Source organism: Treponema sp. OMZ 857 (assembly GCF_024181085.1).
GTDB lineage: Bacteria > Spirochaetota > Spirochaetia > Treponematales > Treponemataceae > Treponema.
Window position 1 is genome coordinate 461,372 of record NZ_CP051147.1, and the last position, 461,373, is coordinate 922,744.

Annotated in this window: 413 protein-coding genes, 14 tRNA genes and 21 pseudogenes (2 of these 448 only partly in view); 283 read left to right on the top strand and 165 right to left on the bottom strand. The window is 43.9% G+C overall.

What is annotated here, in order from left to right; translation table 11 throughout:
- From E4N66_RS02080 to E4N66_RS02180, 21 genes are all read left to right on the top strand, one after another.
- Nucleotides 1–581, top strand: partial view of a tetratricopeptide repeat protein gene (locus tag E4N66_RS02080; protein WP_253673044.1) — the 3' portion only. 16 nt of this gene lie to the left of the window's left edge; the window shows 581 of its 597 coding nt (coding positions 17–597); its start codon lies off the left edge, out of view; it ends in the stop codon at nt 579–581.
- Between the two features lie 2 nt (nt 582–583).
- A complete protein-coding gene (locus tag E4N66_RS02085) occupies nt 584–1,225 on the top strand; it encodes a hypothetical protein (RefSeq protein ID WP_253673043.1) in 642 nt (213 codons plus the stop codon).
- Entirely contained in the window at nt 1,212–2,237 is a 1,026-nt protein-coding gene (locus E4N66_RS02090; RefSeq protein WP_253673041.1) for a hypothetical protein, read from the top strand. Before E4N66_RS02085 ends, E4N66_RS02090 begins: the two co-directional genes overlap by 14 nt.
- The gene (locus E4N66_RS02095; protein ID WP_253673039.1) at nt 2,234–2,995 is read left to right on the top strand and encodes a hypothetical protein; all 762 of its coding nucleotides are present in this window, start codon (nt 2,234–2,236) and stop codon (nt 2,993–2,995) included. The genes E4N66_RS02090 and E4N66_RS02095 overlap by 4 nt, the downstream gene beginning before the upstream one ends.
- Before the next feature lie 12 nt (nt 2,996–3,007).
- The gene (locus E4N66_RS02100) at nt 3,008–4,204 is read left to right on the top strand and encodes a type II secretion system protein GspD (protein ID WP_253728778.1); all 1,197 of its coding nucleotides are present in this window, start codon (nt 3,008–3,010) and stop codon (nt 4,202–4,204) included.
- Nucleotides 4,205–4,234: 30 nt separating this feature from the next.
- Entirely contained in the window at nt 4,235–4,939 is a 705-nt protein-coding gene (locus E4N66_RS02105; RefSeq protein ID WP_253728779.1) for a hypothetical protein, read from the top strand.
- Nucleotides 4,940–4,953: 14 nt separating this feature from the next.
- Nucleotides 4,954–5,295, top strand: a complete 342-nt coding sequence (locus tag E4N66_RS02110; protein ID WP_253728780.1) for a hypothetical protein — start codon at nt 4,954–4,956, stop codon at nt 5,293–5,295.
- Nucleotides 5,296–5,811: 516 nt separating this feature from the next.
- Nucleotides 5,812–14,625 carry a toxin TcdB middle/N-terminal domain-containing protein gene (locus tag E4N66_RS02115; protein ID WP_253728781.1) on the top strand — a complete coding sequence of 2,938 codons (8,814 nt, stop codon included), beginning with the start codon at nt 5,812–5,814 and terminating at the stop codon, nt 14,623–14,625.
- 2 nt (nt 14,626–14,627) lie between these two features.
- Nucleotides 14,628–15,029 (top strand): hypothetical protein, encoded by a 402-nt coding sequence (locus E4N66_RS02120; protein WP_253728782.1) that lies wholly within the window; start codon nt 14,628–14,630, stop codon nt 15,027–15,029.
- Nucleotides 15,030–15,109: 80 nt separating this feature from the next.
- Nucleotides 15,110–15,427, top strand: coding sequence for a hypothetical protein (locus E4N66_RS02125; RefSeq protein ID WP_253728783.1), 318 nt, complete (start codon nt 15,110–15,112; stop codon nt 15,425–15,427).
- A gap of 41 nt (nt 15,428–15,468) precedes the next feature.
- Entirely contained in the window at nt 15,469–20,109 is a 4,641-nt protein-coding gene (locus E4N66_RS02130; protein ID WP_253728784.1) for a toxin TcdB middle/N-terminal domain-containing protein, read from the top strand.
- A gap of 19 nt (nt 20,110–20,128) precedes the next feature.
- The gene (locus tag E4N66_RS02135; protein WP_253728785.1) at nt 20,129–20,752 is read left to right on the top strand and encodes a hypothetical protein; all 624 of its coding nucleotides are present in this window, start codon (nt 20,129–20,131) and stop codon (nt 20,750–20,752) included.
- A gap of 317 nt (nt 20,753–21,069) precedes the next feature.
- Nucleotides 21,070–21,207 (top strand): hypothetical protein, encoded by a 138-nt coding sequence (locus E4N66_RS02140; RefSeq protein ID WP_253728786.1) that lies wholly within the window; start codon nt 21,070–21,072, stop codon nt 21,205–21,207.
- 19 nt (nt 21,208–21,226) lie between these two features.
- Nucleotides 21,227–21,850 (top strand): hypothetical protein, encoded by a 624-nt coding sequence (locus E4N66_RS02145; RefSeq protein WP_253728787.1) that lies wholly within the window; start codon nt 21,227–21,229, stop codon nt 21,848–21,850.
- Between the two features lie 246 nt (nt 21,851–22,096).
- Complete coding sequence (locus E4N66_RS02150) at nt 22,097–22,633, top strand: hypothetical protein (RefSeq protein WP_253728788.1); 537 nt, start codon at nt 22,097–22,099, stop codon at nt 22,631–22,633.
- A gap of 14 nt (nt 22,634–22,647) precedes the next feature.
- Nucleotides 22,648–32,391, top strand: coding sequence for a toxin TcdB middle/N-terminal domain-containing protein (locus tag E4N66_RS02155; protein ID WP_253728789.1), 9,744 nt, complete (start codon nt 22,648–22,650; stop codon nt 32,389–32,391).
- A 5-nt stretch (nt 32,392–32,396) separates the two neighbouring features.
- On the top strand, nt 32,397–33,008 hold the full coding sequence (locus E4N66_RS02160; RefSeq protein WP_044015027.1) for a hypothetical protein: 612 nt from the start codon (nt 32,397–32,399) through the stop codon (nt 33,006–33,008).
- Between the two features lie 676 nt (nt 33,009–33,684).
- Nucleotides 33,685–35,769 (top strand): RHS repeat domain-containing protein, encoded by a 2,085-nt coding sequence (locus tag E4N66_RS02165; protein ID WP_253728790.1) that lies wholly within the window; start codon nt 33,685–33,687, stop codon nt 35,767–35,769.
- Nucleotides 35,770–35,772: 3 nt separating this feature from the next.
- Nucleotides 35,773–36,381 (top strand): hypothetical protein, encoded by a 609-nt coding sequence (locus tag E4N66_RS02170; protein WP_002682966.1) that lies wholly within the window; start codon nt 35,773–35,775, stop codon nt 36,379–36,381.
- Nucleotides 36,382–36,499: 118 nt separating this feature from the next.
- On the top strand, nt 36,500–38,326 hold the full coding sequence (locus E4N66_RS02175) for an RHS repeat domain-containing protein (protein WP_253728791.1): 1,827 nt from the start codon (nt 36,500–36,502) through the stop codon (nt 38,324–38,326).
- A complete protein-coding gene (locus E4N66_RS02180; protein ID WP_253673035.1) occupies nt 38,326–39,177 on the top strand; it encodes a hypothetical protein in 852 nt (283 codons plus the stop codon). Before E4N66_RS02175 ends, E4N66_RS02180 begins: the two co-directional genes overlap by 1 nt.
- Before the next feature lie 16 nt (nt 39,178–39,193).
- Here E4N66_RS02180 and E4N66_RS02185 read toward each other — a convergent pair whose 3' ends face one another.
- Both E4N66_RS02185 and E4N66_RS02190 read right to left on the bottom strand, forming a co-directional pair.
- A complete protein-coding gene (locus E4N66_RS02185; RefSeq protein ID WP_253728792.1) occupies nt 39,194–39,361 on the bottom strand; it encodes a hypothetical protein in 168 nt (55 codons plus the stop codon).
- A 7-nt stretch (nt 39,362–39,368) separates the two neighbouring features.
- Nucleotides 39,369–39,761, bottom strand: coding sequence for a hypothetical protein (locus E4N66_RS02190; RefSeq protein ID WP_253728793.1), 393 nt, complete (start codon nt 39,759–39,761; stop codon nt 39,369–39,371).
- A gap of 218 nt (nt 39,762–39,979) precedes the next feature.
- On the opposite strand from E4N66_RS02190, the pseudogene E4N66_RS13070 reads away from it, so the two are divergent.
- The 45 genes and pseudogenes from E4N66_RS13070 to E4N66_RS02405 form a co-directional block, all read left to right on the top strand.
- Nucleotides 39,980–40,195 (top strand): annotated as a pseudogene (locus E4N66_RS13070) (RHS repeat-associated core domain-containing protein); the annotation flags it as partial.
- The gene (locus E4N66_RS02200) at nt 40,169–40,798 is read left to right on the top strand and encodes a hypothetical protein (protein WP_253728794.1); all 630 of its coding nucleotides are present in this window, start codon (nt 40,169–40,171) and stop codon (nt 40,796–40,798) included. The pseudogene E4N66_RS13070 and the gene E4N66_RS02200, both read left to right, overlap by 27 nt.
- Nucleotides 40,795–41,715 (top strand): hypothetical protein, encoded by a 921-nt coding sequence (locus E4N66_RS02205; protein ID WP_253728795.1) that lies wholly within the window; start codon nt 40,795–40,797, stop codon nt 41,713–41,715. The genes E4N66_RS02200 and E4N66_RS02205 overlap by 4 nt, the downstream gene beginning before the upstream one ends.
- 323 nt (nt 41,716–42,038) lie before the next feature.
- Nucleotides 42,039–42,380, top strand: a complete 342-nt coding sequence (locus E4N66_RS02210) for a hypothetical protein (RefSeq protein ID WP_253728796.1) — start codon at nt 42,039–42,041, stop codon at nt 42,378–42,380.
- A 630-nt stretch (nt 42,381–43,010) separates the two neighbouring features.
- Nucleotides 43,011–43,248 (top strand): annotated as a pseudogene (locus tag E4N66_RS13075) (RHS repeat-associated core domain-containing protein); the annotation flags it as partial.
- A 593-nt stretch (nt 43,249–43,841) separates the two neighbouring features.
- Nucleotides 43,842–44,282 carry a hypothetical protein gene (locus tag E4N66_RS02225; RefSeq protein ID WP_253728799.1) on the top strand — a complete coding sequence of 147 codons (441 nt, stop codon included), beginning with the start codon at nt 43,842–43,844 and terminating at the stop codon, nt 44,280–44,282.
- 58 nt (nt 44,283–44,340) lie between these two features.
- On the top strand, nt 44,341–44,472 hold the full coding sequence (locus tag E4N66_RS12985) for a hypothetical protein (protein WP_256478226.1): 132 nt from the start codon (nt 44,341–44,343) through the stop codon (nt 44,470–44,472).
- A 4-nt stretch (nt 44,473–44,476) separates the two neighbouring features.
- Complete coding sequence (locus E4N66_RS02230; protein ID WP_253728800.1) at nt 44,477–44,908, top strand: hypothetical protein; 432 nt, start codon at nt 44,477–44,479, stop codon at nt 44,906–44,908.
- 404 nt (nt 44,909–45,312) lie between these two features.
- Nucleotides 45,313–45,669 carry a hypothetical protein gene (locus tag E4N66_RS02235; protein WP_253728801.1) on the top strand — a complete coding sequence of 119 codons (357 nt, stop codon included), beginning with the start codon at nt 45,313–45,315 and terminating at the stop codon, nt 45,667–45,669.
- A gap of 392 nt (nt 45,670–46,061) precedes the next feature.
- Nucleotides 46,062–46,472 (top strand): hypothetical protein, encoded by a 411-nt coding sequence (locus tag E4N66_RS02240; protein WP_253728802.1) that lies wholly within the window; start codon nt 46,062–46,064, stop codon nt 46,470–46,472.
- A 107-nt stretch (nt 46,473–46,579) separates the two neighbouring features.
- Nucleotides 46,580–46,711: a hypothetical protein gene (locus E4N66_RS12990; RefSeq protein ID WP_256478227.1), complete on the top strand. Its 132-nt coding sequence runs from the start codon at nt 46,580–46,582 to the stop codon at nt 46,709–46,711.
- A gap of 14 nt (nt 46,712–46,725) precedes the next feature.
- On the top strand, nt 46,726–46,965 hold the full coding sequence (locus E4N66_RS02245) for a hypothetical protein (RefSeq protein WP_253728803.1): 240 nt from the start codon (nt 46,726–46,728) through the stop codon (nt 46,963–46,965).
- 424 nt (nt 46,966–47,389) lie between these two features.
- The gene (locus E4N66_RS02250) at nt 47,390–47,758 is read left to right on the top strand and encodes a hypothetical protein (RefSeq protein ID WP_253728804.1); all 369 of its coding nucleotides are present in this window, start codon (nt 47,390–47,392) and stop codon (nt 47,756–47,758) included.
- A 113-nt stretch (nt 47,759–47,871) separates the two neighbouring features.
- Nucleotides 47,872–48,804: a hypothetical protein gene (locus E4N66_RS02255; RefSeq protein WP_253728805.1), complete on the top strand. Its 933-nt coding sequence runs from the start codon at nt 47,872–47,874 to the stop codon at nt 48,802–48,804.
- 8 nt (nt 48,805–48,812) lie between these two features.
- A complete protein-coding gene (locus E4N66_RS02260; RefSeq protein ID WP_253728806.1) occupies nt 48,813–49,313 on the top strand; it encodes a hypothetical protein in 501 nt (166 codons plus the stop codon).
- On the top strand, nt 49,310–49,705 hold the full coding sequence (locus tag E4N66_RS02265) for an AHH domain-containing protein (RefSeq protein ID WP_253728807.1): 396 nt from the start codon (nt 49,310–49,312) through the stop codon (nt 49,703–49,705). The genes E4N66_RS02260 and E4N66_RS02265 overlap by 4 nt, the downstream gene beginning before the upstream one ends.
- Entirely contained in the window at nt 49,705–50,250 is a 546-nt protein-coding gene (locus E4N66_RS02270; protein WP_253728808.1) for an imm11 family protein, read from the top strand. Before E4N66_RS02265 ends, E4N66_RS02270 begins: the two co-directional genes overlap by 1 nt.
- Nucleotides 50,251–50,492: 242 nt before the next feature.
- On the top strand, nt 50,493–51,017 hold the full coding sequence (locus E4N66_RS02275; RefSeq protein ID WP_253728809.1) for a hypothetical protein: 525 nt from the start codon (nt 50,493–50,495) through the stop codon (nt 51,015–51,017).
- 861 nt (nt 51,018–51,878) lie between these two features.
- A complete protein-coding gene (locus tag E4N66_RS02280; RefSeq protein WP_253728810.1) occupies nt 51,879–52,310 on the top strand; it encodes a hypothetical protein in 432 nt (143 codons plus the stop codon).
- Between the two features lie 613 nt (nt 52,311–52,923).
- Entirely contained in the window at nt 52,924–53,340 is a 417-nt protein-coding gene (locus E4N66_RS02285) for a hypothetical protein (RefSeq protein WP_253728811.1), read from the top strand.
- A 168-nt stretch (nt 53,341–53,508) separates the two neighbouring features.
- Nucleotides 53,509–54,141 carry a hypothetical protein gene (locus E4N66_RS02290; RefSeq protein WP_253728812.1) on the top strand — a complete coding sequence of 211 codons (633 nt, stop codon included), beginning with the start codon at nt 53,509–53,511 and terminating at the stop codon, nt 54,139–54,141.
- A 513-nt stretch (nt 54,142–54,654) separates the two neighbouring features.
- A complete protein-coding gene (locus E4N66_RS02295; RefSeq protein WP_253728813.1) occupies nt 54,655–54,855 on the top strand; it encodes a hypothetical protein in 201 nt (66 codons plus the stop codon).
- A gap of 869 nt (nt 54,856–55,724) precedes the next feature.
- On the top strand, nt 55,725–56,171 hold the full coding sequence (locus E4N66_RS02300) for a hypothetical protein (protein WP_253728814.1): 447 nt from the start codon (nt 55,725–55,727) through the stop codon (nt 56,169–56,171).
- 203 nt (nt 56,172–56,374) lie between these two features.
- Nucleotides 56,375–56,746 carry a hypothetical protein gene (locus E4N66_RS02305; RefSeq protein WP_253728815.1) on the top strand — a complete coding sequence of 124 codons (372 nt, stop codon included), beginning with the start codon at nt 56,375–56,377 and terminating at the stop codon, nt 56,744–56,746.
- 345 nt (nt 56,747–57,091) lie between these two features.
- A complete protein-coding gene (locus tag E4N66_RS02310; protein ID WP_253728816.1) occupies nt 57,092–57,547 on the top strand; it encodes a hypothetical protein in 456 nt (151 codons plus the stop codon).
- Nucleotides 57,548–57,765: 218 nt separating this feature from the next.
- A complete protein-coding gene (locus E4N66_RS12995; protein WP_256478228.1) occupies nt 57,766–57,888 on the top strand; it encodes a hypothetical protein in 123 nt (40 codons plus the stop codon).
- Nucleotides 57,888–58,730 (top strand): hypothetical protein, encoded by an 843-nt coding sequence (locus E4N66_RS02315; RefSeq protein WP_253728817.1) that lies wholly within the window; start codon nt 57,888–57,890, stop codon nt 58,728–58,730. Before E4N66_RS12995 ends, E4N66_RS02315 begins: the two co-directional genes overlap by 1 nt.
- A gap of 105 nt (nt 58,731–58,835) precedes the next feature.
- Nucleotides 58,836–59,252 (top strand): hypothetical protein, encoded by a 417-nt coding sequence (locus E4N66_RS02320; RefSeq protein ID WP_253728818.1) that lies wholly within the window; start codon nt 58,836–58,838, stop codon nt 59,250–59,252.
- Between the two features lie 38 nt (nt 59,253–59,290).
- Nucleotides 59,291–60,097 carry a hypothetical protein gene (locus E4N66_RS02325; protein ID WP_253728819.1) on the top strand — a complete coding sequence of 269 codons (807 nt, stop codon included), beginning with the start codon at nt 59,291–59,293 and terminating at the stop codon, nt 60,095–60,097.
- Between the two features lie 292 nt (nt 60,098–60,389).
- The gene (locus tag E4N66_RS02330; RefSeq protein WP_253728820.1) at nt 60,390–60,683 is read left to right on the top strand and encodes a hypothetical protein; all 294 of its coding nucleotides are present in this window, start codon (nt 60,390–60,392) and stop codon (nt 60,681–60,683) included.
- A gap of 80 nt (nt 60,684–60,763) precedes the next feature.
- Nucleotides 60,764–61,024: a hypothetical protein gene (locus E4N66_RS02335; protein WP_044015060.1), complete on the top strand. Its 261-nt coding sequence runs from the start codon at nt 60,764–60,766 to the stop codon at nt 61,022–61,024.
- 813 nt (nt 61,025–61,837) lie between these two features.
- Nucleotides 61,838–62,260, top strand: coding sequence for a hypothetical protein (locus tag E4N66_RS02340; RefSeq protein WP_253728821.1), 423 nt, complete (start codon nt 61,838–61,840; stop codon nt 62,258–62,260).
- An 819-nt stretch (nt 62,261–63,079) separates the two neighbouring features.
- A complete protein-coding gene (locus E4N66_RS02345) occupies nt 63,080–63,673 on the top strand; it encodes a tetratricopeptide repeat protein (protein WP_253728822.1) in 594 nt (197 codons plus the stop codon).
- A 29-nt stretch (nt 63,674–63,702) separates the two neighbouring features.
- Nucleotides 63,703–64,476 (top strand): hypothetical protein, encoded by a 774-nt coding sequence (locus E4N66_RS02350; protein ID WP_253728823.1) that lies wholly within the window; start codon nt 63,703–63,705, stop codon nt 64,474–64,476.
- A 608-nt stretch (nt 64,477–65,084) separates the two neighbouring features.
- Nucleotides 65,085–65,666 carry a hypothetical protein gene (locus E4N66_RS02355; protein WP_253728824.1) on the top strand — a complete coding sequence of 194 codons (582 nt, stop codon included), beginning with the start codon at nt 65,085–65,087 and terminating at the stop codon, nt 65,664–65,666.
- 177 nt (nt 65,667–65,843) lie between these two features.
- On the top strand, nt 65,844–66,326 hold the full coding sequence (locus E4N66_RS02360; protein ID WP_044015071.1) for a hypothetical protein: 483 nt from the start codon (nt 65,844–65,846) through the stop codon (nt 66,324–66,326).
- 123 nt (nt 66,327–66,449) lie between these two features.
- The gene (locus E4N66_RS02365; protein ID WP_253728825.1) at nt 66,450–66,791 is read left to right on the top strand and encodes a hypothetical protein; all 342 of its coding nucleotides are present in this window, start codon (nt 66,450–66,452) and stop codon (nt 66,789–66,791) included.
- Nucleotides 66,792–66,982: 191 nt separating this feature from the next.
- Nucleotides 66,983–67,570 carry a hypothetical protein gene (locus tag E4N66_RS02370; protein WP_253728826.1) on the top strand — a complete coding sequence of 196 codons (588 nt, stop codon included), beginning with the start codon at nt 66,983–66,985 and terminating at the stop codon, nt 67,568–67,570.
- Between the two features lie 228 nt (nt 67,571–67,798).
- Nucleotides 67,799–68,104 (top strand): hypothetical protein, encoded by a 306-nt coding sequence (locus E4N66_RS02375; protein ID WP_253728827.1) that lies wholly within the window; start codon nt 67,799–67,801, stop codon nt 68,102–68,104.
- Nucleotides 68,091–68,543 carry a hypothetical protein gene (locus tag E4N66_RS02380; RefSeq protein ID WP_253728828.1) on the top strand — a complete coding sequence of 151 codons (453 nt, stop codon included), beginning with the start codon at nt 68,091–68,093 and terminating at the stop codon, nt 68,541–68,543. Before E4N66_RS02375 ends, E4N66_RS02380 begins: the two co-directional genes overlap by 14 nt.
- A gap of 915 nt (nt 68,544–69,458) precedes the next feature.
- Complete coding sequence (locus tag E4N66_RS02385) at nt 69,459–69,821, top strand: hypothetical protein (RefSeq protein WP_253728829.1); 363 nt, start codon at nt 69,459–69,461, stop codon at nt 69,819–69,821.
- Between the two features lie 188 nt (nt 69,822–70,009).
- Nucleotides 70,010–70,927 (top strand): hypothetical protein, encoded by a 918-nt coding sequence (locus E4N66_RS02390; RefSeq protein ID WP_253728830.1) that lies wholly within the window; start codon nt 70,010–70,012, stop codon nt 70,925–70,927.
- A 68-nt stretch (nt 70,928–70,995) separates the two neighbouring features.
- Nucleotides 70,996–71,415, top strand: a complete 420-nt coding sequence (locus tag E4N66_RS02395; RefSeq protein ID WP_253728831.1) for a hypothetical protein — start codon at nt 70,996–70,998, stop codon at nt 71,413–71,415.
- Nucleotides 71,416–71,852: 437 nt separating this feature from the next.
- A complete protein-coding gene (locus E4N66_RS02400; RefSeq protein WP_044015087.1) occupies nt 71,853–72,443 on the top strand; it encodes a hypothetical protein in 591 nt (196 codons plus the stop codon).
- Between the two features lie 56 nt (nt 72,444–72,499).
- Nucleotides 72,500–72,949: a hypothetical protein gene (locus tag E4N66_RS02405; RefSeq protein WP_253728832.1), complete on the top strand. Its 450-nt coding sequence runs from the start codon at nt 72,500–72,502 to the stop codon at nt 72,947–72,949.
- A gap of 143 nt (nt 72,950–73,092) precedes the next feature.
- On the opposite strand, the gene E4N66_RS02410 is transcribed toward E4N66_RS02405, so the two are convergent.
- From E4N66_RS02410 to E4N66_RS02425, 4 genes are read right to left on the bottom strand one after another with little or no spacing between them, the layout of a single operon-like run.
- Nucleotides 73,093–74,295 carry a coenzyme F420-0:L-glutamate ligase gene (locus E4N66_RS02410; protein WP_253728833.1) on the bottom strand — a complete coding sequence of 401 codons (1,203 nt, stop codon included), beginning with the start codon at nt 74,293–74,295 and terminating at the stop codon, nt 73,093–73,095.
- A 58-nt stretch (nt 74,296–74,353) separates the two neighbouring features.
- Entirely contained in the window at nt 74,354–74,743 is a 390-nt protein-coding gene (locus tag E4N66_RS02415) for a class II glutamine amidotransferase domain-containing protein (RefSeq protein ID WP_253672986.1), read from the bottom strand.
- 5 nt (nt 74,744–74,748) lie between these two features.
- Entirely contained in the window at nt 74,749–75,093 is a 345-nt protein-coding gene (locus tag E4N66_RS02420; RefSeq protein WP_253728834.1) for an NUDIX domain-containing protein, read from the bottom strand.
- A gap of 48 nt (nt 75,094–75,141) precedes the next feature.
- Nucleotides 75,142–75,540 (bottom strand): hypothetical protein, encoded by a 399-nt coding sequence (locus tag E4N66_RS02425; protein WP_253728835.1) that lies wholly within the window; start codon nt 75,538–75,540, stop codon nt 75,142–75,144.
- A gap of 158 nt (nt 75,541–75,698) precedes the next feature.
- Here E4N66_RS02425 and E4N66_RS02430 point away from each other — a divergent pair.
- Nucleotides 75,699–75,772: transfer RNA gene (locus E4N66_RS02430), tRNA-Ala, on the top strand.
- 83 nt (nt 75,773–75,855) lie between these two features.
- Nucleotides 75,856–77,514 carry a hypothetical protein gene (locus tag E4N66_RS02435; RefSeq protein ID WP_253728836.1) on the top strand — a complete coding sequence of 553 codons (1,659 nt, stop codon included), beginning with the start codon at nt 75,856–75,858 and terminating at the stop codon, nt 77,512–77,514.
- 16 nt (nt 77,515–77,530) lie between these two features.
- Here E4N66_RS02435 and E4N66_RS02440 read toward each other — a convergent pair whose 3' ends face one another.
- Together E4N66_RS02440 and lspA are read right to left on the bottom strand one after the other, a co-directional pair.
- Nucleotides 77,531–77,764: a hypothetical protein gene (locus E4N66_RS02440; RefSeq protein WP_044015098.1), complete on the bottom strand. Its 234-nt coding sequence runs from the start codon at nt 77,762–77,764 to the stop codon at nt 77,531–77,533.
- Nucleotides 77,765–78,310, bottom strand: a complete 546-nt coding sequence (gene lspA, locus E4N66_RS02445; RefSeq protein ID WP_253728837.1) for a signal peptidase II — start codon at nt 78,308–78,310, stop codon at nt 77,765–77,767.
- Nucleotides 78,311–78,396: 86 nt separating this feature from the next.
- On the opposite strand from lspA, the gene E4N66_RS02450 reads away from it, so the two are divergent.
- A complete protein-coding gene (locus E4N66_RS02450) occupies nt 78,397–80,784 on the top strand; it encodes a tetratricopeptide repeat protein (RefSeq protein WP_253728838.1) in 2,388 nt (795 codons plus the stop codon).
- Between the two features lie 28 nt (nt 80,785–80,812).
- Here the strand turns inward: E4N66_RS02450 and E4N66_RS02455 are convergent, their stop codons facing one another.
- Nucleotides 80,813–81,262, bottom strand: a complete 450-nt coding sequence (locus E4N66_RS02455) for a Fur family transcriptional regulator (RefSeq protein ID WP_044015101.1) — start codon at nt 81,260–81,262, stop codon at nt 80,813–80,815.
- Between the two features lie 327 nt (nt 81,263–81,589).
- Here E4N66_RS02455 and E4N66_RS02460 point away from each other — a divergent pair, with 327 nt between their 5' ends.
- The 3 genes from E4N66_RS02460 (at nt 81,590) to E4N66_RS02470 (ending at nt 84,682) form a co-directional block, all read left to right on the top strand.
- A complete protein-coding gene (locus tag E4N66_RS02460) occupies nt 81,590–82,894 on the top strand; it encodes a S1C family serine protease (RefSeq protein WP_253728839.1) in 1,305 nt (434 codons plus the stop codon).
- A 13-nt stretch (nt 82,895–82,907) separates the two neighbouring features.
- Nucleotides 82,908–84,305, top strand: a complete 1,398-nt coding sequence (gene radA, locus E4N66_RS02465; RefSeq protein ID WP_253728840.1) for a DNA repair protein RadA — start codon at nt 82,908–82,910, stop codon at nt 84,303–84,305.
- 155 nt (nt 84,306–84,460) lie between these two features.
- Nucleotides 84,461–84,682: a hypothetical protein gene (locus tag E4N66_RS02470; RefSeq protein ID WP_253728841.1), complete on the top strand. Its 222-nt coding sequence runs from the start codon at nt 84,461–84,463 to the stop codon at nt 84,680–84,682.
- Between the two features lie 41 nt (nt 84,683–84,723).
- Here E4N66_RS02470 and E4N66_RS02475 read toward each other — a convergent pair whose 3' ends face one another.
- Nucleotides 84,724–85,479: an SIMPL domain-containing protein gene (locus tag E4N66_RS02475; RefSeq protein WP_253728842.1), complete on the bottom strand. Its 756-nt coding sequence runs from the start codon at nt 85,477–85,479 to the stop codon at nt 84,724–84,726.
- A 141-nt stretch (nt 85,480–85,620) separates the two neighbouring features.
- On the opposite strand from E4N66_RS02475, the pseudogene E4N66_RS02480 reads away from it, so the two are divergent.
- The 11 genes and pseudogenes from E4N66_RS02480 to E4N66_RS02530 form a co-directional block, all read left to right on the top strand.
- Nucleotides 85,621–86,967: pseudogene (locus E4N66_RS02480) on the top strand (DEAD/DEAH box helicase family protein); the annotation flags it as partial.
- Nucleotides 86,968–86,998: 31 nt separating this feature from the next.
- Complete coding sequence (gene fic, locus E4N66_RS02485) at nt 86,999–87,874, top strand: protein adenylyltransferase Fic (RefSeq protein WP_253728844.1); 876 nt, start codon at nt 86,999–87,001, stop codon at nt 87,872–87,874.
- Between the two features lie 96 nt (nt 87,875–87,970).
- Complete coding sequence (locus E4N66_RS02490) at nt 87,971–89,059, top strand: restriction endonuclease subunit S (RefSeq protein ID WP_253728845.1); 1,089 nt, start codon at nt 87,971–87,973, stop codon at nt 89,057–89,059.
- Between the two features lie 60 nt (nt 89,060–89,119).
- Entirely contained in the window at nt 89,120–89,311 is a 192-nt protein-coding gene (locus tag E4N66_RS02495) for a restriction endonuclease subunit S domain-containing protein (protein ID WP_253728846.1), read from the top strand.
- Nucleotides 89,289–90,740 (top strand): Piwi domain-containing protein, encoded by a 1,452-nt coding sequence (locus tag E4N66_RS02500; protein ID WP_253728847.1) that lies wholly within the window; start codon nt 89,289–89,291, stop codon nt 90,738–90,740. Before E4N66_RS02495 ends, E4N66_RS02500 begins: the two co-directional genes overlap by 23 nt.
- Before the next feature lie 77 nt (nt 90,741–90,817).
- On the top strand, nt 90,818–91,153 hold the full coding sequence (locus E4N66_RS02505) for a hypothetical protein (RefSeq protein WP_253728848.1): 336 nt from the start codon (nt 90,818–90,820) through the stop codon (nt 91,151–91,153).
- Between the two features lie 9 nt (nt 91,154–91,162).
- The gene (locus tag E4N66_RS02510; RefSeq protein ID WP_253728849.1) at nt 91,163–92,209 is read left to right on the top strand and encodes an SIR2 family protein; all 1,047 of its coding nucleotides are present in this window, start codon (nt 91,163–91,165) and stop codon (nt 92,207–92,209) included.
- A 136-nt stretch (nt 92,210–92,345) separates the two neighbouring features.
- Complete coding sequence (locus tag E4N66_RS02515; protein ID WP_253728850.1) at nt 92,346–93,335, top strand: class I SAM-dependent DNA methyltransferase; 990 nt, start codon at nt 92,346–92,348, stop codon at nt 93,333–93,335.
- Nucleotides 93,336–93,447: 112 nt separating this feature from the next.
- Nucleotides 93,448–93,711 carry a transposase family protein gene (locus E4N66_RS02520; protein ID WP_253728214.1) on the top strand — a complete coding sequence of 88 codons (264 nt, stop codon included), beginning with the start codon at nt 93,448–93,450 and terminating at the stop codon, nt 93,709–93,711.
- A 169-nt stretch (nt 93,712–93,880) separates the two neighbouring features.
- Nucleotides 93,881–94,222: an ISAs1 family transposase gene (locus E4N66_RS02525; protein ID WP_371922445.1), complete on the top strand. Its 342-nt coding sequence runs from the start codon at nt 93,881–93,883 to the stop codon at nt 94,220–94,222.
- Entirely contained in the window at nt 94,203–94,601 is a 399-nt protein-coding gene (locus tag E4N66_RS02530; RefSeq protein ID WP_253728211.1) for an ISAs1 family transposase, read from the top strand. Before E4N66_RS02525 ends, E4N66_RS02530 begins: the two co-directional genes overlap by 20 nt.
- Nucleotides 94,602–94,703: 102 nt before the next feature.
- Here the strand turns inward: E4N66_RS02530 and E4N66_RS02535 are convergent, their stop codons facing one another.
- Entirely contained in the window at nt 94,704–95,486 is a 783-nt protein-coding gene (locus tag E4N66_RS02535; protein WP_253728851.1) for an integrase catalytic domain-containing protein, read from the bottom strand.
- A gap of 32 nt (nt 95,487–95,518) precedes the next feature.
- Nucleotides 95,519–95,902 carry a hypothetical protein gene (locus E4N66_RS02540; RefSeq protein WP_253728852.1) on the bottom strand — a complete coding sequence of 128 codons (384 nt, stop codon included), beginning with the start codon at nt 95,900–95,902 and terminating at the stop codon, nt 95,519–95,521.
- 181 nt (nt 95,903–96,083) lie between these two features.
- Between E4N66_RS02540 and E4N66_RS02545 the strand changes: the two genes are divergently transcribed.
- The 9 genes from E4N66_RS02545 to E4N66_RS02585 all read left to right on the top strand — a co-directional run bounded on the left by E4N66_RS02545 (nt 96,084) and on the right by E4N66_RS02585 (nt 105,121).
- Nucleotides 96,084–96,156: transfer RNA gene (locus tag E4N66_RS02545), tRNA-Thr, on the top strand.
- A gap of 386 nt (nt 96,157–96,542) precedes the next feature.
- Complete coding sequence (locus E4N66_RS02550) at nt 96,543–96,848, top strand: BrnT family toxin (protein WP_253728853.1); 306 nt, start codon at nt 96,543–96,545, stop codon at nt 96,846–96,848.
- The gene (locus E4N66_RS02555; RefSeq protein ID WP_039925512.1) at nt 96,820–97,074 is read left to right on the top strand and encodes a BrnA antitoxin family protein; all 255 of its coding nucleotides are present in this window, start codon (nt 96,820–96,822) and stop codon (nt 97,072–97,074) included. The genes E4N66_RS02550 and E4N66_RS02555 overlap by 29 nt, the downstream gene beginning before the upstream one ends.
- Nucleotides 97,075–97,280: 206 nt before the next feature.
- Nucleotides 97,281–98,564 (top strand): amidohydrolase family protein, encoded by a 1,284-nt coding sequence (locus E4N66_RS02560; protein WP_253672971.1) that lies wholly within the window; start codon nt 97,281–97,283, stop codon nt 98,562–98,564.
- Between the two features lie 2 nt (nt 98,565–98,566).
- Nucleotides 98,567–100,324, top strand: a complete 1,758-nt coding sequence (gene ade, locus E4N66_RS02565) for an adenine deaminase (RefSeq protein WP_253672970.1) — start codon at nt 98,567–98,569, stop codon at nt 100,322–100,324.
- A gap of 10 nt (nt 100,325–100,334) precedes the next feature.
- Nucleotides 100,335–102,632: a xanthine dehydrogenase subunit XdhA gene (gene xdhA, locus E4N66_RS02570; protein WP_253672969.1), complete on the top strand. Its 2,298-nt coding sequence runs from the start codon at nt 100,335–100,337 to the stop codon at nt 102,630–102,632.
- Between the two features lies 1 nt (nt 102,633).
- Nucleotides 102,634–103,515, top strand: coding sequence for a xanthine dehydrogenase subunit XdhB (xdhB, locus tag E4N66_RS02575; RefSeq protein ID WP_253728854.1), 882 nt, complete (start codon nt 102,634–102,636; stop codon nt 103,513–103,515).
- A 2-nt stretch (nt 103,516–103,517) separates the two neighbouring features.
- On the top strand, nt 103,518–104,012 hold the full coding sequence (xdhC, locus tag E4N66_RS02580) for a xanthine dehydrogenase subunit XdhC (protein WP_253728855.1): 495 nt from the start codon (nt 103,518–103,520) through the stop codon (nt 104,010–104,012).
- 266 nt (nt 104,013–104,278) lie between these two features.
- Nucleotides 104,279–105,121, top strand: coding sequence for an AraC family transcriptional regulator (locus tag E4N66_RS02585; protein WP_253728856.1), 843 nt, complete (start codon nt 104,279–104,281; stop codon nt 105,119–105,121).
- Nucleotides 105,122–105,268: 147 nt separating this feature from the next.
- Here E4N66_RS02585 and E4N66_RS02590 read toward each other — a convergent pair whose 3' ends face one another.
- The 3 genes from E4N66_RS02590 to E4N66_RS13080 are packed head-to-tail and all read right to left on the bottom strand — an operon-like array spanning nt 105,269 to nt 106,100.
- On the bottom strand, nt 105,269–105,562 hold the full coding sequence (locus E4N66_RS02590) for a type II toxin-antitoxin system death-on-curing family toxin (RefSeq protein WP_253728857.1): 294 nt from the start codon (nt 105,560–105,562) through the stop codon (nt 105,269–105,271).
- The gene (locus E4N66_RS02595; RefSeq protein ID WP_253728858.1) at nt 105,559–105,822 is read right to left on the bottom strand and encodes a hypothetical protein; all 264 of its coding nucleotides are present in this window, start codon (nt 105,820–105,822) and stop codon (nt 105,559–105,561) included. The genes E4N66_RS02590 and E4N66_RS02595 overlap by 4 nt, the downstream gene beginning before the upstream one ends.
- A complete protein-coding gene (locus tag E4N66_RS13080) occupies nt 105,819–106,100 on the bottom strand; it encodes a type II toxin-antitoxin system YoeB family toxin (protein ID WP_371922446.1) in 282 nt (93 codons plus the stop codon). Before E4N66_RS13080 ends, E4N66_RS02595 begins: the two co-directional genes overlap by 4 nt.
- A gap of 179 nt (nt 106,101–106,279) precedes the next feature.
- On the opposite strand from E4N66_RS13080, the gene E4N66_RS02605 reads away from it, so the two are divergent.
- Entirely contained in the window at nt 106,280–106,537 is a 258-nt protein-coding gene (locus E4N66_RS02605; protein WP_253728859.1) for a hypothetical protein, read from the top strand.
- Nucleotides 106,537–106,905, top strand: a complete 369-nt coding sequence (locus E4N66_RS02610; protein WP_371922447.1) for a hypothetical protein — start codon at nt 106,537–106,539, stop codon at nt 106,903–106,905. Before E4N66_RS02605 ends, E4N66_RS02610 begins: the two co-directional genes overlap by 1 nt.
- 206 nt (nt 106,906–107,111) lie before the next feature.
- On the opposite strand, the gene mtaB is transcribed toward E4N66_RS02610, so the two are convergent.
- From mtaB to lepB (E4N66_RS02635), 5 genes are read right to left on the bottom strand one after another with little or no spacing between them, the layout of a single operon-like run.
- Entirely contained in the window at nt 107,112–108,647 is a 1,536-nt protein-coding gene (mtaB, locus tag E4N66_RS02615) for a tRNA (N(6)-L-threonylcarbamoyladenosine(37)-C(2))-methylthiotransferase MtaB (RefSeq protein WP_253728861.1), read from the bottom strand.
- 56 nt (nt 108,648–108,703) lie between these two features.
- Nucleotides 108,704–109,342, bottom strand: a complete 639-nt coding sequence (locus E4N66_RS02620) for a tetratricopeptide repeat protein (protein WP_253672959.1) — start codon at nt 109,340–109,342, stop codon at nt 108,704–108,706.
- A 13-nt stretch (nt 109,343–109,355) separates the two neighbouring features.
- Nucleotides 109,356–109,718, bottom strand: a complete 363-nt coding sequence (locus E4N66_RS02625) for a bactofilin family protein (RefSeq protein WP_044015119.1) — start codon at nt 109,716–109,718, stop codon at nt 109,356–109,358.
- 20 nt (nt 109,719–109,738) lie between these two features.
- The gene (locus tag E4N66_RS02630) at nt 109,739–110,935 is read right to left on the bottom strand and encodes a coproporphyrinogen-III oxidase family protein (RefSeq protein WP_253728862.1); all 1,197 of its coding nucleotides are present in this window, start codon (nt 110,933–110,935) and stop codon (nt 109,739–109,741) included.
- Nucleotides 110,936–110,950: 15 nt separating this feature from the next.
- On the bottom strand, nt 110,951–111,664 hold the full coding sequence (gene lepB / locus E4N66_RS02635; RefSeq protein ID WP_253672955.1) for a signal peptidase I: 714 nt from the start codon (nt 111,662–111,664) through the stop codon (nt 110,951–110,953).
- Between the two features lie 122 nt (nt 111,665–111,786).
- Between lepB (E4N66_RS02635) and smpB the strand changes: the two genes are divergently transcribed.
- The 9 genes from smpB to E4N66_RS02680 all read left to right on the top strand — a co-directional run bounded on the left by smpB (nt 111,787) and on the right by E4N66_RS02680 (nt 121,096).
- On the top strand, nt 111,787–112,251 hold the full coding sequence (gene smpB, locus E4N66_RS02640; RefSeq protein ID WP_253729422.1) for an SsrA-binding protein SmpB: 465 nt from the start codon (nt 111,787–111,789) through the stop codon (nt 112,249–112,251).
- Between the two features lie 8 nt (nt 112,252–112,259).
- The gene (locus E4N66_RS02645; RefSeq protein WP_253728863.1) at nt 112,260–113,111 is read left to right on the top strand and encodes a TP0183 family DNA metabolism protein; all 852 of its coding nucleotides are present in this window, start codon (nt 112,260–112,262) and stop codon (nt 113,109–113,111) included.
- A gap of 6 nt (nt 113,112–113,117) precedes the next feature.
- Nucleotides 113,118–115,247, top strand: a complete 2,130-nt coding sequence (locus E4N66_RS02650; RefSeq protein WP_253728864.1) for an ATP-dependent DNA helicase — start codon at nt 113,118–113,120, stop codon at nt 115,245–115,247.
- A gap of 10 nt (nt 115,248–115,257) precedes the next feature.
- A complete protein-coding gene (locus E4N66_RS02655) occupies nt 115,258–116,010 on the top strand; it encodes a lysophospholipid acyltransferase family protein (protein ID WP_044015129.1) in 753 nt (250 codons plus the stop codon).
- 134 nt (nt 116,011–116,144) lie between these two features.
- On the top strand, nt 116,145–116,819 hold the full coding sequence (locus E4N66_RS02660) for a DUF2259 domain-containing protein (RefSeq protein WP_253672950.1): 675 nt from the start codon (nt 116,145–116,147) through the stop codon (nt 116,817–116,819).
- An 80-nt stretch (nt 116,820–116,899) separates the two neighbouring features.
- Nucleotides 116,900–117,538: a hypothetical protein gene (locus tag E4N66_RS02665; protein WP_253672949.1), complete on the top strand. Its 639-nt coding sequence runs from the start codon at nt 116,900–116,902 to the stop codon at nt 117,536–117,538.
- 42 nt (nt 117,539–117,580) lie between these two features.
- Nucleotides 117,581–119,722, top strand: a complete 2,142-nt coding sequence (locus E4N66_RS02670; protein ID WP_253672948.1) for a methyl-accepting chemotaxis protein — start codon at nt 117,581–117,583, stop codon at nt 119,720–119,722.
- Complete coding sequence (locus E4N66_RS02675) at nt 119,719–120,441, top strand: YkgJ family cysteine cluster protein (RefSeq protein WP_253672947.1); 723 nt, start codon at nt 119,719–119,721, stop codon at nt 120,439–120,441. Before E4N66_RS02670 ends, E4N66_RS02675 begins: the two co-directional genes overlap by 4 nt.
- Before the next feature lie 22 nt (nt 120,442–120,463).
- Entirely contained in the window at nt 120,464–121,096 is a 633-nt protein-coding gene (locus tag E4N66_RS02680) for a shikimate kinase (protein WP_044015138.1), read from the top strand.
- Between the two features lie 77 nt (nt 121,097–121,173).
- Here E4N66_RS02680 and E4N66_RS02685 read toward each other — a convergent pair whose 3' ends face one another.
- The 10 genes from E4N66_RS02685 to E4N66_RS02730 all read right to left on the bottom strand — a co-directional run bounded on the left by E4N66_RS02685 (nt 121,174) and on the right by E4N66_RS02730 (nt 132,495).
- Nucleotides 121,174–121,806, bottom strand: coding sequence for a DUF421 domain-containing protein (locus tag E4N66_RS02685; protein ID WP_044015140.1), 633 nt, complete (start codon nt 121,804–121,806; stop codon nt 121,174–121,176).
- 123 nt (nt 121,807–121,929) lie between these two features.
- A complete protein-coding gene (locus E4N66_RS02690) occupies nt 121,930–123,717 on the bottom strand; it encodes a hypothetical protein (protein ID WP_253728865.1) in 1,788 nt (595 codons plus the stop codon).
- Between the two features lie 189 nt (nt 123,718–123,906).
- Nucleotides 123,907–124,329: an ATP synthase subunit K gene (locus E4N66_RS02695; RefSeq protein ID WP_044015146.1), complete on the bottom strand. Its 423-nt coding sequence runs from the start codon at nt 124,327–124,329 to the stop codon at nt 123,907–123,909.
- Nucleotides 124,330–124,383: 54 nt separating this feature from the next.
- The gene (locus tag E4N66_RS02700) at nt 124,384–126,354 is read right to left on the bottom strand and encodes a V-type ATP synthase subunit I (RefSeq protein WP_253728866.1); all 1,971 of its coding nucleotides are present in this window, start codon (nt 126,352–126,354) and stop codon (nt 124,384–124,386) included.
- Entirely contained in the window at nt 126,351–126,968 is a 618-nt protein-coding gene (locus E4N66_RS02705) for a V-type ATP synthase subunit D (protein WP_253728867.1), read from the bottom strand. The genes E4N66_RS02700 and E4N66_RS02705 overlap by 4 nt, the downstream gene beginning before the upstream one ends.
- A 31-nt stretch (nt 126,969–126,999) precedes the next feature.
- A complete protein-coding gene (locus E4N66_RS02710) occupies nt 127,000–128,319 on the bottom strand; it encodes a V-type ATP synthase subunit B (protein WP_016522223.1) in 1,320 nt (439 codons plus the stop codon).
- Nucleotides 128,300–130,093, bottom strand: coding sequence for a V-type ATP synthase subunit A (locus tag E4N66_RS02715; protein ID WP_253728868.1), 1,794 nt, complete (start codon nt 130,091–130,093; stop codon nt 128,300–128,302). Before E4N66_RS02715 ends, E4N66_RS02710 begins: the two co-directional genes overlap by 20 nt.
- On the bottom strand, nt 130,090–130,635 hold the full coding sequence (locus E4N66_RS02720) for a hypothetical protein (RefSeq protein ID WP_253728869.1): 546 nt from the start codon (nt 130,633–130,635) through the stop codon (nt 130,090–130,092). The genes E4N66_RS02715 and E4N66_RS02720 overlap by 4 nt, the downstream gene beginning before the upstream one ends.
- A 3-nt stretch (nt 130,636–130,638) precedes the next feature.
- On the bottom strand, nt 130,639–131,253 hold the full coding sequence (locus E4N66_RS02725; protein ID WP_253728870.1) for a V-type ATP synthase subunit E: 615 nt from the start codon (nt 131,251–131,253) through the stop codon (nt 130,639–130,641).
- 186 nt (nt 131,254–131,439) lie between these two features.
- Nucleotides 131,440–132,495 carry an aldose epimerase family protein gene (locus tag E4N66_RS02730; RefSeq protein ID WP_253728871.1) on the bottom strand — a complete coding sequence of 352 codons (1,056 nt, stop codon included), beginning with the start codon at nt 132,493–132,495 and terminating at the stop codon, nt 131,440–131,442.
- 573 nt (nt 132,496–133,068) lie between these two features.
- Here E4N66_RS02730 and E4N66_RS02735 point away from each other — a divergent pair.
- Together E4N66_RS02735 and E4N66_RS02740 are read left to right on the top strand one after the other, a co-directional pair.
- On the top strand, nt 133,069–133,236 hold the full coding sequence (locus tag E4N66_RS02735) for a hypothetical protein (protein WP_253728872.1): 168 nt from the start codon (nt 133,069–133,071) through the stop codon (nt 133,234–133,236).
- Between the two features lie 144 nt (nt 133,237–133,380).
- Nucleotides 133,381–133,743: a helix-turn-helix transcriptional regulator gene (locus tag E4N66_RS02740; RefSeq protein ID WP_006187894.1), complete on the top strand. Its 363-nt coding sequence runs from the start codon at nt 133,381–133,383 to the stop codon at nt 133,741–133,743.
- Nucleotides 133,744–133,961: 218 nt separating this feature from the next.
- On the opposite strand, the gene E4N66_RS02745 is transcribed toward E4N66_RS02740, so the two are convergent.
- Nucleotides 133,962–136,460 (bottom strand): immunoglobulin-like domain-containing protein, encoded by a 2,499-nt coding sequence (locus E4N66_RS02745; protein WP_253728873.1) that lies wholly within the window; start codon nt 136,458–136,460, stop codon nt 133,962–133,964.
- 1,122 nt (nt 136,461–137,582) lie between these two features.
- Nucleotides 137,583–139,454: a 1-deoxy-D-xylulose-5-phosphate synthase gene (gene dxs, locus E4N66_RS02750; protein ID WP_253728874.1), complete on the bottom strand. Its 1,872-nt coding sequence runs from the start codon at nt 139,452–139,454 to the stop codon at nt 137,583–137,585.
- A gap of 604 nt (nt 139,455–140,058) precedes the next feature.
- Here dxs and E4N66_RS02755 point away from each other — a divergent pair.
- The 14 genes and pseudogenes from E4N66_RS02755 to E4N66_RS02815 all read left to right on the top strand — a co-directional run.
- Nucleotides 140,059–140,442, top strand: a complete 384-nt coding sequence (locus E4N66_RS02755) for a VOC family protein (protein ID WP_253672932.1) — start codon at nt 140,059–140,061, stop codon at nt 140,440–140,442.
- Nucleotides 140,443–140,615: 173 nt separating this feature from the next.
- A complete protein-coding gene (locus E4N66_RS02760) occupies nt 140,616–141,179 on the top strand; it encodes a YbhB/YbcL family Raf kinase inhibitor-like protein (protein ID WP_052185507.1) in 564 nt (187 codons plus the stop codon).
- 71 nt (nt 141,180–141,250) lie between these two features.
- Nucleotides 141,251–141,859: a Type 1 glutamine amidotransferase-like domain-containing protein gene (locus E4N66_RS02765; protein ID WP_253728875.1), complete on the top strand. Its 609-nt coding sequence runs from the start codon at nt 141,251–141,253 to the stop codon at nt 141,857–141,859.
- Between the two features lie 77 nt (nt 141,860–141,936).
- A pseudogene (locus tag E4N66_RS13085) lies at nt 141,937–142,086 on the top strand (radical SAM protein); the annotation flags it as partial.
- An 8-nt stretch (nt 142,087–142,094) separates the two neighbouring features.
- A complete protein-coding gene (locus E4N66_RS02770) occupies nt 142,095–142,469 on the top strand; it encodes a hypothetical protein (protein ID WP_253728876.1) in 375 nt (124 codons plus the stop codon).
- A gap of 114 nt (nt 142,470–142,583) precedes the next feature.
- A complete protein-coding gene (locus E4N66_RS02775; protein WP_006188636.1) occupies nt 142,584–143,519 on the top strand; it encodes an acyl-CoA thioester hydrolase/BAAT C-terminal domain-containing protein in 936 nt (311 codons plus the stop codon).
- A gap of 349 nt (nt 143,520–143,868) precedes the next feature.
- Nucleotides 143,869–144,195 carry a hypothetical protein gene (locus E4N66_RS02780; RefSeq protein ID WP_371922456.1) on the top strand — a complete coding sequence of 109 codons (327 nt, stop codon included), beginning with the start codon at nt 143,869–143,871 and terminating at the stop codon, nt 144,193–144,195.
- A 150-nt stretch (nt 144,196–144,345) separates the two neighbouring features.
- The gene (locus E4N66_RS02785) at nt 144,346–145,005 is read left to right on the top strand and encodes a zinc-binding dehydrogenase (protein ID WP_253728877.1); all 660 of its coding nucleotides are present in this window, start codon (nt 144,346–144,348) and stop codon (nt 145,003–145,005) included.
- Between the two features lie 46 nt (nt 145,006–145,051).
- On the top strand, nt 145,052–145,273 hold the full coding sequence (locus E4N66_RS02790) for a hypothetical protein (RefSeq protein ID WP_044017181.1): 222 nt from the start codon (nt 145,052–145,054) through the stop codon (nt 145,271–145,273).
- A 35-nt stretch (nt 145,274–145,308) separates the two neighbouring features.
- Nucleotides 145,309–145,674, top strand: coding sequence for a type II toxin-antitoxin system VapC family toxin (locus tag E4N66_RS02795; RefSeq protein WP_253728878.1), 366 nt, complete (start codon nt 145,309–145,311; stop codon nt 145,672–145,674).
- Nucleotides 145,675–145,698: 24 nt separating this feature from the next.
- Nucleotides 145,699–145,911 (top strand): zinc-binding dehydrogenase, encoded by a 213-nt coding sequence (locus E4N66_RS02800; RefSeq protein ID WP_253728879.1) that lies wholly within the window; start codon nt 145,699–145,701, stop codon nt 145,909–145,911.
- Between the two features lie 228 nt (nt 145,912–146,139).
- Complete coding sequence (locus E4N66_RS02805) at nt 146,140–146,763, top strand: PadR family transcriptional regulator (RefSeq protein WP_253728880.1); 624 nt, start codon at nt 146,140–146,142, stop codon at nt 146,761–146,763.
- 16 nt (nt 146,764–146,779) lie between these two features.
- Nucleotides 146,780–147,655 carry a CPBP family intramembrane glutamic endopeptidase gene (locus E4N66_RS02810; RefSeq protein WP_044015179.1) on the top strand — a complete coding sequence of 292 codons (876 nt, stop codon included), beginning with the start codon at nt 146,780–146,782 and terminating at the stop codon, nt 147,653–147,655.
- 190 nt (nt 147,656–147,845) lie between these two features.
- A pseudogene (locus E4N66_RS02815) lies at nt 147,846–148,601 on the top strand (alpha/beta hydrolase); the annotation flags it as partial.
- A 245-nt stretch (nt 148,602–148,846) separates the two neighbouring features.
- On the opposite strand, the gene E4N66_RS02820 reads toward E4N66_RS02815, so the two are convergent.
- On the bottom strand, nt 148,847–149,476 hold the full coding sequence (locus tag E4N66_RS02820; RefSeq protein WP_253728881.1) for a hypothetical protein: 630 nt from the start codon (nt 149,474–149,476) through the stop codon (nt 148,847–148,849).
- Between the two features lie 13 nt (nt 149,477–149,489).
- Nucleotides 149,490–149,831 carry a DUF4424 domain-containing protein gene (locus tag E4N66_RS02825; protein ID WP_253728882.1) on the bottom strand — a complete coding sequence of 114 codons (342 nt, stop codon included), beginning with the start codon at nt 149,829–149,831 and terminating at the stop codon, nt 149,490–149,492.
- A gap of 378 nt (nt 149,832–150,209) precedes the next feature.
- Here E4N66_RS02825 and E4N66_RS02830 point away from each other — a divergent pair, with 378 nt between their 5' ends.
- The 4 genes from E4N66_RS02830 (at nt 150,210) to E4N66_RS02845 (ending at nt 153,308) form a co-directional block, all read left to right on the top strand.
- Entirely contained in the window at nt 150,210–150,953 is a 744-nt protein-coding gene (locus tag E4N66_RS02830; protein WP_253728883.1) for a hypothetical protein, read from the top strand.
- A gap of 18 nt (nt 150,954–150,971) precedes the next feature.
- A complete protein-coding gene (locus tag E4N66_RS02835; protein ID WP_253728884.1) occupies nt 150,972–151,850 on the top strand; it encodes a DUF4261 domain-containing protein in 879 nt (292 codons plus the stop codon).
- Between the two features lie 12 nt (nt 151,851–151,862).
- Nucleotides 151,863–152,378 carry a hypothetical protein gene (locus tag E4N66_RS02840; protein WP_253728885.1) on the top strand — a complete coding sequence of 172 codons (516 nt, stop codon included), beginning with the start codon at nt 151,863–151,865 and terminating at the stop codon, nt 152,376–152,378.
- A 330-nt stretch (nt 152,379–152,708) separates the two neighbouring features.
- Nucleotides 152,709–153,308: a hypothetical protein gene (locus tag E4N66_RS02845; protein WP_253728886.1), complete on the top strand. Its 600-nt coding sequence runs from the start codon at nt 152,709–152,711 to the stop codon at nt 153,306–153,308.
- 171 nt (nt 153,309–153,479) lie between these two features.
- On the opposite strand, the gene E4N66_RS02850 is transcribed toward E4N66_RS02845, so the two are convergent.
- On the bottom strand, nt 153,480–154,034 hold the full coding sequence (locus tag E4N66_RS02850; protein WP_253728887.1) for an NAD(P)H-dependent oxidoreductase: 555 nt from the start codon (nt 154,032–154,034) through the stop codon (nt 153,480–153,482).
- Between the two features lie 108 nt (nt 154,035–154,142).
- Here E4N66_RS02850 and E4N66_RS02855 point away from each other — a divergent pair, with 108 nt between their 5' ends.
- The gene (locus tag E4N66_RS02855) at nt 154,143–155,018 is read left to right on the top strand and encodes a ketopantoate reductase family protein (protein ID WP_253728888.1); all 876 of its coding nucleotides are present in this window, start codon (nt 154,143–154,145) and stop codon (nt 155,016–155,018) included.
- A gap of 133 nt (nt 155,019–155,151) precedes the next feature.
- On the top strand, nt 155,152–156,318 hold the full coding sequence (locus tag E4N66_RS02860) for a leucine-rich repeat domain-containing protein (protein ID WP_253728889.1): 1,167 nt from the start codon (nt 155,152–155,154) through the stop codon (nt 156,316–156,318).
- 169 nt (nt 156,319–156,487) lie between these two features.
- Here the strand turns inward: E4N66_RS02860 and E4N66_RS02865 are convergent, their stop codons facing one another.
- The 9 genes from E4N66_RS02865 to E4N66_RS02900 form a co-directional block, all read right to left on the bottom strand.
- Entirely contained in the window at nt 156,488–158,215 is a 1,728-nt protein-coding gene (locus E4N66_RS02865) for a hypothetical protein (RefSeq protein ID WP_253728890.1), read from the bottom strand.
- A gap of 41 nt (nt 158,216–158,256) precedes the next feature.
- Nucleotides 158,257–159,132 carry a hypothetical protein gene (locus E4N66_RS02870; RefSeq protein WP_253728891.1) on the bottom strand — a complete coding sequence of 292 codons (876 nt, stop codon included), beginning with the start codon at nt 159,130–159,132 and terminating at the stop codon, nt 158,257–158,259.
- Between the two features lie 88 nt (nt 159,133–159,220).
- Entirely contained in the window at nt 159,221–159,556 is a 336-nt protein-coding gene (locus E4N66_RS02875; RefSeq protein ID WP_162664274.1) for a hypothetical protein, read from the bottom strand.
- A gap of 26 nt (nt 159,557–159,582) precedes the next feature.
- On the bottom strand, nt 159,583–160,914 hold the full coding sequence (locus E4N66_RS02880; RefSeq protein WP_016518949.1) for an SPFH domain-containing protein: 1,332 nt from the start codon (nt 160,912–160,914) through the stop codon (nt 159,583–159,585).
- Between the two features lie 19 nt (nt 160,915–160,933).
- Nucleotides 160,934–161,455 carry a zinc ribbon domain-containing protein gene (locus E4N66_RS02885; protein WP_253728892.1) on the bottom strand — a complete coding sequence of 174 codons (522 nt, stop codon included), beginning with the start codon at nt 161,453–161,455 and terminating at the stop codon, nt 160,934–160,936.
- A 76-nt stretch (nt 161,456–161,531) separates the two neighbouring features.
- Nucleotides 161,532–162,584, bottom strand: a complete 1,053-nt coding sequence (locus E4N66_RS02890; protein ID WP_253728893.1) for an IS110 family RNA-guided transposase — start codon at nt 162,582–162,584, stop codon at nt 161,532–161,534.
- A gap of 157 nt (nt 162,585–162,741) precedes the next feature.
- Entirely contained in the window at nt 162,742–162,945 is a 204-nt protein-coding gene (locus E4N66_RS13090; protein WP_371922448.1) for a zinc-ribbon domain-containing protein, read from the bottom strand.
- A gap of 1 nt (nt 162,946) precedes the next feature.
- Nucleotides 162,947–163,411, bottom strand: a complete 465-nt coding sequence (locus E4N66_RS02895) for a hypothetical protein (protein ID WP_038077004.1) — start codon at nt 163,409–163,411, stop codon at nt 162,947–162,949.
- Complete coding sequence (locus tag E4N66_RS02900; protein ID WP_162664271.1) at nt 163,411–163,806, bottom strand: hypothetical protein; 396 nt, start codon at nt 163,804–163,806, stop codon at nt 163,411–163,413. Before E4N66_RS02900 ends, E4N66_RS02895 begins: the two co-directional genes overlap by 1 nt.
- 171 nt (nt 163,807–163,977) lie before the next feature.
- On the opposite strand from E4N66_RS02900, the gene E4N66_RS02905 reads away from it, so the two are divergent.
- The 3 genes from E4N66_RS02905 to E4N66_RS02915 are packed head-to-tail and all read left to right on the top strand — an operon-like array spanning nt 163,978 to nt 166,374.
- Nucleotides 163,978–165,102 carry a sensor histidine kinase gene (locus E4N66_RS02905; protein WP_253728894.1) on the top strand — a complete coding sequence of 375 codons (1,125 nt, stop codon included), beginning with the start codon at nt 163,978–163,980 and terminating at the stop codon, nt 165,100–165,102.
- Nucleotides 165,103–165,136: 34 nt separating this feature from the next.
- Entirely contained in the window at nt 165,137–165,748 is a 612-nt protein-coding gene (locus tag E4N66_RS02910) for a response regulator transcription factor (RefSeq protein ID WP_253728895.1), read from the top strand.
- Nucleotides 165,748–166,374 (top strand): hypothetical protein, encoded by a 627-nt coding sequence (locus tag E4N66_RS02915; RefSeq protein WP_253728896.1) that lies wholly within the window; start codon nt 165,748–165,750, stop codon nt 166,372–166,374. Before E4N66_RS02910 ends, E4N66_RS02915 begins: the two co-directional genes overlap by 1 nt.
- 100 nt (nt 166,375–166,474) lie before the next feature.
- Here the strand turns inward: E4N66_RS02915 and E4N66_RS02920 are convergent, their stop codons facing one another.
- The 5 genes from E4N66_RS02920 to nifJ all read right to left on the bottom strand — a co-directional run bounded on the left by E4N66_RS02920 (nt 166,475) and on the right by nifJ (nt 175,368).
- Complete coding sequence (locus E4N66_RS02920) at nt 166,475–167,254, bottom strand: inositol monophosphatase family protein (protein ID WP_253728897.1); 780 nt, start codon at nt 167,252–167,254, stop codon at nt 166,475–166,477.
- Between the two features lie 39 nt (nt 167,255–167,293).
- Entirely contained in the window at nt 167,294–168,403 is a 1,110-nt protein-coding gene (locus E4N66_RS02925) for an ABC transporter ATP-binding protein (protein WP_253728898.1), read from the bottom strand.
- A 1-nt stretch (nt 168,404) separates the two neighbouring features.
- Nucleotides 168,405–170,234, bottom strand: coding sequence for an ABC transporter permease (locus E4N66_RS02930; protein ID WP_253728899.1), 1,830 nt, complete (start codon nt 170,232–170,234; stop codon nt 168,405–168,407).
- A gap of 23 nt (nt 170,235–170,257) precedes the next feature.
- Complete coding sequence (locus tag E4N66_RS02935) at nt 170,258–171,373, bottom strand: hypothetical protein (protein ID WP_253728900.1); 1,116 nt, start codon at nt 171,371–171,373, stop codon at nt 170,258–170,260.
- A 440-nt stretch (nt 171,374–171,813) separates the two neighbouring features.
- Nucleotides 171,814–175,368 (bottom strand): pyruvate:ferredoxin (flavodoxin) oxidoreductase, encoded by a 3,555-nt coding sequence (nifJ, locus tag E4N66_RS02940; protein WP_253728901.1) that lies wholly within the window; start codon nt 175,366–175,368, stop codon nt 171,814–171,816.
- 223 nt (nt 175,369–175,591) lie between these two features.
- Here nifJ and E4N66_RS02945 point away from each other — a divergent pair, with 223 nt between their 5' ends.
- The 15 genes from E4N66_RS02945 to E4N66_RS03015 all read left to right on the top strand — a co-directional run bounded on the left by E4N66_RS02945 (nt 175,592) and on the right by E4N66_RS03015 (nt 195,710).
- On the top strand, nt 175,592–177,379 hold the full coding sequence (locus E4N66_RS02945; protein ID WP_253728902.1) for a DEAD/DEAH box helicase: 1,788 nt from the start codon (nt 175,592–175,594) through the stop codon (nt 177,377–177,379).
- A gap of 13 nt (nt 177,380–177,392) precedes the next feature.
- The gene (pepT, locus tag E4N66_RS02950; protein WP_253728903.1) at nt 177,393–178,601 is read left to right on the top strand and encodes a peptidase T; all 1,209 of its coding nucleotides are present in this window, start codon (nt 177,393–177,395) and stop codon (nt 178,599–178,601) included.
- 168 nt (nt 178,602–178,769) lie between these two features.
- Nucleotides 178,770–180,002 (top strand): ABC transporter substrate-binding protein, encoded by a 1,233-nt coding sequence (locus tag E4N66_RS02955; protein ID WP_253728904.1) that lies wholly within the window; start codon nt 178,770–178,772, stop codon nt 180,000–180,002.
- A 16-nt stretch (nt 180,003–180,018) separates the two neighbouring features.
- Nucleotides 180,019–180,942 (top strand): carbohydrate ABC transporter permease, encoded by a 924-nt coding sequence (locus E4N66_RS02960; RefSeq protein ID WP_253728905.1) that lies wholly within the window; start codon nt 180,019–180,021, stop codon nt 180,940–180,942.
- Nucleotides 180,939–181,760 (top strand): carbohydrate ABC transporter permease, encoded by an 822-nt coding sequence (locus tag E4N66_RS02965; RefSeq protein ID WP_253714342.1) that lies wholly within the window; start codon nt 180,939–180,941, stop codon nt 181,758–181,760. Before E4N66_RS02960 ends, E4N66_RS02965 begins: the two co-directional genes overlap by 4 nt.
- Nucleotides 181,757–183,454 carry an amylo-alpha-1,6-glucosidase gene (locus E4N66_RS02970; protein ID WP_253728906.1) on the top strand — a complete coding sequence of 566 codons (1,698 nt, stop codon included), beginning with the start codon at nt 181,757–181,759 and terminating at the stop codon, nt 183,452–183,454. Before E4N66_RS02965 ends, E4N66_RS02970 begins: the two co-directional genes overlap by 4 nt.
- A gap of 250 nt (nt 183,455–183,704) precedes the next feature.
- Nucleotides 183,705–186,794, top strand: a complete 3,090-nt coding sequence (locus E4N66_RS02975) for a glycoside hydrolase family 2 TIM barrel-domain containing protein (protein WP_253728907.1) — start codon at nt 183,705–183,707, stop codon at nt 186,792–186,794.
- The gene (locus E4N66_RS02980) at nt 186,791–187,666 is read left to right on the top strand and encodes a carbohydrate ABC transporter permease (RefSeq protein WP_253728908.1); all 876 of its coding nucleotides are present in this window, start codon (nt 186,791–186,793) and stop codon (nt 187,664–187,666) included. Before E4N66_RS02975 ends, E4N66_RS02980 begins: the two co-directional genes overlap by 4 nt.
- On the top strand, nt 187,663–188,490 hold the full coding sequence (locus tag E4N66_RS02985) for a carbohydrate ABC transporter permease (protein WP_253728909.1): 828 nt from the start codon (nt 187,663–187,665) through the stop codon (nt 188,488–188,490). The genes E4N66_RS02980 and E4N66_RS02985 overlap by 4 nt, the downstream gene beginning before the upstream one ends.
- A gap of 41 nt (nt 188,491–188,531) precedes the next feature.
- Complete coding sequence (locus E4N66_RS02990) at nt 188,532–189,821, top strand: ABC transporter substrate-binding protein (RefSeq protein WP_253728910.1); 1,290 nt, start codon at nt 188,532–188,534, stop codon at nt 189,819–189,821.
- Between the two features lie 70 nt (nt 189,822–189,891).
- Nucleotides 189,892–190,773, top strand: a complete 882-nt coding sequence (locus E4N66_RS02995; protein WP_253728911.1) for a DMT family transporter — start codon at nt 189,892–189,894, stop codon at nt 190,771–190,773.
- Nucleotides 190,773–191,771: a LacI family DNA-binding transcriptional regulator gene (locus tag E4N66_RS03000; protein ID WP_253728912.1), complete on the top strand. Its 999-nt coding sequence runs from the start codon at nt 190,773–190,775 to the stop codon at nt 191,769–191,771. The genes E4N66_RS02995 and E4N66_RS03000 overlap by 1 nt, the downstream gene beginning before the upstream one ends.
- Before the next feature lie 50 nt (nt 191,772–191,821).
- Complete coding sequence (locus E4N66_RS03005) at nt 191,822–193,750, top strand: DNA topoisomerase IV subunit A (protein WP_253728913.1); 1,929 nt, start codon at nt 191,822–191,824, stop codon at nt 193,748–193,750.
- A gap of 63 nt (nt 193,751–193,813) precedes the next feature.
- Nucleotides 193,814–195,541 (top strand): AMP-binding protein, encoded by a 1,728-nt coding sequence (locus E4N66_RS03010; RefSeq protein WP_253672912.1) that lies wholly within the window; start codon nt 193,814–193,816, stop codon nt 195,539–195,541.
- A 96-nt stretch (nt 195,542–195,637) separates the two neighbouring features.
- A tRNA-Asn gene (locus tag E4N66_RS03015) sits at nt 195,638–195,710 on the top strand.
- A gap of 51 nt (nt 195,711–195,761) precedes the next feature.
- Here E4N66_RS03015 and E4N66_RS03020 read toward each other — a convergent pair.
- The 3 genes from E4N66_RS03020 to E4N66_RS03030 all read right to left on the bottom strand — a co-directional run bounded on the left by E4N66_RS03020 (nt 195,762) and on the right by E4N66_RS03030 (nt 202,633).
- The gene (locus E4N66_RS03020; protein ID WP_253672911.1) at nt 195,762–197,204 is read right to left on the bottom strand and encodes a TrkH family potassium uptake protein; all 1,443 of its coding nucleotides are present in this window, start codon (nt 197,202–197,204) and stop codon (nt 195,762–195,764) included.
- A complete protein-coding gene (trkA, locus tag E4N66_RS03025) occupies nt 197,201–198,601 on the bottom strand; it encodes a Trk system potassium transporter TrkA (RefSeq protein WP_253728914.1) in 1,401 nt (466 codons plus the stop codon). The genes E4N66_RS03020 and trkA overlap by 4 nt, the downstream gene beginning before the upstream one ends.
- Before the next feature lie 174 nt (nt 198,602–198,775).
- On the bottom strand, nt 198,776–202,633 hold the full coding sequence (locus E4N66_RS03030) for a right-handed parallel beta-helix repeat-containing protein (RefSeq protein WP_253728915.1): 3,858 nt from the start codon (nt 202,631–202,633) through the stop codon (nt 198,776–198,778).
- A gap of 304 nt (nt 202,634–202,937) precedes the next feature.
- Between E4N66_RS03030 and grpE the strand changes: the two genes are divergently transcribed.
- The 8 genes from grpE to E4N66_RS03070 all read left to right on the top strand — a co-directional run bounded on the left by grpE (nt 202,938) and on the right by E4N66_RS03070 (nt 214,480).
- Nucleotides 202,938–203,672, top strand: coding sequence for a nucleotide exchange factor GrpE (gene grpE / locus E4N66_RS03035; RefSeq protein WP_253728916.1), 735 nt, complete (start codon nt 202,938–202,940; stop codon nt 203,670–203,672).
- A gap of 95 nt (nt 203,673–203,767) precedes the next feature.
- Nucleotides 203,768–205,684, top strand: coding sequence for a molecular chaperone DnaK (gene dnaK / locus E4N66_RS03040; RefSeq protein ID WP_253728917.1), 1,917 nt, complete (start codon nt 203,768–203,770; stop codon nt 205,682–205,684).
- Between the two features lie 237 nt (nt 205,685–205,921).
- Complete coding sequence (gene dnaJ, locus E4N66_RS03045; RefSeq protein ID WP_253728918.1) at nt 205,922–207,070, top strand: molecular chaperone DnaJ; 1,149 nt, start codon at nt 205,922–205,924, stop codon at nt 207,068–207,070.
- 223 nt (nt 207,071–207,293) lie between these two features.
- Entirely contained in the window at nt 207,294–208,649 is a 1,356-nt protein-coding gene (locus E4N66_RS03050; RefSeq protein ID WP_253728919.1) for a hypothetical protein, read from the top strand.
- A 37-nt stretch (nt 208,650–208,686) separates the two neighbouring features.
- A complete protein-coding gene (locus E4N66_RS03055) occupies nt 208,687–209,181 on the top strand; it encodes a methylated-DNA--[protein]-cysteine S-methyltransferase (protein WP_044015231.1) in 495 nt (164 codons plus the stop codon).
- Between the two features lie 24 nt (nt 209,182–209,205).
- Nucleotides 209,206–210,888 (top strand): TerB N-terminal domain-containing protein, encoded by a 1,683-nt coding sequence (locus tag E4N66_RS03060; protein WP_253728920.1) that lies wholly within the window; start codon nt 209,206–209,208, stop codon nt 210,886–210,888.
- Complete coding sequence (locus tag E4N66_RS03065) at nt 210,885–212,216, top strand: ATP-binding protein (RefSeq protein WP_253728921.1); 1,332 nt, start codon at nt 210,885–210,887, stop codon at nt 212,214–212,216. Before E4N66_RS03060 ends, E4N66_RS03065 begins: the two co-directional genes overlap by 4 nt.
- A 20-nt stretch (nt 212,217–212,236) precedes the next feature.
- Nucleotides 212,237–214,480 carry a DEAD/DEAH box helicase gene (locus E4N66_RS03070; RefSeq protein ID WP_253728922.1) on the top strand — a complete coding sequence of 748 codons (2,244 nt, stop codon included), beginning with the start codon at nt 212,237–212,239 and terminating at the stop codon, nt 214,478–214,480.
- Nucleotides 214,481–214,573: 93 nt separating this feature from the next.
- Here the strand turns inward: E4N66_RS03070 and E4N66_RS03075 are convergent, their stop codons facing one another.
- A complete protein-coding gene (locus E4N66_RS03075) occupies nt 214,574–215,704 on the bottom strand; it encodes a Fic family protein (RefSeq protein ID WP_253728923.1) in 1,131 nt (376 codons plus the stop codon).
- 367 nt (nt 215,705–216,071) lie between these two features.
- Here E4N66_RS03075 and E4N66_RS03080 point away from each other — a divergent pair, with 367 nt between their 5' ends.
- The 4 genes from E4N66_RS03080 (at nt 216,072) to E4N66_RS03095 (ending at nt 222,275) form a co-directional block, all read left to right on the top strand.
- Nucleotides 216,072–217,775 (top strand): ATP-binding protein, encoded by a 1,704-nt coding sequence (locus E4N66_RS03080; protein WP_253728924.1) that lies wholly within the window; start codon nt 216,072–216,074, stop codon nt 217,773–217,775.
- Between the two features lie 149 nt (nt 217,776–217,924).
- On the top strand, nt 217,925–219,292 hold the full coding sequence (locus E4N66_RS03085; protein WP_253728925.1) for a hypothetical protein: 1,368 nt from the start codon (nt 217,925–217,927) through the stop codon (nt 219,290–219,292).
- A gap of 352 nt (nt 219,293–219,644) precedes the next feature.
- Entirely contained in the window at nt 219,645–220,880 is a 1,236-nt protein-coding gene (locus tag E4N66_RS03090; protein ID WP_253728926.1) for a dicarboxylate/amino acid:cation symporter, read from the top strand.
- 27 nt (nt 220,881–220,907) lie between these two features.
- A complete protein-coding gene (locus tag E4N66_RS03095; RefSeq protein ID WP_253728927.1) occupies nt 220,908–222,275 on the top strand; it encodes a CCA tRNA nucleotidyltransferase in 1,368 nt (455 codons plus the stop codon).
- A 64-nt stretch (nt 222,276–222,339) separates the two neighbouring features.
- Here E4N66_RS03095 and E4N66_RS03100 read toward each other — a convergent pair whose 3' ends face one another.
- Genes E4N66_RS03100 through murC form a run of 4 tightly spaced genes read right to left on the bottom strand, consistent with a single transcriptional unit; the run spans nt 222,340 to nt 226,130 of the window.
- The gene (locus tag E4N66_RS03100) at nt 222,340–223,173 is read right to left on the bottom strand and encodes an HhH-GPD family protein (protein ID WP_253728928.1); all 834 of its coding nucleotides are present in this window, start codon (nt 223,171–223,173) and stop codon (nt 222,340–222,342) included.
- Between the two features lie 55 nt (nt 223,174–223,228).
- Complete coding sequence (cmk, locus tag E4N66_RS03105) at nt 223,229–223,804, bottom strand: (d)CMP kinase (protein ID WP_253672897.1); 576 nt, start codon at nt 223,802–223,804, stop codon at nt 223,229–223,231.
- Between the two features lie 11 nt (nt 223,805–223,815).
- Nucleotides 223,816–224,682: a YicC/YloC family endoribonuclease gene (locus E4N66_RS03110; protein WP_253728929.1), complete on the bottom strand. Its 867-nt coding sequence runs from the start codon at nt 224,680–224,682 to the stop codon at nt 223,816–223,818.
- Nucleotides 224,679–226,130 (bottom strand): UDP-N-acetylmuramate--L-alanine ligase, encoded by a 1,452-nt coding sequence (gene murC / locus E4N66_RS03115; protein ID WP_044015251.1) that lies wholly within the window; start codon nt 226,128–226,130, stop codon nt 224,679–224,681. The genes E4N66_RS03110 and murC overlap by 4 nt, the downstream gene beginning before the upstream one ends.
- Before the next feature lie 98 nt (nt 226,131–226,228).
- Here murC and E4N66_RS03120 point away from each other — a divergent pair.
- The 3 genes from E4N66_RS03120 (at nt 226,229) to E4N66_RS03130 (ending at nt 229,309) form a co-directional block, all read left to right on the top strand.
- A tRNA-Arg gene (locus E4N66_RS03120) sits at nt 226,229–226,302 on the top strand.
- Between the two features lie 107 nt (nt 226,303–226,409).
- Nucleotides 226,410–227,753, top strand: coding sequence for an MATE family efflux transporter (locus E4N66_RS03125; protein WP_253728930.1), 1,344 nt, complete (start codon nt 226,410–226,412; stop codon nt 227,751–227,753).
- Nucleotides 227,750–229,309 carry an NAD-dependent epimerase/dehydratase family protein gene (locus E4N66_RS03130; protein ID WP_253728931.1) on the top strand — a complete coding sequence of 520 codons (1,560 nt, stop codon included), beginning with the start codon at nt 227,750–227,752 and terminating at the stop codon, nt 229,307–229,309. The genes E4N66_RS03125 and E4N66_RS03130 overlap by 4 nt, the downstream gene beginning before the upstream one ends.
- Before the next feature lie 44 nt (nt 229,310–229,353).
- Here E4N66_RS03130 and E4N66_RS03135 read toward each other — a convergent pair whose 3' ends face one another.
- Entirely contained in the window at nt 229,354–230,121 is a 768-nt protein-coding gene (locus E4N66_RS03135; protein WP_253729423.1) for a DUF1295 domain-containing protein, read from the bottom strand.
- Nucleotides 230,122–230,286: 165 nt separating this feature from the next.
- Here E4N66_RS03135 and nth point away from each other — a divergent pair, with 165 nt between their 5' ends.
- The gene (nth, locus tag E4N66_RS03140) at nt 230,287–230,928 is read left to right on the top strand and encodes an endonuclease III (RefSeq protein ID WP_371922457.1); all 642 of its coding nucleotides are present in this window, start codon (nt 230,287–230,289) and stop codon (nt 230,926–230,928) included.
- Between the two features lie 53 nt (nt 230,929–230,981).
- Here nth and E4N66_RS03145 read toward each other — a convergent pair whose 3' ends face one another.
- Nucleotides 230,982–231,752 (bottom strand): metallophosphoesterase family protein, encoded by a 771-nt coding sequence (locus tag E4N66_RS03145; protein WP_006188793.1) that lies wholly within the window; start codon nt 231,750–231,752, stop codon nt 230,982–230,984.
- A gap of 24 nt (nt 231,753–231,776) precedes the next feature.
- Here E4N66_RS03145 and E4N66_RS03150 point away from each other — a divergent pair, with 24 nt between their 5' ends.
- From E4N66_RS03150 to clpX (E4N66_RS03210), 12 genes and pseudogenes are all read left to right on the top strand, one after another.
- A complete protein-coding gene (locus tag E4N66_RS03150; protein WP_253728933.1) occupies nt 231,777–232,355 on the top strand; it encodes a hypothetical protein in 579 nt (192 codons plus the stop codon).
- Between the two features lie 97 nt (nt 232,356–232,452).
- The gene (locus E4N66_RS03155; RefSeq protein ID WP_253728934.1) at nt 232,453–232,860 is read left to right on the top strand and encodes a hemerythrin domain-containing protein; all 408 of its coding nucleotides are present in this window, start codon (nt 232,453–232,455) and stop codon (nt 232,858–232,860) included.
- A gap of 683 nt (nt 232,861–233,543) precedes the next feature.
- Nucleotides 233,544–234,041: pseudogene (locus tag E4N66_RS13095) on the top strand (Ig domain-containing protein); the annotation flags it as partial.
- Between the two features lie 57 nt (nt 234,042–234,098).
- A pseudogene (locus tag E4N66_RS03165) lies at nt 234,099–235,446 on the top strand (SUMF1/EgtB/PvdO family nonheme iron enzyme).
- A 256-nt stretch (nt 235,447–235,702) separates the two neighbouring features.
- Nucleotides 235,703–235,783, top strand: coding sequence for a hypothetical protein (locus E4N66_RS03170; protein WP_253729424.1), 81 nt, complete (start codon nt 235,703–235,705; stop codon nt 235,781–235,783).
- Nucleotides 235,784–236,376: 593 nt separating this feature from the next.
- On the top strand, nt 236,377–238,056 hold the full coding sequence (locus E4N66_RS03175) for an ATP-binding protein (RefSeq protein ID WP_253728935.1): 1,680 nt from the start codon (nt 236,377–236,379) through the stop codon (nt 238,054–238,056).
- A gap of 180 nt (nt 238,057–238,236) precedes the next feature.
- A tRNA-Lys gene (locus tag E4N66_RS03180) sits at nt 238,237–238,309 on the top strand.
- A gap of 84 nt (nt 238,310–238,393) precedes the next feature.
- Nucleotides 238,394–238,473: transfer RNA gene (locus tag E4N66_RS03185), tRNA-Leu, on the top strand.
- Between the two features lie 36 nt (nt 238,474–238,509).
- Nucleotides 238,510–238,581, top strand: a tRNA-Gly gene (locus tag E4N66_RS03190).
- Nucleotides 238,582–238,806: 225 nt separating this feature from the next.
- Nucleotides 238,807–240,197, top strand: a pseudogene (gene tig / locus E4N66_RS13100) (trigger factor).
- A pseudogene (locus tag E4N66_RS03205) lies at nt 240,190–240,780 on the top strand (ATP-dependent Clp protease proteolytic subunit). The pseudogenes tig (E4N66_RS13100) and E4N66_RS03205 overlap by 8 nt, the downstream one beginning before the upstream one ends.
- Nucleotides 240,773–242,085, top strand: a pseudogene (clpX, locus tag E4N66_RS03210) (ATP-dependent Clp protease ATP-binding subunit ClpX). The pseudogenes E4N66_RS03205 and clpX (E4N66_RS03210) overlap by 8 nt, the downstream one beginning before the upstream one ends.
- A gap of 82 nt (nt 242,086–242,167) precedes the next feature.
- On the opposite strand, the gene E4N66_RS03215 reads toward clpX (E4N66_RS03210), so the two are convergent.
- A complete protein-coding gene (locus tag E4N66_RS03215; protein ID WP_253672885.1) occupies nt 242,168–242,587 on the bottom strand; it encodes a hypothetical protein in 420 nt (139 codons plus the stop codon).
- Nucleotides 242,588–242,842: 255 nt separating this feature from the next.
- On the opposite strand from E4N66_RS03215, the pseudogene E4N66_RS03220 reads away from it, so the two are divergent.
- Nucleotides 242,843–244,440: pseudogene (locus tag E4N66_RS03220) on the top strand (UDP-N-acetylmuramoyl-L-alanyl-D-glutamate--2,6-diaminopimelate ligase).
- A 235-nt stretch (nt 244,441–244,675) separates the two neighbouring features.
- Here the strand turns inward: E4N66_RS03220 and E4N66_RS03225 are convergent.
- Both E4N66_RS03225 and E4N66_RS03230 read right to left on the bottom strand, forming a co-directional pair.
- Nucleotides 244,676–245,254, bottom strand: a complete 579-nt coding sequence (locus E4N66_RS03225; RefSeq protein ID WP_253728939.1) for an endo alpha-1,4 polygalactosaminidase — start codon at nt 245,252–245,254, stop codon at nt 244,676–244,678.
- A gap of 164 nt (nt 245,255–245,418) precedes the next feature.
- A complete protein-coding gene (locus E4N66_RS03230) occupies nt 245,419–246,138 on the bottom strand; it encodes a class I SAM-dependent methyltransferase (protein ID WP_253728940.1) in 720 nt (239 codons plus the stop codon).
- Nucleotides 246,139–246,202: 64 nt separating this feature from the next.
- Between E4N66_RS03230 and E4N66_RS03235 the strand changes: the two genes are divergently transcribed.
- Nucleotides 246,203–246,946: a hypothetical protein gene (locus E4N66_RS03235; RefSeq protein WP_253728941.1), complete on the top strand. Its 744-nt coding sequence runs from the start codon at nt 246,203–246,205 to the stop codon at nt 246,944–246,946.
- 232 nt (nt 246,947–247,178) lie between these two features.
- Here the strand turns inward: E4N66_RS03235 and E4N66_RS03240 are convergent, their stop codons facing one another.
- The 6 genes from E4N66_RS03240 to E4N66_RS03265 form a co-directional block, all read right to left on the bottom strand.
- Entirely contained in the window at nt 247,179–247,700 is a 522-nt protein-coding gene (locus tag E4N66_RS03240) for a CPBP family glutamic-type intramembrane protease (RefSeq protein WP_253728942.1), read from the bottom strand.
- Between the two features lie 118 nt (nt 247,701–247,818).
- Nucleotides 247,819–248,757: an alpha/beta hydrolase gene (locus E4N66_RS03245; protein ID WP_253728943.1), complete on the bottom strand. Its 939-nt coding sequence runs from the start codon at nt 248,755–248,757 to the stop codon at nt 247,819–247,821.
- Between the two features lie 175 nt (nt 248,758–248,932).
- A complete protein-coding gene (locus E4N66_RS03250) occupies nt 248,933–250,063 on the bottom strand; it encodes a hypothetical protein (RefSeq protein WP_253728944.1) in 1,131 nt (376 codons plus the stop codon).
- Nucleotides 250,011–250,271: a hypothetical protein gene (locus tag E4N66_RS03255; protein ID WP_253728945.1), complete on the bottom strand. Its 261-nt coding sequence runs from the start codon at nt 250,269–250,271 to the stop codon at nt 250,011–250,013. Before E4N66_RS03255 ends, E4N66_RS03250 begins: the two co-directional genes overlap by 53 nt.
- The gene (locus tag E4N66_RS03260) at nt 250,256–250,528 is read right to left on the bottom strand and encodes a hypothetical protein (RefSeq protein WP_253728946.1); all 273 of its coding nucleotides are present in this window, start codon (nt 250,526–250,528) and stop codon (nt 250,256–250,258) included. Before E4N66_RS03260 ends, E4N66_RS03255 begins: the two co-directional genes overlap by 16 nt.
- 13 nt (nt 250,529–250,541) lie before the next feature.
- A complete protein-coding gene (locus E4N66_RS03265; RefSeq protein ID WP_253728947.1) occupies nt 250,542–250,871 on the bottom strand; it encodes a hypothetical protein in 330 nt (109 codons plus the stop codon).
- Between the two features lie 222 nt (nt 250,872–251,093).
- Here E4N66_RS03265 and E4N66_RS03270 point away from each other — a divergent pair, with 222 nt between their 5' ends.
- Nucleotides 251,094–251,633, top strand: a complete 540-nt coding sequence (locus tag E4N66_RS03270) for a B3/B4 domain-containing protein (RefSeq protein ID WP_253728948.1) — start codon at nt 251,094–251,096, stop codon at nt 251,631–251,633.
- A gap of 10 nt (nt 251,634–251,643) precedes the next feature.
- Here E4N66_RS03270 and E4N66_RS03275 read toward each other — a convergent pair whose 3' ends face one another.
- Both E4N66_RS03275 and lepA (E4N66_RS03280) read right to left on the bottom strand, forming a co-directional pair.
- The gene (locus E4N66_RS03275; RefSeq protein ID WP_253728949.1) at nt 251,644–251,961 is read right to left on the bottom strand and encodes a hypothetical protein; all 318 of its coding nucleotides are present in this window, start codon (nt 251,959–251,961) and stop codon (nt 251,644–251,646) included.
- Between the two features lie 55 nt (nt 251,962–252,016).
- The gene (gene lepA, locus E4N66_RS03280; protein ID WP_253728950.1) at nt 252,017–253,438 is read right to left on the bottom strand and encodes a translation elongation factor 4; all 1,422 of its coding nucleotides are present in this window, start codon (nt 253,436–253,438) and stop codon (nt 252,017–252,019) included.
- A 218-nt stretch (nt 253,439–253,656) separates the two neighbouring features.
- Here lepA (E4N66_RS03280) and argS (E4N66_RS13105) point away from each other — a divergent pair.
- The 3 pseudogenes from argS (E4N66_RS13105) to E4N66_RS13115 all read left to right on the top strand — a co-directional run.
- Nucleotides 253,657–255,633 (top strand): annotated as a pseudogene (argS, locus tag E4N66_RS13105) (arginine--tRNA ligase); the annotation flags it as partial.
- 187 nt (nt 255,634–255,820) lie between these two features.
- Nucleotides 255,821–256,249: pseudogene (locus E4N66_RS13110) on the top strand (SUMF1/EgtB/PvdO family nonheme iron enzyme).
- Nucleotides 256,250–256,432: 183 nt separating this feature from the next.
- Nucleotides 256,433–256,600: pseudogene (locus E4N66_RS13115) on the top strand (SUMF1/EgtB/PvdO family nonheme iron enzyme); the annotation flags it as partial.
- A gap of 31 nt (nt 256,601–256,631) precedes the next feature.
- Here E4N66_RS13115 and E4N66_RS03310 read toward each other — a convergent pair.
- Nucleotides 256,632–256,991: a hypothetical protein gene (locus E4N66_RS03310; protein ID WP_253729462.1), complete on the bottom strand. Its 360-nt coding sequence runs from the start codon at nt 256,989–256,991 to the stop codon at nt 256,632–256,634.
- Nucleotides 256,992–257,575: 584 nt separating this feature from the next.
- Between E4N66_RS03310 and E4N66_RS03315 the strand changes: the two are divergent.
- The 7 genes and pseudogenes from E4N66_RS03315 to clpX (E4N66_RS03345) all read left to right on the top strand — a co-directional run bounded on the left by E4N66_RS03315 (nt 257,576) and on the right by clpX (E4N66_RS03345) (nt 263,191).
- Nucleotides 257,576–259,263 (top strand): annotated as a pseudogene (locus E4N66_RS03315) (AAA family ATPase).
- A gap of 161 nt (nt 259,264–259,424) precedes the next feature.
- Nucleotides 259,425–259,497, top strand: a tRNA-Lys gene (locus E4N66_RS03320).
- An 84-nt stretch (nt 259,498–259,581) separates the two neighbouring features.
- Nucleotides 259,582–259,661 (top strand) — tRNA-Leu (locus E4N66_RS03325).
- A gap of 36 nt (nt 259,662–259,697) precedes the next feature.
- A tRNA-Gly gene (locus E4N66_RS03330) sits at nt 259,698–259,768 on the top strand.
- Between the two features lie 218 nt (nt 259,769–259,986).
- Nucleotides 259,987–261,234: a trigger factor gene (tig, locus tag E4N66_RS03335; protein ID WP_253728955.1), complete on the top strand. Its 1,248-nt coding sequence runs from the start codon at nt 259,987–259,989 to the stop codon at nt 261,232–261,234.
- Between the two features lie 116 nt (nt 261,235–261,350).
- Entirely contained in the window at nt 261,351–261,956 is a 606-nt protein-coding gene (clpP, locus tag E4N66_RS03340) for an ATP-dependent Clp endopeptidase proteolytic subunit ClpP (RefSeq protein WP_044015357.1), read from the top strand.
- Nucleotides 261,949–263,191: pseudogene (gene clpX, locus E4N66_RS03345) on the top strand (ATP-dependent Clp protease ATP-binding subunit ClpX). Before clpP ends, clpX (E4N66_RS03345) begins: the two are co-directional and overlap by 8 nt.
- Nucleotides 263,192–263,347: 156 nt before the next feature.
- On the opposite strand, the gene E4N66_RS03350 reads toward clpX (E4N66_RS03345), so the two are convergent.
- Complete coding sequence (locus E4N66_RS03350) at nt 263,348–263,767, bottom strand: hypothetical protein (protein ID WP_253672885.1); 420 nt, start codon at nt 263,765–263,767, stop codon at nt 263,348–263,350.
- Between the two features lie 255 nt (nt 263,768–264,022).
- Here E4N66_RS03350 and E4N66_RS03355 point away from each other — a divergent pair.
- Nucleotides 264,023–265,619 (top strand): annotated as a pseudogene (locus E4N66_RS03355) (UDP-N-acetylmuramoyl-L-alanyl-D-glutamate--2,6-diaminopimelate ligase).
- A gap of 162 nt (nt 265,620–265,781) precedes the next feature.
- Here the strand turns inward: E4N66_RS03355 and E4N66_RS03360 are convergent.
- Together E4N66_RS03360 and E4N66_RS03365 are read right to left on the bottom strand one after the other, a co-directional pair.
- Entirely contained in the window at nt 265,782–266,603 is an 822-nt protein-coding gene (locus E4N66_RS03360) for a glycoside hydrolase family 191 protein (RefSeq protein ID WP_253728956.1), read from the bottom strand.
- Nucleotides 266,604–266,615: 12 nt separating this feature from the next.
- Nucleotides 266,616–267,334: pseudogene (locus E4N66_RS03365) on the bottom strand (class I SAM-dependent methyltransferase).
- A gap of 65 nt (nt 267,335–267,399) precedes the next feature.
- On the opposite strand from E4N66_RS03365, the gene E4N66_RS03375 reads away from it, so the two are divergent.
- Nucleotides 267,400–268,233 carry a hypothetical protein gene (locus tag E4N66_RS03375; protein WP_253728957.1) on the top strand — a complete coding sequence of 278 codons (834 nt, stop codon included), beginning with the start codon at nt 267,400–267,402 and terminating at the stop codon, nt 268,231–268,233.
- 143 nt (nt 268,234–268,376) lie between these two features.
- Here E4N66_RS03375 and E4N66_RS03380 read toward each other — a convergent pair whose 3' ends face one another.
- The 3 genes from E4N66_RS03380 to E4N66_RS03390 all read right to left on the bottom strand — a co-directional run bounded on the left by E4N66_RS03380 (nt 268,377) and on the right by E4N66_RS03390 (nt 272,076).
- Nucleotides 268,377–268,961 (bottom strand): CPBP family glutamic-type intramembrane protease, encoded by a 585-nt coding sequence (locus E4N66_RS03380; RefSeq protein WP_253728958.1) that lies wholly within the window; start codon nt 268,959–268,961, stop codon nt 268,377–268,379.
- A gap of 57 nt (nt 268,962–269,018) precedes the next feature.
- Nucleotides 269,019–269,957, bottom strand: coding sequence for an alpha/beta hydrolase (locus E4N66_RS03385; RefSeq protein WP_253728943.1), 939 nt, complete (start codon nt 269,955–269,957; stop codon nt 269,019–269,021).
- A gap of 175 nt (nt 269,958–270,132) precedes the next feature.
- The gene (locus E4N66_RS03390) at nt 270,133–272,076 is read right to left on the bottom strand and encodes a beta-N-acetylhexosaminidase (protein ID WP_253728959.1); all 1,944 of its coding nucleotides are present in this window, start codon (nt 272,074–272,076) and stop codon (nt 270,133–270,135) included.
- 94 nt (nt 272,077–272,170) lie between these two features.
- On the opposite strand from E4N66_RS03390, the gene E4N66_RS03395 reads away from it, so the two are divergent.
- Complete coding sequence (locus E4N66_RS03395) at nt 272,171–272,845, top strand: B3/B4 domain-containing protein (protein WP_253728960.1); 675 nt, start codon at nt 272,171–272,173, stop codon at nt 272,843–272,845.
- A gap of 10 nt (nt 272,846–272,855) precedes the next feature.
- Here E4N66_RS03395 and lepA (E4N66_RS03400) read toward each other — a convergent pair whose 3' ends face one another.
- Nucleotides 272,856–274,661, bottom strand: coding sequence for a translation elongation factor 4 (lepA, locus tag E4N66_RS03400; protein WP_253728961.1), 1,806 nt, complete (start codon nt 274,659–274,661; stop codon nt 272,856–272,858).
- A gap of 217 nt (nt 274,662–274,878) precedes the next feature.
- On the opposite strand from lepA (E4N66_RS03400), the gene argS (E4N66_RS03405) reads away from it, so the two are divergent.
- The 7 genes from argS (E4N66_RS03405) to E4N66_RS03435 all read left to right on the top strand — a co-directional run bounded on the left by argS (E4N66_RS03405) (nt 274,879) and on the right by E4N66_RS03435 (nt 283,969).
- Entirely contained in the window at nt 274,879–276,642 is a 1,764-nt protein-coding gene (gene argS / locus E4N66_RS03405) for an arginine--tRNA ligase (RefSeq protein ID WP_044015376.1), read from the top strand.
- A 93-nt stretch (nt 276,643–276,735) separates the two neighbouring features.
- On the top strand, nt 276,736–277,662 hold the full coding sequence (locus E4N66_RS03410; protein WP_253728962.1) for a DUF58 domain-containing protein: 927 nt from the start codon (nt 276,736–276,738) through the stop codon (nt 277,660–277,662).
- A complete protein-coding gene (locus tag E4N66_RS03415) occupies nt 277,659–278,687 on the top strand; it encodes a hypothetical protein (protein WP_253728963.1) in 1,029 nt (342 codons plus the stop codon). The genes E4N66_RS03410 and E4N66_RS03415 overlap by 4 nt, the downstream gene beginning before the upstream one ends.
- Nucleotides 278,688–278,876: 189 nt before the next feature.
- On the top strand, nt 278,877–280,103 hold the full coding sequence (arcA, locus tag E4N66_RS03420) for an arginine deiminase (protein ID WP_044015381.1): 1,227 nt from the start codon (nt 278,877–278,879) through the stop codon (nt 280,101–280,103).
- 332 nt (nt 280,104–280,435) lie between these two features.
- Nucleotides 280,436–281,428, top strand: coding sequence for an ornithine carbamoyltransferase (gene argF, locus E4N66_RS03425; protein ID WP_253672860.1), 993 nt, complete (start codon nt 280,436–280,438; stop codon nt 281,426–281,428).
- Nucleotides 281,429–281,447: 19 nt separating this feature from the next.
- Nucleotides 281,448–282,392 carry a carbamate kinase gene (arcC, locus tag E4N66_RS03430; RefSeq protein WP_044015386.1) on the top strand — a complete coding sequence of 315 codons (945 nt, stop codon included), beginning with the start codon at nt 281,448–281,450 and terminating at the stop codon, nt 282,390–282,392.
- Between the two features lie 155 nt (nt 282,393–282,547).
- Nucleotides 282,548–283,969 (top strand): YfcC family protein, encoded by a 1,422-nt coding sequence (locus E4N66_RS03435; protein WP_044015388.1) that lies wholly within the window; start codon nt 282,548–282,550, stop codon nt 283,967–283,969.
- Nucleotides 283,970–284,106: 137 nt separating this feature from the next.
- Here E4N66_RS03435 and E4N66_RS03440 read toward each other — a convergent pair whose 3' ends face one another.
- Both E4N66_RS03440 and murD read right to left on the bottom strand, forming a co-directional pair.
- The gene (locus E4N66_RS03440) at nt 284,107–284,745 is read right to left on the bottom strand and encodes a hypothetical protein (protein WP_253728964.1); all 639 of its coding nucleotides are present in this window, start codon (nt 284,743–284,745) and stop codon (nt 284,107–284,109) included.
- A gap of 79 nt (nt 284,746–284,824) precedes the next feature.
- Entirely contained in the window at nt 284,825–286,255 is a 1,431-nt protein-coding gene (gene murD, locus E4N66_RS03445) for a UDP-N-acetylmuramoyl-L-alanine--D-glutamate ligase (RefSeq protein ID WP_253728965.1), read from the bottom strand.
- Between the two features lie 167 nt (nt 286,256–286,422).
- On the opposite strand from murD, the gene E4N66_RS03450 reads away from it, so the two are divergent.
- From E4N66_RS03450 to E4N66_RS03460, 3 genes are all read left to right on the top strand, one after another.
- Nucleotides 286,423–286,953, top strand: a complete 531-nt coding sequence (locus E4N66_RS03450; RefSeq protein ID WP_044015395.1) for an adenine phosphoribosyltransferase — start codon at nt 286,423–286,425, stop codon at nt 286,951–286,953.
- Between the two features lie 15 nt (nt 286,954–286,968).
- Nucleotides 286,969–288,390: an asparagine--tRNA ligase gene (gene asnS, locus E4N66_RS03455; protein WP_253728966.1), complete on the top strand. Its 1,422-nt coding sequence runs from the start codon at nt 286,969–286,971 to the stop codon at nt 288,388–288,390.
- Between the two features lie 123 nt (nt 288,391–288,513).
- Nucleotides 288,514–289,302 (top strand): DNA repair protein RecO, encoded by a 789-nt coding sequence (locus E4N66_RS03460; RefSeq protein WP_253728967.1) that lies wholly within the window; start codon nt 288,514–288,516, stop codon nt 289,300–289,302.
- 70 nt (nt 289,303–289,372) lie between these two features.
- Here E4N66_RS03460 and E4N66_RS03465 read toward each other — a convergent pair whose 3' ends face one another.
- Nucleotides 289,373–289,576: a nuclear transport factor 2-like protein gene (locus tag E4N66_RS03465; RefSeq protein ID WP_253728968.1), complete on the bottom strand. Its 204-nt coding sequence runs from the start codon at nt 289,574–289,576 to the stop codon at nt 289,373–289,375.
- A gap of 26 nt (nt 289,577–289,602) precedes the next feature.
- On the opposite strand from E4N66_RS03465, the gene E4N66_RS03470 reads away from it, so the two are divergent.
- Nucleotides 289,603–289,821, top strand: a complete 219-nt coding sequence (locus E4N66_RS03470) for a winged helix-turn-helix transcriptional regulator (RefSeq protein ID WP_253728969.1) — start codon at nt 289,603–289,605, stop codon at nt 289,819–289,821.
- Between the two features lie 15 nt (nt 289,822–289,836).
- On the opposite strand, the gene E4N66_RS03475 is transcribed toward E4N66_RS03470, so the two are convergent.
- The 15 genes from E4N66_RS03475 to E4N66_RS03545 all read right to left on the bottom strand — a co-directional run bounded on the left by E4N66_RS03475 (nt 289,837) and on the right by E4N66_RS03545 (nt 299,332).
- Entirely contained in the window at nt 289,837–290,553 is a 717-nt protein-coding gene (locus tag E4N66_RS03475) for a DUF7683 domain-containing protein (protein ID WP_253728970.1), read from the bottom strand.
- 101 nt (nt 290,554–290,654) lie between these two features.
- Complete coding sequence (locus E4N66_RS03480; protein WP_253728971.1) at nt 290,655–291,665, bottom strand: SH3 domain-containing protein; 1,011 nt, start codon at nt 291,663–291,665, stop codon at nt 290,655–290,657.
- Between the two features lie 102 nt (nt 291,666–291,767).
- Complete coding sequence (locus tag E4N66_RS03485) at nt 291,768–292,064, bottom strand: Txe/YoeB family addiction module toxin (protein ID WP_253728972.1); 297 nt, start codon at nt 292,062–292,064, stop codon at nt 291,768–291,770.
- Entirely contained in the window at nt 292,065–292,316 is a 252-nt protein-coding gene (locus tag E4N66_RS03490; protein WP_253728973.1) for a type II toxin-antitoxin system Phd/YefM family antitoxin, read from the bottom strand. It lies immediately after the preceding gene.
- Nucleotides 292,317–292,405: 89 nt separating this feature from the next.
- A complete protein-coding gene (locus tag E4N66_RS03495; protein WP_162662613.1) occupies nt 292,406–292,771 on the bottom strand; it encodes a hypothetical protein in 366 nt (121 codons plus the stop codon).
- Between the two features lie 107 nt (nt 292,772–292,878).
- Entirely contained in the window at nt 292,879–293,334 is a 456-nt protein-coding gene (locus tag E4N66_RS03500) for a hypothetical protein (protein WP_253728974.1), read from the bottom strand.
- A 97-nt stretch (nt 293,335–293,431) separates the two neighbouring features.
- Nucleotides 293,432–294,262, bottom strand: coding sequence for a hypothetical protein (locus E4N66_RS03505; protein ID WP_253728975.1), 831 nt, complete (start codon nt 294,260–294,262; stop codon nt 293,432–293,434).
- A gap of 73 nt (nt 294,263–294,335) precedes the next feature.
- Entirely contained in the window at nt 294,336–295,211 is an 876-nt protein-coding gene (locus E4N66_RS03510; protein ID WP_253728976.1) for a hypothetical protein, read from the bottom strand.
- A gap of 85 nt (nt 295,212–295,296) precedes the next feature.
- Nucleotides 295,297–295,686 (bottom strand): type II toxin-antitoxin system HicB family antitoxin, encoded by a 390-nt coding sequence (locus E4N66_RS03515; RefSeq protein ID WP_253728977.1) that lies wholly within the window; start codon nt 295,684–295,686, stop codon nt 295,297–295,299.
- A 1-nt stretch (nt 295,687) separates the two neighbouring features.
- Nucleotides 295,688–296,056 (bottom strand): type II toxin-antitoxin system HicA family toxin, encoded by a 369-nt coding sequence (locus E4N66_RS03520; RefSeq protein ID WP_253728978.1) that lies wholly within the window; start codon nt 296,054–296,056, stop codon nt 295,688–295,690.
- Between the two features lie 129 nt (nt 296,057–296,185).
- Entirely contained in the window at nt 296,186–297,019 is an 834-nt protein-coding gene (locus E4N66_RS03525) for an IS3 family transposase (protein ID WP_253728979.1), read from the bottom strand.
- 62 nt (nt 297,020–297,081) lie between these two features.
- Entirely contained in the window at nt 297,082–297,354 is a 273-nt protein-coding gene (locus E4N66_RS03530) for a transposase (RefSeq protein ID WP_044013562.1), read from the bottom strand.
- A gap of 131 nt (nt 297,355–297,485) precedes the next feature.
- Nucleotides 297,486–297,824 (bottom strand): type II toxin-antitoxin system PemK/MazF family toxin, encoded by a 339-nt coding sequence (locus E4N66_RS03535; protein WP_253728980.1) that lies wholly within the window; start codon nt 297,822–297,824, stop codon nt 297,486–297,488.
- On the bottom strand, nt 297,818–298,051 hold the full coding sequence (locus E4N66_RS03540; protein WP_253728981.1) for an AbrB/MazE/SpoVT family DNA-binding domain-containing protein: 234 nt from the start codon (nt 298,049–298,051) through the stop codon (nt 297,818–297,820). Before E4N66_RS03540 ends, E4N66_RS03535 begins: the two co-directional genes overlap by 7 nt.
- A gap of 393 nt (nt 298,052–298,444) precedes the next feature.
- Nucleotides 298,445–299,332 carry a hypothetical protein gene (locus tag E4N66_RS03545; protein WP_253728982.1) on the bottom strand — a complete coding sequence of 296 codons (888 nt, stop codon included), beginning with the start codon at nt 299,330–299,332 and terminating at the stop codon, nt 298,445–298,447.
- Between the two features lie 383 nt (nt 299,333–299,715).
- Here E4N66_RS03545 and E4N66_RS03550 point away from each other — a divergent pair, with 383 nt between their 5' ends.
- On the top strand, nt 299,716–300,720 hold the full coding sequence (locus tag E4N66_RS03550; RefSeq protein ID WP_253728983.1) for an IS110 family RNA-guided transposase: 1,005 nt from the start codon (nt 299,716–299,718) through the stop codon (nt 300,718–300,720).
- Nucleotides 300,721–300,916: 196 nt separating this feature from the next.
- On the opposite strand, the gene E4N66_RS03555 is transcribed toward E4N66_RS03550, so the two are convergent.
- From E4N66_RS03555 to glpK, 8 genes are all read right to left on the bottom strand, one after another.
- Nucleotides 300,917–301,180: a hypothetical protein gene (locus E4N66_RS03555; protein ID WP_253728984.1), complete on the bottom strand. Its 264-nt coding sequence runs from the start codon at nt 301,178–301,180 to the stop codon at nt 300,917–300,919.
- Nucleotides 301,180–301,815 (bottom strand): ISAs1 family transposase, encoded by a 636-nt coding sequence (locus E4N66_RS03560; protein ID WP_253728985.1) that lies wholly within the window; start codon nt 301,813–301,815, stop codon nt 301,180–301,182. The genes E4N66_RS03555 and E4N66_RS03560 overlap by 1 nt, the downstream gene beginning before the upstream one ends.
- Nucleotides 301,784–302,338, bottom strand: coding sequence for an ISAs1 family transposase (locus E4N66_RS03565; RefSeq protein WP_253728986.1), 555 nt, complete (start codon nt 302,336–302,338; stop codon nt 301,784–301,786). Before E4N66_RS03565 ends, E4N66_RS03560 begins: the two co-directional genes overlap by 32 nt.
- Nucleotides 302,316–302,804: a hypothetical protein gene (locus E4N66_RS03570; protein WP_253728987.1), complete on the bottom strand. Its 489-nt coding sequence runs from the start codon at nt 302,802–302,804 to the stop codon at nt 302,316–302,318. The genes E4N66_RS03565 and E4N66_RS03570 overlap by 23 nt, the downstream gene beginning before the upstream one ends.
- 638 nt (nt 302,805–303,442) lie before the next feature.
- Nucleotides 303,443–304,042 carry an SAP domain-containing protein gene (locus E4N66_RS03575; RefSeq protein ID WP_253728988.1) on the bottom strand — a complete coding sequence of 200 codons (600 nt, stop codon included), beginning with the start codon at nt 304,040–304,042 and terminating at the stop codon, nt 303,443–303,445.
- A gap of 117 nt (nt 304,043–304,159) precedes the next feature.
- Nucleotides 304,160–305,407: an NAD(P)/FAD-dependent oxidoreductase gene (locus E4N66_RS03580; RefSeq protein ID WP_253728989.1), complete on the bottom strand. Its 1,248-nt coding sequence runs from the start codon at nt 305,405–305,407 to the stop codon at nt 304,160–304,162.
- Between the two features lie 13 nt (nt 305,408–305,420).
- On the bottom strand, nt 305,421–306,980 hold the full coding sequence (locus tag E4N66_RS03585) for an NAD(P)/FAD-dependent oxidoreductase (RefSeq protein ID WP_253728990.1): 1,560 nt from the start codon (nt 306,978–306,980) through the stop codon (nt 305,421–305,423).
- A gap of 3 nt (nt 306,981–306,983) precedes the next feature.
- Nucleotides 306,984–308,477: a glycerol kinase GlpK gene (glpK, locus tag E4N66_RS03590; protein WP_253728991.1), complete on the bottom strand. Its 1,494-nt coding sequence runs from the start codon at nt 308,475–308,477 to the stop codon at nt 306,984–306,986.
- 208 nt (nt 308,478–308,685) lie between these two features.
- Here glpK and E4N66_RS03595 point away from each other — a divergent pair, with 208 nt between their 5' ends.
- The 3 genes from E4N66_RS03595 (at nt 308,686) to trxA (ending at nt 312,118) form a co-directional block, all read left to right on the top strand.
- Nucleotides 308,686–309,495, top strand: a complete 810-nt coding sequence (locus tag E4N66_RS03595; protein ID WP_253728992.1) for a class I SAM-dependent methyltransferase — start codon at nt 308,686–308,688, stop codon at nt 309,493–309,495.
- Nucleotides 309,496–309,865: 370 nt separating this feature from the next.
- Nucleotides 309,866–311,692 (top strand): hypothetical protein, encoded by a 1,827-nt coding sequence (locus E4N66_RS03600; protein WP_235619664.1) that lies wholly within the window; start codon nt 309,866–309,868, stop codon nt 311,690–311,692.
- Between the two features lie 120 nt (nt 311,693–311,812).
- On the top strand, nt 311,813–312,118 hold the full coding sequence (trxA, locus tag E4N66_RS03605; protein ID WP_253728993.1) for a thioredoxin: 306 nt from the start codon (nt 311,813–311,815) through the stop codon (nt 312,116–312,118).
- A gap of 125 nt (nt 312,119–312,243) precedes the next feature.
- Here trxA and E4N66_RS03610 read toward each other — a convergent pair whose 3' ends face one another.
- The 5 genes from E4N66_RS03610 to sufC are packed head-to-tail and all read right to left on the bottom strand — an operon-like array spanning nt 312,244 to nt 317,650.
- A complete protein-coding gene (locus tag E4N66_RS03610; protein ID WP_253728994.1) occupies nt 312,244–313,029 on the bottom strand; it encodes a TIGR00282 family metallophosphoesterase in 786 nt (261 codons plus the stop codon).
- Between the two features lie 8 nt (nt 313,030–313,037).
- Nucleotides 313,038–314,234: a SufS family cysteine desulfurase gene (locus E4N66_RS03615; protein ID WP_253728995.1), complete on the bottom strand. Its 1,197-nt coding sequence runs from the start codon at nt 314,232–314,234 to the stop codon at nt 313,038–313,040.
- Nucleotides 314,227–315,462 carry a Fe-S cluster assembly protein SufD gene (sufD, locus tag E4N66_RS03620; RefSeq protein ID WP_253728996.1) on the bottom strand — a complete coding sequence of 412 codons (1,236 nt, stop codon included), beginning with the start codon at nt 315,460–315,462 and terminating at the stop codon, nt 314,227–314,229. The genes E4N66_RS03615 and sufD overlap by 8 nt, the downstream gene beginning before the upstream one ends.
- The gene (gene sufB / locus E4N66_RS03625) at nt 315,462–316,910 is read right to left on the bottom strand and encodes a Fe-S cluster assembly protein SufB (protein WP_253672833.1); all 1,449 of its coding nucleotides are present in this window, start codon (nt 316,908–316,910) and stop codon (nt 315,462–315,464) included. The genes sufD and sufB overlap by 1 nt, the downstream gene beginning before the upstream one ends.
- A gap of 8 nt (nt 316,911–316,918) precedes the next feature.
- Entirely contained in the window at nt 316,919–317,650 is a 732-nt protein-coding gene (gene sufC, locus E4N66_RS03630) for a Fe-S cluster assembly ATPase SufC (RefSeq protein WP_253728997.1), read from the bottom strand.
- Between the two features lie 186 nt (nt 317,651–317,836).
- Here sufC and E4N66_RS03635 point away from each other — a divergent pair.
- Nucleotides 317,837–317,908 (top strand) — tRNA-Val (locus E4N66_RS03635).
- Between the two features lie 67 nt (nt 317,909–317,975).
- On the opposite strand, the gene aroC is transcribed toward E4N66_RS03635, so the two are convergent.
- Nucleotides 317,976–319,091 (bottom strand): chorismate synthase, encoded by a 1,116-nt coding sequence (aroC, locus tag E4N66_RS03640; protein ID WP_253728998.1) that lies wholly within the window; start codon nt 319,089–319,091, stop codon nt 317,976–317,978.
- A 211-nt stretch (nt 319,092–319,302) separates the two neighbouring features.
- On the opposite strand from aroC, the gene E4N66_RS03645 reads away from it, so the two are divergent.
- From E4N66_RS03645 to E4N66_RS03680, 8 genes and pseudogenes are all read left to right on the top strand, one after another.
- Nucleotides 319,303–319,983 carry a DUF3298 and DUF4163 domain-containing protein gene (locus E4N66_RS03645; RefSeq protein WP_253728999.1) on the top strand — a complete coding sequence of 227 codons (681 nt, stop codon included), beginning with the start codon at nt 319,303–319,305 and terminating at the stop codon, nt 319,981–319,983.
- Nucleotides 319,984–320,030: 47 nt separating this feature from the next.
- Nucleotides 320,031–321,218 (top strand): exodeoxyribonuclease VII large subunit, encoded by a 1,188-nt coding sequence (gene xseA / locus E4N66_RS03650; RefSeq protein WP_253729000.1) that lies wholly within the window; start codon nt 320,031–320,033, stop codon nt 321,216–321,218.
- Between the two features lie 59 nt (nt 321,219–321,277).
- Nucleotides 321,278–321,391: pseudogene (locus E4N66_RS03655) on the top strand (AAA family ATPase); the annotation flags it as partial.
- A gap of 60 nt (nt 321,392–321,451) precedes the next feature.
- Nucleotides 321,452–322,177 carry a hypothetical protein gene (locus E4N66_RS03660; RefSeq protein WP_253729001.1) on the top strand — a complete coding sequence of 242 codons (726 nt, stop codon included), beginning with the start codon at nt 321,452–321,454 and terminating at the stop codon, nt 322,175–322,177.
- Complete coding sequence (locus E4N66_RS03665; protein ID WP_253729002.1) at nt 322,147–323,244, top strand: ISAs1 family transposase; 1,098 nt, start codon at nt 322,147–322,149, stop codon at nt 323,242–323,244. The genes E4N66_RS03660 and E4N66_RS03665 overlap by 31 nt, the downstream gene beginning before the upstream one ends.
- On the top strand, nt 323,238–324,056 hold the full coding sequence (locus E4N66_RS03670; RefSeq protein WP_253729003.1) for a 3' terminal RNA ribose 2'-O-methyltransferase Hen1: 819 nt from the start codon (nt 323,238–323,240) through the stop codon (nt 324,054–324,056). The genes E4N66_RS03665 and E4N66_RS03670 overlap by 7 nt, the downstream gene beginning before the upstream one ends.
- Nucleotides 324,046–326,775 (top strand): polynucleotide kinase-phosphatase, encoded by a 2,730-nt coding sequence (locus E4N66_RS03675; protein ID WP_253729004.1) that lies wholly within the window; start codon nt 324,046–324,048, stop codon nt 326,773–326,775. The genes E4N66_RS03670 and E4N66_RS03675 overlap by 11 nt, the downstream gene beginning before the upstream one ends.
- 185 nt (nt 326,776–326,960) lie before the next feature.
- Complete coding sequence (locus E4N66_RS03680; protein ID WP_253729005.1) at nt 326,961–327,569, top strand: ATP-dependent Clp protease proteolytic subunit; 609 nt, start codon at nt 326,961–326,963, stop codon at nt 327,567–327,569.
- 471 nt (nt 327,570–328,040) lie between these two features.
- On the opposite strand, the gene E4N66_RS03685 is transcribed toward E4N66_RS03680, so the two are convergent.
- From E4N66_RS03685 to lepB (E4N66_RS03700), 4 genes are all read right to left on the bottom strand, one after another.
- Complete coding sequence (locus E4N66_RS03685) at nt 328,041–328,262, bottom strand: DUF7723 family protein (RefSeq protein WP_253672815.1); 222 nt, start codon at nt 328,260–328,262, stop codon at nt 328,041–328,043.
- Nucleotides 328,255–328,533 (bottom strand): DUF7724 family protein, encoded by a 279-nt coding sequence (locus E4N66_RS03690; protein WP_253672813.1) that lies wholly within the window; start codon nt 328,531–328,533, stop codon nt 328,255–328,257. Before E4N66_RS03690 ends, E4N66_RS03685 begins: the two co-directional genes overlap by 8 nt.
- A 94-nt stretch (nt 328,534–328,627) precedes the next feature.
- Complete coding sequence (locus tag E4N66_RS03695) at nt 328,628–329,800, bottom strand: thymidine kinase (protein ID WP_253729006.1); 1,173 nt, start codon at nt 329,798–329,800, stop codon at nt 328,628–328,630.
- Entirely contained in the window at nt 329,801–331,579 is a 1,779-nt protein-coding gene (gene lepB, locus E4N66_RS03700; RefSeq protein WP_253729007.1) for a signal peptidase I, read from the bottom strand.
- Between the two features lie 492 nt (nt 331,580–332,071).
- On the opposite strand from lepB (E4N66_RS03700), the gene E4N66_RS03705 reads away from it, so the two are divergent.
- From E4N66_RS03705 to rlmN, 4 genes are all read left to right on the top strand, one after another.
- Nucleotides 332,072–334,174, top strand: coding sequence for a methyl-accepting chemotaxis protein (locus E4N66_RS03705; protein WP_253729008.1), 2,103 nt, complete (start codon nt 332,072–332,074; stop codon nt 334,172–334,174).
- A gap of 211 nt (nt 334,175–334,385) precedes the next feature.
- The gene (locus tag E4N66_RS03710; RefSeq protein ID WP_044015468.1) at nt 334,386–334,718 is read left to right on the top strand and encodes a hypothetical protein; all 333 of its coding nucleotides are present in this window, start codon (nt 334,386–334,388) and stop codon (nt 334,716–334,718) included.
- Nucleotides 334,711–335,877: a tetratricopeptide repeat protein gene (locus tag E4N66_RS03715; RefSeq protein ID WP_044015470.1), complete on the top strand. Its 1,167-nt coding sequence runs from the start codon at nt 334,711–334,713 to the stop codon at nt 335,875–335,877. The genes E4N66_RS03710 and E4N66_RS03715 overlap by 8 nt, the downstream gene beginning before the upstream one ends.
- Nucleotides 335,878–335,935: 58 nt before the next feature.
- A complete protein-coding gene (rlmN, locus tag E4N66_RS03720; RefSeq protein ID WP_253729425.1) occupies nt 335,936–336,940 on the top strand; it encodes a dual-specificity RNA methyltransferase RlmN in 1,005 nt (334 codons plus the stop codon).
- A 159-nt stretch (nt 336,941–337,099) separates the two neighbouring features.
- On the opposite strand, the gene E4N66_RS03725 is transcribed toward rlmN, so the two are convergent.
- Both E4N66_RS03725 and E4N66_RS03730 read right to left on the bottom strand, forming a co-directional pair.
- Nucleotides 337,100–338,140 (bottom strand): OmpL47-type beta-barrel domain-containing protein, encoded by a 1,041-nt coding sequence (locus E4N66_RS03725; protein ID WP_253729009.1) that lies wholly within the window; start codon nt 338,138–338,140, stop codon nt 337,100–337,102.
- 44 nt (nt 338,141–338,184) lie between these two features.
- Nucleotides 338,185–338,688 (bottom strand): OmpA family protein, encoded by a 504-nt coding sequence (locus E4N66_RS03730; RefSeq protein ID WP_253729010.1) that lies wholly within the window; start codon nt 338,686–338,688, stop codon nt 338,185–338,187.
- Between the two features lie 352 nt (nt 338,689–339,040).
- Here E4N66_RS03730 and E4N66_RS03735 point away from each other — a divergent pair, with 352 nt between their 5' ends.
- Nucleotides 339,041–339,865: an SDR family NAD(P)-dependent oxidoreductase gene (locus tag E4N66_RS03735; protein WP_253729011.1), complete on the top strand. Its 825-nt coding sequence runs from the start codon at nt 339,041–339,043 to the stop codon at nt 339,863–339,865.
- Nucleotides 339,866–339,968: 103 nt separating this feature from the next.
- On the top strand, nt 339,969–340,463 hold the full coding sequence (locus tag E4N66_RS03740) for a flavodoxin domain-containing protein (protein WP_044015479.1): 495 nt from the start codon (nt 339,969–339,971) through the stop codon (nt 340,461–340,463).
- Between the two features lie 105 nt (nt 340,464–340,568).
- On the opposite strand, the gene E4N66_RS03745 is transcribed toward E4N66_RS03740, so the two are convergent.
- Entirely contained in the window at nt 340,569–343,328 is a 2,760-nt protein-coding gene (locus E4N66_RS03745) for a PD-(D/E)XK nuclease family protein (protein ID WP_253729012.1), read from the bottom strand.
- Nucleotides 343,329–343,590: 262 nt separating this feature from the next.
- Here E4N66_RS03745 and E4N66_RS03750 point away from each other — a divergent pair, with 262 nt between their 5' ends.
- Both E4N66_RS03750 and E4N66_RS03755 read left to right on the top strand, forming a co-directional pair.
- Nucleotides 343,591–344,109, top strand: a complete 519-nt coding sequence (locus tag E4N66_RS03750; protein WP_253729013.1) for a hypothetical protein — start codon at nt 343,591–343,593, stop codon at nt 344,107–344,109.
- 114 nt (nt 344,110–344,223) lie between these two features.
- Nucleotides 344,224–344,475: a hypothetical protein gene (locus E4N66_RS03755; RefSeq protein ID WP_212565530.1), complete on the top strand. Its 252-nt coding sequence runs from the start codon at nt 344,224–344,226 to the stop codon at nt 344,473–344,475.
- Nucleotides 344,476–344,686: 211 nt separating this feature from the next.
- Here the strand turns inward: E4N66_RS03755 and acrA are convergent, their stop codons facing one another.
- Genes acrA through E4N66_RS03770 form a run of 3 tightly spaced genes read right to left on the bottom strand, consistent with a single transcriptional unit; the run spans nt 344,687 to nt 347,799 of the window.
- Nucleotides 344,687–345,790 (bottom strand): acryloyl-CoA reductase electron transfer subunit beta, encoded by a 1,104-nt coding sequence (gene acrA, locus E4N66_RS03760; RefSeq protein WP_016518421.1) that lies wholly within the window; start codon nt 345,788–345,790, stop codon nt 344,687–344,689.
- A 20-nt stretch (nt 345,791–345,810) separates the two neighbouring features.
- Nucleotides 345,811–346,611, bottom strand: a complete 801-nt coding sequence (gene acrB, locus E4N66_RS03765; RefSeq protein WP_044015488.1) for an acryloyl-CoA reductase electron transfer subunit gamma — start codon at nt 346,609–346,611, stop codon at nt 345,811–345,813.
- A 15-nt stretch (nt 346,612–346,626) separates the two neighbouring features.
- Nucleotides 346,627–347,799, bottom strand: a complete 1,173-nt coding sequence (locus E4N66_RS03770) for an acyl-CoA dehydrogenase (protein ID WP_253729014.1) — start codon at nt 347,797–347,799, stop codon at nt 346,627–346,629.
- Nucleotides 347,800–348,017: 218 nt separating this feature from the next.
- On the opposite strand from E4N66_RS03770, the gene E4N66_RS03775 reads away from it, so the two are divergent.
- From E4N66_RS03775 to E4N66_RS03790, 4 genes are all read left to right on the top strand, one after another.
- Nucleotides 348,018–349,394 (top strand): aldehyde dehydrogenase, encoded by a 1,377-nt coding sequence (locus tag E4N66_RS03775; RefSeq protein ID WP_253729015.1) that lies wholly within the window; start codon nt 348,018–348,020, stop codon nt 349,392–349,394.
- A 110-nt stretch (nt 349,395–349,504) separates the two neighbouring features.
- On the top strand, nt 349,505–350,527 hold the full coding sequence (locus tag E4N66_RS03780) for a calcium/sodium antiporter (protein ID WP_253729016.1): 1,023 nt from the start codon (nt 349,505–349,507) through the stop codon (nt 350,525–350,527).
- A gap of 16 nt (nt 350,528–350,543) precedes the next feature.
- Nucleotides 350,544–351,368: a 16S rRNA (uracil(1498)-N(3))-methyltransferase gene (locus E4N66_RS03785; protein WP_253729017.1), complete on the top strand. Its 825-nt coding sequence runs from the start codon at nt 350,544–350,546 to the stop codon at nt 351,366–351,368.
- Entirely contained in the window at nt 351,365–353,206 is a 1,842-nt protein-coding gene (locus tag E4N66_RS03790; protein WP_253729018.1) for a hypothetical protein, read from the top strand. Before E4N66_RS03785 ends, E4N66_RS03790 begins: the two co-directional genes overlap by 4 nt.
- On the opposite strand, the gene E4N66_RS03795 is transcribed toward E4N66_RS03790, so the two are convergent.
- From E4N66_RS03795 to E4N66_RS03810, 4 genes are read right to left on the bottom strand one after another with little or no spacing between them, the layout of a single operon-like run.
- Nucleotides 353,187–353,822, bottom strand: coding sequence for a PrsW family glutamic-type intramembrane protease (locus tag E4N66_RS03795; protein WP_253729019.1), 636 nt, complete (start codon nt 353,820–353,822; stop codon nt 353,187–353,189). The two genes, E4N66_RS03790 and E4N66_RS03795, sit on opposite strands and share 20 nt — an antisense overlap.
- Nucleotides 353,823–353,835: 13 nt before the next feature.
- Complete coding sequence (gene pcp, locus E4N66_RS03800; protein WP_371922458.1) at nt 353,836–354,489, bottom strand: pyroglutamyl-peptidase I; 654 nt, start codon at nt 354,487–354,489, stop codon at nt 353,836–353,838.
- Nucleotides 354,490–354,497: 8 nt separating this feature from the next.
- A complete protein-coding gene (locus E4N66_RS03805) occupies nt 354,498–355,496 on the bottom strand; it encodes a DUF979 domain-containing protein (protein WP_253729021.1) in 999 nt (332 codons plus the stop codon).
- Nucleotides 355,489–356,163, bottom strand: coding sequence for a DUF969 domain-containing protein (locus E4N66_RS03810; RefSeq protein WP_253729022.1), 675 nt, complete (start codon nt 356,161–356,163; stop codon nt 355,489–355,491). Before E4N66_RS03810 ends, E4N66_RS03805 begins: the two co-directional genes overlap by 8 nt.
- Before the next feature lie 132 nt (nt 356,164–356,295).
- On the opposite strand from E4N66_RS03810, the gene E4N66_RS03815 reads away from it, so the two are divergent.
- From E4N66_RS03815 to E4N66_RS03835, 5 genes are all read left to right on the top strand, one after another.
- Nucleotides 356,296–358,005 (top strand): DNA repair helicase XPB, encoded by a 1,710-nt coding sequence (locus tag E4N66_RS03815; protein WP_253729426.1) that lies wholly within the window; start codon nt 356,296–356,298, stop codon nt 358,003–358,005.
- 90 nt (nt 358,006–358,095) lie between these two features.
- Nucleotides 358,096–358,911: a flagellar basal-body rod protein FlgF gene (flgF, locus tag E4N66_RS03820; RefSeq protein ID WP_006189071.1), complete on the top strand. Its 816-nt coding sequence runs from the start codon at nt 358,096–358,098 to the stop codon at nt 358,909–358,911.
- Nucleotides 358,912–358,926: 15 nt separating this feature from the next.
- Nucleotides 358,927–359,721 (top strand): flagellar basal-body rod protein FlgG, encoded by a 795-nt coding sequence (gene flgG, locus E4N66_RS03825; RefSeq protein ID WP_016524140.1) that lies wholly within the window; start codon nt 358,927–358,929, stop codon nt 359,719–359,721.
- Nucleotides 359,722–359,772: 51 nt separating this feature from the next.
- Complete coding sequence (locus E4N66_RS03830) at nt 359,773–360,336, top strand: rod-binding protein (RefSeq protein ID WP_253729023.1); 564 nt, start codon at nt 359,773–359,775, stop codon at nt 360,334–360,336.
- 181 nt (nt 360,337–360,517) lie between these two features.
- Nucleotides 360,518–361,375, top strand: a complete 858-nt coding sequence (locus tag E4N66_RS03835; protein WP_253729024.1) for a class I SAM-dependent methyltransferase — start codon at nt 360,518–360,520, stop codon at nt 361,373–361,375.
- A gap of 56 nt (nt 361,376–361,431) precedes the next feature.
- Here the strand turns inward: E4N66_RS03835 and E4N66_RS03840 are convergent, their stop codons facing one another.
- From E4N66_RS03840 to E4N66_RS03850, 3 genes are read right to left on the bottom strand one after another with little or no spacing between them, the layout of a single operon-like run.
- A complete protein-coding gene (locus E4N66_RS03840; RefSeq protein ID WP_253729025.1) occupies nt 361,432–362,571 on the bottom strand; it encodes an ABC transporter substrate-binding protein in 1,140 nt (379 codons plus the stop codon).
- A 30-nt stretch (nt 362,572–362,601) separates the two neighbouring features.
- Nucleotides 362,602–363,393, bottom strand: a complete 792-nt coding sequence (locus tag E4N66_RS03845; protein ID WP_253729026.1) for an ABC transporter ATP-binding protein — start codon at nt 363,391–363,393, stop codon at nt 362,602–362,604.
- Nucleotides 363,390–364,373, bottom strand: a complete 984-nt coding sequence (locus tag E4N66_RS03850) for a FecCD family ABC transporter permease (protein ID WP_253729027.1) — start codon at nt 364,371–364,373, stop codon at nt 363,390–363,392. The genes E4N66_RS03845 and E4N66_RS03850 overlap by 4 nt, the downstream gene beginning before the upstream one ends.
- 122 nt (nt 364,374–364,495) lie before the next feature.
- Here E4N66_RS03850 and E4N66_RS03855 point away from each other — a divergent pair, with 122 nt between their 5' ends.
- The 4 genes from E4N66_RS03855 (at nt 364,496) to E4N66_RS03870 (ending at nt 367,542) form a co-directional block, all read left to right on the top strand.
- Nucleotides 364,496–365,185, top strand: a complete 690-nt coding sequence (locus E4N66_RS03855) for a Crp/Fnr family transcriptional regulator (protein ID WP_253729028.1) — start codon at nt 364,496–364,498, stop codon at nt 365,183–365,185.
- An 18-nt stretch (nt 365,186–365,203) separates the two neighbouring features.
- On the top strand, nt 365,204–366,043 hold the full coding sequence (locus E4N66_RS03860; protein ID WP_253729029.1) for a Rossmann-like domain-containing protein: 840 nt from the start codon (nt 365,204–365,206) through the stop codon (nt 366,041–366,043).
- Nucleotide 366,044: 1 nt separating this feature from the next.
- Nucleotides 366,045–366,695 carry a cupin domain-containing protein gene (locus E4N66_RS03865; RefSeq protein ID WP_253729030.1) on the top strand — a complete coding sequence of 217 codons (651 nt, stop codon included), beginning with the start codon at nt 366,045–366,047 and terminating at the stop codon, nt 366,693–366,695.
- A gap of 85 nt (nt 366,696–366,780) precedes the next feature.
- Nucleotides 366,781–367,542 (top strand): class I SAM-dependent methyltransferase, encoded by a 762-nt coding sequence (locus tag E4N66_RS03870; RefSeq protein WP_253729031.1) that lies wholly within the window; start codon nt 366,781–366,783, stop codon nt 367,540–367,542.
- A 66-nt stretch (nt 367,543–367,608) separates the two neighbouring features.
- Here E4N66_RS03870 and E4N66_RS03875 read toward each other — a convergent pair whose 3' ends face one another.
- The 3 genes from E4N66_RS03875 to def are packed head-to-tail and all read right to left on the bottom strand — an operon-like array spanning nt 367,609 to nt 370,124.
- Entirely contained in the window at nt 367,609–368,610 is a 1,002-nt protein-coding gene (locus E4N66_RS03875) for a PASTA domain-containing protein (RefSeq protein ID WP_253729032.1), read from the bottom strand.
- Nucleotides 368,611–368,625: 15 nt separating this feature from the next.
- Nucleotides 368,626–369,603, bottom strand: a complete 978-nt coding sequence (gene fmt / locus E4N66_RS03880) for a methionyl-tRNA formyltransferase (protein ID WP_253729033.1) — start codon at nt 369,601–369,603, stop codon at nt 368,626–368,628.
- A complete protein-coding gene (gene def, locus E4N66_RS03885; protein WP_253729034.1) occupies nt 369,603–370,124 on the bottom strand; it encodes a peptide deformylase in 522 nt (173 codons plus the stop codon). The genes fmt and def overlap by 1 nt, the downstream gene beginning before the upstream one ends.
- A 133-nt stretch (nt 370,125–370,257) precedes the next feature.
- On the opposite strand from def, the gene E4N66_RS03890 reads away from it, so the two are divergent.
- Nucleotides 370,258–370,329 (top strand) — tRNA-His (locus E4N66_RS03890).
- Nucleotides 370,330–370,422: 93 nt separating this feature from the next.
- Nucleotides 370,423–370,496: transfer RNA gene (locus tag E4N66_RS03895), tRNA-Arg, on the top strand.
- A gap of 35 nt (nt 370,497–370,531) precedes the next feature.
- Here the strand turns inward: E4N66_RS03895 and E4N66_RS03900 are convergent.
- Entirely contained in the window at nt 370,532–371,509 is a 978-nt protein-coding gene (locus E4N66_RS03900) for a GNAT family N-acetyltransferase (RefSeq protein ID WP_253729035.1), read from the bottom strand.
- Nucleotides 371,510–371,622: 113 nt separating this feature from the next.
- Here E4N66_RS03900 and eno point away from each other — a divergent pair, with 113 nt between their 5' ends.
- The 3 genes from eno (at nt 371,623) to E4N66_RS03915 (ending at nt 374,550) form a co-directional block, all read left to right on the top strand.
- Nucleotides 371,623–372,921, top strand: coding sequence for a phosphopyruvate hydratase (eno, locus tag E4N66_RS03905; protein ID WP_253729036.1), 1,299 nt, complete (start codon nt 371,623–371,625; stop codon nt 372,919–372,921).
- Between the two features lie 98 nt (nt 372,922–373,019).
- Nucleotides 373,020–373,400, top strand: a complete 381-nt coding sequence (locus E4N66_RS03910) for a RidA family protein (protein WP_044015536.1) — start codon at nt 373,020–373,022, stop codon at nt 373,398–373,400.
- Nucleotides 373,393–374,550 carry a DUF8086 family protein gene (locus E4N66_RS03915; RefSeq protein ID WP_253729037.1) on the top strand — a complete coding sequence of 386 codons (1,158 nt, stop codon included), beginning with the start codon at nt 373,393–373,395 and terminating at the stop codon, nt 374,548–374,550. Before E4N66_RS03910 ends, E4N66_RS03915 begins: the two co-directional genes overlap by 8 nt.
- Nucleotides 374,551–374,659: 109 nt before the next feature.
- Here E4N66_RS03915 and E4N66_RS03920 read toward each other — a convergent pair whose 3' ends face one another.
- Nucleotides 374,660–375,715: a Gx transporter family protein gene (locus E4N66_RS03920; RefSeq protein WP_253729038.1), complete on the bottom strand. Its 1,056-nt coding sequence runs from the start codon at nt 375,713–375,715 to the stop codon at nt 374,660–374,662.
- A gap of 12 nt (nt 375,716–375,727) precedes the next feature.
- Nucleotides 375,728–376,246 carry an FKBP-type peptidyl-prolyl cis-trans isomerase gene (locus E4N66_RS03925; RefSeq protein ID WP_253729427.1) on the bottom strand — a complete coding sequence of 173 codons (519 nt, stop codon included), beginning with the start codon at nt 376,244–376,246 and terminating at the stop codon, nt 375,728–375,730.
- Between the two features lie 236 nt (nt 376,247–376,482).
- Between E4N66_RS03925 and rplU the strand changes: the two genes are divergently transcribed.
- From rplU to E4N66_RS04025, 20 genes are all read left to right on the top strand, one after another.
- The gene (rplU, locus tag E4N66_RS03930) at nt 376,483–376,797 is read left to right on the top strand and encodes a 50S ribosomal protein L21 (protein ID WP_016522145.1); all 315 of its coding nucleotides are present in this window, start codon (nt 376,483–376,485) and stop codon (nt 376,795–376,797) included.
- Between the two features lie 7 nt (nt 376,798–376,804).
- Nucleotides 376,805–377,128: a ribosomal-processing cysteine protease Prp gene (locus tag E4N66_RS03935; RefSeq protein ID WP_253729039.1), complete on the top strand. Its 324-nt coding sequence runs from the start codon at nt 376,805–376,807 to the stop codon at nt 377,126–377,128.
- Nucleotides 377,129–377,163: 35 nt separating this feature from the next.
- Nucleotides 377,164–377,415: a 50S ribosomal protein L27 gene (gene rpmA, locus E4N66_RS03940; protein ID WP_006187878.1), complete on the top strand. Its 252-nt coding sequence runs from the start codon at nt 377,164–377,166 to the stop codon at nt 377,413–377,415.
- Nucleotides 377,416–377,536: 121 nt separating this feature from the next.
- The gene (gene obgE, locus E4N66_RS03945; protein ID WP_371922449.1) at nt 377,537–378,901 is read left to right on the top strand and encodes a GTPase ObgE; all 1,365 of its coding nucleotides are present in this window, start codon (nt 377,537–377,539) and stop codon (nt 378,899–378,901) included.
- Nucleotides 378,898–379,488 carry a nicotinate (nicotinamide) nucleotide adenylyltransferase gene (gene nadD / locus E4N66_RS03950; protein WP_253729040.1) on the top strand — a complete coding sequence of 197 codons (591 nt, stop codon included), beginning with the start codon at nt 378,898–378,900 and terminating at the stop codon, nt 379,486–379,488. Before obgE ends, nadD begins: the two co-directional genes overlap by 4 nt.
- Nucleotides 379,481–380,137: a bis(5'-nucleosyl)-tetraphosphatase (symmetrical) YqeK gene (gene yqeK / locus E4N66_RS03955; RefSeq protein WP_253729041.1), complete on the top strand. Its 657-nt coding sequence runs from the start codon at nt 379,481–379,483 to the stop codon at nt 380,135–380,137. The genes nadD and yqeK overlap by 8 nt, the downstream gene beginning before the upstream one ends.
- Nucleotides 380,134–381,318 (top strand): LCP family protein, encoded by a 1,185-nt coding sequence (locus E4N66_RS03960; RefSeq protein WP_253729042.1) that lies wholly within the window; start codon nt 380,134–380,136, stop codon nt 381,316–381,318. Before yqeK ends, E4N66_RS03960 begins: the two co-directional genes overlap by 4 nt.
- Before the next feature lie 12 nt (nt 381,319–381,330).
- Nucleotides 381,331–381,681, top strand: coding sequence for a ribosome silencing factor (rsfS, locus tag E4N66_RS03965; protein WP_253729043.1), 351 nt, complete (start codon nt 381,331–381,333; stop codon nt 381,679–381,681).
- 69 nt (nt 381,682–381,750) lie between these two features.
- On the top strand, nt 381,751–383,208 hold the full coding sequence (locus E4N66_RS03970) for a HEAT repeat domain-containing protein (RefSeq protein WP_253729044.1): 1,458 nt from the start codon (nt 381,751–381,753) through the stop codon (nt 383,206–383,208).
- A gap of 214 nt (nt 383,209–383,422) precedes the next feature.
- Nucleotides 383,423–383,872 (top strand): ribosome maturation factor RimP, encoded by a 450-nt coding sequence (gene rimP, locus E4N66_RS03975; protein WP_016522137.1) that lies wholly within the window; start codon nt 383,423–383,425, stop codon nt 383,870–383,872.
- Between the two features lie 9 nt (nt 383,873–383,881).
- The gene (nusA, locus tag E4N66_RS03980) at nt 383,882–385,342 is read left to right on the top strand and encodes a transcription termination factor NusA (RefSeq protein WP_253729045.1); all 1,461 of its coding nucleotides are present in this window, start codon (nt 383,882–383,884) and stop codon (nt 385,340–385,342) included.
- 7 nt (nt 385,343–385,349) lie between these two features.
- Nucleotides 385,350–388,079, top strand: coding sequence for a translation initiation factor IF-2 (gene infB, locus E4N66_RS03985; protein ID WP_044015556.1), 2,730 nt, complete (start codon nt 385,350–385,352; stop codon nt 388,077–388,079).
- Nucleotides 388,076–388,453 carry a 30S ribosome-binding factor RbfA gene (gene rbfA, locus E4N66_RS03990; RefSeq protein WP_253729046.1) on the top strand — a complete coding sequence of 126 codons (378 nt, stop codon included), beginning with the start codon at nt 388,076–388,078 and terminating at the stop codon, nt 388,451–388,453. Before infB ends, rbfA begins: the two co-directional genes overlap by 4 nt.
- Nucleotides 388,440–389,447 (top strand): tRNA pseudouridine(55) synthase TruB, encoded by a 1,008-nt coding sequence (truB, locus tag E4N66_RS03995; protein ID WP_253729047.1) that lies wholly within the window; start codon nt 388,440–388,442, stop codon nt 389,445–389,447. Before rbfA ends, truB begins: the two co-directional genes overlap by 14 nt.
- A gap of 26 nt (nt 389,448–389,473) precedes the next feature.
- A complete protein-coding gene (locus tag E4N66_RS04000) occupies nt 389,474–390,298 on the top strand; it encodes an FAD synthetase family protein (RefSeq protein WP_253729048.1) in 825 nt (274 codons plus the stop codon).
- Between the two features lie 3 nt (nt 390,299–390,301).
- Nucleotides 390,302–390,571: a 30S ribosomal protein S15 gene (gene rpsO / locus E4N66_RS04005; protein ID WP_044015564.1), complete on the top strand. Its 270-nt coding sequence runs from the start codon at nt 390,302–390,304 to the stop codon at nt 390,569–390,571.
- Between the two features lie 162 nt (nt 390,572–390,733).
- Nucleotides 390,734–392,830, top strand: a complete 2,097-nt coding sequence (pnp, locus tag E4N66_RS04010; protein WP_253729049.1) for a polyribonucleotide nucleotidyltransferase — start codon at nt 390,734–390,736, stop codon at nt 392,828–392,830.
- Between the two features lie 23 nt (nt 392,831–392,853).
- Nucleotides 392,854–393,309: a dUTP diphosphatase gene (gene dut / locus E4N66_RS04015; protein WP_044015568.1), complete on the top strand. Its 456-nt coding sequence runs from the start codon at nt 392,854–392,856 to the stop codon at nt 393,307–393,309.
- A gap of 95 nt (nt 393,310–393,404) precedes the next feature.
- Entirely contained in the window at nt 393,405–394,523 is a 1,119-nt protein-coding gene (locus E4N66_RS04020) for an LptF/LptG family permease (protein WP_044015570.1), read from the top strand.
- Entirely contained in the window at nt 394,520–395,590 is a 1,071-nt protein-coding gene (locus E4N66_RS04025) for an LptF/LptG family permease (protein ID WP_253729050.1), read from the top strand. The genes E4N66_RS04020 and E4N66_RS04025 overlap by 4 nt, the downstream gene beginning before the upstream one ends.
- Before the next feature lie 266 nt (nt 395,591–395,856).
- Here the strand turns inward: E4N66_RS04025 and E4N66_RS04030 are convergent, their stop codons facing one another.
- From E4N66_RS04030 to E4N66_RS04055, 6 genes are all read right to left on the bottom strand, one after another.
- Nucleotides 395,857–397,977 (bottom strand): methyl-accepting chemotaxis protein, encoded by a 2,121-nt coding sequence (locus E4N66_RS04030; RefSeq protein WP_253729051.1) that lies wholly within the window; start codon nt 397,975–397,977, stop codon nt 395,857–395,859.
- A gap of 190 nt (nt 397,978–398,167) precedes the next feature.
- On the bottom strand, nt 398,168–398,893 hold the full coding sequence (locus E4N66_RS04035) for a transporter associated domain-containing protein (protein WP_044015577.1): 726 nt from the start codon (nt 398,891–398,893) through the stop codon (nt 398,168–398,170).
- A gap of 51 nt (nt 398,894–398,944) precedes the next feature.
- Nucleotides 398,945–399,421, bottom strand: a complete 477-nt coding sequence (locus tag E4N66_RS04040; protein ID WP_044015579.1) for a hypothetical protein — start codon at nt 399,419–399,421, stop codon at nt 398,945–398,947.
- 4 nt (nt 399,422–399,425) lie between these two features.
- Nucleotides 399,426–399,872, bottom strand: coding sequence for a flagellar export chaperone FliS (gene fliS, locus E4N66_RS04045; RefSeq protein ID WP_044015581.1), 447 nt, complete (start codon nt 399,870–399,872; stop codon nt 399,426–399,428).
- A 134-nt stretch (nt 399,873–400,006) separates the two neighbouring features.
- Nucleotides 400,007–402,139, bottom strand: a complete 2,133-nt coding sequence (locus E4N66_RS04050) for a methyl-accepting chemotaxis protein (protein ID WP_044015584.1) — start codon at nt 402,137–402,139, stop codon at nt 400,007–400,009.
- Nucleotides 402,140–402,282: 143 nt separating this feature from the next.
- A tRNA-Gly gene (locus tag E4N66_RS04055) sits at nt 402,283–402,354 on the bottom strand.
- Between the two features lie 88 nt (nt 402,355–402,442).
- Between E4N66_RS04055 and E4N66_RS04060 the strand changes: the two genes are divergently transcribed.
- A complete protein-coding gene (locus E4N66_RS04060) occupies nt 402,443–403,105 on the top strand; it encodes an HAD family hydrolase (RefSeq protein ID WP_044017241.1) in 663 nt (220 codons plus the stop codon).
- Here E4N66_RS04060 and E4N66_RS04065 read toward each other — a convergent pair whose 3' ends face one another.
- Nucleotides 403,106–403,897, bottom strand: a complete 792-nt coding sequence (locus tag E4N66_RS04065; protein WP_253729052.1) for a DMT family transporter — start codon at nt 403,895–403,897, stop codon at nt 403,106–403,108.
- A gap of 386 nt (nt 403,898–404,283) precedes the next feature.
- Between E4N66_RS04065 and E4N66_RS04070 the strand changes: the two genes are divergently transcribed.
- The 5 genes from E4N66_RS04070 to E4N66_RS04090 all read left to right on the top strand — a co-directional run bounded on the left by E4N66_RS04070 (nt 404,284) and on the right by E4N66_RS04090 (nt 409,820).
- On the top strand, nt 404,284–405,543 hold the full coding sequence (locus tag E4N66_RS04070; protein ID WP_253729053.1) for a DUF3798 domain-containing protein: 1,260 nt from the start codon (nt 404,284–404,286) through the stop codon (nt 405,541–405,543).
- Nucleotides 405,544–405,663: 120 nt separating this feature from the next.
- Entirely contained in the window at nt 405,664–407,244 is a 1,581-nt protein-coding gene (locus E4N66_RS04075; protein ID WP_253729054.1) for a sugar ABC transporter ATP-binding protein, read from the top strand.
- Nucleotides 407,245–408,285 carry an ABC transporter permease subunit gene (locus tag E4N66_RS04080; RefSeq protein ID WP_253729055.1) on the top strand — a complete coding sequence of 347 codons (1,041 nt, stop codon included), beginning with the start codon at nt 407,245–407,247 and terminating at the stop codon, nt 408,283–408,285.
- Nucleotides 408,286–408,288: 3 nt separating this feature from the next.
- The gene (locus E4N66_RS04085) at nt 408,289–409,416 is read left to right on the top strand and encodes an ABC transporter permease subunit (protein WP_253729056.1); all 1,128 of its coding nucleotides are present in this window, start codon (nt 408,289–408,291) and stop codon (nt 409,414–409,416) included.
- Complete coding sequence (locus tag E4N66_RS04090) at nt 409,416–409,820, top strand: DUF6672 family protein (protein ID WP_253729057.1); 405 nt, start codon at nt 409,416–409,418, stop codon at nt 409,818–409,820. The genes E4N66_RS04085 and E4N66_RS04090 overlap by 1 nt, the downstream gene beginning before the upstream one ends.
- A gap of 43 nt (nt 409,821–409,863) precedes the next feature.
- Here the strand turns inward: E4N66_RS04090 and E4N66_RS04095 are convergent, their stop codons facing one another.
- From E4N66_RS04095 to E4N66_RS04125, 7 genes are all read right to left on the bottom strand, one after another.
- Nucleotides 409,864–410,601 (bottom strand): pseudouridine synthase, encoded by a 738-nt coding sequence (locus tag E4N66_RS04095; protein WP_253729058.1) that lies wholly within the window; start codon nt 410,599–410,601, stop codon nt 409,864–409,866.
- 16 nt (nt 410,602–410,617) lie between these two features.
- The gene (locus E4N66_RS04100) at nt 410,618–411,478 is read right to left on the bottom strand and encodes an alpha-hydroxy-acid oxidizing protein (protein WP_253729059.1); all 861 of its coding nucleotides are present in this window, start codon (nt 411,476–411,478) and stop codon (nt 410,618–410,620) included.
- A gap of 34 nt (nt 411,479–411,512) precedes the next feature.
- The gene (locus E4N66_RS04105) at nt 411,513–412,691 is read right to left on the bottom strand and encodes a hypothetical protein (RefSeq protein WP_253672723.1); all 1,179 of its coding nucleotides are present in this window, start codon (nt 412,689–412,691) and stop codon (nt 411,513–411,515) included.
- Between the two features lie 31 nt (nt 412,692–412,722).
- The gene (locus tag E4N66_RS04110) at nt 412,723–413,541 is read right to left on the bottom strand and encodes a PhnE/PtxC family ABC transporter permease (RefSeq protein WP_253672721.1); all 819 of its coding nucleotides are present in this window, start codon (nt 413,539–413,541) and stop codon (nt 412,723–412,725) included.
- The gene (locus tag E4N66_RS04115) at nt 413,538–414,392 is read right to left on the bottom strand and encodes an ABC transporter permease subunit (RefSeq protein ID WP_044015607.1); all 855 of its coding nucleotides are present in this window, start codon (nt 414,390–414,392) and stop codon (nt 413,538–413,540) included. The genes E4N66_RS04110 and E4N66_RS04115 overlap by 4 nt, the downstream gene beginning before the upstream one ends.
- The gene (phnC, locus tag E4N66_RS04120) at nt 414,382–415,152 is read right to left on the bottom strand and encodes a phosphonate ABC transporter ATP-binding protein (RefSeq protein ID WP_253729060.1); all 771 of its coding nucleotides are present in this window, start codon (nt 415,150–415,152) and stop codon (nt 414,382–414,384) included. The genes E4N66_RS04115 and phnC overlap by 11 nt, the downstream gene beginning before the upstream one ends.
- Before the next feature lie 97 nt (nt 415,153–415,249).
- On the bottom strand, nt 415,250–416,305 hold the full coding sequence (locus E4N66_RS04125) for a phosphate/phosphite/phosphonate ABC transporter substrate-binding protein (RefSeq protein WP_253729061.1): 1,056 nt from the start codon (nt 416,303–416,305) through the stop codon (nt 415,250–415,252).
- Nucleotides 416,306–416,474: 169 nt separating this feature from the next.
- Here E4N66_RS04125 and E4N66_RS04130 point away from each other — a divergent pair, with 169 nt between their 5' ends.
- The 5 genes from E4N66_RS04130 (at nt 416,475) to E4N66_RS04150 (ending at nt 420,817) form a co-directional block, all read left to right on the top strand.
- A complete protein-coding gene (locus E4N66_RS04130; RefSeq protein WP_253729062.1) occupies nt 416,475–417,260 on the top strand; it encodes a hypothetical protein in 786 nt (261 codons plus the stop codon).
- Between the two features lie 88 nt (nt 417,261–417,348).
- Nucleotides 417,349–418,053, top strand: a complete 705-nt coding sequence (gene deoD / locus E4N66_RS04135; RefSeq protein WP_253672711.1) for a purine-nucleoside phosphorylase — start codon at nt 417,349–417,351, stop codon at nt 418,051–418,053.
- 117 nt (nt 418,054–418,170) lie between these two features.
- The gene (locus tag E4N66_RS04140; RefSeq protein ID WP_253729063.1) at nt 418,171–419,880 is read left to right on the top strand and encodes a RecQ family ATP-dependent DNA helicase; all 1,710 of its coding nucleotides are present in this window, start codon (nt 418,171–418,173) and stop codon (nt 419,878–419,880) included.
- Between the two features lie 22 nt (nt 419,881–419,902).
- Nucleotides 419,903–420,142: a hypothetical protein gene (locus E4N66_RS04145; RefSeq protein ID WP_371921811.1), complete on the top strand. Its 240-nt coding sequence runs from the start codon at nt 419,903–419,905 to the stop codon at nt 420,140–420,142.
- Nucleotides 420,143–420,145: 3 nt separating this feature from the next.
- Complete coding sequence (locus E4N66_RS04150; RefSeq protein ID WP_253729064.1) at nt 420,146–420,817, top strand: DUF8091 domain-containing protein; 672 nt, start codon at nt 420,146–420,148, stop codon at nt 420,815–420,817.
- 41 nt (nt 420,818–420,858) lie between these two features.
- Here the strand turns inward: E4N66_RS04150 and E4N66_RS04155 are convergent, their stop codons facing one another.
- The 5 genes from E4N66_RS04155 to E4N66_RS04175 all read right to left on the bottom strand — a co-directional run bounded on the left by E4N66_RS04155 (nt 420,859) and on the right by E4N66_RS04175 (nt 426,060).
- Complete coding sequence (locus E4N66_RS04155; protein WP_044015618.1) at nt 420,859–421,599, bottom strand: flagellar filament outer layer protein FlaA; 741 nt, start codon at nt 421,597–421,599, stop codon at nt 420,859–420,861.
- Nucleotides 421,599–422,336 (bottom strand): flagellar filament outer layer protein FlaA, encoded by a 738-nt coding sequence (locus tag E4N66_RS04160; RefSeq protein WP_044015621.1) that lies wholly within the window; start codon nt 422,334–422,336, stop codon nt 421,599–421,601. The genes E4N66_RS04155 and E4N66_RS04160 overlap by 1 nt, the downstream gene beginning before the upstream one ends.
- A gap of 204 nt (nt 422,337–422,540) precedes the next feature.
- Nucleotides 422,541–423,164 (bottom strand): LTA synthase family protein, encoded by a 624-nt coding sequence (locus E4N66_RS04165; RefSeq protein ID WP_253729065.1) that lies wholly within the window; start codon nt 423,162–423,164, stop codon nt 422,541–422,543.
- A gap of 176 nt (nt 423,165–423,340) precedes the next feature.
- Nucleotides 423,341–423,565 carry a hypothetical protein gene (locus E4N66_RS04170; protein ID WP_044015625.1) on the bottom strand — a complete coding sequence of 75 codons (225 nt, stop codon included), beginning with the start codon at nt 423,563–423,565 and terminating at the stop codon, nt 423,341–423,343.
- A 782-nt stretch (nt 423,566–424,347) separates the two neighbouring features.
- Nucleotides 424,348–426,060 (bottom strand): M3 family oligoendopeptidase, encoded by a 1,713-nt coding sequence (locus E4N66_RS04175; protein WP_253729066.1) that lies wholly within the window; start codon nt 426,058–426,060, stop codon nt 424,348–424,350.
- Between the two features lie 207 nt (nt 426,061–426,267).
- On the opposite strand from E4N66_RS04175, the gene E4N66_RS04180 reads away from it, so the two are divergent.
- The 9 genes and pseudogenes from E4N66_RS04180 to E4N66_RS04220 form a co-directional block, all read left to right on the top strand.
- On the top strand, nt 426,268–428,436 hold the full coding sequence (locus E4N66_RS04180; protein WP_253729067.1) for an IdeS/Mac family cysteine endopeptidase: 2,169 nt from the start codon (nt 426,268–426,270) through the stop codon (nt 428,434–428,436).
- Between the two features lie 337 nt (nt 428,437–428,773).
- On the top strand, nt 428,774–429,292 hold the full coding sequence (locus E4N66_RS04185) for a bacteriohemerythrin (RefSeq protein ID WP_253729068.1): 519 nt from the start codon (nt 428,774–428,776) through the stop codon (nt 429,290–429,292).
- Nucleotides 429,293–429,432: 140 nt separating this feature from the next.
- Nucleotides 429,433–431,490 carry an alpha-amylase family glycosyl hydrolase gene (locus tag E4N66_RS04190; protein WP_253729069.1) on the top strand — a complete coding sequence of 686 codons (2,058 nt, stop codon included), beginning with the start codon at nt 429,433–429,435 and terminating at the stop codon, nt 431,488–431,490.
- A gap of 155 nt (nt 431,491–431,645) precedes the next feature.
- Nucleotides 431,646–432,875, top strand: a complete 1,230-nt coding sequence (locus E4N66_RS04195; protein WP_253729070.1) for a sugar ABC transporter substrate-binding protein — start codon at nt 431,646–431,648, stop codon at nt 432,873–432,875.
- Between the two features lie 125 nt (nt 432,876–433,000).
- Nucleotides 433,001–434,902: a glycoside hydrolase family 13 protein gene (locus E4N66_RS04200; RefSeq protein ID WP_253729071.1), complete on the top strand. Its 1,902-nt coding sequence runs from the start codon at nt 433,001–433,003 to the stop codon at nt 434,900–434,902.
- Entirely contained in the window at nt 434,880–435,074 is a 195-nt protein-coding gene (locus E4N66_RS04205; protein WP_044015640.1) for a hypothetical protein, read from the top strand. Before E4N66_RS04200 ends, E4N66_RS04205 begins: the two co-directional genes overlap by 23 nt.
- A 54-nt stretch (nt 435,075–435,128) precedes the next feature.
- Nucleotides 435,129–436,511, top strand: coding sequence for a carbohydrate ABC transporter permease (locus tag E4N66_RS04210; RefSeq protein WP_253729072.1), 1,383 nt, complete (start codon nt 435,129–435,131; stop codon nt 436,509–436,511).
- Nucleotides 436,511–437,395, top strand: coding sequence for a sugar ABC transporter permease (locus E4N66_RS04215; protein WP_253729073.1), 885 nt, complete (start codon nt 436,511–436,513; stop codon nt 437,393–437,395). Before E4N66_RS04210 ends, E4N66_RS04215 begins: the two co-directional genes overlap by 1 nt.
- Before the next feature lie 70 nt (nt 437,396–437,465).
- Nucleotides 437,466–437,879, top strand: a pseudogene (locus tag E4N66_RS04220) (hypothetical protein); the annotation flags it as partial.
- A 60-nt stretch (nt 437,880–437,939) separates the two neighbouring features.
- Here E4N66_RS04220 and E4N66_RS04225 read toward each other — a convergent pair.
- Both E4N66_RS04225 and E4N66_RS04230 read right to left on the bottom strand, forming a co-directional pair.
- Nucleotides 437,940–440,396 (bottom strand): ATP-dependent helicase, encoded by a 2,457-nt coding sequence (locus E4N66_RS04225; RefSeq protein ID WP_253729074.1) that lies wholly within the window; start codon nt 440,394–440,396, stop codon nt 437,940–437,942.
- A 10-nt stretch (nt 440,397–440,406) separates the two neighbouring features.
- A complete protein-coding gene (locus E4N66_RS04230; RefSeq protein ID WP_253729075.1) occupies nt 440,407–441,411 on the bottom strand; it encodes a slipin family protein in 1,005 nt (334 codons plus the stop codon).
- 551 nt (nt 441,412–441,962) lie between these two features.
- Here E4N66_RS04230 and E4N66_RS04235 point away from each other — a divergent pair.
- From E4N66_RS04235 to E4N66_RS04245, 3 genes are all read left to right on the top strand, one after another.
- Nucleotides 441,963–442,100: a hypothetical protein gene (locus E4N66_RS04235; protein ID WP_253729076.1), complete on the top strand. Its 138-nt coding sequence runs from the start codon at nt 441,963–441,965 to the stop codon at nt 442,098–442,100.
- 312 nt (nt 442,101–442,412) lie between these two features.
- Nucleotides 442,413–443,789, top strand: coding sequence for a restriction endonuclease subunit S (locus E4N66_RS04240; RefSeq protein ID WP_253729077.1), 1,377 nt, complete (start codon nt 442,413–442,415; stop codon nt 443,787–443,789).
- Between the two features lie 374 nt (nt 443,790–444,163).
- Nucleotides 444,164–445,000: a tetratricopeptide repeat protein gene (locus E4N66_RS04245; protein ID WP_253729078.1), complete on the top strand. Its 837-nt coding sequence runs from the start codon at nt 444,164–444,166 to the stop codon at nt 444,998–445,000.
- 287 nt (nt 445,001–445,287) lie between these two features.
- On the opposite strand, the gene E4N66_RS04250 is transcribed toward E4N66_RS04245, so the two are convergent.
- The gene (locus E4N66_RS04250; protein ID WP_253729079.1) at nt 445,288–446,097 is read right to left on the bottom strand and encodes a tyrosine-type recombinase/integrase; all 810 of its coding nucleotides are present in this window, start codon (nt 446,095–446,097) and stop codon (nt 445,288–445,290) included.
- A 61-nt stretch (nt 446,098–446,158) separates the two neighbouring features.
- Here E4N66_RS04250 and E4N66_RS04255 point away from each other — a divergent pair, with 61 nt between their 5' ends.
- A complete protein-coding gene (locus E4N66_RS04255; RefSeq protein ID WP_253729080.1) occupies nt 446,159–446,755 on the top strand; it encodes a restriction endonuclease subunit S in 597 nt (198 codons plus the stop codon).
- On the opposite strand, the gene E4N66_RS04260 is transcribed toward E4N66_RS04255, so the two are convergent.
- The 8 genes from E4N66_RS04260 to E4N66_RS04295 all read right to left on the bottom strand — a co-directional run bounded on the left by E4N66_RS04260 (nt 446,726) and on the right by E4N66_RS04295 (nt 457,379).
- Nucleotides 446,726–448,369, bottom strand: a complete 1,644-nt coding sequence (locus E4N66_RS04260; protein ID WP_253729081.1) for a restriction endonuclease subunit S — start codon at nt 448,367–448,369, stop codon at nt 446,726–446,728. The two genes, E4N66_RS04255 and E4N66_RS04260, sit on opposite strands and share 30 nt — an antisense overlap.
- Nucleotides 448,370–448,396: 27 nt before the next feature.
- On the bottom strand, nt 448,397–449,212 hold the full coding sequence (locus E4N66_RS04265) for a Fic family protein (protein WP_253729082.1): 816 nt from the start codon (nt 449,210–449,212) through the stop codon (nt 448,397–448,399).
- Nucleotides 449,209–450,639: a class I SAM-dependent DNA methyltransferase gene (locus tag E4N66_RS04270; protein ID WP_253729083.1), complete on the bottom strand. Its 1,431-nt coding sequence runs from the start codon at nt 450,637–450,639 to the stop codon at nt 449,209–449,211. Before E4N66_RS04270 ends, E4N66_RS04265 begins: the two co-directional genes overlap by 4 nt.
- A gap of 15 nt (nt 450,640–450,654) precedes the next feature.
- Complete coding sequence (gene hsdR / locus E4N66_RS04275; RefSeq protein ID WP_253729084.1) at nt 450,655–454,029, bottom strand: type I restriction-modification system endonuclease; 3,375 nt, start codon at nt 454,027–454,029, stop codon at nt 450,655–450,657.
- A 291-nt stretch (nt 454,030–454,320) separates the two neighbouring features.
- Nucleotides 454,321–454,464 (bottom strand): hypothetical protein, encoded by a 144-nt coding sequence (locus tag E4N66_RS04280; RefSeq protein WP_253729085.1) that lies wholly within the window; start codon nt 454,462–454,464, stop codon nt 454,321–454,323.
- A 29-nt stretch (nt 454,465–454,493) separates the two neighbouring features.
- A complete protein-coding gene (locus E4N66_RS04285) occupies nt 454,494–455,669 on the bottom strand; it encodes an iron-containing alcohol dehydrogenase (protein WP_253729086.1) in 1,176 nt (391 codons plus the stop codon).
- Nucleotides 455,670–455,884: 215 nt separating this feature from the next.
- A complete protein-coding gene (locus tag E4N66_RS04290; protein WP_253729087.1) occupies nt 455,885–456,592 on the bottom strand; it encodes a hypothetical protein in 708 nt (235 codons plus the stop codon).
- A gap of 148 nt (nt 456,593–456,740) precedes the next feature.
- Nucleotides 456,741–457,379: a TetR/AcrR family transcriptional regulator gene (locus tag E4N66_RS04295; protein ID WP_253729088.1), complete on the bottom strand. Its 639-nt coding sequence runs from the start codon at nt 457,377–457,379 to the stop codon at nt 456,741–456,743.
- A 61-nt stretch (nt 457,380–457,440) separates the two neighbouring features.
- Between E4N66_RS04295 and E4N66_RS04300 the strand changes: the two genes are divergently transcribed.
- Together E4N66_RS04300 and E4N66_RS04305 are read left to right on the top strand one after the other, a co-directional pair.
- On the top strand, nt 457,441–458,538 hold the full coding sequence (locus E4N66_RS04300) for an ISAs1 family transposase (protein ID WP_253729089.1): 1,098 nt from the start codon (nt 457,441–457,443) through the stop codon (nt 458,536–458,538).
- 129 nt (nt 458,539–458,667) lie between these two features.
- Nucleotides 458,668–459,612, top strand: a complete 945-nt coding sequence (locus tag E4N66_RS04305) for a hypothetical protein (protein ID WP_253729090.1) — start codon at nt 458,668–458,670, stop codon at nt 459,610–459,612.
- A 945-nt stretch (nt 459,613–460,557) separates the two neighbouring features.
- On the opposite strand, the pseudogene E4N66_RS04310 reads toward E4N66_RS04305, so the two are convergent.
- Both E4N66_RS04310 and E4N66_RS04315 read right to left on the bottom strand, forming a co-directional pair.
- Nucleotides 460,558–460,959 (bottom strand): annotated as a pseudogene (locus E4N66_RS04310) (Sir2 silent information regulator family NAD-dependent deacetylase); the annotation flags it as partial.
- Nucleotides 460,960–460,980: 21 nt separating this feature from the next.
- On the bottom strand, nt 460,981–461,373 hold the 3' portion of the coding sequence (locus tag E4N66_RS04315) for a GNAT family N-acetyltransferase (protein WP_253729091.1). The gene runs 108 nt beyond the window's last position; the window shows 393 of its 501 coding nt (coding positions 109–501); its start codon lies beyond the right edge, outside the window; its stop codon occupies nt 460,981–460,983.

Sequence of the window (461,373 nt, forward strand, 5' to 3'; positions counted from 1 at the left end):
ATAAATTGCTTTTAGTTTTGGCGGCTGCCGTAGTTGCGGCGGCGGTGATGTCCTGCACGAGCGTGTGGAATAAGAAATACAAAGATGATGCAGGAGTCATGTATGGGATGATCTATGACGAACGGGAAGAAGGTGTGGCGTTGGTCAACGTAAAGGTAAACGGAAAGCTGAAGGCGGTGTCGGACGGGCAGGGGCGGTTTATCCTACAGTTTTATTTTGCGGATATAAAGGATAAGAAGGAACAACTGATAGAATTGGAAAAAGAAGGGTATGAAAAATTTAAGCAGGTATTTTATTATGAACCTCTGAGCTTATTGCATTTAAGGCTTGAAAGCGGTGAATACTTATTAAAAGAAGCAGAAGGGGTGATAGAGAACGGAAACTATGAAGAAGCGGAGGGGTTTCTTGATCGAGCGTTCGAAATAGAAGAGAGCCGAGATGAAAGTCTTTATTTGAGAGCGGTGATACGATATAGGGAAGGGAAAGCTGATGAGGCGCTTGCGGCGTTAGAAAGCATGAGCAGAAAGGAAGATGCTGCGGTAAAAGCGTTTATGCAGAGACTGGAAAGGGTAAGGAAATAAAAGTGGAGCGGCGGATAAAAGGATACCTCAGGAAAGCTTCGGTAGTGTCGGCTTTTGCGCTTTTAGTTTTGAATGTCGCTCTACTGTTGAGTGTGCAAAGCAGGCAAAAAGAGATGGAAAGGATGCTGACGCTTGCCTTAGAGCAAGGGAGAGATGCAGCTGAAAAAGCGCTTGGGGCACAGGAAGAGAAGATAAAAGAAGCGATCGCGGTAAGCGAAGCGAATATAAACGATCGACTGGACAGGATAGAGAAAACGATGATTGCACAGGGGCAAGTAAAACGCGGAGTAGCGGGGCAAGTTCCGGCAGGAGAAAAAGAGAGCGGGAAAGGAGTGCGGCTCCTGTATGATGAAGCGTATTTGGCAGGGAAAGAAGAAGAAGCCTACCGGCTTTTAAAGGGAAAGAAATATGCCGCGGCATATCAACTATATGATGAAATTGTAGAAAAAGATCCTGAGCGACTTATGAGCCGGTATTATCGGATGTACAGCTTGTTTTACGCGAATGAAATGAACAAAGAAAACTATGAATTTCTGCTGAAAGAAATTGAATATCTTCGGGGAAAGGGCATGAGAGAGGACAGCTTTAAAAAGATAGAAACGTTTATCGAAAAGGAGCGAGCTATAGAATATGAAGCGCGGTAAGCTGCTTTTATTAACATCTATGATTATCGTATGGGCTACTGCCGGGGTATATGGGGAGCAGGTATATATCGCGCCGATCTTAACTGTGGATGAAGGCGGGGAAAGTTATGGAATAGACGAGCGGTATCGGGATGATATCTATACGAGCATAGAGGAACAAAAAGGTGCTCTTGCGATGACGGCTGTGAAAACACCTGCACAGATAAAGACGGTGAGGTCTTCCTATGATGCCTTAAAAGTATGTAAAGAAGAAAAAATAGCATATTTATTGTACGGGTGGATTAGAAAAAGCGAACAGACGTATGAGGGAGAGATCAGAATATTTGATGGAGAGGGACGGAAAACTATTTACACGGTATACGAAAAAGACGGAGCGGAAGATTACGAAGCATTTATACAAAATATCAGCAGAAAAGTAGTGAGAAAATTGGAGGAGCTTTTTTACCTGCCCGATAGAGATGAAAATAAAACACACAGTAGAATCAATGTGCAGGTGGAAGCGGGGTATTGGACATTTATCAACAAAGCGTGGCTTCAGTATTTAAGCGGTACGGTAAGTGCCGGAGGAGGGTTGGAAGTCATTCCGAATGACGGAGCCGTTTTAACGAAAAAAATGAACCTCTATTTTTCTATCGGGTGTGCCGCGGACTACCGGTTTGGAGTTAGCGGAAAAGGGGCAGTAAAAAGTTACTTACATAACGTGAATATAGCGGGATATATGAATACATATCTTCATTTCCGTAATGATCACCGTATCTACGGGAAAATGGGGGTAGTATACGACTTTGATATTCTTTCATATACGGATAAATATGCGGATACGCGTGTAGTCAATTCGGGTGCGGTCGGTATTGTCGCCGGGCTTGGATATAAATACGGAATAAGCGAAAAGGTAAAGCTCGTATTTGAAAGCGATTTTGAATGCATTTTTTATAAGAAAGTGATGGGAAAATATAAAGGGACGTTCGGGGTGGAAGTGGAAGTATTTAAAAAGGAGCATACGCGAATATGAAAAGGAACGTGATGTCGGCGGCTTTGGTGCTCAGTGGTGCAATGTTTTTTTCCGGATGCGGGAACGGGATATACGAGATTGTTACACGGAATCAGGAAGATCCCGATACGTTTTATCTGAACGTAGACTCATTTAGCGAAGAGAATGTCATACGGTGCAGTTGGGCAAAAGATGAGCGAAGTGATAAGTATATTGTGATGAGGAGTGAAGATAGGGAGCCGTTACATTTTGAAAAAGTATATGAGGGAGACGGGACGAGGTATGAAGATGCGGTGTTAAAAGAAGATACACGGTACTTATATCGGCTGGATAAGGTGAGGGGAAAAAGAGGTTTTAAAGGAAAGACGCATTACATGGGGATATACAGTAAACAGGTAAAAGACGTGTATGAACCGAATGATAAGAAAGAGAATGCCGTCCTTTTGGAAAGCGATAAACAAGCAAATGTGTATTATTACCGATCGACGGAAGGGACGATTTTAGAGGATGAAGACTGGTATAAGGTAAGAGTTCCGGCGAGGAGGCAGGCGAAGATAACGATTGTCTATAATGTTGCAAACCAGCCCTTTGTTATCACGAAACCGGACAACGGAGAGGAAGAGCGTCCTGCAACGAATGGCGCCGTTGAGATAAAAAATGATACGGACTACGAAAAAGAATTGAGGTTTAAAATATCATTGGATAAGAACATTGTCGTAAGCGGAAGTGCGGGAGGTGCATGCTATCGGTATACCTTGCGCCTTCTATCAATTGAGTAGGGAAAGCGCGAGATGAAAAGAAAGGTCGTTTTACTGGGCATACTTTTTTTATCGCTTTGCTTATATGGACAGGAAGCGGAAGAAGAAAGGAGCAGCGAAAAATATGAGCTGCAATACATTGAAGCGAAAAAATTTATCGACGCATTACCGGAAGGATTGAAGAAGAACAAAATATATATATTAGCGGACGGGAACGGATTTGTTATTCGGTGCGGAGAAGAAGAGAAAAAGATAATAGCAGAGTATATCGAGATACTGGATAAGGAGCCGAAAGCGACGGCGGTAACGCTAAAGTATCTATCGACGGAAGAACTGTTAAGGAATTTACCGCCGTCGGTGAATAAAGAAAGTATAACGGTAACGAGTAACCCGAACATTCTTTTTTTTAACGGGAGTGAAGGGAGAAAAGCGCAGTTTTTAAAAGAACTGGAACTGATCGATAAACCGAAGGCGCAGATACGGTACCAATTATTGGTGGTGCAGTATGAGAAAAGCGAGGATATGAATTGGACTAAGAGCCTTGAAGTAAAGAAAAGTAAGGGACAGCCGATGAGTGAATTTTCCGGAGTGATGAGTAATATCTTTAATATCAATTTTGATATTGTTTCGAAATTCGGCTATCAGTTTATTGCGAAGTTGAGCTTTGAGTTATCCGAAAATAAGGCACGAGTATTAGCGGACACAACGCTGAACGGACTGACGGGAGAAGAGGTGAAATTCCAAAATACGAATACGTTTCGCTATATCGATAAGACGTTCGATTCAAATGGCAAGCCCTTATATGGGTCGATGAGGGAGATAACGTCGGGGTTATTGCTAAATATCAAGGGGAATGTTTCCGGAGACGGAATGATAACGATGGAAGTAAATGCGCAAGTGTCGAAGCAGGGATCGGGGGGAGTAACAAGCGGGGTACTGCCGCCGACGTCGGAGAAGATCGTAAAGACAAAGGTGAGGACGCAATCGGGTACGCCGATTATTATCGGCGGTTTGTTGCAAGCGGAAAGAAATTCGAGTGAAAAAAAAGTACCGGGACTCGGCGATATACCGGTAGCGGGAATGTTATTTAAAGATACGAGCGGGGCGGAAACAGTGACGGAGATGGTTATCTACATTGTGCCGTATCTGCATCGGGAGAAAGAGAAAAAAGAGAAAAAGAGCGAGCGACTGATGCGGCTGTATAAGAAGTATGTAGAAGAAGCGAACTGAAAAACATCGGAAAATTTTATAGGAGTAACTATGAAAAAGACAAACAAGATTATTACTTTGTTGTTGTGCCTCGGATTATTGACAGGATGTGTTAATCAGTACAGTTCGGGAGGTACCGTCGGAAATAACCCGCTTGACGAAGGGAAAGAAATAGAAGAAAAGGAGGAAGAGAGCAAACCCTCTGAAGACATATTGTTTACTAAAGGAGCCGACGGGAAGGTTATATTTAAGGTAAACGACACAAAATATTGGAGTGTGAGAGGATACACCTTATGGAAATTTTTTGGAGAAGAGATAAATAAACAGAAACCGTGCATACGGGTCGTAAAGAAAGCAGGCGCAAGCGAAGCCGGATACGGGCTTATATGTTACAGTACCAAGACAGAGGTAGGACAGAAGCAGTACCGGATGCTCGTTGTACTGATACATACGGACGGAAGATACTCGGTAGGTTATGCAGTGAACGGGGAATATAAGCATATAGCATGGAAAAAAACGAGCGAACGGTTGGCAAAGGGCTACGGGGTGGCGAATAGTATCAGCGTAAAGAAAGCGGGAAAGGCGATACAGATATACTTTAACGACGAAGAGTATAAGGGAGAAGCAGCGTACACGATTAACAATGCGGATGAGTATGCCTTAGGGGAAGGCGAAGCAGGAGTAATAGCGGTGATATCGGCGAAGGATAAATTTCCGAGCGAGCGCGTGTGGATAGAGTACGAGGCGGTGAGGTAAGGGGAGAGGAAGAGATGATGAAAAGAATAAAAGAAGCCTTGGCAGGGATAGTGAAGAAAGCAGTATTTACGGTCTACCTTTTTACGATGATAGCGCCCGGCGGAGCATACGGCCAGGGTCGGACGGAAGGAGCGCGTGGAGTAAAGCGAGAAGCAAGCGAGCTCGTAGCGCAAAAGGTTATCGGGCAAGAGGGAGGAGTGTTAGAGGCGGAAGGAGTACGGTTTGTGATTCCTCGCGGAGCAGTGGAAGAGGAAGTCGAGATAACGATTAGCCGGCTGTATGAAGTAGCAGAGGGAGGAGAAGTAAAGAACGTAACGGCGGGCTTTGGCGGGTGGCAGTTTTGCCTAAGGGGATGAAATTTAAGAAAGCGTGTGAGCTATCGCTTGAGTACGACGAGCGGATAGAAGCAGAATACGCGGAAGAGATATACGTACTATTACGATGAGAAAGAGAAGCGGTGGGTTGCATTAGAGCGAAAGAGAGTCGATGAGGAAGGGAAGCGGATAGAATCGTATACGGATCATTTTACGGATATGATCAACGGGACATTGAGTTTACCGGAGAGCCCTGAACCGGTGCGTGTGAACAAACAGCATCAAGGAGCTGAAGGCGGCGGATGCGGCAGGGGATAGAAAGGATAGAAGGATTACAAGGGGAAGTGAAGGAAGTGCGGCGTTCGGTATAAAGCTCAAAGTACCGGAAGGGTGAAAGGGATGGCGCCAGATCTTTCCTTAGCTATGCGAGCGGAAGCGGCTGGGGACTATTAGGGAAGGGATGGAGTTTAGGAGGAATAGAAAGCATCAGTATAGACACACGGTTTGGCCTACCACAGGTATAACGGGAAGGACACATACATTGTAGAAGGCAGCCGTGTGAGGTATGAAGGGGGAGCGTGGATAAAGGAGAAGGAGCAGCGGTATGAACGGATAGCCAACGGGTGGGTAGAAGGGAGAGGAGTAAGTGAAAATTATTTTGAAGTAACGGGGAAAGACGGACGGGTAAAGATATACGGGAAAGAAAGGTGGAGCGGCAAAGGAGCAGGTGCAAAATATATTTATTATTTGGATCGGGAGAGAGACAGCTTCGGAAACGAGGTGAAGTATGTGTACAAGAAGGAAACCGGAGCAGAGGGTGAAGAGGTACTTCTTGAACAGGTTATCTACGGGAAAGAGGGCGAGCGGCACGTGCGTATTGAGTATGAAGGCAGAGGTGATGTGCGGCTTGAGGGACGTGGAAAGTATGTGAGGAAAGAGAGTAAGCGGATAGCGAGCATCGAGATGAGCGTCGGTGGGCGGGCGATAAGAGCATACGGCTTTGAATATCGAGAAAACGAGATGGGAGAGAGCCTTCTTGTAAAGCTTGAAGTAAAGGGAGAGGGAAGCGCGGAAGGGTATGGGTATGAATTCGGGTACGAAGAAGCGGAGAAGGAGAGCGGGAAGCTGCGAGTATTCGGAGAGACGGAAGGGTGGGAAAGAAGCGGGAGCATAGCGGAAAGCGTACACATAAGCGGAGGAGGAAGCGGCAGCGGAGGAGTGGGAGTGAACTTTGGAGGCGCCGTGTCGATATCAGGAGGCATGACCGCTTCTGCCGGAAGCGGGAGTGGGCATAGTAAGCGGAATTTTGTGGATGTAACGGGAGACGGGATAGCGGACATTGTGGAGTGGAAGAAAGGGGAAATAAGGATATATGAAGGGAAAAAGCGCAGCGACGGAAAGATAGGATATGAGCGGGCGGAGTACTTTGATGGGAAGGCATTGAAAGGGTTATTTTTAAGTGAAAGCGAGGATTGGAACTGGAGTATCGGAGGGAAGGTAGATATTAATGTGGATTTTGGGGCAGGCTCGGCCGGAGCAGGTGCGGGACTGACAAAACAGGGAGGGCGCGGAGAAAGTAAAAGCGAATTTGCAGATGTAAACCGGGACGGGTATGTGGATTTTGTGTCGAAGGGAAAGTACTACGAAAACGACCGGGGAAGAGGCTTTAAAAGGGGAATTGTTTTAAGCGGGATAGAGAAAGCGGAGATAGGGGTAAGTAAAGAAGAGAGAGAGAAAGCGGAGAAGGGGCACTATTTTCAGGAAGTGATACAAGCATGGCGGAGCGCAGTAAGCGGAAGCATAGAGATAACAGTAGATATAAAAGAGAGGGCAAACGGGAAGCTGTGCGTTGTGACAGATGGCAGCAGAGAGGAAATCGACTGCAGCGAAGCCAAAGACTATACTTTTAAGAAAGCGGTTAAGCGGGGACAGTATATCTATTTTGCTACGGAAACGGATAACCGCGTTGAAATTGGCGAGAGCGTGAAGGCGGACATAAGGATACGATACACACAGTACCAAAGAGACGAACAGCTTGGGGCGCACATTGTGTATAAGCTACCTGAAGCGGTACGGGAACCGCCTGCCGGTGTATTGAAAGATTTATATGAAACAAGACAGGATGGTGGCGGCCATACGCTATGGCGGCTTAAAAACAGTGATTATAAAAAGGATCTGAACGAGGAATCGATAGAAGCGATACTTGAAGGAGGCTATTACGAGTATGCCGGAAACGAGATAGGAAAGGAGCGATTTGAAGCGGTATGGAGCAGGATCGGAGATCAGGAGCAGCAGGAGAGATTAAAGGCGCAAGTGCGGTATGACGGGGGCTTTGAAGAATATGTGTATACAATCAATAACGGGACGTATACGTTTGAAAGCGATATTCTTTCGAAATTGAGCGCCATCGAGCGGAAAGAAGAAGCCGGCTATAAAAATGCCGAGGGGAAAACACGGTATCCGCTGTATTATCTTGACGGGAGCGCCTATTATCGGGACAGCCTGACGCTGCAATCGAACAGCGAACGCAAGAAGGGAGAGCGCGGATATGAAGATTTAGCGGGTATAGAAGTCGGAGAAATCAACGGAAAAACCTACCGGATTGAAAAAGAAGGAGAGGAGCTTGTTCTGTATGAGCAGGGAAAGAGGAAAGATGGAGCGGTTGTAGCAACGGAAGGAAGCGGCGTAAAGGCAGTGGTAGAGCCGCGGAGCAAGACTGGCTATGAGTTTGCAATTGTACTTGAGGGAAGAACGCTCGGGCGGACGATCAGCAGAGAAGAATATGAAAAAGGGATGGCGGAGAAAGTCGAGAAAGGAATAGAATACCGCATCAGTCGAGTAGAAAGCGTAAGCGAGGTGGCCTACGGGAAGATAAAAGACAAGACGGTACGGAAAGGCTCCGAGATGGTCGGGATAGGAACATTGTATGAAAAGTCGGGGAACGAGTGGCATTTGAAAGAGGGCGCCGCAGAAGAGGATAAAAAAGAGATAGCCAAAGCGCTGAAAGCAGCGCGGATAGAAGGGAAAGTGATTATCGACGAGCTGCCCGAAGGAGAGAAGCGGATACGAGAGATCGGTATCTTCACCGACAAAGAGAAAGAGGCAATCGGCAGCGAGTACTTTGAAGAGAAAGCCGAAGGGTATCAAATAAAGAGCGGGATAAGCGGAGAAGGGTTACAGCAGTTCGAGAAGAAGCTGAAGCGGTATGAAAGTGAGACGTATGAGTTTCCGTATTTTACGTATGATGGGGTAAAGAAAGAATACAAAGTAAAAGAAGGAAGTTTTGAGCAAGAGAAAGTAAAGCAGTTTTTAGAATATGTAGAAAGCTATTATTACGAGACGGTGGGAGTGCGGATAGAATACCCGAGGGAAAGCTTGTATGAAGTAAAAGATGGCCGGCTTGAAATGAAGAAGATAGAAAACGGGAAGGTGGTAACTGCATGGGAAGAGATAAAAGAATACCGAGGCAATGAGAACTATTGGATTGGGGAGTATGAAGGGAAAGAAGGAATAGCTGGGTTCGGCCGGTATGAGCAGATGTACGGAGGAGGGAACCGGTGGTACTACGGAGTATATTCGAGGTGGGGAGCGCAGAAGTTCAGCGTGGAAGCGCTTTTTGCAGCAAATGAGTATGAGAAAAATGAGGACTATAAAGACAAGGCGAAAGCAGAGCAGGCGAAGGAAAATAGTAAGGCAGAGCAGGAAACACGAGAAAAGGAAAAAGATGCATTTGCCGCGCAGCTTAAACAGAGCGGGAACGGACAGGAGATTGGAGCAAGGGTAAAAGCAGAAGTTGCGAAAGAGGTTGAGAAAGGAAGACTCGGCGGGTATAGCGGCGTACAAACGTATGGAAGATACGCAGCGGAGCTGGATGGCAAAGCGCCTGAGCGAGACGGTGCGAGCGAATGGAGCTTTAAAGACAAAAGCCTTATTGGAGCGATAGCGAATACAGCGGAAAACGGGTTTGATAGAGACGGAGAGCTCAGAAGCGCCATAGTGAGCTATGCGGCGTATATCGATAACGGAGTGCTGCACAGCAGCCGGATAACCGGCGGGGCGTACCGGAAGCTGCCGTGGGTAAAAGCGGCGAGCGGATTTGCGCTTGGAGCGAATGAAAGCAGCGGATTTGATAAAACGGTTGAAGCGCATGCTAATGCATCGGTTGCATCGATCAATGCGAGCGTCGGCTTTAATACGGGAGAGAGTAAGCAGGTACAAAGCTATCAAGACATCAATGGAGACGGGTATCCTGACATCCTGAAAAACGGAGAAGGGGGAATTGAAGTACAGTACGGGACGGAAGAAGGAGCGTTTAAGGCGAAGGGACGGATAGCGGGGGGAGCGTTAGGGAAGAATAGTAACGAATCGCGGATATTCGGTGGAGGAGTGGGGATGTCCGGAGGGATACAAGTAGTACGTGCGAGCGGGAGCGGGAAAGTAACAGAGCTCACCCCGCCGCCGCCGCGAGGGGATCCGTACGGAATAAACGTGAATGAAGGAGTAAACTTCTCACGGGGTAGACAGCAGCAAGAAAGCGGATTAGTCGATATCAACGGAGACGGACTACCGGACTACCAAACAGCGGACGGAAGCAAGCTGAACATCGGAGATGAGTTTAAAAAAGCGGGGAGTTGGGCAGGGGGAAGCCTATCGAAGGGAGCGATTGATAGTAACGGAGGGAACTTCGGAGCAGGCTTGAGTGCGGGAGCGAAGGAGTACTACGGAGGAGGCAACCTCGGAGTAAACGTGAACGTAAGCCGGACGACGACTGACGAGCTGATAGCGGATATAAACGGAGACGGCTTACCGGATCTTTTGAGCGTGAAAGATGATGGAAGCTATAGGGTAAAGCTGAACCGAGGAGCGGGTTTTGACGAAGAAGAAAAGACGATTGAAGTGAGAGGCTTGGAGGGTGAAGAGTATGCGAAATATTACCGCGATTCACTTTCGCGGCTTGTGGATACGTCAGAAAACATCCAAGTACCGTACCGGCCTGGCGGCATGAATAAGGAGGTTGATTCAAATAAAATAGCGGAACTGTTGCAGGTACCGAAGGCATTGGAATTTAACACAAGTCAAAGTGTGGGGATGTCGGGAAGTCTATCGGGGCAGGCAGCGGTGAAGTGGTTTTTTGTTGCGTTGACGTTTAACTTTTCAGGTGGAGTGAATGGAACCTATAGTAACAGCGAAGTAAGTTTACGCCTCTTTGACGTAGACGGGGACGGATTGTCTGACCGCGTCTTCAACATCGGCGGCTCCGATAAGCTGTACGTACAGCGGAACAAGTTAGGTAAAGTCGGGCTTTTAAAGAAGATAAAGCTACCGACCGGCGGCAGCTATGAGATAGAGTACCAAAGAGTCGGGAACACACGGGAGCTGCCGCAGAGTAAGTATGTATTAAGCGGCGTAACAATGAATTCCGGGCTTGAAACAAAATCAGGAAACATACAATCGTACCGCACAACCTACACCTACAAAGACGGCTACTATGACCGCAAAGCAAAAGAGTTCTATGGATTTAAGACAGTCCGCGCGGTAACGGGGACGGGCAAGACCACCGAGACCGAGTACTACATCGATGCCTATTACCGCAAAGGCATGATTAAAAAAGAGACGGTAAGCGCCGGAGGAAGCATCTATTCGATAAAAGAGTATGAAGTAGATGAAGAGCCTCATGCGCGGATAAAAAAAGAGTGGAACACAATACGAGAAGGATACCGCGAAATACGGACAGAAAGCGATTATCGCTATGACCGGTACGGCAATGTTACGAGCTTAGAAGATAAGGGAGACGTTACCAATCCCAACGACGATATTATTGCCCGCATACGGTATTGGGACAGTGCCGATGATGCACACTACTTTAAAGCGCACCCCGAACGGATAGAAGTGCTGGACGGCAAGAGCGGCAGGCTGTTGCGGAAGCGCGAAGGACGCTACGATAATAACACCGGTGCGATAACGGAAGTAAAACAATACACGGGCAATAACACACTCCTTACCTACACGATAGAGTGGGATGAAAGCGGGAATATCAAAACACTCACGAGCCCCACCGGAAAGAAGGTACGCTACCGGTATCAAGACGGGATATACCCGGTTAAGATAACCGAAGAAGGCAGTAAAGGCGGCACTCCGTACGAGAGTACGCTCCTGTGGGACAGTGCCTTAGGGGTAAAACTTGAAGAGACCGACAGTGCCAAAAGCACCATGAAGTACCGGTATGACGGCTTCGGGCGAGTTATTGAAGTGCGAAGTCCCTATGATGATCCTGCAGGTACTCCCTACGCAAAGTACGAATACCATACCCCGGAATCTTCTTTCTGGTACACGGTAACGGCAAATAAGCTTACCACCGAAGCGGCCGACACTGCCATTATGAAAACGATAGTCATGCATGACGGCTTAGGCCGCGCCCTCTACACGGCAAAAGAAGGGGAAGTGTACCGAGAAGGAACTGCCGGAGAAACGAATGTCGGCTGGAATATTTCGGGGGCGACCTACTACGACGAGGCAGGAAGAAAGATAAAAGAAGGAATGCCCTTCTTCTACGCAGGCGATTTACCGGCTGAGCTTGCAAGCAAAGCTTCTTACGCAAGCGTCGAGCAGTTCTATGAAACAAACGACTTTACGAAACTGCGAAACGAAAGCGCCTATACCTACGACGGCATCGACCGAGTAATCAATACATTGTTACCCGACGGAAGTGAGCAAAAAAATGAGTATGAAATAGAAGACGGTTTACAGATAACAATCGCAACCGACCCGTTAGAGAATAAGAGCGTTACAAAGAAAGACGCGCGCGGAAACATCCGGGAGGTGGAACGCCTTGATAAAAACGGCACAGTCTTAACCAAAGGCAGATATGAATATTCGGTATTGGGAGAGATGCTTCGTGCGTATGATGCAAACGAGAATATTGTCTCGGTAACATACGACCTGTTAGGGAGAAAAGTAGCCTTAGAAAGTAAAGACACCGGAAGGAAAGAATGGCGCTATGATAGCAAAGGGCTCCTTGAAGCAGAGACGGACTCATTGCTGCGCAGTAAGTTAAGCGAGATACAGTACGTCTATGACGGCTTTGATAGGCTTGTAAAAATAGACTACCCGTTCAGTGAAGACGTAACATACGAATACGGAGTACCCGGCCAAGTCGGTGCAGGAGAGATAGTCCATAAAAAAGATGAGAGCGGAGAGATAAGCTACAAGTACGGGAAGTTAAGCGAAGTCGTAGAAGAGACACGGACAATACAGCGCTACGAGGTACTCAGTAAGCCGGAAACGGCAACCTTTACTTACTGCTCCGACTACTTAGGTCGTATGCAGACGATGAAATACCCCGATGGGGAAACCATCACCTACACCTACGACAAGGGCGGACAGCTCAAGGGGGTGAGCGGCGTAAAGAACACGGTAAAGGGAAGTGAAACCTACAGTTACATCGACACGATTGTCTATGACGAACACGGGCAGCGCGTGTATATCAAATACGGAAACGGCGTAGAGACCCGCTACCGCTACGACGACAAGCGCCGGTGGTTAAAAGACATCGAGACGAGAAATAAACAAACCGATGAGGTATTCCAGAAAATAACCTACCGCTTCGATAAAGTCGGGAATGTCCTCGGTTACAGCAACGACGCGAGTGTCTACGAGACGAGCCAGAGTTACACCTACGACAGCCTCTATCAGCTCATCGGAGTGGAGGGAACCAGCAACCAGTACAAGGCGATAAAAAGCTTTGGAAGTACGCCGGTACATGTTGCAAAGTATAAGCAAGACTTTGCCTTTGACGGCATCGGGAATATGACACGTAAGGCCAGCACCACGAACCTCCCCGGCGCCCGCGGTAACGCCTACCCGAACGCAGAGCTTGACTACGACCTCACCTACGAGTACGACCCGGCCTACGCACACCGGCTTGTGCATGCCGGAAACCGCTACTACCGCTATGACGCGAACGGCAACATAACGGCGGAAAAAGACGGCCCGTTTACCGAGGACGATGAGTTTATTTTTACATACAACTACGACCCGGACACCGACGTCTACGGCACCGACTACGGCTTCGGCCTTGACGCCCCAAAGGAGACGGAAGAGAGTCATCCGGAGAACCTATTTGCGTACCGGCGTAACTACACGTGGAATGAGAAGAACCTGTTGACCAAATCGAGCGACCGAAGCTACACCGTACACTATCGCTATGGTGAGGACGGGCAGCGAGCCTTAAAGTACACCGAAGAAGGAAGGAGCGAGACCTTATACTTCAATAACTTCTACACGATACACATCCCCGTGCAGGATAAGAACAACCCGCAAGGCTTACGCGTCCACAAGCACATCTTTGTCGGCAATAGCCGTTTAGTTACCGCGATGACGCATACGGACAACAACGGAGACAATGCCGAGCAGCGGGAGAAGCGGTACTACTATCATAGCGACCACCTCGGCAGCGCGCAGTTTGTGACAGACTGGCGAGGCAGGCAGTACGAGCACATCGAATACACACCTTACGGGGAGCTCTGGATAGAGGAAGTCGCCGCAGGCTTAGACAAGCTGCCGTTTAGGTTCACCGGTAAGGAGATGGATGAAGAGACGGGGCTGTACTATTACGGCGCGCGTTACCTTGACCCGAAGTATTCGAGGTGGTTGAGTGGCGACCCGGCGCTGGGAGACTACATACCCAAAGCCCCGATAGATGACGAGGCTAAGAAACACAACGAGAACCTGCCGGGCATGGGTGGGGTGTTTAATGTAGTGAACCTGCACCTGTATCACTATGCGGGGAATAATCCGGTGAAGTATACTGATCCGGATGGGGCTTTTATTTTAATGGTTGGGCTATCTAATACGGCTGGTGGTGGATTAGGGGTATCAAATAATAGCGGTTTTTTTGTTTCACTTCCTTTAAACGGAAAAGATGCTTCTATTGGTACATACACTATAAGTCAAACAGGGGCGTATATAGGATTAGGAGCTTCTAGTGGAATTGAACTTACGCTGGCACCGTTTGCTGACGAATTTAGTGATATAGAAGGATTTTCATTAGTTAGTGGTGCTAGTGTTAGCATTTCTGGCCTCATAGGTGCCGGAGGAGAAATTGGATATAATCCTACAGCAAATAGTTTATCTGAGAAAATTCAAAGTATTACTATTGCTGGATCAATTACTGCTAATGTTCCAGGTGGTTCTCCTGGTGAAGTACATACATGGACGGCCTATACGGTAAAAGTCTCTGAACTAAATATAACTAAAACTCTTAAAGAAATAAAACAGATCACTAACGATATTGAGAAGTTTTTGAAAAATAACGATACTGATGGGTTGATGAATTATCTTAAAGAGAATGAATTAATATTTCAAGGGATGTGAGTATGGAAAGTATAAAGATTATAGAGGCTATTATAATTGCAGCATTTATTTTTCCGGCACTTTCTGTATTAATCATAATCCTTCTTGTGATTTTTACGCATATTTATTTTCATCGATCAAATCTTGCTTCTTCATTTTACGAACAAGCAACAAGAGAAAAAATATTTTTTTTTAAAAATGCCGTATATAATTCTGGATTAATTTCATCGTCGTGGGATAGATTTAGATTCATAGTAAAATGGTGTTTGAATGAAGACTATGTAAAAGAAGATTCTATTCAAGCGAAACAAATAAAGAAGTGTTATTTTATGTTAAATATGGTACAATTGCTTTGTTTTCCTTTATCTTTATTGTGGGTTTTACTGTGTTTGATTACAGTAGCAATTACAATTTTCCTCATTTAGATAGGAGAGAAAAATAGTCAAATAATGGACGATCTATCGGGTTTGAATTTAAAAAAATTGAGGAGTAATAAAAGAAATATATGAAGAAAGTAGGAATATGTATTATTATATTAACTATAATATTTGTAATTATTGCTAATATGGATAAATATTATGCCAGTGAAAACTTGGTTTTTGATACTACAGATATTATTAATGGTAATTATTATTTAACTGCTAAAGAAAATATGGAAAATATTCAGGTATCTGCTTTACAGTGGTATTATACTAATATTGTAGTTACTATTTTATTGGTGTTATGGATTCTGACAGGACTGCTATTTTTATATGTAATGGCACGCTATGTATTGCCTTATTTGTGGTATAAAAAGTATGATCATATTTTTGATGGATCTTAATTTTGTATGTATGCGTTATACTAAGAAAATAATTTCAGGCTATGAAAACAAAATTTTGTTTTTATTCACAGCTTAATTATTCTTACCCCCGGACAGCGATTGAAGTGGAAATCCTTTTTGCTGCGCGTGTAATGCATTTGCGGTTTTTGAAGCGCTTAAGCGGAAAAACACCGCGGGAACAAAGCAGTAGCGGCAAAAAGATTGGAGCGGAAAGCGCGGTGCTGCATTTTGTTTTCTTTGAAGTTATAGTAAACAAAATGCAGCAGTCCGCCAAAGAAAACTGCTTATTAAAAAGAAACACTGTGCCGGAGGTTTTTCCGCTTACGATAGGAAGCGGAAAAACGAAGCCTTTTGAAAAGAGGCGGAGCAGATACAAGGAGACAGCCGAAAATAAAGCGGAGACGTATCGGGTATACGTCGAGCATTTATTTTCGGCGTGCGACGCCGTAGATGCCCGCATATTTTCAAAAGGTGGAGCAAGCGGGGTATATAGTGAAAGCGAAGTAAGCTTACGCCTCTTTGACGTAGACGGGGATGGACTCGCCGACAGGGTCTTCAACATCGGCGGCTCCGATAAACTGTATGTACAGCGGAACAAGTTAGGGAAGGTCGGGCTTTTAAAGAAGATAAAGCTACCGACCGGCGGCAGCTATGAGATAGAGTATCAAAGAGTAGGGAACACACGGGAGCTGCCGCAGAGTAAGTATGTGTTAAGCGGCGTAACGATGAATTCCGGGCTTGAAACAAAAGCCGGAAACATACAATCGTACCGCACAACCTACACCTACAAAGACGGCTACTATGACCGCAAAGCAAAAGAGTTCTACGGGTTTAAGACAGTACGTGCAGTAACGGGAACAGGCAAGGTAACGGAAACCGAATACTACATCGATGCCTATTACCGCAAAGGGATGGTAAAAAAAGAGACGGTAAGCGCTCAAGGAACCGTTTATTCGATAAAAGAGTACGAAACGGATGAAGTCCCCCATGCACGGGTAAAGCGAGCGTTGAACACGATACGGGAAGGATACCGCGAAATACGGACAGAAAGCGATTATCGCTATGATCGGTACGGCAACGTTACGAGCTTAGAAGATAAGGGAGACGTTACGAATCCCAACGACGATATTATTGCCCGCATACGCTATTGGGACAGCGGCGATGAGCGGCGCTACTTTAAAGCGCACCCGGAGCGCATCGAAGTGCTGGACGGCAAGAGCGGCAGGCTGTTGCGGAAGCGAGAAGGACGCTATGATAGCCAAACGGGCGCGATAACGGAAGTAAAGCAGTACACGGGCAATAACACACTCCTTACCTACACGATAGAGTGGGATGAAAGCGGGAATATCAAAACGCTCACGAGCCCCACCGGCAAGAAGGTACGCTACCGGTATCAAGACGGGATATATGTCACCAAAATAACGGAAGAAGGAAGTAAAGGCGGAGCGCCGTACGAAAGCACACTCCTTTGGGATAGCGCCTTAGGAGTGAAACTGGAAGAAACCGATAGCGCGGGTAACACCATGAAGTACCGCTATGACGGATTCGGACGTGTTATTGAAGTGCAGAGTCCCTATGATGATACGGCAGGTACTCCCTACGCAAAGTACGAGTACCATACCCCTTCATCTTCTTTCTGGTACACGGTAACGGCAAATAAGCTTACCACCGAAGCGGCCGACACGGCCATTATGAAAACGATAGTCATGCACGACGGTTTAGGCCGCGCCCTCTACACCGCGAAAGAAGGAGAAGTGTACCGAGAAGGAACCGCCGGAGAAACGAATGTGGGCTGGAATATATCAGGGGCAACGTACTACGATGAGGCGGGAAGAAAGATAAAAGAAGGAATGCCCTTCTTCTACGCAAGTGATTTACCGGCTGAGCTTGCAAGTAAAGCTTCTTACGCAAGCGTCGAGCAGTTCTATGAAACAAACGACTTTATGAAGCTTAGGAACGAAACCGCCTACACCTATGACGGAATAGATAGAGTAATCAACACCTTATTACCGGACGGAAGCGAGCAGAAAAATGAGTATGAAATAGAAGATAATCTACAAATAACGATAGCAACCGACCCGTTAGAGAATAAGAGCGTTACAAAGAAAGACGCCCGTGGAAACATCCGGGAAGTGGAACGAAGGGACAAGGCAAACAATCTTCTCACCAAAGGCCGGTATGAATACTCAGTCCTCGGCGAGATGCTTCGTGCGTATGACGCAAACGAAAATATTGTCTCGGTAACGTATGACCTGTTGGGTAGAAGAGTAGCCTTAGAAAGTAAAGACACCGGAAGGAAAGAATGGCGCTATGACAGTAAAGGGCTTCTTGAAGCGGAATCGGACTCACTGCTGCGCAGTAAGTTAAGTGAGATACAATACCACTACGACAGCTTTGACCGCATCGTAAAAATAGACTACCCGTTCAGTACCGACGTTGAATACACCTACGGCCAAGCAGGGCAAGCCGGAGCGGGCGAGATAGTCCATAAGAAGGATGAGAGTGGAGAAATACGCTACGAATATGGTAAATTAAGCGAAGTGGTCAAAGAGACGCGGACGATTAAGCGTTACGAGCCGTTAAGCAAACCTGAAACGGCGAGCTTTACCTACCGCTCCGACTACTTAGGCCGTATGCAGACGATGCGCTACCCCGATGGGGAGACCATAATTTACACCTACGATAAGGGCGGACAGCTAAAGGGGGTGAGCGGCGTAAAGAACACGGTAAAAGGAACGGAAAACTACAGTTACATTGATACGATTGTTTATGATGAGCACGGACAGAGAGTCTACATCAAGTACGGCAATGGAGTTGAGACCCGCTACCGCTACGACGATAAGCGGCGATGGTTAAAAGACATTGAGACGAGAAATAGACAAACCGATGAGGTATTCCAAAAGATAAGCTATCGCTTTGACAAGGTCGGGAACGTCTTAGGCTACAGTAACGACGCGAGTGTCTACGAGACGAGCCAGAGTTACACCTACGACAGTTTATACCAACTTATCGGAGTAGAGGGAACCAGCAACCAATACAAAGCAATAAAGAGCTTTGGAAGTACGCCGGTCAATGTTGCAAAGTATAAGCAAGACTTTGCCTTTGACGGAATCGGGAACATGACAAAGAAGTCCAGTACCACAAACCTCCCCGGCGCCCGCGGTAACGCCTACCCGAAAGCCGAGCTAGACTACAGTCTTGATTACGAATACGACCCGGCCTATGCACACCGCTTAATTCATGCAGGGAACCGCTACTACCGCTATGATGTAAACGGCAACATCACGGCAGAAAAAGACGGGCCCTTTACCGAAGACGATGAGTTCATCTTTACCTACAGCTACGACCCGGACACCGACGTCTACGGCACTGACTACGGCTTCGGCCTTGACGCGCCAAAGGAGACGGAAGAGAGTCATCCGGAGAACCTATTTGCGTACCGGCGCAACTACACGTGGAACGAAAAGAACTTACTTACCAAATCGAGCGACCGCAGCTACACCGTGCATTACCGCTACGGTGAGGATGGGCAAAGAGCGCTCAAGTACACGGAAGAGGGAAGAAGCGAAACGCTCTACTTCAATAACTTCTACACGATACACATCCCCGTGCAGGATAAGAATAACCCGCAAGGCTTACGCGTACATAAGCACATCTTTGTAGGGAACAGCCGTCTTGTTACCGCAATGACCCATACGGATAACAACGGGGATAACGCAGAGCAACGCGAGAAGCGCTACTACTACCACTCAGACCACTTAGGAAGCGCACAGTTTGTAACCGACTGGCGAGGCAGACAGTACGAACATATTGAGTACACACCCTACGGGGAACTGTGGATAGAGGAAGTAGCAGCAGGACTGGACAAGCTGCCCTTCCGGTTTACCGGTAAGGAGATGGACGAAGAGACGGGGCTGTATTACTACGGGGCGCGGTACCTTGACCCGAAGTATAGTAGATGGTTATCAGGTGATCCGGCGTTAAGCGACTATATACCCAAAGCGCCGATAGACGACGAGGCGAAGAAGCATAACGAGAACTTACCCGGCATGGGCGGGGTGTTTAATGTCGTGAACTTGCACCTGTACCATTACGCGGGGAATAATCCGGTTAAATATGTGGATCCTACCGGTAAGTTTTTTATTATTGATGATTTAATAGGGGCGGTAATTCAATCAATTCGTGATAATAATTGGTCAAATTTTGGAGAGAAATTTAAATCCAATTTTATTAATACATGGAAATTGATAGGTCATTCAATATTGATGTTGCCACAAACCCTGTGGTTTGCACCACAAGAAATTCTCGGATTACTATTAGGGTATGGTTGTATTCTTGGATCAGGAGGAACGGTTGATTGGGATGGCGGTTTTACATATGTAAATATGACAGGCTCTTCATGGAAGGATAAGGGAATAACTTTAGGAAGTGTCGGTATAGGGGATCCTGATGTAAAATCGCATGAAAAAGGACATTATTACCAATCGTGGATATTGGGGCCGTTATATTTATTTGTCATAGGGATACCAAGCGGTATTCATGCGGCGATGCATAATACAAATAAATGTAATAGATGCAATGAACTTAGAGAAAATGGAGACGACGATCCTTATAAGCATTTTTGGACGGAGCAATGGGCTGAAAAATACAATAAAGAAAAGAATAAAGAAGAAAAAAAATAATTGAAATAAGGAGTGCTGTATGAGAAAAATATACATAATATGTATAGCCGTAATAACGATGAGTCTAACATCATGTCTTTCTAGTGCGAGGCTTTATATACTCAATGCAACAGGTGGACCTATTTTAGTGGAAGCAAAAACCATCTATCAGGTATCAAGTGATAAATTCTATGATGTTAAAGTTACTTATGATGGACTGATGGCTTTTAAGTACAAAGAGGAAAGTTCTTTTGGGGTCTCTATAGCATTGGCACCGATGGTTATTAAGCCTAATAATTTTGACTACTTAGTTGGTAAGCCTGCCTCTGTCGATATTTTACAGGTGCTGGGGTTTGGTCTTTCTAGTTCACGAGATGAAGATGGTAAAGAATTTATAGATATGGATAAAATTATTAAAGCATTAGATACGGTGTTTATTGAAATGAATGTGTATAAAATTGTACCGAATGAAAGTGGTAAAGAATTATTATACACTAAAACAGATATTTTGAATGAGAAAAATATCTGTTGTTATTTATTCGATTTAAAAAAAGAAATTGATATTGACAAAAAGTATAAGAAATTTTTAAAAAAACGTTTTCTTAGTAATGATTTTTATATAGTTATAAGGGAAAAAACTGAAGAAGAAAAAAATGAAAACTAGTTATCGATGCATACAGTTTACCTGGTCTATCAGGTATCAAATGATAGCCTATGAGATTATAAAGAGCTCGTTATAAAACTTTACCCTCACTTCCCCCAGAACGAGTTACGGCCGTATGTGAGGAATAAACAGAACTAGGGACGGTACTTTCCCGGACAGCGATTGAAGTGGCATCGGACAGCGAAGCGATAGCGAGCTTCAAGCCAATAATCCGGTTAAATATGTGGATCCTACTGGTAAGTTTTTTATTATTGATGATTTAATAGTAGCCGTTATATTTATTTGTCATAGGGATACCAAGCGGTATTCATGCGGCGATGCATAATACAGATAAATGTAATAGATGCAATGAACTTAGAGAAAATGGAGACAACGATCCTTATAAGCATTTTTGGACGGAGCAATGGGCTGAAAAATACAATAAAGAAAAGAATAAAGAAGAAGAAAAAAAATAATTGAAATAAGGAGTGCTGTATGAGAAAAATATACATAATATGTATAGCCGTAATAACGATGAGTCTAACATCATGTCTTCCTAGTGCGAGGCTTTATATACTCAATGCAACTGATGACCATATTTTAGTGGAAGTAAAAACTATCTATCAGGTATCAAGTGATAAATTCTATGATGTTAAAGTTCAATATGATGGGATGATGTCTTTTAAAGAAGACGAAGAAACTAGTTTTGATCTTTCTGTAGCATTGGCTCCGATAGTCCTAAAACCTTCAGGGTTTGCCCGCTTAGTTTGGAGGCCGGCTAATTCTGATATTCTGCTTAGTATGGGGTTTGGTCTTTCTAGTTCACGAGATGAAGATGGTAAAAAATTTATAGATATGGATAAAATTATTAAAGCATTAGATACGGTGTTTATTGAAATGAATGTGTATAAAATTGTACCGAATGAAAGTGGTAAAGAATTATTATACACTAAAACAGATATTTTGAATGAGAAAAATATCTGTTGTTATTTATTCGATTTAAAAAAAGAAATTGATATTGACAAAAAGTATAAGAAATTTTTAAAAAAACGTTTTCTTAGTAATGATTTTTATATAGTTATAAGGGAAAAAACCGAAGAAGAAAAAAATGAAAACTAGTTATTGTAGTGTACAGTTTACCCGGTCTATCAGGTATCAAATGATAGCCTATGAGATTATAAAGAGCTCGTTATAAAACTTTACCCTCACTTCCCCCAGAACGAGTTATGGCCGTATGTGGGAAGCCATATCAAATCTGTACGTCCTTGTACAGATTTGATATCATGTTTTGCTGACGGCAAAACATGATACTGTTTAGAACCACCGCCATCCGTGGCGGTAGTGAAAGGGAAAATATTTTTTAAGGTGAAAACAACATTTTGCTTTTATTCACAGCTTAATTATTCTCACCCTCGGACAGCGATTGAAGCGGAAATCCTTTTTGCCGCTCGTGTAATGCAGGTGCGGTTTTTGAAGCGGCCGAGCGGAAAAACACCGCGGGAACAAAGCAGCAGCGGCAAAAAGATTGAAGCGGAAAGCGCGGTGCCGATACTTGTGTACCTTTATATTGTAATAATGGTACACAAGTATTGGCAGTCCGCCAAAAGCATAACAATAAGAATTGCAAGAAACACTTTACCGGAGGTTTTTCCGCTTACGGCAATCCTTGCCGGAAGCGGAAAAACGATGCCTTTTGAAAAGAGACATGCCGGATGCGAGGAGCGAGGAAAAATTAACCGCAGGCGTATCTATGATACGTTGAGGATTAATTTTTTTGAAGCGACGAAGCAGACGGCGTGTATATTTTCAAAAGGTGGAGAAGCGGGAGTGATAGGAGTGATATCGGCGAAGGATAAATTTCCGAGCGAGCGCGTGTGGATAGAGTACGAGGCGGTGAGGTAAGGGGAGAGGAAGAGATGATGAAAAGAATAAAAGAAGCCTTGGCAGGGATAGTGAAGAAAGCAGTATTTACGGTCTACCTTTTTACGATGATAGCGCCCGGCGGAGCATACGGCCAGGGTCGGACGGAAGGAGCGCGTGGAGTAAAGCGAGAAGCAAGCGAGCTCGTAGCGCAAAAGGTTATCGGGCAAGAGGGAGGAGTGTTAGAGGCGGAAGGAGTACGGTTTGTGATTCCTCGCGGAGCAGTGGAAGAGGAAGTCGAGATAACGATTAGCCGGCTGTATGAAGTAGCAGAGGGAGGAGAAGTAAAGAACGTAACGGCGGGCTTTGGCGGGTGGCGGTTTTTGCCTAAGGGGATGAAATTTAAGAAAGCGTGTGAGCTATCGCTTGAGTACGACGAGCGGATAGAAGCAGAATACGCGGAAGAGATATACACGTACTATTACGATGAGAAAGAGAAGCGGTGGGTTGCATTAGAGCGAAAGAGAGTCGATGAGGAAGGGAAGCGGATAGAATCGTATACGGATCATTTTACGGATATGATCAACGGGACATTGAGTTTACCGGAGAGCCCTGAACCGGTGCGTGTGAACTTAAACAGCATCAAGGAGCTGAAGGCGGCGGATGCGGCAGGGGGGATAGAAAGGATAGAAGGATTACAAGGGGGAAGTGAAGGAAGTGCGGCGTTCGGTATAAAGCTCAAAGTACCGGAAGGGGTGAAAGGGATGGCGCCGAATCTTTCACTTAGCTATGCGAGCGGAAGCGGCTGGGGACTATTAGGGAAGGGATGGAGTTTAGGAGGAATAGAAAGCATCAGTATAGACACACGGTTTGGCCTACCTGAGTATAACGGGAAGGACACATACATTGTAGAAGGCAGCCGTGTGAGGTATGAAGGGGGAGCGTGGATAAAGGAGAAGGAGCAGCGGTATGAACGGATAGCCAACGGGTGGGTAGAAGGGAGAGGAGTAAGTGAAAATTATTTTGAAGTAACGGGGAAAGACGGACGGGTAAAGATATACGGGAAAGAAAGGTGGAGCGGCAAAGGAGCAGGTGCAAAATATATTTATTATTTGGATCGGGAGAGAGACAGCTTCGGAAACGAGGTGAAGTATGTGTACAAGAAGGAAACCGGAGCAGAGGGTGAAGAGGTACTTCTTGAACAGGTTATCTACGGGAAAGAGGGCGAGCGGCACGTGCGTATTGAGTATGAAGGCAGAGGTGATGTGCGGCTTGAGGGACGTGGAAAGTATGTGCGGAAGGAAAGTAAGCGGATTAGCAGTATAGAGATGAGTGTTGGCGGGCGGGTTGTGAGGAGGTACGGCTTTGAATACCGAGAAAACGAGATGGGAGAGAGCCTTCTTGTAAAGCTTGAAGTAAAGGGAGAAGGAAGCGGCGAAGGGTATGGGTATGAATTCGGGTACGAAGAAGCGGAGAAAGATGGGAGCGGAAGGATAAAAGTATTTGGAGAGACGGAAGGCTGGGAGCGAAGCGGAAGCATCGCGGAAAGTGTGCACATTAGCGGAGGGGGAAGCGGCAGCGGAGGAGCGGGAGTAAACTTTACAAACAGCGTGTCGATATCGGGAGGCATGACCGCTTCTGCCGGAAGCGGGAGTGGGCATAGTAAGCGGAATTTTGTGGATGTAACGGGAGACGGGATAGCGGACATTGTGGAGTGGAAGAAAGGGGAAATAAGGATATATGAAGGGAAAAAGCGCAGCGACGGAAAGATAGGATATGAGCGGGCTGAGTACTTTGATGGGAAGGCATTGAAAGGGCTTTATTTAAGTGAGAATGAGGATTGGAACTGGAGTATCGGCGGGAAGGTAGATATTAATGTGGGTTTTGGGGCAGGCTCGGCCGGAGCGGGTGCGGGACTGACAAAACAGGGAGGGCGAGGAGAAAGTAAAAGCGAATTTGCAGATGTAAACCGGGACGGGTATGTGGATTTTGTGTCGAAGGGAAAGTACTACGAAAACGACCGGGGAAGAGGCTTTAAAGCGGGAATTGCTTTAAGCGGGATAGAGGAAGCGGAGATAGGGGTAAGTAAAGAAGAGAGAGAGAAAGCGGAGAAAGGGCATTACTTTCAAGAAGGAGTGCAAGCGTGGCGGAGTGAGGTAAGCGGAAAGATTGAGATAGGAGTAGACGTAAAAGAAATAGGGGCAGGACTGTTAAGCGTATGGAAGGGTACGAATAAGGAAGGAGTGAGGATCGGGGAATGCACGGAAAAGAAGCAGTATGTTTTTACGGAAGCGGTGAGACGGGGCGAATATATTTATTTTGCGACGGAGACGGATAACAAGGCAGAAGTCGGAGAGAGCGTCAAAGCGGGGATACGGATACGGTACAGCGAATACCAAAGAGATGAGTTACTGGGAGCGCATATAGCGTACCAGCTGCCTGAAAGGCTCACTGTTGCGCAGATTGATGAAACATGGAAAAGATACTATGAAGCAGATCACGGGGGAAGCGGGGAGTGGAAACTTAAAGCGGGGAATTACGTTACGCGGCTTGATGAGGAAGCGATAGAAAAGATACTGGAAAAAGGGTATTACACATACATCGGCAGTGAGATAGGAAAAGATGCCTTTGAAGCATTTTATAAGGGACTGGGAACAGATACTGCAAAAGAAAGCCTAAAAAAGAGTATGGAATACGACGGGGGCTTTGAAGAATATGTGTACGACGGGCAAGAGAGCGGCGCTACACTGAACAGTGATGTAATCAAAAAGATGAGTGAAGCCGAGCAAAAAGAAGCGGCAGGGTATAAAAGCGCTGATGGAGGCGTGAAGTACCCGCTGTATTATGAGGATGGGAAAGCCTACTACCGCGATAGGCTAACGCTCAAAACGAATAGTGAGCGGGAAAAAGGAGCGCGAGGTTACGAAGATACGGAAGGGATAGCAGTAGGAGCAATCAACGGGAAGACGTACCGGCTGGGCAAGGAAGGAGGAACGCTTGTTCTGTATGAGCAGGGAAAGAGAAAAGAAGAAGCGATTATAACGAAAGAGGGTGATACGGTAAAGGCGGTAGTGGATGGGCGGAATAAAACAGGGTATGAGTTTTCGATTGTGCTTGAGGGGAGAACACTCGGGAAGATAATCAGTGAGCAAGAATATGAGAAAGGGATGGGCGATATTGTCGAGCGCGGTATCGAATATCGTATCAGCCGGGTAGAAGGCTTGAGTGAAGCTGCGTATGAGAAGATAAAGGATAAAACAGTTATCAAAAACGCCCAAATGGTTGCGATTGGAACGCTGTATGAGAAAGCGGGAAATGAGCGGCGGCTAAAGGAAAGTGAAGGAGCCCTCGTTATACAAGCGATAGCAGAGGCGTTAAAAGAAGCGCGGAGCGGGATTAAAGTTATTATCGAGCAGAGAGAAGCAGGAGAGGTACGGATACGGGAGGTTGGGGTATTCACAGCGGAAGAGAAAGAGGCAATTGGAAGAGAGTATTTTGAAGCGATTGGAAGCTTGTATCAAATAAAGAGCGGGATAGGAGAAGCTGAACGTGCGCAGCTAGAGAAGAAGCTGAAACGGTATGAAAGTGAGGCGTATGATTTTCCATACTTTACGTATGATGGGGCAAAGAAAGAATACCGGACGACAAAAGAGCACCTTGAGAAAGAAGAAGTGAGGAAGTTTTTAGCGTATGTAGAAAGCTATTACTACGAGGAAGTGGGGGTGGTAGTAGAGTACCCGCAGGAGAGCCGGTATCCGGTACGAGACGGGAAGATAGCAATAGTGAAGATACAAGGGGGGCAGGTCGTAACAGTCGAGGAAGAGATAGCTGTGTACCGAGGAAATGAGAACTATGAAAGCGGGAAGTATGAAGGGACTGCCGGCATAGAAGGCTTTAACCGGCATGAGCGGATGTATGGCGGAGGGAAGCGGTGGTATTACGGACTGTATTCGAGGTGGGGGGAACAAAAGTTCAGTATTGCTTCTCTTTTTGCACCGAATGAGTATGAGGAAAGCGCGGCTTATAAAGACGAGAATGTTGCTGAACGAAAGAAGCAAAATATTAAAGAGAGCCAGAAAAATAGTGAAGAAGAGAAAAATAAGTTTGCCAAGACGCTGAAAGAGAATGGAAACGAGGAAGCGATTGGAGAGACGGTAAAAGCAGAAGTAATGCAGAAGATACAGGAAGGGGTGACACTGGGCGGGTATATTCCGGTGCAGAGATATCAAACATACGTAAAGAAAGGTCAGGAGAGCGAACCGAAAGGAGAAGCGCCGAAGAAGGAAAGGAGAAGCGGACTTGTTTTTTCAAAAGAAAGCCTTATCGGAGCGTTTGCGAGCACGAGTGAAAACGGTTTTGATAGAGAGGGAGAAGTTTCGAGCACCATTCATTACTATGCAGCGTATATTGATAATGAAGTGCTGCACTCAAGCCGGATCACCGGAGGGGCATACAAAAACCTGCCGTGGATAAAAGACGGAGGCTTTGCCCTTTCCGCGAACGAGAGCAGTAGTTTTGATAAAACACTCGAAGCACACGCGGGTGTGTCAGTCGCATCGATCAATGCCAGTGTCGGTTTTAATAAGGGAGAAAGTAAGCAGGTACAAAGCTATCAAGACATCGATGGGGATGGGTACCCTGATATAGTAAAAACAAGCAGCGGAGGCCTGAGCGTCCAGTACGGGAATGCAGAAGGAGTCTTTCAGAAGAAGAAAGGAGGTATACAGGGAGGAGCACTGTCGACTAATAGTAATGAATCGAAAGTATTTGGAGCGGGTATAGGGCTTTCAGGATCGGTCGGGGTAATCAGAGATACTGAAGGGAGAGTTAAAAGCATTACACTGGAACCGGCCGGTTCGACACCGTATGGGGCGAGTGTGAATGAGGGAGTAAACTATTCCAGAGGCCGGCAGCAGCAGACAGGTGGATTAGTAGACATAAACGGAGATGGGCTACCCGATTACCAAACGGCAGCAGGAGCGAAGCTAAACCTTGGAGAAGAATTTAGAGCGGTAGGGGCGTGGCAGGCAGTGAACGTATCGGAAGGAAGCGTTAAAAGCGGCGGGGGAAACTTCGGCATAGGAGTGAGTGCCGGGGCGAAGGCGAATTATGGCGGAGGAAACCTAGGGGTCAACGTGAATATCAGCCAGACGGCCACAGAATCCCTTATAGCAGACATCAACGGAGACGGGTTACCGGACGTATTAAAAGTAAAGGAAGACGGCAGCTATGCCGTCAAACTGAACTATGGAGCAGGCTTTGACGGGAAAGAAAAGACAATAGAGATACGGAATATCGAAGGGGCAGAGTACGCTGCGTATTATAACCGTGTAGTGGCGGATCTTGTGGGGACATCCGAGAAGATACAGGTACCGTACCGGCCGGAAAATATGAATAAGAGTACCGAAAGAAGTGAAATAGAAAAGTTATTACAGATACCGAAAGCATTGGAGTTTAACACAAGCCAAAGTGTGGGAGTCTCCGGAGGATTATCGGGACAGATAGGGTTTCTTGTGTGGGTAGGGATTTTTATTACCTGTAACTTTTCAGGTGGAGTGAATGGAACCTATAGCAAAAGCGAAGTGAGCTTACGCCTCTTTGACGTAGACGGGGACGGCCTCGCCGACAGGGTCTTCAACATCGGAGGCTCCGATAAGCTGTATGTACAGCGGAACAAGTTAGGGAAAGTAGGACTATTAAAAACGATACACCTTCCGACCGGCGGCAGCTATGAGATAGAGTATCAAAGAGTAGGGAACACACGGGAGCTGCCGCAGAGTAAGTATGTGCTAAGTAGCGTCACAATGAACTCAGGGCTGCAGAGTAAGAGCGGAAACATACAATCGTACCGCACAACCTACACCTACAAAGACGGCTACTATGACCGCAAAGCAAAAGAGTTCTACGGGTTTAAGACGGTAAAAGCAGTAACGGGAACGGGAAAGACGAGCGAGACGGAGTATTACATTGATGCCTATTACCGCAAAGGGATGGTAAAAAAAGAGACGGTCAGCCATAACGGCATCGTTTATTCGATAAAAGAGTATGAAACGGATGAAGTCCCCCATGCACGGGTAAAGCGAGAGTGGAACACCATACGGGAAGGATACCGGTCGATACAAACGGAAAGCGATTATCGCTATGATCGATACGGTAACGTTACGGAGCTGGACGACAAGGGAGACGTCAGTAGAAGCGACGACGACATCATTGCCCGAATACGGTATTGGGACAGTGCCGATGAGCGGCGCTACTTTAAAGCGCACCCCGAACGGATAGAAGTGCTGGACGGCAAGAGCGGCAGGTTATTGCGGAAACGTGAAGGACGCTACGATAATAACACCGGTGCGATAACGGAACTAAAGCAATACATCTCAAGCGGCACGAGTCTTACCTACACGATAGACTGGGATGAGAAGGGAAACATTAAGACCCTGATAAGTCCCACAGGCAAGAAGGTAAGCTACCGCTACCAAGATGGGATATACCCGGTTAAAATAACGGAAGAAGGCAGTAAAGGCGGCACTCCGTACGAGAGTACGCTCCTGTGGGACAGTGCCTTAGGAGTAAAACTTGAAGAAACCGACAGCGCGGGTAACACCATGAAGTACCGCTACGACGGGTTCGGCCGCGTAACGGAAGTGAAAAGCCCTTACGATACCGGAAACGTACCTTACGCAAAGTACGAATACCATACCCCTTCATCTTCTTTCTGGTACACGGTAACGGCAAATAAGCTGACTACCAAAGCAACGGACAAAGCCGTGATGAAAACGATAGTCATGCACGACGGCTTAGGCCGCGCCCTCTACACCGCGAAAGAAGGGGAAGTGTACCGAGAAGGAACCGCCGGAGAAACGAATGTCGGCTGGAATATATCAGGCGCAACCTACTACGATGAGGCGGGAAGAAAGATAAAAGAAGGAATGCCGTTCTTCTATGGCGGCGATTTACCGAATGAACTTGCCAACAAAGCCGTCTACGCAAGCGTCGAACAGTTCTATGAGCTGAACGACTTTACCAAGCTCCGCAACGAAACGGTATACACCTACGACGGCATAGACCGAGTAATAAAAACATTGTTGCCGGACGGAAGCGAACAGAAAAACGAGTACGCAATAGAAAACAGCCTACAGGTAACAACCGCAACCGACCCGCTTGAGAATAAGAGCGTTACGAAAAAAGACGCGCGCGGAAACATCCGCGAAGTCGAACGAAGGGACAAGGCAAACAACATCCTCACCAAAGGCAGATATGAATACTCTGTATTGGGCGAAATGCTGCGCGCATACGACGCAAATGAAAACATTGTCTCGGTAACATACGACCTGTTAGGGAGAAAAGTAGCTTTAGAAAGTAAAGACACCGGAAGAAAAGAATGGCGCTATGACCATAAAGGCCTCCTTGAAGCGGAGTCGGATTCACTGCTGCGCAGTAAGTTAAGCGAGATACAGTACGTTTATGACGGCTTTGACCGGCTTATAAAGATAGACTACCCGTTCAGTACCGACGTTGAATACACCTACGGCCAAGCAGGGCAAGCGGGAGCCGGAGAGATAGTGTATAAGAAAGATGAGAGTGGAGAAATCAAGTACAAGTACGGACGCTTAAGCGAAGTCGTAGAAGAGACACGAACGATTAAGCGCTATGAGGTACTCAGTAAGCCGGAAACGGCGACCTTCACCTATTGCTCGGACTACTTAGGCCGTATGCAGACCATGCGCTACCCTGACGGGGAGACCATAATTTATACCTACGACAAAGGCGGACAGCTCAAGGGCGTAAGCGGCGTAAAGAACACGGTAAAAGGAACGGAAAACTACAGTTACATCGACACGATTGTCTATGACGAACACGGGCAGCGCGTGTATATCAAATACGGCAATGGTGTAGAGACCCGCTACCGCTACGACGATAAACGGCGGTGGTTAAAAGACATTGAGACGAGAAATAAACAAACAGACGAGGTGTTCCAGAAAATCACCTATAGTTTTGACAAAGTCGGGAACGTCTTAGGCTACAGCAATGACGCAAGCGTGTACGAGACGAGCCAAAGTTACTCATACGACAACCTCTACCAACTTATCGGAGTAGAGGGGACAAGCAACCAATACAAAGCGATAAAAAGCTTTGGAAGCACACCGGTCAATGTCGCAAAATACAAGCAAGACTTTGCCTTTGACGGCATCGGAAACATGACAAAGAAGTCCAGTACCACAAACCTCCCCGGCGCCCGCGGTAACGCCTACCCGAAAGCAGAGCTTGACTACAGTCTTGATTACGAATACGACCCGGCCTATGCACACCGGCTCGTACACGCCGGAAACCGCTACTACCGCTATGATGCGAACGGCAACATCACGGCAGAAAAAGACGGCCCCTTTACCGAGGATGATGAGTTTATCTTTACCTACAGCTACGACCCTGACACCGACGTATACGGCGCCGACTACGGCTTCGGCCTTGACGCCCCGAAGGAGACAGAAGAGACGCGTCCTGAAAACCTATTTGCATACCGCCGTAACTACACGTGGAATGAGAAGAATCAGTTAACGAAGTCAAGCGATCGTACGTACACCGTACACTACCGCTACGGTGAGGACGGGCAGCGAGCGCTCAAGTATACAGAAGAGGGACGTTCTGAAACGCTCTACTTTAATAACTTCTACACGATACACATCCCCGTGCAAGACAAAAACAATCCGCAGGGCTTGCGAGTGCATAAGCACATCTTTGTGGGTAACTCACGTCTTGTAACGGCAATGACACACACCGACAACAACGGAGATAATGCAGAGCAACGGGAGAAGCGCTACTACTACCATTCAGACCACTTAGGCAGCGCGCAGTTTGTAACCGACTGGAGAGGTAAACAATACGAGCACATCGAATACACACCTTACGGGGAACTGTGGATAGAAGAAGTAGCTGCGGGGTTAGACAAACTGCCGTTCAGGTTTACCGGCAAGGAGATGGATGAGGAGACGGGCTTATACTATTACGGAGCGCGCTACTTAGACCCGAAGTATAGTAGATGGTTGAGTGGAGACCCGGCGTTGGGAGACTACGTCCCAGCTGCAGGCACTGATCCGTCAAAGCTTGCGGGAATGGGCGGCGTATATAATACGGTCAATTTACATCTCTATCATTATGCGGGGAATAATCCTGTGAAATTCCTAGATCCGACAGGATTATATGATGAAGAAAACGGATATACAAAACAAGAGATAAAAGATTTTAAAAATATGAGTGTAAAAGATCAATTGGCTTATTTAAAAAGTGAAGTTGGTAGTGTAAAAAAAGGAACAACAGCAGCTGGTGCAAAGGCTGGATTTATGCGAACTCAACTAAAAAATAATATGAAATTACATGGATTGTTTTTTAGTATGTCTGGTGATGAAAAATTTATGAATGAGGATTTACGTTCATTTTTGAATCTGAATTCAGAGGGTAAAAATGAATATTCAAGAGCAGATATGGAAAAAGGTGGATGGTTTCAAATGATTCCATATCTGGGAGATAATGAACATCAGCGTAATCAAAATGGTGGAAGAAATGTAAAATTCTGCAATACAGATGGACGTGAAGCTATTTTCGATGCACAAGACAATTATATTGGAACAGAAATAGATTCTTCAACATATAATTATGGCTATGTTTCACGATTTAATCCAATATGTATAACATTAGGAAGTACCCATGGACAATATGATATGAAGCCGTTCTTCCGCCAAACTGGTACTAAACCATTTTATTGGAGCATGAGCGTTGGTTCTAATTATGGATTTAATTCAAGGTAACTTAGATGTCAAAAGTAATTAAACGCCCTATATTAGTATTAATTTGTCTTTTTTTAGTTTTTTCTTTATTTGAACAACGCAAATATTATGAGTTTACTTGTAAAAATGATACAAGTATGAAGAATATATTTAATTCAACTCAAATAAATCAGTTATCAAAAAAAGACTCTATTATGAGGATATCTGTTGGTAATGTAATCTTCTTAAAAACTCAGCATTTGGGTTTTAGGATTTTTGCTAAACAGAATTTTAGGCAAGTACGCATCAATCAACTTGAAATTTTATATGACAATAAACATAGAATTTTAAAAAAGCATAATGTTTATAAACCAGATGATTCTAACAAGAATAGGGTTATTTTCAAAAATTATGAAGTTGATGGCATTAATTATTCAGGAGTTGAAAAATTAATATTCTCTGATTTTAATACAAAAAACTTTTGTTGGGTAAATTTTTATAATATGTTTAAATGGCGACATGGAAAGTTGAATGATAAATTCCCTGTAAAAATTGTCTGCCATTATTCATTAGATGAAGAAAATTACACAGAAGAAATTGACTACATAGTAGAATGCAAAGAAGCATATCCATCTCGGTTATACAAGATTTTTTTTTAATCATTTAACTCAACAGAGTAAAAATTAAAACTCCGTAGTTTTCAAAAAAACTGCGGACTACCTACCGTACAAATTTACCGGCAAGGAGATGGATATGGTGGAGCCTTGGTTTTAGGAACTTGGGATTTGAATGCTCAAAATAAATCGGGTTCCCCGAATAGTTTGAGTGGTATTGGTGTTGGAGGTGCTGTATGGTGGTCTGCAACAGGGGTATGGAAAATTCATGAGGGGAAAAAATAAAATATGTATTTAGAGTGGATGAAAAAACATTTATTAATAATGACAATATTACAGTTTAGTTTAGTAATATTTGTACTAGTTTTTAAGCAAGAGTTTCGCTATGAAATATATTTAACTTCATTTTTAGGAGGTTCGTTTTGGGGCGTATTACAATATATTATTTGTAAGTTAGTTTATAAAAATTCAAAAAGTTTGAAGATAAATTTGATGCTTGTTATGTGGGATATATTTTTCTATTTTTCTGTTGTATTATCACTTCGAAATTCAAATGCGATAATTCAGATTATGGTTATTTTGTTCTTAGTTAGAACAGAATTAACAATCTTTTCTAGAAAGTTTAATATAAAAGGGAAATAGGTAGAGGGTAAGGCAAAATAACTAAGATTGGGAATTGAGCAATACAAATACGAACTGTGAAATAGAAAGAAATAATTATATGGATATAAAAGATTACTTTTATCAGCGTAACTATTCTCTCCCCCGGACAGCGATTGAAGCAGAAATCCTTTTTGCCGCGCGTATAATGCAAGTGCGGTTTTTGAAGCGCTTAAGCGGAAAAACACCGCTTAAACAAAACAGCAGCGGCGAAAAGATTGGAGCGGAAAGCGCGGTGCTGCATTTTGTTTTCTTTATAGTAATAGTAAACAAAATGCAGCAGTCCGCCAAAGAAGGATGCTTATTAAAAAGAAACACTGTGTTGGAGGTTTTTCCGCTTACGGCAGGGATTGCCGGAAGCGGAAAAACGGTGCCTTTTGAAAAGAGGCGGAGCAGATACAAGGAGACAGCCGAAAATAAAGCGGAGGCGTATCGGGTATACGTCGAGCATTTATTTTCGGCGTGCGACGCCGTAGATGCCCGCATATTTTCAAAAGGGGACGGGAACATGACAAGGAAGATAAGCACCACGAATCTCCCCGGCGCCCGCGGCAACGCATACCCCAAGGCAGAGCTTGACTACAGTCTTGATTACGAATACGACCCGGCCTACGCACACCGCTTAATTCATGCAGGAAACCGCTACTACCGCTATGATGCAAACGGCAACATTACGGCGGAAAAAGACGGCCCGTTTACCGAGGACGATGAGTTTGTCTTTACCTACAGCTATGACCCGGAAACAGACGTATACGGCACCGACTACGGCTTCGGGCTTGACGCGCCGAAAGAGACGGAAGAGACGCATCCGGAGAACCTATTCGCGTACCGGCGCAACTACACGTGGAACGAAAAGAACTTACTTACCAAATCGAGCGACCGGAGCTACACCGTGCATTACCGCTACGGTGAGGATGGGCAAAGAGCACTCAAGTATACGGAAGAGGGAAGAAGCGAAACGCTCTACTTCAATAACTTCTACACGATACACATCCCCGTGCAGGATAAGAATAACCCGCAAGGTTTGAGAGTACATAAGCATATCTTTGTAGGGAACAGCCGTCTTGTTACCGCGATGACCCACACCGACAACAACGGAGATAACGCAGAGCAACGCGAGAAGCGGTACTACTACCACTCAGACCACTTAGGAAGCGCACAGTTTGTAACCGACTGGAGAGGCAAGCAATACGAGCACATCGAATACACACCCTACGGGGAACTGTGGATAGAGGAAGTAGCAGCAGGACTGGACAAGCTGCCCTTCCGGTTTACCGGTAAGGAGATGGACGAAGAGACGGGGCTGTATTACTACGGGGCGCGGTACCTTGACCCGAAGTATAGTAGATGGTTATCGGGAGACCCGGCGTTAAGCGACTATATACCCAAAGCGCCGATAGACGACGAGGCGAAGAAGCATAACGAGAACTTACCCGGCATGGGTGGGGTGTTTAATGTCGTGAACTTGCACCTGTACCATTACGCGGGGAATAATCCGGTTAAATATACCGATCCGGATGGGAAAATAACATGGAATAGAGCTGAGGATAGAGATATTCATTATAATAGTTTATATAATCCTGATCTTAGAAATTGTTATGCAGTATTTTCTATAAATACTGAACATTATAGGGCAACAAGAGAGACAAATACTATAAAAAATCACTCTTATAGTTTATCAGGAACAAAAGATATCATAGAAATTAGACAAGGAGGTATTGAGGCGCAAACTATAACTACAGTTACTTTGAAACGATTTAATATAAATCTTGATGGCAAGAATTATGATGTATTTAAAATGGAAGGTGAATCTAATATTAGATTACTTTTTATATCAAATACTAAACACTTAAAAGCTTCATTTTTTGCTAACGATCCACTAGGTGATGATAAATCAATATATAATGGTTTTTATAACTTAAATAATTTTATAGATTTTCTTAAAGGAGAAGATGCAAACAAATTAGCTTTTGCTGCTATAAGTTTTGGGTTGGCCTTTTTTCTAAATCCTGTTGAAGCTAATTTTACAGATGGATTATTTAATCATTTATCTTCAAAAGTAGAGGGGCAAGTTCCGACAACTTCCGGTATAGATAAGGATACGTTGGATTTACTCAGTCAAATAATTGAGGAGTATGAGAGATAATATATGTATAAAAATATAAAAAAAGAATTATTCCTTTTAATTATAATGCTCATTATACTTATCTTGTTTATTATGAGCAGATGTGAAGTCCATGAAAATGCGGTATATGTAAAATTATTATCTGAGGACACTTATTTTGATTTTAAGGAGCATATAGCACCAAAAGAAATTATAAATGAATTTAAAAGGATAAAAGGAAATTCATTAATTCCATCATTTATACACTGTATTGCAGAATCCTCTGATTGTTTACTGTATGAAGATGAAAGTAATATTTTTCATATTATAAAAATAGAAAACGGACAGCTTCAAGATTCTTTGTATAAACCAAAATTTGAATATACTATAGACGGAACTTATATATATTTTGTCTTTGAAGATGAATTTCTTAATTATGTTGATAGAATTTTAATGTGTTTAAAACTAAATGGACAAAAAGCGGGGCTTTATCCTATTCCTATCAGTACGATTATTTTAAAATGTGAAGCAATTATTCAAATCGAAAAATTGTCAGGATCAACTTTGGAAAATATTGATTTTGAAATTGCATATACCCATTATTATGGGGAAAATTGGACTTTGCCTTTCAAAGATTTATATAAGAAGGAGTAAGATTATTTTTGTAACCAATTAGTGAAATATATCATACAGTCAACTTAAATGTTTATCACTGAATAGATTCCTTTGTGTTTTGATAATATTTTACAAAATTATTGAGTTAACATAAACTATGAAACTAAAACCTTGTATTTATTCACAACCTAACTATCTCTCTCGGACAGCGATTGAAGTGTTACATGCAGTGAGGCAAAGCCGAACTTCCAGCCAAATCCTTTTTGCGGTGTGTTTAAGCAAAAAGCAAGCTCTGACCGGAGGGAAGAGCCTTGCCCGTGAAGACAAATGCAGCAAAAAGATTGGAGCGGTATTGGTGCAGCAAGCTGATAGGCGTAGCCTCGAAGCAAGCGCGGTGCTCAATTTTGTTTTCTTCGTAATGCTAAAAAACAAAATTGAACAGTCCGCCAAAAGAAAGTTATTATTAAACAGTCCCACTGACAGGACTTTTGAAAATAGGTGGAGCAGATACAAGGAGCCTAGTAAAAATAAAGCGGAGGCGTATCTGGTATACGTCGAGCATTTATTTTTGTGTAGCGACGCAGGAGATGCCCGCATATTTTCAAAAGAGGAAGATGTATACGGAATAGATTACGGCTTCGGGCTTGACGCCCCGAAGGAGACGGAAGAGAGTCATCCGGAGAACCTATTTGCGTACCGCCGTAACTACACGTGGAACGAAAAGAACTTACTTACCAAATCGAGCGACCGCAGCTACACCGTACATTACCGCTACGGTGAGGACGGACAAAGAGCACTCAAGTACACCGAGGAAGGGAGAAGCGAGACCTTATACTTCAACAACTTCTACACGATCCACATCCCTGTGCAGGATAAGAACAACCCTCAAGGCTTGCGCGTACATAAGCACATCTTTGTGGGGAACAGCCGTCTTGTTACGGCAATGACGCACACCGACAACAACGGAGACAACGCCGAGCAACGGGAGAAACGGTACTACTACCACAGTGACCACTTAGGCAGCGCACAGTTTGTAACCGACTGGAGAGGTAGGCAATACGAGCATATCGAGTACACGCCATACGGGGAGCTGTGGATAGAGGAAGTCGCCGCAGGGTTAGATAAGCTGCCATTCCGCTTTACCGGTAAGGAGATGGATGAGGAGACGGGGCTGTACTACTACGGAGCGCGCTACCTTGACCCGAAGTATTCGAGGTGGCTGAGTGGAGACCCGGCACTGGGAGAGTATGTCCCAAAAGCGCCGATAGATGACGAGGCGAAGAAACACAACGAGAACCTCCCCGGCATGGGTGGGGTGTTTAATGTAGTGAACTTGCACCTATACCACTACGCAGGGAATAATCCGGTGAAGTATACTGATCCGGATGGGAGAATTGTTAGAAGTGCAAATTCATCAATTATGATGGCAGATTCTTCAGATAATCTAGGAACTTCACAAGAAAAAATATGTAATGTTGGGTGTGTATTAACAGCCTATACGAGAATCGCCGCAGCACTTCTTGGAAGTAATATATCTGTCAATGATGCAAATGCATATGCAAACGAGCATAACCTTTTTTCAAACGAAAATTTATTGACACCAGAAGCCGGTGCAGCGTTAATAAATGGATTACTAGAAGAAAAGGGGGTGACAGATACGAAAGTTCAATTTGTCTGTTCTTGTAAATCCGATAAGCAGGATAATATGATTATTGCTATAGGTAGGACAGAAAATTTTGCTGATGAGTATTTTGTTAATGCTAGAATTGAAACAACAAACAAGGCAGGTACAGAGACATACGGTCATCATGTAAATATAAATCATGGTGCAGTGTTTGCAGATACGGAAAATGGTTGTATGAATCTTTCACTAAATGATACAAATGGCGTTAGAAAAAAGTTGTATCATGATTCAAGAAGTAACACATTACAACGATTTGATTTGTTTAAGGTCGTTAAAACTCAATCAATAGGAGATGAATAATGAAGTGCCGGTTATGTATTTTTTTGGCTCTTTTTTTTGTTATGGCTTGTGGTTTTTCTGAAGCTAACTTATTTTCATTAGTTGGACTGAATCAATTTATCAATATTGAAACTTTGGAATCTATAAGTGATTCTTGGTATTTTTCGAGCTTTGAAAAAGAATCTAAGTTCAATTTACAAAAAGTAGTTATAAAACTGCAGCGGAAAGAAAGAAAAGAAAATTATACTCTTTTCTATAATTCTAAGGGACTGTTGGATAAAGAAGAATCTAGCGTTTTTGAAGATTATGTTTTCTTATATCAGTATGATGAGAAAGATAGGTTGCTTTCACGTGGGGATTTCACATTTAAATATCTTGACGATTTTCAGCGAGAAAGATATTGCCGCGGTGTGCTGCAATACAAGGAAAGTTTAGAATATCAAAAAAATAAGATAATAGTAACTGTTATATCTTATTCTGAGCGATATGCAGATGGGGCTATAATTGAGTCCGGTAAGGAAATTTATGAGTATAGCTTCATAGCAGGGCTTTTGACAGATATATGTTGCACACGGTTTAACGGAAAAGGAATCGAAAAGAAAAATAAACATTATTTGAAACTATCTTACGATAATAATAGATTAAAAAGCACTGCAGAGTATTATGGGGAAGAACTGAGATGTGAACGGATTTTTGAATATCAAAATGAAAGACTTGTAAAGCAAACTGTTAGTTATACTAATGATCCTGCTGCAAATCATGTGGCTGAATATTTTGATTTCGATAAACATGGAAATTTCCAGCATTATATAAAAAAATCTGCAAGAGGTATTGAGGTTTCGTTATCTCGTGAAATTGTATATAAATATTAGATTCCCCCAGAACGAGTTACGGCCGTATGTGAGGAAGCCATATCAAATCTGTACGTCCTTGTACAGATTTGATATCATGTTTTGCTGATGACAAAACATGATACTGTTTAGAACCACCACCATCCATGGCGGTATTGAAAGGGAAACTATTTTTTAAAGGTGAAAACAAATTGTTTTTATTCATAGCTTAATTATTCCCTCCCCCGGACAGCGATTGAAGCAGAAATCCTTTTTACCGCACGTGTAAAGCATCTGCGGTTTTTGAAGCGGCCGAGCGGAAAAACACCGCGGGAACAAAACAGCAGCGGCAAAAAGATTGGAGCGGTATGGTGCAGCGGAGCCGATAGGCGTAGCTTCGAAGCAAGCGCGGTGTTGCATTTTGTTTTCTTTATAGTAATAGTAAACAAAATGCAGCAGTCCGCCAAAAGCATAACAATAAGAATTGCAAGAAACACTTTACCGGAGGTTTTTCCGCTTACGGTAGGAAGCGGAAAAACGAAGCCTTTTGAAAAGAGGCGGAGCAGATACAAGGAGATAGCCGAAAATAAAGCGGAGGCACGGTAAAAATGTACATCCTTGTACATTTTTACCTACGTGTTTGCAGAGCAAACACGCTACTGACGTGAACCACCGCCGTCCGTGGCGGTTCTGATACGGTGAGGATTTTCAGAAGCGGCATGGATGCCGCTGGTTTAAACAGAAGTGATGTTTCGGCTCCGACCGAAACTCGTCGTCAAAAGCGTACACGGAAGTACGCTTTTGACAGTGCGACGCCGTAGATGCCCGCATATTTTCAAAAGGAGAGGAGACGGGCGTTAATTATTACGGAGCAAGGTATTTAGACCCGAAGTATAGTAGGTGGCTGAGTGGAGATCCGGCGCTGGGAGAGTATATACCATCTGCAGGAGCAGATCCGTCAAAGCTTGCAGGAATGGGCGGGGTATTTAATGTGGTGAACCTACATCTGTACCACTATGCGGGGAATAATCCGGTGAAGTATATCGATCCTGATGGGAAGGAGTCTGGATATATTTTGGATAATGAAGGAGCACAAGGTTTTGGGCATGCTGGGATGTATGTCCAAACAAAGGATGGAAAATATGCTTTTTTTGAAGTGACTGGTATATCAGAAGAAGCTAATGGTATAGAAAGTAATATATCGCCAGGGAGCACTGTAAAAGATAAATGGGGTCATGATACAACAGTGCTAAGCAATCTGCCTCTAAAGTTTCCTACTCAAGGGATCGCTCAATCAATGAAGCAGCCAACCCGAGCTGGCTGTTTATTAAGGACTTTTGATAAGCGTGAAGATATGATTGCCGCTTTACAGGAAATGGATTTTGATGAAATGATAGTTTTTAATACTCATGGTCGTGAGGATACAGAAATTTATAATAAAGCATTTGTAGAAGGGCAATCCTTTTCCGGTTATCAAGTTTTTAATGATAGTTGCGGAATTTTTGCAAGAAATGCATTGACAGTACAAGGTAGTGGTATAAAAGCAATAAATCCTTTTGTAAACATAAACCATATATTTAGTTCGTCAATTCTAAATGAAATCGGTGCAAATCTTTATCTCGCAAATCCAGAAAGTACTATTATAAGATGGAGGCAAAAATGAAAAAAAATAGATATATTTATTTTATATCGTTTTGCTTAGTGGCCTTTTGTTTGTTGATTTTTGCGTATAGTAAATATACCTCCCGAAAAGAAATTCAATCAAATTTAATTTATGAAGTGGAATCTGATAGAATTGTAGAATGGGGGAGTAGAACGATTAACATTCCGCAAGGCGCTGATTTTGCTTTTGATCAGATTTCACAAACAGGGTGGTTTCATATAGCAAAAAAAGATTATTCTGTGTTTATTTGCATAAATAAAAATGGAGAAGAAGAAAAATCAATTTTGGTAAAGTACAATGAGCCATCCGTATCTATCAGAGAAGTGCTTTTCTTTGTATCTGATTCTGTAGCTTTGATAGAAGGGAAGTATAATAACATGTTTTATCTAATAGATCTAAAAACAAGAAATTATCGGACTGTAAGTTCTGCAGCTTTTCATGGATTGCAAATATGCAGTTTTTATCGTGATATGATATTTTTTTATAGCAGTGGAAAGAACTCTATAACAAAGTTTAATTATAATAAAAATATGGTTGAACGGGTAGAGCCTAATTTAATTGGGTATGGTTATATGCCTTTAAAGGAATCTTTTGTTGGAATAAATGAGAAGGGAAAGATTTCTATTTTGAACTATAATACATTAGAACAAACTGAATTAAATATTCGCGGATTAAAAAATGAGAAAAACGGTTTTGTAAACGATAGATATTATCTGACAGCTGATTATCTCTATTTTTCGAAATTTGATTATGGGTACTATATAAAATATCTGCCGATTTTTATTCTGATGAGCTTTTGTACGATAGCAAGACCTTCCGCTCCACATTCGTGGTATCGCTATTCATTTGAAAGTCATAGGATTGATAAAATTTCATCTGAGGATAAGTTTATTAAAATTTTAGGAACAATTGAATAGTTACATTACTATGATAAATTGAAAAGTATTTGAATGCTTTGAGATAAGTCTATGTATTACAGTAGTTATCTCAAATAATTTTTCTCCCCACAGAACGAGTTACGGCCGTCTGTGGGAAACAAACAGAACTAGGGACGGTAAGGGCATCGGTAATCCCCCGGACAGCGATTGAAGTAGAAATCCTTTTTGCCGCTCGTGTAATGCAGGTGCGGTTTTTGGAAGCTGGTAAGCGTAAAAACACCGCTTGGAATGAAAGGATTTAAAGCTGCGCTTGATTTTGGCGTAGGGGCAGGTTTACAAGTAACTTGGAAAAAGGAGAAAGAATGAGTTCTGAAATAAAACTAAATTTGGTGGCATGTTTATGTATTTTAGTTGCAATTATCTTTGTAATTATATTTGTTTTATTTGATAAAAAAATTGGAGGAAATGTTTTAAATACAAAAAGTTATAAAACAGAAACTTCTTTTTTTATTGCAGATAAGAATGGAAATCAAAGAGAAGTCTCAGAAGAAATTTGGAAGAAAAGTTATAAAATTACAATTGTAACTTTTATTTTTCTATCGCTTGCTATGATATGTTTATTATATTTGTTTTCAAGATATATATTTATTCCAACTATGAAAAGGAATTTACAAATATTGATTTCTTTTTTTAGAAAAATGTGAATATCAAAAAATATTAGTTAAAAAAAAAGAGCTTGTATTCTCTTTCCCACAGAATGAGTTACGGCCGTATGTGAGAAGTCGTATCAAACCTGTACGTTCTTGTACAGGCTTGATATCACGTTTTGCTGACGGCAAAACGTGATCCTGTTAAAACCACCGACATCCGTGGCGGTAGTGAAAGGGAAAATATTTTTTAAGGTGAAAACAACATTTTGCTTTTATTCACAGCTTAATTATTCTCACCCTCGGACAGCGATTGAAGCGGAAATCCTTTTTGCCGCTCGTGTAATGCAGGTGCGGTTTTTGAAGCGGCCGAGCGGAAAAACACCGCGGGAACAAAGCAGCAGCGGCAAAAAGATTGAAGCGGAAAGCGCGGTGCTGCATTTTGTTTTCTTTGAAGTTATAGTAAACAAAATGCAGCAGTCCGCCAAAAGCATAACAATAAGAATTGCAAGAAACACTTTACCGGAGGTTTTTCCGCTTACGGCAATCCTTGCCGGAAGCGGAAAAACGATGCCTTTTGAAAAGAGACATGTCGGATGCGAGGAGCGAGGAAAAATTAACCGCAGGCGTATCTATGATACGTTGAGGATTAATTTTTTTGAAGCGACGAAGCAGACGGCGTGTATATTTTCAAAAGGGGAGATGGATGAGGAAACGGGGCTTATACTATTACGGCGCACGCTACCTTGACCCGAAGTATAGTAGATGGTTGAGTGGAGATCCGGCGTTGGGAGAGTATATACCATCTGCAGGAGCAGACACGTCAAAACTTGCAGGAATGGGGGGCGTATATAATACGGTCAATTTACATCTCTATCATTATTCTGGGAACAATCCGGTGAAGTATATGGATCCTGATGGAAAAGCTTCCATTTTGCAAAGAACAATAAATGATAGTGAAACTGACCGAAAATATCATTATGCACATATTATAGGTGAAAAAACAAGACTATCTTATATACTTCATGGATTGGTCGATTTCGGAGAGTTAGGCGGTTTCAGTAAGGATGGTTCTGTTAGTCAATATTCTGGAAAAAATTCAGGATTTACTGATCATGATAGAGGGAGAAAAACAAATAAATATATAATTGTATATACAGGGATGGATGACAAACTTACAGAACAGGCTGCAAAAAATGTTTTAGCAACAGAACAATTTGGTGCGGGTGATACCCAAAAACAGAAAGAAAAATACAAAGTATTTATGAATAATTGTAATGATTATACAACGGCTGTATTTAAAGAGTATGAAACCTTATGGAAAAAAAAGTATAAGCAAGACAATCCGAAAGCTTGGAAAATAGATACGGATTTAGCTTGGGCAATACATTTGTGGGAAATTCCAAAACGACGAGAGGAAGTTTATGAAGAAAAATAGAATTACACTTTATTGTTTTTTACTGATTTTTTTCAATTATTTTTACTTCCTTTTTTATCATTCCAACATTCTTTGATTGGTTGACTGATAAAGATACTAGGGAGCTAACCTTTGAAGAAGATGTAAAGATTTCTAAAGTAATTGAAGATTTTTATTCTGATTGTTTTAAATTAGACTATGCAAAAATTAAGAAGTCTTTTTTTAAAGGAAAGGTTAATATAAAAATAATAGATGGACATAATTTATTAACAGATTATGAAAATGATCGTTTTGGAACTATAGAGACTGAAAGTGATTTAAACAGAATTGGAATTGCCTATAATCAGTATGTGGGGTATTTGATAAAAAAACAAACTGTTTTAAAGGAATTCGTAAAGCAGCCTTATGATTATCCAGTCGGAAATGTTTATTATATAAGTATAGATGCACAATATGAAAATGCAAAAACGCATCAGTATTTCTTTATAATAAATGGACATAAACAGTTTAAAATTTATGAGTATAAAATAGAAATTCTATGAAAATAAGGAAAATCTACATGATTATGACACCAATAGATTGTTTAGAAATTAAATTAGAATGAGTGAAGCGGTTAAGGATACAAAGGGGACATCAGGCGGTGGCACAGTTATGCGTGAGAAATTTGAATATTCAGGAAAAGAATATAGAATTGATTTAGAAAATTTGCGTGGTATAAACCTTGTGGAATAGCTTTATGAATGAATTGATAAAGAAATATATTGAATTATTATTTAGTGAAGGTAATAAAAATAAACGGGATATAATAATCAATCTTGGTTTATTAATTGAAAAAAATACTGATAAGGAGAATCCTACAGATTATGTACAACTACTTCCTTCAGATTTATTGGTTGTTAATTTATCCGAAGAAGAAAAAAATTATATATTAGATGAATTAATTTATTTTTTAAGTAAAGGCAGAAATTATTATGATTCTGTTATTTGGGCTGTCGGAAAATCTTATGATGAAAAATTTATTGAAAAAGCATTGGAGACTGTAATTCATGAAAAATTATATGTATATAAAGATGTCTTACAGCAAATTAATTTTGTTGTAGATATAATAAAAAGCGAAAAAATAGATGAATTATTATCTACTATTAACCTGATGCTTAAATTTGGTTGAGTGATATTTGCGTTAGCATTTGAGGATTGTTGGTTGCAGGTATATCAATTCAAAAGTCGGTATATATGAATGAGTGCAAAAAAATATATCTCTGTATTTTTATGTAATGATGTATAATTTATAATATAAGATTGGATAAATGGATACTGTTTAGAACCATCACCGTCCGTGTCGGTACTGAGAAAAAAACATCGCGTGAACAAAGTAGCAGCGGCGAAAAGATTTGAGCGGTATGGTGCAGCGGTGCCGATACTTGTGAGCTTTATTCTGGTAGCGGTGCTTCAAGTATTAGTTCAAATTCTGTAGATAGGAGTTCTGGTTCTTCTTCATATAGTGTTGGAAGTACTTCAAATGTTTCGTCAGATACTATCTATGATTCATTAACACAATAATAGGGTTAAGATATGAAAAGGTTATTTTATTTGATTATTTTCTTGGGTATAACATTTGAATTATGGGGATGTACATTAAATATGATATTAGAATACAAAAATGTTTCAAATTTTGTAGTATCAGAATATAAAGTTGAAGATGATACTATATTAACTGTTTCAGGCCTGTGTATGCACAGTAGCTATGTAGTAAAAAAGATTTACCTAAAAGAAAACGATGATACATGTTCAATCTTAATAAAAATTTCTTTTATTAAGAAAAAAAATGAGACAGGAAAGTTTGAATATTCTTTTAAAATTTCTGATGATATAAAAAAAGTGGCTTTTGAGAATGAAGAAACAGTAGTATGGACTAAAGAGGAATTATAAATAAATCATAAAATTCATCCAAACAAAATATACTGCTGTTGATTTTATAAAATGTGTGATTGAAAAATATGAAGTTTTAAAGACAGAAAAAAATGCAATATTACTGTGTATATGATTCACGTGACTATTCCATATGTCGTGAACCTACACCTGTACGGACAAAATGCAGTGTTTTACGGTATGGCTTATGAAGACTTTCAAAAGGGTGCAGGTGCCTTACAAGAAAAAGGTTTAATAGGAGTTCTGGCTTACAAGGTTTTTTGAACTACGTATGGCTGCGCACCTTATTATGGTGAAAATGCGTATCAGTATCGTTCTAGTCTAACCGGTTATAATCAAGTTTTAACAGGGATATTTATTCCTGCATCTATGCAGAAAGTGGTAAAATGATTATGAAAATAAAAAATATAATTCTTTGTTTTATGATTTTTATTATCATTATTTTTTCTGTTTATATTATTGGAAGTAAGCTTATATTTAAAAGATTGTACAAGTTTTCTTTAAGTATATCAGAAAATACTTGTGAAATAATCAGAAATGAAAATATCATTTTATTTATAGTTTATAAAGAATCTGGTTATATTTTTGGTTCCGGTCATAAGTATTTAATAATGTTTTCTAAAAATAAATTACTATTGGGTATATGCAAATATGGCGAATTTCCTATTTCAGTTCAAAATATTTCAGAAAATGAAATTGTATTAAAAATAAAAGGTTATGATTCTAATAAAGAGTATATTTATACGTGGATACGAAAGAATCGGAAAATATGGAGGTATAAAATAGGATACATCATGCTATAACGCTTAATGGCATACCATTATATGTTGATGATTATCATTTAAAAACCGATATACGGCTTATTACGTTCCCCAATGATTCACTGAAAAAAGGGATGATATATTATGATATGCAGAATTCAAGAATAGACTGGGAGTATTATAAAGAAGCTGCAAAAGAACTTTTAACCGGCTTGTTTTTTATAGGAGCTGCTGCACTCGCCGCTTCGGGCTTTCCCTCAACAGCACCAGCGATTCAATGACAAAGGAGAATAGTATGTGGAATATTAATTTGAAGAAATTGGCAGGGCTAAAAGAATTGATAAGTGCACTGGAAAAATATCATTTTATAGCAGAAACTATACATAAAGATATGTTTTGGTTTAGTCATGAACGTAACGGAGTACTTGTAATCGATTATGCAAGAGGGCAGGAGAATATCATACGGTTGGATTACCGAATAAGGAAGACGCCTTTTATCAGTACTCTAAATACCTGTAAGGCTATATCAGTGTGATTAATTATAATTAGAGTTGACACCCTCTTTTCACAGAACGAGTTACGGCCATATGTGAGAATCCATATCAAGCCTGTACGTCCTTGTACAGATTTGATGTCATGTTTTGCTGACGGCAAAACGTGATACTGTTTAGAACCACCACCATCCATGGCGGTAGTGAAAGGGAAAATATTTTTTTAAGGTGAAAACAAAATTTTTTTATTCACAGCGTAACTATCCTCTTCCCCGGACAGCGATTGAAGCGGTATGGTGCAGCGGAGCCGACAGGCGTAGCTTCGAAGCAAGCGCGATGCTTTTTGAAAAGAGACATGCCTGATGCGAGGAGCGAGAAACTGATCCGGATGGGAAAGCAGCAAAAGAATTTGTTATAGCAGTTATTCAAACGGATCTTTCGATACCTGATCCGTCTGATCTCAATCTGTTGAAATGGGGTGGGTATGTAGCTGCTATTGGATTAACAGCTACTGTTGAGTATTTTGCTATAAAAGCTATACAAAGTTCCATATCAAAAGCAAAAGAAGCTAATGGGCAGCGTAATCGTGAGCTTGGATCTATAACAATTCAGATACAACAAGGAACAAGATCGATCAAGGTTGGTTCGACACGGTTTGCTCTTAATGAAAAAGGAGTGACAAAGCGTCAAGCTCAAAAAGCTCTCGATGAACAAGTAACTATGTTATCAAATAATAGAGGATATGGGCATCTGGCTAAGAGTAAAAAATTTCAAACAGCTGTTAGTGAAATGTCAGAAAATATTAAGACAAAGCATACTGTTGGAGATGGCGATTAAAAACAAATGAAAGCACCATTTGAATATAACGGTAAAACTTATCGAATTGATATTCGTAATAATGGTAATAATCCAAATTTACTACTATACTAACGATATAAAAGGGATTGTTCATGGATAAAAGAATTCATATGTTGTTGGAAGATGCAGAAAATGATTTATCAAAAAAAGAAGTTCTTGGAATTTTAATGCATATTATAGCAGGGACATATCAATTGATGGATCAATCTTTTTATCTGTGTATTCCTGTTGAATATAGAGATATAAGAATTAGACAAGAAGATGAAAAAGAGATTTTGAATAGACTCATAAGCATAATTAATAAAAAAGGAGATAATATGGAATATGCAATGAAATGCATATCGGACATGCAAAATAATAAAGCATATAAATGTGCAGAAGAGTTGTTTTTGCAAGAAGACTGGGGAAAATATCCTGATTTCTTAGGAACGCTTATTTTTTTTCTGGCAATTTCAGATCGAAAATTTAAGAAATATATTCCAAAAACAATCGAATACTATAACACGATTGATAATGTATTTTTTCATGAAACTGTCGGTGCATTATTAGAAGCTTTTTGGGCGAGAGGTGTTTATGGGCAAAGAATAAGAGCGAAAATAAAAGATTTTATCGTAATGCCTATACTAAGATTTATTTCAAAAGTGATAGAGGTTTCTATGTCAAAAGAAGAAGCTTATAAATACCGTAATTGTCAGCTTAACTCGGTAACAATTCAGATACAACAAGGGAGAAAATCAATTCAACTCAGTTCAGTGCGCCTCGCCCTTAATAAAAAAGGAGTTACGAAAGGGCAAGTTCTAGAAGCTTTAACTGAACAAGTTACTATATTATCAATATCCGATGAATATGGAAAAATGGCTACCAGTAAGGAATTCCAAGCAGCTGTTATGGAAATGTCAAAAAATATTCAAACCAAGAATACAATATATGTTGGTGATCAACCTCATATGAGTGTATCATTTACGTATAATAAACAGGAGTATAGGATTGTTATATTAAGCATCGGAAAAAACCTAAAAGACTAGGAGAAAGCATGAATAGAAAAATTAAATTGCTTATGAAAAAAGCTAAGAAAGATACCAACGATATTCATTCGTTGGAAATATTGACAGCAATACTTTTCGCGAATTTTGCATTAGTTGATGAATCGTTTCATTATAGTATTCCTGAATATTATAGGAATATCAAAATAAAGAAAGATGATATTGATGATATGCTAACAGAGCTTGTTGTTATCGTTAATCAGAAAGGGGAAAATATGAGACAAGCAATGGAATGTATAACACAAATGAAAGACGATGAAAATAAGGGGTATGCATGTGCAGAAAAATTATTTTTACAAGAGAATTGGAAGCAATATCCTGATTTCTTAGTAACCCTTATTTTTTTTCTTTCAATTTTTGATGAGGAATTTCAGAAATATATTCTAAGAATAATTGAATACTATAATACGATTGATAATGTATTTTTTCATGAGATAATCGGTTCATTATTAGAGCGTAAAGGATACCTACAATCGATAAGTAGAGAATGAAAACTTACAATTATGATGTATACTGTAACAAAAACTTATCTACTTTTCTCACAGAACGAGTTGCAGCCGTATGTGGGAAGAAAATAGAGATAGGAAATAATCTTTTAAAGGCACTAAACCTAACGGAAAAACCAATGGGAACAGCAGCTCACCATATTGTTGCAGGAGGATCAAAATATGCTAAAGAGACAAGAATGATTTTGGCAAAATTTAAGATAGGAATAAATGATGCTGTAAATGGAGTTTTTCTTGATACAGCAAAACATCTAGGATTGCATACAAAAGAATATTATGGAAAGGTGCATAAGGCGTTAGAAAAAGCAACGACGCGGGAAGCTGTCATAGATACATTAAACACGATTGCTAAAGAATTAATGGAGGGAACATTTTGATGAAGATATATATTTTGGAAAATGAGCCAGAGAACTATAGGTGGTTGGAATATATCGGCAACTGGTTTGATTTTTTTCATGGTCTAAATTTGATCGCAAAACCTTTAGGAACATGTGAGCATGTGATACGATGTAAACCAATACGAGATAAAAAAGAGCGAGTATTAGGAGATTATCCGGTTTTTTCTGTTCCAGCTATCAGTCAGAGAGCAAAAGATGTATTGGAGCCGTATTTTGGCGATTATGTTGAAATTTTCCCTTTAGAAACCGGTAAGTTAGGAAAATACTATTTTATGCATATAATAAATGCATTAGATTGTTTAGATGAAGCTAAATCCGATATCGTTTATTTTTCCGATCATTCAGGAATTTTAAAAATAAAAAAAACCGTTTTTAATTCTCATTTGAATGATGAAAATTCCAAAATATTTGTACTAAAACAGGATATCGGAGGAAATATATATGTCAATGAGCAGACGAAACAGCTGATTGAACAAAGTGAATTAGAGGGGTTTGTTTTTATTGAATTATCAGAGTTGGAGTGATAGGAACAAGAAGATAGGTATTCTTGTCAATATCCAAGGGGAACGTCTACACAACCCGCACATGATAAAAGCGGAAATCTGATTGGACCTCCGGCTATGACTTCGTGGAAAACACGAAGTAGTTATACAGGAACATTATCTATAAATGAATATGCTCAGGGATGGTTGAAGAATTATGATTCTGTAAAAAGAGATAATAAAAAAAGCAAAAAGAACAATGATCCATATATATGGAGTGGCAAATGAAAAGAAAATTTTTAATAATAGGATTATTTATGATTTTTCAGATAAAGGCTCGTTGCTTTTCAGGGATAGTTTTTTGGGAATATGATAAAAAAGATACATATGATATAATAGTTGCAAAAAATTATAACGAATTGATTAAAGAAAAAGCATGTTCGTTTTTTGTATCTTTTGATAAATGCTTGAAGTATGATAAAGAGGTATTGGAATTTTATTACTCAGATGAAGAAATAATGAATACGGAAATACAATTAAGAGATTATGATATTGGAAATGCATATTTTTCTGTTGTTGTTAATAATGAAATTGTATTAACGGGATTAAACAGGCTTGGGTACTTTGGTGCAAAAATGTTAAAAGAGGATAGTGAGAATGTAATATATATATGTTGGATAGGAGTTAATATAAAGAGATTTAAATTAACAACAGATTATACAGCTGCATTTAACATGTGTTTGGATCAAGAAAAAGATTTAAAAAAAATTTGTACTAAAAAAATAGATGATTACTTTCTTAAAGAATAATAAAAGAGTAAAGATTAAACCTCATAATTTTTGTAAAATTGCTTAAATCACTGCTGTAAGCTCCTAATATCGAAATAGTATTTTACAATTTGCCATTAGTGCATTATAATAAAACAGTTTGAAAGAAATCTCTGCAAGATATTTCCATGAAATATTTTGCAGTTTTGCTCTTTGAAAATTCAGCAGCGGCTCAGAATCATTGCGCCGATAGATGACGAGGCGAGGAAGTACAACGAGAACTTACCGGGCATGGGCGGGGTATTTAATGTCGTGAACCTGCACCTGTACGACAACTGAATTATATGGTGAAGGTAAATCGCTCTTAGAAGCATGGAATAAAGCAATGGAAAATGGATTATTAGGTAATTTACCGAGCGATGCACTTGAACACTTTAAAAAAGCTTATGCGGAGCATTTTAAAGAGGAAATGTTTTAAATTAAGATAACGGAGTATGTCATGAGGTCGTTTAAAATTTTTTTCACAATATTTATGATATTTATGATATCGCATTTTATTCTTGTTGTTTTGCTTGCTGTTTTTAATATTAGATATAGATATAGGGTACCATTTTTTCTTGATAAATACGGATTCCATGATTTAGCTGAAAATATGTCACACATAATTGAAAAAAGAAAGAATTACTCTAAACCATTTTTATCACACAAAGATAGTAAATTTGAAGATAAAGTATGGAAAAAATTCTATAAATTAAAATTGGATAAAAACAAAGATGATTTATATCGGATTCATAAATTTTATAAATTCTTATCCTTTTTTATAATATATGTTTGTAGTTTATGGGGTGTATTTGTTATGATTATGATAATACTTGTTTTAATTTATTGCTGAGGTATACCGACATGATTATGACCCCGATAGGCTGTTTAGAAATTAAAATTGATGATATCCCTTATTTATATGAATATCTCCCTCTTCCTACTCGGTTTGTTAATTTTTCTGTATTACAGCGTTATCAAATTATTATTCCAATCCAAAAAAGAAAGAGGGTTTTAGTTATATTACATTATCAATGCGATGATGTAGCGGAAGGTATTAATTCAGGAGAAAATTTATATGCAATTAGTTTTACTAAGAATAATTTAGATATTGAAATCGGAATGGAGGGTGATGTAGAAGGAATAAATTACTTAAAAATAAAGAATGGATGTTGCTTGGTTATTTCTTCTGTATGTCAGCAATCTCATTTAAAGATAAATATTGCATGGAAATATAAGGAAGATGATTTTGATGTATCTGTATGGTTTGCTGTAGATCCGACTATAAATACATAAAATCTACACTCTCTTCCCCACAGAACGAGTTACAGCCGTATGTGAGGAATAAACAGAAATATGGAAGGTAGTACCCCGGACAGCGATTGAAGCAGTAATAAATAATAAACTTTCAAGTATTTATTACGATCATCCTGCAAAAAGAACAGGGAGTGAGATAAAAAGTCCGTATACAAACAAGAGAAACCTCGAGGGCAATTAAACTGGAACAACACCCGGTATTAGCACTTGGAGCCGCTTTACCAAGGGGTAATGGCAAAGAATCTGTCTAATGGACATTTGGGAGACATTACTTTAAACTTGAAAAAACAGGGAGAAATATAACTTCTTGGAATATTACTTTGACAACAATCGATCCATTAATGGGCAAAACAACTGGATGACAAGTTTTATCTAGAAAGGATGCATTGAAGTATTTAAATGAAAATAAGGAGATATTAAAAAATGATCCAGCATATAAAGAATTCTGGAATCTGCTTAATTAATATTTTTGCTGTTATCATTATTTCTATGTTATTTAGTTGCTCGTTTAAGGAAACTAAGCAAGTTAATTTTTATGATTATAGAATCGATGATAAAAGTATATTTATGACTTTAGGGTTCAAATTACAAGGTGGGTAGTGAACTCTTTAGAATTGAACATGATTCTAAGTTTTGTACAAAGGTTATTTCAAATATCAATAGTATTGATATTTATATTTTTCCGAATGAAGTCGTTAAGGATGATCATGGTTTCTACTTATTAAATGAAGTTAAGAATGTATATGCATATTTTATTGAATATTATGATGAAAATACTGGAAAGGATTATTATATTTTCTCAAAAGATAACAGTGTTGAAAAGCAATCAGAAATTAATTATACAACAAATTATTTAAATGAATTGCAAGAACTGCGAGACAAGGATATTGCATACTATAATGAAGACGTGCAGGTTTTAGCATATCCTTATGCTGGATATGTAGTTAGAGGCAGAGATGGAACGTTACTGTTATTATCAACATTGTGGGATAATAATTCAATAAATTAGTTATTGATATGATAAAAAATATTTCTTCCAACAGATATGGAAGAACAAGCTTTTGGAAATTGAATCCGCATTATAAAAATGTGACTGGCTCAGAGGTATTTGAATGATAAAAAAACTTTTTTTACTTTCATATTATTTTATCCGATTTTTGTATATGGTCAGAATTATATGGATTTTTATGATGTACAAGAATGTCCTTATACACCGGTAAAAATTAAAAGTAGCGGATGGCTTGAACATAGTTACTTGAAAAAAGAAGAATTTATGGAATGTTATATTTCAAACTTTGAAGATTTAGATGGTATAGAAAGTATAAGGTACTATCCTCGTCAGAATTTTATTGGCGCTAAAGAAAAAGAGCATGGAAAAATTGAGCTTTGCAATCAGGAGTTTTATTTTAATGGATGGGATATTTTCTTAGAAAGTCAAATTTTTTATTTGATACAGTACAATGAAAAAAAATATTTGGTACTTGTTGGCGATGTGGCAGCATATAATGCATATAAATATTTTATTTTTGACATAACAGATTTAACGAGAATACAGTTTTATGAGTTGGAAAACGCCTTTTATAATGAAAAAATTGATTCTACAATATTTGGTATATTTAGAAGTCAATTATGTTTTTTTGCGGCAAAGCGTGTTTACCAATGGAATGGAGATTATTTTTTATGTCCTTATATCATTAAAGACGGTGAATTGAGAGAGTTTGTTGATAGTGATGGAACAGAATTTCGAGTATACTTCTCATATATTACAAAACCTGATTCTGAATTTAAAATAATAAGGTGTACTTTTTAATTTTATGAAAAATTTAATAGGGAGTATGATGAGGATGTATAAGTACTACTAAAAAGGTTATTCTGGTTTACATAAAATCTCACTCAGTCTTCCCATAGAACGAGTTACGGCCGTCTGTGAGGAGCTATATCAAATCTGTACATCTTTGTATAGATTTGATATCATGTTTTGCTGATGACAAAACATGATACTGTTTAGAACCACCGACATCCGTGGCGGTATTGAGAAAAAAACACTGTGGGAACAAAGCTGTAGAGGCAAAAAGATTGGAGCGGTATGGTGCAGCGAAGCGATAGCGAGCCTCAAGCCAATAATCCGGTAAAGTATACCGACCCGGATGGGAGAATTACAAAAATAGAGATATTGGAAGTAAAATGGAAATATTTGATATGCATCTTGATTATATGAAACAAGAGGTATCTGATTTGTTTGCGTTCCTTAATATCTTTGGTACAGGTGGTATTGCAATGCTGACTAATCCTGGATAACCGGACATGATGTTATGCGCTTTTATTGATAATATTTAATATTCAAGCATTAGCTGAATATATAGCAGATGAAGCTTCTTCCGGAAACCAACGAAGAACTAAAAGAGATCTTAGAACATTTACTCTTAATAAAATGATGGAAATACATAATTTAAAAGCTCAAAATGTAACAAATAAGGCTGCATTGAAAAGCATCGAAGAAGAAATTGTAAACATAAAAAAATGATAAATGAATTAAGAATAGAGGAATAGTATCATGTTAAAGATTTTTATTAAAGGAATTTTTTTTGATAAACCAGCTATAAAAAAGATAAATGAATATTCATTATTTTATTTTCTTATAATATTTCTAGGGACTTGTTTTATTTTTCCTGCATGTTTAAACATCGTATTGAAATTACTAAATTTTACACAAAGCTCATGGCGTGAAATAATTTTTATTATTAGTAGTTTGTTTTTACGTAAAATAATGATAAGCACATTATTATTCTTAATATTATTACTGGATAGAAAGTTTATTAATATACAAATTATAGATAAGTTAATGCTGTTAAAAGTATGTTGTGCTATATGGTTTATCGATCCTATAATTTCAATTTTATTAGCGGTATCGGATTCATCTCTAATAAATATTCCTTATTTAATATATAGGTTCTTTTTTATGAAATGTTATTTTGAAGAGAACACTGATGAAAAACGAGATAAAATACTAAAATTTCTTGCACTCAGCTATTTTCTTTTATTTATATTAGGTGTCACTTTTATAAAATATATATTTTATATTCCATTTTTCATCAGTTCATTAATTATTTAGTATTTGTATAAATAGTATGAGAAATTATGAAGAGAATAAGAAAAAGTATGAGGATATTTTTAATGAGGCTTGATTTTATATGTACGTGATATATCTAAAAAAATAATTTCGGACTATGAAAACAAATTGTTTTTGTATCTGCCGCTATCGTATGGGGAGTCAATACTATATTACTTAGTTACGGAATAGGTGCTTCTCGAAAAGATGAATATGGTTTTGCTTTAAGGCATCCAATAATATCAGCAGATAGATGTAAATGGGTGTCAACTTTGAGAAAGATAATGAAAAAGCAGTTTATTCTTTTATTAATTTTAATAGCTCTATTTCTTCTCGTTTGTTTTTTGGTTTGTTTTACTTGCCTACGACCAACAAATCAAAAACTACATGCAATATGGATCGGGAAAGAAAAAAAACTTACAGATATTTATAGATATAAGTGTGAAAAAATTGTTTTTATTGAAGGTAAAAATAAAAAAGATAAAATTAAGATGTTTTGTGATTCTGTTGAAATAAAAGAATGGTGCGAAAATCATGATGTTTTAATGCTGTTTATAGATAAAGATAGACATGCGATAGCATATCCGCTTTATACTTATTTTGATGATTTGGAGAGAGAACCTTTTTATGATGGTATTTGGTTTGAAGTTCCATTTGAAAAGGAGCTGCCTGAAGATTATGTATTTGTTAAAAGATTAACGAAAAACTCGTTTAGAATTAAAGTGAAATAATATATCGTTGAACCGATTGTCGAATCTGTTCGTAGGAATAGGTCGGTAAGAGGGAACAGAAAAGAGTATGAGGAATATGTATTAAAGCTTCCGTACTTGTACAATCAAATAATGATATGGTAGCTTAATACATCTAAATAAATACTTTTTGTGTTGAAAAAAATATTCTGTGTAGTTATTGATATTAACTAAGGGGGATGAATATGATTATGGTGGTTTTTCCTGTTTGTGCAGTTACATTCTGGTTCTTTGTAAAAGCTTTTAAAAAATTTGATTCCGAATTTGCTAAAAAACGAAAAAAATTTGTAGAATATCTGGATAAAATAAATGATATTGAGACTTTAAAACGAATCGGGGAAATAAATATGTTTGGAGTTCGTGAAAAATGGTATCCAAGGTATACGGATCTAATTCCTTATCTTGAATATAAAATTCAACAAACAAACGATGATAATTTTAAAACTTACCTAATTGAATATAAGAAATTTATAAAACATTTTTTGTGTACTATGCCATTTATTGTTCTGTCAGTAATGATTCCTATATCATGTGTTATTTCTTTGTTCCGTAATTAAACGTATAAAATCTTTCTGTAAGTTAAGATATTAGCAGATAGTATAAAAGTATGGGTTTCTGGACATATGTAATTGCATGGAAATATAAGGAAGATGATTTTGATATATCTGCATGGTCTGCTGTAGATCCGGCTATAAATACTTGAAAAAGGAAAGATATACACTCTCTCTTCCATAGAATGAGTTACGGCCGTATGTGGAAAGCCGTATCAAAGCTGTACGTTTTTGTACAGATTTGATATCATGTTTTGCTGATGTCCTTGGAGTAAGTGCGGATGTTGTTAAATCTTCCTACGAGGCCTATCAGTCATGGATGAATAATCACAAAAAAGAGGAGATAGATCAATGAGCTCATATAAATTAAGGATGTTTTTTGAATTTTTGTTATGTATGCCAGGACTTTATTGGATATTATTATGGTTTTTGCTGTTGGTATATTGCGGCTTTTCATTATTAGGAAGATTTAATGAAAAGTTAAAATCAATTATATTTGACAGTTTTGATGTTGACACAGGGTTTCATATTTTCAGATATACAATAATGCCGATTTTTATTTTTATATTGCTAACAGTAATTTTGCTTATGCGAATAATATCGGGTACTATGGATTATGGATACGGATCGCCTAAACTTTTAATAAAGGTTATTGTGATTGTGATTGTGTTTTTTGTTCTTTGCTATATTGCAGAACTTCAACAAAGTAGGTATAAAGCAGGAAAGATAGATAAACTATTTTATGTAAGGGGAATAATCGCAGCCGTACTACCAGCTTTTATTATAATACCTCTTGTTTTATGGTGATCTTTATGTGAAGTGATATAATAAATGGATTTTATAATAAAAAAATTTGATTCGATGCCAGAAATGGTTTAAGTACAGTTATGAAGGTTCAAAATTCTATGAATTTGATCTATGTTCTTTCAATTGAGTTCAACGGTTCCGTATAATTCCGCTTTGTCGTTTGTTTTTGCTCTCGCATAGTTTTGATTTTGACAACGGCATAGTGGTGTGGTAGGATAATGAGAAAGATGGAAAGTCGATACGGATATACTCTATCACAGATATGGGAAGCTGCTCAAAAAATATATGCAGATTATCCAGAATTGCTAAAAGCAGCTGCACAAACTTTAGGATTAGAATAATGACTAGGATCTATCGATATATTTTTAATACCAATCAGGATGATCCTAAAAGAGAGATAAGAAATTACTTGACTTGTCATAAAATCAAATACTCAGAAGAATTGCTTTTAATTTTTGAGATACCTGAGAATAGAGTAGATTTTATAGAAGTTAAAGAATTTTTAGATACGAAGGCTGGAAAGATAATACAAATCAGCCTTGACTATTCTAAAAAAGAACTTAATGCAGCTGCATATTTACAGTTATGGCTCAGAAAATATTCTGGTTATCCCCAACCCGAAACAATTGATGTCAAAAAATCATATATAAATTATACTTATGACATTACGAATTTCTGCACAAATTGTGGTAGTGGACTGATTCAAAATGATTCTTTTTACATAAAAAAATCTTTTAATATAGAAAAAATAAGATTTGGCGGACTTTACTGGGTTTATGATACTTTTTTTATTACGAATGAACTTTGTGATTTATTAGTAAAGGAAGGGTTTACTGGAATAGAATTTTTACCGGTTAAAAATATAAAAACAAAACAGCCTATTGATAATATTGTTCAACTTAAAATTAATACAGTTTTTCCGACAAAACTGAAGTATGAAGTAAAAAAAGTTATTGAGTGTAATGTCTGTAATCAAAAAAGAGATTTGATAAAGGATGGTTCTGAAATTACTGTTTCAAAAGAAATTTTAAAAAATTTGGACAAAGATTTTTATTTAAGCCAAGAATTTACTGGAGATGGTCTTTTGTGTTGTAGGCGCGTTTTAATTTCAAATCGGGTTTATAAATTTTTTAATGACAACAAGATTAAAAATATTTGTGTCGAACCGATAAGATTTGAATAAGTATTTCTTAGAGGAATAAACTGAAATAGGGAAGGTAGTCCTTCGGACAGCGATTGAAGCGGCATCAGACTGCGAAGCGATAGCGAGCTTCAAGCCAATAATCCGGTGAAGTATACGGATCCGGATGGGAAAGTAGCTGCACTTGATGATGCTACGATAGCCGCTGCAATTGTAGTAACAACTGGTGTTATTGCTATGGCAAATAATCAATCCTATAAAGATTCGGCAGATAAAGATAAAAATAATAACACAGGTGCATATACTATTAACTTTGAATCCGAAATGAAATATCACGGAAAAGGAGGGCAGAAACGATCAATGCAATCAGCAATGAGAATAAGCTTTACTTATGATGATATGCCTGTAAATATTGATTGGATACCATCATCGAATCATAGAGAGCCTTTACGGATGAATATAAACGTATTCAAGATGATGGAGTTCCTTTGTTTTATGAATCTGGTAACCGTAGAAAGAATTATAATAAAATCCAAAGTCCTGGTAGATTATTTTATATTATAGATAATGGGCATGAGTATAAACCTGAGGTGTTTTAAGTTATGATTGAAAAAGATGGATTCCATTTTATGATTGATATTAATCAAATTCCAATTGAATTAGTATTTGATTCTTTAGAGAAATTTAAGGATGCGAAAGATTATATGCGGAATCATAAGTTTCCAGGGGCTGCATTTTCATGGGGTTATCCATATAATAATATTGATTTTTTATCTGAATTTCCATGGCTTACAGGAATTAGCATATTTATTTCTGGTATATCTCATATCGATATAGTGAATTCTTTGCCAAATCTTGTTTATATTTCTTGGGACGATCCTATACCTTTTAATATTAATAATCCTGTTTTAAAAGAACTTTCTTTTGTGTGGCATAAAAATAATTCGATTTCATCTAATTGCAAGAGTTTAAGATCCATTTGCGTTACAAACTGTAAGGATTTAACCGGATTATTTGAACAAATTTGTATACTTCCAAATGTAGCTCGTGTAGCAATTGTAAAAAATTTTTCAGTCAAGGATTGTACATTTATGAAACCAATGGCAAAACTGGAATATTTAGGACTAAGTTACTTTACTAAACTTGAAAGTTTGAATGGTATAGAAGTACTGGCGCCTACATTAAGATATCTTGAACTCGATACAGGAAGTAAAATATACGATCATAGTCATCTAAAAACATTAAAAAAGTTAGAAGTGCTAAGAATTACTCACAAAGGTATTATAAAATCTCTTGATTTTATACAAGAAATGCCCATGCTTAAAGAACTTGTTGTTGTAGGACCGAAATTAGAAGATAATAATCTTTCTTATTGTAACCATATTCCAACAGTGCGAATATGGCGGTAAGGTAAAATAGTGAATGTTTTTCGGACATCAAACGCCATTAATAGTTATTTAATGGGATCTGTAATCAGCGGTATGAAGAGAAAGGGGCGTGAATAATGAAAATAAATAAGTATTTCCTTATACTAGTCTTTTTATTTTGTTTATCAGCATGTTCTTTTGTGAAAGATTTATATTTATCAAGAGAAGTAAGCAGGCATTTTAAAGAAACGAAGTCTTTTGAATTAGCCAAAGCTGTTATGCATCAAATGGAAGAACAGCGGCAATTCAAGCATTACATATTCAAGATGTAGAAATGACATATTATTTTATTGTTGAATTAAAGGCTGATATAACGCAACCTTATTATTCGCCTGATTATGTCGTTCTGGAAGGTGAGGAGAAGAAAAAGCATTATCCTGTTTCTTTATTACGGGATTTTTGGATATATCCGCTCGATTCAGATGAATATAAAATGAAGAAAAAAATAATTGAAGAGTTTGAAAGACAAGGTGTCGATTATAGGAATACGCTACCTAGTAAATATGCATTACAAAAAATAAAACAATTATATCCAAATACATGGGAAGAGTATTTACAGAAATATTGATGCAAACTCTTTAATCTGATTTTTTAAATGAAATAATACAAAGAATTTTACTATCTCATCCCATAATAAAGGAGTGTTAAATGAATTTTAATTTAGGTGTGTGTAGAATTATTGAACAAATCATTGAATGCAGTATCGGAGATATTGATTTATATAATTTTTTAGAGAATATATGGGGTATATATATACTTATAAAAGATAAAGGAAATTTAGATTTTCAGCATACCTTTCATGAGAGTTGGGATTATATTGATGAAATTATAGGATTAAATATTGAAGATAAAAATATTTATACAACAATTTTACCAAAGTTTAAACAAAATATGATTAAATTTTTATAATATTGCTATATGCGAATCAAAGAAACGAAGTAAAGGCTACGCAAGATGCTTCATTATTGATGGAAATAAATGGCATAACACTTCACGATGTACCGTTGTATGTAGCTGGATGTCAGCCGTGTGAAGCACGGATTCTCATTCGAACAGATTCTGCCGGCTTTCGATGACCCGTACTTTCTGGAGAGGAAACTGGGCTGACTAGGCAAAATCGGTTATGCCGAATTTTTTGTTTTAAATGCAGTATTTATAAAGTTTTCAGAAAACATCATCCCAGGGAGCACAAGCTTTTTGAGATGGTTGATGATGTTTATACATTTGAGAAAGCCTTTAAAGAAGCTCCTGTAGTGAATAGAGAAGAAAGATGTAACAATCAAGGGTTGATATTAAATACAAGGGGGACTGATGATTAAAAAGATAAGTTTTATGGGGATAATTATTGTGATGTTTCTTGCTTGCAAAACAATAAATACTGATGCAAAAATATGGAAGAATAAACCGTCCTATTGGTTGAAGTAGATCAATTGCCTAATAATGTATACGTTTCATATTCAACAGCTAAATAATAAATATAGAAAGTAAAACATAACGGTAGAAGTCGCCTAGAAAAGTACCTCAAGAAACTGTAAACTTAGATGATGCTCCGGTTTAACTAATGAAGTACATAAAAAATTAAAGCATAATATAGGTAATGGTGCGGCTGATTGGACGGGTATTACACCTGATGGAGACGTTATTGTAAACGATGGTGATGGTAAGGCTTTAAATTTAAGTCATTATACTGGCTGGTTAAACTAACATTTGAGGGAAAAGATAATGAAAGGTAAAGTAGCAATATCTATACAGATGTTTCATCCGATATTTACGACTGATAAAATAAAAAAATATTTTGATATGACACCGGATATTGAATATTGTGTCAATACCCCTTGGATATTACCAAATGGTAAAATAATAAATGCACTACATAAAAGATCCTATTTATGTTATGATATATTACCTTTTCAAGAGAGAGATTTAGAAGATGCTATTGATTATGTTAATGAATATTTTGAAAAAAAAATAAAAAATAAAAAATTTTTAAAACTTTTTATACAGACAGGAGGAACTATAAACTATTATATTGGACTAGGTATTAATAATTATTATGCGTTTGAATTGTGCCCTGAAATATTGCGAAGATGCAAGGCTTTAAATATTACTCTTGGAATTGAAATTTATAATGATTTAAAAAGTTGATTCTGATACCATGTTTTGGATAGAAAAATGTGCTTATATTTAAAATAAGGAATACCTATATGATTATGACACCAAATAGAATAAATAGTATCATAGATGAGGCTATAAAACAATTGGAGGAATTAAAGTGAGCCTTGGTTTCTTGTTTTTTAAAATATTCCTTTGTTTTATTTATTCTTTTGCTTTATACTCTTTTGTGTCTATACAAAATAAACATTCAAAAATGAAAAAAATTAGAAAAGGGTTTTCAAAGTGGGCAATATATACAGGATATTATCTAATTTTTGTAAATTTGAAAATTAATAAATTTTCAAAGATATTATTTATATTACTTTATTTTTTTGTGATTATTGAAATACTAACAATTCCTGTTGATTTTACGTTATATATTTTATATGAAACGAAAATAACATCAGAATTATTTTTATCTGAATGGATATAAATATCTACAAAATTTTCATTGTGGATATTCCGCTTATTTTGTGTATTATTTTTGATCAATTATAAACTATGGCGCAAATAGAAATATGTGGTATCCGTTGTTATTGAATAGGGGTTCTTATGGAATATCAATATGAAATAAGTTGTTCTTATTCAAAAGGAAAATTACTACCTTTTGGTCATTGGATACCCTGAGTAATTTAAAAGTCAAGGAACATAGATAACAAGAGAGAAATAAATCAAAAGAAGAAAAACATGGGACTTCTGATTGGGAAGACCCTGAATCAGAGGATTATGTAGAGTGGCAAAAAAGAGCAGGAAGAAGAGGACATGATGCAAAACCTAAAGGAGCTCCTAATAGGACAAAAAGAGAAATAGATGATGACTATGCTCAATGATAAAATACTAGAAGGCTGTAATGAAGAACAAAAAGAATTGATGCGCAAAGTCTGTTTTGAAGATGATCAAAATCATACAGAAGAAACGATTTTCCTTTTAAGGAGGATAATTGACATACAGCCGACTGTTCCTTATGCGTTTGCATTACTTGGATCAATATATCTTGATCAAGCTCAATTGCTTGATGAAACATACCATTACGACAAAAGAAGACAAAAATATATCGTTGCACGTCGTAAGCTTTATCGTGATGCTATTGCTCATTTTGAGAAAGCTATTGCATTAAAGCCAGATTCGCCAGGTACTATTTTATTATTAGCACGTGCGTGCGAACAGTGTTCGTTTTTAAAACGGGCGGTGAGATATTATGATTTGTATTTAACGTTTAAGCCTCATAGAGCAGAAATATACTATGCTAAAGGAATGATCTATGAATATCAGCAAGATTATCCAACAGCACTTGCGTTGTACGAAAAGGCCTTATCATTCGAACCTGATAATGAAATGTATAAAGACCGTATAATGAAGTTACAAAAAAGAAATAATCATACTACAAAGACATCTAAGAAATGATAAAAATTTCCCGTAATATAGGTGAGTTTATGCTTAAAGTCGATCTTGCAATTGTAGTAAGACATCCGGTACTGCCTACGCGTGAGATAACACCTATTTTTGACATTAAAGCAACTGCTGAGCATTCTGCTAATACGCCGCGAGTTTCACCCTCCGGTAAAGAATATTGCAATTTCAGAGAATCTTATGTTCGCTATGATGTTGTTCCTGAAATACTAAAGGGGAGTAACCATGATAGTATCATTCATGATTTGAATACCTATTTTAAATCGAAAATAAAAGATAGACAAAAGCTTGAATTATTTTTGCGAAGCGGTGGGAATGTAACCTATGAAGTTTATCTGAATGAACTACATGATGAAAATATATTTGAATTGTCTCCACGGATTCTAGGTGAATGTGCTGATTTAGGTATACCATTATGTTTGAGTATATTGATGGCGACTGAAAACATAGTCTCTGACAATACAGATTATAAGATTCTAGATTTTGTAACTGTTTCCGTTGAACAGCCAATATCATCCTTTGTGGATAATGTTCATACGCATAACTTTAATAATGGAATAGTTTATTATTCACACAAGATACCTTTAAATGGAGATACTTATTTAGAGAATGAAATTGATAGAGCTATTACTGTTTATAAAAAACAAGCTATTGATATGTGTCTATCGATAAAAGAAAAAGTACGGTGTAAAATAATATTATGTCTAAAAACTTATTATCATTATGCTTTTGAACTTTCTTCCGAAATATGTAAGATGTGTGCTGAGTTGAATATTGGAATTATGGTATATTTTTAATCAACTTATTGAAAAAAGCTTGTTAACCAGTGTACATTCTTGTCCGTTGTGAAACTACAAGGAGACAGGTAAAAAGCACCGCAGGCATATCTTTGATACGTTGAGGATTGATTTTTTTGAAGCGATGAGGCAGACGGCTTAGCTGTCTGCTAAAAGCATAACAATAAGAATTGCAAGAAATACTTTATCGGATATTTTTCCGCTTACGATTAGTAAAGATGTGTATGGAATTGGTAGTGCTAGGTTAATATCTGCAGCTCTGGAGAATACATTAAATGAAAAGAAGTAATAAAGTGTTCTTAATGAATATATTTCTAACAATAATTTTTTTAATAGGTTTATATTTTTTTGATAAAATTATAGGTGGAAATGCTACAAATGGAAAAATAGAGAATAATATCTATTATGTAAAAGATGTCCTGGGAAATTTTAGCAAAGTTTCAAAATTTGTATATATTCTAAATTATGCATATACATGCTTGACTGTTTTACTTATTATAACGGGAACAATTTCAATAGCTATTTTGCAATATAGGTTTATCAATTATTGTAGCTTCGGGCGTAAATAGGCGCTTTGTTCATTATTCCAAGGAAAGGATTAGAGTACAATGAAAAAGATAAAATATTTATCAATGCTTTGTATGTTTTTAGAATTACTCATTGCATGTTCAAACCAAGAAAAAAGAATAAAAGATTTATGGAAAGTGGAAGATACTATAAACTACCAAAATTTTACGGATGATGAAAATAAAAAAATAGAAAAACTTCTAAATGCTTTTTCTTTGGAAGAAAAAATAGATAAGTTAAATTGGAATAGTGGATACTCTCAACAATGTTATGTATTAAGAAAACTATATTTTGAAAAAATTATTCCAAGGGAAATCTTTCTGGATAGCTGTGCTTCTGTATACAAGCGATATGAAGCTAATCAAACTAATATTTCTTTTCATACTCTGGGATATGCAGTTTGTCTTTATTATTTGGGAGAAAGGAAGCAGGCTAATGAATTGTTTATAAAAATTTTAGATAAATCAGCTGAGAAATATTTTGCTCCAAAAAGGGATTACGAAATAATAGTGACTGTATGTAGTAGATTGCTGGGAATAGACAATGGTAATAATCTAAAGATAGACGAGTTCTTTTTCAATATGACCGATGATGATATAATTAATATATTTTGCGGAAATTAAAAATAAAATTTTTTTATAGAATTGATAATTATTTAATATTGAGTATATAGTTAGTTATGCCTGGTGTTATGGTTTTCCTTGGTGATAATTGAAAGAGAAAAAGAACGATACATCTACATGTCCTTTAAATAGTTCGTATAGCACTTATAAGTATGCTGATACTTATGGAGATTAACTATGTCAAGAAAACTGAATATTTTTATACTTATTTTGATAACAATTTTGTGTATGTTGTTTCTTAAAAATATAAAAAATAATCCAACACTTGTTATAAAACATGAAGAATGCAGTGGTATGATGAATTCTCTTGATTGTGATGTTTTGATAGAAAAGAAGATAGGAGACGAGTATATTCTTTATAAAGAATATACGATTTTTAAATTTGAGATATTAGGGGATAGTTTTAATTATACAAGAAAAGACCTATCTCTTGCAGGTGGGGAAAGAATTGTTTTGTCAATGCAACCAATGAAATATCGTATAAAGTGCGTAACTCCATTTGATAAACAAAATGGATATTTAAATAAAAAACATGATTGGATTTCTGATTATGTATATGTTGACTTTACGCATGATTCTATCGCAACAATAGTTATAAATCCAAAAATTGATGCATTTGGTTATTCTGGGGGATGGGAATTAAGCATTAGTTATAAGTAAGATGAGTATAGTTTTGCTTCTATGATATAGTGTGTGAAAATAATGATGATATTGCGCAGAATGATAGTACTTTGATTTTGGCGTAGGGGCAGGTTTACAAGTAACTTGGAAAAAGGAGAAAGAATGAATTCTGAAATAAAACTAAATTTGGTGGCATGTTTATGTATTTTAGTTGCAATTATCTTTGTAATTATGTTTGTTTTATTTGATAAAAAAATTGGAGGAAATGTTTTAAATCAAAAAAGTTATAAAACAGAAACTTCTTTTTTTATTGCAGATAAGAATGGAAATCAAAGAGAAGTCTCAGAAGAAATTTGGAATAAAAGTTATAAAATTACAATTGTAACTTTTATTTTTCTATCGCTTGCTATGATATGTTTATTATATTTGTTTTCAAGATATATATTTATTCCAACTATGAAAAAGAATTTACAAATATTGCTCTCTTTTTTTAGAAAAGTATGAATGTTATAAATATGCTGCAACTATTCAGTATCTAAAAACTAAGCTATAGAGCAGCATTCGAACGAATACGACACCTCCAATGGTCGTGCTTGCTCATGAATTAACACAGAGACTTCACTATGCGGCAGGTTCGGGAGATAATAGTCATGATTCTTATACGGAAAATGTATTAAGGAGATAATTAGAGCATTATGAAAGGCTCAATCATTAAATATATATGTATCATTCTATGGTGTTGGGTTACAGTGTCGATTCCCTGTTTCTCCGAAGAAACTTTTGAAAGGCAGTTGGAAAAAAATATTGAAAGGATAGGTATCGAAAATTATTATCTATTGGAAACTGTATATAGAGAACGACACGGTCCTGTACCCTTCATTGCTGTCTATTGTGATGGTGGATTTTATTCATTGTATGACACAGGATTGGAATATGAAAAGATAGGAAATAAACGGTATTTTTTTGATTATAAGGTTAATGATAGTATCAAGAAACTTTCGCCGGAGATAGCTGATAAAAATATGCCTCTCAATGATTTTATCAACACCTATTTAGCGAAAAATGAACATGATGAAAGCTATAGGATATCTGATTTTGGCTATGGTCCATTTTTATCGTCAGAAATGATGGAAACTATCTTGTTTGCCGCGCAGTATAGTTATGATTTTTTAATTTTAGCTGAGAACGGTTATGAACATGTGATAAAATTATATTTGCCGGATTCGTATGAATATGCTTTAAAATATTATGAGAAGATATACGGATTGAAGAAACAAAAGTAAAAACTTGCAAGTTTAAACGGTAATACTGCTTAACAATTGGCACGGATACCGTAGTTTTATATGATGGGGCGAATATGAATTACAATAGAATTAACGCTATAATAAGAATGGTCGTATGTAGTACGTTGTTAAATTAACTGCAAATGAATTGGGTTTAAGAATATATGACAACGGCATAAAAGAAGATGAGTCTCGTAAATTAATGGAGATAAAGATGCTAATTCTGAAATGATTCAAACAGATGGCTGTAAAATTAATACCGTAGGTGCTTTTAGATATCATATTCCACTAGAGGCTAGCCCGATAAATAAAGGAGAAAAGAACAAAGATATGAAAAGAAATCTTTTAATCGGTATGATTTTAGTGGAGACGATGATACTATTTTTACAAGGAGCACAATTACGAAGTTATATCGGTAAATGGAAGATTGACCGTATCTTTACTGTTAATGAAGACTATCATATTATCGGAAATTTAATAAAGAATGAAGCTTATGCATACATGGGAGTGATTATAGTATATGCAGCAATATAATGTAACTATTGAACGAAATCGAATTTTGAACGGTTATTCTAACAAACTCATAACTATTGCAAGAAAAAATAATATTAATTTAGATGATTTTTTTCAAAATTATAAAGGAATAGAAGGTTATACTGTGAGTATGAAAACTATGTATTCTATATCACTTTGTATAAAGCAAGTGCGTGAAGTATCAATAAATTGCTATGGGTTTGACATAGGTATTTTTGATATAGATTGCTATTCATTTTCTTCAATATACAATGAAATAATTTTTTCATCTCACAATTGTTTTTCAGCATATAAAAATCGACTGAATAGTTCTTTCCTTTTCTCAACATATTCTGATGCTTTTGATTTTTTACAGTATCATAAAAAAATAGATGATAGCATGCATGATGTTGAACATACTGAGTTGCTGAGTATTTATAGGGTGCTAAAACCGAATTAGAAAGAATAACTAATTTGAAGAAAAGGTGAATGGTATTCTCCCGGTTGTATAATAAAAATAACCCCTAAAGATGCAAATATTATCGGTGAGATAGAATTCAATGGTATCTTATGATATACCATATACACATGCTGGTATAAAAACTTATTACCTCTGGAGGTGTAAAAGTGGAAGAAATCAGTAAGATATGTGAGTGATGAAGCTGGAAATTTGACTGAAATATCTAAAGTTCATAGGTTTTGCAGTTTGATCATTTTGATTGTTGTGTTTAGATAGCTTACTTTTTATATATCTTATGTGTAAATATCTGCTATTGTAAAGTTGTGCGGTTTTTTGAACGATTGAGCAGAAAAGCGATGCCTTTTGGGAAGAGGCGGAGTAGATACAAGGAGAAAGAAGAATAAATAATATGCATGATGGAGGAGTTATAATATTAATTATAGTTGGATTAATTACATCTTTGCAGTTTGTTGTACGTTTCATAATTGAACCATTCGTAAAGAGTAAAGACGGAGAAAAAAATAAATATAGTAAAATAAAAATTTTATTAAGCATTTTTTATTGTATATTTTTCTTGGTTTTATTATTTCTGGATTTACAAGGATTCTTTGAATATAAATAGCAAAAAATATAAAAATTAATGGTATTACTAAATCGGTTATAAAACCAATTAATGAATTTTATTTTTTTTGATAACTTGAAAGAAGAACCGGAAACTCTAATTTTAGATTTTAATCAGGATTAATGCACAGCAAGAATTAAATAAGCTTTTAGACTACATACGAACCAATCATATCACAAAAATAAGTACGTTTTGGGGCTGTTCCTAATATTTGTGTGTTTTCGCATTGTATTAAGAGTACACAAAAAAGTTATAAATATAAGCGGGTTTAATCCGGAACTTTAGAGGTGGGCATGGAAAAATATTTTTTATCTTCAGATGAAAATAAACAATTGGAATATGTAAGAGAATGTGAGTATATACGATATGTAAAATTTTCAACAGGGAAATTAGCAGTGATTGCAAAAATTAGTGAGCCTGTGCAATGGAAAGATGAAAAAGGGTTTCATGGATCTGATTATGTTATTATTACATCACGACATGAGGGGTATGATATAAAGAACATAACATACTTTCCAACTTTTGTGTATGTAACTGTTTTAAAAAATAAAGATTATGATTTGATTGAAGAAATAGTAGCAGATGATTTAATTACAATTGGAAGAGGAGAATTATATAAAACTTATGATAGAGCAAAAAATCATATATTTGATTAATTTCTTTAATATATTAATTTAAAAATAGGATCCTGTTGGGAAGATGCAAAAAAGATGTACTGAAGTAATGAGATTTTTGGGGAAAGTAAAATTTACGTTAGCAGAAGAAAAGTTAAAGGATTGTGAATTGTCAGCTGGGGCAATGCTGCCTGATTCTTATTCTGATGGACATAGGGGGAGATTCGCAAATGAAGAATATAAATCACTTGATTAAAGGTGGTGTTCTTTTTCTGCTCTTTTTTACACAAACGCTTTATGCCGACATATCTTTTGATAAAGATAATAATATGTATTATGAGAGCCTGAAAAACAACTATCGAATAGAGGATTTATATATACAAAATAATACGTATTATATGAAAGTTAAAGATAAGTGGTTAGTCTTTTACGAAGGTAGGTTGATAGGTGAGTTTAATTATACAAGCCTCGTTGTAACAAAGAACGGTCTATTGGGAAAAAATAATACGTATACATTATTATCGAATGATTTAAAAGTATTACAAGATAATTTACTGTGGGCAAGTATAAACGATAACGGGATTATAATAAAAGAGAAGAATAAAGAGTTGTTGGCGATATCTCCTGATGGTTCAAAAAAGACTTTAAAGGGGTATGATTATGCAGAAATGTGTTCTAATGGGTTCTATATTGCATGGAATGTTACAAGATTAATACCGCGATGGTTTTTATTAAATACTAAAGGTAAAATGATTGCATCAACTGATGAAAACATAATAGAATTTGATGGAAAATTTTTTATTAAGAAGGATAATAAAATTATAGTGATAGAAAACTATAAAAAGAAAGTTCTTGATGAAAAATATAGTGATTTTATGGAGGGGAGAGAATATATATTTTTATTTAATAACGGTACAAAAAGATGGGAGGTGCATGACAGTAACCTTAATTATGTGCTTGAAATAGATTTACCAAATATTTCAACTAGTATGGTTTGTCATAATATTTTTTTAATATATGATAGGCAAGCAGAGATATTGATAATGTATAAAATTGATACGCATACATCGATGATAATTGATGACTATCGAATAGGAGAAGACTATTTATTTATAAAATACGAGAATGCTTGGAAGAGAATTTATTAGTATTATTAAGTGTTATAATATTGATATTTATAGAAATATTATTTCATTTCATGTATTGGAGTAGTAAAATGGCATTAGTTCATAATTTTTTTGTTATTTCTGATTTACGTGATGTTACTAATAAAATTAACAATCAATTGGATCTAAACTGTATGTCAGAACGGTATAAGCATGTCTCAATTCATGATGATATCATTATTTTTATTTTTAAAACTTTGAAATGGTTTAAATCAGAAAATGATACTAAAACGAAGGCAACGAAAGGTCTTTTTTATTATGGTATTAGTCTAATAGAATCTGATAATTTGAGTACTTTTCTTCACATAGTTGTCTTATGGAAAGAATTGTTCAAATTAGCTCCTGAGACGGATGTAATACCGGAATCTGGTTTTAGTAAAAAAGAAATTATATCACAAATTGAAAATTTAATTAGACTATTAGAATATGCAACTAAGAGTAATAAAATTGTTTTGCATTTGGGAATCTGAAATATTTAGAGTATTAGTTCTGTACAGAAAAATTTTGAAGATCATTTTAAAAGGGAGCTTCTAAAAACTGAAAAGGCGGAAGAAGAGAATGAATAGGCGGACTGCTCGGATTTGTTTTTATATTGCTTTAGTAACATGTTTTATTATAATTATATTGTATATAATTGGATATAGAGGAACTTATATTTTGTATTATCTCCTCGGCACTATTGCTGGTGCAGGAATGTTTCCAACTTGTTATTTAGATTTCAAAAATGACTGTAACAACGATGACGTATCTCCTTCTAATATAAAAGGATTACTAGCAGCTATCTTTATTTTTTTGATTTGCTTTTTTATGCTAATCAAGGCATTGATTGGATAAATCCCCTTTCAGTGAGAACAGCTGATTTTTTTAAATTTAGTGATTCATCGATTCAAAGCCAAGGAGGACGTCGATGACCTTAAAACGAAAGCTCATTTTCAGTGTAGTCTTTATTTTTATTGCGCACATCGCGTGTGGACAAATTTTACAAGTTGCCGATAAAAAAGGAGATTGGACAGTTAGTATCTATGAATATGACAAGGCGTATACTACCATTGAAGCAGTTAATCTGAGAAATAGAAAGAATATAAAAATTGAAGGAATTACGAGGCTTAATCCTCGTATGTATTGGCTTAATGAAGATATACTAAGAATTGACTTTGGTAGTCCTGTTGCACCGGATATGTCATCATATTTCTTTTCTACCAAGTATGAAAAATTTTCAAATCATATTTTTTTTGCAACAAATTTTGTAGATTTGAATAACGAATTGGTTCTCTGTGCAGATACTACTATTTCGATAGTAGATATATTTAATGGTGGAAAAAGTACTATACTCATACTACCGCATGATATTTTTCGTGCTGGATGTTATTGGTTCTGTATAGGGAAAAAAACTAAATTTGATAATAAGGTTTTATTTTTAGAATATTTGGTTGAAGGGAACAATATAGATACATATAAAATAAAAAAATATGAAATTCCTAAGGAAAATATTGAATAATGACAAAAATAATGTGTATTTAGCAATTTTAACTAAAACAATCAGGGACTGTCGGAATGATAAAAAATAAAATTTTAATAACTCTTGTGATTTTTTCTTTCCTATTCCTATTAACGTCTTGTAAATCAAAGGAAGAAATAAGTATTATATCGCAAATACAAAAGAATGGTTTTGTTGATTTATCAATTTATTGTGAGAAATTCGATAAAATTATACTTTATGATGAGGGAAAATATTATTATGATAATAATAAAGACGAATGGATTGGCCAGAAAATATATTATTTTTTCGATGGAAAGGTTGAAAAAGTTATTAATATACGTTCTTGTCCTGCTGATGTTCCGTATGGTACTATTATTTATTTTTATCCCTATGCGGATGGAAAAATTATTTTAAGTAAAGGCGAGACTATATTTTATCTTACACAGATAGAGAAATATAAAACAGGAAAACTGCTAAGGCTTGAAAATCAAAAAAAAGACATACAAATATGGTCGCTTGATTAGATGCGGCTTTCTAAATGATGGTTAATGAAATGCAGAAATCGCCGGAAAAGAAAATATATTCCGAAGCGATTTCATTAGTCTTATTGTTGATCGATTGGGATTAGCGTTCGATTACCGTTCCGTCAGTACCAATATTCAGTATCTCATTCACCGAATTTATTAAAGTAGCCTTGAATAAAAATGATCGGTGTCCCTTTATCACCGCTGCCGGAGGTAAGGTCGCACAGCGAACCGATTAAGTCGGTTAATTGACGAGGGGTCGTTCCTTGGGCTTCTTTTTGATCAATTTGTGACGAACAGGCATTTTTCTTATGCTCGCTGATGTAGGTAACCATTGCTTGGTACTGTTCTTTATCGGACAAATCCTTAAAGTTGTTGTCTGCAAGGTATTTCAGCTTTACCTCATGCGGTGTGCCGGATAATTCTGCGGTAAAGCCCGGAGACACAACAGGATCGGCAAGCTCCCAAATCTTTCCGACAGGGTCTTTAAAAGCTCCGTCTCCGTATACCATCACTTCAACCGTTTTGCCGGTTTTTTCTTTAAGCATCAGTTGAATTTTTTCTACCAATGTTTGGCAATCATTCGGAAAGAGCTTGACGGAATCTTCCGTTGCCTTATTCGAACCGAGTAGACCGTATGCACTGTTGTATCCGCTGCCGTTAACCGGCCGCGAAAGTACATCGTCAAGCCCGTACACACAAACTGCCCCGCGCTCTTTTAATCGCCGTTTTGTATTTGCCCGTGTGTGGATATCGCAGACAAGCACGTGTTTTGTTGCGGAAAGAACAGCGCACGGATCATTTGCCAATAGGATAGAAGATTGTGCATTGTATTTTTTGATGATTGAGTTATAAAAAGAGATATAATCGATACCCGTAAACGGGTGTTTATATGCCCCGAAGCGCTGCGTAAACTCCTCAGCTGTAAAAGTATCCTGCCAAGGATTTACCGCCTCCGCTTTACCCGTATCAGGATCCATCAGCCGGTTTCCAACCTCGTCGGAAGGATAGCTTAGTACAAGTGTCAGTCTGTTTCCTGCCTTTGCGATACCCTCCAAACAGATTGCAAAACGGTTTCTGCTTAGGATAGGAAATACCAAACCGATATGTTCGCTGCCGAATTTTTCACGTATATCGGCGGCAATCTGGTCGGTAGAAGCGTAATTGCCTTGAGCCCGGGCAACAACAGATTCCGTTACGGCGAGGATATCCCGATCGTGAATGGAAAAGCCTTCCGTTTCCGCCACCGACAAGAGCGTATCAACCGCTATTGCGGCAATATCATCTCCGGCATGTACAATGGGTGCTATCAATCCCCGCGAAACCGTTCCGACCTTCTGAGGCATAATCTCTCTCCTTAGGATACTCCTGAGCGCACTCGGTTATTGAGGGTATCCTTCCGTTTTATTTTAACCGGGCGGCAGCCGTTTCGGCTTTTGCCCTGCTTGGATATAACTCTACACAAGAGCGTTGCAGCCAGCCATCCGTAAGGTGTACCCACAGTTCGCTCTCCGAGTCTCTCGATACGAATTGCGTCCCTGTTACTTCGTATATTTCTTTCCGCCGAGCATGGTTGACAATGATACCGTTTGCCCCTGGACTATCTTTTAATGAGATATAGGTTTCGACAATAACGGCAAACCGGTCGGCATCATTTACGGCTGAATCAGGCGGCAGTATGATAGAATCCAGTGTTGCACGATTAGTACAGGAGAATAAGGCCAAACAGGAAAAAAGGCACAACACAACAATGCGGCATACCGCGCCCAAGCCGCTTCGTATCACATTTTTCACAATTATCACTGATAAAATTTTCGGAGCTCGGGAATAAACAGCGCATCTGACGGAACTATCGGAATATTCTGCATCTCCTCAATCGAAAACCATTTTAATTCGGAGTGTACCGAAGAAACACACGTTTGATTTTCCGGAATGATTACTTCGTATGCAAAAAGATCAAAATTACGGTGTTCATTTTGAAAATGTTTACGCGCAATAAACCGCCCGACGGATACGCGGACGGCAAGCTCTTCTTCATACTCGCGGATTAATGTCTGCTCGTGCGTTTCGCCTGCTTCACACTTTCCTCCCGGAAATTCCCAATGCTCTCCGACATCTCCGCCGGGGGTGCGCAAGCCAAGCAAAAATCTGTTATCCTTTCGGACGATACCTACTACCGATTGGCGCATAGGCTATAAGAACAGTACCTGCGAAAAAAGCAGGTGAGTAACACCGGCAAACAGGCAGAAGAAACCTATCGGCTGTTCAAAGCTAAGAATACGGGTCAAGAATAGCGGCAGTGTCAGCTGATTTTCGGAGGCTTTAATCCAACGGTCAAAGAATACAACGCTGCCGAGGAGTCCCGAAAGCGCAGGGATAATATCGCCGACCAACGGGGTATTTCCTGTAACGGGGCTGAGAAGTTTAAATACGGCCGAAATGCCTGAAAAAATCAGCAACACCAGCAAAAACGTCGGATCGTTGAGGAGAGGATATTTAATGCTGAAATCCTCTTTGTCTTTTGCTGAAAGGAGTAAAATTCCCCCCATCATAAGATTGGTGGTGACGGAAAGAAAATAGAATGGTAACATATATGTGCCCCCCGTAACGCATGATAAGCGCTTTTAATAGAATATCGTATTTATAAAAAAAAAGCAATTCATACCTACGCATTCATCGGTACAGAACACATCATAATCAAGGGCTTGACCTAAAATGGAATTTCCTTCATAATCGCATTGTTGCCTTTGGGGGTGTAGCTCAGTTGGCTAGAGCGCTTGCATGGCATGCAAGAGGTCAGGGGTTCAATTCCCCTCACCTCCAAATAAAATCAACAACCCCGACGCAGAGCAGCGGGGTGTTAAACCCTCCACACAAATAAAAAGAAGGTAGGCAGAGAACCGCGTATGGATATATCAAATCTTGATCCTGATCTTGCAGCCTTATTGGAAGATATTCCTGTAGCGCCTTCTCCTTCTGCCCCATCGCTTGACCTGTTTGGTGATATCGGTGACGATATTCTTCTATCTGCTTCACCGGAAGCGTCCGGCGGTTCGGAACCGAGTCCTGCCCGTGTTGATCTTACCGTTAAAGCTTTTCCTAAAATCGAACATTTTTATAATGAAACTCCTCATACCTATTTCGATTCGGCAGATTTTTATAAGAAAGTCTTAAAGAATTGCGGCGAGGCTTCCCAGCGTTTGCATAATACACTTACCAAATATCTTACCACACGCGATCAAAAAGACCGTACCGTGTATCGGCAACAGCTCGTCACAAATTATTGGCAGTTTATTTCCGTGCTTGTGTTAAAGTTACCGACAGATGAATCTGCAATCGAAAAAAAATATGCGTTACGGTACGGACTCATTTTGCCGACGCTTTTAACCGCTGAACAAAAAGATACGTTTGCAAAGATTATCGATGAAAATTCCTACAATGAACCCGTTTATTACCTTGATGAATGGTTTCATGATATTGCCGTCGGATTGATTAATCCTTCTTCCACTGATGAGGTACGGACAAAACAAAAGAACATTTCAACTCATTTTCAGCAACTGCTCAATAAGGCGCAGGGTAAATTGCAAAGTGCGGAAAATTTACTCCGTGCAAAATCGGATGAACGCTCCAGTGCGGAAGAACTGCTCAAAAATCAAGTCCATGAGTTGTTTGTGCATGACAGTCTTGCGGGTTTTGCAGGGATAAAAGAGCCGTTTACCGAAATACAGAAGCGCAATGTGAGCGATCTGAGCGATGGCATTCGGCGGATTCTTGCGCTGGATAAAGAATTGACCAACTTCTTGAATGAATATCGCCGAGTCGATGAAGATGTCCGCTTGTTAAAAGAAAAAATCGAGGTGAGCGGCGACGGGGAGTTGAATGTCTCCGATGTAAATACGGAGCTGGAAACCGTCCGGCAAATGGTTAAGATGACCTGCGGACGGCAGGGTAATCACTTCCCTATTTTATCGCGTGAATTCTTCCGATGTACACCGAACGAAATCGGTATTAGAGAAAACGTATTGGAGATTATGCGCTGGATTGAAAGCATTGACTGCGAAGCGTATTGCCGCCAGTACCGCTCTCAGCTGAATAGAATCCCTCCGTTCGTGGTGCTTATTCCTTCTTACGGTGATATCGGTTTTTGCTGGGAACCCTTTGACCGGTATAACCGCGTAACCAGCCGCGGGCGTATTGCCATTCCGATGTATACAAAAAATTTGAAAAATGCACTGCTAACGGCTACAGCCGACCTTCGATGGCAGGTTGCAAAGGAAAAGGCTTCATACTATTGGATGGAAGAAGGTTTAACCGGTAATTACTATCAATGGTTCCAAGCTCAAAAATTGAAAGGCGACGTAAAAGAATACTTTATTGAAGACTACCTCATCTGGATGACTAAAGAAAGCGAAGGAATACAGAAGCTCGATAAAGAAGTACGCAACGTATTCTGGCGTTATATGCCGTTCAGCAAGGCTGTTAAGGAAGAGCTGAAAACCCGCGCACCTATTTATCAAGAGCTGTGCCAAAAAGATTTAAACCGCCAGATGTCCGACGGTTATTAATCCCTGTTTTGACTGCTTATTTTTTGTTATTTAATCCGTACTTATTCATTATTTTCTTCATGATCTTACCGTAAAAGAAAAACGATAATAGAATACCGGCAATAACCGAGAAAGGCAGTGCCGCTAAAATACTTTCATTTACAAATTTTGCCAGCAAGATAATGATTGCAGCACATACTGCGCTGCATCCGGCGATAAGTACGAGCGTTACCAATGTTCCGATAACTAAAAAAAGAATAATATTCCGCATTTATTCCCCGTCTTTTGACGCAGCCGGAGTTTTACTTTTGCCTTTCCATTCTTGTATGAAAAGTGCAATAAATAAACCTGCCCCGCATATCACAATAGCGGAATCTGCGACATTAAATGTCGGCCAGCGTTCCAAACCGAAAAGACCGAAAAATTTAACATCGATAAAGTCCACAACACCTTCCGCCCTAAAAAAACGATCGAGTAAATTGCTTATTCCGCCGCCGATAATACCGCTTAAAAACCAGCGCTGCAGCCGTGGAAATTCCGATTTAAAATAGACTACGCAGATACCGGCAATAAAGCAGGCAGGGATGCAGGCCATTACGATAAAACGCATAACGGACGAAAGTCCGCTTCCGAGACTGAACGCCGCTCCGGTATTGTAAACACAGACAATCCGTATGAGGTCTCCGAAAAAAGAAGCCCCCACAGACCACGGAGCAATCGATGTAATAATCAGCCATTTGGTTAATTGATCAAATGCAATAACCGCAAAGGTTAGTATCAGCGGTAAAAAGTAATCTCGTTTGTTTTTGATATTCATCGGCACAGTATAGTGGAATTTTTCCGAAAGGTCTACAAACTTTATCGGAATAGAGAAAAAGCCGATACATAATAAGGAAGGTTGTTATGATTTGTATCTATTTTGAAATTCCTTATGAACGGCAGCTTTTGAGAATTGCTCCGTTTGAAATACAAAAATTATTGAATACCATCGCGGAATCGGCCGAAGCCAACGGGGCATCATCATTTAAAGTTGCCTGTGCCTCAATTTACCGCTTTAGCAGCCATGAAGTTGCTCCGGTGTTTTCCGCTAATTTATTTTTGCAGAATTTAGCCGATTTACTGCGTGTCTATAAAAGGCGGGTGGTAGATTACCGAATTATTATCGATTGCTGTGAAGAAACGGATTCTGAGGATGTTATTGCAGATCATTTTGCCGCTTACAGGAGTGTGCTTGTGCCGAGCCGCAGTTTTTTTGCTTCCGCGCAAGCAGAACGGCTTTTAAAATCCTATATCCGGTTTGAATATGTGCCTAAAGTTAAACTTTACTACAGTGCGGATTTTATCGTACCGAAAACAGATCACACCGAAACGGCGGAATCCCAGTGCTGTATCTACCTCTCGAATACCGGTACGTGGATACATGCGCTGTATCATTTTATGCTGACCCATCCTCTGACGGAGCACGCGGTAAAGGCCGCACTTTCAAAAGATGAACAAGCGCAATACGAGAACGCAAAACATGTGCAGTATTATTTCCGCCGGAACCGGTTTTGTTCAAATTATCCCGATTATTTTATTGACGCATTTTTATTATATACACGCCTCTATTTTCAGGTCTTTGTAAAAAGTTATCATACTACCGAATTAACGGTTATATATACCGAAAAAAATGCGGAGGCGGCGAATCATCTCATCGGTGTACTCCCCATTACCGCTCATTCAAAGCTTATGCCGGAAAAATCGATGGCATTTGACGGCTTATCGGTTGATTTTTTGCAACTTGCGTATCTTACGATATGTGCTTCTGTGTTTATCTTTGACGATGAAATGCCGGAATTTTTTCTTTCGCTGCATAAAAGCGCTCCGTTTATTACGAGTTTGTATGAATGGATGTATGCAGTCGGTATTACCGAAGTAAAAAACGATATATACTCGGTAACCCCATACGCTGTCGAGCGATTGGAGCAGCAGCTTGGAACAGCAAAGAATAAGGCGAAACAGTATATAGCCGATTTCCTATGGGATAAATATAAAAAGGGAATGTTATGTCCCGATGAAAACCTGAAAGATATTTTTGGCGCGCTTCAATTTATTCCGGAAGATCAATTTATGCTGCATTATTTCTTCCACAAGTACTCGGATAAGGAAATACCTCAGATTGATATCAGTCCCTTTAAGTCTACGGTTTTTTTCCCCGCTCTCGAAAGCTATCAAAAAGCATTAAAAATCAGTAAACAAAAAAATATTAACGAAGCGGTTTATGCGGTAAAAAAAGCGGTCAGCTCCGTTCAAGCGCATACCTTTCCTGCAGGTGAATATCGTGCGCTTTCCTGTGTGGCCTTTCTGCATTTGTCTCAAAATAAAATAGAGGACGCCATAACATATTTTCAATATGCGCTTGATATTGCCGAAGCGCTGAACGACAGCAGTTTTATATGTGAGGCATTGTTTAACCTCAGTATCAGTTGCTTTTTACAGAATAGTTTACATACTGCCGAAAATTTTCTCGGCCGGCTCTTAGAGGATGCAGAGCGTTATTTTGAACAGCCTAAAAAAATACCGTGCTTGTTTATGCAGGGGAGAGTCGCATTGCAATTAGGTGATTACGGCAAAGCGGAGCTTTTATTTCAAGAGGCGGAAAAAGCAGCTTCGAAGCACTTCCAAGAATGGGCGCCCCTTTGTAGGATTTGGTATGCAAGAGCATTATCCCAAAAGGGACAAACAAGCAAGGCGCAGCCGATCTTTATTGCAAACCTCGATAAGTCTCCCGATGCCCGTTTGTTTTTGATTGAATCATTTTTATTTGCTCCTATTCTTCGCGATGAACGTGCGCAGATACAAGTGAGTCCCGAAACATTTACCGCTGTGCTTGAGCCGTACCAAAGCGGTTTTGTACTTGCAGAGGAATTGGTCTGGGGGCATCTATACGGTAAACCGGCAATGCAAATATGCTACGCCGCTCTTGACAGCTATTACCGCTTTAGACTTGCTGCGAACTCATTGGAAGAATCTGCGTCGGCATATTTGCAAAAACTTGAGGACACTGCACGGGATGCGCTTAAAAATCATGATATGTATGCTTCGATATATTCGTATCTTTGCTACGATGCAATTCTCCGCCAAGAGGGAAATACATCCGATACCGCAAACGGATATTTAAGCCGTTCGTTTAAAGCGCTGCAAAACTGTATGGATACGATGACGGAGAATACGGTACGTGATAAGTTTATTTTTCGTAATGTGTGGAACGCCAAACTCTATGCTGCGGCGCAAAAGAATAAATTGATTTAAAATTGCCGCTTTTGCAAATTGAAATATGTTACGGAGCTTCCGTCTGCGGAGTCTGCGCTTCCTCTTCGGCTTTGCAGGCAGGGCAAAGTCCGGTAAGTTCTATGCTGTGTGATGTCATGGTAAAACCCGTTTCCGATAAGATCTGATTTTCCAAATCGTGCAGCGGACAGACGGCAATGTCAGCCGAAGCCTTGCACTTACTGCACACAATTCTGTGGTGATGTTCTGTTCCCTGTTGAGAGGCAATCTGAAAATAGGCTTTGCCGTTGGGATGCATACTTTTTGTTATAAAACCGGATTCGGCAAGTGTATGCATTGTTCGATATACCGTCGACAAGTCGATTTGCAGATCTGCCCCGCAGGCTTCATGCAGCTCTTCGACGGAGAAAGCCTTATCCTTATCTTGAGATAAAATACTGATGATTAAGTTCCGTGCTTTTGTTTTGCGCAACTTTTTTGTAACGAGCGGGTTTTCCATACTTTTTGTGTCCTACGCACTATCTATTCGATAGTTCGATTATATCGGAGAATGTTTTTTTTTGAAAGGGTAAAAACTCAGTGTACCAAAAACTCAGCGTTCAGACAGCCGTATAAGACAGATAGATCGAATATCGCAGAAAAAAGAAGCTGTTGAAAATAATCCGATGTGTTCGATGCCCTTCTATTGGCGGATGTGCTTTTTTTTTGTATATTTATCCAAAATATGTGATGATTCGTGCAGAAGATTTTAATACTCCGGTGCTTTGTGCTGTGATAAAGAGTATGAGCGCCGGATGCAACCACCTTATGTTTAAGAGGATCGCGTATGAAGCTTTACAGTAGAAAACAACTTATTTTTTCTGCAGCCGTTATCGGCTGTTTTATTGCACTTGCCGCTTATGGGATGGGCTTCTATTTGGGGCACGGAACAAAAACGCCGCAGGGGGATGCCGTAGCCGAGCTTGAAGCATTGGCGGAAAGTAATGCCGCCCTCACACAACAGAGCGGGGGGCACATTGACGGCGTAGAAAATGCCGGTGACGGGAGCGTGTCTGTCTTAGAAGCAGCGGGGCAAACAAGCCCTTACCTGACAACTGCTGCGGAACCGGCGAGTCGTTACACCGCAGAAGAAAAGCAAAATATTTCGGTGTACGAAAATACCAACGATGCGGTTGTTAACATCACCACGGAAACGGTCGGGATAAACTGGTTCCTTGAACCGATTCCGCAGGAAGGCGGTTCCGGTTCGGGGTCGATAATCGACAGCCGCGGATACATCCTGACCAACACGCACGTTATCGAGGATGCAACAAAAATATTCGTATCCCTTTCGGACGGCAGCCAGTACAATGCAAAGGTTATCGGGGTAGACCGCGAAAACGATCTTGCCGTGCTTAAATTCGACCCGCCCGCAAACACGCAGCTTACGACGATAAAATTCGGCGATTCAGATGGGCTCAAGGTAGGGCAGCGGGTACTCGCAATCGGGAACCCCTTCGGCTTAACACGGACGTTGACGGTCGGTATTGTGTCCGCCCTCGGCCGCCCGATTCAAACCGATAAAAACGTCATTATCAAAAATATGATTCAAACCGACACGGCAATCAATCCCGGTAATTCGGGCGGGCCGCTCCTCGATTCCGATGGTAAGATGATCGGCATTAATACGATGATCTATTCTACGTCGGGCAGTTCGGCAGGGGTCGGCTTTGCGGTGCCTATCAACACGGCGAAACGGGTTGTATCCGAAATTATCAAGTACGGAAAGGTTCGGCGTGCGTCCATCGATGCGGAGCTGGTACAGCTGAACGCTTCGATTGCAAACTATGCGGGGCTGTCGGTGCAGCGCGGTTTGCTGGTTTCCCGTGTTAAAAAGGACAGCAATGCCGAAAAGGCGGGACTCCGCGGCGGAGCGAATGCCGTCCGTTACGGTATCGGGAAGCGCGCTGCGGTTATCTACCTCGGCGGCGACATCATCACCCAAATCGCCGGTCAGACTGTCAGCAACCTCAGCGAATACTACGCTGTTTTGGAAGATAAAAAACCGAATGAGAGTATCGCCGTAACGGTGCTCCGCGGAAATAAGACCGTAAAATTGACGCTTACCCTTTCCGAACGGAACGATGAATAGGTAACGAAGAAAAATGGCAAAAAAGAAAGCCGGCGGACGGATATTCCGGTGCAGCTCCTGCGGGTACAGCCAGCCGAAATGGCTCGGACGTTGTCCGAGCTGCGGCGAATGGAATACCTTTGAGGAGCAGTTCCAAGAAGCGGACTTTACCCCCGGCTTTGCTTCAAGCGCCGCAGCCGTGCGGCAAACGGACGAAGCGCATCCCATTCCGCTTGAACAGGTGGAGGTACACGATACTGTCCGCATTACAACCGGCATTTCGGAATTTGACAGAGTGCTCGGCGGCGGTGCGGTAAAGCGTTCGGCGGTATTGATCGGAGGCGAACCCGGTATCGGAAAGTCGACATTGCTCTTGCAAGCGGCAGCAGCCGGAGCGGTAGGGCAGCGGACGCTTTATGTGTCCGGAGAAGAGTCCGCCGGTCAGATACGCGGCAGGGCTGACCGGCTCGGTGTTCCGCTCAAAAATATCGAACTGCTCTGCACCAATTCGGTGGAAAATATCGAAAAAGTATTAAATAATCTCAATCCTCTTATCGTCATTATCGATTCGGTACAAACGCTTTTTTCTCCGCAGGCGGGAACTATCCCGGGCACGATCAATCAGCTCAAATACTGCGCCAACGAATTGGTGCAATGGGTAAAGGAGCGGGATGCTGTGCTCTTTCTTACCGCTCATGTAACAAAGGAAGGTGTTATCGCAGGGCCGAAGGTTCTGGAACACATGGTTGATACCGTTATCTCTTTTGAGCGGAACGAAGATGATGTGCGGTTTCTCCGCGCTCTTAAAAACCGCTTCGGTTCGGTGGATGAGCTGGGAATTTTCAGGATGGATGAAAAAGGCTTGGCCGCCGTACAGGATCCCGCCGCGCTGTTTATTATTCAGCGGCAAGGTGAACTGCCTGCCGGGTCTGCAACCGTACCGGTGTTTGAAGGCAGCCGCGTATTTATGGTAGAAATTCAGGCGCTTACGGTTCCCGCTAAGGGCACGATGACGCGCGTATTCTCCGATAAGATAGATTCCGCACGGGTCAGCCGTGTCGCCGCCGTACTGGAAAAACGGATAGGCTTGCGGTTCTCCGATCAAGATATTTATATTAATGTCGCCGGCGGTATCCGGCTGCGGGAACCGGCTATCGATTTGGCTTTGGCGCTTGCGCTCTACTCTGCGCGGACGGATATCCCCGCGCGTAAAAACGAAGCATTTATCGGAGAGCTTAGTCTTGCCGGTGAGATCAGACCGGTGCGCCGCTTAAAGCCGCTGATTAAAACCGCGCAAAGCCTCGGCTTTACCCAACTCTATGTCCCGGCAGCTTCCAGCGACGGCGATGATCCCGAACCTGCAATGCAAGGCATTGCCCGCGTAGAAAACCTCGCCGAAACAATCAAACGCGCGTTCGGCGCGGGGAAGTAAAGGCCTCTTGTGTTCTGCTGTGACTGTGTGGAATCACTGCCATTCATGGAGAATATGGTAAGACTGCCTGATGCGTTCACCCTGGCGGCGGTTATAGCAACTTATGCTTAAATTTGCTATAACCGTGTTGATTAGAAATGCCCAAGGAGCTATTTATGCTTGCAGTAAAAGGAATTATTCGTGGCAATATGGTCGTTTTGGATGCAGCGGCTGTTCGGGAATATCAAGGTAAAACAGCCCTGGTAACCATTATTGATGATATTGCTATATCTGAAAAAACTATTGGCGTAAACCTTGACATGTTTGTTAAACCGACCGAAAGAGGAAAAAATGCGGATATTTATCTAAAGGAACTGAGAAATGGCGATCGGGTATAACAAAATCTTTGTTGACACCGCAATTTTTATCTATTTTAAAATTACCTCAGCTCAAAAACCATCTCTATTTGCGCGTCAAAGAGAATCTTTCCGATTGGAGCGCCGCCTGACTCCGAAGTGCCTCCAGCTGTCTGCGCGTATGCAACTCGATTTTGCACAGCGATATTGTATCCCTTTCCATTCCAATCGGAATAAGTGGGAGCTTCCGAAATGCGGATAATTTTACCGAGTGAAGGTTTATGATTGCCGCTTGATGCCGCTTTGCATAGAAGCTGCGCTTTTTCTTCCGCAGCTTTTACAGCATTGCGCCGTGCCTCATCCTTGTATTTTTTAACGTCTTTTGTAGAAAATCGGACATCGTTAATCCGGTCGATACCGTTATTCACTAAATCCGTTAAGAACGGTTCATAATTATCCAAGTTTGTAATCACTGCTGAAATATTCTGAGTAATTTCATAATAGAGGAATTTAGGCGTATCAGCATTGTAAGAGTATTGGGGATGAATGGTAAGGTTTTCCGCTGTAACGTCTTTTTGTTCGATGCCGTACTGGTTGAATAGTGTATTCGTTTTTTGCATCGCCGTATCGTGGTACTGCTTTGCTGCGGTAAGGTCATTTGCCTGCGAAACAACCGAAAAAGAGATCATTGCTTCATCGGGTGAAACGTACACGGTTGCTTTGCCAACGACGCTGATGCAATGTTCTTGCGCGACGTTTTTTTCAGTACAAGCCGTACTTAGCAGTACAGTGCAAACAGTAATTAATGATAAAATAATTGAACGGATGTATTTGTTCATAGGATCTCCTAACTAAGATAATCGAATCAGGACTGCCTGATATGTGTTGCATTATATCACAATCTTTCCACTATATAAATGAAGAAAGCCGTGCTATAATCAATTATGTTTTCTAAGAAAGCATTATCTGAACGGGATACCATCAATAGAACAGTAGGGGCGATTGCCCGCGGAGAAAACCGTCTCCTGCTTGTTATGGCAACGGGAACCGGTAAAACGTATACGGCATTTCAGATTATCTATCGCCTTTGGAAATCAAAAATAAAAAAGAGAATTTTGTATTTAGCTGACAGAAACAACCTTATAACGCAAACTAAAAAAGGTGACTTTAAGCATTTCAAGGATAAATGCCATATTATCAAACAGAAGAAAATCGATACATCGTATGAAATCTACCTTGCCTTGTATCAGGGACTGACCAATTATGATGACGAGGCGGATGCTTACAAAAATTTCAGTCCAAACTTCTTTGACCTTATCATTGTAGATGAGTGCCATCGCGGTTCGGTTGATGCTGATAAAGCGTGGCATAAAATCTTACAGTATTTCAGTTCAGCAACACAGATTGGTATGACCGCTACGCCGAAAGAGACAGAGAATCTGTCGAATATAGAATATTTTGGAGAGCCGATTTATACCTATTCGTTAAAACAAGGAATTGATGACGGCTTTTTGGCTCCATACAAAGTGCTTCGCGTTGGAATGAATGTCGATTCGTGCGGAGGGTTTCATACCCCGGCGCTCTGCGCCGTAATAAAGGGGATGAAAGCCGACTGCAACCACCTTATAAGAACAACACCCCCGATGCTCTGCGTCAGGAGTGTTGATTTGGAAGGCTATCGCCCTGAACGCGGGAAGACAGATGTAAATGGAGAAATAATAGAAGACCGCCTCTACAATAGAAAAGACTTTGACCGAAGCATTGTTATCGATGAGCGGACTGATGTAGTTGCTAAAAAGATTATGGAATATCTGAATAATTCAGAGCCGATGGCAAAGACCATTGTCTTTTGTGTCGATATAGAACATGCAGAGCGAATGCGTCAGGCGCTGTTACGATACGCTGCTCCGGAAATTACCGGAAAATCTGATACCTATATTGTCCGTATTACCGGTGATGATCCTGTTGCAAAGGGGTATCTTGAAGATTTTATAAACCCGGAAGCACCGTTCCCAGTGATTGCGACCACTTCAAAACTGATGAGTACCGGTACCGATGCACCGGCTCTTACCCGTAAGGAACGGGTTGAAAATATCCGTAAAAGAAATTATTGGGCAAAGTACGGTGAAAATGCACGCCGCGTCTTAAACGCCTTGCTCGATAAATATGCAGAAACAGGTATAGAAAATATTGAAGAGATGCAGGTGCTTACGATAGAGCCTCTGAAAAATCTGGGAACACCGGCAGAAATTGTAAAAATATTCGGCGGAAAAGAGAAGTATCTGGCTGCACTCAAGGAACTTGAGAATGAAATATATGCGGCGTAAGATACTGCACGAATAAGATATAAGGAACAAGATGGATAAAATATCGATTAGATTTTTTAATGATACGGAAGTTCGCGCCGTTTGGGATGAAGAACACTCCAAATGGTGGTTTAGTGTGCTTGATATCATCGGTGTTCTAAATGAACAGCATGAATACGAAAAGAACCGTAACTACTGGAAATATTTAAAAGCAAAACTGAAAAAAGAAAATCCTCAGTTGGTTAGTGCTGCTACCCAACTGAAATTAACTGCTGCCGATGGGAAAAAATATAAATCGGATGTAATGGATTACAATCAAGTAATAGAGCTTGCAAAAAATTTTCCGAACAATAAATCAGTGCCGTTTATCCAGTGGTTTACCTATTCTGAAGAAACAATAGACGCAAAAAGTAAAACAAAAGCATACGCACTCTTTGAAAGTTCATTGCTGGACAGTATTGAAGTTGGCACGATACAGGGATTACAGCAGATTCATGCCTATCTTTTTGGAGGGCTCTATGATTTTGCCGGTAAAATAAGAACCGTGAATATTTCAAAAGGCGGTTTTCAGTTTGCGGCAGCAGAGTTCCTTGAGCAAAATCTTGCCGGAATAGAGAAAATGCCTGATGCAACGTTTGAACAGATCGTAGAAAAATATGTCGAGATGAATATCGCCCATCCTTTCCGTGAAGGTAACGGGAGAACAACAAGGATATGGCTGGATTTAATCCTCAAGCATACATTAAAAAAGTGCATCGATTGGAGCAAAATCAATAAAAGAGAATATCTGGAAGCTATGGCGGAAAGCGTAATCGACTCAGGCAAAATAAAGGTTTTGCTGCAAAATGCTCTGACGGACAAAATCAATGACCGTGAAATGTTTATGAAAGGGATTGATTATTCCTATTATTACGAAGAAGCGGAGTAATATGCACCATTTTCTGAATATTTGGTACATAGCTTTGCTATATATCCCAAAAAGGAGTATACTTGGGACATGATGGATTTACTGAAGGAATAAAAGATGGGAGAATGGAAGAAAGTTAGGATTGGGGAGTTCCTGACAGAACGGCAAGGCCGATATAAACCCGATGATAACGCTATCGCAACATATAAACGTCTCGATAAAATAGATTTTTCCGGAACAGCTCATATTTCCGAAAAACCTTCTAAAACCGATATGATTGTTGTTCAGCCGGGTGATTTGGTTATTTCCGGAATTAACGTGGCAAAAGGGGCTATTGCAGTATATCAGGGAACAGAACCCGTTACAGCAACAATCCACTATTCTTCATATATATTCGATGATTCAGTTATTGATTTAGAGTATTTTAAATACTTTGTCAAAAGCCCCGCTTTTATCGAAACCCTGAAAAAGCAAGTAAAAGGCGGAATAAAGACTGAAATAAAACCGAAAGTATTTTTACCGTTAGAAATATCACTCCCGGATTTACCAACACAAAAGCAAATTGTAAAAAAAATTTCTGTAAATCTAAAACGAGTAAATAAACTTGCAAAAGAAATAGAAACTCAAAAAAGATACGCAAAACAACTCCGCCGGAATATTTTGCAGGATGCTATAGAAGGAAAACTTACCGCTGATTGGCGCAAAGAACATCCGGTGCAGAAAGGCAATCCCGACTACGATGCAGAGGCTTTGTTTGAGTCGATTCAGAAGGAAAGGAAAGTTGATAAAAAACGGAAAACGTTACCGCCGATTCTTGATGTGGAAAAGCCTTTTGAACTTCCTACCGGGTGGAAGTGGGTGAGATTGGGGGAGGTTTGTGAAAGTAACTTGGGGAAAATGCTTGATGGAATTAAAAATCAAGGGATTTCAAGAAAGTATTTACGAAATTTGAATGTACGTTGGTTTGATTTTGATTTATCAGATTTACTTGAAATGAAAATACAAGACGAAGAACTTTTAAGATGTTCTGTTCAGAAAGGTGATTTATTGGTTTGTGAAGGAGGATATCCTGGACGTTCTGCAATATGGAATGAGAACTATAATATTTGTTTCCAAAAAGCTATCCATAGAGTTCGTTTTTATTTAATGTCTGACATGCCTATTATATTTAATTATTATCTTTTCTATTTATGTGAAACCAACTAAATTGAAAAGCATCTAACAGGAGAAGGTATTAAACATCTTACCGGTGTTAAATTAAAGCAAATGATACTTGCTTTATCGCCTAGTCAGGAACAGGTAGAAATAGTTAATCAAATTAAAAAACTATTATCAAAAGTAAAACAATTAGAAAATAAAATTTCACAGCGAGAAGAATATACAAATCAATTAATGAAAAGTATTTTGAAAGATACTCTGAAGGAGGATATGTCTTATGGAAAAACAACTGCAAATTAATATTTTACCTATTGAGAATAACAGCTTCTCATTTTCAATGTTTTGTAAAAAATATAATCAGTTTGAAAAAAATGAATTGTTATATTTTACAAGGATTAATGGAGAATTATATGGGGTTTCTTTTTGTGAATATCAAAATTATATAAAACAAGAATTCACATCTTTTGATAATATAGATTTAACAAAATGGTATTTATTTAACTTGTTGCATGAAAATTGTAAAACACATGAAATGAACTTTCAGATATTTAGAAAATTTACGTATCGTATTGATGTTGTAGTGAATTCAGACTATTATGGAGATGAAGTTATTTCAATTACACCTACATATTTAAATTCAAACAAGAAGTTTGGATTTATTTTAAATTATCGATTTAAAAAAAGAGATGAAATACCTTTTTCTATAGAAATACAAAAACGAAGTTTATCGTTAGATAAAAATGGACATGAGAATAAGAATTATTATATTGATAAAAATATTAAAATAATTAACTTTATAAATAAATACTATGAGAAAATTTTTTATTTTCAAGGTATTCTTGTAAAAAAATCATTTGAAACAGTTATAGCAACAACATTAATGACAAAAAGATATGAATTTGGTAATCGACAACAAGATAATTCTCAATTCCAAGGAATTAAAAAATTTGGTCCCTTTAGTAAAGTGAATGCTGATAGTTTGAAATCAAAAATTTGTTTCATCTATAAAAATAATGAAAAAAATTTTTCATATAAATTATATAATGCTCTTGAAGGGAAAACATATTCAACATTTCTTGGGATGGAGAAAATGTTTCAATTTCCTTTAAATAAAAATACTGTTTTAGGGAGAGGTGTTGATGAATATACAGAAGATTCAATTAATATAATTATTTCTGAATTAAAAATGAATTTTCCAGATAGCTTTATCGTTCCTATCCTAATCGTTCCTTGGAATAAGGAAAATGCAACTTCTGAACAACAAAAGTTATATTACAAATTAAAATATTTATTTCTAGTTAATAAAATGCCAAGTCAATTTATCAGTGCTACAAAAGTCATGAATGATAATATCTTAAAATGGAGTGTTTCAAGCCTTGCAATTCAAATCTTTTCAAAACTTGGTGGTAGTCCTTGGATTGTAATTCCAAAAACTAATAACTGTTTAATAATTGGTATTGGGCAAACATATAAACGGAATGAACATTCAAAAATAAATAGATTTTTTTCTTATTCCATACTGACCGATACAACAGGATTGTTTAAAGGAATTAGAATATTAGCTAATACTAATAATCCAGATGACTATGCATATAATTTATCAAAGTCTATAAAAGAGATAGTTGAAGAATATAATAATGATTATTCCTCTTTTGTGATACATACATCTTTTAGAATGAAAAATAAGGATATAAAAATAATAAAAAAACTCTTGATAATATTAAAATAACTAATAATTCAACATTAGCGATATTAAGATTTGATGATCATCATGATTATATATGCTTCGATCAAGATTATAATAGTTTGATTCCTCTCGAAAGTACAAAAATTTGTTTATCTTTTTATAGATTTCTTATATGGTTTGAAGGACAGCAATATGGTCAATTTGCAGTACATCATAGAATTGGTGCACCTATAAAAATAGATATAGATTATCCTGATGATCTTGATTCAGAAAAAATAAATGATTATTTACAAGATTCAATAAATCTGTCAGGAGCAAATTGGAGAGGTTTTAATGCAAAATCAATTCCAATTTCTTTATTATATGCTGAGCTAATTAGTAAATTTGTTTCTGCGTTCGATGAGTATAATCTTGAACCTATTAATATTGAAAATTTTACACCATGGTTCTTATAAGAGGTATATATGTTAAAGTCTGATAGTTTTATTTTTTTATTGGGTGCAGGAGCAAGTTGTGATGCTCACATACCAATTTCTTCTGATATGATGAAAAATGTTGAGGAATTAGTAATATCTGATGAGAAATGGCGAAAATATCGTGATTTATATTATTGTATTAAAAGTGGGATAGTAAATGCTGCTGGTATAAAAGGAATTTTCTCACCAGATGCAGTTAATATTGAGACAATTGTTAACACAATGGAAGAATTATTAAAAAGTTATGGGCATCCATTATATCCTTTCATAGGATCTTGGATACCACGATTAACCGAATTATGTGGAGAAAATTTGATTAATATAAGAGAATTAAAAACTCTTATTCTTGATAAATTATGCAATGTCTGGACAAAGTGTGAAACATCAGAAGATTACGAATACTATAATAATTTTTTCAATTTTCAAAAAGAGTATACTTTTCCTATTTCAATTTTTTCCTTGAATTATGATCTGTGTTTGGAAAAATCGATTGGTGAGGTAAATATACAGCGTGGTTTTGGATTTGACCATATATGGCATTGGGAAAATCTTGATGAATCTTCAACTATAGAAGAACCGATAATCTTATATAAGTTGCATGGATCGATAGATTGGAAAAAAACGGATACGGGTGAAATTAAAGAATCTGAAAAAATAATCCCTGAGGAAACTGCAATTATCTTTGGAACTGCATATAAATTACAATATGTTGATCCTTTTTTATACTTAGTAAATGTTTTCAGAAAAAAAACATTGTCCAGCAATACAAAAGGAATTATCTGCATAGGCTATAGTTTTAACGATGAACATATTAATGGAATGCTTTCACAAGCATTAAAAAAAGATGAGAATAAAAAAATTATTTCAGTTGCACCAGTTATAAACGAGGCCGAAGAACGCAATAGAATAAAAAAAATTAATGAAGAAATAGCAAATAGAATTCAATTTATCCCTGAAAAAGCAAAAGCGTGGTTGGATTCTCTCAATTGTAAAATAATTGAAGATTTATTGGGAGAAAATGATGATCCTTTTTAGAAAAACACACCAGCGTTAGGGATTGTAGGGGCGCGTAGCGTTCTTGCGCAGCAAGAATGGAGCGGCAGCGGAACCCCGGAAAGCCCGACCGCCGCTTGCGGCGGGAACGCCCAAATGAAAAAAAACAGGAGTATATATGCCGAATATTGGTGGAATTATAAAATCATTGCAAAATATTATGCGGAAAGATCAGGGTGTTTCGGGGGATGCGCAGCGCATTGAACAGCTGGGGTGGATGGTTACGCTCAAAATTCTTGATGACAAAGAAGCGGAGCTTGAACTTTTGCATGATGAGTATGTTTCGGTGATGCCGGAAGAATTGAAGTGGCGGAGCTGGGCGGCTGACGGCGAAGGGATTACCGGGGATGAGATGAAAGATTTTGTCGATACGGTATTGTTCCCCGGACTGCAAAATCTTGATGTTTCGACGGGAAATAAACGTGCGGTTTTGCTTCGTGATATTTTTGCGGGGACGAACAACTATATGAAAAACGGCACGATTATCCGGCAGGTGGTGAATAAGCTGAATGAAATTAATTTTAATGCAAGCGAAGACCGGCATCTGTTTGGGGATATTTACGAAAGTTTGTTGCGTGATTTACAGAGTGCGGGGAACTATGGAGAGTTTTACACTCCGCGTGCTGTAACGGAAATAATGACGGAGCTGATAAATCCGCGGCTTGGAGAAAAGGTTCTGGATCCTGCATGCGGTACCGGCGGTTTTTTAACGAGTGCGATAGAAAATATCCGTGCGCAGGATGTTCATTCCGTTGAGGACGTGGCGGTGCTTGCCGAAACTATCCGCGGACAGGAGCTGAAACCGCTGCCGTTTATGCTCTGTGTTACGAATCTGATTTTGCATGATATTGAAGTGCCGAATGTGATGAACGGGGACAGCTTGAACCGCGAATACACGAGCATTACCGAGCGAGATCGCGTTGATGAACACGTCTGGAAGGTCAATATTGAAACCTTAAAAAACAACGGCTATAACCTGGATATAAAAAATCCGTATATAAAGGAAGAAGAAGTGACGCACACCACGGCGGAACTGTTGGAGCTGCTACACCGGTCGTTTATGAAAAGCGATGAGCTGTTGGGGGAACTGCGAGGAGTAGTGACGTAGGGAGAGGGAGCTATTATCTATATGCAACAGGGATTCCGCATTATAAATCGTGTCAAAAAAAATAGTAGCCCCCATGGTATAAATAATGGTAAAATGTTCTTGGAGTGGAACAATGACATTACAAGAAGCATTTGAAAACATTAAAGACGAAAGAATCGACAGATGCAAGAAACACAATCTCATCGATATATTAATGCTTGTGTTTATGGGAGTATTGTGCGGCTATAAAAGTATAGAACAAATACAGTTTTATGCGACATTAAGCGAGCAAACCCTCAAAAAATATCTGAAACTGGAAAATGGCATCCCCAGCAGCGATACGATTCTGCGAGTGCTTGCAAGGATTGATGCAAAGCAGCTTGAAAAGTATTCATAGAATATGCACGAGAGACATTTGGCAAGCATATTGCAGAAAATGAAGTGGTCGCGATTGATGGAAAACTATCCGGCGCTCTGAATATGTATCGACAGGCGAAAATAAAACCGCATAAAGCTGCTCATGTTGTTTCGGCTTGGGCGCATTCTCTGGTGTGTGCTTCGGGCAGGTGAAAACAGAAGAAAAATCAAATGAAATTACCGCCATTCCTGAACTTCTGGATCTGTTAGACTTAAAAGGCATGATTATTACTATAGATGCGATGGGCTGTCAGAAAAAAATCGTTGAGAAAATAGCAGAAAAGGAAGCGGAGTATGTTATTTCTCTGAAAGGAAATCAGCAATCGATACACCGGGATGTAAAAGAGTTCTTTGAGCACCCTTGTGATGGTGCGTATTGTCAGTGTTACCATATTCAGCGAGGAGAATATACCATTGAAATTGGACACGGGCGAATTGAAAACGCACCTGTTATCTTTGCGGGAATATTGATTGGCTTTCAGAAAAGATGAATGGAAGAATCTCAATGGAGTTGGAATGCTCGTGTGCGAAAGAACGGTAAAGAAGACTGGGAAGAAATCCGTTGAACAAAGATATTTCTTGACCTCACTGACAGATGTGCACAAGGCCGCATTTGCGATGAGGGCTCATTGGGGGATAGAAAATAACCTGCATTGGGTTCTCGATGCGATTCTCGATGAGGATTATTGTCTTGTACGGAAAGACAATGCGGCAGCAAACTTAAGCGTCTTACGAAAAATTGTCTTGAATATTCTCAAACAGGTTGACTTCTCGGATATCATAAGCACAAAGAAAATGCCGCTTCTCCATAAGCAACATCTGTGCAACAAACGAGAAGATTGCCTTGATAGAGTATTGCTCTCGTTATAATGCGGAATCCCTGCTATATGCAATACGTATGGCGTATTTACTCACGTAAAAATCTAACCGAAAGGCTTCCGGTTACTCAAGTAAAAATCTAACCATAGCACTCTATGTCCAAGGCTGAGCCATAGAGATAAGTTTACGCTGCAAGTATTGCGTTGTTTCAAGCAGCTGTTGTAAATCCAAGTTGTTCTTCCTGCGGCACAGCTCAGCTTTTACCGCCTCGCTTACATCAGAGCTTTCCATCAGCCTGCAATACGGCGTCTTTGCCGTATCATATTTTTTTATGACCTTTGCGTCTATCCGTTTTTTTGCAATGATCTTCATTGAGGGAAAAAAGAAATTGACCAGTGTATTATATTGCTGATAAAGGTCAGCCATAACCATGCGTGCCGCTTCTCCCTCAAAGCGATAGTAACCGACGATGCGTCTTACGACACTGTCATTTTTCTGTTCAACAAAACAATTATCATTCTTTTTATATGATCTGCTCCGAGTGAAAATAACTTCATTACTTTTACACCATTGCAACAGCTGTGTATTTTTGAACTCACTTCCGTTGTCGCTATCAATACCTTTCATCTGAAAGGGCAGCTTCTCTTTCACATCTTCTATCGCTTCTTTTACCCAGCGGTGAGCTTTGTTTAAAAGGGCTCTTGTTTCTGTCCAGCCGGAATGGACATCGGTAAGGGTAAGCGTGCAAATATACTGTCCTTGGGTACTTATGCCGCAGTTGGCAACGGTGTCAACCTCAAAAAAACCCGGCTTACGTTCATCCCAATCGAAAAAGGTGCGGATGGGAATGAGCTTATTAAGATTCTTTGCAGGTCGTGTTGTTGAAATACCGCGGATGGAATGTTTTGGGATTTCCGGTTTGAGAATCCTGCCCACTGTCGCGCTTGATATGCGGGCGAGTTTTGCTTTCAGTTTTCATCATAGCCGAACTTTTGAGTAAAGTAATCGATATTATCCCGAATGAACGGCACGAGCCGTTTTGCACACAGATACATCGAAAAAATCCACAGCCGGATGACTTCTTGTTGTACGTCTTGACCGTAGTATTTTTCATAGTTCCGCTTTTTACGTGTCTTTGTAATGACCTGTACGCTCTGTCTTGCGACATTGTTAAAGTGCGTGACCTTTACATATGCACTATTTTTCAGAACGTGAATGGCATACTTTCGATTGTAACCGGTTGTTGCGATAAACTCATCGATTATTTTCGTCTTGCTCTTTTTGCTTGCCGTACAGTAACGCTTCGCCGTCTCTTCGGTTAATTTCTTTTTCGTTTTCATGTCTAACCCCATTGCGCCCTTCCTTTGGGCTTCTATTTTGGGTTAGATTTTTACGTGATGCACCGCTTCTTTTTCGGTTAGATTTAACGTGATGCAATGCGTATGGTTGACGTACCGGACTTTTTTCCGTATACTACTCAAACTTTGTCTGAGGAAGCCTTTTTCGGCTAACTCTCCTTAGGTAGTTTTACTTGCCAACTTAGCTCACCTGGCAGAGCAGCACCCTCGTAACGTGCAGGTACTCGGTTCAAGTCCGAGAGTTGGCTTTTTTTTAGTAAGTGATTGTGTTATCATTATTTACAAAATACGTTATTCGAACAATTGGGACGACAATATTAAAGATTATGCTATGCCCCGGTACATAAAACCAATACATGTCCGCTTGCAGTATCTGCGATAAAAGTCTTTACTATGGCTGTCTCATATCCTTTTTCAATCCCAAACAAAGAAAAAAGACTTTTATTCGTGCGGAAGGTTTAATACCCGCTGTTCCTCGGCAATGCTCTGCATCGGGGGGGATTTAGATTTTAAAATAACCAGACAAGAGACTGTACCGTGGCAGATTAGTATACTGCTTTTTTTGTTACTATGCATACCTTGATAGAAATACATAAAAGAAATACAATATAGACATATCAAAAGAGGTGTTTTTATGATGGTTGCTCACGGAAAATTTGAATGGGACAGTAACAAGAATGAGATAAACATCAAAAAACACGGTCTTTCATTTGATGCAATTCTTGAAGTGTTTAATGATCCATACTTTATCGAAAAGATTGATATTGAACATTCAACACTTGAGGAAGAAAGACTAATAGGGATTGGGAGTTTGAACGGTTTTGTAATAATCACGATTGTGTATACGGAACGTGATAGAACAAGGCTTATTTCTTCACGTCTGGCAACAAAAAAGGAGGAGGCTTTTTATTATGAGCAACGAAAAAACTTTAACTGCTGAAAGAGTGGCGGAACTCCGTAAGAACATTGATTTATCGGATATTCCTGAAATTACGGACTTTTCCGGTTTTAAGCCTCGATACCCTGAATACTTCAAGCCAAAAAGAGAGCAAGTATCAATCAGATTGAGCAAATATCTTATTGACCACTTTAGAGCAATGGGAAAAGGTTGGCAAACAAAGGTAAATGATTTCTTAATGGATGCCGTCAACAACGGACAAATTTAATCGACTTTGTTAAACGCAAAAATAACCGAGCCGTAACGTGCAGGTACTCGGTTCAAGTCCGAGAGTTGGCTTTTTTATCTTTTTCCTTTTAATTTCTTCACTAATCCTTATATATTGTGAGACATCCTAAAAAAAAATTAGTTTTTTGCGTTTTTTTGCTTGTTTTTGCGGTGAACCGTGCTATACTGGTACAAGGGTATTGCAGTATGAGTCAGACACAGTTTGTCGTTAAGGGTGATTTTATATCAGCCGTAACAAAAGACCGTCTTGTAGCGCATCCGAATGCGTATGCGCTGTGCGAAAACGGAAGAATAATCGATTTTGTTACCGCATTGCCGGAAGGTCAATGGGAACGTGTTCCCTGTTTTGATTTTTCCGGTATGCTGATTGTCCCCGCCTGTGTTGACTTACACGTTCATGCGCCGCAGTATGCGTTCCGCGGAATGGGGATGGAGCTTGAGCTCATCGATTGGCTGAATACCTATACCTTTCCCGAAGAAGCGAAATATGCGGATGCGGATTATGCTTTGCAGAGCTATCGGCTTTTTACCGATGACCTTGAAGCGAGTCTGTCCTGCCGTGCGGTAATCTTCGGTACCATTCATAACAGCGGTAATCTTGTGTTGGCAGACTTGCTGAAAGCTAAGAAGATGCCGTGCCTCGTCGGCAAGGTGAATATGGATCGGAATGCGCCCGACTACTTATGCGAAACGGCGGAATCATCTTTTGCCGCGACCCAAGCCTTTGTTGATTCATTTAAAAATGATGATGCCGTTGCTCCTATTATAACGCCCCGCTTTGTACCTTCGTGTACGCCCGCTTTAATGGATAATCTCGGCAAGCTGGCAGCAGCTCGGCACTTGCCTATACAGAGTCATCTTTCGGAAAATAAAAAAGAAATCGCGTGGGTGAAGGAGCTTCATCCCGAATGCAAAAATTATGCCGAAGTATACGAACGCTACGGTCTTTTAACCGATAAAACCATCCTCGCTCATTGTGTGCATCCTACCGACGCAGAAATAGAATTGCTGATTCGGCGCGGCACGTATATTGCGCATTGTCCCGAATCAAATATCAATTTAACCAGCGGCATTGCACCGATTGCGCGTCTTTTGGATGCGGGCGTTCATATCGGGCTTGGCTCAGATGTGGCTGCCGGTTCTCAACTCTCTCTTTTTAAAGCGATGATGTCGGCGCTTCAAGTGTCAAAAATGCGGCGGTATTTTTATGAAGGAGAACGTGCGCTTTCCGTATCGGAGGCCTTATACCTCGGAACGAAAGGCGGCGGTTCCTTCTTCGGCGATACCGGCAGCTTTGAAAAAAACTTCTGGTTTGACGCAGTAGTGATCGATGATACGCAGTTGAGTGCACGTACCGATTTTTCCGTTGAGCAGCGGCTGGAACGGGCGCTCTATTTAACGGAATGGCACAACATGGTTGCAAAATTCGTACAAGGCCGTTGCGTATGGGATAAACGGGAGGAGATATAATTATGGATGAAAAAAGGTTTATCGATATTGCGGCAGGGCGGGTAAAAGCCGATCTGGTGTTAAAAAACGCTTTTGTGCTTAATGTATTTACCAAAGAGTTTATTAAACAGGATGTTGCGATAGCGGACGGGTATATCGCCGGAGTCGGACAGTACGAAGGCGTTGTAGAAAAAGATTTAACCGGCAAGTTCGTGTGTCCGGGGCTTATCGATGCGCACCTGCATATTGAGTCCACGATGGCGTCTCCGCGGAATTTTGCCCGGCAGGCGCTCCGCTGCGGTACTACCGCCGTTATTGCCGACCCGCACGAAATTGCCAACGTTGCGGGTGTTGACGGTATCCTCTATATGCTGGAGGATGCGCGGAAGGCGGTGTTTGCCGGTACGAACCAGCCGCTTGTTTCCATCTATTTTATGATTCCTTCCTGCGTGCCCGCTACCGATTTTGAACACACCGGCGGCGCGATTACCGTGTACGATATAGAAAAACTGTTAGATGAGCCGAACGTACTCGGCCTCGGCGAGATGATGAATTATCCTGCAGTCATCTGTGGGGATGAAGCCGTATTGAAAAAGATATCCGCGGCTCGGGAAAAGAAAAAGATATGCGACGGTCATGCGCCGTGCGTGCGCGGCCGCGATTTACAGGCATACTGTGCCGCCGGTATCCGTACCGATCACGAATGCGCTTCCTACGATGAAGCATTTGAAAAATTGCAGCAGGGAATGTACATCCTGATACGCGAAGGATCTTCCGCTCAGGATTTGGAACCCATCGTACGCGGTATGCTGGAGCATAAAACCGATACGAGCCGCTTTGCGTTCTGTACCGACGATAAAAAAATGAGCGATATTTTAGCGAACGGACACATCAACAATAATGTACGCAAAGCGGTGTCGCTCGGGTTATCTCCGGAAGATGCGCTGTGTATGGCGAGCTTCCATGCGGCGCAGTGTTACGGTTTGAGCGGCAGGGGGGCTATCGCTCCGCGACACTATGCGGATATTGTCGTATTTGATAATATAACGGACTTTTCAATCGATTCGGTGTATAAGGCCGGTATTGAAGTTTCTTCCGTTCCGATGGCGCAAGAAACGGAATCGGCGGCGGCAGAGGAACCGTCTTCGTTCTCCATTCAACGGATTACCGACAGCGTGCATGTTGTTCCCGTGTCTCGGAGCGCCTTTACTGCCGATCATTTTATGCCGTCGGGTTCCGATAATTTCCATGTTATCGGAATGCAGCGGGGAACGCTTTTTACGAAGCATTTGGTGTTTCCGCGGCAGGAATGCGCTGAGATGCTTAAAGACGGCAAGCTCTGCTATTTGGCGGTGCTGGAGCGGCACAAGAACACCGGCAATATCGGCCGCGCTTTGCTGCACGGGTACGGAGTGTCGAACGGAGCCATCGCGTCGAGTATCGGGCATGATTCGCACAATATCATCGTAGCCGGTTCCAATGCGGCCGATATGCACCGTGCCGTTGAACAAGTAATCGATATGAAAGGCGGCGTGGCTGTCGTACAAAACGGCACGGTGCTCAGCAAGTTTGCATTGCCGATTGCCGGTTTGATGAGTGCTATGGAACCGGTGCAGCTCGCCGACTGTATTCACGACGCAGCCGAGAAAGCGCATACTGTCGGCGTATACCCCGAAGTTGAACCGCTGATCGGTTTGTCGTTCCTTGCGCTGCCGGTTATCCCCGAATTAAAATTGACGGATTCCGGTTTGTTTGATGTAGTAAAATTTCAATTTATATAGGGAGGTAAAAATGATAGTTGGAAAAGCGGTGCCCCGTGTCGATGCTTACGATAAGGTAACCGGCAGGGCAAAGTATGTTGACGATTATTTTCACAGTGATTTTTTAGTCGCAAAGGTATTGCACAGCACCATTGCGAACGGCCTGGTAAAAAAAATCGATACGAGCGCTGCGGAAAAAATCCCCGGCGTGGTTAAGATTGTTACCTGTTTCGATGTGCCGGATATTTGTTTCCCGACTGCGGGACACCCGTGGTCTACCGAGGAGGCACATCAGGATATTGCCGACCGCAAGCTGCTCAACAAAAGAGTACGCTTTTACGGGGATGATATTGCTGCCGTTATTGCGGAAGATAATGTCGCCGCCGAGCGCGCGTTAAAGGCCATCACTGTTGAATATGAAGAATATCCGCCTATTCTGGATGTGCATCAAGCGATGTCCCCCGACGCGACCGTTTTACACGAAGCGTTCCCGGGCAATGTGCTGAAGCATACGGTGTTTAGCGTGGGTGAGTATGAGGAAACGCCGGATGATCCCGATACGGTTATGTTTGAAGGCGATTATGCGGTCTCTCCGATTTCTCACTGCCATATTGAAAATCCCGGCTCGTATGCCTATATGAAGGGCGGAAAGATTATCGTGGTGTCTTCCACGCAGCTGCCTCATATCTGTCGCCGCGTGTGCGGACAGGCGCTCGGAATCGACTGGGGAAAAATACGGGTTATCAAGCCGTATATCGGCGGCGGCTTCGGCAATAAGCAGGACATCCTGTATGAACCGCTGAACGCTTACCTTTGTACGCTCGTAGGCGGCCGCTGTGTGCAGCTGTCCGTTTCGCGTGAGGAAACCTTTATGTGTACCCGCACGCGCCATGCGATGGAATTCCATATGAAGACCACGGTGCGGAAATCCGACGGCAGGTTCATTTCGCGCAAAATGCTCTGCTATTCCACAAAGGGCGGTTACGCTTCACACGGACACGCCATTACCGCGAATGCCTCCAACGAGTTTAAGCAGCTCTATTCGGCGGAAAAGGGAATCATTTCCGAAGCGTATTCCGTGTTTACCAATCATATTACCGCAGGGGCTATGCGCGCGTATGGGATTCCGCAAGCGGATTTTGCCCTTGAATCTTTTATGGATGATATGGCGCTCAAACTGAATATGGATCCTATCGATTTGCGGCTCAAGAACTGTATGCGGGAAGGGTATGAAGATCCCGTTACAAAGATTAGAGCAAACTCGGATGGGCTCTATCAATGCTTGCAGAAAGGCCGCGAGGTGTTCCACTGGGATGAGCTGCGGAAAAAGTATGCGAATCAAACAGGGCCGGTGCGCCGCGGTGTCGGAGTTGCCTGCTTTAACTACAAAACCGGCGTTTACCCCATCTCGCTCGAAACTGCGGCTGCCCGTATCATGCTCAATCAGGACGGCAGTATTCAAATTCAGATGGGTGCGACGGAAATAGGGCAGGGCGCCGATACGGTGTTCTGCCAGATGGCTGCCGAGGTGCTTTCGCTGCCAATGGATAAGGTCTATATTTTTTCCGAACAGGATACCGATGTCAGCCCGTACGACAGCGCGGCTTATGCTTCACGGCAAACGTATGTCAGCGGCAAGGCAATTAAGAAAACTGCCGAATCGCTTAAACGGAAGATATTGGACTATGCGGCGGGAATGCTCGATATGAAGGCCGATGAACTTGATCTTCAGCATGAAAAAATTATTGTCCGCAGCACCGGCGAAGAGCGGCTCACCTTGGAAGAGGTCGCAATGGAAAGCTGTTACAGTATGAAGGAATCCAATCACCTCAGCGCGGAAGAAACGTCGCATTGTACCGATAACTGCTTTTCGTTCGGCGCAACCTTTGTTGAGATTGAGGTTGATATACCGGTCGGCAAAATCAAGGTACTGAATATTTTGAACCTGCACGACAGCGGTACGCTTATCAATCCACAGCTTGCGGCGGCTCAGGTACACGGCGGCATGGGAATGGGACTCGGCGCTGCGACTGCCGAACAGATGCTTTACGATAATAAAGGCAAGCTGCTGAACGGAAACCTTTTGGACTATAAGCTGCCGACAGCGATGGATCTTCCCGACTTACACGAGCTGTTTATCGAAAATGCCGATCCCACCGGCCCCTTCGGGAATAAATCTTTGGGCGAGCCGCCGATTATTTCGCAGCCGCCGGCAATCCGCAATGCGCTGCTTCATGCCACCGGCGTTGCCATTAACAAGCTGCCGCTTAATCCTCAGCGGCTTTTTGAAGCGTTCAGCGAGAGCGGGCTGCTGAAGGAGGTAATCTAATATGTACGATATGGAAAGTTTTTATCAAGCGACATCAATCTCCGATGCCGTAAGCGCCTTAGTCCGCACCGAAAACCCGGTTATCCTTGCCGGCGGCACCGACGTGCTGATTCAAATGCGGGAAGGTAAACTTGCCGGACGGAATGTCGTGTCTATTTTCGGCATCCCCGAATTGCGCGGGGTGAGCATAGATGAGGAAGGTACTATCCGCATCCGGCCGCTGACGGTCTTTAGCGAATTAACCGGAAGCCCCATCGTGCAAAAGCACTTACCGATGCTCGGCTATGCGGCCGATCAGGTAGGCGGGCCTCAGATACGGAATATGGGAACCGCAGGCGGGAATATCTCCAACGGTGTAACCAGCGCCGACACCGCGCCGAGCCAGCAATGCTATAACTCGGTTGTCGAAATTACCGGCCCGGACGGAGTGCGGCTGGTTCCCGTACAGGAGTTTTACGTATCTGCCGGAAAGGTGGTGCTGCAAAAAGGCGAGTTGGTAACCTCATTCCTCATTAAAAAGAAGGACTACGAAGGCTTTACCGGCGACTACATCAAGTATGCGATGCGTAATGCGATGGATATTGCGAACTTGAGCTGCGCTTCCCTTGTAAAAACCAAACGGGAAAACGGCGCCTTAAAAATCGATGAGGTGCGTATGTGCTTCGGCGTTGCTGCTCCGGTGCCGCTCCGCTGTAAAAATACTGAGGCTTTTTTGACCGGTAAAGAAATCAACGATGCATTATATGAAGGCTTGCAGGAAGTGCTCCTCACGGATATCAATCCCCGTGACTCGTGGCGCGCGTCAAAAGCGTTCAGAGTTAATACCGCTAAGCAAATAGCGGTGCGATCTTTACGGAAAGCTATCGAGCGGCAGGAGGTGTAAGCATGTTGAAAATTATTAGTATGAAGGTAAACGGGAAGCAGCGCGAGCTTGCCGTTGATGTTCGGGAATCGCTTGCCGACGCGCTTCGCAATAGGCTTGCGTTGACCAGTGTTAAAAAAGGCTGTGAAGTAGGAGAATGCGGCGCCTGTACCGTGTTGGTGGATGGAGTGTCTGTCGATAGCTGTATTTACCTTGCGGTTTGGGCTGACGGAAAGAGTATTTTAACGGTAGAAGGATTGCAGGGTGAAAACGGAGAACTCAATCCGGTGCAGCAGGCCTTTATCGATGAAGCGGCGGTTCAATGCGGCTTCTGTACTCCCGGGCTTATTTTGACGGCGGTAGAAATTGTCGGCAGCGGAAAGCTGTATACACGGGAGGAGCTGCGTAAGCTTATCTCCGGACACCTCTGCCGCTGCACCGGCTACGAAAACATCCTCCGCGCAGTCGAAAAAGCGATGAAGCAAAACCTTGAGCAAATGAAAAAGGCAGGAGCGTAAGGTTCGGGGCTTGAGCATTGGGCGCCGCTAAAAATCGTAAGCCTATCCGAGATGATGTTTCTCATAAGTTTTGGAGTACCAATAACTTATGAAAAACATTGTATGAAACGCCTATTTTTTATGCAGCTTTTTTACTGTGTGCTGTACTTGTTTTTGCGGTTGATGATGATATAGAAGACACATCTCAGCCGCTTTTTTTTGTACAATAACTATCGGGACGGCTGTTTTTATATGCATTATACTCTCCATAGGTTTTGGAGCAAAAGATGAATATCATTCAATCATTTAACGGAGCGATGGCTTATATTGAAAGGACTATTGAGACAGGGTGTGATGAAGCGGAGATTGCGCGCATTTCCGGCTATTCCTATCCGCTATTCAGCAGAATCTTTTCGATATTGGTCGGGTATCCTTTAAATGAATATCTCCGTTTTAGAAAGCTCAGCCGAGCTGCCGCCGATTTGCGCAATACCGATGCTAAGATTATCGACATAGCATTGGCGTACGGCTATGAATCGCCTGATTCTTTTGCAGCTGCGTTTAAGAAATTCCACGGCGTCAGTCCGAGCGCGGTTCGGAACGGAAAAGAATTTAAATCATTTGCTCCAATTAAATTATCTTTAACCGTCAACGGAGGGCAAACTATGGAAGTCAAAATTGAAAAAAAGAGCGGATTTACGCTTGCAGGTATTCAAGTCGATGCGGATCGAACCAGTGATTTTCCGAAAGTCTGGGGCAGCCTTTTTGAAAAAGCTTCGCACGAAGAACTTGCAAAACTCGGAAACGGTAGGAGCTTCGGCATCTGTTCCGAGGTAAAAGACGGCAAAACGTTTACTTATGCAGCGGCATATGATTGCCGTGACGCACAAAAGGCGGCCGAACTCGGCTTGTCGGTGATGCACATCCCGGAAGCTGAATACGCAGTAGTCCAGCTGAAAGGCTCCGTTCCCAACTGCATCCACCAAGGCTGGAAGTATGTTATGGAAACCTTCTTTCCCGAACAAGGGTACTGTCATGCCGGTACTCCCGACTTTGAAGCATATTCGGAAGGAGATATGTACAGCAAGAATTACACGATGGAGCTATGGGTGCCTATTGTAAAGGCATAAGGCTGTGAGTTACTCTTCCTCCGCAGTTCTGCATACGAGGTTGCTGCTGCGGGGGGAGGCTAATTATTTTCTATGCTCAATAATCCATCCTTTTATGTCATTTTTAGACATTTTCCCCGAAGCAATGTCTAAACCAAAATCAATCAATTATTGTTGTGAATAATTTACTTCAATATTATTCAACTTTAAAAAAAGCAACATTAAATGTACGCCGATTCTTTTGTTTCCATCTATAAAAGGGTGATTCTCAATCAAAGAGTAGCACAGCTGCGAAGCCTTGTCTAAAATATCAGGATAAAGATTGTTCCCGCCAAAAGTTTGAAATGGTGTTTTCAATGCTGAATCCAAAAGCTGCGCGTCACGTATACCATCCATACCGCCTGTCTTTTCGATAAGAGACCTGTGGATTTTTACTACTTGTTCATACTCAAAGAAAATCATTTAGCTAATTCCTGATACGCTTGCTTATTCTGATCAATGAGAAAATCGGAAATTGCAAAAAGTTTTTCATCAGAAACGGTATGATATGGCTTTTCATCTTCCAAAACGGTTATTATTACTTTTCTGCCATTATAATATTCAAGCGAAGTATAATCTGTAAGAATGGTGTTTCCCTGAATAATCCCAGTTATTGCAAACATTTTGCTGCCTCCGGGTGGTATTATAGCATATATTGATTGTTTTTTTACAGAGCTTTTCATAAACATACCCCCTGGTACTCTGATTCGAAGGATGGGATTATTGTCAAATTAATTGATAAATATAACAATATCTGTTTGGGGCATAATAAATTCCGATTGGGGTAGAACGCCCTAATACCGCTTAAATTTCCCTTTAGGGATTCCGGCTTATCTATCTCCTCAAAAGTACGTCGCTGAATATCTTTGATAAGCCCGTTTATTTTTTTCAGTGTCTTCTTATCCTGTGCCTGCCAATATAAATAATCATCCCATGCCCTATCTTCCCATAATAGCCGCATTACTCTGCCTCAATCAACTCATGCTCGGCAAAATGAGCCTTTCCCTCTTTTATATCACGCACAATATTTTCAAGATAGCGGATATTACTTTCAGAATAGAACGGGTCAACGGCGACTTGTTTTTTCTAGGCTTATATTTTATAGTGTGGGTGGGAAATCCCACTATTTGGAGGCATACTATGCAGGCAGCAGCGGTCAGATCATATAATGCAAAGGTAGACTCAAAGAAAAGAATTACGTTGCGCAATACAATTTATGAATATTTTCATATTGAAGAATATGAAGATGGAAAAATTGTGTTGGAACCTCGGGAATTAACAAAACCATTTCAAATTTCTCAGAATTCTCTTTCTATGTTGGATTCCAGTGTGGATAATTTTAAAACAGGCAATGTATCAGCGCCTCTGAGTCTCTCCTCTTATACAGATATTGAATAATGTTCAACATCAGAATGGGTGTTCCTGAAATGAAACAATTTTGGGACAATTTAGAGCAAAAAATCAAAGCTAAAAGCGCAAGTAAAAAAGAGATTGAATTATTTAAAAAACTTGTCAGTTGCTTTAAGAAACTTTCTACTGACCCAAGGTATCCAAGCCTTTGTACACATGATATTGAGGCACTTACAAAACGATATAATCTGAAAGTTTGGGAATCCTATGTGGAAAATAACAAACCAGCGGCTGAAAGAATTTTTTGGGTTTATGGACCTGGTCGGGAGGATATTACAGTGATAGGCTTGGAACCGCACCCGAACGATAAAAAGGACGCTTACAATAAAATAACGCTTTCCGTAGTAGAGAAATAGTCTTTACTCATTCTTTATACGATTCCTCAACAATACCCGTTTGGGGCATAATAAATTCCGATTGAGGTAGAACATCCTATACTGTTTCGTAGAATACTAACGATTAATATTAGAATAGACCTGTTCGGAAACTTCGTTTTTTACAGATGCCCATCGATACCATTACCTATTACCCATCAAAATGATGTGAGGTTGTTTCGGTTCGGTTAGCTGTGCGGGCCGGAGATGATTTCCGTTAGTACGGCATTCTTTCCCTGCACTCGTACACGGATATATTCGCCGCCGTGTAAATCGGTTCCGGCTTGTAAAGAATCCTGTATTAAAGGCAACGAAAGATAGTTTTCCGTGATAACGGTTTGCTGTCCGTTGCGCGGCGTTTCGACAACCCCACATATCAGTTTTCCATCCCATGCCTGTAAATATGATGCGGATTGCGTTTCCGCAAGTTCGTTCAGCTTTTTCATCCGTTGACCTGCAATCCGTTCAGGTACTTTTGGCTGCATTTTCCACGCCTCTGTTCCCGGGCGGGCGGAAAAGGGAAAGGCATGTATTCCTGCAAACTCAAGTTCAAAGCACATCCGGTAGGTTTCCTCAAAATCAGCTTCCGTTTCACCGGGGAAACCGGCGATGATATCCGCACCGATAAACGGATTATTCTTTACGCGGCGGAGTTCGGAAACGGCTTGATATATGGTTGCTTTCCTATAGCCTCGGTGCATCGCTTTAAGGACGGTATCGCTGCCCGATTGTACGGAAAGGTGGAAGTGGGGGCAAATCTGCGGATGTGCCAGCAGCGGGACAAGCACCTCATCTATCCTGTCGGGATAAAGACTCGAAATGCGGATACGCATCTCAGTGTTTTCGAGTATGAGTTTGAGTATATCGGCAAAGTCTCCGGCTTCGCTCCGGTACTGCGATAGGTTCACGCCCGTCAGCGTTACTTCACGAGCACCGGTTTCTTCTATACAGCGAAGCCGTTCGAGGACTTCGGCGGCAGGCAGCGACACGGATTTACCCCGTGCAAGCCGTATCCTGCAATAAGCACAGGCATCGTTACAGCCGTCCTGAATTTTCAGTAGTGCGCGTGAGTGGAATAAAAAATGCGGGGAGCTGAGTGCGAATAGCTGGTTCTCCCGTATGCCGCGTATGGATATGTTTTGTACTGATGAGTTTTGTACCGGTTTGTTCTGTGTATGCTGCGGAGCTTTGTCCGTCAAACGGGTAAGGTAGGCGCGCACTGCGCTTAGAAAAAAGGCCGTGTCAAAGTAAGCGCTGTCGGCTACCAATTTTGCAAGGTATGCCGGTATTTCGGTTAATAAATCTTTCTGTTGTCCGGGAAACGCGAGTATATGGGGGTGCAGCGCTTCTATTTCCGCGGCTTCCAGTTGCGCATAGCAGCCTGTTACCAGAATAACGGCATGGGGGTGTGTCTTCACCAGTAATCTGATCAGCCGGCGCGCCTTTTGTTCTGCTTTGCCGGTTACGGTGCATGTATTGACAAAACAGAGAACCGTCTGTTCGGGCGGCAGCGCGGAAGATAACCGGATGGGAGCCGCGGCTTCCGGGGCTGTTATCGTTGAAGTGTCGGCAGGCGTTGTACCGGCGTATCCGGCATAATCGGCATGATCGGTATAGATGGAAAATCCCGCATCGGTACACAGCGCGGCAAAGGACTCAGCCTCCGTTTGATTAAGCCTGCATCCAAGCGTTTCAATCCGTATTGAACATAATTGAATATTCATATTAATGAAGAAAACCTACAATGAGAAGTTAAGAAAGAGGAGAACGCTGCGGCGGGTTAAAAGCGGTGCAGTACGCGTTCATAACCTTTTTGAGCATCGGTTGAATTTTTGTTCAGCTGCAATGCAGACGAATACGCCTCCAATGCTGCCCGGTATTCCTTTGCCTGTTCCCGCGAGTACGCAAGCCTCGTCCACCACACGCTATTGAGCGGTTCCAACCTGATAGCGGTAGAAAAGGCTATATCGGCATGGCGATATTTTGCCATGCGCAAATACAATTCTCCGATATGATAATACACGCCGCTTACCTTCGTACCGTTAGGCGCATACGCAATATAATCTTCAAAAAGATGCAGGCTCTCTTCGTTCCTTCCAAGGTGATAGAGCGCTTGCGCATGGCTTTCAATAAGCCGCGGATCATATTGCGAAACTTCCCGTCCTTTAACTGTCCAGTCGGCCGCTTCCTGATAGCGCTCGTCGGCAAGCAGCGCCCATGTCAGTACAACATAGCTGTCGATATTGCGGGGCATCCGTTCTATTTCGTTTAAACACACCGATGCGGATTCTTTATAGCGGCCTTCACGATATAATACCAGCGCATCATCACCCTTTTGTGCATAAATATAATAGGGAAAAAAGAGCGTTAAAAAACCTAATGCGATTCCTGCCGGAAATCTTTTGCAGAGAGCAAACACGTTCTTATAACCTCTAGTGCCGATTCATCGTACAAATTCCGCTAAAAAAACAACCGCTATCCAGTATTACTTCGGGAGCTGTTACATCGCCGGTTAATTTCCCTGAGGCAAATACATGTACGGAGGTGGTAGCGGTAACATTACCGATGACCTCGCCTTTAATAATAACGCGGTCTGCGTTTATCTTTGCCTTTACTTTTGCATATTCACTGATCATTAAATCGCTTGAAGATTGAATGGTTCCTTGTACGGCACCCTTTATCATAAAGGGCTTTTCAAACTTAATGATCCCGTCAAAGACGATATCCTCAGCTAAAACCGTATCGTAATCTTCTTCATCCAAATCTATCAGCGCTATTTTATCCGCTTCTGTCATAGCTCATAGAATAACAATGATTAACCGTCGAGGTCAAGAGGCTTTCCGGCAGGGTATTGTGCTTTTGTATCCAGTTCCGACAGCGCATCGATTAAAAAGCGGTTGAGAAAAAGCAGACCTTCTTCCGTAAGGTAAACCCGATCGGTCTCGATGCGGCATTGCCTGCGTTTTTCCCAGAGGCTGAGGGTATTGCCGATAAAGGCGGTAATATCCGTGCCGAACCGCCGTGCAAATGCCGGCCGGTTAATCCCTTCCGAAAGCCGGAAACCCATCAGCAGAACCTCTTCTAAAAAGATATTCCGGTCGATATGCTCACACGGATATACCGAAATTCGGTCGGCTGCGGTCATCCATTTGCCGATATCTTTGATTCCTTCAAAACGCTCCGCTGCGATAAATTTTCCGCCGCTATCTTCATGCATCAGAGTTCCGCATGCAGCCGGGCCGATGCCGGCGTATGGTTCCATATTCCAATAGATTTGGTTATGAAGGGAACGGTGCTTATCCTGATACGAAAAATTCGACACCTCATACCGGATGTATCCGTTTTCGGCTAAAAGTTCGATGTTTTGCTGTAACAGGTCGGAAATAAAATCTTCACGGGCTTCCGGAAGCGGCGCTTCGCTGCACAGTCCGTAGAGGGAGAGGTGATCGATGCGGTAGTCTATTAGCCGCTGCACATCGCCGGAAAGGCTCGCCGCGGTCTGTCCGGTCAATCCCGCAATTAAATCACAGGAAAGTTCGCCGTGCCATCGGCTTTTTATCGTATTCAACGCTGTTATCGTTTTTTCTTTTGAACCGCGGCGTCCGTTTACGGCCAATACATCGTTATCAAAAGTCTGTACGCCGATGGAAAGCCGGTTGATGCCGCCTTCGCTGCAAGCTGCAAGCCATTCGGGATGAATATCTTCGGGATTTGCTTCTATCGTAAATTCTTGAACGGGCAGATGTTGCTCTTTACGGATACCGGCCGCGAGGGTGCTAATATCATCGGGGTGCAGCAGCGAAGGTGTACCGCCGCCGATATAGACGGTTTTCCATGCTTCAATAGCAGAGCGTTCTTTAAAAAAACGGACATCGTACAGGAGCCGCTCGATAAATTGAGGATTGGGATGATAAGGGGCAAAGCCCGCCTTTTGTGTTATCGAATAAAAATCGCAATAGCGGCATTTTTGTGTGCAGAATGGAATGTGAATGTAAAGACCTGACGGCTTCACGGGTATGGTTTCGGCTTAGAAAAAAGCAATACGGGAAAACGGCCAATACCGCATTAGGATGCGTCCCTTAATCTGTGTTGCCGCCTGTAACGGTCCCCAGAGGCGGGAATCACTTGAGGCGATTCGGTTGTCGCACAATACAAAGTATTCCCCTTCCTTGAGCGTAATTTCGGGATAAGCGCCTGAGAACGGCAGTGACGTATCCCAGTTCTCCGGTAGATTTTCGCTTTTGACGTTATAGTCGTTTTCCGTTACTTCAAACTCGGTTAAGAAATGTCCGCCGTTCTTTGTTTTAATATGCAGTACAAAATCTTCCATATATATTGTATCGCCGGGGATGCCGACAACGCGCCGGATAAAAGGTTTTGCTTGCGACGGCTGATTAGCTGCAAAGGGATTAACCAGCTGGAAGGTAAAAAAGGCAACGATTTTTTGTACCGTTTTTTCAAAAAAGTTTTGATGAGGCCGTTCAATCGGTTCGACCGTTACGAGCGTACCCCGTTCAATATCTTTTTGGGAGGAATAAAAAGGAGCGGTAATAATCATATCCCCGGAGGAAAAAGTCGGCTGCATTGTATCCGCTTGAATTCGGTACGCGGCGATAATATACGAGTTGATAAGCTGATACAGTATAAAAAGTAAGAAAACAATAAAAGCGATCCGGATAATTTTAAACCGCTTTTCCCGCCGTTCAGTATATGAAGTAAATTTGTACCGTTGAAAAAACATAAAAAACCTATTCTACCGGTGATGCTATGTATTTGAATAATGATATCGGAATATCTTTTGTCACTACAGTACCATTTTGTCTCTACGTTGACAAGTATTTTAAGATGAATATAATGAGTTTAATGGACGGAGAGCCGATAAAAATTATCGCAAAGAATAAAAAAGCGCATTTTGACTATTCTATCGAAGAAACAATAGAATGCGGGATTGCGCTGCAAGGTACCGAAATAAAATCGGTAAGGGACGGGTGTATTTCATTCCCCGATTCGTTTGCCGAAATTATACGGAATGAGGTGTGGTTGAAAAATTTTCATATTTCGGAATATGTGTATTCTTCAATCTTTAACCATGATCCCGACCGTCCTAAGAAACTGCTGCTGCATAAAGATGAAATTAAACGATTAACCCGAAAAACGGAGGAAAAGGGCTATACGCTTATTCCTCTTGAGTTTTACTTAAAGCGGGGACGGATTAAGGTCATACTCGGCATCTGTAAGGGTAAAAAGCAGTTTGATAAACGGGCAGACATAAAGGAGCGGGATATTAAGCGGGATATGCAACGGGAACTGCACCTAAAAAACAGGTGATGACAAGCATGAAACACGGAAGAAAAAAAACTCTATACATAGCCCTCCTGCTGCTCATCAGTCTGCCGCCGGCGCTTTCTGCGCTGCCGGGTGTTGCAGTGTATCAATTACAAGCGCCTGAAATGCCTGAGCAAACGGCTCAGACGGTCGATAATCTTGTCTTTTCTTTTATTAAAGAACTTAAAACATATACTATCTTCGATGTGCGTAATGAGTCCGTGCCGGTTGATTTTCCTAAAAATCCGGCTATTGAATATATTTTCTTCGGGGTATTGGAAGAAGTTCCTGAAGGAATCAAGCTTGAGCTCGTGTTAAAGGGACGAAAAGATCAATTTACCCGTATCATTTCGAAAGTATACGGTAATATCAACAAAATCCTGCTTGATTCACGACTGTTGGTGTTCAATCTCTTTGATTTTTCGATACCCTTGGATAGTCTTGCAATTTCGACGCCGCAAAATGAACAAGACACGGAATTCGGATACATCGAGACCGTCGATTCGCTTGCCGGTTCATGGAAAGGAGAACCCGGTCTTGACCGTGTGATGATATTACGCGGCGGCCGCGGTATGGCGGTGTTTTCAAGCGGCGTGTCTGTTTCGCTCGATTTAAAAATAGATAACGGATACCTGCTGGTAACTCAAAAAGGCAGTTTGCAGCCCCGCCAGTTCCTCAATTTACCCGATGAAATTGCCCGTCAGGCAGTGCAAAAAACCAATCCGCCCCAATGGCGCTTTTTGGTATCCCCCGATAAAAAAATTCTTTCAGGCACAAAGGTCGATGCGCAGATACAATATAATGAAACGGCCATTATCAGTGTGAACTACGGTACTGCAGCAGTTGAATGGCTGCGCGATTAAGCCCTCATGCATTACGAAGATGAAGCGGAGGAACGTGTATATCACCGCCTGAATGCCGATAAAATAGCAGGCTATCTTGAAGAAACCGGCAGCTTTGCTTCTTTTTTTGATCACTATGAAGAGCGCCCTCCGCAACTTGATCTGACCCGCGCAATAACCCATTGTTTTAACGACAGTACAATCGGCGTTTTTGAAGCGGGAACCGGTGTCGGCAAGAGTTTGGCATACTTGCTGCCTGCCTTTGAATGGGCGCTTGCTAATAAAGTCCGTATTGTCATCTCCACCGGTACCATCAATTTACAACATCAGCTCATCGATAAGGATGTTCCCGACGCCTTAAAAATACTCGGTGTATGCGGCGAGCAATCGGAACAGCCTCAGGCGGTGCTTATTAAAGGACGGCAGAATTACCTCTGTTTGCGGCGGCTTATGCAGACAATACAGGAACCTGATCTCTTTAGTCAGGAAGCGGAAGAGCTGGCTGCTATCCAAAAATGGGCGCAAACAAGCAAAGACGGCGCCCGATCCGAACTCCCGTTTATGCCCGCCGCAGGGCTGTGGTCAAAGATTTGCTCCGAATCGGATAACTGTCTTGGGCAGCGTTGTCCTTTTTACACCGACTGCTTTGTGATGAAGCTGCGCAAAAAAGCGGAAAAGGCGGCGCTTTTAATTGTCAATCACCATCTGCTCTTTGCCGATCTTGCCAGCAGAAAAGAAGGAGCGGGGTATGCTGCAACCGCGGTTCTGCCGTCCTTTAACGCAATCATCTTTGACGAGGCGCACACGATTGAAGAGGCGGCAAGCGGATTTTTTTCCCGTACCTTTTCCCGCTATGATTTAACCCGCTGTATTACAACGCTTTCCCGCACTAAAAAAGGAAAAGCCGCGGGCTGTATCGAAAAAATCACCGCGGTTTCGACTAAAGCCGAGTTGATGCCTGCTATTATCGCGGCTCTTGCAAAAACGCAAGCGGCCTATTCCGCACTGGAAGCACAGGCGCTTTCGTTTTGCGGAAATGTGAGTAGCCTCAGTTTTACTCAAGTGCCGGCATCAAAGACGGCGGCGTTGCTTGCCGCGTGCAAAGATTTTTATGCAGAGCTGAATATCCTCAATGTCAAGCTCGCGGTGCTGATTACTAATGCCGAACCGGACGAAGGCTCTCCGTATGAAGAAGCGGTGCGGGAAGGCTCGCTTGCGCTGCACCGGCTGCAAGATATTTCCGAAACCCTCGAAAACTTTTTCCGCTGGAAGGAGTTGCCCGATTACGTCTTTTGGATAGAAAAATACCAAAGTCCTGCGGGAGAAGTTCCTTACTTTAATCAAACGCCGGTGGATATGTCGGGTTTGTTGAGGCAGGCGGTGTTCACGCCCTTCGACACCGTCATTGCCCTTTCCGCAACGCTGAAAATCGGCACGAGCTTTTCGTATTGGCTGGGCAGGGTCGGTCTGCATCCTTTTTCCGACAAACCGGTGCGCACCGGTACCTTTGAATCGCCTTTCCCGTACGATAAAAACGTTCTTTTGAATATCCCGACGGATGCGCCTGCTCCCGACGACGAGCAGTTTCAGCAGTTCGTGAACACCGCCGTTACCAAATTGATTGAAATGACCGGAGGAAAAACACTTGTCCTGTTTACCTCTTATGAGTCGTTAAAACAAACGTGCGCATACGCCCGCAAGGAACTGCCTGGCATGGAGCTATTGCAGCAGGGTGAAGACGATCGCAGCCGCCTCTTGCAAACTTTTAAAGAACATATCGACAGCAGCTTATTCGCAACGGCCTCATTTTGGGCAGGCATCGACGTACCGGGAGAGGCGCTTAGCCATGTCATTTTGGTAAAACTGCCCTTTGCCGTGCCGAGTGCGCCGCTTTTCCGCGCCCGTGCGGATGCCATCGAAAAAAGGGGAGGCAGTTCGTTTATGCAGTTAAGCGTCCCCGAAGCAGTCGTGCAGTTCCGGCAAGGCTTTGGCCGCCTGATGCGCTCACAGACCGACCGCGGTATTGTAACGCTGCTTGATAAACGTGCACTCGTTAAACAGTACGGAAGGATCTTTATCGATAGTATTCCTCCGACAAAACAATGCTTTGCATCTTTGCAAGAAATAGTATATACTATTGAAAATTTTTTGTATTGACGGAGTTCCCATGCTTGGAATTTTTTGCATAGTATGCTGTATCAACACAATAGCAGGATGGGCGTTATTAAACCGTATTGCTTATGCCGTATATCGGCCGTGGTGTAAAAAAATCAATGCGCATATTTCAACCGTTGTTGCTCACCGTATTTTTTCAATTTTTTCTACTTATCTAAACTTCCGCTTTAAGGGCGACTATGCGCTTGTGCCGCAGCTGCCGGAACAGTATTTATTGATTTCCAACCATCAAAGCATTTTGGATATTGTTGTGTATATGAACTATCTCGGCGGAAAGCGGGTTCGCTTTGTCGCAAAGAAAGAACTTGCAGACCATGTCCCATTGGTTTCCGTTATGCTGAAAAGCGACGAGCATTGTCTGGTACGGCGTACCGGTAGTCCCAGCCAAGCGATGCAGGCAATGGATTCATTTGCACAACGGGTGGTGCGCAACAATTGGATACCGATTTTATTTCCGGAAGGAACCCGCTCGAAGGATGGTACAGTCGGAACCTTTCATTCGGCGGGATTCCGGCGGTTTTTATCCAAGGCGCCGATGCCGGTGGTTGTTGCTGCCGTTGACGGCGGATGGAATATCTCTTCGATAACACGGCTTGCAACCAACCTGCGCGGCGGTTCGTATCGCGTTAAAATCTTAAAAATATATCCGACGCCTACTACAAAGGAAGCCCAGCTGAAAGTTTTGGAAGAAAGTAAAGAGTTGATACAGGAGCAGCTTAAAGTCTGGCGAAATCAGAGTAGGTAATGCATAATTAACACTGAAAGAACGAATTTTTTAGAGGTTCCCTGTTTTGGCTTTCCCTCTTTAAAGTTTGCATTTTATATTCCGATAAAGGTATAGAAACGTAATTTACGGATTCTTCATGCACAGGAGTTGTTATGCGGAAACTTTATATGATAATGATCATGGCAGTCTTTTCTGCTGCCGTTTATGCAGGAGATATTGCAAACTTTGTTAATTTAGGTTTTTCAGCTGATGGAACAAAGTTTGCATTCGGTCAGCACGGTTTACAGGATAAGACCTACCGTGCGTATGCTGAAATTTATGCTGTCGATGTAGGTGCCAATACCTTTCTCCCTAACGGTATTTTCAGGACATCTCCCTCAAAGCAAACGGAAGGCAAAGAGAGTAAAGCGACTTTTCTTGCATTACAGAATAGAGCGCAAGTTTCCTTGAGTAAATGGGGTATTTCCGAAATCCGGCAGGGACGGGTTCTTTATGCGCAGACAGAATCGACGGAAGGGAATCAGACTCTATTTTTCCGCGACTTCCAAACAAGTGATGAATATACGGTTGTGCTGAATACAACGCAAAAATCAAAAACAGAAAGCTCATTTTATTTAACGGTAGAAAAAACAAAACCGAACGGAACTAAGGTAAAAAAAGAGGTTGGCCGTCCCGATTATGTCAGAAGCGGTGTTAAAAATTATGCTGTTAAGAAGATATTGATGGATGACACCTCCCGGTCTCTCATTTTTATTATTGAAAAAAAAGAATATTCTGCTGAAGGTGATTCTTTCCGCTATATGGTGGAGGCAACCTTAATCGAATAGAGGGTGCGGGTAAAAAGGCGGTTCCGCTATTTTAATTTTTATTTATTCGGTATATACTGGTAGCTATGAGTACTGATATAATGATAACAGACGATCGCTTAAATTTTTCGTTAAGCTTAGCTGATTTTTTACGGGTACAGGGGCAGCGTGTAATCGTTATTTCCGATGCCGAACGAACAAAAGATAAAAAAACGGAGAATGCGATAGGTCCTGTGTTATTATGGAACCGCCAATCCGTATTTTCGCTTCAATCTTTACCGCTCCAATTTAAAACGTTACAGTTAAATATTGAAACTGCACTGCTGATCTTTGATGCACCGGCATATACCGAATTATATTCCAATACCGGTGTATTGCATGCCGACAAGATCGTTACCGAATTGATTACTGCAAATATACAGTTGGCCTACACTTTTATGCGGTATTTTATTCATAAAAAATCGGGGAAATTAATATTTGTACATCGAGATGTCTCTCCTTCATGCGGGAATATACCGGTTGCCGCTGCGTCCGGGGCATTTGTCAGGATGGCGGAGGCAAGTGTAGCAACACTTGCACAGGAAGAAAATGCTCTTTTGCAAACAATGCTTGTTCGCCTTGAGGGAGAAGATAATGCGCTTTATACCGAATGGCTGGCTGCACAAATAAACCAGCCTGCGTTGTCGCGTATGCCCGGCAAATGGATTAAAGCAGGACAGCGTGGATTATTTGGCAAATAGGCTTCTTCCTGTAAGCATTCTTTAATTATTTAAGGAGAAATAATGGATACTAAAAAAAAGAATATGTCTCTGCGTACTAAAATTTTGCTGAGCGGTGTCATTACGCTGTGTATTGTAATAATATGCGCCTGTGCCATAATCGGGTTTCAACTATATCAGGTTAATATAAAACAATACGATCGAACTTCATCTCAGCAGTTTTCTCTTATAGAGCAAACAATTATGCTGTTTATGGAAAACAATAAAAATACGGCAAAAATGCTTGCAGAGCATCCTACCGTGCAAGTTGCTGATACCAGCCTCAATAATTATACGGCTACAAAGCAGAATATGATACTAAAAAATGTGTCGAAGGGCGAAATAGAGCAAGAGATGGTAACGCTGTTTAAGCGTATCTATAACGGATATTCCGATATTGCGGAAGTTTTTTTTGGGTCAAAATGGGGCGGGTTTGCCAGTTCGTGGGATGATACCGTCAGCGCGGGATTTGATCCGCGAAAGCGTATATGGTATCAACAAGCGGAAGCTGCTGGTGGTGATACGATTGTGACGCCTGCATATATGTCAACGATAGGTGCACCTGTTATCTGTTTTTCCAGACAAGTATTATCGCCGGAAGGACGTTTTATCGGAAATCTGGGGCTTGAGGTAAAACTTGAGCAGCTTACTTCATTTATCGATTCGATAAAAGTCGGCAAGACAGGATATGTAATGTTGTTCCAAAATGACGGGACTATTTTAGCCGATCCGATGCATCGGGATTTAGTGTTTACAAAGCTGGATAGTACCGTTAATCAATACCTTAAACATTTTCAAGATATCGGCATCGAAACGAAAGTTGTTACGATCGATAATATTCAGTGGCGGGTACGGGTTTTTGCTATTGATGAATTGGGATGGAAAATAGCGATATTGATGCAAAATAGTGAGATATTGGAAAGTTTTTACCGAATCGTTATCAGTATGGCCGCAGTGGGAACGGGGATGCTGATTATATTTTTCTGGCTTATTTTCTGGTTCTCAAAACGTGTAAAAGGATATTTCCGAAAGCTGCAGCTTATCTTTGCAAAAATGGCATCCGGCGATCTGACCGGACGGTTTTACATTAAGAAAAATGATGAAATCGGCCGTCTGATGATCGATTTTAATACGACAATGGATAAGGTTGCCGGTATGATTAATTCGCTTATCCATGAATCGAAGGCAATGCAGCATGTGGGAGATGATCTCTACAATAATATGTCCGAAACGGCAAGTGCAATAAACGAAATCAGCGCAAATGTGGAAAGTATTAAGCGGCAAGCAAAAACCCAGGCTTCAAGTGTTCAAAAAACCGGCAATGTAGTTGAAAATATTATTGCACAAATTCAAGAACTGGATAAAGAGATTACAGTACAAGCAAATTCAGTTGCGCACTCTTCTTCTGCAGTTGAAGAAATGGCTGCAAATATTGTTACTATTACGCAAACGCTTGAAAAAAATAATGATTTGATAAAAGAGATGTATTCGATGACTCTTGATGGGAAGAACGGCGCTAAGACGGCAAACTCGGTAGTTCAGCAAATAGCGGAGCGCTCCGATTCGCTTTTGGAGGCAAGTGTGATCATTCAGAATATTGCAAGCCAGACAAACCTGCTTGCAATGAATGCCGCTATCGAAGCCGCCCATGCGGGAGAAACCGGAAAAGGTTTTGCGGTTGTTGCCGATGAAATCCGTAAACTTGCGGAAGAATCAAATGCACAGGGAAAGCAAATCGGCGGTGTTCTGAAAGAATCTATTGAAATTATTCGTACGCTGATAGCTGCCGGTAACGGTGCCGAACAGACCTTTGATAAGGTATATGAACTTGCGACCAGAATTTCCGATCAGGAAGACTTTATTACGCGTTCCATGCAAGATCAGATGAATGCGAATAAAGAAGTATTGGCAGCGATTAAAGATATCAATATTACTACGAATACGGTACAAGCCGGTTCATCGGAAATGCTTTCGGGCAGCGGAGAAGTTGCACGGGAGATGAATAAACTGGATGGATTGACTCAGGTTATTACCAACAGCATGGATGAGATGTCTGCCGGTGCTATTCAAATAAATAATGCCGTTGTAGAAGTAAATGATCTGGTGCAAAAAAATAAAGAAAGTATCGAAATATTGGCGAATAAGGTAAAAGAATTTACGATATGATAAAAGAAGCGGAAAAATTTGCGGGTACTGTGATCTATGATATTTTGACGGCAGTTGATTCGTTGTATAATGATATAGACGCAGATCAAAAAATATGGAAGGCAAAGAGCCCCATGCAATGCCCTGACGGCTGCGGTAGTTGTTGTGTTCATTTTGAACCTGAAGTATATGAGGCTGAAGCGCTGTATCTCGCAGCATGGATGCTGGAAAATCAGAGCGAGCGGGCAGACCGCATCGCCGAAGCTGACAGTGATGCTTCTATCGGAGGCGACGGCTGCGTTCTGTTTGACCCCGAAAGCCCGTATCACTGCACGGTGTACGGCGGACGGTGTCTGATATGCCGGTTATTCGGTTTTTCCGGTGATCACGGTAAAGACAGGTGTATCCGCTGGAAGCCGTGCCGGTATATGGAGCCTTCCGTAGTTGCCGGTAACGCAGCAGGCAGAATTTCCGGTACCCCTGTCAACGGGACAGGTACGGTGCAAGATGTTCAAACGGGACGGCAATATGGAGAAGAGGAGATGATGCGATTATTCGGTGCTGTTCCGCCGTATATGGGCGCCGCTTCGTCAAGTCTTTTGGCGCTGAACCCTGATGATACGCATCCCCGTCCGCTGCGGATTGCGCTCCCCGCTGCGATTAAAAAGCTGAAAATGCTGTTGCACTTTATCACACCGCCCGAACCCGATTGTCCTTCACCGCATCCGTTAAGTGCCTAGCACTGCCGCTATCGTGAACTTCATGATACTTTTAGGCTTGAGCCGTTCAGGAAAGACTTCCGTAGGGAGACTCCTTGCCGAACAGCTCGGCTGCTCTTTTTACGACACCGATGAAGTTATCCGCGTTCGTACCGGTTTAACGCCGCGGGAGCTTTGCCGTCAAGGAGGGGTATCCGCATTACATGCTGCGGAAGCTGTTGCCCTGCGTGAATGCTGCGCTCTACATGACTGCGGTTGGGGTGCCTTTGCAGACGAGCCGTTGCGGCACTCTACACCTTTGCCCCTGCCAACCGACGGCTCCGCTGAGAAACGGCAGGGGGCAACCGTAGAAAACTGTGCTGTCATTGCAGCGGGCGGCGGCATCTGCGATAATGTCGAAGCGTCTGCCATCGTTGCGGCGATACCGCTGCGGGTATTCCTCTATGCAACGGAAGCGGTACTTTTTGAACGCCTGACGCGCGATGCACTGCAAACAGGGTATTATCCGGCTTTCTTACGCTTTCTACCTGCCGATCAAAAAGCGGAAGCTCGGCATCTGTTTACCGAATTGTATACGCGCCGCACCGAACTGTACCACAGGAGCTGCAACCTTATCATCGATACGACCGGCTTGGATTGCGCTGCCGCCGCTCAGAAGATAGCGGAGCAATGCTGATTATCGTAAATTAATATATCTTTTGTGAGATACGGCAAACGGTAAAATTCTTATTTCTTTAAGGGCATAGCTTGTCGTTATTGATACGGAGTTACTATCAAAGTTTTGTCCACGTATTCTCCTAAAAATACGTCGCTATATGCACCTATACCTTGCTTTTTTAGTTCATCAAGAAGCCATTCTTCATCCTTCCCGATTACTTTAAGAATATCACTTTGTACCTGACCATCCGTAATAATGGGAAACTTGGGATTTTCTTCACCAGCCTGTATGATAATGAACTGCCCGTTTTGTTCGACTAAAGCTCTCTTTACAGCCTTTGATGAGTAAATGCCATTTGTACGAAGTTTAAACGCTACATCGTGAGCCGATAACCGAGCCTTCTTGCAATTTGTGATATCTATTTTGCCGTCATCGATTATAATTAACGCCTTGCCGTCTATAAGCTGCTTAGCCTTTAGATTACGTTTCTTTACCCATTTCATCGATAGAACAAAGACGCACCAAATGCACAAAACAACAATAAAATCAGGTATTCGAACACTACTGTTGTAAATAGCGCCTCCCATAACTCCACCGAACACATAGTTTATAATTTGGTCACTGGCTGATGATGGCGCTAAATTTCCTTTTCCTGATATGTTTATGATTACTACCATTGCAAAGAAGCCGATGAGCAGCTTTATCGTTACTAGTAAAAATACCCCCATATATGTGCTCCTCTATTATTTAGAAAAATTGTATGGTACGCTTCCTTCATAAATTGAGCTATTATATCATTTTCTTTTTAAATGTATACAGCAAAACTCAGTAATACGTGTATCAAGGGCTTTTCACTTTCCGCGAATCTGATACACAAGCTTAACATCGTAATACGGCTTTTCATTTCTTACCGAAACTTCCAATTTGCCGGAGTGTACCTTTCCGATACCGTCTCGCTTAAAACTGACATATACGCCGCCGCCGTACACGGGACTTTGCAGGTATATAAGACGTTCATTTTCGGTTTCTTCCTTCCGTACTGCTTGGGAAAACGAACCAGCGATACCGCAAAAAACACCGTCGGTAATGCAGAAATGACCGTTTATATGGATAGCATACTTTTTTAAGATAAACGGATTGGCGGTTTTGTCCTGTAATTCAACGGAAGCTCCGGCAGCTGCTTTTTGGAGCCATTGAACGCCGTTAAACCATTTCGGTTTGCTTATGCATATCAGTTCCGTTTTAATAGTATGCAGTTCATTGCGGTAATCCCAGCTTGCCTTCCAACGGATTACTTCATGTTTTACCTGTGTAATAAGCCCTCCGTTATGCAGCATTGTTCTATCTTCCATACTGAACCCATAGAGCGCGGACAGCGAGAAAAGACCGACCTTAAAGTGTGGCTGAATAAAAGCGCTAATCTGTTCGTTTTGCTGCTTCCCATCCCAGTTGACGGCGCGCGCTCCGGTATAGCTGCCGCCGGTTCGTATACCCGCATACCGGTACCAAGCATCGATTTCGGCTTGTACTGCGCCGGAAACGGTTTTGTCTGCCGCATAGCTGCAAAAACCGGTTGTCGAAAACGAGACAATCGGATGAGTAAAAACAGCATTAAGACCGAAAAGCGTGTGGTAACGCTGCCGGATATCTTCACCATATATGCCTGAGGACTCTGCGGAAGATGGTTTTACCTCCCTAACCAATTCCGGCATAAAAGCGGTAAGATATTGAACGGCAAAGTTGATATCAGCTTTTTTCTGATTCATACGCCAGCCGCCTATAAGACCGTACCGCATACGCTGCTTCTTTGGTTCGGGGCTTGCAAAAAAACCTCCGTTCCATCCGCTGCCGTATACTTCAACCCCATATTGAACAGCCTTTTGCCCGCTCCCGATACCGATAAACTGTTCCCACGGAAATTTGACTCCGCCGTAGTTTGCTTTTGTTTTTGAAAAGCCGGTAAAATGTGCTGCTTTTAAGAAACTGTCAAAGGTGAGGCTTCCTGCACCGAGGAAAAGTGCCGGGATATTTTTTTTAGGAAAAGAAGATTGCAGTGCTGCAAGCGGATACAGCCCGACACCGAAATTCCTCACCGACAGTTCAAAGTAGGGTACGGGCATCGGTGATTCAAGCTGTAAATAACCGATGTAGCCGCGTCCGCTGAGTCCGGCAGAAATCCGGGCGCCTTTATGAACACTGTGTACATATCGGAAAAAATAGTCGCGTTCCGGGGCTGTGTGTTTTGCATCAGCCTTATCATTCTGTTGTACGTCCGATGAGGAATCTGCTTTGTCTATTTGTTGTTTGACCGATTCGTCCGTTTGTTGGGTAAGCGCTTTATCCGGTTGCTGCTCAGTTGATTCGTCCGTCTGTTGTCCGCCGCCTGTTTCCGATCCGGTTTCGGAAGCTTTATCGAAATTGTGTTCATCCGTCTCGGCACCGGAATCTTCATTGGAGTATTCATCGATATCGTATTCCTCGCCGTTTTGTAGACCGAATATAAAACGGTCATTGGTTAGCCGGTCAAAAAGCGATTGTTGCCCGTGGACTTGCGTAGAAACGCATCCGAAGAGGGTAACAAACATACACAATAGGGTCGGCATACGCTTGATGCCGTGATAAAATTTTATAAGGTTCATGCCCCTTTTATGCGACATCAACGGCGTTTCGGCTAATAATTTTTATGTTTTTGGAAAAAAAGTGAAAAAAATATGTGGAAAGAAGTTTTTATGGGTAAAGAGTGAGGTAAATAAGTTCTTTTATTTGTGCGAGGGTTTAAAACAAAAAACGGATTCCGGCAGAAGCCGAAATCCGTTTGAGCATTACTGTTAGCAGTTAATCAGTCCGAAAACCATAACGAACAACGCGACGGTTTCGCAAAGACCAACAACGGTAATGTACTGGCCGAAGCCCTTACCGGTTTCCGCAAGCGCATCAGAACCTGCTGCGGAAGCCTTGCCCTGTGCAATAGCGGAAGCTGCAATACCGAGACCGCACGCAACACCGACACCTAACAGGAACCACGGATCCGCTTTTGAAGTAAGCATTGTGTTCATCAGCAAGAAACCGTAAATAGTCTGCGTGAGCGGGGCGCCTGCAAATGCGAGGAGGATGAAGGGAGCCGGTTTATTATTCAAATAACACCGCTTCCATGCTCCGATTGTGCCCTGTCCTGCGATAGCAAGCCCTAATGCCGATCCGAATGCCGAAATACCGAGTGCAGCTGCTGCACCAAACATACCAAAACTCATTGAAATCCTCCAAATTGATAATCTACACGATAAGAAGTTGTTCTTCTTATTTAATTATTCTGCAAAAGGTTCGTATTTGAACCCTGCCCACGTTAGCCCGACATGGTTTGAAAACTCTAATGTATTAAGCCGCACTCCGTGTACGATGACCGAAAGTACGTTCATAATATAGTTTAAACCGTGTCCGAAGAATAACAGCAGCACACCCAAAAAGATGAGGAAGCTGCCGAGTGCCGGCCCCGCCATCTGGTTGACTGTCGCGCTGATTGCAGAACCTGCAAGCCCGACTGCCCAAAGACGGATATAGCTCATAATATCGGCAAAGACGTTTACGACCCCTAAGAACATCGTGATGATATTTTTAAGGCTGTCAACAATACTCTGCCCGATACCGGTTTGATAATTTGAAAAAATAAAGTTGAGCGCAAATCCGCAGCCGATCGCAATCAGTACCGGCTGATTAATCTGATACCGCTCACGGCTGACAACAAGGCTTAACACCACGACATACATACCGCACAGCATTGCAACCGAACCAATGTGCCCCAGTATTTGCGGGGAACGAATATTCCGCACAATCGAGATAAGATGTCCGATTGTCAGCTGAATAAGCCCGAGTGTAAAACAGAACTGCATCAAGTTGGCATTCCTGGTAGTCGCCTCAGTCGCGTTCGAGATAGCCGGTATGGATAGGTTTTTCAGCCATGCGGGGATGTACTCCACCGAGATGCCGAACCAGTTGCAGGTTGCCGTTCCCCAGATAACGGTGAGGACACCGAGATAGAGGAACATCTGCATGGCAAGCGGAGCGGGCTGCTCCTTCGCTTTTGCTTTGACGATTCCGATGAGCGACAAGATCACGAGGATGCCGCCGTAGCCTGCGTCCCCAAAAATCATCGCAAAGAAGATACCGAAAAAGAGCAGGAACCACAGCGAAATATCGGGTTCGCGGTAGCCCGGTACCGTACCGAGGAAGTCCGTCAGCGGGGTAAGCAGCTGTACAAACCGGTTATGCCGCATTGCAGTCGGAACGGCATCTTCTTCAGCCGGCTCATCTGCAATAAATGCCCAGCCGTTTGCCTTTGCAAGCCCTGCAAAATCCGCTTGTTTTTCAGCAAGAATATAACCGGAAAGCCGTGCAAGCCGTATCGGCTCTTTTGCGGCAGTCCCGGCAATGCCGTTTGCAGCATTACCGGAACCGACCGCCGCAGTAGCTGCGTTGCCGGATGCGGCAAGCGTTACCGAGCTATCGGTACCGGAAGCAGCCGCCGTATCTTCCTCAAGCGGGATTACTTCCATACCGGCATGGACGGTTTCAAACTCAATCTCTTTTGCAAGCTTTTTTGCCTCTGCCTTTAACGGCGCAAGCAATTCAGTCCGTGCCCCAATCTTTGCTTTGAATGAGGGCAGCTGTTTTTGCAGCCGTTCCCTTTCGGTATGCATTGCCGAAAGCCGCATATCCGGTAAAATAAGCGGACTAAAATCGGACGGCAAATCGGCAGGAACATCAACAGTTTCTGACACTATCGCAAAGCGGACTGTTTTTCTGCCGCCTGCAAGCCGTACCGTTTTAATGGTTTCAGGCAATGCTGTATATGACTTTTCCGGAAGCTCACCGATTGTCAAATAGATGTCATTTTCTTCAAAGCTGCGTATATCTTCGGGATCAAAATCACCCCAAGAACCGTACGTTTCGATCTCGCCGGTCAGCTTATTGATAGCAGCCCGTGTATTTGCTTCTTGGTCTTTAAGCTCAAGAATCTCATCAACTGCCTGCAATAAGTCATTCCGGTTCAGCGTGAGCGTTTCAGTCTTTGTTTTTTCAGCTTTTTTCGGCTGCGATTCGGTAATCAATGCTTCCGCTTGCTGTACTCTCGCATACGTGTTCTGCAATTCCGTCAAGGTATCGCTTGAAGCGGCTTCCTTTTCGATATGCACCGCACCGAAGTTCCGCAGTGTTTTTAACGCCGCCTTTTTCTGAGAATCCAGCACAAGGAGCGTCAGTTTTTTCATCGGTAAAATCATGCTGTTGCCTCCTCATCCGGAGCGTTCTTTTCCAAGTTCTTTTTGGAAATCTTCCCGCGCACAACCGCCGCTACCTGCTGATCTCCCAGATACACAGAAATCTTTTTGATGTTCCGCTTTGTTTCCGGTATCTTTACCTTTTCAAACAAGTTGACACGCTGCGTTGTAGTACGCAGTTCGTTGTTGAGCCGTGCCACCTGTTCATCGAGGATTTGAGCTTCAAGATCGAGCGATAAAACCCGCTCCATCCGGTCGCAGGCAATGTCGAGCCAAAGCGGCGTTGTAAAAAGATCGTAACGGCTGCGTTCAAAATCTGCCCCGGAAAACACCGGTATCGAAACACCGGCAATATTTCCCGTCGAGGTACGCACTTCTTTCACCTTGAGAATTTCAGGCGTAAAGACTCCCGCTTCACCGAAGACGGCAATCCACTGCTCAAACTCCTTGTGCAGCGCATCGCGGTTCAGCCGAACCTCTTTTGCATGCATCTCAATCGTGCGGATTTCGGTTTGCAGCTGCTGTTTTTTAAGCTGAAGCGTCGGCAAGTACCGCTGGAACATCTTAAGCGATTCTTTTTGATTTTTCAGCTCGTTTTTCGTCAGTTTAATAGCCATCGCTATTCCTTATAATATAGAAGGAAACGCATTAATCCGCGGAGGGATTGTTCTGCGCATCCTTGGGCCAGAAGGTTTTGATCAAATCGGACTTAATACCGGTTTCCTCAGGAGTAAAGCAGGACGAAAGAATCTTCCATCCGTTATCGAGCGCTTCCTCAAGCGGAATGTTTACCGACAAATCCATCATGCGGGATTCAAAAAGCTCACCGTATTTCAGCAGCTTGCCGTCCCATTCGCTCATCATAAAGCCCATCGACTTTTTCTCAAGCGTGTCCTTGTAGGAAGCATAGAGCTTGATCATATTATCCATGAGCGCACGGTGATCTTCACGGGTTTTGCCGTTGACGTTCTGCTTGAGACGGGAAAGACTTCCGAACGGTTCGATGCGTCCGTGTTTAAGATAGAACTGACCTTCGGTGATATATCCGGTGTTATCGGGCACGGGGTGCGTTACGTCGTCGCCGGGCATGGTGGTAACGGCAAGAACGGTAACCGAACCTGCATCGTCAAAGTCAACCGCCTTTTCGTAGCGGGCGGCAAGCTGGCTGTAAAGGTCGCCGGGATAACCGCGGTTTGACGGAACCTGCTCCTGTATAATGGCGATTTCCTTCATCGCATCGGCGAAGTTGGTCATATCGGTTAAAAGAACGAGGACATCCTTGCCCTTGAGTGCAAATTGCTCACCGACTGCAAGACACATATCAGGGATCATCAAACATTCTACCGTCGGGTCGGCGGCAGTGTGTACGAACATCACCGTGCGGCTCAGCGCGCCTGCTTCTTCCAACGTGTCCTTAAAATAGAGGTAGTCGTCGTATTTAAGCCCCATACCGCCGAGTACGATGACATCAACCTCAGCCTGCATTGCGATACGTGCGAGCAGTTCGTTGTAGGGTTCACCGGAGCTTGAGAAAATCGGCAGCTTCTGGGAAACCACGAGGGTGTTGAATACGTCGATCATCGGAATACCGGTTCTGATCATCCGCTTCGCCATAATACGCTTGGACGGGTTTACGGACGGGCCGCCGATTTCTACCATATTATCCTTGAGCATCGGGCCTTGGTCGCGCGGCTCACCTGAACCGTTAAAGATGCGTCCGAGTAAGTCATCGGAAAAGCTTACCTGCATTTCCCGACCGAGGAAGCGAACTTCATCACCGGTGGAAACGCCGCGTCCGCCTGCAAATACCTGTAGCGAAACAAGCCCTCTATCCAGCTTATTGACCTGTGCGAGCGAGGTGCCAAAGCTTGTCTGAACCTGCGCAAGCTCACCGTAGGACACATCTTCAGCCTTGACGGTTATAACCGAACCGTTAATGGATTCAATCTTACTGTACACTTTCTTCATGATGTGCCTCCGCTTCTTTTATGAGTTTTGCCGCTTTTTCATCAAGCCCTGTTGCTTTATCGGAAAGCGCTCCGGTAATAGCTGCTTCGTGCTTCTTAAATTCCGGCGATTCCCACGGCGAATAGTTATAGTCGATAAAGGACTGGCGCAGCTTGTTAAAGTATGCGCGGGCTTCATCCTTGGTGTTAAAGGAGAATTGAGAGCCCAATATGCGCAGGATCAGTTTGTAAATATAGCGTTGACGCTCTACGGAAACGGCATCGTCAACCTTATCGAAGGAGTTTTGCTGTAAATAAACCGCGTCGAGGAAGTCGCCCTTCAAGTAGACGATAAAGTCTTCCATACTGGTACCTTCTTCACCGACAACCTTCATCATCTGTTCGACCTCGGTACCGCGGCGGAGCATTCCTCTGCCGTATTCCACCTGCGCCGTTCCGAGTACGCTCGGGTATTTTGACCATGAATCGAGCGGGTGGATGGCGGGATATTTACGGGCATCGGAGCGTTCGCGGGAAAGTCCGTGGAATGCGCCGACAACTTTGAGCGTCGCCTGCGTAACCGGCTCTTCAAAGTTACCGCCTGCGGGGGAAACCGTACCGCCGATCGTTACAGAGCCTTTGCTGCCGTCCTTTAAGCGGACAATACCGGCGCGCTCATAGAACGCTGCAATGTAGGATTCCAAGTAGGCGGGGAAGGCTTCTTCACCGGGGATTTCCTCCAAGCGTCCGGACATTTCGCGCAAAGCCTGTGCCCAGCGGCTGGTGGAGTCTGCAAGGAGCAGAACGTCAAGCCCCATCTGGCGGTAGTATTCGGCAAGGGTTACGCCGGTATAAACCGAAGCCTCGCGCGCCGCAACCGGCATCGACGATGTATTACAAATGATAACCGTCCGCTCCATCAAGGTGCGTCCCGTGCGGGGGTCGATCAATTCAGGGAATTCTTTTAAGGTTTCTACAACTTCACCGGCGCGCTCACCGCAGGCAGCGATGATAACGATATCAACCTCTGCGTTACGGCTGGTTGCGTGCTGTAAAACGGTTTTACCGGCACCGAACGGTCCCGGAATACAGTAGGTACCGCCCTTTGCTACCGGGAAGAAGGTATCTACGGTGCGGATTTTGGTAACAAGCGTTTCGGATGGCTTGAGCCGTTCGGCATAGCAGTCGATTGCACGCTTTACCGGCCAGCGGAAGCTCATCGTAAGCGGATACTTTTTACCGCGTTCATCGGTTACTTCCGCAATGGTTTCGTGTACGGTGTACTGTCCTGCCGGTTTAATGGAAGAAAGCGTGTATGTGCCGTACATACCGAAAGGAAGCATAATCCGGTGGGTAAAATTCCCCTCCGGCACCGTTCCCAGCACATCGCCGCGCACGAGTGTATCGCCGACCTGTGCAACCGGTGTAAAATCCCATTTTGCTTCGGTAGAAAGCGCATTCAAATAGATACCGCGCTCCAAAAAGTAGCCCGCCTTTTCTGCAAGGTCGGGGAGCGGGTTCTGCAAACCGTCATACACTCTGCCGAGCAGCCCCGGCCCAAGTTCAACCGACAAGAGATCGCCGGTAAACTCAACTTCATCACCGACGCGGATACCCTTGGTAATTTCGAATACCTGCATCTGAGCAACGGAGCCGCGTATACGGATGATCTCGCTCTTCAATTTGGTGTCGCCGATATGGACGTAGCCAACTTCGTTTAACGTAACCAGACCGTCAAACTCAACGCTGACCATATTCCCGTTAATACCGACTACCTTTCCTTTCGTTCCTCTCATATCTTTTCTCCGAGAATTTGTGTATAAATTGAGTGATATTCTGTGCGGCCGGTTTCCATCTTAAATTTTGAAGCCCGTTCGCTCAACAGTAATACAATTCCATAGCCGAAAACCGCTTCGCTGTCGTAAAAATGCAGTTTCCGCAGCTGATCCGCTGCCGCAAGCCGTGCATTCAGCAAATACCGTTCCGCCGCTAAGGGGTCATCGATGTTGGAAACCCCGCGCACAATAGCGCCGATATCAAAGGCGGAAGCAGGTGTTTCTGCAGGAGCAATCCGCTCATCCCGTTTCAGCTTTGCAGCGCGCATTTGTTCAAGCGCAAACCGCAGTTCCTGCTCAAACGCATACCATTCGTTCACCACAGCAGAAGCCGTACGGACAGCCTCACGGGGCGGAACAAGCGTTAAAGACTCCAGCACAGCGGCATCTTTTTCAGCTAAAAACCGCAGGGCAAGCTCTTTAAATTGCGTGTAAGAAAGCGGCGGGTCGGTGTGCGGCATAATTGACGGCAGCTGAGCCATCAAATAATAGTATGAAGCCACTCCTTATAACTCCTTTACCGCATCCTTCAACAGGCGTGCAGCGCGTGAGCTGATATAGGCGGAGAACAAATCGGCGACTGATTCCGCAGAGAAATCATAGTATGCCGAACCGTCCTTTACCCCGATTCTAAAGCCGCCTGCAAGCTGTGCATCGGATTTAACCTCGATGCCTTTTTCAACCTCTTTCTTAAACGCAGCAAGCAAAGCGCTTTCCAGCTTTTGCGCATCTTCAGGGGACAGAATAACGGAAATATCGGCTTCGTTTGTTTTAATCCAACCCTTTACCGCTTCGGGAATCAGCGTTTTGAGTACATCGCTGTTATATGCCGCTGCGGTTTCCGCTTTGATGAGGGCATCGAGAGAAGCGGTAACTCCTTCTCTAAAGGCGATGAGCGCATTGCGGCAAGCCTGTTTAACGGCAGCCTCCGAAGCGTTTGTAAACCGTTGGGATTCGACTTCAGTCTTCTTCAACAAGGTTTCAGCCTCTTTTTCCGCATCCGCAACGATAGCCTTTGCCTTTTTTTCCGCTTCGGCAATGATACCCGCAGCTTGCTGTTCAGCAGAAGCAATACCGTCCTGCTTGATCTTTTCAACAAGATCCTGTAACTGAACTTCCATAATCAACTCACCTCTCTTATGTATGTATCGTCATATTGTTTGTATCGATTCTATAACAGGCTCGATCAGTTTCTATTATATCAATCTCAACTATAAGTATAGCATTTATCAAGTATAGCATTTATCCGGTATCGTTATAACCCCGATAGTATCTATTCCCAATTGTGCGCTGTTTACTCCTTACCGCTAAACGGTAAAGCGCCACTGCGTTTCGTGCCGATATACTTCGCCGGGATGCACCCATACGGAAGGGAATTCAGGACGATTGGGCGAATCCGGTATATGCTGTGTTTCAAGGCACACAGCAGAATGTTTATTGTACACATCGCCGTTCTTTCCCTGCTCTCCGTTTAAAAAATTTCCGGTGTACATCGTAATTGCCGGCTGTGTTGAATAAATACGCAGCGCCCTGCCTGTCGCCGGCTCCGTTACAACCGCAGCAAGCGGAACGTTGTCCGTGCTGTCTGCATCAAGCAGCCATGTGTCATCATAGCCGTTTTTCAATTGAGCAAAATCCTGCGATAACAGCTTCGGCGTACGGAAATCGAACGGCGTCCCTGCTACCGGCACCAACTTACCGGTCGGTATAAGCAAAGCGTCAACCTCTGCATAACAGCTTGCAAAAAGCTGTACTTGATGATTCAAAGCCGAAATATAGCCGCCGTCCGCCTCCATTCCGGCAGGATTGAGATTAAAATAGGTATGGTTTGTCAGATTGATTGGTGTTGTCTTTGTTGTATGAGCTTCGTACCGAAGCGTGATAGTATTGTTTTTGTTGAGGGTATACGAAACGGTCAGCCGAACTTCACCGGGAAAGCCTTGCTCTCCGTCGGGGCTTATTCTGGAAAAACGGATGCCCGCCTCATCGTTGCCGGAAATAGGTTCCGCTTGCCACAGCTGCTTGTCATACAGGGGATAGCCGCCGTGCAAACAATGCTTTCCGCCGTTATTGCGGGTCAGTGTATAGCATTTTTCTTCTATAGAGAAGCGAGCATTTGAAATCCTGCCTGCACATCGTCCGACAATAGAACCGAAATGAGGTTTATTGCGGATATATCCTTCGAGCGTTGAATAGCCGAGCACGATATCGTCATATCCGCCCTTTGCTGCGGGTAATAAAATCGCGGTAATACAGCAGCCGTAATCGATTGCCGAAAACGACATTGTGCCATTAGAAACCGTAAAAATCGATACCGCATCTCCCGATGACAGCATCCCGAACCGCTCTTTCTTTACTTCCATAATACCTGCCCAAAATTACCTGCCCAAAATTACCTGCAAAAAAAGCAAATGCTTGTATTTATTGTACAAGCATTTCCACAAATTTACAAGGATGCTTTTGAAAATATGCGGCGCATCTACTGCGTTGCTCGTTCAGCGAAGTACATCCGTGTACTTCGCTGAACACAAGTTTGACTGGTGTCAAACTTGTTTCTGCTTAATACGCGCGGCTTCCGTGCCGCTACTGAAAATCCTCGACGTATCAGAACTGCCACGGACGGCAGTGGTTCTAAGCAGCAGCGATGTTTTTGCGCAGCGAAAACTCGTCGTTGAAAAGTGTACACGGATGTACACTTTTCAACAGGCCTGCGGTTAATTTGCGCTCGCGCCTCGTATCTGCACCATCTATTTGCAAAAGGCTTACGGAAAGTTATATACCGCTGCTGAAAATCCTCAACGTGTCAGAACGGACAAGGATGTCCGTGGTTATAAGCAGTAGCGACGTTTTTGCACAGCAAAAACTCGCGTTCAAAAATTGACAAGGAGGTCAATTTTTGAACTTGCCATGGATGGCGGGGAAGCTAAGCAGTAGCGATGTTTTTGCGTGAGCAAAAACTCGCGTCCGGCAGTGTACACGGATGTACACTGCCGGACAGGCTATTTTCAAAAGCGCTGGGGGCGGCGCATCTGCGTTTTAAAAGGAGGGCGGTGCGATTGCTGTTCTTCGGCTGCACACTGCACTGGAGTATATTGATTTCCTAAAACGAGGTTTGACATGTAATATAAAATATATTACATTATGAATATGAAATATACAGTAGTTATGCCTAAAAAATTAAATAAAACAATACGCCTTATGCCCGAAAAAGCGCAAGATGTTTTGCATAATTTAATTGGAGGTTGAATATGTTGGCAGTCGTGAAAATGCCCCATACTAGTTTTACGGTATCAGGCGATATCCCTGAAAATATTATGACTATACTTGAAACAAGTTATAAAAAATATCTTACAGTGAATGATGAAAAAGACGAGTATGTTGAAGCCACAAGTATGGAATGGTTTAAAGAAGCTGAAAAGAGGCAAACGCCTGCGAACACCTTACGGTTTTATCGCAATCTACATAAATTTACGCAAGCTCAGTTGGCTGAACGACTGCATACCAGTAGGCAGTTTATCTCCAATATGGAGACAGGGCAGAAGCCTATTAGCCGTAAAACAGCTAATATATTAGCTGAAATATTTAACATAGACGCTGGCCGTTTTATATAGCTTTTAGTGTATGCTCGTCGCTTTTAAAAACACGTTTTTATTGTCCACTGATGCTAAAATGCAATATTGAGGTCTCTATAGGGCAGCTTCTAAAAATTCGGTTAGATTTTTAGAAGCTGCCTCATTGGTAAAGCCAGTTGCGAAGCTGGAATATTTTTTATTCGTGCAGAGTTGTTGATTATACACCGGCCGCCTGTTTTAAAGGCAGCCAATTGGTACTACGACTGAAACCAGTTTGACGGAATAGCTCTTCCGGAAAAGGTAAAGTCACCCGTAAAGGAAATTGCACCGCTTATCTGTACGCTCAATGTGTGAGCGTCTTTATTTTCTCCGGTAATAGTTACGGTTATCTTTTTATCGGCTTCACCTCTTGCCTCTGCTGTGAAGGATGTGCTGCCGTTATACGACCGCGCAACAAACTCTTCTCTGTTGTAACTGCTGCCTGGCTTGTTTATGCCTATAGTAACCATTTTAAACGCGCCGGATATCTCTATGGATGCTATATCGGAAGATGGGTTCTCTACTCTGTATTCCCCCGGTTGGCGGAACCACGATGTACCGATACTATACTGTACGTTGGTGTACAAACTATCTTTTTTAATGAGATAGTAATATATATGCGGTTTTTTTGCACTTTCAAGCTGATCGTTGGCATAGGATCTAATCGATGATTTAACTTTCTTTTCAGCTTCCGTAAGCGGTACGGTTTCATCAAGACCCCATATTTTATAGTAGAAATTGATTTGCCACCATTTTAAAAGCTCCTTAAGCACCGTACTCTGTTCATCCTTCGTTTTTTTCAAAAATTCTTCATACGTCATCTTAAAATCCGCTTCGCGAGACCAGCCTTCAAAAAAGTCTTTAAGTTCTTCTTCAGTTCCATTGAACGGCGACAAACCAAATTGTCCCTCGAGAGCGTTTCTGATGTCCCGCAGCGTGACCAAAGGCTTTTGCTGCAATAGTAAGACAGAAATCTGCCGATCGAAGAGTTCCTCAATCTCTTTGAGGAAATCTTGCTGAGCAGCTTCGGGTTCTACAAGACTGCCATCGGCAATAATCCGTTCAAGCGTTGCTGTTATTGTTTTGGCAACGGTATCAATGCTCACACGGTATACGGCAGCAGGTTTACCGTCTCCATTTCGCAGTGTCAGCTTATTGCCGTCAAATTCATAACTGCCTCCGGTGTTACCGTCTCCAAACTTCTTCCGAGCTTTTATTGTTATCTTTTTTGTTGCTGTTTTACTGTCTGTATTTTTTTTCAGTGTTGCAGTCAATTCTACCATCCGGTTAACCAAATCCCATGTCTCAATATGTCCGCTATTTCCGGCAATCTTCAGTATGCTGTCATTAGAAGATGACCATGTGAGTTGATACCCAGTAGGAGACTGCGGCAGCTGAATATCGGCATCAATTTCGGTCGGTATTCCGTTGATAATACTCTCTACAACGGCTTGAAGATTGGGTTCGTTGTTTTTAGGATATACGGTTACCGTAACGGTTTTTGAGGATTCGGCATTTCCTTTTTTTGCGGTTGCGGTTAATGTTACTGTCTGAGTTTCCGTTTCATGCGGTGTAACCGTACCGTCCGAAACTGAGATAACCCCTGCCGGTTCTGCCTTCCACTCTATATCGACTTCAACAGAAGAACTACTGCTACCGTTCGAAACGGAAACCGTTTCTTTGGGGCTTAACTGAATAGGCGTATCTTTCGTCACAAATGAAGGAATCGCTCTTACCGCCTGTTCTGCCGCACTGATTACCGCATCCTCATTTGTGCCGCGTACGGTAACATCAAAGGTCTTTGTTATGGAAACGGCGCTTCTTGTGATGGTTGCAGTCAGTATTACCTGCGTATTCTCTTCGGGACGAGTAATACTACCGTAACAGTTCCATTCATTTTCTTTCTTTATCTCGATTATGACTTCATTGCTTGACTTCCAGCTAATCTTAGTGTTGTGCAGTCCTTTCATAGGAAGCTTGGGCAGATTAGCACTTATGCTATCTGCAGTATCGCCGTTTTGAAAACTGAGCTGTAACGCATCTTTTGCTTTTTCAACCTTTTCTTGATCCGTTAAGGTAGGTTTAAATTTCACTTTTACCGTTGTGCCCGCTGTAATTTTTACTTTTGCTGTTTGGCTTCCTGCGGCGCCGGAACCTTCTGTAAAGGCGCTGCCGTCGATGCTCCACGTATCAACACTATAATCGGAAAATGGCTTTGCGGTAAATTCAACAGTTTTACCTTGTTCAACTTGATCCCCTGAATTGATTTTAGTGCCGTCAACTTTCGCTTCAAGGGACCCGTTCCCGCCGTCTACGCTAAAGGTTACCGTGTGCTTGGTAATGGGCGTTCCATCTACTTCAAAGACAGCTTTTATCCGCACCGTCTGTGTTACGGTCAGCTTGTAAGTAGGTTCCATCACGCCGGTGTCGGCTCCGTCACGTTCCCATTTTACAAACTTGTAACCGCTAAGCTTAGTTGCGGTAAAGGTAAGTTCAGTGTTCTTATTTACCATACCGCTTTCAGGCAGTGCAGGGATTACCGTTACATTGCCGCCAAGGGTCTTTTCAAAGGTTACCTTGTACTGCACAGCCGGTGTTTTGCTTTCGTTGCCCACATTCTGCTTACAGCCGAGAAACATTACCGCTGCAACGAGTGCAATGCAGGCAGAGAGCGTCTTCATAAAATGACGTATACTTTTCTTTGCATCATGATTCATAGAATTCTCCTGATTTTGATAGTTTTATATATGGACGATAAGGATGTCTCAAAAGTTGGTTAGTTTTTTGACAGCCCCATTCTTCATTATGAGGTACTCTTGAAATTCTGCCGACTAAACCCTTTAGGATGCTATGAGCAAATAAGGATAGTGTAGAAAAATGACGGCATCGCAGCCGGGCGCCGATTGAGAAAAGGCTAAACGAGTGCCGGTATATGGAATTGGTTTTTGCAGAAGTATGTTTTTTGAGCGTAGAGGGGTGTGGTACAGAACAAAGCGGGCTGCTTATCTGGTTTTGGCTGAGAACGCTATCGGATGCTACATTGTGCTGAGTGCTGAGTGCTGAATGCTGAATGCTGAATGCTGAATGCTGAATGCTGAATGCTGAATGCTGAATGCTGAATGCTGAATTATGCCGGAAATTTTGCACGTGTCAAGTGCTTTACGGCATTTTCGAGAAAATTGATAGCGAGATAATTCTCTAATTCGGCTTTGCATAATGCTATTATTATAGAAGCAAAAAGGAGAGAATACAAGTGCCTTTAAAAATATGCAGGGGAAACGCATCAGGCCGTTTTTTTAACACCCCCGCAGAAAAATTGAGACTATTCGACCAGAACTGCCAAGGATGGCAGTAGTTCCATACAGCAGCGATGTTTTGTGCGTGCACAAAACTCGCCTTCAACTGTTGTACACGGATGTACAACAGTTGAAGATGGTTCAAATGGTCTCACAGTCTCAATTTTTCCGCGATTTTTATCTATTTTCCCTGATGCGTTTCCCCCTTTGCTGGAAAAATGTGCGAAATTTTATTTCCTTAAAATGCAACAGTTGAACAAAATATGAATTTTGGAAACTGTTGCATTCGTGCGCGAAAAGCGCACACATCAATACGCAGGTTTTCGAAAGAAAACTTGACGGTTAAGGTGAGCGGCGTCATTGTAGACGCTCACCTTATACCTATGAAATTTCGCACAGAAGGAAGGCACCCGCTGCAAATATTTTATAATGCGGTTGCCCTGTAAAAATAGGCAGGTGCATCTGCATCGCCTGTTTTCAAAAGCGCTGGAGGCGGCACATCTGCGTTTTAAAAGGAGGGCGGTGCGATTGCTGTTTTGTATCTTAACGGCAGAGAGCCGATGCGGCTTTGGCAAGCTGCTCACCGGTTAGTCCGGCGCATTCAAGAACATCCTGCCGCGAGCCCTGCATAAAGACCGTGTCGGGAAAAGCGCGTACTGCGGTTTTTATGCCTGAAAGTTGTTTTTGAACCAGACCTTCCAGATAATGCCCGACACCGCCGATATATGCGCCGTCTTCGATAAAGAGTACGGCTGGGTATTTTTGGACTTTTTCCAAGAAAAAAGCTTCGGCGATGGGTTTTAAGAAGCGGAGATTGTATATATCAGCGGATATCCCTTTTTGTCTAAGCAGCGCTGCCGCTTCGGCTGTTTCCGGGTATATACCGCCGGTGCATACCAGCAGTACATCGCTGTGTTCCGCCGTTACGGTGAACACGCCGCGGCCGGTTTCCATCGGAAGCGAAAATGCGGGGCATTCCGCTGCGCATGTATTTTTAGGGTACCGTATTGCAACCGGTGCATTCAACTGCAATGCCCATTCAAACATCGCCCGCATTTCCGCTGCCGAGGCGGGAGCAAGCACCGTCATATTGGGAATACTGCGTAAAAAGCAGATGTCATAGAGACCTTGATGGGTTTCGCCGTCATAGGGAACCGCTCCCGCACGGTCTATCGCAAAGATAACCGGCAGTTTTTGCAGTGCAACGTCATGGATGATTTGGTCGATTGCCCGCTGCAAAAACGTACTGTAAATGGCTGCGATAGGCCGTAAACCGGCTGCAGCAAGTCCGGCGGCAAAAGTTACCGCATGCTGTTCGGCAATGCCGACATCAAAAAAACGATCGGGAAACTGCTGCTGGAACTGTTGAAGCCCTGTTCCCTGTGCCATTGCAGCGGTAATCGCTACAATATCCTTCCGCTTTGCCGCTTCCTCGGTGATAATCCGGGAAAATGCTTCCGTAAAAGAATTGGTACTCGCTTTTTCAATTTTCCCATCGGCAATATTAAACGGCCCGATACCGTGGAAAGCGGAGGGATCATCTTCCGCAAGCGGGTAGCCTTTCCCTTTCTTTGTTTCAATATGAATAAGCACCGGCGCATCAATATTTTTGACATTACGGAATACTTTTTCAAGTTCTTTTTCGTTATGCCCGTTCAGCGGCCCGACATATTCAAATCCGAGATCGGTAAAAAGATTGTTTCTGTAAAAAATTCCCTTGGCGCCCCGCTTTAACCGGTGAATCAAAAAGTTAATACGCCTGCCTAAAAACGGAATTTTGCCGACAGCGGTATCAAAGATGTACTTAAACTGCTGGTATCCTTTCCGCACGGTTAAACGGCTGAGGTATTCGGAAACGGCTCGTATATTTGGAGAGATGGACATCTTATTATCGTTGAGGATAACAACCAAATTCTTTGTATACGGGGTAACATTTAGGAGTGCTTCAAAGGCCATGCCTCCGCTTAAAGCCCCATCACCGATAACAGCGATAACCTTTCCGTTTTGGTGCTGCAGCTTTCGCCCGATAAGAATCCCCTCGGCGGCCGAAATTGAGGTGGAGGCATGTCCCGTATTAAATGCATCATGGGGGCTTTCTTCCCGTTTTGGGAATCCTGCGAGGCCGTCCTTTAAGCGGAGTGTCGAAAAATTATCATACCGTCCGGTTAGGAGCTTATGAGGATAGGATTGATGCCCCACATCCCAGATGATTGCGTCTTTGGGACTTGAAAATACCCGATGCAGCGCAATGGTTAATTCAATAACTCCGAGGTTACTGGCAAGATGTCCACCGTTTGCGCCTACCGTTTCCAAAATAATGCTGCGCATCTCATGCGCTAATATACGAAGTTCCTCTCTTGAAAGGGATTGCAGGTCTTTCGGTTCTCGTATTGATAAGAGTACGTTTTTATCCATGTATATGTTCAGTGAACTGCTGGGTACATAAAAAAAGGGCTGTGAAGATACTCAACAAAGCCCTTTCTCACCGTAATAAAAGCGATAGAACAATACGCCTGTAATAATCTTGCAAAATCACAAAACATCCCTCTTATATACTTTATACACCGGTATACCGGTATAATCGAGAAGGATACAAGATTATTGAAAACCTCTAAAAAGCGTAATGATATTTTTAGAGGTTACTTGTTCTTATGTCTATTCTTTCGAAGCTTCTTCTTTCGTTTATGCGTTGCTATTTTCTGTCGCTTCCGTTTTTTTCCGCAGGGCACGTGAACACACTCCTTATTTATAAAGATAGGAGATAATAGCCGAACAGCAGTAAAAAGTCAAGGCAGCCGTTTTTTCTTGTTTTTTTATACCAGAGTAGGGGAGGAACAGAGCCGCTGGTTTCTCAGATCGAGGAAAAAAATAAAGATTGAATAGATTGAAATTACCATGGCATATCTTAAAATAATGAAGAAATGCACAAATAGTGCTGAATAAATATTGAAGAAATGCATAAAATCCGCATAATAAGGAAGTAAAAACAATTACCCCAATGACAATACGGAAGCCGAAAATGAAAATTGAACATATTGCCATGTATGTCAATGATTTGGAAAAAGCAAAAGACTTTTTTGTTGACTATTTTGGCGGACATCCCAATACCGGATACCATAATAAAACGACCGATTTCCGCTCATATTTTATCACCTTTGATGAAGGTGCACGATTGGAAATTATGAAAAAGCCTCATGTAGCTGATTGTGAGAAAACACTTGCGCGTACAGGGTACATCCATATTGCATTCTCCGTCGGAAGCAAAGATGCTGTTGATGCCTTAACTGAAAGGCTTAAAAACGCCGGATACGAAGTTGTAAGCGGGCCGCGGACTACCGGAGACGGATACTATGAAAGTTGTATTGTCGCCATTGAAGATAATCAAATTGAAATTACGGTATAATCTGGTATATGCTAACGGCATTGAATATCAAGATTACGGGAATATAATCCATGAGTATTTTATCATCAATCCTCAATCATCACTGTGTAAGACTATTAAAACAGCCTGATGTGTGTACCCGAAGCAACCGTTTGGCATCTTGACTTAAAATGCCTTTGTCATAAAATATTGGTATGAAACATATCTATACGAAAATGCTGCCATTTATGGCGGCGCTGATTGTTATTTCCTGCGGAAGCTGCTCAAGTAAAGACGAAATCAAGCCGCTTACCGAAGGAGGTTCTATGAAGTTGACAAGCACGGCTTTTGCCGACGGCGAAAAAATGCCCCAAGAATTTGCAAAACTCGGAGCGAATCACATTCCTCCGCTCGAAATCGACGGTGTACCGGAGGGTACAAAGAGCCTTGCGATTATCGTGCACGATCCGGATGCGCCGCTTCCCGGCGGATTTTATCATTGGACGCTGTGGAACATTCCGCCGCAAACAACGTCGATCGGAGAAGGTAATGTGCCATCGGATGCCGTCGAAGGCGAAACAAGCTGGGGTACGAGCGGCTACAACGGACCTCAACCGCCGTTCGGGACGCACCGCTATATTTTTTATCTCTATGCGCTCGATATGAATCTGAGTCTTCCGGCGGGCAGCAGCGTAAAAGAGCTTAAAGCCGCGATTAAGGGGCACGCAATCGAAGCTGCTTCACTTACGGGTATGTTCGGTGCTAAGGATAACCCCTGACCAAAGCAGTGAAAAATTATCCGTATACTATAATGATCTAAACTCATCATTCACCGAGGAGGTGTGGAGAAATGAATTTATTTTTGTGCTCACACTTTTCAAAAGTAGGCGTTCTTCTTAAAGATCACATTGCGGAGAAAAGAGTTGCTTTCATTCCCACTGCATCGATACACGAAGGGTACACAGGTTATGTAGGGTCAGCCCGTACATTATTCAAAAAATTAGGAGCTGAGCTGATTGAAATTGAGATTTCAACTGCAAACGCTTCCGATATTACGCAGGTGTTTGACACAGCGGATATTATTTATTTTACCGGCGGTAATGCATTTTTCCTTATTGATCAATTGAGGAAAACCGGTACGGATACATTGCTAAAGCAACAGCTGGAAAAAGGGAAATTATTTATTGGAGAATCAGCAGGCGCTATTGTATGTGCTCCGGAGCTTTCTTATATTGAAAAAATGGATCCTATTCCGGAAGATTATTCTCAGAGTGATTATGCCGGATTAGGACTCATCAATTTTTATGTGCTGCCGCACTATCTTACCGCACCATTCAAAAAAGTTACCGCAGATATTATGCAATCCTTCTCAAATATCGAACTATGCGCTATCAATAATGCACAAGCTCTTAGTATCAAAGACGGAGTACGGAAGCTGGTGAGTGTAGAGAAAGCGTAAGGCAGTCTATTGGCTATAGACAAGTAACGGAGTAACCGATGGGCGATATGCAAAATACAACGATGGAATTTGATGAGATGAACGCTGCCCCCATTATCAAACACATTGCGGTGCGCAGCGTAATATCAAAATCAAATTTACCCGTAGCGGATTATTCCGTTAATCCATACACCGGATGTACACATGCATGCAAATATTGTTATGCATCTTTTATGCGAAGGGAGACTATTGATTTATGTTTTCAATATTAGGTGCAGTATTATTTGGAGTTATAGCAATTATGACAGTTCTTGTTGCTTGCGGTTTGCCTTTGGGCGAATTTACAATGGGTGGACAACATAAAATCTTACCTAATAAATTGAGAGTTGCGGCAGTCATTTCAGTGGCTATCCAAATTTTTGCAATGATAATTATTTTGCAAGCCGGAGGTTTTATTTCCTTGTGGTTGTCTTTTAAGGTTACTAAATATATTTGTTTTTTCTTTGCCGCTTACCTATCTTTGAATACTATTATGAACATGATTTCAAAAAGTAGGAAAGAAAAATATGTTATGACACCGCTTTCACTTATTGTTGGAATATGTTTTTGGATAACGGCATTTCAGATGTAGTATGTAAAATGAGGATAATCTACAGTGCGTCAAATTGGAAAAATATGAGAAAAGTGATATAGTAGGATGGACGAGAAATTGACAAATTTGAATTTGAAGAGGAGAAACTTTCCCATGAAGAAAGAAATCAAAACAATAGAGAAAGATGGATATAACGGCGTATACTGGCCGAATCCGAACGGCAGTAAATATTGCATGATTGCCATGCTTGGTGATGATACAAAAGACATGATGGCAAAGGGTGGCGTCAAATGGCTTCAAAAGAAAGGTCTGAACGTCCTCACAATGTCACCGGCCCCAAAAGATTACGGTCACCATAACTATCCACTCGAACGTTTTGAGAAGGCACTTGCATTTCTGAAGACGATGGGTAATGAAAAAATCGGTATTATGGGTGCCTCGACAACTGGTATGCTTGCGCTTGTCGCAGCGTCATGCTTTTCGGAAATAACGCTTACGATAGCCATTTCTCCTTCTGATTTTGTGATGGAAGGTTTTTATCAGGATGGGAAAGACGGGGCTCACGAACGTCCGGGAGACGGAGAGTCATCTGTTTCGTATCACGGTAAGCCGCTTCCTTATCTGCCCTATGCGTATCGCCATCCGGAATACTGGCAGAAAATATCTGAGGAATCCAAACGGCGCGGCGCGATGGTTGCCAGTCGCGATTTGTTCGATGAATCGGAGAAAAGGCATCCCGTGCAGGAAGCCGAGAAAATAAAGGTGGAGAATATAAAGGGCCGCATTCTGCTGATTGGTGCGGAGGATGATGTACTTTGGGATACCTGCAAATACATTCGTAGAATGGAAAACAGGCTGAAAGAAAGGGACGCGGATAACAGTGTAGTTCTCATGACCTATGAACATGGAACGCATTTTATATTTCCGCAGACCATGTTAACAGGCATTCTTCCCGTGGGTTCCGGGCTGTTTATCAGCATGGCTTTTAAGGAGGCAAAGCAGTATCCGAAAGAGTGTAAGCAGACGAGGATTGATGTTGATGAGCGCTTATCGGAGGAACTAAAGCAGTGGATAAATTCAGCTTCATAAATCCCGGTTTGTCGAAGTAAAAAATCAAATAGGATATTACCAAGAGGAAGCAAAAGCAAATTGCCGATACTTCCTTTTTTGTTGTCAAAAATTCAAAAAATGGAAAGGAGGCATGATAAAAACTAAACGAACAAGCGGTAATGTGATGGACTGAAGTGATTCAGCGGAACCCGGGCATAAGTTCGCCATTTTTAGTAAGGGCATGACCCTTGTAAAGGAGTTGTTACGATTAGAAAATACGAGTGAAAAGTGATACCCTAGTTTGACGGGACTGGGGAGCCGGTGGAAGGCAGTGTTTTTCTTCGAACAAAAAGTTCGGTAAGGAGTTTGTGTCAAAGCCGGCCACCGTATAACAAAATGCGGCTTGCCTCTGGGCGAATTTACAATGGGCGGGCAACATAAAATCTTACCTAATAAATTGAGAGTTGCGGCAGTCATTTCAGTGGCTATCCAAATTTTTGCAATGATAATTATTTTGCAAGCCGGAGGTTTTATTTCCTTGTGGTTGTCTTTTAAGGTTACTAAATATATTTGTTTTTTCTTTGCCGCTTACCTATCTTTGAATACTATTATGAACATGATTTCAAAAAGTAGGAAAGAAAAATATGTTATGACACCGCTTTCACTTATTGTTGGAATATGTTTTTGGATAACGGCATTTCATACCTGTATATGATGCTGCCGGTGTTTGTCTTTTGCGTCCATATTCATATCCTCCTATCTCTCATAAAATCTCGATTCAAAATAGTGGGAACTTCTAAAAACTTCGTTTTTTAGAGGTGCCCTTATCATCAGAAATTTGCTTGTCAGACCTTGGCGTTGGGGCATGGGACGCAGCTTCAATGGCAGCTATGCCGAATACGCCCTGCTGCCTGCTCACCACGTTTTTGCAATACAGTCCGATATGACATGGGCTGACATTGCCGCCGTTCCCGAAACCTATTTTACCGCATGGGGTTCTCTGTTCCAATGCCTGCGTTTACAAAAAGACGACACGCTGCTTGTCCGGGGCGGCACCTGCGCTCTCGGTTACGCTGCTATGCAGATTGCAAAAGCGATCGGCTGCCGCGTTGCTGCCACAACACATAGTGAAAGCAAACTGAACCTACTGAAAGGGGCTGGTGCCGATGAATGCATCTTAGATACCGGCAATTTATCTGAAACATATAATGCCCGCTTTACCAAAGCGCTGGAACTGGTTGGCTGCAAAACCTTACGTGATACGCTGTGGTGCATGGCGGCGGGCGGCATTGTGTGCAATACGGGCGTACTCGGCGGTGTGTTCGCACTTGAGCATTTCGCCCCCATCCAAGAAATTCCGAGCGGTGTGTATCTTACCGGCTTTCACAGCAATTTTCCTACGCAAGCCGACATCGATTCAATTTTCAGCTTTTTAACCGAGCATACCTTAGAGCCGCTTATCGGTGCACACTTTGCGTTCCACGATATTGCCCAAGCCTGCGCATATACTTGCAAATATACTTGATTTTTATAATAAACTGTTTTACACTTGGATAAAAAGAGGTACGAATATGCCGCAGTTATCATTATATGTTACGCAAGAGCAGCTTCTCAAAATTGAAAACGAAGCTCATGCGGAAAATATGTCGCTTTCAAAGTGGGTCGTGAGCAAAATCATGGAAAGAATAGAGCCTCATTATCCGGAGGGCTGGGCTGATCTATTCGGCTCTGTTGCTGACCCGGCATTTACGAGACCTGAGCAGCCGAAACTTGAAACGCGAGTGGCTTTTTAATGTATTTTATAGACTCAAACACGTGCATTTACTTTATGAATGGAAAGTTTCCATCTGTCCGCGAAAAATTCTTATCAGTTTCGCCAAAAGAGATAAAAATTTCTTCAGTAGTAAAAGGAGAACTTTTGCTTGGCGCTTTTAAAAGCCAGACAAGAGAAAAGACTACAGAGAAAGTGGAAAAATTTTTGAAGCCGTTTGAAATTGTGAATTTTACAGGTAAAATGGCTTACTCTTATGCAGAAATCCGAAAAGATTTGGAGCTTGCAGGTACACCGATAGGCGCAAATGATTTACTGATTGCTGCCACCGTTCTTCATGAAAAAGGGACTCTTATTACTCATAATGCGAATGAATTTTCAAGTGTAAACGGTTTGAAAATTGAAGATTGGGTAGTCGATTGAACATATTAGATCTTTAACCCATCCTTGAACGATTCTCCGATATGCTCCAAAACGGAAGTTTCCGGCTTTCACAGCAATTTTCCTACGCAAGCCGACATCGATTCAATTTTCCGCTTTTTAACCGAGTATACCTTACAGCCGCTTATCGGTGCACACTTTGCGTTCCGCGATATTGCCCAGGCCTGTGCAGCATGCGACGGCGGTAAGGTAAACGGGAAAATCGTCGTGGAGCTGTAAGGCGCGTGATGTATGAGAAAAGTCTTCTGATAGCTCCCTTGTTGCCTCAGAAATCTTTCGCTTGATGTATATGGAATGCAAACCGAAATCAATCAATTCTTGCTGTGAATAATTCAATTCAACTTTAGGAAAAACAAAGTTACTATTTCGTCTATTGACATTTATTATCCAAACTATTACTATTAGATATATCTAATAGTAATGTTATAAATGGGGAAGATGAAGTATATGAAATATTTTTTGCTCGGTTTATTGATGTTAAAAGAAATGACGGTTTATCAATTAAAAGCGATGATAGCCGAAAACTTCACCGCTATGTGCAGCGATAGTATGGGGAGCATTCAAGCAGCTCTGAAAAACCTGCTGTCAAACGGACTTATTACGTGCTCTGCCGTAACAGAAAAGAATGTGGAAAAAAAATATTACCGTATAAAAGAAAACGGCAGGAAGGAATTTTTACTGTGGCTGCAAAACCCGATGGATATGTCGCAAGGAAAAAATACCGAACTCGGGAAGCTTTTGTTTATGGGTATCTTACCGAACGATAAACGCGTTGAACTCATTTCCGCTGTCATAAAAAATTTGGAAAGCGAACTTACATATCTAAAACGCATACTGGAAGTAAACAAGGATATTGAAGCAAATAAAAAAGAATTGCTTGATTACTATGCCGATAATCCTGATTATACCGCAGCGTTGTTGCGTGCGGGAAAAAGCAAAAATATCGCCCAAAGTTTTTCCGACATACATAAGTACGAAATGTTGACGGCACAACATGGGGCGGATTTAGTACAGTTTCATATTAAATGGTTCAAAGAATTGCAAAAGAAAATAAATGCAGGTTTATTTTAAGATGGGAGATGATCTAATGGAAAATACACGTACAATAAAAAGAAATCTTTTAATATTTATTGTCTTTATATCAGTAATAGGCTTTGTAGGATATTTTATTGACAGGATGACGGGACATGCCGATTATACGAATGCAGGTATGGGCGATACCGGTACGGCAGGAATGGGAATATGGCTTATCAGTCCCTTATTTTTAGTGATTATTTTACGGTCATTTTGCGGTGATACATGGAAGGAACACGGTTATCATCTGAACATAAAAAAACATCGAACAATGTATCTTGTCTCATTTTTGATATATCCGGTAGTAGCAACGTTGATAATATTGACCGGCTTACTCTTTAACGGTATAGGTCTCGGCAAGATGAATGGTGCTGTTTTATTGACTACTCTTGGCAGCCAAATAATCATTCAGTTTATTAAAAACTTTTTTGAAGAATCTTTATGGCGTGCGTATTTGACAAATCAGCTCTTAAAACTAAAACTGAAAGATTGCACACTCTATATTGTGAGCGGCATTATTTGGTGGATGTGGCATTTGCCGTATGTTTTGTACTTTCTTACTCAAAAAGAAATAAACGACTACATGGGATTCTCGGTAAGCAGACCCTTCTTTTTTGTTTGGGGATTTCTGGTTTGTCTGAGTTGGATTGTGATGTATGTTGAAATGTTTAGAATCACCAAAAGTGTATGGCCTGCGGTTATTATGCACACAATGGAAGATGCCTACATCAATCCTTTGTTGCTATCGGGTGCGGTAGTTATACACTCGCAAACAGCGCTCGTTTTCTCGTTATCTGCCGGAGTGCTATCTATGTTCATGTATCTTGGCATAGGATTTTGGCTGAGAAATATCCGCAGAGAAACAGAAAATCAAGAGACGCAGAGATAGATATGAATATAAAACTTGAAAAAGCAAGTATAATTTAATGTATTGTTTTACCGGTAAAAAGTTGTGCTTATGATCTGTAAACAATCAAACATGCTGAGGAGGTCTGTAGTTTTCCCCTCTCTTTTTCATATTTTTATGCTATACTATCTCCATGCATCAAAAATCTGAATTAATTTATACAATGCCGTTCTCCTTTAAAGTTGAGGAACAAAGCTTTCAAAGGAACGGCATGAAAATATACGGAAAGCTTTTTATCCCCGATAGAACCTCTCAGATGCCCTTAGTCATCCTTTCGCACGGATTCGGCGGAAATCATGGAGGTGTTAAAGACTATGCAGCGGCTTTTGCGGAACAGGGGATTGCCGCATATATTTTCGATTTTATCGGTGGCGGTAATCATATCAAAAGCGCTGGGAAAATGACGGAAATGTCAGTGCTTACCGAGGCCGAAGATTTGAAAGTCATTCTTGACAACTTAAAAGCTGACCCGCGTTTTAAGCGTGAGCAAATCTTTTTATTCGGCGAAAGCCAAGGCGGATTCGTTTCAACCTATGTCGCGGCAAAATATCCCGCCGATGTTGCCGGTCTAGTTTTATTGTATCCCGCTTTTGTTCTGCAGGATGATGCTCGGCGGCGAACCCCCGATCCCGAACGGATTCCTGCTGAAATGAAGCTGTTGGGAAAAACCATCGGGCGCATTTATAACAAAGATGCACTATCCTTTGATATTTATACGTTGATGCCGCAGTATTCCGGCAGAACGCTCATCATTCATGGAACAGACGACTCGATTGTACCGCTGTCGTATTCGGAGCGTGCGATTAAGACCTTCCCTAATGCCAAGCTCATAAAGCTTGGCGGAGAAAAGCACGTTTTTTACGGAAATGCGATGCAGAAAGCAGGCATAGAGGCAATAAAATTTGTACAAAGCATAATCGATGAGAAAAGTGCTATCTCGTTTTGCAGCAGCAGTTCTTTTTTCTCGATATGGAAAAAGGCTATGCCATATTCTTTACCGATTATACTGCAATCATGGTCATGTTTGCAGCTTGCGCACATTACAGTGTAAAATTAATGGGAAGAAAAAATGAATACCCGTGATGTAAAGTATCGGGGAGTTGCACTCAACCGTTACCCGCTGTTTTCGTGATAAAGTAAAATGGCTCGCTTTCGGAGATAGGCGTTCTTTTCTTAATCAGATAATATCTTTACTTCTTCTCTAACATGATATTTAATTAATCCATTTTCTAGTACCGGAGAATATTCATTTCCAATATTAGTTTCAATAATTGATATCTGTTTTTGTTCAACATTGTATTTTTTTAAAATAATTTGCGAGCTCAATATCTCCTTTTCATCTTCCGGAGATTGAGGATTGAACCAATTTGAATAAATTAAAATAGCTTTATTCGTGTCAAAACAATATTCATTGTAACCACAAATATCATCGGGAGCATCAAAATAGCACAGTTCTTTTTTATCGACATTATATTTTGCGATATATGAAATATGAGTAGGGGTTATAGACCAAAACCAATAATTTTTATTGCTATCATCCCATCCGAGATCATAAATTGTATCTGCATTCGGGTACCGGGACTGTGCTTCATCCCAAGAATATCTTAATACCAAATGTCTATTCTTATCTTTTATTTCTAAAATACTGGAACCTATTATAACTGCTGATAATGTAGTAGCAGCATACCTATTTTCTCGTATTATATTTGTATCGTTGTGAGCTATTGTTTTTGATTTATTACAAGAATTTAATAAGAACCAACAAGTCATTAATACGAAAATAAATGTTTTGCATTTTACCATGCTTCTACCTCACTCATCTTATTTCCCCATCTTTTTTTACGCTGACTTGTGTCTTTACCACCACAGGGAATGCACACGGCACGGTGACGCGCTCCCGCGTGGTGTTCAGAAAATCAAAGCGTACGGTTACTTCGCGCCCGCTGGTTTTATGAAACGTGTCGCTCTTCCTGTCATATTCACCGATATACGTATGCTCCACAACCAGAAGCTCTCGCTCCAGTGCGATTTTGTCGTTCGGCTCCTTGACATAGATGTTCCCGTAAGTCCAGTCCTCCGGCTTGTATGAGCCGCCGTCGTCAGTAAATGCCGCGAGCGAGGCGAACAGAAGTGCTATGATTAAAAGTGATCTTTTCATTTTATCTCCAAGCTGTTCAGTAAGCTATCCGTTGAACGGACATATTAGATTTCTTTTATAAATTGATTAGATTATATCATAGGAATGCTGCACTTTCAATTAAAACCCTCTCGTGCTGGTATCTATTTTATCGTATCAATCCGCGGTGAATAGACGGTTTATGTAAGATCGGTTAAAATATCGTGCATCATCATTGAGAAGTGAGGTGGTATGTGCTAAAATCAAAAACTGTTATCAGTATTTTTTGATAATCGTGCTTGCTGTAATCAAAGGAATCTAATACTTTTTATTTTGGTTAAATCGGTTATGTACTAGATTTGAGAAAATACAAACTACAATAATCTCAAAGAAAATTGGTAAAATGATTGTGGAGAAAAAATGAAAACGAAGATTTTTGAGTTTATCAAAAAAGCGGATTTTGTGTTGGTGTTTTTTTTTGCTCTTTTGGGGATTATAGCTCTGGGGTCAGCGCTCATCAATGATTTGTTACCGTTTCATCGAACACGGGCGCAGCAGATTGCAGTTGTCGAGGATGTACAAGTAGAAATTAAAGAACATCTGGAATTTGAGAGAAAAATAAAAGATGTATATATTTTTAGCGTGAAAAGTTCGGCGATTAAGGCGGATGAAGCATACGGTACGGAAAAATCCAAGTGGTCGGGAAATGGATTTTCGAATTTGATAGGAAGAAATTCTGATGGAGATGGTATCACAAACCTTATTTTTGTGAAAAATAACGGGCGGGAAGAATACAAGTTGCTTCCGGCAAATGTTTTTATCTATAAATATTGCTTAGCCGAGGTTGAGGAAGAGCAGCTGCCGAGATATCCTCATGAGTGTAATGTGTATGCCGTTGTTAAAAACGATACAACAAACGATAAGATTTTGAATAGCGAGGATGATATTGCGCTTTATGTTTCTGATTACGACGGTACGCATGTGAAAGAGATTTCGTCTTCCATAATTACGTTCTGCTTTCTCGGCGGCGAAGAAATCTTGTTTTCAGAATATGACGGAGCGGTACAATCGTATTTTGTTTACGATTGCAAGACGAATGTAAAAACACTGATAAAATCCATAAAGCAGGAGATTATAGAAAAAGAAATTGCGCTGTATAAATGATAGAAGGGTAGGTGAAATATGGATAAGATTTTTCAACAGGATTTAACTAAAGAAGAAAAAGTCGGCGGCATTTTTATTGTAAAGCTCTTGTTTAAAGCGCCGGTAACAATGCCGGCTCGAGGGCAGATGGAAGCGGTGATGCAAAAGCGCTTGGGAGATGCCGAATGTTTTTCGTACGATTCCGACACTGCCGTAGCACAGTTTGCCGCCACTCGATATCGAGCGGAATTTAAGGATGGGGCGTATCCGCCTATGCTGATGATTGCTCCCGCCGCCTTTGACGGAAGCACCATTGACGATTTTACCAAAAGCCAGATGTGGGACTGCGGAGAAGATAAAGATGCTATTTTGTCCGAATGCCGGTATGCACTCATCGGTACCGATATGCTGGCGGCGGCGCTTCCCGCATCGGAGCGTGCAGAACTTGATATGGATTTTACGGAAGCGCTGGTCGAGCTTTTCCCTGACTGTACTGCCGTTTATTTTGAAAATTCGGGAAAACTTTTTACCGCAGAAACTATTCGCAACCATACGCTTCCCCGTGAAAACCGTTTTATTCAATTCGCCGTGAATGTCCGCTTTTTTACTATTCAAGGCGGTGAAGATATGCTTGTCGATACGCTCGGTATGGGCTTGTTGTTCTTACCCGACTTACAATATCATTTTCACGGACTTGATCCGAATCTGATGGTAAATCATGCATACAACACCGCGTTGTATCTTTTAATAAATGATAACCCCATAGAAACCGGCGACACCATTGACGGCATACCGGACGGTTCTGCACCGCCTGAACGATGGATATGCCGCTACGAAGAATCGCTTATCCAACCTGTGCGCGAAGTTCTCGATATAGATACCGGCGCATACGCTGCGGGTAACAGACAGTACGAATAAGGAAGGTATATTATGGTTTTACAAATAAACACAGCAATTATTCACGGTTTTGTCTGGTCGGTAGTGTGGATGATAATAGTATCGGTTTCAGTTCGCAAATTCCCATGGACGATAGCGCATGACTATCCGAAAGACGTAGTACAATGTGCCAATATACCGCAACCGGATAAAAAGCAAAAACTGCAGAGCATTGTCTTTTTTGTTTGCAGTTTTTTAGTAATTATCGGTACGGCTGTTTTGTCGGTGCTTTATACCTATGGTGCCAAAAGTGCCTCATTCATTACAGTCTTTTTCCATCTGTGGATTATGTCGATGACGTGGAATGTAGTTGATTTAATCATTGTAGACTGGTTCATGATATGTGTACTCACTTCAAAACTATTTATTTTTCCGGGAACCGAAAACTGCGTAGGCAATAAAGATTATCTATTTCATTTTATCGGATTTCTAAAAGGAGTTGTTGCAATGGCGTTTACGGCTTTTATAGTATCCGGCGCACTCTTTGCCGTTATGCGGTTAATGCGATAATATAATATATTGTGAAAAGAGCTGATTTACTTATGATCGAAATCAAAAGGGCAAGTGATTGTGTCAATGATATTAGGACTATCAAGAATTTATTCTGGAAACAACGGATACTAATATCCCTGCAATTACGGCATATAAAAAAATAGGTTTTAAGGAGTCTGATCGACTAAAACAAAAATATGCCAAACAAAGTGGAATAAATTATTTTATATATTTGAAGTACACAAAATCTACAAATGATACAGGTGCAATATAATAAAACGCAAAGAGCAACTATTGTGATTCATGCGGAGGGGCGTTAAACTTTCTGTACGAATAAAGAAGTCGAATATGAATGAAAAAGAAATAATTACATTTTTAAAAATGAATATCGAACCGATAGTGGATGATATATATGGATGTATATATCGAGCGTGTGTGGTTTTAAGAGACAATGTGATTATTCCATGCGTAAAATTTTCATGTGCGGATACATATATAGATTTAGCGATAAGAAGATTCGAAGAAGAAAAAGAAAATAAAATTTTTCTCAATAATGAGGAGAATCCTTACAGGCGAATCGTAAGTCATTTTTGTATAGAACATAATATCATAGACTCTAAAAAAATAGTAAGAATAGAAAGAAGCCAGTATTCTTTTCCGATAGAAATATTAAAGCAAATAAGAGGCGAAACGTTAATGAGCTGGACGGGATTTGTTGTGAAAATGCGTGACGGAAATTATTTTAATTTCGGTACAGCCTTCTCATTCTCCTTTTTTGATCTTCCCGAAAATTATAATTTTTCAGATATTACCGAAGTGATAAATCACAGCTACATAGATAGTAGCGGCAAAATACAAAATTACCGAAAGACCGGATTAAAAAATTTTTCGGGTGCAAAAATCTATAGAGAAAAAGATTATTTCAATTGTTACTTAAAAGGACTTTAAATATATAAAGTATAGCTGAATCCGAAAAGGCAATCCTTGCACTTTCCTCGTGCCCGATAAAGAACGGTGTTATCGTTTTTGCTTTAATACCCTTTGTTACGACGCAGAGCCTTGCTGAAAAAAGCAAAGGAGTATGCAATAATCCAAACGTTCTTCTCTGTCGATTATGCCTTATGTTTGTTGCAGTGCATCCAACCAAGCTAAATAGTCCCTTGCGCTCTGCTCTACCTCTTTCCGTGCAGCTTCGCTATATCCCGCGTTACTGTCTATCGTATGGAAAATAAACGGCGGGCGGTAGTCTGCATTGCAGTATTTCGCTGTCAGTTCAAACGGGCGCAGTACTTCGGCAACGCTGCACCCGACAGCACCGTCAGCGCGGTAGTCTACGGCCGGCGCACCGAGCGAGACGGCAAGTGCAATTTTTCTGCCCGTAAGCGCTTTGCCTTTCGAGCCATAAGCCCAGCCATGAGTCAGCACTTCATCGAACCACTGTTTCAGTAGCGGCGGACAATTAAACCAGTATACGGGAAATTGCCACACCAGTGCATCGTGAGTTTCTATCAATTTTTGTTCAGCTGCTACATCAATCTTACCTTGAGGATAGGCAGTGTACAGTTCGTGAACAGTAAAGCGATCGGTATGTGGCCGTACTACAGTCGCCCAATGTTTATGAACGGTAGATTGAGAAATCGTAGGGTGAGCAAGAATAATCAGGGTTTTTGGCATGGTAAGTTCCTTGAATGAGTTGTGCTGAGAGCATACCATCAAAGATAAAAATGTTCTATACTAACGATAGGAAACTGAAAACTGTACGGCTATTAGACAGGTAGTAAAATGAAACTCTTAATCTACGGTGCAGGTGTAATCGGCAGTTTGTATGCCGCTGCGTTTGCTGAAGCAGGATATAACACCACGGTGTACGCACGAGGGGAAAGGCTTAAAGCATTGCAACCCCTCGGTCTACAGTATGAGAAAAACGGCAAAATTCATAGAGCAAATGTTACCGTTATCGGTACATTGGAAAAAGATGATTGGTATGATTTTATTTTTCTAACGGTAAAGGAAAATCAAGTACATACGGCGTTACAAGAGTTGAAGCACAATATCAGTCCGAATATTGTTACAATGGTCAACACGCTTGAACCGTACGGTAATTGGGAACATATTTGCGGAACAGGACGTATTATACCGGCATTTCCGGGTGCAGGCGGCAGTTATGAAAACGGCATCCTTAACGCGGACTTTACACCGCGTATTATTCAACTTACGACCTTTGCCGAAATCAAAGGGAATAAATCCGAACGTTTGAAAAAATTAGCTGCTCTTTTTACCGCATCGAACATACCGCATGGAATTGTAAAAGATATGCACTACTGGCAGCTCTCTCATTTGGCTATGGTTGTTCCGATTGCCGATGCGTATTACAAAGCAAAAAATCCGGAAACGGTTTGGAAAGAATCGAGCATTATGAATGAAACCGTACGGCAAATAAAAAAGAACTTTCAAACGCTGTACCATTCCGGCACAAAACTTTCACCGCCGAAAATGCATCTTTTAAGACTACTGCCAATTCGGATGCTGCAGCTCATTTTTACATTTATTTTTAAGAGCCGTTTCGGATACACGTTTATGTATCGGCATTCGATGAAAGCTCCCGATGAAATGAATCGGCTGCATGTACAATTGTATCGGTATCTTGAAAAGGAATAGATACGGGAAAACTCCTAAAAACAGCAAGCCTATCGGCTTGTTCTGCAAGGAAACGGTTTATCATATCCGCTAAGGCGGATTGTGAATCCGTTTTTAGAGGTTTTTCTTAAACTTATTTGTGATGGGGTGTGATATGCTGACTATCAATAAAGATGATATTGCAAGCGTAGATGAATTGTCATTGACGGCAGAAGAAAAAGCAAATCTCAAACTGCTGAACATAAGAGATGGGACACTAATCTCCGTAGTTGATAAAAAAAAGTTAGTAGGCAGTCTGGTTCTTCCCGATAGTGTTACTGAAATCGGCGAAGAAGTATTTTCCGGCTGTACCGGTTTAACACATGTTGTGATACCGAACAGCGTTACGAAAATCGGCGGCGGAGCTTTTAATGAGTGCAGTTCTTTAACAAGCGTAGCAATACCCGACAGTATTACTGAAATTAGTTGGAAGATGTTTTTCTGCTGTAGTTCTTTAACACGTATTGAGCTTCCTGACAGTGTTACTAAGATTGACTGGTCGGCATTTAGCTGCTGCACTTCCCTCACAAACATTGTAATACCTGACTCTGTTACTGAAATTGGCTGGGAGGCGTTTATCTTATGTACTGCTTTAACACATGTTGTGATTCCAGCGCATGTTACGGAGATTGGAGGGCGAGCTTTTGGAAGCTGCACCGGTTTAATACATCTTACCGTTGATAATGCAAATACGGTGTATTGCAGTGAAAATAATATCCTGTATACAAAGGACAAGACAACACTGATCGCTGCTGCTGCAGGTTTACAAGGCGGTATTATCATCCCTGATAGTGTGACTGAGATTATTGCGGATGCATTTGCCGACTGCTGCTCTTTGACAAGTATTGCCATACCGGTTAGTGTTACTGAAATCGGTAATCGAGCGTTTTCCGGCTGTACCGGCTTAACCGGCATTGTGATACCGGATAGCGTTACAAAAATACGGGAGGAGATTTTTCATAATTGTAGTTCGCTCACGAGTATTGTACTACCTCGCGGTATTACCGAAATTGGCGAGGAGGCTTTTTCCTGCTGTGCTTCTTTAACAAATATTACTATACCTGACAGTGTTAGAGAGATTTGCTGGGCAGCATTTTACGGCTGTACCTCTTTAACAAGCGTTGTGATACCGGATAGCGTTACTGCGATTAGTGAGGATGCATTTACTGATATTAATCTTGATGCGCACTTTATTGTTTCAAGTGAATCGGTAAAAAACTTGCTAAGAGATTGCGGCAGCGGTATACGCGATGAGCAAATTATCGTTGAGCAGAAGCTGTAGCTTATTTGATAATTTGTAATGAGCTTTGATGATATCTTTTAATTTTGATACCGTATTATCATAACCCAATAAGTCTAACATTAATTAAGTTTGCATATTTAAACGGCTTAGAACTGATTGAAGAACCAACGCCGAGGAACGGCGGGTATTGCCCACTCCGCACGAATCATTATTTGGTTGTGTTCTTTTTCGGGTTTATGAATCTTACTTCTCCTGCATCTGTTTCAATTTTTGAAGATTTTTCTGCCGTAATAAAATATTTGTTTGCGTAAAAACATTCTCTTGTATCTTCGATTTTTACTGTTGAATTTCCTACAGCACGAATTATACTTTTTATCTTTTTTACCTGTCCGTAATAGGTATCTTTTTTTGGTGAAAAACCGAAATAGCAGTCTTTGCATTTTAGTTTTGAAGAGTCGGAAATATAGATGATGGGGTTTTCGTAGGGAAAATTATAAAAATAGCAGCCCGACAATTTTACACTTGCGTTTGCCGAAATAAAAATATGACCGCTGCATTCATCTGCATGAGTTATATATCCGCTCTCTTCTTCTTCATGAAAAAAACGGACATTGCTCAATTCTGCTTTTGCACTATCATCAATATCCATAAGGCAATCCTCGTCATCGTAGATTTCGGACTTGCTTCCGTAAATAAACAATTTTGCATTGTTTTTTATTTTAACTGAACACTTGTGCTTTGTCGCGTTTAAACTGAATATCTTGGCGATTGCATTTCTTTGGAGTGCAAGACCTCCCGCTATCCCATCATTTCCGGAAATAAAAACCTCATCCTTACTTTCTAATCTTGCGTTCTCTGTGATGCCGATTCCTGCTCCCGAATTATTGCAAGAAGTAATTAGTCCTGTGAAAAGTTCAGAATTCTGAAAAAGAATTATTCCATGTCCCCTATTATTGTATGTACTTATCCTTCCAACTTGTATTTTTGCTTTTCCGTTAAGGCAAATACCATAATCTCCATTTGCTTCCGAATAGATTGATTTTACATTCATCAATACTGCATCGCAAAGATAAATTCCACCGCCAAAATTCTTATAAGCAGAAAAATGTCCGAATCTTTTTTCTACATTCATAGAACTTGCCAGATAAAAACCTTCAAGCATATTGCCAACAGCATAAATTGATATATCTTCGGAAACGGCGATTTTCCCGAAGCCACAAACCCCGTATTCCCTATAAGAATAGGAAAAAAAATTTACTTTATTTACGGCAGACAAAAAACAAACTTCTCCAGATTCAAATATAAAAAGATTTGAAAATCTGTTTTTAAATGCAAAAACTCCCGAAAATTCCGCTTGTCCGGATACGGAAATTCCGCAATTCGAAGAACCAATCACCAAAACACTGTTCAATTTTGTACCGTCTGCATCTATGTTAAGCAAAGATTCAGACGGATTTTCATCAAGTAAGTCATACAAAGCATCTCTGCCGTTGGTGTCTGAAAATTGTTGAAATTCTTTTTGAAGTTTTTCGTGAATCTCGTTTGCCTTTTTATTGCGTTCTTGATCCACACACTTCATATATCCATCAGGAATAAAGACCGCCGTTTCTGCCCAAAAGTCTTCTTTATGCTCTTCATAAAATTTTTCACCGACAAAAATAATTCCTTTTACAACCGTGGCACTTTGAATGAAAATCTTTTCATCATCAGGAACTATGATGACTGTTTGTAAATTTTCTAAAAAAGCATCCGTTTCAGAAAATCCGCTGCCTTCAATCGTGATTTTTGATTTCACCGTGAAAGAACCTTTAAAAATGCCCGCCTTAAGTTTGAGCATTCCGTTTTCCGGAACGGAGTCTATCGCTTGTTGGAGCGAAGAGAATTTTGCAATTGATGGAGAGTAGGTAATAATAGAGCATTGATTTTTTTCCTGCATTTTTCTTTCCTTACTATGTTCTGACATAATTAAGTTTCCTTTTATGAATACATTTCTTCAAAAGAATTCTGCCATGCAGCTCGCATTGAATCCCAATTTGTATGGCAGTTTTCTTCAATCATCCGTGCCGGTGATTTTTTTGCCCATGCAATAATTTGAGCTTCGTATTTTCCGAGCGGCATATCGGTTTTATACAGTGTTGAAAGTTTTTCGGGGATTTCCTGAGAGTCGATACGGAAACGCGAAGCGAGAGAACCGTCTGCACTGTAGATATAGGCATGAGGGATATCAAAGTTTCCTTTATGGAACTCGCGAAGGTTGCCGCCGATATCTTTTATGCCTGTGAATAGTGAAAACGGCAAACCATCATCCGGTTTTGCGAATACGCTGATACCGCGGATCTTCATTTTTTCAGGGGATTGTACGAACCGGCGGAGTGAAAAATCAAATGCATCGATGAAATCGGGGTCTTCGGGATTATCTGTCGTTCCGAGCTGACGGATCAATCGCCAATTCAAACGGATAAAAGTCTTTATATCATTTTTTTCTTTTTCCGTAAGAGAAAATGTCGAAATATCGGCTAAATCAAGCACATGCACGAACTGAGGATTTCCCTCTACAGTAACTGCCGTATGCTGTTCTTCCCATGTCATACCGTCTTGCCAATCTTTACGCAATAGTACGATAGAGTTTCCGCAAAAACAAAGAAAAGCGTTTTCGTCATCAAATAGTATATGTGCGGCAAGCCCGCTCTGCGTTTTGTGCATGAGGGTTCCGAAAAAGCCGAAATTTTCATACGTTTCATCGAGAAAACGCTCAGCTGATTTATGTCCGCGTTCTTTTGCTCGCTTGTATCGTACGAGATTTTGCCATAAAAAACCGGTGTCGTCTTTTGTCATTTGTTTTTTAGTTCCCATACTGAAAAACGGATCTCACCGGTGTGTTCAGTAAGAAATGCGAGGTTTGTGATTTTCGATTTTTGCTTTATGATAAGATTTGCTTCATTCATTCTTCTTTCAATGCTTTTACAATTCCATAGAAAATCAAAAGATAAAGCAGAAATAAAACACCTGTTATGACTATGTACGCAGTTTGTCTAAATCCTGAAAAAACAAAAATCAAATGTTCAACCAGTACCAATACAAGGAAAATACTCGAAAAGATTTTTATATTCGCACTTCCTCTTCCAAAAGAAATCCCAAACATTCCGAATAGAGTAACAAAAAGAAAAACTCCGCCTCCGACAGTAAGAAACATATTCCCTGTTCCTGAAAAAAAACCATAGCATATAAATGCGGAAATCCCGAGTGAAATCAAAACTAAAATCCAATTTATTTTCATAAAGTTTTCTCCATACTATGACTCGTTTAACTCATCGGCGGTACAGGCGGAATCGGCGGAGTATTTTGACCGAAAATTGCCGACAGTTCAGGCACGTTTCCGGCTGTCATCCAGTTTGCCATACCGGCTTTCCAAACAAGACTTTCGCGCGTAAACTGTCCGCTTGCTGCCATTTGAGAAAGTGTTGCAACCGTATAGGGGCCTGTTGTCTGTCCGTTTACTGCAACATTGTATTGACTTACTTGCGGCGGAGGCGGCGGAACCGGCTGACTCAATCCGCCCAAAGCGCCGTGCATCATTCCGGCCATATTCTGCCCGATTGCACTTCCCATAGCCATTCCTGCCATCATGCCTGCCGGATTAAAACCGCCGCCGTTGCCAAGGTTTATGCCGATACCGCCTGCCGCTCCCATCTTTCCCAGTGCTTCCGCTCCTGCAATGCCGACTCGTGTCTGCTGGTCAATCTGATGAGCAGCCAGATTTGAACTTTCCGTTCCGAGCCGTCTTTCCCGCTGGTACTCTTCCATGTTGATTTCCGCCATACCTTCCATCTGGCGAATATTGATAGCACTTTTTGCTTTTTCCTGCTCGCTTATGATGTCTGTTGTAACTGCTTTTAATTCACGATAACCTTCGCTTGATTTATCAAGTTCAATATCGCTTATATCAACCGAACTTGTTGTAACACCGAACTCACTTTCAAGCCGTTGTTTTAAAATAGGCTGCAAAACACTACTGACTTCAAAAATCTTTCGTTCAAGATGAATTACGGGAAGCCCTGTATCAAACGGGATATTTGTAACAATAGATTTTATATATTTGCAAACAGCATCCCGAATCTGCAATTTAAAAGCCTCAAGGTCAAAATCAATAAGCCTGTGAAGTTTTATAAATTCTTTGTAATTCGTAAGTCTAAAATTGATAGAACCGCGAACCGCAACGGGAACGGTAAAATTAGTATTGCGTGCATCAGCTACATCAAAAAACGGAACCCCGAATTTTACCTGAATGATTCCCGCAAGGTTTATAAAATAAACTTCCGCTTGAAAAGGGCTCGCCCCGCCGAATGCCGCACCGACAATCGAAGAGAGAATAGGAAGGTTTGCTGTTTTAATCGTATCGTCATAAGGTCCTTCAATATAGTCCTGCATTGTGCCGTCTTTTTGGTGATAAACAAAGACAGCGACTTCACCGTCTTTCACACGCAGACTTGAACCGTAGCGGATTGCGTTCTCTTTTTTTGTAGAATTCGCTTCTTCCGCTCCCTTAGGTCTCCATTTCCAAATCAAATATGTCGGCTCATCACAACGGATAACATCCATTAAACCGCCTTCGTGTTTTTTCTTGAATATGCCCATTAGTTTTACTCCAAAATTATTAATTCAGTATTCCGAGTTTTGTTAAAACGACAAGAAGTACAATTAGTGCTGCAAAACCGCCAAAGACAAAAATCAAAAATTTCTGCCACAATGGCATTCTTATTTTAGTTGTCTTAAAAATTTGGTTTACTTGTGCCAAACTTTCCGGATCCTTAGCAAAAATAAAAGGAGCGCGTGTTTTTAACTGTTTATATTTATTAATCCATGCAGTTCTAATTTGGTCATCTATTGAGCCTAGTGGAGCAGAGCAGGGCTGCGTAACGGAACCAACTGTAATGTATAAAAATTCAAAAAAATCTTCTTTTGCGTTTGGAATCGGGAACGATGTAATAAAATCGGATCTGTCACTTTTTGGAGTGTTGAATAAATCACTGTTAAAATTCGTAACCGAAGATGATGCTTTGATATTTCTCAGTTCAATGCCGCATTGAGGACATTTTAAATCATCGCTTGATAGAATTGCTCCACATGATGGGCATTTCTTCAGTTCCCCATCAAAAACTCCTATGTTTTTTGTCAAGTAGAAAAGCGAAACTTTTTAGTTTTTCTCTGCTTGGCCGCTCCCGTCCCTGTTAATCCTTGTTTACACCCTTGCCTTATCCCGCTCGTGAGGCGGGGGCAGGCAGCTCTTTATATTCCTCTTCTTTATTCTTCATTATGAGATACATTAACTTCGCCATCTTTCGCGCTATCGCCGTTATCGATATCTTCTTTCCTTTCCCATGCTCCGTCATATAAAAGTATTTTGCCTTTAACGCTCCCCCGTGCTTACTCCGTACTATCGACCATGCCGCCTGATATAATAACGCCCGTACAATCCTATTTCCCTTCTTCGTTATATGCCCATACCGGTTAATTGACCCCGAACAATCTACCCGCGGCACTAAGCCCAGATAATTTGCTACTTCATCTCCATTGTTAAAGCGCTTTCCATCTCCGACATAAGCCGTAAAAGCAAGCGCTGTCTTATCTCCGACCCCCGGTATCGTTTGCAGCCGTTCGATATCTTTATCCGCCTTACATTCCTTTGTTATTGTCTGCTCCAACTCTTTTATTTGTGCCTCCAATAGAGTAAGCCTTTCACACACCCGTTTTGCCTGTCTTACTTCATACCCAAATAGCTGCGAAAGTACCTTTTGCCGATTTGCATCGGTTTGCAAATTACTCCTCTTCATTGTGGTTATTCCGCACTGTAAGAATAACGCATGCAGCCGGTTGATCTCTTGTGTCCGGTCGTCTTTTAATGTCTTGCACTCTTTTGTCAGTTTGCGGCGATAGTATTCCTTCTCTGTCGGCACATCAACGATCGGTAAATCTTCCTTTTCATATATCTTAACCAGCCGGGCAAGCTTTAATGCATCTTCTTTATCCGTCTTCTTCGTGCTGGCATAGATAACCGATAACTGTGAAGCATCTAAGATTACCACCGTGCAGCCGATCTGCCTCATCTCCTTTTCTATTACAAAAGCAAGACTATTTACTTCCATCGCCACAATATCTTCCGCTTTCAATTTTGCGTACAGTTTTGATCTTCCTGCCTTTGTTGTTTCTCCTCCTGATCTTCCAACTTTCCCTTTCTGATCAAAGTAACACATTTCATACGTTTTTTTGCTCAGATCCAATCCAATCCATCGACCATTCCCTTGCATACAACACTCCTTGTGTTATAAAATAGGGAACAGGGAGCTATTACCGGTTTGCAGTTCACCGTAACTCCTATTCGCGGTACGCACCTACGAGGTGCGGCCGCACTTTGATTTACGGCAGCAGATTTAGGTTAATCTCGTTTACGAGGTTCTTCTTTATTCAAGATTTCCTCGCGTTTTGGCACAACCTGCTGCCTGCCCCCTTATCCCGTCGGATAAGAGTACCACATCTCCCGGCAATTAAAAACATATCATCTTGTTTGCGTTGATTTTCACTTCCTGTATTTCCTGCCGGTGTTCCGCAAGAATCACAGAATTTTGCACCGTCCATTAATTCTTTTCCACAATTTTGACAAAATGCCATTTTATTTTTCCTCCAAATTATAAAATTCTTCCCAAGAGAATTCTTTTATTGTTTTCATATCAAATTCAATAACTTTGTCGATAGGAACAATTTTCCCAAATGCAATGAACTTATCTTTGGGAATATGTTTTACAAGTAATTCATGAAAAAACTGTCCTCCTCGTTTTCCTGTTTCATCAGGTCTGTTGTCTATCAAAAGTTGATATTTAATGTTCTCATGTGTTTTTGATGATTGATAACCTGTTAGTTTCAAAAGCTCGCCAAAAAGTTTGTGTACTGCATTATGCCCGTCGCCGGATAAATGAGTTTTTGCTTCAACCATACAAAAATCACCGTTATCGTTGATGTATTCAATGTCTGCATGATTTTTCGCTCTGCAATTACTACATTGAACAGCACCAAGTCTATCACAAAAGGATTTTATTAAATCCTGTTCCGGATTTTTTCTTTTTTCTAAATCTTTCATCATTTTTTCCCGAATATTCCGCCAAAAGCAGAGCCAAAGGCACCTTTCATTTGAGATTTGACTTCGTTCATCGGCTGTGCGATTGAATCTTTCATCTGTTGTTTTGCCTCTTCAAAAGGCTGTGCCATTTGGTCTTTTATTTTTTCCATTTCGGTAAGTTCGCCTTTTGCCTTACGTTCTTCAAAATCCGCTTTTTTTTCGGCTTTTGCTTCTTCTGCCGCTAATTTGCACGCCTTTGAACAGTAGTTTTTCTTTGCCGTGGCGACAGCACGTCCTACAAGTCCGCCGGCAGAACCGAATAATCCGTCTCCGTCTATTTGCTTGTAGTATTTTCCGCACCAGTCACAGCGAACTTGTCCATTCCAAGCAGTTTTTACATGATTTAAAAATCCCATCTTATTCCTCCAATAATGATTATTTATTTCCAGCGATGCCGACAAAATCAGCATTGTAGTTCGGCTTTTTTGCAATTATACTTCATCGTCTGCATATTCCTTTGGTCATTTTTCCTAAAAACTTTGGGAATTTTTCCCAAGACATGAATATCGGTTCGTGTTATACTAGATATGGTCGATAGTTTCATTACCGAACAATTTTACTGGAAAATCATGCTGCTAAGTCTTATTAAGAAAATTTTTAAAATCGAGTCGATATTTATCTACACCGCACTCGCAATCTTTTTTTGCACAATCTTTTTTAAGCGGGCAAGCAACAATCTGATTCAGAAACTCGACACGGAAATGTTATTGCTTCAAATGGATCCGAAAAGCATAGTTGCCGACAGAGATAGCGCTGACATTTTTTCGAAAAATCCTGTAGATTTTGAATCAATTGCTCTTAAACTGAGATCGGACTACCAAGCCTTCACTTATTTTGATGCACCTCTAAAAAAAGAACTTGAAGCAATCATTCAAAATATTCAAAGCGGTAATCGTAACACGGATGCTATTATCAACTTTCAAAATCACATTCATGGGGTGCAGACAAGACTTAATCTCGGATACGATTCTCTTTTATACAGTGCTCTTTTTCTGATTGCGATTGCAGCTTTTATAATCCTTGAAAAATTCTTTAAAAACTCAATGCAGCTCGAACAACTTAAAACAATGCAGACCGAACAGAGTAATTTCAGCCGCGACCTTCACGACGGGGTTGCGCAGAATCTTGCCGCACTCAATATTTATCTTGAAAAAGAAGACTTTTCAAAATCGAGATTTTACGCAAAACAAGCCCTAAACGAAATCCGTTATATGATAGGTTCCGGAAGTATTGAGTTTACTGAAGATTTTGAAAAAATCATACGCGAGATTTGCACTGCATTTGAAGTGAATTTCGGAATAAAAACAAATCTATATGTTGCAAGTCAGAAAATAGTTGCACTCAAAAATACGCAAAAGACACACCTTATCAGAATTTTGCAGGAGACGTTGAGCAATATTTCACGGCATTCCGATGCGACACAAGTTGAAATAAAAATTGTGGACGGGATTGATGATTTCCGTTTTATCATCTGCGATAACGGAAAGGGTTTTGAAGAAACCGAAGTTGAAAGTAAGAAGCTAAAAACTGCTGTAAAGCATTACGGACTTACCAATATCAAAAAGCGTGCCCAACTGATAGACGGCAGCGCAGATTTTATAAATGAAGGAGGTTTTACCATTGCAATCACCGTTAAAGATTCTATTCATTGATGATCACACGGGCTTACGGGACGGAATGATTTTTATGCTTCAAAACAGAAATCCGTCACTTTCGATAATCGGTGTCGGAACAATCCCGGAAGCGGTAAAAAAACTTAATGAAGATAAAGATATCAAAATTGTGATTCTCGATTTAAACCTCGACGGTGAAAACTCGCTTGAATCGGTTTCAAAAATGAGAGGTGTGAAGCCTGATATTTTAATTTTGGTTTACACTATGTACAATGATGATATTCACGTAGAACATGCACTTTTGATCGGCGTTCAAGGATTTATTACAAAAGAATCCTCTATTGATGAAGTTGAAAAAGCAATCCTTGCGGTAGGTTTAGGGAATACGTATTACAATAGCGTTGCAAGCAAAGTTTTGCACACTCTTTTACCGCAGAACAAAGGCAAGCACAGCGTTCATGACGAAAAAAGTTATCTTTTTGATAATTACAAAAGTCTTTCAAAAAAAGAACAAGAAGTTTTCATTCATCTTGCTGAAGGGCTTGATGTAGTTGAAATTGCAAAACTGCTCGGAAAATCGGAAAAAACAATCTTAAATCAGCGGACTGCAGTTTACGGAAAAATGTTTATTCGCGATCGGCATGATTTGATTGAAAAAGCAAAACTTTTAGGGCTGCTATTTTAATGAGAAAAAATGTAATGAATCGAATCAGCCGAAGGATGTTTACAGTCATTTTCACCATTGCAAGCATTTTGATTAATTGTATGTGTTCATATCTTGCAGGGCTTGTTGCTTTTCCTTTGTATTTGGATTCTTTGCTTACTATTGCCGTAACAGCCTTGTGCGGACTTATTCCGGGGATTGTATGTGCAATCACAAGTAACGCTCTTTTGTGCATCTTCGCAAACACAGGGATTCTTTTTATGCTCTGTCATATTTCTACCGCAGTAGTTGCACATCTGGTGTTTTGCTCCGAACGGAAAAAAGCAAAGACGCCTTCAAACCCGAATCCCCCTTATGCGGATGTTTCTTCCACAACCGAAAATTTTATGTGGATAGGTTTTATCTCAGCCATTACCAATTCAATTCTGGGCGACACTATTTCCTATCTTTTTTACTCAGCAAACACCTCCATTCCTCAAGTAGACAACGCCGTTCAAGGAATCTATGTCGTAACACAAAGCTTAACATTTGCGGCATACTTCGGCGGCACCGTTACAAATTTGATAGATAAAGTTTTCAGTGCGACAGTAAGCTTGTTCGTATATAGATTTTATCAACAATACCCCGCACGAATCGAAAATCAATAGCGTCGGCGTAGAGTACTTCCGCTGTATTTATAATTCATAGTAGATCGGGAATACCCGTGATGTGAGTATGTCATATCACGGGATAGTATTATTTGGATGCCTACGCGATAATGTTATACACTGCATCATGGATAACCGAGTTGGTGATTAATAAATCATCGATTTCTTGTCGCGGCTTATTCGATAGATTGGTTACCTTACCGCCCGCTTCGCTGACAATCAACTTACCGGCACAGGAACTTAAGCCCATTGACGGCTTGACGTTGATCATTGCTTCGCTTTTGCCGGTTGCAAGCCAGATAAGCTCATAGACCGTACAAACAATTATCCGTATGCCGCGTACATGCGGCTGTAATTTTTGTATAAGGTCGAGCACTTTTCCGCTGTATTCGGCATTATAACTCGATGTTAAACAAATACTGACAATCGATTCGTCAAGCTGCGAACGCTGCGACACCCGCAGTTTCATAGTGCCGCAGTACGCTCCCTCGCCTTTGATTGCGTAGTAAATAGTGTTATTCGGCCAATCGAATATGATACCGAAAATCGTTTCTTTATTTTTCCGTAAGGCGAGCGTTGTGCCGAACATTGGAATACCGGCAGCAAAATTCACCGTACCGTCAATCGGATCGATAAGCCATTCGTAGGGGCTTTCCCCACGGTTTTCGCCGTATTCTTCGCCGATAAATGTATGATCGGGAAAGCGCTGCCGGATTCCTTCTACAATTGCTTGTTCCATAAACCGGTCGGTAAACGTGGCAATATCGTTCAATTCTTTTTTTTCAATTCCTTGAACACTATACTGTGATGCTTCCCGATAGGCTCCCGTTACCAGCGGAACCAAATAATCGTAGAGGTGATGTAATGTTTCTGACGTCATGCTGCTATCCATTAAACTGCAAGTACGAACCTCTAAAAACTAACCTTGAGTTTTAGAGATGCCCAAGCGACCCATCGCAATATTTGCTTCGGTTTCTTTATCGAAGAGGATGATGGAGTTACCGGAAAAATCGAATGAGACTTTTTTATCAATGTCATAATCGACACTGCCGAACACAACGGAAGTAAGAATGGTGCCGTGCGAATTGATTTTAACGGTTGTTTCCATGCCTGCAGGTAAGGTTGAAAAGACGGTTCCTTCTGCGCTTCCGTGTTCGCTTATCTGCACATATTCAGGACGAATGCCGAGAATAACGCTTTTTTCTTCAAACGGGAGTGGGGTATCGCTGACAAATTCCGCCTGCAATCCGCAAAATTGAATGGTACCCTTACGGTATTCCGCCTCGATAAAATTCATAGTAGGATTACCGATAAAGTCGCCGACAAATACACACGACGGCTTATTGTACATTTCGAGTGGAGCGGCGTATTGCTTTAACAGTCCCTTTTCCATAATGCAGACCTTGGTAGAAAGCGTCATCGCTTCCAGCTGATCATGCGTAACATATACAAATGTGGAATCGGTCGTGCTGTGCAGCCGTTTCAGTTCAACCCGTATTTCCGTCCTCAGCTTTGCATCAAGGTTTGACAGCGGCTCATCCATAAATAAAATTTTAGGATTGGGAGCAAGCGTGCGCGCAATAGCAACCCGCTGCTGTTGTCCGCCTGAAAGCTCACTCGGATATCTTTTTTCAAATTGCTCGATTTTCAGCAAGGCAAGCAGCTCCGCCACCCGTTCTCTGATGCGCCGGCTATCCCACTTTAAGTTTTGCAAGCCGAATGCAATATTTTGATATACCGTCATGTGCGGCCACAACGCATAGTTTTGAAACAAAAAGCCGACATTCCGTTTTGACGGCGGCACATTGATTCCTTTCTCCGAATCGAAGACGGGCGTGCCGTCGATGATAATCTTTCCCGATGTAGGCGTTTCCAGTCCCGCAATCATCCGGAGCGTTGTGGTTTTTCCGCAGCCGGAAGGACCAAGCAGCGTTACAAATGCACGGTCGTCTATTGTCATATTGAGGTTATCGACGCCGACAAATTTTCCCCATTGCTTTGTCACCTGTTCCAATATAATCTCAGACATCTTATTTTCCTCCTACGCCTTTCGTAACGCTTGCACCTGTCAATTTATTCACCACCCAGTTGATAAGCAGCACGATAATGACAATCAATAAGTTTAACGCATTGCCGTACTGAGAATATCCTTTTTCGTTGTAATACATCAGTAGGGTTGTTGTAATGAAATTACTATCCACAATCAAAAGCACGAACAAAGACAATTCGCGCATACACGAGATAAATGGCAAGAGATATCCCGACAAGAAACTCGGCTTTTGAATCGGAAAGATAATTTTCAGCATCCGTTTCCACCACGGCGTATTGGTTAAAATTGCGGCTTCTTCTATTTCGCCTGACAGCTGCAGCATCGCGCCTGTAGCGGACTTTGTTGCAAAAGGCATATATTTAATAGCGCCGACCAACACGAGCAGAAAAAATGACCCGTATAAAAATGACCAGTTAACCGACAGCGCAAGATACGCCATACCGAACGCCATCGAAGGAATAAGATATGGAATAAACGCGAGTGTGCTCACGATTTTGGATAGCTTGGAATGCCGTTTGTTTACAACCGCGTAGCCGACCAACAGTCCGCACGTACCGGCAATCAGTGCGCAGGCAAGTGAGAGCAGTAAACTATGCCCCAGCGCACTCCATACATGAGCATTGACCAAAATACCGCCTTCCCAGTTATAGTATTGCGCTTGCAGAGCTTGAGAATTGGGGTCTCCGATCCAGAAATTAAACGACATATTGCCGAGTGTATAATTACCGGCGCTTTTCAATACCGATTCCAGTGCAAAGGTGATCATCGGCAGAATGGAGATAGCGAAGACGATAAGAAGACCTGCTGCTGCAAGCGGCTGCCGCGCTGCTTTTAGATTGATGAATGATACTTGCGAACTCTTGCCGGTTACCGTTGTGTATGACTTCCGTTTTCCGGTAAACAGGTTGTTGATGCCCAGTACGAATAGCCCTAATATTACCAGCACGATACCGACTGCGTAGCCTTGCGCCGGATATGCCTGATTAAAATAGGTCATCGAGGTGGTTAACGTCATAAAGCCGATAGGAGTACCGAGAAAAACGGGTACGGCATACGCGCTTACGGAACTGGCGAACACCAGCAAAAACGTATTCATCATCGCGGGAGCTACAATCGGTAAGGTAATTTTTGTAAGGATCCTCCAACGCGGCGTTTTTAGAATGGTTGCCGCTTCTTCAAGGTTGGCATCCATGTTTTTCAGAATACCGCCGATCAGAATATAGGCAAACGGCGCATAGTGAATACCGAGCGTCATCCCGATAGGGAACCGTCCGTAGACAAACCACTCCGGCGCATAGATATGGAACAACGAAGCGATAATGCCGTTTGCACTGCACCCATGCACCGTTACGTTAGCAAACATATTATGCCAAAAAAGCGCAATCGTCCACGACGGCATAATGTACGGAAATAAAAGCAACGCCGATATCGGTTTTTTCAGCGGGATGTTCGTCCGGTTGATAAACCATGCAAATACTCCGCCGATAACAATGGCAACAGCGGAAGCAATCAACGCCATGGAGATTGAGTTAAACAGCGGAACGTAAAAGTAATTTTTACTGTAGTTATACTCCGACGTGAGTAAAAGCGATTTCCATCCGCTGAGCGATATGCTTCCCGCCGGCTCTCCATGAAACAGAGCCTCCCGTAAATGTACGGTAAAACTTTCGATAATCATCGAAATGAGCGGGAAGATCGTCGTTATACCGAGTAAAATGAGCGCAACGGTAAGAATGATATTTGAGGGCTGTGCGAAAAACGCTTTTAACTTGTTGCCGGCCCTCTTCACGGTAAGTGTCATAGGTTTCATATATATACAAGATACAAACCGGATCAATTATACCCTTCAAGAAGTTTGACAATCGATGCCCAATCGGATTTTATATCGGCATAATTTTCCAGTACAAATCCGTCGAGTAACGAATCTATATCCTGCTGTACCGTGTTATTTGTAGAATATACCCCATTCCCTTCCTGATAGTTCGCAATGCCTTCTGCCGTTGACAGATAGTTAATAAAGAGCATCGCCGTATACGGACGGTCGGTTGTTTTTGCAATCTGCGTATAAAATTTATACGCATAACCGTTAAAGCCTTTCATTTTATTGAAAAATTTTACTTTGTTGTACGTTCCCCCTGCACCGGTTGAATACTTTGTTACCGGAGAAAATCCGATAACGGGCTTTTCCGCATCGACAACAATCTTGGATGCTATCTTTCCTTCACTTTCGTAATCGGTTGCTTTTTTCAAAAAACCGTCTATAAATAAATAGCCAGCATTCTTAAAGTTTCCGGCAGCTACAGCGGAATCACATGTTCCTGCGCCGTATTTTTCGTCATAGGCAGCAGACAATTTTTGTGCCCATGCATCGGATGTCAACGCTGCCATAAACAGCTGGTTAATCGGCTCTCCCGCTTTTCGGTAATAGACTGCCGATGAGGTGTCGATTAAATCCCACACATTGGTAATCTGTTCATCAAACTTTTTATCCATTGCAAATTCTTTAAAATAGTACATAAATGCGTACATATCGCTCTTCGCTGCGCCGGGTACAACGGGATTATAATTGATAAGATTTCCAGCGCCTAATTCAACACTTAAAGAAGCTCCGTTTTGGGTAACGACTGCATCAATTTCTGCCGAACCGCCGTCAATCAGCTTTTCAATAGCAGAATAGAAATCTTTTTCACTCTGCTTTACGCCGGAACCGGTTCCTTGCAGTCCGTATTTAGCAAAGAACGCCTTGACCGTTTTATCGGTTTTCGAGGATGTGGAGTACACGGTAAAATCACCGGTTTCCGCCTTTGCACGCTCGATTAACTGTTCAATGCTTGTGTCTTTCGCATTATTGATAACACTCAGCACATCGTCCGCTTTCTTTTGCTGCCCGCATCCGGCAATAAGCCCGATTAACAACAAACAAACCGCTACAATTCCAAATTTTTTCATGTTAGAAAACTCCTTTTTCGTTCCTACAAATTTTTGAAAAAATAAGCGGGCACCTTGAAAGATTCAAAACGGTTTTTCAAGAGCCCGGATGGGGTTAATTATACCGCTGCTTTCAAAAACTTGTCAACGAAAAAAATATGAAAGGCGATGGTTTTTCAATACTCTTGCGGCTTATCTTGCTGCCTTAAACTATTTGTGGCGGAGCTTCGGGAGGCTGGTAGGAAACGCCGTGTTTTTCGGCGCGGTACATCGGAGATGGCTCCTTCTCCACAAATAAAAAAAGGCGCTGCAAAAAATCTTACAGCGCCTTTCATAACAAAGCCGCTTGCCTCCAACCGGAAGCAAGCGGCTTGTTGTTTTTATCGTTATATTACCGAACACGGGGATGTCTCAAAAGTTGGTTACTTTTTCGACAGCCCCGCGCTCTCTACCGTATCCGCTTAGAACGGGCGGTCGGCAAGATATTTATACTCCTGCCAGCGCCGCTTTGCCTTCGCAACCGCTTTATCAAGCAGCATTTGAGCGCGTTCGGGGTTTGCATTCTTTAACGCCTTGAAGCGTACTTCTTTGTACATAAAGTCCGCAAGGTTAAAGTCCGGCTCTTTGCTGTCAAGCTGGAAGGGGTTTTTGCCCTGATCGGTTAAGCGCGGGTCGTAGCGATACAACGGCCACAGACCGCAGGCAACAGCCTCTTTCTGGTTCAACATACCCTTCGTCATGTTGATACCGTGGTTGATACAATGGCTGTATGCGATGATAATCGAAGGCCCATCATAGCTTTCCGCTTCACGGAATGCTTTAATAACCTGCGACATATTTGCACCCATGGAAACCTGTGCAACATACACATAACCGTAGCTCATCGCCATCATACCGAGGTCTTTTTTGCTGGTCTCTTTACCGGATGCGGCAAACTTTGCGATAGCGCCGATCTGAGTAGCCTTTGACATCTGACCGCCGGTATTGGAATATACTTCCGTATCCATAACCAGTACATTGATGTTTCTGCCGGAAGCAAGAACATGATCCAAACCGCCGTAGCCGATATCGTATGCCCAGCCGTCACCGCCGAGTATCCATACGGAACGCTTAATAAAGTGATCGGTTAAGGACAGCAGCTCTTTTGCGAGCGGGTCGGAAGATTTTTCCAATTCTTTTTTCAGCTCATCGACAAAGCCGCGCTGCTCATCGATTGCAGCATCATCAGCCTGCGTATTGCTCAATACCTTATCAATAGCGGCAACGGCAACACCTTTTGCCTTGAGCTTGCCGGCAACTTCGCGCGCGTATTCCGCAAGTTTATCGCTGGTTAAGCGCATACCGTAACCGAATTCGGCTGCATCTTCAAAGAGGGAGTTCGACCATACCGGGCCTCGTCCGTCCGCGCGTTTTGCATACGGAGTTGTGGGGAGGTTACCGCCGTAAATGGAAGAACAACCGGTTGCGTTCGCAATAACGGCACGGTCACCGAAGAGTTGCGATAAGACGCCGATATAGGGGGTTTCACCGCAGCCTGCGCAAGCGCCGGAGAATTCAAAGAGCGGACGGCGCATACCGAGGCCTTTCGGCTGGCTCAAGTTGACCTTGCGCGTATCGGGGTCGGGGAGACTCATAAAGAACTTCCAGTTTTCCGATTCAACGGCACGGTGTTCAACAAAGCTTTCCATATTAATTGCTTTAACCGCGGGATTTTCCTTGGACTTCGCAGGACACTGCTCGACACAGATACCGCATCCCGTACAATCTTCGGGAGAAACCTGAATGGTAAACAGCGAGTTGTCGAATTCCTTGCCCTTATACGGAATGGAACGGAATGTCGAAGGCGCACGGTCGGCATTGGATTTGTCGAATGCCTTCATTCGGATAACGGCATGGGGACATACAACCGTACACTGACCGCACTGGATACAGAGTTCGCTCTTCCAAATCGGGATACGCTCTGCGATTGCGCGTTTTTCATACTGGGTGGTTGCAGTCGGAAAGGTACCGTCTGCCGGAATTTCGCTTACCTTTACCGCATCGCCTTCGTTGATAGCGATTTTCCCCAGTATTTCACGGACAAACTTCGGCGCATCGGAACTCATTGCGGCATGGCGTGAAAGTTTGCCGTTTGCTTCTTTGGGGTAGGTAACCTGTTCAACGCCTTCAAGCGCCATATCGATGGTCTTGATGTTCTTCTGAACAATTTCCGGCCCTTTCTTGCCGTAGGATTTTTCGATAAATTTCTTAATCAGCGCTACCGCTTCGGCTTCGGGCAAAATACCGGAAATTTTAAAGAATGCGGTTTGCATAACAACGTTGATACGGTTGCCCATGCCTGCTTTTTCCGCAATCTTTACACCGTCGATAACGTAGAACTTCGCTTCTTTTGCGATAAGATCTTTCTGCACTTCTACCGGCAGGTGCTCCCATACCTCATCCTTATTCCAGTGGCTGTTCAAAAGGAAGGTTCCGCCTTTTTTAAGGCTCTTGAGCATATCATACGTTTCGAGGAAGGTGAATTTATGGCACGCAATAAAGTCCGCCTGTCCGACGAGGTAGGGCTTGCGGATTTTTTTCTTTCCAAAGCGTAAGTGCGAGGTAGTAATTGATCCGGACTTCTTGGAGTCGTACACAAAATAGGCTTGTGCGTTGTTGTCGGTCGCTTCACCGATAATTTTGATGGAGTTCTTGTTGGCGCCGACCGTACCGTCCGAGCCGAGTCCGTAGAACATAGCCTGATGCATACCGGAATCATCAACATGGAAGTGATGGTCGTAAGCAAGGCTTACATGGGTTACGTCGTCTTCGATGCCGATGGCAAAGTTGCTCTTCTTTTCCCCTTCCATATTATCGAATACGGCTTTAACCATTGCCGGGGTGAATTCTTTTGAACCCATACCGTAGCGGCCGCCGAGGATAACGGGATAGTGAGTAAAGGGGCATTTCTTTGCAGCCTGCATTTCGCCGATAGCGGTACGCACATCTTCGTAGAGCGCTTCACCGAGCGAGCCGGGTTCTTTCGAGCGGTCAAGTACCGTGATGTTTTGTACGGAGGCGGGCAATGCTTTTACAAAGGCCTCCGCGCTGAAGGGGCGGTATAAGCGTACTTTCAGTAAGCCGTACTTTTTACCTTGACTATTCAGATAGTCTACGGTCTCTTCTACCGTGTCAGCACCGGAACCCATCAGAATGATGACCGATTCCGCATTGGGATCGCCGTAATAGTCGAACAGGTGATAAGCGCGTCCGGTCAAGGCTGCATATTTATCCATAACCCGCTGAACGATTTCGGGGGTTGCCAGATAGTATTTATTGACTGCTTCGCGCGCTTGGAAATATACGTCAGGGTTCTGAGCGGTTCCGCGGATCATCGGTTTTTCGGGTGTTAAGCCGCGGAGACGGTGTGCACGTACCAGATCATCATTGATCATCTGACGCATCACATCCTGCGAAACTTCTTCAATCTTCTGAATTTCGTGGGAGGTTCTAAAACCGTCGAAGAAGTGGAGGAACGGAACGCGCGCTTCGAGCGTCGCAGTATGAGCGATAATCGCGAGATCCATAACTTCCTGTACGGAATTGGAAGCAAGCATTGCCCAACCGGTTTGGCGGCATGCCATAACGTCCTGATGGTCGCCGAAGATGGAAAGAGCGCTGGTGGCCAACGCGCGTGCAGCAACGTGGAACACCGTGCTGGTAAGCTCACCGGCAATTTTGTACATATTGGGGATCATCAGTAAGAGACCCTGTGATGCGGTAAAGGTTGAAGAGAGCGCTCCCGTGGTTAATGCACCGTGAACAGCGCCGGAAGCTCCTCCTTCTGATTGCAATTCGACAACTTGCGGCACGGTTCCCCAGATATTAGTCTTTCCATGGGCGGAATACTCATCGGCAACTTCCCCCATCGGGCTTGACGGCGTGATAGGATAAATTGCGATAACTTCGCTGAGCGCATGCGCAACGTGACCGGCGGCAGTATTACCGTCAATCATTACGAGGTTTTTTTCAGGCATAGTATCGTCCTTCTAAAGTATGGTGTGAATAGGTGTGTATACTATATTATTCAATATAATATATCCGATTTGCAAACAGCATAGTCTTTTAATGGAAAAAGTGCAAGACTTGGATGATAGTTTCTTTTTGCCGTTTAAATGCATTTTGAACAGAGTTTTATCGGGGTAAAAATCTTTTAATCCGCTATTCATAACGGCGCCCGTGTGCTATACTTATCGGCAAATGAATTTTTCTAATTGTAATCTAGATTCTCATCTTTTACAGGGGCTTGAAGAAGCCGGTTATATTGAATGTACTCCGGTTCAAGAGCAGGTGTTTTCCGCAGGAATGGACGGTTCCGATCTTTATGTACAATCTCAAACAGGTACGGGAAAAACAGCTGCGTATCTGGTAACACTGATGCAGCGGATGCTTGCTGCAGGAACCGAAGACCGCCGCCCCGCTTTGATTCTTGTTCCCACGCGGGAACTTGCCGTTCAAGTTGAAGAAGAAGCGCTTAAATTAGGTAAACATACGGGGATCCGTGCCGCAAGCTTTTACGGCGGCGTCGGGTATCAGCAGCAGGAAGAAGCGCTTAAAAACGGAGTAGACCTTATCATCGGTACCCCCGGCCGCGTTATCGATCTTGAAAAATCAAAAACCATGAAGCTGAAAAATGTCGGCTTTTTAGTCGTTGATGAAGCAGATCGCATGTTCGATATGGGCTTTTATCCTGATCTGCGCAGCCTCCTTTCGGTATTGTCCAAGGCGGAAGAGCGGCAAACGATGCTGTTCAGCGCGACCTTAAATACGTGGGTAAAGAACCTCGCATGGGAATACACCATCGATGCAAAAGAAATCACCATCGATGCGGATAATGTGACGGTTGATGAAATCAATCAGAAGCTGTTCCACGTGGCTGCGGAACAAAAGATGTCCCTGCTGCTCGGTATCTTGCGTAACGAAAAACCGGAGAATGCCATCATCTTCTGCAACACCAAAAAAACAACGGAGATTGTTGCAAAGCGGCTGCGCATTAACGGCTATGCGACGGAATTCCTCATCGGCGATTTGCCCCAACCGAAGCGGCTGCATATTATCGATTCGTTTAAGGCGGGTAAACTCAGCTGTTTGGTTGCAACCGATGTCGCGGCGCGGGGAATCGACATCAATGACCTCGCAATGGTTATCAACTACGATCTTCCGAATGAGGCGGAGAACTACGTGCACCGAATCGGCAGAACGGCGCGGGCGGGAAAGACCGGCGCTGCGTACAGCCTTTGCTCGGAACAGGATGTGTACAACCTCCCCGATATAGAGAAGTATATAGAAGCAAAGATACCGGTTGTTATCCCCGGTGAAGAGGATTTTGAAAAAGACCGCAGCGCCGATCAGTATATACGGCTTGACCGCGATTCCTTTGACGAAGAACGATCCGGCGGACGGTTCGGACGCAAGCCGCGCCCCGGTGAAAAATCGAGGCGGGAAGATAGAGACTCCCGGCGCGGCGCTAAAACAGCGAAACCTGCGTCCCGGCTTGCCGATTCAAAGCGTAAAAAGAAAGGCACGCAGGGAGAAGACAAAACCGACAGAAAATCTGCCGACTCACTCGGCGGCTTGAGCTTTGAAGAGCGGATGGCATACTACAAAAAACAGTACGGAAAAAAACTTGCCTCACAGGAGAGCGCCGCCCTTGCGGATACCAACAAGGGTACCGAAAGCGCCAAAGAAAGCCGCAATGCTCAGTCTCCTGCCGACAAGAAAGGAAAGGCGGGAGCCCCAGCAAACCGCACTAAAAACCGGCAAGGGCAGCCTGAGAAAAAGCGGCGCAAGGGTGATAAATACGTTCCGTCCCAAACGGGCGATACACGGCAGGGAGCAAAGCAAAAGAGACGGCAGAACCAAGACCGAATGCCTGAACAGCGGAGCCGAACCGGAAAGGCGCCGGTACAGTCTCCGGCACAAACTCAGCCGGTAAAACAAAAAACGGGCATATTCGGTATGCTGAAAAAACTGTTTACCGGAAAGTAAGGAGGAATACGTTATGGATGCAGTAAAACGCTTTTTTAAATACATTGCAGTCGATACCAAATCGAATGAAGATAATCCCGAATGCCCCAGCACCAAGGGACAGCTTGAGCTTGGAAAGATGTTGGTGCAGGAATTGCACGAGCTGGGCGTAGCCGATGCCGAACAGGATGCGCACGGATATGTCTACGGAACAATCCCTGCCAACACCGATAAAAAAGCGCCGGTTATCGGATTTATTGCACACATGGATACCGCGCCCGACTTGGACGGAAAATGCGTCAACCCGCAGATCGTACACTATAAAGGCGGCGATATTAAACTGAACGAAACCTATTCGCTGACAGTAAAGGAATTTCCGTTCCTCAACAAGCTTATCGGCGAAGACATTATCACCACTGACGGTACCACGCTTTTGGGCGCGGATGATAAATCGGGCATCACCATCATCATGGGAATGGTTGAATACCTCCGCGACAACCCACAGGTGCAGCACGGTACGATTAAAATCGGCTTTACCCCCGACGAGGAAATCGGCAGAGGTGCAGACCTCTTCGATGTAAAAAAATTCGGAGCGGATTTTGCGTATACCATCGACGGTGGAGAAATCGGCGAGCTTGAATACGAAAACTTTAATGCCGCAAGTGCGAAAATCGAAATTCAAGGGAAAAACGTCCATCCGGGCACGGCAAAGAATATCATGATCAATTCGCTGCGGGTTGCCGGCGAGCTGGACGCTATGCTGCCCGTGGAACAAAAGCCCGAATATACGGAAGGGTATGAAGGCTTTTTTCTGCTTACTCACCTTAACGGCGCAGTGGATCACACGTCCATGTCGTATATCATCCGCGACCATTCTACCGACAAATTCGAGCAAAAGAAAACGCTGCTGCGGAATGCCGTTGCTTTTTTGAACACAAAATACGGCGCCATCATCACGCTTTCCATTACAGACAGCTACTATAATATGCGCGGACAAATTGAACCGCATATCGAAATTATCGACCTTGCGAAGAAGTCTATGGAAGAGATCGGCATCACGCCGATTATCCACCCCATCCGCGGCGGAACAGACGGCGCACGGCTTTCGTTTATGGGCCTCCCTTGTCCGAACATCTTTGCCGGCGGCTTTAACTTCCACGGCCGTTTTGAGTGCATCCCCGTCAGCTCCATCTATAAAGGGATCGATTTACTCATCCGTATTATCGAAAATGCCGTAGGGTAAATAGGCTTTTCGATTGGATTAAGTGTGCATATAGTAAACCCCGATGAGTGAATATAATCTCTCGTCGGGGTTTTTTGATTCAGTTTCTAAAAAATAAAAACTTGACAAATTTACTTAGTAAACTTACAATATATTTACTAAACATCTGTTTTATAGAAGGGGAAAAACATGAGAAAAAGATTATTTAGTGTAATGGTATGCGTTATTGTCTGCGCAGTATTTTTTATCGGCTGCTCAAAGCAGGCTTCACAAGGCTCCGGCAAAACGGAAATCAGATTTGCTTCGTGGGATAGCGCCGAAACTTTGGAAGCCCAGCAAAAGCTGGTCGATCGGTTCAACGAAACTCATAGCGATATCAAGGTTTCATTGGAAGCCTACGGAGACGATTATGATACGAAGATCAGCGCCGGTATGGGGTCAGGGGATGCTCCCGATGTTATGTATATGTGGAACTATCCTGCCTACTACGAAGGTTTGGAAAACTTGGAGCCCTATATCGAAAAAGAGGGGAAGGCCTATAAAGAAAATTTTTATGAAGCATTGTGGCCGTACAATCAGATGAAAGGAACAATATACGGTATGCCGGTCGGGTTTACGACGCATTGTCTGTATTTTAATAAAGATATTTTCGATAAAGCGGGTTTGGCTTATCCCTCTTCCGATTGGACATGGGATGATTTACAGAAAAACGCTCAGCTTATCACCGAGAAAGTTCCGGGCGTAAAAGGATTTTCATTCCAGTTAAAGGCTGACCCTTATGATTTTGAGATGTATCTTTGGAGCAATGGAACAAGCTATATGGATAACAATGGAAATACCGACGGATATTTGAATTCTCCCAAAAGTATAGCCGTGTTCGATATGTTCCAAAATATGGAAAAACAGGGATGGGCTATTGCAACCGAAAAAGGCGGTTCGGACGAAATGAGCGGCGGTAAAACCGCTATGTATGTTTACGGGGGCTGGGCGATTGCACGCTTTAATCGGGAAAACTTGAATTACGGTATTGTCGAAATTCCCGCCTTTGCAGGAACAGGGAAAGATTCGATCAGTATTCTCAGTAGTTCAGGCGTATCGATTGCAAAAAGCTCAAAGCATAAAGATGCTGCGTGGGAGTTTATAAAATACTGGACGGGAACTGAATTAAATAAAGAGCGTATCGGATATGAACTGCCGGTTTTAAAGTCGGTTGTTGCCGAAGCAAATATCATGGCCGACGAAAAAACCGCTCCATTTTATACGATGCTCGAACATAGCGCGGGTTATACTCCTTCTGCCTTTATAAGCCCTACATGGTCTGATTTATCGGATGAGTTATCGCTGGCATTTGAAAGGATTTTTAATCCGACTACATTGGAAAACAGTGCAAGTGTTTTAAACGAAATAAGCAAAAGAAAATAAATATACAGGGCGGAAAATGAACAAGAAAAATGTAATAGCTCCATATCTCTTTATATCTCCATGGGTGATTGGGTTTATCGCCTTTACAGCGGGACCCTTGCTGATGTCGCTTATTATGAGCTTTTTTGATTGGTCTATTACAAAGCCACCCGTCTTTTCCGCCTTTAAAAATTATATTACGATGTTCACGCAGGATAAGCAGTTTTACCGTTCGTTGTTTATCACATTAAAATATGCCGTTATTTTTGTGCCTCTGAATATGTGCCTTGCGTTGTTTTTGGCACTGTTGATTTCTCAGCCGGTCGCGGGCGTTAAATTTTTTAGGACAGTCTTTTATATCCCCACCGTTATTTCAGGTGTGGCCGTTTCAATTGTGTGGGGATGGCTGTTGAATGCCGATTACGGCATCTTCAATTATCTTTTGTCTTTAATAGGTATCTCCGGTCCTAAGTGGCTGTTAGATCCGTCGTGGGCACTAGTTGCTGTTGTGTTAGCAAGTGCCTTCGGGGTCGGCACGATGATGCTCATTTTTTACGCAAACATCAAAACCATTCCCGCGGATTTATATGAAGCTGCCGACTTGGATGGAGCGGGTGTCGCGCGTCAGTTTTTCAGTATCACCCTTCCGATTATTACACCGACCATATTATTCAATTTGATAACTTCGTTGATAACGGCATTCCAGCAGTTGACACTGGTTATGCTGCTGACCGGTGGCGGTCCGTTGAATGCAACGTACTTTTATGGATTATACGTGTACCGCAATGCATTTAAACATCACCGTTTGGGTTATGCCTCTGCGAATGCATGGATTATGTTCATCATTATTTTGATATTGACGATGTTGGTGTTTAAGTCTTCTTCCGCATGGGTGTTTTATGAAACCGAGATCAAGAAAGGGAAACGTGGGACTGTTGAATTGTCAGGAAGGGAAACATGAGGCTGTCGAAAAAAAGTAAGATACTGATATACATTCTGCTGATAGCAATCGCTCTCTATTTTTTATTTCCGTTTATATATATGTTGCTAACCGTGTTTAAAACGGAAGCGGAGGCAAATGCATATCCGCCCCGCTTTTTCCCTAAAGAATGGCGTTGGGGTAATTTTGCTGCTGCATGGAAGTCCCAGCCCTTTGGGTTGTATTTTTTTAATTCGGTTCTTATTACGGTTATGACGACGATCGGGCAGCTCATTGCCTGTTCTTTAACTGCATACGGCTTTGCACGGTATCGGTTTAAAGGTAAAACCATTCTGTTTATCATCATGCTTTCTACGATGATGATTCCGTGGGATGTAACAATGATTCCTCTGTATATGGAGTTTAATCTTTTCGGTTGGATCAATACGTTAAAGCCGTTGATTGTGCCCGCCTTCTTCGGTTCGGCCTATTATATTTTTTTGATGCACCAATTTTTAGCGGGCGTTCCGCGCGACTTTGAGGAAGCCGCCCGTATCGACGGTGCTCATGCGTTTCAGATTTATGCACTGATCTTTATGCCGATATTAAAACCGCAACTTATTTTAGTTGCAGTCTTAAATATGCTGACGGTATGGAACGACTATCTCGGCCCGCTTATTTTCTTGCAAAGCAGAGCAAAGTATACGCTCGCGTTGGGACTTGCGTCGTTTAAAGGTGTGCATGATACGCAGATTATTCCCATTTTGTGTATTACCGTCATTATGATTATCCCTCCTATTGTGTTATTTATGATTGCACAAAAATACATTATCGAAGGCACTTCAGGAGCAATAAAATGAACACATACGGTTTTGCGTATGGAATTGATACGGTACCTTTCAGTGCATGCGGTTCGTATTTTGCCGTTTCGGAAAATGAAGGAAAAGTATATATACGGGATCTTCACGGAGGGGACGGTGCCGATTCAAATATCTATGAACTTTCGATAGACGGTTATGTATGGAAAGACTTGATATGCGAAAGAACGGAAACCGTTCTTTCATTTCATGCTCAAGATGATGCCGCCTGTTTTGTTACGCTGTTATGTACTGCGGATGATCGGCTTTTTATCAAAGCTGCCGGTTTTACCATCCGTTTAAAAGGAATTACGGACGGAGCATACGATACGCTTGTGCAAGTTTCCGAAGGGGAATATGAACATCAGCTATATGATAAACAATTAAAAATATGCATGTCGGTTTTGGAAGGGCGCTGTACTGCAACATCAAAGTGGACGGTACGAGGAAGCGCCTGTCCTGTGTTTACGGTTAATGCCGATGGGCAAGCTGCCTGCGCCGTGCTTAGAAGTACAACCGTTTCTTTTCGTCCTGATGTGTGCACAAGGGACGACTTTGATAAAGCGGAGCAACAGCTTGCAGCCGAGTATGATGAATGGAAACGCCGCTTTCCTTGCTTCATCGAGACGTATCAAGAAAGCCATTCGCTTGCCCGTTATATTGTATGGAACAATACCGTCCATGCGCAAGGAGCATTAACCTGCGATGCCGTGTATATGTCTAAAAACACCATGTTTAATATTTGGAGCTGGGACAATTGCTTTACGGCACTTGCATTGGGCGGCACGTATCCGAAAGAAGCCTACGGACAGCTGAAAATATTTTTTGACACGCAGGATTCTTTCGGCGCCTATCCCGATTATGTCAATAATGCCTTTGCATCATTTAACTGCTTAAAACCGCCTATTCATGCGTGGGCATATAATAAATTGCTGGAAGCGGATCCGCTTTTTTCCCGGCAAGAATACTTTTTACCGGCGTATAAAAGTTTTTGCCACGCCGCTCTTTATTGGCTTGACCGCCGCCGTCCGAACGGAAGCGCTTTTCCGTTGTACTATCACGGTAACGATTCAGGCTGGGATAATGCTTCTGTTTTCCATGAAGGCGTTCCGGTGGAATCTCCCGATTTAAGCGCCTTCCTCATTCAAAAAATGGATATCTTGTCCTCCTTTGCGCACAGGCTTGGCAATGATACTGAGGCTGCACAGTGGAAGCAGCGGGCGGATGAACTCTTTGACAGCTTTATGGACAGGTTTTATGAGGATGGCGCTTTTCATGCATGGAATACCGGCACGGGCAGTAGAATTGGAACGGGGCATTCGCTGCTGATGTATCTGCCATTGGTTATTGCCTACCGTATGGATAAACGGATTGCCGATGCATTAGTGCGTGATTTGGAACAAAACTTTGAAGCTCCGTTCGGACTCACTACCGAGCAAAAAGACAGTCCGTTGTATAAGAAAGGCGGCTATTGGCTCGGCCCCCTATGGGCGCCTGTAACCTATTTGTTTATCGATGCCCTAAGAGCGAACGGATATCCCGATTTCGCAAAACGTTTGGGGTACCGTTTTTTTGAGGTAACAAAAATCGGTTTAATGGCAGAAAATTACGATGCGTTTACGGGCTGCGGGTACGACGATCAGGCCTTCACATGGCCCGCCTGCGTATTTTTGCAACTCGAAAAAGAATTCACATAAGAGAACAGGACAACCGCAATCAAAATATTTCAAGCGGTATTCCTTTTGCACGAAATTTTGAAAAAATTTCGTGCACTTTATTTTACAAGAAGAGCAATCGCATCAGGCAAATAGATCAAAGTCGCATAATCATATGGGCTGGGCGACCATTTGAGCCGCGTAGCGGCGAAACTTTGGTCGAATAGCCCATATGATTATGCGGGAATATCCCCAAAAGTGCATGATGCGATTGCTCTGAAGAAGGAAGTAGATGGAACGGCAAAAAAAACGATGGGAAGATGAAACGCTTTTACACATTGGACGGAGGAAAGCGCAGCCGCGCCTTATGCGCAGCGGTATGCATCCTACCGATTTATCGCTGAATGGTACATGGGACTTTTTATATCTACGTGCGCCGGAATTTTCGCCTGAAGGTTTTTTTGAAAAAAACTTTACGACAAAGGAATGGAATACGATACCGGTGCCTTCATGCTGGCAGATGCAGGGATACGGGCAGATGCATTACACGGATGTGTGGTATCTGTTTCCTGTCAATCCCCCGTTTGTGCCGAGTGAAAACCCAACCGGAATATATCGCCGTTCTTTCACTGTACCTGATACGTGGCAAGACGGTAAAACAATACTGCGATTTGACGGTGTCGGCAGCGCATTCGATGTATGGATAAACGGCATTCATTGCGGATATAGCAAAGTAAGTAGGCTTGCTTCCGAATTCGATATTTCACATTGCGTGGTTATAGGTGAAAATCAAATCACAGTACGAGTTTACCAATGGTCTGACGGTTCGTATTTGGAACGACAGGATATGTGGGTATTCAGCGGGATACTTCGCGATGTAACGGTGTATCACGAGAGTGCATATTCAATTTCTACTTGCTTTGTTTGCGGCGATTTAAAAAACGGATACAAGGATGGTGTGTTGTATGCCGATGTTCTGCTGAGTGCAGAAGCCGAAGGTGCAGACTATACGGTAGAATACCACTTGTCGGAAAAGGACAGCGGACGGGAGATAGTACACGGCTGCGCTACCGTTCAAGATAGTACCTGTAATACAATGCAGGATGGTGTTCAAAACGGCGGTACGGTATTCTACTCGAACAACTGCAGTTCAATGCTCAGAGTGATACGCGAAGAAATTTCCTCGGTGCATACATGGACTGCTGAGACTCCTTTTTTATATTGCTTACAACTGGAACTAAAAAAAGACGGACGAATACTTGACACTGCAGCGCTGACGCTCGGTTTTAGAAAAATTGAAATTATTGACGGGAATTTTACGGTAAACGGAAAAGCGGTGTTGCTGAACGGCGTCAATATGCACGATTTTAGTCCGGCCGGTGGCAGTACGGTAGATAAGATCGTTGTTGAGCAGAACATCATATTGATGAAGCAGCATAACATCAATGCCGTTCGCTGCTCCCATTATCCCAAGGCCGATTACTTTTATGACCTATGCGATACCTACGGTTTATATGTTATCGACGAAGCCGATTTGGAATCGCACGGCTTTGAATGGGTGCAAGCGCCGAATTGGCTGAATGAAACGGCATCATGGGAGCAAGCCTATATCGATAGGTGCGAACGGATGGTAAAAGCTCATTACAATCATCCGTGCATCCTGATGTGGTCGCTGGGAAATGAGTCGGGTATGGGCACCAATTTTAAAAAAGCCGCCGACCGTATCCGCCGCCTCGACAAAACAAGACTTCTGCATTATGAGGGTGATAGTAATGCGGAAACAGCCGATGTGTATTCGACGATGTACACCCGTTTAAACCGGCTTCAAGAAATTGCCGAAAGCAATGATGCACACGGTAAACCGCATCTGCTTTGCGAGTATGCTCATGCGATGGGAACGGGACCGGGCAATCTTGAAGAATACCAGAACCTGTTCCGCAGGTATAAAAGATTGCAGGGCGGTTTTATTTGGGAATGGTACGATCACGGGATTCAAATCACAAAAGAAGACGGGAGTATAACGTATTATTACGGCGGCGACTTCGGCGACGAACCTAATAATTCCAATTTTTGTATCGACGGTTTATTAATGCCGGACAGAACGCCGTCCACAGGCCTTTTGTGTTATAAAGAAGTTATTGCTCCGGTAGCTTGCTTTCCTGCAGATCTTGCAAAGGGGCTTGTTACAGTGCGGAACCGCTACGATTTTACGGATTTGCATGATATTGCTTTATGTTGGCAGGTTGTATCTAACGGTACGGTATATGAAAGCGGCATAATCGATACGTTGACCGCCGCTGTGGGGAAGGAAGAGACAATCCGTATTTCCTATTCCTTACCCAAAGAATCATTTGAAGCATATTATCTGAATATACAATTTACGCATAAACACAAGACCTTATATGCGGATTCGGGTTTTATTGTTGCAAAGCGGCAGCTCTTATTACCGGTCGCGCGGATACCCCGGCAGCGCTTACACGACACGGAACACGGTTTGCAGATATCAGATGGACAGGCAAAACTTACTGTGTCCGGCAATGGGGTGCAGGTAGCGTTTTGCAAGGTAACCGGTAGACTGCTTGAATATACGGTAGACGGAATAAGCTATCTATGTGAAGGTTTTACCCCGAATGTCCGGCGCGCGTTGATAGACAACGATATGTATAAAGTTAAAGATTGGAAGGAGAAATATTTTATACATAAACAACAAGAACAGTTGGAAGCCTTTACCTACAGCTCAGAGAAAAATTATGTAATGGTACGTATTTCCACACATTTCTCCTTTTTAAATCAAGCATTCGGATTTAAATGCGAATACCGTTACCGAATATTTCCAGACGGTGAGATTGAATTTGACTTGCAAGCACGTTCATTTGCGTATACCGATTTTGTTCCTCAGATGATTCCGCGTACGGGAATAGAATTCAGTATGCCGTTGCAATTCAACCGTGTTACATGGTACGGATTAGGTTTCGAAGAAAATTACTGTGATATGAAAGCCCATGTTCAAAAGGGCCTGTATTCCGCGTCGGTACAGGACATGCACACCGAATATGTTAAACCGCAGGAAAACGGGCACCGGGAAGAAGTCGAACGGCTCCTATTGAGCGGCTCCGGTAAAGGTCTGGTATTCACATTTGAAAAACCGGTAGGAATCAATATTCACGATTATACGATCGATGCATTGGAAAAAGCAGGGCATATCGGCGATATAAAAAAAGCGGACAAGGTAGTGATACATATCGATGCAAAACACAGCGGACTCGGTTCCAACAGCTGCGGGGAAGAGCAACTATATAAAAATAAAACCCGCATTAACGATTTTACCGTTACGATGCGTTTTCGTCCCGTTGATCCGACAGATTTCGTGGAGAGATTATGACGAAAAAAAATATTATTACCAAGCATAATGTTCCGTATATTCTCCTTGCACCGACAATTATTATCTTTGCCGTATTTATGGTTTATCCCGTGTTTCGTTCTTTATATTTAAGTTTTTACGAGTATCGCGGAGGTACCTATGAATTCATTCATTGGGAGAATTATATAAAACTATTTCAAGACGGAATCTTTTTTAAATCGCTTTTTAATACTTTTGTATATCTATTAATTCAAGTGCCTGTTATGGTTGTGGGCGCCTTATTGATTGCAGTGCTCATTGAGCAAAAATTCATCCGCGCAAAAGCCTTTTTCCGTGCAGCAATATTTTTGCCTTCGGTAACTGCATTGGTAGCGTATGCTCTCGTATTCAAAGTACTAATGAATTCCGATTACGGCTTAATTAATTATGTGTTAAAAGCCATAGGCTTGCCGCCGGTTAATTGGTTTTACGGCGAATGGAGTGCGCGATTTGCAATTATTATCGCGATAACGTGGCGGTGGCTCGGTTATAATATGATTATTCTATTGGCGGGCATCCAAGCAATTCCAGAAGAATTAACGGAAGCAGCTCAAATGAGCGGAGCATCGCTTTTTCAAATATTATTTTATATCACCATTCCCATTATTAAACCGGTTATTTTGTTTTGCACAATAACTTCTACCATCGGTACGCTCCAATTATTTGATGAACCCTTTATTTTAACTGAGGGAGGACCGAATAATGCGACATTAACTGCAGGACAGTATTTATTTAATAACGGTTTTACTTATTTAAAATTCGGCTATGCTTCCGCTGTCGGTTATATCCTTGTTTTGCTTATTGCTGCATTGTCCATTTTACAATTTAAGATAACAAACAGGAGCGAGATATGAAAAATATAAAAACAGGAAAGTTCCTGTGTTTAATCATTTTAATTATCGCCGCCTTTTTAGCCTTATTCCCTTTTTATTTTATGTTTGTTGCAGGTACAAATACTAATACCGATATTCTTGCCGTACCGCCACGCCTTATACCGGGATTTGAATTAGCACATAATTTCCGGTCGCTAAACGGGAAAATAGGATTATTGCGCAGTATATGGAATACATTAGCCGTTTCCGTTATATATACTGTCATAAGTACGATTTTATTTTCTGCAGCGGGTTATGCACTTGCGTTATTCTCATTTAAAGGGCGCAATATTATTTTCGGTTTTATTTTGGCTTCCATGATGATTCCCTCATTGGTTATGTATGTACCGCTTTTCGAAATGATGATTAAAATTCATTTAACGGATACTTATGCAGGTGTCGTTTTGCCGCTTTTGGCAAATGCATTCGGTATCTTTCTGATGCGTCAAAATATGCTGCATTTTCCGGCGGTTTTACTTGAAGCGGCACGGATAGACGGTGTCGGTGAGTTGGGAATTTTTGTTAAAATCGTATTGCCGAATGTCAGACCTGCTTTAGGTGCGCTTGTTATTTATATGTTTACCGGTATGTGGAACAATTTTATGTGGCCGCTTATTATTCTCGGAAGTAAACGTTTATATACCCTACCGGTTAGCCTTGCAATGCTTGACGGGAATCCTACAAATAAAAATTATGCAGTGATACTTTTGGCGGCTGCTATTGCAACACTCCCTGTGTTGTTGATATTTTTTATTTTTCAAAAACAATTTATTGCCGGTGTCATGGGCGGCGCTGTAAAAGAATAGAAATCGTTCGGAAAACGATTCTTAAATATTAGGAGGAAAAAATGAAAAAGAGTATTATAAGCGGCTTATGTATCGCCGCTACAATCATGATGCTTTTACCCGGCTGCAGTGAAAAAAATACTGCAGATAAAGACAAACCTCAAACCGTGACTATCTCCGTTTGGTCATGGGATGTCGCTTTAATGCAACTGCAGAGCGCAGCGGAAAAATTTAAGTTGACACATCCTAACGTAGAGTTTGAATTCGAAGAAATGGGAACGGATCAAATTTACAATAAGCTGTCTACTTCTCTTGCAACCGGAAACGGTATTGCCGATGTCGTTTCGATTGAAGGCGATGTATTTGCCGGTTATGTCGATAAATTTCCACAAGGATTCCTTGACCTGACGGATATTGTCGACGAGCGGAACTTCCTACCGGTAAAAATCGGCGAAGTAAAATTTAACGGAAAAATTTATGCGTTCCCGTGGGATGCGGGACCTATGGGGTTGTTTTATCGTAAGGATTATTTTGAACAAGCCGGTGTAAAGGCTTCCGATATTATTACATGGAATGATTTTATTGCTGCCGGTAAAAAAATAAGCGCCGTATGTAAAACACCTTCGGGGAAAGCGGTTAAGATGCTGCCTATACGTCCTACAAGACCATCACTCTATGCGATCCTGTGTGCAGAGCTCGGTCAGTCGGTATTCGATGCAGAAGGAAATCTGCTTATTGATACGCCGCAGTCACTTCAAGCAATGCACCTTTTTAAAGAAATCTATGATTCCGGTATCGGACAAAATTATAACGGATGGGATGAATATGAAGGCACTGTTGTTAATCAAACAGTCGCAACAATCCCGGAAGCGGTGTGGATGATCGGAACAATAAAAGATAAAGCACCGGACACAGCCGGAAAGTGGGGTGTTATCGATTTACCGAAGATAAGTGTCGATGGTTCTTCAAGCTGTGCAAACGGCGGTTCCGTAGTTGCCATTCATGCAAAAACTGCTTTGCCTGATCTGGTAAAAGAATTTGTAACATTTGCGATGACCGATACCGCTTTGCAAGCAGAAGGCTTTGAAAAATACGGATTATATCCATCGTTTATTCCGAGTTATAGCGAGCCTGTATTTGAACAAGGGGATGATTTTTTTGGCGGTGATAAGATCTATAGCGTATTTATTGAAAATGGGAAAAAAATCCCTGCCTTTCCGCAAAATCCTAACATAGCCGAAGCAAATGATATAATAGGTTCGGCTGTATCCCGTATTCTATTGAAAAATGAAGATATAAATACGACAATGCTTAATTTGCAGCGGGATTTATCGACAAAGTTCGCAAAATAACTTATAGTTACCGGCTATAACCTATCCGATAACTTCGGATAGGTTATAGGTTTCCCGTAGGATTATGATTATGAATAAAGAGCTTTTAGGCGTTATTGGATTATTATCGGCTACTATATTGTGGGGTGCAGGGTTTCTTGCCGTAGACCTTGCATTAACCGCATTTACGCCGATGCAAATTATGGCGGTGCGTTTTTTTCTTGCGTCAATCATTATGTTTTTTGCCGCGCGTAAAAGTTTGCAGAGCGTTTTAAAACAAGAGGTGATAGCCGGTATTATTATGGGGCTATGCTTATTTCTTGCGTTCACGTTACAAACGATCGGTTTAAAGTTTTCCACACTGTCTAACAACGCATTTTTAACAGCGACTAATGTTGTCTTTGTTCCCTTCCTCGTGTGGGGTGCATATAAAAAGCGCCCTGCACTGCGTGAATTCGCCGGTATGATTTTAGCGATGGCTGGGGCGGGATTTTTAACATTGACAAAAGATTTTACTATCGGCATTGGAGATACGCTTTCGCTTGCAGGTGCATTCTTTTTTGCCTGTCAAGTTTTTTTTACCGGTAAATATGCTCCCCATTATCGAACTGATATCCTCAGCTTTGTCCAGATAACAACTGCCTTTGTCTTATCCTGTATTTCCTTGCCGTTTACCGGCGGAATGGCAGGAATAGTATGGGGGAAAAATGCTTTATTATCGATTTTATATCTCGGTATTGTCAGCACGGCAATTACCTATTTTTTACAGACCTCATCACAACGATATGTAAAGCAAGTACAGGCTGTCATCATCTTGTCGCTGGAAGCGGTATTTGCAACTCTTTTTTCCGTGTTGTTGATACATGAAAAACTTTCATTTCGGGTATTGTGTGGCGCGATATTGATTTTAAGCGCTGTATTCATCTCTGAGCTGAAATTAAAAAAAACGAAGTGTTATGATACGGTAAAGTAATGGCCACAATAAAAGATATTGCCGAAAAAGCGGGAGTTTCGGCTGCTACCGTATCGCGTGTTTTAAATTATGATGAAACAATCAATGTTCTGGATGAAACCCGTCGGCGTATTTTTGAAACGGCAGCAAATCTTGAATATGATCGGAACAATAAAAAACGAAAAAAAAATAAGTTAAAAATAGGCTTGTTGAGTTCATATTCCCACGAAGAAGAACTTGCCGATCCGTTTTATTTAGCAGTACGTGTTGCTGCCGAAAAGAGAATGGAAGATGAAGGTTTTGTGCGAATTGCCGTTTCAATAGCATCACTTGACGGGTTTGTACCGTCGGTGCATGGGCTGATTTGCCTCGGCACCTTTAGTCGTTCCATTGTGAAAAAAATTGCCGCATTAAAAAAACCGGTGGTATTTGTAGACTGCAACCCCGATGAAAACCGTTTTGATTCTGTGGTTATCGGTATGGAAAAAGCCGTCATCGGTGTACTCGATTATTTGCGCGAAAACGGCCATTCAAAAATAGCCTTTGTAGGTGGCAGTACTGAACTCGACTATGACGGGAATGAGGTACCGGATATTCGCTCCGAGGTATACATAGATTATATGAAAAAATACAACATTTGGCGCCAAGACTATTTAAGGAAAGGCGATTATTCTCCTAAATGCGGTTATACTCTTATGAGACAACTTTTATTGCAACAGGATCCTCCGACTGCCGTATTTGTCGTAAACGATTCTATTGCAATCGGTGCCTATAAAGCTGCGTATGAACTGGGATGGAAGGTGCCCGATCAAGTCAGTATTGTCGGTTTTAACGACATATCTTCTGCAAAATATATGGTTCCGCCGCTTACCACCGTCAGTCTGCACATGCGGACAATGGGAAGGCAAGCCGTCGGTATCTTAGCAGATCGTATCCGCTCGGACAGAGAAGTTCCGGTAAAAATCGTTATTCCGTGTGAATTGATTGTGCGTGAAAGTGTACGGAATATTTCACGGTAAGGCTAAATCTGGACAATGTCGGGTTTTTCCGCTATGCTCAATAACCTTGTATGGATTATGTAGAAAGTTTATTTAACACGAATTTTTTAGAGTATGCCAGTTATGTTATCCGTGACCGCGCAATTCCCGATGTAGAGGACGGCCTCAAGCCGGTACAGCGGCGTATTCTACATTCTCTTTTTGAGATGGATGACGGAAAGTTCCATAAGGTTGCCAATGTCGTCGGCTACTGTATGAAGTATCACCCGCACGGGGACGCGTCCATCGGAAACGCATTGACGGTACTCGCCAATAAAAGCCTCTTTATCGACAAGCAGGGGAATTTCGGCAACCTCTTTACGGGGGACGAAGCCTCCGCCCCGCGGTATATCGAATGCCGCATCACCGAATTTGCAAAAGATATCCTGTTTAATCCCCATATTACGCGGTATGTTCCTTCTTATGACGGCAGAAACAAAGAGCCGGTCGTATTCCGCGCCAAACTGCCTGTCGTACTGCTCATTGGGGCGGAAGGGATTGCCGTCGGTATGTCTACCAAGATACTTCCGCATAATATCCGCGAAATCATCGAGGCGGAAAAAGCCTGCCTTTCCGGCAAATCCTTTACGCTCTATCCCGACTTTCAGACCGGCGGGCTTATCGACGTGTCAGACTATCAGGACGGCAAGGGCAAGGTGCTGGTGCGGGCAAAGTTGGACACCTCCGACGATAAACGAATTGTTATCCGTGAACTCCCCTTCGGCAGCACTACCGAAAGCCTCATCGCTTCGATAGAATCGGCGTCGAAGTCGGGAAAGGTAAAAATTTCGGAAATTAACGACTATACGGCGGAACAAGTAGAAATAGAACTCAAGCTGCCGCGCGGCGTGTACGCAGCGGATGTTGTCGATGCGCTCTATGCCTTTACCGATTGTGAGCAATCGATCTCCTGTAATTTGCTGGTCATTCAAGACAATCTGCCGGTTCAAACGACTGTTACCGAGGTTATTAAAACCCACGCAAAACAGCTGACCGCTTTGCTGAAAGATGAACTTTTATATGAGCAGGAGATGCTGACCGACCGGCTGCACCTCAGAACACTTGAGCGGATATTTATCGAAGAGCGGATTTATAAAAAGATTGAAACGATGAAAACCGCCGAGTCGGTCATTAAGGCGGTTATCAAAGGTTTTGAACCGTTCAAAGCAGAGCTGATACGGGAAGTAACGGAAGACGATGTAGACCGGCTCCTCAAAATCCCCATTCGGCGTATTTCGCTCTACGATATTCAAAAAAACCGTGCCGAGGTGCAGGAAATTTCCGCCCGTCTTAAAGAGATGGCCCGCCTTTTAAAGAACCTTAAAAAATATGCGCTCAGCGTCCTTGACGGAATCCTTGCAAAGTTGCCGCCTGAAATTACGGCGCGCAAAACGGAGATTACCGGCTTTACCAAAGTGGACGTAAAAGAAGCGGTAAACCGCGACCTGTCGCTCCGCTATGATGAAGCGACCGGATACCTCGGCACTGCCGTGACTACCGGAAAAGAAATACTCAAAGTTTCGCCGTATGACCGCATTTTTATCCTACGCAAAAGCGGGGTGTACACCGTTATGGACGTACCCGACCGGCTTTTTGTCGACACCGGTATGTGGTATTGCGGCTTTGCGGAAAAAGAATTATTGTCACAAATCCTCTTTACGGTTATTTATAAAGATGAGAAAACACAGTATCCGTATATCAAACGGGCACGGGTTGAATCTTATATATTGAACCGTGATTACCTGTTTGTACCGGATACGGCAACTGTGCTCTACGCAAGTACGGCTGAAAATTTCGAGTTTACGGTGCAATATACGCCCAAGCCTCGAACAAAGAAAACCGAAGCACGCTTTAAAACCGCGGATTATCCGGAAAAGGGATTAAAAGCGCAGGGGGTACGGCTTGCAGAACGGGAAGCGGAAGCTGCGGCTCCGGTAACGAAAAAAAATAGTAAAAAGTGAGGAAAACCTCTAGAAACGTGAGTTTTTAGAGATGTCTAGTACCTTGTAGGGGGAAAACTACCTATGCAAACAATCAATGAACTTGGAACTTATACCTTTCAAGCGATGCTGGAGAATAGCATCAAGCGGTTTGGGGAACGCCCTGCGCTTTCATTTGTGTCGGGATCGCCGATTTCATACAACGAAGCCGATAAGCAGATAAAACAGCTGCAGCAGCGTTTGTACCGCCTCGGCGTCAACCCGGGCGATAAGGTGTCAATCTATAGCCACAGCGTTCCTCATTGGGGAATCGCCTATTTTGCGATTGTTACGATGGGCGCCGTTGCCGTTCCGCTGCTACCTGATTTTACCGACAAAGAAGTTAAAACCTGTCTTGAACATTCCGAAACAAACATAATCATTGTTTCGGACAAACTGATGAGCCGAGTACCCGAAACCGTTTCGGTACTTATCGATATTCAGGACTTTTCGGTTAAAAAAGGTACGGAAATAAGAGACGGCACCCCTCCGCCTCATACCTGTAAAGAAGACGACACCGCTTCCGTTATTTATACGTCCGGTACGACGGGGCGTTCCAAGGGTGTGGAGCTTTCACATAAAAACCTTGTCTGCAATGCAATCGCAGGGCAATCCTGCCAACGCATTAACGAGTATGATCGGGCGCTTTCTATTCTGCCGCTTTCGCATGTATATGAATTTACGATCGGCTTTTTGATGTTTTTCTTAAACGGCGCCTGCGTGTACTATCTCGAAGGTATTCCAACCCCGCGGATACTTCTGCCCGCTCTGTTACAGGTGCGACCGACGATGATGCTGAGCGTTCCGATCGTTATGGAAAAAATATACCGGAACAAGATACTTCCGGCTTTGACCTCCTCCCCGTTCCGGGCATGGCTGTATCATACTAAGCTCGGTAAAAAAATCTTAAACCGCCTCGCGGGAAAACAGCTGAAAAAAACATTCGGCGGACACCTGAAGTTTTTCGGCTTGGGCGGTTCAAAAACCGATACAATCGTTGAAGAATTTTTGAGAGATGCTAAATTTCCCTATGTTATCGGGTACGGTTTGACGGAAACGGCGCCGCTTATTGCCGGTTCAACCGTTCGCCAAAGTGTTCCGGGCTGGATCGGTTACGCGATCCCCGATGTCGATGTTAAAATCGATAACCCTGATCCCAAAACCGGTATCGGTGAACTGCTGATAAAAGGCCCGAATGTGATGAAAGGCTATTACCGCGACCCGGAGCTTACAAAAAATTCGTTTACCGAAGACGGCTGGTTTAAAACCGGCGATCTTTTTGTGATGGACGAAAAAGGTCATCTCGCTATTAAAGGCCGCTCAAAAAACATGATTCTCGGTGCCAGCGGCGAAAATATCTACCCTGAAGATATTGAGTTTGTGCTCAATCAGCATCCGCTTGTAACGGAATCGCTCGTGGTTGAAGGGGAAAAATCTTCCCTTGTTGCCTACGTACAGCTTGATGAAGAAAAACTTGCTGCTGCCGTGCAAAAAGAGCAAAGTCAAAACAAAGAAGGCTCTGCCATTCAGAATTTGCAATCCGCCGTAGCGGGCGCTGTTTCCGGCTTGACGGATGCGATGGCTTATAAACGGGCGGAAATCTTAAACGAGATTAAATTTTTTGTTAATTCCAGTGTGAATAAGATGTCACGGATCGATAAAATTGAACAGGTTGAAGCATTTGAAAAAACGGCCAGTCAAAAGATAAAACGATACCTGTATCATTTTACGAACCGCGGGAAAAAGGATACCGAGGTTTCGGCAGGGGAATAATACACCAGCCGAAGCTTCTGTGTGACAATTTTATCCGATATGCTTGACATTTTTTTCTATTTTCGGTATAAATTTGTCCATAGTTATTTATCACTTTCCCCTGTAGCTCAGTAGGCAGAGCAAGTGGCTGTTAACCACTGGGTCCGTGGTTCGAACCCGCGCGGGGGAGCTTCCGAAGCTCAAACAGTATGACTGTTTGAGCTTTTTTGTTTTTATCCGCTTATCGGCGCCAAAAGGCAGGTACGCATAAGATAACGATGGTGTACAGTTCCAAACGGCCTGCCAGCATAGAAAAAGAGAACACGACCTTTGCCCAATGCGGAAAGAACGAAAAGTCTCCGCCGCTGCCGACTCTGCCGAATGCAGCGCCGATATTACCGACCAATGTAAGTGCTGCCGTTATGTCGGTAAGGAGATCCGCGCCGGTTAAGGCAGCCGTCAAAAACGTTACCAATAGACATACAAAATAGACGAACATGAAACCGGCAACGCTGTATACAACGTCTTTCCGTCCCGGGCGGCGGTTCAGTTGGATACTGAACACGCCATGCGGATGCAAAAGACGCTGCATTTCGTTTAAGGCTTGCTTGCGTAAAATAACCCAGCGGATCACTTTGATGCCGCCCGCTGTCGAACCGGAACACCCGCCGGTAAACATCAGTAAAAAGAGAAGCGCTTGTGCAAAGGCAGGCCATGCACAGTAGTTTACCGTAGAAAAGCCGGTGGTTGTCATAATCGATGCGACATGGAAAAAACTGTGGCGAAATGCTGCCGACAATCCGTAAACCGGTACAAGCACTAATGCAATGCCGATTCCTGTAAAAAGCGCGATACGGATATACGCCCGTAATTCGGAATTCCTAAAAAATTCTTCCGGCTTTCCGGTAAAAAGGTGGAAGTAGAGGCTGAAATTCACACCCGCCAAAAACATAAACACTGTACAGATAATCTCGATCGCTGCCGAGTTATAGTATCCGATGCTGGTATTTTGCGTTGAAAACCCGCCGGTTCCGAGCGTGGAAAAGCTGTGACACATTGCTTCTAAGAACGGCATCCCCGCAATACACAAAAGGATAATTTGCAAGACCGTCATTCCCAAGTAAATAAACCAGAGTGCTTTTGCCGTATGCGTAATTTTTGCCGTTACCTTTCCTTTATCGGGGCCGCTTGTCTCACTTTTTATTAGCTGAAAACCGCCGACACCGAGCAGCGGGAACAAGGCCACGGTTAAGGCAACAATCCCCATACCGCCGAGCCAGTGCATTTGCGTACGCCATACCCGCAGCGCCATCGGGTAGCTTTCGATGTTCTGTAAGACGCTCGCGCCGGTTGTCGTAAAACCCGAAACCGATTCAAAAAACGCATCGCTAAAGTGCGGCACAAATCCCGACAGCATGAACGGAACCGCACCCAATAAGCCCGCGCCGAGCCATGCGGCGCTTACCAAAAGGATTCCTTCGCGCACGGTAAGCCGAATCGGCTGCCGCTTTGTTCTTATAAATAAGAGAATTGTTATTACCCATAACACAGCCATCGGTATAAAAAACGCCGGCAGCATATTCCATTCATGCAAAAATACGGCAACTGCAACCGGAATCAAAAAACTTCCGGCAACAATCGAAAGGATCATAAAAATGATGGTTAAACATTGGAGAAATTTCATTTTTTACCGGCGAAATATTTAATCACTTCGTCGCTTTTTGCGACTTGTACGATAATAGCGAGTTTGTCATCCGCTTCAAGGACGGTATTTCCGCCGGGGATACGGCAGCCTGTTTCGTTTGTAATGAGTAGTATGAGGAACACTCCGGGCATTGCAATGTCTTTCAGGCTTTTCTCTACCGCTTCCGAGTGCTCGGAAATAATAACTTCGACTATCTCAAGTTCACCTGCTCCCATGGTATGAATACGGGTAAGGTGCTTACCGCCCAGATGGCTCATAATAACGTCAACCGTAACGTCTTTGAGCGGAATCGCCACGTCCACACCGATCTTATATGCTACGTTCGACATCACAGAGCTTTGTACCAGCGCAATAGTTTTGGGGATCCCCAGCGTTTTAAGATACGCAGAGGTAATCATGTTCAGTTCGTAGTTTTGTGTTGCATTGATAACGAGATCGAAGGAATTAAGCGCAATTTCTTCTATAAATGATTCGTCGGTAACGTCGCCGCTATAGATACGCGCGTCCGGATATTCCTCTGCTGCATGCTTTGCAAGGCTGCTGTCTTTATCGATAATGGCAACTTCCCAGCGGGATTTGGTACGCAGACCGAATAAGCGTTTAAACATACCGAACGAATGTTTTTCGATAAGGCTTGCTGCGACCCGTTTACCGACCTTCCCAATTCCGACTAGGGCAATCTTTTTGATGGGTTTAACCGTGAACCCGGCAAGCGCATAGAACCGCTCGATATAGTTCGGCAGTGTCAGAATCGAAATCCGCATACCGGCATGGAGTACGGTTCCTCCCGAAGGAATAGCGGTTTTATTCTCATCTTCTACAGCGACGACAACAAAGGGATCATCGATAATACTGCGGATATTTTGTAACGTAACTCCATCCAGCTTGCTATCTGCACCGATGGTAAAGCAGGTGAGCTGATACGGAGAATCTTCGAAGGCGATAATATCACTGACGGCCCCGTGCTCAACGGCATTAATGATGGCGAGTGCTGCTTCTTGGTCGGGATGCACCAAAAAATCGATACCCAACGTACGATCTTTTCCGGTGTTCAGCGATGCAACGTAATTTTCATTTCTTACGCGGGCAATCTTCAGTACCTTGGGAGCAAGAGATTCGGCAACACCGCAGATAATCATATTCAGTTCGTCACTGTCGGTAAGGGTAACCAGCGCGTCTGCCCGTTGGATACCGGCTTCGGTCAAGACTTTCGGGTCGTTACCGCTCGCCTCCGTTACGATACAGTCCAAGCGGTTGGCGGCATGGCGGGCGGTTTCTTGATTTTGTTCGATAAGAACCACATTATGCTTTTTTGCGATTAATCTTCGGGCAAGCTCAACCCCTGTTACGCCTGCGCCAATAATAATGACAGTCATTTGCAATGATACTAGCACAAAAGCATCGGCATGGACAGGGGCTCATTGATAGGGAATGCTCCCATTGATAATTCTTAATAAAGATTACCAATGGGAATTCCTATTGGGCATTTCTAAAAACTTAGGTATAGCTTTTACCCTGCTTGTCTCCTTCCTGCTAGTGCATAGGCACGGTTAGGGAGAAGGTGCTGTCGTGGTCAGTTTACCGGCAGTGTTGATATACCAATTTTGACCACTCTTCGGCGTTACCGTGAACTTTTTATAGTTGTCGTCAACGGTAATATCACCGTCGAGGACTTTGGTTGAAAGATTGTAGTTTGTATCCGGTACCGTAATACGCCCGACAGGAGTTGTGCTAGTCAATTTACCGGAAAGCGTAATATAAGTCTCCCCATTATCCTTTTTCAAAAATATATCATTTTTCCCCTTTTCATTATCACTGGAAAGAACAATGCGGCTACTTCCTTGCATCGTAAATCGACCGCCAACTACAGCGTCTTTATATACATACACACCGCCGCCGGCGCCCTGTGCAACACAGGCACTAACCTCACTATGGATAAGCGTACACTGTCCATTCCGAACAAAAATACCTCCGCCGATGCCTGAGGATTCGCAAGAGCTGATACGCGCATGAGTAAGCGTTATCGTTCCGTTGTTTGCGATACCCCCGCCTATACCGTTATTAGTAGAGATATTCGCTTTATTGTCTTCAATGATAACCGGTTTGTCTTTCGTACCGGTTATAGTAACCGTACCGTCCTCTTTGATATACAAACCGCCCCCACCATCCATAACGGCTATTCCATTAGTCACCGTATTATACCGGATAGCAACATTTGCTTCAGTTGTACATTCTCCCTTTTCCCCTATGTAAATACCACCACCTGAAGTTTTTGCCGTATTGCCTTTTGCTTTATCGGGATCCACTCCGTTATAGTCCTGTTCGCCGCCAATCGTACAGCCTGACTCTATGATAAGCTTTGCGCTACGTACCGCAATACCGCCGCCGTTTGTGGCGCTATTCCCTGAAATACGAGCGCCGTCTGTTAAAGTCAGCGTACCGTTTACAGAACCGCTTGTATTTGTTTTTATGTAAGCACCGCCGCCGCTGAAAATGCCTGCATTATTGTCTTTAACACTGCCGCCCTTGACGGTATACTCTGAGTTATCGTTATAACCTCCGCCAAAATATATCCCCGCACCGCCGTTGTTAGTATTAGGAGCCATACTTGTAAGGCTATTACTTTCTACGGTAATGTTATCCAAAACTCCCGTTATATGTGATGTTACATTAGAAGGGTTGAATGCAATACCGCCGCCTCGCAAACCTGCCGTATTACGCGAAATAATTGTCTCAGTTATAACAGCTTTCGTGTTGACACCGCCCGATGCAGCTACACATATTCCACCGCCTTCTATATCTGCCTCGCAGTCCATAATAACGCAGCCCTTTATCGTTAGCTCTTTAATATTCTTACAGAAGATACCGCCGCCCATACCATTGTCGCCTCCCCCCGCAGCCTTGCCGTTTTGAAGAGTGATGTTTTCGAGCGTAAGCTTTGTACCGGAACCCGTTACATTAAAGATACGGTGTGCATTTGCACCGAGTTCTCCCTTATTTGCGTCGAGAATATCGTAGGCACGGCCTTTATTACCGCGTATGGTGATGCTCTTGGTTACAGAAATCTCGCCATAGTTACCGGAAAGAGTACTAGCTGTAATTTCACCATCTACAACAATCGTATCACCTACCTCTGCCTCAGTTATTGCATCTTTGAGATGCTTCCAAGCACCGGAACCGCCTCCTGCTATCGCCGTTCCTTTTTTCAATACAAGCTCCTTATCATCGTCGTTCGAAATTAATACCCAGTCCTCCGCCTGTGAGCCCGCCTCTGTTAAATGGAAATAATAATTATATGCAGCAGCATACCCATTAGGTAGCTTTACCAAGGTTGTATTCTTTTGAGCACCATAGTTCTGCGGCTCAATATTGATATAGGAACCTATCGCCAAGTCTTTTGCCGTTACAAAAGCGCTTTGAGAAGCGGAGCGAGCTCCTAGACACAAAGTATTTGACCCTGTCGTATTGTCTCCAATCTGTGTCCTACCTGTTATAGTAAGTGCAGCGCTACCGGAAGAGGGCTTACTCAGGTATATTCCAGGACCTCTATTGATGATTCCCGTACCAATTGTATTTTTTTGCACTGCAACTCCGTTGAGTGTACAGCTACCTTGGTCTAGGAATATTCCCCCACCCATGCTTGCGTGGTTTCCGCTTCCTGCAGTAATACTTCCAACCATTCCGCCATTTATTGTTAAGATGCCTTTATTGTCGATACCGCCGCCGCTATTTGCTGCGATGCACTCCTGCACGATACAATCTGTCATTGTCAAGGTTCCGCCGCTTTCTATCAGCATTGCGCCGCCGCGGCCTTGGTTGCCTGTACCTGCCGCTTTACCGTTTTTGAGGGTAAGTTTTTCAAGTATCAGTTCACCGCCATTTTTGATAGTGAAAATACGATGGGCACTCGTACTGAGCTCATCTTTATTTGCATCGAGCATATCGATAGTTGCATCATTGCCTTTTATCGTAACCTTCTTGGTTATTTCGATTGCACCGTTGTTGCCGTCAGCATTGGTTGCTTTAATTGTACCGTTTATAGAGATAACATCTCCATCTTCAACCGCTGCAACGGCAGCTTTAAGCTGTTTCCAAGCGTTCTGTCCCGCGCTTATTTCCAGTGTGTTATTGCGTTTTGTTTTATAGTATACGACTACATCAGAACTCTTATCATAGCCCTCTTTTTCCGCCCATACCGTAAGCTTATACACAGCATCCGGAACAGCAGGTAATTCTATCGTTTGAGGTGTTTGTCCGGAGCTTTTGCTTACAACCGAACTGTTGCGTTCCAATTTATATTCTACCGTAGCTCCGGTTGTAGCTGTTGACGCTTGCAGTACTACTTTTTGTACACGCGGGTCATAGACTATTTCATGCGGATCGGTTTCACTTCCGCTCTTCGTTGTTGTTGTCCAATTGCCGGTCTGAACGGCTATAAGTACCGGACTAACTTTATTGGTACTGGTAGAAGCGACAAGTTCATCTTCGGAAAACAGTCCGGCTTCATCTTGCAGCCGAAACCGGTACTGCTTTACCGCGCCGCGAACCTCGACATCCGTTTTTATTCGGATAATCCATTTTTCAGTTGAAGCCGGTAATGGATCGGGCGTGACATCCGACTCAACATCTGCAGTTGCTAATTGACCCGTTGCGCTGGCTTCTAACAAGCGTCCGCCTGTGCCGCTGATATCGAATCCGCTTTTGTCTGCCTTTACCGTTAACGGTATCGAGGTGTATGAGCCGGAGCCTTCAGCAATAGAAAGATATTTAATATCCTTATGCAGAAGTTCGGAACTATTTATCTCCCTGTACATATCCGGTACTTCAAGAAACAACACATAGTAATGCTGGCCGCTTCCATCAGGGACAGCAGTCTTGCCGATTGCCCGATAGGTAAGATTGGGCGGCGGGGTATTTGCTTTTACATTGATCTTAAATGTTTCTGAAAATTTTCTGCCGTCTTTGGCATACAGCGTAATCGTCGGCCCGATATTCTTTTTGCCGTATTCATGTTTTTGTAAAAATTCCTTTTTATATGTGAGCGTTAATTGACTGTATGAATCCTGTGTCAGTTCATAATCATCGGGTTGTTTTGGGCTGCTTGTCGTTGTGCCGGCAACGTCTGTGGGAAAAACGATAATATCGGTAGGGGCGCCTGCATCTCCGGGCAGCTGAAAGGTGAAGTTTTTGGGATTACGGACGGTAAATGTTACCGTTACATCGCTTGATGAAGGAATACTTTGTATTGTGTCTGTATCGGTTTGTACGGTGATTGCAGGGTTAAAGCTAGACCGGACAATTGCAGCCTCTGTTGCCCAATAACTTAAATAGGTGTCAATATCGGCTTGATAATTTTCACATCCGGCACATAAAACGATGGCTGCCAAAAAAATAAGAAGTTTACGCATAGGAGAAGCCTCCTTCTTTTCATATTAAGTTCGGTAGGTACTGTACCAACACTTTCTATTTTACAAGTTCCGGTGAAATTTACTAATGCAGTGCTTACACTGCTCTATTTGCCTCAACCGGATATTATCATAATACCGATTAAAGGTAAATTGTATGGATTCATTGCTTATTAACGTCGATTTTAACATTGATTTTTTTCTTGACCATTTGCGATTCCGTTAGTATTTTCTATCTGTCAAATAAGGAATAAAACGGCAATTCGGCCGACAGGCAGATAAAGCGCCGGATAATTTGAGGAAGGGAATGACAAAAAAACATGAAAAAAAGCATGCGCAGGAGTGCGAAGCCCAACCGGTAGAGCAGAACGGTATGAACACGGACTCCGAAGCCGGTAAAAAAGCTGCCGGTGCGAATCCGCACGGTAACAGCACGGAAAATACCGGACAGTATGCGGCGCCGGAACAGCAAACCGGCAATCGGGAGCATGGAAAAGAGGCTGCCGGACAAACCGCTCCGGATACGGAAGCGTCAAAGGAAGCAAAGCCGGAGCCGTCCGATGCCGACAAGCTCGCATCTCTGGAAGCAAAATGCAGGGAATTGCAGGATCAATATCTGCGCAAAGCGGCGGATTTCGATAACTACCGTAAGCGCATGATAAAGGAAAAACAGGAGGCAATCGACTACGCAAACACGAATTTGATTTCCGACCTCTTGCTGATATTGGATGACTTTGACCGCGCTATCGAGGCCGGTAAAAAGGCAGGGGAAGAAAGCGCCGCTGCTTTTATGCAGGGTGTTATGATGATCCGGAGCGGCTTATCCTCGCTGCTGGAATCAAAGTATGGGCTGCAGTATTACGAAGCGCAGGGGAAGCCCTTTAACCCCGACATTCACGAAGCCGTTGCGACAAATCCCTCGGCGGAGGTTACGGAACCGACCGTCGGCGCGGAATTGCAAAAGGGCTATAAATTGAAGGAACGGATTCTCCGTCCGGCAAAGGTAATGGTATTGATGCCTGCACCGGCAGAGAAAAAATAACAGGCTTCCGAGTACGCTCAAATGCGCTTTTCGGAGCCGTCTATAAGACTATAAGATAGTATCCCGCACGGGATATATAAGAAGGAGTTTTTATTATGGGAAAAATTATCGGAATTGACTTAGGAACAACCAACTCTTGTGTTGCAATTATGGAAGGCGGAGAACCCGTCGTTATCCCAAATGCCGAAGGAGGACGCACCACACCCTCTATCGTCGCATTCAAAAAAGACGAACGGATTGTCGGTCAGCCTGCTAAAAACCAGATGATTACCAATCCCGAAGGTACCATCTATTCGGTAAAGCGCTTTATCGGCCATCGGTACAGTGAATTAACCGACGAATTAAAGCGTGTTCCGTATAAAATCGTACCGCAGGGAGATGATGTCCGTATCGAAGTGGACGGCAAAAAATATTCCACGCAGGAAATTTCAGCGTTTATCCTGCAGAAGATGAAGAAAACGGCAGAAGACTACTTAGGCGAACCGGTAACCGAAGCGGTTATCACGGTACCTGCGTACTTTAACGACGCACAGCGCCAGGCTACAAAGGATGCCGGTAAAATCGCAGGGTTGGATGTAAAGCGTATTATCAACGAACCGACGGCAGCTTCACTTGCATTCGGCTTTAACAAGGATTCAAAGAAAGAGAAGGTTATTGCGGTATACGACCTTGGCGGCGGTACCTTCGATATTTCGATTTTGGAATTGGGCGACGGTGTATTCGAGGTTAAATCGACCAACGGCGACACCCACTTGGGCGGCGACGACTTTGATAACCGCATTGTCGAATGGCTCGAAAAAGAGTTCAAGGCAGAACAGGGCATCGATCTTTCAAAGGATCGTATGGCATTGCAGCGGCTCCGCGAAGCGGCGGAAAAAGCAAAGATAGAGCTTTCCAGCCGTGCGGAAACGGAAATCAACCTTCCGTTCATCACCGCCGATGCGAACGGCCCCAAGCACTTGCAGAAAACACTGACCCGTGCAAAGTTCGAACAGATGACCGACGACCTCTTTGAGCGCACAAAAGAGCCTTGCCGCAAAGCCTTAAAGGATGCAGGGCTTGAACCGAACCAGATCGATGAGATCCTGTTGGTAGGCGGTTCTACCCGTATGCCGAAAGTAGCTCAGATCATCAAAGAGATTTTCGGTAAGGAAGGTTCAAAGGGTGTAAATCCCGACGAAGCGGTTGCAGTCGGTGCGGCTATTCAGGGCGGTATCTTGGGCGGCGATGTTAAAGACGTACTGTTGCTCGACGTTACCCCGCTTTCGCTCGGTATCGAAACGATGGGCGGCGTATTCACTCCGTTGATTAACCGCAACACCACCATTCCTACCCGCAAGAGTCAGGTGTTCTCGACTGCGGCTGACGGACAGACGGCGGTTTCCATCCATGTGTTGCAGGGTGAGCGCGGTATGGCAAGCCAGAACCGGACGCTCGGCAACTTCGACTTGGTCGGTATTCCTCCGGCTCCCCGCGGTGTTCCGCAGATTGAAGTTACCTTTGACATCGACGCGAACGGTATCGTGCACGTTTCTGCAAAAGACCTCGGCACCGGTAAAGAGCAGCACATCCGCATCGAAAGCTCCAGCGGCTTGAGCGAAAGCGAAATCGACCGCATGGTGAAGGAAGCGGAAGCCAACGCCGAAAACGACAAGAAAGAGCGTGAAAAGGTTGAGGTACGCAACGAAGCGGACTCGATGATCTATCAGACTGAAAAGACTTTGAAGGAAATGGGCGATAAGGTGAACGCCGCCGACAAGCAGCGCATCGAAGAAGCTGTTGCCGCTTTAAAGAAGGCGATTGAAGGCGGAGATACTGCCGACATCAAGTCCAAGACCGAAGCACTCCAGCAGGCTGCGTACAAGATTGCAGAAGAAATGTACAAGCAGCAGGGCGCCGGTGCAGCGGGAGCTGCCGGAGCAGGTGCAGCAGGCGGCGCTGCCGAAAGCGGCCCCACCAAGGGAACCGCCGACGACGTTGACTACGAAGTCGTAAAAGACGAAGATAAATAACCCCACGGTTTTTCTTCTATGCGAAATTTTCTTGAATTTTTCTTGAAAATTTCGCATATTTTTTTTACAATAAGGATAAGCGTAACAAATAAATAGAAACAAAGCGCAGACGGAGAGACTATTGTTGTTAAGAATAGACTTTCCGTTAGCCTTTTAAAAAGAGGCGAGGCAGAATGACCTTATTATTCTGCGGATATATTCAAAAAATGTCTGCTGCGCTTACCCTAGGAGCTTATTTTGGCACAACGAGATTATTATGAGGTATTGGGCGTAGCAAAGACCGCTACCGCCGATGAAATAAAAAAAGCCTACCGTAAATTGGCAATTCAATATCACCCCGATAAAAACCCCGGAAATAAAGAAGCAGAAGAAAAATTTAAAGAGGCGACTGAAGCCTACGAAGTGCTTATTGACGACAAAAAACGCAGCGTCTATGACCAATACGGTTTTGACGGTGTTAAAAATATGGGCGGCGGTTTTGATCCGTCTGCATTCCAAGGTTTTGAAGACATCTTCGGCGGAGGAGGCGGTCTTTCCGACTTGTTCGAAAGCTTATTCGGCGGAGGCGGGTTCGGAGGATTCGGCGGGTTCGGTTCATCGAGCCGCGGTTCGTCACGGAGCAGCGGCCCCGCACGAGGTGCAAACCTCCGGTATGACTTGCAGATCGACTTTACCGACGCCGTATACGGCAAGAAGATTGAAATACAGTATTCACGCGATGAGCACTGTACGGAATGCAAAGGTTCCGGAAGCGCCGGCGGGGGCGGCAGAAAGATGTGCCCCGACTGTAAGGGTACCGGACAGGTACGGCAGAACACCGGCTTTTTCTCCATCGCGAGTACCTGCCGGCGATGCGGCGGCTCGGGAACTATTATTGAAAACCCGTGCAAAAAATGCGGCGGTTCCGGCTTAGAGCGGAAAAAGCAAAAAATTATCATCACCATCCCCGCCGGTGTTGAAGAAGGCAAGCGCATTACCATTCCCAAACAGGGAAATGCAGGTTCAGGCGGCGGCGATTACGGCGACCTCTACGTATTCATCTTTATTAAGCCGCATCACTTATTCGAACGGCATGGGAACGACCTGTACTGTGTAATTCCCATCTCGATGACGCAAGCCGCGCTCGGAGGAGAAATAACGGTAAAATCGCTGAACGATAAGCGCCTGACGGTAAAAATTCCTGCCGGTACGCAGCACGGCGATGCGCTCAAGGTGCGCGGAGAAGGTGTCCCCGCTGCAAGCGGCAGAACCGGCGACCTCTACCTCAAGGTCATCATAAAAATACCGACGAGGATATCTTCCAGCGGTAAGAAACTGCTCAGCGAATTTTCTGCAATGGAAGGTGAAAATACGGCGCCGGAGATGGTGCCGCTGTCTAAGCTATAGGTAAATGCATCAGACTGTTTGGCATATAACCCCGCAAAATAAGCGGCTGTATCAGCAGAGTTTCACCGCTACGCGGTTCAAATGCTGCTCCAGCCACTTATTTTGCGATATGTGTAGCACCAGTCTGATGCATTTACCTTGCTTACGGAAAAAAGGGGCCGTAAGCCTTTTGAAATAGATAACGTAGTAGATACACCGTATATTGCCAAAAGGAGAGACCGAGATGAAAAAAAATTCCATAGTAATAAGCATTTTGTTTTTTTTGTGCTGTGCGGCGGCGTTGAATGCGGAAGAGGCAGCCGATGACTTCGGCTTTGACAGCGAGGCGGAATCGGGCAGTGCTTTTTCGATTGATATCGGCGGAAAGCTTTCCCTCGGCGGCTCGTTTTATTTTGACGATTTTAAGACTTTTAAGGATGTGCAGCCGGGCTCGCTGGTTGAAGGAAAGTTGCATATTCACGCAACCGCGCCGATGACGGAAGCCTATTTCGGTGTTAAGCTGAATGGTAAAACCCTCGCCCCCCTGCTCGGTAAAACGCAGACTGTTTTTCCGGAACAGCCCCAGATTGCTCCGTGGATTGACGAAGCGTATCTTAAAATACTCTTTAGTTCGGTAGTCATTACCGGCGGCATCCAAAAGATGAACTGGGGGCGGGCGGAAAGTTTAAGCGTTCTTGATATCGTCAATCCTCGCGATAAAACCGACCTTACGCTGATGTATGCCCCGCAGGAGATGAAAATTGCACGCCCGCTCATATCCGCTACTGTGTACCTTCCGTATGATCTCAAGCTGGAAGGCGTATATTTGCCGGTATTTGAAGGGAACCGCATTGTTACCGGAAAAACCGACCGCTGGTATTCGCAGCAGTTTGACCGGATTGTGCAAACCGACCCGTCGTTTTTTACCCGTGCGGTTAGCACAGTTAAAACCAATACCCTCGTATATTCGCAGGGCGGCGGGCGGCTTACGGCTGCCGTAGGAGGCAAGCACGACTTCGGTATTCAGTATTTTTACGGTCGGCTGCCGGAGCTTGCGTTTGAAACCCTTACCCCTACAACCTTTGCCGGTCTCTATAATCCCTATCACCACATCGGTATCGACTACGGTGTCGGACTCGGCCCCGTATCGCTCAGTGCGGAATTTGCCGCAAATATCACCTCGGATTTATCAGGCAATAATCCTTCCATATATAACCCGTCGCTTGCGTGGAACATCGGAGCGGTCTATTCCGCACCCCTCGGCTTTACCGTGAGTTTGACCGCAACGGAAAATATTCGGCTTCATCATAACAGAAGCGTTGCTCAAATCAACGATGTGGAATACGGCAAAAAAGCAACGGATACTAAGCTCGCATTTTCCGTATCGCAAACGCTCTTGCGTAATTCCTTGGAATGGAAGCTCGGCGCCATTGTCGGGCTTGAGGACGCAGACTTTTGCATTATGCCCGGTATCCACTGGCAGCTCGCAACCTTGCTTATCGACTGTAATGTCGGTATCTTCGGCGGTAAAAAGACCGGAAACTTCGGACAATTTTCCCGCAATAGCTTTATCAGGCTCACCCTCGCGTATGAGTTTTAAAACAGGTTGCCTTGAAATGTGATAACCGAGGATACGTATGACATATACCCAATGGTATGATTCTCCGCTGGGGAACATTTTACTGGCAGCAGACAACGCAGGTTTGACCGGCGTGTGGTTCAACGGCGAAAAGTTTTTTGCTCAGTATCTTGAAGAACAGCATGAAGAAAAAGAAACCCCGTTTTTACAGCAAACAAAGCGATGGCTTGATGTCTATTTTTCCGGAAAAGAACCTGATTTTACCGTGCCGTTCCATTTTAACGGAACGGATTTCCAAAATGCAGTGTGGAATATCCTCTGTACTATTCCATACGGGCATACAACTACCTACGGTGAAATAGCCAAGCAAATTGCCCGTCAACGAGGTCTATCCCGTATGTCCGCACAGGCGGTGGGCGGTGCAGTCGGTCATAATGGCATTTCCATTATCGTACCCTGTCATCGTGTTATCGGAGCGAACGGTAACTTAACCGGCTATGCAGGCGGCCTTGATAAAAAAATAGCATTACTGACGCTGGAGAAAATTCTTTAAGATGCAGGCAAATACAGTGTGGGTATGATAGATATATTAAAATTTGCGAAAGACTTGGAATCGGCACCGCAGCAGATGATACACAAAGCGGGCGGCTTCAATGGAGAAAACGGCTTCACGGTGATTCTCGATAACAGCAATACGGAGCAGGCTCAGTATCGGGACGCGCCGCTTTTCTATGGTCAGACACTGACGATAAAACCACCGAATGATAATACAACAGCACAACAAACCACATCATTCGGTAATAATCCCAAGCCAACGCAAAAAACAGCACCGGATAGAGCTTCAAACAGCGCAACACCAAAAGCGAAAAAGTATGTTCCGGAGCAAATTCGCAGAATGAAGAATCTCTATCAATATGGGAATGGTTCTTTTAAGCAGATATGCAAAAATTTCTATGTGCAGGGAAAATTCATGGAGGACTATGAAGATAATGTTCCTTGGAAAGGAGAAATCAGCACTTATTATTGGTCGACCTATCATAATTTATCTTTAGCTCAGCTGCGTGGGTATTTTACATGGCGGACTGAATTGCGGAAGGGAAACTATCGGAAGCACTGCGAAACGTTTGTATCGATGTATCTGTATGAGCTGCTCAATGGGATAGGAACGAAATCGGTGGAAGACAGTCTTAGGAAAATGGAAGAATTTGAAACAGGGTATATCGATTCAGGATTTGGCGACAAATATCTGCGAGATATGCTTCATCGCTGGATGCTGGAATTCGCTGTATTGAAGGGACTTGCCCCGGATATTACCCGTAAATATGCGGACAGCGACATGCTGGAAAAAGACGCCGCAGTTGAAATTCTTCACTATCCGGAAAAATTCAATGCTCAGGAAGTGTTTAATGCGCTCTGTGTGTTCGGTGGGAAGAAGACTGCCGAATCGAAGCTGATACAAGAGCGCGGGATGGAAGCTATCACCCTCTTTGCAGCGGTATGGCGGCTTGCTTCCGTTCAATATCAAGAAGATGGAAAAAAACTTTTTCAACTTTGTTTTGGGCGCCGAAGAGCACAGGACTGGCACCCTCTTGAGTACACACTTTACTATGATAATAGTAAGAAAAGAAAATCCGTCGCATATGAGCTGAATCCTTCTCGATCATATCTCTTTAAAGAGGGAGCATGGTATGTGGTAACGTATCAAAGCTACTATTTTAATAGAAAGATAATTGCTGACTTTTTACATGAAACAGACCGAAGACTGCGCTTATACCTCAAAATAAGACATCCGCTAAAAGAGCGAAAAGAAGCGGCATGGGCGGTACCTTATATAGAGGCGGTTATTGAGGCGGATCGGAAAGCAAAAATCGAAGCGGCACGTCCTAAGATCTCGATTGACTTTTCAGGCCTGGATAAAATCAGAAAGGATGCGCTTGAAACTCAAGACAACCTGTTAACCGAGGAAGAAACACAGTGTACGCCGGAGACTGCATCAAAACCATCCGGAGTGTCCGTTCCGTTAGATGGTTTGTTAGACGGTATGCAAATGCAGCTGTTGCGGATGCTGCTCCGCGGAGAGCCGGTGCAGGAATTGATTGCAGCACAGCATGGAATGCCGAGCGTTATCGCCGATGCTATCAACGAGGCCTTGTTTGATCTTATCGGCGATACGGTGGTAGAATGCGACGGCAAAACGATTACCCTGGTGGAAGATTATCGTGATGATATTATCGGGATATTGGGAGATGAAACAACATGAACGAAGCAGAAAGAAAAGTTCCGAAGCGGATTGCGCAGACAGTATTGCATTCTTTAAAAGGCGGTGTTGTGCCCCGTATCGGGCTGCCCTATATCACCGTCGGAAGGAAAAATGAAATTCAAGCCTTGCTGCATGATGTTGATATTATCGCCGAAGGCGGTGCTTCGTTCCGCTTTATTGTCGGGCGGTATGGAGCAGGAAAGAGTTTTTTACTGCAAGCTATCCGAAATTATGTGATGGATCGCGGGTTCATTGTTGCGGATGCAGACCTGTCGCCGGAACGGAGGCTGCAAGGAACGCGGGGGCAGGGGCTTGCAACATACCGTGAGTTGATCGGGAATCTTTCCACAAAGACAAAACCGGAGGGCGGTGCACTCACGCTGATATTGGAGCGGTGGATCAGCAGCGTGCAAAGTGAAGCCTTGCAAGAAAGCGGGCTTCAACCCGGAGACCCGGCGCTGACTGCGCTTGTCGATCAAAAGATTTACGCGGTAACCGCTTCGGTGAGCGAGCTGGTACACGGTTTTGAGTTTGCTCAATTACTTTCAGCCTATTATCATGCGTATCTCAAGAGCGATGATGAAACGAAAGCAAAAGTAGTGCGGTGGTTCCGGGGTGAATATGCCCTCAAGCGTGAAGCAAAGGAAGAACTCGGTGTCAATATCATTATTACGGATGATGACTGGTACGAGTATCTCAAGCTCTTTGCAACATTTTTTCGGCTGGCAGGTTATTCCGGCATGATGATTATGATCGACGAACTCGTCAATATTTATAAAGTCCCCAACTCCATCACGCGCCAGTACAATTACGAAAAACTCCTCACTATGTACAACGACACCTTACAGGGGAAGGCAAAATACCTCGGTATTATCATGGGGGCGACACCGCAGGCGATAGAGGATAAGCGGCGCGGTGTGTACAGTTACGAGGCGCTCCGCTCCCGTCTTGCAGAGGGGAAGTTTTCCAAGCCCGGTGCACGGGACTTACTTGCGCCGGTAATCCGGCTTGACCCGATTACTGCGGAAGAAATGCTGATCCTCTGTGAAAAGCTCGCTGCGATGCACGCCGGTCTCTATGGCTATGGACAGAAAATCACCACGAACGACTTGGCAGGGTTTATCAAAATTGAATATGAGCGGATCGGCGCCGATGTACATATCACCCCGCGCGAAGCAATCCGGGATTTTATCGAGTTGCTGGATATTTTATACCAAAATCCGGGAATGAGCGTTATCGAGTTACTAAACTCCGATACATTTTCGTACGCAAAGTCTGATGCGGTATCGGACACCACCGATGAAAACTATGCCGAGTTTACGATTTAAGGTGAGTGCGCAGCAGAGCAATGGACATCTTTAATCAATACGCCCCTTTTATACAGGATTATATTTACCGCTCCGGCTGGCAGGCGCTTCGCGCGGTGCAGAACGCGGCGGGCGATGCTCTTTTCAATACCGATAACAATGTGCTGCTGACGGCATCCACCGCCTCCGGCAAAACCGAAGCGGCGTTTTTTCCAATCTTGAGCCTCTTATACGAAGAGCCTGCTGCCTCGGTGGGAGTGTTGTACATCGCTCCGCTCAAGGCGCTCATCAATGATCAGTTCGGGCGACTGAACGAGCTTTGCGAGGAAGCGGGAATCGCCGTAACGCAATGGCATGGGGATGCGCCGCAGAGTCAAAAGCGGAAGCTGCTCCGTAAACCGGCGGGGATTTTGCAGATCACCCCGGAATCTCTTGAAGCGCTGATGATCACCAAGCAGAGCGAAATCCCCGCTTTGTTCCATGACCTACGCTTTATCGTCATTGATGAAGTCCACTCCCTGCTGCGTGCCGACCGCGGCGGGCAAACCTTTTGCCTGATCGAGCGGCTCTGCCGGACTGCGGGCTGCAATCCCCGGCGGGTTGGTCTTTCCGCCACACTCGGTAACCCTGAAGAAGCGGGAGCCTTTCTTGCTGCAGGCAGCGGGAGAGAAACGGTTATCCCCAAATGCGACGGCGGCAAAGAAGTGTGGCGGCTTTCGATGGAACACTTCTTCAATACGGAACCGCAAGCTGACGAAGGCAGGCCTATTACCATCGAAGCGCTTACGGTAGAACCCGCCGCGGACACGGCACCCAAGGCTGCCGATCCGGGGATGGGCTATATCTTTGAGCATACCCGCGGTAAAAAATGCCTCGTATTTACCAATTCCCGCGAGGAGTGTGAATCCGTATGCCAGCACCTCCGGCAATACTGTGAAGCCAACCACGAACCCGACCGCTTTTTAATTCACCACGGCAACCTTTCCGCTTCGTACCGCGAAAGTGCGGAAGAAGAGATGAAGAATGACGACTCGCTTATCAGTGTGTGCGCTACCGCTACACTGGAGCTGGGGATTGATATCGGGAGACTGGAGCGGGCATTCCAGATTGATGCACCCTTTACCGTTTCCGGTTTTTTACAGCGTATGGGACGTACCGGACGGCGCGGTACTCCTTCGGAAATGTGGTTTGTTATGCGGGAAGATCATCCCGAAGCGCGGGCAATGCTGCCGGAGATGATTCCGTGGTATCTCATTCAAGGGATTGCACTTATTCAGCTTTATATCGAAGAGCGCTTTGTGGAACCGCCGCGCACGGAAAAGCTGCCCTTCTCCCTGCTCTATCACCAGACCATGAGTACGCTTGCCTCCTCAGGTGAGATGACACCGGCGGAGCTGGCCTCCAGAGTACTGACTCTGTCGGTATTCCGCCGCATCAGTCAGGAGGACTTCCGTACCTTGCTCCGGCACCTTATCACTATTGATCATATCAACCGCACGGAAAACGGCGGGCTGATTGTCGGGATTACCGGGGAGCGGGTTGTCAACAATTATAAGTTTTATGCAGTGTTCCAAGAAAATATCGAATACACGGTGCGTTCCGGTTCCGAAGAGCTGGGAACAATCGTCAAACCGCCGCCTGCGGGCGAGAAGATAGCCATTGCAGGCAGGGTGTGGGCAGTGGACGAGGTGGATCACCAGCGCCGCGAGGTATACTGTACGCTGGTAAAGGGGAATATCCCTGCGTATTTCGGTGATGTGGCAGGCGATATACACACCCGTATCTTGGAACGGATGCATACTGTCCTTGCCGAACGGAAAAGCTACCCGTACCTGATGCGCCATGCCGTGTGCCGGTTGCAGGAAGCGCGGAATACGTTCAGCAAGGCAGGGATGGACACTCACCCGCTCATTTCCCTCGGCGGCTCTATGTGGGCGCTCTTTCCTCAGCTGGGCAGCTATGCCTTTCTTGCGTTGGAACGTTTTCTCAAGCTCCGCTGCGGTACACGGCTTGGGCTCAAAGGCTTGAGTCCGTCCAGACCGTACTACCTACAGTTTACCATGCAGGTAAGCGCACAAGAATTCTATCGCATTATTGCCGAAGAAGCCGCACAAAACTTTGACCCGCTTGAGCTTGTGTACGAGAACGAAGTTCCTATCTTTGACAAATACGACGAGTATGTTCCCTCTGAGCTGGTGCGCAAAGAATTTGCCTTAGGGGTGCTGGATATCGCCGGCATGAAGCAGCGGGTGCTGGGATGGAAGAAAAATGCAGAGAAAGCATAATATGAAATACAAAGGCTATCTACATCTCGGTTTTGCATTGGATCTATTCAGATGCATAAGCACTCATCTCTCTACTGCTGACAATCGGGATCGTTAAAATAATCTGATATATTCATCAAATATAAACGTGCGGTTGCGCCGGTAACCGGTGGTCTCTTTGAGGATAGCGGCTTCCGTAAAGGATCGGAGTAAGCTATTTGCGGCCTTTGCAGAAAGATGCAGCGTATCCTGAACTATCGTACCGGTAACAATGGGCTTACTAAAAAGAAGATGTAACAAATCGATACCGGCAGCGGCTCTTTTTCCAAAGTCATTGAGAATTGTTTTTTCGCAGCGTCTGCGTAAATCGATAATACACTTGAGCGTATGAGCGGAATTTTGCGCTGTTTCACTGACGCCTGTTAAAAAAAACTTAATCCATTGCGTAAGATCATTTTTTGTCCGTACTAATGTTAAATTATCATAATAAAGCGTCTTATTCTTTTCAAAAAAATCGGAGAGATACAAGAGCGGCTGCTGCAAAACCTTACTATACACCAAATAGAGCGTTATTAAGAGCCGTCCTATTCTTCCGTTTCTGTCTAAAAAAGGATGAATGGTTTCAAACTGATAGTGTGCAATAGCTATGCGGATAAGATGCGGAATTTTGATGGTATCATTATTTAAGAAGATTTCGAGGTCGGACAGCAATTCCGGCAGATGTTCATGCGAAGGAGGCACAAAAACGGCATCAGCCAGCGTAGCTCCACCAAGCCAATTCTGAGAAACGCGGAACTCGCCCGGGCTTTTATGTTCTCCTCTTCCTTTGGAAAGCAGTATTTTATGTGTGTTTTTAATCAACCTATTGGAGAGCGGCAGGGTATCCAATTCATTGATGGCTCTATTCATCGCTTGTACGTAGTTATGAACTTCTTGCCAGTCATCGCGCTTTTCAGGATCAATATTGTTTTGTTCGCTTAAAGCTTCTTCGATATTTGTCCGCGTACCTTCGATGCGATTGGATACAACCGCTTCTTTAAAAATATGCATAATGATAAATCGATCCAAATCCGGCACCAAAGAAGAAAAAGAGTTCAATTCACCTAAATGCAGCGACGCTTCTTCCAAAAGCGCATTGATTGAAGAAACTTGCCACGAAAAGTTATGATTGATCATTTCGGGTAGAAAATATTGATATTTATATCCTTGTTTCAAACAGCCTGATTTAAAATCTTTTATGTCCATAGAGTGCTCCGCCAAGCCAATCATAGCGCTATTCGGTACAAAAAACAAGTTATATTTTACTTTAACAGCTTAAAGTAAAATATAAGATTCTATAATTTCCTTTCAGGGCTGTTTGCGTCCTATTTTCCGTTTCCAGTAAATGGATAAGCGCATCAGATAGAGTAGATAAAAAACGGCCTGATGCGTTTACCCTGCAGTAGATGATGCCCTCTCCGTAAGCCTTTTGAAAAGATGTGGCGTAGATCCGAGGCGCGAGAAAAAATTAACCGCAGGCGTATCTTTGATACGTCGAGCATTTATTTTTTCGCAGCAACGAGGGAGAAAAAGAAAATTGCAGGAATGCCCTTGAGATGCTATAATCCTCAATATGAACATTCCACGCAGACTGCCGATCGGCGTACAGAGTTTTAAAGATTTACGGGAAAAAGATTTTCTTTATGTAGATAAAACAGAATACCTTTTTCGCTTAGCAAACAGCAGCAAGGTTTATTTCCTCAGCCGTCCGCGACGGTTTGGCAAAAGCTTGTTTCTTTCAACATTAGCTGTGTATTTTCTCGGGCAAAAAGAACTGTTCAAAGGGCTTTACCTTGAAAAAGCCGAAGAAGAACAAGCTGCACAAGAAAACCGAACTCCATGGCAAGCATATCCGGTACTCTATCTGGATTTTAATACAGAAAATTACAATGATGAGAATAGTATGCATACTATTCTCCACACCCATTTAAGCCAGTGGGAAAAGCAATACGAATCAGATACTGCAGAGCAAACATTTTCGAGCCGATTTAAAGGAATTATCCAACGGGCATATCAGCAAACCGGCAAGCAGGTAGTCATCCTTGTAGACGAATACGATAAGCCCTTGCTGCAAACTATGGGTGTCAATGAAAAGCTGAATGAACACTACCGCAATGCGCTTAAAGCGTTTTACTCAGTAATCAAAACTTGTGATGAATATATCCGATTTGCCTTTCTCACCGGTGTTACCAAATTCAGCAAGATCAGTATTTTCAGCGATCTGAATAATCTGAAAGATATTAGTCTGCATGAAACGTATGCCGGTATTTGCGGCATTAGTCAAAAAGAGCTGGAATCAAATTTTCAACACGAAATACAAGCGCTTGCAGAAAAGCAAACACTTAACTATCCGCAGACGCTTGCATCCTTAAAGCAATGGTATGACGGCTATCTCTTCCATCCGGCAGGGGAAGGAATGTATAATCCTTATAGCATTCTCAATGCTTTTGATGATAAAGAAATCAAAAGCTACTGGTTCAGTACGGGAACACCGACTTTTTTAGTCAATTACCTGAAAGAAGCTCACTATTATATTCCCGATCTTGATGGCAATGTTGAATTGGATGAAGATGGGCTGCAAACGTATCGTGCTGTAGCTCAAGATGTGCTGCCGATTTTATTCCAAGCAGGTTACTTAACAATCAAGAAATACATAAGCGATTTAAGGCTGTATCAGCTTGGCTTTCCGAATAATGAAGTACGGTATGGCTTTTTGCATAACCTTTTACCGGCATATTCTGACGTACCCTTCGGTCAAACAGGGGTTTGGGTGGGGCGATTTGTACAAGACATCCGCAATGGCAATGTGAACGGCTTTATGGAGCGGATGCAGTCGATTATCGCCGGTATTCCGTATGATGATTTCCCGAAGGAAAAGCTGAAACTGCGGGAGCAGAATTATCAAACAGCGGTATACCTCGTCTTTGCGCTGATGGGACAATTTGTACAGACGGAAGTGCACTGCTATAGCAGAACCGCCACGGATGGCGGTGGTTCCATGCAGCAGCGGCGTTTCGGCTCTGCCGAAACTCGCAGCCAAAACTATACACGGATGTATAGTTTTGGCGTTGATGCCGTGGTTACTACAGCTGATTCTGTTTATATCTTCGAGTTTAAGCTAAGCGGCAACAGCGGTGCGGAAGACGCAATCAATCAGATAAAAGAACAGAACTATGCCGCAAAGTATAAGGTAGATGGGAAGAAGATTGTGTTGATCGGTGCGGGATTTGATGAAGAAAAACGAACGATTAAAGAGTGGAAGGTGGAAAGATTATAATCCGATGAGTTTAACCCCGTAGACATACATTGCATCAGCGAAATACCTTTCCTGCTCTTGACTTTTGAGGGGGGGGGGTATTATGGAAGAAAAGGTAATTGAAAGTATCAACAGTATAGTTGAGGAAATATTTTTATAGGAGGTGTTGTATGAAACAAGTAAAGAAGAACTTTTTGAAAGAAAGGTTAATTGGAATATTAGTAATACTAATATTAACATTAACAATGGTACCATGTTTTACTTCCTGTAGCCATGGTAATAACCCTGAGAAATCTAAGCCCGAGGTTGAAGACAAGAATAAGAAGCCTGATACGCCTAATCCGCCAAAGCCTACAGATCCTGTACCCGGTAAAACTTCAGATCAACTGATTGAAGAGTTGGCAGCAAAGAAATTGGGTAAAATTAATCAAGAGACATACTTCCACACATTCGATGTATCAGGTATTAACTCTGATAAGTCCCAAAAGGAGCTTAAGGATAACATGAATCCTTTTAACTTAGGTCGTAAGAAAGGCGATGAATCGAAGAAATTATATCTGATATCTTCCACATTTAAGCCTGATAGTGGTGCACCCACCCCTGGAGGTTTGTATGAGAATGTTGCAGCATTAAAAAATAAAATATTTGAGATGCTTGTAAATGTATCTGAGCCAACTATAGCTGCTCATCATTTACCGGATGAAAGTAGTTATGGTTTTAATACTTTGGCTGATGCCTTGGAGTGGAAATGGAATATTGTCAAACAGGAAGCTGACGGTAAGCATTTTTTTTATGAAAAATGCTACCCATGGTTAACGTTTATGACCGATCCTACATTATATCAGTATACTGGCAGTAATCTTAAAAATGTATATGAGATTGCTGATTCTGGTACCGATTATATTGTCAGAGGTTTGAGTGCTGGAAAACCCGAAATATATTTTTATAATATATCTGGTTCTAATCATTTTGAATGGTGGATTACATTTGTTAATAGAAGTGATAAAGGTCAGATTTATTCTTTTCATATTGGCCCCTACTACATAAAGATGGTGGCTTATGATAAAAAGAAGGATATTATTCCACCACCTGCGGATGATGCAGAATATCCAGGTAAAAATGATAATATGGAGCATAATTATAACCTTCCTGTAGTTCATATGCTTAAGCTATCGACTATGGTGAATATTTCCTTAGGGAAGGAGCCAGGCGAATTACTGAAGGATTTAGAAGCAGATGTTATTAATAGTGATATTCCAAAGAAACTTCAGTATGAGGCATATAAAGCAGTTCCAAGTCAAACGTTAAGCGATGAAGAGGCGAAGAAGCTGGCAAAGGAAAAAGTGGAGGGTTTTATAAAAATCAATCCATTTAAGGATAACTTTGCAGATCTTAGCAACTGGGATGTTTATCTTACATTCGGTGAGTTTAATCTTGGTTTTAAGTTTACAGCTACGCAGACACCATTTATGTGGCACAATACTGTTAAACTTACAGGGCCGGACGCTGATGCTTACTGGGGTAAATGCTGGGAATGAATTCGTCACAATTTCAAAAAGTTTTTGGACAGCCCCGAGTTATCATGCCAAAACCCGCGCACTTCATTCATGCGAGGGTTTAATACCTGCCGTTTCTCGCCTTCTCTAAAAATCTAATTGTGCGAAATTTTATCCAAAATTTCGCACAATTTTCCAGTAGACGGGTAAACGCATCAGGGAAATAGCTCCAATTCTGCAAAATATATAGGCTGGGAGACCATTTGAGCTGCGTAGCAGCGAAACTCTGGTTGAACAGCCTATATATTTTGCAGGGCTGTCACAACTGCCTGATGCGTTTGCCCATAGCGTGCGGCGTTGACGCAGTACAATCTTTGGGTTACACTCAGTCGTTATGAAAATTTGGTTGAAATATTTTATCGGTATTGTGCTGGGGGTAACCTTTGCTCTTGTCGCCGGTGCCGAAAATACGCTATTTGTACAGGCTGTAGACTTTTTATCAAAAGCAGCGATACAGTTCGGAAGGTATGCCCTCTATCCGGCAGTTTTTTTCGGATTTACGCTCAGTATCTTTGAATTACGCGAAAATAGAAGTCTGCTCAAAGTTGCGATTATTACAAGCCTCATTATCTGCGGTGCCGCATTATTATTGTCCTGTATCGGATTAATATCCGTACTTATTCATACACCCGCTCGTATACCTATTTTTGTAGAAGGCATATCCGATGTACAAGTTCTCGGTGTGAAAGAATCGCTATTACAGTTACTTCCTTCCAGCTCGTTCGAAGCATTGATAAATGGAACCTATATCCTACCGCTTTGCATTTTCGGCGGATTTGCAGGAGCCGGCTGCGCCGTTGATAGAAATATTGCGAAGCCGACCATCACGCTTATCGATTCTTTGGCTCGGATTTCTTATGCGGTACTGGTCTTTTTTGTGGATATGCTGGTATTCGGTATGGTAGCTGTTTCTTCCTACTGGGTAATTAAATTTCACGAAATGCTCTTGACTGCAGTTTTTGCCGATTTTGCAATTCTGCTTATTGTCGATCTATTGATTATCGCACTTGTTATTTATCCCGCATTATTGAAAATCTTTTGCCGCGATATCAATCCGTATCGAGTTCTCTATGCAAGCCTCGCACCCATGATGGCAGCCTTTTTTTCACAGGATACCCATGTTGCGCTCAGTGTATTGCTGCGTCACTCCAACGAAAGCCTCGGTGTACGACGGCGCATTTCCTCCGTTGCCCTTCCTGTTTTCTCTATTTTTGGAAGAGCAGGTTCGGCTTTAGTCATTACCGTCAGTTTTGTTGTGATTTTAAAATCTTATTCGATTAATGTATTTAGGATAGCTTTTAGCGATATATTTTGGCTTGTGGGATATGCCTCTCTCTTTTCATGTTTGCTCGGACGGTTTTCTATCGGGGGAACATATATTGCGCTGACTTCCTTGTGTATGCTTTACGGACGAGGCTTTGAGTCGGGGTATTTGATTTTACGTCCGACTGCCTTTTTTATCAGCTCCATCGCGGCAGCAATTAACGCATTAACTGCAATAACGGGAACCTATATAACAGCGTATCGATTCAACATGACCGGCAGAAAAGATTTACGATTCTTTATTTAACCGAAGCCGGTATTGAAGTGTAAAATTATGGAACAAAAATTTCCCGTTCCTTCTCTACTCAAAGAAATCAGCGGATATTTCCATGAAGCGGGTTTTTCCGCATATCTCGTAGGCGGGGCTGTCCGCGATTTTTTCTTAAAGAAAAAAGCAAGCGATTGGGATATTGCAACCAATGCGCAACCGCAGGAAGTAATGCGCTTATTCCGGCGGACAATTCCTACCGGAATAGAACACGGTACCGTTACCATCATCTATAAAAATAAGCATATCGAATGTACAACCTTCCGTACCGAAACGGATTATACCGACGGACGGCATCCTGCAGCGGTTTCATATACGGCAAGTATAGAAGCAGATCTTGCCCGCCGCGATTTTACGATGAATGCCATTGCAGTTTCTCTTCCTGACGGAGAAATCGTTGATCCCTTTAACGGCAGAGCGGATATCCGTGCAGGGCGGATTCAAACAGTTGGGAATCCGCTCGACCGATTTTTAGAGGATGGTTTGCGCCCCGTCCGTGCGGTTCGCTTTGCAGCGCAGCTCGGCTTTACCGTCGATACGGGAACATTGCAAGCAATCCCGCAGGCGCTGCATATCACCAAAAAAATTTCGATTGAACGATTCCGCGAAGAGTTTACAAAAATGCTCAGCTGTCAAACTCCGCTTACCGGCTTGCGGCTAATGGAAAACACGGGGCTGCTGAATCTCTTTATCCCGGAGCTGATGGAATGCCGCGGCATCGGGCAGGGAAGTTATCATCACTTTGATGTACTCGACCATAGCTTTCTGGTGTGCAATGCCTGTCCAGCAGGAATGGAACACATCCATATCCGGCTTGCGGGGCTTTTCCACGATATCGGGAAGCCCGCTGCCCGCAAGGAAGCGGCGGACGGCAGCTGTACCTTTTACCGCCACGAGGCTGTCTCCGAAAAAATGACCCGCAGCATTATGCGGCGTCTGAAATACTCTAATGCCGAAATAGAAAAGACTGCTCATTTAGTTGCCGAACACATGTTTCATTATGATCCTTCATGGACTGACGCCACCGTCCGCCGTTTTATCGTCCGCGTTGGGAAAGAAAATATCGATGATTTATTTGCGTTACGAAAAGCGGATGTTTTCGGGCTCACCGGTACGTATGCAGAGCCGAACTTTCTTGTAGAATTTACGGCACGGATTGATACGCTTCTCAAAGAGGACGGGGCGTACAGCCTTAAGGATTTAGCGGTTAACGGAAAAGATTTAATGGCGATCGGTATTCCCGCGGGAAAATATCTCGGTCTGGTTTTGCATGATCTTTTGGAAACGGTATTGGATGATCCTGCGCAAAACACTAAAGAGGCGCTCTTACCCATTGCCGCAGCGCTCTATGAGCGGATACAACGGTTTCAATAGGCGATGACGTTTTTAGTTTTTACATTGCATGGATTGGATGTAGCCGTTAGGGTTTTCAATTTCGCTACTGCTTAATGGAATAACAGCCGCCTTCTTCTGCAACAAAACCTTCGCGGATGAGACCTTCGAGCGCTTTATCGAAGAGGAGCTTTTCCGTCTGAGTATTGCCGTACAGCTCTGCATATCCTTGATTACTGTGTGCCGTCAGTGTTCTGATTACTGCGCCGCGCGCTTGCCGTACCGAACCTTCAAACTTGGACTGTTTGGTATAATGTCTGCTTTTTCTGTTCGGATTGACGGTCTTCTTTTTTAATTCCGCACCGTAGTCCATCAGCGCGTAGTACCAAAGCCGCGGATTTTCTTTATACAGCGAGGCTTCGATATGAGGGAATAATTCTTTATCGCTGATATCGGTTTTGTCCTTAAAAAAGAAAAAGATAAACACCGCGCGGATATTTGTTTCGATAAATGCGTTGGGTTTATTGTAGGCGAATGTCGAAATCGCGGCAGCCGTGTAGGGGCCGATACCCGAAAGCGTTTTAAGCGTTTCGGGAGCATCGGGAACAACGCCGCCGTATTCGTTTACAATGGTTTTTGCACACTGATGTAAAAAACGCGCGCGGCGGTTGTATCCGAGACCTACCCACTGCTCAAGCACCTCCACGAGGGAGGCTGCCGCAAGGTCTTGCACCGTGGGAAACACTTCCAACCAGCGGTTGTATTTTTCCACCACTCGCTCGGTCTGCGTTTGCTGCAGCATAAATTCGGACACGAGGATGGAGTACGGATCGCTCGTTGTGCGCCACGGAAAAGAGCGCCCATGTGCAGCATAGTAATCTAAAATCGCTTTTTGAAAATCGGAGTAGTCGGGATGAGGTGGTGCTTCAAGAATACTCATTTGTTTACTATGGATAAGCTGTTCGCTCTTCAAGACTTGGTATTCCGAACCTTTGTTATGTGTCTGCTTTCGGAACAATGAGCGAACGCCGTAAAAGCTCGTCTATGATAAGCTCTACAATGAGATCGGGGGTATAATGCTCCGTATCGATCAGCATATCGGCAAAGGCATAATCGGTATTGTCGATATTGTACAGTTCTTTGTACCGGCGGGTATCGTCGCTGTCCCGCATCGCAGTAAACTCTTTGATATGTTCAAGGCTTCCGCCCTCTCGTTGAAAGATACGCCCGGCACGCACTTCATCAGAAGCATAGAGATACACTTTTAAATCCGCCTCTTTCAGCATCCAAATTGCAAGGCGGGAACCCAGTACACACGATGATTTCAGCGCCTGCTCAACTTGGCGGTTATCGACAATGCGGTCAAAGCTGAAATCGGTCTTCGCTTGCTCAATGACTTTCTTTAACGGCATATCCAATTCTTTTGCAAGATTCCTAAAGGTATAATTGATGCACGGAATACCCAATGTGTCGGCAAGCAAGGTAGAGACCGTCGTGTTGCCGCAGCCGGAAGCACCTGAGATTGCAATGCGCAGCTCTTTTTTTGCAGGAATAGCATAGTCGTTTTTCATCAGTGTATCCCTCATTCGATATTGTGAGCCTGCTCGCGGATATTTTCCAGAGCATCTTTAGCGGAGATTACCGCTTGTCCGATTTCCGTCAGCTGATTTTTGGAGCCGATGGTGTTAATCTCCCGATTGATTTCCTGACATAAAAAATCAATTCTCCGGCCGGGAGTTTCGTTCTCTGTAATTTCTTTTTCTAAAGCGGCGATATGTGCTTTTGCCCGTATAATTTCTTCATTGATTGTATACTTAACAAGCAGCACCGCCGTTTCCTGCATAACACGCTGCTGATCCGGCTCACGCTCCATAAGGTCGGAAAATTTCTTTTTCAGCATTGCAGAAAAAAGTTGTTCCATTCTCGCAGCATTCTGTTCAATCTCCGCAACGGAGTTGGAAAGTACGGTAAGCATTTTCCGTATGTCTGCGGACAATGCCTTTCCTTCTTCAATCCTGCACGCATTGAATTTTTCAATCAGCTCATCGAGTAGGGGAGCAAGGGCTTTTTGCCAAAGTTCTTCATCAAAATTTTTATCGATTTGTAACACTCCCTCTTGCCGTAAAATCAGGTCGAGTGTGATTTGATTTTCCATTCCGAGCGCATGAGCAATATCAGCGATGGATTTATAGTAGGACTGTGCGAGAGGTATATTGGGCAGGATGGGCTGATCATTATGGATTTTTTTTAAACGCAAATAAAAATCGACCTTGCCCCGTATGATACGCTTGGAAAAATATTTGCGTAAAAACGGTTCAAGTTGAGTAATCGTAGAGGGAATATTGATGTTGAGATCCAAAAATCGGGAGTTATAGCTCTTTAATTCGCAGGAAATATCGGTACCGTTCACAATGCCGTCAAGATAGGCATAGCTCGTCATGCTTTTCATACGTGTGCCTTTCCGCGTAAGTCGTTATAAACGGCGCGGCCGAGCTTCCAATTGTCGCCTGCACCGACGGTGATGAATAAATCGTTTGGACGCAGCTCTCGCTCTACAAAATCCTTTGCGTCCATAATCTCTTCAAAATAATGAACCCGTTTGTGCCGCTTCTTCATTTGTTCATACAAGGTTTTGCCGTTTGTTGAACCGCTGTATTTTTCCCGTGCGGAAGCATAAATCTTATGCAGGATAACCGTATCGGCGTATGAAAACGCCTTGGCAAATTCGGGGAGCAGCGCTGCAGTGCGTGAATAGGTATGCGACATAAAGTCTGCGATAATACGCCGTTTGGGATAAAACTCGTGTATACCCTTGAGGGTTTTATAAATTGCGGTGGGATGATGCCCGTAATCATCCATGAAGAGGATGCCGTTGACTTCGCCCAAAATTTCGCTGCGCCGCTTTGCTCCCTTAAACGAGGCGAGACTGTTCCTGATTGCGGTGAGGTCGGCGGCAGTAACTTCTTTCCGCTCCTGTTTGATAAGCCCGATTACAAGCGCGATAGCGGCGGCGGCGTTGAGAACACTGTGCTCTCCCGGAATACCGATACGGAATTCTCCGTCAAAGCCGCGGAGGGAAAAAACGGACTGTCCGTTTTGGATGCCGAGGGTTTTAATCCCGTAATCGCCGTGTGCTGTTTTTCCATAAGGCGTTAAGACAAGATCGGGACGGGAAGAAAATGTCAGTTTTGCCGCCTCCCGCGCTCCTGCATCGTCGGAACAATAAATTAATTCGGTGAACTGGGGCAGGCGGTCGATGTATTGCAAAAAGGCGGTTAATATATCTTCGTATTGCGGATAATAATCCTGATGGTCGCTTTCGATACTGGTAAGTACGATTTTTTGCGGATGGAAAAATAAAAAGTTACGTTTATACTCACAGGTTTCGGCGACAAAATATTTTGAACCGTTGATAACCGTGCATCCGCCGCCGAAGTTGGACACGGCGCTGCCTGCCAATACGGAGGCACTTAAATGTAAGTCTTTTAAAAGAGTACCTGCGATACCGGTGGTCGTTGTTTTGCCGTGTACGCCTGCAATACCTGCCGAATAACTGTGTTGAGAAAAAGCGCCGAGTGCTTCGGGATAGCTCATGCGCGGGATATTTTGTTCTACAGCGGCGTGCAGCTCCGGATTTTTATCGGGCGTGTAAGCCGTTGAATATATGATAAGCTTTGTAGAGGCGGGAATATTTGAAGGTGCAAAAGGACTGCTTACCGGTATGTTCAGCTTGCGTAAAAGTGCATCGGTATAAAATTCATCGCTGACATCGCTGCCGGTTAGCTTTGCGCCTCGCGAAACGAGCAGCTCCGCTAAGGCTGCCATACCGGTGCCTTTAATACCAATCATGTGTATGTGATAGCCGGAGAGGTTTTCAGGTAAACGTGTTACAATCATAGATGAGCACATAATAATGAAAAAGCGTGTTTTACACAAGAAGAAGTTGTTCAGGGCTTGACACCCAATACCGTCTTGTGTAGTATAAAACAGCCTTTGGGACTATAGCTCAGCTGGATAGAGCGTCAGATTCCGGATCTGAAGGCCGGCGGTTCGAATCCGCCTAGTCTCATTCTTTTAATAATATTAAACTTCTTGTTGTTTCCCGTATTTCATGCCTGCCTTGTTAGGTCTATTTTAACCGGTCTGTTGACCATTATATTTTTTGAAGGAAATAAAATGATAGCCGGACAAAGAAATAGTGACCTGACGGAAGGAATTATCTGGAAAGTACTGATTATATTTACCTTACCGATTTTGGTGGGGAATTTTTTTCAGCATTTATATACGACAGCTGATGCGGTGATTGTCGGGCGGTTTACCGGCAAAGAGGGTCTTGCCGCAATCGATTCTATTTTTAGCCTATTAAGATTACCCGTTAATTTGTTCAGCGGACTGTCGGCCGGTTCTTCAATTTTAATTTCACAGCTCTATGGAGCAAAAAAGTACCATGATCTGTCAAAGACAATGCATACGGCATTAGTGCTCACGTTTATTGTCGGAACGTTTTTATCTGTTATCGGTGTTTTATCGGCTCCTGCATTATTGGGAATGATGGGTGTTCCTTCCGATATTTTTAATGCAACATTAATCTATGCCAGGATATACTTCGGCGGGATGTTAATCTCGCTCTTTTATAATATTGCTGCAGGAATTTTACGGGCAATGGGAAATGCGCAAACGCCGTTTTATGCATTGGTGGTTTCAAGCGGAATAAATGTTATACTCGACATTGTATTTATCGGTGTGTTCAAGTGGGGGATCGGCGGGGCAGCTTTCGCAACCGTGCTTGCACAATTATGCAGTGCATCAATTCTTTTTATTACACTTTCAAAAAAAAGCAGTTTGTGTCCGTTGTATGTTTCAAAGTTTAAAGTATACGGTACTGTAGTTGCAGCTATCACAAAACTGGGTATTCCGATAGGGTTGCAGTCAATACTTTTCCCGGCTGCAAATATGATCATTCAGGCGCGGGTAAATGCTACCGGTACGGAAAACATTGCAGCGTGGGCGTTATGCGGTAAATTGGATTTTCTGATTTGGATTTTGCTTGAAGCAATGGTAACCTCTGTTTCTACGTTTGTTGCACAAAACTATGGCGCGAAAAAATATGACAGGGTAAGTACGGGGGTTCGTACCGGTTTATTGATGAGTGTCGTTATTATCGGAATATTGAGTGCGATCTTGTATTTATGGTGTGTGCCATTGGGAAAGCTCTTTATCAGCGCCGAAGATTATGGTATTCTTACCACCGCTGAACGGTTAATGCATCTGATGGCTCCCTTTTATACGGTATTTGTATTTTCGGAGGTTTTGTCTGCAGCAATGTACGGAATCGGCGAAACATTTAAACCGATGATTATTACCATGCTTGGAATATGCGTGTGCCGTATTCTGTGGATATGGTGTGTCGTACCGCGGTATCCTTCGATTGAAGTAATCGTGTGGGCGTTTCCTGTATCTTGGAGTTTAACTACCGTCGCATTTATTGTTGCATATCTGCGATTGCGGAGAAATATATGAAAATTGTTTTTATTACCGGTGTGTCCGGAACGATGGGTTCCGAAGCGTTAAAACAAATTGCTCAGACGGGAACATTCCGGTGCCGTGTTCTGTTACGGCCTAAAAAGGCGAATATAAAGCTGGCAAAAAAGCTTCAAAAAAACGAAAACATTGAAGTGTTGTTCGGTGATATACAAAACTACGAAGACTGTCTTGCCGGTGTAAAAGATGCAGATTATGTGCTGCACTGTGCGGCAATTATTCCTCCGGCAGCCGACCACAATCATGATGAAGCTTTCCGTACAAATTGGCTGGGAACTCAAAATCTGCTGAATGCTGTGGTAGAAAGCAGGCAAATCGAAAAGACAAAATTCGTTTACATAGGCACCGTTGCGGAATACGGCAACAGAACATTCAAACACCCGTGGGGACGAGTCGGCGATCCGCTTTTGCCGAGTGCCTTTGATATGTATGCGGCAAGCAAAGTAAAGGCTGAACGTGCAGTTATTGAATCTCCTTTATGCTGGGTTTCACTCCGGCAAAGCGGTATCTTATATGACGAAGTGCTTTTCAATAACATGAATGACGGGCTGATGTTTCATACGTGCTGGAATACGCCGATAGAATGGGCAACGGCGCGTACTTCCGGTTTGCTTTTGAAAAATCTCGTTGAAAAAGATACAAACGGAACGCTCAGGTCTGATTTTTGGAAAAAGGTATACAATATCGGAAACGGAAAGGATGCCCGTGTTACCGGTTTTGAAACACTTAACCGCGGTTTTAAAATGATGGGGCGGAGCGCCGAGGAAATTTTCCGCCCCGAATGGAATGCAAGCCGTAATTTCCATTGTATGTGGTTTGCCGATTCTCATATATTGAATCGCTATCTTGATTTTCAGCATGAAGGATTTGAAGCGTTTTTCTCAAAGCTTGAAAAAAAATTGTGGTATTTTAAATTGGGAAAACCGTTCCCGCGCCTTGTTCAGCGTTTTTCGATTATGCCGCTGCTGAACACAAATAATGCTCCGGTCTTTTGGGTTACGCACAACCTCAAAAAAAGAGTTGATGCCTTTTTCGGATCGCTGGATGCATATAATGCAATCCAGCGCAGCTGGAAAAAATTTCCGTTATTGTGCAAAAATCAAAACCCTGAAACCGGTGCTGAGTTAGATTACGCGGCATTGAAAGACGAAGAAGCGCTTGCGGCAAACAATATGCTTTTAAATCACGGCTATGATGAAACAAAGAAGCCGGAAGACCTTGATATTGAAGATATGCAGCGGGCGGCGGCTTTCCGGGGCGGCAAGTGCAATAGTACAACAATGACCCGCGGCGATATGTACCGTCCGCTGCAATGGCAGTGCCATAATGGTCATCATTTTTCGGCGACTCCGTATTTGGTGCTTAAAACAGGCCATTGGTGTCCCGAATGCTGCAGCGTACCGCCGTGGAATTTCGGAGAGCTTGCAAAACATATTCCGTTTTATGCACAGGTATGGTACGACGATCACACGAGTGATGAAACAGAATCATATTCGGCAGAGGATGCCCGCGATATATCCGCCTACGAAAAATGAAGCTCAGTGACGCTTTCCGAAGCTGGGTCGTTTAGCAGGTTCCTCTAATACACAAAGGGGATAATGCGCTTTGGTTTATAGCGGGCAAATTCGTCGGGGAAGTCTTTTGCATATTTTTTATACAAGGCATGAGACCGCGGTACTAAATTGCAAGCCGTCCAAAATAAAAACAGGAAACCGGCGGATGACCATGTTAAAACGGCGAAGCCGAGCCATTCCACTAATTCACCGAAGTAGTTTGCGCTGGTAACATAGCGGTACATCCCCTTACACGGATAGTAATGCTTGCTGTCTCCATTTGATCTCAGCGAACGGATATAGGAATCGGATTGTATATTGATAAACATACCGGCACAAAATAATGCAGCACCAACGATAAAACGGGGATCGGCAAACCAGCGCACGCTATACATCTCTGCGGGAGAAAAATAAAAAATCCATAAACCGATTAAAAACGCATTGATCGTATTAAAGAGCATCCCCATAGATACTATGCTGAGCGGCATTTTACTGTTTCCTTTGAGCAGCATCGGGAAAATCAGCGTGCGCTGAATGTAGTGCGCAAGGAAGAAAGACACAAGCACTATCCGTACCGGTTTGTGTGCATAGTCGAGTACGGACAGTAAAGAAATCATAACGATAAGAGTTGGGCACTCCATCAGCATCCATGCAGCTTTATTGTTAAAACTGAAGCCCCATTTTTTATTGATTAGCTTTCCGTACCCTGCCGGGATAAAATACAAGGCAAAAAAACATATCAATCCCAAAACAAGCATTACAATTTCAACAGTACAATATACAGAATACAACATTGCCACAGTATCACCGCTTTTCCTCTTTTAATCAACTATCCCTCGATGCGGGGTGTTGGGGAATGCAACTTTCCGCACGAATCAAGCGCCGGTATGAAGGGTTGACAGGCTGCATAAATACTCGTAGCTTACTTAAAAAGGCTGAATGAGATTATGGATCCTACGATACGATTGCTTCCCGCCGATGCAGTGTACACGGTGTATGAACGGCTGCGGCAGGAAAATCCCAACCCGCGGAGCGAGCTGCATTGGAAAAATGTCTATACATTGCTGGTTGCCGTGGTGCTTTCGGCGCAGGCAACCGATGTTGGGGTAAATAAGGCAACCGCACCTCTTTTTGAAAAGGTTGATACGCCGGAGCAAATGCTTGAACTTGGCGAAGAGGGACTGAAAAGCTATATCAATTCCATCAATTTATACCCGACAAAGGCAAAGCGGATTATCGCGCTCAGTAAGATTTTGATAGACCAATATCATTCGGAGGTACCGCATGACCGTACTGCATTGGAAAGCCTTCCGGGGGTCGGGCGGAAAACAGCAAATGTTGTGCTGAATGTAGGATTCGGGGAACCGGCAATAGCGGTCGATACACATATTCTGCGTACAGCTCCGCGTATCGGGCTGTCGCAGGGGACAACTCCGCTTGAAGTTGAGCAGGATTTACTGCGCGTAACGCCCGAAGAATTTTTGCTGGACGCTCATCATTGGATACTGTTGCACGGCAGATATGTCTGTAAAGCTCGAAATCCTAATTGTGCCGGATGTAATCTTAATGATATATGCTTAAAAAACGGGGTAGGGGACTAGAACCATAAAAAAGGGGGAAAAAGATAACAGCCTAATCGATTTTACGATCGCATTTACAATAGAGCCGTTCCCAGCCGTTGGCTTATTTTTTCATTGGTAGGTCGGACATCATAATATACCGCTTTAAAGGTGATTGTGCGGGCTGTAGTATCCCACAGTGCGAAATATGCAGGGAAATGCGTTTTATCGGCAAGCTCCGCCGCCCTGCCCGCTACTGCGTCTAATACGCGCGGAAAGCCTACGCTGCCCGGATTGATGATACAGCAATCTTTATCGAGTGTTACCGTTTGCTCCGGTTCGGGGTATAACGCATCGTAGCATCCCCGATCGATGTAGTAGACAGCCGCTTGATGCGTGTGTCCGCAAAAGCAGAGTTTAAAACCTTCTGCACACAGGTACCGGAGCGATACGGCTGTTTCTTGCCCGCCGTGCAGATATTCGGTGACGGGTTCCAGCGGAGAGCCGTGTACAAGCAGTGTCTTTTCGGATAAAAAATAGAGAGGACGCAAGCCTGCCAAAAAGAATCGGCTTTTCCATGAAATAAGCTGTGCGGTTTTTTTTAGAGAGCGGCGGGCGTTCTCGCCGAACCAGTCGGACGGAAGCCTTTTAAGCAATCCTTCTTCGTGATTACCTGTCAGAAGAATGCACGGACGGATATGTTTTTTTAATCCTTTTACTCGCTGAATGCAGGCTTCGGGATCGGGGCCGTAGCCGACCATATCGCCAAGCGAGATAAAGCCGTCGTACTGTCCATTGACGGAATCCAGTACAGCGTTGAGCGCTTCCATGTTTGCATGGATATCTGCCGTTACCACTATTTTCATACTGAGAGGAATATATCATACCGTATGCCGGAAAAACTTACAACAAGACTTTTGAATAACCTCCGGGATAGCTTTCAATCCGATTGGAAATTGCTTTCCGAAACGGAGCATTTCCTTGCGTCTACCCCTTTGCAGCAGAACTATGAGCAGCAATTTGCCGTATGGCGTAAACGGCTGCAAACAGGGAAAAATGATGCGGTACGTGCATCGGTACGGGAAGACCTTATCGCATTGAGGAAGGCGCTGCGTTTGGAAGGGTATGATTTGTCTCTTGGAGCAATTCAGCTTATTGTAAAAGACTTTGTCAACGATGATGCGGCGGCTCGCGGTTTCCGGCGGGTTGTGATCTGCTTTTGTGATGCGGGGCTGTTTTGGCTGTCGGGGGAAGCCAATCACCTTGAACTTGGCAGTGATCTACAGTCCGAGCTGGAACGTAAGCGGCTATATGTTCATCCTGAAATGCATTATCTTTGGTTTCTGTGGAAGCGGAATGCTTTGCTGTTAAGCGGTTCCGCAACCGAAACAAAAGAAGCTTTTGAGCGCCTACAAACGCGCGTACAGGCAAACCCGCAAAAAGTATTGCGCTATCTTAAAGCGTTGTAGCTGCCTGCTAGCTCCATGACGTCCGCCTCAGAAATCTTTCAAGCGGTTGCTTTCCTTTTAATAAATGGTTATTTTATAAACCGTTAGGAGATATGATATGGACATGGATTTATACATAACAAAGCATCGGGTCATGCAAGATTACCTTCGCCAGCTAACCAACCTTGTAAACGGTACTATAGACAAGGCAAATGCTCCATTAATTGCAGAGCTTATTAATAAAACAACGGGTGTATTGAATATGCACCTTGCCTCCGAGGATCATTTTGTTTATCCGAAATTATTGGAGAGCAGCGATGAGAAAATTCGATCGATTACCCGATCATATATGAATGAAATGACCGGCATAGCGGATTCGTATCTCGCCTTTCATAAAAAATTCAACACGCCGTCAAAAATACTTGCGGATATCGATGAATTTAAGCGGACTTTCAAAAAAGTTCGGGATGCATTATTGAGGCGTATGGAACGCGAAGAAAAAGAACTGTATACGCTTACTGTTTAAAAGTTTCCTGAAAAGGTAATACGTGGACTTGCAATTTCCTCTTTTTGCCCCTATAATTACGAGTATGCTGAGCCAACGCATCGGATTTTTGCAGTACCGGCCGCCTCTTTCCAAAGTGCAGTTGCTATTTTCTCTAGCGGCATATTTTCAAAAGGTAGTTGACACACATAGCTTCGTCGGCATAATCACTCAGCAACTCAGCAACTCAGCAACTCAGCAACTCAGCAACTCAGCAACTCAGCAACTCAAGGCGTAAAAACCGTCTGCGCCCTGAAAAACGGGCCACTTTTTTATTCAGACGACAACATCATTATTTTTTCTCATCAATTTTTGCAGACGGCAAATGTACTGTTAGTGTTTTCCCTATTAAACCGCAAAGAGTACCACATATGCGGATTCAGATAGAGGAGAACATTCCTTTCAAAACTTTAGCGTGCTCTGCGTCTCTGCGGTTAATTAAAATAAAACCACTCAGCATACAAAGATCGCAAAGAATCACCGGTAAATACCAAACCATATCCCAACCCCCTTAGCGTCTTCTGCGTACTTTGCAATGAAAAATTTTAAGGAATAAACCGTCTAGCGGTTAAAAACATATAAGTTCTAGGAGAAATACTATGAATAAAAATAGAAGAACGAATCGGCTGTTGAGCCGGTTAGCAGTAGGGTTGATGCTTGCTGCAATGGCCTTGTTTACCGGTTGTCCGAATAAGATAACGGTTAAACCGGAAACCTTTGCGGTAACGTTTAGCGCCGGGGAACACGGTACGCTTAAAGCAAAGGCGGACGGCGTAACGGAAACGGATAAAAGCCCCATAAGCGTCGAAAAGGGCAAAACCGTAACCTTTACGGCAACGCCTGTGAGCGGCTACGTAGTAGATAAATGGACGGTCAACGGTACGGCTATAACGAACGATACAACAACGTATAGCCATAAGATAACGGCAAAGATAGAGGTAAAGGTGCTGTTTAAGGCACTGCCGCCTGCTACTGTCGCGGTAACGGAAGTAAAGCTTGATAAAAGCGAACTGACGCTTGAGGAAGAAAAGACCGAACAACTGACTGCAACGGTTACGCCTGCAAACGCAACAAACAAAAAGGTAACGTGGAGTTCCGATAAGCTGGAAGTTGCGGTGGTAGATCAGAAAGGTCAGGTAACGGCAAAAGCAGCAGGAACGGCAAAGATTACGGTAACAACCGAAGACGGCAGCAAAACGGCTGAGTGTAAGGTAACGGTAATCGCAAAAGCTCCGCCGCCTGTACCTAAGCCCAAGCACACCGTAACCTTCAGCGTAGAAGGTGGGAACGGCACGCTCAAAGCAATGGTCGACGGCAGCGAAATCTATACGGGCGACAAGGTTGAACAGGGTAAAACAGTAACCTTTACTGCAACGCCTAATTCGGATTACAAGGTAAAGGAATGGAAGGTAGATGACGCAGTTGTTACCGGCAACGCATCAACCACTTATACCCACACCGTTACAAAGGCGATCGAGGTTAAGGTGAGCTTTGAAAGCGACAGCGTACCGCCGACACCACCTTCCGGCGATGTCGGTAGTTTTGAAGATACAGGCGACGGCTTTATAAAAATAAGCCCGCCTGCAGCGGGGATTACCGGTATGGATCCGACATATACATTGCCGGGAACGGCAGATAATTGGAAAGGGGTATTCCGTACAGGGCGTAAGGTAAAATTGAGTCCTTATAAGCTTGGTAAAACGGAAGTGCCGTATGAGGTATGGTATGAAGTGAGGACATGGGCAGAAAGCAATGGATATGCGTTTGCAAACAAAGGCCGTGAAGGTAGGAATGGGAGTGACGGAGCGGCTCCTACCGAAGGAAGCAAGAAGCATCCGGTAACGAGTGTAAGTTGGCGAGACTGTATTATATGGTGCAATGCGTATACCCAGAAAATCAAAGGGGAGGGGGAATGCGTCTACCGTAAAAAGGACGATCATACCGCCGTATTAAAAGATGCAACAGACGGAGCTGCTTGCGATGCCGCTTATGCCGATATGAGTAAAAAAGGCTATCGACTTCCGACGGAAGTGGAATGGGAGTATGCAGCTCGGTGGCAGGGAAGCGACAACACCAATGCTGACAAATACGGAGAAGTATGGCTTACCAAACTGAACAGTGCGAGTGGAGCGAAAGCTGATAGGTTTTAATGGTCTGACCTTACCTGAAGGAGAAACTTGGGAAAGTTTACGTGATGAAGTTACGAGGGTAGCGGTTTATGACGAATGGTGGGACGGAAGTAGTTGGCAAGATCAAGTCCCTGAGACAACTAAGACGGCAGAGGTTGGAAAGAAAATTGCTAATGCTCTCGGTTTACATGACATGTCAGGAAACGTATGGGAATGGTGTTTTGATGGGTATGATAATGATCCTAGAGCAAATGATGCTGCTTATACATCCGTCGGATTTGTAGTTGACCCGCAGGGTGGCGCGTCTGGCGGTCTCCGTGTTTTGCGCGGCGGTAGCTGGAGCAGCGGCGCTAACTACTGCGTCGTCGGTATTCGGCGCGACGACGACCCGGTCAGCAGCCTCGACGATCTTGGCTTTCGTGTGGCTTGTCGCCCCTAGAGCTCACACATTTTGCCTGTGAGGTTGAGCCGCAACGGGCGTTGCGTAAGCCGCCCGTTGCGGCGAAACCGAACCGACAAAATGTGTTGTGAGGTGCAGTATAGTTTTGAAAATAAGTCAAAGCGGCACCGAGTAGCCGCTTTAGCGGCTCGAAAATTTTTTGACTAAAAAACGGTAGGGACATTAATAAGGTGCTGCTTCCGGTGATGACCGCGTCATACGCGGCGGCAGCTGGAACAACAACGCGAAGAACTGCATCGTCGGTATTCGGAACAACGACAACCCGGACAACAGCAACGACAATCTTGGCTTTCGTGTGGCTATGTCCAAGAATTGACGTCCTTGTCAATTCTTGGACGCGAGTTTTAGTAGGCTCCGCCTGCCAAAACGTCGCTATTGCATAGAATCACCGCCGTCCGTGGCAAGTTCAAAAATTGACCTCCTTGTCAATTTTTGAACGCGAGTTTTTGCTGTGCAAAAACGTCGCTGCTTCGTAGAACCACCGCTATCCGTGGCGGTATGCGGCGAAACCGAACCGGCAAAATGTGTCGTGAGGTACACGTGTTTTGCTGTATAGCGTGTGCATATTCGCCAAGGAGGGTGGGGGTACTAAACAGGATTTGATGAAGAAAAACGAAGGCTTATTTTAGACAATGCTGTTGGCATTGTCTAAAAACGCTGCGAGTTTGCTTATCGCAAACATCGCCTATTGATTGCACTTTTTCATTTCGTTGCAAAAGTGCGGCAATTCGCCAATCCTCGCCTTTTGATTCGCAATCCGCTTTAGCGGATAAGATAAACCGTTTCCTTACAGAACAAGCCGACAGGCCTGATAAAGGCTGCGGTTGCCGAATTTTAAGGAACGATAAGAAACTGAAAGACGGAAGCGCAAGGATAGGCTTACTGCAATAATCTTGCTATACTGCGGGTATGAACGCACCACGCAAACTACCGATCGGCATCCAAAGTTTTAAAGATTTGAGGGAAAAAAAATTTCTCTATGTTGACAAAACGGCGTATCTTTCGCGATTAGTCAATAATAGTAAGGTGTATTTCTTAAGCCGTCCGCGCAGATTTGGCAAGAGCTTGTTTCTTTCAACCCTCGCTGCCTATTTTCTCGGTCAAAAAGAGCTGTTCAAGGATTTGTATATTGAACAAGCGGAAGAAGAACAGGCTGTACGAGAACAGCGATCGGCATGGCTGGAATACCCTGTGCTCTATTTGGATTTTAATACCGGGCAATATGAACTGAGCGGAGCTTTAGATGAAACGCTTAGCTATTTTTTAGATACCGAAGAGCCGAGATACAATCTGCAAAAGAGCGGGCTCTCTCATGCTAAACGGTTTACATCCCTCATAAAGGCTGCCTATCAGCAAACAGGTAAGCAAGTCGTCATCCTTGTAGACGAATACGATAAACCGCTTCTGCAAACGATGGGTGTGAACGAAGAACTGAACGAACACTACCGTAATACACTCAAAGCATTTTACTCTGTTATAAAAACCTGTGATCAATATATTCGCTTTGCGTTTTTAACCGGCGTTACTAAATTCAGCAAGATTAGTATTTTCAGCGATTTGAATAATCTTCGTGATATATCGATGGAAGAAGACTATGCCGGTATCTGCGGTCTTACGCAAACAGAGCTTGAAGAAACCTTCCAACCGGATATACAAACACTTGCAACACGGCAGAATATGGACTATCCGCAGGCATTAACAACCTTAAAGCAGTGGTACGATGGCTATTTGTTCCATCCTGCCGGGGAAGGGATGTACAACCCCTTTAGTGTGTTGAGCGCCTTAGCCAAAAAAGAGATTAGCAGTTACTGGTTCGGCACGGGAACGCCGACTTTTTTAGTCAACTTCTTAAAAGAAGCAGGCTATTATATCCCCGACCTCGATGGCAATGTTGAGTTGAATCAAACAGGATTGGAAACGTACCGGGCGGTTGCACAGGATGCATTGCCCATTCTGTTTCAAGCAGGGTACCTTACCATCAAGAAGTATATCAGCGATTTGCGGCTGTATCAGCTGGGTTTCCCGAATGATGAAGTTCGGTACGGCTTTTTGGAGAATCTCTTGCCTGCGTATTCCGGTTTAACATTGAGTCAAAGCGGGGTATGGATAGGACGGTTTGTACAGGACATCCGCAAGGGGAATGTGGACGAGTTTATGGAGCGGCTCAAGTCGATTATTTCCAGTATTGCATACGACAACTTCACCGAACAAAACTTGAAACTGAGGGAGCAGAATTACCAAACGGCAGTGTATCTCGTCTTTGCGCTGATGGGACAGTTTGTGCAAACGGAAGTACACTGCCACAGTACCGCCATGGAGGGCGGTGGTTCCATGCAGCAGCGATGTTTCGGCGGTGCCGAAACTCGTAGTCAAAACTATACATGGATGTATAGTTTTGACAGACGTGCAGATTGTGTACTCAAAACCGCTGATACTGTTTATATCTTTGAGTTTAAGCTCTCCGGCAACGGTAGTGCGGAAGATGCGCTCAACCAGATAAAAACGCAAGAGTATGCGGTACCGTACAAGGCAAGCGGGCAGAAGATAGTGCTCATTGGTGCGGGATTTGATGAAGAAAACGAACGATAAGAGACTGGAAGGTAGAGAAGTTTTAGTTCAATATAAATCCGCACCAATCCGCCACGGACGGCGGTACTGATTGGTTAGGAAGACTTTTCTTTATCGAAAAAGAAAAGTCTTCCCTAACTCCTTGACTTTCTTTTGAAATTATGGAATACTCGTTCAGTCTTGCTAAGACGGTTATGTAACGGGCCATTAGCTCAGCTGGTAGAGCAACAGACTCTTAATCTGTGGGTCGCAGGTTCGAAGCCTGCATGGCTCAGATGAATAGGAAGTTAAGTAGCCTAAAGGCTAGGACTTGACATTCCTAAGAATCATCGGTATATTGTTTCGACTCACTTTGTGAGCGAGAGTGGTGGAATTGGCAGACACGCCAGACTTAGGATCTGGTGCCTCGGCGTGAGGGTTCAAGTCCCTCCTCTCGCAGGATTCCACAACAGTACATACCGAGCGATATATTTTGCGGGAATAGCTCAGTGGTAGAGCGCCACCTTGCCAAGGTGGATGTCGCGGGTTCAATCCCCGTTTCCCGCTCTTACAGAAGCGATTCGGTACACCCGAATCGCTTTTTTTTTAACCGGAAGTTGCCGGAGAAGAATCAACAACCCCGACGCGAGCGTCGGGGTATGTTGTTCTCATAAGGTGGTTGCAGTCGGCTTTAATACCCTTTCTTACGACGCAGAGCGTCGGGGTATTAAACCCTCCGCACGAATAAAGTTCTCTTGCGAGAAACCCTTTTAGTACCATAAGGATATGCCAATGAATTTTACGAAAGAATTTACCCCTATCGAAAAGTCTCGGATGAAACTTTCGATTACCGTTAAGCAGGATGAGGTGCAAAACCGATATGCGCTTTTAACGAAAAAATATGCGAAACAGCTCCAAATACCGGGCTTTCGTAAAGGCAAAGTACCGGTAAAAGTCCTTGAACAGAAATTCGGCGATACGTTGCGCGCTGAAACGTATGATGAAGTAATACAGAATGTATTGGAAGAAGTATTTGAATCTGCGGATAAATATTCGCGGCCGTTACCGTATTCACAGCCTGAACTTGACGGTACGCCCGATTTCAAACTTGACTCCGACTTGGTGTTTACTGTTCTCTATGATGTACTTCCCAAAGTAGAAATAGCAAAGACGGAAGGTTTTACGGTATCCGTACCCGAAGTATCCGTTACCGATGCTGATATCGAAAAAGAATTGGCGTTGATACAGGAACGCAACGCGCTTGTCATCGATTGCGGTGAGGGCGATACTGTAAAAAATGATAATATCGTAACCATTAACTATGTGCAGCTTGATGATGCCGATGCGGAAATCGAAAGTTCAAAACGGAATGATTTTGTATTTACCGTCGGTAAGGGACAGTTCCATTACGGCGTAGACGATGAGCTTATCGGTATGAAGAAAGGCGAAGAAAAGGTTATCTCCAAGACATATCCTGCCGAACATATCGACAAACAGTTGGCCGGAAAACAATCAAGCTAAAGGTTAGCGTAACTGCATTAAAACGGAAAGATTTGCCTGCTATCGATGATGATCTCGCGCAGGACGTAAGCGAAAAATACAAGACACTTGCCGATTTAAAAGCTGACATCTCAAAAAATCTTACACGCCAGGTAGAAGATGTTCTGAATCGGAAAAAGACCGACAACCTGCTGAAGCAGATGGCGGAAGCCAATCCCATTGAGCTGCCTGAGTCTATGGTTAAGGCAGAACTCGAAGGCCGGTGGGCTATGTTGGCACAGCGCTTGGGAATGTCTCCCGAAAGTTTGGAAAAATTGACAATCGATATAAACGGTAAATTGTCAAAAGCATCCGCGATGACTGAATGGCGGGCAGAGGCTGAACTTCGGCTTAAGACTCGTATCATCGTTGAAAAACTGATGGAAGAGCGGGGTATTACCGCGTCTCCGGAAGATGTTGAAGCGGAATACGCCTCAATAGCAGAGCGCACGGGAGCATCCGCAGAAGAAGTTAAAAAGCATTATGACGGAAATCCTCGTGAAAAAGAATATGTGATCGATGATATTAAAGAAAAGAAACTCTATACTCAGCTTTTTGAAAAATCGACGGTAAAACCGGGTGAAAAACTGACGGTAGAACAATTGCTTGGAGAGGGAGCTGCTGATGTCGGAACAGATGCATAGCCTTGTTCCTTATGTTATTGAGCAGACGGGAAACGGGGAACGCAGCTACGATATTTTTTCGCGCCTGTTAAAAGACCGTATTATCTTTGTTGATGGTGAAATAACCGATGCAACCGCCGATTTGGTTGTTGCACAGTTGCTTTTTCTGGAATCACAGAACCCCGATAAAGATATCAGCCTTTATATTAACAGCCCCGGCGGTTCGGTAACGGCTGGGCTTGCCGTTTACGATACGATGCAGCATATTCATCCTCATGTACAAACCATCTGTCTGGGACAGGCGGCCAGTATGGCTGCTGTTCTGTTGGCAGGGGGAAGCAAAGGAAAACGCTTTGCACTGCCTTCTTCCCGTGTGATGATTCATCAGCCGTGGGGCGGCGCACAGGGACAAGCCAGCGATATTACCATACAGGCACGGGAAATACCCGGTTAAAAATTGATTATCCAATATTGCGCCCATCACACCGGAAAAACGGAAAAGGCGGTTGCCGAAGACATGGAACGGGATTTCTTTATGTCTGCGCAAGAGGCTTGCGAATACGGCATCGTCGATATGGTCATGGATAGGAGAAAAAATGCCTAAATTAAGAAGTGATTCTTCTTTAATCTGCTCTTTCTGCGGTAAGCGGGAAGATGCAGGCCGAAAAATAGTACCGGGACCGGGAGTCGCTATCTGCGATCATTGTATCCAGCTTTGTAAAGAATATTTGACCGCTTATAAGATGGCTACGCCTTTACAGCTTTCAGGGGATATTCCGACACCGATGGAATTAAAGACCTACCTTGACGAATATGTTATCGGGCAAGAGAAAGCAAAACGGGTATTATCGGTTGCCGTCTATAATCATTACAAGCGGATTATGCATCCGCCGGCTGACCGAAATGCCGTTGTTATTGAAAAATCCAATGTCTTACTGATAGGCCCGACCGGTTCGGGAAAAACGCTGTTAGCACGGACGCTTGCACAAAAGATGAAGGTTCCCTTCGCTATTGCGGATGCGACTACTTTAACCGAAGCAGGTTATGTCGGTGAGGATGTTGAAAATATCCTGTTAAAACTTATCCAGAATGCAGACGGCGATATTGCCCGTGCGGAACGCGGTATTATTTTTATTGATGAAATTGATAAGATTGCGCGGAAGAGTGAAAACGTGTCGATTACCCGTGATGTTTCGGGTGAAGGTGTGCAACAGGCTCTGTTAAAAATTGTTGAAGGAACCGTTGCTTCGGTGCCTCCGCAGGGAGGACGCAAACACCCGAATCAGGATATGTTGAAGATCGATACGTCCAATATTCTGTTTATCTGCGGTGGTGCCTTTGTCGGGCTTGATACGATCATTCAGACACGGGTTGCAGAAAATCCGATGGGGTTCGGAGCCGATGTACGGTCTTCAAAAGAAAAGGATTTGCAGGAGTTGTACGACAAGCTTATCCCCGATGATTTAGTAAAATTCGGTATTATCCCCGAATTGATCGGACGGCTTCCTATCAGTGTTTCGCTCAGCGATTTAAAGCTTGCAGACTTGCGCCGTATTCTTGTTGAACCTAAGAACGCGATTATCAAACAGTTCCAAGAATCATTTAAACTTGACAACGTTAAGCTGACTTTGATGATGCCGCCCTTGACGCTATTTCTCAGCAAGCGCTGGATCAAAATACCGGTGCACGAGGTCTTCGCTCTATCGTAGAGAAACTGATGCTGGATGCGATGTTCGAGGCTCCGTCGATGAAAGGTCAAAAAGCCTTGCATATCACAAAGAAGGTTATTGAAGAAACTGAGAAACCTGAGTTAAAGCTGATTTCGGAAAAACGGCATAGTTTGCCGAATTGTATTTTGTTTGGTTTATTTTTAAATAACATCAATGCCATAAAAGAGCCGGTGCATTAAACGGGCGGAAGCTAAAACTTCAACCGTTAGCTCCGGCTCTTTTTATATTCGTGCCGCTTTAGTTAAAAAAATGAGTTGCGGTTTAGTTGCGATATTGTACGCAGATGAGGGCACCCAGTACCATCAGGTGAGCGGAGAGCTGCTGCAGGTAGGTTAGTAAACCGTGCACACCATGTATGCCGCTGTTAAATGTTCCGATAAAATCAATCAAAATAATATTGATGATCCATAAAACGATAAAAATAATTAAGATTACATTTAAAATTTGAGGGGAGAACGTAAAGAGCCCCATCAGCAGGAAAAAACCGGCGATAAGTTCACATACGGCAATCGCGATGATGATGATTGTGCTTATTGTTGAACTTTTTACCAGCTGTGTCAGAAAGGTAACCACCGGATTTAAATTACCGGCGCTGGATTGCATAAGACCTGTTACTCCGCTGACCAGTAAGAAAAAAGCAAGTGCAATTTGTAAGATGGTGATACCCATACTTCGTCTCATAAGAACCTCCAAGTATCTTCTGTAAGAGACATCCTAAAGCTTCGATTTTCTAAAGATGTCTTGTATAATATCGGCGGATAGCGTCAGACTTTTACGGTATTGGTAATTGAAAATGGTGGAAATTGTTTGCGCAATTCGGATTCTAAATGATTTATGAATTATTTCTCCCTCTTGCCTGAATATGTCCCGCCGTTTATACTTCCCAAAATCAAATCTAAGAAAAACCTCTAAAGTCTGAGGTTTTTAGAGGTTCATATGTGTAATAACCGCTATGCAAAGTCAATTCTTCAATGTCTTTTTTCTATAGAGCCGATAGCAGTGCACGGGGCAGATGTTACGGTGCATTCGCTTTCGTATGATTCGCGTGAAGTACGGACAGGCGCCGCTTTTTTTGCCTTGCCCGGTGTGCACACCGATGGTTCAAAGTTTATCGATGCTGCTATTGCAAAGGGCGCCGTTGCGGTTATTCATGAAACAACACTTCCATTATATCAAGAACATATTTGTTATGTTCAAGTGCCGGATGTTCGCGCTGCAATGGCTGCTGCTGCAGCCGTTTTTTTTGACGAACCTTCCAAAGCGCTGGTAACAATCGGAGTAACCGGTACGGAGGGGAAAACAAGTACCGTCGATTTTATCTGGCAGCTGCTGCGGCTTGCAGGGAAAAAAGCGGGCTTTTCTTCAACGGTATCTTTTTCGTTTGGAGATGAGCCGGTCGCCAATCCGGCACATCAGACAACGCCCGAATCGATTACGGTACAGGAGCGGCTTGCCCGTATGCGGGATAACGGCTGCGAATATGCAGTGGTGGAAGCATCTTCTCACGGGCTTTCTCCCCGAACGGCACGGCTATTGCATGTTCAGTTCGATGCAGGCGTATTTATGAATGTGACGCAGGAACATTTGGAATTTCACGGTACCTTTGAACAATACCGCTACGATAAAGCGAATTTATTCCGCTCATTAGATAGCCATGATCATAAGAAAAAACGCGGAGCGGTTGCGGCCTTCGGCATTGTGAATCTTGAAGACCCATCTGCCGCCTATTTTGCACAGGCAACAAATCAGCCCGTGTTCGGCTTTTCCGTGCAGAAGCATATCGGCGCTGCTACGGCTGTTCCCTTTTCAAACTTTGCAGGCGGCTTATCGGCTGATAACATTCATGAAGGGGAGAACGGTTTAACCTTTACAATTCATGCATCGTTTGACGGTGTGCAGAAAACGTATGAGGCCGCCGCTCCGGTAACCGGCTTTTTTAATGTATATAATATCCTTGCCGCGCTTATTGTCGCTCATAATTTAACGGGACTGCCGTTTGATATGCTGGCGCCGTTGCTCAATCGGCTTATGCCGGTAAGGGGGAGAATGTGCCGCGTCGAAGCGGGGCAGGGCTTTGAGGTGCTTATCGACTATGCGCATACGCCCTCATCATTCCAAGCGATTATGCCGTCTGTCCGTGACCGTGTTAAAGCGAAAGGCGGCCGCGTGATTGCCGTATTCGGTTCGGGCGGAGAGCGCGATACCGTTAAGCGGTCGGAGCAGGGAAGAATTGCCGGAGAATACTGCGATACGATCATCCTCACCGACGAAGACCCCCGCGGCGAAGATCCTGTCGAGCTTTTGGAGATGATTGCTGCAGGTTGTCCTAACAAGAAGCGCGGCGAGGAGTTGTTTATTATTCCTGACCGGCCGACTGCCGTCCGTAAAGCATTTTCTCTTGCGCAACCGAATGATGCGGTGTTGTTGCTGGGAAAGGGGCACGAAAATTCGATTATCGGGAAAACGGCGCCGTACCCTATGACGAGTACACCGAAGCGCAAAATGCCCTGCGGGAAATGCAGAGGACACGATAGAAAACCATCAATAATTCTGATGCAGAGTGCCGAGAGCTGTTGATTTTTGTTGGGGTTTCCAAAGGGAATACCTTTGGAAATGCGCGGAAAAAGGATAGGGTTGTAAGGGAATGGAAAAACACCACTCTGAACGGGGAGGAGCACTTCCCTTGAACTCAAAACAGCTTATCCAGTTCCACTGAATAGGATATGTCGTAGGTAAATCCGTTGCGCTCGCAATATTTTATTTCTTTCGTCAGTTTTTCGTTGCGCCGTATTCGAGTAAATAGACGGTGAGTCCATACGTTTTACATTGAGCCAGATATTCCATAAAATATGCTCTGTCTTCTACCGGTTTTGCTCCAAACGTATTATTCTTAAAATGTATTTCGGTAAATACGCTTTCTTGATTGACCCCGTGTACCACTCCTTTAATGGAATTTTGCTGCATCGCTTCGGTGATAAACGTATCTCCGCCGTTAATGATAATGGGTTTATTCTCCGTGTGTATTTTGCGTAAGAGAGTTATCAGTCCTTGATATATTTCGGGTGTGTGATAATGATAATAAACGTCGGCATTATCAATAAAAAAACCGTCTATGCCTTTTTGAGATAAAAATTGCGCTTTGTGTTTTATCCTTTTTTGCCATCTTTTATCCGCAACATTTACCCATTGTTCTTCGTCCCAATTTTCATAGTGTCCTAAAGCAATATCCGCAAATGCTGCATAGTCATCGCGGAATGTTTCGATAGAGCCGATGTTTAAATAAGAAAATATGTGAATGTTTCCGTTTTTGTGAAGCTGCGCGATATCTTCTTGAGAAAAACTCCGCATCAATTACCAGCGTTTTAATTTCTTTAAGCTGCATCACTTTTCATGATCCATACCTATCAGCACTTTATAATCTTTGGTGCTTTCTGCGGATATACCGTTCATTACAACAACGGCAAAAATTAGTGACATGTAAAGGTCTTTACATTTCGCATGAATTGCTCCGCTTATTTCTTTGCTGTATACACTACGGCGTAATCTTCTGCATGGCTTTCGGTAAAGCTGTAATCCGAATAAGAGGCAACGGATTGGAAGCCTGCTTGTTCAAATAAAGCTAACAGTGTTTTGCGCTGTAACGGATGTAATACCGTAAAGTCCGAACCTACGGTATTGTGCTGCTTGTCAATAAACTCTATGGTAAACTTGATATTCCCGTCCGGTAAAAAATCATAACGCCGCTTAAAAATGAAGGCGTCTGTTTCTTTATCTTTAAAGTCCATTTTTTTCTCGGCAAGGATGCGGTCGTAATTGAGGACTTCAACAATAAAAATACCGCGCGCTTGTAAAGACTGATACACAGCGCTGAAAAAACGGCGGAGTGCCGTTTCATCAGGTAGATGCGGGAGCGTATTGCCGAAACACAGTACGCCGTTACAGGTACCGAATTGCAGAATATCGGAGATGTTCGCTTGATGAAATGCCAATTCTCCGGATGTGCGGATACCCGAAGCTTTCTCTTTTGCGATTCCAATCATCTTTGCATTTAAGTCGAGCCCGTATATATCGTATCCACGTTGATGTAAACCCACCGCAAGGTCGCCGGTTGCGCAACCTGCATCACACAATCTGCCCGGCAATGGACAAAGATGCCGGATAAAATCAAGCTTTTCCGCCTCAAGCGGGAAAAGTTCGCTGTAATGTTCTGCAATCAAATCGTATACGTTCATTCGCTTTCTCCATCGCTTTGATTATGGTATACTATATTGATATAATATGCTATGGGAGAACGGTATGATCAAAATAACGAAACGTCTATTTTTTTATGCAGCTTTTTTACTGTGCGCTGCACTTGTTTTTGCGGCTGATAACAGTAAAAAAACGGATAAACCGGCTATTAGAGTGTACGATGCAAAAGATAAGCTGGTGTGTGAACTTACAGAGAGCGCTGATATTGAATCCTTTAATTATTTATTGACGGAGAGTGCAGCAGTCGCTGCCGATGATGCCGCTTTTACGCAGGTGCCAAAAAATGCCAAGATAGCGTATCGCTATGATATACCTAACAATTCATCTGCCGATATACGCCTTCTTATCTATGCCGACAGTCATATTGCATATATACCTAATGCCCCGAAAGGTGAGGATGTGCCGGAGGTGTTTGCATGGGAGCTGTTCGGAGAAGCATACGAGATACTATCCAAGCCTGCTTCGTTAAAAAAGGCACTTGCTCGGTATCAAGATAGCGATAAAAATATTTTTGTCTATGATGCAAAAGGTTTTTTGGTATCTGAGGCACGTATTCCGTCAATCTTGCATGTATTCGGCAAAGTTATGGACGTCTATGCCGGTGATGCAAATGACCATCAATTTTCGGGAAGCATTTTACCGGAAAGAAGTGTACACGAAGGAAAGCAACTGCTGTACCGCTATACCATTTGGGCTTTAGAGATGACCCGATACGGATATACGTTTATAGCGATACGGATAAAGCTGTACTCACGAACACATTCCCGGCTTGGATTGATTGCACACTGACAAAAGAAGGATATGAATTGTTTTCAAATCCAAAACGATTGATTGATCGGTTGAATAGGGTGGCGATTGAATTGATGGACATACGCTGATAAGGAAATGGTGCTTGATTCGTGTGAGAGGGGGTAATACCCTTGTGCTCTGCACCCTAACAAAGGGTATTAAAACCGATTGCTAACATACGACGAAATATCGGGAGCTGTACCTCCGATACTTTACATCAGGATTGTTGATTTTAATTTACGATACCAGTGTTTCCCCACAGATAATAATACACCCCGATGTTCCAAAGGCCGTGTACTGCGGCTACCAGTGTGATACTTACTGCCGGATGAAACACCTGTTTGAGCTTGAGATAGGCAATGCGGAATACGATTCCTGCTCCTGCGGCGAATATCATGGAAGAAAGTCCGAGGTAACGGTGCGCCAGTGTGAAGAGGAGGTGGGCGGGAAATTCGGTGAGGAAAAATTCAAAAAACACCCCTGTGTTATTCTTGCAGCATACACACAGAAAAGACGGAAGCGGTAAATGCACAGGGCATTCCGATGTCTTCCAATTTTCCTGCAGCCGCGGTTCGATATAACCGGTATAAATGCAGTGCAGCCGATTCGGAGTATAGAGCCGGTATAGTATTTCTTCATACGCGGCTGCAAACACTGTATAAAAGTAGAAAACACACTGTGCATACAATCCGATCGGCTTGGGCGGAAGGGTAAACGGTACCGCTGAAAACAACGGAGGCAACAGTAAAAGCAAACACCAGCGCGCATTCGATAAAGAGGAGTGCATCGTTTTTATTAAAGCCGTTCCATTTCATCCCGTTATCGTATCGTTATTTTTTCTTTAAAACTAGGTTACCGCCTCTCGTGAACTTCTAAAAATCTGACTGAGTTTTAAACGATGCTCTATTCTCTATCCATCCCAAGATATCGGCTTTTACTTCCTCTTTATTTGTTTCGTTCAAAATTTCGTGCCGGCCGTTCTCGTATAGTTTTAGCGTTACGTCCTGCATTCCGATGTCCTGATAGATACGGTAAAGGGTTTTTAGCGTTTTGCCTCCGTTTGAAACGGGATCTTCCGAACCGGCGGTAATTAAAACAGGAAGATCGGCCGGTATATCTTTTAAAGCCGTCTGTGTATGCAGTCTTTTAAGCCCGCGTATAAAATCCTGAAAAAAGCCTGCGGTACAGACAAATCCGCAGTATTCATCATCGATATATTTTTTTACTTCGGTTGCATCCCTCGAAAGCCAATCAAAGGCTGTGTGCGGATTTTTGATTTTGTTGTTATATGAGCCGAACACCAATGCATTCATAAACTTGGCAACGGATTTTCTTCCTTTAAATACGCAGTTAAGGCTTGCTAGCAGCGAGGCAACGGATATGCTTGGGTTGGGGCCTGCAGACCCGATAAGAACTGCCGCTTTGACTGTTGTGCCATACCGTTCGATGTATTCCTGTGTTACAAAGGAGCCGAACGAATGCCCGACGATAATAACCGGAAGAGTAGGGTAGTGTTTTTGTATTTCCGCATTGATTTCCTTTTGATCTTCGACAACACGTCTGAATCCGTCTCCATCGGCAAGGTATCCCATTAAGCCGCTTTTTGAACCGGTCTTTCCGTGACCGCGGTGGTCGGAGGCAACTACGGCAAAGCCTTTTTTACATGCCGTTTTTGCAAAATCATCATACCGGAGGGCGTGTTCCGCCATTCCGTGCACGATATGCAGCACTGCTTTCGGTTGTTGTTCCGGGAGCCAGGTATAAACGGCGAGAGAAGCGCCGTCGCTCATTGTCTGAAACACAGTTTGCATTGTCTTTGTCCCCCATAAAAAGTCAAGAAGAAAGTATCAACTTTCGATTGACTTTTTACGCACGTTCACAACGAAGTGAGAACGTGCAGATGATATACAAGTTTGCGTTTGAGCAAACTTGAGTAAATAAAAGCCGTGCCATTTGTACGGCTTTTATTTTACACTCCTTTTTATCTTACCACGTTTCTCGGCAGGCGGTCATAATACGTAAGGCACGGTTATAGCGCACTGCTTGCGGTTCGAGCATTTTATCCGATTCAGGGCATGGATCAAGCCGTTCTTCTTCAAGCTCATCGATTTGTGTAATCTTACCCTGTATGTAATCGGTTAGCACTTCCTGTGTAACTTCCAGCCGTATCAGCATTGCGCCGAAGCGGTGATCCAACACCTCTGAACCGAATCCGCGGCATTCTTCCGTCCATACTCGCCGACGCGCCTTCGCTGTTTCGGCTAACACCGTTTTTAGCGGCTTTATCTTATTTTCGATTAATGCCTGCAATGCTTTTTTATCCGTTCCCTTATACGCCTCCCAAATATCCAAGGGGAGCCGCCACTTATAGTAAAGCGTTTTCATCATCAATGCATAAAATTCGGCAATGCTGCGCTGCAAGGGATTAGCCGTGTTGGCTGCATCCTCGATAAAGGCTTGCTCCAGTTTCTTATAGACGGCATTCATATCGGTTGTCAGCGTCCGTATGTAATACAGAAATTTTGAACCGAGCGGGTCTTGATATAACAGATACTTCGACGGCGTTATATCATAATTGTTACCGGTTGTTCCTTCAAACAAATCCGGTTCGCCCTGCCGCATCCATTCGTCAAGCCCCATGCCGGTATAGAGTTTTAGATACTGTGCAAATTCTTCCTCTTGATATTTGATATGGCAGTCAAGGTAGGCAAAAAGTACTAAGCCGAACATACACGTATACAGCGGAGATTCGTTGCCGTCATCGCCCCATGAAGTAACGATGACTTCTTTGACTTTTTCCTTTCGGCAAGCCTCAATAGCGGCAAGCGTTGCTTGAAGTGTTTTCTTATGATGCGGTATATATCCCGTCCAGCGCCATGCACCGCCGGCAAACATGGTCTTTTTTGTGAGCGCTCGGCATGCTTGCAGGTGGTCTCGGTAATGGTTGGTCAAGCAGCTATAGTAATCCCAATACATCAATCCTACCTGATTGGGAATAACCGGCTCAACATCTTCTTTGTTATTGGAATAGCGGCCGAAGAACATATCATCCCAAACGATGGGTTTAAAACCGTATGCTGTACAGAGGGTTTTCATAAAAGTAAGGTGATCTTGCATAATTTCCCTCTTCTTTGAGTCCGTTTTCATCCAAATAACGCCCGCGGCCTAGGTTATGTGCTTCGTCCATTCCGATATGGATAATATCCGAAGAAAATGCTTTACGTAACGATGCAATCATCCGGGTGAGCAGGGTTCGTACTTCAGCATTGCCGACATTAAAGATGTTATCAATATCCTTATACTTGTATTCTATGGCTTCCCACATAAAATACTGATCCATGTGAGCAAGGGTCTGAATACACGGTACCAACTGTACGCCGAAAATCTTGGCATAGCGGTCAACTTCCTGTAAATCTTTATAGAGTACCGTCCGCGTAATGCACCGAAATAGGGAGCTCCTTCGACTTCGTACACATCTTCCATGTAGAGCATAAACCACGAATGTCCCATAAATGCCATTTCGCGAATAAACTGCTTCAGCATATCGATATGTGCAACCGCATTACGGGAAAGATCGAGCATTAAGCCGTTCTTTTCAAAACATGATCCATGCGGAATTCCAATAAACGCTGCGCATCCCGCCTTGTATAGATTTTGAATCTTCGATTGTTTGACTTTTAAGCAGCAGCATCGACAGCGCAAAATAGAAATGCGGTGCAGAGTCCGCTTCAATTTCGCATACACCGTTTCTAAAGGTTGCGGAAATTTCGGAACTCTTCACTTTTTTGAACGTAACGGGGATACCATCTTCGCTAATTCTGAGTGGATAGCTTTTCCGCAGCTCTGCAACTGCGAGCGTCATTTTCTTGTCAAGATCGGATAGATCGAGTTTTAAAGGTTTCAATGGTTTTTTTGCCGTACACATACCTTTTCCATTAATTGTGATATAATAAGTTTCATTATACCACAGTTATACTGAAATGGTAGTATAAATTTCCAATATATGGGGGCAGGCTGCTATGAAATGTATTATCGATAAAAGTATCGTTGAGCTTGGGATTACAAGCGTTGTAATTGGTGTTGCGAAAAATATAGATCCGCACGCAAAATTATCCGATTCATTTTAAAGAAGCAAAAAGATGGAAGATTGGGCATTTGCGATGTTGATGAAGTTTTGAATAATCCGATTACTCAAGGGTATGCGGATTTGCTGCAAAGTGTCGGGCGCAGTATCAAAAAGTATCCGCCGACCGTTCCCGCATTTATTCGGAATATTCAGCGCCGCGGTTCTATGCCGCACATCAATAGTGTTATCGATATCTATAATGTTGAGTCATTACATTCGCTTTTAGCGATTGGCGGGCATGATCTTGATAAAATAGACGGGCAGATAGAGTTTACCGTCAATAAAGAAGCGGGAGTTTTTCTTCCGATTTCATCGACGGAAAAGCATGTTGCCGAAACCGATTATGTATACCGCGACCCTAAAGGTATTATCGCATGGCTTGGCGTCCGCGACGGTGAAAATTATAAATTTGATGACGGAACAAAAAATGCAATCTTTATTATCCAAGGGAATGCCAATACCTCTGTCGAAATACGTGTAGAAGCGCTCAAGCGGATTCAAAGCGATTTAGCGGAGTGTATGCCCCGGTTGGAGTTTGAAATACAGGTTATCGAGGGGTAGCGCTCAACCGCTATTCGCTTTTGGTTTTAAGCACCGACAAGAAGGCTGACTGCGGTAACTCAACATCGCCGACCATCTTCATGCGCTTCTTTCCCTCTTTCTGCTTTTCAAGGAGCTTACGCTTGCGGGTAATATCGCCGTAGCACTTTGCCAACACGTCCTTGCGCACCGGATTAACTGTTTCCCGTGCGATAACTTGGCTGCCGATTGCGCCTTGAATAGCGATTTTGAACTGCTGGCGTGTAATTTCTTCCTTTAACTGCTCGCACACGTGGCGCGCCTTGTTGTAGGCGTTCGGCTTATACGAAAGCTGCGCAAGGGCATCCACCGGTTTGCCGTTCAGCAGAATATCGATTTTACCAGCTCGGTTGGACGCATTTCGATTACTTCGTATTCAAACGACGCATAGCCGCGGCTGATGCTTTTGAGCCGGTCGTAAACTCAAACAGTACTTCCGCAAGCGGCATTTCGTAGGTAACCTCCACCCGCTTTTGGTCGAGGTAGTTCATATTGGTTTGCACGCCGCGTTTTCGATGCAGAGGAGATGATATTACCGAGGTATTCCGTCGGGGTGATGATATTCGCTCTGATATACGGTTCATCAGCAGAGGCAATCTTGCCTTCCTCCGGTATTCGGCAGGGTTGTCGCAGATCATGGTTTCACCGCTCCGCAGATGGAGACGGTACCGCACAGACGGTGCCGTAAAGATAACCGCCTGGTCAAACTCCCGTTCGAGCCGTTCCTGCACAATCTCCAAATGGAGCAGCCCCAAAAAGCCGCAGCGGAACCCGTGTCCAAGCGCAACCGAAGAATCTTTTTCGTAGGTGAGGCTTGCGTCATTGAGCTTGAGTTTTTCAAAGGCATCGCGCAGCTGCTCGTAGTCGTTGGTATCTACCGGGTACACGGAAGAAAACACCACGGGCTTTACAGCCTTGAACCCGGCACGGGGTTCCGCACAGGGACGATCCGCATCGGTGAGGGTGTCGCCGACTTGCACATCAGACACGGTTTTAATACCCGCAATGATGTAGCCGACCTCTCCTGCACGGAGGGAATCCCGCTGCACAAGGTCGAGAATAAACACGCCGGTTTCTTCTACACGGTATTCCGCATTGCTGTGCATAAAGCGGATGGTCATGCCGGGTTTTATCGCCCCTTCAAACACCCGCAAGTGGATAATAACCCCGCGGTATGCATCGTAGTGGCAGTCAAAGATGAGCGCCTGCAAGGGGGCTTCTGCGGAACCTGTCGGCGGTGGAAAGTGCTTTACGATGGCTTCAAACAGTGCATCGATATTTTGTCCTGTTTTTGCCGAAACCGCAACGGCAATATCGGAATCAAGCCCTAAATCGTGATCTATCTGAGCAGACACCGCCGGAATATCCGCCGCCGGTAAGTCAATCTTATTGATGACCGGCAGAATTTCGAGGTTGTGCTCAAGCGCAAGGTACATATTGGAAAGCGTCTGAGATTCCACCCCCTGCGTTGCGTCCACAATCAAAATTGCCCCCTCGCAGGATGCAATAGCGCGGGAAACTTCAGTAAAATCTACGTGCCCGGGTGTATCAACAAAGTTTAAAAGATAATCCTGCCCGTCGGCGGCGTGGTACGGAATGGTAACCGCTTGGCTTTTAATGGTGATGCCGCGTTCCCGTTCAATATCCATGTTGTCGGTCATCTGTGCCCGATAATAGCGTTCGTCGATAACCTTGGCTTTTTCAATAAGACGGTCGGCAAGCGTTGACTTCCCGTGATCGATATGAGCAACAATACAAAAATTGCGGATATGGTCAATTGAATACATAGGTTCTCTATACTATTGGAAATACGGGCGGCTGTCCAGAGCGTTTTTCGGTTAGATTTAACGTGATGCAATGCGGTCTCTTGCACTAAGCGGCGGAATTTTCTATACTAACAAGAGCCTCTTAAAAAATCGATAGTTCCGGAGGTTCTTCCTAAATCAGAAACACAAAGGCATCTCTAAAACCGAAAGTTTTAGCGGTTCCTATAAGTGAGGTAATTATGAACGATATACGGTTATTATGGAAAGAAAGTATTGCACGCGCACTCACATCGATGCAGCCTGAAGGAGCTGAGGCCGTTACTGCAGAACGGATTGCAATGGAAACACCGCCCGATCCGACTCTGGGTGATTTAGGTTTTCCGCTTTTCAGTTTTGCAAAGGTATTACGCTCTGCCCCTGCTAAAATTGCGACGGAACTGTTACCTAAGCTGCAAGCTGATTCTGCACTCAAGGGAAAAGGTGAGGTGAAAGCGGTAGGTCCGTATATCAACGTCTTTTTACCCAAGGGTGAAACAGCTGCGCAAATCCTCAATGCAATTATTAGCGGAAATGAAAACTACGGAAAAACAACTACCCTTGCCGGTAAAAAAATCATGGTTGAGTTTTCAAGCCCCAATACTAATAAACCGCTGCACCTCGGACACTTGCGCAATGACGCTATCGGAGAGAGTCTCTCCCGTATTCTCCAGTTCAGCGGAGCGGATGTCTATAAAACCAACATCATCAACGACCGCGTACACATCTGTAAATCGATGCTTGCATATAAGCTCTTCGGAAACGGTATCGATCCCGTAAAGAAGGTATATAAACCCGATAAGTTTGTCGGTGATATGTATGTTCAGTTCCATAAATACAGCAAAGATCATCCTGAAGCGGAAGATGACGCACAGGAAATGCTGCGGAAATGGGAAGCGGGTGATCCTGAAACGATGCAGCTGTGGAAGACAATGAACGCTGGGCGCTGCAAGGTATTCAGCAAACATATAGCCGCACAGGAGTTTCATTCGATAAGCTTTCTTTGAAAGCGATGTGTTCCGCAAGGGTCGCGACGAAATTATGGAAGGCTTAAAAAGGTATCTTTATAAAGACGAGGACGGTTCCATTTGGGTTGACCTTAAATCGATCGGATTTGAAAAGAAACTGCTGCTGCGTGGAGACGGAACGTCGGTATACATCACACAGGATATCGGACTTGCGATAACCCGCCATGGTGAGTGGCCGTTTGACAAGCTTATCTACGTAGTCGGTAACGAACAAATTTATCATTTTAAAGTGCTCTTCTATATTAAGCGAAGCTGCTCGGCTATGATTGGTCGAATCGGCTGTTGAGCCGGTTAGCAGTAGGGTTGATGCTTGCTGCAATGGCCTTGTTTACCGGTTGTCCGAATAAGATAACGGTTAAACTGGAAACCTTTGCGGTAACGTTTAGCGCCGGGGAACACGGTACGCTTAAAGCAAAGGCGGACGGCGTAACGGAAACGGATAAAAGCCCCATAAGCGTCGAAAGGGCAAAACCGTAACCTTTACGGCAACGCCTGTGAGCGGCTACGTAGTAGATAAATGGACGGTCAACGGTACGGCTATAACGAACGATACAACAACGTATAGCCATAAGATAACGGCAAAGATAGAGGTAAAGGTGCTGTTTAAGGCACTGCCGCCTGCTACCGTCGCGGTAACGGAAGTAAAGCTTGATAAAAGCGAACTGACGCTTGAGGAAGAAAAGACCGAACAACTGACTGCAACGGTTACGCCTGCAAACGCAACAAACAAAAAGGTAACGTGGAGTTCCGATAAGCTGGAAGTTGCGGTGGTAGATCAGAAAGGTCAGGTAACGGCAAAAGCAGCAGGAACGGCAAAGATTACGGTAACAACCGAAGACGGCAGCAAAACGGCTGAGTGTAAGGTAACGGTAATCGCAAAAGCTCCGCCGCCTGTACCTAAGCCCAAGCACACCGTAACCTTCAGCGTAGAAGGTGGGAACGGCACGCTCAAAGCAATGGTCGACGGCAGCGAAATCTATACGGGCGACAAGGTTGAACAGGGTAAAACAGTAACCTTTACCGCAACGCCTAATTCGGATTACAAGGTAAAGGAATGGAAGGTAGATGACGCAGTTGTTACTGCATTATACCCACACCGTTACAAAGGCGATCGAGGTTAAGGTGAGCTTTGAAAGCGACAGCGTACCGCCGACACCACCTTCCGGCGATGTCGGTAGTTTTGAAGATACAGGCGACGGCTTTATAAAATAAGCCCGCCTGCAGCGGGATTACCGGTATGGATCCGACATACATTGCCGGGAACGGCAGATAATTGGAAAGGGTATTCCGTACAGGGCGTAAGGTAAAATTGAGTCCTTATAAGCTTGGTAAAACGGAAGTGCCGTATGAGGTATGGTATGAAGTGAGGACATGGGCAGAAAGCAATGGATATGCGTTTGCAAACAAAGGCCGTGAAGGTAGGAATGGGAGTGACGGAGCGGCTCCTACCGAAGGAAGCAAGAAGCATCCGGTAACGAGTGTAAGTTGGCGAGACTGTATTATATGGTGCAATGCGTATACCCAGAAAATCAAAGGGAGGGGAATGCGTCTACCGTAAAAGGACGATCATACCGCCGTATTAAAAGATGCAACAGACGGAGCTGCTTGCGATGCCGCTTATGCCGATATGAGTAAAAAAGGCTATCGACTTCCGACGGAAGTGGAATGGGAGTATGCAGCTCGGTGGCAGGGAAGCGACAACACCAATGCTGACAAATACGGAGAAGTATGGCTTACCAAACTGAACAGTGAGTGGAGCGAAAGCTGATAGGTTTTAATGGTCTGACCTTACCTGAAGGAGAAACTTGGGAAAGTTTACGTGATGAAGTTACGAGGGTAGCGGTTTATGACGAATGGTGGGACGGAAGTAGTTGGCAAGATCAAGTCCCTGAGACAACTAAGACGGCAGAGGTTGGAAAGAAAATTGCTAATGCTCTCGGTTTTACATGACATGTCAGGAAACGTATGGGAATGGTGTTTTGATGGGTATGATAATGATCCTAGAGCAAATGATGCTGCTTATACATCCGTCGGATTTGTAGTTGACCCGCAGGGTGGCGCGTCTGGCGGTCTCCGTGTTTTGCGCGGCGGTAGCTGGAGCAGCGGCGCTAACTACTGCGTCGTCGGTATTCGGCGCGACGACGACCCGGTCAGCAGCCTCGACGATCTTGGCTTTCGTGGTTTGTCGCCCCTTTCTCACATTTTGCCTGTTGAGCCGCAACGGCGTTGCGTAAGCCGCCCGTTGCGGCGAAACCGAACCGACAAAATGTGTTGTGAGGTGCAGTATAGTTTTGAAAATAAGTCAAAGCGGCACCGAGTAGCCGCTTTAGCGGCTCGAAAATTTTGACTAAAAACGGTAGGGACATTAATAAGGTGCTGCTTCCGGTGATGACCGCGTCATACGCGGCGGCAGCTGGAACAACAACGCGAAGAACTGCATCGTCGGTATTCGGAACAACGACAACCCGGACAACAGCAACGACAATCTTGGCTTTCGTGGCTATGTCCAAGAATTGACGTCCTTGTCAATTCTTGACGCGAGTTTTAGTAGGCTCCGCCTGCCAAAACGTCGCTATTGCATAGAATCACCGCCGTCCGTGGAAGTTCAAAATTGACCTCCTTGTCAATTTTGAACGCGAGTTTGCTGTGCAAAACGTCGCTGCTTCGTAGAACCACCGCTATCCGTGGCGGTATGCGGCGAAACCGAACCGGCAAAATGTGTCGTGAGGTACATGTTTTGCTGTATAGCGTGCATATTCGCCAAGGAGGGTGGGGGTACTAAACAGGATTTGATGAAGAAAACGAAGGTTTATTTTAGACAATGCTGTTGGCATTGTCTGTAACGCTGCGAGTTTGCTTATCGCAAACATCGCTCATTGATTGCACTTTTCATTTCGTTGCAAAGTGCGGCAATTCGCCAATCCTCGCCTTTGATTCGCAATCCGCTTTAGCGGATAAGATAAACCGTTTCCTTACAGAACAAGCCGACAGGCCTGATAAAGGCTGCGGTTGCCGAATTTTAAGGAACGATAAGAAACTGAAAGACGGAAGCGCAAGGATAGGCTTACTGCAATAATCTTGCTATACTGCGGGTATGAACGCACCACGCAAACTACCGATCGGCATCCAAAGTTTTAAAGATTTGAGGGAAAAAAAATTTCTCTATGTTGACAAAACGGCGTATCTTTCGCGATTAGTCAATAATAGTAAGGTGTATTTCTTAAGCCGTCCGCGCAGATTTGGCAAGAGCTTGTTTTTCAACCCTCGCTGCCTATTTTCTCGGTCAAAAAGAGCTGTTCAAGGATTTGTATATTGAACAAGCGGAAGAAGAACAGGCTGTACGAGAACAGCGATCGGCATGGCTGGAATACCCTGTGCTCTATTTGGATTTTAATACCGGGCAATATGAACTGAGCGGAGCTTTAGATGAAACGCTTAGCTATTTTTAGATACCGAAGAGCCGAGATACAATCTGCAAAAGAGCGGCTCTCTCATGCTAAACGGTTTACATCCCTCATAAAGGCTGCCTATCAGCAAACAGGTAAGCAAGTCGTCATCCTTGTAGACGAATACGATAAACCGCTTCTGCAAACGATGGGTGTGAACGAAGAACTGAACGAACACTACCGTAATACACTCAAAGCATTTTACTCTGTTATAAAAACCTGTGATCAATATATTCGCTTTGCGTTTTTAACCGGCGTTACTAAATTCAGCAAGATTAGTATTTTCAGCGATTTGAATAATCTTCGTGATATATCGATGGAAGAAGACTATGCCGGTATCTGCGGTCTTACGCAAACAGAGCTTGAAGAAACCTTCCAACCGGATATACAAACACTTGCAACACGGCAGAATATGGACTATCCGCAGGCATTAACAACCTTAAAGCAGTGGTACGATGGCTATTTGTTCCATCCTGCCGGGGAAGGGATGTACAAACCCTTTAGTGTGTTGAGCGCCTTAGCCAAAAAGAGATTAGCAGTTACTGGTTCGGCACGGGAACGCCGACTTTTTAGTCAACTTAAAAGAAGCAGGCTATTATATCCCCGACCTCGATGGCAATGTTGAGTTGAATCAAACAGGATTGAAACGTACCGGGCGGTTGCACAGGATGCATTGCCCATTCTGTTTCAAGCAGGGTACCTTACCATCAAGAAGTATATCAGCGATTTGCGGCTGTATCAGCTGGGTTTCCGAATGATGAAGTTCGGTACGGCTTTTTGAGAATCTCTTGCCTGCGTATTCCGGTTTAACATTGAGTCAAAGCGGGTATGGATAGGACGGTTTGTACAGGACATCCGGAATGTGGACGAGTTTATGGAGCGGCTCAAGTCGATTATTTCCAGTATTGCATACGACAACTTCACCGAACAAAACTTGAAACTGAGGGAGCAGAATTACCAAACGGCAGTGTATCTCGTCTTTGCGCTGATGGGACAGTTTGTGCAAACGGAAGTACACTGCCACAGTACCGCCATGGAGGGCGGTGGTTCCATGCAGCAGCGATGTTTCGGCGGTGCCGAAACTCGTAGTCAAAACTATACATGGATGTATAGTTTTGACAGACGTGCAGATTGTGTACTCAAAACCGCTGATACTGTTTATATCTTTGAGTTTAAGCTCTCCGGCAACGGTAGTGCGGAAGATGCGCTCAACCAGATAAAAACGCAAGAGTATGCGGTACCGTACAAGGCAAGCGGGCAGAAGATAGTGCTCATTGGTGCGGGATTTGATGAAGAAAAACGAACGATAAGAGACTGGAAGGTAGAGAAGTTTTAGTTCAATATAAATCCCGCACCAATCCGCCACGGACGGCGGTACTGATTGGTTAGGAAGACTTTTCTTTTTATCGAAAAAAAAGAAAAGTCTTCCCCTAACTCCTTGACTTTCTTTTGAAATTATGGAATACTCGTTCAGTCTTGCTAAGACGGTTATGTAACGGGCCATTAGCTCAGCTGGTAGAGCAACAGACTCTTAATCTGTGGGTCGCAGGTTCGAAGCCTGCATGGCTCAGATGAATAGGAAGTTAAGTAGCCTAAAGGCTAGGACTTGACATTCCTAAGAATCATCGGTATATTGTTTCGACTCACTTTGTGAGCGAGAGTGGTGGAATTGGCAGACACGCCAGACTTAGGATCTGGTGCCTCGGCGTGAGGGTTCAAGTCCCTCCTCTCGCAGGATTCCACAACAGTACATACCGAGCGATATATTTTGCGGGAATAGCTCAGTGGTAGAGCGCCACCTTGCCAAGGTGGATGTCGCGGGTTCAATCCCCGTTCCCGTTTACAGAAGCGATTCGGTACACCTGAATCGCTTTTTTAACCGGAAGTTGCCGGAGAAGAATCAACAACCCGACGCGAGCGTCGGGTATGTTGTTCTCATAAGGTGGTTGCAGTCGGCTTTAATACCCTTTCTTACGACGCAGAGCGTCGGGGTATTAAACCCTCCGCACGAATAAAGTTCTCTTGCGAGAAACCCTTTTAGTACCATAAGGATATGCCAATGAATTTTACGAAAGAATTTACCCCTATCGAAAAGTCTCGGATGAAACTTTCGATTACCGTTAAGCAGGATGAGGTGCAAAACCGATATGCGCTTTTAACGAAAAAATATGCGAAACAGCTCCAAATACCGGGCTTTCGTAAAGGCAAAGTACCGGTAAAAGTCCTTGAACAGAAATTCGGCGATACGTTGCGCGCTGAAACGTATGATGAAGTAATACAGAATGTATTGGAAGAAGTATTTGAATCTGCGGATAAATATTCGCGGCCGTTACCGTATTCACAGCCTGAACTTGACGGTACGCCCGATTTCAAACTTGACTCCGACTTGGTGTTTACTGTTCTCTATGATGTACTTCCCAAAGTAGAAATAGCAAAGACGGAAGGTTTTACGGTATCCGTACCCGAAGTATCCGTTACCGATGCTGATATCGAAAAAGAATTGGCGTTGATACAGGAACGCAACGCGCTTGTCATCGATTGCGGTGAGGGCGATACTGTAAAAAATGATAATATCGTAACCATTAACTATGTGCAGCTTGATGATGCCGATGCGGAAATCGAAAGTTCAAAACGGAATGATTTTGTATTTACCGTCGGTAAGGGACAGTTCCATTACGGCGTAGACGATGAGCTTATCGGTATGAAGAAAGGCGAAGAAAAGGTTATCTCCAAGACATATCCTGCCGAACATATCGACAAACAGTTGGCCGGAAAAACAATCAAGCTAAAGGTTAGCGTAACTGCATTAAAACGGAAAGATTTGCCTGCTATCGATGATGATCTCGCGCAGGACGTAAGCGAAAAATACAAGACACTTGCCGATTTAAAAGCTGACATCTCAAAAAATCTTACACGCCAGGTAGAAGATGTTCTGAATCGGAAAAAGACCGACAACCTGCTGAAGCAGATGGCGGAAGCCAATCCCATTGAGCTGCCTGAGTCTATGGTTAAGGCAGAACTCGAAGGCCGGTGGGCTATGTTGGCACAGCGCTTGGGAATGTCTCCCGAAAGTTTGGAAAAATTGACAATCGATATAAACGGTAAATTGTCAAAAGCATCCGCGATGACTGAATGGCGGGCAGAGGCTGAACTTCGGCTTAAGACTCGTATCATCGTTGAAAAACTGATGGAAGAGCGGGGTATTACCGCGTCTCCGGAAGATGTTGAAGCGGAATACGCCTCAATAGCAGAGCGCACGGGAGCATCCGCAGAAGAAGTTAAAAAGCATTATGACGGAAACTCGTGAAAAGAATATGTGATCGATGATATTAAAGAAAAGAAACTCTATACTCAGCTTTTGAAAAATCGACGGTAAAACCGGGTGAAAACTGACGGTAGAACAATTGCTTGAGAGAGCTGCTGATGTCGGAACAGATGCATAGCCTTGTTCCTTATGTTATTGAGCAGACGGGAAACGGGGAACGCAGCTACGATATTTTTTCGCGCCTGTTAAAAGACCGTATTATCTTTGTTGATGGTGAAATAACCGATGCAACCGCCGATTTGGTTGTTGCACAGTTGCTTTTTCTGGAATCACAGAACCCCGATAAAGATATCAGCCTTTATATTAACAGCCCCGGCGGTTCGGTAACGGCTGGGCTTGCCGTTTACGATACGATGCAGCATATTCATCCTCATGTACAAACCATCTGTCTGGGACAGGCGGCCAGTATGGCTGCTGTTCTGTTGGCAGGGGGAAGCAAAGGAAAACGCTTTGCACTGCCTTCTTCCCGTGTGATGATTCATCAGCCGTGGGGCGGCGCACAGGGACAAGCCAGCGATATTACCATACAGGCACGGGAAATACTCCGGTTAAAAAAATTGATTATCCAATATTGCGCCCATCACACCGGAAAAACGGAAAAGGCGGTTGCCGAAGACATGGAACGGGATTTCTTTATGTCTGCGCAAGAGGCTTGCGAATACGGCATCGTCGATATGGTCATGGATAGGAGAAAAAATGCCTAAATTAAGAAGTGATTCTTCTTTAATCTGCTCTTTCTGCGGTAAGCGGGAAGATGCAGGCCGAAAAATAGTACCGGGACCGGGAGTCGCTATCTGCGATCATTGTATCCAGCTTTGTAAAGAATATTTGACCGCTTATAAGATGGCTACGCCTTTACAGCTTTCAGGGGATATTCCGACACCGATGGAATTAAAGACCTACCTTGACGAATATGTTATCGGGCAAGAGAAAGCAAAACGGGTATTATCGGTTGCCGTCTATAATCATTACAAGCGGATTATGCATCCGCCGGCTGACCGAAATGCCGTTGTTATTGAAAAATCCAATGTCTTACTGATAGGCCCGACCGGTTCGGGAAAACGCTGTTAGCACGGACGCTTGCACAAAGATGAAGGTTCCCTTCGCTATTGCGGATGCGACTACTTTAACCGAAGCAGGTTATGTCGGTGAGGATGTTGAAAATATCCTGTTAAAACTTATCCAGAATGCAGACGGCGATATTGCCCGTGCGGAACGCGGTATTATTTTTATTGATGAAATTGATAAGATTGCGCGGAAGAGTGAAAACGTGTCGATTACCCGTGATGTTTCGGGTGAAGGTGTGCAACAGGCTCTGTTAAAAATTGTTGAAGGAACCGTTGCTTCGGTGCCTCCGCAGGGAGGACGCAAACACCCGAATCAGGATATGTTGAAGATCGATACGTCCAATATTCTGTTTATCTGCGGTGGTGCCTTTGTCGGGCTTGATACGATCATTCAGACACGGGTTGCAGAAAATCCGATGGGGTTCGGAGCCGATGTACGGTCTTCAAAAGAAAAGGATTTGCAGGAGTTGTACGACAAGCTTATCCCCGATGATTTAGTAAAATTCGGTATTATCCCCGAATTGATCGGACGGCTTCCTATCAGTGTTTCGCTCAGCGATTTAAAGCTTGCAGACTTGCGCCGTATTCTTGTTGAACCTAAGAACGCGATTATCAAACAGTTCCAAGAATCATTTAAACTTGACAACGTTAAGCTGACTTTTGATGATGCCGCCCTTGACGCTATTTCTCAGCAAGCGCTGGATCAAAATACCGGTGCACGAGGTCTTCGCTCTATCGTAGAGAAACTGATGCTGGATGCGATGTTCGAGGCTCCGTCGATGAAAGGTCAAAAAGCCTTGCATATCACAAAGAAGGTTATTGAAGAAACTGAGAAACCTGAGTTAAAGCTGATTTCGGAAAAAACGGCATAGTTTGCCGAATTGTATTTTGTTTGGTTTATTTTTTAAATAACATCAAATGCCATAAAAAAGAGCCGGTGCATTAAACGGGCGGAAGCTAAAACTTCAACCGTTAGCTCCGGCTCTTTTTATATTCGTGCCGCTTTAGTTAAAAAAATGAGTTGCGGTTTAGTTGCGATATTGTACGCAGATGAGGGCACCCAGTACCATCAGGTGAGCGGAGAGCTGCTGCAGGTAGGTTAGTAAACCGTGCACACCATGTATGCCGCTGTTAAATGTTCCGATAAAATCAATCAAAATAATATTGATGATCCATAAAACGATAAAAATAATTAAGATTACATTTAAAATTTGAGGGGAGAACGTAAAGAGCCCCATCAGCAGGAAAAAACCGGCGATAAGTTCACATACGGCAATCGCGATGATGATGATTGTGCTTATTGTTGAACTTTTTACCAGCTGTGTCAGAAAGGTAACCACCGGATTTAAATTACCGGCGCTGGATTGCATAAGACCTGTTACTCCGCTGACCAGTAAGAAAAAAGCAAGTGCAATTTGTAAGATGGTGATACCCATACTTCGTCTCATAAGAACCTCCAAGTATCTTCTGTAAGAGACATCCTAAAGCTTCGATTTTCTAAAGATGTCTTGTATAATATCGGCGGATAGCGTCAGACTTTTACGGTATTGGTAATTGAAAATGGTGGAAATTGTTTGCGCAATTCGGATTCTAAATGATTTATGAATTATTTCTCCCTCTTGCCTGAATATGTCCCGCCGTTTATACTTCCCAAAATCAAATCTAAGAAAAACCTCTAAAGTCTGAGGTTTTTAGAGGTTCATATGTGTAATAACCGCTATGCAAAGTCAATTCTTCAATGTCTTTTTTCTATAGAGCCGATAGCAGTGCACGGGGCAGATGTTACGGTGCATTCGCTTTCGTATGATTCGCGTGAAGTACGGACAGGCGCCGCTTTTTTTGCCTTGCCCGGTGTGCACACCGATGGTTCAAAGTTTATCGATGCTGCTATTGCAAAGGGCGCCGTTGCGGTTATTCATGAAACAACACTTCCATTATATCAAGAACATATTTGTTATGTTCAAGTGCCGGATGTTCGCGCTGCAATGGCTGCTGCTGCAGCCGTTTTTTTTGACGAACCTTCCAAAGCGCTGGTAACAATCGGAGTAACCGGTACGGAGGGGAAAACAAGTACCGTCGATTTTATCTGGCAGCTGCTGCGGCTTGCAGGGAAAAAAGCGGGCTTTTCTTCAACGGTATCTTTTTCGTTTGGAGATGAGCCGGTCGCCAATCCGGCACATCAGACAACGCCCGAATCGATTACGGTACAGGAGCGGCTTGCCCGTATGCGGGATAACGGCTGCGAATATGCAGTGGTGGAAGCATCTTCTCACGGGCTTTCTCCCCGAACGGCACGGCTATTGCATGTTCAGTTCGATGCAGGCGTATTTATGAATGTGACGCAGGAACATTTGGAATTTCACGGTACCTTTGAACAATACCGCTACGATAAAGCGAATTTATTCCGCTCATTAGATAGCCATGATCATAAGAAAAAACGCGGAGCGGTTGCGGCCTTCGGCATTGTGAATCTTGAAGACCCATCTGCCGCCTATTTTGCACAGGCAACAAATCAGCCCGTGTTCGGCTTTTCCGTGCAGAAGCATATCGGCGCTGCTACGGCTGTTCCCTTTTCAAACTTTGCAGGCGGCTTATCGGCTGATAACATTCATGAAGGGGAGAACGGTTTAACCTTTACAATTCATGCATCGTTTGACGGTGTGCAGAAAACGTATGAGGCCGCCGCTCCGGTAACCGGCTTTTTTAATGTATATAATATCCTTGCCGCGCTTATTGTCGCTCATAATTTAACGGGACTGCCGTTTGATATGCTGGCGCCGTTGCTCAATCGGCTTATGCCGGTAAGGGAGAATGTGCCGCGTCGAAGCGGGGCAGGGCTTTGAGGTGCTTATCGACTATGCGCATACGCCCTCATCATTCCAAGCGATTATGCCGTCTGTCCGTGACCGTGTTAAAGCGAAAGGCGGCCGCGTGATTGCCGTATTCGGTTCGGGCGGAGAGCGCGATACCGTTAAGCGGTCGGAGCAGGGAAGAATTGCCGGAGAATACTGCGATACGATCATCCTCACCGACGAAGACCCCCGCGGCGAAGATCCTGTCGAGCTTTTGGAGATGATTGCTGCAGGTTGTCCTAACAAGAAGCGCGGCGAGGAGTTGTTTATTATTCCTGACCGGCCGACTGCCGTCCGTAAAGCATTTTCTCTTGCGCAACCGAATGATGCGGTGTTGTTGCTGGGAAAGGGGCACGAAAATTCGATTATCGGGAAAAACGGCGCCGTACCCTATGACGAGTACACCGAAGCGCAAAATGCCCTGCGGGAAATGCAGAGGACACGATAGAAAACCATCAATAATTCTGATGCAGAGTGCCGAGAGCTGTTGATTTTTTTGTTGGGGTTTCCAAAGGGAATACCTTTTGGAAATGCGCGGAAAAAGGATAGGGTTGTAAGGGAATGGAAAAAACACCACTCTGAACGGGGGAGGGAGCACTTCCCCTTGAACTCAAAACAGCTTATCCAGTTCCACTGAATAGGATATGTCGTAGGTAAATCCGTTGCGCTCGCAATATGCTTTTATTTCTTTCGTCAGTTTTTTCGTTGCGCCGTATTCGAGTAAATAGACGGTGAGTCCATACGTTTTACATTGAGCCAGATATTCCATAAAATATGCTCTGTCTTCTACCGGTTTTGCTCCAAACGTATTATTCTTAAAATGTATTTCGGTAAATACGCTTTCTTGATTGACCCCGTGTACCACTCCTTTAATGGAATTTTGCTGCATCGCTTCGGTGATAAACGTATCTCCGCCGTTAATGATAATGGGTTTATTCTCCGTGTGTATTTTGCGTAAGAGAGTTATCAGTCCTTGATATATTTCGGGTGTGTGATAATGATAATAAACGTCGGCATTATCAATAAAAAAACCGTCTATGCCTTTTTGAGATAAAAATTGCGCTTTGTGTTTTATCCTTTTTTGCCATCTTTTATCCGCAACATTTACCCATTGTTCTTCGTCCCAATTTTCATAGTGTCCTAAAGCAATATCCGCAAATGCTGCATAGTCATCGCGGAATGTTTCGATAGAGCCGATGTTTAAATAAGAAAATATGTGAATGTTTCCGTTTTTGTGAAGCTGCGCGATATCTTCTTGAGAAAAAAACTCCGCATCAATTACCAGCGTTTTAATTTCTTTAAGCTGCATCACTTTTTCATGATCCATACCTATCAGCACTTTATAATCTTTGGTGCTTTCTGCGGATATACCGTTCATTACAACAACGGCAAAAAAAATTAGTGACATGTAAAGGTCTTTTACATTTCGCATGAATTGCTCCGCTTATTTCTTTGCTGTATACACTACGGCGTAATCTTCTGCATGGCTTTCGGTAAAGCTGTAATCCGAATAAGAGGCAACGGATTGGAAGCCTGCTTGTTCAAATAAAGCTAACAGTGTTTTGCGCTGTAACGGATGTAATACCGTAAAGTCCGAACCTACGGTATTGTGCTGCTTGTCAATAAACTCTATGGTAAACTTGATATTCCCGTCCGGTAAAAAATCATAACGCCGCTTAAAAATGAAGGCGTCTGTTTCTTTATCTTTAAAGTCCATTTTTTTCTCGGCAAGGATGCGGTCGTAATTGAGGACTTCAACAATAAAAATACCGCGCGCTTGTAAAGACTGATACACAGCGCTGAAAAAACGGCGGAGTGCCGTTTCATCAGGTAGATGCGGGAGCGTATTGCCGAAACACAGTACGCCGTTACAGGTACCGAATTGCAGAATATCGGAGATGTTCGCTTGATGAAATGCCAATTCTCGGATGTGCGGATACCCGAAGCTTTCTCTTTTGCGATTCCAATCATCTTTGCATTTAAGTCGAGCCCGTATATATCGTATCCACGTTGATGTAAACCCACCGCAAGGTCGCCGGTTGCGCAACCTGCATCACACAATCTGCCCGGCAATGGACAAAGATGCCGGATAAAATCAAGCTTTTCCGCCTCAAGCGGGAAAAGTTCGCTGTAATGTTCTGCAATCAAATCGTATACGTTCATTCGCTTTTCTCCATCGCTTTGATTATGGTATACTATATTGATATAATATGCTATGGGAGAACGGTATGATCAAAATAACGAAACGTCTATTTTTTTATGCAGCTTTTTTACTGTGCGCTGCACTTGTTTTTGCGGCTGATAACAGTAAAAAAACGGATAAACCGGCTATTAGAGTGTACGATGCAAAAGATAAGCTGGTGTGTGAACTTACAGAGAGCGCTGATATTGAATCCTTTAATTATTTATTGACGGAGAGTGCAGCAGTCGCTGCCGATGATGCCGCTTTTACGCAGGTGCCAAAAAATGCCAAGATAGCGTATCGCTATGATATACCTAACAATTCATCTGCCGATATACGCCTTCTTATCTATGCCGACAGTCATATTGCATATATACCTAATGCCCCGAAAGGTGAGGATGTGCCGGAGGTGTTTGCATGGGAGCTGTTCGGAGAAGCATACGAGATACTATCCAAGCCTGCTTCGTTAAAAAAGGCACTTGCTCGGTATCAAGATAGCGATAAAAATATTTTTGTCTATGATGCAAAAGGTTTTTTGGTATCTGAGGCACGTATTCCGTCAATCTTGCATGTATTCGGCAAAGTTATGGACGTCTATGCCGGTGATGCAAATGACCATCAATTTTCGGGAAGCATTTTACCGGAAAGAAGTGTACACGAAGGAAAGCAACTGCTGTACCGCTATACCATTTGGGCTTTTAGAGATGACCCGATACGGATATACGTTTATAGCGATACGGATAAAGCTGTACTCACGAACACATTCCCGGCTTGGATTGATTGCACACTGACAAAAGAAGGATATGAATTGTTTTCAAATCCAAAACGATTGATTGATCGGTTGAATAGGGTGGCGATTGAATTGATGGACATACGCTGATAAGGAAATGGTGCTTGATTCGTGTGAGAGGGGGTAATACCCTTGTGCTCTGCACCCTAACAAAGGGTATTAAAACCGATTGCTAACATACGACGAAATATCGGGAGCTGTACCTCCGATACTTTACATCAGGATTGTTGATTTTAATTTACGATACCAGTGTTTCCCCACAGATAATAATACACCCCGATGTTCCAAAGGCCGTGTACTGCGGCTACCAGTGTGATACTTACTGCCGGATGAAACACCTGTTTGAGCTTGAGATAGGCAATGCGGAATACGATTCCTGCTCCTGCGGCGAATATCATGGAAGAAAGTCCGAGGTAACGGTGCGCCAGTGTGAAGAGGAGGTGGGCGGGAAATTCGGTGAGGAAAAATTCAAAAAACACCCCTGTGTTATTCTTGCAGCATACACACAGAAAAGACGGAAGCGGTAAATGCACAGGGCATTCCGATGTCTTCCAATTTTCCTGCAGCCGCGGTTCGATATAACCGGTATAAATGCAGTGCAGCCGATTCGGAGTATAGAGCCGGTATAGTATTTCTTCATACGCGGCTGCAAACACTGTATAAAAGTAGAAAACACACTGTGCATACAATCCGATCGGCTTGGGCGGAAGGGTAAACGGTACCGCTGAAAACAACGGAGGCAACAGTAAAAAAGCAAACACCAGCGCGCATTCGATAAAGAGGAGTGCATCGTTTTTATTAAAGCCGTTCCATTTCATCCCGTTATCGTATCGTTATTTTTTCTTTAAAACTAGGTTACCGCCTCTCGTGAACTTCTAAAAATCTGACTGAGTTTTAAACGATGCTCTATTCTCTATCCATCCCAAGATATCGGCTTTTACTTCCTCTTTATTTGTTTCGTTCAAAATTTCGTGCCGGCCGTTCTCGTATAGTTTTAGCGTTACGTCCTGCATTCCGATGTCCTGATAGATACGGTAAAGGGTTTTTAGCGTTTTGCCTCCGTTTGAAACGGGATCTTCCGAACCGGCGGTAATTAAAACAGGAAGATCGGCCGGTATATCTTTTAAAGCCGTCTGTGTATGCAGTCTTTTAAGCCCGCGTATAAAATCCTGAAAAAAGCCTGCGGTACAGACAAATCCGCAGTATTCATCATCGATATATTTTTTTACTTCGGTTGCATCCCTCGAAAGCCAATCAAAGGCTGTGTGCGGATTTTTGATTTTGTTGTTATATGAGCCGAACACCAATGCATTCATAAACTTGGCAACGGATTTTCTTCCTTTAAATACGCAGTTAAGGCTTGCTAGCAGCGAGGCAACGGATATGCTTGGGTTGGGGCCTGCAGACCCGATAAGAACTGCCGCTTTGACTGTTGTGCCATACCGTTCGATGTATTCCTGTGTTACAAAGGAGCCGAACGAATGCCCGACGATAATAACCGGAAGAGTAGGGTAGTGTTTTTGTATTTCCGCATTGATTTCCTTTTGATCTTCGACAACACGTCTGAATCCGTCTCCATCGGCAAGGTATCCCATTAAGCCGCTTTTTGAACCGGTCTTTCCGTGACCGCGGTGGTCGGAGGCAACTACGGCAAAGCCTTTTTTACATGCCGTTTTTGCAAAATCATCATACCGGAGGGCGTGTTCCGCCATTCCGTGCACGATATGCAGCACTGCTTTCGGTTGTTGTTCCGGGAGCCAGGTATAAACGGCGAGAGAAGCGCCGTCGCTCATTGTCTGAAACACAGTTTGCATTGTCTTTGTCCCCCATAAAAAGTCAAGAAGAAAGTATCAACTTTCGATTGACTTTTTACGCACGTTCACAACGAAGTGAGAACGTGCAGATGATATACAAGTTTGCGTTTGAGCAAACTTGAGTAAATAAAAGCCGTGCCATTTGTACGGCTTTTATTTTACACTCCTTTTTATCTTACCACGTTTCTCGGCAGGCGGTCATAATACGTAAGGCACGGTTATAGCGCACTGCTTGCGGTTCGAGCATTTTATCCGATTCAGGGCATGGATCAAGCCGTTCTTCTTCAAGCTCATCGATTTGTGTAATCTTACCCTGTATGTAATCGGTTAGCACTTCCTGTGTAACTTCCAGCCGTATCAGCATTGCGCCGAAGCGGTGATCCAACACCTCTGAACCGAATCCGCGGCATTCTTCCGTCCATACTCGCCGACGCGCCTTCGCTGTTTCGGCTAACACCGTTTTTAGCGGCTTTATCTTATTTTCGATTAATGCCTGCAATGCTTTTTTATCCGTTCCCTTATACGCCTCCCAAATATCCAAGGGGAGCCGCCACTTATAGTAAAGCGTTTTCATCATCAATGCATAAAATTCGGCAATGCTGCGCTGCAAGGGATTAGCCGTGTTGGCTGCATCCTCGATAAAGGCTTGCTCCAGTTTCTTATAGACGGCATTCATATCGGTTGTCAGCGTCCGTATGTAATACAGAAATTTTGAACCGAGCGGGTCTTGATATAACAGATACTTCGACGGCGTTATATCATAATTGTTACCGGTTGTTCCTTCAAACAAATCCGGTTCGCCCTGCCGCATCCATTCGTCAAGCCCCATGCCGGTATAGAGTTTTAGATACTGTGCAAATTCTTCCTCTTGATATTTGATATGGCAGTCAAGGTAGGCAAAAAGTACTAAGCCGAACATACACGTATACAGCGGAGATTCGTTGCCGTCATCGCCCCATGAAGTAACGATGACTTCTTTGACTTTTTCCTTTCGGCAAGCCTCAATAGCGGCAAGCGTTGCTTGAAGTGTTTTCTTATGATGCGGTATATATCCCGTCCAGCGCCATGCACCGCCGGCAAACATGGTCTTTTTTGTGAGCGCTCGGCATGCTTGCAGGTGGTCTCGGTAATGGTTGGTCAAGCAGCTATAGTAATCCCAATACATCAATCCTACCTGATTGGGAATAACCGGCTCAACATCTTCTTTGTTATTGGAATAGCGGCCGAAGAACATATCATCCCAAACGATGGGTTTAAAACCGTATGCTGTACAGAGGGTTTTCATAAAAGTAAGGTGATCTTGCATAATTTCCCTCTTTTCTTTGAGTCCGTTTTCATCCAAATAACGCCCGCGGCCTAGGTTATGTGCTTCGTCCATTCCGATATGGATAATATCCGAAGAAAATGCTTTACGTAACGATGCAATCATCCGGGTGAGCAGGGTTCGTACTTCAGCATTGCCGACATTAAAGATGTTATCAATATCCTTATACTTGTATTCTATGGCTTCCCACATAAAATACTGATCCATGTGAGCAAGGGTCTGAATACACGGTACCAACTGTACGCCGAAAATCTTGGCATAGCGGTCAACTTCCTGTAAATCTTTTATAGAGTACCGTCCGCGTAATGCACCGAAATAGGGAGCTCCTTCGACTTCGTACACATCTTCCATGTAGAGCATAAACCACGAATGTCCCATAAATGCCATTTCGCGAATAAACTGCTTCAGCATATCGATATGTGCAACCGCATTACGGGAAAGATCGAGCATTAAGCCGTTCTTTTCAAAAACATGATCCATGCGGAATTCCAATAAACGCTGCGCATCCCGCCTTGTATAGATTTTTGAATCTTCGATTGTTTGACTTTTAAGCAGCAGCATCGACAGCGCAAAATAGAAATGCGGTGCAGAGTCCGCTTCAATTTCGCATACACCGTTTCTAAAGGTTGCGGAAATTTCGGAACTCTTCACTTTTTTGAACGTAACGGGGATACCATCTTCGCTAATTCTGAGTGGATAGCTTTTCCGCAGCTCTGCAACTGCGAGCGTCATTTTCTTGTCAAGATCGGATAGATCGAGTTTTAAAGGTTTCAATGGTTTTTTTGCCGTACACATACCTTTTCCATTAATTGTGATATAATAAGTTTCATTATACCACAGTTATACTGAAATGGTAGTATAAATTTCCAATATATGGGGGCAGGCTGCTATGAAATGTATTATCGATAAAAGTATCGTTGAGCTTGGGATTACAAGCGTTGTAATTGGTGTTGCGAAAAATATAGATCCGCACGCAAAATTATCCGATTCATTTTTAAAGAAGCAAAAAAAGATGGAAGATTGGGCATTGCAGTGCGATGTTGATGAAGTTTTGAATAATCCGATTACTCAAGGGTATGCGGATTTGCTGCAAAGTGTCGGGCGCAGTATCAAAAAGTATCCGCCGACCGTTCCCGCATTTATTCGGAATATTCAGCGCCGCGGTTCTATGCCGCACATCAATAGTGTTATCGATATCTATAATGTTGAGTCATTACATTCGCTTTTAGCGATTGGCGGGCATGATCTTGATAAAATAGACGGGCAGATAGAGTTTACCGTCAATAAAGAAGCGGGAGTTTTTCTTCCGATTTCATCGACGGAAAAGCATGTTGCCGAAACCGATTATGTATACCGCGACCCTAAAGGTATTATCGCATGGCTTGGCGTCCGCGACGGTGAAAATTATAAATTTGATGACGGAACAAAAAATGCAATCTTTATTATCCAAGGGAATGCCAATACCTCTGTCGAAATACGTGTAGAAGCGCTCAAGCGGATTCAAAGCGATTTAGCGGAGTGTATGCCCCGGTTGGAGTTTGAAATACAGGTTATCGAGGGGTAGCGCTCAACCGCTATTCGCTTTTGGTTTTAAGCACCGACAAGAAGGCTGACTGCGGTAACTCAACATCGCCGACCATCTTCATGCGCTTCTTTCCCTCTTTCTGCTTTTCAAGGAGCTTACGCTTGCGGGTAATATCGCCGCCGTAGCACTTTGCCAACACGTCCTTGCGCACCGGATTAACTGTTTCCCGTGCGATAACTTGGCTGCCGATTGCGCCTTGAATAGCGATTTTGAACTGCTGGCGTGTAATTTCTTCCTTTAACTGCTCGCACACGTGGCGCGCCTTGTTGTAGGCGTTCGGCTTATACGAAAGCTGCGCAAGGGCATCCACCGGCTTGCCGTTCAGCAGAATATCGATTTTTACCAGCTCGGTTGGACGCATTTCGATTACTTCGTATTCAAACGACGCATAGCCGCGGCTGATGCTTTTGAGCCGGTCGTAAAACTCAAACAGTACTTCCGCAAGCGGCATTTCGTAGGTAACCTCCACCCGCTTTTGGTCGAGGTAGTTCATATTGGTTTGCACGCCGCGTTTTTCGATGCAGAGGGAGATGATATTACCGAGGTATTCCGTCGGGGTGATGATATTCGCTCTGATATACGGTTCATCAGCAGAGGCAATCTTGCCTTCCTCCGGGTATTCGGCAGGGTTGTCGCAGATCATGGTTTCACCGCTCCGCAGATGGAGACGGTACCGCACAGACGGTGCCGTAAAGATAACCGCCTGGTCAAACTCCCGTTCGAGCCGTTCCTGCACAATCTCCAAATGGAGCAGCCCCAAAAAGCCGCAGCGGAACCCGTGTCCAAGCGCAACCGAAGAATCTTTTTCGTAGGTGAGGCTTGCGTCATTGAGCTTGAGTTTTTCAAAGGCATCGCGCAGCTGCTCGTAGTCGTTGGTATCTACCGGGTACACGGAAGAAAACACCACGGGCTTTACAGCCTTGAACCCGGCACGGGGTTCCGCACAGGGACGATCCGCATCGGTGAGGGTGTCGCCGACTTGCACATCAGACACGGTTTTAATACCCGCAATGATGTAGCCGACCTCTCCTGCACGGAGGGAATCCCGCTGCACAAGGTCGAGAATAAACACGCCGGTTTCTTCTACACGGTATTCCGCATTGCTGTGCATAAAGCGGATGGTCATGCCGGGTTTTATCGCCCCTTCAAACACCCGCAAGTGGATAATAACCCCGCGGTATGCATCGTAGTGGCAGTCAAAGATGAGCGCCTGCAAGGGGGCTTCTGCGGAACCTGTCGGCGGTGGAAAGTGCTTTACGATGGCTTCAAACAGTGCATCGATATTTTGTCCTGTTTTTGCCGAAACCGCAACGGCAATATCGGAATCAAGCCCTAAATCGTGATCTATCTGAGCAGACACCGCCGGAATATCCGCCGCCGGTAAGTCAATCTTATTGATGACCGGCAGAATTTCGAGGTTGTGCTCAAGCGCAAGGTACATATTGGAAAGCGTCTGAGATTCCACCCCCTGCGTTGCGTCCACAATCAAAATTGCCCCCTCGCAGGATGCAATAGCGCGGGAAACTTCGTAAGTAAAATCTACGTGCCCGGGTGTATCAACAAAGTTTAAAAGATAATCCTGCCCGTCGGCGGCGTGGTACGGAATGGTAACCGCTTGGCTTTTAATGGTGATGCCGCGTTCCCGTTCAATATCCATGTTGTCGGTCATCTGTGCCCGATAATAGCGTTCGTCGATAACCTTGGCTTTTTCAATAAGACGGTCGGCAAGCGTTGACTTCCCGTGATCGATATGAGCAACAATACAAAAATTGCGGATATGGTCAATTGAATACATAGGTTCTCTATACTATTGGAAATACGGGCGGCTGTCCAGAGCGTTTTTCGGTTAGATTTAACGTGATGCAATGCGGTCTCTTGCACTAAGCGGCGGAATTTTCTATACTAACAAGAGCCTCTTAAAAATCGATAGTTCCGGAGGTTCTTCCTAAATCAGAAACACAAAGGCATCTCTAAAACCGAAAGTTTTAGCGGTTCCTATAAGTGAGGTAATTATGAACGATATACGGTTATTATGGAAAGAAAGTATTGCACGCGCACTCACATCGATGCAGCCTGAAGGAGCTGAGGCCGTTACTGCAGAACGGATTGCAATGGAAACACCGCCCGATCCGACTCTGGGTGATTTAGGTTTTCCGCTTTTCAGTTTTGCAAAGGTATTACGCTCTGCCCCTGCTAAAATTGCGACGGAACTGTTACCTAAGCTGCAAGCTGATTCTGCACTCAAGGGAAAAGGTGAGGTGAAAGCGGTAGGTCCGTATATCAACGTCTTTTTACCCAAGGGTGAAACAGCTGCGCAAATCCTCAATGCAATTATTAGCGGAAATGAAAACTACGGAAAAACAACTACCCTTGCCGGTAAAAAAATCATGGTTGAGTTTTCAAGCCCCAATACTAATAAACCGCTGCACCTCGGACACTTGCGCAATGACGCTATCGGAGAGAGTCTCTCCCGTATTCTCCAGTTCAGCGGAGCGGATGTCTATAAAACCAACATCATCAACGACCGCGGTGTACACATCTGTAAATCGATGCTTGCATATAAGCTCTTCGGAAACGGTATCGATCCCGTAAAAGAAGGTATAAAACCCGATAAGTTTGTCGGTGATATGTATGTTCAGTTCCATAAATACAGCAAAGATCATCCTGAAGCGGAAGATGACGCACAGGAAATGCTGCGGAAATGGGAAGCGGGTGATCCTGAAACGATGCAGCTGTGGAAGACAATGAACGGCTGGGCGCTGCAAGGTATTCAGCAAACATATAGCCGCACAGGAGTTTCATTCGATAAGCTTTTCTTTGAAAGCGATGTGTTCCGCAAGGGTCGCGACGAAATTATGGAAGGCTTAAAAAAAGGTATCTTTTATAAAGACGAGGACGGTTCCATTTGGGTTGACCTTAAATCGATCGGATTTGAAAAGAAACTGCTGCTGCGTGGAGACGGAACGTCGGTATACATCACACAGGATATCGGACTTGCGATAACCCGCCATGGTGAGTGGCCGTTTGACAAGCTTATCTACGTAGTCGGTAACGAACAAATTTATCATTTTAAAGTGCTCTTCTATATTATGAAGCTGCTCGGCTATGATTGGTACACCGGTTTGTATCACCTCGCTTATGGTATGGTGAACTTGCCGGAAGGCAAAATGAAAAGCCGCGAGGGCACCGTTGTCGATGCGGACGATCTGATTACAGAGCTCAAGAATAGTGCATTAAAAGAGATTGCCTCCAAAGGCCGCGAAGATGCGGTAGGAAATCCCGAAGAAGTTGCGGAAAAGGTCGCGCTCGGTGCATTGCACTACTTCTTGCTCCAAGTAGACACGATAAAAGATATGCTGTTCAACGCTTCCGAGTCTCTTTCGTTCAACGGCAATACCGGCCCCTATATCCAATACATGGGTGCGCGTATTTCTTCTATTTTACGCAAGGCTGATACGGAAGAAGGCAAAAAAGCAAAGACAGGTGTTTGCAAGCCCGAGCTGCTTAACTCCGATATAGAATGGGAATTACTGAAAAAACTCGAAGAATTCCCCGCTCAAGTAGATAAGGCCGCCGCTCAGTATGCACCGATGCTGATAACCAGCTATCTGTACGATCTTTGTAAGCTGTTCAGCCGTTTCTATCATGACTGTCCCATCCTCGGTGCGGAAAACGCCGATGTTGCCGCGACCCGGCTTGCGCTTGCGAAAGCAGTATACATCGTACTGAAAAACGCAACAGGACTGGTGATTGTTCCTTTCCTTGAGGTTATGTAAGAGCACAACCTTTTAACGGCTGTATGAGAATCGGACGTCTGCATAGGTATTTGCAAAGCAGCGGCCGATTCCTGATACCCGGATACGAGGCAGATGAAAACCGGTTATTTAGCGGAACGGTCAAAACAGTTACAGCTGGCGGCGCTCTCCATTGCGCAGGGAATGCAAGCCGGAAGCTTCCGGAGTCATTTCCGGGGCAGGGGCATTGAGTTTGATTCGCTGCGGGAATACGAAGCGGGGGATGATATCCGCAGTATTGACTGGAACTTGATGGCACGAAGCGGCAAAACCTTTGTGAAACTGTACCGTGAAGAACGGGACTTACGGCTTTTTTTGATTGTCGATGTTTCTGCTTCGATGGAAGCAGGCAGTACCGTTAATGCACCGCAAGAAAAAGCTTTGGAAGCGGCAGCACTGATCACTTTTGCCGCGGAACATTTGCACAGTTATACGGGACTCCTCGCTTTTGACGGGAAGGTCGCGCGGGTATTTCAGCTCCGGCGCGGCAGAGAACCAAGTCTGCATATTCTGAGCGCTCTGGAACGGATTGCCGTTTCGGGCAGCAAAAGCAAAGGAACCGCATTGGCGCCTGCGCTTGAAGCGGCGGGAAAACTGCTGCGGCAGCGGGCACTCGTCATTATTCTATCCGATTTTAAAGTAGAAAATTTTGAAAAAGAGTTGGGGGTATTAGCACGCCGTCATGACGTTGCAGCTATCCGCATTACCGCACCTTATGATGAAGCGCTTCCCGCCGCAGGGATATTGCGCTTTACCGACCCCGAAACGGGACTGGAGCGGCTCTTGCCGACCAATTCGCATCAGTTCCGGCAAGATCGTATCCGCCGTATAACCGAAGATACCCAACAATGGGAAAATACCTGTATACGCTGCGGAGCATATCCGCTTGTATTGCCCTACGACGGTAATACGGTAAAGCTCTTAAACCAGTTTTTTTTGACCGGCAAATACGGTATTCAACCCTTTAGCCGATACCGGCCTCAGACGGATACGGTATTATGAACGGGGTTCTCATTCCTCAGCGTATCTTTGTCGGCGATACGGCACAGTTTCTTTTTCCGCTATCCGAAAAAGAATACAAAACATTAACCGGCAGCGGCTTTACCGTTGCCGTCCCTATTCCGCTTAAAAACATGACACAAAACGATGTGATGACAATCAACGAAATCAAGATTGTTACACGGGAATCACGGTATTACCTCGCTATTACATTTGTCCCATGGGAAACAGGCGAAATTGAGTTTCCGTCTCTTACTTTCTTACAGCTACACACTAAACTTCCGGCGATTTCCGTCGCTTCGCTCTTGGGAACCGGTGAACGGGTAAGCCTCCAGCCGCCGAAGCCGCCGCTGTTGCCGCCGGGAACTGACTTTCTATTATACGGCGCAGCGGTTTTAGGTGTTGGGTTGTTGGGAGTGTTAGCCGCCGGAGTGCGGCTGCTTTTGAGAAAGCTGCGGAGAAGAACGCTTGGAACGGCAAAAAAGCGGCTTACCGCACTGCGTAAACAGTTAAAACGGCTTTACAAAGCAGCAAAGAAAATTCAAAAAGACTTACCTCCGCCCGGTGCGGCTTTCGCTACAAATCCGATTTCTGCGGATACGAACGCGATCGCTGCCGGAGAAAATCAAGAAAACACGGACAATAGGAAAGCTTCAAGCCTTACGGATGAAATCTCAAGGAATACGAAAAATGCCATAGAAAGCTGGTATGCGGGTATTGACCGCTGTCTCCGCGAATATGTACGGGCTTTGTATATGGACAACACCCTTGAAGCCTTAACAAAGGATGAAGCATATTTTTTAAGTGCGACATACGCAGAGTTGACGGAAACCCTTATAGAATTGTTTGCTCCGAAACGGAATATAGCCGATCTGTTTTGCATCTTTTATGCTATGTTGGAACAACAGCGCTTTGCAAGCACTCTTTCCGATTTAATCCGCAACTATACTGCCGTTTCGCAGGATATGCTTAAACAAGTTCCGCGTATTGCCGAAAAAGCAGAAGCCGAATACGCCTTACTCACCTAAATAATTCATCATTTTGAATTATGAATTTGCTCTAATTTTATTGTAAATTTTGCTTGCATTTAAAAAAAACTGTGCTATAATTATTCCTATCTTTTGCAGGGAGACTCGGCTGATAGTGTTTTTCTACGCGAAGCAGCCTTTTGACGGTTTTTTTACCGTATCCTGCGCTATAAGTTATAGGAGGCTTATATGTCCGTATTAAGTGTTACCAGTGAAATTAAAACACTGCGTAAAGTATTGCTTCATAGGCCTGGTGCCGAACTACTTCATTTAACTCCCGACACCTTAGGCGAACTGCTGTTTGACGACATTCCGTTCCTTAAAGTCGCTCAAGCAGAACATGACGCCTTTGCCAAGATTTTGAGAGATAACGGAGCTGAAGTTCTGTACCTCGAAGACCTTGCTGCTGAAGCAATTAAAAAACCGGAAATTAGAACAAAGTTTATTGAACAGTTTATTAACGAAAGCGATGTTTATTCCGAAAAACACAAAGAAAGCATCCGCGAACTGTTGAACAACATCAAAGATAATAAACAGCTGATTTTAAAAACGATGGAAGGCATTGATATTAAAGAACTTAATGTCAAAGGCAATGCTTCATTGGTAGACTTCGTTGCCGATTCCGATTCGTCAATGGTTGTCAACCCTATGCCGAACCTGTATTTTACCCGCGATCCTTTTGCTACAATTGGAAACGGTATAAGCTTAAATAGAATGTTCTCCGTTACCCGTAACCGTGAAACGATCTATGCCGAATACATTTTTAATCATCATCCCGATTATGCCGGTAAAGTACCCAAGTTCTATGATCGCTATGATCCGCCCCACATTGAAGGCGGTGATATCCTCAATATAAATGAAAAAGTTTTGGCTATCGGTATTTCTCAGCGAACCAGCGCAAACGCTATCGATGTTATCGCAAAGAAGATCTTCTTTAACAGCGAATCAAAGATCGAAACAATCCTTGCGTTTGATATTCCGGTAAGCCGCGCATTCATGCACTTGGATACGGTATTTACCCAGATCGATCACGACAAGTTCACAATCCATCCCGGTATTCTCGGCCCGCTCCGCGTATTCACCATCACCAAAGGTGCTGCAAAAGGCGAGTTGAAGATTGTACAAAATGATACGACGCTCGAAAAAACACTTGCACAGTACACCGGTACCGGCCATGCAGAGCTTATTCAGTGTGCAGGCGGCGACAGGATTGCGGCAGCACGCGAGCAGTGGAACGACGGTTCGAATACGCTGTGTATCAGCCCCGGAACAATCGTTGTATACGAAAGAAACGATGTTACCAACGAGCTCCTTACGAAGCACGGACTGAAGGTTCTGACAATGCCGAGCGCGGAGCTTTCACGCGGACGCGGCGGTCCCCGCTGTATGAGTATGCCGCTTGTACGCGACAACTAAACCGTACATTGCCATAGAGTGCCGACACGTTCTTTCCCGTTAGATCGGATAAACAGACAGGTGTCGGTCTCTGCTGTTTTTGTACCACGGTACTCCATGTAGACTGCGGATTACCGCATTGCTGCTTGGAACGGCTGATATCTTGTCAGTGTTGTGTTGCTTGTCAAATTAAAAAGGCTGTGGTACAATTTTTACATGGGAAGCGTCTGCATACAGATAAGTATTGAAGGCGTTTCCCATATTATTTCATTACTGGGACTGTCAAAAAACTGAATTTTTTGAACGGTTTCCTTAATTTTTTAAACGCTATTAAATAATAGCAAGGAGTTTTTATGGGTGTGAATCTTTTAGGACGCAGCTTCTTAAAGTTGTTGGATTTCAGCTCAGCAGAAATCAGGTATTTGTTGGATCTTTCAAAAGAATTAAAAAAATTGAAGATGACACATACCCCGCACGATCACTTAAAAGGAAAAAACATCGTATTATTGTTTGAAAAAACTTCAACACGCACACGTTGTTCTTTTGAAGTTGCCGCTATGGATTTAGGTATGGGTTCAACCTTCCTTGATCCTGCAAGCTCTCAGATGGGGCATAAGGAAAGCATCGAAGACACCGCACGGGTTTTAGGCCGTATGTACGACGGTATCGAATACCGCGGATTCAGCCAAGAAATTGTTGAAAAATTGGCAAAATATGCGGGTGTTCCGGTTTGGAACGGCTTAACCAACGAATTCCATCCCACTCAGATGCTTGCAGACGTACTCACCGTTGAAGAGCACTTCGGTCATTTGAAGGGTATCAAGCTGACGTTTGTCGGCGATGCACGCAACAACGTTGCCAATTCACTGATGGTTGTATGCGCAAAGATGGGTATGCACTTTACCGCATGCGGCCCCAAGGATTTGTTCCCTGCCGCCGACTTGGTAAAAACAGCTCAAGAGATTGCAAAAGAGACCGGCGCTACCATCACCCTTACCGATGATGTAGAAAAAGGCTGTAAAAACGCAGACGTATTGTACACCGACATTTGGGTATCGATGGGTGAACCCGACAGCGTATGGGAATCCCGCATTAAGCTGTTGAGCAAGTATCAGGTGAACAAGAAGATGATGGCTCTTGCCAACCACAATGCTATCTTCCTCCACTGCTTACCCTCATTCCACGACTTGAATACGAAAGTCGGACGCGAAGTAAACGAGAAATTCGGTATTCCTGAAATGGAAGTAAGCAACGAAGTCTTTGAATCTGCACAGTCAAAAGTGTTCGATCAGGCTGAAAACCGCATGCATACTATTAAAGCGGTTATGTATGCAACCTTAAAATAAAGCGAGCGTTACTACGAATATGAAGAAAGAAAGAATTGTTGTAGCGCTTGGCGGAAATGCACTTGGGAATAATCCGCAGGAGCAGCTCGCTTTAGTAAAAGAAACGGCAAAATCGATTGTTGCATTGGCAGAAAGCGGCTATGAAATCGTTATCGGACACGGTAATGGGCCGCAGGTCGGTATGATTAATTTGGCAATGGACTATGCTGCAAATGGAAGTGCGGGAACTCCTGCAATGCCGTTTGCTGAATGCGGCGCCATGAGCCAAGGATATATCGGCTATCATTTGCAGCAGGCAATCGGCGACGAACTGAAACGACGGAATGTTAAACGCGAAGTCGTATGCGTTATCACGCAGGTTTTGGTATCGGAAAACGATCCCGCGTTCACAAACCCCAGTAAGCCTATCGGTATGTTCTATACAAAAGAACAGGCTGATAAAATTAAGGCTGAAAAACCGGATCAGACATTCGTTGAGGATGCAGGCAGAGGCTACCGCCGTGTTGTTCCGTCACCGCAGCCGGTCGCAATTGTCGAACGCCCCGTTATCGAAGAGTTGGTTGCCGCAGGGCATATCGTTATTACTGTCGGAGGCGGCGGTATTCCGGTTCTGCAAAAAGCAGACGGCTTACACGGCGTTGATGCAGTTATCGACAAGGATAAATCCTGTGCAAAACTCGCAGCGGATGTTAAGGCTGATAAACTGGTTATCTTAACGGCGGTTGATCAGGTTTGTATCAATTTTAACAAACCCAATCAGCAGGCTTTAAGCAAACTGAACATTGCCGAGGCAGAAAAATACATTGCCGAAGGGCATTTTGCAAAAGGCAGTATGCTCCCCAAGGTGGAAGCATGTTTACAGTTTGTCCGCAATCACAAAGAAGGACAGGCTGTTATTACCTCATTGGCTAATGCAGGCAATGCGCTGAAAGGCGGTAACAGTACGGTTATTACCGCTAACTAATTTACGGTGCTGCGGATAAATACACGTTATTTACCGCAGCACTGCCGGTATTCCGGTTAGTATGACGTTGTCTTCTAACCGGAGCTTGCATCATATATTGTATGAAAACTGTATAATCATGCAAACCGGCTTTTAAATAAATTGGAGGAAAAAAAATGGGAAAAGATAAAAAAAAGAGGTCATCTCTCTCCGCATTCTCGATTTTGTATATCATTTTGTTTGTATTGGCGATAATCACATGGATTATCCCCGATGTTAAAAGTGCAACACTCGGAACCATCGTTATGGCATCCTACAATGGATTTTCCAATGCGCTTGACGTTTGTTTCTTCGTATTGGTACTCGGCGGTTTCTTGGGTATTGTAACAAAAACCGGTGCTCTTAACGCAGGTATTACTCACCTTGTAAAAAAATTAAAGGGCAATGAGCTTATCCTTATTCCGATTCTGATGACACTGTTCTCAATCGGCGGTACAACGTATGGTATGGCTGAAGAGACGGTTGCTTTCTACGGACTGTTGGCAGCAACGATGGTTGCAGCCGGTTTTGATTCGGTTGTCGGTGCCGCTACGGTATTGCTCGGTGCGGGTGTCGGCGTTCTCGGTTCAACGGTAAACCCCTTTGCAACCGGTATCGCTATTGACAGTATCAACAAAAGTTTTGAAGAACTCGGTATTCAGAGCAGCGTAAATAACGGTATTGTTATTGCATTGGGTATTGTTCTCTGGCTTTCATCTCTCATCATTGCATGTGCATTTGTAATGTCCTATGCAAAGAAAGTAAAGAGAGATAAGGGTTCCACCATCCTTTCCTTGCAAGAACAAGAAATCATGAATGCGGAATTCACAAAGAAAGATACGGACGTTGCAGTTGAATATACCGGAAAAATGAAGCTTACAATGGGCATCTTCGCATTCGGTTTCTTCGTGATGATTATTTCCGTCATTCCGTGGGATAAATTCAATGTTACCATATTCCAGGGCTGGTCGTCATTCTTAACCGGTGCTGCAATCGGTGAATGGTGGTTCGGTGAATTGGGTATGTGGTTCTTCATCATCGGTTTGATCATTGCATTTATCAATAGGTTTACCGAAAATGAAATCGTTTCCGCATTTATGGAAGGTGCGAAGGATATCATGAGCGTTGTTCTCGTTATCGCTGTTGCACGCGGTGCTTCCGTATTAATGGGTGAAACCGGTTTGGATAAGTACGTTCTTGAACATGCTTCAAAAGCATTGGAAGGTTTGCCGGCATTTGCATTTGCACCGCTTTCATACATCTTGTATGCCTTGCTGTCATTCGTTATCCCGTCAACCTCAGGTTTGGCAACCGTATCAATGCCGATTATGGGACCGCTTGCACAGAACTTAGGCTACAACCCCGCTGTTATGGTTATGATTTTCTCTGCAGCATCCGGTATCCTGAACCTCTTTACCCCCACGAGCGGTGTTGTTATGGGCGGTCTCGCGAGCGCACGTATCGAATACAGCACATGGCTCAAGTTTGTCGGTAAAGTGCTTGCCGTACTGTTTATTGTCAACCTCGTCGTTCTGACTGTGGGAATGATGGTTCTTTAAAAATAAGCTTTGGGCGTAAAAGTCTGAGACAGTAGGCACCTAAAAATTTAGATTTTTCCGTGCCTATCATATTTAATAACAAAAACGGCCTATTAACCCGTTCGGATTAATAGGCCGTTTTGTATTTATACCTGCCGTTATTGATAAATCTCGATGGTAGCTTTATCCGTCAAAAGAAGTATAATCGGTATATCGATCATATATTCATCGTATAAATCCAGATAACCTACTTCGGTTGATTTTTTTGCCGTTTTCAGAAGAACTCTTTTGATGGACGGCATACATGTCTTGCTTATCAATAATCGGTATTTACTGCTTGCTAAAAATAATTGCAGCATTTCGTTGTCGGTTTTTGAATAATCATCATCTTGCAGCGAACCGACATAAATCGTCATTTTCTTTTTCCCATATTTTGGGATAAGGTCAATATCCTCTGCATTGATTGCTTTGAGTATGTCTTTATCTTTGTAGTTGATATTCATGTCGATTAGGTATCCGGCATTGACTTGATCGTTTATTTTTGTCATTTTTGCACCGAATTGTTCGTATTCTTCCATGTCCGATGTGTTGAACTCAGCAAAAAGCTCATCGTAATTGATGGATGGATTCCCCTGCATCGATGCCAACATCTCAATAACTGCCTTTGTGACAGTGATGCTGATGGTGTTCTGCTCCGTCCCGTCGCTTTTACGGGTAATATGCTGCACGATATCGATACAGCCTGTCAAGCTGAGACAACATAACCCGATACAAATTAATAGTGTTATTTTTTTCATAGAGAACTCCTTCTCGTAATTCTATAAGGAGCTGGAGGGTATGTCAATCAAAAAAATAGGGTGGAGCAGTGCATCCGCATTAGACGTTGGGCCAGCATTGTCGCACTGCTTCTTTAAAGCGGAGACCGCGGTCGAACTCGTTTTTGAACATACCGAAGCTCGTAGCGCCTGGGGAAAATACAACGATTTCTTTTGCTGCAGCATTGTTATTTTGCAGTGCCGGTTCGCATTCTCTGCGGACTGCTTCGAGCAGTGTAGAAAGATCTTGAAAGGGACCGAAGTACGGGGTGTGTTGCGCTTGTAGTAGCGGTATTAATTTATCGGTACCTGTGCCGGCAAGTAAAAACAATGCTTTTGCCTTTTTAAGTTCCGGTGCAAGTGCGGTAAAGTCAAGTTTTTTGTCGGTACCCCCGGTGATGAGAATAACCGGCTTTTCAAAGGCATTCACCGCTGCCGCCGCCGCTTCGGGAATCGTTGCTGCAGAATCATTATAGAATTTGAAGTGTTCCGTTTCGTAAAAAAATTCAAGCCGGTGGGGAATACCACCGTAGCTTTTCATAACGGATGGAATCTGTTGCAGATCGGCGCCGTATAACGCAAGGGCAAGCGAAGCTGCCATGACATTTTGCTTGAGTGCTGCGCCGGGCACTGTAATTCGGGAGGGCAGCAGCAGGCGGTCATCGCCCGGTGTCAGCCGTATGCGAGCTGAACCGTCGGAAGCTATCCATGCACCGGTGAGGTTCGGCGGCAACGGATGTGTACTGTACCAAAAAACCTGTCCGGCTGTTTCCTGCGCAAAAACCTTTCCCCAGCCGTCATCGTAGTTGCAGATTGTGTAATCGGTCTTATCTTGGTTGTGGTAGATAATTTTTTTGTCGGCTACATAGCGTTCCATCGAACCGTACCAGTTTTGATGATCGGGCATAATATGAGTGATAAGTGCTATTTTCGGTTTTAGCTGCGGACGGTGCGCAAGGTCGCCGAGCTGCCAGCTGGAAAGCTCCAACACAACCGGCGTGTCGGCGTGTGTTTCTGTTAAGAAGGTGAGTGGGCTTACCGTGATGTTACCGCCGAGGAATGCCCGTATGCCGCATTGCTGCAGTCCGTAGTACAGCGCGCTGACGGTTGACGATTTTCCTTTACTGCCGGTTACGGCAAGCACCGGCGCATCACTCAGCCGTAAAAAAATCGAGATATCCGTTTCGATGCAGTGTGCTGCAGCAAGGTAGGGATTCCCCTCCAATTTTACACCGGGATTTTTAATCACCATGTCAGCCGTACGGAAATCTTCAATATTGTGGCCGCCGAGAGCAAAACGCACATTAGGATATTGCTGCAATTCTACAACGGAGGGCGCAAGCTCCTCTTCGGTTTTCATGTCGGTTACGATCACCTCTTTTGCACCGTGTTCTGCAAAAAAACGCGCGGAAGCGAGTCCTCCACCGTTTAATCCAAGTCCCATAATCGTTACCGAAAGCCCTGCAATATCGTTCAAATTCCGCATCATCATTCGGCAATAATATCAAAAAAAAAGTATTTAGAAAAGAATGCGTATTTTTGATTAGCATCTGCCAAATTTATCTTTTGGAAAAAATGTGTTTTTAAATTGTCCTCAGCTGCAATTGCCGTGCTTCTCCTTGCCTTGACTATTATACCCTGTAAAGTTAAAATGTTAATATGAGAGATACATTGATAGATAGTGCCGTTCGCAAGATTCCTGATTTTCCTAAGAAGGGAATTTTGTTTTATGATATTACGGGGCTTCTGATAAATCCTGAAGCGTTTCACTATTGTTTGGATAAGCTTACGGGCTTTTATAAGGATGAAAAAATCGATGCGGTTGCAGCGATCGAATCGCGCGGTTTTATTTTTGCGGCTCCCTTTGCGGATAGACTCGGTATCCCGTTGATTCTTATCAGAAAGAAGGGAAAGTTGCCGGGCGATACCTATTCCTGCTCATACGACCTCGAATACGGGCAAGCAACGATCGAAGTGCACACCTCCGATATACAAAAGGGGCAGCGGATATTGCTGCTCGATGATCTGATTGCAACCGGCGGCACGCTGAATGCGGCGCGGAAAATGTTGAATCAGGGCGGCGCCGAGGTGGTCGGTTTTTGCGGCGTTATCGGATTGCCGTTTTTGCACTATGACAAGATTATCGGTGATTTACCGATTAAAACACTGATCGAATACGACAGCGAATAGGGATGAGATTTTAAAATGATTACATTAATTAAAGATATACTGACGCAGAAACCGGACGGGCAGGAGGTTGCCGTCTACGGATGGGTGCGTACCAAACGTGAGACAAAGAACCTCATTTTTATTCAGGTAAACGACGGTTCATGCTTTGCGTCGATTCAGCTCACCTTTGACCGCGATAAGGGGATCGATGCGCAAACCGAAAAAGAATTAAGCAGGATTACGACCGGCGCTTCCATTAAAGCGATCGGAGCATTGATCGAATCTCCCGCATCGGGACAGGCAGTAGAGGTCGCCGCAAAAACGATTTTTGTGTACGGCGAGGCTTCCGGAGAAACCTATCCGTTGCAAAAAAAACGGCATACGTTTGAGTTTTTACGCGACATAGCTCACTTACGCGCCCGTACCAATACGTTCGGAGCGGTTGCCCGTGTACGGAATCAAATGGCTTTTGCCGTGCATAACTTCTTTCAAGAACATGGGTTCCAGTATGTGCATACGCCGCTGATTACCGCCTCCGATTGCGAAGGCGCCGGCGAGATGTTTCAGGTAACCACGCTCAATATGCAGGAGATTGTCCGCAAAGCCTTAAAGGATAAAGTTGATCCCGCAACCTTCGCGGTTGATTACAAACAGGACTTCTTTGAACGCGAGGCATATCTAACCGTTTCCGGTCAGCTGGAAATAGAGACGTATGCAACCGCTCTTTCACGGGTATATACCTTTGGCCCGACTTTCCGTGCGGAAAACTCAAATACGACGCGGCACCTCTCCGAATTTTGGATGATAGAACCGGAGATGTCGTTTTTCCGGCTTGAGGACAACATGGATTTAGCGGAGAAATTTGTTGTCTACCTCCTTAAATGGGCATTAACCCATTGCAGAGCCGACCTTGAGTTTTTTAACGCGCAGATTAAACCGGGGCTTATCGAAACCCTGGAACACGTGGTGGAGTCCAAGTTTACCCGTATCACCTATACCGATGCGGTGAAGGAACTTGAAAAACACGCTTCCGAGTTTGAGTTTAAACCGTTCTGGGGTTGTGATCTTCAAAGCGAGCACGAAAAATATTTGACTGAGCAGGTTTTTAAAGGCCCCGTTATCGTAACGGATTATCCCAAGGAAATAAAAGCCTTCTATATGAAACAAAATGATGACGGTAAAACGGTACGGGCGATGGATGTGCTGGTGCCGGGACTGGGTGAGATTATCGGCGGTTCCGAACGGGAAGACAACCTTGCCGCGCTGGAAACCCGTATGACCGATCTCGGGCTTGATATAAAAAACTATTGGTGGTATTTGGATTTGCGCCGCTACGGAACCGTACCGCACTCGGGATTCGGGCTCGGATTTGACCGGCTGCTCCTCTATGTGACCGGTATGGCGAATATCCGCGATGTTATTCCGTATCCGCGGACTCCGAAATCTGCGGAATTTTAACCCCGGTAGTGTGGTGTACCGCAACGCTGCGTACTTATACGGGATGTACCGGTATGCAGCGTACCGGTACATGATGCGTTTGTATGTACCGTACTTACACGTTCCGACCGTAAAACCGGTAGTATGAGTAATCGTTCTTGGAATACCGAGGCGCTTGTGCTGTCGGTTTCTTCTTTTAGCAGCGACCACCGGAACGTGTCGCTCCTTGTGCCGCAGGAGCACGGGTGTACCATTGTACCGGCAACCCTGTTCGGCGGCGCGCGGAGTAAACTGAGGGGGATGGTTTCTACCTATCAGAGCGGGCAGGTCTGGCTTTATTCAAACCCGATAAAAAATTCAAACAAAATTACCGATTTTTCAGTGAGCGCCTACCGGATGGAGCTGCGCGAAAGTTTAGCCCGCAGCTGGTGCGCTGCCGTGTGCAGCGAAATCACGATAAAGACCTGCGGTACGGTGAATTGGCAGCTGGTAAACGCTTTTTTGGATGGGCTGTGCGTTTCCGACGATGAAGGATGCGAGCGCGGGCTCCTGCGCTTTTTATGGCGGCTGTTGCAGACCGCAGGCGTTGCCCCCGATATATTCCACTGCGGCACGTGCGGTATCGAGATTGCAGCCGACGCTGAAATTGCGGCAAACGCCGCGTCCTGCCCGGCGGAAACGTGTTGCGCCGTGTATAGCCCCGCAGAGGATGAATGCTTTTGTAGTGCCTGCCGCCGGTTCGATGCGCATACGTTTCCGCTTTCTGCAGAGGCTTTCAGGTATCTGTATGCCGTAACGGAAAAAGCTCCCGGCTATTCACGGCACTTGCCGCTCAGCCCTGCCGCTTATGGGGAGCTCAAGCGGTTCCTCTTCTTCTTAACCGAAAAGATGGCAGGAGCACCGCTCAAAACCTTTCAGATGGGGTATGTGTAATCATAAATCATAAACACTTGATTTGCCGGTGCGCTATGATGAATGATCTATAACACAGAAAAATGTTATCTTAGCCCCAAAATTTGTCTTCTGCCGATTGTTGTTCGGCAAAAGTCCATACTTCTTGTATCTTGCCATTTTCTATTTTGAATAGATCAATTCCCGGATTATTTAGCTTATCACCCCCTTTCTCCGCTACGGAAACAACACTTGCAGCAACAAAGCACTCGTTACTTGCAGCCCAATTGGTAATATCATCTGAGTACGGGTACAAAAAGGTTTAATCAGCTCGAAAGATTAATGCCTACAACAACTCGAACTGTTTTAACAAGACAACTCCGCCAGCTTGAAAAAGATAAACTAATCGACCGCAAAGTCTTTGCCGAAGTCCCGCCTCATGTTGAATACTCTTTGAGTAAATTGGGAACTCAGTTTCAAAAAGTATTAGACGAGATTGAGATCTTTGGTTTGAATTATATCGCCGAATTAAATAAAATGCAAAAAGGAAAAAGCGAGTAGATTATGTGTGTTTTACTATATTATACTAATATATGATAAAAAATAATTAAATTTATCAAACTCAAAAGTTGTCCTTGTTTTAAATTTATTCATATTTTCTTTGGTTATTTCATATTCATAAATTAAATCAGGATCATCTTTTATTACATCTGAAAAAATAAATTCTAATTTAAAAAAATCAATTTCAATATCTTCTGTACATATCAGATTTCCAGTTGTTTTATCAAAACAATGTATTTCTCTCTTATATCTATTAATCCTAATATTTTCATAATTAAGAGTTACCATTGGATAATACAAACCTTTTCTAACCTTGTTTCCAAATAAAATCAAAGTTACATATTTTTTCCCATTATCTTCGTAAAATTCTTCGTACCCATACTCTCGAGATTTGTATTTTTTATTTAATCTGGAAATATGACCGGTTTCCTTTACAGTGTTCCAAGATAAAATCTTAGCTTTTTCAAAAATAATATCAAAATAAACTAACTTCTTTTCTTCTGAATCATAAGTCTTAACTTTTATTACAACGTTTCCATTAGTTTGTTTCAGATAGATTTTTGCATCATGCAAATATTTATATACTTTTATGAAATCAGATTTCTCAAAATTTTTTATTATACTCTTATTATATTCACGTAATGCTTTTCGATACTCATCATCATTGTAATCAGATAAATAAATATATTTTAAGAATTTTGATTTTTTTATATTTCCATAAGTTAATAACATTTTTTCTCAATACTTTGCATTGTGCACATAACATTATTTTAAACCGCATTGCGTCTAGACCGCAATATCGGTTTTTGAAATGGTGTTATGTGGTTTTTCAATTACATTGAATCAGCTTTTTTCTGATGTTCTTCCATAATCGGATCCCAATAATCACGATATTCCTGTTCGTATTGTGTGTTTTTTGCAGAAATCCCATATGTAATCAGTTTTGAAATTAGACGGTATCTTAATTCAAAAAGACTTTGTGTTTCTTTCCAATAGCTAAAAAAAGATGTGCTGACTCCTTTAATTATGTTTACCGGTAAATTATCATCCGAATATGCAATTTTATATATTAAAGGCATTTTAACTACATCTGAATAATGCCAATGATGTCTATGTACAAAAGGCTTGTTTAAATATCGTTTACCGTTAATATAACACTGAGCCTCATCAATAGGCTCAATTTTCAAAATTTCTATTTTATCGATTGATTTCGGAATATACCAATGAATTTCTACCTGATGATTATTCAACACTTTCCATGTGCTTTGGTTGTCGTCATCGTCATAGTTTCGGAAAAACCAAGCTTTATCGGAATCAACAACTTCTTTGTCCTTTAAATCCGGATTTCGTGATCTTGAATAGGTGTAGGTATACTTTGTATAAAAATTAAAGTGATTATCTTCTCTATAACCTTCACCGGAATATGTGTTCTTATCTGGAAGAGACCAGTTTCCGCATTTTAAATATTCTTTTAATTGATTTGCCGTTTTCGGTTTAATAAATTCAGGTTGAAAATGCGATAAGTAACCGCCGAACACCCAACCGTATTCAGCTTTATCGTCTTTCCATTCATAAGGCGGAATTAAAATTTTAACCCATGGGGCTGTAATTTCGTCGATTGTTTCTTCTTTCCCAATAGCAATAATTTTTACAGGTAATCTGTGCGGTAATCCGCAAAGACGATTTGATTTTAAAGACGGATAGCCTCTCACTTTTAATCCTTCTTTGGAATTAACATACATTGTATCAATCACTTTGCCATTTTTATAAAAATTATTTTTGTCCGCAAAAACCGATGTAATTATTAAAATCGCTACTAATAAAGTTGAAAAAAATTGTTTCATATTTTTTTCTCTAAAATTACGCCGTGTAATGTACACATAACATTGTTTTAAACCGCAAACGGGCACAGTCCCGTTTGTCGGCTTTGAAAACAGTGTTATGTGTTATTTCAAATTCTCATAGTGTGACCACATTCTAATAATTTTTACTGTGTCCTCATATTCAATATTATCTTCTACCATTTTTCCAACATAAACTTGATAGACAAATCTATGCTGAATATTTAATCTTCTGGAAAAAAGACCTGACAGATTTCCTACCAAAGCTTCATATGGTGGTGGATTTTGAAAAGGATATTTCCTAACAATTTCTATCAGTTCTTTGGCCTTACCATCCAGTTTTGCTGATTTCAAATTCTGTATATCCTTTATAGCTTGTTTTTCATATACAATTTTATACATTTACCACTCTATATCTTTTTCTGAAACACATTCGCTTAATGGAGTTTCAATTCCACTTTTAAGAGAATCATACATTCCTGGAATCGAGTTTAAATATAAAGTCTCCTGAATCGCATTCCAATCATCTTCGCCAATTAATACAGCATTCTTTCCTTTACTATTTGTAAGAGTAATTGGTTCTGAATTGAAATTTACATTTGCAATAAGCTGAAAAAGCTTTGCCCTTGCTTGAGTTACGTTCATCGCATGCATATAACACCTCTATCATTAGTATAATGTACACTATTACGTACGTCAATATACTTTTTGTCTATTCTTTAATGTTAAAAACCGAAGTTTCATTAAAATTCAAAGGAATATATCTTTGATGAAATATAATTTCCACTATCATCGAATTTAATTGATAAATAGGTAAAAGGCATTCCAAGGGTAAAAATAGATCCTTGCTTTAAGAAATATGACAATTCATTATCTTGAGTGTATTCCATTTCAACGGCTGTAGTTCCAAGTAACTCTAAAACTTTTTCCTTATTTAGCCTTTTCTTTTCTAATATTTGAATTAAATCATCAGACATTTCAAATCTATGACTTACTTTATCCCATTTATTTTTATCAAATTTAGTTTTTTTATTTGATATATAAAAGATACACAATGAGGCAATAAAAAATACAATTACTGATAAAACAATTTTATTCTTTTTTTCCATAATTCAATAGATAATCAAACGCCGCCACTGGCATTATACACATAACATCCGCTTAACCCGCGGCAAGCTCGACTTGCCGTCCGCTTTGAAGCTTTGTTATGTGATTATTATAATTTCTTATATAATAAAAGAATTTTAGAATCGATATTATCTATTTCTTTTATTAATTCTTTTTCTTCTTCTGAGACTTCTTTTGGTCCCTCGTCTGAAGAAGTTAAAGGGTTGGAATTAACACGAATTTCTTTTAATTTACTTTTTAAGAGGTTCCGGCTATTTTCTAACAAAGAAATTTTTTCAAGAATTTTATTTATTTCTTGATTTTGATTATTTATAATATGTTCTTTTAATTTGTTGTTTTCTTCAATAATTTGATTATAATCTTTTAATAAAACATAATTATTATTTATTTTATTCGTAAAATCTTCCACTGTGATGTAGGTGCCTTTTGTTATTAATTCTTGATTTGAATGTGCATGTATTACTGATGGAGTTTTAAAACCTACCCCATAACTTATAATTGCAATACCACAACAGAACCTATAGTTAACATTTTTTTCCTCCAAAAGCGCCCCTGAGGGGCTTCAACCTAACATTCTTTTAGATCGCAATGTAAGTGAAGACTTGCATTGCCGGCTTTAAAAACTGTGTTAGGCAAGATGTTTATCGACTTGTTCCAAATAATCTTTGAATTACTGGACTTAAAGCGGTACTAAAAATAAAAATTATAATTGTCCATATTAATAGTAAGAATGGAGACTCTTTTACAAGCATAATTACCCCTGGAATGGTCACATCATAAATTTCTCTTACCTTGGAATTATGCTTAAGTTTTCCACATTGATAAGTAGTTAAAAGTCTATCAATAATCTCTACTTTTCTCATAGTAGACATATGAAGTTTTAGATAGTCTTTTTCTTCAAAGGCAGCTGCTTCATCAGCACCTGGAAGTGCATCTCGAACCGATATTTTATTGCGATTTGCTAGGTTCAAAAGTTGCCCGCATGGTTTATGAGCTTCGAAAGAGTATGTAAATAATTTTCCAAATACTTGTAAAAGATCTATTTTGTTGCTATCAGGAATACTTATTTCTTGACCACCTAGAATCCTATATCTGTTTGAAATAGCCTGGAAGCCATAGCTTGCACTGCGCATATTCCAATGAATCCATAAATAGCTCATATGACTCGACACATATCGAGAAAATTCATCGAGCATATATTTTTCCACTTCATTCAAATCAGTATTAGATAAATTCGATATATCTTTTTTAAGTATTTGTGCAGATAAATGAAGTGAAAAAATAATTGATTCGTTGTTTTCTTTGTTTAATATTCCTATACCCGTAACACGTGGTGTATAACCAGCTTTTCTATAAAATGATTCGCAAGAATAATGAACTACTAATGCCTTTCCATTTATATTTTCAAGTTTTTTCAAAATAAGTCTTGCTTCTCGTCTCTGATTTATTCTATATGAGTTTAGTATTTTCATTTTTTCTCCTGAGCCGAAGGCTTCAACCTAACATTCGCTTAACCTGCAGTGCCGCAAAGGCATGAAGCGGGTGTTAGGTTTCTTCTTTATTTCTTAATTGATCAATTGGTAAATAATGTATATTTAAATGACTATCTGCTAAATTTACATCATAAATAGGTTTTTTAACATCATCTTCATTTATAATTAGTTCATTATACTGATTCATAAGCCATCGGTATTTAAGAAATACTTCTGGTTTTGAAAAAGACATATCTAGTCCATCAATCAATCGCTTTCTAATTACATCAAGATCGTATTTTAGCTTATTTTGTTCATTTACTTCAGACTGCATTACTTGGAAAAATTGCATTTGATGAAATCCAGCACATCCATCTTTAAAGCGATTAATGTATTGATGGTATGGATATCTGTCGCTTTTTCTTTTTAAAGGATAATTCAATTTTCCGATTAATTTATCCGATAGGATGATCCTTGGATTTTTTGCATAATTTGATTCCAATAAGTATGCTTCGATTATTGCAGGTCCCATGATGATTCCATCATTAGTATGTATTAAATTTCCAACAGTCATTGCTCCTCGAATTAATATTCCAGCTTGGAGGAGCTTTGCTCCAATTTTTGATAGATTTCCAATAAGTGTTGATGCTTTTTCATTAATTAATTCATTTTCACATTGAACAGACACAACTATTGAATCAGAAAAACAGGTACATGCTGTTATTCCAGAAATATCGAATTTTTCTAAACCTTTTCTTTGTGCATCTTCTTCAACAGCAATAACCTTAATATCCCATTTATTTTGCCCTTGTGTATCCCATGCTTTGATATATTTTAGTATTTCTAGTAATTCATTAACTTGATCAGGATTATTTTCAGATTTCTTTATCAAATCCTTAAAACCAAGGATGTCAATGAATGCAACTAGTCTATTCTCATAACTTTCCATTATTTTCTCCATGCCCGCAGGGTCAATCTAACATTGTTTTAAACCGCAACGCAGCTTGTCTGCGTTGTCGACTTTGAAAACGGTGTTATACGAATACAGTTTGTTCTTGCGATAATATATGCTCTTTTTCTGAATTCTTTGCAAGAAGATATACGCAATATTGGTTCATACTTACTCCTTCCTTTTTAGAATCTTCGGCAAGAGTCTTGTGCAAAGATTTTGGAATGCGTAGTTTGAATTGACCGGAATAATAATCGGCACTTTTTGGTTCTGCAATTTCAATATTTTCTTCAATGGCAGCCAAAAGCCACTCTTTTTTTGCATCTTCTGCATTATTAACTGCATCAGAAATTGTTGAACCGCAAGTTATACAACCCGGAAGGTCTGGATATGAGGCTACAAAACCTGATTCTTCTGAATCCGGAATAATTTCCAGTTTATATGGCATTTTCATATATTCATCAATTGTTTTCATATCAGTCCTCCTTTCCCTTGAGCGCCTCTTCTGATTCTACAACCTCTTTTACCATTCTTACATAAATAATTTTTATCGGTTCATGTTTTGGGATGGTAATCGGATTACAACCATCTTTTCGAAAAGTATAATGATTGCTTCCTCTTTTTGGCTGTGTCATTCTATAGCCGTAACTTTGTAGCACTTTCTTGAGTTCTGTAAAACGCATATCTTTATCAAGAGATAGTATTTTAGCCAGAAGTTTTTCCCATTGAGCCATAATCTCATTATAAGTGGTGTTGTATATGGTGTCAAGAAGGTGTGTTTTTAGAATGATTAAAATACAATATATTCTCCAAAGCGTAAAATTTAATTCCATTTTTTTAAGCAAATTTAGTTTGCTGGAAAAATATTTTTACTGAATCAAAACTTCTTTTATATAGCCTAGAAATAAATACATCTATTTTTTTATCTTTGGAATAGTCAATATTAGTGCAGTGCCTAAATACCCCAAATGTATTTAAGCAGCACTTTTTTTAGCTGCTGTTTTTCTGTATACCAGTGGAGGTAAGCCATCGGGATTTACCGTCGTTACACGCTTGGTGTTGTAATAAGCAAACGTGTATCTCCAGACGATTGTCTTGACTTCCTCCACGGTCAGTTTTGTCGTATCAAGCTGATATATCTTTTCCTTTTTCAGCGTCGCAAACCAGCTTTCCATCCGGGCATTATCCCAGCATTTTCCAACTCCGCTCATACTCTGGACAGCATGCAGTTGTCCGAGCATCTTTTTGTACTCGCCGCTTGTATACTGGCTTCCGCAATCGCTGTGAATTATTGCTCCGCTTTTTATATCAAAATTCTTGTATGCCTCCGTTATCGTTTTTATGCATAGTTCCTTTTTCATGTTCGTGTCCATTGCAAGAGAAACGATCTCTCCATTGTAACAGTCCAAAAGCGGTGACACATACAGTTTTCCGTCTTTGCACGGTATCTGCGTTATATCCGTTAGCAGTTTTCTCAAAGGTTCTTGTGCACTAAAGTCTTGTTTGATGATATTCTGCGGTCTCAGAGCCTTTTTGTCGACTTTTGTAAGACCGTCAGGGCTTCTTCTGTCTTCATGCAGCAGATTTCCTCGTGCCATCACTCGTCTTACCGTCGACAATGAACGCTTAATGCCCCGTTGTTCAAGTGCTATCTGCATACGCCTGTCCCCATAGTTCTTGTTTTCTTCATCCTCTTCAAGAATCTCATGCATTTGAGCGAGCAGTTTCTGCCATGCTTTCACCTTTTTCCTGTTTCGCTTCCATTTATAAAAACCGCTTTCACTGACCGGAAGAGTCGCGCACAGCATCCGTGCTGAAAACAGCTTCTCAGCAGTACGGTGGTGGATGTAAGCGAAAAGACCATCCTTTTCTATTTCTTCCGGTCTTGAACGAAAAAACCGAGTGCATCCTTGAGTATCTCATTCGCATTTTTAAGCTCGGCTATTTCTTTTTTGAGCCTGCTGTTCTCTTTGTGAATGTCAGCTTCTGTATTTTTTCCTTCTTTGTTTTTCTTTACCCGCTGCTTTCTCCATCCTGCCAATGTTCCATAGTTCACGTTAAGCTGTTCACACGCTTTCTTCACTCCGATATAGTCCGACAGCTTCAATGCCTCGATTTTAAAGTTCTCATCGTACCGTTTCATTGCCTCTCCTCCTCTCTTTTTCGGCAATTTTGGCACTGTACTTTTATTGTATCACTCCACTTTTAACATTTCCATTACTTTATATGAATCAGAAACTCCTTCATCTGTCAAAGGTCTAGTTTGCTCATTGATTACTCAATCAACAACTTTATATTATCTACAACAGCATTTATCTCTTCTTCTGTTATTTTTTCTATAAAATCACAACTTCTTTTTTTATAATCAAGGTTCTTTACTTGGTCACTAAGAATACAGCCATTTATCGAATGATTATCCAATACAATTTCAAAAGGATAACCTTTTATATGGCTTGTAATAGGACAAAATAAAGCAAGTCCGACTTTTTGATTGTATCTTTTTTGAAAAATGCAAATTGCAGGACGACGACCTTTCTGCTCATGTCTTGCTTGCGGATTAAAATCAAGCCAAACTAAATCGCCTCTATCGGGAACATAATTTGAATTCACCATTCTTCGTTACCTACTGGATAACCTGTCGAGATTTCCGAATGAACATTTTCAGAAGTAACCATTGCCAGCATATCATCAAGAGTTTTTTTCTGAGGAAGAATTACTATTTTTCCTTTTTCTACGATTACTTCTATTTTGCTTCCATTCTTTACATTATTATCTTTTGCCCAAAGGGAAGGTATTCTAAATCCGAGACTATTACCCCATTTCTGAACTACAACCTGCATAATAAATCTCCATTATTTTTTAGTATATACATTGTATAGTCTTTTTGTTAAGGATTTTTTCAAAAAAACGGGCTTGCTCCACTGCCTAAACCAAAGGGATATGCTCCATTTATCACTGTAACCTTTGCTTTAGCCATTAGGAATTCTGTACTTTGGCAACTACATAAGATAAATAGACTTATTAACTGGGAATATATTTCTTCATTTTTACCTCAAGCTGCCCGAAGGGCAGTCCAACCTAACGGGGCGCGTAGCGTTCGTTCAACTGCCGCTTAAGCTGCATTGCCGTGCCCGTATAGGGCTTGGAGTGGAAAGCATAAAAAAAGCGAAGTCGCAAGCGACCATCCAAGCAACTTTCGTGAAAAAAATGTCAGGTAGAAGCAGGTGTTATGCTTATTTTGATTTACATTTACACGCAAAACAAACTGGATAATAATTTCCACAATCTGAACATTCAATTATTTCTAACGCAATTCCACAACAAGCACATCGCCCAGCAGCAGCATTAGTTGTTGTGCAATTTAATTTATCGAATATCATATTATCCGTATTGCATTCAGGACATTGAATGCAGTCTGCTACATAATCATCAAATTGATAACCACATAATAAGCATTTATAAGTATCAAATTCATATATACACGTGTTATTTCCACATTCTAAACAATAATGAACTTCGTCACTTTTTTGTTGGGCAAATTTCTCTACTTCGTTAATAATCTTTGTTTTTGATAAAAGTCTGTCATATAAATCAGGAGTTAAAATTTTATCCTTTAATATATTAATGAGTGGTTCCTCATAATCATTTGAAATTCTTTCTTTGTATTCAAAATTCGAAAAAATACTAACAATTAATTTTATAGTCTTTAAGATCAAATCTGTATTCTCTCGAACTATTCCTATATGTATTATTTGATTCCGTTCATATTCAAATTCTCGAATTAATTTCAATTCATCTTTTGTAAATGCGTCTGAACATTTTTCAAGAAGTAAACTATATTGTTTTGTGTGTAATTCTCCATTTTTTAATAAATTTAAAAGAAATTTTTCAGTAGGTAAACATTTCTTAAAGTATTTTTCTTCAAGTATTTTTTCAACGTGATTTTCTTCCAAAACATAAAGTTTAATCAACAATTCCAGTGATGTTTGAATGTTTAGTATTATTTGTAAATAATCTTCAATACTTATTCGTTCCAACGTCAAATGTTCGATAGCATGACGAAAACATGCTATAAATGTTGTCCGAATTCTCACTTTTAACTCATCTTCTAATTTTTTCATGTATTCTCCTAAACCGCGTCTATAGCGTGTCGTCCTAACATCCGCTTAACCTGCATTTGTGGCTTTGCCGACGCATAGCAGCGGAAAAGTTGGCGTAAAACTTGCGGTGCCGTATAGGCACTTTAAGCAAGATGATATGTTTTTAATTGCCGGGAAATGTGGTACCCTTATCCGACGGGATAAGGGGGCAGGCAGCAGGTTGACGCAAAACGCCAGGAAATCTTGAATAAAGATGAACCTCGTCGACGAGATTAACCTAAACCTGCTGCCGTAAATCAAAATGCGGCCGCACCTCGTAGGTGCGTACCGCGAATAGGAGTTACGGTGAACTGCAAACCGGTAAAAGCTCCCTGTTCCCTATTTTATAGCACAAGGGGTGTCATATGCAAGGGAATGGTCGATGGATCGGATTGGATCTGAGCAAAAGAACGTATGAAATGTGTTACTTTGATCAGAAAGGAAAAGTCGGAAGATCAGGAGGAGAAACAACCAAAGGCGGAAGGGCAAAACTATACGCGAAACTGAAGGCAGAAGATATTGTGGCGATGGAAGCGAATAGTCTCGCTTTTGTAATGGAAAAAGAGATGAGAGCAATCGGCTGCACAGTAGTCATCTTAAATGCTTCACAGTTATCGGTTATCTATGCCAGCACGAAGAAGACGGATAAAGAAGATGCATTAAAGCTTGCACGGCTGGTTAAGATATATGAAAAGGAAGATTTACCGACCGTTGATGTGCCGACAGAGAAGGAATACTATCGCCGCAAACTGACAAAAGAGTGCAAGACATTAAAAGACGACCGGACACAAGAGATCAACCGGCTGCATGCGTTATTCTTACAGTGCGGAATAACCACAATGAAGAGGAGTAATTTGCAAACCGATGCAAATCGGCAAAAGGTACTTTCGCAGCTATTTGGGTATGAAGTAAGACAGGCAAAACGGGTGTGTGAAAGGCTTACTCTATTGGAGGCACAAATAAAAGAGTTGGAGCAGACAATAACAAAGGAATGTAAGGCGGATAAAGATATCGAACGGCTGCAAACGATACCGGGGGTCGGAGATAAGACAGCGCTTGCTTTTACGGCTTATGTCGGAGATGGAAAGCGCTTTAACAATGGAGATGAAGTAGCAAATTATCTGGGCTTAGTGCCGCGGGTAGATTGTTCGGGATCAATTAACCGGTATGGGCATATAACGAAGAAGGGAAATAGAATTGTACGGGCGTTATTATATCAGGCGGCATGGTCGATAGTACGGAGCAAACATGGGGGAGCGTTAAAGGCAAAATACTTTTATATGACTGAGCATGGGAAAGGAAAGAAGATATCGATAACGGCGATAGCACGAAAAAAGAGCAAAATTGTTGTATTTAGTAATGAAGAATAAACAGATGGTATATCAAGAACTGCCTTTCCCCGACTTACAAGCAGGATAAACCAGGCGTGTGAAACAAGGGATTACAGGGACGGGAGCGGCCAAGCAGAGAAAAACCTAAAAAGTTTCGCTTTTCTGCTTGACAAAAAACATAGGCGTTTTATGCCAAAACAAATATCAGGTTGAAGCAGGTGTTAGATGATTTTTCTTAACTATTGAATCCTAAAATATGTGCAACACTTGGTGTAAGCAAATTTGATGTAATTGATATACCAAAACTCATTAGAGCACTACCGATACCTTTCAAGAAATCCATTGATACACGTTTTTGCTTAATTTCTTGTACTGTTGTCTCAACAATATTTCTTAATGCAATGTTATCATTATTTTTTTTAACCAAATCATTTAAATAGGCTATAAGCTCAGACTCTTGGTTATCTGTTATTGTAATATTGGAACAGGGATTCCGCATTATAACGAGAGCAATACTCTATCAAGGCAATCTTCTCGTTTGTTGCACAGATGTTGCTTATGGAGAAGCGGCATTTTCTTTGTGCTTATGATATCCGAGAAGTCAACCTGTTTGAGAATATTCAAGACAATTTTTCGTAAGACGCTTAAGTTTGCTGCCGCATTGTCTTTCCGTACAAGACAATAATCCTCATCGAGAATCGCATCGAGAACCCAATGCAGGTTATTTTCTATCCCCCAATGAGCCCTCATCGCAAATGCGGCCTTGTGCACATCTGTCAGTGAGGTCAAGAAATATCTTTGTTCAACGGATTTCTTCCCAGTCTTCTTTACCGTTCTTTCGCACACGAGCATTCCAACTCCATTGAGATTCTTCCATTCATCTTTTTCTGAAAGCCAATCAATATTCCCGCAAAGATAACAGGTGCGTTTTTCAATTCGCCCGTGTCCAATTTCAATGGTATATTCTCCTCGCTGAATATGGTAACACTGACAATACGCACCATCACAAGGGTGCTCAAAGAACTCTTTTACATCCCGGTGTATCGATTGCTGATTTCCTTTCAGAGAAATAACATACTCCGCTTCCTTTTCTGCTATTTTCTCAACGATTTTTTTTCTGACAGCCCATCGCATCTATAGTAATAATCATGCCTTTTAAGTCTAACAGATCCAGAAGTTCAGGAATGGCGGTAATTTCATTTGATTTTTCTTCTGTTTTCACCTGCCCGAAGCACACACCCAGAGAATGCGCCCAAGCCGAAACAACATGAGCAGCTTTATGCGGTTTTATTTTCGCCTGTCGATACATATTCAGAGCGCCGGATAGTTTTCCATCAATCGCGACCACTTCATTTTCTGCAATATGCTTGCCAAATGTCTCTCGTGCATATTCTATGAATACTTTTTCAAGCTGCTTTGCATCAATCCTTGCAAGCACTCGCAGAATCGTATCGCTGCTGGGGATGCCATTTTCCAGTTTCAGATATTTTTTGAGGGTTTGCTCGCTTAATGTCGCATAAAACTGTATTTGTTCTATACTTTTATAGCCGCACAATACTCCCATAAACACAAGCATTAATATATCGACGAGATTGTGTTTCTTGCATCTGTCGATTCTTTCGTCTTTAATGTTTTCAAATGCTTCTTGTAATGTCATTGTTCCACTCCAAGAACATTTTACCATTATTTATACCATGGGGGCTACTATTTTTTTTGACACGATTTATAATGCGGAATCCCTGAATATTGGAACCTGGTGAGTTTACAATAATTTGAGAGTTAGTTATATTTGAAAAGTTCGTTATTGCAGTTTTCGAGAAATCATTCTCATATTCATCTGTTGGCATTTTCATTTCCATTTTCTCAACTAAATCGATCGCTAGTATTGATAACTGAATCATAGTTGGAAAAGCATAACCGTGTAAATGTATCAAGCTGTATTTTAGATAGCCTTTTTCTCCAAGATATAAAATATTCTTTATGATCTCCTCTTTATCAATATCTGGTATTAATTCAAATATTGTTCCTTTTTGTACCATTGTATTATTCAAATCAAAATTTAAATACTCACAAATAACCTTAAGAATTCTTAGTCTTAACTGTTGTCGTTCTAATGCTGTCATAGTCTCTCCTAACATAAAATTTATTCTTTCTTTATTTTGTCTTGTGCTTTGCGTCAATCTAACGGGGTGGCGGATAAGCTGCCAGAAGCGAGAAAGCCTTTAGGCTTTTGAGCTTCGCCGTCAGCTTAATCCGCGTGTTGGACGGCGCTGTGCGCCGGACGACACGCGGAGATTCCGCCGCCCCGTTGAACGGGCGAGCAGCGTCCGTTCAACACCTTTTCGACCTTTCCTCATTATATCACGCAAACTACGCATTTTCAATCTAAACTGGCACCTCTCCCAGGGATTCCGCAGTATAAATAAAAACCTATGAAATTTATGTTCTAAATCATCGAAATAACTCTATATTTGAAGATATAAAGCCATTTTACGATTAAAAGCTTTGTTTTTTGTTACGTATAGCAGTGGTTTCACTGAATTTTATCTGCAAAAGCTTATAATGCGGAATCCATTGCACCTCTCCAAGCAGCTTCATCTTTCTTCCATAATACCCGCCGGAACACATCAGCAACAACCAGATTAGGCCTATCTTCACTAAATAGGATAAAGACAAATCGGTGTGCTTGAGAAAACACCCACAGCCATCTCTAAGTTTTACCGACATTAGGATATTTTTTTTCGCACGAGCAGAAGGAAGATTACATTTTCTCTATATTTATCTCTGCGTTAGGGTTGTTGATCTTTTTCCACGTTATATAATCTTTTTTTGCCTTAATATCTTTTAGCTTATTCCATGCGTCTAAAGCCGCTTCTCTTGTTGCATTTTTTTCATTTGCCAGATAATCACTGATGAAGTTATTAAATTTACAGGATGGAATTTGCGGAAGTTTTCCTTTGGTTTTGTTTAACCGAATATATTCACAAATGACATCATTATAAGTTATTTTTTCACCATCAGAAAGTTTATCTTCAATCCATCGATTAAGCCAATATTTTGCCCCTGATTTCGGTTGTAATCCCGGAATCCGTTTGTCCATTTCACTATGTATGAATTCCCATGTTTCTTTTTTGTTGCTAAAATTTTCAACATAAGTATGACTATTCAATATATCTCTATTCCGGCTTTTACTCCGATAACTATTTTTTTTATTCACCGTTCCGGTTTCCAAAAACTGAATAATCATCTTTTCAAGCTGATCCTTTCGTATTTTTAAACCAAAAGGAATTTTAAGCGATTTAGCCAATGCTTTGAGCTCACTCATGTACCAATATTTATTCTCAAATTCTTTTATTGTCATAGAGTCTTTTGCGTATGTACCGTAATTATTGTATAACTGTATGCATTAACGGTTATCATACTATCATCAATACCGATATCCTGATTTCTACGCGCGTTGCGTCCGGCCAACACCCTATTACTGCGCCGTAACTTCTGCGGTGATAGGTTCCGTCAAGGAACGTATCTTTTCGGCGCTCAACGGTATGTTGATCATTTCGGAGGGAATCATGCGGGCAATCCGTTTTGTTGCAAGCACCGTGTTTCCCGATTTCACTGATACGGTGGCATTTTGATAGATGGCATCCACTCGCATGAAGAGGTTTACCCCGTCGGGCATGTGCGTCAACACCTTGCGCGGCATCACATAGCGGATACCTTTGCCGGGCGTACAGGGAACGGAAACCGAATCGGGTAGAGCGCCGAGCGCGTACAGCCCTGCGTGTTTTCCGGCGATTCTGCTTTCCCGTGTTACAAAATCAACGATATCGTGTACATGCAGCACATTACCGCAGGCGAATATTCCCGGTATCTCTGTTTGCATCGCGCTGTCAACCATCGGTCCGTTGGTAATTGGGTCGAGTGTGACACCGGCTTTTACCGAAAGTTCGTTTTCAGGGATCAGACCTACCGAAAGGAGGAGTGTGTCGCAGGGATAATACGCTTGCGTGCCTTCAATTTCGTTAAAATGCGAATCGATTTGCGAAACGGTAACACCTTCCAGCCGGTTCTTTCCGTGGATAAAGCTGATATTATGGCTTAACAAAAGCGGTATACCGTAATCTTCCAAACATTGGGCGATATTCCGGTTGAGTCCGCTCGAAAACGGCATAATCTCTACGACGGCTTTTACCTTTGCACCTTCGAGCGTCATACGCCGCGCCATAATCAGGCCGATGTCGCCGGAGCCGTAAATGACAACCTCGCGCCCCATGCGGCAGCCTTCCATGTTCATCATCCGCTGCGCCATGCCCGCGGTATATACACCCGCCGGACGGTACCCTTTTACGGCAATCGCGCCCGCAGTGCGTTCGCGGCAGCCCATCGCAAGCACAACAGCTCCGGCCTGTATGGTTTTCAGCCCGTCCGTCCCTGCCGCAGTGATAACCCGCTCCGGCGAAATATCGAGTACCATCGTATTCAGCATTACTTGAATATCCGTTTGTGCAGTCTGCATAATAAAGCGCTGCGCATATTCCGGCCCGGTCAGTTCTTCTTTAAATTCATGCAAGCCGAAGCCGGCGTGGATACATTGATTGAGGATGCCGCCCAATTCGCGGTCGCGTTCGATAATCAGAATTTTTTTCACGCCGGTTTCCCGCGCGGCGAGGGCTGCTGCCAACCCTGCGGGGCCGCCCCCGATCACTACAACATCATATTTCATCATGTTCTTTTTCCGTTTAAGATTTTGAGGGATTACCGCTGGGGATTTCACTCTCTGCGATGTTCTTTAACCTTCCCAACACGATCTCCGTACCCCTGTCCGATTTGGCAATGTTTTCCATCGGCAGCTGTAATTCCCTGCTGAGGATTTCCAAAACGCGCGGCGTACAAAAGCCTCCTTGACAGCGTCCTGTTCCGGGACGTACCCGCCGCTTAACACCGTCAACGGTACGCGCTCCGGCAGGACGGCGGATTGCTTCGACGATTTCCGCCTCCGTTACCGTTTCGCAGCGGCAGATGATCCGTCCGTAGAGCGGATTTTCCGCAATTAGGGCTGCCCGCTCTTCGTTGGAAAGGGCGGAAAACTGACGGATACCCTTCCGTGCAGTAACAACGTGCGGCTTTTTTATCAGCTCCGCTCCTGCATACTGCAAAAGCTCCGCAACGTATTCGGCGATTGCCGGCGCAGAGCTCAATCCGGGAGATTCGATGCCTCCGGCGTGAATAAATCCCTTTGCATACTTTGAAGCATAGATCATAAAGTCGCCGGTACTCGGACGGGCGCGCACGCCGGTAAAGGTGCGGATGGTTTTTCGGAAGTCGAGCGCCGGTACCGATTTTTTTGCGGAACTGTCGATCTTGTTCAGACCGGCAAGCGTTGTCGAAGTATCCTCGCGGTCGTCAACGTCCTGCGCCGTCGGTCCTGCCAAAAGGTTGTTATCATAGGTGGGAGTTACCAGAACGCCCTTGCCCATTTTGGTCGGCGCCTGAAAGATAACGTGATGCACCAGATCGCCGCATACCTTATCCAACACACGGTACTCACCTTTGCGGGGATTGATAGCATAATCGTAATCGCCGATCATCGCGGCAATCTTATCCGCGTAGAGTCCTGCGGCGTTGATAACATATCGCGCAGTAAAAATTCCCTGCGATGTCGTTACGGAAAAAGCATGTTCTTGCGCCGACGTTTGTGCAGTTACAGCGTGAACGGCGGTATCCTGTGTTTGAACGGCAGCGCCATCCATCTTTGTGCCGCTCCTGATTTTTTGTATGCCGGTTACCTCGGCATCACATATCAGCTCAACGCCGTTTTCTACCGCATTTTCGATAAAGGCATACGTCATGCCAAAGGGACACACGATACCGGCAGTCCCGCAAAACAGCGCCCCCTTCGTTTCGGACGAAAGGTTCGGTTCTTCCGCTAAGGTCTTTTCCCGATTCCAAATCTCAAGCTCCGGCACGCCGTTTGCAATGCCCCGTTCATAGAGCTTTTTAACTTCCTCCATATCTTCATCTGAAAAGGCGACAACTAACGAACCTATCTGTTTAAAATGAAACTGAAGCTGCGGCGCAAGACGGCGGATCAACTCGTTTCCGCGCACATTGAGGCGGGCTTTTAATGTGCCCGGCTTTGCATCAAAGCCTCCGTGCACAATAGCGCTGTTTGCCTTGGAGGAACCTTCGCAAAACTCCGAATGCTTTTCGAGCAGAGCAATACTCAGCCGGTACTGCGACAACTCGCGTGCAATAGCACACCCGACAACACCCCCGCCGATTATAATCACATCATACATGAGTTAGTTTTCCCAGTTCATGGCACGTCTTATCGCCTTTTGCCAACCGGTATAGCGCTGTGTCCGCGCCGCTTCGTCCATCTGCACGGTGAATGCGCGGTCTACTGCCCAGTTGCGTTTAATTTCTTCCATATCTTTCCAAAAGCCGACTGCGAGTCCCGCCAAGTATGCGGCGCCGAGTGCGGTTGTTTCCAGCACCTGCGGACGGTGTACCGGTACATTCAAAATATCGGCTTGGAACTGCATCAAAAAATTATTGACCGCCGCGCCTCCGTCTACTTTCAGCGCCTTGAGCGTGATGCCGGAATCTTTTTCCATTGCGGAAAGGACATCCCGTGTCCCATAGGCAATCGACTCAAGGGTGGCGCGGACAATGTGTTCCCGTTTGGTGCCGCGGCTTAAGCCCACAATCGCACCGCGCGCATACATATCCCAATACGGAGCGCCGAGGCCGGTAAAGGCGGGCACAACGTATACGCCGTTGGTATCTTCTACCCGCTCTGCGTAATACTCCGTTTCGGCGGCGTCGTACACCAGTCTGAGCTGATCCCGCAGCCATTGCACGGCTGCTCCCGCTACGAAGATGCTTCCTTCAAGTGCGTAAGTTACCGTGTCTTCGATGCCCCACGCAATGGTCGTTAACAGCCCGTTCTTCGAGATAATCGGCGCAGTGCCGGTGTTCATCAGCATAAAGCAGCCGGTGCCGTAAGTGTTCTTCGCCATGCCTGCTTCGAAGCACGCCTGCCCGAACAGCGCCGCCTGCTGATCTCCCGCGGCTCCTGCAATGGGGATGTCGGCGCCGCCGAAGGTGCGTTCATCGGTTTTGCCGTACACGCAGCTCGACGGTTTTACCTCCGGCAGCATCGAACGCGGAATATTCAGTTCCGTCAGAATTTCATCATCCCATTGCAGGGTGTTGATATTGAACAGCATGGTGCGGGATGCGTTGCTATAGTCGGTAACGTGTACCTTGCCGCGGGTTAAATTCCAGATAAGCCACGTGTCGATATTCCCGAATAACAGTTCTCCCCGTTCCGCCCGCTCGCGTGCCCCGGCTACATTATCAAGTATCCATTTTATTTTCGTGCCGGAAAAATAGGCGTCGACAATCAGGCCTGTCTTTTTCCGTATCGTATCCGTCCATCCCTTTGCTTTAAGTTCGTCGCAGATTGAAGCAGTACGCCGGCACTGCCACACAATCGCATTGTACACGGGTCTTCCGGTATTCTTATCCCACACGACGGTGGTTTCCCGCTGGTTGGTAATCCCGATTGCCGCAACCTCATCGGGGCGCGTTCCGGTTTCTTCCAATACTTGCCGGGCAACACCGCTCTGTGTCCCCCAAATTTCCATAGCATCGTGTTCCACCCATCCGGACTTAGGAAAAATCTGAGTAAACTCTTGTTGTGCAGTAGCGATAATCGTGCCTGCTTTATCAAATAAAATAGCGCGGGAACTGGTTGTCCCTTGATCAAACGATAAAATATATTTTTTCATGCTATGATATACTATAAAGCGGTTCAGGCAATTATGCAAGTTCAAGGATGCATACCAGCCTTACCGGATAAAAATGTTGCCCCCTCTTGACTTAAAATCCCAATTGAATTTGTATATGTAATAAACAGGAATGGAGCATTTAGAGTGTTAAAAAACAGAGATCTTAGATTTTTCAGCATTTCCTGTCAGAGTCTGAGCGGAGGTAATTATGAATGAATTTAACGGCGTGGCCGATACGATGTTGATACCGATGGCTGCGCGGATCTATGCGTCTAAACATTTTCCTGAATATTTTTATGATGAAACGGCTTTGTCGTTGGAATCAAAAATTCCGGCGGGAACATTTGAGCGGATTTGGAAATCGTCGTCTCAATATACGATGCTGGCTTCGGTCGCTCGCTATTATAATTTTGACGAGATGATAAAAAATTTTTATGCCAAGCATGAAAAATGTAATATCATTAATCTTGGAGCCGGATTGGAAACCGCCGCGTTTAGATTACCTGAAATCAAAGCTCCGTTTTACGAAATTGACTTACCCGAAGTCATAGCGTTGCGTAAAAATATTTTGAATACAAGAGAAAACGAAACGCTGATCGATGCGGATATTTTTAAGCTGGAGTGGACGGATGGTATTGACACTTCTATCCCGTCCTTGTTGATTGTATCCGGCGTCTTTCAGTATTTCCGCGAAGAAAAAGTGCTGGCTTTTTTATCCGCGATTAAGGAGCGCTTCCCGAAGGGGGAAGTAATTTTTGATGCGACAAATGCAATCGGTATAAAGTATGCCAATAAGTATGTACAAAAAACAGGTAACACTTCAGCGCAGATGTATTTTTATGTAGATGACGGTTCTGCCTTTGCGCAAAAATGCGGCATGGAACTCATAGAACAGCGTTCCTTTTATACTACCGCACGGAAGATGTTAAAGCGTAAATTAAAGCTGTATACCCGTATCGCGATGAAAGTGTGTGACGATGGAGGCAGAACCATTATTCTGCATTTACAACTCAATTAAACACCGCAGATTTTTCTAGCAAAGGGGTAAACGCATCAGGCAGAGTAGATAAAAACCGCGGAAAAATTGAGACTGTGAGACCATTTGAACCATCTTCAACTGTTGTACATCCGTGTACAACAGTTGAAGATGAGTTTTGTGCACGCACAAAACATCACTACTGTATGGAACCACTGCCATCCTTGGTAGTTCCGGTCGAATAGTATCAATTTTTCTGCGGGGTTGTTAAAAAACGGCTTGATGCGTTTACCCTGTGATTTTTGCTCTTGTTCAATTAGAAAAAGTATGCGATAATAAAAAACAAATGGCTGTTAGTGTAAGACTCCCGGATATTTTGCGCACTTATGCTTTGCGTTTTAATAGTCCATTTGTGGGGATTAGCGAATTAACCGATTATTTACGAAAGTATGCTCAAAGAAATATAGCTGAAAAGCCGGATCTTGCTTCTTTCATTGATATATCGGAAACAAGATTGGTAACGGAACTGGAAGCTCTTGAATCGGAAGGAAAAGTAGAGCTTATTGACGATAAACGGAAGGGTAAAGTTGTCTTTGTTCCGTTCTATTTCCTCGATAAGGTAACCCGTCAATACGAGACGATTCGGGAAAAGCCGGAATTGCCTTTTCCGCTTGCCAGCGCGATACCGCAGAATTTTTCCAAACGGTTTCTTCGTTATATCAGGATTAATACCGATTTTACCGAACTGCAGCCGGAAGCTGAAAACAATACCTTTCTGTATCAACTTATGTTTCCGGATGACACACCTCCGCTTATCTTCCCGGGGAATTTTTCTACCGATCAGATGCTTGATCTTGCGATTGCAAAATTACGCTTCTTTTTTCAGAAGGATGAATTACGGGATTTTATTCAAAAGAAGTTGATAACAGCAAACCCCGGAAAAGAATATTCCATTAGAAAGTTTATTCTTACGATTCAAGCCCATTCTTCCGAAGCCATGTATACGTTGAAAAAATCAGGCGATGTATATTTGTATTGGAGCTATCTTTGCTCGGTTGTAAAACAGGAATTTTCGAAGAAAACCGAAAAAATGAGCGATGAAATCACCATTTTGCAGGCTATCTTTATTATTGAATACCTGAATAACTATTACCGGAATAAGACGCAGCAGTCGCTTCAACGGGAAACAGCACTAAAGAATCTTGATTTGGCACTTCAAAAGCCTCCATATTATTTTAATAAGGCTGCCATTGTTAATTTTAAAGATTCCCGCGGGGTACCGCTGCTCGGGCAATATAGTCAAGAGGATCTTGAAGAATATATACAGGAAAAAACTGCTGCTGACGGCGATACTAATTTACCCGACCTTCTTAGCTTCAAAACTCCTGATGGAGAGCGGTATTATATCATGTTGGATAAAACGGTGCCGTTGATTATCTCACTGGTAAACGATAACCGGAAAAAATTACGGGATGTTTGCTTAAAGAAATGGTATCAACAACTGATACGGTTTGAACAATCCGATGCGATGCACACCGATTCGGCGTTTAATCAGTTATTAAAGACCTTATGTGCGGAATACGTACCGGTATTGTATGCATTACTAGGGGCCCCGTTTATTCCTATGCTTTCAGCCGACAAACGTATTACGGAACATCAGGCTGCAGAAATTCGGAGAATATTTTCCCGTGACCGGTTATTGTCCTATACCGACTTATTTATGATGAACAGGCAAGAACTTTTAACCGATGCAAAAATTCTCTTGCCTTTCTGGTATACGATTCCTATTTTATCTTCTATCATCGCTTTTTTTATGCGCCCCAAGAAGTCTCGTCACACCGCTCGGTCGGGAAATTCTAAGTCAGGATCTTTACCGCAGCAACCGGGAACCACGAATAAAAAAGTTTCACCGCGGGAAATTGCGAGCGAACTGCAGGCTGAATTTATTCCTGAAAATAAAAGTCTACAGGATTGCATTATTGAACAGCTCGATTTGTGGAATACGATTATCGATCCGGTAATTAGAAAGCAAAATACTGAGGATGTGAACTCTTTTATCAGAGATCAAGTAAAGATAGCGCATAAGACGCAGTCTTTTTTAAAATTAACTTCCGATCGTATTCGTAATCTGGCGGATGCAATTGTCAGTACGCCCGGTTTGGCAAAAGTAAAAAATAAAGGGGCACTAAGACTTTATACGGAATATTATATCTTATGGCTTGTGCTGCATTCTGTATAAGAAAAGAATGCATATCCTCTATTCGATAGCGTTCTTTTTTTGTATCTTAACAATGTCTGAACTGATAAATACCGGTTAACCGGTAAATAGCTCAGTTCATATTTTATGGAGGAAATTGGTATGGCTGTACTACATTTAAATCAGGAAAATTTTGATAAAACAATCAATAATGCTGAAACGGCATTGGTAGATTTTTGGGCACCGTGGTGCGGGCCTTGTAAGATGCTTGGTCCCGTTTTTGAAGAAGCGGAAAAGGAAGTTAACGGAAAAGCCGTTCTCGCGAAGGTCAATGTAGACGAACAGCAAGATCTTGCAGTAAGATTCGGCGTTACCAGTATTCCGACGCTTATCCTTTTCAAAAACGGAAAAGAAGTTAAACGCTCTCTCGGATTTATTGATAAAGCCAAGATACTGGCATTGCTCTAACAAGCAGGTAATCACCATACCCCGATGGATGCAAAGTCGGGGTATTTTTCCCTCCGCATCAATAAGAACATATTTTAGGAAATACCGACCGGTCGAGCGGTTTCATCATGCAGAACTGCCGGTCTTTAGATACCCGCCTTATATACCCGTTTTAACGAAAGCGTTTTTTTTGTTTCCAATGATACCCTTGCAATAATGCCGCAGAATATCGCTTCTCCGCTTTCCGGTATGTTGAAGGTTTGCGGGGTCAGTGTGAGGCTTCGGGCTACAGCAGCTTCAATAGAGCTGCCGATGATCGAATGGAATGCCCCTATCATACCTGCATCGGTAATGTAGCCGGTGCCGCCCGCAAGGATGCGTTCATCGGCGGTTTGTGTATGGGTGTGCGAGCCGAATACACATGAAACACGCCCGTCAAGATAATACGCGAGCGCTTCTTTTTCCTGTACCGATTCCGCATGGAAATCCACCATAACTATGCCGTCAGCCTGTTCCGCTAATAAACGGTCAGCCGTTTGGAAGGGACAATCGATTGGGCGCATGTTTTCTCTTCCTTGGATATTCAGTACCGTCAACGTCCCTTGAGGTTTACGCACGGTGATGATACCGCTGCCCGGCGCAAGCGGGTAGTTTGCAGGGCGCAGTATCCGCGGTTCCTGTCCGAAACCGGCTCGCAAGTCAAACCGCTCCATACTGTGATTCCCGCCGGTAATAACATCAACCCCGGCAGCGAATAACCGCTCGGCCTGTTCCAATTCTATGCCGGAACCTTTCGCCGCATTTTCTCCGTTTACGATGATAAAATCAAGTTTTTCAGCCTTGAGCAGCTCCGGTATTATCCGTACTGCAATATCAACGCCCAGCGTTCCGCAAATATCTCCGCCAAAAAAAAGAGTCAGTTCATCACTCATTACGCAATCTATCGCTTAAAGATTTCGTACACTTTTTTGAGGGCAGCAGCGAGGGCATTGATGTCTTCCTGCGTGTTGTAGATACCGAGGCTTGCGCGGCAGCAGGAGTTGATACCCATGTAGTCCATCAGCGGCTGCGTGCAGTGGTGTCCGCTTCTGACCATAACGCCTTGTTCATCCAGAATATACGCAGTGTCGTGCGAATGGACGTCTTTAACGTTAAAGGCGACGGTTGGTACCCGCCGCTGCGCATCAGTATAGTACGCTTCTACAAAGTCGAGGCTTTTTAAAGTAGTTAAGAGTGAGCGGTGTAATCCTTCCGCATAACGATGTATTTCCTCAAGTCCAAGCTTTTTCAAAAAGTCGATACTCAACTGTAAAGAATGAATCGCAGCGGCATCTAAGGTGCCGCCTTCGTACTTTGCACCGCCCGCTTTAAATTCGCTGGTTTGCTCGCCGACGAATTCAATCATGCTGCCGCCGTAAAGGAAGGGCGGCATTTTTTCGATAAGCGTGCGCTTGGCATACAGCACTCCGGCGCCGAACTCCGCATAGAGCTTGTGCCCCGAAAATGCGAGAAAGTCGCAATCCCATGCCGCAACATCATGCGGAAAGTGCGCGATGGACTGAGCCGCATCGATAACAGCGACGGCGCCGTACTTATGCGCTTCCGTGATGATTTCCTGTACCGGAAAGACAACGCCGGTGGTATTGACGGCGGCGGTTACCGCTACAATCTTGGTGCGGCTGCCGAGCAGGGTTTTAAAACCCGCCATGTCGAAGTTGCCGTGTTCATCAAGGTAGACATACCGCAGCGCGGCGCCGGTTTTCCGTGCAACGAACTGCCACGGAATAAGATTTGCGTGATGGTTTGCAATCGAAATGATTATTTCATCGCCGGCATGGAGCTGCTCTAATCCGTAACAGTATGCAATAATATTGAGCGATTCGGTCGCATTCTTGGTAAAAATGACCTCGCCGGAATCGTCGGCGCCGATAAAACCGCTTACCGCAGTGCGGGCAGCTTCAATCAGTGCGGAGGATTCCATCGCAAGGGTATGGGAGCCGCGCCCTGCGTTTCCGTTGCTGCGGGTGTAGTACGCCTGTACGCCGTCGAGCACTGCCTGCGGACGCTGCGCAGTTGCAGCAGCATCCAAATAGTGAATATTCCGATTTTGCAGCAACGGGAAGTATTGCTTATACATGTGCCGCTCCCATTTTGCTTTGAGCACTGTCTGACGCCGCTGTTTCGGTGCCGGATGTCGCCGTTCCAATTTTGAATGCAGCCGTTTTATCCGCTTGCGCCTGAATCTGCGTTGATAGGCGTGCATCAAATTCTGCGTTGAGCCGGTTCCGTATTGCCTCATCAGGAATACTATTAAAGACGGGGCGGAATGCAGCGTCGATAATCAGCTTTTTTGCGCTGAGCTCGTCGAAGCCGCGGCTCATTAAATAGTAGAGTTTTTCTTTATCGATGGCGGCAAAGCTCGCGGCATGCTCCCCGATAACGTCATCTTCATCGCAGAAGATAGTCGGGATGCTCGCGCCGACGGCATTTTTATCGAGCATGATACTGTTATCCGCAAAGCGAGCGACGGAGGCTGAGCAGCCCTTATTCAAGAAAATATTGCCGCGGAAAACCTTATGCGCCTCGTTTTTCAGCGCACCGCGGGCTTTTATCTCCGACAGCGTACTCTTACCGTTGATAATCAGATTATGTTCAAGATCCATCCGGCGCGTTTTATCGACAAAGTACAGCGGGAAGATATACACTTCCGCCCAATCTTCCTGCATATAGGAAGAATAGGACACACCGCTTTTTTGCGAACCGAGCTGTATGTCGTGAACGGTTACCCGTGCTCTTTCGCCGACATCCATCCGCACCGTTTCAAAGTTGAGCGCGGTGTCTGCAAAGTTCTGAATTTTGATAATTTCGACTGCGGCATGTTTCCCGACACGAATACTGATAAGTCCGTTCCGATACGATTGCAGCGCGGGGGATTTTTCGTCGGTATCGAAGTACAGGATGAGCCGCGCCGCAGCGTTATCCGCTATGTCGATATAGCTCTGGTCAAACAATACGGAATGAGCCGCGTCAACGGTGAAGCGCACGAAAAAGTCCTGCATCGCTTCGGGTCTGTTCTTAGCGTATTCAGCTTTATCAGCTTCAATTTTGAGGTAAAAGCCGCTGTTCCGCTTTGCCTGCACCTCATCGGTAAAACGCTTTCCCAGTCCGCAGTTTTTTTCGCGCGGAGACTTTTCGGTGTTGAATATTTTTGCAACCTGCTCCGCACTGCATGTTTTGAGGAAGTCTTCAATCGGCAGATACTGCGCAGTCTTAGATTCCGTATGAAAAAAGATACCGGAAAAAGGAGCCACCGGTACATCCTGTATATGGTAATCGAGCCGTTTAAAATAGTTGTCGTTTCTCATCAGCCTATCGTCCCCTCCAGCTCAATGGAAATAAGGTTATTCAGCTCGACGGCATATTCGAGCGGAAGCTCTTTGGAGATCGGTTCGACAAAGCCTTTGATAATCAAGGATTTAGCCGTCGCTTCGTCGAGGCCGCGCTGCATTAGGTACAGAATCATCGAATCGCTAATGCGTCCGATCTTTGCTTCGTGTCCGATGTCGGCATCGTCGGTATGGTTTTCGATAATCGGGATGGTGTCGGTGCGGGACTCGTTATCCAGCATCAGGGATTCGCATTCGGCGAGCGCCTTCGCGCCGGTTGCATCCTTACCGATAACCAGCAAGCCGCGGTAGTTGGATTCGCCGCCGTTTTTCGCAATAGAGCGCGAGTGCATTTCGGACACGGTGTTCTTTCCGATATGGACAGTTTTAGTACCGGTGTCGAGACACTGCCCTGCGGAAGCGAAGGTAACGCCGGTAAACTCGGAGCGCGAGCGGTCACCTTTCAAAATACTCATAGGATAGAGCATTGTTACGCGCGAGCCGAACGAGCCGGACACCCATTCGATAGCGCCGTCTTCTTCTACGATTGCCCGTTTGGTGTTCAGGTTGTAGAGGTTCCGCGACCAGTTTTCAATAGTGGAATAGCGCATGGTCGCCTTTTTGCCAACATACAGCTCGACGGCGCCCGCGTGGAGTGCATTTTTATAGTACTTAGGTGCGCTGCATCCTTCGATAAAGTGCAGATAAGCGCCTTCATCGACGATAATCAGCGTGTGTTCAAACTGCCCTGATTGGTTCGCGTTCAGTCTGAAATAAGATTGCAGCGGGAGTTCGACCTTGACGCCCTTGGGTACATACACAAACGAGCCGCCCGACCATACCGCACCGTGCAGCGCGGCAAACTTATGATCGTTGGGCTTTATCAGCTTCATAAAATGCTCGCGGACAAGATCACCGTAACGCAGTACCGCCGATTCCATATCGAGGTACACAACCCCTTGGTCTGCAAGGTTTTTCTGTAAGCTGTGATATACCACTTCGGAATCATACTGCGCGCCGACGCCCGCCAGCGAGGTTTGCTCCGCTTTGGGAATACCGAGCCGGTCAAAGGTTTGCTTAATCTCTTCCGGTACCTGATCCCAGTCGGTCGCCATCGGCTTTTCGTCCGAAACTATATAATGGATAATCTCTTGAATATTGAGGTCGGAAATATCGGCGCCCCAGTCCGGCATCGGCCGTTCAAAAAAATACTGCAAAGATTGCAGCCTGAGGTCAAGCATCCACTTGGGTTCCAGCTTGCGGGCGGAAATCTTCCGCACCACGTCTTCGTTCAAACCGACACCGGTGGAATACTGATAATCGATTTTATCCTTTATATCGTAAATGCCCCGCTCAATATCGGAGATGAAGGTGCGCTTCCGCGTTTGGAACAGGGGCGAGCGGGAATCTCTAAAATCATTACTCATAGCCGCTCCTACATCCCTGCGTATCCGTGCTTTTGAATATGCTCTACCAACTCGATACCGCCGCTTTTTGCCAGCGAACCGTTAATTAAGACATGTACATGATCGGGTTTAAGATAGTCGAGTACCTTGCTATGGTGAGTGATAATTAAAATACCCATATCCGACGTTTTCAGTTTTGCAACGCCCTCAAATACAATTCTGGTGGCATCGATATCCAAACCTGAATCCGTTTCGTCCAGAATAGCGAGCTTGGGTTGGAGCACCGCGAGCTGTAATATTTCGTTCTTCTTTTTTTCGCCTCCGGAGAAGCCCACATTCAAACTGCGGTCTGCATACTCGGGATTGATGCTGAGCGTTTGCATTAAACGCATCAGTTCTTTATGAAAGGTGAGCGCCGGGATTTTTTTACCGGTGACGGCTTCCTTTGCAGCGCGGAGAAATTCTTCTACTTTTAAGCCCGGAATTTCTTCGGGATTTTGAAAAGAAAGAAAGATACCTTTCCGCGCCCGCTCAAAAACGGGCAGATCATTGAGTAATTCTCCATTAAAGAAAATTGAACCCTGATTTACCTGAAAGACGGGATTCCCGACAATCGCTGCAGCAAGCGTGGATTTTCCGGCGCCGTTCGGCCCCATAACCACGTGTACCTCGCCTGCGTTGATGGTCAAGTTCAAATTATGCAAAATCGGCTTTTCATTCACCGATAGATGTAAATTTTCTATATGTAATAGCGGTTTCATTCGCAACTCCTTCGTGTGAAATATATTACTGAAATATTATAACAAGATGCAAAATACGTTACAAGAGTTCACAAGAAATGAGCATTACACGGGCACATTGATAGGAAAGGGCAACCGCAACAGGAATATTTTAAACGCTTGCCTAAACCCCGAAAATATGCTACATTCGCTCCGTTGTTTCGTAAAGGACGATTAACTCAGCGGTAGAGTGCTACCTTCACACGGTAGAAGTCACTGGTTCAAACCCAGTATCGTCCATTTTATCTTTCTCATTATTTACTACGACACTACAATTCAATAGTGCTACAATCCGATATCGATTTAATTAAACTTTTAAGATTTGAGCTGCTCCTTGCCGAAGCATCATATCCGCAAGCACAATGGCAACCATCGCGTCGATAACGGGCATAACCCGCCGATAGAGGCAGACATCATGCCGTCCCGTAATAGCATGACTTATGCGGTCTCCGCTTGCGGTTTCCATTATCTGTTTTTGCGCGATTGAAGGCACCGGTTTTATGACTGCCTGAAATACAATATCTTTTCCGTCGGAGATACCGCCGGCAATTCCCCCGTGATGATTTTTATCGAGAGCGTTTGCTTCCGAACCGGACATACGCGCCAGCTGAAAGCCTGCACCGAATGCAATGCCCTTAACGCCGCCGATGGAAAGCACCGCCTTTGCAAGTTCTGCTTCAAGCTTATCAAAGACCGGCTCGCCGAGGCCGGCGGGAACATTCCGTACCGTACATTGTACAATAGCTCCGGCGGAATCACCTGCCTGTTTAATAGCTGCGAGTTTACTATTTATTTCCGAAGGGAGTTCATCCGTTGCAGAGATTGGGTTACAGGGGATACCTGCAATTTCTATTGCTGAAGTTTCAATGGTGATTGGAAGGCTGGTGCCATGCTGTGGGCGGTTTTCTCCGTCAGCGGATGTGCCGTCCAGCAGTTTACCGTCAGCCTTGCACGCCGTATACTGCACAGAATACGGTATCGAACAATGTGCCAGCACTTTTTTTGCGATAACACCGGCGGCAATCCGTGCAGCAGCCTCACGCCCCGATGCGCGTCCGCCGCCGCGCCAGTCGCGGCGTCGGTATTTTGCCTCGTAGGCAAAATCCGCATGACCGGGACGGTATATGTCTTTTAGTGCTTCGTAGTCATGCGGACGCGCATCGGCGTTGCGCAAAAGCACCGCAATCGGCGTTCCGAGGGTTTTGCCTTCAAATACGCCGGAAAGGATTTCGGGTATATTCGGTTCCCGCCGCGCGGTTTCAAAAGTACCCGAAGGCCGTGCCGTATTAAACGCAGCGGTAAAATCTTCAAGCTCCAGCGGAACACCGGCGGGGCACCCATCGACGACAACGCCGATTGCGGCTCCGTGGCTTTCGCCGAAGGTAGTAACTGTAAAGATCGTTCCGAATGTATTTCCTGCCATAGCGGTAGTTTACTTTAAATACCAGCCGGACTCAATATGGTTGTCAGCGGGTTGTTAAAAAAACAACCTAATGCGTTTGATCTGCGGTAACCTTTTATATCTTACGGATGTTTTAGATATCATGTGTACAATATGCATGAAAAGGAGAGAAAGCCGTAAGGACTCCCTATGAGTACGGTACACACGATTAACAACCTTACAGGAGAATAATATGAAGAATTTTAGCCGCACTTTACGTATAAGTGCAACAGTCGGTTTTATTTTGGTGCTATGCTGCTTGGCGTTTGCTGTCTATGCGAAGGATAAAGATAAAAACAAGAAGCAGGGAATCAGCTATGAGGCCGACATCGACTATCCCGTTTTTGAAAAAGAACCTCTTCTCAATGCCCAAGTTTCCGATGTTGTTCAGAAGGCACTTGAAGCCTTTAACAGCGAATTCTTTTCTGCGGAAGCGCCCGCCTATCCGCAAGGTTTTCAATTCAATATCGACAGCAGCTCGGTATACGAAGATTCTAAGCATATCAGTTTTCTCTTAACTGTCTATCAATATGCCGGCGGCGCAGCACATGGCAGCACCACTCTTATTCCGATAACCTACAGCAAGCAAACAAAGAAACTGCTTTCATTGGAAGAAGCTTTGCAACCGGCAAAAAAAGACTGGCTTGCAGCTCTTTCAACTGAGGCACGTAAACAGCTGAATGCTCAAGTTCAAAAGAAGACCTTTAGCTCCGACGAAGATTGGATTAACAGAGGCACGGAACCTACAAAAGAAAATTTTGCGGTCTTTAAGCTTGAAAAAAATTCCGTCCGCATTGTCTTTAGTCAATACCAAGTCGGGCCGTATGCTTCCGGTATGCCGGAAATTGTTGTTCCCCGCTCGTTGTTTAAGTAGGTTTGTTACAGCGTAGATTTTTTATAATATTATGATATGATGCCGGTATGGATCACGTATATTCGATACAAGAGATTACCGGCATTATCAAATCGCTTTTTGAGCAAAATTTTTCCTCCCTCCGTATTGCGGGGGAGATTTCCAACTGCCGCCCTTCAAGCACCGGGCACCTCTATTTTACCCTAAAAGATGAAAAAGCCGCATTGCAAGCGGTAATGTTTAAAGGCCGAACATGGACGCTCGGCTTTGAGCCGAAAGACGGACTCAAGGTTATCGTATCAGGTTCGCTGTCGGTATATGAGCAGCGTGGTTCGTACCAGATAATCGTCGAAACGATGGAGCTTGCCGGAGAAGGCGCTATTCTGAAAATGCTGGAAGAGCGGAAGCAGAAACTTGCGCGCGAAGGCCTTTTTGACCGAGACAGGAAGCGCCCGTTGCCGTTTTTTCCGCTCCGTATCGCCGTGATTACCAGCCCAACGGGCGCCGCCCTGCGCGATATCCTCACGGTACTTTCGCGCAGGAACCGCACGGTAAGTGTTACCGTGCTTCCCGCTCCCGTGCAGGGAGCGGAGGCGGCTCCTGTGTTAGCTCGTCAGCTGGAAACCGCCAATCGGTATAAGCTTGGAGAGCTTATCATTATCGGAAGAGGCGGCGGCTCCTTGGAAGACCTGTTGCCCTTCTCCGATGAGGCTGTTGTCCGTGCTGTAGCCGCTTCGGATATTCCTGTTATCAGCGCAGTCGGGCACGAAATTGACTGGGCGCTTACTGATTTTGCAGCGGATGTACGCGCGCCTACGCCGTCTGCCGCCGCCGAACTTGCCGTACCGGTCTTGGATGAAATTACCGATACCATTACTCAAATACAATCCGATATGCTGCGTAGTATCGGCAGCGCTTTGGAAAGAATACGGCTTACGATTAAAGGGTTTACACCGGAGTCGCTTGAAATGAAATTCCGCCGTATCGAGCAGCCGCTTTTAATGCGCCTTGACGATGCGAAAGAAAATCTGCTGTACACAATGCAGGCGCGGCTGACTGACACAAAGCACCGGCTCGCCTTGCTGACCCGTACCATTGAAGGGGCAAACCCGCAAGAAATTCTCAACAGAGGGTATTCTATCGTCTACAACCGGCAGACGGGACTTGTACTCCGCCGTGCGCAGGATGCAGCAGCTGCCCGTGAACTCCGCATTAGACTCGCCGACGGAGAAATTGCCGCTTCTACCGAGGAGTAAGCATCAATCGAATAGCAGGCGTTAAGCGAATGGCAGCGTGGAGATACTTTTGAGGTAATCTGAAACGGCGGTTTGGCAAGAGCTTATTTCTCTCAACATTAGCAGCATATTTTCTCGGTCAAAAAGAGCTGTTCAAGGGGTTATATCTTGAAAAACTGGAAGAAGATTGTGCTGATTGGTGCGGGATTTGATGAGCAAACGCGAACGATAAGAGACTGGAAAACGGAGTATCTATGTTATTAACCATAACGGCGGAAGGAGAGAATGCCGCAGCTTTAAGCTTTTTGATGCATAAGCATCCCGATACATTACAGCAGGCTGAGCTGTCAGTCGGCACAGCATATATATTTTATCCGGAGTGCAGAAAAGAAAAAGTAACAGCGGCTCTCCTTTTGGATATTGATCCCATCGGGATGGTACGCAACGCAAAGAATTTTGCCGGGAAAGATTTTTTACTGGGGCAGTATGTCAACGACCGGCCGTATGTTGCGTCTTCTTTTATGAGCAGCGCAATTTCAAAGGCGTTTTCGAGTGCGATGAACGGCAGCTGCAAAGAGCATCCTGAATTTATCGATATGCCGCTTGCCTTAACCGCAAAAATTTCCGTGCTGCCGGCGCCGCGGGGCGGTGAACTGTTGATTAAACGGATCTTTGAACCGCTCGGGTACACAGTTGAAGCGGAACGGCACCTGCTCGACACGCAGTTTCCCGCGTGGGGCTACGGAAAGTATTTTACCCTGACGCTTAAAAATACGCTGACGCTGAAAGAATTGCTTTCCCACCTCTATGTACTCATTCCTGTTTTGGATACCGAAAAACACTATTTTATCACACAGAATGAAGTTGAAAAATTGCTGCAAAAGGGCAAGGGCTGGCTTGAGCAGCACCAGGGCTTCAGCATGAAAGAAAAGTATAGTAAAGTAATGTTATGGTGGAAGGGATATTATTTGAACAAGTAGAAGACAGTCGTCAAGACTGGAAAGTAAAGCATTCGATCAGTGAAATACTGACGGTAGTAATGTGTGGAGTAAGTGCCGGAGAGCGAAGCATCTATGGGATTCGAGAGTTTGCCCGGCTGAAAGAACAATGGCTGCGCGATGTTATCGGTCTTAAACTGCCGAACGGGCTGCCTTCATATGATACGGTAAGGCGGGTATTGGGACTATTAGATCCCAAACAGTTTCAAAGTGTATTTATCCGCTGGATAGAAGAAGAACTTGATATTCCAGAGGGCAGTTATGTCAGTTTAGATGGAAAAACGCTCAGAGGAAGCGGGCTGAAAGAAGCCGGCATAGATCCATTACATCTATTACACGCCTATAGCCATGAATTGGGAGTCGTTATCGGACAGATGGAATGCAGCAGCGAGAAAACAAACGAAATACCGATAAGTAAGAAGCTCATAGAGGCACTGAAAATAAAAGAAACCATTATAACCGCTGATGCACTGTTATGTCAGAAAGAAATAGTAAAAAAGATTGCAAAAGATAATGATTATATTCTAGCTCTTAAAGGAAATCATCCGCTTATGGAGCAGGAAGTAAAGGAGTTTTTCTCAAGCTCCGCAACATCGACTCGAAGCGTCCATACTACCTTTGATAAAGGACATGGGAGAATAGAGAGACGAATATATAGCCTTGATACCAATATAGGATGGTTTGAAGATAAAAAAGAGTGGAAGCACCTTGCTGCATTCGGCATGGTTGAAAGCATGGTAACAAGGAAAGGAAAAGAATGCCGTGAAAGGCGCTATTTTATTACGAGTCTTACAGATGTAAAACAATTTGCAAAGGGAGTACGCAGTCATTGGGCGATAGAGAATAACTTACATTGGTGTTTAGATGTCCTGTTTTGTGATGATGAGTGCACAGTTCTTGACCGGAATGCAGCAGAAAACCTAGCTATTATCAGAAGAATTGTCTACAACAGAATTAAGATGCTCTCTAAAATGGATACGCTCAGTATGGGCAAGCGCGCTTGTATCTACGACGATAATTTTAGAGCTCAAATCCTTTTTTCATGCTGAAGCCCTGTGAGCAGCACCCTGAACGGGAAATTATTGTTTCGCGGTATTTAATCAACCTAAAATCGCTGGTGCGTTCCGCCTTTGAAGTACTGCAGGCAGCGGAAGACGGCATCATACCCAGCGCTGATGATGAGACTGAGCAAGATGAACTTACGAAAATAGAAGATACTGCTGCCGCTCACACTCAGCTGCAAAAAGCAAAAAAAGAGCGGCTCCATGACATACGGCTCAAGCTTGTCGCAGAAAAATTGAAGCAGAGCGGGGCTGCAAGCGTTATTGATTTAGGCTGCGGCGATGGCAAGCTGCTCAGACTACTCTTAAAAGAAAAGCAGTTTACCCGGATTGCCGGTACCGATGTTTCTTATTCGGAATTAGAAAAAAGCCAAGACAAACTCCACTGGGAAGAAATGCCTGAAAAGCAGCGTGAGCGGATTTCGCTCTTTCAAAGTTCACTGACCTATCGGGATAAACGGTTCAGCGGGTTTGATGCCGCAGCCGTTGTTGAGGTAATAGAACACCTCGATCCCAACCGCTTGCCTGCGTTGGAAAAATCGCTGTTTACCTACGCAAAGCCTCAGACCATTGTGCTGACTACGCCGAACCGGGAATACAATGTGCGGTATGAAAATCTTTCAGCAGGAAAAGTGCGGCACAGCGATCACCGGTTTGAATGGACCCGCTCGGAATTTGCAGCATGGGCGGAACGGGTTGCGCGTGAAAACAATTATACGGTTGCATTTTTCCCAGTCGGTGAAGAAGAAGAAAACATAGGAGCACCGTCCCAAATGGCGGTATTTACGTATGGAAATTAGAATACCAAAAACAGCCTTAGTACTGCTCGTGGGCGCTTCCGGCTCAGGCAAGAGCAGCTTTGCTAAAAAACATTTCGCCCAGTATGAAATCGTTTCGTCGGATGCGTGCCGCGGTATTGTTTCCAATGATGAAAATAATCAGGCAGCCTCAAACGATGCCTTTGAACTGTTCTACTATATTATTTCAATGCGGTTGAAAAAAGGATTGCTCACGGTTGCAGATGCGACGAATATTCAGCCCGATGCACGGAAAAAACTCATCAGCATTGCCCGTTCCTTTCACGTACTGCCTGTTGCTATCGTCTTTGATATGCCGCAGGAGTTATGCGAAACGAGAAATCAGCAACGCACAGACCGGAACGTTCTGCCCCATGTTATCCGGCGGCAGCTGCAGGACTTAAAGCGTTCCCTCCGGAGCATAAAAAAAGAAGGCTTTAAAAAACTCTACACATTCCGGTCGGAAGAAGAGGCCGATAACGTGCCCGCGATTGTGCGGGAGAAGCTCTATAACGATAAGGCTGAGCTGCATGGCCCCTTCGATATTATCGGGGATGTACACGGCTGTTACGAAGAGTTGATTGAGTTGCTGCAAAAACTCAGGTATATAATAGAAAAAACAGCAGATGACGGCACCAACTACGGGTTAAAAGTCAGTCATCCTGAAAACCGCACGGTCATTTTTTTAGGTGATTTGATTGACCGAGGCCCCGCATCGCCCGCCGTACTCAAACTGGTTATGAGCATGGTTAGAAGCGGTACAGCGCTCTGTGTTCCGGGCAACCATGATATGAAGCTCCACAAAAAACTCACCGGAAAGGCAGTGCAGGAAAAACACGGCTTGGCTGAAACACTCCGGCAGCTTGAAGGTGAAACCGATGCATTCAAGAACGATGTAAAAGAATTTTTGTACGGGCTTGTCAGTCACTATGTGTTGGATGCAGGAAAGCTCGTGGTTGCCCATGCGGGACTCAAAGAAGAGATGCAGGGACGCGGTTCGGGAGCGGTACGCTCGTTCTGTTTGTATGGAGAAACCACCGGAGAAACGGATGAGTTCGGCTTACCGGTGCGGTACAACTGGGCAGCGGAATACCGCGGTCGTGCAAAGGTTGTGTATGGGCATACCCCTGTACCATCCGCACAATGGCTGAACAACACCATCGATATTGACACAGGTTGTGTTTTCGGCGGCTCCCTCACCGCGCTGCGTTACCCCGAAGAGGAACTCGTTTCGGTACCGGCGCACACAATGTATTGCAAACCGGTGAAGCCGCTTGAGGCTGAATGCTGCAGAACCGGAAGTGCACTGATACACGAAGCCGCTATCGCAGAAGTTCCGGCAAGCAACGAAGCTGTACAGCCGTCGGTCAATATAGCGGCAGTGTACGGTGCATCCAACGCGCTGAAAAACCTGCAAGCGGATAGCAGCAACACTGCACACAATACAATCATGTCATTGCAGCAGCAAGATGATGATGTGCTCGATATAGAAGACGTAACGGGGCGGCGGATTGTTCAAACACGGCTGAAAAACAACATTTTGATTCGGCAAGAAAACTCCATTGCCGCCCTTGAAGCGATGAGCCGGTTTGCGGTAAACCCTAAGTGGCTTATCTACCTGCCGCCTACCATGTCTCCCTGCGAAACAAGCGCACTCGACGGCTTCTTGGAATATCCCGCCGAAGCAATCGGCTATTACAAAAACCGCGGGGTTCAAGCGGTGGTTTGCGAAGAAAAGCACATGGGTTCCCGCGCGGTACTCGTTATCTGCAAAGATGAACAGACCGCAGCGCACCGATTCGGTATTACCGGGGAAGGATTCGGTATCTGTTATACCCGCACGGGGCGGAACTTTTTTAATGAGCCTGAAACCGAACAAGCGTTTCTAACCAAAGTGCGGGATACCTTAACCCGCTCAGGCTTTTGGGGAAAGCATCAGACCGATTGGGTGTGTCTGGATGCAGAGCTGATGCCGTGGTCGGTAAAGGCGCAAAGCCTTATTCAGGCACAATATGCGGCAACGGGATCTGCGGCGCTCAATGCACTTGCGGAAGCGGAAGCCGTGCTGCGTGTAACGGCACAGCGCGGTATAGAAGGCGCTCAGGAGATGCTGCATACCTTTGCAGAGAAAAAGCAGGCAGCGGAAAAATTTGTTTCCGCATACCGCGCCTATTGCTGGGAGGTTACCGGCATCGATGATTACAAACTTGCACCGTTCCATATTTTAGCAACGGAGGGGGCTGTTCATGCCGATAAAACCCACCAATGGCACATGGAACAGATCGCCGAGATCTGCCGTGCGGATTCCACGCTTTTTAAACTGACGCCGTATAAAATGGTGCATTTGGACAACGAAGCGGAAATTACCGATGCGGTAGCGTGGTGGCTTGAGCTTACAGGTAAGGGCGGCGAAGGCATGGTGGTAAAGCCGTATCAATTTACCGCTTATGGTACGGACGGTACGCTTTTGCAGCCTGCCGTAAAATGCCGCGGGAAAGAATACCTTAGGATTATCTACGGACCCGAATATTGCAAGTCGGAAAATCTTACCCGGCTTAAAAAACGGGGATTAGCAAAAAAGCGGAGTCTTGCCCTCCAGGAATTTGCCCTCGGTATCGAAGCGCTCGAACGCTTTGTACGGAAAGAACCGCTCCGGCGTATTCACGAAAGTGCATTCGGCGTGCTTGCTATGGAAAGTGAGCCCACCGACCCGCGGCTGTAGAAATAATCCGGTGCGGTTGACAGCTGATGCAGTTCACTTATGCAGTTGACGCTGTACTAAAGCGAGTTTTTTTAGTATGTTAGTACGTCAACGGTTTTTATAGCAACCGTATTTTCATTACTAGGGCATTTCTGAAAATCGAATTAAATTTTGAGAAATGCTGTAAATTTATAAAGGGTGGATGAATGAATACTTTTTATAACACGGAAGAAACGTCAAAAGAAAAAACAAACGATAGTGCGAATGAGCAGCTGATGCAAAAATTCTTGAATACCCGTCAGATTATTCTGTCGGGCGAAGTGAATAAAGAACTGGCGGAAAAGGTTATCCGTCAGCTTTTGATCCTTGAAGCCGATTCCGCTTCAAAACCGATTTATGTGTATATCGATTCTCCCGGCGGAGATGTTGATGCCGGTTTTGCGATTTTTGATATGATCCGGTTTATTAAGCCGCCGGTTTATACGATTGGTATGGGATTGGTAGCCAGTGCAGGTGCGCTTATTCTTTTAGCGGCGCCGAAGAACTACCGGCTTGGGCTTCCGAATAGTCACTACCTTATCCATCAGCCGTTATCCGGTATCAAAGGGGTTGCGACGGATATCGAAATCCATGCAAAAGAAATTGAAAAAATCCGCGTAAAAATAAATGCGCTTATCGCCGAAGAAACCGGTAAGGATGTAGCGGACGTTGCTAAAGATACCGACCGCGACTACTGGCTTTCGGCAGACGAAGCTGCCGCTTACGGACTCATCTTACAGGTCATTAAAACCCGCAGCGATCTTCCCAAAAAATAAAATCAGTACCGCCATGGATGGCGGTGGTTCCATATAGCAGCGACGTTTTTGCTGCGCAAAAACTCGTCGTTGACCAGCGTACAGGGACGTACACTGGTCAACAGCGCCACGGATGGCGGTGGTTCTATACAGAAGTAAGTTTTTCGTCAGAAAAACTTATCGTCAAAACGCCCAAGGATGGGCGGGGTATTAATCAGGGGTGAGTTTTGGACAAAACTCGCCTTTTCCCGACATACACAGACGTATGTCGGGAAAAAGTGTACATGGATGTATACTTGCCAACAGCACCACGGACAGCGGCGTTGAAGCGGGTGTTAGAACTTATTTTCCAATATAAAAACTTTCATGACTGTATTCACACCATTTTTCATACATCTGAATATATTTTTCTTTGATAAATTCCTGTATCTTTCTTAATTCTTTATCCGTAAATAATACCCGGCAACCTTAAATGAAAAATATTTCGGCATATTAATCTTCCATATATTTTAAACAGCTTTGTAAATGTTTTTTTGAAGCTGCTATTTCTATATCATCCATATTTGTTTCTATCAAAGTCCCATCAGGTTTAAACACTGCGGCACCGTAACCATTATTTAGATTAAAAACGCTTATTCCTTCGGGAATTTTTTTAAATGCAAAACCATTATCAATGACATCTGCTTCATGAGCAATTTTATATAAATCAGGCATATCGTACCTCAACTTTTTTGATTGCAGATAAAAAATCTTCTGCCTCAATATATAAATTTTTTAATATTGGGATTAAATCAATATATTCTTCTTCCGGTTCAGAATTATGAGTATATTTAGCTAATACTTCAAGATAACCATTATCCCAATGGAGAACCTTTTCATATTTTTCCAGCGAATACGGTGCTACAAATTTTAATCGAGTCTTATTAAAAGAAAATAATGTATAGGAACCATCATTGCTTAAATAAGCTGTGTCAAATCTACTCATGTTTCAATTATAGCATAAAAATTATAACATAAACTACTTATAAAACCATAAATACTTAAAATTACAGTAGTTCTAACATAGGCCTGATGCACTCTCAGTTCCACACAAGCGGCCGTTTGTTATCGGACAGCCGCTTATCAAGATATTCCTTATTTAGGTGCAGCTCTTTTACTAATGTGCGCATTTGATCTGCGGAGAGCAAATTCTGTTCGGCAAACAGGAAGATGAGTGCCCGTTCCGCAATGCAGGGAACACGGAGCGCATTCATCCGTTCCGGAGAAGGATTGGCACAATCAAGATATTCGGTCTTAAACGTATTAAACAATACGGAATGCTCCATATCATCTTGAATTGCTGCCAGTTCTTGCATAAGCGGCTGCATATTTCCTCTGCTTGCTTCTATTCCGAGCGGTTTTAACGTAAAGAACGTATACTGCTTACCGGGTAAAAAATGATGCTGGTCACAGCGGGTACAGTAATTCGGCTCGAAAGGATCTTCTTTTTTGCGGTCTCCGCCGATAATAATCAGCGGATCAAAATAGAGCGCAGGGCATTCAACGCCGTTTACAATGTAGTACCGATAGGTGTTGTAGCCGTTTTGCAGACAGTCGGGATGTTCGCAATAGGCAGAGAACGGATATATTTCCGTTGCCGTTTCTACCAGCAGCCGTGCCGTCGCATTAAAAATTTCACCGCGAAAGTTTAACAGCAGGGTCGGCATAACAAATACAAGCCCGCGCCGATCGCTTTCTTTTTTAATCACATACGCGAGCCGTTCGTCGTAGAAGGCTGCTTCATCGATAATCCATGTACCGATATGCGGATTTTCTTGCAACAGTTTTTCAAGTGAAAATGAATTGCCGACTGTTGCAATATTTTCTCCACACCGCTGATAGCCGCCGCGATAGGCGAGGGCATCATCGGGATAGTCTGGGAACCGCTCTTTATCTAAGCTGTAGCGTGCAAAAAAGGTATATCGCCTATCCGCCGAGCCGATACCGCTTGCAGGGTCAAACAAGTCTTTTTGAGAGTTTGCTCCGCTGGTCAGTTTTTGTACTGCGCCGCTTTTGGTACGGGCTACTTGCGCATCCCTCCATACGTGTCCCGCATATTCCGTTTTTCCCGACCCCATCGGCCCGACTACCAGAATACGGCGAGAGGCAGTGGTAAAGTCAAAATGAGCTTTCGGCTCATGCATCAATAAAGAAGGAAAACCAAGGTTTTTAAACCATGCATTAATCTGTTCTTGCGCCGGTTCCAATTGCATTTATAAAGCTCCAAATCGTGAGAAGGGGAATACCCGCAGTATTGTGGTGCCGAGTATCTTTTCTGCAGGGACATATTTCGGTTCGACATTACTGTAAAACCGAATGGATTGTGCATCGTTCTTATCAACAGAAGTCAGTTTAAAACCAGTGGTATGGCGCATATCGGTTGAATTAAACCGGTTGTCGCCCATCATAAAATATGCGTTTTCTGGAATGTACTCATCCTTTCCCGCAGGAAAGACATTCATGTTGCGCTGATTAGTCCATGCAAGATAAAATGCGTAGGTTTGCGCTTCTTCCAAAAGTCTATTCCGTACTTCGTCGTTGATAAATTGCTCTGCCGTAGCGTTTGCGCGGAACAGTTCGATATTGCGGATAACGATTTTACCGAAGCAGAGTTTGATAAGCGCATTTAACTGCGCAAACCGTTTTTCATATAATGAAGCTTGTTGTGCCTCGCTGCTTTGCCAGTAGGGAATCCATCCCGTCATAAAGCTGCGGAACCATGCAAGCCCGCCGTTGGTCGTTAAAATTTCGCGGCTTATCGTGTCATTGGCACGGAAGAGGGTGAGTATCTCATATCCCGATTCCTGCAAGAAATCCGCCGCTACTGCCGTATCCTTATTATGCTTTAAAAGCGAAAGCCGATTGACAATCGATTCTGTTTGCTTTACCGCATCGGTTAAGTTGAGTTCTTTCCGCTGAGCTTCGACCGATTCCAGCACACGCAAATCTGCGGCACTGATGAGTATATCTTTGATTAAACGGCGTTCCGATTCAGGGAGACTTGCTAAATCCCAGTTGGCATAGAGCCGATCTTCTTCTACCGGTAAAAATTCCGTGTCGCCGCGGTGCTTAGCATACAATATTCCGTCAACCAGCATGAGTTTTTCTCCGGGGAGTCCGGTAATCCGCTTAACTAACGGATCCGGTTTCGGTTTGCCGTTTTCATCAGTGTTAATATTCACCTGTGCAAGCGTGAGCATATAGACTAGCTGCGACATAAAGGTTTTAAGCTGTGCCTTGGGTGTGTCGGGGTAATTCGGGTTGCTGAAAATAACAATATCGCCGCGTTTATATGTTTTCCATCGCGGCAGTCTAAAAGAAGAAAGCGGAAAAGCGGGCCCCGAAGGAGTTTTAAGGCCGACAACCGTATCACCGATCATAAATTGCGGCACCATAGATTCCGTTGGAATACGGTATACTTGAAAGATAAAGATATTGATGAGTAACACAAAAAAGATCGCGTAAAAAGCAGCATCGACCCATTCCAACAGTTCAATTAAAACTCGTTTTATTATTTCTCTAACCGGTTTTTTTCCGCGGTATCCTGTTAAAATGATTTTTATTATTTCGCCAATTGACGTTCCCTTGCTCGAAGGAATTTTTTTCTTTTGAATGGGTTGAATATCCGGAAAATATTTTTGTAAATTTTTATTTTTCAGATAATGAACGGTCACTGCTTTCAGAACAACGATACCGAACCACATCAGTGCAAGAATGGCATCCATTATATAAGGCGAATGTTCTACAAGTGCGCGGGAACACACAAAGCAGGCAATCATAACAAACGGCCAATAATCGAAGAGCTTTCTCGTAAAAACAAGTGAGATATAGGTTCTCTTTCGGTTTAACTTTAATTGTGAATACACAAGCACTGAAGAAAAAATGATGCCGGCTATGCTCCCCGCGAAGGCTAAGCCGTGCATATTCTTGACAACTAATAGCAGAGAAAAAACAAAAGACAGTCCTGTACAAACGCGGAAAAATAGTGCCATGAATAACCCCTTCAACAATTTTTACACACAAGATACTTGATTACGGTAAGCGGCTTATTGTAGCGGTTATTATTTAGAATGTCAATTTTTCGGTTTGTGCTGTATCCATCGTCTTGTTGCACTTTTGTACACCATCACTTGAACAGTTGGTGGTAAAGTGATAGTATTTCAGTATAAAGTTATTAGAGAAAGTTGATAAAAAAGGGAAAATAAACATATCAGCATTTCTCTATAGCAGCGGCAACTGCCGGCTATGCATCCTACAACGTGAAGCTCTTCACTATAACAGCGAATTTTATATCAGCTATTCACTGCTACAGGAATAGTGCTCCACGGCATTGATTGAGAGGAACCTTAAAAATTTCTGTTTTTTAAAACACCTTCTAATGCAGTAGTTTGATGTAATTTTATTGTCTAAAGGAGATGCTTGACAAAATGGATGGAAACAGTATAATACCCCAGCATAGTAAGTTACATGACAGGCGGTATCTTATGAGTACAAACAAAAGAATTTTCTCGCTTAGGTATAAGCTTGTTTTGCTTTTCGGTGCATTGATTTTAGTTGCCAGTATTGTGATGGCTGTCTTAGCTGTGAGAACTGCTCGTAAAGCGGTAATAGAAAAAGTTACCGTTCACCTTACCGATAAAGCAACTGATATCGCGGCTATTGCAGACGGGAAAATGTCCGCTGTTATGCAATTTATTGAAGGCCTTGCCCGTATGCCGTTCTTACGTGATGAAAGTCTTACGCTGTATCAAAAAGTTCAAATGCTGTCTGTAGAAGCGGAACGTAATGCAAAAATAGATTACTTCGGGGTATGCGATCTGCACGGCAATCGCTATGATACACGTGACACTCCTACGATTGTAAATGATCGGGAGTGGTTCCGTGCCGCTGTGCGGGGAAAAACTTATATTATGGAGCCTGCGCTTTCACATATAACAAATAATCTGCAAATACTTTTTGCCGTTCCGATCTATGATAATGCTAATACTGTTATCGGCGTATTAAATGCGGCGGTACCGGCGAAACAGCTGTCCGATGACATCAAAGATATCGTAGTCGGTCAAAGTGGATATTGTTATATTGTAGGTTCGTCGGGTACTGTTATCGCGCATAGAGATTTCTCGTTGGTTCAGAACTATGCTAATTCACAAGAAATGGCGAAAACGAACGCATCGCTTACGTCTCTTGCTGCATTTGAAAAACAGGCTCAGGCATCGCAAGTTTCTTCCGTAGGATACTATGAGTATAACGGTGTCAATAATATAGCCTCTTATGCGACAATACCGTTAACAGGGTGGATCGTTATTATAAAAGCTCCGGTCAATGAATTTATGGGTACCGTCAATGCATTGCGAAACGGGATTTGGCTTATTGGAATTATTATCTTTGTGGTAAGTATCATCGTTGTGTATATTATCGCCTATAAAATGATGCATCCTATTCAGGCGGTTGTCGCTACATTGCAGGATATCGCTCACGGTGAAGGAGATTTAACCGTTCGTTTGCCGGTCTTCGGAAATGACGAAATAACGAATTTATCCGCATACTTCAATGAAACAATAGAAAAGATTGCCGTGTCGGTACGTGCAGTCAGTGCCAGCGGAGAAACGATGGAAGAAATCGGCAGCGAACTTGCCTCCAATATGACTGAGACGGCAAGCGCTATCCACGAAATCAGCGCTAATATTGCAGGTGTAAAACAACAAGCACTAACGCAAGCGTCAAGCGTAACCGAGACAGCTGCAACCATTGAAGAGATCGTCCGGACAATTAAACAGCTGAATACCAGTATCGAAGCACAGGCGGCAAGCGTTGCACAATCATCTTCTTCTATAGAACAGATGGTTGCAAATATTGCTTCAATTACAAAGACACTTGAAAGTACTGATGGTGCTATTAAAAAGTTGGCCTCCGCAACCGGAGACGGAAAAGAAACACTTGCAACCGCCAATACCGTAACGCAGAAAATTGCAGAGGAGTCGGGAGGCTTGTTGGAAGCGTCGAGCGTTATTCAGCATATTGCTTCGCAGACAAACTTGCTTGCAATGAATGCCGCTATAGAGGCCGCCCATGCCGGAGAAGCAGGTAAGGGCTTTGCGGTTGTCGCCGACGAAATCCGAAAGCTGGCGGAAGATTCCGCAACGCAAGGTAAAGCAATAACTGCAACACTGAAAATATTAAGCGGAGAAATCGAAACGCTTTCGGATTCTTCAAGAACCGCTGAAGAGAAATTCAATACTATATTTAACTTATCGGAGCAGGTAAAATCGATGAGCGACCATTTAACCGAAGCAATGCGTGAACAAGAAAACGGTAGCCAAGAAGTTCTTACCGCAATTAAAAAGATTAATATGGTAACGGTCGAAGTAAGCGCGGGTTCCGAAGAGATGCTGAAAGGCGGTGAAGGCGTTGCTGAAGAAATGCATAGGCTCAGTGATCTTACCCGGATTATTACCGACAGTATGAATGAAATGGCAGCAGGGGCAGTGCAAATCAGCAATGCCGTACAGGAAGTAAACGAAATTACACAAAAAAACAAACAAAACATTCAAAACTTAGTAGCTGAGGTTAATAAATTTAAAGTTTAACCAGCTGTTTTACAAATACATCAAAAGGGAGGCGAATTTGTTGTCTGCCTTTTGATGTATTTTACATATTTTATTTTCTTCTTAACAACTATAGGTATCTCTAAAAACTTCAATCAGATTTAACGTGATGCAATGCGGGGGCTTGTCATAAATGTATCTATTTTATAAAATAGAAGCATCAGTATTAAATATTTATTAAAGACGAAGTAAAATGGGATCGGATAATAAGCATTTTATTAAAGTAACTGAAAACGCACTCACTCCTCTCAGTTCTGAACAAAAGGTAGTATTAAATCGGCGCGGTAACCAGCTCTTTAACGAAGGCTTTATAAACGAAGCTCAACGTATTTTTATTACTACCGGCTATTCGGATGGTCTTACAAGGGTCGGTGATTATTACGCCGCACAAAAAAATACGTTGGAAGCACTTCGTATGTATTGCCTTGCAAAAAATAAACGCAAATCGGAACCGATCATTGATTCGCTTGTTCGGCTCATTAGAGTGTTAATAGATACTGAATCCAAAGGAGTAGAAAATGTTTGAAAGTGTTGAAAATGGTTATTCCGAGCAGACCGACTCGTTATTTCCTGCATCATTAGATCCCGCTCAAGAACTTCCTCATGCGGAAGGAACCGATGAACTTACAAAACTTTCACGTGAGGGATATCTTTTCTTGAAAGCAAATGAAATTGATCGGGCGGAAGCTGAATTTAAAAAAATGTTGGAGCTTGATGAAAATAATAACTATGCCCTTGTCGGACTTGGGGACGCTGCGCGGAAGCGGAATAAATGCAAAGAAGCCGCAGAATATTACAGCGAATGTTTACGGCACCATCCGGGGAATAATTATGCGTTATTCGGATTAGCAGACTGCTATAAGAATATGAATTTATATGCGAAGGCAATAGAAATTTGGGAACAATATCTTGAACATGATAACGCAAATATCACCGTCTTTACCCGCGTTGCCGACGCATACCGAAAGATACATGATTTTCAAAATTCAAAAAAGCTCTATTTAAAAGTACTTGAGATTGAAGAGAATAATCCCTATGCACTTATCGGTTTGGGGCATCTTCATTATGATTTTAAAAAATACCGCGAAGCGCTTGTTTATTGGCAAAAGATTTTTGATCAGAATCCTGACAATGTCGATATCCGAATCCTAACATCGATCGGCAACTGTTATCGAAAGATGAAGCAATTTGATCAGGGTGTCTATTATTTTGAGAAAGCACTTGAAAAAGATCCCGATAATTTTTACGGTCTGTTCGGTCTTGCGGACTGCTACCGTGGTATGAAGCAGCAGCAGCATTCAATAAAATATTGGGAAGCTATTCTTAACAAAGATCCGAATAATAAGGTTATTCTTACCCGTATGGGCGATGCCTATCGGCATATCGGTGATTATGACAAAGCCGAACAAATTTATCAGCGTGCGCTTGATATCGATTATGATTCCTATGCGATACTCGGTCTTGCGATTTTGTGCAAGATACAGGGAAAATATGATGAAGCGATAACCAGCTTAACGCATTTGTTGCAGGCAGACCGGAAAAATTACCGTATCTATCTTGAGCTTGCAGATTGTTACATCCATACAAACGAAAAATCAAAAGCGATTGAAGTGCTGCAAGCGTTCCAGCAGTATGGTATTAAAAACCAAGCGGTAAGCGACACTCTTTTTTCATTACAAAATTAAGGCGTATTGATTGGGACAGAACGATAACACCGTTGCGGAAAAAACAGCCATTTCAGGGATGTTGCCGGAAGAAATTGGCGCGGTCTGTAATTTACCGCAACGGTTTCAGCCTATGCAGATTTTTCAATGGATTGCGCGCGGGTGTTCATCTTTTGAAGACATGACAAACCTTCCGCTTAAAGAGCGGGAGCGGCTTGCCAGTGAATATACGCCGCGCAATACCGTATGTGAAACCGTGCTGAAAGATCCTGACGGTACGGTCAAACTCGGCATAGGCTTGTATGACGGCAGCAGTATTGAGACGGTACTGTTGTTTGATAAAGCCGCGCGGAAAACCGCCTGCGTTTCCTGTCAAGTCGGTTGTCCGATGGGCTGTACTTTCTGTCAAACAGGACAGCTCGGCTGCTTGCGTAATCTTGCTCCCAACGAAATTGTGGAACAATTTTTACATCTGGAAAATATCTGCGGTAAACTTGATAATATCGTGTTTATGGGAATGGGTGAACCGTTGTTAAACCTTGACAGTATTGCGAAAACTATTGCCGTTCTTACGCACCCAAAAGGTAGAAATCTTTCGCACCGGCGGATAACGCTTTCCACTTCCGGTATTTGTAAGGGCATTTATGAACTTGCGGATAGACAACTTGATATCCGTCTTGCCGTTTCTCTGACTACTGCGGACGAAGCGCTCCGGACAACCTTGATGCCCGTTACAAAGGCTAATCCGCTCAGTGAATTAAAAAAGGCAATTCGCTATTTTAATGGTAAAACCGATAAGCGGGTAACCCTAGAACTTGCTCTGCTTAAAAATGTAAATACTTCCTATAAGGCAGCGCAGCAGGTACGTGCTTTTGCCGAAGACCTCAATGTGCATATCAATCTTATCCCGTGGAATCCCGTGCAGCAATTACCATACAGCACTCCTTCTGATTCGGAAATACGCTCTTTTTACAATTACTTAATGGCAGAAAACTTAAATGTAACGGTTCGGCAAAAGCGGGGCAGAACAATCGGCGGCGCTTGCGGTCAATTAGGTAAAAAAGGCTCTTCAAAATCGACATAGCCTGCTATAGAGCAACTCTAACTATGTTTTCAGCACAATATCTTTAGTATATAAAAAAAGCACCGGCTAATCTGCAAGATTAACCGGCGCTTTAATTAACTAAACATTTAACAGCACGGTAACATATCGCTACCTCGTTAAATTTTCAGTATATCCGATTTATTGACCATCCGCGGGAACGCTCCAGGTCGTGGGTTCGTTTCCCTCTCTGTCTATAACCTCTATATCTGATGCAGGAGTGATCTTGTCTACATAGAATTTGTAGGACACAGGCTCCGATACGTTACCGACGTTATCGATTGCTTTTACATCGATATTGTAAACAGTGTTGGTAGAGAAATGAAGCGGTTCGATATATTTAACATAATCCGCATCATTGATTTTGACATACAGGGCATCCACACCGGAAAGCTCATCGGTTGCACCGAACGCAACGGATTCTTTTGTAGAAACGATAATGCGTCCCTCTTCGTCAACAACATCGGCGCTCGGGAAAATCATGTATGCATCATCTTTATTGATAAGACGATCGCTGTTTTCAATAAAAACAGTGGGAGCCGTCGTATCAACGACAACGGAGAGTACTGCGATCGGAGCTAAGTTACCGACATTATCAACAGCCGTGTAATATATCTTTGCAGCACCTTCTTCGTTTACAGAGTAATAAGCATCTTCATCTTCTTTTCCATTACCATGGAGTGCTAAAGAATCCAAATCCGTACCGATATAGGCTCCGGCAGTTCCGGAACCGGTTAAATCATCGGTTGCCGAAATATACCACTTGGTATTTGCAGAACAGTAAGCAGCCAAACCTTTGTAGAATAACGGTTCAGTTGTATTCAGTGTGGTTTTGGGCGCAGTATTATCGACAATTACCGAAAGGGTTTTTGCAACTTCAAGGTTTTTGCTGTTGTCGAAACCGCGATATGAGATATCGTGTTTACCTTCTTCCAAGATCTGGAAGGGGTTGCGGTAAGTCATAAAGCTTGAACCGTCAAGTGAGAATTCAACAAAATCGAGACCTGTTTCTTTATCTGCCGAATTGAGCTTAAAGAACACATCGCTGTTGACAAAATGTTTATCACCGTTGCGGTATTGCATTGCCGCGCGTTGATAATCAGGGTTCATTGTTTCAGGCACTTGTGCCCAAACTGAGAAGCAAAGAGCCGCAAAAGCAGCGGCAAAGAGTGATTTCTTCATAAATCCTACCTCCAAATACTATAAAAGATGACTCCGCATCCTTTTTAATAATAAATTTCGACTCTGCGGTTGTGTTTCCGTTCGGAAATTTCCGTATGAGATCCTGCAGGGTGCTCAGCCCCTTCCGCCGATATGGTAATATTACCTGCTTTAAAGGCACCTGTTGATTCAAAATACCGTGCGACGGCATTTGCTCGTTGTAACGACAGTTTTTCTTCTTCTTTTGTGCTGTCTAATTTTGCACAATGTCCGACAATTTTTATCTGTGTTACATTCTTCGCTTTCAACAGTTCGGCAATACTGTCCAACTTATGCGCAGTGAACGTATCAATCTTATACGTCTTCGGGGCAAAATAAACCGTTGTTTCGTTATCGGTATTATTTTTCCCATTTTGCTGCGGTTCGGCAGTTTTTTCTTCCGCAGGAGCAGTTTCAACCTGCTGCGTTTCTGCAACGGGTTTTTCTTCCTTCGGTTGCTTAGGCTGTGATGCGCATCCCATCACAATTGCCGCGATCAGCAACAGAAGAATACCTTTTAGCTTGCTCAAATTTTGACCTCCTCAAAATTCTTGTATAAAGAGCATCTTTAAAAACCGAAGCTTTTAGAGGCTCTTATCATTTTTAGGTTCTTCTTAAATTCACTAATACCGTTGCTATTTTAAATTGACGTTTTTTATTGAGATTCAAAGAATATCGGCCGATACTCTTGCCAAGGGATATGTTCATAGCGAAATATTTTCCTATCCGCTAGTAAGCTCTCTATATGACCGGCACTCCTACACCGTACTTGCCATACTATCATCCTCATCTTTTTTGTCAAGTCTTTTTATAGCAAAAGCTGTTTCTCCGTGTAGATTTTTTGTGTATTATTTCACATAAAACCCGATAATATGAGGTACTATGAATACGGAACATGAAAAAAAGGTAAAAATAATTGCGGTGGTAACCGGAGGCACAAGCGGAATCGGTTTGGAAACGGCAAAAGCTTTGAGCGATAGGGGCTATGCCGTGTATACGGTGAGCCGAAGGGGACTCGATGGTTATATGCCTAAATGCGGAGGACATTTTTCAGCTGATGTGACGGATGAATGTGCTTTGACCAAGGTTTTTGCCGAGATATGGGAACGGGAAGCTCGATTGGATGTCTGTGTCTGTGCTGCCGGTTTCGGTATTTCGGGCGCCGTTGAATTCACGACGCTTGAAGATGCAAAAAAACAGCTGGAAGTAAATTTTTTCGGCGCTTTTTTAACGATGAAAGTCGCAGCTTCATACATGAGGAAGCAAGGTTTCGGAAAGATTCTTGCGGTGAGTTCGGTTGCGGGAGAAATTGCCATTCCCTTTCAGGCCTTTTATTCCGCTTCCAAAGCAGCACTTGGAAAATTATTGGAGGCGTTTGCCGCCGAAGTCTTTCCGTTTGGTATACAATGTGCGCTTATTATGCCGGGTGATGTTGCGACTCCGTTTACGGATGCCCGTAATAAGTCGAATACCGGTAACGATGTGTATTCCGGAAGGATCACAAAGAGTATTGCAAAGATGGAGCGTGATGAACGGCACGGCATACCGGCAGATAAACTCGGTGCTTTTATTGCATTGTTAGCGGATAAAAAGCGGATTGGTTTCTTTCATCCCTATAACGCACCCTATGCTCTGTTGATAAGTCTATACCGTTTACTGCCTCGTCGTTTAGCTCTGTTTATTGTTCGCAAGCTCTATGCCTGCTAAGGAAAAATAAGAATTATTCTTGATTTTTCTATGGGAATGATTATATTATAACTACAGTTGATGTATCAGCAATGATAAATATATCATCAATTAGGAGTATTATATGAGCAAAACAGGAATTTTTTATGCAAGTAAAGGCGGCGTAACCGAAGCTTTTGCAAAGCAGATTGCAGAAAAGCTAGGAGCCGATGTGCACAATATGAAAGATACGAAAGTAGATGCGATAGCGGCCTATCAGAATGTCGTGCTGATGTCCTCCAGCTATTTCTTCGGCGCATTAATGGAAGATTGGGGCGGTAAAGTAAAACTGCTGCACACCGTTGATTTTGCCGGAAAAAATGTTGCGATTGTCGGCGTCGGAAGCCAGGAACGCCATCCCGACAGTTTCTGCTCCGGAGCTGCGGACTTCTATGATAAGCTCCGCTTCAGCGGCGCCCGCTTTGTCGGCGATGTATGCCCCTGCGGATATGACTTCCAATTCTCCCGCATGGAAAGAGGCGGCAGAATGCTCGGTCTGTGCTTGGACAAGGGCGATGCTAAAGTGAACGAAAAAATCGACGAATGGGTAAAAGCCGTTCAGCCGGTATTTGCAAAATAACTTTTGTTGGTAAGATTTGTTTCGCATCTTTCAGAATAGAGATGCCTATTACAAGCTTCCGGAATAATATACATTGAGGTTTCTCAGATATTTCCGGAAGCTTTTTTATTCCCCAACGGTAAAGGTTGTTCTGCAAATAGTGTGAAAGGGGCAGCCCATACAATCTTGCCATTGTACGGCTGCCGGTTTTCTAAAGTCTTCCATACCGACCTGTTGCGCGTATTCTTGAGCAATTTGTAAAAAAGCCTGAATCGACGGTTCAAATTCTTCCCTCGTTTTAGAAGAACGGGAACTATCCTGAGGTATCACCTCTTTATCGTTGACGATGTACTTTCTCTCTTCTTTCGTAATACCGAGAAAAAAAGCATGGAACACTTCCTGTTTCAGTCTATTTTCTGCAAGGAAGATGTACATCGGCATTTGGAAATCTCGCATAGCTCCCGAGGTATAGTCTGTAGCGGACGGAACCTTGCCGGTTTTATAATCAAGGATGACGGCGCGGCCTTCAGCTTCCTGATAGGCGATGCGGTCTACGAGCCCGTGATAGAGGATGTCTCCGCTCCGGTGCTGCAGCTCGCCTTCCATTAAATACGGCGTATAGCCGTCCAGTTTTTCCGCATCGAACGTAAGCACAAAGTCAACGCTTTTTAAACTGCGCTTTTTAATCGATTCGATAAAAGGCGCGGCAAGCGGCCCTCGAAAATCGGTTTGGCTGTGAACGGTCTCATTAAATATCGATTCAGCCCACTCCTTATAATCGGCGAGATGCGCTGAGATAAACACCTTATCGTTTTCCCGTATACGCTGATAGAGCCGCTCCAAAATACGGTGGCAAATGATACCGATATAGCGCGGGTTGAAAAGTTCCGCATCAGTGTCTTCTTCGTCGATGGAAAGTGCCGACGACAAAAACCATTGAGCCGGACAGCCGGAAAAAAGATGTAAGCCGCTTTGACTGATGCGGAACGCCCCGTCCGTGTAGTGCCCGTCTTTGAGCTTTTCCGAAAGTACCGGTAGGCTGCCGTTAAAAGGTTCGGTTAAAAAGGAAAAGCCGCGCTCTTGTTTAATACCGGCGAATTGTTCAAATCCCGCTTTTTGTACGGAATACAGCGCTTCCGGCGCAGGTTCGTCCCGTTTAAAGAAGCGATATTCCTGCAAAAGAGAGTCGCTGTCATTCAGGTCGGGACGGGAGGCAAAGGCGGTAAAAATGCCATTGCTGACGGTAAAGCCCGAAAAGGTTTGTTCGGAAACGGAAAAGCGCACTGTGCCATATATTGCATACACCGCAAAAAAGGCCTGCGTTGCATCTTTTTCGACAACGCCGAGTTCTTCCCGTTTGTCTTTCCGTAAAAAGGGAAGTTTTTGATAGATCACCCTGCTTGCTTTTTGATTGCAGTTGAGGACAAAGTGATGCGCAAAGGGCGTTGCAGCCGTGACTCTAAACGGAAAGATACTGACCGCTCTTCCGGTATTTTGCGGTACATAGATTTCGCGGGCAAGTTGAGCGGTAAAAAAGCGATAAGGTTGTGCAGGCAGACAGTCGGCAAAATCTTCTTCAAGCTGTACCAATTCCTGCATCAGCGTAATGCAGCGGCCGATGACGGCATTGTCTTCGGCTGAAAAGCCGTCGGGATTCAGATACTGCACTCGAAAGAGGATGTACTGCCGCCTCATTTCGGAAAAGCTTTGAGCCTGCACGAATCGCTCCGCAGCTTTCATAAAGGGGAGAAGCCATTCCTTTGCCTGCTCTTTTTCGGCTTGCTCTTCCTCAGCACTGCTATGGGGATTATACGGGATAGGGAGTTTAAACGCCTCCTTCCAGACGTTTTTATAGTGTCCTTCATCCTTCCACGAAACGAGACAGTTGTTTTTTATGCCGAAATTGATGAGCGCTTGTATCTGCGCGGGATGCTTCCACGGAATATGAGGATTGAGCAGCAGCGGTTTAAGGCTTTCAAACGAGTAATGTTCCTGTACGCACTGTTCAAGCAACGGAAAGAGCTGCCCCGCCTGCTGTTCGCCGAGTTTAAAGCCGAGCCGAAATTCCGCCGGGATATTCCGCAATGCAAACTCCCGTTTGAGATACGGTACGGTATCTTCAATACCGGCAATACTGAGCGCAATGTCATCGGCGGGAACTCCGGTTGCCAAGAGCTGCTCAACTGCGAGCGCGGTTGACCGGATTTCTTCCCGCATGGTGCCGAATTGGATAAGCGGCGTTGTTTCCGCTTTAAAGGCAGGGGCGGGAAGTATCGACAGTTCCGGCAGTTCTTCCAATAGACTGCGGTATTCGTCAAAATCTTCCATTAATTCGGGATAGAGTAAAATGTACTGTTGCGCATGCGGGATAAATTCCGCCCCTGCCCACGAAGGTTCAAAGAGCCGGTGCGCATCCAAAAATTCCGTATACGCTTTTTTCAAAATCCGTAAATCGGAGAACTCGGCGTCTTTACCGGCTTTATGCTGCGTCGCGCGTTTTTCCCAGTGATCCAACTGCGGCAAAATACCGGCAATCCATTGTGCAAATATGGCGCCGTCGGCTGCGTAGTCCGCAGGGATGATGTTCTGTAGAAACGGTTTTGCCGCCGCAGCATTGTCGGCTGCAATATGATGCGCAAAGAGCAAGCGGATAATTTGAGACACCGGGTTTTTATTTTCTGCTTGAGCGATACAGCACTCCGCCTTAAAGGCATCCCATGCAATAAACAGTTCAGCAGGAATTGCTGCAAGGCCGGTCAACGCAAGCGCACGATGCATCCAAAGCCGAGCCGCAATCCGTGACGAAAACACAAAACACGTGCGGGCGTCCGTACCGTAGCGGCGGATACAGTCTTCTATAGTGGAACAGCCGGATATGATGCGCATAACAACCTCTTAAATATGTGAAACCTCTAAAAATCTAACCGACTTTTTAGAGATGCCTATGATCTGGTTTCTATCAACGATGAAAGCTCAATAATGTATTATACACAAAAAAATCGGATTGAGCATCTCTCAAACTATGCTTAAACTATGCTAAATGCAGGTTTCTTGTTCGTATGCGCTTCTGATGATATACTGACACGGTATAAGGAACGGTTCATATTCCTCTACTATCGGGAAATATCGAGAAACGGAGGTTTGAGATATGAAATACTTACGATGTTATTTATATTTTTGCATATTGTGCATCAGTGTGATGTCATGCACAAGTACCCCGACTACCGGAGCGCTTTACTTTCCTATCACCGTATTAACCGGTGTTGCTGACTTAACGGTTTCAACGGCTGGAGACATTCAAACGGATACTCATGATAAAACCGAAGCCTTTGCAAGAAATGCAAGAATACTGAATAAGGATTGGACTCTTGATAAAACGGAGTCGCATCCTCAAAGAGAATCTCCGTCCGAATACGATTATCTTTCAAACATTCAGTTACAACCGCGGAAGAATAGTGCAGAACCGGCAAATCAGCAAAAAAATGATATGAAGCCTGTTTCTTCGATACGATTGCAAAAAGGAGAGTCATTTTCTACGCCGATACCGGTGCACAAGGAAGTGACGGTCGTTGTTGAAAATAAGGACGGCAACGAACTAAGGTTTATGTGTACCGGTCAACAATTCGTCTTGCAGCAGGGGGAAATGGTGATGCTGCATTTTCGGTAAACGAGAACAGCCGCTTGTCATCACAGTAGCTGCAAACGCCACCAAGCTCGCAGCGTTTAATGAAACGGTAAAGTGTGCTATACTGCTATGGGATGGATAGATAAGGAGCATTCTATGAACGATATAATGATGCGGCAATACAATATGCTTTCAAAGGAGCTGCAGCAGGAAGTGCAGCATTATATTGAATATTTATTTGTAAAAATGAAAAAAACGAATAGACAACATATTGTAACAATACCTCAGCAAGAAAAAAATAGAGCTTATGATGCCCTGATACAGTATGCAGGTTGCCTACCGCCGGATATTGATTATAAACAAGAAGCTATAGAATTTGCGGTTACGAAATATGAAAGTCTTACTTGATACAAAATTTTGAAGATGGTTTGCAATATCAATGCGCATTAGAAGAGTCGGTAGATTGCATTATTACACGCAATAAAAAAGATTTTTTGGGGTCAAAAATACCCGTGTATACGCCGGATGAATTTTTAGCATAAAGCTTTGAGTAGGTTGACTAAAAAAGCCTGTTCTTCCGCAAAGGAAAAACAGGCTTTTTTGCATCACAGCTTAAAAATTACAGGCTGCCTTTTGCCGCTTTAACCGCTTCGGTCAGCATCGGAAGTACCTTGAACAGGTCTCCTGCAATACCGTAGTCGGCTACACCGAAGATCGGCGCATCGGGGTTCTTGTTGACCGCGATGATGTACTCGGAATCCTGCATACCGGCAAGGTGCTGAATTGCTCCGGAAATACCGACTGCCACATAGATGTGCGGATGTACGGTTTTACCGGTCTGTCCAACCTGATGGTTTGCATCCATCCAGCCGGAGTCAACAACGGCACGGGATGCCCCGACAACGCCGCCGAGCGCCTGAGCCAAATCCTCAGCAAGCTTGATACCTGCTTTGGGATCTTTACCGATACCGCGGCCGACGGAAACAACCACATTTGCTCCGATCAAGTCTACGATATTCTTTGCGGTTTTCTTGATTTCGAGGATATCGACGCTGATATCGGCTTTGGAAAGTTCAACTTTCGGCTTTTCAATCACGGTCTTTGCCGCTTTTGCCGAATCAAAGTCCTGCTTCTTCATAACGCCGGGACGCACGGTCGCAATCTGCGGGCGGAAGCGGGGACACACAATCGTTGCCATCAGGTGACCACCGAAAGCCGGACGGGTCATCTTCAAGTTGGTATTTACCTTAAAGGGTGTCTTTTCGACATCCATCGTCGAGCTGGTGCGGAGGAATTCCTTGTATTTTTCCGTATCGACATCGAGGTGCGTGGTGTCGGCGGTCAATCCGGTATGGAGCCGTGCGGCACAGCGGGGTCCTAAGTCGCGTCCGATGGTTGTTGCACCGATTAAGAAAACTTCCGGTTTTTTGTCCTGTACCAATGCGGTAATCACTTTTGTATACGCATCGGTTGTATAATCGGCAAGAAGATCGTGCTCGCAGTAGTATACCTTATCAGCGCCGTAACCGCCGAGATTCTTTAACGCATCTTCTTTAATACCTTTCCCAAGTACAACGCCGCAGAGTTCGCCCTTTAATTCATCGGCGAGCTTCCGGCCTTCGCTCAATAATTCAAACGAGGTGTTGAGGATTTCTCCGTTGCGCTGTTCACAAAATACCCACACGCCTTTGAAGGCTTCAGTGTCTTTGCTATCGTAAGCCATTTGTACATTCTCCTCCTTCATTAAATGATATGTTTTTCTGCCAGCATACCGACGAGCTTTTCACAAGCGGCTTTGTCGGCGCCTTCCATCATCGTACCGGCGCCCTTCTGCGGCGGGGTAAAGGACTTATATACGTTTGTCGGAGAACCTTCCAAACCGATCGTGTCTTTATCGATGAGCGGGTCGTCCTTCAAGGTTTCGTAATTGTATACCTCATACGGCTTTGAGTAGCATTCCATAATACCGCTGACGCTCATATAGCGCGGTTCGTTCAGCTCTTTGATACAGGTGATAAGACAGGGTGTCTTTACCTTGAGCATCATGTAGCCGTCTTCGAGCATACGCTTTACTATCAGCGCGTTGCCTTCTTTTTTAATATCAGCTGCGTAGGTGATCTGCGGCAGTTCGAGTTTTTCAGCGATCTGCGGACCTACCTGTGCGGTATCGCCGTCGATTGCCTGACGGCCGCAGAATACAACGTCTTCCGGCCCGACACCGACGCGGCGTACTGCTGCTGCCAAAATCTGGCTGGTAGCATACGTGTCGCTTCCGCCGAACTCACGGCTGGAAACCAGTACCGCCTTGTCAACGCCGCGCGCCAACAGCTCACGGAGCATGCTTTCTGCAGGGGGGGGGCCCATCGAAATAGCGACAACTTCACAGCCGGTTTGATCTTTCAGCTGCAGCGCCGCTTCAATCGCGTTTAAGTCATCGGGGTTGGTGATGGTCATCATCGAAGCGCGGTCAAGCTGCCCGTTTTCTTTGACGGCAACTTTTCCGGATGTATCGGGAACTTGTTTTACACAAACAATAGCTTTCATCTGTTCTTGTCCTCCTTAATTGACGCCGAGGTTTGCGGCAATAACCATGCGCTGAACTTCGCTCGTGCCTTCGTAAATTTCCGTAATCTTTGCGTCGCGCATCATCCGCTCGATCGGGTAGTCGCGGGTATAGCCGTATCCGCCGAAGAGCTGTAAACAGCGGCGGGTTACATCGCTTGCGACCTCAGCTGCAACGAGCTTTGCCATTGCCGCTTCCACAGAATACCGGATATTGGGGTTTTCGTTGGCTGCCTGTTTTTTGCATGCTGCTGCATAGACAAGATATTGCGCACTTTGTGTGCGGGCTGCCATATCTGCGAGCTGGAACTGGGTGTTCTGCTGCTGGCTGATGCGCTTTCCGAACTGGACACGCTCTTTTGTATATTTGATGGTTTCTTCGATAGCACCTTCTGCAAGACCGAGTGCCTGTGCTGCAATACCGATACGTCCGCCGTCAAGGGTTGTCATCGCGATAATGAAGCCGCGTCCCTGTACGCCGAGGAGGTTTTCTTTCGGTACGATACAGTCTTCAAAGACCAATTCGCAGGTTGAAGAACCGCGGATACCCATTTTCTTTTCATGCTTACCGATGGAGAATCCGGGGAAACCGCGCTCTACGATAAATGCGCTGATTTCTTTTACGGAGCGGCCTTTTTTATCTTTTACCGTGCCGGTTACCGCGATAACGATAAAGACGTCGGCATAGCCCGCATTGGTGATAAAGATTTTACTGCCGTTGAGTACCCAGTGGTCACCGTCGAGTACTGCAGTGGTCTGCTGTCCTTGAGCATCGGTACCGGCTCCCGGTTCTGTTAAACCGAATGCACCGATCTTTTTACCGGAGGCAAGATCCGGAACATACTTCATCTTCTGTGCTTCCGTTCCGAAGTGTAAAATCGGATCGATACAAAGTGACGTATGTGCGGAAATGATAACGCCGGTGGTACCGCACACCTTACTCATTTCTTCTACGCACATGGCATAGGTTAAAACATCAGCACCCTGTCCGCCGTACTGTTTCGGAACGGGAATACCGAAGAATCCCAGCTTTGCCATCTTTTTGACATTCTCTTCAGGAAATTTTTCCTCTTCGTCGACTTCGGCAGCGAGCGGTTTTACTTCGTTTTGCGCAAAATCGCGAAACAGCTGCTGCGCCATGAGCTGTTCTCTGCTCAACGTAAAATCCATGTTGAATCTCCTTCGTTTATTGAATTTTATTAAAAATCTCTACTTTATATAGAGGCTTTTCTATAGTATAATAATCTTCGTTGTTGTGTCCAAGTACATATATAGTAGTATTTTTATAGATAGATTATATCAGCAAACCGGCGAAATGGATAGAGGAAGAATCGTATTTTATCATACTTTTTTTCTCTTGATCCTTTGCGCCAGGGGAGAATGATTATATGACAAGAATAGCCATAGCCGCGCTGGCGCGGAATACTTCGGCCTTTTTTGCATCAAATGCGACAAAATCATATCAATTCCGTGCCGAACAGCTTCGTAAGCTTGGAGCCGCCGTTCACGCGTATGAGCAGCGGATAAGCGATGCGCTCTATAAGGATTTACACAAGGCGCCGATGGAAACTTACCTTACGGAAATCGGTATGGTGCAGGAGGAAGTTCGCTTTCTATCGAAACATTTGAAAAAATTGATGAAGCCGAAACGGGCGCGCACGCCGCTCAGTCATTTTTTAGCGTCGAGTACGATTTATTACGAACCGTACGGCACCGTGCTGATTATGTCGCCGTGGAACTATCCCGTCAATTTAACGCTGACGCCGCTTGCCGGTGCGATTGCCGCAGGAAACTGCGCGGTGATAAAGCCGTCGAATTATACTCCCGAAACCTCAAAAGTAATCGCCGATTTGATTGCGGAAACCTTTGATCCGGGCTTTGTTACGGTTGTAACCGGCGGGCGAGAAGAGAACGCCGGGCTTTTGGAGCAAAAGTTCGATTACATTTTCTTTACCGGCGGTACGGTAGTCGGTAAGCTTGTTATGGAGGCCGCCGCACGGAACCTGACGCCGGTAACGCTGGAGCTCGGCGGCAAGTCCCCCTGTATCATCGATAAAACCGCCGATATAAAAGCGGCTGCCCGGCGTATCCTTTTCGGCAAGATACTGAATGGCGGACAAACCTGCGTTGCTCCTGACTATGTGTTGATTCACACATCAGTAAAAGAAGCGTTTATCGAACAGTGCAAGGCTGTCCTTCGTGAATTTTTACCGACAGACGCGTATGCCTCATGCAATATGACGCGGATTGTCAACGACAAGCATTTTGAACGGCTCTCACATTTAATGGAAGGAGAAACGGCTGTTATCGGCGGAGACAAGGATGCCCATGGGCGTTTTATACCGCTGACGGTGTTGGACAATATCAGCTTTGAATCGCCGGTTATGCAGGAAGAAATTTTCGGCCCCATCTTGCCGCTCATCCCGTTTACCGATTTGCAGTGGGCTGTCGACCAAATCTGTGCCCGCCCGAAGCCGCTTGCCCTCTATCTCTTTACTAAAGATGCTGCCGTAGAGCGGAAGATTTTATCGGAAGTATCGTTCGGCGGCGGGTGCATTAACGACACCATCGTGCATCTTGCGACACCGTATATGCCCTTCGGCGGCGTCGGAACAAGCGGTATGGGGAATTACCACGGAAAACAAAGCTTTTACACATTCAGCCACGAAAAGAGCGTAATGAAAAAATCCCTGCTGGTAGACTTACCGATGCGCTATCATCCCTACAGCGAGAAAAATTTCAACCTCGTTAAAAAGTTTATGTAGGTGCATACCGGACGGTGTATCCGGCTGTGCCCCGCAAGCTGTCTTGCGTGATTTTGCCTAAACCGGTATATTTCCAGATATTCCGGTTGCTGATATTTTACGAGGTTTATATGGACGCGCTCTTACATGATTTTTTAATGAATTCATCGGTTGTGATATCGTTGATTGTGCTTGTCGCAAGTTTATTTACGCTGAGTAAGGGTGCGGATTGGCTGGTAGACAGTGCGGTTGCCCTTTCGCTTAAATGGGGAATGCCCAAGATGGTGATCGGCGCAACGATTGTAAGTCTTGGTACGACTCTGCCCGAGGCGTCGGTGTCTACATTAGCGGCAATTAAAGGAAATGCGGAGCTTGCGCTTGGGAATGCTATCGGCTCGATTATTGCGGATACGGCTCTCATTATCGGACTTGCCGCGATGCTTGGTACGGTGCCGGTCGATAAACGGCTTATTCACCGGCAGGGTACCGTGCAATTTGCAGCAGCGTTGCTGTTGACGCTTGTTTCGCTTCCCTTCTTTTCTCCGGGCAGGGAGGGAAAAATCTATCAGTGGATGGGTTGGATTTTTGTCGTGCTGCTTGCGTGTTATATGTATATATCATTCCGTTGGGCAAAAGAATCTATGGAAGAGAGCGAACAGGATACGGCAGAAGAAAATCAAAAACCGCTGTGGCTGCTGCTTGTGTGGCTGGCTGTAGGAATCGCGGTGGTTGTGCTCTCGTCTAAGATACTGATCCCTGCGGTAGAAGTTTCCGCTATAAAGATCGGTATTCCGCAGAGTATTATCGCGGCAACTTTGGTTGCGTTCGGTACGAGCGTGCCCGAATTGGTAACTGCAATTACTGCCGTTCGGAAAGGGCACGGAGAACTCGCAGCGGGCAACATCATCGGAGCGGATATCTTGAACGTTCTCTTCGTATTGGGTGTAGCGGCTGCGGTAACTCCCGCCGGTATCCGTGTGCCGGTAGATTTTTATTATCTGCAATTCCCGACTATGCTGCTGGTGCTTGGTATCTTCCGTTTTTGTTCAACACGTCAGCGCAGCGTCATAACCCGAATGCAAGGTGCGTTTCTGTTTATCTTTTATGCCGCATACATTGTTCTCAATTTTACATTAAGACATATCACGGGTTAAGGGCGGCAAGGCTGCCATGAATATCATTTTATTACGAGAGGAAGAACTTTCAGACGGGAATTTTTCTTTTGCCAAAACTGATGAACGCTTTTTACATATCAAAAAAGTGCTGAAGCTGGGCGTGGGTTCAGTATTCAAGGCGGGGATCATTGACAGCGCAAAAGGAACGGCGGAAATTACTTCCTTTTCCGATGAGTTGTTGACTGCACGGTTTACTTCATCGGAGGATGCGGAAGGAGGAGACGATGTTTCCGCGTTGCCGCCCATCAGACTGATACTCGGATTTCCGCGTCCTATTCAGCTGCGCCGTATTTTGCGTGATGTCGCAGGGCTTGGAATTGAAGCGCTGTATCTGACTGGTACCGAGCTGGGGGAAAAATCCTATCTACAGGCGGATATCGCTGCGGAAACGGAGATAGAGCGGCTGCTGATTGACGGATGCAGTCAGGCAGGGGATACTCATATTCCGAAAGTGTATCGAGCCTATAGTGTACGGCATTTTTTCGACCGGTATGAGGATGATATCTGTCCGGATCATCTGCGAGCGGTGCTCGATGTTCCTTTTCAAATTGAACACGCGCATAGTGAACAAAGCGACACACTCTGCGCCCCTGCGATGTATCCGCTGCCACAGTTGCAATGGGACGGGAAACAAACGCTGTGGCTTGCTGTCGGGAATGAGCGGGGCTGGAGTCTGAACGAACGGCTGCTGTTTGCAAAAAAGCAGTTCACTGCCTATACTATGGGGCGGAGAATTTTGCGTACGGAAACTGCCGTTACTTCCGCTGTTGCAGTGTGCCTTGCTTTATCCGGCGCATGGGATATGAGAGGAGCGCGATGAATCAGGATCAGGTAAAAGAGATATTATTGCAGATTGAAGAGTCGGGGCTTGAATTTTCGGTAACGTTTACCGGCAAGGCGAGCAAGAAAGTCAATGGGCTGTATAAAAGCGACACACACGAGATTCTGCTGCACAATAAAAACTTTTCCGTCGATAACGAACTGCTGTACACCGCTATTCACGAATATACGCATCATCGGCTCTGCGAGCTGGACGGCACCCGTTCCGGCCGTGTACATACGCAGCGGTTTTGGAGCTATTTTCACCGGCTGCTGCAAAAGGCGGAGGAGAAGGGGCTGTATAAAATCGCTATGGAAGAATCGCCTGAACTGCTCGAACTGACGGATACAATCAGGACGACCATCATGGCGGAGGACGGCAAGCTGATGAAGGAACTCGGTAGGCTTTTGAGTAAGGCGCGGGTGCTCTGTAAGCAAGCCGGTGTCCGCTACGAAGATTATATCGACCGTGTGCTGTGCCTGCCGCGCGCCTCCGCTGCGACGATTGAGAAAATACATGCGTTCGATGTAAAGCCGGAACTCGGCTATGAAGCGATGAAGGTGGTTGCGAATATTGCAAATCCCGATAAACGCGCCGCAGCAGAGGATCTTTTTTTACAAAAGCACAGTCCTGCGTTTGTGCGCGACAGTGTAAAAAATAAACCGCAGGATGAAGACCCGCGGCGTAAGTTGGAAAATGAAAAGCGCCGAATTGAGCGCACGATTGTCAGCTTGCAAGCGCGGCTCAGCGAGTTGGAAGACACGCTTGCAAAGATGCCCGTAACGCCGTTTATCTTTTGTTTTTTCTTTTTGCTGCGGCTGCTTTCTCCCCTCGCTGCGGATAATACCGGAGCCGGGCAAATGCAAATACCTGCGATACCGGATATTCCTGAAGTTACTATCGGCGGAGGTATTACTCGGCCGCCTGCACCTCCCGTTATTCAGCCTCCGGCGTTTTTGCAACAAAAACGCACCCCATCGTCCGCAGCAGGGGCGAAAGGCAAACAGACAGGTAACGCCGCTGCCGCTTCCGGTAATTCCGGTAAAAGCGATATAAAAAAATCAACGGCGCTAAACGGACTCAACGCTAAAACGCTGGCGGCATTAAGCCAGAACAGCGGCAACCTGACGCTGCTCAATAATTTGCTCGGCACTGATGCGGGATTAGGCGGCAATACAGGTTTGGGCAATGTAAGCGGTTTGCAAACCGATACGGGCGGCGCCGTTTTAACAAAGATTTTAAGCGAACTGGAAAAACTGCAAGCGCAAACCGCTCAAAAAGAGAATACACAAACCGGTCAGGCTGTACAGAAAGCAACTGCATCAACCGGAAATACCGGTGCGGAAACCAATGGAAACAATGCTGCCGGTACTGCTGGAAATACCGGCGCAGACAATACGGCAAATACTCCCACTGCACTTGCACAAGGGGCTGCGGCGGAGCTTATTCGGTTGCGGATAAACGGTAAGGAAATTAAAGACGATTTGGTTTATACATTTTGTTCCGCTCCCGCCGCAAACGGTTCGTTCTTGTATGGAGCAGACCGCCGCTTTACGGCTAACGGCGCCGAGCTGAATGAGACCGCTTATTTTCTGTGCCGGAAGACGGAAACGCAGCTGTACGAGATTACGATGGATTTACGACAAGAGCCGCTGAATGCAAATTCGTTTCTGTATAAACTCTATCAACTCAGTCCCGTATCGGTGGAGCAAACTTCGGATATCATCTTTTGGCATTATAAGGCTTCCGATCTTGAAGTAGAGTTGATATTCAGACTTAAGGAAACCTCTAAAAACTGCGGTTTTTCGAGGTTCATAATTAAGGACGCGAAGGCGTAACAAGCTGTACTGCATATAAGCAGGCAATGCCGAGCACTGCCGCTGCAGGGAGAATGAAGCCGCCGCCCAGCGAAATAAAAAAGTTATAAAGCCCGTGGAGAACAACCGCTGCGAGAAAAACGAACGCAGCTTTCCGCTTTGTGTTTTTGTATGCCATCGATGCATAAAAACAGCCGAGCGTCCCGTGTAATAAGGCGGCGGTAACAAGCCGGAGAAACTGTACGTTGGAATACCGCAAACTATACGAGATATTTTCAAAACCGCTAAAGACAAAGCCGAAGAATACGCCAAGCAGCATACTCTGTGTAATCCCGAATCTTTTTTTTAAAACCATAGCGGCCGTTAAACCGAATGCCGCTGCTTTAACGGTTTCTTCTATCAAGGCTGCCGTAATAAAGCTGTTAAACAGGAGCCGCACCGCTTCCGATTGTTTTGCAATACCGGCATCTAAAAAAATATGCACACTATGCTGGAGCGCAAGCGCCGGAAGCAGTGACGCTGCCGCTGCAAAGAATACGGCGGCAAGCGCATAAACGGGAACGTGTTTTTTTATTGCAATACAGACTGCTGCCGATGCCGGCAAAAATGCGGTTATCAGCAGCCCGATAATACTCATGCCGTACGAACCGCTAGCATATCTTTCCGCCCGAGACCTTTATGTCGGAACCGTGTTCGACGATGGCTTCAAGCGCGTGGGTAATGCCGCTGACAATTGTTTCCAAGCTCATCGAGGGGGTAAGCGCCGGTTTCCCGATTACCTGTTCGGGCAGGAACGGAATATGGATAAAGCCGCTTTTCATCGGTTTCCCCGCCGCCGTCCTTTGCGCCGCAAGGTGCGCGACACCGTAACAGACATGGTTGCAGATAAAAGTACCTGCCGTGTTGGAAATTGAAGCGGGAATCTTATGCGCTTTTATGTTTTCAACGATAGCCTTTATCGGAACGGTAACAAAATATGCAGCGGGGCCGCCTTTTACCACTGGTTCATCGATCGGTTGATTCCCTTCGTTATCGGGGATGCGGCAATCGTCGATGTTGATACCGATTCTTTCTACGGTAATTTCAGATCTGCCGCCTGCCTGTCCGATGCTTAACACTACATCTGGATTTTCTTTTTCAACCGCTTCTTTTATCTTTGCTAAAGATTTTCCTACGACAGTCGGAATTTCGAGTTTGATAATCTGCGCGCCTAAAATGGTATCAAGCAATCGTTTAATTGTTTCCAGGGCGGGGTTGATTTTTTCTCCGCCGAAGGGATCAAATCCGGTAACTAAAATTTTCATCATGGCTCCTAAAAGGCGAAGATTGACATCAAGATGATGTGCACGATGATCAAGGCAACCGACATAAAAGCTTGCGTTTTAATAAGCGTGTATTTATTTTCGGTTTCCAAAATTGCTGCGGGAACGATGTTGAAGTTCGCCGCCATTGGCGTTAAAAGTGTGCCGCAGTATCCGCAGGTCATACCGAGTGCACCGACAACTGCCGGATTTCCGCCTTGCATAATAACAAAGGGAACGCCGACGCCGATGGTAATGACGGTAAAGGCGGCAAATGCGTTACCCATAATCATCGTAAAGATTACCATACCGAGGCAGTATGCGATAACACCGAGAATGGGTACTCCTTGCGGTACAATACCGCTTGCAAATTGACCGATGATTTTACCGATACCGGCAGTTGCGAATATCGCTCCTAAAACGCCGAGTAATTGTGGGAGTAAGCTGGAGGAGCCGACTTGCATCAGCATTTTTGAAGTATCGTTGACGGTATTTTTCAATGTCGGTTTTGCCAACAATACCGCGAAAATCAACGCAATAATCGATGCAGCGCCGACAACCTGCGCGGTCGAAAAACCGAAGATGATTGCCTTACCGGCAGCATTGGTTCCAAGCGAAATATTAAAACTTTTGACCTGCGCCAATAGCATTGCTACAACGCCGATTAAAACTGCCGGAATAAAAATCTTATTGCCGACCTTTTGCGAATTTTTTTCTACCTCTTCTTTTTCGGCTGTCGGGATGTTTGCGACCTTTACTTGTTTTGTCAGTGTGAGGATACCGAGCAGAATTAATAATCCGCCGATAATGGCTCCGCCGTTCGGAATGTTCAGTACAATGACTTTGCCGAACATGAACAACAAACCTAAGATACCCCAGAACAAGAATGTTCCGATAGGATTCTTTTTATCTTTTAAGGAGATGAATGCGGTGATAATGGAAACAAGACCGCAGAGGCCGTAGATAATTTCATCGATAATCATGCTGTGAGAATGGATAAAACTAAACATCGCGCTTCTCTCCTTTTCTTAAATGCTTTTCGAATAACCAACACTGGACAAGCGCGATGAGCACCATCGCAACGCCCGCTAAAATGGAATACTTTGCGACATCGATATTGCTGATGTCGACTCCTTGTTCCTTCAGTGTACCGGTAATCAACAGAACCCCGGATGCAACGGGAAATATGTTTTGCCCGAAGAAGTTTCCGTAGTTTTCGGAAGCGCCGGCAAGTCCTTTGATTTTTTCAATATCTTCGTCAGTCAGTTTGATACTCTTTCGTGCGGCTCCCTCAGCCATCGGCAAAATGAGCGGACGGATAAACTGAACATGCCCGCCCAACCGAATTGAAAAAGCGGAAGCAATCGTTCTGATTACAATGTAGAGCCAAATAACCATACCGGCGCTTGCACCCTTAATCTTTTTGATACATTCCGCCGCACGCAATTTTAAACCGTAGCGTTCCATAATGGCGATAACAGGGAACGAAATAAAAAATAAGCTCATATAACGGTTATTGACAAATCCCGTTCCAATTGCATTGAGCACTTCAACCAGTCCCATTTTTGCAATTAATCCGGTAACGAGACCGGAAATTAATACGACTGCGACAACGTCAAGTTTTAAAATAAAACCGACGATGATAATCGCAATGCCGATGAGAACAAAATAGTTCATATCATCTCCTATAAAAACTTTTGTTGAACACATTTTATCAAACTTACAGCCTGCTGTCTATTTGCGTGATAAACCAATATTTTCAAAAGACCGATTTGACTAAACGTGAAGGATAGCGTAAAATTATCCGTTATGTCCGCTTCATTAAAACCGCTTATCATTCAAGGCGACCGCTCTATATTACTCGACGTTCATGCGCCGGAAGCAACGGATGCGCGCTTTGCACTTATCCCCTTTGCAGAACTTGAAAAATCTCCCGAACACTTGCATACCTACCGTTTGACCGGCTTATCTTTATGGAATGCCGCAAGCGCAGGCTTTACTGCCGAAAAAATTACGGAAACGCTCAAGCGGTTTTCCCGTTTTGATATTCCCCCTGCCGTACTCGGTTGGGTGGAAGAAACGTTCAGCAGGTACGGAAAGATTAAACTAACCGAGTGTGAAGATGATTCGTTTTTGTATTTGACGGCGGAAAATGATCGGATATATCAGGAATTAAAAGCGTCTCCTAAGCTTACAAAATATCTGATTGCTGCGGAAAAACCGCTTTCGTTTTTAATTGCACTCTTGAACCGCGGTACGGTAAAACAGGCGCTACTAAAGATGGGGTGGCCGGTGCGCGATGAGGTGCCGCTCAAGGACGGAGCGCCGCTTACGGTAGCGTTACGAACGCAGACAAAAAAAGGAAAAGATTTTATCATCCGCGACTATCAGCGGGAAGCGGCGGAAGCATTTACCGGCAACAAGGGGCCGGGAACGGGCTTCGGTACGATTGTACTGCCGTGCGGGGCGGGCAAAACGATTGTCGGTATGCTGGTCATGTCCATGCTGAACACCGATACGCTCATTCTGACTACTAACACCGCCGCGGTACATCAATGGAAGCGCGAGTTAATCGATAAAACCGAACTGGATCCCAACAGCATCGGTATTTATTCAAGCGAAACCAAGGAGATTAAGCCGGTTACCGTCGCAACCTATCAGATTTTAACATGGCGTCCCGACATCGAAGCGGAGTTTCCGCATTTCAAGCTGTTCCGCGAACGCAACTGGGGGTTGATTATCTATGACGAAGTCCATCTGCTCCCGGCTCCGGTATTCCGCATTACCGCAGAGTTGCAGGTGATTAGGCGGCTCGGCTTAACCGCAACGCTTATAAGGGAGGACGGCTGCGAAGGGGATGTATTCAGCCTTGTCGGCCCTAAACGCTATGACGTGCCATGGAAGGAACTCGAAGAAAAGGGCTGGATTGCTCATGCCTATTGCACGGAAATACGCATACCGCTGCCGGTCTCTAAGGAGATTGAATACGCTGCTGCGCCTTTGCGCGAAAAGCACCGGATTGCGAGCGAGAACGAAGCAAAGAACGATATTGTCAGGCAGCTGCTTGCGCGACATACTGACGACCAAATTTTGATTATCGGGCAATACATTACGCAGCTGAAAAGAATAGCCGATGCGGTACATGCGCCGCTCATCACCGGCAAAACGCCGAATGCCGAACGGGAAGTTTTATACGATGCGTTTAGAGCGGGGGATATTTCCGTGCTGGTTGTGTCTAAGGTGGCGAATTTCGCTATCGATTTACCGGACGCTTCGGTGGCCATCCAAATTTCCGGTACCTTCGGAAGCAGGCAGGAAGAAGCGCAGCGGCTCGGCCGTATTCTCCGCCCGAAAGAGCGGGATTCGTTTTTTTACACGCTCGTAACGCGCCATTCGGTCGAAGAAGAATGCGCCGACCACCGCCAAAAATTTCTTGCGGAACAAGGCTATGCCTATTCGCTTATCACCGACGCAGATCTTGCTGCCGATACGGCTCTACCGTGTAGGAGTCTCCAATAAAAACCTCTTCATATTTTTTCTCTTTTGCCGATATTGAGTAGAGGTACCTCTCCAAAAATAATCGTTTGGGGAGGGCGCAGAGAGGTTCTTATGATTAGAGGTTGGTACACTGCGGCAAGCGGTATGAACGCTCAGCAAAAACAGTTGGACGTTATCGCTCAGAATTTAGCAAATGCCGATACGACAAGCTATAAACGGGACGTTGCGACCCATAAAAATTTTCCCGAATTGCTGATACGGCGCTTAAATGATGACGGCGTGGTTAAAAATCCCTTCGGTTCTTCCGATGTTGCGCCCATTATCGGAAAGCTCGGCCTTGGGGTGGAGCTGAACGAAATCTTTACCGAATTTGAACAAGGTTCCTTAAAACAGACCAATACCGCCTCAGATCTCGCGCTTGAAGGCAAAGGATTTTTCTGTGTAGAAACCCCTTACGGCGAACGGTATACCCGCAACGGAAACTTTACCGTCGGCGTCGAAGGTTATCTGATGACCAAAGAAGGTTATCCCGTTCTTGGGGAAAACGGCCGTATTTTTTTACAGGATCAAGAATACAAAGTGAATCAGAACGGAGAGGTTTATGCGCGGCCGATGACCGAACCTGATTCGGATTCCACGCTCGCCGACCGGCTTAAAATCGTTACCTTTGAAAATGACCGGTATCTGAAAAAACACGGCTCAAGTTTTTATCTCGACACGCCGGTGTCGGGGCCTGCAATCGCTGCGGAAGGCGGCGACCGTCCCGTTGTGGTGCAGGGTTTTGTTGAAGCCTCAAATATTAAGGTAGTCAACGAAATGGTGCGGATGATCGAGGTGAACCGTGCGTATGAAGCAAATCAAAAAACAATTCAATCCGAAGATACGATGATGAGTAAGCTCTGGAATGAGGTTGCTAAGGTAAAATAGCGTAGGAGATAAAAGATGGTAAGAAGTTTATGGACAGCCGCAACCGGCATGAACAGTCAGCAAGCAAATATCGATACGGTTGCAAACAACCTTGCAAACGTAAATACAAGCGGTTTTAAAAAGCAGCGGGCGGAGTTTGAAGACCTGCTGTATCAGACAATACGGGCAGCGGGAACGCCTGCAACCGAAGATACGATTACGCCCGTCGGTGTGGAGATGGGGCACGGTGCAAAGCTCGCCGCAACGCAGCGGAATTTTGAACAAGGCTCGCTGCAGAACACAGGCGTTTCTACCGATGTGGCAATTGCAGGAGAGGGATTTTTCCGTGTACTGCAATATGACGGCACCTATGCCTATACACGGGACGGTTCCTTTAAAATCGATGCCGATCGGCAGTTGGTAACCTCAAACGGACTCCGCTGTTTGCCGGAAATTATTTTCCCGGAAAACTATCTTCCGCATACGATTGCAATCAGCCAAGACGGCCGGGTGTCGGTGCGGGTAGGGGAGCAGGATGATCCAGTAGAAGTAGGTCAGATTGAGCTGTATCGATTCCAGAATCCGGTCGGGCTTTCCGCTCAAGGAAGCAACTTGTTTCGCCAAACTCCGGCATCGGGTCAGGCCATCGCAGGCCGCCCGGGCTTTAACGGCTTCGGCAAAACCGAACATAAATTTTTGGAAATGTCGAACGTCTCTACCGTCAGCGAAATGGTCAACATGATTGTCGCACAGCGCGCCTACGAGTTTAACTCAAAGGCGATCCAAACCAGCGATAATATGCTCGGCACTGCCGTCGGCCTCAAGCGATAGTATTTCTTTTGTGCAAAATTTTGAATAGTTGATCTTGAAGGAGCGGATTTGATGATTGAATCAGTAAAGCATACCTGTACGGCGCAGCAGCAGTCGGCAGCACGGAATACTTCACAGGCGCCGGAGGCTCGCCCTGCAAACAAACACACTGCAAAAAACACACAGAGCTTTTCTCAGTTGCTCGATTCTTTAAAAACCGAATCCGCCCGCTTTTCTACGGCGCAGGAAGCCGCTCATCCGAACCTCTCGACGCGGCTGCCGGGCGAGTATTTAAGCTCATTTGAAATCGTCAATCCTACTGATGCAGACCGTGCGGCGCAGCCTAAGGGAATGGGCGCCGTTTCCGCGGCACAGCACTCCGGTACAAAGGCCAGCATTATCGATAAAACCTCCCAACTGTATCAGCAAGCGCTTGAACTTGAATCCTATTTTGTCAAAATAATGCTCGACTCTATGCGGAGCACCTTAGGCAAAAATACTCTTGCCGGAAAAGAAAGCTTTGCCGGCCAAATGTACGACGACATGATGTACGAAGAGCTGTCCCGCACGATGACCAAAAATGCGGGGCTCGGTCTTGCCGATCAAATATACTTACAGCTGAACGGGCAAGCGTAAGGAAATCTCTGTCCCAGCAATTCTTGTTAAAGCCTTGAAACGCCGGTTAATTCAGAAACGAATTAATCGGCATTTTTTTATTCTTGACATTGATAAAAAGTTAGCATAGGATAACTGATATTTTTAGATACACGAATGCCTATCTATAGGACATCTCTCAAAACTATAAAAGGATATGATGATGAATGAACAAAAGCATACTCCGCCTCTGCAATTAGGTGCTATACAAGAGACGATGCTGATACCGGTTACGATAAAAGCAACTGAGACTCAGCGGAAAAATGCGAGGATTAAAGATTATACCGCTGTAAAAATTCTTGAGACCTTGCAGTGCGATACTTCAAAATACGACAAATTTATGAGCCATGAGGGAGTTATTGCGCGCACGATTATGTTTGACCGGGAAGCCGCCTCTTTTATTGCAGCGCATCCTGATTGTACTGTACTGAATCTTGCATGTGGACTTGATGACCGATTCTCCCGTGTCGATAACGGAACTATCCGCTGGTTCGATCTTGACCTTGCCGACAGCATGGCGGTACGGCAGCAGTTTTTCTCCGATACCGACCGGAGAAAGATGATTACCGGATCCGTACTTGATAATTCTTGGGTTTCTGCGGTAAAGAGTTTCGGTAACTACAAGGAACCCTCTTATGTATTGATCATAATAGAAGGGCTTCTCATGTATCTGACGGAAGCCGAGGTTAAAAAGACCTTTGACATCATTGCAGACTCTTTTCCCGGTGCACGGATTATCACTGAATTGATGTGCAGAGCCGCAACAGGATTTTCGAAGCACCATGATACCGTTAAACATACCGGTGCGGTATTCCGATGGGGAATCGATAACGGTACTGAGCTTGAAGAGCTGTGCCCAAAGCTGAAGCTGCTTAAAGAAGAAAGCTTTAATCTGGAAATGAGCAAATACACATTCCGCGGCTGGCTATTCGGTAATCTGCCTAAGTTCAAGCGGCTGAATAATAGGCTTGCGGTATTTGGAGTGAAGGCTTATTCCCCTGCGCTCACCGTTTCGGTGTAGACCTCAATATCCCCCGACACGGAATGCAGGGGGATTAAACGATCCGTACTACTGAATTAAAAATACTGCCGTTTTGCCTCTGCACGGGGATGCAAAATCCATTCTACATCAGCATCGGTAAGCGTCATATTATAGAATTGTTTATAATATTCTTTTATTTTTTGATTCATATCGATATCGCCGAAAAGGTCGGGTCGGGCTGTTTTTGCAAACCACCACATAGCAAGCGGAGTATCGGTTGTGGGCGGCCACCAGCGGTGCATTCCAAACGGAAACTTAAAGACTTGCCGGTTTTTAACTGCATTTATACCGCTCCAATCATGTCCGGGAGCTGCAGTGTTGTTGTATAAATTATCCGGTGTCTTATCGGAAAAGGTTAAGATAAAGACCTGATCAGGCTGCCATTCATATATTTGTTCCATATTGATAGCTCCCTGAGTTGCCTTCCCTCCAAGGTTTATTCCGCCCAGCAAGTTTGCCCAGTATTGCCCGAACGATTTTTTTCCGGCAGAGGCGATAGTTGTGTCCGAATACTTACTGATAAACAGAATCTTATTCGGAGAGGGGAGCGGATGCTTTTCAATTCGAGCTTTAATTTCCTTTTCAACTTGTTCGCCGTAGGCAATAATCTGTTGAGCAGGGCTTTCCATTTGCAGTGTTTGAGCCATCGTATCCATCCACGATTTAAGGGTTACAAGCGGGCTTGCATCCCATCCGGTACTCGGATGTGCTAAGGCTACAGCAGCAATCCCGGCTTGCTGGAGCGGTGCGGCAACCGATGCATCCATATAAAAGACAACATCCGGCTTGAGCTTAATCAGCTCTTCCAAGTTGAGCTTTCCGCCGGTATAAAACGCAGAGGAAATATTTTGGAAGTCCGGGGCATATTTCGAAAATATGCTGTACTTTGCCCCATTGACGGAATCGGGGGATACACCGACAATGTTACTCGTTTTACCTTGCTGAAATACGGTTAGAACCGTCGGTGCCGGCAGTGGACCTAATACAACGATTCGTTCGATCTTATTGGGAACCTCTACCGAATTTCCCTTAAAGTCCACAACCGTATGAGTTCCTTCTGCAGCACTTACCGCCGCGGTTCCGGCTGTCTTTGCCGGTTCATCTTTTTTACCGGCGCCGTAGACACCGCCCAACACAATAGAAAAAAACAATACTGTTATTAGTAGTTTTTTCATACCTTACACTCCTTCTGGTAAGTAATTGTTTTATTTCGCTAAAGATACCGCCGTTACAGCGCTGTACGGTATCCCTTTATACGAAGCCTGAAGAATATCAACGTGCACCTGAAAAACATCTTCCATTATCTCTGCGTTAATAACCGTCTCAGATTGCCCGAATATACTTTCTCCGCTGCGGGAGAGAATGAGCGACTTGTCGGAAATACGCAGGGCATGGGCGGGGTAATGCGTATTGAACACACAGCATAAGCCGTCAACTTTTGCAAGCCGGTGAACCGTTTCCAAAATGATAAGCTGGTTGCGGAAATCTAAGTTTGATTCAGGTTCATCCAGCACCAGCATCTCCGGCTTGCTGCACAGCGCCCGGGCGATCAGCACCATTTGCAGTTCGCCTCCGCTTAAACGGTTGCAATACTTGCCGCGTAAATGGGAAATGCCTACTGCTTCCATCGCTTCTTCACAGTATTGTCTATCCTTTTCGCCCGGCACGCCGAACAATCCGATGTGTACACTGCGTCCCAATAGAATCATCTCCTCTACGGTAAAAGCAAAGGGGAGATATTTTGCCTGCGGAACATAGGCAATACGCCTCCACAGCTGTTGTGTAGGAATTTCTACAATATTCTGTCCGTCAACCGTACTGGTACCGGAATTCCATTGCAGCATCCCCATCATGCAGCGGAGCAACGTTGTTTTTCCGATACCGTTGGGGCCAAGGATGGATAATATCTGCCCGCTCTCTATCGAAAAAGAAACATCCCGTAAAACCGGTGCGCCGCCTTTAAATGCAAATGTCCCATTATGAACCGCGAATATCACTTCCAGCCGCCTCCCGTCCGTTTTAGCAGTATGATAAAGAAAGGAGCTCCTACAAGGGCTGTCAGAATGGAAAGGGGAATTTCCGACTGCGTTGCACTGCGGGCGACTGTATCTAACAGCAGCATGAACACAGCACCGATGCTGGCGCTTGCAGGAATAACCCGCCGGTTATCGCTTCCGAAGAGCATCCGGCATACATGGGGCACCACGAGCCCTACCCAGCCGATTTGTCCGCACATAGAAACACTGGAAGCAATAACCGCCGCCGATGCGATAATGATCAGTAAGCGTATTTTCCGGAGATCGATCCCCATAGACTTTGCTTCATCATCAGATAAGGTAAGGATATTGCATTTCCACCGTGCAAGGATTAAGATTACCGTTCCTGCTACAATAATCGGCGCTCCTACGGCTAAACCTTTCCATGTGGCATTATTCAGACTCCCAAGCAGCCAATAGGTAATTGTCGGGAGTTTTTCTTCGGAATCTGCCGTGTATTTAATGAGCGATACCATTGCCTGGAATAGCGCAGACACCACAACGCCTGCTAACACCAGCATAACAATGGAGTTCTGCTGCTTTATTTTTCCTGCTTGGTAGGTGAGGTAAAGCGCGATAATACCAAAGGTAAGAGCGCTGAGCTGTACAATCAGCAGGCGTTGATCTGCCAGCAGTGCCAGTGCGGCACCGAAACTTGCCCCTGAGGCAACTCCAAGCGTATCGGGGGATACAAGCGGATTGGAAAGCAGCGCTTGTAACCCTGCTCCGGCGCTTGCCAATGCACAGCCGCAGAGCAGCCCTAATAGGATGCGGGGCAGTCTGATGCCGATAATAATGTGGGCTTCAACATTATCTTTTGCCAATGCGATATTATTGTGCGTAATGAACTGTATAATTGCGCGAATAGTACTGCTTGCCGGCACAGAATACCGTCCGATAGAGAGGCTGATCATCATTGCAATAAGCGGTGCTAAAAACAAGAGACATCCAAATAAAACGGGATACTGCCGTCGATTCTCTTTTTTGATCATTGTTGACATTGGAAAAAAGTTAGCATAAACTAACTGTGTATTCTGTTGCCGTTGCAACAAAGAAGGAAAAAATGCTTAATTTTTGCACAGCTTTTTTAGCACATTCTGCAGTATTTAAAGGTATCCCTGCTCAAGAAATTGATAAAGCTGTTTCCTGCCTTCACGGATTTTACCGGTTACTTGAAAGCGGACAGGAAGTACATCCTATAGCTGATACTATCCCTTACGCAGGCATCGTGATTACCGGCTGCATTCATGTAGAACAAATCGGTGTTGATGGGAAGATCATACTGCTTAAGCAAGTGCAAAGGGGAGACCTGTTCGGCGCAGAACTCAGTTGTTTAGAGCTGACAAATCCGTTTTTACGTATGGTAAGTGCTCAAAAATCAAAGGTGCTGTTTATCAAAGTGCCGTCTGCACAAAATAAGACCTGCCGAACCTGTCCGTATAAGATGACTGTTTTAGAGAATATCCTCAGGGAAGTTGCACGTGATGCAGTATATCTGAATCTGAAAATTCAGCTTCTTTCACAGCCGACACTCCGTGATAAACTGCTGTTTTACCTGAATGTAATGCATGACTCGCAGCACTCTCATGCTTTTACGATCCCTTTTACGCGGGAAAAACTGGCACAGTTTATTTGCGCTGATAGAAGTGCGGTATCGCGGGAGTTGAGCCGTATGCAGCGCGAAGGTATTATCACAATTGAGGGGAAACAGATCAAGTTTGTGTTGCACCGGCAACAGACGGTAAACGGATAAATCCAGTATAAGTAATGTATGGAAGATTTAAAGGTTATTTTGGATATAAACCGTTCGTTGTATAAAAGATTCGGCTTACCGCTGCCGATTTTTGATGAGCTTATTACAGGCTTCCACTGGATTATGACGGCTGATACCGACTCACATATAAGCCTTGCGCTGCGTGTTGAAGAAAATATAAGCCCTGAGCAATATGCGAAAATTGCAGCGGAGCTTTACGGTAAACCGGTAGACGTATGTATCGAACTGCTGCTTAAACAGCATGATACTCATCTACGGAATCTCATCGTAAGTTTAAGCAGTTTGATGAGTAAACCGCTCAATACGACGGAACTTTTGGCGAAGCGCAGCATTGTGAGGACGGAAGGTCTGCAATTTCGGTATCAAACGGAAGGAAAAAAGGTCGGGCTTATCGGGTTCGGTGTTTATATCAACCGTTTTTTGAACCGCTGTAAAGAATTTCATGTGTTTGATTTACGGAAACCGGAAACAATTCTAAGTTATCGCTATAAAAACGGACTGCAGCGCTTTCCGGAAGGCATACAGTGGCATCTTGGACACAATGCTGCTGATTTTTGCGATATACTCAGTACGCTTGATATTATCATTATGTCAGGCAGCACTATTGTGAATAATTCATACATGGCATTGCGGCAAGCGGGATCCAATGCAGAAATTGTAGGCTTGTACGGACCGAGTTGCGAGCTCTGTCCCGACTACTTTTTTGAGCAAGGGTATAACTATATGTTCAGTACCTCGGTTAGGGATAAGGAAACATATTTGAAGACTGCCCTCGGCGCAGAGCAGACATACCGGGAATTTGACTACATGGATATTTATGAACTTGAAAGGAAATAAGATGAAAGAAAAACGAATATTTTCCATTGCAGAAGAGCATAAACCGATAGTAGGGTGTACAACGTCAGAGGCAGTGTTGCAAGGCAGTATGTGCAGCATGTCGGTGTTTGCTATTGCAGCGGAGACCAATATCAGTCCCGAAACTTATAACTATCCTAAGCTTTGGAAGATAGAGCAGGGAAGTGCAGATGTTATCTATCTTAGTGAGCATACTCAGCCGCTGCAGTACGGCGAGCTGTTTGTGGTGCCGGAAAATATTCCGGTCGGCATACAAAGCAGCGGCGGATGTATATATTCGGAAATCATATTCAATAAGGAGTGTTCTATGAACAAAATTTTGAAAGGCGGAGAGCTTTTTGTCTTAAAAGAATTGCTTCCATACAAGGAAGCAAATATCGTCAGCATGGATCTTGTTGATGACAAAAAAACAAAATTTGTGCTGATGTCGTTTGATGCGGGTACGGAGCTGCAGCCCCATGCAGCTCCCGGGGAAGCAATTGTATTCGGGCTTGACGGTGAAGCTATCATCGGCTATGAAGGCAAGGAATACCGCATACATGAAGGTGAAAACTTCAAGTTCGATAAAGACGGCAGACACTATGTAAAAGCAGTGGGTAAATTTAAAATGGCGTTGCTGCTAATTCGCGAATAGTAAGATCGTACAAAAGGGCATCTCTCAATTAACAATCGAGGTGTAGAGGTGTCCTTCTCTATAAAACTTTCTGTAGGAGATTATGATGTACGAAGCTGGACATGTTTTTTTAGCAAGAATCGGTAAAACGACGCTCCGTCCGGGCGGTATTGAAGCTACCGAATGGCTGATTGATCAGGCTGCAATAACACAGGAGACAAAGGTTCTTGAGGTTGCGTGCAATAGAGGTCGCACCATGATTCAGTTGGCACAGAGATTCGGTTGCGCCGTTACAGGTGTCGATCTTGATGAAAATGCCTTACAAAATGCGAAAGCTAATATCGAAAAAAATAATCTACAAGATAAACTTACGCTGATACACGGCGATGCAACAGCATTACCATTTGAAGATAATAGTTTTGATGTTATTATCAATGAAGCAATGCTGACCATGCTGGTGGGCGACCGCAAAGACAAAGCACTCAAAGAGTATTTCCGTGTGCTTAAACCGGGCGGTAGAGTAGTAACACAGGATGTCTTTTTTACCGTTAAAGACACGGCACAGCAAAAGGAACTCAGAATGGGTCTAAGCAAGGCGATTAACGTAAATGTCGAGCCGCTCGATGCCGAGGGGTGGGAGAGTCTTTTCTCCCGGAACGGATTTACCGTAACACAGAAATGCGGAATGATGACCCTGCTCAGCCCCCGCGGTTTGCTCAGAGATGAAGGCTTGTGGAATACGCTGCATATTATCCGGTGTGCACTCAAGAAAGAAAACAGAGCAATGTTCTCCAAGATGTACCGTTACTTTAACGGACACAAGTACGAACTCGGTTATATCTGTAACGCAGGCGTAAAAAAGGTGTAGATCGATTTTCTAAAAGCTCTAGCTTTTTAGAGGTGTTCATCTATCGCGCTACAGCCCCACTCCTGCTTATCCAGCCGTATTTGCCCCCACCGTTTCGGTATAGACCTCTTTGTTGAGCACTTCCAGCGACAGCTTTGTTCCTTCCGGAACGGTGTACGGTACGGAACATGCGCCGCCCGGATGCCGGAAGGAGGTAAGGAGATCCTTATCCCCGTTGGGATACGCCGCATAGAGCGAAACGGTAAAGGGGTAGGGAAACTCCGCCAGTGTTGTTTTGAGGATGCCGGATACCATGCCGTTTGTCGATTCCGGTAGGGAAACGGTCAGTGTTACCGGAGAAAATACCGGAACTTCGCTCTGTGCTGCGGCGCTTTGCTGTTGTACGGTAATATCCGTTCCCGTTGTGCTGCCTGCGGTAAAAGCAAAAGTTACCGCAGCTCTCTGCATTACCTGATATATTTTTTTTAGATCGGCGCCGGCCATATTGGGAACTTGGGTTGTTTCCGCTTGCGTTCCCTTGCTTACCACAAAGGTCAGCTCCATATTATTCGCAATCGGAGTTCCCGCTGCGGGTTCCTGCTCAAGGATGGTTCCTGCGGGTTCGGCGCTGTATTTTGTCAAATACGGCTGTTTAATCTGGATGTATTGGCGGCTGCCGGAGGTAAACAATTCCCGTATCCGATTTTGTACATCTTCGATATTCTCTCCGATATAGTTCTGTACCGTATCGATGACAGTCCCCTGGCTTACCACCAGCTCGATCCGCTTGCCGCCTTTAACGATAGCTCCCGGGCTGGGATCCTGTTCAAGGATAAGCCCCTTCTCATCTGCTTTTTGAGAATAGCGGAGCTGAATGCGCGGATAGAGCTCACGTGCCTGCAAATCGAGCAGCGCTTCGGGTAAATCTTTACCGACAACATTCGGCACCATCACTTGCTCGGCACTTTTTAACGAAATAAAAAAGACCAGCGTCGAAACCGCAACAAAAACGATGAGCATCACCAACGATGTAATAACAATTGTTTTTCCGTTTCCGCTGATATCATCAGCAATATCACCTATACTCATACTTAATCCTTAGATTTATGTTTCCGGAAGAGATCGGAGCGTAGTTCCGATAAAGCCGGCTGCCCCATTTAAAAAATCCTTCCATTGCATTGCTTTTTTTGTTTCCTTCTGGAGTATCTGAACTGCTAAAATACCCTTTCCCGTTTGCACCAATACGCCTTCCCGTTTATCAATGCCGAGTACCAGTCCCGGCGTTTCGGGCGATTCCTTCGCAGCATTCCCCGTATACGGATGAGCCTGTATAATGGAAAGTTTTGAACCCATCCAATAGGTAAAGGCTCCCGGCCACGGGGTGTAGGCGCGTATTTTTCGATCTATTGCGGCAGCATCATCTTGCCAGCACAGTAATCCGCTATCTTTTTCCAACAGCGTACAATAGGTTGCTGCTGCATGATTTTGCTGTGTTGTGGTGACAGAACCCGTTTCTACCGTTTTAAGCGCTTGCACGATGAGCGAAGCGCCGAGTTCTGCACAGCGGGTTAAGAGCGTTTCGGTCGTATCGGACGGTTCAACCGGCAGCTCTTTTTGAATAATGATGTCTCCCGCATCCATTTCCTGCGCCATATACTGAACGGTTACACCGGTTGTGCTATCTCCTGCAAGGATTGCTGCCGGTACCGGACTCGGCCCTCGCCATCGGGGCAGCAGGGACGGATGAATATTGAGCGCTCCGTGTGGAAATAATGCCAGCGTCTTCGGGCCGAAAATCTTTCCATACGCAAAACAGACCAGTACATCAGGCCGGAGCGCCGCTACGGCTTCGCGGAAATCCGCATTTAATTTCTCCGGTGTAAAGACCGGTACCTCTTGAGCGATGATGCCGCGTTCTTTTAGTTCGGCAACCGCCTGCGCTATCGCAGAGTCTGTATATTTTTTACCGCGTCCGACACGGGCGGGCGGAGCCGTTAACACGCCGGCAAGAGGATAGGTTTTTGCGATTGCTTGCAAGGCCGGGATTGCACAATCGGGAGTTCCGGCAAAAAAAACGTTCATTATGCACGCGCCCGCTTTTTTGCTTCACGCTGTTTTTTGCGCTCTTGCTGTTGAGTGAACTTTGCAATGAGGCTATCCCGTTCTTTTTCGGATAGCCGGTCAATGAAAAGGACTCCTTCAAGGTGATCATACTCATGCTGGATAACCCGCGCGAGTAAACCGTTTGCTTCTATCGTCCTGCGCCGTCCGTTCATATCCTGATATTGCACGGTAACGGCTTCGGGGCGAACAACGTCCGCATACATTTTAGGGATGCTTAAACAGCCTTCTTCATAGCTGCATTGTTTTTCCGAAGTGCCGACAATGAGCGGATTAATGAATACTCGTTCCACGCCGTCATCGATTTTTACGATAAAAAGTCTTACATTTTTTCCTATCTGAGGCGCCGCCAAACCGATACCTTTATCCTCATCCATTGTTATAAACATTTCCCGTATCAGTTCATGCAAGGCTTCATCAATATGCTCTACCGGCTTTGAGGGCTGCCGGAGCGTTTCTTCACCTAAATACAGTACCTTCATCGCGCATTATAGTACAAAATTTATGCCGTGCGGTCAATGTGTTTACAAAGTGAACGTACCGGAAATCTCTGTCCCGCATCTATCAGCTACTTGACTTTTTTGGGGTTATTTGGCATTATCGCCTGTATTCACGGTGGGTGTAGTTCAGTGGTAGAGCGCCAGATTGTGGATCTGGTTGTCGTGGGTTCGAACCCCATCACCCACCCTTTTACGTTTATGCTCGTTGTGCATCACTAAAAGCTAACTGAGTTTTTAGTGATGCACATAAATTAGTCTGTTTTGGGCATGAGCGAAAAATGCGCCTGTAGCTCAGTTGGATAGAGCAACGGACTTCGAATCCGTAGGTCGCACGTTCGAGCCGTGTCGGGCGCACGTTTTTTACCCATTCATATTTTTTACAAATCCCGTTACTCATCACCGGATAAATCTTTTACATACAAGAGTCCTTTCTGCTCAAACCCTTCCCGTTCAAGTAGTGCAATCAGATGAGCCGGTGTGCAAAAGTCGGCAAATATCAGTACATCAGCCAAAGGTTGGGCATACATGCAGGCTCGCTGTAGAAGCTCTTTACCGAGTCCAAGTCCCCGATACTCAGGCAATACCCGCAAGAACGGAATACAAAAACTTTCATTAAACGGGAAGGCAATGACGGAGCAAACCCCGCACAACCCGTTTTCATTGTATGCAGTGATATACACAGCATTATGCTGAGTTGTACTGTACTTCTGTCCGGCTGCGGCGCAAACATTCGCATCAAAAAATGCTGTGTATCCAAGTAGACTACCCGCTTCAAATGCTGCCTTTTCGTCAAAGTCGTCAAAGGATATTATCTTATCACTGTCGTCGGATGTTGTTTCCGTTTTACGGATAAAATTTCGCAAAAGTTCGGCATTCAACGCATCGTATTTTTCAATCTGAAACGTAAAATCTTCCTGTAAAAGCTGACTGTCCGTTTCATCTTCAAAACTGATTTTTTCCAGTCCCCAGAGTTTTCGCAGATCATTATACCATTCGTACACGGCAGCTTTCATCTGCTGATCCTTGAAGCGGTACCATTCGCGTTCAACAGCAGGTGCGGTTTTCAGTACTTCTTTATATCGGCGAAAGACGCCTTTCCGCTGTCCGAGTGCATTGAGCAATGCCTCCCGCAGTAGCGGATTATGCACCAGTGTAGTAAACTGCTCCATCACATGGAAACCATGAGCGGAAGTCCATTTAGGGAGAGCGTAATAGCGCTGTTCGTCGATAACCGTTTCATAATCATCGCCAATGGTATCTGCAGCAACACAGACACCTTCAAGTGCATCGAATAAAAGAATTTCCGTTTGATTTTCCATAGAAAAGATAATATCGTTGAGCATTTCGGGGGATAAAATAAATGTCATACCATTTGATTATATCATAAAATAAGTGTAATATGTAGCGGATTATCTCTAGGGCATCTCTAAAAACTCGGTTAGCTTTTTAGAAGTTCCCTCTGAAAGATGGGAGGTCGTATATGAGCGATATTGTGTATATTGAAGGACGTGAGATTCTCGATTCTCGCGGAAATCCTACTGTTGAAGTTGATGTTGCATTGAGCGACGGCAGTTTCGGACGTGCCTGCGTTCCGTCGGGAGCATCTACCGGCGAGTTTGAAGCGTTGGAAATGCGCGACGGTGATGCAAAACGCTACGGCGGCAAGGGTGTGTTAAAGGCTGTTGATAATGTGAATACCATTATTGCGGAAGAGCTTGAGGGAATGGATGCCTTGGAACAGGCTGAAATCGATCAGACTATGCTCAACCTGGATGGAACACCGAATAAGTCAAAACTCGGCGCCAATGCAATGCTCGGCGTTTCGATGGCGGTTGCACGCGCTGCCGCCGACTATGTCGGTTTACCGCTGTACCGTTACTTGGGCGGCGCACATACCTTGCAAATGCCCGTGCCGATGGCAAATATCATCAACGGCGGCAAGCATTCCGACAACAAAATCGACTTTCAGGAATACATGGTGATGCCGATCGGCGCCGAATCCATTCACGAAGCGGTGCGCATGACGGCGGAAGTGTTCCATGCTTTGAAGAGCCTTTTGAAAGCAGACGGCAAAGCTACCTCTGTCGGTGATGAAGGCGGTTTCGCTCCGGATATCGATAACGAAGCGGCGCTGGAGTATATTATGAAGGCGATCGATAAGGCAGGCTATAAGCCGCGCACCGATATTGCCATCGCGCTGGACTGCGCTTCTTCCGAATTGTTCGACGAGGGCGGACGCAAGGGCTATAAATTCTGGAAGTCTAATCCGGATAAGCTGTTCACTGCGGATGAGATGATCGAAATCTACAAAAAGTGGATTAACACCTATCCGATCGTTTCTATCGAAGATCCGCTCGATCAAAATGATTGGGAAGGCTATGCCCGCCTGACCAAAGAACTCGGCAGCAAAATTCAGATTGTCGGCGACGACTTCTTTGTTACCAACACCGAACGGCTGCAGCGCGGTATTAAAGAAAAGGCCTGTAACTCCATTTTGATTAAGCTCAATCAAATCGGCACGGTTACCGAAACCATCGATGCGGTACGTATGGCGCAGAACGCAGGCTATACCGCCGTTATTTCTCACCGCTCAGGCGAAACCGAGGATGCGTTTATCGCCGACCTCGCCGTCGCAGTAGAAGCGGGACAGATTAAGACCGGTTCGATGAGCCGCAGTGACCGTATTGCAAAGTACAACCAGCTGATTCGTATCGAAGAAGAACTCGGCTGCCAAGCCCGCTATGCCGGCGCCGCAACCTTTGCCCGCTATGGATTTTAACATTTAGTCTCACATTCTTAATTATACATTCATAATTAAGAATGTGAGTAATTACCCATTACAAATTACCAATTACTAATTGATTTATAGGAGTAGTTATGAAACAGATTATTGCAACAGACAAGGCGCCGGCTGCGATCGGGCCGTACTCGCAGGGAACAGCCGCAAACGGCTTTATCTTTACTTCCGGTCAGCTGCCGATTGATCCCGCTACGGGTGCTTTTGTTCCGGGCGGTATTGCCGAACAAACCCGCCAATCGCTGATGAACCTGAAAGCGGTACTCGAAGCAGGTGGTAGCAGTTTGGACAAGGTGCTTAAAACAACCGTATTTTTAAGCGATATGAACAACTTTGCGGAAATGAACAAAGTGTACAGCGAGGTATTCGGTACCGGAAATTATCCCGGACGCTCCGCTGTGGAAGTTGCCCGTCTGCCTAAAGACGGACTGGTCGAAATTGAGGCAATCGCTCTTGCGTAAGTTGATTTTAGCGCTGCCGCTTGCGGCAGCGCTTGTTTTTTCCGCTTGTACAAAACAAAAGACAGAAACCAAAACGCCGCCAGCACAAAAAAGTGTATCGGCAGCACCGGTTGAAGTTCCGTCCGCCAATCATTGGAAATATTTCTCCGTTGGTGATAATGGTTCTGTGGAATTAAAAAACGCCGATGCCGTTTCCGAAATACCTGCCGCGATGTTTAAACCGTGGACGGAGGCGGTTCAAGTTGCCGATTTCGGTTTAAATAACGGGAATGCCGTTTTTTTAATCAATAAATGCGGACTGTATCCGATTCGCTCTTTACAATCCAGCGCGCAGCTTCCGGTTGAGCATGAGCTTTTTTCGCAGGCTACCGCCGGAGATCTGTATACGGTTGACGGGCAGTTTTTTATTCGCATTTACCAAAATTCGATCTTTTTATCGCGCGATACATCCGAAAATACGCTCTTTTTATTGCGTGCCGATTCCGGATTCTCGTCGTATACACCCGTTGCCGATGTAACGTATCTGCATTTACCGAAAGGCGCGCAGTGCAAATCGCTTGAACAGGTTGGCAGTCAATGGTATGCGAGTTTTAAGGCTGATAATGGAACGGATATTTCCTTCTCGTATGTAAAATGCGGTAATTTTGTCTCCTTTATGCAGAAGGATGCCTATAAATATATCGAACAGCTGTCTGTAGAGGCCTTTAGAGCAGCCTGCGAACCTCCGCTTTATACCCGGATGCCGGATATGCTCAAAGAGTTAGCAGACACAATCGAAAGTAATAGAGATTTGTACTTGAAAGTATTCACCGAAGATTCGGCGGATGGTACTATTTTCTTCAAACCTGCACGGAATCAAACAACTGATACTATGGAAGAGAGGGTGCCGGTAACCGTGTATGCAATTCAGTATTCCCAAGGTGATGCTAACCGGAGCGCCGCCCTTCTTTTGCCTGACGGAACGTTGATGCTTAATACGAACGGGCGAGGCATCCGAAAAGTACAGCTGCCGTCTTTACCCGAAAACTTTAACTATACTGCGTTTTCTATCACAGATACGGCTATTACCGCAGCGTGGGAAGAATCGATATTCTACGAAGTCGGGCGTGCAGGTATCTTTACCGCCGAGTTGAGTGAATTAGGACTGTAAAGTCCAATGTTTGTTTTCAGCCGCTAAAACTGAGCGGCTGAAAACGGCTGAATTTACTTACGCAAACTTACGGATTATATGCACTTATCGTGCACGATTGCCCTTTACCTTATGAGAATATCTCCCTGCGTTTTGCGTCGGGGTTATTGATTATGAAGGGGAGACCGAGCAGCAGTTCGTCGATGCTTGTGATAAGATGCCGCGGACGTATCTTGTCTTTATACTCAAGCAATTGCTTAAATATGTAGAGAGATTCATCAAGCACCTTGCCGATCAATCCCGGAATCCTGATTCGTACTTGCAGCGTCCATCGTGAAATAAAAATCATCGCTTGCAGAACAACTGCTTTTTCCAAACCGTTCAGCAAGGCTCCGCTCGTGAGCGAGAAACTTCCTATCGAAAATAGTTCTCTTCCTACCGGAATAAAGATATGACACGCTACTATTCCTACCGTCGAAATACAAAGCGGCACCCAATATATTTTTTGTTTTTCTGCAATACAGAGCAAAAAGCCCGCAGTAAAAATGACAGCCTTTGCCGGTAAGCCCGGTATAAAAAGGAGTGCAATCAACAAGGTGAAGCCTGTTATCAATCGGAGCCGCGGATGAGCGGCAGGATTCGTATTGTCCGGTAGTTGAACGTATAACGGGGAATCCGTGTCCCGTATATGAGTATACCATTCGGATTCCGCTTCAAAGCTTTCGCAAAAAATACCGAGGATCAAAGACGTTATCGCACCGATAAAGAGAAAGGGCGGCACCATATAGCGGATACCTTCTCCGAAAATAAAGAAGCGCCCGATAAAAAGCTGTATGCAGTTTGATACAAATGCCCCTGCCATGCTGATCCCCGCAAGCGAGAGCACCTTACGGGGAATCTTATGCAAGGCATACATCATAAGTGCGGCACCGATTGTCCCTGCTGCCGAAAACAGGACGAGATAAGAAAAGAGCGTTCCGCTGATAAACGCCTGCCCGAGAATTTTTATCATCGTCAGCAATAAAAACGCCGGAAACGATAACACATCAAGTGCGAGCATCAACGGAACATTCGCAAGACCTATCCGCAAAAACGGCAGCGGCTTGGGAATAACAAATTCAATAGCCGAAAGGAAGAAACACAAGGCGCCGAAAACCGGCACCAGCGCATCCTGTTTTTTGTTCATAGTATAGCCGGTTTAATGACAGCCTGAGCACCCGCCGCAGCCGCCTTCACCTGTACCGCAGCTGCTTCCGCAACCGCCTGCGAAGGATTGCTGGACTTCTTCAAGCTCTTCGGGGGTAGCATCCCGCACACCGGCAATCTTTATATCGAAGTGTAGTGTCTTTCCGGCAAGCGGATGGTTTGCATCCAGCGTGATGATATCACCATCAATACCGGTTATAACCACATGATGGCCGCTTGTTTCAAATTCCATGCCGACTTCCAGCTGAGTGTCGGGCGGGAATTGTGCCCGGCTCACCTCAAAGACCGCACGCGGGTCAATTTCACCGTAAGCCTGCTGCGGTGCTACCGTAAGCGAAAAACTTTCGCCCTCCTCGCGTCCTGCAAGGGCTTTTTCCAAGCCGGGGATAAGCTGGCGATAACCGTGAACATAGTCCAGCGGTCCCATCTGTTCTGATGAATCCAAAATCTCTTGGTTATCATCTTTTAAGGTATACTCAAGGGTAACCAAACAATCGTCTGCAATTTTCATGCTGAATATGATACCGATTTTCCTACGTTCAGGCAAGGCAAAAACTCGAAATGCGTTTGCTCTGAATCCACATCTTGACCTCTGTAGGCCGTTTATGCTATATTTTGAAATCAACCGTTTAGTTTTGATGGTATGCACCCGTTCATATATCATCATACAAAAATCTATAAAATACGCGGAGTTATGTATCATATTTAATGATAGATGTTTCCGTGGAAACGTAAACAGAGGTTTTTATGTACGCACTTTTTGAATATAAAGGCAAACAGTATAAGGCTGAACAAGGTTCCAAGATTCTGGTAGATAAGATCAACGAACCGCAGGGAACGGCTATCGATATCGATACCGTTTTACTGGTTAACAATGACGGTAAAGTGTCTGTTGGAGCTCCCTACGTTGCGGGCGCGAAAATTTCGGCAACGGTTGAAGAGAGTATGCGTGATAAGAAGGTAATTGTATACAAGTACAAGAGTAAGAAAGACTATCACCGCACAATCGGGCATCGCCAGCACTACACCTATTTAACGGTTAATTCGATTACCGGGGTGTAAGCGCGGAATGATACAAGTCCTTTTGGAGCTTGATGAAAGGGAGCATCTCCTTTCCGTTGAAGCTTCCGGCCATGCGAATAGCGGCGTGAAAGGACATGATATTGTGTGTGCAGCCGTAACGATCCTTTTAAGGACGACTGTACAGGCGCTCGGTTCTGTGCAAGCTGATGTCAGTGCGGAACGGCGCGGTTCGCTTTCTTTTCGGGTTCTTAACTATGACGAAACGCAAAGTGAAAAATTACGGTATGCAGCGGAGTTTTTATGGCTTGGGATAGCTTCTTTACAGGAAGAATATCCGCAAGCGGTTCAATGCAAAAAGATACAGCGGTAAGCACACAGATGCTTATCTGATACGAGGAGGCTACTATGGCACGGAAACGAGGCGGAAGCGGTGCAAAAAACGGACGAGATTCAAACCCTAAATATTTGGGCGTTAAGGTATACGGCGGGCAGACGGTAAAAGCCGGTTCCATTTTAGTCCGTCAGCGCGGAACTCCCATCCATCCGGGCGACAATGTCGGCCGCGGCAAAGATGATACCTTATTTGCAACTGTAGACGGTACGGTTGTGTATCATCACCGCAATGGCAGACATTTAGCATCTGTAACGCAAGCGTAGGGATGGACGAGCGGTTAATTCCGCAATGATATTGAGACCTTCTGAAAATTGAGTTTTTTAGAGGGTACTTGTTGTAAGCCGGCTCTAATGCCGGCTTTTTTTTCGAGAAGGAAACGAGGCGATGATTCAATTTGCGGATGAAGCTTTAATCGAAGTTTCATCGGGAAAAGGCGGGAACGGCTGTATTGCGTTCCGGCGGGAAAAATACGTGCCTAAGGGCGGCCCGGCAGGCGGCGACGGCGGGCGCGGCGGCGATGTGCTGTTTGAGATTAAACGGAATATGCGCACGCTTGTGCATTTACGCCATAAGCGGGTATTCCGGGCTAAAAACGGCTTGGATGGGCAAGGTTCAAAACGATTCGGTGCGAAGGGTACCGACTGTATTATTCCGCTCCCGCCGGGCTGCATTATTAAAGATGCCGATACCGATGAGCTTGTCTACGATTTCGGTGACCGGACTGAGGGGCTTATTCCTTTCTTGACCGGCGGTAACGGCGGCTGGGGGAATTGTCATTTTAAAACCTCAACCAATCAAGCGCCGCGCACCGCTTTGCCGGGACAGGAGGGCAAGACCCGCCGTCTTAAAATTGAGCTGAATATCATCGCCGATATCGGACTTGTCGGTTTTCCCAATGCCGGTAAGTCCTCTCTTTTGGATTACTTTACCAATGCCCGCCCTAAGATTGCACCCTATCCGTTTACCACCAAAATACCGAACCTCGGCGTCCTCCGCATCGATGAGGAACAGGATATTATCATCGCGGATATACCGGGGATATTGGAGGGCGCTTCGGAGGGAGTCGGCCTCGGTATTCGGTTCTTAAAGCATATTTCGCGGACGGCGGGGCTGGCCTTTTTGATTGACCTGTCCGATGAGAATTATTTAACCGCGTATGATACCCTCTGCGGAGAGCTTGCAGCCTATTCGGAAGAATTAGCTGCAAAAAAACGGGTTATTATCGCTACTAAACTCGATCTTGAGGGAACAAAAGAGCGGCTCAAAACTCTGCGGGAAAAACTTTCCGATGTGCCCGTACTCGGTATTTCGGTGTTTAACCGCTGGGGATTGGACGAGGTTCGCGATGCGTTTGTTGCGCTGGTAGAAGAGCTTGCCGCCGCGGATGCAGGCAAAAACGCTGAAACATCGACAGAGAGCACCGTCGGCAAACAGGCAGGCAACACCGCATTCAGCACCACTGTGTTCGATAACGCAGTATCCGGTGATGACTTGACAACCGAAGGTTTATCGGCAGATATGGCTGCGGGTGGTGTGTTCGATTTCGATAGCGCTGCCGGCGGCGGTTTTAACGATAGTGCTGCAGGAAGCAATCATTTTAATGCCGTCGGCGGTATGCAAAAGACTATCGTACCGGCTGCGGCAGACAATAACTTTATGCATGCAGAGCTGGAAGACCCCGTTTACGTGCAGCAGGAAGGTTTCGGCGCAACGGTGAGTTTAAGCCGCAAGCGGAAGGGTAAAAAATGAGGCTCGCCGTATTGGGCGGATCTTATAATCCTATTCATATCGGCCATTTGATGCTTGCCGATGCGGTTTCGCTCCGTTACGGGTACGACACCGTAGCCTTTATCCCCGCGTTCTTATCACCCTTTAAAGACGGACACTCCGGCTGCACCGCCGAGGACAGACTCGCAATGGTGAAACTCGCAATCGCCGATAATCCGGCTTTTTACTGTGAACCCTGCGAGATACAGCGGCAAGGTGTTTCGTATACCATCGATACGTTAAAATTCCTAAAGAAAAAATTTCCTCAATGTGAAGGGAAAATCGGGTTGATTATCGGCGATGATTTACTGGAAGGTTTTACCGGCTGGCGTGAAGCGGAGTGCATACCCGATTATGCCGATATAATAGTAGGAAACCGCATTATAGACCGATATTCTACGGCACAGGCTGCTTCCGCGGGCAAGGTTCCTCATTTAAGGGTAGATAATGCCTTGCTGCCGGTGTCTTCAAGCGGAATACGGGCAGCTATAAAAGAAAAAAAGAGCTGGCGCTATCTTGTACCTTCAGGCGTATACTCGTATATTAAAGAACATAAACTCTATGAATGATATCCGTATTGAAAAACTCATCACAGTACTGGACCGGTATGCACGCCGCAATCTTTCCGATCACCGCTATGAACATTCATGCAGGGTTGCCTCTTATGCGGAAGAACTTGCCCGCCGGTATGGTTACGGACACAGGCTTCAGCGGCTTTGTTATCTCGCCGGTATTTCCCACGATATGTGCAAAGAAAAGCCCATCGGCTTTCTACTCCGCACGGTACGGACGGATGGGCAGCCTGTTACGCCCGACGAAGCGGTAAATTCCGAGTTACTGCACGGGCGGGCTGCAGCGGTTTTATTGCAGGAGCATTACGGCATTCATAAAAAATCGCTTTTAAATGCGGTGCGCTATCATACCTCCGCTTCTACAAAGTTTGATGCGCTGGGGCGGATCATCTATATTGCGGATAAAATCGAACCCGGCCGGAAAAATTGCAATTACTTACGGGAAAAGGTTGAGGAGCTGACGCTCGATGAGCTTTTTCTTGAAGTGCTGAAAGAGGTTATCGGCTTTGTGGAGTCAAAAGGAAAAAAAGTGCAGGCGTGTACGTATAAAACATATCGATTTCTAAAAGAGAAAAATGCTTTACAGGATAGGCAGCAGATACCGGATATGCAGACGAAAACGATCCGTCGGGAGGCAAGGAATTGAAAGAGGGAAAAAACATCATCTTTTTACTACTCATCTTAGCTATGCTCATTCCTTCTGGGGTGATTGTCGCACGGAATCTCAATGTTGACCCTATCAGTACCTCTCTTTCTGAGGATAATGTGCTCAAGGTGCTGTTTATCATCGAACACGACAATGTGCCTATTTCTACGAATGTTATTGCGCACTATTCGCAAACACGGCGCGCGGCAATGTTCGATATCCCTGCGAATATCGGATTGATTTTGCCTCAACTTGGACGTACCGGCGGTATCGGCTCGCTCTATACGGAAAAGGACGCGGCTGTTTATAAGAAAGAAATTGAAAAACTGACCGGTGTTGACATTCCGTTTTATATTGTGTGTTCGCTGACCGATTTTATGTATTTAACCGATTTGCTCGGCGGTATTTCGGTTTTTATTCCTTCTTCCGTCGATATCGATTCCGAACAATATGGAAAGATCTTGCTCCCCTCCGGTTCGGTACTATTGGACGGCGATAAGGTTCGCGACTATTTGTTGTATGAAGATGAGGCGGATGCCGAAGGTGAGGCGGTAACCCGCAAGCAAAAAGCGGTATTGGCCTTTCTCCGCAGTTTATATGAGCATCCCGAAATGCTCGAAAAGGAGCAATTTAAGGTCTTCAGCCCGTTGCTGCACGGCAATGTTACCGGCGGAAATTTAAAACAGCTTTTGGAATACCTTTGCAAAATCGATTCGGAGCGGTTAGTACCTCAGCGTTTAACCGGCGCCGTGCGTATCGTCGATTCAAAGGAATTACTCTTTCCGTTCCGCGACGGTCAGCAGATAAAGGAAATTATCGGACAGACGCTTGCCGCGCTTGCTTCAAAAGAAGGTACAACGCTGGAGCGGGTATATGCATTGGAAGTTTTAAATGGAACCGATATTAACGGGCTTGCACGAACCGCCTCCGAGCTGTATCAGAGTTTCGGGTATGACGTTATCCGTGTTGGAAATGCGGCGCAAACGGGAGTTGAGCATACGGTTTTAATCGATAGAATCGGGAATGAGGCGGTGGCAAAGATTGTCGGACAGGTTGTCCGTTGTGAAAATATCGAATCTGCCCAAATCGGCGATGATCATTCCGGCAGCGAAACGAACGTCGACTTTACGTTGATACTCGGTAAAGATTTTAACGGTTATTCGGTACGGCAAAAAAAATAGAAGAGAGGATATATGGAAGTTAATTTTGAACAGGCAGCTTTAACATTTGGAACTATTTTGCGTGATCTTAAAGCGGAATCGGTTGTAGTGCTCGATTTACGAGAGGCGCATATTTGGACGGATTTTTTTGTGATTGCGACTATAGCGAGCGGTAAACAGGCCGGCGGTCTTGAAGGCAAAATTATGGAAGCGGCGAAAGAGATGCAGATTGAGGAATACCGGACTATCAGAAAAAGTCCGGATGGCGACGAATGGAAACTGCTCGATTTCGGTTCCATCGTTGTGCATTTAATGAGTCCCACCGCCCGAAAATTCTACGACCTTGAACGTTTGTGGTATGACAGCCCTAATCTGTTAGCGTAGGGGTTAAAGTATCGGCGCTTCTTAAAAATAAAATCTTGGAATTCCGATAATGATTGCAGGAGTATTGTAATGAAAAAACTCATTTTTATGATATTGACCGCACTGTCGGTACTCATGGCACGGACGTATGCGGCTACGGATACAGCTCCATCAAAAACAACTGCCGATAAAACCGTACCGCAAGTAAAACAGCAAGCGGAACAGGATGCCCAAAAGAGCGGAACGGAAAAACCGGAAGAGAAAAAACAAGAGCTTGATGAGATTGAAAAAGCCCGGCAAGCATTGCAGTACGGATTGGAATCGGAAATACTTGAGGTAGTCAATAAGGTTGAGAAGCGTGATTTTGAAACGATGCAGGACGATTTTAATCGCCTGTTTATGGAGACAAAGAGTCCTGCCGTGCGAGAAGGTCTTTTCGGTTTATACCAAAAATATAAAAACACTCAACTGACGGAAGCGGCGGTTGCAGTATTGGCAGACTATGAAGCCCAACAGCGGACGCTGGTAAAGGCGGTGCTGTCTTACCTTGCAACGGTAAAGCCGGAACTCACTCCCGCCTTAAACGAGGCTCTGCAAAAAATGCTGACTCAAGATACGGCGGAGTATGGTGCGGAAACGGTTTCCGTATTAGGCGAAATCGGCAGTGATGAAGAGGCTGCCTTTTTAGCAGACTATTTTGATAGCTTGACAATTGACGATGCAAAGCAGGAACTTATTTTAAAACAGACGATTATGGCTGCGCTCGAAAAGCTGCACAGCGAAGATACCCGTGCGTTTTTATCGGAGCGGGCGCAGGATGAAAATGAAAATATTTACGTTCGTTCCAGTGCTATTGCCGGACTTGCCCAAATGGGGAACCCCGATATTGTGCCGCTGCTGGCGGAGTTTTTTGAACAGCCGGAACCGCAGCTGCGGGAAGCCGCAATACGGGGTGCTGCCTCTTTCGATACGGATGAAACCCGAAAGCTCATCTTGCAGGGATTTAAAGACAGCTATTATAAGGTTCGGCTCGAATCCTTAAAAACCGCACAAAAGACAAAGATGGCGGAAGCAGCGCCGTATGTATTATACCGTGCAAAGTATGACCCGACGGATGCGGTTCGGTTTGCAGCGGTAGAAACGCTGGCGGTATTGAATACGGCAGAAGGCAATACATGGCTTGCCGAAACATTTCGTGATTCTAAAAAGAGTGAAAAACTGCGGGTTACTATTCTGAGTTCGGTGTTGAAGCACAATTCCACGGCGCTTGCAGCTGATTTGGATACGGTGGTGCTGGCAACCGTAACGGATAACAAGCAAAAGAAACTACGGTATGAGTTCGGTAAGGAAATTGCAAAAATCGAAAATACTGCAACGGCAGAAATTTGCAAAGCTTTTTTACAGAGTGATGATGTATTAACCAAGAGTATCGGGCTTGATATGTTTAAGACGAACGCTCCGGCGGATGCCCGTGCCTTAGTGGAAGCTATCGCGCAAGACGAAAAACAAGGTGCACTGCAGCGCCGTGCCCGGCGATTGCTGGAATAACGGGTAAACGGTATTCTTGCTGCCTTGGTGTACGGCAATCTTGGCAGCATGAGCCTCCCCCGATGAACCTGCTGCCGGTAATCGACAAGGCGTAATCTACGGCTTGCATAAACTTTTCCTTTATGATATTCTTCTATATAGAACTTTATTATCCTTATAAATCTAGGCAGGAGTCGTTCAAACGGCTCTTTTTTTGTTTACGGGAGTTGATGCAATGGAATATGTGCAAAAAGAAACCGTTCCGTATTTTACCGATTATGAACAACTGGTTACCGGTCTTGGATATAAATTGGTTGATTTACAGATTGTTCATCAAAAAACAATGTGGCTGGTAAAGGCCGTTATCTACAGTAAAAATGGAGTCGGGATAGACGATTGCTCAAAGGTACATCGGGCGTTATTATCGCGTGCAGAAGTTCTGCTCAATTCTCAAGATATTCAAATGGAAGTAAGCTCTCCGGGGCTTAACAGAGTAATAAAAAATGCAGCGGAATTTCAAGCCTTTATCGGAGAAAATATAAAGGTGTTGGAAGTTTCCTGCCCCGATTGGCTTGAGGGTGAATTGCTGGCTGCGGATTCGACGGGTATCTGTTTAAATATTTCCGGCGGGCAAAGGGATATCCGGTATGCGGATATAAAAAAAGCGAAATTGAATAAGATCTAAGGAGTCGTGATGGCTGGGGTAAGTATTGAAGATGTCCGAAAATTCGCGTTAGAAAAAGAACTGGATGAAGATCTTGCATTTAAAATTGTTGAACAAACATTGAAAGCTGCATACAAAACGGCTTTTAAGACCGATGTTAATGCGGTAGTTATTACCGGTGATGATGCAGTAAGCATTTATGCACGTAAAAAGATTGTTGATGATGTTGTGAACCCTGTGCTTGAGGTAGATATAGAAGAGGCAACAAAACTTGCGCCTGACTGCGAACTCGGCGATGAACTTCTTTTTGAGCTGGATCCTAAGGATTTTAAGCGCGGCTCAATTCAAGCGGGTGTGCAGCGCGTGCATCAATCGACGAGAGAAATCCAAAAAGACAGCATTTATTCCGAGTATAAGGCGAAAGAGGGTGAGATTATCATCGGCTATTATCAACGGAAGAAAAACGATAATATTTATGTCGATCTCGGAAAAGTTGAAGGGCTTTTACCGCGGAAATTTCAACTTCCACAGGAAATATATCATCCGAACGATAGAATAAAAGCCCTTATAAAAGAAGTAAAAAAACACCGGCAATCAAATGTGGTACAGCTCATCCTTTCTCGTACCGATCCCGATTTTGTGCGCCGGTTAATGGAACTTGAAGTTCCTGAAATTTACGATAATATTGTTGAATTGTACAAAATCGTCCGCGAACCCGGCTACCGGACAAAGGTTGCCGTTATCTCTCATAGAGAGGATGTGGATCCCGTCGGTGCTTGTGTCGGTCCGAAAGGTACCCGTATTCAGACGATTATTACCGAGTTGGAGGGAGAAAAAATCGATGTGCTTGAATATTCGAGCGATCCGGCAGTATTTATTGCCAATGCCCTCTCACCGGCTGAAGTATTGGATGTTGTTATCCTTGATGCGGAAAAGCGTACGGCGCTTGCCGTTGTTGCGGAAAGTCAGCTTTCAATTGCCATTGGAAAGCAGGGCTTGAATGTTCGGTTGGCCAACCGGCTGGCAGATTGGAGTATCGACGTTAAGACTGAAAAGCAGTTCCAAGAGATGGATATCCATGCTGAAACCCGTAAGGCTGCTGAAGAGCTGTTTAATGATGAGGCTGTTTTACTGACCGAGGTTGAAGGTATTGACCCTGATGTGTTAGCGCTCTTGCATGAGAATCATATTGAAACGGTTGAGCAGTTCTTGGATACTTCGCATCAAGAACTCTGTGCGCTTCCCGGTATGTCGGAAGAAAAAGTTAAGACTCTTGAGGCATTGATCAACGGATCATTTGAGATCGTCAATGAGAATCAGGAACCGGAACAGGAAGCCCAGCCTGAAAATCAAACAATGTCTGCACCTGCTGAGGATGCGGAAGAAGAAGTATACGAATGTCCCGAATGTGGGGCACCGATTACGATCGATATGACAGTCTGTCCTAACTGTGGTGTCGGTTTAAGTTTTGAATATGAGGACGAAGAATAGGAGTTGTATGGCAGAAGGTATCGAAAATACTCAGGAACAAAAAGTTATTCTCAAAAAGGCAAAGCCCGATTCTGCATCGGTAGCGGCAGCCCAGCCTCAAGTACAGCAGGCCGTAGAACAGAAACCGGTACGGACAATAAAACGTAAACTGAAACCGGTAGCGCATCCTACGGCGAACGCAGCTCCAGCCGGCGCAGCAGGAAATCGTCCTGCCGGCGAGCAGAAGCGGCGTCCTGTTGTATCTTCAACTCCTGCGGATTCTTCCCCTCAGGTGAAAAAAACACCGGAGCATTCGGCGCAGCCGTCGGAACGAAAAAGTTCTGCTTATACGCAGGGGGAAGAAAACCGCCGCGTACAAAAGCATAGCGGCGAACGCACGGAACGCTATGATAGGAATCGATCTGAAAAGCCGATGCGGAGAGAAAATACCGAAACTCAATCTCAAACTCAACAGACACAATCGCAATCGGATAATAAGAATCAAATCCGTTCACTGGATTTAAGCAGCAAACGGCCAGACCGCCGTGCGGGAAACCTTGCGGGTGGATCCAAGCCGATGAACCGGTTCGGTAACCAAGGTAACCGGCATAATAAGCCCGGCTTTACCGGCGGACAGGGACGAACCCAGCAGCAACAGGATGGACGCGGCGATCAGAACAACCGCGGAGGTCGTCCGGGCGGCTATTCATCGGATAGACCGCGGACAGGTGGCTTTAATAAGCCCGGTTTCCAAGGCGGACAGAATAGAGGTGGTGCCGGCGGTCGTCCGATGTCAAGCCCGATGCCGCTTGAAACCAATAAGCAGAATACCAAAAAAGCGTTTAAGGGCAAAAAGACTTATTCACGAAAGGATCAGGAAAGCGAGTTCTTTGAAGAGAAACTGCTGCAGCAAAAGAAAAAGGCTAAAGAAAAGGTAAGCGCCGTTCCTAAGAGCATCGAGATGATGGAATCCATTTCCGTTGCAGAATTAGCTCGAAAGATGAACCTCAAAGCATCGGAGCTTATCGGTAAATTGATGGAAATGGGCATGATGGTAACGATGAATCAATCCATCGATGCGGATACTGCAACCATCCTTGCTTCGGAATATGAGTGTGATGTTAAAATCGTCAGCCTCTATGATGAAACCATTATCGAAACTGTCAACGATGAAGATGCAGAGTTGCTTACCCGGCCGCCGGTTGTTACCATCATGGGACATGTTGACCACGGTAAAACCAAGACGCTTGATGCTATCCGCAGTACCAATGTTACCGCCCATGAGTTCGGCGGTATTACCCAGCATATCGGCGCCTATATGGTATCTACCCCCAAGGGAAATATCACCTTCCTTGATACGCCCGGCCACGAAGCATTTACAATGATGCGCGCGCGCGGCGCCGAGGTTACCGATATTGTCGTATTGGTAGTTGCGGCCGATGACGGCGTGATGCCTCAGACGATTGAAGCGCTGAACCACGCGAAGGATGCAAAGGTTCCGATAATCGTTGCAATCAATAAAATCGATAAGCCGGAAGCAAACCCCGATAAAATAAAAACCCGCCTCGGCGAACTCGGTCTTGTTGCCGAAGAATGGGGTGGAGACACGATATACGTTCCCATTTCAGCCTTGCAGAAAAAAGGTATCGATGACCTACTCGATGCAATCCTGTTACAAGCGGAAGTATTGGAACTGAAGGCAAACTATAGCTGCCGTGCGGAAGGAAAGGTTGTTGAATCTAAGATCGATCACGGACGCGGCGTTGTCGCAACGATTATCGTACAGCGTGGAACCCTCCGAACGGGCGATCCCTATGTCGCAGGTGTTTATTCCGGACGTGTTCGTGCTATCTTTAACGACAAAGGTGAAAAGATCGACGAAGCAACGCCGAGTATGCCGGTAGAGATTTTAGGACTTGAAGGAATGCCGAATGCGGGTGATCCCTTCCAAGTAACCGAATCCGAACGCATGGCTCGCCAAATTTCGTTAAAACGGCAAGAACTCAAGCGGTTTGAAGATTCACGTAATGTGAAGAAGGTAACGCTCGATAACCTGTATGAAACGATCACCGATGGTGAAGTTCTTGAACTCAAAGTTATTATTAAGGGCGACGTACAGGGATCGGTAGAAGCCTTGAAGCAATCGCTTGAAAAACTGTCTACAAAAGAAATACGCTTGAATGTTATCCATGCGTCTGCCGGTGCTATCAATGACTCTGATGTTATGCTTGCTGCAGCGGATTCAAACGCAATCATTATCGGCTTCAATGTCCGTCCCACATCGCAGGCAAAGGCGCTTGCCGAACAGGAAAAGGTCGATATCCGCAAGTATAACGTTATCTATAAAGCCGTTGAAGAAATTCAGCAGGCTATGGAAGGAATGCTCAGTCCCGATATTAAAGAGAATGTTATCGGTATGGCTGAAATCCGCAGCGTTATTAAAGTACCTAAGATCGGCAATATCGCCGGTTCATATATACTTGAAGGTACGGTAAAACGGAGCAGTACGGTTCACCTTATCCGCGACGGCATTGTGGTGTTCTCCGGTAAGCTTGCGTCCTTGCGCCGATTTAAGGATGATGTCAAGGAAGTGGCTGCGGGTTACGAATGCGGTATTGCGCTTGAGAACTTCAACGATATAAAGGTCGGCGACCAGCTGGAGATTATCGAAACCGTCGAGGTTGCCCGTAAGCTGACTGATACACAGCATTATGAAGCACCCGAAGCTCATACCGGTAACGGAGAAGCAGCTGAATGAGTGAGTTCCGTTTGGATAAACTCGCGGAACAAATCCGCGAGGAAATTTCTCAGTTGATTTTTTCAGGGAAGATAAAAGATCCGCGTGTTTCCAACTTTCTTTCGATAAACAGAGTAGAAGTGTCCGGCGACCTTGCGTACGCAAAGGTGTATGTTTCCAGCTTTATGGATACGCATAAGACAAAGCAGGGCGTTCGGGGTTTGGAAAACGCGGCGGGATTTATCCGCACAAGCTTGGCAAAAAAGCTGCATATCCATCAGTGTCCTCAGTTTACCTTTATCTATGACGAAAGTATCGAAGAGGGCTTTAATATGGTGAAAAAACTTGAAGCCTTAGAAGCAGCCTCGGATTCCGGGAACAATGCCCAAGATTGAACCTCAATTTATTATCCCCTTTGCAAAACCTTCCGGTATAACCAGCTTTACCTCCCTTTGGCAGGTAAAGCATACGCTCGGCACTAAAAAAGTAGGACACACCGGTACGCTCGACAGCTTTGCTGACGGCTTACTGGTGTTGCTTTCCGGAAAGCTGACCAAACTGGTGCCGTATATCACGGATTTTGATAAAACCTATCGCGTGTTGTTCTATTTTGGAAAAGAAACTGATACGCTCGACCCCGAGGGAACCGTTATCGCCGAAAAGCCGCTTCCGGTGTATGCCGACTTTATTGCGGCAATTCGGCAGCTGACCGGACACATCGAGCAAGTGCCGCCTGTTTATTCGGCGGTAAAGCAGGCGGGGGAGCGGCTTTCCGATAAAATACGGCGTGGAGAAACGGTAACCGTACCGCCTCGAACCGTTACCATCTATAGCATTGACATCGAAGAAATTTTTTATGCACCGGAAGCTGATACGGATGCCGAAAAATCCGAAATAGGTGCAGCTCAAAAAGTGCTGGGCGCCGTGCTGTGTGTGCGCTGCTCCAAGGGAACGTATATCCGTGCATTGGTGCGGGATATTGCCCATCGATGCGGTTCTGCCGCGTATGTCTATGGGCTCCGCAGAACGGCAGTCGGGCCGTTTACCCTTGAACAGGCGGCCGGTTTTTCGGCGCTGCAGCCTTTCGGAAGCGCTGCAGTGAGTACGGAAGGTGCACCGTATTCGGTTACCGACGAAGAAGTAAAACGGGCGGCGCTGCCTTTAAATGAAGAAATCGCCGGTGCCATGCATTTTCAAATAGCGGTGCTTCAAGAGAAATATTATGCTGCGTTTATGAACGGGAAGCCCATCAACGGGTACTGGTTTACAGGTACGCAACCGCTTTCTGACGGCGGACCTATCGCAGTGTTTTATCAGGGTAGCTGCACGGGTCTGATCATAAAAAACGGTAACCGGTTTCATTATGAGACTGTATTCAATCAAAGCTGAGGCGTTTGCACTGATAGGCTGGAGTGATGAAGATTATCTATTGGGATGATTTAATAAAAGAAAAAAACTTGTATCCGCAGGGTTCTGCTATTTCCATAGGCGGATTTGACGGACCGCACCGCGGGCACGAGCGTATCTTGTCGGCGGTGTTAAAGGCTGCACGACATAAGGGCATTCCCGCTGGAATCATCACTTTTTTCCGGTCACCTCGGTCGGTTAAGGCGGGAAATACTTATGCAGGCGATGTTTCTACACTGGAAATGCGACTGCAAAAATTTGCCGAGCAAGGATTTAGCTTTGCGGTGCTGATTGACTTTTCCGCTGATTTCGCTAGAATAAAAGGTACTGTTTTTTTTGACATACTAATAAAAACTATCTGCATAAAATATCTTGCCGTTGGCAGTGATTTTACCTGCGGGTATCGCCACGATACGGGAGTAGGGGACTTACAGCGCCTTGCTCGTGAAAGGGGCTTTTGTTTTGATTCCATTGAACAGCTTTATTCGGCACGGCAGGTGCGTATCAGCTCAAGCGCGATACGGCAGGCTGTTGAACAAGCTGATTTCACCCTTGCAAAAGACCTTCTCGGGTATCCTTTTTTCTTAGATGTCGAAAAAATAGTCCAGCGGAGAGAGAACACTGTATGGTCTATCGAAAAGTCGGCTGTAACACAGATTCTCCCACAGAGCGGACAGTATTCAGCCTGCGCATATTTACGGTCGGGGGTGATTATTCCCGTACAGGTGAAAGTTACGGATACTTTGCTGGAAGTTTCCGAAGAGACCGCAGCGCCGGTTCCGTTTGCCGCGGAAACATTAATACATAAATTGGAATTTATACGGAAGGAGTAAGAAATGGCACTTACAAAAGAACACACTGCATCGGTTGTTATGAAATTCGGTGCAAACGAAAAAGATACGGGCAATACCAAAGTTCAGATTGCGTTGTTGACCGATAGGATCCGACAGCTCACCGAGCACTGCAGAATCAATAAAAAGGATAAGAGCAGCCAGCGGGGGCTTTTGGTATTGGTAGGACAGCGACGGCGCTTGCTGAAGTACTACAAGCGTACCAACCTCGAAGGCTACCGTGCCCTTATTAAAGAGTTAGGCTTGCGCAAGTAAGATACACGCTGCTTAATGTACCGGAAATTGCTAATAGCGAACGTTTTTAGTAATTTTCTTTAGATTGTTTTAAGCGGCATAAAACGGTTACCTATCGGGAACAGGTAGGTAGCCGTTTTTTATAAGTAGTTTGAGAAATTGTAATTAATAGAAGGAAATATTATGAGACAAAGAGTAACGTATAAGATCGGAAATGAAGAGTTAATTTTAGAGACAGGTCATCTGGCAAAACAGGCAAACGGCGCTATTTATGCGCAATTCGGCGGAACCGCAGTGTTGGCGACGGTGTGTGCGTCATCTACGGCAGTTGAGGGGCTCGATTATGTACCGGTAACCGTCGATTATAATGAAAAATACTATGCAGCGGGAAAGATACCGGGCGGTTTTATCAAGCGTGAAGGCCGTCCTAAGGATAAAGAGATTTTAGTTTCGCGGCTGATCGATCGTCCGATGCGGCCGCTGTTTGAAAAAGCGTTCGGGCGGGAAATTCAGATTGTACCGACCTGTATTTCCTCGGATATGATCAATCCGCCGGATATTTTAGCGGTTATTGCAAGTTCGGCTGCAGTTGTTATTTCCGACATTCCGTTTAACGGGCCGGTTGCGGGCGCCCGCGTGGCATACCTCGACGGCGAGTTTGTAATAAACCCGACCTTCAGCCAGATTGAAAAGGCTGATATGGAAATCGTTGTCGCGGGTACCGCCGAAGGTATTACGATGGTAGAGGGCGGCGCCCACGAGGTTTCGGAAGAGATCATGCTCAAGGCCTTGGAAAAAGCGCATGAATTTATCAAAGCGATCTGTGCGTTGCAAAATGAGCTCCGCGCGGCGTGTGGCAAGGAAAAACTGCCGCTTGCACCCGTGAACGCAACGCTTGCAAATAAAGATGCCATTTACGCAAAGGCCTACCCCGAACTTTCTAAAGCCTTATATACAAAGGGCAAGGTAGAGCGCCGCGAAGCCTGCGATGTTATCAGAAAGGCGCTCGCCGAAGAATATGCGGAGCAGCTTACCGATGAAACACAGGCGAAGCTCTTTGCTGCTTTATTCGACGATATGGAATACCATATTTTGCGCGAAAACATACTGGAAAAAGGCTTGCGGGTTGACGGGCGCGGCTTGGAAGATATCCGTCCCATCACCTGCGAGATTGGAGTGCTGCCGCGTCCGCACGGTTCTGCGGTGTTTACCCGCGGGGAAACACAGTCGCTTGCCGTTGTTACGCTCGGTACCGTGTTTGACGAACAAGTTTATGACGATATCGAAGGCGACCGCCGAGAGAATTTTATCCTGCATTATAACTTCCCGCCCTATTCGGTCGGTGAAGTGGGACGGCTTGGAACCGGACGCCGTGAAATCGGGCACGGGCACCTTGCGCACCGCTCGCTTATGCCGATGATTCCGTCCAGAGAAGCGTTCCCGTATACCATCCGAGTGGTTTCCGAAATTCTGGAATCCAACGGTTCTTCGTCAATGGCAACCGTGTGCGGCGGTACGCTTTCGTTGCTGCACGCCGGCGTCCCGATGAAAAAGCCGGTAGCCGGTATTGCGATGGGACTTATTACCGACGGAAGCCGCTTTGCGGTACTCTCCGATATTCTGGGCGAAGAAGACCACCTCGGCGATATGGACTTTAAAGTTGCCGGTACCGCAGAAGGTATTACCGGCTTCCAGATGGATATTAAAATCGCCGGCGTTTCCGCTGAGATTATGCAAAAAGCGCTCGAGCAGGCAAAAAAAGGCCGGCTCCATATCCTCGGCATTATGAATCAGACTATTTCCAAACCCTCCGAGCAGGTGTCGAAGTATGCGCCGCGGATTGAAACACTCAAGATTCCGGTTGATAAGATCGGAGCGCTCATCGGGCCGGGCGGAAAGATTATTAAGGCGCTGTCCGAACAATACCATGTAACAATCAATACCGAAAACGACGGTACGGTTACCATCTACGGGCGGGATTCTTCGTCCGCGCTCGGCGCCAAAGCTGCGGTTATCGGCATCGTAGAAGATCCTGAGGTGGGCAGAATTTATGAAGGAACCGTTAAGTGCATCAAGGATTTTGGCGCCTTTATCGAAATTCTGCCCGGCAAGGAAGGCCTCTGTCATATTTCCAAGCTTTCACGCAGCCGCATCGAAAAAGTGTCCGATGTGCTGCAGGAAGGACAAAAAGTACCCGTCAAGCTTTTGGAAATCGATAAGCTCGGCCGCTTAAATCTTTCGTATATCGATGCCTGTGAAGAGCAGGAAAAAAACCGTTAAGCCGCTCATTGAGGAAAAAAACGGTGAGTATTGCTGATGGGGCAGTAAAGGTTTTTTCCGTACTCAAGGAAGGAGCCTTGCTGCCTGAATATCAAACACCCGGTTCCGCAGGAGCGGACTTATATGCATACCTGGCGGAACCGATAACGCTGAATCCGATGGAGCGTAAGCTCATCCCAACGGGGCTTTTTGTTGAATTGCCTGTGGGGTATGAGCTGCAAGTACGCCCTCGGTCGGGGCTTGCGCTAAAATACGGTATTACGGTGCTCAATACTCCCGGTACGGTTGATTCCGATTACCGCGGAGAGCTGTGTGTGCTGTTGGTAAACTTCGGCAGCGAACCTTTTACCGTACAAAATGGCGATAGGATTGCACAAGCCGTGGTTGCTCAGGCGGTTCAGGTGAGCTTTGTACAAACTGATGCACTTTCAAAAACAGGACGGGGCACCGGCGGCTACGGCTCCACCGGAATCGCGTAACTGAACGCAATGGAGCCGTTATAAAAAGAAAAATACCCCTGCTACTGTATTTGGAGTTATCGGCATTTTTGCGTTTCGGAGATTAAAAGAAGAAGATGATGGGCATAAGACAAAGGCTGCTTTTTTTATATATTATAAAAGAAATGCTGCTGTACTTTTTTGTCTGTTTTTTGTTTTTGTTCTTTATCTTTTTTGTTAATAATATTCTGCTGCTGGCAGAAGATGTCTTATCAAAACAGGCTCCCTTTAAGGATGTCGCATTGTTGATGCTGTATTCGCTGCCTGCAGTTATCGCAAATGCTGCTCCCTTTGCCGCCTTAATCGGTATATTAATGGGGATTGGCCGGTTTGTCAGCGATTTGGAATTCCTTTCTATGAATGCGCTTGGCGTTTCGCCTCGTTTTCTGATGCTGCCGGTACTGCTGGTCGGTTTAGTTGTTTCGATAGTTTCCTTTTTTACCAACGATGTATTGCTGCCTGCCAGTGCCGTCAATTTTAGACGAGTCTATTGGGATATTGCAACCTCAACTCCTGCACTGGAACTTTCCTCTTATTCCATAAAGCGCAATCGTAATGCGGTTGTTGTAACGGGATTAATACAGGATGGAAAAATCCATAATCTTTTGATTGTCGATAAAAATGCTGATAAAGCATTCCGTATACTCGGTACGCAGACTGCGGAAATTGAAAAATCCGATGATCCTTCAATCGTGATGTCGCTTAAAATGGCTCTGCCACATCTTCTTATTTTAGATCCTTCCGATAAACAAAAATATGATGCAGTAAACGGCGACGCAGTAACCTACAACGTGCTTGCAAAGAGCATTAAGTCCTCTTATTTTAATACAATCGGTCCGTCCGAAATGTCCTCATTTGACCTCTATAAGGATATAAAGGAAAAACAAATACAAAACGAAGACAACCGGATACTCAATTTGTATTGGATGGAATTTCATAAGAAGTTTTCCATTCCTTTCGGTGCCTTCTTTTTTGTGCTGCTTGCCTTTGCCATCAGCAGCGCCGGTAAGGTACATAATCAGGGTGTAGGTTTTGTGTTGGGGCTTTTAATTGCCGTCGCTTATTGGGCGCTGTTTATGGGCGGGCAGACGCTCTGCTTACGGCTTGATTGGAATGGGACTATCGCTATGTGGGTACCCAATATTATGGTATTTGCCGCCTCCATTGCACTGCTGGGGAAAAAATTATTCAAATGAAAATTCTTCAACGATATTTGCTGCAACTTTTTTTCCCCGTCTTTGTGCTAACACTGTTGTTTTTTATTTTGCTGTTGCAGCTCGGCGATCTCTTTCTTAATCTGGCGCAGTATTTACAAAATCAAGTACACTTTGTTACGCTGCTTCGGGTAATGTATTTGTATTTGCCAAAATGTATATCATTTGCAATGCCGCTTTCGGTATTGTTTGCAAGTTCGTATACAATGGGAAATATGTATGCAAAAAATGAGCTGACATCGATTTTTGCCTCCGGTATGCCGCTCGCCGTATTGGTAGCTCCACTTGTACTGTGCGGATTTTTGTTATCGCTTGGGATGTTTTATTTTGAAGACCATATCTTAATTCATTTTCAGCGGCAAAAAATTGCGCTGGTAAATTCTATCTTGGAACCTCAACAGAATTTGAGCAGCAGTGATGTGGTTATTTTATCCGAGTCGGGAAAGATTGTATATTTTGCCGATTACTACGATGATAATCAAAAAGAATTGAGCAATGTACTGATTGTTGTGCGTACCGAATCGGGAGATATTTCTTCCGTTGTGAAAGGAAGTTCGGCTCATTGGCAAACCGATCACTGGGAAGTGTCTGATAAATCTATCTACACCTTTGCTGCCGACAATGATGTCCTCTATCAAGATACCATCGATGAAACTCTTTTTTCCGAACCTCCCGAAACCTTCCAGCGGAATATTACCTCTATCGATGAGATGACTGTTGCACAAGCAAAAGTCTTTATCGATAACTTAAAAAAGATGGGCTTACCCTATCATGAATATCTTTCTCAATATTACCGCCGCTTTTCATTTCCGTTTACAACATTCATTGTTTTATTTTTTTCGGTTTCCATTGGCGGCCGATTTAAAAAAAATATCCTGCTGATGAGTTTACTCTTCAGTTTAGCCCTTGCAGTTCTCTATTATGTTACTGAGATGATGACCATGGTTTCTGCAAAATGGGAATATATTTCTCCGCTTGCCGGTGCGTTTCTCCCTCTTTTAATTTTCACGCTCTTGAGCGTCGCAATGCTTAAAATAGCGCGTACGTAAAAATCATACCTGCTAAACTTCCGTTCCAGAACTAACCCCTAGAATCACGGCAGGTTCTTAGGGTAGAACCCTAAGCCGTTATTTTTCTTTTTAGGGGGCGTAGGGGGCATTTTTCTTTTTATCGGAAAAACTATTTCTAATGCTTTTGAAAATAGACGATGCAGATACGAGGCGCGAGCACAAATTAACCGCAGGCGTATCTTTGATACGTTGAGGATTAATTTGTGCGCAGCAACGAAGTAGATGCGCCGTATATTTTCAAAAGTCTAGGTTTTGAATTTAGAAACTTCTACAACTAAATTCTCAATACTCTGCTTATTCTGCTGCGTAATACCGTTAACTTCCTGTACTGCGTTATTGATTTGTACGGCGCCGGAAGCCATTTCATTCATACTGTCGGTAATAACACGGGTGAGGTTATCCAGTTTTCGCATTTCTTCCGCAACACCTTCACTGCCCTTCAACATTTCAGCGGAACCTGCTTGTACCTCCAATGTTACCATATTGATGTTTTTGATCGCGGTAAGCACTTCTCTACTGCCGTGTTCTTGTTCGCGCATTGCCTCGGTAAGGCTGTTACTCATCTCTTTAACCTGTTCGGCAAGGGTAAAGATTGTATTGAATTTTCCTTCGACGATTCTGGAAGAATTTGCAAGCGTTTCAATTTCACCCGATAGCGTTTTAAGCGTTGTTGTTATTGTTTTGCCTTGAGCGGCTGAATCTTCGGCAAGTTTTCGGATTTCATCTGCGACGACCGCAAAGCCCTTGCCTGCTTCGCCTGCGTGTGCGGCTTCTATCGCAGCATTCATTGCCAGCAGGTTCGTTTGCGATGCAATATGTTGAATAACGCTTGAGGCTTCTATCAGAGACCCCGATTCTTCGGCAATCTTTTTGGTAACCGCATTGGAGGTTACCAATGTATCTTTTCCGTCTCCCGTAGCACCGGTCAGGCTTCTAATCGCCTCATCGGTTTTACCGAGCGTTTGGCCAATGGATGTGATGTTGGCAACCATTTGTTCTATTGATGAAGAAGATTGGGCAACGCTTGCAGCTTGCATTTCGATACTACCGTTAAGTTGCCGAATAGTGCGTACAATCTCTTCGATAGTAGCCGCTGTTTCGGTAACGCTTGCCGCTTGGGTAAGCGCTTGTTGTTTAACGCTTTCGATATTTGCATTTATTTGGTGTATAGCGCTTGCTGTTTCGGTCATATTGCTTGCAAGTTCTTCACCGACACCCTGCATAACATCCGAACTGGCTCCGACTGCTTTAACCGATGTGCCGATTTTCTCTATTGTCTGATTAAAGTAATTGGAAAGATCTGTTATCTCATCTTTGCCTACAACCGGTAAGCGTACCGTTAAATCACCTTCTCCTTGTGCAATATCTTTTAACGCCTCAACCGCGGCCTTTATTGGTTTTACTATTTTATACGCAGTGATATAGACAACCATAATTGCAACCAGCAAGATGACGACTGTAATGACAGAGAGCGATTTTTGCATAACCGCTATACTGCCTAGAAATTCATGTATGGGGGCGGAAAGAATAACTCGCCATCCGGTACTTGCAATTATTCCGAAGGCTGCTATTTGCTCTTCGCCTTGCCAATGAAAGTATCCTGTATCGGGCGCTGTAGATTGCAATGCTCTTTTTTCAAAGGCTGCTATTTCGGCAAAGGCGGTATCTCTTTTTGCTTTTTCCATGCTGTTTTCTTGGGATTTTACCGCCTCAATATCAGTATCTCCGATGGTATTGCCTGAGAGTCCTATAACATAGCAGTCCCCCGTTTCCCCAATTACAATATCGGATATCATTTGGGAAAGACCGGATGCGTCTACCCGTGCATATAAGACACCGATGATGTCCTTTTCGTCGTTATAAATCGGAACCGAGAAAAATGTGAAAAGTTCATTAGTTGCACGTGAAATCATCGGCTCCGTTACAAATGCTTTTCCGTTGAGTGCGGATTGATAATATTCCCGATCGGAAACGTTCGATTGTCTCCCATCGGTAAGCCATGCATTTCCTTCTCGATCGCAAATTCCGAATGCATTTATTTTTGAATTACTGAATGTGAGTTCATGCGCAAGAATAGCAACTTTTTGTTCATACGGAATGTCTTTTCTCAGAGTTTCTTGCCGTGCGATAGCTGTAAGGCTGGCAAAAAAAGTATTGATGCGTTCATCTATCAATGATGCGGTGTCTTTCGCTTTTTCGGTCAGTTGAAGATGAACTTTTTTTATCATTGCATTTTTTGAAATCGTTATTGCCGTAATTCCTAAAACGGCAATTGCAAGCAGCATGAGTAACCCGAATACACAGATAAGCTTACGTTGAATTGAAAAATATTTTCGGGGGCTGCGGATACTGATTGTGTCCTTCATGTTTTGTCGGTCTCCCTACCTATAAAATGTTAAAGTATCGGTTTCTTCGAATAAATATCGTCTGTATCGATACTTAAGAAGATGCGATTATATTCATAAATATATTTTTGTGCAAGACCGTAGCGTATTTTGTATTTTAATTGTACAGATTGCGGGATAGTATAAAGAGGGGCGTAAATGTATGGGGCGCTTAAGCTTCTTTTTTCTTTATCGCGACTTGATCAATTCGCTGCCCATGCATACCGAGTACCGTGCAGATATAAGAACCGGTATCGATGCTGTCGCCGGGGCGGGGAATGGCATCAAGATGGGCAAGCAGGTAGCCGGCAAGGGTGTAGTATTCTTCGGTTGGATGGCGTTCAATATCATTTAAAAGCCCGATCGCCTGTATTTCGTCAAGGCTCATCTGTGCACTGACAATAATACTTCCGTCCGCTTGCCGAGCGGGTTGCTGGCCTGTACGGCTTGCAGACTGAATGCTTCTATTAAACAAGCTTTCCAATAGACCGTCTTTAGTGATAAATCCTTCGATGCCGCCATATTCGTCAATAACGCAGGCGCTATGTGTGTTATGCTCGTTCAGTAATTCAAGGGTATGTCTGATGGTTTGTGATTCGGGAATGAACAGCGGTTTTGTTAAAACTTTTTGCAGATTCGGCGGCGGCGTTTCGAACCTGCTTTGCAAATAATCCCGTGCGCTGACAATACCGATAACTGCATCGATTTTACTTGCACATACCGGAAAATAGTCAAAATTTTTGTGCGTCTTTATCAGTGTAAGAATATCCTGACTCTTATCCGTAATATCAATCCATACAATATCGGAGCGGTAGGTCATGCAGCTGCCGATTTTTCGCGTATATGCAGACGGTTCCTTTTCTTTCGCCTGATATTGCGGCGGTAATGGGAGGTTCATACGGTATGTGCAGCGTAAAAAATGCAGAGCATAAGGTTCGAATCTTATCGATTATAAACTGAGATCGACGAGAGCCGCAGTGCGCGCCGTACCGGCATAGATACTTTCTTTGTGTGCATAAGGCCGCTTCAGCGATGCAACTTGCTGCCGTAAACCGGTAATATGTGTTTGCAGAAGCTCACGATTCTTTTTATTTTGAGCCAAAACCCTTTTTTGTAAGTCATCCAAATCCGTTTTAAGATGAGGAATATCCGAATGATCCGTATTCTTGCAGATATTGGTATACATATATTCCAGCGGATCGATTACTTTTTGAATAGTAAATATTTCGGCAATAATGGACTCTTCCAATTCCGTGTGCTGTAGGACAGCATCGGTGTTTTCGTCGGAAATACTTTTTTCTTGCTTTTCCAATACTGTCAAGTATTCGCGGAATTTAAGCCGCTGCTGCTCTAACAGCGACCTGAACCGCTTGAGGACTGCAACCCGTTCGGCAATTTCGGAATCATTAAGCGTAGCTGTATGCATGGCCTTATCCTGCTATGTTTACACCGGAAGCAACCGGTTTTATTTCTGTTGCAGCGGCGGCAGTTGAATTGACAACATGATGCCATGCTTCGCGAAGTTCTTCCATCATGCCGCGTACCGTAATAAGCGGCTGCGGATCCTTTTGCATATTGGCTTGAAAAAGCTGTTGGTTAAAGAAGGAGTAAAGCGATAAGAGATTTTCGGCAATTTCTCCTCCCTCATCCATATTTAAGGATGCCATCAGCTCGGTAATAACATCCTGCGCTTTTAAAATGTACTGGTGAATGCGTTCAATATTTTCCGCTTCAATTTTTCCATCAGGCATGCCTTCAATGGCAAGGGTAATATTTTTAATACCCTCATCATACAGCATAATGATCAGAGATCCCGGACTTGCCGTTTTTACACGTGTCTCTTTATATGCCGTTAAGGCTTGACTGTTATAACTCATTTTTAATCCCCCATGCGATCGCGTGTTCCTTCTATCTTATCGGCAAAAGAAACGGTCTGTTGAGTCCCTCCGTGAAAAATCTTTCGCATTCCTTTATGGGAAGCCCCAAATATCGCAGCTTTTAGAAACGCCCCCTATATCTTAAACTTTCTAACCTCAGCGGCAAGATTTTCGATGCTTACTGTGTTTTCTTGCGCAATACCGTTAACTGCTTGTACAGCATCACCGATCCGTTCGGAAGCGGCAACCATGCCGTGCATATGTTCGCTGATGCTCAGTGTTATTTGATTTAACCGCTGCATTTCTTGTGCGACCTGCTCTCCGCCGCGCAGCATCTCGGCGGAAGCATCGCGGACACCGCCGGTAACTTCGTTAATATTCCGAATTGCCGCCAACACTTCGCGGCTTGTATTCTCCTGTTCGGCCATTGCGGTAACAATTTGTTCTTCTTGTTGAGAAATTTGGTTGACCGATTCATATACTTCAACAAAGCTTTTTTCCGCTCCTGCTCCGGCGGTGGTTAAGTTGCTGATTATTTGTATTGCATCCTTTATAACGGTACCGATCTGTTTTCCTTGTGTATTTGATTCTTCCGCAAGTTTGCGGATTTCGTCGGCAACAACTGCAAAGCCTTTACCTGTTTCTCCCGCATGAGCCGCTTCGATTGCCGCATTCATAGCCAATAAGTTTGTTTGGCTGGCAATATTTTGGATAACCTGGCTTGCCTCCAAAAGCGCTTCGGTTTTTTCAGCGATTTGCCCGACAACCTCATTAGCATACCTTACTCGATGTTTACCGTTCTTTGTTTGATCATAAACCGTTTTGATAACCGTATTATTCTTTCCGAGGCGGTCTGAAACGGCACCGATATTGGCGACCATTTCTTCTATGGCAGCTGATGATTGTGCAACGCTTTCCGCTTGTCTTTCTATACTTTGATCCAGCTGCTTGAGTCTTTTAATGACCTCTTCAATTGTTGCAGCTGTTTCGGTTACGCTCGCGCTTTGGTCTACTGTTTGATTTTGTACTAAGGCAACGCTTTTTTCTATTTCTTGAGCCGCCGTTTCAGTTTCTGCCATATTTCCGGCAAGTTTTTTGCCGACCGTTTGCATAGTGCCGGCGTTGTGTGAAACCGCTTCTATAACCGAACCGATTCTTTCAATGGTTTGTTCAAAGTATTGGGAGAGTTCGGCTATTTCGTCGTTCCCTTCGACCGAAAGATGAACGGTTAAATCGCCCTCCGCTATGGACATGAGCGCATGGATAACTTTTTTGACCGGCTTTATAATAAATTTTCGGGTAAATCCGGTAATTGTTACTACAAAAAGGCAAAGGATTACAATGAGAATAATCGCTGTTTTAAGGAAGAAATCCGTTCTTCTTGTTAAAGTATGTTCGATTGAAAAACAGAATTTTGCATATCCGATTCTTTGTCCGGAAAAGTCTTTTAGCGGATAATAAGCAAAGGCATCGTTTTTTTCAGTGCGGATCATTCCGTCATCGGGCAATGTTTCCGTGATTTGTGCAGCATCCGAATCAACTTTGCTTTCAAAATTGGAACCGATGAGCTGATAGGTATTATCCAATGTCCGCGCAACGACCGTTACTTTTAAGCCGTCTTTTAATACTTCCGGTGTTGTCGTTAGAACGAATTGGTCGATAAATGCCGTATTTACCGCACCGCCGTATTCTACGGTTCCGAGCATTCGTCTTGCCGTATCGAAAAGCGGCCGTACGACTCTAAAACCCAGATCGTTTACCCCAACTTCAAGGCCGTAAATTTCTTTTTTCTGCGTTTGGGCGGCTACGATGGTAGCTCTAAAAGAAGAAAGGTTGTCGCCGAATTTTGCAGGATTCTGAACGCGAAGAAAAGAGACTGCCGACGGCGTATGAAAATGGAATTGCTGCACTCTATATTTTTGCTTTATATCGGTAAAAATCGGCTGCGTTAACTCCAGCAGCTTTGCTCTGTCCCGTGAAGCAAAGGCTTGAACAATATTTTGATCCCGAGCGATATCGTCTAAAAGGATGCGGCCGACAAGCGAATAACTATTTAATTCGTTATAAAACGCAGAATATTTAAGATCTGCGGTTGCTTTAATTTGATTTTCCGAAAACTGTGTGATGCTCCGCCAATCCTTATAGGCAATAATCCCATACTGAAGCAGTAGCAGCATGATAGTAACAATGAGCAGTTTCGTACCGATGGACCGAACCTGTTTTTTACTGAAATGCAGTCTTTGAAAATGAGCGTTGTTTTTGATCATACTGTGGTGGTCTCCTTTGAAAGACTATTATGTGAACTTTATACGAATAGTGTCAATGTGACAACCGGTATCCGGTATATTAATCAAAGAGAAAGTAGTTGAGATGGAAATATGAGCGGGAAAGAATTGTTGTTGTGTGCTACAGCGGATGAAGGGAGTCGAACCCTCGTCTCCAGCTTGGAAGGCTGGGGTAATAGCCGTTATACGACATCCGCAAAAAATATGAAGCCACTATACCGGAAAAATCCTGATATGTCAATCGGAATCTTTATTTTTACTGCTCGATTTTGTATACTCTATAGTATGATTAAAGCATGTATTTTTGATTTGGATGGAACATTGACCGATACCGTCCGGACACTCGCTTATTTTGTCAATACCGAAACGGCAAAGCACGGATTACCGCCTGCGCCGGTGGAACAGTTTAAGTATTTTGCGGGAAACGGGGCTCGGACGCTTATTCATAGAGTTTTGGCATATCACGGCGTTACGGATGCTGCGCTAGAAAACAGTATTTTACAGGATTACAACGCAGCCTATGATGCCGATTTTTTACACCTCTGCTCTTTGTACGACGGCGTCGCCGATATGATACAAGAGCTGCATGGCAGGGGGATTCAACTCGCGGTTCTTTCGAACAAACCGCAGCCGACTACGCAAAAGATCATCAAAGCTTTTTTTGATGCGGGAACTTTTTCTGTTGTTTTTGGACAGCGGGAAGGGGTTCCGCTCAAACCGGATCCTGCCGGCGTATTTGAGATTTTAGGTCTTTTACACCGCCAAAAACAGGAATGCCTCTACATCGGGGACACTGCCGTGGATATAAACACTGGAAAAAACGCAGGCTTGACAACCGTCGGTGTCCTGTGGGGCTTCCGCGACCGTGCCGAACTGGAAGGCGCCGGTGCAATGCATATTATCGCAAAGCCGTTGGAGCTGCTGCCGCTTGTAACCGCAATCCGGTAATTAGTCTTTTTTCAAAAATAGCACAAGGGCAATCGTGCAGATAATGACATATCCGGCAATGCTGTAACGGTCGGGAACTTCATGGAATAGTAAAAAACCGAACGCTGCGGCAAAGAGGATTTGAGTGTAGTCGAAAACCGCGATATTTTTTGCCGGTGCATAAGAATACGCCGCGGTAACGGTAAATTGCCCTCCTGCGCCTGCTGCACCGGTTGCAATCAGCCAGAAAAGCTGCTGTAAGCTCATCGGCGCAAAACTGTAGAGGAAAAAAGGCAATAGCATCAGCATGGAAGCAACCGAAAAGAAGAACACTACAAATGTACCGGATTCTTTATGCGTTAACAGATAGCGCACACAGGTATATGCACCGCCTGCACAGAGACCTCCGAAACATGCCACTGAGGCTGCAAAGATATGACCCGATCCGGCAAAAGCAGGCTTGATAATTAAGAGGCTTGCGGCAAATGCGCATACCGCTGCAAGAAGCCGGGTAAATCGGATTCGCTCCTTTAAAAACAGAAACGAGAAAAAAATGGTAAAAAACGGCGCAAGCTTTGCCAAGATAGAAGCATCGGCAAGCGCTAAGTGACTGACGGCATAGAAATTGGAAACTAAACCGGCAGTGCCCAATACCGCCCGCAATATAAGGAAGGGGATATTTTTTTTCTGCGGCAGTACAAATTGACGGTTCTTTATCAAAACAAAGAGTGATGTACAACAGGCAATACTGTTCCTAAAAAATGCTTTTTGGATAGACGGTAAATCGCCTGAAAGCTTTGCGCATAAATTCATTATAGTAAAAAAGAAAGCCGAACAAATGATGCACAAGATCCCTTTTTGTGCGGATGTCAATCGAATACTCATAATACCGGTAAAGTATAGCAGAAATGAATACGCGAGGTAAACGCATTAGGGGAACAGGAAAAATGCATCAGAGCTTTTTTAATATTCCTTCAAAATAAGAGAATATGTTAGCAAAATAAGTGCTTATGCATAAAAATACTGTTTTTTTAATATTTTTTCTCTTTTTATGCATATTTATGCATATTTATGCTTGACATTTTTTATAGAAGGTTTTAGTATCAAATTAACGGTTGTTTTTAATATATAGTTTAAAAGCTGCCGAATGTAGGAGGTATCAAGCTATGATATCCTTACACTATCAAAAGGAGTTGAATATGAAAAAAAACATGTATGCCGTATTTGTTTTATTGGCTGCAGCGCTCTTTAGCGTATTCGCTATAGGGTGCAGTAAAAAGGCGGAAACAAAACCGGAACAAACAGACTCGGCATCTAACGGAAAAAAGACCGCCTCGTACCATATCGGTATTGCAACGGGAACCGTTTCTCAATCGGAAGATGACCTTCGCGGCGCCGAAAAATTGATCGAAATGTACGGTTCCGCTAAAACCGGCGGTATGATCCAGCATATCACCTATCCTGATGACTTTATGTCTCAGCAGGAAACAACCATCACACAGATTGCCGCTCTTGCGGACGATCCGATGATGAAGGCTATTATCGTAAACCAGGGAATTCCCGGAACCGCAGAGGCGTTTAAGCGCGTTCGGGAAAAGCGTCCCGATATATTGCTGTTTGCCGGTGAACCGCACGAAGACCCGCTTGTTATCCAAGCGTCTGCCGATATGGCAATAAACAATGACTTCGTGTCCCGCGGCTATACGATTATTTGGGCTGCAAAAGAGCTCGGTGCAAAGACTTTTGTGCATATTTCTTTCCCGCGGCATATGTCGTATGAAACGCTCGGTCTCCGCCGCCAGATTATGGAAGCTACCTGTAATGACCTTGGGGTAAAGTTTGTGTTTGAAACCGCGCCCGATCCGACAAGCGATGTCGGCGTTGCCGGTGCACAGCAGTTTATCCTTGAAAAAGTTCCGCAGTGGATTGAAAAATACGGCAAAGAAACCGCATTCTTCTGTACGAACGATGCCCATACGGAGCCGCTCTTAAAGCAGTTGTTACAGTACGGCGGTATCTTTGTTGAAGCAGACCTTCCTTCCCCATTAATGGGATATCCGGGAGCACTCGGTATCGACCTTACCGAACAGGCCGGGGACTTTGCAGCTATCTTAAAGAAGGTTGAACAGTCGGTTATCGACAAGGGCGGCGCAGGTCGCTTCGGTACGTGGGCTTACTCCTACGGCTTTACGGTCAGCGCAGGTTTGGGTGAATATGCTCGTCGCATTATCGACGGAGAAGCGGAGAAAGGAAGCCTCAGTGATTTGTCAAAAGCGCTGGGTGTCTTTACTCCCAACGCACGATGGAAGAGTGCCTACTACACGGATGCAAATACCGGTGTTCGCGCAAAGAACCAGGCATTAGTATTTATGGATACCTATATTCTCGGAAAAGGCTTCTTGTCTACAACCGAGCAAGAGGTACCGCAAAAATACTTAAATATGAAGTTTAATAAATAGTAGAGAATGGAAACTATTTAAAAAAAAGCCTCCTCAGCAGAACGGGTACATGGAAAGTTTTGAAGTGTACCCGTTTTTTTTTGCTGAATTTTTGCTAATGGTGAAGGATTGTAGGAATTTATGAATAATGATGAAGTTATCTTATCCATCGATCATATTACGAAGGAATTTTCAGGAACGCCCGTTTTGCAGGGTGTGAGTTTTGATGTCCATGCGGGAGAGGTGATCGGGCTGGTAGGAGAAAACGGAGCCGGAAAAACGACATTGATGAGTATTCTGTTCGGTATGCCGGTGATTGCCGAAACGGGCGGCTACGGCGGAACTATTCGGCTGCAGGGGAAAGAAGTCGTTTTCAAAACGCCGTTCGATGCCCTCGGTGCAGGCGTCGGAATGGTGCACCAAGAGTTTTCGCTGATTCCGGGTTTTTCCTCCGGTGAAAATATTATGCTGAACCGTGAGCTTGAGCAGGAAAGTATTATTTCCGACCTCTTCGGGCGGCGGCTTACGACATTAAACCGTAAAGCAATGCACGAACGGGCACAGAGTACGCTTAATCAACTTGGAGTGTCTATCAGCGCACAAACGCTCATCTCCGAAATGCCGGTTGGGCACAAGCAGTTTACCGAAATTGCCCGCGAAATAGACCGCGATAATGTGCGGCTTTTAGTATTGGATGAACCGACCGCCGTCCTCACCGAATCAGAGGCGGAGGTACTGCTGAAATCTATCAAAGCATTAGCGGAGAAGGGCATCGCGGTTATCTTTATTTCCCACCGTCTGCATGAGGTTATGGAAATTTGCGACCGGGTTGTCGTGCTGCGCGACGGCGTTTCAATACAAGACACGGAAACCTCAAAGACGAATATACAGGCGATTGCAGCCGCGATGGTCGGAAGAAAGGTTGAGGGGCAGACCGCCGAAAGGACGGTGCGCCAGTTTGACGAAACCATCCTCGATGTAAAACATCTGTGGGTAGATATGCCGGGCGAGCTGGTTAACGATGCGACTTTCTCCGTTAAAAGGGGAGAGATATTCGGCATCGGCGGTTTGGCCGGGCAGGGAAAAATCGGTATTCCCAACGGTATTATGGGGCTGTTCCGTGCGGGCGGTGAGGTTATTTTTAAAGGCAAGCCGCTCGACATCAGCAAAACCTCAAAAGTGCTTTCGGAAGGGCTTGCCTTTGTTTCCGAAGACCGGCGCGGCGTCGGTCTTTTGCTGGACGAAAGCCTTGACTGGAATATCGCCTTTACCGCAATGCAGGCAAAGCATAAATACTTAAAGAAATATTTGGGCGGGTTAATCACTGTCCGCGACGAAAAGGCGATGAAGGCGCTTGCCGACGAGTATATTAAGATGCTGCAAATTAAATGTACCGGTTCCCAGCAAAAGGCGCGGGAGCTTTCCGGCGGCAATCAGCAAAAAATATGCTTGGCAAAGGCGTTCTGTCTGGAACCCGATTTACTCTTTGTCGCAGAGCCGACGCGAGGTATCGATGTAGGCGCCAAGGCGTTGGTATTGGACGCAATCCGCACGTTAAATAAAGAAAAAGGCGTTACCGTTGTGATGATTTCGAGTGAACTTGAAGAGCTGCGCTCTGTGTGTGACCGTATTGCCGTTGTATTCCAGGGCAAGGTTGCGCATATACTGCAGCCGTCCGAAGATCCGGCTGAGTTTGCGCTTTATATGGCAGGAGTAAAATAGATGGAACAATTAAAAAAGCAACTTGCGGTGTTCGGCTGGCCGCGTATTATTATTTTCTTATTCCTCTTGTCGCTGTTTATTGCAGCGCCTTTTGTGAATGTCAGTATCGGCGCATCTCTTTCGGATACGATAAACCGCTTCGGGATGAATGCCCTCTTGGTGCTTGCGATGGTGCCGATGGTGCAGGCAGGCTGCGGTCTTAACTTCGGGTTATCGCTCGGCGTTATCGGCGGACTGCTCGGTGCGACAATCGCGATGGAACTGAACTTAGTCGGATGGGCAGGCTTTTTTTCAGCCGTGTTTTTTACGATATTGATCTGTGCGGTGATCGGCTACGCTTACGGCAAGCTCTTAAATTTGATTAAAGGCGAAGAGATGACTATCGCTTTGTATGTCGGCTTTGCTGCGGTTATGTTCATGTCGATTTTATGGCTGCTGTTGCCGTATACTAATCCGACGATGGTGTGGGGTTATGCGGGAAAAGGTTTGCGTACAACCATCACGCTCGAAGGATACTGGCTGAAAATACTGAACAATCTATGGGCGTTTCAAGCAGGTTCATTCGTGTTTCCGACCGGGCTTATTCTCTTTGTCTTTGTCTGCTTTTTTATTATGAAGGTATTTATGAAGACACGGACGGGAACGGCATTGACTGCAGTCGGTTCAAATCCCGAATTTGCGCGGGCGAGCGGTGTGAATATCGACCGAGCGCGGATTATCAGTACGGTGCTGTCCACCGTTATCGGCGGTGTCGGGATTTTGCTGTATCAGCAAAGTTTCGGCTTTATTCAGCTGTATCAGGCTCCGCTCTTTATGGCCTTCCCGGCGGTAGCGGCTATTCTGATCGGAGGAGCCTCGGTCAATAAAGCGTCGATTTTAAACGTAATGCTGGGGACATTTCTGTTTCAAGGTATTTTAACAATGACTCCCTCCGTTATTAATAGTGTTTTGCAAACCGATATGTCGGAGGTTATCCGTATTGTGTTGTCAAACGGCATGATTTTGTATGCACTGACGCGGAAGACGCAGGCGGCGAGGTAGATTATGGTATCGTCTAATATGCTTAAAAAGAAGTGGGGAAATTTTTCCGCGGTTGATTTTATTCTGGATAATTTGGTATCCATCATATTTTTGGTTATTTCGTTCCTTGCCATTCCCGTGTCGGGCTTATCGGCGCACCATATTATCGCCGAAATTTTAACGCGGATCGGTAGAAACTCCTTTTTGGTGTTTGCGCTCATCCTGCCGATTATGGCAGGGATGGGTATCAACTTCGGGATGGTGCTCGGCGCGATGGCTGGGCAGATCGGTCTTATTTTTGCAATGGACTGGAGCATCGGCGGTATCTACGGATTGGTGTTTGCAGCCTGTATCGGGATGCCGATATCCATCTTGCTTGGGATTGTCGCCGGTTCGGTGCTGAACCGTGCCCGTGGGCGGGAAATGGTTACGAGCTACATCCTCGGGTTTTTCTTTAACGGGATTTATCAGTTCTTTGTGCTGTACATCCTCGGGTCGGTTATTCCGATGCACAATAAGGCGATTATGCTTTCCCGCGGCTATGGGGTGCGCAATACGCTTGAGTTGGCGCCCGTACGGCAGATGCTCGATACGGCAATCCCGCTCACGATTGCAGGGTTTAAAATTCCGATTCTTTCGTATCTGATTATTATTGCATTGTGTTTCTTTATCGTGTGGTTTAGAAAGACAAAGCTTGGACAGGATATGCGGGCAATCGGGCAGAATCAGACGGTTGCACTCGCTTCGGGTATCGCAGTTGAGCGGACACGGATTATTTCGATTGTTATTTCGACGGTGCTTGCCTGTATCGGGCAGATTATCTTCTTGCAGAATATGGGAAACATGAGCACCTATAATGCGCATGATCAAACCGGTTTCTTTGCCGCCGCGGCAATCCTTGTCGGAGGCGCTTCGGTAAATAAGGCAAATATTAAAAATGTCTTTATCGGTATTATCTTGCTGCATTTTTTGTACATCGTTACGCCGATGGCGGGACAGCACCTCTTTGATTCTGCGATGATCGGTGAATACTTTAGACAGTTTTCCGGCTATGCGGCAATTGCGTTATCGCTTGTCATGCACGCAGCGCGTAATCAAAAGAATGCGGAAAAACAGCGGGCTGCGCTGCGGGCCGAAAGCGGGAGGGCATAATGATTCGAGTACGTTCAAAAAAAGGTCAGCGACTGGTAAAAATAGGCTTGGTTGTTTTTTACTTGCTCATTATGGCACTTATGTTTTTATTCGGCCGCTCTCATACCGTGCTGATAGATAACAATAGCGATCCGAACGGCGCATATAAAGCGATTGACGGCTGTACTATTTCATTTAATGGAGAAAAGCCGATCGAGATGTTTAAGGGCGACCGCGATAAAATTATGCTGCGGGGTCAGATTCATCATGTAAAGGTTAGCTTCTTTAACGGACAAGAAGATGTTACCGGTACTATCACCATTCCGCTTTTTGAAGATGCGGTGATGGTGTCAATTCCGGCCTTTACGAGAGGCGAAAATGCCGTTACTCATTTTGAGCTGTATGCTCCGGCGGAAGAACGGTAATGATGAGACCTGTTCGATAACTGCGTTGCCGAACAGGTTTATTCTATATTTTTTTGAGTGCGGCAACTTCATCGGGGGTAAGCTCGCGGCAAGAACCGGCAGGTAATTGCCGGTCGAGCACAACGCCGCCCATCGAAATCCGCTTGAGGTAGACTACTTCATTTCCCAGTGCTTTTATCATTTTTTTTACTTGATGGTATTTCCCTTCACATATATGCATCAAAAATGCCCATTCGGTTTTTATGTTTTGAGCTTCCGTGCGTTCAAAGGTCGCGGGAAGGCAGATGAAGTTTTTTCCAAGCGGTAATCCTTGATTACAGGCTGTTTGGGCGGCATTAAATTCAGCTTCGGAGAAAGGGGCAGCCGTTTCAAGATAATAGCTTTTGATACAGGCTGATTTCGGAGCGGTAAGCCGGTGGGTGAGTTCCCCGTCATCGGTAATGATGAGCAGCCCTTCGGTATCGAGGTCGAGCCGCCCGATGGGGAAAAGATTCATTGCGGAAAAAGGCGGCGGCAGCAGCTCCATAACGGTGCGGTGCAGCGGATCGGAGGTAGAAGTAACAACCCCAGCCGGTTTGTTCAGCATAAGGTAACAGCAGGTACGGAGATACAGTTGTTCCCCGTTGCGTAACAGCGTATCGTGTTCAGGGTCAAGCAGCGTCCCTGCATCGGTTACCCGTGTGCCGTTGAGCCGGAAATCTTCTTTACGCAAAAGCCGCCGTACATCTTTCCGTGAACCTAATCCGTTCGCAGCGAGTATTTTATCTATTCTTACAAGCATGTTCTGTAAATGGCGTTTAACCCGTAGTCAAGCGGCGGTACAGTTCCCGTACACCTTCGGATCTGTCTTTCAGCAGTGCAGTAATGCAGGGACGCCCGATCATGACCTGCGCTGCACCGAGCCGTTTCGCAGCGGCGATATCTGCGCGGCTCCGCAATCCGCCGTCTACCCACACCTCGCCTGCAAACTTACGGAGCGTACTGCCGTACTCGGCTAAGAAATCCGCCGTACTGCCGCGCCTTGTTTCTATCCTGCCGCCGTGATTGGAAATAACGGCAACATCGGGACGCAGCTCTTTTACCAGCTCGACATTTTCAGGTAAAAATATTCCTTTAATTGCAAAAGGCTTTTGTGCATACCGCTGTATTTCTTTCAGACTCTGTGCATCTTTTTGTTCAAGCTGAACCAGGTTGCGCATCGTTACAATATTATAGGAATCGATATCGATCCCTATCAGATCGGCAGAGCCGCGTACCCAATCAATCCGTTCAAAGATACGGGAATTAGGGTACGGCTTAATGAACACCGCTCCGGTTTTTCCGTACCGCCGGAGGGCTGCAAGGCCTCCCTGTATCTTTGCATCGGGGTAGCCGTCTCCAATGCTGAGCAGGAACCCTGCTTCGGCACAGGCTTCAATTAAATCGAAATAAAACGCGGCCTCGTCTTCGTAGCCGACATTTTCGACACCGCCGGTAATAGGCGCCAATCTAATGGGAGGCAACACATCATCACATAGCGTATCGCTATAATATTTTCGCCATGCAGAACAGTTGCTGATAAAATTGGCGCTTTGAAATACGCCGCCCATTCCAGGCAGCTCGCCGAGACAGCCGTATCCGTCGCATTCGGCACAAAAATGACATTTATATCCGCTCATGATTTTCTACAATAGGGGGTAGCATTTTATTCATTTATAAATTACGTTTCAGTGCTATCTTGGCTTCAAACATAGAAGCTGGAGTACTGTAAAGAAGCGGGTAAAACGAAAAACGGAAATCAAGATCGCACGGTCCGATATTCAGTGTATAGAACGGCGTAAAGGCGAGTACTACGAGCTGCATATTCGTCGGGCGTGTTATCGGCAGGGCAATCAGACTGTGAAATCCCCCCTGCATTTTATTTAATTCCATCCTTCCAAAACCAAAGAACATATTTAACCCGCCGTAGAGCTCATTATGAACGATAGTAAAAGGCTTTATAAGCGGTGCAGCAGGAAAAAGCCCGCCGGATTGAGTGTCCCGAATCTTGGAAATAAAGAATGTAAAATCAAAGTCCATCCGTTCAAGTGCGATACGCGGTTCAAAAAATGCAAAGAGATTGCCGATAAAATCCTGTTGCAGTGTTGCGCTTCTAAAATTCGTTTTATGCAACCCTACCTGCGTAAAAATACCGACATTATCATGAACGGTAAAAAGTGCCGAAGCTGATGTGGCAAGAGATACTTTTGCCGCTTTATCGCTAATATGAAAGGAGAAGTTTGCATTGATAAGTGCAATATTGGTGAAAACACCTCCCTGTGCGTATAGGCTGTATTCTTGTTTATCATTTATCCCTCCGTTCCAGCTGAAAGAGCCTCCTACATACCCGGTATTCAAAATGAGTCCTGCAGCACTGACACCTAAGCCTTCGCGAGGACGCGGCGGTGTAAAAAGCGCGGCAATATCGTTTTCATACATTTTTACCGGCCGTATACGCTGCTTAAGAAAATAAAAACTATACTGTTCGCCGGTAAGACTTTGGTGTTCTCCCGTAAAGACTGATAAAATCAGCGGCTGGCCTATAAAATTCGGAAAGTTCAGAGAAAAATCAACACAGGTGAATTGTCCCGGTATCCGCGACAGTTGTTCCGGATGGAAAAAACGCAGCACATCAGGAATATAGAGCGCAAGGTTTAAGTCGCTGTAAAAACGTTCTCCGTGCAGTAAACGGAAATTAACGGACGATTCTTGGACTATACTGAATTGTGACAAGCCACCCGGCTGTTTACCTGCCAATATCCCGAAGTTAAATTCAGGCACATTAACCTCTAAGGCTGCGGCGGTGTATATCATCGAAAAACAAACAAAGATACGTGCGATAAATTTTTTCATTTAAAACTCCCTTTACAGTTTCGGTATTTTTTCAGTGCTGCTTGATTCCTTTTCGCAAGCGCAGAGAGAGCATCTCAAGTAAAATGACAGTACCGAAAATAACGTAGGTGATAACGCCGACTTCCCGTATATCATAATAGAGATTCCCTGCCATGAATAAATAGTACCCGATACCGCCTGATCCTGCAGCGGCGCCGATCGCAACGGCATTGATAAAATTAATTTCAAAACGGAAGAATGTCCATGAAATAATGGAAGTTGCAGCCACCGGAATAACCGCTTGCGTAATAATGCCGGAAAATCCCGCCCCGCATGCCCGCAAAGCATCGATCGTGTCACGGTTAATCTGTTCAAAGCTTTCGGAAAACACTTTTACCAAATAGGCAATGCTGTGAAAGCACATACCGATAACGGCGGCATCGGTACCGATATTAACCGTAACCGAGAAAACCAGTACCCAAATGATGGTGGGGATTGACCGGATAACTGCGGTGATAATGCGGATTACTTTTACAACAGCCGGAGGGGCAATGTTGCGGGCAGCTCCGAGCGCCAAGAAAAACGCAATAGCGGCGCCGCCGATTGTTGTTAAAATCGACAGTGCGAAACTGATGCCGAGTGAGTACACGAGTTCACCAATCGGTAAATGATCTGACCGCTTCGGTTGTAAAAAAAGGATGCGCCCGTAATGGAGCAGATTATCCCATGAACTTTTCCAATCGATTGTTTCCTGCGCAAGGAGCAAGTATCCCCAGATGCTGATGCCGAAAAGAACTGCAAATACAAGAGAGAGCGTATATTGTTTTTTTCTCGGCAATCGGCAGCGGTCAATATTGGTATGGGTTTTCATAGTAAGATCCTTCGTACCCTGTTGGAAATACTGTCGATGCAGAGTACGAGTATCATCAATACACAGATGATGAGCCCTGCTTCGGGATAGCGGAAGCTCTTAAAATACAGATTGAAGAGAAATCCGATACCCGTACCCGTTAAGATACCGATCAGTGCCGAGTCTCTGACATTGGTTTCTATTGCATAAAGCAGCCATGAAATAAAAAGCGGGAGAACATTCGGTAATACCCCGTGAATGATAATCGGCATATACGGTACACCGGCCGCTTCCAATGCCGTATACGATTCTTCCGCATGAGAGTCTATAATTTCGGTAAATGCCCGCGTTAAATGTCCTGCCGTGATAAAAAAAAGAGCCAAAAAACCGGTTATGGCATTTTGCTTAAAGGATAATAGCAAGAGAATAGACCATGCGGGGAGGGGGATGTTTCTAAAAAAAGATGCCGCGCCGGAACAGACAATACGCAGTACACGGAAGCGTCCGGTTGTTTGAGAACCGGCAACTGCCGCTATGCAGGCAACGCCAAAAGCCGTAGTTGATGCCGTTATCGCGATAACGGCGGTGTGCAGCGAAGTCTTAAAAATAAGCGGCAGCACCGCAATCGATTGCGCCGATGGGAAAAAGTTTCGTATCAGCCAATACAGTCCGCGTGGGATGCCGGTTACCGCATTCCATGCCGTAAGTCCCGTCATAATTGCCGAAGCAACATATAACACGGCAGCCGTGAAAAAAAGAGTCAATGTTCTTACTTTCTTTTTTTTGAAGAAAGCTTCCGAAGAAGGTGAGTGACGGTGCCGGTGTGGTTCAAAGGCATGGTATTGTCTGCCTATCGGAATATCAAATTTCATGGCCGTCTTTCTTTTCGGTATGATTTCCGGAAGAAAAAATAGCGTGCAGCGCTTCTTCCGACAGTTCTTCCGGTTTTCCGTCAAAAACCACTTTCCCGTTACCTAAACCGATAATTCTGTCGGAATATCGTTTTGCATATTCAACATGATGCAGATTCATGATGCAGGTAAGATTCCGCGTTCTGACGATCTTTTCGATATAATCAAGGATATCTTGTGCGTTTTGCGGATCAAGCGAAGACACCGGTTCATCGCATAAGAGTATTTCCGGATTTTGCATCAATGCCCGTGCAATGCCGGTACGCTGTTTTTGGCCGCCGCTTAAATCCGTACAGCGCTGATACAGGTAGTCCGAAAGGCCGAGTTCTTCGAGTATTGCCAACGCCTGCGCTCTTTCCTTTTGAGGATACAGCCCGAACAGACTTCGGTACAACGGCAGTGCGCCAAGGCAGCCGTGGAGCGTGTTCTCCAGAACGGTGAGCCGCTCTACCAGATTATAGTTTTGAAAAATCATTCCGATTTTTCTACGGAGTTGTTTTAAGCGGCGCCCGGTCATTTTTTGCAATGCTTCGCCATCGATTTCAACCGTACCGGCAGTACAGTCGATGAGTCGGTTGATACAACGGATAAAGGTTGTCTTACCCGCCCCCGAAGATCCGATAACGGAAACGATTGTTCCCCGTTCAATCGTAAGATCGATGGAATCAAGCGCACGTCTGCCGCCGGTGTATTGCTTTGAAACATTTTTAAAAGTAATCAATAATTCAAACCTTATTTGTGCGGAGGGTTTAATACCCCGGCGTTTTACGTCGGGGTATATCGGTTACATACTCAAGCAAGATATCAGCGGGTATTCATTACTTAGTAGAATTTCTAATCTCATCATACCAGGCATCATCGGTAGCAACCAGCCGCGTTTTTTCGGAGTACTTAGGATATATGCCTTTTTTACCGGAGCCCTTTATGTTAAAAATGCCGGGATTATTTGCCGTCTTATCAGATGTCAGCGCATCCCGTATCTTTTGTATATCAGAGGCTGAAACCGTATTCGTATTAACGGTAATCGGCGCATTTAAGACCGGAATTGAGCGGATGACGGTCATTTCACTTCCTGCAAAGGATGTGAAGGGTTCGTCGGCTCCTACGGTTACGCGGTATACGGCGCCGGTTTTATAATCTTCCCCGTCGAGTAGTTCATACACACCGATTGTCTGCGGGATCGCAAAGGCCGCCGCATCAGCATCACCACGGAAAAGATTTACCTGTGAGCCCTGATGAGAACCGGCAAACAGCACTTTGGAAAATATCTTGTCGCTCAATATAAGATCGTCGGTGTTATCAATAGAAAAAGCCGTTGCCAAAACTTTTGCGGGAATAATAAAACCGGAAGTAGAACTTGCCGCTACAAATGACATTTTTTTACCTTTTAATAGACTTAAATCAAAACTGCCGTCCGCTTTTTTATAGCTGTCGGCATCCTTCCTCTGTACGCCGATGAAGCTGTAATATTTCGCATCATCAAGTGTTCCGCTGGCTCCCGAATTCGTTGCAACAGGGATAACGGCACTGTTCCGTTTATGTGCAGTAATGTATCCTTCGGCACCGACATAGGCCATATCAGCCTTACCGGAAACGAGCGCTTCCAATGCGATGTTATAATCGGTCGTGGTAAGAATTTTAACGTCTCGGCCGACAGCTTCTTTTAAAATTTCTTGGAATGCCGCGCGGGCATCCTTCATGGATTCGCTTGATTCATTGGGATAAAAAACCATGGTAAGCGGCTTTTGTTCCTCTTTGCTGCATGAACAAACAAGGAGTGTTGATAGGCAAAGTACGAAAAAGAACGGTTTAACATACCGCAACAACTTTCCGGCGGTTTGGCGGGACATATCACCAATTAAAAATGATTTCATCACTTTCTCCAAATTTGAAGGACTGCTAAAACAGGTCTTAGCGGTTCCTCTGAGTTAATTGCGTGCGCCAGTCTACTATAATTGAGGTCTTTATGCAATCGTCCGCTGCCGGTTCCGCTTTTCTACGAGATGGATAGTATTATTCCGGTTTTTGTGCTAGTATCGCCGCATGATCGGATTCTTTCTCAAAAAAAATTTTTTTGACGGGTGGGATAATTTTCTCCTGCTCGCTCTTTTCAATATTGCGGTTATACTGATTGTCTTTTTATTTTTCGGTTTAGCTTATTTAGTTTCAGCGGTATCAGTGCTGCCGGTACTCATTTTGTTTATGTGTATCATTGGGATGGGGGTGCTGCTTTTAGCTGTCTCCAATTTGATGTCGCGTATTTCCGATTATAAATCTTTTTCATTGAAAGAAATTGGCGGAGAAATCAAACACACGTGGCGGCACGGTGTTTTATTCGCAGTAATCGAAACTTTTTGTTGGGTTGTTGCCGGAGTTGCCGTTCCCTATTATTTTTCGTTTCAAAATTTCCTCGGTCTGTTTCTCGGTGTTACTGTCGTATGGATTTTTGCGGTGATACAGCTGTCGCTTTTATGGTTTTTCCCGATACGGAGCCGGCTGGAATCGAATTTTGGCAAGTGTCTTAAAAAGTGCTTTATTGTTTTTTTTGATAATACCGGATTTACGCTTTTTATGCTGCTGTACAGTGTCGTTCTTATTATCATGACCCCGTTCTTAGCTTTTTTGGCACCGGGTTTTTCAGGCCTCTTGCTTGCATGGAACAATGCCTTTAAACTGAGAATGTATAAATATGATTGGATTGAGCAGCATCCTGAAATACCGATTCAAACTGCACGGAAACAAATTCCGTGGGATGAGTTACTGGCGGAAGATCGGGAAACACTTGGCAGCCGGTCTATTCGAAATTTTATTTTTCCGTGGAAAGACTGATGAATATAGGGACATCTAAAAACTCGGTGGATTTTTAGATATCCCTCATAATGATTTTGATACATTTGACAATACTAGGGAGGATATGATGAGTGTTCATATTGGAGCAAAAGAAGGTGAAATTGCCGAACGGATTTTGCTGCCGGGCGATCCGCTGCGGGCAAAATTCGTTGCTGAAAATTTTTTGGAAAATGCACGCTGTTACAATGAAGTCCGCGGTATGTACGGATTTACCGGCACGTATAAAGGAGTGCCTGTTTCCGTGCAGGGAACGGGCATGGGGCAGCCTTCCATTTCCATCTATGTGAATGAGCTTTTCCGTGAATACGGCGTGCAGAAAGCTATCCGTATCGGTACGGCGGGAGCCTTGCAAAAAGAGATTCCGTTGCGGTCTTTGATTATCGGAATGAGCGCGGCGACCAATTCAGGTTCAAATACGCTCCGTTTCCGAGGAACCCAGTTTGCGCCTACAGCGGACTGGAAGCTCTTAAAGCATGCCTATGATGCGGCTGTCCGCTTAGGGTATAGTCCCTTGGTTGGTCCCATCGCTTCGTCTGATGTGTTCTATGACGAGCTTGAAACGTGGAAACTCTGGTCGAAGTACGGTCTTTTAGCGATTGAGATGGAAGCCGCCGAGCTGTACACCCTTGCCGCACAGTACAAACGGCAGGCGCTCGCGCTGCTTACCATATCCGACAATATGGTTACCCATGAAGAAACCACGGCAGAAGAGCGGCAGACATCGTTCACTGCAATGATGCAAACTGCACTTGAGGCAATTATCGCCGAATAAATATAAATCGAAAGAGAACGGGGATATCTCAGAAGCCGGTTACTTTTTTGATAACCCGTTTCCTACTTTTTTGCAAAATTGTAAGCCATTTTGTTATTGGTGATGCATATATATGGTATGAATATCATCAATAACAAAGCGCCTGATGGCGAAATCTCCTACCTTTTTGAACCGGAGACGGCGCTGCCCGATACGGAAAGCTGTCCCGTGATTTTTGAATCGGATAATCCCGAATACAGCTTGGAAAAAACAGCCGATGCCGTTTCTATCTGCGCACAGACCGTATTCGGGATTCCGGCGTTGTACCCGTGGCAGCGGCTCGTGATTGCCAATATCCTCGATGCCGTACACGCTGCCGAAGCGGTCGAAGCTGCCGCATCGCCAGCCGGAATTTCTACAGCACCGTTCGGAACCGCGGTACCGCAAGCAGAGGATTGCTTTTTGTCCGGCACGGGAGAACCTTTAAGCGAACTTTACGACGAAGACGGCGTGTTGCGGGGCAGGCAGATCGTCTTGTTGCCGACCGGTGCGGGAAAATCGCTGTGTTTTCAGGTGCCGGCACTGTTGTTGGATAAGCCGACACTCATTATCTATCCGCTTTTAGCCTTGATGAGCGACCAGATGCGCCGTATGTGCGAGGGGAATCTTGAACCGGTGTTGTTCCGCGGCGGCCAAAGCGGACAGGAACGAGCCGCGCAGTATGCCCGCCTCGAAGGTACGGACGGCAAACCTCCTGCGAAACTCATCATTGCCAATCCCGAAATTCTGATGCAGGAAGAAGTGTTAAACCGTATTGCAAAGCGCGGCATTGCCCACCTTGCTATAGACGAGGCGCACTGTGTGAGTGAATGGGGAGACAGCTTTCGGCCGGCCTATCAAACGCTCAAGCAAGTTATCGAAACATTAAAGCCGCCCGCCGTTACTGCTTTTACCGCGACAGCAGGAAACGAGGTATTAAAGCGTATCGGTGAGGTACTCTTTGACGGACGGGCGCATCTGGTACGCGGAGAGTCGGATCGTACCAATATTGCTTATTATGTACGGCAATGCCGCGTAAAGGCGCCTGCCCTCCTGCAAGAGGTTATGCAGCGGCAGCGGCCGATGGTTATTTTCTGTGCAACACGGAACGGTACGGAACAAACTGCTGCGTTCTTACGCTATACGCTGCGGGATCGGGCAATTCGGTTTTATCATGCAGGCTTACAGCGGGATGAAAAAGATGATGTGGAACAGTGGTTCCATCAGCACGACAGCGCGATACTGGTAACGACCTGTGCGTGGGGCATGGGTGTCGATAAAAAGAACGTACGCACCGTGATTCATCTGAATGCGTCGCCCACCGCCGAAGCTTATGTACAAGAAGCGGGCAGGGGAGGGCGGGACGGAAACCCTGCTCAGGCGGTGTTACTGTGGAGTCCGGAAGACAAAGCGCGGATTGCGCTGTTACCGGAAAAGCAGCGGAAACGGGCGGAAATACTCGTTAATTTTGCCGAAAGCGGCCGCTGCCGGCGCGAGGTTCTGCTCGAAGCGCTCGGAGAAGTGCGGGCAGTTCCGCTTCATGCAGGAGATGAAAGTATCGCCTGTTCCGGCTGCGATATTTGTAATGGAACCGCGCTATTATACCCGCAGGATGAACGGGAATTGCTTTCGTTTGTGGCGGCAAATAAGCGGAAATTTACCGCTCCGCAGCTTATCCGTCTATTACACGAAAATCTCCCGCTCTGGCGCGCCGGCGACATTAGCAGCCTCGTTTCACAGCTTATCCAAGAGCAGAAAATCCGCCCAGCCAAGGCGTTTTTCTGGAAGGGCGCTCTTGTGTGGGGGTAAAAAAAACTGTTATAGTGTCGGTATGACACTTTATGAATATTATATGGTATTTCCTGATGGCGATATGCAGGAAGTTTCCGATGAACTTATGGTCGGATCTCTGTACGATATCAATGGTAGGCGATTAATGCCGCCGCTTCCGACAAATAAGATGATTGTGTATCAGGTATGCGGGAAACGTACCCGTGAAGAAAGAGGTATTGTGGCAACCTATTACGCGCTGGAACAGTTGGATGCTGCAGAATTACGTGCATACGTCTAACGAATGATTAACACTTATAATGAAACACACCTGCACCGTACCCTAAAAGACTTGTATAGCAGTACCAGTGCCGTGCAGGAAACCTCGTTGCAGGGATTTATCTGTGATATTTACGATGCAGGGCGGATAATAGAAATACAAACCTCTAAACTTTCCGCACTGCGAGCTAAATTGGAAAAGCTTTTGCCGCTGTATCCTATCCAGATTGTCTATCCCATCATCCAAAATGCATATATACTGATGCTCAATGCAGACGGCAGTAAACGAAGCTGCCGGAAAAGTCCGAAACACGGGAATTTCTATCAAATTTTTAGAGAACTGTTAGGAATTGTTCACTGTCTCGATAATCCGAATCTTACAATACGGATTTTGTATGTTGATTGCGAAGTTATCAAAATAGATGATAAGCAGGGGAGAAGCAGATATAAGAGACCGCGTATTATCGATAAAAAGCTGTTAAAGATACATCGGGAGGAGGAGTTTCACGGTATCGATAGCTTGACTGTTCGGCTTATGGCAAAGCTGCCCGATGCATTTATCAGTACCGATGTAAGAAAATTAGGCACCGGTGTCTATGCATCATATATCCTATCGTTTTTAAAAAAATGTCAAAAAATAGTCTTTTATACAAAGGCGGGGCGCTATCATGTATATAAAAAAACCGGTACCAAATAGGTACCGGTTTTCAATCGATTGATACGAGTTAGAACAGCGGTTTACCAGCTGTCTTTCATATCGTCATCATCGCGCATATCAACTTCATAGAGGTCGGTAACAGCACGGAGATCATCGAAGTAGATGTAGTAATTTCCATAAGCTTCCCACGGATTGCATTCAATGCGGAAACCTACAATCTTTAAGCCCATGCTGGTGCCGTAGTGATAATCTTTTTGTACAATTCCCGTTCCTGCTGCATTCTGCGGGGGAACCGCAACGGTCATCAATTTCCATCCTGCATGATTCAGCTTTCCTACATAGAGTTCAAAGCGCTGTCCCATATAATCTTCGAGGATGAGCTTTAAAACATGCGGATAACTTCTTCCGACAACCCAAACGCTGACAGTTTTAGTAATACCTTCGACCGGAATCGGTTTGACGGCACGGACTTCAAAGCTGTTATAACCACGGCGGTAGAAGGACACCTTTGTACCGTAAACTTTGCTGTCAGGGAGATTCAAGTTTTCCTCGTCCGGAATTGCTTTCTTCTGTTTGGGTGCGCCGTCAAACAAACGTCCTTGAATAACGCCTTCGTCAGACGACATGGAACAAACCCAAGAGCCTTCATTTTCGAACTTATCAACTGAAACTTCTTTTAAGCGCTGTTCTGCAGATTCAACGCCGATGCGGGAAGCATCAACTTGATCCAATGCCAAACCATCGCGAGTGTTCTCTTGAGCAAATGCAAACAACGATAATGCTGATAATAATGCTGCTACGGTAAAATATTTTTTTGTCATTATTTTCCGCCCTCCTTATTTGAATCGGCATCATCAAACTTGGCATTCTCTAACTCAAAACCGTCATAAGAAGCTGTACGAGTATTTGTTAATGCCTTGAATTCATCAAAGAAAACATAAAAGTCATCAACATTCTCTGTAGGCTGAGTGCGGATTCTAAATGCGACAAAGGTCATATATTTAAGCTGTGATAAATAGCGTGACCGCTGTTGAATATTCGTGGGAACGGTAACTGCTAAATTTTTCCATCCATGGTAATTTAATGTTCCGACCGGTAATGTATGTATCCGTCCGTTGCAATCGCGTACCAGAATTTCAAGGTCATACGCATAGCCTGCGCCCCAGACCCAAAGATCAAATCTTTGGACAACCCCTTTTAAGGGGATTTCATAAGGAGCGGCATTATCGCCTGAGCTTTTTGTCGGATAAAGATCGACCCAGTTATCGCCTTGGCGGTTAAATTTAAACTGCATTCCTAAAAATTTGTATTCTTTATCGGAATCGGATTGCATAACCCGCAGAGCGTTCGGCATTCCGTCAAAATACTTTAAAATAGGATAACCTTCGGTGATAAACTTGCTTCCAATAGCATTCCATGTTATCTCTGATGATTCGGGGGAGTCAAAAGTCTCCACCATATACGTTTGATAATTAACACCGCTATCCTGCGCTGCCAATGGAGTACAAACGACTGCAAACATCAGAACAAAGACCGTAATAACAACGCCTTGTTTCATTCACAACTCCTTTTATTTCCGCCGATATTCTAAGAAATCATACCCATTATAGTCTGAAAAGAAAACTTTGTCAAACAACTCGGTAATCCCCAAACCTCATGGAGCATCAATTCCGCAGCGGATGAAGAACTCTGCCTACAGTATCGGCAGAGTAAGCAAAATATACAAGGGCTAGACGTTTTTTTTTATTTTTTGTTAGGATGTTTAACCGGCGTTTCCTTGCCGGTATAGTATAAAGTGGAGTATCGCACCGATAAAAGTGAGCCCCGCTAAAATAGAGCCGTAGATGAGCGGATTTCCTTTAAAATAATGAAGCCCCAGCGCAAAAGTACCCAGTATAAGGATTCCTATATATAGAAGAAAGCAAAGGACGCAGGCAACGGCGTAATAGAAGGTGATATCGGTACAAAAATGTAAGAGTGCATCCAGAATAAACAGCGCGCTTGCATACAGAATGATGCAGAGTACAATAGGTATGATGCGGAGATGTGTGCTTGCAAGAAATAGCTGTTGATATATCTTTACGGTAAATAGACCAAACAGCGCTGCCGGAACCGGTAAAACGTTAAAACCGGAAAAGATCAAGGCGATCAATAATACAATGCAGAAAGGGATAAGGGTATCCACAAAGAAGGAATAAAAAAAATAACTGCCTAACGAACCGATATAGCGATCCACTCTTGCAGAAAAAAAAGATACAATCAGTAAGAACAGCGTAGCCGCGGTAATACCGACAAAAAACATAAAGATATGCTTATTTTTTTCTTCTAATTGAAAGGCGTAAGAGAAAAAAATGAGCGGAAGACAAAATAATAGTAAAACAGCCATACCCAGTTAGAATATCATAAAATGATACGATAGACAACGCTCATTTTGAATCTGTGTTGAACACCAAAACTACCGGTGACGGAATACTATAGAGCAGGAGACCATTCAAAATGTTCTATCTTTGAACAGCCTCCTATTCATTTTCTCGGTAATACAATATTGTACCGCCGCCTCTTTTACGGATGGCGTGCAGCTACTCCTTTTTCGATCAGTGATATCAGTTGATCTTCATACCAATCTTGGGAATAGGGTGCATGCTGGCGGACAATCGGCCGAACTTTTGCTTCGATGGTGTCCTTGCAGGCTTCGCAAATATCATATTCGCGGATATGCCAATAGGTTCTTCCGGTTATGGGATTAACCAATTCTTTTTTGCAAATGTCGCAATGTAAAGTTTTCATAACGATGCTCTCCTAATAATAAAGCTTGTATACAAAAGCATACCGTATATTCGTTTTTTTGTCGAGTCAATCGGGTAAACGCATCAGACTGTTTTTTAATAGCCCCGCAGAATTATTAAGGCTGTTCAACCAGAATTGAACCTCTTCGCGGTTCAAATGGTCTCACAGCCTCAATAATTCTGCGATTTTTATCTACTTTGTCTGATGCGTTTACCCTTCGTATATAAAAGGAAACTCTCCGTAAGCCTGTTGAAAAGCATACATCCGTGTATGCTTTTCAACGACGAGATTTGTGCATAGCCCAAATCTCGCTACTGCTTGGAACCACCGCCATCCGTGGCGCTGTTGACCAGTGTACGTCCTTGTACACTGGTCAACGTCGAGTTTTTCTAGCGAAAAACTCGCTACTGTTTAACACCACCGCCATCCATGGCGGTTCTGCCCCTTCAACGCTTTTGCGAATAGACGATGCAGATGCTAGAAGCGTACAAAAAACACCCGCAGGCACGGTACAAAATGTACATCCCTGTACATTTTGTACCTACGTGTTTGCCCTGCAAACACGCTACTGACTAGAACCACCGCCATCCATGGCGGTACTGATACGTTGAGGATTGTCAGTAGCGACACGTAGTATATAGCTTTCCGTCAGCCTTTTGTCGTAAGCCTTTTGAAATAGACGGTATAGATACAAGGAGCTAGCTGAAAATAAAGCGGAGGCGTATCTATGATACGTTGAGCATTTATTTTCAGCGTACGACGCAGTAGATATGCCGTATATTTCAAAAGGCAGAGTCGTTGATGCTATTAAGCCATCCCGTACACGCCGGTACAACCGACGCGATGCAGCCTTCTTTGAACGGATTTTTTAAGTTTGCCAATTCCACAAGGCGGAGAAAAGAGTCGCGGCCGCCCGCTTTGCAGAGGCGAAGGTAATCCGCCCATGCGGTTTTCCGGTCGGAAAGGCTTTTTGTCCAAAACTGCAATGCGCATACTTGCGCAAGGGTGTAATCGATATAATAAAACGGCGTGCTGAAGATATGGCCTTGGCGCATCCAATAACCGCCGCGGTTTAAGAAATCGTTATCGTCGTAATCCCGTGCAGGCAGGTACTTTTTTTCGATAGTGCGCCATGCGGCCTTTCGTTCTGCGGGGCTTGCTTCGGGATGCTCATATACCCAGTGCTGAAATTCATCGACCGTAACGCCGTAGGGTAAAAACAGGAGCGCTCCGGATAGATGGGTAAAGCGGAACTTATCGGTTTGCTCTTCAAAAAACAGATTCATCCACGGCCATGTAAAGAATTCCATACTCATCGAGTGTATTTCGCAGGCTTCGTAGGTCGGCCATACGTACTCCAGCAGGCGGGCATTACGGCTCTGATAGGCTTGGAATGCGTGCCCTGCTTCATGGGTCATCACTTCAACATCGTGCTGCGTATTGTTAAAGTTGGCAAAAATAAACGGCGCCTTGTAATCGGGAATTGTGGTACAATAACCGCCTGCTGCCTTTCCCTTTTTCGCAAGTACATCGAGCATCTGATGCGAAGTCATGAAGGTAAAAAATTCATCGGTTTCCGGGGAAAGTTCCGCATACATCTTTTTGGCATTTGCCAAAATCCAATCGGGATTGCCGTGAGGAATCGCATTGCCGGTGGTATATTCAAGCGGTTCATCATAGTAGTATAGCCGTTCCAACCCCAACCGTTTCGCCTGCCGTTTTCGTAAGTTCACGGCTATCGGCACAATTTCGCGGTAGATTTGATTCCGATAGGCAGCAACCATCTCGGCATTGTAGTCGGTTCTGCCCATCCGGTCGTATCCGAGCTGCACGAAGTTTTTGTATCCGAGTTTTTTTGCGATGCGTGTACGCACTTTGACTAAATTATCGTAGATGGAATCGAATTCTGCTTCGTGTCCCGCAAAAAAACCGTAGTAGGCTTTTGCCGCTTTTTTCCGTGTTGCACGGTCTTGATCCTGCATAAAAGGAGTCAGCTGTGCGAGCGTGCGTTTTTCTCCTGCAAATTCGATTTCTGCCGAAGCGATCAGTTTGTCGTAGCTGCTGGTAAGTTTGTTTTCTTCCGCTAAATCTTCCATAATAGAGGGTGAAAACACCTTCATATCAAGTTCGGTCATTGCGAAGATATGCGTCCCGAGTTCTGTTTCCAGCTCTTTACGGAACGATGAGGCAAGCAGTTTTTTGTTAAAGCTATTGGTCATTTCGATATAAAACGGGTTTGATTCATCAAAAAACGTATTTTCGGCATCGTAAAAACCGTCACGGGTGTCGATACTGTGCCGTATTTCCGCAAGGGTCTGCATGGTTTGATAATGGGATTTAAGCTTTTGTACTTCGTCGATAAGAGCGATTTGCTCTGCAGCCGAATGTGCGGCTTCGAACTGCTGTTCAGCTTTTTTAAATGCTGTTTTTAATGCCTCCATATCGGGGCGGGTATAGGGAAGGGCGGTAAATTGCTTCATTTCCGGTGTATTCATTATAGGCTCCTATGCTTTTTATAAAATTATACGGAGTGATTATAGCATAAGGCCGATATTTAGGACAGCATCAGAAATTCTCAGTAGAAATTCTTATATACACTTGACGGATATTCGATTAATTTGTATATATAGCGCAATCAAAATATAAAGTTCCTTGATGCGTTGCATCAGTGAATCCCGCATTTTTTATTATGGAGTCTACTTTTGAAGAAATTTTTACCAGTCTTTTTTTCTATCTTGACTGTTTTGCTCATTATAGGTTGTAACAACAACTATGCCCCGTTCCGTCCTACTGCCGATATAGTATTCGAACCTGCATTGCCTGAAAATCCTCTCCGACTAAGCGTTAACAAAACCTGTCAAATCCATGCAAAGGTAATATATGATAATGCAACGGATAAAAACCTTATCTACAGTTCAGCTGATGACAGTATCGCATCTGTAGATGATAAGGGGGTAGTTACTGCTCATAAAACAGGCGATACAAAAATTACGATTAAAGCTTCAAACGGTGTTTCTAAAGAAATTACCGTAACCGTTACTACAACACACATCCCTGTTACGGGTATTGCTCTTCGCTCCGGTGAAACTGCTATTTCTGTAGAGAATGGAGCTACCCGTCAAATCGGCGCGTATGTTGTGCCCGAAAACGCAACGAATAAAAATCTTATCTATAGTTCAGATGATGAAACAGTTGCATTTGTAAATGACAAAGGGGAGATTACGGCAAAACAGGAGGGCCGTACGATTGTTACCATAATAGCAGCGGATAATCCGGCTGTATCAAAAAAAGTGACGCTAACCGTTACGAAAGCTATAGTCCGTGTTACTTCTATTGAGTTCAATCCGCCGCTTCCCACAGAACCGATTGAGATGTTTCTCAACGAAATATATAAGTTTGATATAAAGGTATTGCCTGAAGAAGCTGAGAATAAAAATCTTACCTTCAAATCCTCCAAGACCTCGGTAGCATGGCTATGCGGTGACGGAAACAGAGATGTAAAAGCTGACGGAGAAGGGGATGCAACGGTAACTATAACCGCCGATGATAATCCTTTTGTTAGTGTGGCTGTTCACTTTAAGATGAAGCGAAAACCTGCCGGTCCCTCAATTAACATAGAAAACTCGTCTATCCCGTGTGAAAGTGATGAAGGAGATGTCTCCTTTACGGTAAAAACGATCAACGGTAAGCTTGCGTATACCCCTGAAGTTGTTGGCGGCGGAAAAGAATGGGTGACCTCTGTTCGTAAAGACAATACAGATGCAAGCACAGATACGGTACACTTGCACCTTAAGAAAAATAAAACCGTGTGGTACAGGAATGCTCATATCAAATTTAAAGATAATAATACAAATAAGTATGTCAAAGCAGCAGGTAAGGAGCTGCAAGTAAAAATCATCCAAAAAAGGAATGAGCACCCGGTTGTAACGATAAAATGGGTACATGGAATAACGGGACCCGGCGGAACTGAAAAGCAACCGGTACAAATTGTCGGTTCAAATCCGGTAGAAAATCATAATAGCGACTATGTTTTTACATGGAACGAAACGATGACTACCCCATTTTTCAATACGCGAAAAATTACCCATACGTATGCGCTCTTCGGTGGTTATGAAGGTCCTCGTCCTGATGGTAATCAATGTTGGGCTAAAACCGATGCCAATATGCTGCATTGGTGGTTTGAGCAAAATAAAGACAATATAGAAAAGTACATAGAAAAGAACGGTATAACAGGCGATGCTGTAAATATGTATAAACCCTATTACAAACGCGAGCTTACCGACAAGTATGAAGATCAAAAAAGTTCCATAGCGAATCTCTTTCGGGAAAAGTGTAAGAATTCCGGAGGGAGTCCTGCTAGAGGGCTGCAGTGGTATCTCTTCGGATTAGATGACTTTGAACTGCTAAGAAATAAAGGCTACTCTCCGGCATTATTTAAAGACGTATTTAATCAAAGCAACACACCTATCGAATGGGTGACTATTCGTACAAAAAAGGAGTTTGAGAATACGCTTAAAGCCGCACTTAATGCTAAAAAAGCTGTTGGGCTGAATAGATATGGGGCTCAGGACAATACCCAACACGCTATAACGCTGTGGGGTGCTGCCTTTGATGAAGATGATAATATTATCGCTATATACGTCGTTGATAATAACGAGGTACCCAATAGAGTGTTCACGTACGGTATACAGTATCAAAGCGGAGTAGATATTTATGCAGAGCCAGAACCTGATCAAAATAAGCCGCTTCGGGATAATCCATATTTCTTTAATTATAGCAGTAATAGCCTGAGCAAAAATCACTGTATCGGCGAAATAATCACCCTGGATAAAGGTGAAGATCAGTGGCAGGATTGGCTGAGTAAACACTAGCCGACGGCTTTTACAAATAAGCTCTCAGCTGTAAAAACTTACTTGAGCTTTTTACAGCTGCATGGTAACGCAACGCAAAGGTTTTTTGAGAAAGCGGGTGCATTCGTTATGAATGTGCCCGCTTTTTTATGGGATGGATTGTATCATAAAAAAATGAAGTAAGAGAACTTTCTATTTGACATTATAGCCATATCGTTTTATTCTAATAACGATTACTAATACAAAAATCGTCTAAGAGTAACCATTCTTGGGAACGATTCAGTATGAGTGTATCAGTAAACCTGTTCGGAAGCTTTCGTTTCCGAACATGTCTAGTATATAAAGGGATGAAAAAAGTATGGCAACAGAAACAAAAGATACGGAAGAATTGAACACCGCTTGGGTACAATGGGATAAAAAACTGGAACTCGGTATTCCGCGAATCGACAGTCAGCACCGTAAGCTGGTGGCAATGTGCAATGAGCTGCGTGAAGCGCTGATGAACCGTCAAAAACGGAGTAAAGACGAATGGCTGGTGACCGTAGGTAACGTACTGCGGCAAGCAGTAGATTATACTCAAACACACTTTATTGATGAAGAAAAATTGATGAAGGCGTGTGGCTTTTCTGGCTATGAAGCTCATAAACAGCGGCACAAGGAGTTTGTCCAAACAATTACTCGGGTATTGATGGACTTTGACGAAATGACCGTAACGATTGGTTTTGAGTTTGCCGACTACCTTAGGGATTGGATACTGTCGCATATTGCTTACGAGGATAAGCAGTACTGTCCGGCTATGCGCTCCTTTTATCACACGTTGCAGGAATACAGCCAACAGAATCATACAGCCGATTCAACTGCCGGACAGCAGCCTTAGATTAAATCCTTCGTACGAATAAAAAAATATTTATATATTGGCGATGCGACGTTTATATGCTATTATAAGACAGTAAAGGGAACTTCTAAAAAGCTTCAGTTTTTAGAAGTTTTCCTTAGATTTACTTGCGATGGAGATGTATGAAATCATTCGTCCGAACGTTTGAACAGACAATTCCGCCTCGCGATATGCAGCTCGGCGCCGTGTATGATGCCGCCGCTCAAAGCTGCCGTTTTTCTTTATGGGCGCCGAATTCCCGCGATGTGTCGGTAAACCTCTATCAAAACGCCGGTGATTCAGAACCTGCTTTTACGGTTCCGCTTCGGTATGACGATGTAACCGGTCTGTGGTGCGGCATCTTTGCGGAACGGGATCCGGAACTGTTCTTTTACGATTACACGCTGTCAAACGAAACGGGAACGCATACTGTGCTCGATCCGTACAGCCTCTCGATGGCGGCTTGTACCGGCAGCGGCGGTATCGGACGAGGCGCTATTATCAACCTGCAAAAAGAAACGCTCAAACTGGAGCGGGAATATCCGTATATCACCTTGCAAAAACGGGAGGATGCGATTATTTATGAAGTGTCTGTCCGCGATTTTACTGCAAGCCCCGACTCCGGCGTTAAAAATATCCCCGGCACATATAAAGCTTTTATCGAAAAAATCCCCTACTTACGCGAACTGGGCATTACGCATATTCAGCTGATGCCGGTGCTGAACTTTTACTACACGGACGAGACAAATCAGCAGTATGAAGATGCCGGTACCGTGCACAACAACAACTATAACTGGGGCTACGATCCGCACAACTATTTTACGCCCGAAGGTTGGTATGCAAGCGAGCCTGAAAATCCCGAAAGCCGTGTACGCGAATTGCGGGAGCTGATTAACGAGTGCCATCGGGCAGGGCTCGGTGTAGTGCTCGACGTGGTGTATAATCATGTTGCGCGCACCGATCTTTTCGACACGATTGTTCCGGGCTATTACTTTCGGACAAATCCCGACGGCAGCTATACCAACGGCTCGTGTTGCGGGAACGATATTGCTTCGGAGCGGCTGATGGTACGAAAGCTTATTGTCGATTCGGCTGTACACTGGGTGAAAAACTATAAGGTTGACGGTCTCCGGTTTGATCTGATGGGACTGCTCGATACCGAGACGGTGCTGGAGGCGTACGACCTCTGCAGGGAGCTTAATCCGTCCGTACTGTTCATCGGGGAAGGCTGGAAGCTGTATAACGGAGCCGAAGGTACCGTCGGTATGGATCAGCGGTACATGACCGAAACCGACAGCGTTGCCGTCTTTAACGACGAATTCCGCGATTTGGTAAAAGCAGGCGGTATGAATGAGGAAAGCAAGGGCTTTTTAACCGGCGGCAACGTCGATCTTCAGCAGCTCTTTTGCAACTGTATCGGTTTACCTCAGTGCAATTACACCGCCGACAGCCCGGGTGATAACGTGCAGTACCTTGTTTGCCACGATGGGCTTACGCTGCACGACTGCATTGCCCATAATGCCGGGCTTGATGAACGTATCCCCTCGCAAAAGCGGGAGCTGATTGCCCGCATCAAACTCGGCAACGCGCTGGCGCTTACCTGTCAAGGGATCGCATTCTTACACGCCGGACAGGAGCGGGGGCGTACCAAGCCGAATGTGCACGGAGCGGCGGAAGAATGTACCGGCGCCTTTGTCCGCAACAGCTATGACGCTTCGGACAGCGTTAACCGCATTGTGTGGACGCTCGATGAGGATTACGCCGAGCTGCTCGCATACACGCGCGGGCTTATCGCGTTGAGGAAACGGTTTGACGTGTTTAGAATAGGAAATGCCGGACGCATTGCACAAGTCGCCGCGTTTTTGCCCGCAGAAGATGCAGCGGTTGCTGCATCGGGTGATTGCAGCGGTAACCGATGTGCCGTAAAGAGTGATGCCGGAGCATTGTCCGAAACGGAGAAGCAGTACGGGCAGGCATTCGGGTACACACTTGACTGGACGGACGGCACGTGGTTTTTGTTGTTTAATGCCGCGGGAACGGAACACTGTTTTACACTTGGCGGCGCATTACAAAAGCCTGTGGTTTTTGTCGATGGAGCGGCGGCATCGCCGGACGGCATTGCACATCCGTCCGGTATACGATTTGAGCAAAACCGGATCATACTAGATCCGTACACTGCGGCTATTGTTCGCAGTGAATAGACCTGTTCGATAACTTCGTTGTCGAACAGGTCGGCGAGTTCTAAATTGTACAAATAGCACGATTTAGAACATCGCATTTCAAGGTAACCTGTTCAGAAACGGAAGTTTCCGAACAGGTTTAGCAGATTTTTTTCATAACAGACTGGAGGTGTTATATGAAAAAAGCAATTATAAGGCTTTCTGCCTGTGTATCATTGATGCTTCTTCTTGCTCTTACGAGCTGCGGCGGAGGTTCCGAGAGAAAGGACGATAAAGCCGGCGATATGAAGGGTGAAACGGTTACCGTTAAAATATGGGAATCCGAAGGCCCCGAAAAAGATTTTATGTTGTTCGCTGCGGAAGAATACAAAAAAACGCATCCGAACGTATCCTTTGTGTATGAACCGGTTCAGTCGACCGATGCGCGCACAAAGATTGAAATGGACGGCCCCGCAGGTGTAGGCGCAGATATCTTTGTTGCACCGCACGACCACATCGGCGCCCTTGTTGCAGGCGGTCATATTCTCCCCTTTGATGATGCGTCCGTCCTCGACAACTTTATCCCCGCTGCATTGACATCCGCCGCGTATGAGGGAAAAAACTACGGGTATCCGCTCGCAATCGAAACCTACGCATTGTTCTATAATAAAGACTTGTTGCCGGAAGCGCCTAAAACATGGGACGATGTGGAAACGTTTGCAAAGACGTGGAACGATAAAGCTCAAAATAAATATGCATTGGTCTGGGGTGTCGGAAACGCATACTTTAACTATATTTTTATGAGCGGCTTCGGCGCACCGCTTTTCGGACCGAACGGCGATGATCCCAAACAGCACAACGTCAATAGCCCCAATGCTATTACCGGCTTAACCTATTTCCAGAGTCTTCGCAAGAAAATGCTCGATGTTCCATCAGGCGACATTACCGATGATTTCTGCAATTCCTCGTTTACGGAAGGTAAAGCCGCGATGATTATTACCGGCCCGTGGAAGATCTCCGATTTTTCAAAAACAGGCCTTAACTACGGTATTGCACCCATTCCGGTATTCCCCGGCATGACCAATCCCCCGGCATCATTCTCCGGTCTCCGCTTGGCCTTTGTCAGCGCCTACAGCGATCATCCGGCGGAAGCGCAGGACTTTGCAAAATTCCTTACTTCAAAGCCGATATTGGAAAAACGGTATGAAATGACCAAGCAAATTCCGCCCCGCTCCGATATCACCATCAGCGATCCGTTAAGCCAAGGTATTTTAGCACAGGCGCAATACGCAACACCGATGCCCACCATTCCCGAAATGGGCAAATACTGGTCTGCAATGAATGCAACTTTTACGAATATCTGGGACGGCGGCAATGTTACGGAAAAACTGAATGCTGCTGCGGCTACAATGGAGTCGATACAATAGGGTATTGGGGCTGTCCAAAAACTGAAAGCCTATCGACTTTTTCTGTAAGGAAATTATTCGTTATATCCGCTAAAGCGAATTGCGAAACAGTTTTTGGACAGTTTCCTTAGATATAGGTGCTTGGTATGCAGTTTTCGGCAATAGAACATCGCAGTACGGATAATTTTTGTTATCCCCTCAATGAAAATGAGCTCATGATCGGCATTAAAACCGGCAGCGACATACGGCGTGTATTTATTGTATACGGAGATCCGTTCGACGGTTCGGTAACACCGGACGGATGGGCATGGGAAGGCAAACGGCAGGAAATCACCCGCAAAAAAGATCTTCCCTACCATACATGGTGGCAGGTAACGGTTACGCTTCCGTACGGACGGTGTAAATACTGCTTTGAACTGCACGGTCAAGATGAAGGCGATGTCCGCTACTGTCTGGAAAACGGGTTTTACACGGCAGATGAGCTTGTTACGCTGCGCCGGGTAACCGGTAATTTTCCCGGTTTTGAGTTTCCGTGGTTGGACGGCGCCGAATGCGTCCGTGTACCGGATTGGGTACCCCGCACGGTGTGGTATCAAATTTTTCCCGATCGGTTTTGCAGGGATACCGCCTCGCAGAAACCGAATGCTTTGCCGTGGCCTGCTGCCGAGGATGCCGTTACCAACAATGAACACTATGGCGGTACGCTTCGAGGTATTACCGAAAAGCTCGGCTATCTTGCCGATTTGAACATTACCGGTTTATATCTTAATCCGGTTAATGCCTCGCCGAGTGTGCATAAGTATGACACATCCGATTATCTGAATATCGATCCTGCATTCGGTACTGCGGAAGACTTATGCATGTTGGTGAAAGAAGCCCATGCACGCGGTATAAAAGTGATGCTGGACGGCGTCTTTAACCACTGCGGCTGGGACTTTGCACTGTGGCAGGATGTTGTCCGCAACGGAAAAGCCTCGCCGTATTTCGATTGGTTTATCGTACAAGAATGGCCGTTTGAAACCGTTGCAGAACCGGAATGTGAAGCCGCCGCGAGCCGACCGTCCGGTACAAACGGAAAAAGCGGACGATACAGCGTTTTTGCGTATGTCGATACGATGCCAAAGCTGAATACCAATAATCCTGCCGTCGTCGATTATCTGCTGAACGTATGCGAAACATGGGTGCGCAGTTATGATATTGACGGGCTCCGGCTCGATGTTGCGAATGAGCTTTCGCACACATTTTGCAGGCAGCTTTATCGGCGGATGCGCAGTCTTAAAAAAGGCTTTTACCTGCTCGGTGAAATATGGCGCAGTGCCTTGCCGTGGCTGCGCGGCGGCGAGTTGGATTCGGTAATGAATTATCCGCTCGCGCTGTGCTTTTGGAAATTCTTTTACGATAAAACGCTGCCTGCCCTGACTTTGGAGCAGGACATAAACGCTGTTTTTACGGCCTATCCCGAACCTGTTACCGTAGGCCTGTTTAATCTGCTGGACTCCCATGATACGCCGCGCCTTTTTACCCGCAACGGCGGCGATGTGTCCGCCGTATGGCAGCAATACGCCCTGCTGTTGAGCCTGCCCGGTTCGCCGTGTATCTATTACGGCAGCGAGGTTTTGCTTGCAGGCGGAAATGATCCCGATTGCCGCCGCTGTATGCCGTGGCAGGCTATCGAAGCAGGTGAATACGCCGAACCGATGAGCATGATGCGGCAGTTGATTGCTTTGCGCCATACGCATCCGGCAATGACCGCTTCCGGTTACTCATATCTGCATGACGTACCGCTTGCCGAAAGCGAACCGAATAGGATTATTCATTTGCAAAAGTATGCCGAAACGGTAGAACCTGCAGAAACTACGGAGACCGTTGAAACCGCGGAAGTGCCGATTACGCGGAGCATAGACCTCATTCTTAATTGCGGTACGGCTCCGGTATCAATTGCGCAGATAATAGACGAAAAAACACAAGTTTTCGTATCCCTGCGCTGCAGAGATAAAACGGTACTGCCCGGCGGCTTTATCTTTTTTGAACACCTCATCAACCGATGAACTTCCGTGTACATCGGTTGATGGCGAATTTTGGCAATGCCAAAATATCGCTTCTGTTATAACCACCGCCATCCGTGGCGGTAAAGTTTGCGGTGCAAACTCGATTATTTACGGGTGCGCCGTCCTGAACTTCGGAGCAAAGCTCCTCGTTGCAGGACATGCGCACGGCTAAAAACTTTTTCGGATGTTTAAACATCCTGCAAAAGTTTTTATAGGAGGAGTTTTAATGGCTACAACGACCTTACAAGGCGCCGCCGTTATCGACAAATCAATTATCAAAAAGACGTCAACCGCATCGACGTGCTTTATGGGGCTCGGTCAGATCCTCTATTTAAAGCAATACGTGCGCGGCGCCTTTTTCGCTTTGATGGAATTGGCGGTCTTATTTTTGATCTTTTTTGATCAGACGGTTATGCAGTTCAATGGAAAAGGCCCCATCGTGCGGAGTCTGATCGGCCTTATCACACTCGGAGATGAAAAACCGAATGTCCCCATCAAGATGAAGGATCATTCCATCTTCATGATGATCGGCGGTCTTATCACCGTATTGCTGCTCGTCGTGTTTATCGGCGTGTATGTTGCGAACGTGATCACTGCGAAAAAAACGGCAGCATATATCGTGGAAAAGCAGCGCTATCCGTCCGCTGAGGAAGCCCGTAAGAAGTTTGTCGAATCGGCGTTTCCGTATCTCGGACTAAGCCCTGCGATCCTGTTGATGCTGTTTTTCACTGTTTTGCCGCTCATCTTTTCGGCGCTGGTTGCCTTTACGAATTACTCATCGCCCAAGCACATTCCGCCGAACAACCTTGTCGACTGGGTCGGTTTTGAAAACTTTATCACGATGTTTAATTCAAAGATGGCAAACAGCTGGTTCTCTGCCTTCGGGCGCGTCGCTCTGTGGACGGTTATCTGGGCGTTCTTTGCAACCACAACCTGTTATTTTACCGGTATGATATTCGCAGTTATCCTTGTCGACAAGCGCATCAAGCTGCCGAAATTCTTCCGAACCGTGTTTATCCTGCCGTACGCCATTCCAGTTATGCTGAGTTTGTTCATTTGGGCGAACCTTTTAAACGGAACATTCGGCCCCATCAACCGCTCGCTGATGCAGTTCGGTCTTTTGAGTGAACCGATTAAGTGGCTTTCCGACCCGTTTATAGCAAAGATTACGATGCTGTTGGTCAATATTTGGATCGGTTTTCCATATAGTATGATATTGATTACCAGCAATATGACGGCCATCCCTGCGGATATTTATGAGGCGGCAACCATCGACGGTGCGAATAAATTGCAGCAATTCTTCCGCATCACACTTCCGTTGGTGCTGTTCCAAACGATGCCTATTCTCATTATGCAGTTTGCCGCCAATATCAACAACTTCGGTGCGGTATTCTTCCTTACTGCCGGCGGTCCGAATCTTGACGACAGTATTCAGACAAAGGCGGGTGCAACCGACCTGTTGATTTCGTGGATTTATAAACTTACGTATGATACGCCGACTTTGTACAACCTTGCCTCGGTACTTTCGATCCTCGTGTTTGTCGTGCTGGTGCCGTTCGCAGTCTATAATTTTACGCATACCAAGGCGTTTAAAGAAGGAGAACTGTAATGAAAAAGCATTCTCTGAGTACCATACTGGTGCTGATTATCCTGTATACCGTCCTTATTTCGACGGTGCTCTTTGTCCTCTATCCCGTTGCCTTTACGGTCGGCGCAGCGTTCACCAAAACCAATTCGTTGGCGGCAACAAGCATTTCTCCTATTCCCAAGGAACCGTCGGTGTATCAGTTCAAACGGCTTTTAACACCCGCGGACAAAATCGTCGAAGGCACAACCGATGTGCGCGGTACCAACTACGTTAAATGGTACGGCAACACCCTCAAGATTGCGGTGTTCAATGTTCTTTTGACCTTGGCTGTCTGCGTAACCGCCGCCTATATCTTTTCCCGTTTTAGGTTCCCGCTGCGAAAGCCGCTGCTCGCTTCTATGATTGTGCTGCAGATGTTTCCAAGCTTTATCGGAATGGTTGCAACGTATGTGCTGCTATGGAAGATAAACGGCTTAAATACCCATTGGGGGCTCCTTTTGGTTTATGCGGCGGGCAGTGTGCCTTTTAACGTATGGCTGATGAAAGGCTATTTTGATACGGTGCCGAAAAGCGTTGAAGAAGCCGCCCATGTCGACGGCGCCGGTTCATTTACCACGTACGCGAAAATCGTACTGCCGATGGTAAAACCGATGATTATGTTCCTTGCGCTTACCAGCTTTACCGCGCCGTGGATGGACTTTATCTTCCCGCGCCTTATTTTGCGCAGCGACGATAAAAAGACCTTGGCGCTCGGTCTTTTCGAGTTGATTAACGGCCGCGCAAACGATAACTTTACGATGTTTGCCGCCGGAGCGCTGCTCGTTGCAGTGCCGTTTACGCTGCTGTTTATGGCAGGGCAGAAATTCTTGCTCAAGTCCCTTGCCGCCGGAGCGGTAAAGGAATAGAAAAGGGCAGGTCAAAGAATTGGCAATGGGTAATTGGTGATGAGTAATTATATTTCCAATTACCCCCGCCTCATCTAAAACGGTAGAAGAAAAGTTCAATGTAATTTTCACTCTTGCCGAGCAAGTAAAAGAAATGAGCGACCGCCTGACTGAGGCAATGCGGGAACAGGAGAATGGAAGTAGGGAAGTGTTGACTGCCATTAAGAGCATCAACACGGTGACGATAGAAGTACAGGCCGGCTCCGAAGAAATGTTAAAAGGCGGAGAAAGTGTTACGGGCGAAATGCATAAACTCGATGATCTTACTCGTATCATAACCGACAGCATGAATGAAATGGCTTCCGGTGCGGTGCAGATACAAGGCGCGAGCAAAAATAAAGCGGAGACACGCCCAAAACTGAACATCCTTGTTCAGTTTTGGGCTGCTAGTTCGCATTACGAACTAGCTTCCTCGTGGAACCAGCGGCATCCATGCCGCTTCTGATACGTTGAGCATTTATTTTTGCGCAGCAACGCAGTAGATGCGCCGTATATTTGCAAAAGACTAGTCGACACGAAAAAGTTGAGCCCTCTGATACACAGGGAAAAAGCGTTTTTGGCTGCCGTTTTCGAACTGTACGGTAATCACCAATTCGCCGCCGCTTTGCCGGGACTGTACCACATACCCGTAGCCGTAGTCGTCGTGAAAGAGGCGCTGTCCGCATTTCCACAACGCGGCTTCTTCATCGGCGGGAGAGGCAAAGCTTGCGATGGACTGTCCTATTACGTCGACAAGACTGCTGTCAATTTCCGCTAAAAAGCGGCTTGGTTCCATATACGACAGCTTCCCGTACATCCGCCGTGCCGCGCAGCTGGTCATATATAGGGCATCCTGCGCACGGGTACAGGCAACATACATCAGCCGCCGTTCCTCTTCCATATCTTCGGCGCTTTCGTCATTGCGCGGAAAAATACCGTTTTCAAGACCGGTGATAATCACATTGCGGAACTCAAGGCCTTTTGTGTTGTGCATAGTGATAAGTTGTACGGCATCGGCTCCGGCATCGGTTTCCGCAAGGCTGCGATCCAACTCGATATGCTCCAAAAAGGAAGTCAGCCCGGCAGCCGAGCAGGGGTACAGCGAGGCGGTATTGGCAAGTTCTTGCAAGTTCGCTGTTTTCTGAGTGCCCATCACTTCGTCCTGATTCCGGTGAAAAACGCCTAAACCTGTTTGCTCGATAACCGCCAGTACAAAGGCAGCAAGCCGCTCGCCTTGCTGTCCGTGTTTTTGCGTAACTGCCTGTTCAGAGGCGCCGGTGTCTATGGTACTGCCGGTTGAGGCGTCAGACCGCAGGTCGTCGGCTTGTGCATCGATGTCCACTGCCGTATCAAACGCCGCAGCGCCGGCGGTATTTGTGGAATCGTATTCGGCAAGGAGGCTGCGGAGCGAATGCAATGTGTTTAAAAACTCCTGCAGCGCGGTACCTGCTTTCTTGGGTATCGGGAGCTTTGCTCCTGCGCCGAGTAGTACAGTAATATAGTCGGCTCCTTGTTGCGGTATAGCTTCTGCTTGTTGTCGCAAGGGTAGGGCAGTGGGTTCTTGCAGTTGAGTGAACTCTTGCTGAGCGCTTCCGCTGTCTTGTTCCGGTGAATTGCCGAATGCTGATGAACCTACCTCTGCCGCTTCTTCCGCGTTTGCGAGCACACCTGTATTCGCGGATAAGCTTGCAAATGCTGCGCGGGCATACGCGACCAGTTTGTTCTGCGTTGTTTCGCCGATTCCCCGTGCGGGTTTATTCACCATACGGCGGAAGGCAATTTCGTCGCGCCCGTTTGCGATGAGCGCCAAAAGAGCCAGCGCATCCTTAATTTCCTCGCGTTCGTAGAACTTGAGTGTACCGACTACTTTGTGCGGAATTTTTTCGTGCAGAAAAGTTGTTTCAAAGTTGAGCGACTGTGCATTAGTGCGGTACAAAACTGCCCAATCCGAATAGGAGCCGCCCGCCCGCACCGCTTTTTTAATGAGCTGCACACACAGCTCTGCCTCCGCGTCTTGAGACGGTAGGTAATAAAGGCAGGGCTTTTGTCCGCCGGTTCCGCGCGCTGCAATCAGCGTTTTACCGAGCCGTCCCTCATTGCGGGACACAACCGAGTCGGCAACACGTAAAATCGGTTCATACGAGCGGTAGTTCCGCACCAGCCGGATAATCTTTGTGTGCGGAAATTGACGGTCAAAGGTCAGGATGTTCTGCACCTCCGCGCCGCGGAACCGGTAAATGGACTGATCGTCATCACCGACAACACAGACATACGTATCTTCGCCGGTTAATTCCCGCAGCAGTTGAAACTGAGCACTGTTTGAATCCTGATACTCATCCACGAGGATCACTTTAAAGCGTCGATGAAGCTGCTGTGCAATAGCGGTATGTTCTTGCAGCAGCTGAACCGGCAGCATAATCAAATCGCCGAAGTCGGCATTCCCTGTTTCACGGAGCCGCTGTTGATACGCACGGTAGATTACAGCGAACTCAGGCGCGGGGTCGATCATCGTAAGCTGCGGGTTATCAGGCAACAGGCAATAATCTTTCGCGCGGGAGATTTTCCGTATAAAGCGCTGCGCCTCCTGCTTATTTAGCTGAGGCAGCACTTTCATCAACAGCGTTACCGAATCATCATCATCGTAAATCGTAAAATTGGGAGAAAGCCCCGCCCATTCAGCATACCGGCGCAGCATCCACGCACCGAAAGAGTGAAAGGTGCGGATACTCGACCTGGCTGCGCGTTCATCCAGTGCCTGTGCCCGTTCCGCCATTTCCCGAGCAGCCTTGTTGGTAAAGGTAACTGCCAAAATCGATTCAGGACGCACATCTTGTTCTGCAATGAGCCACGCAATTTTTGTTGTAATAACCCGCGTCTTCCCCGAACCCGCACCAGCCAAAATCAAAAGCGGCGAGCCGGTATGACACACGGCTTCAAGTTGTTCAGGATTTAAAACCGATAAATATCCGCACGTTTCTTCCATCGTTCTCATGTTACTTTTGGCTAAGATTTCCCGTCAGCAATTCTTTAAGTTGATCTAAAATCTGCCCGCCGCCGGTAATGGAAATTTGGCTGATCTTTTCGCTCATCTTATCGACATACTCAAGTTCCTTGAGTTTTAGCAACAAGGGATTTTCCTCCATCAATTTAGCGGTATTGAGGAGGCTCCGCGTAGAAGCGGTTTCTTCGCGGCGGGTGATGATATTCGCCTGCGCTTTCTTTTCGGCAATCAACACTTGATTGACAATATCCCGAATCTCTCCCGGTAAAATAGTATCTTTCAGTCCGCATGAAAGCACTTCGATACCGAATTGCGCTTGATACGGTTTTAGAGTCTCCATGACAAAGGCATTGATTTCCTGTTTTTTCTGCAGCAGCTCATCAAAAAGGAGCGTACCGACATACTCGCGCAAGGCGAGCTGGAAGCACACGTACAGCTGATTTTCATAATCGGCATTTGAAACCAGCGCAGTAACCGGATCGTTTATTTTATACCGGCACATAAAATTCAGCCGGAGCAGGACTTTATCCTTTGTCAATATTTCCTGACCCGAAATTTCAAGTTGCCGCGCACGCATATCGGCTTTTATCACATTGATGGACTGAACACTTTTCCAGAAAAAATAATTCCCCGGTTCAAGTATTTTGATGAATTGTTTATCAAAGTAGAGAAGTCCCTTCTCGTATGGTTCAACTCCATAGCTGATAACGTAGGGTTTCAACACATCAGCAGTGAGGATATTCCGGTCAATATCCGCGCTGATTTCAGGATTGTTCAAATCAATCTGCTGAAATGTTTTAACGCGGCTATTATTCCAAAAAATATGCTGTCCCGGTATCAACACATCTTTTAAAAGTCCATCCTCAAAATAGAGCGTAATATGACCGGCACTCACCGTAACGGTTTCCGTTTGATTGCGGAATGCCTCGTCGGCAAGCAGTTCAGCCGGATCGCCTGCGGTATGCAGTTCTTCAAAAACCGAATGATATTCAAGCATATAGCTTTTCCAATTCAAAAAAAATCCAGGCTTTAGGATTTTGATAAACTTTCCGTGCTTAAATAGCAATACCTTTTGATCAAACCTAATATACATACTTCCTACGGGTAATTGCATCAGGCTGTTTTTATGACCCCGCAGAATTATTGGGGTTGTTCAACCAGAATTGAACCACTTCGCGGTTCAAATGGTCTCACAACCTCAATAATTCTGCGATTTTTACCTATGCGTCTGATACAATTACCCTCCCTCCTAAAATAAATGGCGCGAAATTTTCTTGAAAATTTCGCGTAATATAATTAAAGAATACGGAAGACCTGTCCTGCCGTCGAAGAACGGATCGCGGCTTTAGGAATGCTGCAATGCTTCTATGCTCGGTACGGTTAGGCGCTCTTTCTAAAAAGAGAACCGTAGCGTACTGAGTTTCGGCAGCTGCGCTCTACATTCCGGTATCTGCTGCAATGCTAAGTTATCCGCCGGTTGCCGTCTGCAAGCTCCTTACCTGACCCCGTACAAGTCCTCGGGACGGCACGGCATCAGATAGAAACGGTATGCAAAAGCGCCGAGACATCAGCGCCTTTGCCGCAGACAGCGAGGGTAAGTATTCCGTATGTGTTGTGGTGCTTCTTTTCAGAAGCTGGTGTTACCATACGCTGCGTGAAGTGCAGTTGGGAATCGAACCCAATTAGTCCAGTCCGGGCGAGAGAGCTTTCGCCAACTCGGTACCGGATTATCTCATATTTTTTCACGGCAGAACGCAGGAGACTACTGTGCCGGCGCTGCTGTGCTTTGAATGAAACACCGCGTGAAAAAAACAGACTTCTTATTGTATGAGTTTATCGAGGGCTTGGCTAGGGGAAAATGAAAGCTCAGGGCAAATACTTAAACTATATTGAGTGTACTTGCTTCTTTTTGCGAGCATTTCTAGAAATTATACCTGAGTTTTTTGCAGATGCCTATGATTGTATAACAGGCACTATGAGAAGTTTTCAGACGGCAGGGTGAAGGATATCGAGGATGACATTCCGTTTGCCGTGCCGGAGGGCTGGGCGTGGTGCAGGTTGGGGGAAGTGTGTGAATTTAAAGGAGGAAAGAGAATACCGGCAGGACTATCAACAATAAAAGAAAAAACTTCGCATATTTATATACGTGTTACAGATATGAAAAATAATTCCATTTCAGACGAGGATTTAGTTTATATAACTGATGAGATTTATGAAAAAATTCAGCGATATACAATTAGTAAAAACGATTTATATTTGACAATAGCAGGTTCAATAGGGCGCGTTGGGATTGTTCCTGATAAGTTTGATGGAATGAATCTAACAGAGAATGCTTTAAAATTAACGGATATTTCAGTTGATAAAAAATATCTCATGTTAATTTTAAATAGTCCGTTTGTTCAAGATTATTTTGAAAGTACTTATCATCAAGTTGCAATGCCCAAATTATCTTTAGTCAATGCTTCAAAAACAGCTATCCCTCTCCCTCCTATCGCCGAGCAAAAACGCATCGTTACAGCAATCGAAGCAATCTTTGCACAGATAGATCTACTGGAACAAAACAAAGCCGACTTACAGACAGCTGTCAAACAGGCAAAGTCAAAAATCCTCGACTTAGCTATCCACGGGAAGCTTGTTCCGCAAGACCCTGTTGATGAACCTGCAAGCGTGATGCTGGAAAGACTGCGTACCGAAAAAGAGGCGAGAATCGCAGCCGGAGAGATAAAACGCGGCAAGAATGATTCGTATATCTATAGGAATCCTACTGATAATTGTTATTATCAAAAATATACCGATGGCTGCGAGGAAAATATTTCTGACGAAATCCCGTTTGATGTACCGGATGGATGGGCTTGGTGCAGGTTGGGAGAAACAGCAGATATTGCACGAGGAGGATCACCGCGACCTATTGAAGATTTTATTACTGATAAAGAAAATGGTATAAATTGGATAAAGATAGGTGATACCGCTTTAGAAAGTAAATATATAATTTCTGCAAAAGAAAAAATTAAACTAGAAGGTAAAAAATATTCGCGTTTTGTTCATGCAGGGGATTTTTTGCTAACAAATTCTATGAGCTTTGGCCGTCCATATATTTTAAAAATAGATGGCTGTATACATGACGGCTGGCTTGTTTTTGCTGATATTAGAAAGTATCTTTTAAAAGATTTTCTATATTATACGCTGAACTCGCAGTATATTTACAACTCATTTTCTTTGGTTGCTGCAGGTTCAACTGTCAAAAATTTAAAGGCTGATACGGTAAAGCAAGTTTTATTCCCCCTCCCTCCACTCGCCGAACAAAAACGAATCGTTGCCAAAATTGAAGAACTCTTTGCTAAGCTTGATTTTATTACGACTACACTAGCAGAATAGTTTTACTTCTATCGAACGTAAATAATTGCAGCTCAAGTTTTGTATTGGATGTAATATCTGTGACCTATTACATGAGGTATCTCCTTGTCTATAGGTTTTCCATATTGTAAAGTAGTCTTTTTTGAGATTCCTTTTTATGGATTCAGTATAAAAATCTATTTGACATATACACATAATACGGTTATAGTACCAGTGTAATCAAGAACCCCGGCGCAAGCGTCGAGGTATTAAAACATCCGCACGAATAAAGAGTTTTGTGGGTAAAGAAACAGAGCGTGTTTATAAACAGAAGTTTTCAAAATGGCTTCCGAATATAATTCATAAAGTAGCATCAAGAAAAATGTAGATATTGTAGACACCACTAGAAAAATAGTATGGTTGATTATATTGAAACTCCGACAATGGGAGACATCTTAAATGAAGGATTTCTTATGACTGATATTTTAAATTTTTCTGATTTTCAATTTGAATCGGAACAGAATAATGAGCAAAAGGCTCAAGATATTGTTTATGATGCATGGGATAGTGAGTCATCCGTACAACGAAAACGATTAGCGCAAAAAGCTCTTGAACTTGATCCGAACTGTGCAGATGCATACTGCATTCTGGCAGGAGAGTATAGATCATATAAAAAGAAAAATGAGTATTACAAAAAAGGAATAGAAGTATTTAGAAAAAAATATGGGGAGAAGTATTTTTCAGAAAATAGCGGATATTTCTGGGGAATACTTGAAACAAGGTCGTTTATGCGGCTTTCGGCAGGATATGGACAATTATTATGGGATAATGAGAAAAAGGATGAAGCAATACAAATATATGAAGAGTTATTACAATTGAATCCGAATGATAATCAGGGATTACGCTATACTTTGATAAACTGGTTGATAGACCAAAATCAGTTGGACAAAGGAACGGAATTACTAAAACAATATCAGGAAGAGACTGCATTCATGTTGTTTAGCGACCTATTACTTTCTATAAAAAAACAAGAAAGTGACACAAAAATCTTAAAAAAATACATAAAAGCCAAAAAGGGAAATCCGTATATAGTGAAGTATTTACTGCATGAAAGTGAATTGCCTGAATATTTACCGGACTATTATGAATTTGGTGATGAAGATGAGGCCGTAACATATTGTTTTGGTTCGATGGATGTATGGATAAAAGATCAAGATACTATTAGAAAATTGAAAGAGATTAGAGATAAATAACGCTTGCTTCAAACAGACAACCGGAAAGACTTTGATATGTGTCGGTTTTAATTAAGGGCTGTACATTGAGAATAATAGACAAGAATCAACAGGTTTAACCGATTGTGAAAAGATAGTAAATCACAGTTTTTATAAAAAAACATCTTTTATAAATATGCAAAAAAAAGTCCTCTATGTTTAGTAAAACCTGTCCAAAAACTGAAAACCTATCGGCTTTTTCTGTCAGGAAATGATTTATCATATCAGCCAAAGCGGATTGAGTAACAGTTGTTGGACAGTTCCGATTTTTACCACGTTACAATGCTGTCAACCAGTTCCCGCTGTTCGCTTGCTGTGCGGCGTAAATAAATGCGTGTTGTTTCGATGCTTTCATGCCCCATCAAATCGGCAAGAAGGGAAATATCATTGAACTTTTCAAGAAAATTCTTGGCATAACGATGCCGGAATGAATGCGGATAGACAACTTTTTCATTTATTCCGTATTTTCTAGCATAACTCTTGAGCTGCTGTGCAATACCGCGAGTGGTAATATGCTTTGCAAAGCGATTTAAAAACAGATAGCCGGATTGGCGTCCAACGGATTCCAGCCATTGTAAGGCTTCTTCCTTCAAAATTTTTGGAATATAAAGGCGCCTCAGCTTTCCTCCCTTTGAGTATAGATCAAAATATCCTAATTTTACATGCTCAACTTTTATCTGGATAAGTTCGCTGACACGAGCTCCTGTAGCTGCGAGGAACCATACAACAAAATACCATTCTTGATTTCCGTCTTTTTTAAGACTCGATTTTAAAAACTGGTAGTCCGCATTGCTGATAACATTTTCAAGAAAGTTTTTCTGCTGGACTTTTACAAACTTTAATTGCAGCTGCTCTTTGTGAATAAACTGTAAATACTTGTTAATTCCCTGAATCCTTAAATTCACCGTCTTCGGTTTAAAGAACTCAATCAGATAGCCTTTGTATGCAAGCAGATTTTCTGTGCTGACAGAATCATAATGTTCTGTGTAGTATTTAACTGTCCATACATAGGATGTAAGAGTATTCTGAGAAAGATTGCTTTTCTTCAGATACGTTTCAAAAGTTTCGCCGTTTTCCATCACGACCTCCCAATAAACAAGATTTGCGATTTCTCGCTTATATGGAAAGTATACTTGCAGTGTGAGTTCTTGTTATTATGAGAAGTTTGACGGAAAAAGTGATGTTTGTATTGATAATGAGATCCCATTTGAACTTCCAGTAAACTGGCAATGGTGCAGATTGGATGAAATTGGTGATACTAATATAGGTTTAACTTATCATCCGAAAGATTTGATTGATACAGGTATTCCTGTTCTACGATCACACAATATACAAGATGAAAAATTATGTTTATCAGATTTGGCAAGAGTACAAACAAAAATATTTGAAAATCAATATGTTTCAAACGGCAGTATTTTAATTTGTACTCGCAACGGTAGTAAAAATTTAGTTGGAAAATGCACAATAATTGAAAATTTACCTGAAAAAATGGTTTTCGGTGCATTTATGGCTGTTTTTAGAAGTAAATTTAATCCCTATATCCTTAGATATTTGCAGAGTTTTTATTTCAAAGATTATTTAAGAGAATCAAATTCAACGCAGATATATCAATTAACACAAAATATGCTAAGAAATGCACTCATTCCTATTCCTCCTATCGCTGAACAAAAAAGGATTGTCGTTAAGATTGAAGAGCTATTTGAACTATTAGACAATATTCAAAGAGATCTCATCTAATTTTTTCATTAATGTATTGATAGTTCTACATATTTTGACCTGTTCATTTAACGGTGGAATTGGAATAAGAGTTTCTGCAATAAATTCTTTTCCAATTCTCTGTTGTCCTACAGCGCCAGTAAAATTATTGATTCCTTCCTTTATGAAAGCATCCGTTTTTATAAACCAAAATACATATTCATTGAAAATATATTTATTGTTTGTTCGTAATATATGTAATTCTGTTGTTCCAGCCCCATATTTGTTCTTTAAGTTCTTAAAAATCACAGATTTTCTATTTTCAAAACAAGGTGTAATTTTTGCAATTCCAATATCATTATCCGAAAAGTGACTAAATCCTGATTTTACCGTTTCCCATCTTTGCAATTCATAGGTAAAATTGTTATTAAATTGGGAATCAATTAAAGTCATTGGTACAAAAGAAATTTCTAAAGTATTATCTAATTTATTCTTAGGATTTATTTCACATATTGAAGAAATTTTTTGCCAGCACCAACTTTCCGGTAAATTAAACGGTATTTCGATCTGTTCCTCAGTCCCATCATCAAACTTCTCATAATAACAATTATCAGTAGGATTCCTATAGATATACGAATCATTCTTACTCCGTTTCATCTTTCCGGCTGCGATTTTAGCTTCTTTTTCGGCACGCAGTCTTTCCAGCATTACGCTTGCAGATTCGTCGGCAGGGTCTTGCGGAACAAGCTTCCCATGAATTGCAAGGTCAAGAATTTTTGACTTTGCCTGTTTGACAGCTGTTTGCAGGTCTATCTTGTTTTGTTCCAACAGATCGATTTGTGCAAAGCTTGCTTCGATTATATTAACTATTCGCTGTTGCTCCGATAAAGACGGGATAGGGAGAAGCATCTTTTGAAGATGATCTGCTTTTATATTATTAATGTTTGTACCTTTTATGTTATTTTGAATATAATTCACATAATATTCTGATTGAAAAATAAAGCTAATATATTTACTTATTGGGAAAAATAATATACGTATAATTCGTAAAAAAGCCCCTATTTGAGTAGTATCATAGTCTTTATCGATGAATGCCGGTTTTCCTATTACATTTGTACTCCCTGTAGAAGCTACAATGATAATGTCGCCAACTGTGATATTTTTTCTACTATCAATATATTTATCATGAATAAATACATCATCACTTCTTAAGATCAGATCATTATTTTGTATATTACCGCCACGTAATATACGTAGAGCTCCGTTTGATATAATATCATTTTTCTGATATGAAGTACCGCTTATGATTTCACACACTTCCCCCAATCTACACCACGCCCAGCCCTCCGGCACGGCAAACGGGATTTCGTCTTCAATATCCTTCACCCTGCCGTCTGCGAACTTCTCATAGTGCCTGTTATGTTCCAATCCCTCAGGATTGTTATCGGTTTTGTTTTCACCGGATGTGCCGGTATATTTAAAGATATACGAATCATTCTTGTTGCGTTTTATCTCTCCGGCGGCAATCTTTGCTTCTTTTTCCGCGCGGAGTTTTTCCAGCATCACGGATGCAGGTTCGTCTGCGGAGTCTTGCTTCACCAGCTTTCCGTGGATAGCGAGGTCTAATATTTTTTGACGTAATGCGTTTGTGTTCACTTTATGATCTCCCAATAACAGCCTTTATCAGTTTCCGCTCATTTCGAGAGAGGTTTTATATTCTTCTATTTGTTCGCTCAAATTCCGTATATGGTGTGAAAACATAAACTGTAAGAAATCTGCCGCATCATCTTTTTCTTGCGAAGAAGCAAGACTTTGAATATATTCCGCCCTGTTTTCTTTTTTTATGAGTGACGGAATGATTCCTGCCTCATATTGGATAAAATTCATTAAAAGCCGACTCATCCGGCCATTCCCATCCGCCCAAGGATGCATATAAACAAGTTTATAATGTGAGAGAAAACTAACAGCGTATTGTTCTTCTATTCGTTTTTGCACAATATTTTTTCTTTCCGAATTGAGCCAACCACAAAATTCTTCCAGTTTTTGCGGCAACTTCTGCCATGCCATATAACTTCTCCCGCCCCGTCCCGCACTGACATTTAAAAGCCGCAGTTCTCCTTTTGCAGAAGAAAATGTTCCGCCGATGGTATTGTACACAGTGCCGGTGTTCTTCATTACGAGAGACGAAAGTTCACAGAGGATTTCCGGTGTCATTTGGGTATGCTGTTTTGCAAATTCAAAACTTCTTTCATACGCGGATTTTAAGTCAAGGTTCATAAGCTGTTCATGAATCGGTTTATTTGCACTTATCCCTTCATCAAAGAGAAGCTGATTTTCAATTTCTGTGACGGTAGAACCTTCTATTGCCGTTGAATGCGTGATAATCGAATATAAATAGAACTTATCGTAATCAAGTTGCTGAGCGATGTGCAGTTTGTTGTACTCGTTTATAACTTCTAAAAGTTTATCAAAGTTTTGTTCTTCCTTCCGATTTGTCATTCTTCAATACCTTCAATCAGTTTGGAAAGTTCGGTAACAGCTGTAGCAATATTTGCACTTTTCTCTTGGATGGTTTGCATCAGTTCGGCAAGTGAACAGTCCACTGTATCGGAACCGTCTTTGATCCATTTTAAATCGAGGCTAGTCTTTTCATCTTTCAAGATTTCTTCAATCGGAAACTTACGCCATCTGCCATTCGGATTTTCGGGCGACCACGTTTCTTTACGATCTTCAAAATGTCCTGCACAGTAGAGTGCTTCAAATTCGGCAAAGTCTTCTTTTTTTAACGGATTTGTTTTTCCGAATGAACGCATATTACTGCGCAAATCATACACCCATACGGCTTTTGTGTTATCTTCATCACATTTGCCACGCGTAAAAAAAAGTATATTCGTCTTTACGCCCTGCGCATAAAAGATGCCCGTCGGCAAGCGTAAAATCGTATGAAGATTACATTTATTCATTAAATCCCGGCGAATTTTCTGACCGGTATTGTCTTCAAAAAGTACATTGTCCGGCAAGACAACCGCAGCACGGGCGGTACCGGTTGTCTTGAGCGAGCGGTAAATATGCTGCAAAAAATTCAGCTGCTTGTTGCTGGTGGTATAGGTAAAATCATCGCGGGTTGCACGCTCGCCGCCTTTCTTTGTTCCAAACGGTGGGTTCGTTAGTACTACGTCGTAGCCGGTCATTGCCTTACCGCTTTCGCTCAATGTGTCGCCGTATACAATTTTTCCTTCAATATTGTGGAGCATGGCGTTCATCAACGCTAAACGGTGTGTTTCGTGTACCAGCTCACCGCCGGTAAACGCTTCTTTTACTTGGAATGCGGCATCCTTTTCGTTCAAGTCGCAGTAGTCGTCGGTAAGGCTTTTTACATATCGATCAGCGCTAATCATAAACCCGAATGTTCCGCACGCAGGGTCGTTGCAGCGTTCTCCTACTTGCGGCGCGGTAAGGCGTGTCATCATATCAATTAAAACACGCGGAGTAAAATATTGTCCCGCTCCGCTTTTCTTTTCGTTCGCATTTTTTTCGAGCAGCCCTTCATAAAGATTGCCGAGACCTTCCTCCTTTGCGGAATACCAGTCCAGTTCATCGATAGACTTAATAATTTTTTCAAGATTTTTCGGCTCGTCGATATTGGAACTAGCCCCCTGATAAATCTCGCGCACACGTCCCTTTGTGTTTTCACCGAGATATGTCAGCAGTTCCTTGTAGAACTTCTTTAATGCAATGCCGCTGTAAGAAACAAGTGTATCCCAGCGGTAGTTTTCCGGCAAAGTGTTTTCCGTTTTTGTCTCCTTTGCCATTTTTAAAAAAAGGATATAGGTAAGTTCCGTAACATACTGATGATAGGTGATTCCATCATCCCGCAAAATATTGCATAAATTCCACAGTTTTGAAACGATTTCTTGATTTGTCATGTTGTATGCTCCGTATTATGCGACTTTGTCTTCGTAGAGATAGGTATTCAATTCACGCACGATTGCAGTGAGCGAGCCTGAAAAAATTTTGTTTATTTTTGAAAAGCCGCCTTGTGTACGCCATGCGGTAAATTCATCAAAGGTTTGAACATTTAAAACGGATTCGTTGATGAGATATTTTTCTATGCGGTCAATCCACTTCTTTTCGCTCGCGGTAAAATTATGAGCTTTGCAGAGTTTTTTAACGGCGTTGCGGATTCGCTCTTCGTGCGACACAAGAGGACTGCCGATAGCATAACTGCGAATAAGCGTGATAATATCCGCAGCGCATTCTTCCTTTGTCAGCTGCGTAATAGCGGTATTGAGCCGCGTTCGATTAAAACCATTTGCATCAAGCGTCATGCTCACACTGCGCAAGCCGGCAAGTGTAAGATCGGCAGGACGAGTACAGATTATGTCCAGCGCTTCAATTTTATCGCGGTTCGTTTTTATATACTGAGAAAAACTTTCCAGATAGTCTTTCGGTTCTTGTCCTTTCCCATACCCCCGTGTTACTTCGTGCACTTCATCCGGCTTGTCGCTTATCGGTAGATAGTAGCCGGTTGACCGCTGTTCCTTGAATGCATCGAATGCTCTTCGTTTTTCTAAAAACAAACCCCGGCACGCTTCTTCGCTATGCTTTCGCCGTTCTTTTACATCGGCAATAAAATGTTCCATACTGTCGTAATTCGATGTAACGGTAAAAAAGTTTAATTGCTTTTGATCCATGCGGAACTTTGCGCGTTGGAGCTTTGCGATAATCTGATCATTTATGTATGCAATATGTTCACTATCCGTTACCGCTTTGTATCCCTCTAAGAGTTCATCAAACGTAATACTTGGATTTGATACCGTCGGCTTCATTGAAGAAACTTCGTTCAGGTAACTGTATAAATCAACCGCATCATAAATCTCAAAATGGGTTTTATTTATTTGGGGGCACAGACGAGTTGCACGCCCCAGCATTTGTTCGTATAGAATACGGGATTTGATACGGCGCATAAAAACAATCTTAGTAATTTCCGGCACATCAATTCCGGTAGAAAGCAAATCAACGGTTACGGCAATGGTTGGATAGTGCTCATTCTTAAATCGCTTAATCGCATTTTGTACACGTCCTTTATCACCGATTGCATACGTGATTTTCTCTATTGCCGATGCAATGATGCCTTGCGGTGCATATATATCGCGCAGCTGTTTGACAATCTCATCCGCATGGCGGTCGCTTACGGCAAAGATGAGTGTCTTTTCTTCACCTTCGGGATATATACGCTGTGCAAGCTCGGTAAGAACCGCCTCATTGAATGAAGGGGTAATAACCTTTTTGTTGAAGTCTTCTACATCAAAATTCAGTTCATCTTCAAGCTCTTCCGGATTTAAAAGCTCCTTGGTTACAGGATTATAACGGGCTAATTTTTCTCCTTTTTGATGATGAATACCGTGTTGATTCAGTTCCGTTTTGATGCTGTAAGGCGCATCGTAATCTACCAGATACCCGTCTATCACTGCTTCGCGATATGAATAGGTAAATACCGCATTTCCAAAAATCTGAGTAGTGTGCAAAGCCGGAGTTGCAGTCAATCCTATTCTGACTGCATCAAAATATTCAATCACTTTTTTATATTTGCTGATAAAGTCATTTTGATCGCGGTACAACAGTTCTGCGTCGCTCAGCTCGCGGTCAAGCGTATATCCGCGGTGCGCTTCATCGATAATGATACAGTCAAAGTCTCCTGAGGAAGGGATGCGGTCTCTCTCTTCGCTCATGATGCGGGAAATCATTCCCTGCACGGTGGCAACTTGCACGCGGGTTTCTATCGCAAGGTCTATGTCATCGAGGGTATTGATAGTGTAAATTTTATTCAGCGGCTGCAAGTCTTCAAGTTTTACATCATTAAAAACATCTTGCGCTTGTTCACCTAAAGCCGTGCGGTCTACCAAAAAGAGAATGCGGCGGAAACGGCCGGTTTTTAAGAACCGGTAAACCATGCCCAAGACGGTACGGGTTTTGCCGGTGCCGGTCGCCATTGCGAGCAAAATCTGCCGCTGCCCGTTTACCACGGCATGTTCTACCGCTTCAACTGCCGAAAGCTGATAATGGCGGAGATTCAATCCGTCAGGGTCGCGCAAAAAATCGTACGGCAAATTTTCCAGTGCGCGATCGGCTTCATCAATATTCTGACGGAATTTTGCCAGTAAGTCTTCGGGACTATACCATCCGTGCAGTGCAATCGGCGTATTTGTTTTATTCCGTAAATCCTGAAACCAAATCCCGGACTCCGTTTCTATTTGCTTTAAATACGGGCGACCGTTTGTTGCAAAGATAAACGGTACTTTGTACCCGTACCACATACCTAAACAGCATTTTTCATCTTCGACCGTTATGTGTTGCGCATATTCACGGCATTGATTATCGATGATTGCATACACGTTTTTTGCGTACGGTTTTGCTTCTACAATACCGATGGGCTGTTCGCCGACAAAAAGTGCATAGTCTGCATGTGCGGTTGTTGTTTTTCCCGATGCGACCGGCCATTCCGCAATCGCCAGTTTTCTTCCTTTTTGCGGACGGACACCTTTTGCGTAACGGAGGTTTTCCGTATCCGCTTCCCAGCCGACTTTTCTCAGCTGTTCGTCAATAAGTGCGCGAGTTTCTGCTTCGGTCAGTTTTGTCTTTGCGAGTGCTTGAGCGGATGTGTTTTGACGTTCCTGTTTTGATCGAGTACTTTGTGGAGTAAGAGCCGATACGGCCGCACGGGCGTTCCGTTCTTTTTCTATTTCCGCTTCGAGCGCTTGCAGCTTTTTCTCCCGTTCAGCTATCAACGCTTCTTGTTCGGCAATGGTTGCCGCCGCATGTTCAAGTTCGATTTTTTGTTCTTCAATTTTCTTTTCCTGATTCCGAACAAGCGGCATTATATTGATTTTACGTTTCGGCGGTTCAGGATTTATAAACGGCTGTGCAGCAAATGAACTATCGCCATACGTCTGCATAAACCACACGGCAATATGATGGGCAAAACGGAGTACCAACAAGGCGTCTTGCTCGGTAGCATCATTTTCATGCGCGGCAGTATTCCGTTTGATACGGACTTGATTAATCCATTGATTTACATCATACGGAATAAGCCCCTCATTTTTGAGGATTCTTGTACGGTTAAAATGATTATTTTCTTTTACATCTATCGGCTCCGGAATATGTTCGATACGCATCATTTCGCGTATCATCAGTTCTACAAATAATCCGGATTTATTCTTACTTGATGCGGGGTCGGAATATGCGTAATGTTCTGCAAATTCCATCGTTTTCGCAAAATCCGGCCAATACGTCTGTAAAAAAGTAAAATTTCCCATACTCATATTCCGATAATCAAAACTATGAGAAGTATTATACCATAGGTTTACGGATTTTGGTAGCGAATGCCACATTTCATATTAGAGTATACGCATCGGATTTCCGGCGCAGCGCAGCCGTGCTTCAAATATGTTTGTTGATTTCCATTAGTTAACGAAAAACTAAACTTACAACCTAATGAGTAAATGTACCGATAGGGAGTAAATCGATATCGATTATGTTTTCGATGATTATGGCAGCAAACAAAGTAAGAGTGCCGTATTGTGTTATTTTCCGCTCAACTTCATTGCTTAAATTGAGTCCCGATAAAAATACATGACTGCCGTGCCATCGCCGAGTTTATCCGCAACGAAGGCATGGCTGAATTCATGTACGGTAAGGCCGATAATCACTCCGGGCAGCGAATACAGTATATTAGTCCAGTTAAAATTCATAAAAAAACGCTATCAGTGTAAAAACTCTTTTACAGCGCCGCTTTATAAATTGCAAGGACATCGGCTGCCGTTAAGGTTTGGAAGCCGCGGATTTTTCCGCTGCGGCTCCGGTGCATCACAGCCGCTTCCGCCATCTCTTTAAGATGCTCTTCGCCGATACCGACTTCACGCAGCGTCATCGGGATACCGAGCGATGCAAAAAATTCCGATGTCTTATCGATGGCGGCGTTTGCCGTTTTATAGACATCCGCGTCTGCGGACAAGCCCCACACGTTGACACCGTATTCGGCAAGCTTATGCACGGTATTATCGTTCAGTACGTGCCGCATCCAGTGAGGGGTCAGGATTGCAAGTCCTACCCCATGCGTAATGTCATAAAAGGCGCTCAGCTCATGTTCCATCGGATGAGCCGACCACATCGTCATCTTTCCGCACCCCAACAAACCGTTGATTGCCCATGTTCCTGCCCACATCAGATTGGCGCGGGCGTCATAATTATCGGGGTCATTCAGCGCAATGGGTCCGTAATGGATACAAGTCTTGAGTACCGCTTCGGCGAACCGGTCTTGTAAGTAAGCCCCATCGTCCAACGAAAAATAACTTTCAAAGGTATGGCTCATAATATCCGCAGTACCGGCAGCCGTATGCGCTTTGGGTACCGAAAAGGTGTAGCACGGATCCATCACGGAGAACTTAGGCATTACAAGCGGAACTTCAAAGCCGAGCTTTTCCTTGGTTTTACAGTTAGTAATAACGGCTCCGCAATTCATTTCGGAACCCGTCGCTGCAAGGGTTAAGACAGTACCGAGCGGGAGGACGTTCTCCGCTGATGCCTTCCGGGTAACAATGTCCCACGGGTCGCCGTTATAGTGCGCACCGGTAGCGATTGCCTTAGCACAATCGATGGAACTTCCTCCGCCGACAGGGAGAATAAAATTAAGCTTATGTTCCCGTACCAGCGCGATTCCTTTTTCAACTTCTTCTATCCGCGGGTTGGGAGAAATGCCGGATAGTTCCGCATAAAAAATACCTTTTGATTTTAACTGCGTCGTTATCGTATCGTAAAGGCCGATTTTCTTGATACTCCCGCCGCCGTAACAGAGCAGCACTCTATTGCCGTATTTTACTATCTCATCGGCAAGCCCTTCGACACTGCCTTTCCCGAACAGTATCTTTACCGGTACATCAAAAACAAAATTAAACATTATAGCCTCCTGAGTAATTGCGCAATATGATATAGAAAGAAACAGCTTTTACAAGCTCACATAATTGAGTTTAACACAGAATACACGATTGTGCTATCCTACATGCGGTACGTCGCAGGGCAAACGCATCAGGCTGTTTTTTTAACATCCCGCGAAAAAATTAATACTATTCGACCAGAGTTGAACCTCTTCGCGGTTCAAATGGTCTCACAGTCTCAATTTTTTCGCGATTTTTCTCTACTCTGCCTGATGCGTTTCCCCTGATCGTTTTTCCGCAATGCTTGGAATCCGATCACGACCGTCCACACGTAGGCGCAGGTTTTAGGGATCATCAAAATACCGACAAGCGGGAACGCATCCGAAAAAAGCACCACCGGAATATAAAATCCGAAGCTGAGCACTATGGTGAGCCAGAGTTTGCTGAATGCCGTATCGTTGTTTTCTCTTGCACTTTTGTAAAATAACGCGATAATGATAATACCCAAAGCCGTAAAGGGCAGGTTTCGGTAAATAGCCCATGAAAGCGGGGCATCCGGACTTGTCCATGCGTTTTGCGGCATAAAGCACAGCGCTATGCGGAGTGCCGCAAGAATATACACCGCAGCCGTTACCTGCTTTTTTCCCGTAATGCCATAGCGTTCCCGCCATACGTGGTAGAGCAGCACGTAGAACACCGTCATCGTTACCGACGTTATCCACTTCCCGATACCGAGGGCAGCAACGTGATTTTCCAGCCCGGTTGTTAACAGTGCCGCCGACCGGGGAATAAGGTGAAATGAATCCCCGAATCCCAGCGTAACTGCCATAATTCCATAGAGCAAAAACTGTTTTTGCCCCTTCGCTTTTTTGATCATCATAAAACCGAGGATAATTACCGTCGGTAAGTAGAGAGAATCAAAAATAGTTTCCATAATTGCCTGCATATTTTCCTCCAAAAATAAAATGAACATTGTTCATTTTATGGTATATAACATCCTTAGGTCTCTCTACAACCTTTGTTAGATTGTTAGAGGTTCCCACGCGGCATTAAAAACTTAGATCGGTTTTCATGCCTACAGTCCGGTTTTCCCGTTACTGGTATATGATTTTTTTTATACCGGCGATCAACACCTTGCATGACTGCCTTTGCAAAATAAGCAGTCCGATGATGTTTGTTAATATACACTCTGTGAAATCATCTGCAGTAAAATCTTGAGAAAAAAGATTCTGTTTAACTGCCGTATCGGCTTGCAATATAGTAAGCATTTCTTCTTTTACCGATGCAAAATACCCATACATCTTTTTTCTGGCATCATCTTTTGAGTTTTCGCTAAAACTCATCGAGTGTGCGGTAAAAAAGTCGGGATATTTGACCATCCCTTTTTGAACTTTTTGAAAAACCGCTTCAATGTAGTCAGTAAAAGCGATACCGGGACTATAATGAGATTCTCTACCGAAGATACTCTGCCATACGCTTTCAACCGCGGCTATAATCAGCTCGTCTTTGGAACCAAAGTAATTATATACCGACCCAAGTGCAATATCGCAGCGCTTTGCAACTGCCCGCATATTGAGCGCACCAAGCCCCTTTTCCGCCACTATTGCCTTACAAGCCTCCAGGATTTCTTCTTTCGATGTCGCTGCTTTATTGATACCATGCCTCCAAACTGAACAATGTTCATTATAGAACACCGTGTATGCTTTGTCAAGATTATAGAGCGCCTTTTTCAAGGGTATCAGCCGTGAACAAGTAGGGCTTCAGCATGAAAGAAAAGTATAGTAAAGTAATGTTATGGTGGAAGGGATATTATTTGAACAAGTAGAAGACAGTCGGCAAGACTGGAAAGTAAAGCATTCGATAAGTGAAATACTGATGGTAGTAATGTGTGGAGTAAGTGCTGGAGAACGAAGCATCTATGGGATTCGAGAGTTTGCGCGGCTAAAAGAACAATGGTTGAGAGATGTTATCGGTCTTAAACTGCCGAATGGACTGCCTTCATATGATACGGTAAGGCGGGTATTGGGAATATTGGATCCAAAACAGTTTCAAAGTGTATTTATCCGCTGGATAGAGGAAGAACTTGATATTCCAGAGGGCAGTTATGTCAGTTTAGATGGAAAAACGCTCAGAGGAAGCGGGCTGAAAGAAGCCGGTATAGATCCATTACATCTATTACACGCCTATAGCCATGAATTGGGAGTCGTTATCGGACAGATGGAATGCAGCAGCGAAAAGACGAACGAAATACCAATCGCTGAAAGGCTGATACAGATACTCAAAATCAAAGGCGTCATTATAACCGCTGATGCACTGTTATGTCAGAAAGAAATAGTAAAAAAGATTGCAAAAGATAATGATTATATTCTGGCTCTTAAAGGAAATCATCCGCTTATGGAGCAGGAGGTAAAGGACTTCTTTCTTAGTCCTGCACCATCGACTCGGAGCGTCCATACGACCTTTGATAAAGGGCACGGGAGAATAGAAAGGCGAATATATACCCTTGATACCAACATAGGATGGTTTGAAGATAAAAAAGAGTGGAAGCACCTTGCTGCATTCGGCATGGTTGAAAGCATGGTAACAAGGAAAGGGAAAGAATGCCGTGAAATTCGCTATTTCATTACGAGTGTTACAGATGTAAAACAATTTGCAAAGGGAGTACGCAGTCATTGGGCGATAGAGAATAACTTACATTGGTGTTTAGATGTGTTGTTTTGTGATGATGAGTGCACCGTTCTTGACCGGAATGCAGCAGAAAACCTTGCTATTATCAGAAGAATTGTTTACAACAGAATTAAGATGCTCTCTAAAATGGATACGCTCAGTATGGGCAAGCGCGCTTGCATCTACGACGATAATTTTAGAGCTCAGATCCTTTTTTCATGCTGAAGCCCTGCGTGAACAAGGGGCGTTCATTGCGCCTTTTGTTGATATTCTTGCAATTCACACTTGACTTTTAAGGTAATATGGAAGAAAGTTTTAATATTGACTGCAGTATGCAGACAAGGAGGTTTCGGTATGAAAAAGAATTATCGGGTTTCATTATGGAACGTATTGCTACTGATGGGCGCTATTATATTCTTAGGCGGGTGTCCTCAGGCGAACGAGCCGTCCGGCGGTGGCGAACAACAGGGGGAAATAAAAAGCGAGGAGTTAAAAGGCGTGTGGGAACTGTTTGTTGCAGCGAACCAGCAGACAAGCAATATCTTCCTCTACTTTGATGGGACGACCATGTACAGTGCTGTAAAGGCAGGTGGGCAGTTTACGGCTATTCCTGCGGGCACTCCCTTCTTGCAGTACAAAGACGGAAAACTTCAGTACGGTGCTTCCGGCAGTACGACTGTGGAATTTGTAGGTAAAAAGAACGGAAAAAACATCGACCTATATGCAAAGGTAAACGGGCAGGTTGTGTCGGTTGCAAGCTATACCTTAAAGCCGTCGACGGAAAGCGGCGAATCGATTAAAGAAGCGGGAACAGAAGAGCCCTGTACCGGCCCCTGCATCCGCAGCATCATGTTTGACCGCAAACACCTTGCCTACAATGACGCCAACTTAACGGTAACGGTAGCACTGAGCGGAAAGAACTTTAACCTGATAGCAAGCCAGCCTGATACGGATGTAAAGGCAGGTCTCTTTGATACAGACGACGTCCTGCAAGGGGGCTTGGTAAAGGTTACCGACATTGATACGGTAAACCATCGGGCAACGGTAAGCTTACCGGTTCCGCAGATTAGTGCAGGTGAAGCAACGGTGGAAGGCAAGAAGTATATGGTAAGGGTAAAAATATGCGGAAAGTATGCAAAAGTACAAGCCCCCTTAACCATTACCAAGGAAGCGCGGTTAACTGAAAATCCTGCGCTTGAAAAATCTCTTATTCCGTCCAATGAAGTAAGCGCATCGACGACCGTTAAAATGACCGTAAAAGGGTGCAACCTTGCGGTAGCAGGCGGGGTATTTGTGTAGCTGTATGACGGAAGCGGAGCGGCATACGGGGAGCCGGTTATGATCAATACGGCCGGGATGGGCATCGGAGAAACATCCGAAGGAGAAGCAGCCGTTCCCGTACCGAAGGATGAAGGGGAATATACGGCCAAGGTGCTGTTCGGGACCGCGGAACAGACACGATATTACAGTGATCCGTCAAATGATTACGGAAGTACGCTGACTAATCCGACCCTTCAAGTATACGGAACGCCGAAATTTACCTCGTTTCTGATTCCGAATGCGGGAACAGGGAAGGAAGACCATGCCATAACAGCCTATGTTACGGGGGTAAACTTTAAAGCGCCGGGGATAACGGCAGAAAGCTTTAGGGTAAGCTGTGCGGGAAAACCGTCTATTACGGCTGAAACGACAGTGAAGATACTAAGCGATAGAGGGCTTGCGGTAACGTTAACCATCCCCGGTCAAGCGGGAGCGTATGAGGTAACGATTGCAAACGGAGCAAATACCGTGAACGGTACCTTTACGGTAAAAGACTATGGGGACTACAGCAGTTACACGGCAGGAAGGATCGTATTAAAGGATGGAACCTTTGTTTCAAAAGATGAGTATACGGCGATTGCTGCGAATAATCCGCCGGTGGCGGTTATGGTCGGTGCACAAAACGTCTATGGTGTGCCGCTGGGTATCGGGTTGCACACACAAGGAAAACGATGGGCAAAGGATGGCAGTACCGGCTTCCATACGAAGTTTGAAGGTATTATCTGTACGTCGAGTGAAACGGGAAGCGGGGCGGCAGGCAAGGCAACCTTTACGGGGGACAAAGACGGAATCGATAACTGGGAGTATATTTGCGGTCAAGATGCCCTAGGCGCTGCAAATGCTGAAGAAAACTATCCTGCCTTCCATTGGGTAAATGAATACGCTACGGTCTATAATACCGGAACGAACGTCAAGTGGTATATGCCGAGCCTTATTAAAACCTGTTTTCTGAAAGCAATGGCCGACATTCGTTGTCAGTACAAAATAGTTTTTATCACTTATCAGTTTGCGCAAGTTTTCGTATACCGGTTTTGGTGCATCGGTATAGCGGTTTATCATAATGTAGCGACTCCAGTATGCCCAACGTTCCTCCAATGTCGCGTACGGATAAAATCCGCCGGTATACATATCCGAAAAACCGTACTTTGCGTGGAAATCCGCAAAGTACTTTTCGAAGCGTTCCCCTGAATACGTAAATCCCGCCGCAGTCGAAAGTCCTGCACCCGCCCCTATTAGTACCGTATCTGCTTTCGCCAACACAGCTTTCAATGCCTTAATCTTCTGCCGGTATTCTTCCAGTGTGTCATATGTAGGTTTGAATCTCATTTCTCTCTCCTTTTCTTTTTTTCATGTTGCCGTACCTATGTCTTTATACATATATACTATTCCAATGTTCCTGCCGAATTTCCGCCAACAGTTCTTCAATCTTCCGTATTCAACAAATCCGTTATTTTTATGAAATGCAATACTTTTTTCATTTTCATCGGATATATCAACAACAAGCTTTTTCATTCCGTGCAGTTTTGCGTCATTTTCCAGCAATGATACGATTTCCCGTCCCACGCCTTTTCCGGTCATTTCCGGTTTAATGAAATACATGCAATCGCCGAGTTCGTTAAATGTTCGGATGTTTTTATATTTTTCCAGCATACAAAATCCAATAACCTCATTTGCATTATTCATCATCGTGTATGCGCTGACAACATCGTCATCAACGAGGGTGTTAAAGAAGTCATACCC

Bases quoted from the DNA above. Each gene is read 5' to 3' on its own strand.
- E4N66_RS02090 (WP_253673041.1), top strand. From the start codon at position 1,212: ATGAAGCGCGGTAAGCTGCTTTTATTAACATCTATGATTATCGTATGG.
- E4N66_RS02095 (WP_253673039.1), top strand. From the start codon at position 2,234: ATGAAAAGGAACGTGATGTCGGCGGCTTTGGTGCTCAGTGGTGCAATG.
- E4N66_RS02100 (WP_253728778.1), top strand. From the start codon at position 3,008: ATGAAAAGAAAGGTCGTTTTACTGGGCATACTTTTTTTATCGCTTTGC.
- E4N66_RS02105 (WP_253728779.1), top strand. From the start codon at position 4,235: ATGAAAAAGACAAACAAGATTATTACTTTGTTGTTGTGCCTCGGATTA.
- E4N66_RS02110 (WP_253728780.1), top strand. From the start codon at position 4,954: ATGATGAAAAGAATAAAAGAAGCCTTGGCAGGGATAGTGAAGAAAGCA.
- E4N66_RS02120 (WP_253728782.1), top strand. From the start codon at position 14,628: ATGGAAAGTATAAAGATTATAGAGGCTATTATAATTGCAGCATTTATT.
- E4N66_RS02125 (WP_253728783.1), top strand. From the start codon at position 15,110: ATGAAGAAAGTAGGAATATGTATTATTATATTAACTATAATATTTGTA.
- E4N66_RS02130 (WP_253728784.1), top strand. From the start codon at position 15,469: ATGAAAACAAAATTTTGTTTTTATTCACAGCTTAATTATTCTTACCCC.
- E4N66_RS02135 (WP_253728785.1), top strand. From the start codon at position 20,129: ATGAGAAAAATATACATAATATGTATAGCCGTAATAACGATGAGTCTA.
- E4N66_RS02140 (WP_253728786.1), top strand. From the start codon at position 21,070: ATGCATAATACAGATAAATGTAATAGATGCAATGAACTTAGAGAAAAT.
- E4N66_RS02145 (WP_253728787.1), top strand. From the start codon at position 21,227: ATGAGAAAAATATACATAATATGTATAGCCGTAATAACGATGAGTCTA.
- E4N66_RS02155 (WP_253728789.1), top strand. From the start codon at position 22,648: ATGATGAAAAGAATAAAAGAAGCCTTGGCAGGGATAGTGAAGAAAGCA.
- E4N66_RS02160 (WP_044015027.1), top strand. From the start codon at position 32,397: ATGTCAAAAGTAATTAAACGCCCTATATTAGTATTAATTTGTCTTTTT.
- E4N66_RS02165 (WP_253728790.1), top strand. From the start codon at position 33,685: ATGGATATAAAAGATTACTTTTATCAGCGTAACTATTCTCTCCCCCGG.
- E4N66_RS02170 (WP_002682966.1), top strand. From the start codon at position 35,773: ATGTATAAAAATATAAAAAAAGAATTATTCCTTTTAATTATAATGCTC.
- E4N66_RS02175 (WP_253728791.1), top strand. From the start codon at position 36,500: ATGAAACTAAAACCTTGTATTTATTCACAACCTAACTATCTCTCTCGG.
- E4N66_RS02180 (WP_253673035.1), top strand. From the start codon at position 38,326: ATGAAGTGCCGGTTATGTATTTTTTTGGCTCTTTTTTTTGTTATGGCT.
- E4N66_RS02185 (WP_253728792.1), bottom strand. From the start codon at position 39,361: ATGAATAAAAACAATTTGTTTTCACCTTTAAAAAATAGTTTCCCTTTC.
- E4N66_RS02190 (WP_253728793.1), bottom strand. From the start codon at position 39,761: ATGTACAAGGATGTACATTTTTACCGTGCCTCCGCTTTATTTTCGGCT.
- E4N66_RS02205 (WP_253728795.1), top strand. From the start codon at position 40,795: ATGAAAAAAAATAGATATATTTATTTTATATCGTTTTGCTTAGTGGCC.
- E4N66_RS02210 (WP_253728796.1), top strand. From the start codon at position 42,039: ATGAGTTCTGAAATAAAACTAAATTTGGTGGCATGTTTATGTATTTTA.
- E4N66_RS12985 (WP_256478226.1), top strand. From the start codon at position 44,341: ATGAGTGAAGCGGTTAAGGATACAAAGGGGACATCAGGCGGTGGCACA.
- E4N66_RS02230 (WP_253728800.1), top strand. From the start codon at position 44,477: ATGAATGAATTGATAAAGAAATATATTGAATTATTATTTAGTGAAGGT.
- E4N66_RS02235 (WP_253728801.1), top strand. From the start codon at position 45,313: ATGAAAAGGTTATTTTATTTGATTATTTTCTTGGGTATAACATTTGAA.
- E4N66_RS02240 (WP_253728802.1), top strand. From the start codon at position 46,062: ATGAAAATAAAAAATATAATTCTTTGTTTTATGATTTTTATTATCATT.
- E4N66_RS12990 (WP_256478227.1), top strand. From the start codon at position 46,580: ATGCAGAATTCAAGAATAGACTGGGAGTATTATAAAGAAGCTGCAAAA.
- E4N66_RS02245 (WP_253728803.1), top strand. From the start codon at position 46,726: ATGTGGAATATTAATTTGAAGAAATTGGCAGGGCTAAAAGAATTGATA.
- E4N66_RS02255 (WP_253728805.1), top strand. From the start codon at position 47,872: ATGGATAAAAGAATTCATATGTTGTTGGAAGATGCAGAAAATGATTTA.
- E4N66_RS02260 (WP_253728806.1), top strand. From the start codon at position 48,813: ATGAATAGAAAAATTAAATTGCTTATGAAAAAAGCTAAGAAAGATACC.
- E4N66_RS02265 (WP_253728807.1), top strand. From the start codon at position 49,310: ATGAAAACTTACAATTATGATGTATACTGTAACAAAAACTTATCTACT.
- E4N66_RS02270 (WP_253728808.1), top strand. From the start codon at position 49,705: ATGAAGATATATATTTTGGAAAATGAGCCAGAGAACTATAGGTGGTTG.
- E4N66_RS02275 (WP_253728809.1), top strand. From the start codon at position 50,493: ATGAAAAGAAAATTTTTAATAATAGGATTATTTATGATTTTTCAGATA.
- E4N66_RS02280 (WP_253728810.1), top strand. From the start codon at position 51,879: ATGATTATGACCCCGATAGGCTGTTTAGAAATTAAAATTGATGATATC.
- E4N66_RS02290 (WP_253728812.1), top strand. From the start codon at position 53,509: ATGGATTTTTATGATGTACAAGAATGTCCTTATACACCGGTAAAAATT.
- E4N66_RS02300 (WP_253728814.1), top strand. From the start codon at position 55,725: ATGAAAAAGCAGTTTATTCTTTTATTAATTTTAATAGCTCTATTTCTT.
- E4N66_RS02305 (WP_253728815.1), top strand. From the start codon at position 56,375: ATGATTATGGTGGTTTTTCCTGTTTGTGCAGTTACATTCTGGTTCTTT.
- E4N66_RS02310 (WP_253728816.1), top strand. From the start codon at position 57,092: ATGAGCTCATATAAATTAAGGATGTTTTTTGAATTTTTGTTATGTATG.
- E4N66_RS12995 (WP_256478228.1), top strand. From the start codon at position 57,766: ATGAGAAAGATGGAAAGTCGATACGGATATACTCTATCACAGATATGG.
- E4N66_RS02315 (WP_253728817.1), top strand. From the start codon at position 57,888: ATGACTAGGATCTATCGATATATTTTTAATACCAATCAGGATGATCCT.
- E4N66_RS02325 (WP_253728819.1), top strand. From the start codon at position 59,291: ATGATTGAAAAAGATGGATTCCATTTTATGATTGATATTAATCAAATT.
- E4N66_RS02330 (WP_253728820.1), top strand. From the start codon at position 60,390: ATGACATATTATTTTATTGTTGAATTAAAGGCTGATATAACGCAACCT.
- E4N66_RS02335 (WP_044015060.1), top strand. From the start codon at position 60,764: ATGAATTTTAATTTAGGTGTGTGTAGAATTATTGAACAAATCATTGAA.
- E4N66_RS02340 (WP_253728821.1), top strand. From the start codon at position 61,838: ATGAAAGGTAAAGTAGCAATATCTATACAGATGTTTCATCCGATATTT.
- E4N66_RS02345 (WP_253728822.1), top strand. From the start codon at position 63,080: ATGATGACTATGCTCAATGATAAAATACTAGAAGGCTGTAATGAAGAA.
- E4N66_RS02350 (WP_253728823.1), top strand. From the start codon at position 63,703: ATGCTTAAAGTCGATCTTGCAATTGTAGTAAGACATCCGGTACTGCCT.
- E4N66_RS02355 (WP_253728824.1), top strand. From the start codon at position 65,085: ATGAAAAAGATAAAATATTTATCAATGCTTTGTATGTTTTTAGAATTA.
- E4N66_RS02360 (WP_044015071.1), top strand. From the start codon at position 65,844: ATGTCAAGAAAACTGAATATTTTTATACTTATTTTGATAACAATTTTG.
- E4N66_RS02365 (WP_253728825.1), top strand. From the start codon at position 66,450: ATGAATTCTGAAATAAAACTAAATTTGGTGGCATGTTTATGTATTTTA.
- E4N66_RS02370 (WP_253728826.1), top strand. From the start codon at position 66,983: ATGAAAGGCTCAATCATTAAATATATATGTATCATTCTATGGTGTTGG.
- E4N66_RS02375 (WP_253728827.1), top strand. From the start codon at position 67,799: ATGATTCAAACAGATGGCTGTAAAATTAATACCGTAGGTGCTTTTAGA.
- E4N66_RS02380 (WP_253728828.1), top strand. From the start codon at position 68,091: ATGCAGCAATATAATGTAACTATTGAACGAAATCGAATTTTGAACGGT.
- E4N66_RS02385 (WP_253728829.1), top strand. From the start codon at position 69,459: ATGGAAAAATATTTTTTATCTTCAGATGAAAATAAACAATTGGAATAT.
- E4N66_RS02390 (WP_253728830.1), top strand. From the start codon at position 70,010: ATGAAGAATATAAATCACTTGATTAAAGGTGGTGTTCTTTTTCTGCTC.
- E4N66_RS02395 (WP_253728831.1), top strand. From the start codon at position 70,996: ATGGCATTAGTTCATAATTTTTTTGTTATTTCTGATTTACGTGATGTT.
- E4N66_RS02400 (WP_044015087.1), top strand. From the start codon at position 71,853: ATGACCTTAAAACGAAAGCTCATTTTCAGTGTAGTCTTTATTTTTATT.
- E4N66_RS02405 (WP_253728832.1), top strand. From the start codon at position 72,500: ATGATAAAAAATAAAATTTTAATAACTCTTGTGATTTTTTCTTTCCTA.
- E4N66_RS02410 (WP_253728833.1), bottom strand. From the start codon at position 74,295: ATGCCTCAGAAGGTCGGAACGGTTTCGCGGGGATTGATAGCACCCATT.
- E4N66_RS02425 (WP_253728835.1), bottom strand. From the start codon at position 75,540: ATGTTACCATTCTATTTTCTTTCCGTCACCACCAATCTTATGATGGGG.
- E4N66_RS02435 (WP_253728836.1), top strand. From the start codon at position 75,856: ATGGATATATCAAATCTTGATCCTGATCTTGCAGCCTTATTGGAAGAT.
- E4N66_RS02440 (WP_044015098.1), bottom strand. From the start codon at position 77,764: ATGCGGAATATTATTCTTTTTTTAGTTATCGGAACATTGGTAACGCTC.
- lspA (WP_253728837.1), bottom strand. From the start codon at position 78,310: ATGAATATCAAAAACAAACGAGATTACTTTTTACCGCTGATACTAACC.
- E4N66_RS02450 (WP_253728838.1), top strand. From the start codon at position 78,397: ATGATTTGTATCTATTTTGAAATTCCTTATGAACGGCAGCTTTTGAGA.
- E4N66_RS02455 (WP_044015101.1), bottom strand. From the start codon at position 81,262: ATGGAAAACCCGCTCGTTACAAAAAAGTTGCGCAAAACAAAAGCACGG.
- E4N66_RS02460 (WP_253728839.1), top strand. From the start codon at position 81,590: ATGAAGCTTTACAGTAGAAAACAACTTATTTTTTCTGCAGCCGTTATC.
- radA (WP_253728840.1), top strand. From the start codon at position 82,908: ATGGCAAAAAAGAAAGCCGGCGGACGGATATTCCGGTGCAGCTCCTGC.
- E4N66_RS02470 (WP_253728841.1), top strand. From the start codon at position 84,461: ATGCTTGCAGTAAAAGGAATTATTCGTGGCAATATGGTCGTTTTGGAT.
- E4N66_RS02475 (WP_253728842.1), bottom strand. From the start codon at position 85,479: ATGAACAAATACATCCGTTCAATTATTTTATCATTAATTACTGTTTGC.
- fic (WP_253728844.1), top strand. From the start codon at position 86,999: ATGGATAAAATATCGATTAGATTTTTTAATGATACGGAAGTTCGCGCC.
- E4N66_RS02490 (WP_253728845.1), top strand. From the start codon at position 87,971: ATGGGAGAATGGAAGAAAGTTAGGATTGGGGAGTTCCTGACAGAACGG.
- E4N66_RS02495 (WP_253728846.1), top strand. From the start codon at position 89,120: ATGATACTTGCTTTATCGCCTAGTCAGGAACAGGTAGAAATAGTTAAT.
- E4N66_RS02500 (WP_253728847.1), top strand. From the start codon at position 89,289: ATGGAAAAACAACTGCAAATTAATATTTTACCTATTGAGAATAACAGC.
- E4N66_RS02510 (WP_253728849.1), top strand. From the start codon at position 91,163: ATGTTAAAGTCTGATAGTTTTATTTTTTTATTGGGTGCAGGAGCAAGT.
- E4N66_RS02515 (WP_253728850.1), top strand. From the start codon at position 92,346: ATGCCGAATATTGGTGGAATTATAAAATCATTGCAAAATATTATGCGG.
- E4N66_RS02520 (WP_253728214.1), top strand. From the start codon at position 93,448: ATGACATTACAAGAAGCATTTGAAAACATTAAAGACGAAAGAATCGAC.
- E4N66_RS02540 (WP_253728852.1), bottom strand. From the start codon at position 95,902: ATGGGGTTAGACATGAAAACGAAAAAGAAATTAACCGAAGAGACGGCG.
- E4N66_RS02550 (WP_253728853.1), top strand. From the start codon at position 96,543: ATGATGGTTGCTCACGGAAAATTTGAATGGGACAGTAACAAGAATGAG.
- E4N66_RS02555 (WP_039925512.1), top strand. From the start codon at position 96,820: ATGAGCAACGAAAAAACTTTAACTGCTGAAAGAGTGGCGGAACTCCGT.
- E4N66_RS02560 (WP_253672971.1), top strand. From the start codon at position 97,281: ATGAGTCAGACACAGTTTGTCGTTAAGGGTGATTTTATATCAGCCGTA.
- ade (WP_253672970.1), top strand. From the start codon at position 98,567: ATGGATGAAAAAAGGTTTATCGATATTGCGGCAGGGCGGGTAAAAGCC.
- xdhA (WP_253672969.1), top strand. From the start codon at position 100,335: ATGATAGTTGGAAAAGCGGTGCCCCGTGTCGATGCTTACGATAAGGTA.
- xdhB (WP_253728854.1), top strand. From the start codon at position 102,634: ATGTACGATATGGAAAGTTTTTATCAAGCGACATCAATCTCCGATGCC.
- xdhC (WP_253728855.1), top strand. From the start codon at position 103,518: ATGTTGAAAATTATTAGTATGAAGGTAAACGGGAAGCAGCGCGAGCTT.
- E4N66_RS02585 (WP_253728856.1), top strand. From the start codon at position 104,279: ATGAATATCATTCAATCATTTAACGGAGCGATGGCTTATATTGAAAGG.
- E4N66_RS02590 (WP_253728857.1), bottom strand. From the start codon at position 105,562: ATGATTTTCTTTGAGTATGAACAAGTAGTAAAAATCCACAGGTCTCTT.
- E4N66_RS02595 (WP_253728858.1), bottom strand. From the start codon at position 105,822: ATGAAAAGCTCTGTAAAAAAACAATCAATATATGCTATAATACCACCC.
- E4N66_RS13080 (WP_371922446.1), bottom strand. From the start codon at position 106,100: ATGCGGCTATTATGGGAAGATAGGGCATGGGATGATTATTTATATTGG.
- E4N66_RS02605 (WP_253728859.1), top strand. From the start codon at position 106,280: ATGCAGGCAGCAGCGGTCAGATCATATAATGCAAAGGTAGACTCAAAG.
- E4N66_RS02610 (WP_371922447.1), top strand. From the start codon at position 106,537: ATGTTCAACATCAGAATGGGTGTTCCTGAAATGAAACAATTTTGGGAC.
- mtaB (WP_253728861.1), bottom strand. From the start codon at position 108,647: ATGAATATTCAATTATGTTCAATACGGATTGAAACGCTTGGATGCAGG.
- E4N66_RS02625 (WP_044015119.1), bottom strand. From the start codon at position 109,718: ATGACAGAAGCGGATAAAATAGCGCTGATAGATTTGGATGAAGAAGAT.
- lepB (WP_253672955.1), bottom strand. From the start codon at position 111,664: ATGTTTTTTCAACGGTACAAATTTACTTCATATACTGAACGGCGGGAA.
- smpB (WP_253729422.1), top strand. From the start codon at position 111,787: ATGGACGGAGAGCCGATAAAAATTATCGCAAAGAATAAAAAAGCGCAT.
- E4N66_RS02645 (WP_253728863.1), top strand. From the start codon at position 112,260: ATGAAACACGGAAGAAAAAAAACTCTATACATAGCCCTCCTGCTGCTC.
- E4N66_RS02650 (WP_253728864.1), top strand. From the start codon at position 113,118: ATGCATTACGAAGATGAAGCGGAGGAACGTGTATATCACCGCCTGAAT.
- E4N66_RS02655 (WP_044015129.1), top strand. From the start codon at position 115,258: ATGCTTGGAATTTTTTGCATAGTATGCTGTATCAACACAATAGCAGGA.
- E4N66_RS02660 (WP_253672950.1), top strand. From the start codon at position 116,145: ATGCGGAAACTTTATATGATAATGATCATGGCAGTCTTTTCTGCTGCC.
- E4N66_RS02665 (WP_253672949.1), top strand. From the start codon at position 116,900: ATGATAACAGACGATCGCTTAAATTTTTCGTTAAGCTTAGCTGATTTT.
- E4N66_RS02670 (WP_253672948.1), top strand. From the start codon at position 117,581: ATGGATACTAAAAAAAAGAATATGTCTCTGCGTACTAAAATTTTGCTG.
- E4N66_RS02675 (WP_253672947.1), top strand. From the start codon at position 119,719: ATGATAAAAGAAGCGGAAAAATTTGCGGGTACTGTGATCTATGATATT.
- E4N66_RS02680 (WP_044015138.1), top strand. From the start codon at position 120,464: ATGATACTTTTAGGCTTGAGCCGTTCAGGAAAGACTTCCGTAGGGAGA.
- E4N66_RS02685 (WP_044015140.1), bottom strand. From the start codon at position 121,806: ATGGGGGTATTTTTACTAGTAACGATAAAGCTGCTCATCGGCTTCTTT.
- E4N66_RS02690 (WP_253728865.1), bottom strand. From the start codon at position 123,717: ATGAACCTTATAAAATTTTATCACGGCATCAAGCGTATGCCGACCCTA.
- E4N66_RS02695 (WP_044015146.1), bottom strand. From the start codon at position 124,329: ATGAGTTTTGGTATGTTTGGTGCAGCAGCTGCACTCGGTATTTCGGCA.
- E4N66_RS02700 (WP_253728866.1), bottom strand. From the start codon at position 126,354: ATGATTTTACCGATGAAAAAACTGACGCTCCTTGTGCTGGATTCTCAG.
- E4N66_RS02705 (WP_253728867.1), bottom strand. From the start codon at position 126,968: ATGGCTATTAAACTGACGAAAAACGAGCTGAAAAATCAAAAAGAATCG.
- E4N66_RS02710 (WP_016522223.1), bottom strand. From the start codon at position 128,319: ATGAAGAAAGTGTACAGTAAGATTGAATCCATTAACGGTTCGGTTATA.
- E4N66_RS02715 (WP_253728868.1), bottom strand. From the start codon at position 130,093: ATGAGAGGAACGAAAGGAAAGGTAGTCGGTATTAACGGGAATATGGTC.
- E4N66_RS02725 (WP_253728870.1), bottom strand. From the start codon at position 131,253: ATGGAAGTTCAGTTACAGGATCTTGTTGAAAAGATCAAGCAGGACGGT.
- E4N66_RS02730 (WP_253728871.1), bottom strand. From the start codon at position 132,495: ATGGAAGTAAAGAAAGAGCGGTTCGGGATGCTGTCATCGGGAGATGCG.
- E4N66_RS02735 (WP_253728872.1), top strand. From the start codon at position 133,069: ATGTTTTTGCGTGAGCAAAAACTCGCGTCCGGCAGTGTACACGGATGT.
- E4N66_RS02740 (WP_006187894.1), top strand. From the start codon at position 133,381: ATGTTGGCAGTCGTGAAAATGCCCCATACTAGTTTTACGGTATCAGGC.
- E4N66_RS02745 (WP_253728873.1), bottom strand. From the start codon at position 136,460: ATGAATCATGATGCAAAGAAAAGTATACGTCATTTTATGAAGACGCTC.
- dxs (WP_253728874.1), bottom strand. From the start codon at position 139,454: ATGGATAAAAACGTACTCTTATCAATACGAGAACCGAAAGACCTGCAA.
- E4N66_RS02755 (WP_253672932.1), top strand. From the start codon at position 140,059: ATGAAAATTGAACATATTGCCATGTATGTCAATGATTTGGAAAAAGCA.
- E4N66_RS02760 (WP_052185507.1), top strand. From the start codon at position 140,616: ATGAAACATATCTATACGAAAATGCTGCCATTTATGGCGGCGCTGATT.
- E4N66_RS02765 (WP_253728875.1), top strand. From the start codon at position 141,251: ATGAATTTATTTTTGTGCTCACACTTTTCAAAAGTAGGCGTTCTTCTT.
- E4N66_RS02770 (WP_253728876.1), top strand. From the start codon at position 142,095: ATGTTTTCAATATTAGGTGCAGTATTATTTGGAGTTATAGCAATTATG.
- E4N66_RS02775 (WP_006188636.1), top strand. From the start codon at position 142,584: ATGAAGAAAGAAATCAAAACAATAGAGAAAGATGGATATAACGGCGTA.
- E4N66_RS02785 (WP_253728877.1), top strand. From the start codon at position 144,346: ATGGGACGCAGCTTCAATGGCAGCTATGCCGAATACGCCCTGCTGCCT.
- E4N66_RS02790 (WP_044017181.1), top strand. From the start codon at position 145,052: ATGCCGCAGTTATCATTATATGTTACGCAAGAGCAGCTTCTCAAAATT.
- E4N66_RS02795 (WP_253728878.1), top strand. From the start codon at position 145,309: ATGAATGGAAAGTTTCCATCTGTCCGCGAAAAATTCTTATCAGTTTCG.
- E4N66_RS02805 (WP_253728880.1), top strand. From the start codon at position 146,140: ATGAAATATTTTTTGCTCGGTTTATTGATGTTAAAAGAAATGACGGTT.
- E4N66_RS02810 (WP_044015179.1), top strand. From the start codon at position 146,780: ATGGAAAATACACGTACAATAAAAAGAAATCTTTTAATATTTATTGTC.
- E4N66_RS02820 (WP_253728881.1), bottom strand. From the start codon at position 149,476: ATGGTAAAATGCAAAACATTTATTTTCGTATTAATGACTTGTTGGTTC.
- E4N66_RS02825 (WP_253728882.1), bottom strand. From the start codon at position 149,831: ATGAAAAGATCACTTTTAATCATAGCACTTCTGTTCGCCTCGCTCGCG.
- E4N66_RS02830 (WP_253728883.1), top strand. From the start codon at position 150,210: ATGAAAACGAAGATTTTTGAGTTTATCAAAAAAGCGGATTTTGTGTTG.
- E4N66_RS02835 (WP_253728884.1), top strand. From the start codon at position 150,972: ATGGATAAGATTTTTCAACAGGATTTAACTAAAGAAGAAAAAGTCGGC.
- E4N66_RS02840 (WP_253728885.1), top strand. From the start codon at position 151,863: ATGGTTTTACAAATAAACACAGCAATTATTCACGGTTTTGTCTGGTCG.
- E4N66_RS02845 (WP_253728886.1), top strand. From the start codon at position 152,709: ATGAATGAAAAAGAAATAATTACATTTTTAAAAATGAATATCGAACCG.
- E4N66_RS02850 (WP_253728887.1), bottom strand. From the start codon at position 154,034: ATGCCAAAAACCCTGATTATTCTTGCTCACCCTACGATTTCTCAATCT.
- E4N66_RS02855 (WP_253728888.1), top strand. From the start codon at position 154,143: ATGAAACTCTTAATCTACGGTGCAGGTGTAATCGGCAGTTTGTATGCC.
- E4N66_RS02860 (WP_253728889.1), top strand. From the start codon at position 155,152: ATGCTGACTATCAATAAAGATGATATTGCAAGCGTAGATGAATTGTCA.
- E4N66_RS02865 (WP_253728890.1), bottom strand. From the start codon at position 158,215: ATGCAGGAAAAAAATCAATGCTCTATTATTACCTACTCTCCATCAATT.
- E4N66_RS02870 (WP_253728891.1), bottom strand. From the start codon at position 159,132: ATGGGAACTAAAAAACAAATGACAAAAGACGACACCGGTTTTTTATGG.
- E4N66_RS02875 (WP_162664274.1), bottom strand. From the start codon at position 159,556: ATGAAAATAAATTGGATTTTAGTTTTGATTTCACTCGGGATTTCCGCA.
- E4N66_RS02880 (WP_016518949.1), bottom strand. From the start codon at position 160,914: ATGGGCATATTCAAGAAAAAACACGAAGGCGGTTTAATGGATGTTATC.
- E4N66_RS02890 (WP_253728893.1), bottom strand. From the start codon at position 162,584: ATGCAAGGGAATGGTCGATGGATTGGATTGGATCTGAGCAAAAAAACG.
- E4N66_RS13090 (WP_371922448.1), bottom strand. From the start codon at position 162,945: ATGGCATTTTGTCAAAATTGTGGAAAAGAATTAATGGACGGTGCAAAA.
- E4N66_RS02895 (WP_038077004.1), bottom strand. From the start codon at position 163,411: ATGAAAGATTTAGAAAAAAGAAAAAATCCGGAACAGGATTTAATAAAA.
- E4N66_RS02900 (WP_162664271.1), bottom strand. From the start codon at position 163,806: ATGGGATTTTTAAATCATGTAAAAACTGCTTGGAATGGACAAGTTCGC.
- E4N66_RS02905 (WP_253728894.1), top strand. From the start codon at position 163,978: ATGGTCGATAGTTTCATTACCGAACAATTTTACTGGAAAATCATGCTG.
- E4N66_RS02910 (WP_253728895.1), top strand. From the start codon at position 165,137: ATGCTTCAAAACAGAAATCCGTCACTTTCGATAATCGGTGTCGGAACA.
- E4N66_RS02915 (WP_253728896.1), top strand. From the start codon at position 165,748: ATGAGAAAAAATGTAATGAATCGAATCAGCCGAAGGATGTTTACAGTC.
- E4N66_RS02920 (WP_253728897.1), bottom strand. From the start codon at position 167,254: ATGACGTCAGAAACATTACATCACCTCTACGATTATTTGGTTCCGCTG.
- E4N66_RS02925 (WP_253728898.1), bottom strand. From the start codon at position 168,403: ATGTCTGAGATTATATTGGAACAGGTGACAAAGCAATGGGGAAAATTT.
- E4N66_RS02930 (WP_253728899.1), bottom strand. From the start codon at position 170,234: ATGAAACCTATGACACTTACCGTGAAGAGGGCCGGCAACAAGTTAAAA.
- E4N66_RS02935 (WP_253728900.1), bottom strand. From the start codon at position 171,373: ATGAAAAAATTTGGAATTGTAGCGGTTTGTTTGTTGTTAATCGGGCTT.
- nifJ (WP_253728901.1), bottom strand. From the start codon at position 175,368: ATGCCTGAAAAAAACCTCGTAATGATTGACGGTAATACTGCCGCCGGT.
- E4N66_RS02945 (WP_253728902.1), top strand. From the start codon at position 175,592: ATGAATTTTTCTAATTGTAATCTAGATTCTCATCTTTTACAGGGGCTT.
- pepT (WP_253728903.1), top strand. From the start codon at position 177,393: ATGGATGCAGTAAAACGCTTTTTTAAATACATTGCAGTCGATACCAAA.
- E4N66_RS02955 (WP_253728904.1), top strand. From the start codon at position 178,770: ATGAGAAAAAGATTATTTAGTGTAATGGTATGCGTTATTGTCTGCGCA.
- E4N66_RS02960 (WP_253728905.1), top strand. From the start codon at position 180,019: ATGAACAAGAAAAATGTAATAGCTCCATATCTCTTTATATCTCCATGG.
- E4N66_RS02965 (WP_253714342.1), top strand. From the start codon at position 180,939: ATGAGGCTGTCGAAAAAAAGTAAGATACTGATATACATTCTGCTGATA.
- E4N66_RS02970 (WP_253728906.1), top strand. From the start codon at position 181,757: ATGAACACATACGGTTTTGCGTATGGAATTGATACGGTACCTTTCAGT.
- E4N66_RS02975 (WP_253728907.1), top strand. From the start codon at position 183,705: ATGGAACGGCAAAAAAAACGATGGGAAGATGAAACGCTTTTACACATT.
- E4N66_RS02980 (WP_253728908.1), top strand. From the start codon at position 186,791: ATGACGAAAAAAAATATTATTACCAAGCATAATGTTCCGTATATTCTC.
- E4N66_RS02985 (WP_253728909.1), top strand. From the start codon at position 187,663: ATGAAAAATATAAAAACAGGAAAGTTCCTGTGTTTAATCATTTTAATT.
- E4N66_RS02990 (WP_253728910.1), top strand. From the start codon at position 188,532: ATGAAAAAGAGTATTATAAGCGGCTTATGTATCGCCGCTACAATCATG.
- E4N66_RS02995 (WP_253728911.1), top strand. From the start codon at position 189,892: ATGAATAAAGAGCTTTTAGGCGTTATTGGATTATTATCGGCTACTATA.
- E4N66_RS03000 (WP_253728912.1), top strand. From the start codon at position 190,773: ATGGCCACAATAAAAGATATTGCCGAAAAAGCGGGAGTTTCGGCTGCT.
- E4N66_RS03005 (WP_253728913.1), top strand. From the start codon at position 191,822: ATGGATTATGTAGAAAGTTTATTTAACACGAATTTTTTAGAGTATGCC.
- E4N66_RS03010 (WP_253672912.1), top strand. From the start codon at position 193,814: ATGCAAACAATCAATGAACTTGGAACTTATACCTTTCAAGCGATGCTG.
- E4N66_RS03020 (WP_253672911.1), bottom strand. From the start codon at position 197,204: ATGAAATTTCTCCAATGTTTAACCATCATTTTTATGATCCTTTCGATT.
- trkA (WP_253728914.1), bottom strand. From the start codon at position 198,601: ATGACTGTCATTATTATTGGCGCAGGCGTAACAGGGGTTGAGCTTGCC.
- E4N66_RS03030 (WP_253728915.1), bottom strand. From the start codon at position 202,633: ATGCGTAAACTTCTTATTTTTTTGGCAGCCATCGTTTTATGTGCCGGA.
- grpE (WP_253728916.1), top strand. From the start codon at position 202,938: ATGACAAAAAAACATGAAAAAAAGCATGCGCAGGAGTGCGAAGCCCAA.
- dnaK (WP_253728917.1), top strand. From the start codon at position 203,768: ATGGGAAAAATTATCGGAATTGACTTAGGAACAACCAACTCTTGTGTT.
- E4N66_RS03050 (WP_253728919.1), top strand. From the start codon at position 207,294: ATGAAAAAAAATTCCATAGTAATAAGCATTTTGTTTTTTTTGTGCTGT.
- E4N66_RS03055 (WP_044015231.1), top strand. From the start codon at position 208,687: ATGACATATACCCAATGGTATGATTCTCCGCTGGGGAACATTTTACTG.
- E4N66_RS03060 (WP_253728920.1), top strand. From the start codon at position 209,206: ATGATAGATATATTAAAATTTGCGAAAGACTTGGAATCGGCACCGCAG.
- E4N66_RS03065 (WP_253728921.1), top strand. From the start codon at position 210,885: ATGAACGAAGCAGAAAGAAAAGTTCCGAAGCGGATTGCGCAGACAGTA.
- E4N66_RS03070 (WP_253728922.1), top strand. From the start codon at position 212,237: ATGGACATCTTTAATCAATACGCCCCTTTTATACAGGATTATATTTAC.
- E4N66_RS03075 (WP_253728923.1), bottom strand. From the start codon at position 215,704: ATGGACATAAAAGATTTTAAATCAGGCTGTTTGAAACAAGGATATAAA.
- E4N66_RS03080 (WP_253728924.1), top strand. From the start codon at position 216,072: ATGAACATTCCACGCAGACTGCCGATCGGCGTACAGAGTTTTAAAGAT.
- E4N66_RS03085 (WP_253728925.1), top strand. From the start codon at position 217,925: ATGAAACAAGTAAAGAAGAACTTTTTGAAAGAAAGGTTAATTGGAATA.
- E4N66_RS03090 (WP_253728926.1), top strand. From the start codon at position 219,645: ATGAAAATTTGGTTGAAATATTTTATCGGTATTGTGCTGGGGGTAACC.
- E4N66_RS03095 (WP_253728927.1), top strand. From the start codon at position 220,908: ATGGAACAAAAATTTCCCGTTCCTTCTCTACTCAAAGAAATCAGCGGA.
- E4N66_RS03100 (WP_253728928.1), bottom strand. From the start codon at position 223,173: ATGAGTATTCTTGAAGCACCACCTCATCCCGACTACTCCGATTTTCAA.
- cmk (WP_253672897.1), bottom strand. From the start codon at position 223,804: ATGAAAAACGACTATGCTATTCCTGCAAAAAAAGAGCTGCGCATTGCA.
- E4N66_RS03110 (WP_253728929.1), bottom strand. From the start codon at position 224,682: ATGAAAAGCATGACGAGCTATGCCTATCTTGACGGCATTGTGAACGGT.
- murC (WP_044015251.1), bottom strand. From the start codon at position 226,130: ATGATTGTAACACGTTTACCTGAAAACCTCTCCGGCTATCACATACAC.
- E4N66_RS03125 (WP_253728930.1), top strand. From the start codon at position 226,410: ATGATAGCCGGACAAAGAAATAGTGACCTGACGGAAGGAATTATCTGG.
- E4N66_RS03130 (WP_253728931.1), top strand. From the start codon at position 227,750: ATGAAAATTGTTTTTATTACCGGTGTGTCCGGAACGATGGGTTCCGAA.
- E4N66_RS03135 (WP_253729423.1), bottom strand. From the start codon at position 230,121: ATGTTGTATTCTGTATATTGTACTGTTGAAATTGTAATGCTTGTTTTG.
- E4N66_RS03145 (WP_006188793.1), bottom strand. From the start codon at position 231,752: ATGAAAATAGTGGTAACGGCAGATATCCATGCAAACATGGAAGCGCTC.
- E4N66_RS03150 (WP_253728933.1), top strand. From the start codon at position 231,777: ATGCCGGAAAAACTTACAACAAGACTTTTGAATAACCTCCGGGATAGC.
- E4N66_RS03155 (WP_253728934.1), top strand. From the start codon at position 232,453: ATGGACATGGATTTATACATAACAAAGCATCGGGTCATGCAAGATTAC.
- E4N66_RS03175 (WP_253728935.1), top strand. From the start codon at position 236,377: ATGAACGCACCACGCAAACTACCGATCGGCATCCAAAGTTTTAAAGAT.
- E4N66_RS03215 (WP_253672885.1), bottom strand. From the start codon at position 242,587: ATGAGACGAAGTATGGGTATCACCATCTTACAAATTGCACTTGCTTTT.
- E4N66_RS03225 (WP_253728939.1), bottom strand. From the start codon at position 245,254: ATGCGGAGTTTTTCTCAAGAAGATATCGCGCAGCTTCACAAAAACGGA.
- E4N66_RS03230 (WP_253728940.1), bottom strand. From the start codon at position 246,138: ATGAACGTATACGATTTGATTGCAGAACATTACAGCGAACTTTTCCCG.
- E4N66_RS03235 (WP_253728941.1), top strand. From the start codon at position 246,203: ATGATCAAAATAACGAAACGTCTATTTTTTTATGCAGCTTTTTTACTG.
- E4N66_RS03245 (WP_253728943.1), bottom strand. From the start codon at position 248,757: ATGCAAACTGTGTTTCAGACAATGAGCGACGGCGCTTCTCTCGCCGTT.
- E4N66_RS03250 (WP_253728944.1), bottom strand. From the start codon at position 250,063: ATGCAAGATCACCTTACTTTTATGAAAACCCTCTGTACAGCATACGGT.
- E4N66_RS03255 (WP_253728945.1), bottom strand. From the start codon at position 250,271: ATGTGGGAAGCCATAGAATACAAGTATAAGGATATTGATAACATCTTT.
- E4N66_RS03260 (WP_253728946.1), bottom strand. From the start codon at position 250,528: ATGCTCGATCTTTCCCGTAATGCGGTTGCACATATCGATATGCTGAAG.
- E4N66_RS03265 (WP_253728947.1), bottom strand. From the start codon at position 250,871: ATGTGTACGGCAAAAAAACCATTGAAACCTTTAAAACTCGATCTATCC.
- lepA (WP_253728950.1), bottom strand. From the start codon at position 253,438: ATGTATTCAATTGACCATATCCGCAATTTTTGTATTGTTGCTCATATC.
- tig (WP_253728955.1), top strand. From the start codon at position 259,987: ATGAATTTTACGAAAGAATTTACCCCTATCGAAAAGTCTCGGATGAAA.
- clpP (WP_044015357.1), top strand. From the start codon at position 261,351: ATGTCGGAACAGATGCATAGCCTTGTTCCTTATGTTATTGAGCAGACG.
- E4N66_RS03350 (WP_253672885.1), bottom strand. From the start codon at position 263,767: ATGAGACGAAGTATGGGTATCACCATCTTACAAATTGCACTTGCTTTT.
- E4N66_RS03360 (WP_253728956.1), bottom strand. From the start codon at position 266,603: ATGCGAAATGTAAAAGACCTTTACATGTCACTAATTTTTTTTGCCGTT.
- E4N66_RS03375 (WP_253728957.1), top strand. From the start codon at position 267,400: ATGATCAAAATAACGAAACGTCTATTTTTTTATGCAGCTTTTTTACTG.
- E4N66_RS03380 (WP_253728958.1), bottom strand. From the start codon at position 268,961: ATGAAATGGAACGGCTTTAATAAAAACGATGCACTCCTCTTTATCGAA.
- E4N66_RS03385 (WP_253728943.1), bottom strand. From the start codon at position 269,957: ATGCAAACTGTGTTTCAGACAATGAGCGACGGCGCTTCTCTCGCCGTT.
- E4N66_RS03390 (WP_253728959.1), bottom strand. From the start codon at position 272,076: ATGTGTACGGCAAAAAAACCATTGAAACCTTTAAAACTCGATCTATCC.
- E4N66_RS03395 (WP_253728960.1), top strand. From the start codon at position 272,171: ATGAAATGTATTATCGATAAAAGTATCGTTGAGCTTGGGATTACAAGC.
- lepA (WP_253728961.1), bottom strand. From the start codon at position 274,661: ATGTATTCAATTGACCATATCCGCAATTTTTGTATTGTTGCTCATATC.
- argS (WP_044015376.1), top strand. From the start codon at position 274,879: ATGAACGATATACGGTTATTATGGAAAGAAAGTATTGCACGCGCACTC.
- E4N66_RS03410 (WP_253728962.1), top strand. From the start codon at position 276,736: ATGAAAACCGGTTATTTAGCGGAACGGTCAAAACAGTTACAGCTGGCG.
- E4N66_RS03415 (WP_253728963.1), top strand. From the start codon at position 277,659: ATGAACGGGGTTCTCATTCCTCAGCGTATCTTTGTCGGCGATACGGCA.
- arcA (WP_044015381.1), top strand. From the start codon at position 278,877: ATGTCCGTATTAAGTGTTACCAGTGAAATTAAAACACTGCGTAAAGTA.
- argF (WP_253672860.1), top strand. From the start codon at position 280,436: ATGGGTGTGAATCTTTTAGGACGCAGCTTCTTAAAGTTGTTGGATTTC.
- arcC (WP_044015386.1), top strand. From the start codon at position 281,448: ATGAAGAAAGAAAGAATTGTTGTAGCGCTTGGCGGAAATGCACTTGGG.
- E4N66_RS03435 (WP_044015388.1), top strand. From the start codon at position 282,548: ATGGGAAAAGATAAAAAAAAGAGGTCATCTCTCTCCGCATTCTCGATT.
- E4N66_RS03440 (WP_253728964.1), bottom strand. From the start codon at position 284,745: ATGAAAAAAATAACACTATTAATTTGTATCGGGTTATGTTGTCTCAGC.
- murD (WP_253728965.1), bottom strand. From the start codon at position 286,255: ATGATGATGCGGAATTTGAACGATATTGCAGGGCTTTCGGTAACGATT.
- E4N66_RS03450 (WP_044015395.1), top strand. From the start codon at position 286,423: ATGAGAGATACATTGATAGATAGTGCCGTTCGCAAGATTCCTGATTTT.
- asnS (WP_253728966.1), top strand. From the start codon at position 286,969: ATGATTACATTAATTAAAGATATACTGACGCAGAAACCGGACGGGCAG.
- E4N66_RS03460 (WP_253728967.1), top strand. From the start codon at position 288,514: ATGAGTAATCGTTCTTGGAATACCGAGGCGCTTGTGCTGTCGGTTTCT.
- E4N66_RS03470 (WP_253728969.1), top strand. From the start codon at position 289,603: ATGCCTACAACAACTCGAACTGTTTTAACAAGACAACTCCGCCAGCTT.
- E4N66_RS03475 (WP_253728970.1), bottom strand. From the start codon at position 290,553: ATGTTATTAACTTATGGAAATATAAAAAAATCAAAATTCTTAAAATAT.
- E4N66_RS03480 (WP_253728971.1), bottom strand. From the start codon at position 291,665: ATGAAACAATTTTTTTCAACTTTATTAGTAGCGATTTTAATAATTACA.
- E4N66_RS03485 (WP_253728972.1), bottom strand. From the start codon at position 292,064: ATGTATAAAATTGTATATGAAAAACAAGCTATAAAGGATATACAGAAT.
- E4N66_RS03490 (WP_253728973.1), bottom strand. From the start codon at position 292,316: ATGCATGCGATGAACGTAACTCAAGCAAGGGCAAAGCTTTTTCAGCTT.
- E4N66_RS03495 (WP_162662613.1), bottom strand. From the start codon at position 292,771: ATGGAAAAAAAGAATAAAATTGTTTTATCAGTAATTGTATTTTTTATT.
- E4N66_RS03505 (WP_253728975.1), bottom strand. From the start codon at position 294,262: ATGAAAATACTAAACTCATATAGAATAAATCAGAGACGAGAAGCAAGA.
- E4N66_RS03510 (WP_253728976.1), bottom strand. From the start codon at position 295,211: ATGGAAAGTTATGAGAATAGACTAGTTGCATTCATTGACATCCTTGGT.
- E4N66_RS03515 (WP_253728977.1), bottom strand. From the start codon at position 295,686: ATGAAAACAATTGATGAATATATGAAAATGCCATATAAACTGGAAATT.
- E4N66_RS03525 (WP_253728979.1), bottom strand. From the start codon at position 297,019: ATGCTGTGCGCGACTCTTCCGGTCAGTGAAAGCGGTTTTTATAAATGG.
- E4N66_RS03530 (WP_044013562.1), bottom strand. From the start codon at position 297,354: ATGAAACGGTACGATGAGAACTTTAAAATCGAGGCATTGAAGCTGTCG.
- E4N66_RS03535 (WP_253728980.1), bottom strand. From the start codon at position 297,824: ATGGTGAATTCAAATTATGTTCCCGATAGAGGCGATTTAGTTTGGCTT.
- E4N66_RS03540 (WP_253728981.1), bottom strand. From the start codon at position 298,051: ATGCAGGTTGTAGTTCAGAAATGGGGTAATAGTCTCGGATTTAGAATA.
- E4N66_RS03545 (WP_253728982.1), bottom strand. From the start codon at position 299,332: ATGAAAAAATTAGAAGATGAGTTAAAAGTGAGAATTCGGACAACATTT.
- E4N66_RS03550 (WP_253728983.1), top strand. From the start codon at position 299,716: ATGCAAGGGAATGGTCGATGGATCGGATTGGATCTGAGCAAAAGAACG.
- E4N66_RS03555 (WP_253728984.1), bottom strand. From the start codon at position 301,180: ATGCGGAATCCCTGTTCCAATATTACAATAACAGATAACCAAGAGTCT.
- E4N66_RS03560 (WP_253728985.1), bottom strand. From the start codon at position 301,815: ATGCGATGGGCTGTCAGAAAAAAAATCGTTGAGAAAATAGCAGAAAAG.
- E4N66_RS03565 (WP_253728986.1), bottom strand. From the start codon at position 302,338: ATGACATTACAAGAAGCATTTGAAAACATTAAAGACGAAAGAATCGAC.
- E4N66_RS03570 (WP_253728987.1), bottom strand. From the start codon at position 302,804: ATGACAGCATTAGAACGACAACAGTTAAGACTAAGAATTCTTAAGGTT.
- E4N66_RS03575 (WP_253728988.1), bottom strand. From the start codon at position 304,042: ATGACAATAAAAGAATTTGAGAATAAATATTGGTACATGAGTGAGCTC.
- E4N66_RS03580 (WP_253728989.1), bottom strand. From the start codon at position 305,407: ATGATGAAATATGATGTTGTAGTGATCGGGGGCGGCCCCGCAGGGTTG.
- E4N66_RS03585 (WP_253728990.1), bottom strand. From the start codon at position 306,980: ATGTATGATGTGATTATAATCGGCGGGGGTGTTGTCGGGTGTGCTATT.
- glpK (WP_253728991.1), bottom strand. From the start codon at position 308,477: ATGAAAAAATATATTTTATCGTTTGATCAAGGGACAACCAGTTCCCGC.
- E4N66_RS03595 (WP_253728992.1), top strand. From the start codon at position 308,686: ATGAATGAATTTAACGGCGTGGCCGATACGATGTTGATACCGATGGCT.
- trxA (WP_253728993.1), top strand. From the start codon at position 311,813: ATGGCTGTACTACATTTAAATCAGGAAAATTTTGATAAAACAATCAAT.
- E4N66_RS03610 (WP_253728994.1), bottom strand. From the start codon at position 313,029: ATGAGTGATGAACTGACTCTTTTTTTTGGCGGAGATATTTGCGGAACG.
- E4N66_RS03615 (WP_253728995.1), bottom strand. From the start codon at position 314,234: ATGTATAAGCAATACTTCCCGTTGCTGCAAAATCGGAATATTCACTAT.
- sufD (WP_253728996.1), bottom strand. From the start codon at position 315,462: ATGAGAAACGACAACTATTTTAAACGGCTCGATTACCATATACAGGAT.
- sufB (WP_253672833.1), bottom strand. From the start codon at position 316,910: ATGAGTAATGATTTTAGAGATTCCCGCTCGCCCCTGTTCCAAACGCGG.
- sufC (WP_253728997.1), bottom strand. From the start codon at position 317,650: ATGAAACCGCTATTACATATAGAAAATTTACATCTATCGGTGAATGAA.
- aroC (WP_253728998.1), bottom strand. From the start codon at position 319,091: ATGGCAGGAAATACATTCGGAACGATCTTTACAGTTACTACCTTCGGC.
- E4N66_RS03645 (WP_253728999.1), top strand. From the start codon at position 319,303: ATGAAGAATTTTAGCCGCACTTTACGTATAAGTGCAACAGTCGGTTTT.
- xseA (WP_253729000.1), top strand. From the start codon at position 320,031: ATGGATCACGTATATTCGATACAAGAGATTACCGGCATTATCAAATCG.
- E4N66_RS03660 (WP_253729001.1), top strand. From the start codon at position 321,452: ATGTTATTAACCATAACGGCGGAAGGAGAGAATGCCGCAGCTTTAAGC.
- E4N66_RS03665 (WP_253729002.1), top strand. From the start codon at position 322,147: ATGGTGGAAGGGATATTATTTGAACAAGTAGAAGACAGTCGTCAAGAC.
- E4N66_RS03670 (WP_253729003.1), top strand. From the start codon at position 323,238: ATGCTGAAGCCCTGTGAGCAGCACCCTGAACGGGAAATTATTGTTTCG.
- E4N66_RS03675 (WP_253729004.1), top strand. From the start codon at position 324,046: ATGGAAATTAGAATACCAAAAACAGCCTTAGTACTGCTCGTGGGCGCT.
- E4N66_RS03680 (WP_253729005.1), top strand. From the start codon at position 326,961: ATGAATACTTTTTATAACACGGAAGAAACGTCAAAAGAAAAAACAAAC.
- E4N66_RS03685 (WP_253672815.1), bottom strand. From the start codon at position 328,262: ATGCCTGATTTATATAAAATTGCTCATGAAGCAGATGTCATTGATAAT.
- E4N66_RS03690 (WP_253672813.1), bottom strand. From the start codon at position 328,533: ATGAGTAGATTTGACACAGCTTATTTAAGCAATGATGGTTCCTATACA.
- E4N66_RS03695 (WP_253729006.1), bottom strand. From the start codon at position 329,800: ATGCAATTGGAACCGGCGCAAGAACAGATTAATGCATGGTTTAAAAAC.
- lepB (WP_253729007.1), bottom strand. From the start codon at position 331,579: ATGGCACTATTTTTCCGCGTTTGTACAGGACTGTCTTTTGTTTTTTCT.
- E4N66_RS03705 (WP_253729008.1), top strand. From the start codon at position 332,072: ATGAGTACAAACAAAAGAATTTTCTCGCTTAGGTATAAGCTTGTTTTG.
- E4N66_RS03710 (WP_044015468.1), top strand. From the start codon at position 334,386: ATGGGATCGGATAATAAGCATTTTATTAAAGTAACTGAAAACGCACTC.
- E4N66_RS03715 (WP_044015470.1), top strand. From the start codon at position 334,711: ATGTTTGAAAGTGTTGAAAATGGTTATTCCGAGCAGACCGACTCGTTA.
- rlmN (WP_253729425.1), top strand. From the start codon at position 335,936: ATGTTGCCGGAAGAAATTGGCGCGGTCTGTAATTTACCGCAACGGTTT.
- E4N66_RS03725 (WP_253729009.1), bottom strand. From the start codon at position 338,140: ATGAAGAAATCACTCTTTGCCGCTGCTTTTGCGGCTCTTTGCTTCTCA.
- E4N66_RS03735 (WP_253729011.1), top strand. From the start codon at position 339,041: ATGAATACGGAACATGAAAAAAAGGTAAAAATAATTGCGGTGGTAACC.
- E4N66_RS03740 (WP_044015479.1), top strand. From the start codon at position 339,969: ATGAGCAAAACAGGAATTTTTTATGCAAGTAAAGGCGGCGTAACCGAA.
- E4N66_RS03745 (WP_253729012.1), bottom strand. From the start codon at position 343,328: ATGCGCATCATATCCGGCTGTTCCACTATAGAAGACTGTATCCGCCGC.
- E4N66_RS03750 (WP_253729013.1), top strand. From the start codon at position 343,591: ATGAAATACTTACGATGTTATTTATATTTTTGCATATTGTGCATCAGT.
- E4N66_RS03755 (WP_212565530.1), top strand. From the start codon at position 344,224: ATGAACGATATAATGATGCGGCAATACAATATGCTTTCAAAGGAGCTG.
- acrA (WP_016518421.1), bottom strand. From the start codon at position 345,790: ATGGCTTACGATAGCAAAGACACTGAAGCCTTCAAAGGCGTGTGGGTA.
- acrB (WP_044015488.1), bottom strand. From the start codon at position 346,611: ATGAAAGCTATTGTTTGTGTAAAACAAGTTCCCGATACATCCGGAAAA.
- E4N66_RS03770 (WP_253729014.1), bottom strand. From the start codon at position 347,799: ATGGATTTTACGTTGAGCAGAGAACAGCTCATGGCGCAGCAGCTGTTT.
- E4N66_RS03775 (WP_253729015.1), top strand. From the start codon at position 348,018: ATGACAAGAATAGCCATAGCCGCGCTGGCGCGGAATACTTCGGCCTTT.
- E4N66_RS03780 (WP_253729016.1), top strand. From the start codon at position 349,505: ATGGACGCGCTCTTACATGATTTTTTAATGAATTCATCGGTTGTGATA.
- E4N66_RS03785 (WP_253729017.1), top strand. From the start codon at position 350,544: ATGAATATCATTTTATTACGAGAGGAAGAACTTTCAGACGGGAATTTT.
- E4N66_RS03790 (WP_253729018.1), top strand. From the start codon at position 351,365: ATGAATCAGGATCAGGTAAAAGAGATATTATTGCAGATTGAAGAGTCG.
- E4N66_RS03795 (WP_253729019.1), bottom strand. From the start codon at position 353,822: ATGAGTATTATCGGGCTGCTGATAACCGCATTTTTGCCGGCATCGGCA.
- pcp (WP_371922458.1), bottom strand. From the start codon at position 354,489: ATGAAAATTTTAGTTACCGGATTTGATCCCTTCGGCGGAGAAAAAATC.
- E4N66_RS03805 (WP_253729021.1), bottom strand. From the start codon at position 355,496: ATGTTTAGTTTTATCCATTCTCACAGCATGATTATCGATGAAATTATC.
- E4N66_RS03810 (WP_253729022.1), bottom strand. From the start codon at position 356,163: ATGAACTATTTTGTTCTCATCGGCATTGCGATTATCATCGTCGGTTTT.
- E4N66_RS03815 (WP_253729426.1), top strand. From the start codon at position 356,296: ATGTCCGCTTCATTAAAACCGCTTATCATTCAAGGCGACCGCTCTATA.
- flgF (WP_006189071.1), top strand. From the start codon at position 358,096: ATGATTAGAGGTTGGTACACTGCGGCAAGCGGTATGAACGCTCAGCAA.
- flgG (WP_016524140.1), top strand. From the start codon at position 358,927: ATGGTAAGAAGTTTATGGACAGCCGCAACCGGCATGAACAGTCAGCAA.
- E4N66_RS03830 (WP_253729023.1), top strand. From the start codon at position 359,773: ATGATTGAATCAGTAAAGCATACCTGTACGGCGCAGCAGCAGTCGGCA.
- E4N66_RS03835 (WP_253729024.1), top strand. From the start codon at position 360,518: ATGAATGAACAAAAGCATACTCCGCCTCTGCAATTAGGTGCTATACAA.
- E4N66_RS03840 (WP_253729025.1), bottom strand. From the start codon at position 362,571: ATGAAAAAACTACTAATAACAGTATTGTTTTTTTCTATTGTGTTGGGC.
- E4N66_RS03855 (WP_253729028.1), top strand. From the start codon at position 364,496: ATGCTTAATTTTTGCACAGCTTTTTTAGCACATTCTGCAGTATTTAAA.
- E4N66_RS03860 (WP_253729029.1), top strand. From the start codon at position 365,204: ATGGAAGATTTAAAGGTTATTTTGGATATAAACCGTTCGTTGTATAAA.
- E4N66_RS03865 (WP_253729030.1), top strand. From the start codon at position 366,045: ATGAAAGAAAAACGAATATTTTCCATTGCAGAAGAGCATAAACCGATA.
- E4N66_RS03870 (WP_253729031.1), top strand. From the start codon at position 366,781: ATGTACGAAGCTGGACATGTTTTTTTAGCAAGAATCGGTAAAACGACG.
- E4N66_RS03875 (WP_253729032.1), bottom strand. From the start codon at position 368,610: ATGAGTATAGGTGATATTGCTGATGATATCAGCGGAAACGGAAAAACA.
- fmt (WP_253729033.1), bottom strand. From the start codon at position 369,603: ATGAACGTTTTTTTTGCCGGAACTCCCGATTGTGCAATCCCGGCCTTG.
- def (WP_253729034.1), bottom strand. From the start codon at position 370,124: ATGAAGGTACTGTATTTAGGTGAAGAAACGCTCCGGCAGCCCTCAAAG.
- E4N66_RS03900 (WP_253729035.1), bottom strand. From the start codon at position 371,509: ATGACATTTATTTTATCCCCCGAAATGCTCAACGATATTATCTTTTCT.
- eno (WP_253729036.1), top strand. From the start codon at position 371,623: ATGAGCGATATTGTGTATATTGAAGGACGTGAGATTCTCGATTCTCGC.
- E4N66_RS03910 (WP_044015536.1), top strand. From the start codon at position 373,020: ATGAAACAGATTATTGCAACAGACAAGGCGCCGGCTGCGATCGGGCCG.
- E4N66_RS03920 (WP_253729038.1), bottom strand. From the start codon at position 375,715: ATGAACAAAAAACAGGATGCGCTGGTGCCGGTTTTCGGCGCCTTGTGT.
- E4N66_RS03925 (WP_253729427.1), bottom strand. From the start codon at position 376,246: ATGAAAATTGCAGACGATTGTTTGGTTACCCTTGAGTATACCTTAAAA.
- rplU (WP_016522145.1), top strand. From the start codon at position 376,483: ATGTACGCACTTTTTGAATATAAAGGCAAACAGTATAAGGCTGAACAA.
- E4N66_RS03935 (WP_253729039.1), top strand. From the start codon at position 376,805: ATGATACAAGTCCTTTTGGAGCTTGATGAAAGGGAGCATCTCCTTTCC.
- rpmA (WP_006187878.1), top strand. From the start codon at position 377,164: ATGGCACGGAAACGAGGCGGAAGCGGTGCAAAAAACGGACGAGATTCA.
- obgE (WP_371922449.1), top strand. From the start codon at position 377,537: ATGATTCAATTTGCGGATGAAGCTTTAATCGAAGTTTCATCGGGAAAA.
- nadD (WP_253729040.1), top strand. From the start codon at position 378,898: ATGAGGCTCGCCGTATTGGGCGGATCTTATAATCCTATTCATATCGGC.
- yqeK (WP_253729041.1), top strand. From the start codon at position 379,481: ATGAATGATATCCGTATTGAAAAACTCATCACAGTACTGGACCGGTAT.
- rsfS (WP_253729043.1), top strand. From the start codon at position 381,331: ATGGAAGTTAATTTTGAACAGGCAGCTTTAACATTTGGAACTATTTTG.
- E4N66_RS03970 (WP_253729044.1), top strand. From the start codon at position 381,751: ATGAAAAAACTCATTTTTATGATATTGACCGCACTGTCGGTACTCATG.
- rimP (WP_016522137.1), top strand. From the start codon at position 383,423: ATGGAATATGTGCAAAAAGAAACCGTTCCGTATTTTACCGATTATGAA.
- nusA (WP_253729045.1), top strand. From the start codon at position 383,882: ATGGCTGGGGTAAGTATTGAAGATGTCCGAAAATTCGCGTTAGAAAAA.
- infB (WP_044015556.1), top strand. From the start codon at position 385,350: ATGGCAGAAGGTATCGAAAATACTCAGGAACAAAAAGTTATTCTCAAA.
- rbfA (WP_253729046.1), top strand. From the start codon at position 388,076: ATGAGTGAGTTCCGTTTGGATAAACTCGCGGAACAAATCCGCGAGGAA.
- truB (WP_253729047.1), top strand. From the start codon at position 388,440: ATGCCCAAGATTGAACCTCAATTTATTATCCCCTTTGCAAAACCTTCC.
- E4N66_RS04000 (WP_253729048.1), top strand. From the start codon at position 389,474: ATGAAGATTATCTATTGGGATGATTTAATAAAAGAAAAAAACTTGTAT.
- rpsO (WP_044015564.1), top strand. From the start codon at position 390,302: ATGGCACTTACAAAAGAACACACTGCATCGGTTGTTATGAAATTCGGT.
- pnp (WP_253729049.1), top strand. From the start codon at position 390,734: ATGAGACAAAGAGTAACGTATAAGATCGGAAATGAAGAGTTAATTTTA.
- E4N66_RS04020 (WP_044015570.1), top strand. From the start codon at position 393,405: ATGATGGGCATAAGACAAAGGCTGCTTTTTTTATATATTATAAAAGAA.
- E4N66_RS04025 (WP_253729050.1), top strand. From the start codon at position 394,520: ATGAAAATTCTTCAACGATATTTGCTGCAACTTTTTTTCCCCGTCTTT.
- E4N66_RS04030 (WP_253729051.1), bottom strand. From the start codon at position 397,977: ATGAAGGACACAATCAGTATCCGCAGCCCCCGAAAATATTTTTCAATT.
- E4N66_RS04035 (WP_044015577.1), bottom strand. From the start codon at position 398,893: ATGAACCTCCCATTACCGCCGCAATATCAGGCGAAAGAAAAGGAACCG.
- E4N66_RS04040 (WP_044015579.1), bottom strand. From the start codon at position 399,421: ATGCATACAGCTACGCTTAATGATTCCGAAATTGCCGAACGGGTTGCA.
- fliS (WP_044015581.1), bottom strand. From the start codon at position 399,872: ATGAGTTATAACAGTCAAGCCTTAACGGCATATAAAGAGACACGTGTA.
- E4N66_RS04050 (WP_044015584.1), bottom strand. From the start codon at position 402,139: ATGATCAAAAACAACGCTCATTTTCAAAGACTGCATTTCAGTAAAAAA.
- E4N66_RS04060 (WP_044017241.1), top strand. From the start codon at position 402,443: ATGATTAAAGCATGTATTTTTGATTTGGATGGAACATTGACCGATACC.
- E4N66_RS04065 (WP_253729052.1), bottom strand. From the start codon at position 403,897: ATGAATTTATGCGCAAAGCTTTCAGGCGATTTACCGTCTATCCAAAAA.
- E4N66_RS04070 (WP_253729053.1), top strand. From the start codon at position 404,284: ATGAAAAAAAACATGTATGCCGTATTTGTTTTATTGGCTGCAGCGCTC.
- E4N66_RS04075 (WP_253729054.1), top strand. From the start codon at position 405,664: ATGAATAATGATGAAGTTATCTTATCCATCGATCATATTACGAAGGAA.
- E4N66_RS04080 (WP_253729055.1), top strand. From the start codon at position 407,245: ATGGAACAATTAAAAAAGCAACTTGCGGTGTTCGGCTGGCCGCGTATT.
- E4N66_RS04085 (WP_253729056.1), top strand. From the start codon at position 408,289: ATGGTATCGTCTAATATGCTTAAAAAGAAGTGGGGAAATTTTTCCGCG.
- E4N66_RS04090 (WP_253729057.1), top strand. From the start codon at position 409,416: ATGATTCGAGTACGTTCAAAAAAAGGTCAGCGACTGGTAAAAATAGGC.
- E4N66_RS04095 (WP_253729058.1), bottom strand. From the start codon at position 410,601: ATGCTTGTAAGAATAGATAAAATACTCGCTGCGAACGGATTAGGTTCA.
- E4N66_RS04100 (WP_253729059.1), bottom strand. From the start codon at position 411,478: ATGAGCGGATATAAATGTCATTTTTGTGCCGAATGCGACGGATACGGC.
- E4N66_RS04105 (WP_253672723.1), bottom strand. From the start codon at position 412,691: ATGAAAAAATTTATCGCACGTATCTTTGTTTGTTTTTCGATGATATAC.
- E4N66_RS04110 (WP_253672721.1), bottom strand. From the start codon at position 413,541: ATGAAAACCCATACCAATATTGACCGCTGCCGATTGCCGAGAAAAAAA.
- E4N66_RS04115 (WP_044015607.1), bottom strand. From the start codon at position 414,392: ATGAAATTTGATATTCCGATAGGCAGACAATACCATGCCTTTGAACCA.
- E4N66_RS04125 (WP_253729061.1), bottom strand. From the start codon at position 416,305: ATGAAATCATTTTTAATTGGTGATATGTCCCGCCAAACCGCCGGAAAG.
- E4N66_RS04130 (WP_253729062.1), top strand. From the start codon at position 416,475: ATGATCGGATTCTTTCTCAAAAAAAATTTTTTTGACGGGTGGGATAAT.
- deoD (WP_253672711.1), top strand. From the start codon at position 417,349: ATGAGTGTTCATATTGGAGCAAAAGAAGGTGAAATTGCCGAACGGATT.
- E4N66_RS04140 (WP_253729063.1), top strand. From the start codon at position 418,171: ATGAATATCATCAATAACAAAGCGCCTGATGGCGAAATCTCCTACCTT.
- E4N66_RS04145 (WP_371921811.1), top strand. From the start codon at position 419,903: ATGACACTTTATGAATATTATATGGTATTTCCTGATGGCGATATGCAG.
- E4N66_RS04150 (WP_253729064.1), top strand. From the start codon at position 420,146: ATGATTAACACTTATAATGAAACACACCTGCACCGTACCCTAAAAGAC.
- E4N66_RS04155 (WP_044015618.1), bottom strand. From the start codon at position 421,599: ATGACAAAAAAATATTTTACCGTAGCAGCATTATTATCAGCATTATCG.
- E4N66_RS04160 (WP_044015621.1), bottom strand. From the start codon at position 422,336: ATGAAACAAGGCGTTGTTATTACGGTCTTTGTTCTGATGTTTGCAGTC.
- E4N66_RS04165 (WP_253729065.1), bottom strand. From the start codon at position 423,164: ATGGCTGTTTTACTATTATTTTGTCTTCCGCTCATTTTTTTCTCTTAC.
- E4N66_RS04170 (WP_044015625.1), bottom strand. From the start codon at position 423,565: ATGAAAACTTTACATTGCGACATTTGCAAAAAAGAATTGGTTAATCCC.
- E4N66_RS04175 (WP_253729066.1), bottom strand. From the start codon at position 426,060: ATGAATACACCGGAAATGAAGCAATTTACCGCCCTTCCCTATACCCGC.
- E4N66_RS04185 (WP_253729068.1), top strand. From the start codon at position 428,774: ATGGCAACAGAAACAAAAGATACGGAAGAATTGAACACCGCTTGGGTA.
- E4N66_RS04190 (WP_253729069.1), top strand. From the start codon at position 429,433: ATGAAATCATTCGTCCGAACGTTTGAACAGACAATTCCGCCTCGCGAT.
- E4N66_RS04195 (WP_253729070.1), top strand. From the start codon at position 431,646: ATGAAAAAAGCAATTATAAGGCTTTCTGCCTGTGTATCATTGATGCTT.
- E4N66_RS04200 (WP_253729071.1), top strand. From the start codon at position 433,001: ATGCAGTTTTCGGCAATAGAACATCGCAGTACGGATAATTTTTGTTAT.
- E4N66_RS04210 (WP_253729072.1), top strand. From the start codon at position 435,129: ATGGCTACAACGACCTTACAAGGCGCCGCCGTTATCGACAAATCAATT.
- E4N66_RS04215 (WP_253729073.1), top strand. From the start codon at position 436,511: ATGAAAAAGCATTCTCTGAGTACCATACTGGTGCTGATTATCCTGTAT.
- E4N66_RS04225 (WP_253729074.1), bottom strand. From the start codon at position 440,396: ATGGAAGAAACGTGCGGATATTTATCGGTTTTAAATCCTGAACAACTT.
- E4N66_RS04230 (WP_253729075.1), bottom strand. From the start codon at position 441,411: ATGCTTGAATATCATTCGGTTTTTGAAGAACTGCATACCGCAGGCGAT.
- E4N66_RS04235 (WP_253729076.1), top strand. From the start codon at position 441,963: ATGCAAAAGCGCCGAGACATCAGCGCCTTTGCCGCAGACAGCGAGGGT.
- E4N66_RS04245 (WP_253729078.1), top strand. From the start codon at position 444,164: ATGGTTGATTATATTGAAACTCCGACAATGGGAGACATCTTAAATGAA.
- E4N66_RS04250 (WP_253729079.1), bottom strand. From the start codon at position 446,097: ATGGAAAACGGCGAAACTTTTGAAACGTATCTGAAGAAAAGCAATCTT.
- E4N66_RS04265 (WP_253729082.1), bottom strand. From the start codon at position 449,212: ATGACAAATCGGAAGGAAGAACAAAACTTTGATAAACTTTTAGAAGTT.
- E4N66_RS04270 (WP_253729083.1), bottom strand. From the start codon at position 450,639: ATGACAAATCAAGAAATCGTTTCAAAACTGTGGAATTTATGCAATATT.
- hsdR (WP_253729084.1), bottom strand. From the start codon at position 454,029: ATGGGAAATTTTACTTTTTTACAGACGTATTGGCCGGATTTTGCGAAA.
- E4N66_RS04280 (WP_253729085.1), bottom strand. From the start codon at position 454,464: ATGAATTTTAACTGGACTAATATACTGTATTCGCTGCCCGGAGTGATT.
- E4N66_RS04285 (WP_253729086.1), bottom strand. From the start codon at position 455,669: ATGTTTAATTTTGTTTTTGATGTACCGGTAAAGATACTGTTCGGGAAA.
- E4N66_RS04290 (WP_253729087.1), bottom strand. From the start codon at position 456,592: ATGCAGGCAATTATGGAAACTATTTTTGATTCTCTCTACTTACCGACG.
- E4N66_RS04300 (WP_253729089.1), top strand. From the start codon at position 457,441: ATGGTGGAAGGGATATTATTTGAACAAGTAGAAGACAGTCGGCAAGAC.
- E4N66_RS04305 (WP_253729090.1), top strand. From the start codon at position 458,668: ATGAAAAAGAATTATCGGGTTTCATTATGGAACGTATTGCTACTGATG.